420 protein-coding genes, 1 other RNA gene and 11 pseudogenes (2 of these 432 cut by a window edge) are annotated in these 461,373 nt (G+C 58.6%); 181 read left to right on the forward strand and 251 right to left on the reverse strand.

All coding sequences use genetic code 11. The features are described 5' to 3' along the window. Positions 1–105, reverse strand: the 5' end (the start) of a protein-coding gene (locus FEE99_RS02470; protein WP_041476862.1) for a DUF4399 domain-containing protein. It extends 321 nt beyond the left edge of the window; 105 of the gene's 426 nt are visible here — the first part of the coding sequence; its start codon is at positions 103–105; its stop codon lies off the left edge, out of view. Positions 106–240: 135 nt separating this feature from the next. Here FEE99_RS02470 and FEE99_RS02475 point away from each other — a divergent pair, with 135 nt between their 5' ends. Continuing rightward, complete coding sequence (locus FEE99_RS02475; RefSeq protein ID WP_041476863.1) at positions 241–807, forward strand: transporter substrate-binding domain-containing protein; 567 nt, start codon at positions 241–243, stop codon at positions 805–807. A 97-nt stretch (positions 808–904) separates the two neighbouring features. Here the strand turns inward: FEE99_RS02475 and FEE99_RS02480 are convergent, their stop codons facing one another. Both FEE99_RS02480 and FEE99_RS02485 read right to left on the reverse strand, forming a co-directional pair. Then, positions 905–1,390, reverse strand: a complete 486-nt coding sequence (locus tag FEE99_RS02480; protein WP_041476864.1) for a DUF523 domain-containing protein — start codon at positions 1,388–1,390, stop codon at positions 905–907. Positions 1,391–1,392: 2 nt separating this feature from the next. Further along, entirely contained in the window at positions 1,393–2,025 is a 633-nt protein-coding gene (locus tag FEE99_RS02485; protein ID WP_041476865.1) for a 2OG-Fe(II) oxygenase, read from the reverse strand. Between the two features lie 108 nt (positions 2,026–2,133). Here FEE99_RS02485 and FEE99_RS02490 point away from each other — a divergent pair, with 108 nt between their 5' ends. Beyond that, positions 2,134–2,868, forward strand: a complete 735-nt coding sequence (locus FEE99_RS02490) for a DUF2059 domain-containing protein (RefSeq protein ID WP_041476866.1) — start codon at positions 2,134–2,136, stop codon at positions 2,866–2,868. Positions 2,869–2,959: 91 nt separating this feature from the next. On the opposite strand, the gene FEE99_RS02495 is transcribed toward FEE99_RS02490, so the two are convergent. Beyond that, positions 2,960–3,907, reverse strand: coding sequence for an alpha/beta hydrolase (locus FEE99_RS02495; RefSeq protein WP_041476867.1), 948 nt, complete (start codon positions 3,905–3,907; stop codon positions 2,960–2,962). Between the two features lie 98 nt (positions 3,908–4,005). Between FEE99_RS02495 and FEE99_RS02500 the strand changes: the two genes are divergently transcribed. Both FEE99_RS02500 and FEE99_RS02505 read left to right on the forward strand, forming a co-directional pair. Further along, complete coding sequence (locus FEE99_RS02500) at positions 4,006–4,584, forward strand: DUF6436 domain-containing protein (protein ID WP_041476868.1); 579 nt, start codon at positions 4,006–4,008, stop codon at positions 4,582–4,584. 102 nt (positions 4,585–4,686) lie between these two features. Next, positions 4,687–7,098: a penicillin acylase family protein gene (locus tag FEE99_RS02505; protein WP_041476869.1), complete on the forward strand. Its 2,412-nt coding sequence runs from the start codon at positions 4,687–4,689 to the stop codon at positions 7,096–7,098. Positions 7,099–7,191: 93 nt separating this feature from the next. On the opposite strand, the gene FEE99_RS02510 is transcribed toward FEE99_RS02505, so the two are convergent. The 7 genes from FEE99_RS02510 to FEE99_RS02540 all read right to left on the reverse strand — a co-directional run bounded on the left by FEE99_RS02510 (position 7,192) and on the right by FEE99_RS02540 (position 15,549). Then, positions 7,192–8,082, reverse strand: a complete 891-nt coding sequence (locus FEE99_RS02510; RefSeq protein ID WP_041476870.1) for an ABC transporter permease subunit — start codon at positions 8,080–8,082, stop codon at positions 7,192–7,194. Continuing rightward, positions 8,079–8,960 (reverse strand): ABC transporter permease subunit, encoded by an 882-nt coding sequence (locus FEE99_RS02515; protein WP_177327003.1) that lies wholly within the window; start codon positions 8,958–8,960, stop codon positions 8,079–8,081. Before FEE99_RS02515 ends, FEE99_RS02510 begins: the two co-directional genes overlap by 4 nt. A gap of 35 nt (positions 8,961–8,995) precedes the next feature. Continuing rightward, a complete protein-coding gene (locus FEE99_RS02520; protein WP_016772662.1) occupies positions 8,996–10,138 on the reverse strand; it encodes an ABC transporter ATP-binding protein in 1,143 nt (380 codons plus the stop codon). Positions 10,139–10,201: 63 nt separating this feature from the next. After that, positions 10,202–11,299: a polyamine ABC transporter substrate-binding protein gene (locus tag FEE99_RS02525; RefSeq protein WP_038860901.1), complete on the reverse strand. Its 1,098-nt coding sequence runs from the start codon at positions 11,297–11,299 to the stop codon at positions 10,202–10,204. Between the two features lie 186 nt (positions 11,300–11,485). Beyond that, on the reverse strand, positions 11,486–12,598 hold the full coding sequence (locus tag FEE99_RS02530) for a polyamine ABC transporter substrate-binding protein (protein WP_039757472.1): 1,113 nt from the start codon (positions 12,596–12,598) through the stop codon (positions 11,486–11,488). Positions 12,599–12,769: 171 nt separating this feature from the next. Further along, positions 12,770–14,134 carry an aspartate aminotransferase family protein gene (locus FEE99_RS02535; protein ID WP_041476872.1) on the reverse strand — a complete coding sequence of 455 codons (1,365 nt, stop codon included), beginning with the start codon at positions 14,132–14,134 and terminating at the stop codon, positions 12,770–12,772. 56 nt (positions 14,135–14,190) lie between these two features. Further along, the gene (locus FEE99_RS02540; RefSeq protein ID WP_016772658.1) at positions 14,191–15,549 is read right to left on the reverse strand and encodes a glutamine synthetase family protein; all 1,359 of its coding nucleotides are present in this window, start codon (positions 15,547–15,549) and stop codon (positions 14,191–14,193) included. A 728-nt stretch (positions 15,550–16,277) separates the two neighbouring features. On the opposite strand from FEE99_RS02540, the gene FEE99_RS02545 reads away from it, so the two are divergent. Further along, positions 16,278–17,654 carry a glutamine synthetase family protein gene (locus FEE99_RS02545; RefSeq protein ID WP_016772657.1) on the forward strand — a complete coding sequence of 459 codons (1,377 nt, stop codon included), beginning with the start codon at positions 16,278–16,280 and terminating at the stop codon, positions 17,652–17,654. Positions 17,655–17,939: 285 nt separating this feature from the next. After that, positions 17,940–18,572 carry a TetR/AcrR family transcriptional regulator gene (locus FEE99_RS02550; RefSeq protein ID WP_041476873.1) on the forward strand — a complete coding sequence of 211 codons (633 nt, stop codon included), beginning with the start codon at positions 17,940–17,942 and terminating at the stop codon, positions 18,570–18,572. 161 nt (positions 18,573–18,733) lie between these two features. On the opposite strand, the gene FEE99_RS02555 is transcribed toward FEE99_RS02550, so the two are convergent. From FEE99_RS02555 to FEE99_RS02590, 8 genes are all read right to left on the reverse strand, one after another. Continuing rightward, complete coding sequence (locus FEE99_RS02555; RefSeq protein ID WP_003229256.1) at positions 18,734–18,949, reverse strand: TOBE domain-containing protein; 216 nt, start codon at positions 18,947–18,949, stop codon at positions 18,734–18,736. 106 nt (positions 18,950–19,055) lie between these two features. After that, positions 19,056–19,862 carry an aliphatic sulfonates ABC transporter ATP-binding protein gene (ssuB, locus tag FEE99_RS02560; protein WP_041476874.1) on the reverse strand — a complete coding sequence of 269 codons (807 nt, stop codon included), beginning with the start codon at positions 19,860–19,862 and terminating at the stop codon, positions 19,056–19,058. Further along, positions 19,859–20,641 carry an aliphatic sulfonate ABC transporter permease SsuC gene (gene ssuC, locus FEE99_RS02565; RefSeq protein WP_041476875.1) on the reverse strand — a complete coding sequence of 261 codons (783 nt, stop codon included), beginning with the start codon at positions 20,639–20,641 and terminating at the stop codon, positions 19,859–19,861. Before ssuC ends, ssuB begins: the two co-directional genes overlap by 4 nt. Before the next feature lie 9 nt (positions 20,642–20,650). After that, on the reverse strand, positions 20,651–21,799 hold the full coding sequence (ssuD, locus tag FEE99_RS02570; RefSeq protein WP_016772653.1) for an FMNH2-dependent alkanesulfonate monooxygenase: 1,149 nt from the start codon (positions 21,797–21,799) through the stop codon (positions 20,651–20,653). Between the two features lie 25 nt (positions 21,800–21,824). After that, a complete protein-coding gene (locus FEE99_RS02575) occupies positions 21,825–22,799 on the reverse strand; it encodes a sulfonate ABC transporter substrate-binding protein (protein WP_041476876.1) in 975 nt (324 codons plus the stop codon). A gap of 89 nt (positions 22,800–22,888) precedes the next feature. Continuing rightward, entirely contained in the window at positions 22,889–23,482 is a 594-nt protein-coding gene (gene ssuE, locus FEE99_RS02580; protein ID WP_041476877.1) for an NADPH-dependent FMN reductase, read from the reverse strand. Between the two features lie 315 nt (positions 23,483–23,797). Continuing rightward, positions 23,798–24,436, reverse strand: a complete 639-nt coding sequence (locus FEE99_RS02585; protein ID WP_041476878.1) for a peroxiredoxin — start codon at positions 24,434–24,436, stop codon at positions 23,798–23,800. A gap of 293 nt (positions 24,437–24,729) precedes the next feature. Further along, complete coding sequence (locus tag FEE99_RS02590) at positions 24,730–26,097, reverse strand: OprD family porin (RefSeq protein WP_041476879.1); 1,368 nt, start codon at positions 26,095–26,097, stop codon at positions 24,730–24,732. A 364-nt stretch (positions 26,098–26,461) separates the two neighbouring features. Here FEE99_RS02590 and tauA point away from each other — a divergent pair, with 364 nt between their 5' ends. Then, entirely contained in the window at positions 26,462–27,451 is a 990-nt protein-coding gene (gene tauA / locus FEE99_RS02595; protein ID WP_143978909.1) for a taurine ABC transporter substrate-binding protein, read from the forward strand. Between the two features lie 133 nt (positions 27,452–27,584). Here the strand turns inward: tauA and argA are convergent, their stop codons facing one another. Both argA and argE read right to left on the reverse strand, forming a co-directional pair. Further along, a complete protein-coding gene (gene argA, locus FEE99_RS02600) occupies positions 27,585–28,886 on the reverse strand; it encodes an amino-acid N-acetyltransferase (RefSeq protein ID WP_016772647.1) in 1,302 nt (433 codons plus the stop codon). 262 nt (positions 28,887–29,148) lie between these two features. Then, entirely contained in the window at positions 29,149–30,303 is a 1,155-nt protein-coding gene (gene argE / locus FEE99_RS02605; RefSeq protein WP_041476881.1) for an acetylornithine deacetylase, read from the reverse strand. Positions 30,304–30,459: 156 nt separating this feature from the next. On the opposite strand from argE, the gene FEE99_RS02610 reads away from it, so the two are divergent. Next, the gene (locus tag FEE99_RS02610; protein WP_041476882.1) at positions 30,460–31,830 is read left to right on the forward strand and encodes a CYTH domain-containing protein; all 1,371 of its coding nucleotides are present in this window, start codon (positions 30,460–30,462) and stop codon (positions 31,828–31,830) included. 181 nt (positions 31,831–32,011) lie between these two features. Here the strand turns inward: FEE99_RS02610 and FEE99_RS02615 are convergent, their stop codons facing one another. Beyond that, positions 32,012–32,476, reverse strand: coding sequence for an Lrp/AsnC family transcriptional regulator (locus FEE99_RS02615; RefSeq protein WP_024014730.1), 465 nt, complete (start codon positions 32,474–32,476; stop codon positions 32,012–32,014). 126 nt (positions 32,477–32,602) lie between these two features. Here FEE99_RS02615 and FEE99_RS02620 point away from each other — a divergent pair, with 126 nt between their 5' ends. The 3 genes from FEE99_RS02620 to FEE99_RS02630 all read left to right on the forward strand — a co-directional run bounded on the left by FEE99_RS02620 (position 32,603) and on the right by FEE99_RS02630 (position 35,204). Next, entirely contained in the window at positions 32,603–32,941 is a 339-nt protein-coding gene (locus FEE99_RS02620) for a hypothetical protein (RefSeq protein WP_041476883.1), read from the forward strand. A gap of 92 nt (positions 32,942–33,033) precedes the next feature. Further along, the gene (locus tag FEE99_RS02625) at positions 33,034–34,818 is read left to right on the forward strand and encodes a GspE/PulE family protein (protein WP_041476884.1); all 1,785 of its coding nucleotides are present in this window, start codon (positions 33,034–33,036) and stop codon (positions 34,816–34,818) included. Positions 34,819–34,883: 65 nt separating this feature from the next. Further along, complete coding sequence (locus tag FEE99_RS02630) at positions 34,884–35,204, forward strand: DUF2388 domain-containing protein (protein ID WP_172667868.1); 321 nt, start codon at positions 34,884–34,886, stop codon at positions 35,202–35,204. A 139-nt stretch (positions 35,205–35,343) separates the two neighbouring features. Here the strand turns inward: FEE99_RS02630 and gcvP are convergent, their stop codons facing one another. The 10 genes from gcvP to FEE99_RS02680 form a co-directional block, all read right to left on the reverse strand. Continuing rightward, positions 35,344–38,217: an aminomethyl-transferring glycine dehydrogenase gene (gene gcvP, locus FEE99_RS02635; protein ID WP_041476885.1), complete on the reverse strand. Its 2,874-nt coding sequence runs from the start codon at positions 38,215–38,217 to the stop codon at positions 35,344–35,346. Between the two features lie 199 nt (positions 38,218–38,416). Further along, a complete protein-coding gene (gcvH, locus tag FEE99_RS02640; protein WP_041476886.1) occupies positions 38,417–38,800 on the reverse strand; it encodes a glycine cleavage system protein GcvH in 384 nt (127 codons plus the stop codon). 46 nt (positions 38,801–38,846) lie between these two features. Further along, a complete protein-coding gene (gene gcvT, locus FEE99_RS02645) occupies positions 38,847–39,929 on the reverse strand; it encodes a glycine cleavage system aminomethyltransferase GcvT (protein ID WP_041476887.1) in 1,083 nt (360 codons plus the stop codon). A 423-nt stretch (positions 39,930–40,352) separates the two neighbouring features. Beyond that, a complete protein-coding gene (locus FEE99_RS02650; RefSeq protein ID WP_041476961.1) occupies positions 40,353–41,966 on the reverse strand; it encodes an ABC transporter permease in 1,614 nt (537 codons plus the stop codon). A gap of 153 nt (positions 41,967–42,119) precedes the next feature. Beyond that, on the reverse strand, positions 42,120–43,124 hold the full coding sequence (locus FEE99_RS02655; protein WP_041476889.1) for an extracellular solute-binding protein: 1,005 nt from the start codon (positions 43,122–43,124) through the stop codon (positions 42,120–42,122). A 246-nt stretch (positions 43,125–43,370) separates the two neighbouring features. Further along, complete coding sequence (locus tag FEE99_RS02660; RefSeq protein ID WP_167351309.1) at positions 43,371–44,588, reverse strand: 2-octaprenyl-3-methyl-6-methoxy-1,4-benzoquinol hydroxylase; 1,218 nt, start codon at positions 44,586–44,588, stop codon at positions 43,371–43,373. A 9-nt stretch (positions 44,589–44,597) separates the two neighbouring features. After that, positions 44,598–45,083, reverse strand: coding sequence for a DUF4442 domain-containing protein (locus FEE99_RS02665; protein ID WP_041476891.1), 486 nt, complete (start codon positions 45,081–45,083; stop codon positions 44,598–44,600). Then, on the reverse strand, positions 45,076–46,263 hold the full coding sequence (gene ubiH, locus FEE99_RS02670; protein WP_041476893.1) for a 2-octaprenyl-6-methoxyphenyl hydroxylase: 1,188 nt from the start codon (positions 46,261–46,263) through the stop codon (positions 45,076–45,078). The genes FEE99_RS02665 and ubiH overlap by 8 nt, the downstream gene beginning before the upstream one ends. Then, a complete protein-coding gene (gene pepP, locus FEE99_RS02675; RefSeq protein WP_041476895.1) occupies positions 46,260–47,594 on the reverse strand; it encodes a Xaa-Pro aminopeptidase in 1,335 nt (444 codons plus the stop codon). Before pepP ends, ubiH begins: the two co-directional genes overlap by 4 nt. A 27-nt stretch (positions 47,595–47,621) precedes the next feature. After that, positions 47,622–48,182 carry a YecA/YgfB family protein gene (locus FEE99_RS02680; protein ID WP_041476897.1) on the reverse strand — a complete coding sequence of 187 codons (561 nt, stop codon included), beginning with the start codon at positions 48,180–48,182 and terminating at the stop codon, positions 47,622–47,624. Between the two features lie 125 nt (positions 48,183–48,307). On the opposite strand from FEE99_RS02680, the gene FEE99_RS02685 reads away from it, so the two are divergent. From FEE99_RS02685 to FEE99_RS02700, 4 genes are all read left to right on the forward strand, one after another. Beyond that, positions 48,308–48,517 (forward strand): TIGR02449 family protein, encoded by a 210-nt coding sequence (locus FEE99_RS02685; protein ID WP_007911197.1) that lies wholly within the window; start codon positions 48,308–48,310, stop codon positions 48,515–48,517. Beyond that, positions 48,514–48,831: a cell division protein ZapA gene (locus tag FEE99_RS02690; RefSeq protein ID WP_016772632.1), complete on the forward strand. Its 318-nt coding sequence runs from the start codon at positions 48,514–48,516 to the stop codon at positions 48,829–48,831. Before FEE99_RS02685 ends, FEE99_RS02690 begins: the two co-directional genes overlap by 4 nt. Positions 48,832–48,861: 30 nt before the next feature. Continuing rightward, positions 48,862–49,040: non-coding RNA, 6S RNA (ssrS, locus tag FEE99_RS02695), on the forward strand. Between the two features lie 80 nt (positions 49,041–49,120). Then, on the forward strand, positions 49,121–49,726 hold the full coding sequence (locus tag FEE99_RS02700; protein ID WP_041476898.1) for a 5-formyltetrahydrofolate cyclo-ligase: 606 nt from the start codon (positions 49,121–49,123) through the stop codon (positions 49,724–49,726). A 35-nt stretch (positions 49,727–49,761) separates the two neighbouring features. Here FEE99_RS02700 and FEE99_RS02705 read toward each other — a convergent pair whose 3' ends face one another. Next, positions 49,762–49,917 carry a hypothetical protein gene (locus FEE99_RS02705; protein WP_024014743.1) on the reverse strand — a complete coding sequence of 52 codons (156 nt, stop codon included), beginning with the start codon at positions 49,915–49,917 and terminating at the stop codon, positions 49,762–49,764. Positions 49,918–50,114: 197 nt separating this feature from the next. Here FEE99_RS02705 and FEE99_RS02710 point away from each other — a divergent pair, with 197 nt between their 5' ends. After that, on the forward strand, positions 50,115–50,567 hold the full coding sequence (locus FEE99_RS02710) for an EVE domain-containing protein (RefSeq protein ID WP_041476899.1): 453 nt from the start codon (positions 50,115–50,117) through the stop codon (positions 50,565–50,567). A gap of 141 nt (positions 50,568–50,708) precedes the next feature. Here FEE99_RS02710 and FEE99_RS02715 read toward each other — a convergent pair whose 3' ends face one another. Beyond that, positions 50,709–51,116, reverse strand: a complete 408-nt coding sequence (locus tag FEE99_RS02715) for a flagellar basal body-associated protein FliL (protein ID WP_041476900.1) — start codon at positions 51,114–51,116, stop codon at positions 50,709–50,711. 150 nt (positions 51,117–51,266) lie between these two features. On the opposite strand from FEE99_RS02715, the gene FEE99_RS02720 reads away from it, so the two are divergent. Continuing rightward, on the forward strand, positions 51,267–52,244 hold the full coding sequence (locus tag FEE99_RS02720; RefSeq protein WP_041476901.1) for an NADPH:quinone oxidoreductase family protein: 978 nt from the start codon (positions 51,267–51,269) through the stop codon (positions 52,242–52,244). Between the two features lie 257 nt (positions 52,245–52,501). Continuing rightward, positions 52,502–53,851: pseudogene (gene glpT, locus FEE99_RS02725) on the forward strand (glycerol-3-phosphate transporter). On the opposite strand, the gene FEE99_RS02730 reads toward glpT, so the two are convergent. The 6 genes from FEE99_RS02730 to FEE99_RS02755 all read right to left on the reverse strand — a co-directional run bounded on the left by FEE99_RS02730 (position 53,827) and on the right by FEE99_RS02755 (position 60,017). Next, positions 53,827–54,495, reverse strand: coding sequence for a gamma-glutamylcyclotransferase (locus FEE99_RS02730; protein ID WP_024014748.1), 669 nt, complete (start codon positions 54,493–54,495; stop codon positions 53,827–53,829). The pseudogene glpT and the gene FEE99_RS02730 overlap by 25 nt on opposite strands. A gap of 184 nt (positions 54,496–54,679) precedes the next feature. Continuing rightward, positions 54,680–55,648 (reverse strand): CDP-6-deoxy-delta-3,4-glucoseen reductase, encoded by a 969-nt coding sequence (locus FEE99_RS02735; RefSeq protein ID WP_041476904.1) that lies wholly within the window; start codon positions 55,646–55,648, stop codon positions 54,680–54,682. Then, positions 55,648–57,114, reverse strand: coding sequence for a 4-hydroxy-3-polyprenylbenzoate decarboxylase (gene ubiD / locus FEE99_RS02740; RefSeq protein ID WP_039757427.1), 1,467 nt, complete (start codon positions 57,112–57,114; stop codon positions 55,648–55,650). Before ubiD ends, FEE99_RS02735 begins: the two co-directional genes overlap by 1 nt. A 238-nt stretch (positions 57,115–57,352) precedes the next feature. Next, on the reverse strand, positions 57,353–58,612 hold the full coding sequence (rho, locus tag FEE99_RS02745; RefSeq protein WP_003229334.1) for a transcription termination factor Rho: 1,260 nt from the start codon (positions 58,610–58,612) through the stop codon (positions 57,353–57,355). Between the two features lie 247 nt (positions 58,613–58,859). Next, positions 58,860–59,189, reverse strand: coding sequence for a thioredoxin TrxA (gene trxA / locus FEE99_RS02750; protein WP_003206727.1), 330 nt, complete (start codon positions 59,187–59,189; stop codon positions 58,860–58,862). A gap of 120 nt (positions 59,190–59,309) precedes the next feature. Continuing rightward, positions 59,310–60,017: a FadR/GntR family transcriptional regulator gene (locus FEE99_RS02755; RefSeq protein WP_041476962.1), complete on the reverse strand. Its 708-nt coding sequence runs from the start codon at positions 60,015–60,017 to the stop codon at positions 59,310–59,312. A gap of 256 nt (positions 60,018–60,273) precedes the next feature. Here FEE99_RS02755 and FEE99_RS02760 point away from each other — a divergent pair, with 256 nt between their 5' ends. The 5 genes from FEE99_RS02760 to ppx all read left to right on the forward strand — a co-directional run bounded on the left by FEE99_RS02760 (position 60,274) and on the right by ppx (position 64,830). After that, complete coding sequence (locus tag FEE99_RS02760) at positions 60,274–61,059, forward strand: transporter substrate-binding domain-containing protein (protein ID WP_041476905.1); 786 nt, start codon at positions 60,274–60,276, stop codon at positions 61,057–61,059. 21 nt (positions 61,060–61,080) lie between these two features. After that, positions 61,081–61,749 carry an amino acid ABC transporter permease gene (locus FEE99_RS02765; protein ID WP_016772622.1) on the forward strand — a complete coding sequence of 223 codons (669 nt, stop codon included), beginning with the start codon at positions 61,081–61,083 and terminating at the stop codon, positions 61,747–61,749. Continuing rightward, positions 61,746–62,396, forward strand: coding sequence for an amino acid ABC transporter permease (locus FEE99_RS02770; RefSeq protein ID WP_016772621.1), 651 nt, complete (start codon positions 61,746–61,748; stop codon positions 62,394–62,396). The genes FEE99_RS02765 and FEE99_RS02770 overlap by 4 nt, the downstream gene beginning before the upstream one ends. Continuing rightward, the gene (locus FEE99_RS02775) at positions 62,383–63,120 is read left to right on the forward strand and encodes an amino acid ABC transporter ATP-binding protein (RefSeq protein WP_007911148.1); all 738 of its coding nucleotides are present in this window, start codon (positions 62,383–62,385) and stop codon (positions 63,118–63,120) included. Before FEE99_RS02770 ends, FEE99_RS02775 begins: the two co-directional genes overlap by 14 nt. A 207-nt stretch (positions 63,121–63,327) precedes the next feature. Beyond that, on the forward strand, positions 63,328–64,830 hold the full coding sequence (gene ppx / locus FEE99_RS02780; protein WP_041476907.1) for an exopolyphosphatase: 1,503 nt from the start codon (positions 63,328–63,330) through the stop codon (positions 64,828–64,830). Positions 64,831–65,001: 171 nt separating this feature from the next. Here ppx and ppk1 read toward each other — a convergent pair whose 3' ends face one another. Next, complete coding sequence (ppk1, locus tag FEE99_RS02785; protein ID WP_016772619.1) at positions 65,002–67,227, reverse strand: polyphosphate kinase 1; 2,226 nt, start codon at positions 67,225–67,227, stop codon at positions 65,002–65,004. An 18-nt stretch (positions 67,228–67,245) separates the two neighbouring features. Beyond that, positions 67,246–68,259 (reverse strand): porphobilinogen synthase, encoded by a 1,014-nt coding sequence (hemB, locus tag FEE99_RS02790; protein ID WP_041476908.1) that lies wholly within the window; start codon positions 68,257–68,259, stop codon positions 67,246–67,248. A gap of 207 nt (positions 68,260–68,466) precedes the next feature. Between hemB and FEE99_RS02795 the strand changes: the two genes are divergently transcribed. Both FEE99_RS02795 and elbB read left to right on the forward strand, forming a co-directional pair. After that, positions 68,467–69,126, forward strand: coding sequence for a DedA family protein (locus FEE99_RS02795; RefSeq protein WP_041476909.1), 660 nt, complete (start codon positions 68,467–68,469; stop codon positions 69,124–69,126). A 167-nt stretch (positions 69,127–69,293) separates the two neighbouring features. Further along, positions 69,294–69,962: an isoprenoid biosynthesis glyoxalase ElbB gene (gene elbB, locus FEE99_RS02800; protein ID WP_016772616.1), complete on the forward strand. Its 669-nt coding sequence runs from the start codon at positions 69,294–69,296 to the stop codon at positions 69,960–69,962. Between the two features lie 104 nt (positions 69,963–70,066). On the opposite strand, the gene FEE99_RS02805 is transcribed toward elbB, so the two are convergent. Both FEE99_RS02805 and FEE99_RS02810 read right to left on the reverse strand, forming a co-directional pair. Continuing rightward, positions 70,067–70,522 carry a YaiI/YqxD family protein gene (locus tag FEE99_RS02805; RefSeq protein WP_041476910.1) on the reverse strand — a complete coding sequence of 152 codons (456 nt, stop codon included), beginning with the start codon at positions 70,520–70,522 and terminating at the stop codon, positions 70,067–70,069. A gap of 102 nt (positions 70,523–70,624) precedes the next feature. Beyond that, positions 70,625–72,523, reverse strand: a complete 1,899-nt coding sequence (locus tag FEE99_RS02810) for an FTR1 family protein (RefSeq protein WP_041476911.1) — start codon at positions 72,521–72,523, stop codon at positions 70,625–70,627. Between the two features lie 242 nt (positions 72,524–72,765). Between FEE99_RS02810 and FEE99_RS02815 the strand changes: the two genes are divergently transcribed. The 5 genes from FEE99_RS02815 to FEE99_RS02835 all read left to right on the forward strand — a co-directional run bounded on the left by FEE99_RS02815 (position 72,766) and on the right by FEE99_RS02835 (position 77,535). Then, entirely contained in the window at positions 72,766–74,172 is a 1,407-nt protein-coding gene (locus FEE99_RS02815; RefSeq protein WP_041476912.1) for a COG3014 family protein, read from the forward strand. Between the two features lie 206 nt (positions 74,173–74,378). After that, positions 74,379–75,773 (forward strand): COG3014 family protein, encoded by a 1,395-nt coding sequence (locus FEE99_RS02820; protein ID WP_041476913.1) that lies wholly within the window; start codon positions 74,379–74,381, stop codon positions 75,771–75,773. A gap of 16 nt (positions 75,774–75,789) precedes the next feature. After that, positions 75,790–76,161, forward strand: coding sequence for a YcfL family protein (locus FEE99_RS02825; RefSeq protein WP_016772611.1), 372 nt, complete (start codon positions 75,790–75,792; stop codon positions 76,159–76,161). Between the two features lie 36 nt (positions 76,162–76,197). After that, positions 76,198–76,785: a penicillin-binding protein activator LpoB gene (lpoB, locus tag FEE99_RS02830; RefSeq protein WP_143978906.1), complete on the forward strand. Its 588-nt coding sequence runs from the start codon at positions 76,198–76,200 to the stop codon at positions 76,783–76,785. A gap of 3 nt (positions 76,786–76,788) precedes the next feature. After that, positions 76,789–77,535, forward strand: a complete 747-nt coding sequence (locus tag FEE99_RS02835; RefSeq protein WP_016772609.1) for a hypothetical protein — start codon at positions 76,789–76,791, stop codon at positions 77,533–77,535. A 218-nt stretch (positions 77,536–77,753) separates the two neighbouring features. On the opposite strand, the gene rhtB is transcribed toward FEE99_RS02835, so the two are convergent. The 3 genes from rhtB to FEE99_RS02850 form a co-directional block, all read right to left on the reverse strand. After that, on the reverse strand, positions 77,754–78,386 hold the full coding sequence (rhtB, locus tag FEE99_RS02840) for a homoserine/homoserine lactone efflux protein (protein ID WP_024014759.1): 633 nt from the start codon (positions 78,384–78,386) through the stop codon (positions 77,754–77,756). A 146-nt stretch (positions 78,387–78,532) separates the two neighbouring features. Then, positions 78,533–79,114, reverse strand: coding sequence for a mechanosensitive ion channel family protein (locus FEE99_RS02845; RefSeq protein WP_041476915.1), 582 nt, complete (start codon positions 79,112–79,114; stop codon positions 78,533–78,535). Beyond that, positions 79,114–81,024, reverse strand: coding sequence for an ATP-binding cassette domain-containing protein (locus tag FEE99_RS02850; protein WP_016772606.1), 1,911 nt, complete (start codon positions 81,022–81,024; stop codon positions 79,114–79,116). The genes FEE99_RS02845 and FEE99_RS02850 overlap by 1 nt, the downstream gene beginning before the upstream one ends. A gap of 50 nt (positions 81,025–81,074) precedes the next feature. On the opposite strand from FEE99_RS02850, the gene FEE99_RS02855 reads away from it, so the two are divergent. Continuing rightward, positions 81,075–81,536: a TIGR02444 family protein gene (locus FEE99_RS02855; protein ID WP_041476917.1), complete on the forward strand. Its 462-nt coding sequence runs from the start codon at positions 81,075–81,077 to the stop codon at positions 81,534–81,536. Here the strand turns inward: FEE99_RS02855 and FEE99_RS02860 are convergent. Then, positions 81,533–82,726: an AlgP family protein gene (locus FEE99_RS02860; protein WP_041476918.1), complete on the reverse strand. Its 1,194-nt coding sequence runs from the start codon at positions 82,724–82,726 to the stop codon at positions 81,533–81,535. The two genes, FEE99_RS02855 and FEE99_RS02860, sit on opposite strands and share 4 nt — an antisense overlap. A 192-nt stretch (positions 82,727–82,918) precedes the next feature. Between FEE99_RS02860 and FEE99_RS02865 the strand changes: the two genes are divergently transcribed. Beyond that, positions 82,919–83,584, forward strand: a complete 666-nt coding sequence (locus FEE99_RS02865; RefSeq protein WP_041476919.1) for an FKBP-type peptidyl-prolyl cis-trans isomerase — start codon at positions 82,919–82,921, stop codon at positions 83,582–83,584. Between the two features lie 58 nt (positions 83,585–83,642). On the opposite strand, the gene FEE99_RS02870 is transcribed toward FEE99_RS02865, so the two are convergent. The 8 genes and pseudogenes from FEE99_RS02870 to FEE99_RS02905 all read right to left on the reverse strand — a co-directional run. Next, on the reverse strand, positions 83,643–84,101 hold the full coding sequence (locus FEE99_RS02870; RefSeq protein ID WP_041476920.1) for an Rsd/AlgQ family anti-sigma factor: 459 nt from the start codon (positions 84,099–84,101) through the stop codon (positions 83,643–83,645). Between the two features lie 181 nt (positions 84,102–84,282). Further along, positions 84,283–84,834 carry a disulfide bond formation protein B gene (locus tag FEE99_RS02875; protein WP_041476921.1) on the reverse strand — a complete coding sequence of 184 codons (552 nt, stop codon included), beginning with the start codon at positions 84,832–84,834 and terminating at the stop codon, positions 84,283–84,285. A gap of 216 nt (positions 84,835–85,050) precedes the next feature. After that, on the reverse strand, positions 85,051–86,289 hold the full coding sequence (locus FEE99_RS02880; protein WP_041476923.1) for a heme biosynthesis protein HemY: 1,239 nt from the start codon (positions 86,287–86,289) through the stop codon (positions 85,051–85,053). Further along, positions 86,286–87,428, reverse strand: a complete 1,143-nt coding sequence (locus tag FEE99_RS02885) for a uroporphyrinogen-III C-methyltransferase (RefSeq protein ID WP_041476963.1) — start codon at positions 87,426–87,428, stop codon at positions 86,286–86,288. Before FEE99_RS02885 ends, FEE99_RS02880 begins: the two co-directional genes overlap by 4 nt. Before the next feature lie 84 nt (positions 87,429–87,512). Beyond that, positions 87,513–88,211: pseudogene (locus FEE99_RS02890) on the reverse strand (uroporphyrinogen-III synthase); the annotation flags it as partial. Then, entirely contained in the window at positions 88,208–89,149 is a 942-nt protein-coding gene (gene hemC, locus FEE99_RS02895; protein WP_143978905.1) for a hydroxymethylbilane synthase, read from the reverse strand. The gene hemC and the pseudogene FEE99_RS02890, both read right to left, overlap by 4 nt. 137 nt (positions 89,150–89,286) lie before the next feature. Then, positions 89,287–90,033 carry a LytR/AlgR family response regulator transcription factor gene (locus FEE99_RS02900; protein WP_016772598.1) on the reverse strand — a complete coding sequence of 249 codons (747 nt, stop codon included), beginning with the start codon at positions 90,031–90,033 and terminating at the stop codon, positions 89,287–89,289. Continuing rightward, positions 90,030–90,185 (reverse strand): annotated as a pseudogene (locus FEE99_RS02905) (sensor histidine kinase); the annotation flags it as partial. The gene FEE99_RS02900 and the pseudogene FEE99_RS02905, both read right to left, overlap by 4 nt. Before the next feature lie 317 nt (positions 90,186–90,502). On the opposite strand from FEE99_RS02905, the gene argH reads away from it, so the two are divergent. Then, positions 90,503–91,897, forward strand: a complete 1,395-nt coding sequence (argH, locus tag FEE99_RS02910; RefSeq protein ID WP_039757402.1) for an argininosuccinate lyase — start codon at positions 90,503–90,505, stop codon at positions 91,895–91,897. Positions 91,898–92,024: 127 nt separating this feature from the next. Here argH and FEE99_RS02915 read toward each other — a convergent pair whose 3' ends face one another. Continuing rightward, positions 92,025–92,684: a glutathione S-transferase family protein gene (locus FEE99_RS02915; RefSeq protein WP_041476925.1), complete on the reverse strand. Its 660-nt coding sequence runs from the start codon at positions 92,682–92,684 to the stop codon at positions 92,025–92,027. Between the two features lie 123 nt (positions 92,685–92,807). On the opposite strand from FEE99_RS02915, the gene FEE99_RS02920 reads away from it, so the two are divergent. The 3 genes from FEE99_RS02920 to FEE99_RS02930 all read left to right on the forward strand — a co-directional run bounded on the left by FEE99_RS02920 (position 92,808) and on the right by FEE99_RS02930 (position 96,567). Further along, the gene (locus tag FEE99_RS02920) at positions 92,808–93,098 is read left to right on the forward strand and encodes a hypothetical protein (RefSeq protein WP_041476927.1); all 291 of its coding nucleotides are present in this window, start codon (positions 92,808–92,810) and stop codon (positions 93,096–93,098) included. 197 nt (positions 93,099–93,295) lie between these two features. Then, positions 93,296–93,541, forward strand: coding sequence for a TIGR02647 family protein (locus tag FEE99_RS02925; RefSeq protein ID WP_003229392.1), 246 nt, complete (start codon positions 93,296–93,298; stop codon positions 93,539–93,541). A gap of 182 nt (positions 93,542–93,723) precedes the next feature. Further along, positions 93,724–96,567 carry a class I adenylate cyclase gene (locus FEE99_RS02930; RefSeq protein WP_041476928.1) on the forward strand — a complete coding sequence of 948 codons (2,844 nt, stop codon included), beginning with the start codon at positions 93,724–93,726 and terminating at the stop codon, positions 96,565–96,567. Positions 96,568–96,576: 9 nt separating this feature from the next. On the opposite strand, the gene rnk is transcribed toward FEE99_RS02930, so the two are convergent. The 3 genes from rnk to cyaY form a co-directional block, all read right to left on the reverse strand. After that, positions 96,577–96,996 (reverse strand): nucleoside diphosphate kinase regulator, encoded by a 420-nt coding sequence (gene rnk / locus FEE99_RS02935; protein ID WP_024014769.1) that lies wholly within the window; start codon positions 96,994–96,996, stop codon positions 96,577–96,579. Between the two features lie 254 nt (positions 96,997–97,250). Then, positions 97,251–97,472 (reverse strand): DUF1289 domain-containing protein, encoded by a 222-nt coding sequence (locus FEE99_RS02940; RefSeq protein ID WP_076564524.1) that lies wholly within the window; start codon positions 97,470–97,472, stop codon positions 97,251–97,253. Between the two features lie 3 nt (positions 97,473–97,475). Continuing rightward, positions 97,476–97,808 (reverse strand): iron donor protein CyaY, encoded by a 333-nt coding sequence (cyaY, locus tag FEE99_RS02945; protein ID WP_041476930.1) that lies wholly within the window; start codon positions 97,806–97,808, stop codon positions 97,476–97,478. A 314-nt stretch (positions 97,809–98,122) separates the two neighbouring features. Between cyaY and lptM the strand changes: the two genes are divergently transcribed. From lptM to FEE99_RS02975, 6 genes are read left to right on the forward strand one after another with little or no spacing between them, the layout of a single operon-like run. Then, complete coding sequence (gene lptM / locus FEE99_RS02950) at positions 98,123–98,293, forward strand: LPS translocon maturation chaperone LptM (RefSeq protein ID WP_016772589.1); 171 nt, start codon at positions 98,123–98,125, stop codon at positions 98,291–98,293. Between the two features lie 9 nt (positions 98,294–98,302). Next, positions 98,303–99,550, forward strand: coding sequence for a diaminopimelate decarboxylase (gene lysA, locus FEE99_RS02955; protein ID WP_041476931.1), 1,248 nt, complete (start codon positions 98,303–98,305; stop codon positions 99,548–99,550). 3 nt (positions 99,551–99,553) lie between these two features. After that, positions 99,554–100,384, forward strand: a complete 831-nt coding sequence (gene dapF / locus FEE99_RS02960) for a diaminopimelate epimerase (protein WP_041476933.1) — start codon at positions 99,554–99,556, stop codon at positions 100,382–100,384. A gap of 13 nt (positions 100,385–100,397) precedes the next feature. Next, positions 100,398–101,123 carry a DUF484 family protein gene (locus FEE99_RS02965; protein ID WP_041476935.1) on the forward strand — a complete coding sequence of 242 codons (726 nt, stop codon included), beginning with the start codon at positions 100,398–100,400 and terminating at the stop codon, positions 101,121–101,123. Positions 101,124–101,125: 2 nt separating this feature from the next. After that, positions 101,126–102,025, forward strand: a complete 900-nt coding sequence (xerC, locus tag FEE99_RS02970; RefSeq protein WP_041476936.1) for a tyrosine recombinase XerC — start codon at positions 101,126–101,128, stop codon at positions 102,023–102,025. Beyond that, positions 102,022–102,729, forward strand: a complete 708-nt coding sequence (locus FEE99_RS02975) for an HAD family hydrolase (protein WP_041476937.1) — start codon at positions 102,022–102,024, stop codon at positions 102,727–102,729. The genes xerC and FEE99_RS02975 overlap by 4 nt, the downstream gene beginning before the upstream one ends. 190 nt (positions 102,730–102,919) lie before the next feature. Here FEE99_RS02975 and sutA read toward each other — a convergent pair whose 3' ends face one another. The 4 genes from sutA to glnK all read right to left on the reverse strand — a co-directional run bounded on the left by sutA (position 102,920) and on the right by glnK (position 105,701). Then, positions 102,920–103,246: a transcriptional regulator SutA gene (sutA, locus tag FEE99_RS02980; RefSeq protein ID WP_016772583.1), complete on the reverse strand. Its 327-nt coding sequence runs from the start codon at positions 103,244–103,246 to the stop codon at positions 102,920–102,922. Positions 103,247–103,347: 101 nt separating this feature from the next. Further along, on the reverse strand, positions 103,348–103,773 hold the full coding sequence (locus FEE99_RS02985; RefSeq protein ID WP_024014775.1) for a secondary thiamine-phosphate synthase enzyme YjbQ: 426 nt from the start codon (positions 103,771–103,773) through the stop codon (positions 103,348–103,350). 214 nt (positions 103,774–103,987) lie between these two features. After that, positions 103,988–105,325, reverse strand: coding sequence for an ammonium transporter (locus FEE99_RS02990; protein ID WP_041476939.1), 1,338 nt, complete (start codon positions 105,323–105,325; stop codon positions 103,988–103,990). Positions 105,326–105,362: 37 nt separating this feature from the next. Next, positions 105,363–105,701, reverse strand: a complete 339-nt coding sequence (gene glnK / locus FEE99_RS02995) for a P-II family nitrogen regulator (RefSeq protein WP_002555808.1) — start codon at positions 105,699–105,701, stop codon at positions 105,363–105,365. 394 nt (positions 105,702–106,095) lie between these two features. On the opposite strand from glnK, the gene FEE99_RS03000 reads away from it, so the two are divergent. After that, on the forward strand, positions 106,096–106,356 hold the full coding sequence (locus FEE99_RS03000) for an accessory factor UbiK family protein (RefSeq protein WP_008086041.1): 261 nt from the start codon (positions 106,096–106,098) through the stop codon (positions 106,354–106,356). A 146-nt stretch (positions 106,357–106,502) separates the two neighbouring features. On the opposite strand, the gene FEE99_RS03005 is transcribed toward FEE99_RS03000, so the two are convergent. Beyond that, positions 106,503–106,757 (reverse strand): helix-turn-helix transcriptional regulator, encoded by a 255-nt coding sequence (locus tag FEE99_RS03005; protein WP_311670880.1) that lies wholly within the window; start codon positions 106,755–106,757, stop codon positions 106,503–106,505. Between the two features lie 251 nt (positions 106,758–107,008). Here FEE99_RS03005 and FEE99_RS03010 point away from each other — a divergent pair, with 251 nt between their 5' ends. The 4 genes and pseudogenes from FEE99_RS03010 to FEE99_RS03025 all read left to right on the forward strand — a co-directional run bounded on the left by FEE99_RS03010 (position 107,009) and on the right by FEE99_RS03025 (position 110,049). Then, the gene (locus FEE99_RS03010) at positions 107,009–107,230 is read left to right on the forward strand and encodes a hypothetical protein (protein ID WP_237143799.1); all 222 of its coding nucleotides are present in this window, start codon (positions 107,009–107,011) and stop codon (positions 107,228–107,230) included. Between the two features lie 34 nt (positions 107,231–107,264). After that, the gene (locus FEE99_RS03015) at positions 107,265–107,435 is read left to right on the forward strand and encodes a hypothetical protein (RefSeq protein ID WP_167351291.1); all 171 of its coding nucleotides are present in this window, start codon (positions 107,265–107,267) and stop codon (positions 107,433–107,435) included. Between the two features lie 172 nt (positions 107,436–107,607). Then, positions 107,608–108,249: pseudogene (locus FEE99_RS03020) on the forward strand (magnesium chelatase domain-containing protein); the annotation flags it as partial. Positions 108,250–108,297: 48 nt separating this feature from the next. Further along, positions 108,298–110,049: a recombinase family protein gene (locus tag FEE99_RS03025; RefSeq protein WP_052392129.1), complete on the forward strand. Its 1,752-nt coding sequence runs from the start codon at positions 108,298–108,300 to the stop codon at positions 110,047–110,049. Positions 110,050–110,211: 162 nt separating this feature from the next. On the opposite strand, the gene FEE99_RS03030 is transcribed toward FEE99_RS03025, so the two are convergent. The 3 genes from FEE99_RS03030 to FEE99_RS03040 all read right to left on the reverse strand — a co-directional run bounded on the left by FEE99_RS03030 (position 110,212) and on the right by FEE99_RS03040 (position 112,045). Continuing rightward, positions 110,212–110,772 (reverse strand): recombinase family protein, encoded by a 561-nt coding sequence (locus tag FEE99_RS03030; protein ID WP_041476940.1) that lies wholly within the window; start codon positions 110,770–110,772, stop codon positions 110,212–110,214. A gap of 187 nt (positions 110,773–110,959) precedes the next feature. Beyond that, positions 110,960–111,469, reverse strand: coding sequence for an OB-fold protein (locus tag FEE99_RS03035; protein ID WP_041476943.1), 510 nt, complete (start codon positions 111,467–111,469; stop codon positions 110,960–110,962). 123 nt (positions 111,470–111,592) lie between these two features. Further along, positions 111,593–112,045, reverse strand: coding sequence for a hypothetical protein (locus tag FEE99_RS03040; protein WP_041476944.1), 453 nt, complete (start codon positions 112,043–112,045; stop codon positions 111,593–111,595). 331 nt (positions 112,046–112,376) lie between these two features. Between FEE99_RS03040 and FEE99_RS03045 the strand changes: the two are divergent. Beyond that, a pseudogene (locus tag FEE99_RS03045) lies at positions 112,377–113,240 on the forward strand (YifB family Mg chelatase-like AAA ATPase); the annotation flags it as partial. On the opposite strand, the gene FEE99_RS03050 reads toward FEE99_RS03045, so the two are convergent. The 3 genes from FEE99_RS03050 to FEE99_RS03060 form a co-directional block, all read right to left on the reverse strand. After that, the gene (locus FEE99_RS03050) at positions 113,237–114,451 is read right to left on the reverse strand and encodes an aldose 1-epimerase family protein (RefSeq protein WP_041476651.1); all 1,215 of its coding nucleotides are present in this window, start codon (positions 114,449–114,451) and stop codon (positions 113,237–113,239) included. The pseudogene FEE99_RS03045 and the gene FEE99_RS03050 overlap by 4 nt on opposite strands. A 195-nt stretch (positions 114,452–114,646) precedes the next feature. Next, entirely contained in the window at positions 114,647–116,623 is a 1,977-nt protein-coding gene (locus FEE99_RS03055) for a methyl-accepting chemotaxis protein (RefSeq protein WP_016772578.1), read from the reverse strand. Positions 116,624–116,811: 188 nt separating this feature from the next. Beyond that, complete coding sequence (locus FEE99_RS03060; protein ID WP_041476650.1) at positions 116,812–117,732, reverse strand: LysR substrate-binding domain-containing protein; 921 nt, start codon at positions 117,730–117,732, stop codon at positions 116,812–116,814. A 159-nt stretch (positions 117,733–117,891) separates the two neighbouring features. Here FEE99_RS03060 and FEE99_RS03065 point away from each other — a divergent pair, with 159 nt between their 5' ends. Next, entirely contained in the window at positions 117,892–119,286 is a 1,395-nt protein-coding gene (locus FEE99_RS03065; RefSeq protein ID WP_041476649.1) for a NorM family multidrug efflux MATE transporter, read from the forward strand. 128 nt (positions 119,287–119,414) lie between these two features. Here FEE99_RS03065 and FEE99_RS03070 read toward each other — a convergent pair whose 3' ends face one another. Further along, positions 119,415–121,088, reverse strand: a complete 1,674-nt coding sequence (locus FEE99_RS03070) for a putative bifunctional diguanylate cyclase/phosphodiesterase (RefSeq protein WP_041476648.1) — start codon at positions 121,086–121,088, stop codon at positions 119,415–119,417. A gap of 272 nt (positions 121,089–121,360) precedes the next feature. On the opposite strand from FEE99_RS03070, the gene rep reads away from it, so the two are divergent. Continuing rightward, positions 121,361–123,370, forward strand: a complete 2,010-nt coding sequence (gene rep, locus FEE99_RS03075; protein ID WP_016772574.1) for a DNA helicase Rep — start codon at positions 121,361–121,363, stop codon at positions 123,368–123,370. 57 nt (positions 123,371–123,427) lie between these two features. Beyond that, entirely contained in the window at positions 123,428–124,000 is a 573-nt protein-coding gene (locus tag FEE99_RS03080; protein WP_016772573.1) for a xanthine phosphoribosyltransferase, read from the forward strand. A 131-nt stretch (positions 124,001–124,131) separates the two neighbouring features. On the opposite strand, the gene FEE99_RS03085 is transcribed toward FEE99_RS03080, so the two are convergent. The 6 genes from FEE99_RS03085 to dadA all read right to left on the reverse strand — a co-directional run bounded on the left by FEE99_RS03085 (position 124,132) and on the right by dadA (position 130,251). Then, a complete protein-coding gene (locus FEE99_RS03085; protein WP_041476647.1) occupies positions 124,132–126,054 on the reverse strand; it encodes an acetyl-CoA hydrolase/transferase C-terminal domain-containing protein in 1,923 nt (640 codons plus the stop codon). A 168-nt stretch (positions 126,055–126,222) separates the two neighbouring features. Beyond that, positions 126,223–126,636 (reverse strand): c-type cytochrome, encoded by a 414-nt coding sequence (locus tag FEE99_RS03090; protein ID WP_039757383.1) that lies wholly within the window; start codon positions 126,634–126,636, stop codon positions 126,223–126,225. A 181-nt stretch (positions 126,637–126,817) separates the two neighbouring features. After that, the gene (locus FEE99_RS03095) at positions 126,818–127,366 is read right to left on the reverse strand and encodes a cupin domain-containing protein (protein WP_016772566.1); all 549 of its coding nucleotides are present in this window, start codon (positions 127,364–127,366) and stop codon (positions 126,818–126,820) included. A gap of 88 nt (positions 127,367–127,454) precedes the next feature. Further along, positions 127,455–128,528: an alanine racemase gene (gene alr / locus FEE99_RS03100; RefSeq protein ID WP_041476646.1), complete on the reverse strand. Its 1,074-nt coding sequence runs from the start codon at positions 128,526–128,528 to the stop codon at positions 127,455–127,457. Between the two features lie 93 nt (positions 128,529–128,621). After that, positions 128,622–128,975, reverse strand: coding sequence for a RidA family protein (locus tag FEE99_RS03105; RefSeq protein WP_041476645.1), 354 nt, complete (start codon positions 128,973–128,975; stop codon positions 128,622–128,624). Next, complete coding sequence (gene dadA / locus FEE99_RS03110) at positions 128,947–130,251, reverse strand: D-amino acid dehydrogenase (RefSeq protein ID WP_041476644.1); 1,305 nt, start codon at positions 130,249–130,251, stop codon at positions 128,947–128,949. The genes FEE99_RS03105 and dadA overlap by 29 nt, the downstream gene beginning before the upstream one ends. Positions 130,252–130,404: 153 nt before the next feature. Here dadA and FEE99_RS03115 point away from each other — a divergent pair, with 153 nt between their 5' ends. Continuing rightward, entirely contained in the window at positions 130,405–130,893 is a 489-nt protein-coding gene (locus FEE99_RS03115) for an Lrp/AsnC ligand binding domain-containing protein (protein ID WP_010465173.1), read from the forward strand. A 113-nt stretch (positions 130,894–131,006) separates the two neighbouring features. Here the strand turns inward: FEE99_RS03115 and FEE99_RS03120 are convergent, their stop codons facing one another. Beyond that, complete coding sequence (locus tag FEE99_RS03120) at positions 131,007–131,360, reverse strand: YkgJ family cysteine cluster protein (RefSeq protein ID WP_041476668.1); 354 nt, start codon at positions 131,358–131,360, stop codon at positions 131,007–131,009. A 146-nt stretch (positions 131,361–131,506) separates the two neighbouring features. On the opposite strand from FEE99_RS03120, the gene FEE99_RS03125 reads away from it, so the two are divergent. Continuing rightward, positions 131,507–132,817 carry an NAD(P)/FAD-dependent oxidoreductase gene (locus FEE99_RS03125; protein ID WP_041476643.1) on the forward strand — a complete coding sequence of 437 codons (1,311 nt, stop codon included), beginning with the start codon at positions 131,507–131,509 and terminating at the stop codon, positions 132,815–132,817. Positions 132,818–132,937: 120 nt separating this feature from the next. Here the strand turns inward: FEE99_RS03125 and FEE99_RS03130 are convergent, their stop codons facing one another. Further along, on the reverse strand, positions 132,938–133,180 hold the full coding sequence (locus tag FEE99_RS03130) for a DUF1127 domain-containing protein (RefSeq protein WP_041476642.1): 243 nt from the start codon (positions 133,178–133,180) through the stop codon (positions 132,938–132,940). A gap of 175 nt (positions 133,181–133,355) precedes the next feature. Between FEE99_RS03130 and FEE99_RS03135 the strand changes: the two genes are divergently transcribed. Together FEE99_RS03135 and FEE99_RS03140 are read left to right on the forward strand one after the other, a co-directional pair. After that, positions 133,356–134,777, forward strand: a complete 1,422-nt coding sequence (locus FEE99_RS03135) for an aminotransferase-like domain-containing protein (protein ID WP_041476641.1) — start codon at positions 133,356–133,358, stop codon at positions 134,775–134,777. 61 nt (positions 134,778–134,838) lie between these two features. Continuing rightward, positions 134,839–136,407 (forward strand): phospholipase D family protein, encoded by a 1,569-nt coding sequence (locus FEE99_RS03140; protein ID WP_041476640.1) that lies wholly within the window; start codon positions 134,839–134,841, stop codon positions 136,405–136,407. An 87-nt stretch (positions 136,408–136,494) separates the two neighbouring features. Here FEE99_RS03140 and FEE99_RS03145 read toward each other — a convergent pair whose 3' ends face one another. Then, complete coding sequence (locus FEE99_RS03145; RefSeq protein WP_041476639.1) at positions 136,495–137,637, reverse strand: MFS transporter; 1,143 nt, start codon at positions 137,635–137,637, stop codon at positions 136,495–136,497. Between the two features lie 260 nt (positions 137,638–137,897). After that, a complete protein-coding gene (locus tag FEE99_RS03150) occupies positions 137,898–139,391 on the reverse strand; it encodes an aldehyde dehydrogenase (protein WP_041476638.1) in 1,494 nt (497 codons plus the stop codon). Between the two features lie 236 nt (positions 139,392–139,627). On the opposite strand from FEE99_RS03150, the gene FEE99_RS03155 reads away from it, so the two are divergent. After that, positions 139,628–139,990, forward strand: coding sequence for a cupin domain-containing protein (locus FEE99_RS03155; protein WP_016772555.1), 363 nt, complete (start codon positions 139,628–139,630; stop codon positions 139,988–139,990). 161 nt (positions 139,991–140,151) lie between these two features. Here the strand turns inward: FEE99_RS03155 and rpmG are convergent, their stop codons facing one another. Together rpmG and rpmB are read right to left on the reverse strand one after the other, a co-directional pair. Then, entirely contained in the window at positions 140,152–140,307 is a 156-nt protein-coding gene (rpmG, locus tag FEE99_RS03160) for a 50S ribosomal protein L33 (protein WP_016772554.1), read from the reverse strand. Between the two features lie 11 nt (positions 140,308–140,318). After that, positions 140,319–140,552, reverse strand: coding sequence for a 50S ribosomal protein L28 (gene rpmB, locus FEE99_RS03165; RefSeq protein ID WP_007920377.1), 234 nt, complete (start codon positions 140,550–140,552; stop codon positions 140,319–140,321). A gap of 446 nt (positions 140,553–140,998) precedes the next feature. Between rpmB and FEE99_RS03170 the strand changes: the two genes are divergently transcribed. Further along, positions 140,999–142,588 (forward strand): ABC transporter substrate-binding protein, encoded by a 1,590-nt coding sequence (locus tag FEE99_RS03170; protein ID WP_041476637.1) that lies wholly within the window; start codon positions 140,999–141,001, stop codon positions 142,586–142,588. Positions 142,589–142,672: 84 nt separating this feature from the next. Here FEE99_RS03170 and radC read toward each other — a convergent pair whose 3' ends face one another. Further along, positions 142,673–143,347: a RadC family protein gene (gene radC / locus FEE99_RS03175; RefSeq protein WP_041476636.1), complete on the reverse strand. Its 675-nt coding sequence runs from the start codon at positions 143,345–143,347 to the stop codon at positions 142,673–142,675. 133 nt (positions 143,348–143,480) lie between these two features. Here radC and coaBC point away from each other — a divergent pair, with 133 nt between their 5' ends. The 6 genes and pseudogenes from coaBC (at position 143,481) to FEE99_RS03205 (ending at position 148,454) form a co-directional block, all read left to right on the forward strand. Then, positions 143,481–144,689, forward strand: a complete 1,209-nt coding sequence (coaBC, locus tag FEE99_RS03180; protein WP_016772551.1) for a bifunctional phosphopantothenoylcysteine decarboxylase/phosphopantothenate--cysteine ligase CoaBC — start codon at positions 143,481–143,483, stop codon at positions 144,687–144,689. Positions 144,690–144,694: 5 nt separating this feature from the next. After that, positions 144,695–145,150: a dUTP diphosphatase gene (gene dut / locus FEE99_RS03185; RefSeq protein ID WP_041476635.1), complete on the forward strand. Its 456-nt coding sequence runs from the start codon at positions 144,695–144,697 to the stop codon at positions 145,148–145,150. Positions 145,151–145,389: 239 nt separating this feature from the next. Further along, positions 145,390–146,793 (forward strand): annotated as a pseudogene (locus FEE99_RS03190) (phosphomannomutase/phosphoglucomutase); the annotation flags it as partial. A 17-nt stretch (positions 146,794–146,810) separates the two neighbouring features. Then, entirely contained in the window at positions 146,811–147,716 is a 906-nt protein-coding gene (gene argB, locus FEE99_RS03195; RefSeq protein WP_016772548.1) for an acetylglutamate kinase, read from the forward strand. 209 nt (positions 147,717–147,925) lie between these two features. Further along, positions 147,926–148,156: a hypothetical protein gene (locus tag FEE99_RS03200; protein ID WP_041476633.1), complete on the forward strand. Its 231-nt coding sequence runs from the start codon at positions 147,926–147,928 to the stop codon at positions 148,154–148,156. A gap of 115 nt (positions 148,157–148,271) precedes the next feature. After that, a complete protein-coding gene (locus tag FEE99_RS03205; protein ID WP_052392124.1) occupies positions 148,272–148,454 on the forward strand; it encodes a hypothetical protein in 183 nt (60 codons plus the stop codon). Between the two features lie 227 nt (positions 148,455–148,681). Here FEE99_RS03205 and pyrE read toward each other — a convergent pair whose 3' ends face one another. Further along, on the reverse strand, positions 148,682–149,326 hold the full coding sequence (pyrE, locus tag FEE99_RS03210; protein WP_041476632.1) for an orotate phosphoribosyltransferase: 645 nt from the start codon (positions 149,324–149,326) through the stop codon (positions 148,682–148,684). An 82-nt stretch (positions 149,327–149,408) separates the two neighbouring features. Here pyrE and FEE99_RS03215 point away from each other — a divergent pair, with 82 nt between their 5' ends. Next, complete coding sequence (locus tag FEE99_RS03215; protein WP_016772543.1) at positions 149,409–150,188, forward strand: exodeoxyribonuclease III; 780 nt, start codon at positions 149,409–149,411, stop codon at positions 150,186–150,188. Positions 150,189–150,256: 68 nt separating this feature from the next. Here FEE99_RS03215 and gltS read toward each other — a convergent pair whose 3' ends face one another. From gltS to rph, 3 genes are all read right to left on the reverse strand, one after another. Beyond that, positions 150,257–151,465: a sodium/glutamate symporter gene (gltS, locus tag FEE99_RS03220; protein WP_041476631.1), complete on the reverse strand. Its 1,209-nt coding sequence runs from the start codon at positions 151,463–151,465 to the stop codon at positions 150,257–150,259. Between the two features lie 370 nt (positions 151,466–151,835). Beyond that, complete coding sequence (locus tag FEE99_RS03225; RefSeq protein ID WP_143978904.1) at positions 151,836–152,204, reverse strand: DUF4870 domain-containing protein; 369 nt, start codon at positions 152,202–152,204, stop codon at positions 151,836–151,838. Between the two features lie 25 nt (positions 152,205–152,229). Continuing rightward, positions 152,230–152,952: a ribonuclease PH gene (rph, locus tag FEE99_RS03230; RefSeq protein WP_027610407.1), complete on the reverse strand. Its 723-nt coding sequence runs from the start codon at positions 152,950–152,952 to the stop codon at positions 152,230–152,232. A gap of 268 nt (positions 152,953–153,220) precedes the next feature. Here rph and FEE99_RS03235 point away from each other — a divergent pair, with 268 nt between their 5' ends. The 6 genes from FEE99_RS03235 to FEE99_RS03260 all read left to right on the forward strand — a co-directional run bounded on the left by FEE99_RS03235 (position 153,221) and on the right by FEE99_RS03260 (position 158,523). Beyond that, positions 153,221–154,084, forward strand: a complete 864-nt coding sequence (locus FEE99_RS03235; protein ID WP_016770639.1) for a YicC/YloC family endoribonuclease — start codon at positions 153,221–153,223, stop codon at positions 154,082–154,084. A 12-nt stretch (positions 154,085–154,096) separates the two neighbouring features. Beyond that, positions 154,097–154,717: a guanylate kinase gene (gene gmk, locus FEE99_RS03240; RefSeq protein ID WP_039757364.1), complete on the forward strand. Its 621-nt coding sequence runs from the start codon at positions 154,097–154,099 to the stop codon at positions 154,715–154,717. A 168-nt stretch (positions 154,718–154,885) separates the two neighbouring features. Further along, positions 154,886–155,149, forward strand: coding sequence for a DNA-directed RNA polymerase subunit omega (gene rpoZ / locus FEE99_RS03245; RefSeq protein WP_008030604.1), 264 nt, complete (start codon positions 154,886–154,888; stop codon positions 155,147–155,149). 57 nt (positions 155,150–155,206) lie between these two features. Next, entirely contained in the window at positions 155,207–157,312 is a 2,106-nt protein-coding gene (spoT, locus tag FEE99_RS03250; RefSeq protein ID WP_007920338.1) for a bifunctional GTP diphosphokinase/guanosine-3',5'-bis pyrophosphate 3'-pyrophosphohydrolase, read from the forward strand. Positions 157,313–157,336: 24 nt separating this feature from the next. Continuing rightward, positions 157,337–157,717: a RidA family protein gene (locus FEE99_RS03255; protein WP_014340863.1), complete on the forward strand. Its 381-nt coding sequence runs from the start codon at positions 157,337–157,339 to the stop codon at positions 157,715–157,717. A 65-nt stretch (positions 157,718–157,782) separates the two neighbouring features. Then, entirely contained in the window at positions 157,783–158,523 is a 741-nt protein-coding gene (locus FEE99_RS03260) for a hypothetical protein (RefSeq protein WP_024014801.1), read from the forward strand. 140 nt (positions 158,524–158,663) lie between these two features. Here the strand turns inward: FEE99_RS03260 and FEE99_RS03265 are convergent, their stop codons facing one another. Then, a complete protein-coding gene (locus tag FEE99_RS03265; protein WP_041476630.1) occupies positions 158,664–159,521 on the reverse strand; it encodes an SDR family oxidoreductase in 858 nt (285 codons plus the stop codon). 188 nt (positions 159,522–159,709) lie between these two features. Between FEE99_RS03265 and exbB the strand changes: the two genes are divergently transcribed. The 6 genes from exbB (at position 159,710) to FEE99_RS03295 (ending at position 166,552) form a co-directional block, all read left to right on the forward strand. Next, positions 159,710–160,663 (forward strand): tonB-system energizer ExbB, encoded by a 954-nt coding sequence (gene exbB / locus FEE99_RS03270; RefSeq protein ID WP_041476629.1) that lies wholly within the window; start codon positions 159,710–159,712, stop codon positions 160,661–160,663. 6 nt (positions 160,664–160,669) lie between these two features. Next, entirely contained in the window at positions 160,670–161,098 is a 429-nt protein-coding gene (exbD, locus tag FEE99_RS03275) for a TonB system transport protein ExbD (protein ID WP_016772535.1), read from the forward strand. Continuing rightward, positions 161,095–161,841, forward strand: a complete 747-nt coding sequence (locus FEE99_RS03280; protein WP_041476628.1) for a TonB family protein — start codon at positions 161,095–161,097, stop codon at positions 161,839–161,841. The genes exbD and FEE99_RS03280 overlap by 4 nt, the downstream gene beginning before the upstream one ends. 216 nt (positions 161,842–162,057) lie before the next feature. Then, positions 162,058–162,987, forward strand: coding sequence for a hydrogen peroxide-inducible genes activator (locus FEE99_RS03285; RefSeq protein WP_024014805.1), 930 nt, complete (start codon positions 162,058–162,060; stop codon positions 162,985–162,987). A gap of 9 nt (positions 162,988–162,996) precedes the next feature. Beyond that, positions 162,997–165,072, forward strand: coding sequence for an ATP-dependent DNA helicase RecG (recG, locus tag FEE99_RS03290; RefSeq protein WP_041476627.1), 2,076 nt, complete (start codon positions 162,997–162,999; stop codon positions 165,070–165,072). Between the two features lie 79 nt (positions 165,073–165,151). Then, positions 165,152–166,552 carry an aminoacyl-tRNA deacylase and HDOD domain-containing protein gene (locus FEE99_RS03295; RefSeq protein ID WP_041476626.1) on the forward strand — a complete coding sequence of 467 codons (1,401 nt, stop codon included), beginning with the start codon at positions 165,152–165,154 and terminating at the stop codon, positions 166,550–166,552. A gap of 88 nt (positions 166,553–166,640) precedes the next feature. Here the strand turns inward: FEE99_RS03295 and FEE99_RS03300 are convergent, their stop codons facing one another. After that, positions 166,641–169,205: a hypothetical protein gene (locus tag FEE99_RS03300; RefSeq protein WP_041476625.1), complete on the reverse strand. Its 2,565-nt coding sequence runs from the start codon at positions 169,203–169,205 to the stop codon at positions 166,641–166,643. 187 nt (positions 169,206–169,392) lie between these two features. After that, positions 169,393–169,776, reverse strand: a complete 384-nt coding sequence (locus FEE99_RS03305; protein WP_007920327.1) for a hypothetical protein — start codon at positions 169,774–169,776, stop codon at positions 169,393–169,395. 433 nt (positions 169,777–170,209) lie between these two features. Here FEE99_RS03305 and FEE99_RS03310 point away from each other — a divergent pair, with 433 nt between their 5' ends. Further along, positions 170,210–170,572, forward strand: coding sequence for a DUF6124 family protein (locus FEE99_RS03310; RefSeq protein WP_041476624.1), 363 nt, complete (start codon positions 170,210–170,212; stop codon positions 170,570–170,572). 59 nt (positions 170,573–170,631) lie between these two features. On the opposite strand, the gene FEE99_RS03315 is transcribed toward FEE99_RS03310, so the two are convergent. The 29 genes and pseudogenes from FEE99_RS03315 to tssA form a co-directional block, all read right to left on the reverse strand. Continuing rightward, positions 170,632–171,063 (reverse strand): hypothetical protein, encoded by a 432-nt coding sequence (locus tag FEE99_RS03315; RefSeq protein WP_081932362.1) that lies wholly within the window; start codon positions 171,061–171,063, stop codon positions 170,632–170,634. Between the two features lie 13 nt (positions 171,064–171,076). After that, positions 171,077–171,664, reverse strand: coding sequence for a lysozyme inhibitor LprI family protein (locus tag FEE99_RS03320; protein WP_237143798.1), 588 nt, complete (start codon positions 171,662–171,664; stop codon positions 171,077–171,079). A 4-nt stretch (positions 171,665–171,668) separates the two neighbouring features. Continuing rightward, entirely contained in the window at positions 171,669–172,124 is a 456-nt protein-coding gene (locus FEE99_RS03325; RefSeq protein WP_041476622.1) for a hypothetical protein, read from the reverse strand. Between the two features lie 66 nt (positions 172,125–172,190). After that, entirely contained in the window at positions 172,191–173,558 is a 1,368-nt protein-coding gene (locus tag FEE99_RS03330) for a lysozyme inhibitor LprI family protein (RefSeq protein ID WP_041476666.1), read from the reverse strand. A 181-nt stretch (positions 173,559–173,739) separates the two neighbouring features. Beyond that, on the reverse strand, positions 173,740–174,489 hold the full coding sequence (locus FEE99_RS03335; protein ID WP_237143797.1) for a lysozyme inhibitor LprI family protein: 750 nt from the start codon (positions 174,487–174,489) through the stop codon (positions 173,740–173,742). Positions 174,490–174,680: 191 nt separating this feature from the next. After that, positions 174,681–175,106 (reverse strand): tetratricopeptide repeat protein, encoded by a 426-nt coding sequence (locus FEE99_RS03340; RefSeq protein ID WP_447121749.1) that lies wholly within the window; start codon positions 175,104–175,106, stop codon positions 174,681–174,683. After that, on the reverse strand, positions 175,043–175,537 hold the full coding sequence (locus FEE99_RS03345; protein ID WP_447121750.1) for a hypothetical protein: 495 nt from the start codon (positions 175,535–175,537) through the stop codon (positions 175,043–175,045). Before FEE99_RS03345 ends, FEE99_RS03340 begins: the two co-directional genes overlap by 64 nt. Then, complete coding sequence (locus FEE99_RS03350) at positions 175,530–178,400, reverse strand: SH3 domain-containing protein (protein ID WP_256675235.1); 2,871 nt, start codon at positions 178,398–178,400, stop codon at positions 175,530–175,532. The genes FEE99_RS03345 and FEE99_RS03350 overlap by 8 nt, the downstream gene beginning before the upstream one ends. A gap of 49 nt (positions 178,401–178,449) precedes the next feature. Beyond that, positions 178,450–180,492, reverse strand: a complete 2,043-nt coding sequence (locus tag FEE99_RS03355; RefSeq protein ID WP_041476620.1) for a type VI secretion system Vgr family protein — start codon at positions 180,490–180,492, stop codon at positions 178,450–178,452. 28 nt (positions 180,493–180,520) lie between these two features. Then, positions 180,521–181,522, reverse strand: a complete 1,002-nt coding sequence (locus tag FEE99_RS03360; protein ID WP_041476619.1) for a serine/threonine-protein kinase — start codon at positions 181,520–181,522, stop codon at positions 180,521–180,523. Then, positions 181,519–182,247, reverse strand: coding sequence for a PP2C family protein-serine/threonine phosphatase (locus tag FEE99_RS03365; RefSeq protein ID WP_041476618.1), 729 nt, complete (start codon positions 182,245–182,247; stop codon positions 181,519–181,521). The genes FEE99_RS03360 and FEE99_RS03365 overlap by 4 nt, the downstream gene beginning before the upstream one ends. Beyond that, the gene (gene tssM, locus FEE99_RS03370; RefSeq protein WP_016772512.1) at positions 182,247–185,786 is read right to left on the reverse strand and encodes a type VI secretion system membrane subunit TssM; all 3,540 of its coding nucleotides are present in this window, start codon (positions 185,784–185,786) and stop codon (positions 182,247–182,249) included. The genes FEE99_RS03365 and tssM overlap by 1 nt, the downstream gene beginning before the upstream one ends. A gap of 14 nt (positions 185,787–185,800) precedes the next feature. Further along, complete coding sequence (icmH, locus tag FEE99_RS03375; RefSeq protein ID WP_041476617.1) at positions 185,801–186,676, reverse strand: type IVB secretion system protein IcmH/DotU; 876 nt, start codon at positions 186,674–186,676, stop codon at positions 185,801–185,803. 5 nt (positions 186,677–186,681) lie between these two features. Further along, positions 186,682–188,013 (reverse strand): type VI secretion system baseplate subunit TssK, encoded by a 1,332-nt coding sequence (gene tssK, locus FEE99_RS03380; RefSeq protein ID WP_016772510.1) that lies wholly within the window; start codon positions 188,011–188,013, stop codon positions 186,682–186,684. Between the two features lie 2 nt (positions 188,014–188,015). Continuing rightward, positions 188,016–188,515: pseudogene (tssJ, locus tag FEE99_RS03385) on the reverse strand (type VI secretion system lipoprotein TssJ). A gap of 5 nt (positions 188,516–188,520) precedes the next feature. Beyond that, positions 188,521–189,717 carry a type VI secretion system-associated FHA domain protein TagH gene (tagH, locus tag FEE99_RS03390; RefSeq protein WP_143978903.1) on the reverse strand — a complete coding sequence of 399 codons (1,197 nt, stop codon included), beginning with the start codon at positions 189,715–189,717 and terminating at the stop codon, positions 188,521–188,523. 18 nt (positions 189,718–189,735) lie between these two features. Then, positions 189,736–189,876, reverse strand: a complete 141-nt coding sequence (locus FEE99_RS03395) for a hypothetical protein (RefSeq protein WP_003229566.1) — start codon at positions 189,874–189,876, stop codon at positions 189,736–189,738. 297 nt (positions 189,877–190,173) lie between these two features. Beyond that, complete coding sequence (locus FEE99_RS03400; protein WP_041476616.1) at positions 190,174–191,694, reverse strand: sigma-54 interaction domain-containing protein; 1,521 nt, start codon at positions 191,692–191,694, stop codon at positions 190,174–190,176. 10 nt (positions 191,695–191,704) lie between these two features. Then, complete coding sequence (tssH, locus tag FEE99_RS03405) at positions 191,705–194,362, reverse strand: type VI secretion system ATPase TssH (RefSeq protein WP_041476615.1); 2,658 nt, start codon at positions 194,360–194,362, stop codon at positions 191,705–191,707. Positions 194,363–194,373: 11 nt separating this feature from the next. After that, positions 194,374–195,381 (reverse strand): type VI secretion system baseplate subunit TssG, encoded by a 1,008-nt coding sequence (tssG, locus tag FEE99_RS03410; RefSeq protein ID WP_041476614.1) that lies wholly within the window; start codon positions 195,379–195,381, stop codon positions 194,374–194,376. Continuing rightward, positions 195,345–197,132 carry a type VI secretion system baseplate subunit TssF gene (gene tssF, locus FEE99_RS03415; protein ID WP_024014825.1) on the reverse strand — a complete coding sequence of 596 codons (1,788 nt, stop codon included), beginning with the start codon at positions 197,130–197,132 and terminating at the stop codon, positions 195,345–195,347. Before tssF ends, tssG begins: the two co-directional genes overlap by 37 nt. Before the next feature lie 124 nt (positions 197,133–197,256). Then, positions 197,257–197,670 (reverse strand): hypothetical protein, encoded by a 414-nt coding sequence (locus FEE99_RS03420; RefSeq protein WP_143978901.1) that lies wholly within the window; start codon positions 197,668–197,670, stop codon positions 197,257–197,259. After that, complete coding sequence (locus FEE99_RS03425; protein ID WP_041476613.1) at positions 197,667–198,635, reverse strand: DUF6402 family protein; 969 nt, start codon at positions 198,633–198,635, stop codon at positions 197,667–197,669. The genes FEE99_RS03420 and FEE99_RS03425 overlap by 4 nt, the downstream gene beginning before the upstream one ends. 59 nt (positions 198,636–198,694) lie before the next feature. Further along, positions 198,695–199,219, reverse strand: a complete 525-nt coding sequence (locus FEE99_RS03430; RefSeq protein WP_041476612.1) for a PAAR domain-containing protein — start codon at positions 199,217–199,219, stop codon at positions 198,695–198,697. 11 nt (positions 199,220–199,230) lie between these two features. Then, positions 199,231–199,662 (reverse strand): hypothetical protein, encoded by a 432-nt coding sequence (locus tag FEE99_RS03435; protein WP_237143795.1) that lies wholly within the window; start codon positions 199,660–199,662, stop codon positions 199,231–199,233. A gap of 19 nt (positions 199,663–199,681) precedes the next feature. Beyond that, complete coding sequence (gene tssE, locus FEE99_RS03440; RefSeq protein ID WP_041476611.1) at positions 199,682–200,089, reverse strand: type VI secretion system baseplate subunit TssE; 408 nt, start codon at positions 200,087–200,089, stop codon at positions 199,682–199,684. A 9-nt stretch (positions 200,090–200,098) separates the two neighbouring features. Further along, positions 200,099–201,574 (reverse strand): type VI secretion system contractile sheath large subunit, encoded by a 1,476-nt coding sequence (tssC, locus tag FEE99_RS03445; RefSeq protein ID WP_016772499.1) that lies wholly within the window; start codon positions 201,572–201,574, stop codon positions 200,099–200,101. Positions 201,575–201,602: 28 nt separating this feature from the next. Beyond that, the gene (tssB, locus tag FEE99_RS03450) at positions 201,603–202,106 is read right to left on the reverse strand and encodes a type VI secretion system contractile sheath small subunit (protein WP_016772498.1); all 504 of its coding nucleotides are present in this window, start codon (positions 202,104–202,106) and stop codon (positions 201,603–201,605) included. Positions 202,107–202,138: 32 nt separating this feature from the next. Next, a complete protein-coding gene (tssA, locus tag FEE99_RS03455) occupies positions 202,139–203,701 on the reverse strand; it encodes a type VI secretion system protein TssA (RefSeq protein ID WP_041476610.1) in 1,563 nt (520 codons plus the stop codon). Positions 203,702–204,399: 698 nt separating this feature from the next. Between tssA and tssI the strand changes: the two genes are divergently transcribed. From tssI to FEE99_RS03480, 5 genes are all read left to right on the forward strand, one after another. Next, on the forward strand, positions 204,400–206,424 hold the full coding sequence (tssI, locus tag FEE99_RS03460; RefSeq protein ID WP_041476608.1) for a type VI secretion system tip protein TssI/VgrG: 2,025 nt from the start codon (positions 204,400–204,402) through the stop codon (positions 206,422–206,424). Beyond that, entirely contained in the window at positions 206,421–207,269 is an 849-nt protein-coding gene (locus FEE99_RS03465; protein ID WP_041476607.1) for a DUF4123 domain-containing protein, read from the forward strand. Before tssI ends, FEE99_RS03465 begins: the two co-directional genes overlap by 4 nt. Continuing rightward, on the forward strand, positions 207,266–208,057 hold the full coding sequence (locus tag FEE99_RS03470; RefSeq protein ID WP_041476606.1) for a hypothetical protein: 792 nt from the start codon (positions 207,266–207,268) through the stop codon (positions 208,055–208,057). The genes FEE99_RS03465 and FEE99_RS03470 overlap by 4 nt, the downstream gene beginning before the upstream one ends. Next, positions 208,054–210,384, forward strand: coding sequence for a lipase family protein (locus tag FEE99_RS03475; RefSeq protein WP_041476605.1), 2,331 nt, complete (start codon positions 208,054–208,056; stop codon positions 210,382–210,384). Before FEE99_RS03470 ends, FEE99_RS03475 begins: the two co-directional genes overlap by 4 nt. Positions 210,385–210,467: 83 nt before the next feature. Next, positions 210,468–210,836 carry a DUF2388 domain-containing protein gene (locus FEE99_RS03480; RefSeq protein WP_052392119.1) on the forward strand — a complete coding sequence of 123 codons (369 nt, stop codon included), beginning with the start codon at positions 210,468–210,470 and terminating at the stop codon, positions 210,834–210,836. A gap of 113 nt (positions 210,837–210,949) precedes the next feature. Here FEE99_RS03480 and FEE99_RS03485 read toward each other — a convergent pair whose 3' ends face one another. From FEE99_RS03485 to FEE99_RS03495, 3 genes are all read right to left on the reverse strand, one after another. Continuing rightward, a complete protein-coding gene (locus tag FEE99_RS03485; protein ID WP_003213368.1) occupies positions 210,950–211,225 on the reverse strand; it encodes an HU family DNA-binding protein in 276 nt (91 codons plus the stop codon). A 190-nt stretch (positions 211,226–211,415) separates the two neighbouring features. Next, positions 211,416–212,564: an NAD(P)/FAD-dependent oxidoreductase gene (locus FEE99_RS03490; protein ID WP_041476604.1), complete on the reverse strand. Its 1,149-nt coding sequence runs from the start codon at positions 212,562–212,564 to the stop codon at positions 211,416–211,418. 19 nt (positions 212,565–212,583) lie between these two features. Further along, a complete protein-coding gene (locus FEE99_RS03495) occupies positions 212,584–212,751 on the reverse strand; it encodes a rubredoxin (protein WP_041476603.1) in 168 nt (55 codons plus the stop codon). Between the two features lie 201 nt (positions 212,752–212,952). Here FEE99_RS03495 and FEE99_RS03500 point away from each other — a divergent pair, with 201 nt between their 5' ends. Both FEE99_RS03500 and ubiA read left to right on the forward strand, forming a co-directional pair. Further along, on the forward strand, positions 212,953–213,513 hold the full coding sequence (locus FEE99_RS03500) for a chorismate--pyruvate lyase family protein (RefSeq protein ID WP_041476602.1): 561 nt from the start codon (positions 212,953–212,955) through the stop codon (positions 213,511–213,513). Next, positions 213,513–214,403, forward strand: a complete 891-nt coding sequence (ubiA, locus tag FEE99_RS03505) for a 4-hydroxybenzoate octaprenyltransferase (RefSeq protein WP_041476601.1) — start codon at positions 213,513–213,515, stop codon at positions 214,401–214,403. The genes FEE99_RS03500 and ubiA overlap by 1 nt, the downstream gene beginning before the upstream one ends. An 83-nt stretch (positions 214,404–214,486) precedes the next feature. On the opposite strand, the gene FEE99_RS03510 is transcribed toward ubiA, so the two are convergent. Further along, the gene (locus FEE99_RS03510) at positions 214,487–214,870 is read right to left on the reverse strand and encodes a COG4315 family predicted lipoprotein (RefSeq protein ID WP_041476600.1); all 384 of its coding nucleotides are present in this window, start codon (positions 214,868–214,870) and stop codon (positions 214,487–214,489) included. Positions 214,871–215,021: 151 nt separating this feature from the next. Here FEE99_RS03510 and phoB point away from each other — a divergent pair, with 151 nt between their 5' ends. The 3 genes from phoB to FEE99_RS03525 all read left to right on the forward strand — a co-directional run bounded on the left by phoB (position 215,022) and on the right by FEE99_RS03525 (position 218,599). Beyond that, the gene (gene phoB / locus FEE99_RS03515) at positions 215,022–215,711 is read left to right on the forward strand and encodes a phosphate regulon transcriptional regulator PhoB (RefSeq protein ID WP_007896474.1); all 690 of its coding nucleotides are present in this window, start codon (positions 215,022–215,024) and stop codon (positions 215,709–215,711) included. Between the two features lie 137 nt (positions 215,712–215,848). Continuing rightward, positions 215,849–217,135, forward strand: coding sequence for a phosphate regulon sensor histidine kinase PhoR (gene phoR, locus FEE99_RS03520; RefSeq protein ID WP_221264854.1), 1,287 nt, complete (start codon positions 215,849–215,851; stop codon positions 217,133–217,135). A 123-nt stretch (positions 217,136–217,258) separates the two neighbouring features. Next, the gene (locus tag FEE99_RS03525; RefSeq protein WP_016772486.1) at positions 217,259–218,599 is read left to right on the forward strand and encodes a hemolysin family protein; all 1,341 of its coding nucleotides are present in this window, start codon (positions 217,259–217,261) and stop codon (positions 218,597–218,599) included. A gap of 107 nt (positions 218,600–218,706) precedes the next feature. Here FEE99_RS03525 and FEE99_RS03530 read toward each other — a convergent pair whose 3' ends face one another. The 8 genes from FEE99_RS03530 to FEE99_RS03565 all read right to left on the reverse strand — a co-directional run bounded on the left by FEE99_RS03530 (position 218,707) and on the right by FEE99_RS03565 (position 229,464). Further along, the gene (locus FEE99_RS03530) at positions 218,707–219,603 is read right to left on the reverse strand and encodes a peptidoglycan DD-metalloendopeptidase family protein (RefSeq protein WP_041476599.1); all 897 of its coding nucleotides are present in this window, start codon (positions 219,601–219,603) and stop codon (positions 218,707–218,709) included. 187 nt (positions 219,604–219,790) lie between these two features. Then, positions 219,791–220,723 (reverse strand): response regulator, encoded by a 933-nt coding sequence (locus FEE99_RS03535; RefSeq protein ID WP_041476598.1) that lies wholly within the window; start codon positions 220,721–220,723, stop codon positions 219,791–219,793. Positions 220,724–220,899: 176 nt separating this feature from the next. Then, positions 220,900–221,661 (reverse strand): phosphate signaling complex protein PhoU, encoded by a 762-nt coding sequence (gene phoU, locus FEE99_RS03540; protein ID WP_016772483.1) that lies wholly within the window; start codon positions 221,659–221,661, stop codon positions 220,900–220,902. Between the two features lie 119 nt (positions 221,662–221,780). After that, on the reverse strand, positions 221,781–222,614 hold the full coding sequence (gene pstB, locus FEE99_RS03545; protein WP_041476597.1) for a phosphate ABC transporter ATP-binding protein PstB: 834 nt from the start codon (positions 222,612–222,614) through the stop codon (positions 221,781–221,783). A gap of 93 nt (positions 222,615–222,707) precedes the next feature. After that, complete coding sequence (gene pstA / locus FEE99_RS03550) at positions 222,708–224,378, reverse strand: phosphate ABC transporter permease PstA (RefSeq protein ID WP_016772481.1); 1,671 nt, start codon at positions 224,376–224,378, stop codon at positions 222,708–222,710. Positions 224,379–224,394: 16 nt separating this feature from the next. Then, positions 224,395–226,428, reverse strand: a complete 2,034-nt coding sequence (locus FEE99_RS03555) for an ABC transporter permease subunit (RefSeq protein WP_177327001.1) — start codon at positions 226,426–226,428, stop codon at positions 224,395–224,397. Positions 226,429–226,932: 504 nt separating this feature from the next. Continuing rightward, positions 226,933–227,931 carry a phosphate ABC transporter substrate-binding protein PstS gene (locus tag FEE99_RS03560; RefSeq protein ID WP_016772480.1) on the reverse strand — a complete coding sequence of 333 codons (999 nt, stop codon included), beginning with the start codon at positions 227,929–227,931 and terminating at the stop codon, positions 226,933–226,935. A 234-nt stretch (positions 227,932–228,165) separates the two neighbouring features. Next, positions 228,166–229,464, reverse strand: a complete 1,299-nt coding sequence (locus FEE99_RS03565; protein WP_016772479.1) for an MFS transporter — start codon at positions 229,462–229,464, stop codon at positions 228,166–228,168. Positions 229,465–229,841: 377 nt separating this feature from the next. Here FEE99_RS03565 and FEE99_RS03570 point away from each other — a divergent pair, with 377 nt between their 5' ends. Both FEE99_RS03570 and FEE99_RS03575 read left to right on the forward strand, forming a co-directional pair. Beyond that, on the forward strand, positions 229,842–230,246 hold the full coding sequence (locus FEE99_RS03570) for an acyl-CoA thioesterase (protein WP_003229628.1): 405 nt from the start codon (positions 229,842–229,844) through the stop codon (positions 230,244–230,246). Positions 230,247–230,303: 57 nt separating this feature from the next. Continuing rightward, a complete protein-coding gene (locus tag FEE99_RS03575) occupies positions 230,304–231,203 on the forward strand; it encodes a D-hexose-6-phosphate mutarotase (RefSeq protein ID WP_041476595.1) in 900 nt (299 codons plus the stop codon). A gap of 85 nt (positions 231,204–231,288) precedes the next feature. Here the strand turns inward: FEE99_RS03575 and FEE99_RS03580 are convergent, their stop codons facing one another. The 5 genes from FEE99_RS03580 to FEE99_RS03600 form a co-directional block, all read right to left on the reverse strand. Continuing rightward, on the reverse strand, positions 231,289–231,825 hold the full coding sequence (locus tag FEE99_RS03580; protein WP_041476594.1) for a DUF3299 domain-containing protein: 537 nt from the start codon (positions 231,823–231,825) through the stop codon (positions 231,289–231,291). 93 nt (positions 231,826–231,918) lie between these two features. Further along, positions 231,919–232,164 (reverse strand): GlsB/YeaQ/YmgE family stress response membrane protein, encoded by a 246-nt coding sequence (locus FEE99_RS03585; protein WP_016772475.1) that lies wholly within the window; start codon positions 232,162–232,164, stop codon positions 231,919–231,921. A gap of 112 nt (positions 232,165–232,276) precedes the next feature. After that, complete coding sequence (locus FEE99_RS03590) at positions 232,277–233,359, reverse strand: 5-(carboxyamino)imidazole ribonucleotide synthase (protein WP_041476593.1); 1,083 nt, start codon at positions 233,357–233,359, stop codon at positions 232,277–232,279. Positions 233,360–233,369: 10 nt separating this feature from the next. Next, positions 233,370–233,861 carry a 5-(carboxyamino)imidazole ribonucleotide mutase gene (gene purE / locus FEE99_RS03595; RefSeq protein WP_007920220.1) on the reverse strand — a complete coding sequence of 164 codons (492 nt, stop codon included), beginning with the start codon at positions 233,859–233,861 and terminating at the stop codon, positions 233,370–233,372. 335 nt (positions 233,862–234,196) lie between these two features. Beyond that, complete coding sequence (locus FEE99_RS03600) at positions 234,197–235,105, reverse strand: LysR substrate-binding domain-containing protein (RefSeq protein WP_024014837.1); 909 nt, start codon at positions 235,103–235,105, stop codon at positions 234,197–234,199. A gap of 180 nt (positions 235,106–235,285) precedes the next feature. Here FEE99_RS03600 and aspA point away from each other — a divergent pair, with 180 nt between their 5' ends. From aspA to FEE99_RS03635, 7 genes are all read left to right on the forward strand, one after another. Beyond that, positions 235,286–236,710, forward strand: a complete 1,425-nt coding sequence (aspA, locus tag FEE99_RS03605; RefSeq protein ID WP_016772472.1) for an aspartate ammonia-lyase — start codon at positions 235,286–235,288, stop codon at positions 236,708–236,710. 483 nt (positions 236,711–237,193) lie between these two features. Continuing rightward, positions 237,194–238,642, forward strand: coding sequence for an alanine/glycine:cation symporter family protein (locus tag FEE99_RS03610; RefSeq protein ID WP_016772471.1), 1,449 nt, complete (start codon positions 237,194–237,196; stop codon positions 238,640–238,642). Between the two features lie 171 nt (positions 238,643–238,813). Then, positions 238,814–239,818 (forward strand): asparaginase, encoded by a 1,005-nt coding sequence (locus FEE99_RS03615; RefSeq protein WP_041476592.1) that lies wholly within the window; start codon positions 238,814–238,816, stop codon positions 239,816–239,818. 172 nt (positions 239,819–239,990) lie between these two features. Continuing rightward, the gene (locus tag FEE99_RS03620) at positions 239,991–240,983 is read left to right on the forward strand and encodes an AraC family transcriptional regulator (protein WP_041476591.1); all 993 of its coding nucleotides are present in this window, start codon (positions 239,991–239,993) and stop codon (positions 240,981–240,983) included. A gap of 199 nt (positions 240,984–241,182) precedes the next feature. After that, on the forward strand, positions 241,183–242,208 hold the full coding sequence (locus FEE99_RS03625) for a histone deacetylase family protein (protein ID WP_041476590.1): 1,026 nt from the start codon (positions 241,183–241,185) through the stop codon (positions 242,206–242,208). Then, the gene (locus FEE99_RS03630) at positions 242,205–243,299 is read left to right on the forward strand and encodes a polyamine ABC transporter substrate-binding protein (RefSeq protein ID WP_041476589.1); all 1,095 of its coding nucleotides are present in this window, start codon (positions 242,205–242,207) and stop codon (positions 243,297–243,299) included. Before FEE99_RS03625 ends, FEE99_RS03630 begins: the two co-directional genes overlap by 4 nt. Before the next feature lie 141 nt (positions 243,300–243,440). Next, the gene (locus tag FEE99_RS03635; RefSeq protein WP_041476588.1) at positions 243,441–248,045 is read left to right on the forward strand and encodes a dermonecrotic toxin domain-containing protein; all 4,605 of its coding nucleotides are present in this window, start codon (positions 243,441–243,443) and stop codon (positions 248,043–248,045) included. Here the strand turns inward: FEE99_RS03635 and pdxR are convergent. Continuing rightward, positions 248,002–249,552, reverse strand: a complete 1,551-nt coding sequence (gene pdxR / locus FEE99_RS03640; RefSeq protein ID WP_041476660.1) for a MocR-like pyridoxine biosynthesis transcription factor PdxR — start codon at positions 249,550–249,552, stop codon at positions 248,002–248,004. The two genes, FEE99_RS03635 and pdxR, sit on opposite strands and share 44 nt — an antisense overlap. A gap of 93 nt (positions 249,553–249,645) precedes the next feature. On the opposite strand from pdxR, the gene FEE99_RS03645 reads away from it, so the two are divergent. The 3 genes from FEE99_RS03645 to FEE99_RS03655 are packed head-to-tail and all read left to right on the forward strand — an operon-like array spanning position 249,646 to position 251,410. Continuing rightward, positions 249,646–250,269, forward strand: a complete 624-nt coding sequence (locus FEE99_RS03645; protein ID WP_041476659.1) for an FMN-binding negative transcriptional regulator — start codon at positions 249,646–249,648, stop codon at positions 250,267–250,269. Positions 250,270–250,279: 10 nt separating this feature from the next. After that, positions 250,280–250,726 carry a GNAT family N-acetyltransferase gene (locus FEE99_RS03650; protein WP_041476587.1) on the forward strand — a complete coding sequence of 149 codons (447 nt, stop codon included), beginning with the start codon at positions 250,280–250,282 and terminating at the stop codon, positions 250,724–250,726. A 12-nt stretch (positions 250,727–250,738) separates the two neighbouring features. After that, positions 250,739–251,410, forward strand: coding sequence for a GNAT family N-acetyltransferase (locus FEE99_RS03655; RefSeq protein ID WP_041476586.1), 672 nt, complete (start codon positions 250,739–250,741; stop codon positions 251,408–251,410). Positions 251,411–251,505: 95 nt separating this feature from the next. On the opposite strand, the gene FEE99_RS03660 is transcribed toward FEE99_RS03655, so the two are convergent. Beyond that, complete coding sequence (locus FEE99_RS03660) at positions 251,506–252,405, reverse strand: homocysteine S-methyltransferase family protein (RefSeq protein WP_041476585.1); 900 nt, start codon at positions 252,403–252,405, stop codon at positions 251,506–251,508. A 113-nt stretch (positions 252,406–252,518) separates the two neighbouring features. On the opposite strand from FEE99_RS03660, the gene FEE99_RS03665 reads away from it, so the two are divergent. Continuing rightward, positions 252,519–253,337: an ABC transporter substrate-binding protein gene (locus FEE99_RS03665; RefSeq protein ID WP_041476584.1), complete on the forward strand. Its 819-nt coding sequence runs from the start codon at positions 252,519–252,521 to the stop codon at positions 253,335–253,337. After that, on the forward strand, positions 253,334–254,170 hold the full coding sequence (locus tag FEE99_RS03670) for an amino acid ABC transporter permease (RefSeq protein WP_041476583.1): 837 nt from the start codon (positions 253,334–253,336) through the stop codon (positions 254,168–254,170). Before FEE99_RS03665 ends, FEE99_RS03670 begins: the two co-directional genes overlap by 4 nt. Positions 254,171–254,177: 7 nt before the next feature. Here the strand turns inward: FEE99_RS03670 and FEE99_RS03675 are convergent, their stop codons facing one another. Together FEE99_RS03675 and FEE99_RS03680 are read right to left on the reverse strand one after the other, a co-directional pair. Next, positions 254,178–254,456 (reverse strand): helix-turn-helix domain-containing protein, encoded by a 279-nt coding sequence (locus FEE99_RS03675; RefSeq protein ID WP_041476582.1) that lies wholly within the window; start codon positions 254,454–254,456, stop codon positions 254,178–254,180. Further along, positions 254,453–255,802 (reverse strand): HipA domain-containing protein, encoded by a 1,350-nt coding sequence (locus FEE99_RS03680; protein WP_041476581.1) that lies wholly within the window; start codon positions 255,800–255,802, stop codon positions 254,453–254,455. Before FEE99_RS03680 ends, FEE99_RS03675 begins: the two co-directional genes overlap by 4 nt. 242 nt (positions 255,803–256,044) lie before the next feature. Between FEE99_RS03680 and FEE99_RS03685 the strand changes: the two genes are divergently transcribed. Next, positions 256,045–256,269, forward strand: coding sequence for a hypothetical protein (locus FEE99_RS03685; RefSeq protein ID WP_167351289.1), 225 nt, complete (start codon positions 256,045–256,047; stop codon positions 256,267–256,269). After that, positions 256,172–258,391 (forward strand): autotransporter outer membrane beta-barrel domain-containing protein, encoded by a 2,220-nt coding sequence (locus tag FEE99_RS03690; protein ID WP_041476580.1) that lies wholly within the window; start codon positions 256,172–256,174, stop codon positions 258,389–258,391. Before FEE99_RS03685 ends, FEE99_RS03690 begins: the two co-directional genes overlap by 98 nt. A gap of 211 nt (positions 258,392–258,602) precedes the next feature. Here the strand turns inward: FEE99_RS03690 and oadA are convergent, their stop codons facing one another. Next, positions 258,603–260,411 (reverse strand): sodium-extruding oxaloacetate decarboxylase subunit alpha, encoded by a 1,809-nt coding sequence (oadA, locus tag FEE99_RS03695; RefSeq protein WP_041476579.1) that lies wholly within the window; start codon positions 260,409–260,411, stop codon positions 258,603–258,605. A 101-nt stretch (positions 260,412–260,512) separates the two neighbouring features. Further along, on the reverse strand, positions 260,513–261,928 hold the full coding sequence (locus FEE99_RS03700; protein WP_024014853.1) for an acetyl-CoA carboxylase biotin carboxylase subunit: 1,416 nt from the start codon (positions 261,926–261,928) through the stop codon (positions 260,513–260,515). 190 nt (positions 261,929–262,118) lie between these two features. Between FEE99_RS03700 and FEE99_RS03705 the strand changes: the two genes are divergently transcribed. Next, complete coding sequence (locus FEE99_RS03705; RefSeq protein ID WP_041476578.1) at positions 262,119–263,081, forward strand: LysR family transcriptional regulator; 963 nt, start codon at positions 262,119–262,121, stop codon at positions 263,079–263,081. On the opposite strand, the gene FEE99_RS03710 is transcribed toward FEE99_RS03705, so the two are convergent. The 3 genes from FEE99_RS03710 to FEE99_RS03720 all read right to left on the reverse strand — a co-directional run bounded on the left by FEE99_RS03710 (position 263,023) and on the right by FEE99_RS03720 (position 267,327). After that, positions 263,023–263,226: a PA3496 family putative envelope integrity protein gene (locus FEE99_RS03710; protein ID WP_081932351.1), complete on the reverse strand. Its 204-nt coding sequence runs from the start codon at positions 263,224–263,226 to the stop codon at positions 263,023–263,025. The two genes, FEE99_RS03705 and FEE99_RS03710, sit on opposite strands and share 59 nt — an antisense overlap. A gap of 233 nt (positions 263,227–263,459) precedes the next feature. After that, entirely contained in the window at positions 263,460–264,326 is an 867-nt protein-coding gene (hexR, locus tag FEE99_RS03715; protein ID WP_007962240.1) for a transcriptional regulator HexR, read from the reverse strand. Between the two features lie 127 nt (positions 264,327–264,453). Further along, positions 264,454–267,327 (reverse strand): GGDEF domain-containing phosphodiesterase, encoded by a 2,874-nt coding sequence (locus tag FEE99_RS03720; RefSeq protein ID WP_041476576.1) that lies wholly within the window; start codon positions 267,325–267,327, stop codon positions 264,454–264,456. 256 nt (positions 267,328–267,583) lie between these two features. Between FEE99_RS03720 and uvrD the strand changes: the two genes are divergently transcribed. The 3 genes from uvrD (at position 267,584) to FEE99_RS03735 (ending at position 271,486) form a co-directional block, all read left to right on the forward strand. Further along, positions 267,584–269,767 (forward strand): DNA helicase II, encoded by a 2,184-nt coding sequence (gene uvrD, locus FEE99_RS03725; RefSeq protein ID WP_041476575.1) that lies wholly within the window; start codon positions 267,584–267,586, stop codon positions 269,765–269,767. 300 nt (positions 269,768–270,067) lie between these two features. After that, positions 270,068–270,943, forward strand: a complete 876-nt coding sequence (locus tag FEE99_RS03730) for a Tim44 domain-containing protein (protein WP_016772449.1) — start codon at positions 270,068–270,070, stop codon at positions 270,941–270,943. Between the two features lie 135 nt (positions 270,944–271,078). Next, positions 271,079–271,486 (forward strand): SMI1/KNR4 family protein, encoded by a 408-nt coding sequence (locus FEE99_RS03735; protein ID WP_038359443.1) that lies wholly within the window; start codon positions 271,079–271,081, stop codon positions 271,484–271,486. A gap of 21 nt (positions 271,487–271,507) precedes the next feature. Here FEE99_RS03735 and FEE99_RS03740 read toward each other — a convergent pair whose 3' ends face one another. After that, positions 271,508–273,271 (reverse strand): cation:proton antiporter, encoded by a 1,764-nt coding sequence (locus FEE99_RS03740; protein WP_041476574.1) that lies wholly within the window; start codon positions 273,269–273,271, stop codon positions 271,508–271,510. Between the two features lie 278 nt (positions 273,272–273,549). Between FEE99_RS03740 and FEE99_RS03745 the strand changes: the two genes are divergently transcribed. Continuing rightward, positions 273,550–274,032 (forward strand): acyl-CoA thioesterase, encoded by a 483-nt coding sequence (locus tag FEE99_RS03745; RefSeq protein WP_016772447.1) that lies wholly within the window; start codon positions 273,550–273,552, stop codon positions 274,030–274,032. A gap of 105 nt (positions 274,033–274,137) precedes the next feature. Here FEE99_RS03745 and pdxY read toward each other — a convergent pair whose 3' ends face one another. Beyond that, positions 274,138–275,010: a pyridoxal kinase PdxY gene (gene pdxY / locus FEE99_RS03750; RefSeq protein ID WP_041476573.1), complete on the reverse strand. Its 873-nt coding sequence runs from the start codon at positions 275,008–275,010 to the stop codon at positions 274,138–274,140. A gap of 117 nt (positions 275,011–275,127) precedes the next feature. Here pdxY and FEE99_RS03755 point away from each other — a divergent pair, with 117 nt between their 5' ends. After that, entirely contained in the window at positions 275,128–275,541 is a 414-nt protein-coding gene (locus FEE99_RS03755) for a DUF3301 domain-containing protein (RefSeq protein ID WP_038861179.1), read from the forward strand. Between the two features lie 6 nt (positions 275,542–275,547). Here FEE99_RS03755 and FEE99_RS03760 read toward each other — a convergent pair whose 3' ends face one another. Then, positions 275,548–276,513, reverse strand: coding sequence for a CobW family GTP-binding protein (locus FEE99_RS03760; RefSeq protein ID WP_041476572.1), 966 nt, complete (start codon positions 276,511–276,513; stop codon positions 275,548–275,550). Between the two features lie 41 nt (positions 276,514–276,554). Here FEE99_RS03760 and FEE99_RS03765 point away from each other — a divergent pair, with 41 nt between their 5' ends. Then, a complete protein-coding gene (locus tag FEE99_RS03765) occupies positions 276,555–276,911 on the forward strand; it encodes a hypothetical protein (protein WP_041476571.1) in 357 nt (118 codons plus the stop codon). Between the two features lie 4 nt (positions 276,912–276,915). Here the strand turns inward: FEE99_RS03765 and FEE99_RS03770 are convergent, their stop codons facing one another. After that, a complete protein-coding gene (locus FEE99_RS03770) occupies positions 276,916–277,566 on the reverse strand; it encodes a DUF1826 domain-containing protein (RefSeq protein WP_041476570.1) in 651 nt (216 codons plus the stop codon). After that, complete coding sequence (zigA, locus tag FEE99_RS03775) at positions 277,566–278,771, reverse strand: zinc metallochaperone GTPase ZigA (RefSeq protein ID WP_041476569.1); 1,206 nt, start codon at positions 278,769–278,771, stop codon at positions 277,566–277,568. The genes FEE99_RS03770 and zigA overlap by 1 nt, the downstream gene beginning before the upstream one ends. 209 nt (positions 278,772–278,980) lie before the next feature. On the opposite strand from zigA, the gene FEE99_RS03780 reads away from it, so the two are divergent. From FEE99_RS03780 to FEE99_RS03800, 5 genes are all read left to right on the forward strand, one after another. Further along, the gene (locus FEE99_RS03780; protein WP_041476568.1) at positions 278,981–279,358 is read left to right on the forward strand and encodes a hypothetical protein; all 378 of its coding nucleotides are present in this window, start codon (positions 278,981–278,983) and stop codon (positions 279,356–279,358) included. A gap of 83 nt (positions 279,359–279,441) precedes the next feature. Further along, positions 279,442–280,338, forward strand: a complete 897-nt coding sequence (gene folE2 / locus FEE99_RS03785; RefSeq protein WP_041476567.1) for a GTP cyclohydrolase FolE2 — start codon at positions 279,442–279,444, stop codon at positions 280,336–280,338. Further along, complete coding sequence (locus FEE99_RS03790; RefSeq protein WP_041476566.1) at positions 280,335–281,003, forward strand: metal ABC transporter ATP-binding protein; 669 nt, start codon at positions 280,335–280,337, stop codon at positions 281,001–281,003. The genes folE2 and FEE99_RS03790 overlap by 4 nt, the downstream gene beginning before the upstream one ends. After that, the gene (locus FEE99_RS03795; protein WP_041476565.1) at positions 281,003–281,872 is read left to right on the forward strand and encodes a metal ABC transporter permease; all 870 of its coding nucleotides are present in this window, start codon (positions 281,003–281,005) and stop codon (positions 281,870–281,872) included. Before FEE99_RS03790 ends, FEE99_RS03795 begins: the two co-directional genes overlap by 1 nt. Before the next feature lie 11 nt (positions 281,873–281,883). Beyond that, positions 281,884–282,759, forward strand: coding sequence for a metal ABC transporter substrate-binding protein (locus FEE99_RS03800; RefSeq protein WP_041476564.1), 876 nt, complete (start codon positions 281,884–281,886; stop codon positions 282,757–282,759). An 81-nt stretch (positions 282,760–282,840) separates the two neighbouring features. Here FEE99_RS03800 and FEE99_RS03805 read toward each other — a convergent pair whose 3' ends face one another. After that, positions 282,841–283,359: a DUF3617 domain-containing protein gene (locus FEE99_RS03805; protein ID WP_016772436.1), complete on the reverse strand. Its 519-nt coding sequence runs from the start codon at positions 283,357–283,359 to the stop codon at positions 282,841–282,843. Positions 283,360–283,490: 131 nt separating this feature from the next. On the opposite strand from FEE99_RS03805, the gene cls reads away from it, so the two are divergent. Beyond that, positions 283,491–284,930 carry a cardiolipin synthase gene (gene cls / locus FEE99_RS03810; protein WP_041476563.1) on the forward strand — a complete coding sequence of 480 codons (1,440 nt, stop codon included), beginning with the start codon at positions 283,491–283,493 and terminating at the stop codon, positions 284,928–284,930. Positions 284,931–284,940: 10 nt separating this feature from the next. Here cls and cfaB read toward each other — a convergent pair whose 3' ends face one another. The 5 genes from cfaB to hflK (FEE99_RS03835) all read right to left on the reverse strand — a co-directional run bounded on the left by cfaB (position 284,941) and on the right by hflK (FEE99_RS03835) (position 292,245). Next, complete coding sequence (cfaB, locus tag FEE99_RS03815; protein ID WP_041476562.1) at positions 284,941–286,128, reverse strand: C17 cyclopropane fatty acid synthase CfaB; 1,188 nt, start codon at positions 286,126–286,128, stop codon at positions 284,941–284,943. A gap of 177 nt (positions 286,129–286,305) precedes the next feature. Further along, positions 286,306–288,216 (reverse strand): heavy metal translocating P-type ATPase, encoded by a 1,911-nt coding sequence (locus FEE99_RS03820; protein ID WP_041476561.1) that lies wholly within the window; start codon positions 288,214–288,216, stop codon positions 286,306–286,308. After that, positions 288,213–289,262 carry a protease modulator HflK gene (gene hflK / locus FEE99_RS03825; RefSeq protein ID WP_041476560.1) on the reverse strand — a complete coding sequence of 350 codons (1,050 nt, stop codon included), beginning with the start codon at positions 289,260–289,262 and terminating at the stop codon, positions 288,213–288,215. Before hflK (FEE99_RS03825) ends, FEE99_RS03820 begins: the two co-directional genes overlap by 4 nt. Beyond that, the gene (hflC, locus tag FEE99_RS03830; protein ID WP_041476559.1) at positions 289,259–290,287 is read right to left on the reverse strand and encodes a protease modulator HflC; all 1,029 of its coding nucleotides are present in this window, start codon (positions 290,285–290,287) and stop codon (positions 289,259–289,261) included. The genes hflK (FEE99_RS03825) and hflC overlap by 4 nt, the downstream gene beginning before the upstream one ends. Beyond that, complete coding sequence (gene hflK / locus FEE99_RS03835; RefSeq protein ID WP_041476558.1) at positions 290,284–292,245, reverse strand: protease modulator HflK; 1,962 nt, start codon at positions 292,243–292,245, stop codon at positions 290,284–290,286. The genes hflC and hflK (FEE99_RS03835) overlap by 4 nt, the downstream gene beginning before the upstream one ends. A gap of 202 nt (positions 292,246–292,447) precedes the next feature. Here hflK (FEE99_RS03835) and lpdA point away from each other — a divergent pair, with 202 nt between their 5' ends. Then, positions 292,448–293,848, forward strand: coding sequence for a dihydrolipoyl dehydrogenase (gene lpdA / locus FEE99_RS03840; RefSeq protein WP_041476557.1), 1,401 nt, complete (start codon positions 292,448–292,450; stop codon positions 293,846–293,848). A gap of 100 nt (positions 293,849–293,948) precedes the next feature. On the opposite strand, the gene FEE99_RS03845 is transcribed toward lpdA, so the two are convergent. Continuing rightward, positions 293,949–294,422, reverse strand: coding sequence for an Lrp/AsnC family transcriptional regulator (locus tag FEE99_RS03845; protein ID WP_041476556.1), 474 nt, complete (start codon positions 294,420–294,422; stop codon positions 293,949–293,951). Positions 294,423–294,568: 146 nt separating this feature from the next. Here FEE99_RS03845 and FEE99_RS03850 point away from each other — a divergent pair, with 146 nt between their 5' ends. Continuing rightward, a complete protein-coding gene (locus FEE99_RS03850; RefSeq protein WP_041476555.1) occupies positions 294,569–295,198 on the forward strand; it encodes a LysE family translocator in 630 nt (209 codons plus the stop codon). Here the strand turns inward: FEE99_RS03850 and FEE99_RS03855 are convergent. The 6 genes from FEE99_RS03855 to FEE99_RS03880 all read right to left on the reverse strand — a co-directional run bounded on the left by FEE99_RS03855 (position 295,195) and on the right by FEE99_RS03880 (position 303,521). After that, positions 295,195–297,330, reverse strand: coding sequence for a hypothetical protein (locus tag FEE99_RS03855; protein ID WP_041476554.1), 2,136 nt, complete (start codon positions 297,328–297,330; stop codon positions 295,195–295,197). The genes FEE99_RS03850 and FEE99_RS03855 overlap by 4 nt on opposite strands. Continuing rightward, positions 297,317–298,501 carry a DUF3142 domain-containing protein gene (locus FEE99_RS03860; protein ID WP_041476553.1) on the reverse strand — a complete coding sequence of 395 codons (1,185 nt, stop codon included), beginning with the start codon at positions 298,499–298,501 and terminating at the stop codon, positions 297,317–297,319. Before FEE99_RS03860 ends, FEE99_RS03855 begins: the two co-directional genes overlap by 14 nt. 64 nt (positions 298,502–298,565) lie before the next feature. After that, positions 298,566–299,717 carry an acyltransferase family protein gene (locus tag FEE99_RS03865; RefSeq protein ID WP_041476552.1) on the reverse strand — a complete coding sequence of 384 codons (1,152 nt, stop codon included), beginning with the start codon at positions 299,715–299,717 and terminating at the stop codon, positions 298,566–298,568. Beyond that, on the reverse strand, positions 299,714–300,646 hold the full coding sequence (locus tag FEE99_RS03870; protein WP_041476551.1) for a class I SAM-dependent methyltransferase: 933 nt from the start codon (positions 300,644–300,646) through the stop codon (positions 299,714–299,716). The genes FEE99_RS03865 and FEE99_RS03870 overlap by 4 nt, the downstream gene beginning before the upstream one ends. Next, entirely contained in the window at positions 300,643–301,947 is a 1,305-nt protein-coding gene (locus FEE99_RS03875) for a glycosyltransferase (RefSeq protein ID WP_064361029.1), read from the reverse strand. The genes FEE99_RS03870 and FEE99_RS03875 overlap by 4 nt, the downstream gene beginning before the upstream one ends. Beyond that, entirely contained in the window at positions 301,941–303,521 is a 1,581-nt protein-coding gene (locus FEE99_RS03880) for a glycosyltransferase (RefSeq protein ID WP_041476549.1), read from the reverse strand. Before FEE99_RS03880 ends, FEE99_RS03875 begins: the two co-directional genes overlap by 7 nt. Positions 303,522–303,939: 418 nt before the next feature. Here FEE99_RS03880 and FEE99_RS03885 point away from each other — a divergent pair, with 418 nt between their 5' ends. The 8 genes from FEE99_RS03885 to FEE99_RS03920 are packed head-to-tail and all read left to right on the forward strand — an operon-like array spanning position 303,940 to position 312,928. Then, positions 303,940–304,854 carry a GDP-mannose 4,6-dehydratase gene (locus FEE99_RS03885; protein ID WP_041476548.1) on the forward strand — a complete coding sequence of 305 codons (915 nt, stop codon included), beginning with the start codon at positions 303,940–303,942 and terminating at the stop codon, positions 304,852–304,854. Beyond that, on the forward strand, positions 304,851–305,822 hold the full coding sequence (gene gmd / locus FEE99_RS03890) for a GDP-mannose 4,6-dehydratase (protein ID WP_041476547.1): 972 nt from the start codon (positions 304,851–304,853) through the stop codon (positions 305,820–305,822). The genes FEE99_RS03885 and gmd overlap by 4 nt, the downstream gene beginning before the upstream one ends. Before the next feature lie 3 nt (positions 305,823–305,825). Continuing rightward, complete coding sequence (locus FEE99_RS03895) at positions 305,826–307,268, forward strand: mannose-1-phosphate guanylyltransferase/mannose-6-phosphate isomerase (protein WP_041476546.1); 1,443 nt, start codon at positions 305,826–305,828, stop codon at positions 307,266–307,268. Next, the gene (locus FEE99_RS03900; protein ID WP_041476545.1) at positions 307,269–308,066 is read left to right on the forward strand and encodes an ABC transporter permease; all 798 of its coding nucleotides are present in this window, start codon (positions 307,269–307,271) and stop codon (positions 308,064–308,066) included. Further along, positions 308,066–309,319, forward strand: a complete 1,254-nt coding sequence (locus FEE99_RS03905; protein WP_041476544.1) for an ABC transporter ATP-binding protein — start codon at positions 308,066–308,068, stop codon at positions 309,317–309,319. Before FEE99_RS03900 ends, FEE99_RS03905 begins: the two co-directional genes overlap by 1 nt. Then, the gene (locus FEE99_RS03910) at positions 309,316–310,683 is read left to right on the forward strand and encodes a glycosyltransferase family 4 protein (protein ID WP_041476543.1); all 1,368 of its coding nucleotides are present in this window, start codon (positions 309,316–309,318) and stop codon (positions 310,681–310,683) included. Before FEE99_RS03905 ends, FEE99_RS03910 begins: the two co-directional genes overlap by 4 nt. Beyond that, positions 310,667–311,797, forward strand: a complete 1,131-nt coding sequence (locus tag FEE99_RS03915; RefSeq protein ID WP_041476542.1) for a glycosyltransferase family 4 protein — start codon at positions 310,667–310,669, stop codon at positions 311,795–311,797. Before FEE99_RS03910 ends, FEE99_RS03915 begins: the two co-directional genes overlap by 17 nt. Beyond that, entirely contained in the window at positions 311,798–312,928 is a 1,131-nt protein-coding gene (locus FEE99_RS03920) for a glycosyltransferase family 4 protein (protein ID WP_041476541.1), read from the forward strand. It abuts the gene before it with no gap. Positions 312,929–312,938: 10 nt separating this feature from the next. Here FEE99_RS03920 and FEE99_RS03925 read toward each other — a convergent pair whose 3' ends face one another. From FEE99_RS03925 to FEE99_RS03935, 3 genes are all read right to left on the reverse strand, one after another. Next, entirely contained in the window at positions 312,939–313,565 is a 627-nt protein-coding gene (locus FEE99_RS03925) for a glutathione S-transferase family protein (RefSeq protein ID WP_041476540.1), read from the reverse strand. 104 nt (positions 313,566–313,669) lie between these two features. After that, positions 313,670–314,596, reverse strand: coding sequence for a LysR family transcriptional regulator (locus tag FEE99_RS03930; RefSeq protein WP_041476539.1), 927 nt, complete (start codon positions 314,594–314,596; stop codon positions 313,670–313,672). 296 nt (positions 314,597–314,892) lie between these two features. Next, entirely contained in the window at positions 314,893–315,090 is a 198-nt protein-coding gene (locus FEE99_RS03935) for a DUF6957 family protein (RefSeq protein WP_371103848.1), read from the reverse strand. Positions 315,091–315,326: 236 nt separating this feature from the next. On the opposite strand from FEE99_RS03935, the gene FEE99_RS03940 reads away from it, so the two are divergent. The 6 genes from FEE99_RS03940 (at position 315,327) to tnpC (ending at position 321,084) form a co-directional block, all read left to right on the forward strand. After that, positions 315,327–317,114, forward strand: coding sequence for an ATP-dependent nuclease (locus FEE99_RS03940; protein ID WP_041476538.1), 1,788 nt, complete (start codon positions 315,327–315,329; stop codon positions 317,112–317,114). Further along, positions 317,111–318,400: an ATP-binding domain-containing protein gene (locus FEE99_RS03945; RefSeq protein ID WP_032873353.1), complete on the forward strand. Its 1,290-nt coding sequence runs from the start codon at positions 317,111–317,113 to the stop codon at positions 318,398–318,400. The genes FEE99_RS03940 and FEE99_RS03945 overlap by 4 nt, the downstream gene beginning before the upstream one ends. Before the next feature lie 202 nt (positions 318,401–318,602). After that, a complete protein-coding gene (locus tag FEE99_RS03950) occupies positions 318,603–318,791 on the forward strand; it encodes a transposase (RefSeq protein WP_082817310.1) in 189 nt (62 codons plus the stop codon). A 19-nt stretch (positions 318,792–318,810) separates the two neighbouring features. Beyond that, the gene (gene tnpA, locus FEE99_RS03955; protein WP_009682494.1) at positions 318,811–319,143 is read left to right on the forward strand and encodes an IS66-like element accessory protein TnpA; all 333 of its coding nucleotides are present in this window, start codon (positions 318,811–318,813) and stop codon (positions 319,141–319,143) included. Then, complete coding sequence (tnpB, locus tag FEE99_RS03960) at positions 319,140–319,475, forward strand: IS66 family insertion sequence element accessory protein TnpB (protein ID WP_009682493.1); 336 nt, start codon at positions 319,140–319,142, stop codon at positions 319,473–319,475. The genes tnpA and tnpB overlap by 4 nt, the downstream gene beginning before the upstream one ends. 61 nt (positions 319,476–319,536) lie before the next feature. Beyond that, the gene (gene tnpC / locus FEE99_RS03965) at positions 319,537–321,084 is read left to right on the forward strand and encodes an IS66 family transposase (RefSeq protein WP_034128274.1); all 1,548 of its coding nucleotides are present in this window, start codon (positions 319,537–319,539) and stop codon (positions 321,082–321,084) included. 132 nt (positions 321,085–321,216) lie between these two features. On the opposite strand, the gene FEE99_RS03970 is transcribed toward tnpC, so the two are convergent. The 11 genes and pseudogenes from FEE99_RS03970 to arsQ form a co-directional block, all read right to left on the reverse strand. Continuing rightward, positions 321,217–321,765, reverse strand: coding sequence for a methyl-accepting chemotaxis protein (locus FEE99_RS03970; protein WP_237143822.1), 549 nt, complete (start codon positions 321,763–321,765; stop codon positions 321,217–321,219). 42 nt (positions 321,766–321,807) lie between these two features. Next, positions 321,808–322,536, reverse strand: a pseudogene (locus FEE99_RS03975) (PAS domain-containing protein); the annotation flags it as partial. Positions 322,537–322,688: 152 nt separating this feature from the next. Beyond that, positions 322,689–324,758, reverse strand: coding sequence for a putative bifunctional diguanylate cyclase/phosphodiesterase (locus FEE99_RS03980; protein WP_143979135.1), 2,070 nt, complete (start codon positions 324,756–324,758; stop codon positions 322,689–322,691). A gap of 341 nt (positions 324,759–325,099) precedes the next feature. Then, the gene (locus tag FEE99_RS03985) at positions 325,100–325,843 is read right to left on the reverse strand and encodes a MarR family transcriptional regulator (RefSeq protein WP_143978987.1); all 744 of its coding nucleotides are present in this window, start codon (positions 325,841–325,843) and stop codon (positions 325,100–325,102) included. Between the two features lie 400 nt (positions 325,844–326,243). Beyond that, a complete protein-coding gene (locus tag FEE99_RS03990; RefSeq protein WP_074059175.1) occupies positions 326,244–326,636 on the reverse strand; it encodes a DUF6957 family protein in 393 nt (130 codons plus the stop codon). A gap of 122 nt (positions 326,637–326,758) precedes the next feature. Continuing rightward, positions 326,759–327,304 (reverse strand): arsinothricin resistance N-acetyltransferase ArsN1 family B, encoded by a 546-nt coding sequence (locus FEE99_RS03995; protein WP_019817019.1) that lies wholly within the window; start codon positions 327,302–327,304, stop codon positions 326,759–326,761. 138 nt (positions 327,305–327,442) lie between these two features. Beyond that, a complete protein-coding gene (locus FEE99_RS04000) occupies positions 327,443–328,153 on the reverse strand; it encodes an aquaporin (protein WP_019817018.1) in 711 nt (236 codons plus the stop codon). 69 nt (positions 328,154–328,222) lie between these two features. Further along, on the reverse strand, positions 328,223–329,272 hold the full coding sequence (gene arsM / locus FEE99_RS04005; RefSeq protein WP_041476537.1) for an arsinothricin biosynthesis methyltransferase ArsM: 1,050 nt from the start codon (positions 329,270–329,272) through the stop codon (positions 328,223–328,225). Between the two features lie 16 nt (positions 329,273–329,288). Continuing rightward, positions 329,289–330,170: a hypothetical protein gene (locus FEE99_RS04010; RefSeq protein WP_019817016.1), complete on the reverse strand. Its 882-nt coding sequence runs from the start codon at positions 330,168–330,170 to the stop codon at positions 329,289–329,291. Positions 330,171–330,181: 11 nt separating this feature from the next. Further along, positions 330,182–331,456 carry an arsinothricin biosynthesis radical SAM protein ArsL gene (arsL, locus tag FEE99_RS04015; RefSeq protein WP_041476536.1) on the reverse strand — a complete coding sequence of 425 codons (1,275 nt, stop codon included), beginning with the start codon at positions 331,454–331,456 and terminating at the stop codon, positions 330,182–330,184. Between the two features lie 72 nt (positions 331,457–331,528). After that, a complete protein-coding gene (gene arsQ, locus FEE99_RS04020; protein ID WP_019817014.1) occupies positions 331,529–332,734 on the reverse strand; it encodes an arsinothricin export permease ArsQ in 1,206 nt (401 codons plus the stop codon). 197 nt (positions 332,735–332,931) lie between these two features. Between arsQ and FEE99_RS04025 the strand changes: the two genes are divergently transcribed. Then, positions 332,932–333,429 (forward strand): MarR family winged helix-turn-helix transcriptional regulator, encoded by a 498-nt coding sequence (locus FEE99_RS04025; RefSeq protein WP_019817013.1) that lies wholly within the window; start codon positions 332,932–332,934, stop codon positions 333,427–333,429. A gap of 122 nt (positions 333,430–333,551) precedes the next feature. Here the strand turns inward: FEE99_RS04025 and FEE99_RS04030 are convergent, their stop codons facing one another. Further along, on the reverse strand, positions 333,552–333,986 hold the full coding sequence (locus tag FEE99_RS04030; protein WP_019817012.1) for a MerR family transcriptional regulator: 435 nt from the start codon (positions 333,984–333,986) through the stop codon (positions 333,552–333,554). A gap of 93 nt (positions 333,987–334,079) precedes the next feature. Between FEE99_RS04030 and FEE99_RS04035 the strand changes: the two genes are divergently transcribed. The 6 genes from FEE99_RS04035 to arsH all read left to right on the forward strand — a co-directional run bounded on the left by FEE99_RS04035 (position 334,080) and on the right by arsH (position 338,642). Beyond that, entirely contained in the window at positions 334,080–335,042 is a 963-nt protein-coding gene (locus tag FEE99_RS04035) for an arsenic resistance protein (RefSeq protein WP_019817011.1), read from the forward strand. 284 nt (positions 335,043–335,326) lie between these two features. Continuing rightward, positions 335,327–335,749 carry an arsenate reductase ArsC gene (locus FEE99_RS04040; RefSeq protein WP_041476535.1) on the forward strand — a complete coding sequence of 141 codons (423 nt, stop codon included), beginning with the start codon at positions 335,327–335,329 and terminating at the stop codon, positions 335,747–335,749. Further along, on the forward strand, positions 335,746–336,102 hold the full coding sequence (locus FEE99_RS04045; protein WP_019817009.1) for a metalloregulator ArsR/SmtB family transcription factor: 357 nt from the start codon (positions 335,746–335,748) through the stop codon (positions 336,100–336,102). Before FEE99_RS04040 ends, FEE99_RS04045 begins: the two co-directional genes overlap by 4 nt. 27 nt (positions 336,103–336,129) lie before the next feature. Beyond that, entirely contained in the window at positions 336,130–337,413 is a 1,284-nt protein-coding gene (locus tag FEE99_RS04050) for an arsenic transporter (RefSeq protein ID WP_019817008.1), read from the forward strand. Between the two features lie 15 nt (positions 337,414–337,428). After that, a complete protein-coding gene (locus FEE99_RS04055) occupies positions 337,429–337,899 on the forward strand; it encodes an arsenate reductase ArsC (RefSeq protein WP_019817007.1) in 471 nt (156 codons plus the stop codon). An 80-nt stretch (positions 337,900–337,979) separates the two neighbouring features. Beyond that, entirely contained in the window at positions 337,980–338,642 is a 663-nt protein-coding gene (arsH, locus tag FEE99_RS04060) for an arsenical resistance protein ArsH (protein WP_420480643.1), read from the forward strand. Between the two features lie 94 nt (positions 338,643–338,736). On the opposite strand, the gene FEE99_RS04065 is transcribed toward arsH, so the two are convergent. From FEE99_RS04065 to FEE99_RS04090, 6 genes are all read right to left on the reverse strand, one after another. Next, entirely contained in the window at positions 338,737–339,087 is a 351-nt protein-coding gene (locus FEE99_RS04065) for a copper-binding protein (protein ID WP_019817005.1), read from the reverse strand. Next, complete coding sequence (locus FEE99_RS04070; RefSeq protein ID WP_019817004.1) at positions 339,084–342,242, reverse strand: efflux RND transporter permease subunit; 3,159 nt, start codon at positions 342,240–342,242, stop codon at positions 339,084–339,086. Before FEE99_RS04070 ends, FEE99_RS04065 begins: the two co-directional genes overlap by 4 nt. Then, on the reverse strand, positions 342,239–343,720 hold the full coding sequence (locus tag FEE99_RS04075; RefSeq protein ID WP_019817003.1) for an efflux RND transporter periplasmic adaptor subunit: 1,482 nt from the start codon (positions 343,718–343,720) through the stop codon (positions 342,239–342,241). The genes FEE99_RS04070 and FEE99_RS04075 overlap by 4 nt, the downstream gene beginning before the upstream one ends. Next, on the reverse strand, positions 343,717–344,973 hold the full coding sequence (locus tag FEE99_RS04080; RefSeq protein ID WP_019817002.1) for a TolC family protein: 1,257 nt from the start codon (positions 344,971–344,973) through the stop codon (positions 343,717–343,719). The genes FEE99_RS04075 and FEE99_RS04080 overlap by 4 nt, the downstream gene beginning before the upstream one ends. A 100-nt stretch (positions 344,974–345,073) precedes the next feature. After that, a complete protein-coding gene (locus FEE99_RS04085; RefSeq protein ID WP_019817001.1) occupies positions 345,074–345,415 on the reverse strand; it encodes a hypothetical protein in 342 nt (113 codons plus the stop codon). 287 nt (positions 345,416–345,702) lie between these two features. Beyond that, a complete protein-coding gene (locus FEE99_RS04090) occupies positions 345,703–346,380 on the reverse strand; it encodes an antitoxin Xre/MbcA/ParS toxin-binding domain-containing protein (RefSeq protein ID WP_019817000.1) in 678 nt (225 codons plus the stop codon). Between the two features lie 88 nt (positions 346,381–346,468). On the opposite strand from FEE99_RS04090, the gene FEE99_RS04095 reads away from it, so the two are divergent. Then, the gene (locus FEE99_RS04095) at positions 346,469–347,017 is read left to right on the forward strand and encodes a 3'-5' exonuclease (protein WP_019816999.1); all 549 of its coding nucleotides are present in this window, start codon (positions 346,469–346,471) and stop codon (positions 347,015–347,017) included. Positions 347,018–347,045: 28 nt separating this feature from the next. Here FEE99_RS04095 and FEE99_RS04100 read toward each other — a convergent pair whose 3' ends face one another. The 5 genes and pseudogenes from FEE99_RS04100 to FEE99_RS04120 all read right to left on the reverse strand — a co-directional run bounded on the left by FEE99_RS04100 (position 347,046) and on the right by FEE99_RS04120 (position 352,938). Then, on the reverse strand, positions 347,046–347,528 hold the full coding sequence (locus FEE99_RS04100) for a Mov34/MPN/PAD-1 family protein (RefSeq protein ID WP_019816998.1): 483 nt from the start codon (positions 347,526–347,528) through the stop codon (positions 347,046–347,048). After that, positions 347,525–349,308: pseudogene (locus tag FEE99_RS04105) on the reverse strand (HesA/MoeB/ThiF family protein). Before FEE99_RS04105 ends, FEE99_RS04100 begins: the two are co-directional and overlap by 4 nt. Continuing rightward, on the reverse strand, positions 349,292–350,542 hold the full coding sequence (locus FEE99_RS04110; RefSeq protein ID WP_041476534.1) for a nucleotidyltransferase domain-containing protein: 1,251 nt from the start codon (positions 350,540–350,542) through the stop codon (positions 349,292–349,294). The pseudogene FEE99_RS04105 and the gene FEE99_RS04110 overlap by 17 nt, the downstream one beginning before the upstream one ends. Next, on the reverse strand, positions 350,543–351,709 hold the full coding sequence (locus FEE99_RS04115) for an SAVED domain-containing protein (RefSeq protein ID WP_034115613.1): 1,167 nt from the start codon (positions 351,707–351,709) through the stop codon (positions 350,543–350,545). A 356-nt stretch (positions 351,710–352,065) separates the two neighbouring features. Continuing rightward, positions 352,066–352,938, reverse strand: a complete 873-nt coding sequence (locus FEE99_RS04120; protein ID WP_034115612.1) for a sterol desaturase family protein — start codon at positions 352,936–352,938, stop codon at positions 352,066–352,068. A 158-nt stretch (positions 352,939–353,096) separates the two neighbouring features. On the opposite strand from FEE99_RS04120, the gene FEE99_RS04125 reads away from it, so the two are divergent. Further along, positions 353,097–353,990, forward strand: coding sequence for a cation transporter (locus FEE99_RS04125; protein WP_032872266.1), 894 nt, complete (start codon positions 353,097–353,099; stop codon positions 353,988–353,990). A gap of 56 nt (positions 353,991–354,046) precedes the next feature. On the opposite strand, the gene FEE99_RS04130 is transcribed toward FEE99_RS04125, so the two are convergent. From FEE99_RS04130 to FEE99_RS04140, 3 genes are all read right to left on the reverse strand, one after another. Further along, entirely contained in the window at positions 354,047–354,640 is a 594-nt protein-coding gene (locus tag FEE99_RS04130) for a helix-turn-helix transcriptional regulator (RefSeq protein WP_237143793.1), read from the reverse strand. Between the two features lie 143 nt (positions 354,641–354,783). After that, on the reverse strand, positions 354,784–355,287 hold the full coding sequence (gene lspA, locus FEE99_RS04135; protein WP_019816991.1) for a signal peptidase II: 504 nt from the start codon (positions 355,285–355,287) through the stop codon (positions 354,784–354,786). A gap of 130 nt (positions 355,288–355,417) precedes the next feature. Next, positions 355,418–357,490, reverse strand: a complete 2,073-nt coding sequence (locus FEE99_RS04140; RefSeq protein WP_237143792.1) for a heavy metal translocating P-type ATPase — start codon at positions 357,488–357,490, stop codon at positions 355,418–355,420. A gap of 913 nt (positions 357,491–358,403) precedes the next feature. On the opposite strand from FEE99_RS04140, the gene FEE99_RS04145 reads away from it, so the two are divergent. Next, positions 358,404–358,811 carry a MerR family transcriptional regulator gene (locus FEE99_RS04145; RefSeq protein ID WP_019816989.1) on the forward strand — a complete coding sequence of 136 codons (408 nt, stop codon included), beginning with the start codon at positions 358,404–358,406 and terminating at the stop codon, positions 358,809–358,811. A gap of 290 nt (positions 358,812–359,101) precedes the next feature. Here the strand turns inward: FEE99_RS04145 and FEE99_RS04150 are convergent. From FEE99_RS04150 to FEE99_RS04170, 5 genes and pseudogenes are all read right to left on the reverse strand, one after another. Next, positions 359,102–359,325 (reverse strand): annotated as a pseudogene (locus tag FEE99_RS04150) (hypothetical protein); the annotation flags it as partial. A gap of 73 nt (positions 359,326–359,398) precedes the next feature. Then, positions 359,399–360,337 (reverse strand): copper homeostasis membrane protein CopD, encoded by a 939-nt coding sequence (gene copD, locus FEE99_RS04155; protein ID WP_019816987.1) that lies wholly within the window; start codon positions 360,335–360,337, stop codon positions 359,399–359,401. A 3-nt stretch (positions 360,338–360,340) separates the two neighbouring features. Next, positions 360,341–360,724, reverse strand: coding sequence for a copper homeostasis periplasmic binding protein CopC (copC, locus tag FEE99_RS04160; protein WP_024014909.1), 384 nt, complete (start codon positions 360,722–360,724; stop codon positions 360,341–360,343). A gap of 359 nt (positions 360,725–361,083) precedes the next feature. After that, on the reverse strand, positions 361,084–362,472 hold the full coding sequence (locus FEE99_RS04165) for a heavy metal sensor histidine kinase (protein ID WP_034115519.1): 1,389 nt from the start codon (positions 362,470–362,472) through the stop codon (positions 361,084–361,086). Continuing rightward, positions 362,472–363,158, reverse strand: coding sequence for a heavy metal response regulator transcription factor (locus FEE99_RS04170; protein WP_019816984.1), 687 nt, complete (start codon positions 363,156–363,158; stop codon positions 362,472–362,474). Before FEE99_RS04170 ends, FEE99_RS04165 begins: the two co-directional genes overlap by 1 nt. 204 nt (positions 363,159–363,362) lie before the next feature. Between FEE99_RS04170 and FEE99_RS04175 the strand changes: the two genes are divergently transcribed. From FEE99_RS04175 to FEE99_RS04185, 3 genes are all read left to right on the forward strand, one after another. Next, positions 363,363–363,716: a co-regulatory protein PtrA N-terminal domain-containing protein gene (locus tag FEE99_RS04175; RefSeq protein ID WP_024616841.1), complete on the forward strand. Its 354-nt coding sequence runs from the start codon at positions 363,363–363,365 to the stop codon at positions 363,714–363,716. Between the two features lie 157 nt (positions 363,717–363,873). Further along, a complete protein-coding gene (locus tag FEE99_RS04180; RefSeq protein ID WP_019816982.1) occupies positions 363,874–364,407 on the forward strand; it encodes a cupredoxin domain-containing protein in 534 nt (177 codons plus the stop codon). Between the two features lie 180 nt (positions 364,408–364,587). Then, on the forward strand, positions 364,588–366,945 hold the full coding sequence (locus FEE99_RS04185) for a heavy metal translocating P-type ATPase (RefSeq protein ID WP_081932349.1): 2,358 nt from the start codon (positions 364,588–364,590) through the stop codon (positions 366,943–366,945). A 37-nt stretch (positions 366,946–366,982) separates the two neighbouring features. Here FEE99_RS04185 and FEE99_RS04190 read toward each other — a convergent pair whose 3' ends face one another. From FEE99_RS04190 to FEE99_RS04205, 4 genes are read right to left on the reverse strand one after another with little or no spacing between them, the layout of a single operon-like run. Beyond that, positions 366,983–367,165: a DUF1289 domain-containing protein gene (locus FEE99_RS04190; RefSeq protein WP_034115524.1), complete on the reverse strand. Its 183-nt coding sequence runs from the start codon at positions 367,163–367,165 to the stop codon at positions 366,983–366,985. Between the two features lie 2 nt (positions 367,166–367,167). Continuing rightward, positions 367,168–367,539 (reverse strand): hypothetical protein, encoded by a 372-nt coding sequence (locus tag FEE99_RS04195; RefSeq protein ID WP_034115525.1) that lies wholly within the window; start codon positions 367,537–367,539, stop codon positions 367,168–367,170. Between the two features lie 39 nt (positions 367,540–367,578). Then, positions 367,579–368,499, reverse strand: coding sequence for a CDF family Co(II)/Ni(II) efflux transporter DmeF (dmeF, locus tag FEE99_RS04200; RefSeq protein ID WP_034115526.1), 921 nt, complete (start codon positions 368,497–368,499; stop codon positions 367,579–367,581). A 20-nt stretch (positions 368,500–368,519) separates the two neighbouring features. Next, complete coding sequence (locus tag FEE99_RS04205; RefSeq protein ID WP_019816892.1) at positions 368,520–368,795, reverse strand: metal/formaldehyde-sensitive transcriptional repressor; 276 nt, start codon at positions 368,793–368,795, stop codon at positions 368,520–368,522. A gap of 359 nt (positions 368,796–369,154) precedes the next feature. On the opposite strand from FEE99_RS04205, the gene FEE99_RS04210 reads away from it, so the two are divergent. Then, complete coding sequence (locus tag FEE99_RS04210; protein ID WP_019816893.1) at positions 369,155–369,355, forward strand: heavy-metal-associated domain-containing protein; 201 nt, start codon at positions 369,155–369,157, stop codon at positions 369,353–369,355. A 110-nt stretch (positions 369,356–369,465) separates the two neighbouring features. On the opposite strand, the gene flgB is transcribed toward FEE99_RS04210, so the two are convergent. Beyond that, positions 369,466–369,879, reverse strand: coding sequence for a flagellar basal body rod protein FlgB (flgB, locus tag FEE99_RS04215; RefSeq protein ID WP_019816894.1), 414 nt, complete (start codon positions 369,877–369,879; stop codon positions 369,466–369,468). A 383-nt stretch (positions 369,880–370,262) separates the two neighbouring features. Between flgB and FEE99_RS04220 the strand changes: the two genes are divergently transcribed. The 6 genes and pseudogenes from FEE99_RS04220 (at position 370,263) to FEE99_RS04245 (ending at position 375,087) form a co-directional block, all read left to right on the forward strand. Continuing rightward, entirely contained in the window at positions 370,263–370,469 is a 207-nt protein-coding gene (locus FEE99_RS04220) for a co-regulatory protein PtrA N-terminal domain-containing protein (RefSeq protein ID WP_019816895.1), read from the forward strand. A 177-nt stretch (positions 370,470–370,646) separates the two neighbouring features. Next, positions 370,647–372,623, forward strand: coding sequence for a copper resistance system multicopper oxidase (locus FEE99_RS04225; RefSeq protein ID WP_034115529.1), 1,977 nt, complete (start codon positions 370,647–370,649; stop codon positions 372,621–372,623). A gap of 12 nt (positions 372,624–372,635) precedes the next feature. Beyond that, positions 372,636–372,884, forward strand: a complete 249-nt coding sequence (locus FEE99_RS04230) for a hypothetical protein (RefSeq protein ID WP_143978986.1) — start codon at positions 372,636–372,638, stop codon at positions 372,882–372,884. Next, complete coding sequence (locus FEE99_RS04235; RefSeq protein WP_041476531.1) at positions 372,856–373,818, forward strand: copper resistance protein B; 963 nt, start codon at positions 372,856–372,858, stop codon at positions 373,816–373,818. Before FEE99_RS04230 ends, FEE99_RS04235 begins: the two co-directional genes overlap by 29 nt. A gap of 9 nt (positions 373,819–373,827) precedes the next feature. Further along, positions 373,828–374,630 (forward strand): annotated as a pseudogene (locus tag FEE99_RS04240) (c-type cytochrome). Continuing rightward, the gene (locus FEE99_RS04245; RefSeq protein ID WP_032872163.1) at positions 374,620–375,087 is read left to right on the forward strand and encodes a DUF411 domain-containing protein; all 468 of its coding nucleotides are present in this window, start codon (positions 374,620–374,622) and stop codon (positions 375,085–375,087) included. The pseudogene FEE99_RS04240 and the gene FEE99_RS04245 overlap by 11 nt, the downstream one beginning before the upstream one ends. A gap of 303 nt (positions 375,088–375,390) precedes the next feature. Here FEE99_RS04245 and FEE99_RS04250 read toward each other — a convergent pair whose 3' ends face one another. The 27 genes from FEE99_RS04250 to rpmH form a co-directional block, all read right to left on the reverse strand. Further along, entirely contained in the window at positions 375,391–375,723 is a 333-nt protein-coding gene (locus FEE99_RS04250) for a DUF2790 domain-containing protein (RefSeq protein WP_032872197.1), read from the reverse strand. Between the two features lie 187 nt (positions 375,724–375,910). Further along, positions 375,911–377,542 carry a TniQ family protein gene (locus tag FEE99_RS04255; RefSeq protein ID WP_225568932.1) on the reverse strand — a complete coding sequence of 544 codons (1,632 nt, stop codon included), beginning with the start codon at positions 377,540–377,542 and terminating at the stop codon, positions 375,911–375,913. Positions 377,543–377,920: 378 nt separating this feature from the next. Then, on the reverse strand, positions 377,921–379,588 hold the full coding sequence (locus FEE99_RS04260) for a TnsD family Tn7-like transposition protein (protein ID WP_074059166.1): 1,668 nt from the start codon (positions 379,586–379,588) through the stop codon (positions 377,921–377,923). Between the two features lie 16 nt (positions 379,589–379,604). Continuing rightward, positions 379,605–381,065 carry an ATP-binding protein gene (locus FEE99_RS04265; RefSeq protein WP_019816907.1) on the reverse strand — a complete coding sequence of 487 codons (1,461 nt, stop codon included), beginning with the start codon at positions 381,063–381,065 and terminating at the stop codon, positions 379,605–379,607. Beyond that, a complete protein-coding gene (locus FEE99_RS04270) occupies positions 381,062–383,230 on the reverse strand; it encodes a Mu transposase C-terminal domain-containing protein (RefSeq protein WP_019816908.1) in 2,169 nt (722 codons plus the stop codon). Before FEE99_RS04270 ends, FEE99_RS04265 begins: the two co-directional genes overlap by 4 nt. Next, positions 383,227–384,081 (reverse strand): TnsA endonuclease N-terminal domain-containing protein, encoded by an 855-nt coding sequence (locus tag FEE99_RS04275; protein ID WP_019816909.1) that lies wholly within the window; start codon positions 384,079–384,081, stop codon positions 383,227–383,229. Before FEE99_RS04275 ends, FEE99_RS04270 begins: the two co-directional genes overlap by 4 nt. 281 nt (positions 384,082–384,362) lie before the next feature. Continuing rightward, the gene (gene glmS, locus FEE99_RS04280; RefSeq protein ID WP_041476529.1) at positions 384,363–386,195 is read right to left on the reverse strand and encodes a glutamine--fructose-6-phosphate transaminase (isomerizing); all 1,833 of its coding nucleotides are present in this window, start codon (positions 386,193–386,195) and stop codon (positions 384,363–384,365) included. A 2-nt stretch (positions 386,196–386,197) separates the two neighbouring features. After that, positions 386,198–386,974 carry a DeoR/GlpR family DNA-binding transcription regulator gene (locus FEE99_RS04285; protein WP_041476528.1) on the reverse strand — a complete coding sequence of 259 codons (777 nt, stop codon included), beginning with the start codon at positions 386,972–386,974 and terminating at the stop codon, positions 386,198–386,200. Between the two features lie 207 nt (positions 386,975–387,181). Beyond that, on the reverse strand, positions 387,182–388,549 hold the full coding sequence (glmU, locus tag FEE99_RS04290; protein WP_041476527.1) for a bifunctional UDP-N-acetylglucosamine diphosphorylase/glucosamine-1-phosphate N-acetyltransferase GlmU: 1,368 nt from the start codon (positions 388,547–388,549) through the stop codon (positions 387,182–387,184). 116 nt (positions 388,550–388,665) lie between these two features. Further along, a complete protein-coding gene (locus tag FEE99_RS04295; RefSeq protein WP_016772407.1) occupies positions 388,666–389,091 on the reverse strand; it encodes a F0F1 ATP synthase subunit epsilon in 426 nt (141 codons plus the stop codon). A gap of 45 nt (positions 389,092–389,136) precedes the next feature. After that, entirely contained in the window at positions 389,137–390,516 is a 1,380-nt protein-coding gene (atpD, locus tag FEE99_RS04300) for a F0F1 ATP synthase subunit beta (RefSeq protein ID WP_016772406.1), read from the reverse strand. A gap of 27 nt (positions 390,517–390,543) precedes the next feature. Further along, complete coding sequence (gene atpG, locus FEE99_RS04305; protein WP_008084419.1) at positions 390,544–391,404, reverse strand: F0F1 ATP synthase subunit gamma; 861 nt, start codon at positions 391,402–391,404, stop codon at positions 390,544–390,546. A 50-nt stretch (positions 391,405–391,454) separates the two neighbouring features. Beyond that, on the reverse strand, positions 391,455–392,999 hold the full coding sequence (gene atpA, locus FEE99_RS04310; protein WP_041476526.1) for a F0F1 ATP synthase subunit alpha: 1,545 nt from the start codon (positions 392,997–392,999) through the stop codon (positions 391,455–391,457). Positions 393,000–393,020: 21 nt separating this feature from the next. Then, positions 393,021–393,557 carry a F0F1 ATP synthase subunit delta gene (locus FEE99_RS04315; protein WP_016772404.1) on the reverse strand — a complete coding sequence of 179 codons (537 nt, stop codon included), beginning with the start codon at positions 393,555–393,557 and terminating at the stop codon, positions 393,021–393,023. Positions 393,558–393,569: 12 nt separating this feature from the next. After that, on the reverse strand, positions 393,570–394,040 hold the full coding sequence (locus FEE99_RS04320; RefSeq protein WP_016772403.1) for a F0F1 ATP synthase subunit B: 471 nt from the start codon (positions 394,038–394,040) through the stop codon (positions 393,570–393,572). A gap of 58 nt (positions 394,041–394,098) precedes the next feature. Then, a complete protein-coding gene (atpE, locus tag FEE99_RS04325; RefSeq protein ID WP_003097235.1) occupies positions 394,099–394,356 on the reverse strand; it encodes a F0F1 ATP synthase subunit C in 258 nt (85 codons plus the stop codon). A gap of 133 nt (positions 394,357–394,489) precedes the next feature. Next, complete coding sequence (atpB, locus tag FEE99_RS04330; protein ID WP_016772402.1) at positions 394,490–395,359, reverse strand: F0F1 ATP synthase subunit A; 870 nt, start codon at positions 395,357–395,359, stop codon at positions 394,490–394,492. 16 nt (positions 395,360–395,375) lie between these two features. Then, positions 395,376–395,783: a F0F1 ATP synthase subunit I gene (locus FEE99_RS04335; RefSeq protein WP_016772401.1), complete on the reverse strand. Its 408-nt coding sequence runs from the start codon at positions 395,781–395,783 to the stop codon at positions 395,376–395,378. A gap of 148 nt (positions 395,784–395,931) precedes the next feature. After that, positions 395,932–396,804, reverse strand: coding sequence for a ParB/RepB/Spo0J family partition protein (locus FEE99_RS04340; protein ID WP_007960777.1), 873 nt, complete (start codon positions 396,802–396,804; stop codon positions 395,932–395,934). Positions 396,805–396,813: 9 nt separating this feature from the next. Further along, complete coding sequence (locus tag FEE99_RS04345; RefSeq protein WP_016772400.1) at positions 396,814–397,611, reverse strand: ParA family protein; 798 nt, start codon at positions 397,609–397,611, stop codon at positions 396,814–396,816. A gap of 18 nt (positions 397,612–397,629) precedes the next feature. After that, complete coding sequence (gene rsmG, locus FEE99_RS04350) at positions 397,630–398,274, reverse strand: 16S rRNA (guanine(527)-N(7))-methyltransferase RsmG (protein WP_016772399.1); 645 nt, start codon at positions 398,272–398,274, stop codon at positions 397,630–397,632. After that, complete coding sequence (gene mnmG / locus FEE99_RS04355) at positions 398,271–400,169, reverse strand: tRNA uridine-5-carboxymethylaminomethyl(34) synthesis enzyme MnmG (protein ID WP_041476525.1); 1,899 nt, start codon at positions 400,167–400,169, stop codon at positions 398,271–398,273. The genes rsmG and mnmG overlap by 4 nt, the downstream gene beginning before the upstream one ends. Positions 400,170–400,720: 551 nt before the next feature. Then, entirely contained in the window at positions 400,721–402,088 is a 1,368-nt protein-coding gene (gene mnmE / locus FEE99_RS04360) for a tRNA uridine-5-carboxymethylaminomethyl(34) synthesis GTPase MnmE (RefSeq protein WP_041476524.1), read from the reverse strand. A gap of 81 nt (positions 402,089–402,169) precedes the next feature. Beyond that, entirely contained in the window at positions 402,170–403,849 is a 1,680-nt protein-coding gene (yidC, locus tag FEE99_RS04365) for a membrane protein insertase YidC (protein ID WP_041476523.1), read from the reverse strand. 2 nt (positions 403,850–403,851) lie between these two features. Then, positions 403,852–404,097, reverse strand: a complete 246-nt coding sequence (gene yidD / locus FEE99_RS04370; protein ID WP_027901580.1) for a membrane protein insertion efficiency factor YidD — start codon at positions 404,095–404,097, stop codon at positions 403,852–403,854. After that, positions 404,090–404,491, reverse strand: coding sequence for a ribonuclease P protein component (gene rnpA, locus FEE99_RS04375; RefSeq protein ID WP_024014946.1), 402 nt, complete (start codon positions 404,489–404,491; stop codon positions 404,090–404,092). Before rnpA ends, yidD begins: the two co-directional genes overlap by 8 nt. A gap of 16 nt (positions 404,492–404,507) precedes the next feature. Continuing rightward, complete coding sequence (rpmH, locus tag FEE99_RS04380; protein ID WP_003213577.1) at positions 404,508–404,642, reverse strand: 50S ribosomal protein L34; 135 nt, start codon at positions 404,640–404,642, stop codon at positions 404,508–404,510. Positions 404,643–405,208: 566 nt separating this feature from the next. Between rpmH and dnaA the strand changes: the two genes are divergently transcribed. The 15 genes from dnaA to FEE99_RS04455 all read left to right on the forward strand — a co-directional run bounded on the left by dnaA (position 405,209) and on the right by FEE99_RS04455 (position 423,118). After that, a complete protein-coding gene (gene dnaA, locus FEE99_RS04385; protein WP_024014947.1) occupies positions 405,209–406,732 on the forward strand; it encodes a chromosomal replication initiator protein DnaA in 1,524 nt (507 codons plus the stop codon). A gap of 39 nt (positions 406,733–406,771) precedes the next feature. Then, positions 406,772–407,875, forward strand: a complete 1,104-nt coding sequence (gene dnaN, locus FEE99_RS04390) for a DNA polymerase III subunit beta (protein ID WP_016772390.1) — start codon at positions 406,772–406,774, stop codon at positions 407,873–407,875. A gap of 14 nt (positions 407,876–407,889) precedes the next feature. Further along, on the forward strand, positions 407,890–408,993 hold the full coding sequence (recF, locus tag FEE99_RS04395) for a DNA replication/repair protein RecF (protein ID WP_016772389.1): 1,104 nt from the start codon (positions 407,890–407,892) through the stop codon (positions 408,991–408,993). 5 nt (positions 408,994–408,998) lie between these two features. Beyond that, a complete protein-coding gene (gene gyrB, locus FEE99_RS04400; RefSeq protein ID WP_024014948.1) occupies positions 408,999–411,416 on the forward strand; it encodes a DNA topoisomerase (ATP-hydrolyzing) subunit B in 2,418 nt (805 codons plus the stop codon). Positions 411,417–412,251: 835 nt separating this feature from the next. Next, positions 412,252–412,890: a TnsA endonuclease N-terminal domain-containing protein gene (locus tag FEE99_RS04405; protein WP_011953077.1), complete on the forward strand. Its 639-nt coding sequence runs from the start codon at positions 412,252–412,254 to the stop codon at positions 412,888–412,890. Next, positions 412,871–414,829, forward strand: a complete 1,959-nt coding sequence (locus FEE99_RS04410) for a DDE-type integrase/transposase/recombinase (protein ID WP_016497347.1) — start codon at positions 412,871–412,873, stop codon at positions 414,827–414,829. Before FEE99_RS04405 ends, FEE99_RS04410 begins: the two co-directional genes overlap by 20 nt. Continuing rightward, on the forward strand, positions 414,826–415,785 hold the full coding sequence (locus tag FEE99_RS04415; protein ID WP_010951429.1) for a TniB family NTP-binding protein: 960 nt from the start codon (positions 414,826–414,828) through the stop codon (positions 415,783–415,785). The genes FEE99_RS04410 and FEE99_RS04415 overlap by 4 nt, the downstream gene beginning before the upstream one ends. A 75-nt stretch (positions 415,786–415,860) precedes the next feature. Further along, positions 415,861–417,777 (forward strand): TniQ family protein, encoded by a 1,917-nt coding sequence (locus FEE99_RS04420; protein WP_010951430.1) that lies wholly within the window; start codon positions 415,861–415,863, stop codon positions 417,775–417,777. Between the two features lie 56 nt (positions 417,778–417,833). Beyond that, positions 417,834–418,193 (forward strand): histone-like nucleoid-structuring protein, MvaT/MvaU family, encoded by a 360-nt coding sequence (locus FEE99_RS04425; protein ID WP_010951431.1) that lies wholly within the window; start codon positions 417,834–417,836, stop codon positions 418,191–418,193. A gap of 645 nt (positions 418,194–418,838) precedes the next feature. Further along, the gene (locus FEE99_RS04430) at positions 418,839–419,681 is read left to right on the forward strand and encodes a TIGR04255 family protein (RefSeq protein ID WP_010951432.1); all 843 of its coding nucleotides are present in this window, start codon (positions 418,839–418,841) and stop codon (positions 419,679–419,681) included. Beyond that, the gene (locus tag FEE99_RS04435; protein WP_126404318.1) at positions 419,678–420,361 is read left to right on the forward strand and encodes a transcriptional regulator; all 684 of its coding nucleotides are present in this window, start codon (positions 419,678–419,680) and stop codon (positions 420,359–420,361) included. Before FEE99_RS04430 ends, FEE99_RS04435 begins: the two co-directional genes overlap by 4 nt. A 2-nt stretch (positions 420,362–420,363) precedes the next feature. Further along, positions 420,364–421,233, forward strand: coding sequence for a hypothetical protein (locus FEE99_RS04440; protein WP_016497350.1), 870 nt, complete (start codon positions 420,364–420,366; stop codon positions 421,231–421,233). Positions 421,234–421,543: 310 nt separating this feature from the next. After that, positions 421,544–422,467 carry a hypothetical protein gene (locus tag FEE99_RS04445; RefSeq protein ID WP_010951435.1) on the forward strand — a complete coding sequence of 308 codons (924 nt, stop codon included), beginning with the start codon at positions 421,544–421,546 and terminating at the stop codon, positions 422,465–422,467. A 220-nt stretch (positions 422,468–422,687) separates the two neighbouring features. After that, a complete protein-coding gene (locus tag FEE99_RS04450; RefSeq protein ID WP_003298409.1) occupies positions 422,688–422,897 on the forward strand; it encodes a hypothetical protein in 210 nt (69 codons plus the stop codon). Between the two features lie 14 nt (positions 422,898–422,911). After that, positions 422,912–423,118 carry a hypothetical protein gene (locus tag FEE99_RS04455; protein ID WP_003298411.1) on the forward strand — a complete coding sequence of 69 codons (207 nt, stop codon included), beginning with the start codon at positions 422,912–422,914 and terminating at the stop codon, positions 423,116–423,118. 143 nt (positions 423,119–423,261) lie between these two features. Here the strand turns inward: FEE99_RS04455 and FEE99_RS04460 are convergent, their stop codons facing one another. Both FEE99_RS04460 and FEE99_RS04465 read right to left on the reverse strand, forming a co-directional pair. Then, on the reverse strand, positions 423,262–423,390 hold the full coding sequence (locus FEE99_RS04460; RefSeq protein ID WP_003253468.1) for a hypothetical protein: 129 nt from the start codon (positions 423,388–423,390) through the stop codon (positions 423,262–423,264). A 122-nt stretch (positions 423,391–423,512) separates the two neighbouring features. After that, positions 423,513–425,210, reverse strand: coding sequence for a phosphoethanolamine transferase (locus FEE99_RS04465; RefSeq protein ID WP_003298414.1), 1,698 nt, complete (start codon positions 425,208–425,210; stop codon positions 423,513–423,515). Positions 425,211–425,700: 490 nt separating this feature from the next. Here FEE99_RS04465 and FEE99_RS04470 point away from each other — a divergent pair, with 490 nt between their 5' ends. The 3 genes from FEE99_RS04470 to FEE99_RS04480 all read left to right on the forward strand — a co-directional run bounded on the left by FEE99_RS04470 (position 425,701) and on the right by FEE99_RS04480 (position 427,507). Further along, a complete protein-coding gene (locus FEE99_RS04470) occupies positions 425,701–426,039 on the forward strand; it encodes a zinc ribbon domain-containing protein (RefSeq protein WP_079732563.1) in 339 nt (112 codons plus the stop codon). Positions 426,040–426,093: 54 nt separating this feature from the next. Beyond that, the gene (locus tag FEE99_RS04475; RefSeq protein ID WP_010951438.1) at positions 426,094–426,999 is read left to right on the forward strand and encodes a cation diffusion facilitator family transporter; all 906 of its coding nucleotides are present in this window, start codon (positions 426,094–426,096) and stop codon (positions 426,997–426,999) included. 157 nt (positions 427,000–427,156) lie between these two features. Continuing rightward, entirely contained in the window at positions 427,157–427,507 is a 351-nt protein-coding gene (locus FEE99_RS04480) for a DUF3147 family protein (protein WP_011953105.1), read from the forward strand. Positions 427,508–427,539: 32 nt separating this feature from the next. On the opposite strand, the gene FEE99_RS04485 is transcribed toward FEE99_RS04480, so the two are convergent. After that, a complete protein-coding gene (locus FEE99_RS04485) occupies positions 427,540–427,866 on the reverse strand; it encodes a DUF2790 domain-containing protein (protein ID WP_010951440.1) in 327 nt (108 codons plus the stop codon). Positions 427,867–428,555: 689 nt separating this feature from the next. On the opposite strand from FEE99_RS04485, the gene FEE99_RS04490 reads away from it, so the two are divergent. Both FEE99_RS04490 and FEE99_RS04495 read left to right on the forward strand, forming a co-directional pair. Next, complete coding sequence (locus FEE99_RS04490) at positions 428,556–429,230, forward strand: heavy metal response regulator transcription factor (RefSeq protein WP_003253457.1); 675 nt, start codon at positions 428,556–428,558, stop codon at positions 429,228–429,230. Continuing rightward, on the forward strand, positions 429,227–430,645 hold the full coding sequence (locus FEE99_RS04495; RefSeq protein WP_010951441.1) for a heavy metal sensor histidine kinase: 1,419 nt from the start codon (positions 429,227–429,229) through the stop codon (positions 430,643–430,645). Before FEE99_RS04490 ends, FEE99_RS04495 begins: the two co-directional genes overlap by 4 nt. Before the next feature lie 57 nt (positions 430,646–430,702). Here the strand turns inward: FEE99_RS04495 and FEE99_RS04500 are convergent, their stop codons facing one another. Beyond that, entirely contained in the window at positions 430,703–431,290 is a 588-nt protein-coding gene (locus FEE99_RS04500; protein ID WP_010951442.1) for a hypothetical protein, read from the reverse strand. A 266-nt stretch (positions 431,291–431,556) separates the two neighbouring features. Here FEE99_RS04500 and FEE99_RS04505 point away from each other — a divergent pair, with 266 nt between their 5' ends. Next, a complete protein-coding gene (locus FEE99_RS04505) occupies positions 431,557–431,778 on the forward strand; it encodes a hypothetical protein (protein WP_010951443.1) in 222 nt (73 codons plus the stop codon). 82 nt (positions 431,779–431,860) lie between these two features. On the opposite strand, the gene FEE99_RS04510 is transcribed toward FEE99_RS04505, so the two are convergent. From FEE99_RS04510 to FEE99_RS04520, 3 genes are read right to left on the reverse strand one after another with little or no spacing between them, the layout of a single operon-like run. Next, positions 431,861–433,315, reverse strand: coding sequence for a phospholipid carrier-dependent glycosyltransferase (locus FEE99_RS04510; RefSeq protein WP_010951444.1), 1,455 nt, complete (start codon positions 433,313–433,315; stop codon positions 431,861–431,863). Further along, positions 433,309–434,292, reverse strand: coding sequence for a glycosyltransferase family 2 protein (locus FEE99_RS04515; protein ID WP_010951445.1), 984 nt, complete (start codon positions 434,290–434,292; stop codon positions 433,309–433,311). Before FEE99_RS04515 ends, FEE99_RS04510 begins: the two co-directional genes overlap by 7 nt. Further along, positions 434,258–434,677 (reverse strand): GtrA family protein, encoded by a 420-nt coding sequence (locus tag FEE99_RS04520; protein ID WP_010951446.1) that lies wholly within the window; start codon positions 434,675–434,677, stop codon positions 434,258–434,260. Before FEE99_RS04520 ends, FEE99_RS04515 begins: the two co-directional genes overlap by 35 nt. 257 nt (positions 434,678–434,934) lie before the next feature. On the opposite strand from FEE99_RS04520, the gene FEE99_RS04525 reads away from it, so the two are divergent. The 5 genes from FEE99_RS04525 to FEE99_RS04545 all read left to right on the forward strand — a co-directional run bounded on the left by FEE99_RS04525 (position 434,935) and on the right by FEE99_RS04545 (position 439,095). Continuing rightward, positions 434,935–435,336 (forward strand): helix-turn-helix domain-containing protein, encoded by a 402-nt coding sequence (locus FEE99_RS04525; protein ID WP_177327000.1) that lies wholly within the window; start codon positions 434,935–434,937, stop codon positions 435,334–435,336. A gap of 10 nt (positions 435,337–435,346) precedes the next feature. Next, positions 435,347–435,901 carry a LysR substrate-binding domain-containing protein gene (locus FEE99_RS04530; RefSeq protein ID WP_177326999.1) on the forward strand — a complete coding sequence of 185 codons (555 nt, stop codon included), beginning with the start codon at positions 435,347–435,349 and terminating at the stop codon, positions 435,899–435,901. A gap of 210 nt (positions 435,902–436,111) precedes the next feature. Continuing rightward, positions 436,112–437,419 (forward strand): OprO/OprP family phosphate-selective porin, encoded by a 1,308-nt coding sequence (locus FEE99_RS04535; RefSeq protein ID WP_009395904.1) that lies wholly within the window; start codon positions 436,112–436,114, stop codon positions 437,417–437,419. Positions 437,420–437,717: 298 nt separating this feature from the next. After that, on the forward strand, positions 437,718–438,743 hold the full coding sequence (locus tag FEE99_RS04540) for a hypothetical protein (protein ID WP_010951450.1): 1,026 nt from the start codon (positions 437,718–437,720) through the stop codon (positions 438,741–438,743). Between the two features lie 127 nt (positions 438,744–438,870). Next, on the forward strand, positions 438,871–439,095 hold the full coding sequence (locus FEE99_RS04545; protein WP_010951451.1) for a hypothetical protein: 225 nt from the start codon (positions 438,871–438,873) through the stop codon (positions 439,093–439,095). 92 nt (positions 439,096–439,187) lie between these two features. Here the strand turns inward: FEE99_RS04545 and FEE99_RS04550 are convergent, their stop codons facing one another. From FEE99_RS04550 to FEE99_RS04570, 5 genes are all read right to left on the reverse strand, one after another. Next, positions 439,188–441,185 carry a heavy metal translocating P-type ATPase gene (locus tag FEE99_RS04550; protein ID WP_041476521.1) on the reverse strand — a complete coding sequence of 666 codons (1,998 nt, stop codon included), beginning with the start codon at positions 441,183–441,185 and terminating at the stop codon, positions 439,188–439,190. Between the two features lie 202 nt (positions 441,186–441,387). Next, positions 441,388–441,711: a DUF2790 domain-containing protein gene (locus FEE99_RS04555; RefSeq protein ID WP_003253432.1), complete on the reverse strand. Its 324-nt coding sequence runs from the start codon at positions 441,709–441,711 to the stop codon at positions 441,388–441,390. Positions 441,712–441,873: 162 nt separating this feature from the next. Further along, positions 441,874–445,035 (reverse strand): CusA/CzcA family heavy metal efflux RND transporter, encoded by a 3,162-nt coding sequence (locus tag FEE99_RS04560; RefSeq protein ID WP_010951454.1) that lies wholly within the window; start codon positions 445,033–445,035, stop codon positions 441,874–441,876. 24 nt (positions 445,036–445,059) lie between these two features. Then, the gene (locus FEE99_RS04565) at positions 445,060–446,310 is read right to left on the reverse strand and encodes an efflux RND transporter periplasmic adaptor subunit (RefSeq protein WP_010951455.1); all 1,251 of its coding nucleotides are present in this window, start codon (positions 446,308–446,310) and stop codon (positions 445,060–445,062) included. 68 nt (positions 446,311–446,378) lie between these two features. Continuing rightward, the gene (locus tag FEE99_RS04570; protein ID WP_135002145.1) at positions 446,379–447,650 is read right to left on the reverse strand and encodes a TolC family protein; all 1,272 of its coding nucleotides are present in this window, start codon (positions 447,648–447,650) and stop codon (positions 446,379–446,381) included. A 404-nt stretch (positions 447,651–448,054) separates the two neighbouring features. Here FEE99_RS04570 and FEE99_RS04575 point away from each other — a divergent pair, with 404 nt between their 5' ends. Further along, positions 448,055–449,398 (forward strand): OprD family porin, encoded by a 1,344-nt coding sequence (locus FEE99_RS04575; RefSeq protein WP_003253422.1) that lies wholly within the window; start codon positions 448,055–448,057, stop codon positions 449,396–449,398. A gap of 489 nt (positions 449,399–449,887) precedes the next feature. Next, a complete protein-coding gene (locus tag FEE99_RS04580) occupies positions 449,888–450,562 on the forward strand; it encodes a heavy metal response regulator transcription factor (RefSeq protein ID WP_003253420.1) in 675 nt (224 codons plus the stop codon). A gap of 542 nt (positions 450,563–451,104) precedes the next feature. On the opposite strand, the gene FEE99_RS04585 is transcribed toward FEE99_RS04580, so the two are convergent. From FEE99_RS04585 to FEE99_RS04600, 4 genes are all read right to left on the reverse strand, one after another. Beyond that, positions 451,105–451,632, reverse strand: coding sequence for a hypothetical protein (locus FEE99_RS04585; RefSeq protein WP_041476519.1), 528 nt, complete (start codon positions 451,630–451,632; stop codon positions 451,105–451,107). 189 nt (positions 451,633–451,821) lie between these two features. Then, complete coding sequence (locus tag FEE99_RS04590; RefSeq protein WP_223296393.1) at positions 451,822–453,219, reverse strand: hypothetical protein; 1,398 nt, start codon at positions 453,217–453,219, stop codon at positions 451,822–451,824. A gap of 81 nt (positions 453,220–453,300) precedes the next feature. Continuing rightward, complete coding sequence (locus FEE99_RS04595) at positions 453,301–453,702, reverse strand: hypothetical protein (protein ID WP_153428583.1); 402 nt, start codon at positions 453,700–453,702, stop codon at positions 453,301–453,303. Positions 453,703–454,431: 729 nt separating this feature from the next. Further along, positions 454,432–455,151, reverse strand: coding sequence for a response regulator transcription factor (locus FEE99_RS04600; protein WP_039757187.1), 720 nt, complete (start codon positions 455,149–455,151; stop codon positions 454,432–454,434). A 164-nt stretch (positions 455,152–455,315) separates the two neighbouring features. On the opposite strand from FEE99_RS04600, the gene FEE99_RS04605 reads away from it, so the two are divergent. Then, positions 455,316–456,851, forward strand: a complete 1,536-nt coding sequence (locus FEE99_RS04605) for a sensor histidine kinase (RefSeq protein WP_041476518.1) — start codon at positions 455,316–455,318, stop codon at positions 456,849–456,851. A gap of 170 nt (positions 456,852–457,021) precedes the next feature. On the opposite strand, the gene FEE99_RS04610 is transcribed toward FEE99_RS04605, so the two are convergent. The 4 genes from FEE99_RS04610 to glyQ form a co-directional block, all read right to left on the reverse strand. Further along, the gene (locus FEE99_RS04610) at positions 457,022–457,801 is read right to left on the reverse strand and encodes a lysophospholipid acyltransferase family protein (RefSeq protein WP_041476517.1); all 780 of its coding nucleotides are present in this window, start codon (positions 457,799–457,801) and stop codon (positions 457,022–457,024) included. Positions 457,802–457,885: 84 nt separating this feature from the next. Next, complete coding sequence (gene gmhB / locus FEE99_RS04615; protein ID WP_167351293.1) at positions 457,886–458,425, reverse strand: D-glycero-beta-D-manno-heptose 1,7-bisphosphate 7-phosphatase; 540 nt, start codon at positions 458,423–458,425, stop codon at positions 457,886–457,888. A gap of 4 nt (positions 458,426–458,429) precedes the next feature. Then, a complete protein-coding gene (glyS, locus tag FEE99_RS04620; protein ID WP_041476515.1) occupies positions 458,430–460,484 on the reverse strand; it encodes a glycine--tRNA ligase subunit beta in 2,055 nt (684 codons plus the stop codon). After that, a protein-coding gene (glyQ, locus tag FEE99_RS04625) for a glycine--tRNA ligase subunit alpha (RefSeq protein WP_003187265.1) crosses the window boundary here: on the reverse strand, positions 460,481–461,373 show its 3' portion. Its footprint extends 61 nt past the window's final position; the window shows 893 of its 954 coding nt (coding positions 62–954); its start codon lies beyond the right edge, outside the window; its stop codon occupies positions 460,481–460,483. The genes glyS and glyQ overlap by 4 nt, the downstream gene beginning before the upstream one ends.

Here is a 461,373-nt window from a genome sequence, read left to right on the forward strand (position 1 = left end):
GATGAACACTTCAGCATCCTTCGGCGCCGGTGTCGCCGCACTGGCCAGCACCGAAACACCCATCAGCACACCGGCCAACGCTGCACGAGACATAAAGCTTTTCATTTTCTTCTCCAGTTTTTCCGTAAAATCCGCACGGTCATGACAACTTCATGACCATTCGTTGTCGAAGGCACTCGACAACCATAGCAAAGCGAGCCTGAATCAGAGCGTCGCGATAATGATTTCAAAGGAGTGACCATGCGCTTGCTGCCTGGCCTGATCTGCCTGCTACCCCTTCTGAGCCCGCTGGCTCACGCCGAACTGATTGATGACGTCAACGACCGTGGCGAGCTGCGCATAGCCCTTGAGGCTAATACACCGCCCTTCAATTACAAGGAAGGCGACACCCTCACGGGGTTCGAGGTCGAGCTTGGGCAACTGATCGCCAACGAGCTGGATGTACGCGCCGACTTCATCGTCACCGACGAGGGCGACCTGCTCCAGGGCGTTGAAAGCGGCAAGTACGACGTCGCGCTCAACCACATAGCACTGACACCCGAACTCAAGGATCGTTTCGACTTCAGCGAGCCGTACGGCGAGGTCGACGGGCAGTTGCTGGCGAAGAAGGACGAGACGCCGCGACCGCTGGTGCTGGTGCAGGCGTTGACCGAAGCGAAGCCGAAAGCGGCAGCGCCGGTCGAGTTGGCGATCCCGTTTCAGAAGGGCAATCCGGCATTTCAGGCCAGCCTCAAGAGCGCGATGCAGCGGATCAAAGACGACGGACGCCTGGCGGCGCTGTCGAAGAAGTGGTTCACCGAACCGTAGGAGCTGCCGCAGGCTGCGATCTTTTGATGTTGAAGATCAAAAGATCGCAGCCTCGTTTCACTCGTCAGCTCCTACAGTTGGATTTGCGATGAAGCTTTTAATCGAGTCGGGCCAGGGCCTGCGCGGCTTGCGGCAGTTCAAGCTCACTGAAAACCCGAACCCCATGACGCTTGAGCAACGCCGCCGTCACCCCTTCGCCACTGACTTTGACCCCACTGAACGTGCCGTCATACGTCAACAGATTCCCGCAAGAGGGGCTGTTGGCCTTGAGCACCGCCACCCGAATGCCGTGCTTTTGCACCAGTTCCAGCGCTTGCCGCGCGCCTTCGAGAAACTGCGCACTGACATCCTCGCCATCGGTAGTGATCACAGCAGCAGTGCCATCCAGCACCTCACCGCCCTGCCCGCCGGGAATCTCCGCCGCCGCCCTTGGCGTCGGCAATCCACCGGCCACCTCCGGACACAACGGCACTACCCGCCCTTCTTCGATCCACTGCTCAAGCAGATCAAACGGCCCGCTCGCGCCACCGTCATAACGCACGCGGTGACCCAGCAGGCAGCGACTGACCAGGATCTTTTCCATGTTCAGAACGGCTCGTTGCCACGGCGACGGAACCAGCCAGTCAGCGACAGGCGCTCGCGATGGGCCGGCAACACTTCGTGGGGCACTTCGCCGGAGAGAAACACCACCAGGCAGCCGCCGGTCGGCTGCACGTCGTGCACGCGCTCATCGCCCAGGTACATGCGCAACTGTCCGCCGTCCTCCGGCAGCCAGGCGTCGTTGAGGTAGATCACCGCCGACACCATGCGCCGGTCATCATCGCGAAAACGGTCGAGGTGCTTGAGGTAAAACGCGCCGGGCGGGTACAGGGCGAAATGGCATTCGAAATCCTCAAGTCCCAGAAACAAGCCGCGATTGAGCGCCTCGCGCAGACTGTCCATCAGGCTCAGGTAGCGGTCAGTGGCGTCGGCCTGACCCGGGTCGATCCACTGGATGTGATCGCCGCGAATACCCTCGCGAATCTCCGAAAACGGCCCGCGTCCGACCGCCGCCGGCGCCAGCTCACCCTCGGCTTCACGTTTACGGCACTCGGCCGCCAGCGCCCGGGTCAGATCGGCGGGCAGGAAGATGTTCTGCTGCGACCAGCCGTGTTCGGCCAGGTCGTCGACAATGCGTAACAGCAGCGGGTGTTCAGAGGATATCGGCATGGCGCGCATAGTATGCCGACGGCAACAAATCCGACAGAGCCACGCAGCGCCTTGCTACGAATTCTCGACAAGTACCGGCACCGCACGGACAATAGTCCGCTGCTGACAGGAGTCCCTATGCGCCGTTTGCTTTTTTCACTGTTGATGTTCTGCGTATTGCCCGCCTGGGCGGACGGCCACGATCAGTTGTACAAGGTCGCCGGCTGGCCAGAACAACGCGCGCATTTCAACGATGCCCTGAGCGCCGCCCAGCAGCGCTATCAGAACAGCCTGCCGCCTGCGGTATTTCAGGCGCTGGTCAACAACAGCAATCAGCGCTTCGCCGCGCAGGCCATGGATCAGCGTGCCGAAGCGCAACTGCGGCAGAAACTCGCCGACCCGAAACCGGCGCTGACCTTCTTCCAGTCGCCACTGGGCAAGAAAATCGTCGCCGCCGAATTGCTCGCAACCCGTCGCGATCAACTGGCAAAAAATGCCCAGGGCCTGCCGAAGATGCAGGCCAGCGACAGTCGCTTGCTGATCATCGGCCATCTCGCCCAGGCCCTGCCGGCCCGTGAGGCTGGCGCCGAGGTCAGCCTGGCGATTGCCGGCGTGGCAGCGGACAGTTTGAGTTCGATGATTCCCGGATTGCTTGGCGGCGGTCAGGCGCAGGGCATGTTGAATGGTCAGCGCCAGCGCCTGATGGATCAGATCGGCGCCGATCTGAATAACACCCTGCTCTATGTCTATCGCGATTTGTCGGATGAAGAGCTGGAAGAGTTTGCGACGTTTGCCGAGTCGACCGAGGGCAAGGCTTATTACCAGGCGGCGCTGGCGGCGATTCGGGCGGGGTTGGCGGTCGGCCAACCTTAAAAGATCGCAGCCTTCGGCAGCTCCTACATTGAAACGCGTCCCCCTGTAGGAGCTGCCGAAGGCTGCGATCTTTTGATCTTGCCTTAACGCTTCAGAGATTCCGGCCCCTGATCCGCTTGCTCAAGAATTCGAAATACTCCTCACGCATCTCCGCCGTCTCATTGGCCAGGTGATGCCGTGCCTCGGCCAACAGCAGAATCTGCGGCCGGTCGAACTTCCATTTCAACACCTGCAGATTGTGCTGCCAGTCGACAGTCATGTCCGCCTGCCCCTGAATGATCAGCGGCCGTCGCGGACTTTTTTTCGCGTGCTCGACGCGGATGATCCAGCGCGACAGCGCGCCCACCCATTTCGTCGGCAGACGTCTTGGCTGCAACGGATCGGCCTGCAGAAACGGCAGAAAATCCGGATCGTTGGAGTTCTCGCTGAAGCGTCGCACGACCCCGCGTACAAACGGCCGCAGCAGGTAATAACTCAGCTGCGACCAGCCCCACGCCCTTGGTCGCACCAACGGCGCCAGCAGAATCACCTGCCCCTGCGCCGGGCTGTTCTCGCCATGGTTGAGCAGGTGATCGACGACAATCGCGCCACCGGTGCTTTGCCCGCACAAATGCCAAGGCTGCGGCAGCGCGATCGAGTTCGCTTCAGCGAACAGCGCCTGCAACATGTCCTGGTATTCAGCAAAATCACGAATGCTTGCCCGTGGCCCGCTCGACAGACCATGGCCCGGCAAGTCACAGGCGATCACGGCGAAATCCTGATCCAGCGCCCACTCGATCACATGCCGGTACAGGCCGATGTGATCGTAGTAACCATGCAGCAGAAACAGCGTCGCCTTGACCTTCTCCGGCCACCAGCAATGGCTGACCAGCTCGTAGCCATCGACTTCGAAACGACCCATGCCGCGCCAGACATCGCGCTCGACGAAGTCGGTCTTGTAGAAGCGCTGATAAGCCTTCGCCTCATCCGATAACGGCTGCCACTCGGCCAACGGCTTGAGGCTCGCGCGTAAATGATCGGGGTCGAAAGTATCAGGCATGCGGGTATTCCAGAGCGGGAAACGGACTTTATCGGCCTGCGATATTCATCTGTAGAGGCAGACATGGCAAGCTAGCCCGCCTCTGAGGAAGCAAATCCATGCGTTCGCCCTACCGCACCGCACTGTTCGCCAGCCTGCTCGCGCTGATCTGCGCCGGGGTGCTGTGGGCGGCATATGACTGGTTTCAGGGCCGCTATCTGCGCGCGCTCAGCGAACATACGGCGGTATTTTCCGGCGACCCGCTGCGCCTGCCGGACAACCTCGCCGGGCCGGGAAATATCCGCCTCGTGCACTTCTGGGACCCGGCCTGTCCGTGCAATGTCGGCAATCAACAGCACCTGAGCGAGATGGTCGAACAGTTCGGCGCGCGTGGCGTGGAGTTCTTCGCCGTGCAAAAGCCCGGCAGCCACGGCCAGTTGCCCGCCACCCTCGCCAGCCTGAAAACCATCATCGTCCTGCCCGGCGCCGAACAGATCCCCGCCAGCCCTGCCGTGGCGATCTGGGATCGCAGCGGCAAACTCGCCTACTTCGGCCCGTACAGCGAAGGCCTGACCTGCAACTCCAGCAACAGCTTTATCGAACCGATCCTGCATGCCCTGACCGAGGATCGCCCGGTCAATGCCACGCATACCCTGGCGGTGGGTTGTTATTGCCCGTGGTCGGTGGAGGCAAAGTAAGGCATTCCGGACTTTTCAAGGACAGCGCTGCAGCGCACAGATGCTCTGTGCTAAATGTTTGCAGCCCGACGGGCGGCCTTCCCGCCTGCACAAGGAGTCACCATGAAGCGTGCGTTGATCGTCGTTGCCTTGCTCATCGTTGTCCTGCTCGGCGCCGCCGGCGGGTATATCTACAGCAAGCAGCCGACGCGCCAGGGCCAGGTCGAGCTGCGCAACCTGCAAGGCTCGGTGACCGTGCGCTATGACGAGCGCGGTGTGCCGCATATCCGCGCCGAAAACGAAACCGACCTTTATCGCGCCCTCGGTTATGTGCACGCGCAGGATCGTCTGTTCCAGATGGAAGCCATGCGCCGCCTCGCCCGGGGCGAGCTGGCCGAAGTGCTCGGGCCGAAACTGCTCGACACCGACAAGCTGTTCCGCAGCCTGCGCATCCGCGAGCGTGCGGCCAGTTACGTCGCCAGCCTCGACAAGCAGTCGCCGGCGTGGAAGGGCCTGCGAGCCTATCTGGATGGCATCAACCAATATCAGGACACCCACGCCGCGCCGATCGAGTTCGACGTGCTGGGCATCCCCAAGCGGCCGTTCACTGCCGAAGACAGCATCAGCGTCGCCGGCTACATGGCCTACAGCTTTGCTGCTGCGTTTCGCACCGAGCCGCTGCTGACCTACGTGCGCGATCAGCTCGGCGCCGATTACCTCAATGTCTTCGATCTCGACTGGCAGGCCAAAGGCGTTCTGGCTACCGATCACACCCGGCACGCACCGGCCCTCGCCGCCGGCGACTGGCAGGACCTCACCGCCCTCGCCCGCCTCAGCGAACAGGCGCTGCTCGACAACGGCCTGCCGCAGTTCGAGGGCAGCAACGCCTGGGTGATTGCCGGCAGCCGCAGCCAGAGTGGCAAGCCGTTGCTGGCCGGCGATCCGCATATTCGTTTCTCGGTGCCGTCGGTGTGGTACGAAGCGCAGCTGTCGGCGCCGGGTTTCGAGTTGTACGGCCATCATCAGGCACTGGTGCCGTTCGCGTTTCTGGGACACAACCTCGATTTCGGCTGGAGCCTGACCATGTTCCAGAACGATGACCTCGACCTGATCGCCGAGAAGGTCAACCCGGCTAACCCCAATCAGGTCTGGTATCGCGGCCAGTGGACCGAGATGCTCGTCAGCGAACAACAGATCAATGTAAAGGGTCAGGCGCCGGTGACTCTCACCTTGCGCCAGTCCCCGCACGGGCCAATCGTCAACGATGCTCTTGGCAGCGCCGCCGGCAAGACCCCGATCGCGATGTGGTGGGCCTTCCTCGAAACACCTAACCCGATCCTCGACGGCTTCTACCAGCTCAACCGCGCCGACACCTTGGCCAAGGCCCGCGCGGCAGCGGCCAAGGTGCAGGCGCCGGGCCTGAATCTGGTGTACGCCAACGCCAAAGGCGATATCGCCTGGTGGGCCTCGGCCTTGCTGCCCAAACGTCCGGCCGGGGTGCAACCGGGCTTCATCCTCGACGGCAGCACGCCCGAAGCGGACAAGGACGGCTACTACCCGTTCAGCGCCAACCCGCAGGAAGAAAACCCGGCGCGCGGCTATATCGTCTCGGCCAACTTCCAGCCCGTGTCGCCGACCGGCATGGAGATTCCCGGTTATTACAACCTTGCCGATCGCGGTCAGCAGCTTGACCGTCAGCTCAGCGACAACCGGGTGAAGTGGAGCAACGAGGCCAACCAGCAACTGCAACTGGGCACCGCGACCGGTTACGGCCCGCGTCTGTTGGCGCCGCTGTTGCCGGTGTTGCGCGAGGTGGTGAGTGATCCGGCGCAGCTGAAACTCGTCGAGCAATTGGCGCAGTGGCCCGGCGACTATCCGCTGAATTCGATCAGCGCGACGGTGTTCAACCAATTCCTCTACGACCTTGCCGACGCGGCGATGCGCGATGAGTTGGGCAATGACTTCTTCGAGACACTGCTGTCGACGCGGGTAATCGATTCGGCGTTGCCACGCCTGGCGGCCAAGGCGGACTCACCGTGGTGGGACAATCGCAGCACGCCGGCCAGAGAAACCCGCGCCGATGTCGTGCGTACGGCGTGGGCGGCAAGCATGGCGCATCTGAAACTGACCCTCGGCGATAACGTGGCCGGTTGGCAGTGGGGCGCGGCGCACACCCTCACCCACGGCCATCCGCTGGGGCAGCAGAAGCCGCTGGATCGCCTGTTCAACGTCGGCCCGTTCGCGGCGCCAGGCAGCCACGAAGTGCCGAACAACCTCTCGGCGAAGATCGGCCCGGCGCCATGGCCGGTGACCTATGGACCGTCGACCCGACGCCTGGTGGACTTCGCCGATCCGGTACATGGCCTGACGATCAATCCGGTCGGCCAGAGTGGCGTGCCACTGGACAGTCACTATGACGATCAGGCCGAGGCGTATGTGGAGGGGATTTATGTGCAGGCGCATTTCAGCGAGGAAGAGGTGCTGGCGAATACGCGCAGTACGTTGAAGCTGTTGCCTGAGCGGGCTGCGCAATAGATTGATGCCGTCTCGACCGGCCCTTTCGCGAGCAGGCTCGCTCCCACATTTATAACCGGGTTGGCCTCGAGTTTGAGACCAACCTGATATTGCTTAGGCCGATTGCGGCGCTGGCGCGCGGCGTGCGTCCGGTTGTTTCCACGAATCGGCAGCGCTTTCTTCGATGGCTTGCTGGATGGCTTTCTTGCGTGCTTCTTCGGCGCGGCGGCTGAAGAACCAGACGAGGAAGGTCACCAACGACACCGCCAGCAGAATCAGGCTGGCCACGGCGTTGATTTCCGGTTTCACACCCAGGCGCACGGCCGAGAACACTTCCATCGGCAGGGTCGTCGAACCCGGGCCGGAGACGAAGCTCGCCAGCACCAGGTCATCCAGCGACAGCGCGAACGACATCATCCCGCCCGCCGCCAGCGACGGCGCGATCATCGGGATGGTGATCAGGAAGAACACCTTCCACGGCCGTGCACCCAAATCCATCGCCGCTTCTTCGATCGACAGGTCCAGCTCACGCAAACGCGCCGACACCACCACCGCCACATACGCCGCGCAGAACGTGGTGTGCGCAATCCAGATGGTGACGATCCCGCGCTCCTGCGGCCAGCCGATCATCTGCGCCATGGCCACGAACAGCAGCAACAGCGACAGACCGGTGATCACTTCCGGCATCACCAGTGGTGCAGTCACCAGGCCACCGAACAGCGTACGGCCCTTGAAGCGGGTGATACGGGTCAGCACGAACGCGGCCAGGGTACCCAGCGCCACCGCAGCAACCGCGGTGTAGCAGGCGATTTCCAGCGAGCGCAGCACCGAGCCCATCAGTTGCGAGTTGTCGAGCAGGCCGACATACCACTTGATCGACCAGCCGCCCCACACCGTCACCAGTTTCGAGGCGTTGAACGAGTAGATCACCAGGATCAGCATCGGCAGATAGATGAAGATCAGACCCAATACCAGCATCAGGCTGGAGAAACGGAAGCGCTTCATTCTTTACCCTCCATTTCCTTGGCCTGACTGCGGTTGAACAGGATGATCGGCACAATCAGGATCGCCAGCATCACCACCGCCAGGGCGGACGCCACCGGCCAGTCGCGGTTGTTGAAGAATTCTTGCCACAGCACCTTACCGATCATCAGGGTTTCCGGGCCGCCGAGCAGTTCAGGGATCACGAACTCGCCGACCACCGGAATGAACACCAGCATGCAGCCGGCAATGATCCCGTTCTTGGACAGCGGAATGGTGATTTTCCAGAAGCTGTTGAAGGTGCTCGAACCCAGATCCGAGGCGGCTTCCAGCAGACTCTGATCGTGTTTGACCAGATTGGCGTACAGCGGCAGGATCATGAACGGCAGGTACGAATAGACAATCCCGATGTACACAGCCAGGTTGGTGTTGAGGATCTGCAGTGGCTCGTCGATCAGTCCCATGCTCATCAGGAAGCCGTTGAGCAGGCCGTTGTTGCTGAGGATGCCCATCCACGCGTACACGCGGATCAGGATCGCCGTCCAGGTCGGCATCATGATCAGCAGCACCAGCACCGTTTGCAGCTCCTTGCGCGCGCTGGCGATGGCGTAGGCCATCGGGTAACCGATCAGCAGGCAGAGCACGGTGCTGATAAAGGCCATTTTCAGCGAGCCGAGATAGGCGGCGATGTACAGTTCGTCGTCGCCAAGCAACGCGTAGTTGCCCAGGTTCAGCAGCAGTTGCAGCTTCTGCTCGGCGTAGGTGTAGATCTCGGTGTACGGCGGGATCGCCACGTCGGCTTCGGCGAAGCTGATCTTCAAGACGATGAAGAACGGCAGCATGAAGAACAGGAACAGCCAGATGAACGGCACCCCGATGACCAGCTGCCGGCCATTGGGGATGATTCGGTTTATACGGCGTTTGAATTTGCGCATGTTCATGAGCGAAGTACCACGCCGCTATCGTCTTCCCACCACACGTAGACCTGATCGCCCCAGGTCGGACGCGCGCCGCGACGTTCGGCGTTGGCGACGAACGACTGCACCAGTTTGCCGCTCGGCAATTCGACGTAGAACACCGAGTGCCCGCCCAGATAAGCGATGTCGTGGACCTTGCCGCTCGACCAGTTGTACTCGCAGGTCGGCATGTCGGCGGTGACCAGCAGTTTTTCCGGGCGAATCGCGTAGGTGACCGACTTGTCCTGCACCGAGGTACTGATGCCGTGGCCGACGTAGATCTGCCGGTCGAGGTCCTTGCAGGTGATGGTCGCGTGGCCTTCGGCATCGTCGATCACTTCGCCTTCGAAGATGTTGACGTTGCCGATGAATTCGCAGACCAGACGGCTGGTCGGGGTTTCGTAGATGTCGATCGGGCTACCAATCTGCGCGATCCAGCCCAGGTGCATGATCGCGATGCGCTCGGCCATGGTCATGGCCTCTTCCTGGTCGTGGGTCACCATCACGCAGGTCACGCCGACGCGCTCGATGATTTCCACCAGTTCCAGCTGCATCTGCGAACGCAGCTTTTTGTCCAGTGCGCCCATCGGTTCGTCGAGCAGCAACAGCTTCGGCCGCTTGGCCAGCGAACGGGCCAGGGCCACGCGTTGACGCTGGCCGCCGGACAGTTGATGCGGCTTGCGCTTGGCGTACTGGCTCATCTGCACCAGCTTGAGCATCTCGGCCACGCGGGCGTCGATCTCGGCCTTGGGGATCTTGTCCTGCTGCAAGCCGAAGGCAATGTTCTGCGCCACGGTCATGTGCGGGAACAAAGCGTAGGACTGGAACATCATGTTGATCGGACGGTCGTACGGCGGCATGTCGGTGATGTCGACGCCGTCGAGGAAAATCCGCCCTTCCGTGGGCCGTTCGAAGCCTGCCAGCATCCGTAGCAAGGTGGATTTGCCCGATCCCGAACCGCCGAGCAGAGCAAAAATTTCGCCCTTCTTGATTTCCAGGGACACGTCGTCCACGGCAATCGTCTCGTCGAACTTCTTCGTGACCCGGTCGATTTTGACCAGCACCTGTTTTGGTGTCTGGTCGCCCTCGAGGGCTTTCTTGTAGGCGCCGGAGGCAACTGCCATTTACGAAACTCCCAACAGAAGCAGCAGTTCGCCCCGCAAGACGAACCCTGGATAGTTTGTGCGTTATTTGCCCGACTTGACCTTGGTCCAGCTACGGGTCATCAAACGCTGAATATTGGCTGGCAACTCGGTCGACACGTAGGTCTTGTCGAGGACTGCTTGCGGTGGGTAAACCGCTTCATCGGTGCGAATGGATTGCTCCATCAGCTTGTCCGAACCCGGATTGGGGTTGGCGTAACCGACGTAATCACTGACCTGGGCGATCACCTCAGGTTTCAGCAAATAATTGATGAAGGCGTGGGCTTCCTTGACGTTGGACGAATCCTTGGGGATCGCCAGCATGTCGAACCACAGCGCGCCGCCCTCTTTCGGAATCGAATAGGCGATGTTGACGCCCTTCTTGGCTTCCTCGGCACGGTTCTTCGCCTGGAAGATGTCGCCGGAGAAACCGATGGCCACGCAGATGTCGCCGTTGGCCAGATCGCCGATGTACTTCGAGGAATGGAAATAGGTCACGTATGGACGCACCGCGAGCAACTTGGCGGTGGCCTTTTCGTAGTCCTTGGTGTTGGTGCTGTTGGCGTTCAGGCCCAGGTAATTGAGCATGGTCGGCATCATTTCGTCAGCCGAATCGAGGAACGCGACACCGCAGCTGTGCAGCTTCTTGATGTTTTCCGGCTCGAACAGCACGGCCCAGGAATCGATCTTGTCGATACCGAGCACGGCTTTGACTTTGTCGACGTTGTAGCCGATGCCGTTGGTGCCCCAAAGATACGGCACGGCGTAGAGGTTGCCGGGGTCGTTCTGTTCCAGGCGCTTGAGCAGCACCGGGTCGAGGTTGGAATAATTCGGCAACTGCGCCTTGTCGAGCTTCTGGAACGCGCCCGCCTTGATCTGCTTGCCAAGGAAGTGGTTCGACGGCACGACCACGTCATAACCGGTCCGCCCGGCGAGCAGCTTGCCTTCCAGGGTTTCGTTGGAGTCGAAAACGTCGTAGACCGGTTTGATCCCGGTCTCTTTCTCGAAGTCGGCGAGGGTCGATTCGCCGATGTAATCGGACCAGTTATAAATATGCACCGTACCGGCGGCCTGGGCTCCGACAGCGATTGTCAGGCCGGCAGCGGCCAGCAGGGCTTTGCGCAAAGAAGAAAATACAGGCAAGTGGAGGTCCTCTAAATTGATTGGGCCCAAGTTGCCCCGCGCTGCATGACAGCCATGGCTGCCCGACAACAAAACCGGCGCGCAACTTACCCTCGAAAAACCGATCCAGCAAAACTTTCTGTCATTTAATTATCCGCTGGCCGCCGTCGCGACGACGACGGCCAGTGGTTGTGGCGACAAACCGGCTTATTTGCCCGATTTGATCTTGGTCCAGCTGCGGGTGATCAGACGCAGTGTGGCGGCGTCCAGATCGCTGATCGCATAGAGTTGCTTCTTCACTTCAGCCGAAGGATAAATGCTCGGGTCGCTGGTGATGTCCTTGTCCACCAGAGGCGTTGCCGCCTTGTTGCCGTTCGGGAAACGCACGGCGTTGGTGATGCCGGCCATCACTTGCGGCTCCAGCAGGTAGTTCATGAACTTGTAGGCGGCTTCGACGTTTTCGGCATCCTTGGGAATGGCGACCATGTCGTAGAAAGTACCGGCGCCTTCTTTCGGAATGGTGTAGGCCAGCTTGACCTTGTCACCGGCTTCCTGAGCGCGGGTCTTGGATTGCTCCAGGTCACCCGAGTAACCGACGGCGACGCAGATGTTGCCGTTGGCCAGGTCCGAGATGTACTTGGACGAGTGGAAGTAGGCGACCGAAGGACGGATCTTCAGGAACAGGTCTTCGGCAGCTTTCAGATCAGCCTTGTCCTTGCTGTTGGTCGGCTTGCCCAGATAGTGCAATGCCGCCGGAATCATTTCGGTCGGCGCATCGAGGAAGCTCACGCCGCAGCTTTTGAGCTTCTCGATGTTTTCCGGCTTGAACACCACGTCCCACGAATCGATCTTGTCGATGCCCAGCGCGGCCTTGACCTTGGCCGGGTTGTAGCCGATGCCGATCGAGCCCCACATGTACGGGAAGGCGTGTTTGTTGCCCTGGTCGCTGGCATCGCCAACGGCCTTGAGCAGGTCTTCGTCGAGGTTTTTCCAGTTTGGCAGCTTGGACTTGTCCAGCTCCTGGTAAACGCCGGCCTTGATCTGCTTGGCGAGGAAGTTGTTGGAAGGCACCACGATGTCGTAACCGGACTTGCCGGCCAGCAGCTTGGCTTCCAGGGTTTCGTTACTGTCGAAGACGTCGTAGACGACTTTGATCCCGGTGGCTTTTTCGAAGTTGGCCACGGTGTCCGGCGCGATGTAGTCGGACCAGTTGTAGACGTGCAGCACCTTGTCGTCCGCGTGCACCGCACCCGCCATCATGCCCGCCATGGACAGCGCGAGCAGAGTCTTGCCAGCTAGCTTTTTACCTAATGCCTTCATGCGTCATGCTCCAAATTTTTCTTTTTTGAACCACTTTGTTCAGCGGCCGAACCCGGACAACTGGAACCGCGGCTAGTCTGGCAAGATCCGAGGCGGTCTTTCAACAAAAGACCAGCCTTTCTGACAGCTTTGAGCGAGTGCGCCGCAGCTCCCCCGCCCAAAGCCTAGCACCTAGGCCTGCAGCGCATTGAGGGTCAGGTCCAGACACTTGCGTGCTTTTGTAACCAGCTCATCGATCTCGGCTTTGCTGATCACCAGCGGCGGCGCGATGATCATGGTGTCGCCCACCGCGCGCATGATCAGGCCATTGTCGAAGCAGAACTGCCGGCAGATCATGCCCACGCCCTTGCCTTCGTAACGCTTGCGCGTGGCCTTGTCCTGCACCAGCTCGATCGCCCCCAGCAGACCGACGCCGCGAACTTCACCCACCAACGGGTGATCGTTCAGCTCGCGCAGACGTTTCTGCAAATACGGTGCCGTTTCGTTGTGGGCGTTCTCGATAATTTTTTCGTCGCGCAGGATGCGGATGTTTTCCAGGCCCACCGCGGCTGCCACCGGGTGCCCGGAGTAAGTGAAACCGTGGTTGAAATCGCCGCCTTCGTTGAGCACGGCCACCACCGAGTCACGCACGATCAACCCGCCCATCGGGATGTAGCCGGAGGTCAGGCCCTTGGCGATGGTCATCATGTCGGGTTTGAGGTCGTAGAAATCGCTACCGAACCACTCACCGGTACGACCAAAACCGCAGATCACTTCGTCGGCGACGAAGAGGATGTCGTACTTGGCGAGGATTTCCTTGATGCGCGGCCAGTAAGTGTCGGGCGGAATGATCACGCCGCCGGCACCCTGAATAGGCTCGGCAATAAAGGCACCGACGTTGTCGACGCCGACTTCGAGAATCTTTTCTTCGAGCTGATTGGCCGCCCAGATGCCGAACTCTTCCGGCGACATGTCACCGCCTTCGGCAAACCAGTACGGCTGGGCGATGTGGACGATGCCCGGAATCGGCAGGTCGCCCTGCTCGTGCATATAGGTCATGCCGCCGAGGCTCGCGCCGGCCACGGTCGAACCGTGATAACCGTTCTTGCGGCTGATGATGACTTTCTTGTTCGGCTGGCCTTTGATCGCCCAGTAGTGACGGACCATGCGCAACATGGTGTCGTTGCCTTCAGAGCCGGAGCCGGTGAAGAACACGTGGTTCATCCCTTCTGGCGCCACTTCGGCGATCGCCTTGGCCAGTTCCAGCGCCGGCGGGTGGGCAGTCTGGAAGAACAGGTTGTAATACGGCAGCTCGCGCATCTGTTTGGCGGCGGCATCGGCCAGTTCATCGCGACCGTAACCGATCGCCACGCACCAGAGGCCAGCCATGCCGTCGAGGATCTTGTTGCCTTCGCTGTCCCACAGGTAAACGCCCTTGGCGTTGGTGATGATCCGCGGGCCTTTCTCTTTCAGTTGCTTGAAGTCGCTGAACGGGGCCAGGTGGTGATCGCTGCTCAGCGCTTGCCACTCGCGGGTTTGCGGGTTGTTGCTGGTCATGCCAATTCTCCTTGTTATCGGTGAAGGCGCGACGGCTGGCCGCCGCGCCCGGCGCATCAGACGGCGAAGAGCAGGTACTCACGCTCCCAGGAACTGATCACGCGCTTGAAGTTTTCATGCTCGGCGCGCTTGACCGCGACGTAGCCGGTGATGAAGGTCTTGCCGAGGTATTTCTCGATGGTCGCGCTGTTTTCCATACGCTCCAGCGCGTCTTCGATGGTCAGCGGCAGGCGCAGGTTGCGGCGCTCGTAACCACGGCCGACCACTGGCGCGCTCGGGTTCAGGCCCTCGACCATGCCGATGTAACCGCAGAGCAGGCTCGCGGCGATCGCCAGGTACGGGTTGGCGTCGGCGCCCGGCAGGCGGTTTTCCACGCGGCGGTTCTGCGGGCCGGCATCCGGTACGCGCAGGCCGACGGTACGGTTCTCTTCGCCCCACTCGACGTTTACCGGTGCCGAAGTGTCCGGGAGGAAGCGGCGGAACGAGTTGACGTTCGGCGCGAACAGCGGCAACAGCTCGGGGATCAGCTTCTGCAAACCACCGATGTGGTGCAGGAACAACTGGCTCATGGTCCCGTCTTCGTTGGAGAAGACGTTCTTGCCGGTCTGAATGTCGATGATGCTCTGGTGCAGGTGCATGGCGCTGCCCGGCTCGCCGGTCATCGGCTTGGCCATGAACGTCGCCGCCACGTCGTGCTTGAGCGCGGCTTCGCGCATGGTGCGCTTGAACACCAGAATCTGATCTGCCAGCGACAGGGCGTCACCGTGACGGAAGTTGATTTCCATCTGCGCGGTGCCGTCTTCGTGGATCAGCGTATCGAGGTCCAGCTCCTGCAATTCGCACCAGTCGTAGACGTCTTCGAACAGCGGGTCGAATTCGTTGGCCGCTTCAATGGAGAACGACTGCCGGCCGATTTCCGGACGGCCCGATCGGCCGATCGGCGGCTGCAACGGATAGTCGGGGTCGTCGCTGCGCTTGGTCAGGTAGAACTCCATTTCCGGCGCCACGATTGGCTGCCAGCCCTTGTCGGCATACAGCTTCAAGACTTTCTTGAGGACGTTGCGCGGCGACAGCTCGATCGGGTTGCCTTGCTTGTCGTAGGTGTCGTGGATCACCTGCGCGGTCGGCTCGATCGCCCACGGCACCAGGTACACGGCGTTCTGGTCGGGGCGGCAGATCATGTCGATGTCGGCCGGGTCGAGCAGTTCGTAATAGATGTCGTCTTCGACGTAGTCGCCGGTCACGGTCTGCAGCAGCACGCTCTCCGGCAGACGCATGCCTTTCTCGGCGATGAACTTGTTGGTCGGCGAAATCTTGCCCCGGGTAATACCGGTCAAGTCGCCGATCATGCATTCGACTTCTGTGATCTTGCGGTCTTTCAACCAATCGGTGAGCTGGTCGAGGTTGTTACTCATAAATGCCTCTGGGCTGAGTCTCCTGACGCGATGTCAGGCAATTTTGACGCTTGCGGCGTCGCGTTAAAGGGGGCTTGCTCGCGCAGTGCCGGCTTACGCCTGGCACCGCGCATAGACAATGAAAGAGGAGCTTACCTGCCCTTGACGCTGGCGTTGCATTTCCCGTGCACTTTGCGAACGTGCAGAATCACAAGCATGACGCTGAGTGCGGCACGGGCTTTGGGAGGGAAAGAGTTCTATAGTGGAAGGAGACGCCATAAAGCGGATGCTGTGCCCGACGTCCAGAATATCGGACGCTGCCGTTTTGCCGGATGTTGACGAGAGTCTCGTCAACAGGCTGCGCGCCTTGCTGGCTGCGCTACGGACGGATTGATCGCCACTGATGTGATGAGCATGCAGACCGGACTGTTGCGAGCAGTCGGTGATGCCGATTAACGGCAGGCGAGACATGAAGCACCCCGGTATTATTGCTGTTATGGGTTTGACCGGAGCTTAGCCTTGTTCATTTTTTTACACAACACCCCCGTAAAAAATACAACACGGCCTGCTCAAGCCCGCAGCTGAGCAACGTTCAAGGTTGGAAAAAATGCCCCAAAGTGCCCCATAAATGCCCTTCAAGCGCTTTTTCAGGGCAAAAAAGGCCTCGCTTGACTTCGGCAGGCCGTTCGGGTTGACTGAAACCAGAAAAGATCAATGATTGATATTTTTAACAACAAAGGTGTTGCATCATGTCGGTACCCCCGCGTGCCGTTCAGCTTAACGAAGCGAACGCGTTCCTTAAGGAACATCCTGAGGTTCTGTACGTTGACCTTCTGATTGCGGATATGAATGGTGTGGTGCGCGGCAAGCGCATCGAACGCACCAGCCTCCACAAGGTTTACGAGAAAGGCATCAACCTGCCGGCCTCTCTATTTGCTCTGGATATCAACGGCTCCACGGTGGAAAGCACCGGTCTGGGCCTGGACATCGGCGACGCCGATCGTATCTGCTATCCGATCCCCGATACCCTGTGCAACGAGCCATGGCAGAAGCGCCCGACCGCGCAGCTGTTGATGACCATGCACGAACTCGAAGGGGATCCGTTCTTCGCCGATCCCCGTGAGGTGCTGCGCCAGGTGGTGACCAAGTTCGACGAGCTCGGCCTGACCATCTGCGCCGCCTTCGAACTCGAGTTCTACCTGATCGACCAGGAAAACGTGAACGGCCGTCCACAGCCGCCACGCTCGCCGATCTCCGGCAAACGCCCGCACTCGACTCAGGTCTACCTGATCGACGACCTCGACGAATACGTCGACTGCCTCCAGGACATTCTGGAAGGTGCCAAAGAGCAAGGCATCCCGGCCGATGCGATCGTCAAGGAAAGTGCCCCGGCGCAGTTCGAAGTGAACCTGCACCACGTCGCCGACCCGATCAAGGCCTGCGACTACGCGGTCCTGCTCAAGCGTCTGATCAAGAACATCGCCTACGACCATGAAATGGACACCACCTTCATGGCCAAGCCGTATCCGGGCCAGGCGGGCAATGGTCTGCACGTACATATTTCGATTCTGGACAAAGCCGGCAAAAACATTTTTGCCAGCGAGGATCCCGAGCAGAACGCCGCGCTGCGTCACGCGATCGGCGGTGTGCTCGAGACCCTGCCGGCGCAGATGGCTTTTCTCTGCCCGAACGTCAACTCCTACCGTCGCTTCGGCGCGCAGTTCTACGTACCGAACTCGCCGTGCTGGGGCCTGGACAACCGCACCGTGGCGATTCGCGTACCGACCGGCTCTGCCGATGCCGTACGTATCGAACACCGCGTGGCCGGCGCCGACGCCAACCCGTACCTGCTGATGGCTTCGGTACTGGCCGGCGTGCACCACGGCCTGGTCAACAAGATCGAACCGGGCGCGCCTGTCGAAGGCAACAGCTACGAGCAGAACGAACAGAGCCTGCCGAACAACTTGCGCGATGCCCTGCGCGAGCTGGACGACAGCGAGGTGATGGCCAAGTACATCGATCCGAAGTACATCGATATCTTCGTCGCCTGCAAGGAAAGCGAGCTGGAGGAGTTCGAACACTCCATCTCCGACCTTGAGTACAACTGGTATCTGCATACCGTTTAAACGGTTTGCAGCTTCAAAAAACGCCGTTGGCTGATTCAGCCACCGGCGTATTTTTTATGGCCGAACACAAAACCTGTGGCGAGGGGATTTATCCCCGTTGGGTTGCGAAGCAGCCCCAAATCCATCCCACTCGGTGTGTCAGGAATACCCGGCTCTCAGGGTTTACGACTGCTGCGCAGCCGAACGGGGCGGTGCGACGTTTCGCTAAATCCCCTCGCCACAGGGTACCGGCAGACAACACCGAACCCTGCTCGTACAATGCCCGCTGCCCCGCAGGAGACTTCCATGACGCGTCCCGCCACCGTCCGCAAACCCCGTGCCCGCAGTCAGGCGCGGATCGATTCGATCCTCGATGCCGCGCGCACGTTGCTGGCGGCCGAGGGCGTGGCCAGTCTGTCGATCTACAGCGTCGCCGAACGCGCGCAGATTCCGCCCTCCTCCGTGTATCACTTTTTCGCCAGCGTCCCGGCGCTGCTCGAAGCGCTGACCGCCGATGTCCACGCAGCCTTCCGCGCCTGCCTGCAAGCGCCGATCGATCACGATGCCTTGCGTGACTGGCGAGATCTGTCGCGACTGGTCGAACAGCGCATGCTGGAGATCTACGACGAAGACGCAGCCGCGCGGCAATTGATCCTGGCGCAACATGGCCTGACCGAAGTGACCCAGGCCGACCGCCAGCACGATCTGGAACTGGGCGACCTGATGCACAAGCTGTTCGACCAGCATTTCGAGTTGCCGAGGCTGCCGGACGATGTCGATGTGTTTGCCCTGGCGATGGAACTTGGCGACCGGGTTTATGCCCGTTCGGTGCAGCAGCACGGGCAGATCACCCCGCGCATGGCCGAGGAAGGGATGCGCGTGTTTGATGCCTATATCGGGTTGTACCTTCCGCCGTATCTACCCAAAAGAAATCTCTAGCGCATGCACCGGCCCTTTCGCGAGCAGGCTCGCTCCCACATTTGAAATGCGTTCCCCTGTGGGAGCGAGCCTGCTCGCGAAAGCCGCGCCGCCGAATCCGCGACAGGCACAAAAAACCCCGCAGGGCTCACACCCTCCGGGGTTGTTTTTTGCTCACCGGCTCACAACTTGGCGATGGACACCTCGGTGGATTTCACAAAGGCGATCACTTCGCTGCCGACCACCAGCTCCAGCTCTTTAACAGAGCGGGTAGTGATCACCGAAGTGACGATGCCCGAAGCTGTCTGCACGTCGATTTCCGACAGCACGTCGCCGAGGACGATTTCCTTGATCGAGCCTTTGAACTGGTTGCGCACGTTGATGGCTTTGATAGTCATGGCATTTCTCCTAGTATCGAAATGAGCTGCAAGCGGCAAGCTATAAGCTGCAAGTAAAAGCACCAGGCTTGTTCTTGCGGCTTGTAGCTTGAAGCTTGCAGCTGCTTCATTGCGCCCAACGCAATTGCGCAGGCAGGGGTGAAACGGGTTCCGGCGCCGGCGGTTCGCCGGGCAGGGATAGAACACGGTTGAGCACTTCGGTTTCCAGTGCGGCGAGGCGATGCGAGCCACGCACCCTGGGGCGCGGCAGTTCGACGTGCAGGTCGAGGCCGACTTCGCCGTCCTCGATGAGGATCACCCGATCGGCGATCGCCACCGCTTCACTGACGTCATGGGTCACCAGCAGCACGGTAAAACCGTGTTGCTGCCAGAGCCGTTCGATCAGTTGCTGCATCTCGATGCGGGTCAGGGCATCCAGTGCGCCGAGCGGTTCGTCGAGCAGCAGCAGACGCGGCTGGTGGATCAGCGCCCGAGCCAGCGCCACGCGCTGCTTCTGGCCACCGGACAATGCCGCCGGCCATTCATTGGCGCGATCGGCCAGGCCCACTGCTTCCAGTGCATCCAGCGCTTGCTGGCGCCAGTTGCCCTTGAGGCCGAGACCGACGTTGTCGATGATCCTTTTCCACGGCAGCAGCCGCGCTTCCTGGAACATCAACCGCGTGTCGTCACGCGCCTGGCTGAGCGGTGCGGAGCCGGCCAGCAACTCCCCGCCAGTCGGTTGATCGAGGCCGGCGAGCAGGCGCAAGAACGTGCTCTTGCCACAACCGCTGCGCCCGACCACGGCGACAAACTGCCCCGCCGGAATGTGCAGATCGATGTCACGCAACACTTGGCGTGAGCCGAAGGTCTTCTGCAGGTTGCGCACTGCCAACGGAATCCCGCGCAACAGGCGTGGAGGTTGTTGAGCGGTCATGCCGCACCTCCCTTGGCAACCTGATAGGCCGGGTGCCAGCGCAGCCACACACGTTCAAGACCACGGGCGGCGAGGTCGGCGAGTTTGCCCAGTACCGCGTAAAGCAGGATCGCCAGCACTACCACATCGGTCTGCAGAAACTCGCGGGCGTTCATTGCCAGATAGCCGATCCCCGAGCTGGCCGAGATGGTTTCGGCGACGATCAGCGTCAGCCACATGAAGCCCAGGGCGAAGCGCACGCCAACCAGAATCGACGGCAACGCACCCGGCAGAATCACCTGCCAGAACAGGCTGAAACCGCTCAGACCATAACTGCGCGCCATCTCCACCAGCGCCGGGTCGACGTTGCGGATGCCGTGGTAAGTGTTGAGGTAAATCGGGAACAAGGTGCCCAGCGCCACGAGGAAAATCTTCGCTGACTCGTCAATGCCGAACCACAGGATCACCAGCGGAATCAGCGCCAGGTGCGGCACGTTGCGGATCATCTGCACCGAGCTGTCGAGCAGGCGTTCGCCCCACTTCGACAGGCCGGTGATGAAACCCAGCACCAGACCGATGCTGCCGCCGATGGTGAAACCGAGTGCTGCGCGCCAGCCGCTGATCGCCAGGTGTGTCCAGATCTCGCCGCTGCGCACCAGACTGACGCCGGCTTCGATCACCGCCACCGGGGTCGGCAGAATCCGCGTCGACAACCAACCGGCCGACACCGACAACTGCCACACCGCCAGCAGCAACACCGGCAACGCCCAGGGCGCGAGGCTGTGGATAAATTTGTTCATGGCCGCGCCTCAGCTCTGCGACGCGGCTTTGGGCAGAATGTCGTTGGCGACCATCTCGCCGAACGGGCTGACATAACCGGCGCTCTTCGGCAGTTCCGGGCGTTCAACGTCAAGATGCGGGAACAGCAGTTCGGCTACCCGATACGATTCTTCGAGGTGTGGATAACCGGAGAAGATGAAGGTGTCGATGCCCAGATCCGCATATTCCTTGACCCGCGCTGCCACGGTCGGGCCATCGCCGACCAGCGCCGTACCGGCACCGCCACGTACCAGACCGACACCAGCCCAGAGGTTCGGGCTGACTTCGAGGTTGTCGCGGCTGCCGCCGTGCAGCGCGGCCATGCGTTGCTGGCCGACCGAATCGAAGCGCGCCAGCGAAGCCTGGGCACGTTGGATGGTGTCGTCGTCCAGATGCGAGATCAGCCGGTCCGCTGCCTGCCAGGCTTCGGCATTGGTTTCACGGACGATCACATGCAGACGAATGCCGAAGCGCACGGTGCGGCCGAGCTTGGCGGCTTTGGCGCGCACTTGTGCGATCTTCTCGGCCACCGCGGCCGGCGGCTCGCCCCAGGTCAGGACCATTTCCACTTGCTCGGCGGCCAGATCTTGCGCCGCTTCCGAAGAGCCACCGAAATACAGCGGCGGACGCGGTTGCTGGATCGGCGGATACAGCAGCTTCGCGCCCTTCACGCTTATGTGCTCGCCGTCGTAATCGACAGTTTCGCCTTCCAGCACACGGCGCCAGATGCGGGTGAATTCCACCGAGGCCTGATAGCGTTCCTCATGGTTGAGGAACAGACCGTCGCCAGCCAGTTCCTCCGGATCGCCACCGGTGACCAGATTGAACAGCGCACGCCCGCCGGACAAACGATCCAGCGTGGCTGCCTGGCGCGCCGCGACCGTCGGGGAAATGATCCCGGGGCGCAGAGCGACCAGAAACTTCAGGCGCTGGGTCACCGGAATCAGCGAGGCTGCCACCAGCCACGAGTCTTCGCAGGAACGCCCGGTCGGAATCAGCACCCCGCCAAAACCCAGACGATCCGCCGCTTGCGCGACTTGCTGCAAATAACCGTGATCAACCGCGCGGGCGCCTTCGGCGGTGCCAAGGTAATGGCCGTCACCGTGGGTCGGCAGGAACCAGAAGATATTGAGGCTCATGGAGTGGTCTCCTTGTGGATTCGAATTACTGGGCTTGGGAGCTTTGGGCCACAGCGGCCGGCGGGGTCCAGATCACATCCTTGATGCTCAACGGCTTGGGAATCAGCTTGAGCTGGAAGAACGTGTCGGCGATTTTCTGTTGCGCAGCGACCACTTCCGGGGTCAGGAACAGCGCGCCGTAGCCCTGGCGTTTCACCGAGGTCAGGGTGATGTCCGCCGGCAGGCCAAGCAGTGGCGCGACCTGTTGCGTCACGTCTTCGGGATTGGCTTTCGACCATTCACCCACCGCGCGCACCTCTTCGACAAGGGTCTTGATCACCTCGGGATTTTTCTGCGCGTAAGGTTTTGTGGCCAGATAGAACTGATGGTTGTCGACGATGCCTTTGCCGTCGCGCAGGGTGTGCGCTTGCAGTTGTTTCTCGGCAGCGGCCTGATACGGATCCCAGATGACCCAGGCGTCGACACTGCCACGTTCGAACGCAGCGCGAGCATCGGCTGGCGGCAGGAACACGGTCTGAATATCGCTGTACTTGAGGCCGGCGTCTTCCAGCGCGCGCACCAGCAGGTAGTGAACGTTGGAGCCTTTGTTCAGGGCGACTTTCTTGCCCTTGAGATCGGCTACCGATTTGATCGGCGAGTCTTTCGGCACGAGGATCGCTTCACTGTTCGGCGCTGGCGGTTCGTAGGCAACGTAGAGCAGATCAGCGCCAGCGGCCTGGGCGAAAACCGGTGGGGTTTCGCCGGTCACGCCGAAATCGATCGAGCCGACGTTGAGGCCTTCGAGCAGCTGCGGGCCGCCGGGAAACTCGGTCCATTGCACGTCGACGCCTTGCGCGGCGAGGCGTTTTTCGAGCGTGCCTTTGGCTTTGAGCAGCACCAGCGTGCCGTACTTCTGATAACCGATCCGCAATGTCTCGGCTTGAGCTTGGGTGATGGCGCCGAAGGTGACAGCCGCAGCAAACAGAGCGACCAGACCACGACGCAAAAATACAGTGCGCATAGCGCTCTCCTTTTTGCTGTTGGGTTGTGGCTGCACCTGCTTGCCCGTTGGCGGGCGAGTAAGGCCAGTACTTCAAATTTCGATAAGGCTTAAATGCTCCAGCGAGCACTCAACAAACGTTCGTTCAGCAGGCCTGGCTCCAGCGGTTTCGGCCGGCGCGCCATGGCGCCGATGAACTGATCCAGGGCCTCGTGCAAGCGCTGCTCCAGGGCCGGCGCCAGTTGCGCGGCGGCACTGCCTTCGCCATAAGCGATCTGGCTGTCCTCGGCGAAAATACCCTGAAGCATTTCCTGCGCTTTGAGTGCCGACAGCACGGGCTTGAGGGCGTAATCGACCACCAGCATGTGAGCGATGCTGCCGCCCGTGGCCATCGGCAAGACAATCTTGTGGTTCAAGGCACGCTCGGGGAGCAGATCCAGCAGGGTCTTCAGCGCACCGGAAAACGAGGCCTTGTAAACCGGCGTGGCGATCAGCAGGCCATCGGCGTTTGCGATCTGTTGCAACAGGTCGAGGACCTTCGGACTGTCGAAGCGCGCGTGGAGCAGATCCTCGGCCGGGAAGTCCCGCACCTGATAACTCACCACTTCCACCCCTTGCTGTTGCAACCAGCGTTGCGAACGCTCCAGCAGCACCCCGGAACGGGAGCGCAGGCTGGGGCTGCCACCGAGTGAGACGACCAGCATTGCAGATTCCTTTAAGCGTTACAGGCGATTCGCAGGCTGCGATCTCGCTTCAATGGCAGTGACCTTACCAGCTGATTTATATATCCATAAATCATATTTATTCATTTGGTTATGCATTTAAGAGATATGTCGCTGAGCAAAATCCAGGCAAAAAAAAAGGCCGTCGAAACGGCCGAAATTCCCCTGCGTTGTGATTCCGGATTCTCCATTGCCTGGGCTGGCGCCTTCGCGAGCAGGCTCGCTCCCACAGGGGAAAGCATTGCAAATGTGGGAGCGAGCCTGCTCGCGAAAGCGGCGGTAGCTGCACCGCAAATCTTATTTATTCGGCTGCGGCGTCAGGCGCAGGTACGGCTTCACCGCGCGATAACCTTTGGGGAAGCGCTGCTTTATCTCGTCCTCATCCTTGAGCGACGGCACGATCACCACCTCTTCACCGTCCTGCCAGTTGGCCGGGGTGGCGACTTTGTAGTTGTCGGTGAGTTGCAGCGAGTCGATCACCCGCAGAATCTCGTGGAAATTACGCCCGGTGCTCGCCGGGTAGGTGATGGTCAGACGGATCTTCTTGTTCGGGTCGATGACGAACAGTGAACGCACGGTCAGCGTGTCATTGGCGTTCGGGTGGATCAGGTCGTAGAGATCGGAGACCTTGCGATCGGCATCGGCCAGGATCGGGAAGTTGACGATAGTGTTCTGGGTTTCGTTGATGTCCTCGATCCACTTGTGGTGCGAGTCCACCGGGTCAACCGACAGCGCGATGGCCTTGACGCCGCGTCGGCTGAATTCATCCTTGAGCTTGGCGGTGAAACCCAGCTCGGTGGTGCACACCGGAGTGAAGTCCGCCGGATGGGAAAACAGCACGCCCCAGCTATCGCCCAGCCATTCGTGAAAACGAATCTTGCCGGCGCTGGAGTCCTGTTCGAAATCGGGGGCGATGTCGCCGAGTCTGAGGCTCATGGTGCTGCTCCTGATGAGGGATGGGAGACAACAACTGTAGCTCGGGATCGATCAGCGTGAAAAAGAATAAATAACTAGATATCTAGATCATTAGTGAATATTAAACATCTGTTCATTGGACACCGACCCGCATCGCGACGAACATCCAACGCAAGGTTCGAGAAGGCCTTGAGTTGCAGCAAAGAGGGAAAGCGAGAAGGGCTTACGGGGGTGAGCCTGACTCGAAAACGCAAAAGCCCCGTCCGGCGCGATGCCGGACGGGGCTTTTTTTTGCTTCAGTTGCTCGAGCGCTATTACAGCAGCGGGATCGAGTAGCTGAGGATCAGGCGGTTTTCGTCCTGGTCGCGTTGACCTGGGATGTCGTTGCGCCACATAGCGTTTTTCCACATCACGCCAACGTTTTTCAGCGGGCCTTCAGGTACTACGTAACCAACGGTGATGTCGCGTTCCCACTCGGAACGGCCGGTCGCATTGGTGCTGACTTGACGGTCGCCGACTTTACCGGTGGTGTCGATGTTATCGCCACGCAGGTAAACCACGCCGGCGGTCAGGCCTGGTACGCCAACTTTGGCGAAGTCGTACGAGTAGCGAGCTTGCCAGGTACGTTCACCTGCGCGAGCGAACTTGGCGATCTGCATGTCGGTGGTGATGTACGCCGACGAGCCGTCACCCTGGTTCAGCCAAGGGAAGTCGCTGTTGCCGTTGCTGACCTGATAACCGCCACCGAAAGTGTGACCTTCAACGGTGTACAGGAACAAGCCGCTGTACAGGTTGTTGTCTACCTTGCCTTTGGTGATGCCAGTGCCGTAGTCACCGGTGGTGTAGTAGGCAGGGTCGTTACCGTTGGCGCCATCGTCACGGCTGTTGAAGTAACGGAAGTCAGACTTCAATACACCCGGGCCGATTGCCCAGTTGTGCACCAGACCCAGGAAGTGCTGCTTGTAGTAATCCTGCAGATTGCCGTAGTAGTACTGGGCAGTCAGGTCTTTGGTGATTTTGTAGTCGCCACCACCGTAGATGAACTTGTTGCTGTCACGACCGGCAGCGGTGTGAGCGTTGGAGCCAGCAATCGACAACTCTTCGTTGTTGCTGGAGTTACGGCCCTTGGCGTGCTCGATTTGACCAGCAACCAGCGTCAGATCCTTGATCTCGCTCGAAGTGATCTGGCCACCCTGGAAGGTTTGCGGCAGCAGACGACCGTCGTTGGTCACGATGACCGGCAGTTTTGGCTGCAGGGTGCCCAATTTCAGTTCGGTCTGAGAGATCTTGGCTTTGGCAGTCAAACCCAGGCTGGAGAAGTTGTCGACCGCTTCACCGTTGGACTTGCTCGGGAATACAGTACCGCCATAGGAAGTCGACGTAGCACCGTTGGTGCCGCCACCCGAGTCCAGGCGCACGCCCACCAGGCCGATGGCGTCGATACCGAAGCCTACGGTGCCTTGGGTGTAACCGGAGATGAAACGCAGATCGAAGCCTTGGCCCCATTCTTCTTGCTTGTTCTGAGCCTTGGCAGCTTTAGTATCGCCATCACGGTTATCAGTGTTGATGTAGAAGTTACGCAGCCCCAGAGTAGCCTTGCTGTCTTCGATGAAACCGGCGGCGCCTGCCTGCTGCGCCATAACCCCAACGGCCACAGCCAGGGCCAAGGTGGACTTGTTCATGTATCGCTCCTCTCGTTCTAATTCTTGTGTTCCTGGTTCGGGGTCGATTTGCCCTGAATCCTAAGATCCGCGATTAGCGCCAGACCGTGACTGCCAAGTCAATCGTAACCTTGTATGTCTACGACCATCGTCTAATCGCGAGTGATTTGGTCCCTGCAGCGTAAAGACTTCCTGATAATCCCAAAAAGAATTTATTCGTTCTTTTTCATGCCATTCAGGCATATGGCCCATTAATGGCCATCCGCGCCGGGAAACAGCGTATCGGCGCCTAAGCTCATTCCTAAATGGTATTTGTTGACCTTTTTTTAGATCGATTAGCTTTGCCGTGCTCCCAACACGGCAAATCCCATCGAAAAGGCGACGCATCATGGCGAAACGCGCACTTTCAAGTCAATTTGTTACAGTTTGTGTGTCGGCACTGTTTTCTTTTTCCACACATGCCGCCGGTCTGACGGTCGGTTACCAGACCGGGATCGATCCGAGCAAAGTGCCGCAGGCCGATGGTGTCTATGAAAAAACCATCGGCGAGAAGATCGACTGGCGTCGTTTCAACAGCGGCCCGGAAGTCGTCACTGCCATTGCTTCTGGCGACGTGCAGATCGGCAACCTTGGCTCAAGCCCACTGGCAGCAGCTGCTTCACGCAATCTGCCGATCGTGGCGTTTATCGTTTCGGCGCAGATTAATGCCGCAGAAGCCTTGGTGGTGCGCAACGGCAGCGGCATCGACAAACCGCAGGACCTGATCGGTAAAACCATCGCCACACCGTTCGTGTCGACCTCGCACTACAGTCTGCTTGGAGCGCTGAAGCACTGGGGCCTGAATACTTCGCAAGTCAAAGTGGTCAACCTGCAACCGGCGGAAATCGCCGCCGCGTGGAAGCGTGGCGACATTGATGGTGCGTTTGTCTGGTCGCCGGCGCTAGGCGAGATCCGCAAGACCGGCAAGACCCTGACCGACGCCGCCCAGGTCGGCCAGTGGGGTGCGCCAACCTTCGAGGTGTGGGTGGCGCGCAAAGACTTTGCCGAGAAGCATCCCGAAGTGGTGGCCAAGTTTGCCAAGGTCACCCTGGAATCGTTCGCTGATTACGCCGCACACAAAGACAGCTGGACGGCCGACTCGGTGCCTGTGCAGAAAATCGCCAAATTGACCGGTGCCAACGCAGCAGATGTGCCGGAACTGCTGGCCGGATCGGCGTTCCCGGATGCCAAGGCGCAGCAAAGCAAGGCGCTGCTGGACGGCGGCACCGCCAAGGCCATTGCCGAAACGGCGAAATTCTTGAAGGAACAGGGCAAGGTCGAGACAGTGCTGGCGGATTATTCGCCGTACGTCAGCGCCAAATTCATCACTGACTGAATGCAGAAAGTGGCGAGGGGATTTATCCCCGTTGGGCTGCACAGCAGTCCCCCAGCGATTCCAAGTGAAAACACAGGGGGCCGCTACGCGACCCAGCGGGGATAAATCCCCTCGCCACAGACCTCGCTGTTGTTCAGAGGGTCTTTTCGAAGATCTTCGAATTACGCTGATAGTTGTACAGCGACGCCCGTGCCGCTGGCAGGCGTTCGACGCTGCTTGGCTCGAACCCGCGCTCGCGGAACCAGTGCGCAGTACGCGTGGTGAGTACGAACAGGGTTTTCAAACCCTGCGCCCGCGCGCGGGTTTCAATGCGTTCCAGCAATTCGTCGCCGCGTCCGCCGTGGCGGTATTCCGGATTCACCGCCAGACACGCCAGTTCGCCGGCATCGGAATCGGCAATCTGATACAGCGCCGCACAGGCGATGATCATGCCTTCGCGCTCGACCACGCTGAACTGCTCGATCTCGCGCTCCAGCACTTCCCGCGAGCGGCGCACCAGAATGCCCTGTTCTTCCAGCGGACTGATCAGGTCGAGCAAACCGCCGACGTCTTCAATCGCCGCTTCGCGCACCAGTTCGAACTGCTCCTGCGCCACCAGCGTACCGCCACCGTCACGGGTGAACAGCTCGGTCAGCAGCGCGCCGTCTTCGGCGTAACTGACGATATGACTGCGCGCCACGCCGCCACGGCAGGCTTCGGCGGCGGCATCGAGCAATTCCGCTTGATAGTTGCTCATGCCCAGACGCTGCAAATGTGCCGGCACTTGTTGCGGGCGCAGTTCACGTACCAGTTTGCCGTTTTCGTCGATCAGGCCGAGTTCGGCGCCGAACAACAGCAGCTTGTCCGCGCCCAGATCAATCGCAGCGCGGGTGGCGACGTCTTCGCAGGCAAGGTTGAAGATCTCGCCGGTCGGCGAATAGCCCAGCGGCGACAACAGCACGATCGAGCGCTCATCGAGCAGGCGATTGATGCCTTTGCGGTCAACCCGACGCACTTCACCGGTGTGGTGATAGTCGACACCTTCCAGCACGCCAATCGGCCGCGCGGTAACGAGGTTGCCGCTGGCCACGCGCAGGCGCGAGCCCTGCATCGGCGACGAGGCCATGTCCATCGACAGCCGTGCTTCGATGGCGATGCGCAACTGGCCGACCGCGTCGATCACACACTCAAGCGTCGCGGCATCGGTGATGCGCATGCCGTGATGGTAATGCGGGGTCAGGCCACGGGCGGCGAGGCGGGTTTCGATCTGCGGGCGCGAGCCGTGCACCAGCACCAGACGCACGCCCAGACTGTGCAGCAAGACCAGGTCGTGGACGATATTGCCGAAATTCGGATGCTCGACGCCGTCGCCGGGAAGCATGACGACGAAGGTGCAATCGCGGTGGGCATTGATGTAGGGAGACGCGTGGCGAAGCCAATTAACGTATTCGGGCATGAACCTGGGCCTGTAATAAAGAGCAGCCGAAAAAAGGGGCGAAACGAAAAACGCACAGCGGGCTGATGGTTATCGTCGGAACAGGCTTGGCGACACGCGCGCTCTCCTCATGAATACGGGTTGTGGTGCAGGCAATTTACCGGGTTGATGCAAGACATTTAACCCTGTGGGAGCGAGCCTGCTCGCGAAAGCGGTGGATCAGGTTCATCAATGGCGACTGACAAAACGCCTTCGCGAGCAGGCTCGCTCCCACACAGGGCCGTCATCGTTCGTCTGTCGTCAGGCAGTAATGTTCAATCAACTGCCGAATCAGATGCACGGTAGGCTGCAAACGTGACATTTCAAGGTATTCCCCCGGTTGATGCGCGCAGGCAATGTCGCCGGGGCCGAGGACGATGGTTTCGCAGCCGAGGCGCTGAAGATAAGGCGCTTCGGTGCCGAACGCTACTGCTTCGGCGCGATGGCCGGTGAGCTTTTCAGCGATGCGCACCAGTTCGGCATCTGCAGCCTGCTCGAACGGCGGCACTTCCGGGAACAGCGGTTTGTAGTCGATCTTCACTTTGTGCCGCTCGGCCACCGGGTTGAGCTTGCGCAGGATTTCCGCGCGCAGCAGGCTCGGGTCCATGCCCGGCAGCGGCCGCAGGTCGAATTCCAGCGAGCACTGGCCGCAGATGCGATTGGGGTTGTCGCCGCCATGAATGCAGCCGAAGTTCATCGTCGGTTGCGGCACGCTGAACTGTGGATTGCTGAACTCGCGCTGCCACAACAGGCGCAGACCGCGCAGTTCGCCGATGGCATCGTGCATCGCTTCAAGGGCGCTGTGGCCCAGGCGCGGATCAGACGAGTGGCCGCTCTGCCCGAGGATGTCGATGCGCTCCATCATGATGCCTTTGTGCATGCGAACCGGCTTGAGCCCGGTCGGCTCGCCGATCACCGCCGCGCGGCCCAACGGTTGCCCGGCCTCGGCCAGCGCTCGGGCGCCGGACATCGAGCTTTCTTCGTCGCAGGTGGCGAGGATCAGCAGCGGTTGCTTGAACGGCTGATCGAGCAGCGGCCGCACGGCTTCGATGATCAGCGCGAAGAAGCCCTTCATGTCACAACTGCCCAGCCCGACCCAGCGACCGTCGACTTCGGTGAGCTTCAGCGGGTCGGTCTGCCACAACGCGTCGTCGTAAGGCACGGTGTCGCTGTGCCCGGCCAGCACCAGGCCGCCGGGGCCGCTGCCGATACTGGCGAGCAGATTGAATTTGCCGGGGCTGACCTGCTGGATATCGCAGCTGAAACCCAGGTCACCGAGCCAGCCCGCCAGCAGATCGATGACGGCGCGGTTGGACTGGTCCAGGTTCGGTTGGGTGCAGCTGACCGATGGCGCGGCAATCAGCGCGGCGAACTGGTCTTGCATGGACGGCAATGGCATCACTGACTCCAGGTCCCGGATTGAGGCCCACTATAGAACCATCCGGCGCGCGGAATAAACCGCCGCAGGGCGTAGGAAGTTTGACTCCTGTACACTGCACGGCCTTGGCAGCCACACATTCCCCCGGCTGCGCTCCCGATTCTGGATGTTCCGGCCATGCAAAAAGAAACTGAAATCAAACTCCGCGTCAGCCGCGAAACCCTCGCTGCCCTGCGCGAGCACCCACTGCTGAAGAAACGCAACAAAAGTGGCTGGGAACGCCGTGAGTTGATGAACCAGTACTTCGACACCCCCGAGCGCGACCTCGCCCAGGCCAAGGTCGCCCTGCGCCTGCGCAAGGACGGTGACGAAGTGATTCAAACTCTCAAGACCCGCGGCCAGAGCGTCGCCGGTCTGTCCGAGCGTAATGAGTACGACTGGAAACTCCCGAAGGCCAAGCTCGACGTGAAGAAACTCGACGGCGAATGCTGGCCCGAGTCGCTCGCCGAGCTGGACAAGAAAACCCTCAAGCCGATCTTCACCACCGATTTCGTCCGCGAGCGCGCCGAAATCGCCTGGGGCCGTGGCAAGACCAAAGTGGTTATTGAGGCCGCGCTGGATCTCGGCCACGTAGTGGTCGGCAAACAGAAAGAAGAAATCTGCGAACTGGAACTGGAACTGCGCGAAGGCGAGCCTGCCGCGTTGCTGGAACTGGCTGCCGAACTGGCCGAAACCCTGGCGCTGATGCCATGCGATATCAGCAAGGCCGAGCGCGGTTATCGCCTGCACGACGCCAACAGCTACTCGCTGAGCCTGCCAGCGCCGCAGCTGACCACCGAAACCCGTCTCGACGACGCCTTCGCCGCGCTGAGCTGGCATCTGCTCGGCAGCAGTCAGCGTCTGGCCGAACAATATCGCTTCAACGGCCACTGGCGTCTGCTGCAGGACTGGGTCGAGAACCTCGCGGAAATGCGCGCCCTGCTCAGCAGCCTCGGCCAGGCTGCGCCGCGTCAGTCGACCCACGATTTGCGCGTGGCCCTCGATGCCTTGCTGGAAGACTGGCGTCCCCTGGTACAGGTCGGCATCGAAGACGAAGACGTGCGCAAGGCCGCGCCGGAGCAGTTCCTCGAAGAACTGGAAGACCCGCGCTGGGGCCAGTTCTCGCTGAACGCTTCACGCTGGCTGCTGGCCCGCACCTGGACCGCCGACCGCAACACTCGCGGTAATCGTCAGGGTGACGCGCAACTGCACAGCTGGCTGCCGCGTCTGCTCGGCGAAGAAGCCACTGCTCTGCAGCTGCAACGCTATCAGCAGCAGCCGGAAGATCTCGCTGAACAACTGCCGCGTATCGAACGCATTCAGGTCTGGTTGCACCATGCGCGCAACGTGCTGGACATCCCGGAAATGGATCGCCTGTACGGTGAGCTGAACAAACTGGCGCAACTGGCCAACGAGCCGACCATCACCGACGAACTGCTCGATGCACGCAAGCATCAGGCGATTGCGGTGTACCAGAACCGCGCCTGGAAAATCCTCCTGCGCAGCTAAACACCTTCCCACCTGATCGTTCCCACGCTCTGCGTGGGCACGCCTCAATGGACGCTCTGCGTCCGCTTTGGGACGCAGAGCGTCCCGGGCTGCATTCCCACGCTCTGCGTGGGAACGATCAAGCGGGGTCTGCTGCGCAGCCCAGCGGGGATAAATCCCCTCGCCACAAAGGCCATCCGCACTAGACCGGCAGGCTGGTGGTGGACTTGATTTCAGAAAGCGCCACAATCGAATTCACTTCCTGTATCCCCGGCACCAGCGACAGCTTCTCGAAGAAGAATCGCTCGTACGCCTCGATGTCTGCCGCGACTATGCGCAACATGAAGTCCACCGCACCCATCAGCACATAACACTCCAGCACTTCCGGAAAGCCGCGAATCGCCTCGGTGAATTCAGTGAAATTCGAACGCCCATGAGCGTTGAGTTTGATCTCGGCAAAGATCTGCGTGTTCAGGCCGATCTTCTTGCGATCCAGCAAGGTCACCTGGCCGCGAATGATGCCCTCCTCCTTCATCCGCTGAATCCGCCGCCAGCACGGCGATTGCGACAAGCCGACCTGCTCGGCGATCTGCGCGCTCGACAGCGAAGCGTCTTCCTGGAGCAAGGCGAGGATCTTGCGGTCGTAGGCGTCCAGCTCGCTGTGCATAAAAAATCCTCAAAGATCAGCTTTCACGAATCAACTCTTTCGATAAATCCGTTCAGACGCCGATCATAGCCAAGAAATACCCCGCACCGAATGTAAAAATTTCTCCAGTGATTTTGGAGACTCGCCATGCCGCACCTTGAAGCCGTGAACAGCGCCCCCACCCGCGCCGATGTCTGGAACGTCAACAACGCTCACTGCCTGGCGCAGTACCGAATCCTTGCCGAGGCCGAGCCGGACCTGCTGGTGCGCGTGCTGAATCTGTTCGCCTTGCAGTTTCTGACCCCGGAGCAGGTGAACGTCCAGCGCCAGGAAGATCTGCTGTCGATCGACCTGCTAATGGGCGGCCTGAGCTGGCATCGCGCGCAAGTGATCGCGGAAAAACTGCGCAACCTGATCAGCGTCTGCACAGTGGACCTGCACAACGCCGACGCAGCGTGGCAGGCGCCCGCACAGGCTGCCGGCTGACAAATCCGGCAACGGCTTCGTCGGGTAGTGGCCCAACGGTCAGCAGAGCCACGACTATCCTTTTGCGCATGACGCTTAAAAAGGAAAGCCGCATGTCCGTTCAATTTGTCACTCAGGACCGCTGGCTGGACCTCAACGATGTATTACGGGAACTGGTCGCCCAAGGCTTCATCTGCCAGGACGCGGCGGAACAGGCGCTCAATGCCCGCCGTCGCCATGCTGCTCACGGGCAGATGCATCCGCTGGAATTCATCGCCAGCCAGCAACTCGACGACCTCAGCCGTCCGGGCAAACATCTGGATCTGGAAAGCCTGACCCTGTGGCTGGCGCAGCAGGCCGGTCAGCCGTATTTGCGCATTGATCCGCTGAAAATCAATGTCGCGGCGATCACGCCGCTGATGTCCTATGCCTTCGCCCAGCGCCACAAGATTCTCGCCGTCGCCGTGGACCGCGATTCGGTCACCGTGGCCAGCGCTCAGCCCTACGTCAGCGGTTGGGAAGCCGACCTGACCCACGTGTTGAAGCTGCCGATCAAACGGGTCGTGGCCAACCCGGTCGACATCCAGCGCTTCAGCGTCGAATTCTTTCGTCTGGCCAAATCGGTCAGCGGCGCCAGCAATGCCGACGCCCAGGGCGGCAACCTCGGCAATTTCGAACAACTGCTCAATCTCGGCGCCAGCGACCAGGAACCGGACGCCAACGACGCGCACATCGTCAACATCGTCGACTGGCTGTTCCAGTACGCCTTCCAGCAGCGCGCCAGCGATATCCATATCGAACCGCGCCGCGAGCACGGCACCGTGCGCTTTCGCATCGACGGCGTGCTGCATAACGTCTATCAATTCCCGCCGCAGGTGACCATGGCGATCGTCAGCCGCCTGAAAAGCCTCGGTCGCATGAACGTCGCGGAAAAGCGCAAACCCCAGGATGGCCGGGTCAAGACCAAGACCCCGGACGGCGGCGAAGTGGAATTGCGTCTGTCGACCTTGCCGACGGCGTTCGGCGAAAAAATGGTCATGCGGATTTTCGACCCGGAAGTGCTGCTGAAAAATTTCGACCAGTTGGGTTTCAGCGCCGACGACCTGCGGCGCTGGCAGGACATGACCCGCCAGCCCAACGGCATCATTCTGGTCACCGGGCCGACCGGTTCGGGCAAGACCACCACCCTGTACACCACGCTGAAAAAACTGGCGACGCCGGAGGTCAACCTCTGCACCATCGAGGACCCGATCGAAATGGTCGAGCCGGCCTTCAACCAGATGCAGGTGCAGCACAACATCGAACTGACCTTCGCCGCCGGGGTGCGCGCGCTGATGCGGCAGGACCCGGACATCATCATGATCGGCGAGATCCGCGATCTGGAAACGGCCGAAATGGCGATTCAGGCCGCACTCACCGGCCACTTGGTCTTGTCCACCCTGCACACCAACGATGCACCTAGCGCCATCAGCCGTTTGCTCGAACTCGGTGTGCCGCATTACCTGATCAAAGCCACCGTGCTCGGCGTTATGGCTCAGCGTCTGGTGCGCACCTTGTGCCCGCACTGCAAGGCGCCACTGACGCTCGAGGATGAAGACTGGCAAACCCTGACCCGGCCCTGGCAAGCGCCGCTGCCGAGCAATGCGCAGCGAGCGATCGGTTGCCTGGAATGCCGCGACACCGGCTATCGCGGGCGCGCCGGCGTGTACGAAATCATGCAACTGAGCGACAGCCTCAAAACGCTGATTACCCCGGACACCGACCTCACCGCGATCAGGCGTCAGGCGTTCAAGGAAGGCATGCGCAGCCTGCGCCTGTCCGGCGCGCAGAAGGTCGCGGCGGGGCTGACCACGGTGGAAGAAGTGCTGCGGGTGACGCCGCAAAGTGAGTTGAAATAATTCAGCACGGAACTGGATCGGGGGATCGGCTATCCAACCCCGTAGTCAATCCCAGGAGTCACCTCATCATGCGTCTCAAACTTGCTGTCGCCACCTTGGCCCTGCTGTCGCTTCCCGTTGGTTCGGCCATGGCGGACAGCTTTTGGCGTAACGTCATCTCCTCCGGTGCCACCACCGGCTCGACCTACCTGACGTTCAAGGATCACAAGCTGATCGTCGCCGCCCAGGACGACGCCGGCAGCTTCGTCGCCAGCGACGGCGGCATCCGTGGCCCGTACCTGGAAGCAGCCATGCAGAAAGTCCGCGCCGACAACCCGGGCCTGCAGGCTTCGGACATGGAACTGGCGAACGCGATTCTGGCGAAGAACGCCGTGGCGTCCGAGTAAGCCTCGCACCCTCAAAAATGCCGCTCGATCGAGCGGCTTTTTTTTGCGCCAGAATCAAAAGATCGCAGCCTTCGGCAGCTCCTACCTTTGAAATGCATTCCTACTGTAGGAGCTGCCGAAGGCTGCGATCTTTTGATCTTCAGCGGTAATCATCCACCGGCACGCAGGCGCAATACAGATTGCGATCGCCGTAGACGTTATCCACCCGATTCACCGCCGGCCAATATTTGTGCAATCGAGTGTGCGCATCCGGGGTAATACCCTGTTCGATGCTGTAGGGCCGTTCCCAGATCCCAGTGACATCGGCCAGCGTATGCGGCGCGCGTTTGAGCGGGTTGTCTTCGCCCGGCCAGTTGCCCTTCTGCACTTCACTGATCTCGGCGCGAATGCTCAACATCGCCGCGATGAAACGGTCGAGTTCTGCCTTGGATTCGCTCTCGGTCGGCTCGACCATCAACGTACCCGGTACCGGGAAGGACATGGTCGGCGCGTGGAAGCCGTAATCCATCAGCCGCTTGGCGACGTCTTCCTCGCTGATGCCGGTCTGCGCCTTCAGTGGGCGCAGATCAAGAATGCATTCATGCGCCACCCGGCCGTTGCGCCCGGTGTAGAGTACCGGGAACGCGCCGGATAAATGCTGCGCCAGATAATTCGCCGCCAGAATCGCCACCTCGCTGGCGTCCGCCAGTTGCGGGCCCATCATGGCGATGTACATCCAACTGATCGGCAAAATGCTCGCACTGCCCCACGGCGCTGCGCTGACTGCGCCGTTCTGTGCCAGCGGTCCGTCAATCGGCACCACCGGATGGTTGGCGACGAACGGCGCCAGATGCGCACGGACGCCGATCGGCCCCATGCCCGGCCCGCCGCCGCCATGGGGAATGCAGAAGGTCTTGTGCAGGTTCATGTGTGAGACGTCGGCGCCAATGTCCGCCGGTCTGGTCAGGCCGACCTGGGCATTGAGATTGGCGCCATCCATGTACACCTGGCCGCCATGCTGGTGAATCACTGCGCAGATGTCGCTGATGCCCTCCTCGTAGACCCCGTGGGTCGACGGATAGGTCGCCATCAGGCACGACAACTTGTTCCCGGCCTCGGCGGCTTTGAGCTGCAAATCATCCAGATCGACGTTGCCCGCCTCATCGCATTCGACAATGACTACGCGCATTCCGGCCATCTGCGCCGAGGCCGGGTTGGTGCCATGGGCCGACGACGGAATCAGGCAGATATCCCGCGCGCCCTCCCCCCGGCTCTCGTGATATTTACGGATCGCCAGGAGCCCGGCGTATTCGCCCTGCGCGCCGGAATTGGGCTGCATGCAGATCGCGTCGAAACCGGTAATCGCGCAGAGCCAACGCTCAAGTTCTTCGATCATCAGTGTGTAACCGACAGCCTGCTCCCTCGGCACGAAGGGATGCAGATTGGCGAACTGCGGCCAGGTGATCGGGATCATTTCGCTGGTGGCGTTGAGCTTCATCGTGCAGGAACCGAGCGGAATCATCGACTGATTGAGCGCCAGATCCTTGTTTTCCAGTTGTTTGAGGTAACGCAGCATCTCGGTTTCGCTGTGGTGAGCGTTGAACACCGGATGTTGCAGGTACGGCGTGCTGCGCTGGAGTTCGTCGGGAATTCCCGAGGCGATGTCCTCCGCATCCAGCGCGTCAACGCTCAGGCCGTGATCAGCCCCGAGCAGCACGTCGAACAGTTTTGCCACGGTGTGTTCATCACAGGTCTCATCCAGACTCAGACCGACGCGGCCGCGCCCAAGAATGCGCAGGTTGATCTGCGCTGCCTGAGCACTTTCGATGATCGCCGTTTGCGCACCGCCGACCTCCAGGGTCAGGGTGTCGAAGAACTGCTCGTTGAGCCGTTTGATGCCGTTGCGCTCGAGTCCCGCCGCGAGGAGGCAGGTCAGGCGATGCACGCGCTGGGCGATACGCCTCAAGCCTTCGGGGCCGTGATACACCGCGTAGCAACTGGCGATATTGGCCAGCAGTACCTGCGCTGTGCAGATGTTCGAATTGGCTTTCTCGCGGCGGATGTGTTGCTCGCGGGTTTGCAGGGCCATGCGCAGCGCGACGTTGCCGCGAGCATCTTTCGATACACCGATGATCCGCCCCGGAATCGCTCGTTTGTACTCCTCGCGGCTGGCGAAGAACGCCGCGTGCGGGCCGCCATAACCCATCGGCACACCGAAACGCTGGGACGAACCGAACACCACATCGGCACCCAACTCACCCGGCGGCGTCAACAAAAGCAGGCTGAGCAGGTCGGTGGCGACGCAGGCCAGGGCCTGTTGTGCGTGCAGGTGGTTGATCAAGGGTTTGAGATCGCGGATTTCGCCGTGAGTGTCGGGGTATTGCAGCAGCGCGCCGAACACCTCGTGCTGCGCCAGGTTATCCACCGCGTCGACGATCAGCTCGAAGCCGAAACCTTCGGCGCGGGTCTGCACCACGGAGAGGGTTTGCGGATGGCAGTTTTCATCCACAAAAAACAGATTGCTCTTCGACTTCGCCACGCGCCTGGCCAACGCCATGGCTTCGGCCGCTGCGGTGGCCTCATCGAGCAGCGAGGCGTTGGCCAGTTCCAGGCCGGTGAGGTCGATGGTCAGTTGCTGAAAATTGAGCAGCGCTTCGAGCCGGCCTTGAGCGATTTCTGGTTGGTATGGGGTGTACGCGGTGTACCAGCCGGGATTTTCCAGCACGTTGCGCAGAATGACGGTCGGCGTGACGGTGCCGTGATAACCCATGCCGATCAGGCTGGTGAACAGCTGATTCTGCTCGGCATAACCGCGCAGTTTCGCCAGCGCAGCCTGTTCGTCGAGTGCCGGCGGCAGATCCAGTGCGCGATTGAAGCGAATGCCCGGCGGCACGGTCTGCTCGATCAGCTCGGCGCGACTGCCCAGGCCGAGGCTGTCGAGCATCGCCTGCTGCTCGGCGGCATCCGGGCCAAGGTGGCGGCGCAGAAAGGCTTCGGGATCGCGTAACTGGCTCAGGGACGGCGACTGGGACATGACGGGCTCTCCTGGCTGGCGCTTGGCGTCAATCGACACGGTCAAACCAGCATAGCAGTGCCCTCGAAGATCAAAAGATCGCAGCCTTCGGCAGCTCCTACAGGGGAATGTATTTCAAAGGTAGGAGCTGCCGAAGGCTGCGATCTTTTGATTCTGAAAAAAACCCCGACGAATCAGGGCTTTGGGTCATACCGGCAAGTTACTCGCCGATGGCAGCCTTGTAAGCCGCCGCATCCAGCAGCTTGTCCAGCTCGGCCTTGTCGCTTGGCTTGAGCTTGAAGATCCACGCGCCGTACGGGTCGGAGTTCAGCAGCTCAGGCGAGCCACCCAGCTCTTCGTTGATCGCGATGACTTCACCGCTGACCGGGGCGTAGATGTCGGAGGCGGCTTTCACCGACTCGACCACGCCGGATTGATCACCGGCGGCGAACACCTTGCCGACTTCGGTCAACTCGACGAACACCACGTCGCCCAGCGCTTCCTGCGCGTGATCGCTGATGCCCACGGTGACGGTGCCGTCGGTTTCCAGACGCGCCCATTCATGACTTTCGGCAAAACGCAGTTCGGCAGGGATATCGCTCATCTTCGGTTCCTCGGAATTGGTCAGCGGTCATGCCCGCCAGAAAAGGTTAGATCAAGGTTTTGCCATGGCGCACGAAGGTCGGTTTGACCACCCGTACTGGGTACCACTTGCCACGGATTTCCACTTCGGCGCGGTCGGCGGTTGCCATCGGTACACGCGCCAGGGCAATCGATTTGCTCAGCGTAGGAGAGAAACTACCACTGGTGATCTCCCCTTCGCCAACATCGGCGATGCGAACCACTTGGTGAGCGCGCAAAACCCCGCGCTCTTCCAGCACCAGACCGACCAGTTTATGCGCCACGCCGACGGCTTTTTCCGCCTCCAGCGCCGCGCGACCGATGAACTGCCGCGAGGCCGGCTCCCAGGCGATGCTCCAGGCCATGTTCGAGGCCAGCGGTGAAACGTCCTGATGAATGTCCTGACCGTACAGGTTCATTCCGGCCTCGACGCGCAAGGTATCGCGCGCACCGAGGCCGATCGGCGAAATACCGGCACCGACCAGGTCGTTGAAGAACCCCGGCGCCTGATTGGCCGGCAGGCAGATTTCCAGGCCATCCTCGCCGGTGTACCCGGTGCGCGCAATGAACCAGTCGCCGTCGATGGCGCCTTCGAAAGGTTTGAGTTGCTGGATCAGCGTGGCGCGCGACTGGGTGACCAGTTCGGCAATCTTGTGCCGGGCCTGCGGGCCTTGGATGGCAAGCATCGCCAGCTCCGCGCGCTCGTGCAGTTGCACGTCGTAGGCGCCGAGCTGGGCGTTCATCCAGGCCAGATCCTGATCGCGGGTCGAGGCGTTGAACACCAGCCGGTACGCGTCGTCGAGGCGATAGATGATCATGTCGTCGACGATGCCGCCGCGCTCATTGAGCATGGTGCTGTACAACGCCCGGCCGGGGCGGTGCAGACGTTCGACGTCGTTGGCCAGCAGATGCTGGAGCCAGGCCTTGGCCTGGGCGCCGGTGACATCGATCACGGTCATATGGGAAACATCGAACACCCCGCAATCGCGGCGCACTTCGTGGTGCTCCTCGACCTGCGAGCCGTAATGCAGTGGCATGTCCCAACCGCCAAAATCGACCATCTTCGCGCCAAGCGCGAGGTGCAGGTCATACAGAGGCGTACGCTGTCCCATGGGTTTCTCCTTCCGGGCGTGGCGAGGGTGCGGACCGCCGCTATACGGCTGAAAGCCTTGATGAATAAGGCTTGCAGCCGATTCCAGCGCACGGGTCTGTCAGACGAACCGCACCGAATGCCGCGCATTGTAGCCGCATGATGTAGGACTCACTACTACGGGGGCGTTCTCAATTGGTTTCCCCACCGCGTTGTCGCCTAAAAGCGAGCCAGGCAAGGCGCAGGCCGCTGGGAATGGTATTCCCTTTTCAAGGCCTGCAACGCAGGCTGGCTCGCTTTTAGGCACAACCCGGAGGGCCGGGCCTGCTGTTGTGCAGGGCTGCGTTGCTCGAAGCTTATTTGGAACAACCAAACCACGCTTCTCGCGTCTTGCCCTGCACAACAGCAGACCCGGCGCGGTGGGGAAACCAATCGAGAACGCCCCCTAGTTTCGGTGCGCCGAACGTCGAATCAATCCGATCACCGGCAATAGACCAACCAGCACCAGGGTCAATGCCGGCAACGAGGCGCGCGCCCATTCGCCTTCGCTGGTCATTTCGAAGATGCGCACCGCCAGCGTGTCCCAGCCAAACGGGCGCATCAGGAGGGTCGCGGGCATTTCCTTGAGCACATCGACGAACACCAGCAACGCGGCGCTCAACGTGCCGGGCAGCAAGAGCGGCAGATACACTTTGAAAAACAGTCGCGGCCCACTGACACCCAGGCTACGTGCCGCTTCAGGCAAAGATGGCCGTATACGCGCCAGACTGCTTTCCAGCGGCCCGTAAGCGACAGCGATAAAGCGCACCAGATACGCCATCAGCAAAGCTGCGAGGCTGCCGAGCAGCAACGGTCTGCCCGCACCGCCGAGCCATGACGAAAGCGGAATCACCAGCTCACGATCCAGATAACTGAAGGCAAGCATGATCGACACCGCCAGCACCGAACCGGGCAACGCGTAGCCGAGATTGGCCAGGCCGACCCCGGAGTTGATCGCTTGGGTCGGTGCCAGGCGCCGGGCAAACGCCAGCAACAGAGCAACGCTGACGGTGATCAGCGCGGCCATCGCCCCCAGATACAGCGTGTGCAGAATCAGCCCGGCGTAGCGTTCATCCAGATCGAAGCGCCCGCGCTGCCAGAACCAGACGATTAGTTGCAGCACCGGGATAACGAAGGCGCAGGCGAACACCAATGCACACCAGCCCGTCGCCGCGAACGCTTTGAGCCCGCGCAGGTGATACAGCGCTTTCACCCGTGGCCGCTCATTGCTTGCCCGATTCGCCCCGCGTGCCCGGCGCTCGCCGTACAGCACCAGCATCACTACCAGCAGCAACAGACTGGCCAGTTGTGCGGCGCTGGGCAGGCTGAAGAAGCCGTACCAGGTCTTGTAGATTGCCGTGGTGAAGGTGTCGAAATTGAACACTGAGACCGCGCCAAAATCGGCGAGGGTTTCCATCAGCGCCAGCGCCACGCCCGCGCCGATCGCCGGACGCGCCATCGGCAACGCGACCCGCCAGAACGCCTGCCACGGCGACTGCCCGAGCACCCGCGCCGCTTCCATCAGGCCTTTGCCCTGAGCCAGAAACGCGGTGCGCGCCAGCAGATAAACGTAGGGATAAAAGACCAGCACCAGCACCACGATCACCCCGCCGGTGGACCGTACCCGAGGCAGGCGCAGGCCGGTGCCGAACCATTCGCGCAACAGGGACTGCACGGGGCCGGCGAAATCCAGCAGGCCGACGAAAACGAACGCCAGTACATACGCTGGAATGGCGAAGGGCAGCATCAGCGCCCAGTCGAGCCAGCGCCGACCGGGGAATTCACAGAGGCTGGTCAGCCACGCGAGGCTGACACCCAGCAGGGTCACGCCGACACCGACGCCGAGGATCAGCGTCAGGGTATTGCCGAGCAGACGCGGCATCTGGGTTTGCCACAGGTGCGACCAGATCTGCTGATCGATGGTCTGCCACGACAGCAGCAGCACGCTCAGCGGCAACAACACCAGCGCGGCGATGGCGAAGACGATGGGGTACCAGCGGCGTTGGGCGGGGTGGGCCAAGGAAACAATCTCGTTCAAATGATTGTGCCCACGCTCTGCGTGGGCACACATCCTGTGACGCTCCGCGTCACGCTTTCAGCGGCACGACGCAGAGCGTCGAGGGCTGCATTCCCACGCGGAGCGTGGGAACGATCAATAGTTACACGAAACGCCTCAGTTCCACCCCGCCCGATCCATCATCCGGATCGCCTCGGCCTGACGTTTGCCCGCCACTTCTACCGGCAAGGTATCAGCAATGAACTTGCCCCATGCCGCCACTTCTTCCGATGGCGCCACCGCCGGGTTGGCCGGGAACTCCTGATTCACATCAGCAAAAATCTTCTGCGCCTCAGGCGTGGTCATCCATTCGACCAAAGCCTTCGCGGCTTCCGGGTGCGGTGCATGTTTGGTCAGGCCGATGCCCGACAGGTTCACATGCACACCGCGATCGGCCTGATTCGGCCAGAACAGTTTCACCGGCAGTTCAGGCTTCTGCTTGTGCAGGCGACCGTAGTAGTAGGTGTTGACGATGCCAACGTCACACTGCCCGGCGTTGATCGCTTCCAGCACTGCAACGTCATCGGAGAACACGTCAGTGGACAGGTTGTTGACCCAGCCCTTGAGGATTTTCTCGGTCTTCTCGGCGCCGTGAACTTCGATCATGGTCGCAGTCAACGACTGGTTGTAGACCTTCTTCGCCGTGCGCAGGCACAGGCGGCCTTCCCAGTTCTTGTCGGCCAGCGCTTCGTAGGTGGTCAGTTCGCCCGGCTTCACCCGCTCGGTGGAATAGGCGATGGTCCGCGCGCGCAGGCTCAGGCCGGTCCAGGCGTGGGTGGACGAGCGATATTGCTGAGGAATATTGGCGTCGATGGTTTTCGAGGTGAAAGGCTGCAGAATGCCCATCTGCTCGGCCTGCCACAGGTTACCGGCATCGACCGTGAGCAGCAGGTCGGCGGTGGCGTTTTCGCCCTCGGCCTTGATGCGCTGCATCAGCGGCGCTTCCTTGTCGGTGATGAACTTGATCTTCACTCCGGTCTTGGCGGTGTAGGCATCAAATACCGGTTTGATCAGCTCATCGATGCGCGACGAGTACACCACCACCTCATCGGCGGCCTGGGCAGTGGTGCTGCCGATCAGGGTCAAGGCCAGTGCGGTCAGAAGACGCTTGGGTGCCAACATGGGAGTGGTCTCACGGTCGGGAAAGGTGGGCCAAATGATAAGGACTCACATTTACCTTCTCAATCGAACACTGGGGGAAGGAGTTACCAGATGTTGCACAGCGTTATTTTTGTGTCGGGTTTGCCGACGCCATCGCTGGCAAGCCAGCTCCCACAAGGTTTTCGGTGTGTCCAACATTAATGCTTCACACCGACCACTGTGGGAGCGGGCTTGCCCGCGATGAGGTCAGCAGCAACAACGAACATCTCAGGGTTTGGCCAAGGCCGGAAGGTCCCCCGTCAACCCCAGCGCCTCGCGCACAAACAACGCCTTCGCCTCGGGCATCTGCTCGACCAGTTTCAATCCGGCATTGCGCAACCAGCGCAGCGGCAGCGGATCGGCCTGGAACAACCGCTCGAAGCCTTCCATCGCCGCCATCAGCGCCAGATTGTGCGGCATGCGCCGACGCTCGTAGCGGCTCAGCACCTTCACGTCCGCCAGTCGCTCACCGCGCTGATGCGCTTGCAGGAGCACTTCCGCCAGCACCGCTGCATCGAGGAATCCAAGGTTCACACCCTGCCCCGCCAACGGGTGAATGGTGTGCGCCGCATCACCGATCAAGGCCAGTCCCTCAGCGACGTAGCGCTTGGCATGGCGCTGACGCAGCGGCACGCACAGACGCGGATCGGCGCTGATCACTTCACCGAGGCGCCCTTCGAAGGCTCGCTCCAGCTCAGCGCAAAACGCCGTCTCCTCGAGTGCCATCAGGCGCTCGGCTTCAGCCGGTGTGGTCGACCAGACGATCGAGCACCAGTCCTGCTGACCATCACGCTCCAGCGGCAAAAACGCCAATGGCCCGTGATCGGTAAAGCGCTGCCAGGCGGTTTTGCGGTGCGGCTGGCTGCAGCGCACGCTGGTGACGATGGCGTGATGCAGATAATCCCACTCGCGAGTCGCCACGCCGGTCAGACGGCGCACAGCAGAATTGGCGCCATCGGCCGCGATCACCAGCGGCGCGCGCAAGGTGCGGCCGTCGGCCAACGTCAGCAGCCAGTCATCGCCGGAGCGACGCATCTGCTCCAGCCGCGCATTGGCCAACATGCCGAGGTCGCAATCATGCAAACGCTCGAGCAGCGCATCCTGGACCACGCGATTTTCGACGATGTGGCCGAGCACATCGGCATGCACGCTGCTTGCCGAGAAATGAATCTGCCCGGTGCCGCTGCCGTCCCACACATGCATGTCGGTGTACGGGCTGCTGCGCCGCTGGGCGATGCCGTCCCAGACACCAAGGCGTTCGAGAATGCGCTGGCTCGCCGCCGACAATGCACTGACGCGCGGTTCGAACGCCGCTTCGGCATCGAAGGGTTTGACACTCAGCGGGCTACCGTCGAGCAACAGCACTTCCAGCCCACTGTCCTGTAACGCCAGCGCCAGGGCGCTGCCGACCATTCCGGCTCCGACAATCAGCACATCTGCGCGCATTTCCATGCTTTAGGCCTGTCTCGCTTGCGGCTTGAGCCGCACGTAAAGGGTTTTACCGACCCGCGCCACAAGGTTGCCGGCGCCGTCATGAATGTCGACCTGCAACTGCGGCAGGTATTTCTCGCCGTTGGCGGTCTGCCGGCGGATCTCGTCGAGCAGGGTCTGGTCGATGTTGAACCGGGCGAACACCGGGCCTTTGCCCGGCGCAATGAAATCGATGTCGGCGGCCTTGTCCCAGACGATGTACTTCGGGCCGAGGTTTTCCATGAGCATCAACATGAAGAACGGGTCGACCATCGAATACAGACTGCCGCCAAACTGGGTGCCGACATAGTTGCGGTTGTACCAGCCCAGCCCCATGGACACCTGAACGTCGCGAAAGTCATCGCTGATGTGGCGCACCCGCACACCCGCGCCGAGATATGGCGGGTAGCAGGTCATTACCCAACGCATCAATCGCGCCTTGCCGAATGTGTTGCTCAGCCACTCAAGCATCCGGACGGGTTCCCAGGCCCATCGCCTGCCGGGCGAACCAGCGTTTGGCTGGCGGCAGCAGGTCGAGGCCGAGCAGGCCGAGGTTGCGCCCCAGCGACACCAGCGGCTGGGTGCTGCCGAACAGGCGCGTGACCTGATCGGAGAAGCCCACCGTCAGGTCCTGATCGAGGCGCTGCCGCTCGCGATAGGCCTGCAACGTGGCGAAGTCGCCCAGCGGCTTGTCGCTGGCCAGCAGCGCGGCAGCCAAGGCGTCGGCGTCACGCAGCGACAAGTTGAAGCCCTGGCCGGCGATCGGGTGCAGGCTGTGTGCGGCGTTGCCGAGCACGGCCAGATGCGAACGCACCTGTTCTTCAGCCTCGATCAGTGCCAGCGGATACAAATGCCGTGCGCCGACCTGTTTCAAAGTGCCGAGCCGGTAACCGAACACGCCTTGCAGCTCGCTGAGAAAATCACGCTCGCTCAATTCAGTCAGACGCTGCGCGTCCATGCCCAGCCGCGTCCACACCAGTGCGCAGCGATTGTCCGGCAGCGGCAGCAGGGCCATCGGCCCCTCATCGGTAAAGCGCTCGAAGGCCATGCCGTTGTGCGCTTCGCTCGGGGTGATGTTGGCAATCAGCGCGCTCTGGTTGTACGGGCGCTTGCGCACGTTGATGCCCAACTGTTCGCGCAAGCCGGAGCGGCCGCCATCGGCGAGCACCGCGAGATCGCATTCCAGCGTGGTTTCATCGTTGAGGGTCAGGCGATAGCCATCGGCCAACGGCTCCATGCGCGTGACTTCCGCCGGGCAGCGCCACGTGATCACGTCTTTGTCGAGGTGCTGCCACAGGCACTGGCCGAGCCAGGCGTTTTCCACCACGTAACCGAGCGCAGGAACCCCCTCTTCCATCGCCGACAAACGCGCGGTGGAGAAACGGCCACGGTCGGAGACATGAATCTGTTTGATCGGCTCGGCGCGGCGGGAGATTTCCTGCCACACGCCCAGGCGCTGATAAATCTGCCGCGAGCCGAACGACAACGCCGAGGAGCGGGCGTCGTAGCTCGGCTGCCAGTTGTCGCCGGGGGCGAACGGTTCGATCAGGACGATTTTCCAGCCCTGCGCCTTGGCCCCGGCCTGCAACGCCAACGCCAGACTGGCGCCGACCAGACCGCCACCGATGATTGCCAGATTGACTCGACTCATGCTGCGTGTGTCCTTGCTTGTGCCATCAGCGCTTCGATCTCGGCGACGGTTTTTGGCACGCCGCTGGTGAGGATTTCACAGCCGGATCGGGTCACGACCACGTCATCCTCGATGCGCACGCCAATGCCGCGCCATTTCTTCGCCACGTTCTGATTGTCCGCCGCGATGTAGATACCCGGCTCCACGGTCAGCGCCATGCCGACTTCCAGCACGCGCCATTCGCCGCCGACCTTGTACTCGCCGACGTCATGCACATCCATGCCCAGCCAGTGGCCGGCGCGGTGCATATAAAAAGCCTTGTAGGCTTCGCTGGCGATCAACTCGTCAACCTCGCCCTGCAACAAGCCAAGCTTGACCAGACCTGCGGTGATCACCCGCACCGTGGCTTCGTGCGCCTGGTTCCAGTGCTTGTTGGGGGCGATCTCGGCGAACGCCGCTTCCTGCGAAGCCAGCACCAACTCGTAGATCGCCTTCTGCTCCGGCGAGAACCTGCCATTGACCGGCCAGGTGCGGGTGATGTCGCTGGCGTAGCAGTCGATCTCGCAACCAGCGTCTATCAACACCAGATCGCCGTCCTTGAGCAGCGCGTCATTCTGCTGGTAATGCAGGATGCAGCTGTTGCGCCCGGCGGCGACAATCGAACCGTAGGCCGGCATCTTCGCCCCGCCCTTGCGGAATTCGTAATCCAGCTCGGCTTCGAGGCTGTATTCATACAGCCCCGGACGACTGGCCTGCATCGCGCGGATATGCGCCTGCGCCGAAATCCGCGCGGCTTCGCGCATCACCTTCACTTCTGCCGCCGATTTATACAGGCGCATGTCGTGCAGCAGATGATCCAGGGCAACGAATTCATTCGGCGGCTGCGCGCCGAGGTGCGCCTTGGAGCGGATCACGTTGATCCAGTCCATCAAATGCCGATCGAATTCAGGGTTGCTGCCCATCGCCGAATACACCCGGTCGCGGCCTTCGATCAGGCCCGGGAGGATGTCGTCGATGTCGGTAATCGGAAAGGCGTCGTCGGCGCCGTACTCGCGGATCGCGCCTTCCTGCCCGGCGCGCAGGCCATCCCACAATTCGCGTTCGGCGTTGCGTTCACGGCAGAACAGGATGTACTCGCCGTGCTCGCGGCCGGGCATCAGGACGATGACGGCCTGGGGCTCGGGAAAACCGCTGAGGTACTGGAAGTCGCTGTCCTGACGGTAGACGTGCTCGACGTCGCGGTTGCGGATGGCCACCGCGGCGGCGGGCAGGATCGCGATGCTGTTGGGTTCCATCTGCGCCATCAGGGCCTTGCGGCGACGGCTGTATTCCGCTTTGGGGATATGGGTCATGGGCAGATGGCTTTCCCTGGCTCGCGATTAATGCAGCGAAGGTTTGGCGGCGGGCGGCACATCGGACTTCTTGGTTTCCGAGAACAGCAGCAACGGCGCGACGCGCAGGTATTCCATGACTTCCATGTAGTCGGATTCGCCGTCTTCGGATTCTTCCAGCGCGTCCTGCACCTGGGAAATGGCTGCCAGATCCTGCAGCACTTCGGTGGCTTCGGTGCTGAGCATGCTGCTGTCGCGGCAGTTCAGGCCGAAACCGCTGAGGAAGCCCTGGCACCATTCGCCCAGTGCAGCAGCGCGGTCGGCCAGCGGCGCATCGTCGGTCGGCAGCAGCAGCACGACAGTGACGTCGTCGCCAGTCAGCTCGCCTTTGACCATCTCCTGCAGGCCGATCAGGGCATTGCGGACGTTGTCCTGGATGTCGCCTTCGAGCAGTTCGGCGGCGTCGATCAGCCAGCCTTCGTGATCGAAGCCGGCCCCGGCGCAACTGCGCCCGAGCAGCACGCCGTGCAGTTCGGCAGGCGAGACGTTGTGGCCGCTGGCAGTCAGCAGGGTGGCAAAGGCTTGGTACGGGGAATTCGCAATGGTCATGGGCAGCTAGGCGCCAGACGGCGCTATGTCTAGAATGAAGGCCTTGTATCCTACATCGACAGCCCCGCCAAGACCATTAAAGGCTGTCCGCCAGTCACCACCCATCAGACGAACACGTGGACCCAATGGAAGACACCGACCTGCAAGCGCTGATGGCCAGACTCGAACTGCTGATTGGCCGAGTCGAGCAACTTAAGAGTCAAAACGCACTCTTACTAGCTCAGGAAAAAACCTGGCGCGAGGAACGCGCTCACCTCATTGAAAAAAACGAAATCGCCCGGCGTAAGGTCGAATCGATGATTTCGCGCCTCAAGGCCCTGGAGCAAGACTCATGAGTTCAAGCAATAGCGTTACCGTGCAGATCCTCGACAAAGAGTATTCGATCATCTGCCCGCCGGAAGAACGCAGCAATCTGGTCAGTGCCGCCCGCTACCTGGACGGCAAGATGCGCGAGATCCGCAGCAGCGGCAAAGTCATCGGTGCCGACCGCATTGCCGTGATGGCCGCGCTGAACATCACCCACGACCTGTTGCACAAAGAAGAGCGCCCGGACATCCAGGCCAGCGGTTCGACCCGCGAACAGGTACGCGACTTGCTCGATCGTGTCGATCTGGTCCTGGCCGACGATCAGAACACCGCCAAGGGCTGATTCGCCTGGCAGCTTGAGGTATACTCGCGGCACTCCCTGGGGTGCTTGCCAGTTGACGATGTCCCGGAGCCGATTCGCACTACCCTGGAAGTTGCACGTTGGGCTGGTGTGCATGTCCGCTAGACGGAAAGCCTTAAAGTCTACTGCTTCTTCCACCTTGAACTTTCGGGTTCAAGGGCTGAGTTGACAGCGGTTCATCCGGGGAGCCTGATTCGAATCCGATGTCGGTGTATGCCGACATCGGATTTTTTATGCGTACGTTTTTGCATCCACCTGCCGAAGCCGAACCATGACCGAACCCGCGCTGCTGCCCCGCCCGCAACTCCGCCGCCTGCTGCGCAAGGCCCGTCGCGCACTGACGCCAGGCGAACAACGCCAGGCTGCCAAAGGCCTGTTCCGGCAATTGGCGCAAGACCCGCACTTTCGCCGGGCAAGACATATCTCTCTGTATTTACCCACCGACGGTGAAATCGATCCGCGCCTGCTGCTGCGCGAAGCCCAGCGTCGCGGCAAGGCAACTTATCTGCCGGTACTCAGCGCGTGGCCACGAACGAAAATGGTCTTCCAGCGCATCCGCCCCGGCGAAAAGCTCACCCCCAATCGTTTCCGCATCCTCGAGCCCCGGGCCAATCTGGCTCGGCAACGCAAGGTCTGGGCGCTGGATCTGGTGCTGTTGCCGCTGGTGGGGTTTGACGATGTCGGCGGGCGCCTGGGCATGGGCGGCGGATTTTATGATCGCAGCCTCGCCTATCTGGCCCGCCGCAAGAACTGGCTCAAGCCGACGCTGCTGGGCCTGGCCCATGAGTGTCAGAAGGTCGAGCGTTTGGCGCAGGCGAGCTGGGATGTCCCGTTACAAGGCACGGTCACCGACAAGGCGTGGTATTTCGCAGAGTAGACGCCGCATGGAACAGCGGCGTCGAAGAGACAGGTTCAGCGTTTGAAAGCGGTCGACTGTTGCACCTGTTGCGCCACTTCAATCGGCGCGTCGGTCTTGTTCGCCCACAGGCTCTGCGCGTAACCGGTGGTTACCACGCCCAGGCCAAACAAAATTACCAAAGTCCATAGCAAATCCGGTTTGCGTTTCATCGATTGCCCCCCTCAAGGCACATCATCACGATGACAGCAGCGGTTTCCGTTCGTAGGCCGTGCAGCAGCGTCAAGCTTTAAAGGCCGGCATTTTGCGGCAACGTGAACCTGTGCGCAAACGCTGACGTCAACCGACTGTCGGTTTGTCATAAAATTGCCCGACAACCTGCCCAATGACCGCTTCAGGAGCACACGACATGGCCTACTGGCTGATGAAATCAGAGCCCGACGAACTCTCGATCAAGGGTCTGGAAAAGCTCGGCAAGGCGCGCTGGGACGGGGTTCGCAACTATCAGGCGCGCAATTTCCTGCGGGCGATGGCGGTTGGTGACGAGTTCTTTTTCTACCATTCCAGCTGCCCGGAGCCGGGGATTGCCGGGATTGGCAAAATTATCGAAGCAGCGTATCCCGATCCGACGGCGCTGGAGCCAGACAGTCACTACTTCGATCCGAAAGCTACGCCGGAGAAAAATGCCTGGAGCGCGATCGATGTCGAGCATGTCGAGACGTTTGCGCGGGTGTTGAAGCTCGATTATCTGAAGCAGCAGACGGCGCTGGCAGAAATGCCACTGGTGCAGAAGGGCTCGCGGTTGTCGGTGATGCCGGTGACGACGGAGCAGTGGGCGGCAGTTATCGCGCTCAAACCCTGATTCATTTTTGCCTGATAAATAGCTTTCGCGAGCAGGCTCGCTCCCACAGTGGATTGGTGGTGATGCACATTTTTGCATTCACCGAATAACCCTGTGGGAGCGAGCCTGCTCGCGAAGGGGCCTGCCCGGACAGCGAATGACTTACTGAATGATCAGGTTGTTGAACAACAGATCCTCAACAACAGGCTTGCCGGTCTCGTCATTCATGACCTGCTGGGTCTGCTTCAACGCTTCCTGACGCAGCTTTTCCTTGCCCTCGATGCTGCCCATCGCCTCGGTCGACTGCTGAGTGAACAGCGCCACCAGCTGATTGCGGATCAGCGGCTCGTTGGCCTTGACCAGTTTGGTCGCCTCCTCACCAGTCACACGCAATGCCACATCGGCCTTGTAGACCTTGAGCTTCGGCGTGCCGTCGAGGCCGTAGTTGCCGACGAACGGCGGGCTCAGGGTGATGTAATTGACCTTCGGCGCCTCGCCTTCTTTGGCTTCTTCGGCCAGTGCTGCCACAGGCAGAGACAGGGCCAGCAACAACATGATCCACGCTTTCACAATTCGCTCCTTATCCGGTTTGCGGCCTAGCATAACGACCCGCCGCGCAAGCACAAGCTTATGGCTGACTATCAGGGCCGGGCATGCTCGTTGACCCGTTGGTTCACACACCTACACTTATCGGCCATCACTCCCAAAGGAATAGCCCTGATGAAAGCCGTGCTGTGCAAAGCCTTCGGCCCTGCCGAATCGCTGGTGCTGGAAGACGTCGCCAGTCCTGTCGCGAAGAAGAATGAAATCCTGCTGGACGTGCACGCCGCCGGGGTCAACTTCCCGGACACGCTGATCATCGAGGGCAAGTACCAGTTCAAACCGCCCTTCCCGTTTTCGCCAGGCGGTGAAGCGGCGGGCGTGGTGCGCGAAGTCGGGGAAAAGGTCAGCCATCTGAAAGTCGGCGACCGGGTCATGGCGCTGACCGGTTGGGGCAGTTTTGCCGAGCAGGTGGCGGTGCCGGGCTACAACGTCCTGCCGATTCCGCCGTCGATGGACTTCAACATTGCCGCTGCATTCAGCATGACCTACGGCACCTCGATGCACGCGCTCAAGCAACGCGCCAACCTGCAACCGGGCGAAACCCTGCTGGTGCTCGGCGCGTCGGGCGGCGTCGGCCTCGCCGCCGTGGAGATTGGCAAAGCCATGGGTGCCCGCGTGATCGCCGCCGCCAGCAGCGCCGAGAAACTCGCGGTGGCCAAGGCTGCCGGCGCCGATGAGCTGATCAATTACAGCGAAGCCAGCCTCAAGGAGGAGATCAAGCGCCTCACCGACGGCCAGGGCGCCGACGTGATCTACGACCCGGTCGGCGGCGACCTGTTCGACCAGGCCATCCGCGCCATCGCCTGGAACGGCCGCCTGCTGGTTGTCGGCTTCGCCAGCGGACGCATCCCGGAACTGCCGGTCAACCTCGCCCTGCTCAAAGGCGCGGCGGTGCTAGGCGTGTTCTGGGGCTCCTTTGCCCAGCGCCAACCCCAGGACAACGCAGCCAACTTCCAGCAGCTGTTCAGCTGGTTTGCCGAGGGCAAACTCAAACCGCTGGTGTCGCAGGTGTATCCGCTGAGCAATGCCGCGCAGGCAATCGATGATCTCGGCCAGCGCAAGGCTGTGGGCAAGGTTGTCGTTCAGGTTCGTTAACAACATGGAGCGATCCGGAGCAACCATCCGGATCGCTTTACCGTTGAGGTCTGCCTCTCCCATGCGTCAAACCGCAGAAACCCACCCGAGCCACCATTCCCTCAGCGCCGCGTACTTGTCTCAGAGCGACATGTTCATAAAGGAACGCTCATCTGCCCTAATTTCCGCTGTTTTGCCGACGTGAAGCGATGCTATTTTCGGTAACGAAACTGTAACATTCGCATCCGCAGTCAAAACAAGAAAACTGGAGCTCTTGAATGTTTGCTTTCTTTCGTCCTGCCGCACATCAGGCTCCATTGCCTGAAGAGAAAATAGACAGCACCTACCGCCGCCTGCGCTGACAGATCTTCGCCGGTATCTTTATCGGCTACGCCGGTTACTACCTGCTGCGCAAGAACTTCTCCCTGGCCATGCCGTACCTGATCGATGAAGGCTACAGCCGTGGCGACCTTGGTCTGGCAATGTCCGCGATCGCTATTGCTTACGGCCTGTCGAAGTTCCTCATGGGCCTGGTGTCCGACCGTTCCAACCCGCGCTTCTTCCTGCCGTTCGGTCTGCTGGTCTCGGCCGGGGTGATGTTCATTTTCGGTTTCGCGCCGTGGGCAACGTCCAGCGTGACGATGATGTTCATCCTCCTGTTCATCAACGGCTGGGCGCAGGGCATGGGCTGGCCGCCGAGCGGGCGGACCATGGTGCACTGGTGGTCGCAGAAGGAACGCGGCGGCGTGGTCTCGGTGTGGAACGTGGCGCATAACGTCGGCGGCGGTCTGATCGGCCCGCTGTTCCTGATCGGCATGGGCCTGTTCAACGACTGGCACGCGGCGTTTTACGTCCCGGCAGCAGTCGCACTGGGCGTAGCGGTATTCGCCTTCATCACCATGCGTGACACCCCGCAATCGGTCGGCCTGCCGCCGATCGAGCAGTACAAGAACGACTACCCGGAAGGCGACGACGCCAGCCACGAAGACGAATTCAGCGCCAAGGAAATCTTCGTCAAATACGTGCTGCGCAACAAAATGCTCTGGTACATCGCTCTGGCCAACGTCTTCGTCTACTTGCTGCGCTACGGCGTGCTGGACTGGGCGCCGACGTACCTGAAGGAAGCCAAGGGCTTCACCGTGGATAAGACCTCGTGGGCCTATTTCTTCTACGAGTGGGCAGGCATTCCGGGCACGCTACTGTGCGGCTGGATGTCGGACAAGATCTTCCGTGGCAACCGTGGCCTGACCGGCATGGTGTTCATGGCCCTGGTGACTGTCGCGACCCTGGTTTACTGGCTGAATCCGGCCGGCAATCCGATGGTCGACATGATCGCCCTGCTGTCGATCGGCTTCCTGATCTACGGCCCGGTGATGCTGATCGGCCTGCAAGCGCTGGAACTGGCGCCGAAGAAAGCCGCCGGTACTGCAGCGGGCTTCACCGGTCTGTTCGGTTATCTAGGTGGGTCGGTCGCGGCCAGTGCGGCGATGGGCTACACCGTTGACCACTTCGGCTGGGATGGCGGTTTCGTGCTGCTGGTCGGCGCTTGCCTGCTGGCGATGGCCTTCCTTGCGCCAACGCTGTGGCACAAGCAAGTCGCCAGTCAGAGCCGTGAAGCGGTCGCCTGATCGCTGTGTGATTTACAGCGCTTGAGCCGCGCCTCCAGATTGCGGTCTGGCATGGCGTGGCTGCGCAGGGCGTGCGCGGTCTGCTCGACATAATCGCGAGTGGTGCCGTAACGCCCGCTGGCGCTGGCGAACACCTGGCTGAGCACATGATCCGGCAAGTTGCCGGCGTAGCTCGGCAGGTGGCGCTCCAGAACGAATCCCAAAGCCTGCACCTGAGTGCCATCTTCGAGCCGGCAATTGAGCCAGTGCGGGCGATACGAGGGAAACGGCATCTCGCGTTTCCACAGCGCGTACAGCGCGGTATCGAGATTGTCTTCCGGCAAGCGGTAGGCAAAACCGCTGCATGAACCGCCGCGATCCAGACCGAACACCAGACCGGGCATTTCCGGGGTACCCCGATGCTCGTGGGACCACAGGTACAAGCCGCGATGATAGCCATGCACGCGACCGCGCATGCGCTCAACTGCCGTGCATTCCGGCCGCCAGATCAGCGAGCCATAGGCGAACAGCCACACCGGCCCGCCCTTGTGGCGTGCCATGGTCGATTGCATGGAAGCGAGAAGTTGTTCGTGCGTCAGCTGCGGCCCAAGATCGAGCCGCGGAGGGTAAGCCAGGTTCAGAATTGCGTTTTCAATGGCGCTCATGGCGAATAGCGTTCAGCTCCCCGCGGGTGAAGAATTACTTAATAGAACGCACCGTTGTAACAATAAGGCACATATGTTTTAAGGCAAATTAAGTGCCACTGATTAATTGCCTGATTCATATATAACCTAGCGATATTTACTGTTTAAGGTAAATACCGATCGGCTATATACCAAGTTATAAGTCTCAGGAGCGCGGCGCGTAGGCGAACACATCAGCGCGCATCTGATGCGCATCCATCCCCGCCTCGACCAGCGCGTCCAGCGTGCCGTAGACCATCGCCGGCGAACCGCTGGCATAGACGTGCAGCGGCTTCAGATCGGGGAAATCCTCGCAAACTGCCTCGTGCAACATCCCGCAGCGCCCTTCCCAGCCGCACTGGTCGCTGACTACCTTATGCAGGAACAGATTGGGCAGCTTCAGCCATTCGTCCCAGTGCTCGATCTGATAAAAATCTTCTGGACGGCGTACGCCCCAATACAGATGCACTGGATGCTTGAAGCCTTTGGCGCGGCAATGTTCGATCAGGCTGTGAATCTGGCCCATGCCGGTGCCGGCGGCGATCAACACCAGAGGACCGTCGGGCAGCTCCGCAAGATGTGTGTCACCGAACGGCAGCTCGACACGCACCAGCGGGTTGCGTTGCAGCTGCTCGATCAGGCTCAACGCACTGGTTTCGCGCGCCAGCACATGGATTTCCAGATCACGTCCGCCGTGGGGTGCCGAAGCCATGGAGAACGCCGATTTCTCGCCGTTCTCACGCTCGATCATCAAATATTGCCCGGCGTGATAGCGCGGCGGCTTGCCCGCCGGTGCCCGCAGACGCACGCGCCAGGTATCGCCGCCGACCTCGCGGCACTCGATGACCTGACACGACAGGCTGCGCACCGGCAGCTCACCCAGTGCGAGCACGCCATCCCACAACAGCACGCAGTCTTCCAGCGGTGCGGCGATGCAGGTGTAGAACTCGCCATGGTCGTGGACTTCGCCGGCCTGCTCGACGCGGCCCTCGACTAGCAGCGCTGCACACACGTGGCAATTGCCGTTGCGGCAGCTTTGCGGGCAGTCATAGCCCAGACGCCGCGCGCCGTCGAGAATCCGCTCACCGGGCTGTATCTCGAGCACTGCTCCGGAAGGCTGCAGGGTTACACGCATCAATCTATTCCTAACTGATTCCAGATGGCATCGATCCGTTGGGTGACGGCGTCGTCCTTGACGATTACGCGGCCCCACTCGCGGGTGGTTTCGCCCGGCCACTTGTGGGTGGCATCCAGGCCCATTTTCGAGCCCAGGCCGGAAATCGGCGAAGCGAAGTCGAGGTAGTCGATCGGTGTGTTGTCGATCATCACCGTGTCGCGCTTGGGGTCCATGCGCGTGGTGATGGCCCAGATCACGTCGTTCCAGTCGCGGGCGTTGATATCGTCGTCAGTGACGATAACGAACTTGGTGTACATGAACTGTCGCAAAAACGACCAGACACCGAGCATCACGCGCTTGGCATGCCCCGGATACGACTTCTTCATCGTCACCACGGCCATGCGGTACGAGCAGCCTTCCGGCGGCAGGTAGAAGTCGGTGATCTCCGGGAACTGCTTCTGCAGGATCGGCACGAACACTTCGTTCAGCGCCACGCCGAGAATCGCCGGCTCATCCGGCGGACGCCCGGTGTAAGTGCTGTGATAGATCGGTTTGATCCGGTGGGTGATGCGCTCGACGGTGAACACCGGGAAGCTGTCGACTTCGTTGTAGTAACCGGTGTGGTCGCCATACGGGCCTTCGTCGGCCATTTCGCCCGGATGAATCACGCCTTCAAGGATGATTTCGGCGGTGGCCGGTACTTGCAGATCGTTGCCACGGCACTTGACCAGTTCGGTACGGTTGCCGCGCAAGAGCCCTGCGAAAGCATATTCGGAGAGGCTGTCCGGCACCGGCGTTACGGCACCGAGAATCGTCGCCGGATCGGCGCCAAGGGCCACGGACACCGGGAACGGCTGGCCCGGGTGCTTCTCGCACCACTCGCGGAAGTCGAGAGCGCCGCCACGATGGCTGAGCCAGCGCATGATCACCTTGTTGCGGCCGATCACTTGCTGACGGTAGATACCAAGGTTCTGGCGTTCCTTGTTTGGACCTTTAGTGACCGTCAGGCCCCAAGTGATCAGCGGACCGACGTCGCCGGGCCAGCAGGTCTGCACCGGCAACATCGCCAGATCGACGTCGTCGCCTTCGATGACCACTTCCTGGCACACCGCATCTTTGACCACTTTCGGCGCCATCGAAATGATCTTGCGGAAGATCGGCAGTTTCGACCACGCGTCCTTCAAGCCCTTCGGCGGCTCCGGCTCCTTGAGGAAGGCCAGCAGCTTGCCGATTTCGCGCAGCTCGCTGACCGACTCGGCGCCCATGCCCATGGCCACGCGCTCGGGGGTACCGAACAGGTTACCGAGCACCGGAATGTCGTAACCGGTGGGCTTCTCGAACAACAATGCCGGGCCTTTGGCCCGCAGCGTGCGGTCGCACACCTCAGTCATCTCCAGCACCGGCGAGACGGGAATCTGGATGCGTTTCAACTCTCCGCGCTGCTCAAGCTGCTGCACGAAATCCCGAAGATCCTTGAATTTCATTGACGATGGCACCCTCAAAATAGGCGTACATCCTACCTGCTCTGAGGAGCAAACAGCAGCCCGTCATTGCTCGATTGTGGCCCCCGCGCTGCGGCGAAGGCGCAGGCCTCGAACTCGGGAGTGCGCTGCCGACGCCGCAATATCGGCCCATCAACAGATATCCGTGATGGGCGCGAGATTTTTCGGGGCAAAAAAAACGCCCCCTCTCGGGAGCGTCCTTTGTTGAAACGCCAGCGTATTACTTGCGCTTCATCGACAAGAAGAACTCGTCGTTGGTCTTGGTCGTTTTCAGCTTGTCGACCAGGAACTCGATGGCGGCGACTTCGTCCATCGGGTGCAGCAGCTTGCGCAGAATCCACATGCGCTGCAACTCGTCATCGGCGGTCAGCAACTCTTCGCGGCGGGTGCCGGAGCGGTTGATGTTGATGGCCGGGAACACACGCTTCTCGGCGATCTTGCGATCCAGAGGCAGTTCCATGTTGCCGGTACCCTTGAACTCTTCGTAGATCACTTCGTCCATCTTCGAGCCGGTTTCAACCAGCGCGGTGGCGATAATGGTCAGCGAGCCGCCTTCTTCGATGTTACGCGCGGCGCCGAAGAAACGCTTCGGCTTCTCAAGGGCGTGGGCATCGACACCACCGGTCAATACCTTGCCGGAGCTCGGGATCACGGTGTTGTAGGCACGGGCCAGACGGGTGATGGAGTCGAGCAGGATCACCACGTCTTTCTTGTGCTCGACCAGGCGCTTGGCCTTCTCGATCACCATTTCAGCAACCTGCACGTGACGGGTCGGCGGCTCGTCGAAGGTCGAGGCAACCACTTCGCCGCGCACGGTGCGCTGCATTTCGGTCACTTCTTCCGGACGCTCGTCGATCAACAGCACGATCAGGTGAACTTCAGGATTGTTACGGGCGATGTTCGCTGCGATGTTCTGCAGCATGATCGTTTTACCGGCTTTCGGCGGTGCGACGATCAGACCACGCTGGCCTTTGCCGATCGGTGCACACAGGTCGATCACGCGACCGGTGAGGTCTTCGGTGGAACCGTTGCCGGCTTCCATCTTCATGCGCACCGTCGGGAACAGCGGCGTCAGGTTCTCGAAGAGAATCTTGTTCTTCGCGTTCTCCGGACGATCGAAGTTGATCGTGTCGACCTTGAGCAGGGCGAAATACCGCTCGCCTTCCTTCGGAGGGCGGATCTTGCCAACGATGGTGTCACCGGTGCGCAAGTTGAAGCGGCGGATCTGGCTCGGCGAGACGTAGATGTCGTCAGGGCCGGCGAGGTAGGAAGCGTCTGCGGAGCGCAGGAAGCCGAAGCCGTCCTGGAGAATCTCCAGCACGCCATCACCGGAGATTTCCTCGCCGCTTTTCGCGTGCTTTTTGAGCAGGGAGAAAATCACGTCCTGCTTGCGCGAACGGGCCATATTTTCTATGCCCATCTGTTCGGCCAATTCGAGCAGTTCGGTAATCGGCTTTTGCTTGAGTTCAGTCAGATTCATATAGGAATGACGTAATCATTTATGGAGGGGGGAAATTAAGCTTTTGGCTTAATGAGGCCGCGCCGCGGAGAAGGCGACAGGATCGCGAACTAATTCGAAAAGGAGTGCGTCGGCGACGGCTAGCAGGGGGCATTGGAGAAACCAGTGCGGGGCCGAATGTACCACCTGAGTTTCGGAGCGTCTAGCCCTGAATACGCAAAAAGCCCCGCGATTTGCGGGGCTTTTTTTCAGCGTTTTACTGCGACGCTCAGATGTTGGCGTCGAGGAAAGCCGCCAGCTGCGACTTCGACAGTGCGCCGACCTTGGTCGCTTCAACGTTGCCGTTCTTGAACAGCATCAGCGTAGGGATACCACGCACGCCATGCTTGGCCGGGGTTTCCTGGTTTTCGTCGATGTTCAGTTTGGCGACAGTCAGCTTGCCTTTGTAAGTCTCGGCAATCTCGTCCAGAACCGGTGCGATCATTTTGCAAGGGCCGCACCATTCAGCCCAGTAGTCGACCAGGACAGCGCCTTCGGCCTTGAGTACGTCGGCTTCGAAGCTAGCGTCGCTAACGTGTTTGATCAGATCGCTGCTCATGGAATTCTCCAGGTTGTAAGCAAAAAAACGTGGCCCATCATAGCCGCCCTTCCCTTGTTCAGGAAGCCGCAGATGATTGAGTGTTGCTATGGCCCTTGATGAGTTTGGGTATAGCTCAAGTCACGCCGTGGCGGGAGCGATAAAGGCGATTCCGGTGCGCAGGGCGGCGTTGCGCACGTGTTCCTGCATGGCTTTCTGCGCCGCCCCCGACGCGCGGCGCGCCAGGGCACGGAGGATCTTGCGATGTTCCTGCCAGGTTTCCATGGCGCGCTCGGCGCGGATGAACGGCAGTTTCTGGCTCTCGAGAAAGATCTCGGCGCTGGCGGTGAGAATGCTCAGCATCGCCTGATTACCGCTGGCAAGAAGGATGCGTCGGTGAAATTCGAAGTCGAGTTTCGCCGCTGCCTCAAAGTCGCCGAGCTTCAATTGCTCGCGCATGGCCGCAACGTTGTCTTCCAGCGCATCCAGATCGAACGTGCTCAAGGTTGTCGCGGCGAGCCCGGCGGCAAAGCCCTCCAGCGCATAGCGCAATTGAAAGATATCCAGCGGTGATGCCTGCGCCGCAAACGACCAGCCTGGCGCGTTGTCGCCGCGCGACAATTCGACCGGCGACTGCACGAACACGCCCTTGCCCGGCTGAATGCTGACCACGCCCAGTGCACTGAGCGACGACAGCGCTTCACGCAACGATGCCCGACTCACGCCCAGTTGCAGCGCCAGATCCCGTTGCGAAGGCAACGCGTCGCCGGCACCGAAGCCCTGTTCGGTGATCAGTTTGCGGATCGCTTGCAGCGCCACTTCGGGTACGGCGCGGGAGATCGAATTCATGATGTGCGGACGCGTCAGGGCCAAGGTGCGGCTAGTTGTAAAGCTATTCGTCGAGTCCGGCAAGTCGTGCCCCAGCGGGGTTCGGCGCGCACTGCCGATGCGCCATCGCAGTGCGAAAACCGAGTTGACTGTTCAGACCAGTAAGACCGAACCAAGCCGCTGATGCCGCGGCCTGCCGGGGCGAAATCCGCCTGTTGGCACGGCCCATGCTCTGTCCGATCGCAGCAACCACTTCCCGCCGTTCCGGAGATTGTCCATGACCCAGCGTTACAGCGCCCTCCTCGCTTCCCTGTTTGCCGGCCTGCTGCTGTGCCAGGCCCCCGCTCACGCCGACGGTCTGGACGACGTGGTCAAACGCGGCACGCTGAAAGTTGCCGTGCCCCAGGACTTCCCGCCGTTCGGCTCGGTCGGCCCGGACATGAAGCCGCGCGGCCTGGATATCGACACGGCGAAACTGCTCGCCGACCAACTCAAGGTCAAACTCGAACTGACCCCAGTCAACAGCACCAACCGTATCCCGTTCCTCACCACCGGCAAGGTTGATCTGGTGATCTCCAGCCTCGGCAAAAACCCCGAGCGTGAGAAAGTCATCGACTTCTCCCGCGCCTATGCGCCGTTCTACCTCGCCGTGTTCGGTCCGCCAGACGCTGCGATCACCAGCCTCGACGACCTCAAAGGCAAGACCATCAGCGTCACCCGGGGCGCCATCGAAGACATCGAGCTGAGCAAAGTCGCCCCCGAAGGCGTGACCATCAAACGTTTCGAAGACAACAACTCGACCATCGCTGCTTATCTGGCAGGCCAGGTCGATCTGATCGCCAGCGGCAACGTGGTGATGGTCGCCATCAGCGAGAAGAACCCCAAGCGCGTGCCGGCGCTGAAGGTGAAGCTCAAGGATTCCCCGGTCTATGTGGGCGTGAACAAGAACGAAGCGGCGTTGCTGGCCAAGGTCAACGACATCCTCAACACCGCCAAGGCTGACGGCGCGCTGGAAAAGAACTCGCAGACCTGGCTGAAAGAGCCGCTGCCGGCCGATCTCTGATCGACTGCGCGGGAGACGTTCATGGCTTATCAGTTCGATTTTTTGCCGGTGGTGGAAAACACCGACCTGCTGCTGCGCGGCGCACTGTTCACGCTGGAGCTGACCGCCATCGGCGCGCTGCTCGGGGTCGGCGTGGGCATTGTCGGCGCGCTGGTGCGAGCGTGGCAGATCCGCCCGTTCTCGGCGATCTTCGGCGTCTACGTCGAGTTGATCCGCAACACGCCGTTTCTGGTGCAACTGTTCTTCATCTTCTTCGGCCTGCCGTCGCTCGGCATGCAGATCTCCGAGTGGCAGGCGGCGGTGCTGGCGATGGTGATCAACCTTGGCGCCTATTCGACCGAGATCATCCGCGCCGGCATCCAGGCGATTCCGCGCGGGCAACTGGAAGCGGCTGCGGCACTGGCGATGACGCGCTTCGAAGCGTTCCGCCACGTCGTCCTGCTGCCCGCGCTGGGCAAGGTCTGGCCGGCGCTGAGCAGCCAGATCATCATCGTCATGCTCGGTTCGGCGGTGTGTTCGCAGATCGCCACGGAAGAATTGAGCTTCGCCGCCAACTTCATTCAGTCGCGCAACTTCCGCGCCTTTGAAACCTATGCGCTGACCACCCTGATCTATCTGTGCATGGCGCTGCTGATCCGCCAGTTGCTCAACTGGTTCGGGCGTCGGTTCATTGCGAGGAGCAGCCAATGAGCGATTTCACTTTCTGGGACATCCTGCGCAACCTGCTCACCGGCCTGCAATGGACCCTGGCGCTGTCACTGGTGGCGTTCATTGGCGGCGGCCTCGTCGGCCTGCTGATTCTGGTGATGCGCATCTCCAAGAACACGCTGCCCAGCAGCATCGCCCGCACCTGGATCGAGCTGTTTCAGGGCACGCCCCTGTTGATGCAACTGTTTCTGGTGTTCTTCGGCGTGGCGCTGGCCGGGATCGAGATTTCGCCGTGGATGGCCGCCGCGATCGCTTTGACCTTGTTCACCAGCGCCTATCTGGCGGAGATCTGGCGCGGCTGCGTAGAGGCCATTCCCCACGGTCAGTGGGAAGCCTCGTCGAGCCTGGCGCTCAATCCGCTTGAGCAGTTGCGCTACGTGATCCTGCCGCAAGCGCTGCGCATCGCCGTGGCGCCGACCGTGGGCTTCTCGGTGCAAGTGGTCAAAGGCACAGCGGTGACTTCGATCATCGGCTTCACCGAACTGACCAAGACCGGCGGCATGCTCGCCAATGCCACGTTCGAACCGTTCATGGTCTACGGCCTCGTCGCCCTCGGCTACTTCCTGCTCTGCTACCCCTTGTCCCTCAGTGCGCGCTACCTGGAAAGGAGACTGCATGCCTCTGCTTAGAATTTCCGCCCTGCATAAATACTACGGCGATCACCACGTGCTCAAAGGCATCGACCTCAGCGTCGAGGAAGGCCAGGTCGTGGCGATCATCGGCCGCAGCGGCTCGGGCAAATCGACTCTATTGCGCACACTCAACGGCCTGGAGTCGATCAACGACGGCGTGATCGAAGTCGACGGCGAATACCTCGACGCTGCCCGCGCTGATCTGCGCAGCCTGCGACAGAAGGTCGGCATGGTCTTCCAGCAGTTCAACCTGTTCCCGCACCTGACCGTCGGGGAGAACGTCATGCTCGCGCCGCAAGTGGTGCAGAAAGTGCCAAAAGCCAAGGCAGCGGAACTGGCGCGCGAGATGCTCGAACGGGTTGGTCTCGGGGAAAAATTCGATGCCTTCCCGGACCGCTTGTCCGGTGGTCAGCAGCAGCGGGTGGCGATCGCCCGCGCCCTGGCGATGTCGCCGAAGGTGCTGCTGTGCGATGAAATCACCTCGGCACTCGACCCTGAGCTGGTCAATGAAGTGCTCAGCGTGGTGCGGCAACTGGCCAAGGAAGGCATGACGCTGATCATGGTCACCCACGAGATGCGCTTTGCCCGGGAGGTCGGCGACAAACTGGTGTTCATGCACCATGGCAAGGTGCATGAGGTGGGCGATCCGAAGGTGTTGTTTGCCAATCCGCAGACGGCCGAGCTGGCGAACTTTATTGGCACGGTGGAAGCGACAGCCTGAAGATTTTCTGAAGCAGTGATGCCCTCTTCGCGAGCAGGCTCGCTCCCACATGGGAATGCGTTCACCTGTGGGAGCGAGCCTGCTCGCGAATGGCCGCGCCGCGATCCCCAGACTTTCTGCGCTGAATCAACGGTTTGAGCCATGCGCGTTGGCGCCAGCGTTTGATCGTGGCACGATGTCGGGGTTATCGACCGAGACCCCCTGACCATGCCGCAATCCCAAGCCAAGAATCTGTCCCTGATCGCCGCAATCGACCTGGGCTCCAACAGCTTTCACATGGTCGTGGCCAAGGCCCAGAACGGCGAAATCCGCATCCTCGAGCGCCTCGGCGAGAAGGTGCAACTGGCCGCCGGCATCGACGACGCGCGCCAGCTCAACGAAGAATCGATGCAGCGCGGCCTCGATTGCCTCAAGCGCTTTGCCCAACTGATCAACGGTATGCCGCTCGGCGCCGTGCGCATCGTCGGCACCAACGCCCTGCGTGAAGCGCGCAATCGTGGCGAATTCATCCGCCGCGCCGAAGAAATCCTCGGCCACACGGTAGAAGTCATCTCCGGCCGTGAAGAAGCGCGCCTGATCTATCTCGGTGTGTCGCACACGCTCGCTGACACCCCTGGCAAACGTTTGGTCGCCGACATCGGCGGCGGCAGTACTGAATTCATCATCGGCCAGCGCTTCGAGCCGTTGCTGCGCGAAAGCCTGCAAATGGGCTGCGTGAGTTTCACCCAGCGCTACTTCAAGGACGGCAAGATCACCCCGGCCCGCTACGCCCAGGCCTACACGGCGGCGCGCCTGGAAATCATGAGCATCGAGCACGCCCTGCATCGCCTGACCTGGGATGAAGCCATCGGCTCCTCGGGCACCATCCGCGCCATCGGCCTGGCCTTGAAGGCCGGCGGCCATGGCAGCGGTGAGGTCAACGCCGAAGGCCTGGCGTGGCTCAAGCGCAAGCTGTTCAAGCTCGGCGACGCCGACAAGATCGATTTCGAAGGCATCAAGCCTGACCGTCGCGCGATCTTCCCGGCGGGCCTGGCAATTCTCGAAGCGATCTTCGACGCCCTCGAACTGCAACGCATGGACCATTGCGAAGGCGCGCTGCGCGAAGGCGTGCTCTACGACCTGCTCGGCCGTCATCACCATGAAGACGTGCGCGAACGCACCCTGACCTCGCTGATGGAGCGCTATCACGTCGACCTGGAACAGGCAGCGCGGGTCGAGCGCAAGGCCCTGCACGCCTTCGATCAGGTCGCCGTGGACTGGGAACTGGATGACGGCATCTGGCGCGAACTGCTCGGCTGGGCGGCGAAAGTGCACGAAGTCGGCCTCGACATCGCGCACTATCATTACCACAAGCACGGCGCCTACCTGATCGAGCACTCCGATCTGGCAGGCTTCTCGCGAGAAGACCAGCAGATGCTCGCGCTATTGGTGCGCGGGCACCGGCGCAATATTCCCAAGGACAAGTTTGCCGAATTCGGCGATGACGGCATCAAACTGATTCGCCTGTGCGTGCTGCTGCGGTTTGCCATTCTGTTCCATCACATTCGCGGGACCCAGGCGATGCCACAGGTGGCGCTGCATGCCAATGGCGATCATCTCGATGTGGAATTCCCGGAGAACTGGCTGGATGAAAATCAGCTGACCCAGGCGGATTTCGGGCTTGAGGCGGACTGGTTGACGCGGGTGGGCATTGTCCTCACGGTGCATTGACACTGATTGTGGCGAGGGGATTTATCCCCGCTGGCCTGCGCAGCAGGCCCGATTTTGACTCAAGGGGTCGCTTCGCGCCCAACGGGGATAAATCCCCTCGCCACAGGTCGGAATCAGTGTAGGTAGAAAAAAGGCGATCCCGAGGGATCGCCTTTTTTATTGGGCTGACGGTCAACTGCTGACAGGCAATATCGGGCTGCCCAGCCGCTCCAGCAACGTCGCCTGCGCACTGCGCGGGTTCTGGTTGCCGGTGGGTGTGTTGCGGATGTAGCGGCCGTCCGACTGCAGGCTCCAGCTGTGGGTGTTGTCGGTCAGGTACAGCTCCAGCTCCTTCTTGACCCGAGTCAGCAGCTTCTTGCCTTCCACCGGGAAGCAAGTCTCGACGCGCTTGTCGAGGTTGCGCTCCATCCAGTCGGCGCTGGAAAGGAACATCTGCTCGTCGCCGCCGTTGAGGAAGTAGAACACCCGCGTGTGCTCGAGGAAGCGGCCAATGATCGAGCGCACATGAATGTTGTGCGAGACCCCGGCGATGCCCGGACGCAGGCAGCACATGCCGCGCACCACCAGATCGATGCGCACGCCGGACTGGCTGGCCTTGTACAGCGCGCGGATGATCTTCGGATCGGTCAGCGAGTTGAACTTGGCGATGATGTGCGCCGGTTTGCCTTCGAGGGCAAACTGGGTTTCGCGGGCAATCATGTCGAGCATGCCCTTCTTCAGGGTGAACGGCGCATGCAGCAACTTTTTCATGCGCAGCGTCTTGCCCATGCCGATCAACTGGCTGAACAGTTTGCCGACGTCTTCGCACAAAGCGTCGTCGGAGGTCAGCAGGCTGTAGTCGGTGTAGAGCTTGGCGTTGCCGGCGTGGTAGTTACCGGTGCCGAGGTGCGCGTAGCGGACGATTTCGCCAGCCTCACGGCGCAGGATCAGCATCATCTTGGCGTGGGTCTTGAAGCCGACCACGCCGTAGATCACCACTGCGCCCGCCGCTTGCAGACGGCTGGCCAGTTGCAGGTTGGATTCTTCGTCGAAGCGCGCGCGCAGCTCGATCACCGCAGTGACTTCCTTGCCGTTACGCGCGGCGTCGACCAGCGCATCGACGATCTCCGAGTTGGCGCCGGAGCGGTAAAGCGTTTGCCGTACGGCCAATACATGCGGGTCTTTCGCGGCCTGACGCAGCAGGTCGACCACCGGCGTGAACGACTCGAACGGGTGCAGCAGGAGGATGTCCTGCTTGCTGACCACACTGAAGATGTTTTCGCTGTTCTGCAGCAGTTTCGGGATCTGCGGGGTGAACGGCGTGTATTGCAGCTCTGGATGGCTGTCCAGACCAGTGATGCTGAACAGGCGCGTCAGGTTGACCGGGCCGTTGACCTGATACAGCTCGGTCTCGCTCAGGTTGAACTGCTTGAGCAGGTAGTCCGAGAGGTGTTTCGGGCAGGTGTCGGCAACTTCCAGACGCACCGCGTCACCGTAACGCCGCGAGAACAACTCGCCACGCAGGGCGCGGGCCAGGTCTTCGACGTCTTCGGAATCGAGCGCCAGGTCGGCGTTTCGGGTCAGACGGAACTGGTAGCAGCCTTTGACCTTCATGCCCTGGAACAGGTCATCGGCGTGGGCGTGGATCATCGACGACAGGAACACATAGTTGTCGCCGGCGCCGCCGACTTCTTCCGGCACCTTGATGATCCGTGGCAGCAGGCGCGGCGCCGGAATGATCGCCAGACCGGAGTCGCGACCGAAGGCGTCGATGCCTTCGAGCTCGACGATGAAGTTCAGACTCTTGTTCACCAGCAGCGGGAACGGGTGCGTCGGGTCGAGGCCGATCGGGGTGATGATCGGCGCGATCTCGTCGCGGAAATAGCGGCGTACCCAGGTCTTGAGCTTGGTTGTCCAGTTGCGCCGACGGATGAAGCGCACCTGATGCTTTTCCAGCTCCGGCAGGAGGATGTCGTTGAGGATCGCGTACTGGCGGTCAACGTGACCGTGAACCAGCTCGCTGATCCGCGCCAGCGCCTGATGCGGCTGCAAGCCGTCAGCACCGGCCTGTTCACGGGCGAAGGTGATCTGCTTTTTCAGCCCGGCGACGCGGATCTCGAAGAATTCGTCGAGGTTGCTGGAGAAGATCAGCAGGAACTTCAGCCGCTCCAGCAACGGGTAGGACTCGTCCAGCGCCTGTTCCAGCACGCGGATGTTGAACTGCAATTGCGAAAGCTCGCGATGGATGTACAGGCTGCTGTCATCCAGGCCGGGAATGGCGATCGCCGGTACCGCCACAGCGGTTTCGGCAACCGGCGCGGGTGGCGCAGGCTCCAGTTCCGGCGGGGTTTCGGTGATTTGCTCGACCACCGGCTGAGCTTCTTTTACGGCAACTTCAGTGAGTCCTTCGGTATTCATGGAATGTTCCTGGGAGGGCTATTTCTGCTCTCGTAACAATTGAGCGGCACGAACGGCAAAGTAAGTCAGGATGCCATCTGCACCGGCACGTTTAAAGGCGGTCAGTGACTCGAGGATCACCGCTTCGCTCAACCAGCCATTCTGGATAGCGGCCATGTGCATGGCGTATTCGCCACTGACCTGATAGACGAAGGTCGGCACCTTGAAGGCATCTTTGACGCGAAAAAGAATGTCCAGGTAGGGCATGCCCGGCTTGACCATGACCATGTCCGCGCCTTCGGACAAGTCGGCACCGACTTCGTGCAGCGCTTCGTCGCTGTTGGCCGGGTCCATCTGATAAGAGGCCTTGTTGGCCTTGCCGAGGTTCGACGCCGAACCCACCGCATCGCGGAACGGGCCGTAGTAGGCGCTGGCGTACTTGGCCGAATAGGCCATGATGCGCACGTTGACGTGACCGGCAATTTCCAGCGCCTCCCGAATCGCCTGTATGCGGCCGTCCATCATGTCCGATGGCGCCACCACCTGCGCGCCGGCTTCGGCGTGGGACAACGCCTGACGCACCAGCGCATCGACGGTGATGTCGTTCTGCACGTAGCCGTCTTCGTCGAGAATGCCGTCCTGACCGTGGGTGGTGAACGGGTCCAGCGCCACGTCAGTGATCACGCCCAGCTCCGGGAAACGCTCACGCAGGGCGCGAGTGGCGCGCTGGGCGATGCCTTCGGGATTCCACGCTTCGGCAGCATCGAGGGATTTCAGTTCAGGCGGGGTGACCGGGAACAGCGCCAGCGCCGGAATGCCCAGCTCGACCCATTTCGCCGCTTCTTCAAGCAGCAGATCAATGGTCAGTCGCTCGACGCCCGGCATCGAGGCTACGGCTTCGCGGCGGTTTTCACCGTCGAGCACGAACACCGGCAGGATCAGGTCATCGACCGTCAATACGTTTTCACGCACCAGCCGCCGCGAAAAATCATCACGACGATTGCGGCGCAGACGAGTGGCTGGGAACAGACGATTGGCGGGGGTAAAGCTCACGGCAGACTCCTGAGCCCGGGCAAACGGGCGAGCGTGACAGTTATAGACGGCCATTATGACTAACAGATGACAGTTATGTGTGCTCTGTGACAGGTAGCCGCAATCCATTGTCGATGTAGGAAATGTTCACGTCGAGACACATTTGGACACTTTCATGAATGTGCCCGAAGGGTTAGGCTGCGCGTTCATTTCGCCAGCACCCAGACAATGCTCCAACAATTTCTGCACGACTTTGGCTACTTTGCCTTGTTCCTCGGCACGTTCTTCGAAGGCGAAACCATTCTGGTGCTCGCAGGCTTCCTTGCGTTCCGTGGATACATGGACATCAACCTGGTGGTGGTCGTGGCGTTTTTCGGCAGTTATGCCGGCGATCAGCTGTGGTACTTCCTGGGGCGCAAGCACGGGCGCAAATTGCTCGCGCGCAAACCGCGCTGGCAGATGATGGGCGACCGCGCGCTGGAGCACATCCGCAAACATCCGGACATCTGGGTCCTGAGCTTCCGCTTCGTTTATGGCCTGCGCACCGTGATGCCGGTGGCGATCGGCCTGTCCGGTTATCCGCCGGGGCGTTACTTGCTGCTCAACGGCATCGGCGCGGCGATCTGGGCCACCGCCCTGGCTGCGGCGGCTTACCACTTCGGCGCAGTGCTGGAAGGCATGCTCGGCAGCATCAAGAAGTACGAGCTGTGGGTGCTCGGCGCCTTGCTGATCCTCGGGCTGGGCCTGTGGCTGCGGCGCCGCTTCAAGAATGCGCAACTGGCAAAGAAAATCTATCAGGACGAGCAGCTCGCCAAGGCCGCCGAGGCAGAGCAGTTGCACCAGGCCGAAGCGACCCCTCCTGGCGGACCGAAAACGCCAGCCGAATAAGCCATTCGCTGGCGGCTGCCACGCGCATTCCAGGCAAATAATGAACACCCCGCCGCCGTTGCGATCCATTGAGAGAGCGCTCTGTTCCCGCGCGCCCCAGCCATGTCCCTATGGCCACGCGCGACGATTTAAGGGACATTGAGCGCCATGAATCTGGAGAGAAGCCCATGAGCAAAAAAGTTGCAGTGATCCTGTCCGGCAGTGGCGTGTACGACGGCGCCGAAATCCAGGAAAGTGTCATCACCCTGCTGCGCCTCGACCAGCGCGGCGCACAGGTGCAGTGCTTCGCGCCAAACATCGCGCAATTGCATGTGATCAACCATCTGACCGGCGAAGAAATGCCGGAATCGCGCAACGTACTGGTGGAATCGGCGCGGATTGCCCGGGGCAACGTCAAGGATATCCGCGACGCCGATGTCGAGGATTTCGACGCACTGATCGTGCCCGGCGGTTTCGGCGCGGCAAAGAACCTGTCGAACTTCGCCATCGAAGGCGCCGGCTGCACCGTACAACCTGAAGTGCTGGCCCTGGCCGAAGCATTTGCCGAAGCGGGCAAACCGGTCGGGCTGATCTGCATCTCACCGGCGCTGGCGGCGAAAATCTATGGCCCGGGGGTGACTTGCACCATCGGCAACGACGCCGACACCGCTGCGGCCATGAATAAGATGGGCGCCACCCACGAAGAGTGCGCCGTGACGGAAATCGTCGAAGACAAGGCGCGCAAACTGGTCACCACCCCGGCGTACATGCTGGCGCAGACCATCAGTGAAGCGGCTTCGGGGATCAACAAACTGGTCGACCGCGTGCTCGAACTGACCCACGAAAACGACGCTTGAAATCAAAAGATCGCAGCCTTCGGCAGCTCCTACAGGTTTCGTGTCGCGCCGTGATATTGCGGCATACACCGCCCCTGTAGGAGCTGCCGCAGGCTGCGATCTTTTCAGGGCTTGCGGGTGAGCCGGGTGAGAATCCGATCCAGCGCATTGGCAAACGCCTGCTTCTCGCGCTCGCCAAACGGCGCCGGGCCGCCGCTCATCTGGCCCTGCTCCCTGAGATCGGTGAACAGATTCCGCACCGCCAGCCGCTCGCCCATGTTCTGCGCATCGAACTCCTTGCCGCGCGGATCCAGTGCCGCCACGCCCTTCTTGACCAGCCGATCGGCCAGCGGAATATCGCTGCAGATCACCAGCTCGCCCGGCACGGCGTGCTCGACCAGATAATCATCCGCCGCATCCGGCCCGCTCGGCACCACGATCAGTTTGACGATGGCCAGCCCCGGCTTGGTCTGCGGCTGCCCGGCTACCAGCACCACTTCGAACTGGCGCTTGAGGGCGAATTTCACTACAAGATCCTTCGCCGCCCGTGGACAGGCGTCGGCATCGATCCATACACGCATGTTCTTGCCTCCAAAAAATTCGCGAGCAGGCTCGCTCCCACAGGATACATACCGAACCTGTGGGAGCGAGCCTGCTCGCGAATATGAGCGCAGCGAATGCCTTTATGCAGCCGAAACCCGACGCTTCTCCGCCACCCAACTACGCCCATACAGCACAGCAATCGCCACAATCGCCACCACCTGCGCGGTCAGCGAATAGGCATCGGCATGGATCCCCAGCCAGTCGAATTCAAAGAACGCGACCGGCCGTGTGCCGAAGATCCCGGCTTCCTGCAAGGCCTTGACGCCATGCCCGGCAAACACCACCGACAGCGCGCACAACAGCGCGGCGTTGATGCTGAAGAACAAGGTCAACGGCAGTTTCGCCGAACCGCGCAGAATCACCCAGGCCAGGCCGACCAGCAGCACCAGCGCCGTGGCACCGCCGGCCAGCACGGCGTTGTGCCCGGCAGGACCGGCCTGCAGCCACAGGGTTTCGTAGAACAGAATCACCTCAAACAATTCGCGATAGACCGAGAAGAACGCCAGGATCGCAAAGCCGAAACGTCCACCGCCGCCGACCAGGCTGCTCTTGATGTAATCCTGCCAGGCCGCCGCATGACGGCGGTCATGCATCCACACGCCGAGCCACAACACCATGACGCTGGCAAATAGCGCGGTCGCGCCTTCCAGCAACTCACGCTGCGAACCGCTGACGTCGATGACGTACGCCGCCAGTGCCCAGGTGCCCAAACCCGCCAGCAAGGCCAGGCCCCAGCCAACGTTGACACTGCGAACGGCCGATTGCTGGCCGGTGTTGCGCAAGAAGGCGAGGATCGCCGCCAGCACCAGAATCGCTTCCAGGCCTTCGCGCAGCAGAATCAGCAGGCCGGAGATGAAGCTCAGCGACCAGCTCAGACCATCGCTGCCCAGCAGGCCGGCGGATTCCTTGAGTTTGGCTTTGGCCGCGTCAAGACGCTGCTCGGCCTGCTCGACCGGCAGACCATCCTGCAACGACTGCCGATACGCCATCAGCGATTTTTCGGTGTCCTTGCGCACGTTGGCATCGACGTTGTCCAGCGAGCTTTCGACCAGTTCGAAGCCTTCCAGATACGCCGCCACCGACAGGTCATAGGCCTGATCGTGTTCACCGGCGCGGTAGGCCGCGAGGCTTTTGTCCAGCGTGGCGGCAGTGTAATCGAGCAACTGCGCCGGCCCGCGCTTGACCTGCGGTGGTTGCGCGCGCTGGGCACGGAACGTCGCCGCGACCTCTGCGCCCTCCGCCGCCTGCACTTCGGCCGGGGTCTGGCGGGCCAGGTCAGCGATGTTGTAGACCTTGTCGGACTTGGCGGCTGCCGCATCGGCACTGAAGCCGGCGATGTAGGTGGCCAGATCCCAGCGCTGGCGATCATCGAGCTGATCGGCGAACGCCGGCATGTCGGTGCCTTCGACGCCTTGGCCGAGGGTGCTGTAGATCGCGTACAGGCTCAAGTGATCCATGCGCGCAGCGTCGCGCAGGTTGGCTGGCGCAGGGGTCAGACCGACGCCGGCCGGGCCGTCGCCAGCACCTGTATCGCCGTGGCACACCGAGCAATTTTGCGCATACAGCGGCGCACCGCGTGTCGGGTCCGGGGTGATGATCGGTGCCTGGCTGACTTCATAAGCCACCGCCAGTTTCGCCCCCAGCTGTCGGGCCTGACGGGCGACATCGGCACCGTCCTGCTTCGCACTGATGGCGGCGTGCAAAAACTCCACGCCCTGTTCCAGCGCGGCTTTTTCCGGTTTGGCTGGCAATGCAGTGATCAAGCCTTGCAGAACCTGGGTGAATTCCAGCTGTTCGCGGTATTCGCCATCGTCGATGACTTTGCCTGCCGCGACCGTCGGCGGGTAATCGGCACTGATGTAATCGAGCAGGTGCAACGCTTGCGGCGCGCCTTCCACGGTATCGGCCAGCAGCGGCAGGCTGCTCAGGGACAATAACGGGAACAGCAGCCAGGCCAGCAATCGGGACGAGGCAGTCATGAACGAATCTCAAATGGAAATGCGAAGTTACATATTGTTCACTTCGAAGACATTTCTCTCAAGCTTTGTCGGCGTTTCGCTTTGATTGGCAGGAAATACCCGGCAGACGGCAGCAGCGTTTGTCGCCGAGTATTGCCGCACTGCCCGCTGCCGATTGACGCTCGATCAAGATCGCAGCCATTTGCCACCATCCACTTTATACTGCCCGCCCCAGAGCATTTGCGCGCAAGGAATCAACCTCAATGCGGAGTCTTCCGTTCGTTTTGCTGCTTTGCGTCGCTGTTCAGTTGAGCGGTTGTGCCGCCTATCGCAACTACGATCTTGAAATGCAGCAGACCACCGAGCAAATGACCCGGGGCAATCTGACCGGGGCTCTGGCACTGGTGGAAATGAACAACCCGTGGGAAGACAAGGATCTGCTGTATTACCTGGAAAAAGGCGCGATCCTCAGCGCTGGCAGTGCCCTGCCCGACAGCCAGGACGCCTGGCGCAATGCCGACCGCATGATCTTCCAGCGCGAGGAAGCCAACCCGTCCGGCGCGATGAAATTGCTGGCGCGCTTCGGTGATGAAATGGGCACGATGCTGGTCAACGACAAGCTGCGGCGCTATGAAGGCTACGATTACGAAAAGGTCATGTTGAGCACGCAAATGGCCTTGAACCAGCTATCCGTCAATGACTTTTCCGGCGCCCGCGCAGATATCAGGAAAACCCACGAACGCGAAGCATTGATCGCCCGCCAGCGTGAAAAGCAATACGAAGCGGCCGAGGAACAGGCAAAAGCTCAAGGCAAAATTCTCCATTACAAGGAACTGGAAGGCTACCCGGTCGCCTTGCTTGATGCGCCGCAGGTCGTTGAGCTGAAAAACGGCTATCAGAGTGCGTTCAGCCACTATCTGGCCGGATTCACCTATGAAGCCCTCGGCGAACGCGCCCTCGCGGCGGCCGGTTATCGTCAGGCGATCGAACTGCGGCCGGATATGCCCTTGCTGCAAAAGGCCCTGCGCAATCTCGACAAACCGCCAGCGAAAGCCGATGAAAGCGATGTGTTGCTGATTATCCAGAGTGGCCTGGCCCCGGCTCGCAGCTCAGTGCAAGTGCCGATCCCGGTTCGTCTGAACGAAACGCTGGTCATCATCGCGCCCATTTCATTCCCGGTGATGGTGCCGGACGCGGTCACGCCCAACTTCAGCCATATCACCGTAGACGGTCGCAAACAGCCGTTGGTAGTGATCAACAGCGTGACTGACATGTCCATGCGCACACTGCGCGACGACATGCCGCAAATCATCTCGCGGGCGATGTTCCGCGCCAACATGGCCGCCATCGGTCAAGCGCAGGAAAACGAGCGCAACCCGGCGAAAGCCTCGTTGGTCGTCACTCAGCATGATCCGTTCGAAGAAGCCGACACCCGCACATGGCGAGCGTTGCCGGACAAGACGCTGGTCGCCCGCCTGCGCTTGAAGAAAGGCCTGCATACCTTCCGTTTTGCGCCTGCGTCCATCGACCACCCTTTTGAAATGCGCGTCGACCAGGACCGCCAGATTCTGCACCTGCGGGTATTCCGGGATCAGGTCTATACCGTCGGATCAGCCTTTGTACCGAATCAAAAACCCGCGTCGGATACACCCGCTTCTGCGGAGAAGTGATGGCACCCCATCTGAAAATGCACCCAAAAAGCTATTACATAGCCATCACCCCACGTTTATAATGCCGCGCCCTCGCCCAGCGAGCCGGCATCAAAAGCTCCTCACGCATGAGGAATTGGCAGGAGGCCAGCGCCGCCGTCGATAGGTCACACCAGCCCGACCAGCACACGCGGCTGCAAGTTTTGTTACTCAGGGAAGAAGTACCCATGGCATTCCGCGCTCCCATGCTGCTCGCGCTCAGCGCCGTCACGCTGTTGTCCGGCTGCGCAGCGTTTCGCAACTACGATTCCGAACTGGCCCAGACCAATCAGCAACTGGCTTCCGGCAACGTCGACGCCGCGCTGACCCTGCTGGAGAAAAACAACACCGGTACCGACAAAGACCTGCTCTATTACTTCGAGAAAGGCGAACTGCTGCGCGCCAAGGGCGACCTGTCAGGCAGCCAGAACGCCTGGGGCAGCGCCGATCAGGTGGTCGGCCAGTGGGAAGACGCGGTCAAGCTCGACTCGGCCAAGTATCTGGCACAGTTCGGCAGCTTCATCGTCAACGACAAGGTGCGTCGCTACGAAGGCTATGACTACGAAAAAGTCATGCTGACCACGCAGATGGCCCTGAACCTGTTGGCGGTCAACGATTTCGATGGCGCCCGCACTGCGATCAAAAAGACCCACGAACGCGAAGCAGTGATCGCTGACCTGCGCGACAAGGAATACCTCAAGAGCGAAGAACAGGCCGAGAAAGAAGGCATCAAGACCCAGTACAAGGATCTGCAGGGTTATCCGGTGGCCAGCCTCGACGCGCCGGAAGTGGTCGGCCTGAAAAACAGCTACCAGAGTGCGTTCAGCCATTACCTGGCCGGTTTCGTTTACGAAGCCCTGGGCGAGAAGGATCTGGCCGCGCCGGGTTATCGCAAGGCTGCCGAACTGCGCCCGAACACGCCGCTGCTCGAGCAGGCGCTGGTCAATCTCGACAAGCCTTCCAAATCCGATGACAGCGACATTCTCATCGTCGTGCAGAGCGGTCTGGCCCCGGCCCGCGACTCGATTCGCGTACCGCTGCCGCTGCCGATTTCCAACAACGTGGTGATCACCCCGCTGTCGTTCCCGATCATCAAACCGGACACCTCCACCGCGCCTTTTGCGCAGATCGGCGTCGACGGCAAGCAGGTCGACCTGACCGCGCTGAACAGCACCACCGCCATGTCCCGCCGCGCTCTGCGTGATGACATGCCGGGGATCATCGTGCGCACCACCGTGCGCGCGATCACCAAAGGCGTGGCGCAGAAGCAGATCAACGAAACCAATCCGCTGGCCGGTCTCGCTGTGGGTATTTCTTCAGCAGTGCTCGAAGGTGCCGATACCCGTACATGGCGCACCCTGCCGGACAACACCCAAGTGGTGCGTCTGCGCCTGAAAAAAGGCGAGCATCAGGTTACCCTGCCGAGCGCCGTCGGCGGCTCGGTGGTCAAGGTCACTGTCGACCAGCGCTACCAAGTGATCAGCCTGCGTGCCGTGGGCAACCAGGTATTCGCTGGCGGCATCGCTGCTCACGTAATGCCGAGCGCTGCCGCGAACAACGTCGCCAGCCTCAAACAACCTTAAGAACGGAGTCTTTGCAATGCGCTTGAAGATCATCGCCGTCGCCGCCCTCGCCTTGCTGGCAGGCTGCGCCACCCCGCCACCGCCGGAGCCGGGCAGCGCCGCGAGCAAAGTCGTGGCCATGGGCCCGCAGAAACACATCGTCGTCGGCGCCATGCGCGTGGCTCGTGAAAACGGCTTCATGACCGTCAACGTGCAGTTGAGCAACACCCTTAACAGCAACAAGATTTTCTACTACCGCTTCGCTTGGCTCGGCGCCGAAGGATTCCCGGTTGCCGAAGAAGAAGTGTGGAAAAGCCAGATGATGTACGGCGCCCAGACCAGCTTCATTCAGGCCATCGCCCCGACTCCGAAAGCCGTGGATTTCCGTCTGGAAATCAAGACGCCTTAAGCCCGCCACCCTATTTCTGATTGAGAGAGCTTTCTCATGTTTGCACGCTTTTCCTGCATCGCCGTCATCGTCGTGCTCGCCTCCGGTTGCGCCAACACCTCGCCGACCCTGGGCAGCAAGAACATCAGCTACGGCGACACCAAGGCTGTTGAAACCGTCACCAACGAATTCGGTTCGACCGACCTGCAAATGATCGCCGAGTCGATGACCCGCTCGCTGGCCCAGTCCGGCATTCTGCAGGGCCGTCCGGTGGTTCAGGTCTACGATGTGAAGAACAAGACCAGCGAGTACATCGACACCCGCGAAATTACCACCAGCATCAAGACTCAGTTGATGAAGACCGGTGTTGCGCGCTTCGCCAGCGACAACAATGCGATGCAGAGCCAGGTTGACCAGCTCAAGCTGCAAAACCAGAGCGGCCTGTACAAGAAAAGCACCGTGGCCAAGACTGGCAACATGGTTGCCGCCAAGTACCGCATCGAAGGCTCGATCAGCTCGATCGTCAAGCGCAGCAGCGACTACAAGGACGTCTTCTACAAATTCAGCCTGCAGTTGATCGACGTCGAAAGCGGTCTGGCCGAGTGGATGGACGAAAAAGAGATCCGCAAAACCACGGAGCGTTAATCGATGCGCACATGGATTGGCATGATGGCCCTGGCTTGCGCGTTCAGCGCGCAGGCGGCCCCGAAAGTGGCGGTGACGGATCTGGCGTATCAGGAGCGCGTGGAGCAATACATCCACATCGTTTCGGCGCAGAGCAATCATCGTGAGAGTTACTACAGCGCCAGCGGCTCTTCGAGCTACAACGAGATCGAAGCGACCACCAGCTACATCGAACAGGGCGAGTTGCGCAAATTCACCGGCGACATCAAGGGTGAAATCCTGCGTACCGGCATGTTCCAGCTGGTGCAGGGCACGCCGTATACCGCCTCATCCAAAGGCGACGTGTATGACGTGATCAAGCGCATCAAGGCCGGCAACTTCAAAGGCGCCGACTACGTGCTGTTCGGCACCGTGTCCGACATCGATTTCACCCAGGACATCAACGAGCTGGCGCACACCGACAGCTACTCGGCGGTGCTGGGCCTGACGCTGGTGGCGGATTTCAGCCTGATCAACACCAAGACCTACGAGATCACCTCGGCCTTCACGGCGATGGGCGAAGCGCAGGACACCAAACTGGTGAACCATCGCGACATCAAGATCTCGCTGAACCGTCCGCGGGTGGTGCGTGAGGTGTCGAAGGCCTTGGGCGAGGACGTGGCCGGGCAACTGAGCATGCAGCTCGGTGGCGGTGACGGTTATGAGCAGCCGCGTGAAGCGCCGCAGCGCAATAATCTGCCGCGTGATACGGCGCCGGTGATTTTACGCTGAGCCGGATCTGAGGACTTTTGTGGCGAAGGGCTCTGTGGCGAGGGGATTTATCCCCGATGGGTCGCGAAGCGGCCCTCGCTATTGATTCAAGACGATTGGGACTGCTGCGCAGTCCAACGGGGATAAATCCCCTCGCCACAAAAGCTCGCTTGCCCCGAGGTCTCGGTAGAAATGAAAAAGGCGACCTCTTGAGGTCGCCTTTTTTCTGCCCGAGCGGTTTACGCCGCCGCTTTGCGCAACGTCGCCATGAACGCCGCCGCGCCAATGAACAATCCGGCAAAGGTGCGGTTCATGCGCTTCTGCTGCTTGGGCGTACGCAACAGGCGCAGCACCTTCGACGCCAGTCCGGTGTAGCCGGCCATGACAATCAGATCGACGAAAACCATGGTCACGCCGATCACCACATACTGAATCAGCAGCGGCGCATGGGGATTGATGAACTGCGGCAACACCGCGAGCATGAACACCAACGCCTTGGGGTTGCTGATGTTCACCAGAAAGCCGCGAAACACCAAAGCCAGCGGCTTGCCGATCGGCCGCACTGCGGCGTCATCGCTCATGTCCATGGGCAGCGCCCGCCATTGCTTGATCGCCAGATAAACCAGATAGGCAACGCCGAACCATTTGATCGCATGGAATGCCGTGGCCGAAGCGGTGAGCACAGCGCCAACACCCGCGCCGACAATCGCGATCTGCACCGCCAGCCCGATCTGCAGGCCCAGTGCGTTCCAGTAGCCGCGCCAGAATCCGTACTGCAGACCGCTGGACATCGACGCGATGGCGCCCGCGCCCGGGGACAGGCTGATCACCCAGCAGGCGGCAAAAAATGCCAGCCATGTTTGAAGCTCCATCGCACACCTCGGCTGATGCTTGTGACAAGTCGTCAAAACTAATGCTGTTTGGGGCTAAAAGCAAAAGATCGCAGCCTTCGGCAGCTCCTACAGGGATCGTATTCCAAATGTAGGAGCTGCCGAAGACTGCGATCTTGCTGAAAAAGCTACTTCTCGAACCCGCTCGACGGAAACACATCGGTCCCGCGCCAACGCCGCACCGAACGCTGGAAGAACAGGCTGTTCGGCACCTGCACCATGGCGCTGCCGGTGCCTAACTCTTCGGCTTCGACCAGCGTGGTGTAGAGCAGATTGATCGCGATCACCCGGCCTTTGACGCCAGGCTTGTCGGTGGTATCCACCAGCTCGACCACGTCGCCGAGGCGGAACGGCCCGACCGTGAAGATCAGAATCGCGCAGAGCAGGTTCGACAGCACGCTCCACATGGCGAAGAACGCCACCGCCGCCACCGCGACAAATCCCGACAGCGCCGTCCACAGCACCGTGGCCGAAACGCCGAGGCGCTCGAGCACGAAGATCAGCGCGCTGCCCATGATCAGCCAGCGCAACACGCCGCGCAGCGGCATCAGCAACTGCGGTGGAAACGGATAGCGCTCACCCAGGCGAGTGAGGCCTTTGGCGACGAAACGCTGGGTCAGGTAACCGGCCAGCAGAATCAGCAGAATCTGCGCGGTGAACCACAGCGGTTCGACCCACACCGCCGAGAAAGGCAGCTTGAAGGCTTCCATCAGGACAACGCCTCCAGCTCCGCCTGCATGCTTTCCAGGGTTTCCAGCGCTTCCATCCAGGCTTCTTCCAGCTCTGCTTCACGCACCTTCAACTTGGCCTGTTCTGCGAGCAGATCACGCAATTCATTCTTGCGCGCCGGCTCGTAGATATCGCTGTCACCGAGGCTGGCATCGACCTTGGCCAGTTTCTCGTGAAGCTTGCCCAGCTCGGCTTCAAGCTTGTCGGCCTCGCGCTTGTGCGGCGCCAGTTGCTGACGCAACGCTGCCGCCGCCTGGCGCTGCGCTTTCTTGTCGGTCTTGTCCGGGTTGACCGGCGTGTTGCTGACCGGCGCATTGCGCTGACGGTATTCCACCAGCCAGCGCGCGTAGTCTTCGAGATCGCCGTCGAACTCTTCGACCTTGCCGTCAGCGACCAGATAGAAGTTGTCGGTGGTGCTCTTGAGCAAGTGCCGATCGTGAGAGACCACCAGCACCGCACCGCTGAATTCCTGCAGGGCCATGGTCAGCGCCAGACGCATTTCCAGATCGAGGTGGTTGGTCGGTTCGTCGAGCAGCAGCAGGTTCGGCCGTTCCCAGGCGATCAGCGCGAGGGCCAGACGGGCCTTCTCGCCACCGGAAAAATTCAGCACCGGCTCATCGATGCGCGCGCCCCGGAAGTCGAAGCCGCCGAGGAAATCGCGCAAGGTCTGCTCGCGCTCACCCGGCGCGAGGCGCTGCAAATGCAGCAACGGGCTGGCCTTGGAGTCCAGCGAGTCGAGCTGATGCTGAGCGAAGTAGCCGACCACGGTGTTTTCGCCACGGGTCAGGCGCCCGGCCAGCGGTTCGAGCTCGCCGGCGAGGTTCTTGATCAGCGTCGATTTACCCGCACCGTTCGGCCCGAGCAGACCGATCCGCGCACCCGGGGTCAGTTGCAGCTTGACCTTCTCGAGGATGGTCTTGTCGCCATAACCCAGGCGCGCATCGGACAGGTCGATCAGTGGGCTGGAGATCTTGGTCGACTCGCGGAAGACGAAGTCGAACGGCGAATCGACGTGGGCCGCCGACAGCTCTTCCATGCGCTCCAGCGCCTTGATCCGGCTCTGCGCCTGACGGGCCTTGGTCGCTTGCGCCTTGAAGCGAGCGATGTAGCTTTCCATGTGCGCACGCTGCGCCTGCTGCTTCTCGTAGGCCTGTTGCTGCTGGGCCAGACGCTCGGCACGGGCGCGCTCGAACGCGGTGTAGCCGCCACGGTAGAGGGTCAATTTGCGCTGATCGACATGGGCAACGTGATCGACCACTTCGTCGAGGAAATCCCGGTCGTGGGAAATCAGCAGCAAGGTGCCCGGATAGCTTTTCAGCCACTCTTCGAGCCAGATGATCGCGTCGAGATCCAAGTGGTTGGTCGGTTCGTCGAGCAGCAGCAGATCCGACGGGCACATCAGCGCCTGCGCCAGATTCAGACGCATCCGCCAGCCACCGGAGAAATCGCCTACCTGACGATCCATCTGCTCATTGGTGAACCCAAGACCGGCGAGCAGCTTGCGCGCCCGCGCATCGGCGGTGTAACCGTCGGCGCTGTCGAGTTCGGCATGCAGACGCGCCAGCGCGGTGCCGTCGTGGGCCTCCTCGGCGGCGGCAAGCTCGCGTTGCACCTCGCGCAGACGCAGGTCGCCATCGAGCACATAATCGACCGCCAGGCGCTCGAGGGTGTCGACCTCCTGGCGCATGTGCGCGATGCGCCAGTCGGCCGGCAGCAGGCAGTCGCCCGAATCCGGGTGCAACTCGCCGCGCAGCAAGGCGAACAGGCTGGATTTGCCGGCACCGTTAGCGCCGATGAGGCCGGCTTTGTGGCCGGCGTGCAGGGTCAGCTCGGCGTCTTCTAGCAGACGTTGCGGGCCACGCTGTAAAGTCAGGTTCTGAAGTCGGATCATAATGGCGGCGGAGTCTACCAGCTTCGCTCACAACTGGCGCGAGTAGCACGATGTCCTCTGACCTGTGGAGCTTTGCCCTTGATGTCTACGCCCGCCCGGGTGTGGAAGATGCCTGCCTGCAATTGCAAACGGCGGGCGCCAATGTCTGCCTGCTGCTGTGCGGTTTGTGGCTGGAGCAGCGCGCGGTGGCCTGCGATGAACCGCGCGTACGTCTGCTCAAGGCCTTGACCGCGCCGTGGGATATCGAAGTGGCGCAACCGCTGCGAACCCTGCGCCTGCAATGGAAAGCGCGGGCCGTCGACGATGCGGTGGTGGCCGGCATGCGCGAGCAGATCAAATCACTGGAGCTGGAAGCTGAGCGCACCTTGCTGTCACGCCTGGAAGGTGTGGCGCAGGAGTGGACGCGCAACGATGCAGATTCGGTGACCTGGCTTGAAGACCTGGCCGGCAATGCCGCCAGCCTGAACCGCGACGCGCTGCAAGTGCTGCGCGTCGCGGCAACCGGCACTTAGGAAGCGCTGGTCGGGGTGCTGCTGACGTTCGACGAAGCAGCTGGCGCTGGCGCAGTCGAAGGGGTCGAGTGGGCTGCGGACGACGGTGCCGACGCAGCTGGAGCAGCCGGGGTAGCGGCAGTGACAGGCTTGGCCGCTGGAGCGGTGGCCGTTTTGGTCGCGGCTGGCTTGGCAGCTGCAGGCTTTTTCACCGCTGGTTTTGCGGCTGGCTTGGCGGCCGGTTTTGCAGCAGCGGCAGGCTTGGCAGCAGCGGGTTTGGCAGCAGGCTTGGCGGCGGCCGGCTTAGCAGTGGTTTTTGCCGCAGGTTTTGCTGCCGATGTTGCGGCTGGTTTGGCAGCCAGTTTTACCGCCACTTTCGCAGCAGGTTTGGCGGCGGCCGGCTTGGCCGCAGTCTTGGCAGCAGGCTTCGCAGCGGCGGTCTTGGCAGCAGGTTTTGCTGCTGGTTTCGCTGCTGCTTTGGCAGCAGGTTTGGCAGCTGCGGTTTTCGCCGGTGCAGCTTTGCTCGCGGCCGGTTTCGCAGCGGCTTTGGCAGGGGTTGCTTTCACTGCTGGCCTGGCTGCAGCAGGTTTGGCTGCGGTGGTTTTAGCCGCCGGTTTTGCGGCGCTCGCCGCCGGCTTCTTCGCTGCAGTTTTCGCCGCTGGTTTGGCAGCCGCTTTCACTGGCGCCTTGGCCGCTGGTTTGGCGGCGGTTTTCGCAACAGCAGGTTTCGCCGCAGCGGTCTTCGCCGGGGCTTTGCTTGCAGCAGGTTTGGCAGCGACTTTCTTCGCTGGTGCTGCTGCCGGTTTGGCCGAGCGCGACGACAGAACTTTGCCCACTGCTTCCTGAACGCGGCCAACACCCTGGGCCAGTTTCAGGCTTTCCTGGGCATCGCGCTTGAGCTGCAGAATGTAGCTGCGGGTCTCGGACTGACGATCTTTCAAAGCGTCCAGCAGGTCTTCGAGTTCTTTCACGGAAGACTTGGCTTTGTTCTGAGCCTTGGCTTTGCCGGCAGTGGCGGCGTCCTGCAACTTGGTGCGCGATTTGTGCAGTTTTTCCTGCGCCTTGCCACGCTGTTTTTCCAGCTTGGCGAGCAGTTTTTCAGCATCAGCCAAGGCTTGCGAGCAAGCGTTTTCCAAATGCTCGAGCAGGCTGCCCGACAACTGTTGGAGTAGGTGCAACGGAGTATTTACAGGCTTCTTGGTGGCCGACATGGTTTACCTCCTGGCTGACGTGAGTGCGGCTCATACTAGACCTCTGCTGATACCGCCGCTAGGGCATGTTGACAGTATCTGCACCGTTGCGTTGCACCGCAGCCGAAATGTTCTGCGCCGAGGAAAAAGCAGTTCACCGATGCAGACGTTTGCACTGGCATAATCCCCCGCATCTCAGGTCGGAGAGTGCCCATGTCGCGCTACTTTATTTTGTCCCTCTGCGTGTTTTTTTCGACGGCGTATGCCGATGAAAAAACCACGGCGAACGATGCTCATGATCTGGCTTACAGCCTCGGTGCCAGCCTCGGCGAACGACTGCGCCAAGAGGTGCCGCAGTTGCAGATCCAGGCGCTGATCGAAGGTCTGCAACAGGCGTATCAGGGCAAGCCACTGGCGCTGAGTGAAGCGCGTATCGAACAGATTCTGGCCGACCATGAATCGCAAAATGCCGAGCAGGCTTCACGGCAGTCGAGCGATGCTGCGATGGAAAACGAGCAACGCTTTCTCAGCACAGAAAAAGCCAAACCGGGGGTGAAGGAACTGGCCGATGGCATCCTTCTGACTGAACTGGTTCCGGGCACTGGCGCCAAGGCCGGCCCGGACGGCAAAGTGCAGGTGCTGTATGTCGGCAAGCTGCCGGACGGCACCGTGTTCGATCAGAACACCCAGCCGCAATGGTTCAACCTCGACAGCGTGATTGCCGGTTGGCGCACCGCCTTGCAGAACATGCCGGTGGGGGCGAAATGGCGGCTGGTGATTCCATCGGATCAAGCCTATGGCGCCGACGGTGCCGGCGACCTGATTGCGCCGTTCACGCCTCTGGTTTTTGAAGTGGAGTTGCGTGGCGCGACGAGCTGATCAGGCATAAAAAAACGGTGCGCTTGCGGGCGCACCGTTTTTTCATGAAGGACGTGGATCAGGCCTGAACCGGATCTTCTGCCTTGTGCGCCGTGTGCAGCACTTCGATCAGGCAGTCTTCAAGTTCGAAGCGCTCATGCAGCAAGCCGCCCAATTCCTTGAATTTCTCCGCAACGCATTTGCCTTCGTCGCACAGATCATTGAAGGCCAGCAGCTTCTCGGTAATGACGTCGATGCGCGGGTAGATGGTCTCGGCGAGTTCCAGACCGCGCTTGTCGTTGAACGCCTTGGCTTCGCCAGTCAGCTGTTCATAGATTTCGAAGTGCCCCGCCGATACGTAATCGACCAGCACTCCGCAGAATTCCTGCAAAGGCTTGCGGCTCTCGGACAGCGAATCAGGCTTAGCACCGAGCTTGTCGTAGGCGCCAATCAGCTCTTCACGCTCCTGCAACCAGCGGTCGATCAGCAGATGAACCCCACCCCAACGTTCCTGAGCATTCTGACAACTTTCGAGCATGGCGATCTCTCTTCCCTTGTGGGTCATGCTGCTCTACACCCGCGCCCCTGTTCTGATTTGACTGGTGGACGATCGGGCAGAGCGTCATCGAGCAACATAAATCCAATGACACGTGCCGGCCAGATTATGCCCGCACGCCTATGGCTTCAAGGTACGCAGGAGATAAAGTTCATACAAGTGTTTAATCCCTGACCAGCATGTGGTGCGACGCTTCGTCGCTGACCGGTCGTTGCAGAGCACTCCAGATCAGACGCAGCAACTGATAAACCGCAAGGATCGACACACCGACAAAAAACAGCAGGCTCCATTCGGGGATGCTCAGATCGAACAGTGTCCAGGAAATATCCGCACAATCGGCGCCGCCGTTGAACATCCGTTGCAGGGCGCAGATCCACGGCAGTTCGCTGAACAGTGACTCCACGGTGGGCGAGCATTTGACCAGTTGCAGCATCGAATCACTCTGGATCAACACCTGCCGCCACGCGGCGGTGGTTCCACCCAGACTGGCGCCGAGCGCAAACAGCCAGTACCACCATAAGCCAACACGCCGGGGGCCATGCACCGCCGCCACGCCACAGCCGATGCACAGCAATGTGAGGAACAACCGCTGCACCAGGCACAGACTGCAAGGCGTCAGTCCGACCGCGTATTCGAGGTAATAGGAAGCTCCCAGAGCAAAGGCCCCCGCAATGAAAGCCATGAAGAACAAGGAGCGTGAGCAGGCCAACGACATGGCTTTTCCGTAACAGTAGAGACAGACGGTTACGGTAGAGGAAAGCGTGTCAGCCTTTCAAGGCAAGGGCCTGCCGACAGTTCACCACAGGTGTAGGGAAAACCCGACAGGCTCGATAGGAAACGGTGAAGCGCTTTGTAGGACTTTGTCTCTAGAGCGCAAAGAAGGGGAATTTTCGGTCATCGAAGTTCACGAGGGAGCATCCTCCCTCGCTTTTCAGACCTTCGCTGGGACTGGCAGAGGCGCCGCCAGCAGGCGCTCATCAAGCAGCCCCAGACCTTCCTGGAACAACTGATTGCTGCGCTCGGTATCGCCAAGCTGTGCAAGCAGACGGGCCAACTCCGCACAGGTCTCCGGATTACGCTGCACGCGCAGACTGCTTTCCAGATAGTCACGGGCCTTGCCCCAAAGGCTGGTTTGCAGACACAGGCGTCCAAGGGTCAGCAGCAGGCTCGGATCGGCCGGGTGCTCCTTGAGCCAGCCTTCGGCCGTCTGCAACTGACGCGCAGGATCACTGCCACGAACCAGACCATAAAGCCGCGCCAGATGGCTGTCGTATTTGCGCTTGAGCGCTGCTCGCAGGACCTCTTCGGCCTCGACCTGAGCGCCCAGCTGGCGCAGTTGCTCGGCATAGGCCAGTACCAAAGGTGCTTCCTGACGCTGCGCCGAAGTCAGCTGTTCCCACGCCCGCTTGAGCGATTGCAGACCCACCGTACCGTCTTCTTCACGATGCGCTGCCAGCGAGAGGTTCTCACCCCAGGCGCGCCGTTCGAGCTCGGCCAGTTCTGCCGGCGGCAGCACTTTGTCCTTGCGCAACTCAGGCAGCAAACGAATCACCGCCGACCATTCGCCACGCTGCTGATGCAGACGTTGCAATTGACGCAACGTCTGCGCGCTGCGCGGATGCCGTTCATGCATTGCCTGCAAGGTCACCAGCGCACCGTCGGTGTCGCCACGATCGGTCTGCAATTGTGCGTGACTCAGAGCGATCGCCAATTCGGCTTGCGGCTGACGCTCCAGCGCACGTTCGAGCAAACGATCACTTTCTTCGTACTGACCTTGCTCGTTCGCCGCACGTGCGGCGCCGAGGTAATACAGAAGCGGCTGACGCTCGGCTTCCGCTGCGCGGGTCAGATGCCGTTGCGCACTGGCCCAGCGACCTTCAGCCAGATCCAGCTGGCCGTGCTCGATCGCCACTTGCACGCGGCGGCTGCGATTGCGCCGCGACCACGGATTGACCACGCCGGTGGAGGTCATCACCAGCTCGACCAGTACCTTGATGCCCCAGAACAGCAACCACAGCACCGCGATCACCGCCAGCGTCGCCCACAGGCTCGACTCGTAACGGAAGCTCTTGTACGCCACCAGCACGTAACCGGAATGCTCGGCAATCGCCAGACCCAGCGCTGCCGTCGCGGCGATGACCAGAAACACGATTACATAGAGGCGCTTCATGGGGTCGCCTCCTGCGCAGCATTGGCGGCCGGTTTGGCAAACGGTTTCACCGATTCCTCGGCATTGACGTTACGCCGCTCCAGATACCCCTGCACCGCACTCAAGGTGCCGGTCAGATCCGGCGTCTTGACGGTGACCGGTTCCTTGCTCAGCTCGGAGACCTGTTCCAGCATGACTTTGCTTTGCGGATTGTCCGGGTTGAAATTGCCCTTGAGCACATCGCGTGCCTCGGCCAGCGCTTGGGTGTACACCGCCGCCTGACCGTTGAGCGCCGCCCACTGCGCCTGCTCCAGCGCCAGACTCAGGGCCAGGCGCACCTGGCTCAGGCTCTGTCCGGCGAGTAGCGGTTTGACATTTTTGTCAGCGTTGAAATCGATGCGGATATAGCGCGACACCTTGTCCCACCACTGCGCCCAGCGACCGGCGCCATCGCCATCGTTGGTCAGGCCCAGCAGCGACTCGCCGCGATCCTTGTACTCCGGCGCCAGCTCGGTGAGGTCGATGACCTGATCGCGCAGCGCGCCGAGACGCAGGAACAGCCCGGTGCGATCCGGCTGTTCGGTGCTGCGCAAGGCGACCAGGGTTTTCGCCACTTGCTCGCGCGCGGCGAAGGAACCCGGATCGTTCTGCTCACGGAGAATTTCATCGGCGCCCTGCACCAGTGCCTGGGCGCTGCTGATGTCCTGCAACGCTGAAAGGCGCAGGCTGGCCAGACGCAGCAAGTGTTCCGCCTCGGCCAGACGCCAGTCCTTGCGGCTGGCGCCGAGGACGGTTTCCAGACGTTGATTGAGGCGCTGTTGATCGCCCTGCAGTTGCGTGACCAGACGCTGGCGCTCGGCGAGTTCGTCCGCACCGGGCAACTGCGCCAGGCGTTCGGTCAGACGCTGTTCGTTGAGCTTCAGACTCTGTGCCTGATCGTTCAACGCCTGCACCTGACTCGACTGTTGCTGCGTGTTGTTCTGCAGGTGGCGCACCTGCCAGACACCCCAGCCACCGATGGCGACACCGGCAGCACCGAGCAGCAAGGCGACAATCGCCAGTCCATTGCCTCGACGCGGCTCTTTGGCCGGTGGTGGAGTTTCAACCTGGGCATCGAGCGCAGGCTGGACGTCATCTTTTGGCAAGGCTGTTTCGCTCACGTATCCATCCTTTGCATTAGAAAACGGCACGGGAAATTCCCGTAACGCCGTCAGCAAAGCCGCGGCACTCGCGCCGCGGCAATCCACAACTGTTTGAGCCCCGGCGGCACGTGCCAGCTCGGCGACCCTCGGGCTTGGAACAAACAACGGCAACTGCGCAATCTTCGGCCAGGCATCGCCGGCCATCTGCCGCAGGTGCTCGAAACCCTGTCCACTGCTGACCACCAGCCCGTTCAAGCGTTCCGCTTCGATCCGCCGTGGCAGCTCGTTCAGCGGATAGGCTGGCAGTTCACGGCGATACAACTCCAGATACTCGACACTAGCACCAAGCGCGCGCAGGCGCTCGGCGAGCAGTTCACGACCGCCCTCGCCGCGCAGGATCATCACCTGCGCGCCGGGCTGGCTCACCGCCTCGCGCAGACGCGGCAATTGCAGCAAGGCTTCACTGTCATCGCCGTCAACCGGAAAGCTCACATCGAGACCGTGTTCGCGAAGAATGCCTGCGGTCGCCGCGCCGACGCTGAACCACGGCATGCTCAATGGCGGCGCGCCTTCAGACTTGAGCAAGTCCACCGCGATCCGCGCCGCCGGTTTGCTGACCACGATCACTGCGCTGCAAGCGGGCAATCGCGAAATCGCCTGGCGAATAGTGTCAGAGACCGGCAGCGGAACAATGTCCAAAAGCGGCAGACAACTGCTGAAAATCCCGTGCCCGGCCAGCTGTTCGGCCAGCGCCGCGCAGTCGTCTGCCGGGCGCGTCAGCAGCAGGCGCCAGGCTGTCACTCGTGACCCGCCTCGCCGTAGACAGCTTTGAGAATGTCGTCAGCGCCTTGCTTGAGCAAGTCTTCAGCGACCTGCACACCCAAGGTTTCCGCGTCGGCACGCGGCGCCCGGGCTTCGGCACTGAGAAGCTTGCCACCGCTCGGCTCACCGACCAGACCGCGCAACCACAACTGCTCGCCTTCAAGCACGGCGTAGCAGGCGATCGGCACTTGGCAGCCGCCGTTCAAATGTTTGTTGAGGGCGCGTTCCGCATTCACCCGCGAAGCGGTATCGGCGTGATGCAAAGGCGCGAGCAAGGCGTGGATTTCGTCGTCGGCGCTGCGGCATTCGATGCCGACCGCGCCCTGGCCACCGGCCGGCAGACTATCATCGACACTGATCGCCGAAGTGATGCGATCTTCGAAACCCAGGCGGATCAGGCCGGCAGCGGCGAGGATGATCGCGTCGTACTCGCCGGCGTTGAGCTTGGCCAGACGGGTGTTGACGTTGCCACGCAGGAACCGGATCTGCAGATCCGGGCGACGCGTCAGCAATTGCGCTTGCCGACGCAGGCTCGAGGTGCCGACGATGGCACCGGCAGGCAGCGCTTCAAGACTGGCGTAGGTGTTGGAGACGAAAGCATCGCGCGGGTCTTCACGCTCGCAGATGCAAAACAGGCCCAGGCCTTGCGGGAAGTCCATCGGCACGTCTTTCATCGAATGCACGGCGATATCGGCTTGGTTTTCCAGCAGCGCGGTTTCCAGTTCCTTGACGAACAGGCCCTTGCCGCCGATTTTCGACAGTGGCGAGTCGAGCAGCTTGTCACCGCGACTGACCATGGGCACCAGCGTCACCAGCAGGCCCGGGTGGGCCGCCTCGAGACGGGCTTTGACGTATTCGGCCTGCCAGAGGGCCAGCGCACTTTTACGGGTGGCGATGCGGATTTCGCGAGGGGACATGGAACAATCCGTACTGAATAGATACGGCGGATAATAACAGCTCAGTCAATTTCACTTTGACCTGAATCAGAACCGGCGCGGCCTCCCTGGCCTGCCATGCCGGGTAAAAGAACGCGAAAGGCCCGGCGAAGACCGGGTCACAGCCCCTGCATCATCTTGCGCACACCGGCAACATGCCGCCGGCTGACAATCAGCGCATCGCCATTGAGGCCTTTGAGGAACAACTGGAAATGTCCCAGTGGGGTGCGTTGCAAGCGCTCGATGCGGTCGCGAGCGACCAGCGCGTTGCGGTGGATACGCACAAAGCGTTCGCCGAATTCGTCTTCAAGGGCTTTGAGGGGTTCGTCGAGCAGCACCTCGCCGGCTTCGTGACGCAGGGTCACGTACTTGTGGTCGGCGATGAAGTAGACCACCTGATCCAGCGGAATCAGCTCGATGCCTTTACGGGTGCGTGCGCTGATGTGGCTGCGTGGGCCGTTGCCACTTTCGGCAGCGGGACGGGTCAGGGCCGAGAGTTGCGCCCGGTTGGGACGTTCAGCCCGCTTCAGGGCTTCATTCAAGTGTTCGGTTCGCACAGGTTTCACCACATAGCCCACGGCGCTGGCCTGCAGGGCTTCCACGGCAAATTCATCGGGACTGGTGCAAAACACCACGGCCGGCGGCGTCTCTCGTTCGCACAGTCGGGCAGCAACCTGCAGGCCATCGAGGCCCGGCATGCGGATATCGAGCAGCACGATATCCGGCTTGTGGCTGTCGATCAGCGCTAACGCCTCCTCGCCATTCGTGGCACTGGGCTCCAGGACTGTGTAACCCTCGAGCTCGCTCACCATACGGCTTAGGCGCTCGCGAGCCAGGGGTTCGTCATCAACGATCAGGACATTCATATTGCGCTGGATTCCTGCGTGAGTCTCGCACAAGGATAGCGTAGACAGGTGTAGTGACCTCCGTCACCGCGATCCACGCTAAGACTAGCCCGAGCGCCAAAAAGTGCCGTACGTCGGCCAGCAATATTTGCCAGCGTCCGGGTCGAACGGCTCAGAGCCCAGTGTTTCCTGCGTTTCTCGCGGTGGGTGACCGTTGTACAACTCACCCATCCCCTCTTCTTATAGCCAGTGGCCGGACCTTTGCATGATCCGCATTCGCACCGACCCTTATGTCCACTGTAGACGTTCGTCGGAACGATATTGCTCAATCAAAAAATATCCTTTTGTAAATTCCTTGCGGACCGCGCCGGACATGCCTGACACATCCGCGAAAAAACGTATCGACCGGTGTCAGCGACAGGATTGGCAACCCTGTTATTATCCGCGCCAGCGTTTCACGCCATTTCTTCAAGCCGATACGAGCGAATTCATGAGCACTGACAAGACCAATCAGTCCTGGGGCGGCCGCTTCAGTGAACCCGTCGACGCCTTCGTCGCCCGCTTCACCGCCTCCGTCACTTTCGACCAGCGCCTGTATCGCCACGACATCATGGGCTCGATCGCCCACGCCACCATGCTGGCCAAGGTCGGCGTGCTGACCGATGCCGAGCGCGACAGCATCATCGATGGCCTGAAGACCATTCAGGGCGAAATCGAGGCCGGCCAGTTCGACTGGCGCGTCGACCTCGAAGACGTGCACATGAACATCGAAGCACGCCTGACCGACCGCATCGGCGTCACCGGTAAAAAGCTCCACACCGGGCGCAGCCGCAACGACCAGGTTGCCACCGACATCCGTCTGTGGCTGCGCGATGAAATCGACCTGATCCTCGCCGAGATCACCCGCTTGCAAAAGGGCCTGCTGGAGCAAGCCGAGCGTGAGGCCGCAAGCATCATGCCGGGCTTCACCCACTTGCAGACCGCGCAGCCAGTGACCTTCGGGCACCACATGCTGGCCTGGTTCGAAATGCTCAGCCGCGACTACGAGCGTCTGGTCGACTGCCGCAAGCGCACCAACCGCATGCCGCTGGGCAGCGCCGCGCTGGCCGGCACCACCTACCCGATCGACCGCGAATACACCGCGCAACTGCTGGGCTTCGACGCCGTCGGCGGCAACTCGCTGGACAACGTCTCCGATCGTGACTTCGCCATCGAATTCTGCTCGGCCGCAAGCATCGCGATGATGCACCTGTCGCGCTTCTCCGAAGAGCTGGTGCTGTGGACCAGCGCGCAGTTCCAGTTCATCGATCTGCCGGATCGTTTCTGCACCGGCAGCTCGATCATGCCGCAGAAGAAAAACCCTGACGTGCCCGAACTGGTACGCGGCAAGACCGGCCGCGTCTTTGGCGCGCTGATGGGCCTGCTGACCCTGATGAAGGGCCAGCCACTGGCCTACAACAAGGACAATCAGGAAGACAAGGAGCCGCTGTTCGACGCCGCCGACACCCTGCGCGATTCGCTGCGCGCGTTTGCCGACATGATCCCGGCGATCAAGCCGAAACACGCGATCATGCGTGAAGCGGCACTGCGCGGTTTCTCCACGGCGACCGACCTGGCGGACTACTTGGTGCGCCGTGGCCTGCCGTTCCGTGATTGCCACGAAATCGTGGGCCACGCAGTGAAATACGGCGTCGACACCGGCAAGGATCTGGCCGAGATGAGCCTGGAAGAACTGCGTCAGTTCAGCGATCAGATCGAGCAGGACGTGTTTGCCGTGCTGACCCTGGAAGGCTCGGTGAATGCCCGCGACCATATCGGCGGGACTGCGCCGGCGCAGGTCAAGGCTGCGGTGGCGCGCGGTCAGGCCCTGATCGCCAGCCGCTAAAAGCCAAGAGCTTCGCGAGCAGGCTCGCTCCCACAGGGATTCTGGATGTTCACAAAATTGTGTTCACCACCGACTCAATGTGGGAGCGAGCCTGCTCGCGAAGGCGTCCTTCAGAGCGCTATATGATTCACTTCTTGGCTGCAATCATCGCCAAAAACGCCGGCATCGCCGCGTCTTTATCCGCCGCAATCTTCTGCACATGCGGATTCTGCTCTAACCGCTCCAGCAGCGCTTTCGCCTGCGGCATCTCGGCCAGCAGATCAATCCCGAACAGCTTCTGCCCGACCGCACAGGCCAGCGGCACGCTGTAGAGGAAGTACAAATCGGCAATGCTCAGGCTGTCACCCGCCACATACGGGGCGAACTGGCCATGACGGCCCAGCGCGGCGAAGCCCAGCAGCAGCTCGGTCCGGGTCTTCTCTTTGATCGGCTCCGGCAATGTCATACCGAAAAACGCCTCGCCATAGCAGGCACGCCCCGGCAACTCGATGTACAACTCGATCTCCTTGGCAATCGCCAATACCTGCGCGCGCTCGAACGGATCGCTGGGCAGGAGCGGCGTGCCCTTTTGTGCTTGTTCGAGGTATTCGAGGATGATCGCGGTTTCGTTGATATAACCCGCGTCGACACCCAGCACCGGGACCTTGCCGCGCGGGCTGATCGCCAGTGACTCCGGGGTCTGCGCCGGGTAGAACGTCACCTCTTCGAAGGGCAGGCCTTTTTCCAGCAGCGCCAGTTTGACCATGTTGTAGTAGTTGCTGACAGCAAATCCGTAGAGCTTGAACATCACAGAGCCTCCAGGCCGTGCGGGGTGGGCAGTGCCTGTTTATAGATCGCCGCGACGTTTCCCGCCAGCAGCATCACGCCGCTGAATGCGGGTAAACTGGCGCCTTTCCCTGAGGAGCCTGCCATGAGCGAGCCGACAGATATCGTCAACGATGACGACGAAGAAGCATTCACCGAAGCGACGCTGATCGAAGCCATCGAGAACCAGATCGAAAGCGACAACCCGCCAGCGGCCAAGGCGACATTGAACAAGCTGACCCTGGTCGGCATGGAACGTGAGGAGATCCTCAACCTCATGGCCCATGTACTGGCCCACGAGATTGACGCGATGCTCGATGAAGACCGCCCGTTCGACACCCAGTGGTACGAAGCGGCACTGCGCGCTTTGCCAGAGCTGCCACCGGAAAAGCAATAAGATCAAAAGATCGCAGCCTTCGGCAGCTCCTGCACCAATCTCCTGTAGGAGCTGCCGAAGGCTGCGATCTTTTTTATGCGGACTACACTGGAATTCGCCTCAAGACAAAATCCCCTGATCCGAGCACTGGACATGCTGCACCAGCGGGTTCACCTTAGAGGCGCTGTCGTCCAATTCCTAGAAAGTCTGGAGTCCTTATGTCGCTTACCCCTGAGTTGGTTGCCGAACTGGAAGTCCTTGCACTCTTCAACCTGGACAGTTCCCAGGAAGGTCTGAAAATTCATCAGACCGCTGCCCCGAAACACATAGCCGCCGCCAAACGCCTCTTCGAAAAAGAACTCACCGACCAGCCCGATGGCGGTTATCTCACCAGCCTCGGCCGCGATGCCGCGCAAAACGTGCAGACCGTACTGACGATTCTGAGAGAGCAGGAAACCGCCTGACTTTTTCCGACTTTGCCCACGGAAACTCCTGCCACGGGATTTCCGCGGGCCAGCCTGATCACTGCCGATGAAAATCTGACGTCAAAAAACAAATTCAGCTTAAACCTCCTGCTGCGCAGAGGCTAAACTGCGGCCATTCCGAGACCCTCTACGTCCGAGCCTGCAAGCCGGTTTGAGCTGACATGACGCGCACCCACGAAATCCGCCCCGACCTGGACGAAGGCATCGACCGCAAGGTACTCAGCCAACTGCGCGCCCGTTTTCTCAAACTCAATGAAGGCCGCCTCGGCCGCGCCCTCGAAGGTTTGTCGACGCGCCAGCAAAGCGTGCTGACGCTGTTGCCGCTGTTCTTTCACGTCAATCATCCGTTGCTGCCCGGCTATGTCTCGGGCAGTACGCCGGCCGGTCTCTCGAATTATGAGCCGGACGCCAATGCGCTGACCGAGGCGCAGCGCCTGACCCGCTCGTTTTCTTACAAACCGCGCCATGGCAGCAACCCGCCGCGACCGATTCACGGTTTGTTCCTGATGGGCAGCCTCGGCACGCTGGCACAGGCCGATCAGAGCGACATGGATGTGTGGGTCTGCCATGCCCCAGATCTGAGCGAAAGCGAACTCGCCGAGCTGCGCAAGAAATGCCAGTTGCTGGAAACCTGGGCCGCGAGCCAGGGTGCCGAAGCGCATTTCTTCCTGATCGACCCGGCGCGCTTCGTCAAAGGCGAACGTGATGCTCAGCTCAGTTCGGAAAACTGCGGCAGCACCCAGCACTATCTGCTGCTCGACGAGTTTTATCGCACAGCGATCTGGCTGGCCGGGCGCACGCCGATCTGGTGGCTGGTGCCGGTCTATGAAGAAACAGCCTACGACGCCTACACCCACACCCTGCTGTCCAAACGCTTTATTCGCGCCGACGAAACCCTCGATCTCGGGCCGATGGCGACCATTCCGCCCGGCGAATTCATCGGTGCCGGGTTGTGGCAGTTATTCAAAGGCATCGAATCGCCCTACAAGTCTGTGCTCAAACTGCTGCTGACCGAGGTGTACGCCAGCGAACATCCGCAAGTGCAGTGCCTGAGCCTGCGCTTCAAGAAAGCCGTGTTCGCCAATCAGCTCGATCTCGATGAGCTTGACCCGTACATGGTCGTGTACCGGCGTATCGAGGAATACCTGCTCGCCCGCAACGAACCGGAACGCCTTGAGCTGGTGCGCCGCGCGCTGTATCTGAAGGTCAACCGCAAGCTCACCGGCAACAGCCGCAGCCAGGGTTGGCAACGCGCACTGCTCGAACGCCTGGCCGGCGAGTGGCACTGGGATCAGCGGCAACTGGCGCTGCTCGACAGCCGCAGTCAGTGGAAAGTCCGCCAGGTCAGCGCCGAGCGCCGCGCGCTGGTCAACGAACTCAACTACAGCTATCGCTTCCTGACCCAGTTCGCCCGCAGCGAACAGACTGTCAGCCTGATCAACAAGCGCGACCTCAATGTGCTCGGCCGTCGACTCTACGCGGCATTCGAGCGCAAGGCCGACAAGGTCGAGTTCATCAATCCGGGCATTGCCCCGGACCTGGCCGAAGACACCCTGACCCTGGTGCAGTCGCCGAACAAAAGGGAGCCGGGGCAGACCCAGTGGGGTTTGTACAACGGCAGCCTGACGGCGCTGGAGTGGGAACATTTCGCGCCGATCAAGCGCAGTCGCGAATTGCTCGAACTGCTGACCTGGTGCCACCGCAACGGCGTGATCGACAGCAGTACGCGCCTGGCCCTGCATCCGGGCACCAGCGACTTGAGCGAGTTCGAGCTGTTCAACCTGCTCGGCAGCCTGCAGCAATGCATCGCCCTGCCCTTGTCCACCGTCGCCGAAGAGCCCTTGCTACGCGCCGCCGTGCCCAGCGAAGTGCTGCTGCTGATCAACGTCGGCGTCGATCCGCTCAAGCATCACCGTGATCTGAACATTTTGATGACCACCGAACGCACCGACTCGCTGAGCTATGCCGGCGTGCGCGAGAATCTGGTGCTGACCCTCGATCAGGTCACGCTCAACAGCTGGAACGAAGTGCTGGTCAATCGTTTCGACGGCGCGCATGCGCTGCTCGACTGCCTGCGCGATTACCTCAACAACCTGCCGCGCGGCCCTGTGCAGCCGTCGCTGAAAGTGCGCTGCTTCTGCCACAACCGCGCGCAATTCATTGCCCGCCGCGTCGAAGAAATCGTCGACACCGCGCAGACCCTGTTGCTCAGTGACTTGAATCATCGCTACCTGATTCAGGTACAACAGCACTATCACGTGCTGGAGCTGGTGCCGGGTCAGGTCAACCATGTCGCCCTCGCCACCCTGCCGGCGCTGCTCGATTATCTTGGCGAAGAACAACCGCGCTACAGCCCGCTGCACCTCGACCCGATGGCGCTGGAAGATCACGACCTCGCGCTGATCCTGCCGATGGGTCAGCCGGAGTGCATTCAAGTGTTCTATCGCATCAGTGAACAGCAGGCGGAGCTGTACGTGCTGGATGAATTCAATGCGCTGTGGCAACAGCAGCTGCCGTACCACGACGAGCAGAGTCTGCTGGTGCCGCTGCAACGTTTTCTGCAATCGATCCAGTATCGCCGGGAAGCGCAATTGCCGATGGACGGTGGCCCTGCGGGCAGCCCTGAAACTTTGTATTACCAGCTGTTGCCGTCAGGCCCGGGACGCTCGCGCAGGGTCGAAACCCGCCCGGCACCGCAGACGCCGGTGAACAAACCGTTCTACGACGTGCAGGCGATCATCGGCAAAGCCGCACCCGGTGAAGTGCAGGTCACCCTGTATTGCAATCAGCGGGAATTCAGCGAGCTGGAGCATGGCGACCAGTTGTTCAGCGTGGTCGCCCGGGAGATCGTCGAGCAGCGCCGCGAGACCGAGCGTTATCGCTGCTACATCACCGACCTCGACCTGTCGGGTCTGCTCGGTGACGGGCACAGTTCAAGCAATCTGTATCTGCGCTACAAGGCAGACTTGGAGCGCTCGTTGAATGAAGCGCTCGAACAGGTTTGAAGCGGGGATTTATTCGGGAAAGGCGCCGCCGTTGACCGGTTGCGATTCCACTTCCAGCAAGGTCAGTTTCAGCGACTTGCCGCCCGGCGCCGGCCAATCGATATGCTGACCGACCTTCAGGCCCAGCAGCGCACTGCCGACCGGAGCGAGGATCGAAATCTTGCCTTCGTCGGCGTTGGCGTCCTTGGGATAGACCAGCGTCAGGTGGTAATCCTTGCCGCTGCCTTCTTCGCGGCAATGCACGCGGGAATTCATGGTCACGACATCGGCGGGCACTTCATCGTGGCCGACCACGGTATCGGCGCGGTCCAGCTCGGTTTGCAGCGCAATCACGCCCGGCGCAGCCTGGTCTTTGTCGCTCAGGCTGTCGATCAGGCGCTCCAGACGTTGCACGTCCAGACGGGTAAGGGTGATGGAAGGTGCGGTCATGATCCAGGCAGACTCCTTTCTTCTGCACAAAAAAAGCAAAACCCCGCCAAAAAAGACGGGGTTTTCACCGTGCCTCGGTGGTTTGAGGCGTTCGCGGACACTATCACAGCTCAAAAAATATACAAGTCACGCCCTTTTTTGCCTGGGTGAAACCCTTGTGGCGAGGGGATTTATCCCCGTTCGGCTGCGCAGCAGCCGTATAGATTTTGGGGCCGCTACGCGACCCAACGGGGATAAATCCCCTCGCCACATTATCAACAGGCTTGGGATTTTCGTGCGGTAGCCTGCTGGCAAATCACCCGGCGCCGCTGATCATCCGCCGAGCGCCACTCGCGAATGTCCTCGACGTGGCGCGCACAGCCGAGACAGACTTTCTGCTCGTCCAGTCGACACACACCCGTGCACGGCGAAGGCACCGCCGGGCTGACGTTGCTGTAGAGCGGTTTCGGCGGGCGAACAGGCGCGGCATCCGTCACGAATCACAGACCTTCGAAATCGAATTCGGCGCCAGCCTGCTGCTTTACGAGGCGCTGCAGCATTTCGCCCAATTGCTCTTCGCTCTTGTCGCACATCCAGCGCTCGCTTTCTTCGTCATAGTCGAAGTGGAAACCACCGGACACGGCCGCCAGCCACAGCTGACGCAATGGCTCCTGGCGGCTAAAGATCAGCTGCGAGCCGTTTTCGAACTTGACGGTCAAGACACCTGCCGAGCTTTCCAGATCGATGTCCAGATCGCTTTCGTCAAATATGTCTTCCAGTTTTTCCTGGGTTTCATCGACCAGATCGTGGAAACGGGCTTCGGACAAACTCATTGCGGCAACCTCAAAAATGTCTGATCAGGCTCAAGCGCCGAAAGATACGGACGCTGCCGACCGATTGCAAAGATTAACGACCAAGCACCTGTCGGCCCATCCAACACCGCCCCCGTGGGAGCGAGCCTGCTCGCGAAAGCGGCGTGTCAGGCAACGAGCCTGTTGAATTTGCCGACGCCTTCGCGAGCAGGCTCGCTCCCACACGGATGATGCGCATCACAGGAGCCCCGCCGGACGGGAACCCCCTCGCATAGGCAAGCTGCCGGGTGGCCGGTATACTCCGGCGCAATTAACGCATTTTCAAGGATTTCGCCATGAAGCGCCTGATCTCTTCCCTTGCTGCGCTCGTCGCGGTTGCCTGCCTCGTTTCGGCCTGTGGTCAAAAAGGCCCGCTGTACCTGCCGGATGACGATCAGGACCCGGCCGAACAAGCCCAGTCTTCGCAGAAGCAGCCATCCAAGGCTCATAAGCACGACGTTTACTAAGGGATCGCCATGGACGCTTTTAACTACCGTGGCGGGGAGCTGTTCGCGGAAGGTGTGGCGCTGTCCGCCATCGCCGACCGCTTCGGTACGCCCACCTATGTCTACTCGCGCGCGCACATCGAAGCGCAGTATCTGGCCTACGCCGATGCGCTGGCCGGTATGCCGCATCTGGTCTGCTTCGCGGTCAAAGCCAACTCCAACCTCGGCGTACTGAATGTCCTGGCCCGTCTCGGCGCCGGTTTCGACATCGTTTCCCGTGGCGAGCTGGAACGTGTACTGGCCGCAGGTGGCAGCGCCGACAAGATCGTTTTCTCCGGCGTCGGCAAGACCCGTGACGACATGCGCCGCGCCCTCGAAGTCGGCGTGCACTGCTTCAACGTCGAGTCCACCGACGAGCTTGAGCGCCTGCAAGTAGTCGCCGCCGAGCTGGGTGTTCGCGCCCCGGTTTCGCTGCGCGTGAACCCGGACGTCGATGCCGGCACCCACCCGTACATTTCCACCGGTCTCAAAGAGAACAAGTTCGGCATCGCCATTGCCGACGCCGAAGACGTGTACGTGCGCGCCGCGCATCTGCCGAACCTGGAAGTGGTGGGCGTTGACTGCCATATCGGTTCGCAACTGACCACCCTGCCGCCGTTCATTGATGCACTCGATCGCCTGCTGGAGCTGGTCGACCGCCTCGGCGATTGCGGCATTCACCTGCGCCACATCGATCTCGGTGGCGGCCTGGGCGTGCGTTACCGCGACGAGGAGCCGCCGCTGGCTGCCGACTACATCAAAGCCGTGCGCGAACGTCTCGACGGGCGTGATCTGGCGCTGGTGTTCGAGCCAGGCCGCTTCATCGTTGCCAATGGCGGCGTGTTGCTGACACAGGTCGAATACCTCAAGCACACCGAGCACAAGGATTTCGCCATCGTCGATGCGGCGATGAACGACCTCATCCGTCCAGCGCTGTATCAGGCGTGGATGGACGTCACGGCGGTGAAACCGCGCGACAGCGCTGCACGCAAGTACGACATCGTCGGCCCGATCTGCGAAACCGGCGACTTCCTCGCCAAGGACCGCGAGCTTGCGCTGGAAGAAGGCGATCTGCTGGCGGTGCATTCGGCCGGCGCCTACGGTTTTGTCATGAGCTCCAACTACAACACCCGTGGCCGTGCCGCCGAGGTGCTGGTGGATGGTGATCAGGTTTTTGAAGTGCGTCGCCGCGAAACCGTGGCCGAGCTGTTTGCCGGCGAAAGCCTGCTGCCGGAGTAACCCATGCTGCTGCGTTTTACCAAAATGCACGGCCTGGGCAACGACTTCATGGTCCTCGACCTGGTCAGCCAGCACGCGCACATTCAGCCCAAACACGCCAAGCAATGGGGCGACCGCCACACCGGTATCGGTTTCGACCAGTTGCTGATCGTCGAAGCGCCGAGCAACCCGGATGTGGATTTCCGCTACCGGATCTTCAACTCCGACGGTTCGGAAGTGGAGCAGTGCGGCAACGGTGCGCGCTGCTTCGCCCGCTTCGTGCTCGACAAGCGTCTGACTGCGAAACGGCAGATCCGCGTCGAGACCAAGGGCGGCATCATTGAACTGGACGTGCGTAACGACGGCCAGATCGGCGTGAACATGGGCGCGCCGCGCCTGGTGCCGGCGGACATTCCATTTCAGGCGCCGGCCCAGGCCAGCAGCTATCAGCTGGAAGTCGATGGCACCACGGTCGAACTGGCCGCCGTGTCGATGGGCAATCCCCATGCGGTCATTCGCGTGGACGACATCAACAGCGCACCGGTGCATGAACTGGGGCCGAAGATCGAACACCACCCGCGCTTTCCGGCGCGGGTCAATGTCGGCTTCCTTCAGGTCATCGACCGCCACCGCGCGCAACTGCGCGTGTGGGAACGCGGCGCCGGGGAAACCCAGGCCTGCGGCACTGGCGCCTGTGCGGCGGCGGTGGCGGCCATCAGTCAGGGGTGGATGGATTCGCCGCTGTTGATCGACCTGCCCGGCGGGCGTCTGTCCATCGAGTGGGCCGGCCCGGGCGAACCGGTGTTGATGACCGGTCCGGCAGTGCGTGTATACGAAGGACAAGTGCGTCTTTGAGCGAGCAGAAATCATGACCGACAAGCCACAGGTACCCGCCCGACCAGCCGACGAATCAGCGTCCGAGAGCCTCGAGGCAGCCGCGGTTGCCGCCTACCTGGAGGCTCATCCGGACTTCTTCGTCGAGCACGAAGAGCTGCTGCCGTCGTTGCGCATCCCGCACCGACGCGGCGACACCGTGTCGCTGGTCGAACGGCAGATGACCATCCTGCGCGACCGCAACATCGAGATGCGCCATCGCCTTTCGCATCTGATGGACGTGGCCCGCGACAACGATCGCCTGTTCGAAAAGACCCGCCGCCTGATTCTCGCGCTGATGGATGCATCGACCCTGGAAGACGTGGTCATCAGCGTTGAGGACAGCCTGCGTCAGGATTTCCAGGTGCCTTTCGTCAGCCTTATCCTGCTCGGCGACAACCCCGCACCGGTCGGCCGCTGGGTGACTCACGCCGACGCGCAAACCGCGATCGGTGGCCTGCTCACCGAAGGCAAAAGCGTCAGCGGCAGCCTGCGTGAACATGAGCTGGATTTCCTCTTCGGCGAAGAACAGCGCCAGCAGATCGGCTCGACCGCCGTGGTTGCCATCAGCCATCAGGGCATTCACGGCATTCTGGCCATCGCCAGCCGTGACCCGCAGCACTACAAGAGCTCGGTCGGCACCCTGTTCCTGAGCTACATCGCCGAGGTCATGGGCCGCGTGCTGCCACGGGTCAACAGCTCGCTGCGCTCGGTACGCTGACCATGGAACGACAACTGGACGCTTACTGCGAACATCTGCGCAGTGAGCGACAGGTGTCGCCGCACACCCTGTCGGCTTATCGCCGCGACCTCGATAAAGTCCTTGGCTGGTGCATCAAGCAGAACATCGGCAGTTGGGCCGCGCTGGATATCCAGCGCCTGCGCAGCCTGATCGCCCGGTTGCATGCTCAAGGCCAGTCCTCGCGCAGCCTCGCCCGCCTGCTCTCGGCGGTGCGCGGGCTCTATCACTACTTGAATCGCGAAGGCCTGTGCGACCACGACCCGGCCACCGGCCTGGCCCCACCGAAAGGCGAACGACGCCTGCCGAAAACCCTTGATACCGATCGCGCATTGCAGCTGCTGGAAGGTGCGGTCGAGGACGATTTTCTCGCCCGGCGCGATCAGGCGATTCTGGAGCTGTTCTATTCCTCTGGCCTGCGCCTGTCCGAGCTGACCGGGCTCAATCTCGATCAACTCGATCTCGCCGACGGCATGGTTCAGGTGCTCGGCAAGGGCAGCAAGACCCGGCTGCTGCCAGTCGGCACCAAGGCCCGCGAAGCCCTCGAACACTGGTTGCCGCTACGCGCCATGACCAACCCGGCAGACGATGCCGTATTTGTCAGCCAGCAGGGCCGACGCCTTGGCCCGCGCGCGATTCAGGTGCGGGTCAAATTGGTTGGCGAGCGCGAACTGGGGCAGAACCTGCATCCGCACATGCTCCGGCACTCGTTCGCCAGCCATCTGCTCGAGTCCTCGCAGGACCTGCGCGCGGTGCAGGAATTGCTCGGCCACTCCGATATCAAAACCACACAGATCTATACCCACCTCGACTTCCAGCATCTGGCGGCGGTCTACGACAGCGCCCATCCCCGGGCCAAACGCATGAAAGGCGATGATTCATGAGCATTCAGTTGATCACCTTCGACCTCGACGACACCCTGTGGGACACCGCTCCGGTGATCGCCAGCGCCGAAACCGTGTTGCGCGAATGGCTGAGCGAACATGCGTCGAACCTGGGCGCGGTGCCGGTGGAGCATTTATGGTCGATTCGCGAGCGTGTGCTGGCGGGCGAACCGGGGCTCAAGCACCGCATCAGCGCGCTGCGTCGACGCGTGCTGTTCCATGCGCTGGAAGAAGCCGGATATGCCCACGGCGAGGCGTCGGAGCTGGCTGACAAGGCTTTTGAAGTGTTCCTGCATGCGCGGCATCAGATCGAAGTGTTCCCGGAGGTCGAGCCGCTGCTGGAGCTGCTCGCCAATCATTACGCCCTCGGCGTGGTCACCAATGGCAATGCCGACGTGCGCCGGCTGGGGCTGGCGGATTACTTCAGGTTCGCCTTGTGTGCCGAAGACATCGGCATCGCCAAACCGGATGCGCGGCTGTTTCATGAAGCGTTACAGCGCGGTGGTGTGGGTGCTGAGGCGGCGGTGCATGTCGGCGATCATCCCGGCGATGACATCGCCGGGGCGCAGCAGGCGGGCTTGCGCGCGGTGTGGTTCAACCCGACAGGCAAGGTCTGGGAGGCGGAGCGCTTGCCGGATGCGGAAATTCGCAGCCTGACCGAATTGCCCGTCGTCCTCTCCCGCTGGAATGCCACCTCGAAATAATCCACAAACCCTGTGGGAGCGAGCCTGCTCGCGAATGCGGTGTGTCATTCAACATGTATGTCGGCTGACATGCCCTCTTCGCGAGCAGGCTCGCTCCCACAGAGGACTGCATTTGCTTTCAACGGATTTATTTCAGGCATAAAAAAGCCCGCAGCGACGGCGGGCTTTTTCAGCAAGCGAGCGACGCGCCTCAGATAGGGCGGCTGCCGTACTTGTTGTCCGGCTTCTTGGGCGGATCGGCGACCACGTTGGCCTCCACTTCCTGCACCTTGCCGCCGCGCGCAAGGAATTCTTCCATGGCCTTGGCCAGGGCGTCACGCTCCTTGTTCTTGGCTTCGATGCTCGGCAACTCGTCGACCGAGACCGCAGCCTTGGCTTTGCCTTTGGCAGCCGGGGCCGGCGTGTCGTCACCGCCATCGTCTTCGGCAACGTCTTCCGCTGCCGCTTCCAGGCCTTCCTCGGCCTCGTCTTCGTCGCCTACTTCGAGGTCGTCGTTTTCCAGATCATCGTCGCTCATGTTCTACCTCATGACTTGCCAAAAGCAGATTAGTTATAGACCAGCTTTGGCGGCTGTCGAAGCCGCCGTTGAAAAATCTTCTGCCGCTGCCCGGCAGCGGCTCATGCCTGTTCACCGTGCAAGGTGGCGAGGACTTTACGGGCACCGCCATGATCACGGTGCTCGCCCAGATAAATCCCTTGCCAGGTACCCAGTGCCAGCCGCCCTGCCGCAACCGGCAGACTGATCTGGCAACCGAGCACGCTGGCCTTGAAGTGCGCCGGGAGATCATCCGGGCCTTCGTCGTTGTGCTCGTAGCCGTCTGTTCCTTGTGGGATCAGACGATTGAAAAATCGTTCGAAGTCGCGACGAACTGCCGGATCGGCGTTCTCGTTGATGGTCAACGACGCCGACGTGTGCTGCAGCCACAAATGCAACAGACCGACCCGACAGGTCTTGAGTTCAGGCAAGCCTGCGAGCAACTCGTCCGTCACCAGATGAAAGCCCCGGGGCCTTGCCCGCAGGGTTATCAGAGTCTGTTGCCACATACAGTTCTCCGCTCGTTCGGGGCGCATTCTAGCGTGCTCTGAAAAAAAACAAAGGCCCTAATATTCCTGCAGCGATGTAAGCGATTGCCCGCAGAAAAAGCCTCGTCGTAAAGACGACCAAAGCCGTAAGAAAAATCCTTTCAGCCGCACCTTGAATGACAAATCCCGGACAAAAAAATGCCCGGCGAACCGGGCAGTTTTTTATCGCGCGTACTTACAGGTTGTAGCCGCGTTCGTTGTGTTGTGCCAGATCGAGGCCGACCGACTCTTCTTCCTCGGTTACGCGCAGACCCATGACGGCGTCCAGCACCTTGAGGATGATGAAAGTCACGATCGCGGTGTAGATCACCGTGAAGCCGACGCCTTTGATCTGAATCCAGACCTGCGCGCCGATGTCAGTCACGGTGCCGAAGCCGCCCAGTGCCGGTGCGGCAAACACACCGGTGAGGATCGCGCCGAGGATACCGCCGATACCGTGCACGCCGAAGGCATCCAGGGAGTCGTCATAGCCGAGTTTGCGTTTCAGGGTGGTGGCGCAGAAGAAGCACACCACGCCTGCGGCCAGACCGATCACCAGTGCACCCATCGGGCCTACAGTGCCAGCGGCCGGAGTGATCGCGACCAGACCGGCGACCACACCCGAAGCAATCCCCAGTGCGCTTGGCTTGCCGTGGGTGACCCACTCGGCAAACATCCAGCCCAGTGCCGCAGCGGCGGTGGCGATCTGAGTAACCAGCATGGCCATACCGGCAGTGCCGTTGGCGGCAGCAGCGGAACCAGCGTTGAAGCCGAACCAGCCGACCCACAGCATCGCCGCGCCCATCAGGGTGTAGCCGAGGTTATGCGGAGCCATCGGTGTGGTCGGGAAGCCTTTGCGCTTGCCCAGTACCAGGCACGCGACCAGGCCGGCGATACCGGCGTTGATGTGCACCACGGTGCCGCCAGCGAAGTCGAGCACACCCCAGTCCCACATCAGGCCGCCGTTACCGGACCAGACCATGTGCGCGATCGGTGCATAAACCAGAGTGAACCAGATGCCCATGAAGATCAGCATCGCGGAGAACTTCATGCGCTCGGCGAACGCACCGACGATCAGCGCCGGGGTGATGATCGCGAAGGTCATCTGGAAGGTGATGAACACCGCCTCAGGGAACAGCGCCGCCGGGCCGGTGATGCTCGAAGGCGTGACACCAGCGAGGAACGCCTTGCCCATGCCACCGAAGAACGAATTGAAGTTGACGACGCCCTGCTCCATGCCGGTGGTGTCGAAGGCAATGCTGTAGCCATAAATGACCCACAGGATGCTGATCAGACCGGTAATGGCGAAGCACTGCATCAGCACGGAAAGAATGTTTTTCGAGCGAACCATACCGCCGTAGAACAGCGCCAGGCCGGGGATGGTCATGAACAGCACGAGCGCTGTCGAGGTGAGCATCCAGGCGGTGTCGCCGGAATTGAGGACTGGCGCTGCCACTTCGTCTGCCGCCATGGCGATGCCGGGCATTACGATGGACAACAGGGCGCCTAGCCCTGCGAATTTACGCAGAGTCATATTGTTTTCTCCTGGGGCGTTGGGTTTGTGGCGGCGCTTAGATCGCGTCGGTATCGGTTTCGCCGGTACGGATGCGGATCGCCTGTTCCAGATTGACCACGAAGATCTTGCCGTCGCCGATCTTGCCGGTGTTGGCCGCTTTGGTTATCGCCTCGATAACCCGATCCAGATCCTTGTCGTCGATGGCCACGTCGATTTTCACCTTGGGCAGAAAATCGACCACATATTCCGCGCCGCGATACAGCTCGGTGTGACCCTTCTGCCGGCCGAAGCCTTTGACTTCAGTGACGGTAATGCCCTGCACGCCGATTTCGGACAGCGACTCGCGCACGTCGTCCAACTTGAACGGCTTGATGATGGCAGTGACTAGCTTCATGAAACTCTCTCCCGAATTGGTGGACTTGCCCCAGGAAAACAAACCCGTCTCAAGTCTAAGCGCAGTGCCTGGCTTTGTAACGCATCGTTGACGCCAGCTAACCGCATCAGACGAAACTCCCCGCTTCGTCTGCCGCACTGCATTCGTCACAGCGACTGCATCAGTGCATGGGTCGAGGGTGACTAAGCAGAAACCTTGCCAGCTCGGCAAAAACCCTGCATTTCAATCGCTTGGCCCCTGTTGCACGCGCTCGAGCAGAAAAGCTTTTGCCGATACGCACAACAACGGTGCGCCACCATCCGTCCCCCTGCGCGAAAAGCGTGCATCCGTGCAACGGGATTGACTATAGACACTGCGTGATACACTGCCGGCCATTGTTTCCAGGACATTTCCCATGCTCGCGCCCAAAGACTTCCTCGACGCCCTGAGCGGCACCGCCTCCCGCCTCTTCAACGGCGACACCCCGCTGCCGAAAGCCGAAATCGAAAGCCAGTTCAAAATGCTGCTGCAAAGTGCCTTCAGCAAACTCGACCTGGTCAGCCGAGAAGAGTTTGATAGCCAGATGGTTGTGTTGGCGCGTACTCGCGCTCGACTTGAAAGCCTCGAAGCCAAAGTAGCCGAGATGGAAGCGAAGCTGACACCGCCCGCTGAATAATTCGCGTCCCCTGTAGGAGCTGCCGAAGGCTGCGATCTTTTGATCTTCAGCCCTTCAACCATCCCCGCAACGTCCTACAACCTTAATGACCGCCGTCCGATTGCGCCAAAAAGCCCAGGTTTCTAAGCTCATCTGATGCTGAATGTTCAGCAGAGGGTTGGGTGACCCGGGCGGGGCCAGGGTGGAAATGGGCTTCGCGGATGCTGCAATCGCTTTGAGCCCGCATGCCGGAGCTGGGCTGTGCGCAAATCGTAAGTCGACTGAAAATTCATCCAGAACTCAGGCGTAGTGTTGAGCTGAATGGCGAGGCTGATTGCCAGATCGGCGCAGATCCTGAGCTGGCATTTCACAAGCTTTTCGATCTCACTTTCGGGCCAGTTCGTGGGCATGGCCAGATCCATGACAGTCACGCCCAACGGCTCTATGAATCCTTATTCAGAACCTCGCCCGAATGAATCGGGCGCATACCACTGCGGTCCATTTTTTTCGCCTCCAGAGGCTGCGTTGAGTGGCCAACTGGAGCATCCGACTCCCGGATACAAGACCTTCACACCCCTTTCGCCAGCGTCCTACAAATATTAGGGCAGCGTTCTGGTACGAAGAAGAACTGTGCGGACTGTGCTACGCAACGCCGCGAAGAAGCACGATCTGCATGAAAATCGTCCTTTTGCAGGGACACACCTGCAAGACAAATACCTTGCGGGGCTGGATCGCTCCAATGGCATTGCTGACAACAGAGTTCTACGCCCGGAAGCTGGGGTGCACGCAAATCGAAGTACAAGAGCCAGACTCAGGCGCCATCCCTTACTATCAAACGCTGGGATTTTATTTTGATACAACCGGTCGCCTTGTCTTTCCATTGGACGACCAATAAGATCGAATCAAGCATCCCGGCACGTGAGGTGTTTATGAAGCAGAAGAAGCAGAAAACCCAACCGGCACGGGTTTCCAAACCAGGTACCGAGACACTCGGTTTGCCGGACAGAGTTTCAGCCAGCCAGCGGCATTTTCTGAAAGTAGCCGCGACCTATGGCAAGGAAATGGAGCCCGATGGTTGGCTCGCCGGCGGTGGAACCTGAGTACCGCAAAAATGACCGCCTGACAGGCGGTTTTTTTATGTCTGAGGATTAGTGCCTTCAGCAACATCCAGTGAAAGTTCGCCCTTAAAACTGTCCGACCAACGCTCTCTCCCCAGACTACCCTTCAAAAACCCGCAGGAAGCGGCTCCCCGATTCAGCTCAAGGAACGACCATGTCCCTCTCCATTGTCCACAGTCGCGCCCAGATTGGCGTGGAAGCCCCCGCTGTTACCGTTGAAGTCCATCTGGCCAACGGTCTGCCGTCGCTGACCATGGTCGGCCTGCCTGAAGCGGCGGTGAAGGAGAGCAAGGATCGCGTACGCAGCGCGATCATCAATTCCGGACTGCAATTTCCGGCGCGGCGGATCACCTTGAATCTGGCGCCGGCGGACCTGCCCAAGGATGGCGGGCGGTTTGATCTGGCGATTGCCTTGGGGATTCTGTCGGCGAGTGTGCAGGTGCCCTGCCTGACCCTGGACGAGGTGGAATGTCTGGGTGAGTTGGCACTGTCAGGTGCCGTGCGGCCGGTGCGTGGTGTGCTGCCGGCGGCACTGGCGGCGCGCAAGGCCGGGCGGGCGTTGGTGGTGCCTCGAGCGAATGCGGAAGAGGCGTGCCTGGCTTCGGGGCTGAAAGTGTTCGCAGTCGATCACTTGCTGGAAGCGGTGGCGCATTTCAATGGGCACACACCGGTCGAGCCGTACACATCAGATGGCTTGATGCATGCCGCCAAACCCTATCCCGACCTTAACGAGGTGCAGGGGCAGACAGCCGCCAAACGCGCACTGCTGATTGCCGCAGCGGGGGCGCACAACTTGTTCAAGTTATGTTAGGTTACAAAACATCATCTCCACAGCTTTCAGACCATGAGTGCAAAAGCCTACAGCTACATCCGTTTCAGCAGTCCCGAGCAGGCAAAGGGCGATAGCTACCGCCGTCAGAAAGACGCAGCAGTGAGATACTGTCAGGAGCACGGTCTTGAGCTAGCCACAACCACAGAGTACACGTTTCTCGACAAAGGCCGGAGCGCCTACAGTGGTCGAAATCTTGATGATGAAGGCCAGCTAAGAAGGTTCCTCGACCTTGTTGAGAACGGCACCATTGAGAGTGGTTCCTACTTGCTGGTGGAGAGTCTGGACAGACTGTCGCGGGAAAAGGTTACGACTGCTCTCCCTCGTTTCATGGACCTACTCAACCGTGGAATTCGGGTCGTCACGCTCTCCGATGGTCGCTTGTATACCGAAGAATTCAACGAACTGGACTTGATAATCTCAATCGTCCACATGTCTCGGGCTCACAACGAAAGCGCGATCAAAGGCGACCGCGTTTCAGCCGCATGGGCAAACAAGAGGGTACTGGCTCGGTCTGATAAGACCCCACTGGGTAAGGCATGCCCCTATTGGCTAGAGCTTGTAGACGGTCGTTATCAACCAATCACCAACCGAGTCGAGACGGTGAGGCTGATCTTCGAGCTAGCCATTCAAGGCTATGGCCAAGGTTCCATCCCACGTATTCTCAATGAACGAGGCATACCTGTGTTTGGAAGCCGTAACCGCAACCATTCGGGTGCATGGGGCAGCAGCAGTGTGTCCAAACTCCTCAACAATCGAGCATTGTTAGGGGAATACCAACCCACTCACATGGTAGACGGCAGACGAGTCCCTGATGGAGAGCCTGTAACAGGTTTCTTCCCTCCAGTGATTGAGGAGTCTGTCTTCTACCAAGCGCAGGCAGTTCGGGCAGAACGCAGAGTTCATAGGGCTGGCAATCAGTCTGATCGATTCAATGTATTCCAAGGCATCGCCAAATGTGGGGCTTGCGGTGACGCAATGCACCTTGTCAACAAGGGGCGCCCCCCAAAGGGGGCAACCTACCTCCAATGCCACTCAGCTCGGAAGGGTGTATGCAAGAACGGATATGTTCGCGTTGAACGAGCAGAGCGGGCGCTCCGTGAGGTTCTTGCGAAGGTCGATAGCTTGAGCCTTGTTCAAGCGAGCGAAGGTCAGACGGCGAAAGAGTTAGCCGCCTTGAAAGGCAAGACTCAGGAAGTGAATGAGCGGCTCACCAAAGCCATTGGGTTCTTGTCCGAAGCTCCTTCCCGCGCCCTAGCCGTCTTGGTGCAAACTCTTGAAGGTGAGCTGGCGGAGCTCAAGAAGGAGGAGCAGAAATGTCAGGAACTGCTCGCGGTCAATCAAGTCACCTCAAAGAAAGACTTCTTTGCCAAGCTTGACCTCGTTTCGTTCGAAGGGAGGCATGCAGCTAACAGCCTCCTCAAGCGCCTCGCCATTGTAGTCACCATGTCGATAGCCAAGGAACATCAGTCCTACAGTGCTATCAAGGATGGCATCCTCCAGCTCCAGATCATGCAGTATCTAGAGGGAATCGTGATCCTCGCAGCAAACGAAGGTGTCCTTGACCTCCAAATCCTGCAAGGTGAGCTCTCTCCTACGGAACGGGCCGCATGGCTTCAATGGTTTGAGATTCGGAGAAATGGTCTTCCTGCTGGCGCTATTGAACAGATCAGGGCCAGACTCCAAAACATTGACTTGAGTAAAGTCAGGTTCAAGGGGCTACCCGACGAGTTCAAGAAAGTCATTCCGGTGAGAAATCCTGAGTGACGCCAGACCTGCTTAGCCCGTGTGTGGCATGTCAACATAGAGTGCCGAAGCGGAACCACAAATAACTTCATGGCTAGAAGGCTCTGCAGGGCGATTGCTAGAGTGTTTCATTGCGCCCTTTGGGGTAGGATCTGGAAGTCATAGAAACGGCTGAACGGGCTTTCAGGAGCCCTCAGAGCGAACGCCTTTCATTGCTCGCTGAACAGTACTCAGGCTGACCCCAAGTTCAGCAGCAACTTTACGAAACGACGCTCCATCCTTGGCCAAAGCTTCGCGGATAGCTGCGTCATCAATGGTTTTCACACGACCCTTGTAGACTCCTGCCTCCTTCGCTTTAGCGATGCCTTCACGCTGACGCTCTCTGATCATGCTTCTTTCGAACTGAGCAACGCTGCCCAACAAAGACAGCATCAGCTCTTGCATCGCATTTGCTTCACCCGTGAAGTGCAGTTGCTCCTTGTGAAACCGAATGGCAATACCTCGACCAATCAAGTCTTTGACCAGCGCCAGCAAGTCCTCGAGAGAGCGAGCAAGGCGGTCAATCGAATGCACATGAACAGTGTCGCCCTTTCGCACATGCCTCAACATAGCCTGTAGCTGTGGACGACCTGTAGTGGCACCGCTGACTTGATCAGTGAATACATCCTCCAGAGCAACACCGTCCAACTGACGGGCTGTGTTCTGATCAACCGAGGACACTCGCACGTAACCAATCTCTGCCATCACCTGCACTCCGTACTCATTAGGGTCTAGATGACGAGATTGTGCCCGTGTTCTTTTCAACAATCAACCCTATTGAATACAGAATCCGTATTCACTTTGCTATGGTCTCAAGGGTGTACCTATATGAACACAAGGTAGATATTCATTACAGCAGGCGGAGAACCCACCTGCTGTAGGAAGGGGTGAGTTACAGCAGACTGCAATCCTTCGACATCGGAGTCTTGGCCACATCACCACGACCAGTGCAGAGCAGGGTGACCTTACTGCCTTTACGAAGGACAGCGAGCTGCTCGGAATCTGCTTTCTCAAACCCGAATTGAGGCTCCATGAACTGGTTTACTCCTCCTCGCAGAGTGAGATACGGATCACCTGTGAAGTCGGTGTTGATGTCCGCTACGGTGCCAGTCACCTTGAATCGTTTGCCCTTGAATCTTGCATCAGCAGCGACAGTGTTGGCGTCATAGGCGGACGCAAGAGCTTGTGCCGTAACAGTGGGCATATCAGCGATAGCTTTCTTCTCAGCCTCAATTGCGGCTTGACGCTGTTCTGCCTCAGCCTGCTGGCGCTCTACCTCACGCTGTTCTCTCACAGCCTGCTCCGCAGCACGCTCCTCTGGACTTTTCATGGCGTTGCTAATCATGCCAATCACCATCAGGCCACCGATGATGATGAACGCCCATTTCAACAAGAATTTCATAGCCTCTCCAACCTCCCTTGTCTCCCCAAGCCGGGGTCGGAGCGTATGTTAGGTGATACGTCAGGACTGATCGAGTCAAAAATGGCCTACGGCCATCACCACTTCAACAAGGCACCGATTCGCTCAAAGCGCTACGAGGTGCTGCTTATTCAGCACGGACCAACGATTGATGGCCGGTTTAACGAGGACCTTAGAGAGATCGTGTGGCTTCTGCTTTTCGATGGCATCAGCGATATGCTCCAGCTTGTCAGCTGAGAGCTTCTTCCCCATGACATTCATATCCGCAGGGAATGACTTGTTAGCAATCTCTCGGAGGTCCTCGACTTTCTTGGTAGTGAAGATGGTCAGGTAGGCTTGAAGAGGTGCTGCTCCTTTCTTGTGCGTCTGGATACGGACTAGGAAAGGTTGATCTGGGCACCTTCTACGTAGCGTTTGCTTGAAGGCCACCATGTCATCCAGCAACCCAACGCTGAGCTCAGAATTGTCATAGAACACAGAGTGCTGATAGCTCCATTGGTAACCACGGAGTACTGATAGGTATTTCCTCTTGGTCTTGTCTTCACTGCTCTCACTCACTGACTACCTCCTCCTACATCATGGATAAATAGAACAGGAGGCTCCCTCCTATACTAGTCAAGCTATCGCCCAGCCAATCCGAGACAATCAAATCTCTCCACGCCAAGCCACACGTGGCGTAGGGTACATTCAGGCGTCTTCACACTCAAGACGAAATCGGGCACGATTTTGCATTAGTAGTGCGGAAAACCGATTTTGGAATCGAGACATGCATCCTACTTAGCAGAGCCCACGAAATCCGTGGCTTCGAGCATGAGTTCGATGATGCTACAGCCAATATAACCATCCAAATAGCATGGTTTTTTAGTGGTTTTCTGTAGGTTTTGTATCATTACACAACCTGTTGTTCAGCGGGCCTCCGGGAACCGGCAAGACGCTGCTGGCCAGTCGTCTGCCAGGATTATTGCCGCCGCTATCCGAATGCGAGGCGCTGGAAGTGGCAGCGATTCAATCGGTCGCCAGCGGGGTGCCTCTGACTCACTGGCCGCAACGCCCCTTCCGCCAACCACACCATTCGGCTTCAGGGCCGGCATTGGTCGGTGGCAGCTCGAAACCGCAACCCGGCGAAATCACCCTCGCCCACCATGGCGTACTGTTTCTCGATGAGTTGCCGGAGTTTGATCGCAAGGTTCTGGAAGTGCTGCGCGAGCCGTTGGAGTCCGGGCATATCGTCATCGCGCGGGCCAAGGATCGCGTACGTTTCCCCGCGCGATTTCAATTGGTTGCCGCGATGAATCCGTGTCCCTGTGGATATCTTGGCGAACCGAGCGGCAAATGCTCGTGCACACCGGACATGGTCCAGCGCTATCGCAACAAGCTGTCAGGGCCGCTGCTGGATCGGATCGATCTGCACCTGACCGTGGCGCGGGAGGCAACCGCATTGAATCCGGCAGCCAAGCCCGGCGAAAACAGCGCCAGCGCTGCTGCGTTGGTGGCCGAAGCGCGGGAACGTCAGCAGAGACGCCAAGGCTGTGCCAATGCGTTTCTCGATCTGCCGGGGCTGAAGCATCACTGCAAGTTATCCACAGCCGATGAGAAATGGCTGGAGGCGGCCTGCGAGCGACTGATCCTGTCGCTGCGCTCGGCGCATCGCCTGCTCAAGGTCGCGCGCACCCTGGCGGATCTTGAACAGGTCGATGCGATTACCCGCGAGCATCTGGCCGAGGCACTGCAATACCGGCCGGCGACACCTTAATGCTCAGTCAGATCAACCAGCGGTGCCTGGCGCACTTCAGTATCGCGCCCGGCCTGAATTTCAGTCACGCGCTTGAGGGCCTTGTCCACCGCCCCTTTGTCGGCCAGCAGGCTGTAGCTGATCTGGAACTGTTTATGTTCTTTCGGCGCAATGGTCGGCACCAGATTCAACGGCCGCTGATAGCGACGGTTGTAGGAAAAACTGGTTCCCGGCTCCAGCCCGGTGACGTAGCCCTGCCCTTGGGTGTCGGTGTTTTTCCACAGCGAAAAAACTGGCAACTGCTGAGTGTTGAAGCCAACGGATACGCCGAGGCTACCGGCCTTGTTGTGCAGCACGGTGAGGGTGTCACCCTTGGCGTCCGCATACGGCACGACGTTGTAGACAGTTTCGTCGTAGTCCTTGGTTGGCCCGCGATAGGTCTGCCAGTCGGGCAGATCTCCCTTGGCCTTGTCGTTGAACGGCGACACCTGCTTCACCGGCGCAGCGAATTTTGCCCCTTGCTCAAGAAACGGCGTGCTGAAGTTGCTGTGATACAGCGCCTGATATTCCTTCGCATAGTCGCCGTTGTTGGTCAGGGTGTCGTTAAGGGCGAAGCTTGCGCTGCCCGGTTCGGTGACCAGTTCGGTCGCTACCGAGAAATCGACTTTCTTGAATGCCTGCTCTTTCAGCTCGCCACGCAGCGTGATGGCATACGGCGGCTTCTCGTCGATGTGCAAAGTGACGGTGCTGGCCGGGATGTTGGCGGCGCGACCGTGCAAGGTCAGCAGTTCGCCGTTGTCCATGCCGGGATGGCCAACCCACTCGTAACCGCAACGGGTGACCAGCTCATTGAAGCCTTCCAGCCAGCCCAGGCCACCGCGACCGTTGAGTTCGATGAACGCTGGGTTGACCACGTCCTTGACCGGCGAATCCCAGCCCATGCGCACGTCGCCCACCGAAGCCTGCAACACGTTCATGCCACGGGTTGGCACCACCGAGAGTTTCATCGTGCCGTTATCGATGTCGACGATGCTGACGCCCTCCTGACGACCGCCATGCAGAGTACGCAGGGTCACGGAGAACGGTTTGGCGGTTTTTACACCGAGTTGCTCGCTGGTGATCGTCCGGTTTTTTGCCGGAGTGTTGGCGTCGAGCAGGACATAGTCCCAGGCCATGGCGTGAGAAGCGGCAGAGAATGCGCCGACGGCGACGAGGAGTTTGAGCGGGGTCATGGCAGCAGCCTTTATTGGAGTTGTGCCATTTTTATAGCGCTGCGGAAACGTTTCAGCAAGTGCAAAGAAGAGGTGGGAGAAAAGCATTCGCAAGCAGGCTCGCTCCCACAGGGACATCGGGCCTTCACAATATTTGTGAATTACGCCGACTACTGTGGGAGCGAGCCTGCTCGCGATAGCTGTTTCAAAGATGCATCAACGGAAGCGGTCAACCTCGGAACGCAGATCCGCCGCCAGCTTCTCCAACTCTTTAGCGGTGACAGCCAGGTTCGACACCACCTCACGCTGCTCGCTGTTGGCCAAGGCGATGCTCTGCAAATTGCTGCTCAGCAACGTCGCAGTGCTGCTCTGCTCCTGAGTGGCGGTGGTGATCGCGGCGAACTGCTGGCCTGCCGAACGGCTCTGCTCGTCGATCCGCGCCAGCGCCGAGGCGACATTGGCGTTGCGCGACAGGCCTTCCTGCATCAGCACATTGCCCTGTTCCATGGTGCTGATCGCATTACCGGTTTCCTGTTGGATGCTGTGGATCATGCTGGAGATTTCATCCGTCGCCTGACGGGTGCGCGAGGCGAGGCTGCGCACTTCGTCCGCGACCACGGCAAAACCGCGACCCTGCTCACCGGCACGCGCGGCTTCGATGGCAGCGTTGAGCGCCAGCAGGTTGGTCTGCTCGGCGATCGAGGTGATCACACCGACGATGCCGCCGATTTCCTGCGAACGCTGCCCCAGCGTATTGATCACGCTGGCGGTGCTGTTCAGCGCACCGGCGATCTGCTCCAGCGACGACGACGCTTCTTCCATCGAGCTGCGGCCGATCTGCGTTTGCTGAGCGTTTTCCTGCGCCAGGCGCTGGGTCGCGCCCATGTTGTCGGCGATGTTCAACGACGTCGCGCTGAACTCTTCCACGGCGCCGGCCATGCTGGTGATTTCGCCCGACTGCTGCTCCATGCCTTCGTAAGCACCACCGGACAAACCGGACAGCGCCTGCGCACGGCTGTTGACCTCTTCCGAAGCGCGGCGGATGTGCTCGACCATGGTCGACAGCGCTTGGCTCATCTGGTTGAACGCGCGGGACAGCTGCCCGATTTCATCGTGGCTCGATACGTTCAGACGCACGCTCAGATCACCAGCACCCAAAGCCTCAGCCTGACGCACCAGATCGCCCAGCGGCGCGAGTTTGCTGCGCAGCAGCCAGACTACGGAACCGACCGCGAGCAACATCGCCAGCAGGCTGCCGATCGCCAGTTGCGTACCGACGCTCCAGGTCACCGCGCGGATCTCGGCTTTCGGCATGCTCGCCACCACCGACCACGGGCCACCTTCGAACGGCACGGCGATGCTGTAGAAGTCCTCGCCCTTGTCGCTCCAGAACTCACCCTTGCCCGGGGTTTTCACCAGGTTGTTGATGGTCGGGGCGGCTTGATCCAGGTTTTCGACGCCGGCAATCGGCACCAGCCATTTGTTCTGCTCGTCGAGGAGCGCCAGCGAGCCGGTCTTGCCAATGCGAAAGCGCTTGAGATTGGCGAACTGCGCGTTCTGCGCGTCGGTGTAATCGAAACCTACGTACAACACGGCGATGATCTTGCCGCCCGCATCGCGCACCGGTGTGTACTGCGACATGTAGTAGCGCTCGAACAGCAGCGAGCGGCCGACATAACTCTGCCCCGCCATCAACTTCGCGTAGGCCGGGTTGGCATGATCGAGCACGGTGCCGATGGCACGGGTGCCGTCCTGCTTGCTGACGTTGGTGCTGACGCGAATGAAGTCTTCACCGCTGCGCACGAATACCGTAGCCACGCCGGCAGTCATCTGCTTGAACTCGTCAACTTCCTTGAAGTTGTTGTTCAGCACTTCGTTGCCCAGGTGCAGGCCCGGGGTCTGCACGCCGGCCACGGTCACTGGCTGATCGGGGTGCACACTCAAACCACTGCCGAAGCGCTTTTCGAACAGACCGCTCAGGCGCAGGGTGCTTTCGCGCAGCGTACCGTGGAAGGTACTCAGTTGATCGGCCAGCAGCCGGGCCTCACTGGCCAGATGCTCTTCACGGGTGGCGAGGTTGGCGGAATCCAGCGAACGCAAGGCGAACACCGTACTGCCGCTGATGACTATCGCCAGTATCACAGCAAGGGCAAGGCCCAGCTGCGAGGCGATCCGAGCACGAGGTTGAGACATGAACAGCTCCTGGCCGAGCCACCGAATCCTCCTTGATCGCGGTAATTGCCCGGAAAATATTCTAATAGTGGGGTGTAACGCGAAACCGGCACGACGGTTCCACATGCTCGTAGTCGGCGGTAAAACCGAATACTTGAGCGGATTGCGTGGGTATGGCGCAGTAGTGGCATTGTGCCGGCTCGAACGTTTCAGCTCAAGCGCTCTACCGCCGGCAATTGCATGGCGCGGACTTCGCCTTGGAGAAAATCGCTGAGGCGGCGCAAACGTTCACCTCCCGGACGCGGTTTCGGCCAGACCAGGTAATAACTCAGGCCACTGGCGACGGCCGTTGGCCACGGCAGGCTCAAGCGCCCCTGCGCAACATCTTCGGCAACCATCAACAGATCACCCATCGAAACGCCGTAGCCGCGCGCCGCCGCGATCATGCCCAGCTCCAGCGTATCGAACACTTGCCCACCCTTGAGCGAGACCTGATCGGACAGGCCCATGCGCTCCAGCCAACTGCGCCAGTCGCGGCGATCGGGGGTCGGGTGCAGCAGTTCGGCGGTCGCCAGACGCGCTACGTCCCAAGGTTGATCATTGAGCAGGTTCGGCGCACCGACCGGGATTAATTCCTCGGGAAACAGCAGGCTCGCTTCCCAGTCCGGCGGGAAATGCCCGTCACTGAGCAACACCGCGCAATCGAACGGTTCATTGTTGAAGTCCACCGAATCGATATCCATCCATGCGCTGGTCAGTTGCACCTCATTGCCCGGCTGCAAATGGCGGAAGCGACTCAACCGCGCCAGTAGCCAACGCATGGTCAGGGTCGATGGCGCTTTCATGCGCAGGATGTCGTCCTCGGCGCGCAAGGTATTGCAGGCGCGCTCGAGGGCGGCGAAGCCTTCGCGGATACCGGGTAACAGCAGCCGCGCCGATTCGGTCAGTTGCAGGTTGCGCCCGCTGCGATGAAACAGCCGGCAGGCGAAGTGTTCTTCAAGAGTACGCATGTGCCGACTGACCGCGCTCTGGGTGATCGACAGTTCTTCCGCCGCGCGGGTGAACGAGCTGTGTCGCGCTGCCGCTTCGAATGCGCGCAGGGCATACAACGGCGGAAGGCGTCGGGACATACACAAAGCTCCAGTAGCGCGGATATAGCCAATTCGGCAGGACGATTCAGGATGAGTATTAATCATGCCACCCATCCTTTTTATCCCTTTGTGCAACGCCTGCCAAGCGCCGAGAATCGACGCTCTTCTGCTTCCTCTGATATTTGGGTGGTGATGACCATGCAGCATCCTGTGCGTACCGAACTCTGGGCCATTCTGCGGCTGGCGGGGCCGCTGATTGCTTCGCAGTTGGCGCACATGCTGATGGTGCTCACCGACACCCTGATGATGGCGCGCCTCAGTCCCGAAGCGCTGGCCGGTGGCGGCCTCGGTGCGGCGAGCTACTCGTTCGTGTCGATTTTCTGCATCGGCGTGATTGCAGCGGTCGGCACACTGGTGGCGATTCGTCAGGGTGCCGGCGACATCGTCGGTGCCGCGCGCCTGACACAGGCCGGGTTGTGGCTGGCCTGGCTGATGGCCCTCGGCGCCGGGCTGCTGTTGTGGAACCTCAAACCGGTGTTGCTGCTGTTCGGCCAGACCGAAACCAACGTCAACGCCGCCGGGCAATTCCTCATCGCCCTGCCTTTCGCCCTGCCCGGTTATCTGAGCTTCATGGCTCTGCGCGGCTTTACCAGTGCAATCGGCCGGGCGACGCCAGTGATGGTCATCAGCCTCGCCGGCACGGTGGCCAACTTCCTGCTCAACTACGCGCTGATCACCGGCATGTTCGGCCTGCCGCAGTTGGGTCTGACCGGCATCGGTCTGGTCACGGCGATTGTCGCCAACTGCATGGCACTGGCGCTGGCCTGGCATATCCGCCGGCATCCGGCCTATGACGCTTATCCGTTGCGCGCCGGTCTGTCGCGGCCGAACCGGCAATACCTGAAAGAACTCTGGCGCCTGGGCCTGCCGATTGGCGGCACCTATGCGGTGGAAGTCGGGCTGTTTGCCTTTGCCGCGTTGTGCATGGGCACCATGGGCAGTACGCAAATGGGTGCGCATCAGATCGCCCTGCAGATCGTGTCGGTGGCCTTCATGGTCCCGGCCGGGATGTCCTATGCCATCACCATGCGCGTCGGCCAACACTACGGCGCCGGGCAACTGGTCGATGCACGGATGTCCGGGCGTGTCGGTATCGCTTTCGGCGCCGTTGTGATGCTCGGCTTCGCCCTGGTGTTCTGGCTGTGGCCGAACCAGTTGGTCGGCCTGTTCCTGGACCATAATGACCCGGCGTTTGCCGAGGTGATCCGTCTGGCGGTGAGCCTGCTGGCAGTAGCGGCGTGGTTCGAGCTGTTCGACGGCACGCAGACGATTGCCATGGGCTGTATTCGCGGGCTCAAGGATGCCAAGACTACGTTTCTCGTGGGGCTGGCTTGCTATTGGCTGATTGGCGCACCGGCGGCGTGGTGGATGGCGTTCCATCTCAATTGGGGACCGACGGGTGTCTGGTGGGGTTTGGCGTTGGGCCTAGCGTGCGCAGCGGTAAGCCTGACGCTGGCGTTCGAATGGAAGATGCAGCGGATGATTCGGCGCGAGCCGCAAGCTCAAGGTTTCAACATCCCCCAGGCCGAATGAGGGTTTCCTTTGTGGGAGCGAGCCTGCTCGCGAAGAACGAGTGCCAGGCCCAGATCATTCAGCTGACAGAACGTCTTCGCGAGCAGGCTCGCTCCCACGGGGATTTGCGCCGGCCGCAACAATTGTGATCAACCGACGATTTCCAAGGCCGGCTGCTGGTTCGATCCAGACGTCAGATATTCCACCAGCTCATCCAACGGCAACGGCCGGCTGATCAGATAACCCTGTACCTGATCGCAGCCGAACCCGCGCAACAATTCCAGTTGCTCCGGCGTTTCGACGCCCTCGGCGACCACTTCCAGATGCAGGTTGTGCGCAAGGTTGATCATCGCGTGCACCAGTTTGCGGTTCTCTTCGCGCTGTTCCATGCCGCCGACAAAACTCTTGTCGATCTTCAGCAATGTGATGGGCAGGCTGTTGAGGTGCACGAATGATGAAAACCCGGTGCCGAAATCGTCCAGGGAGAAGCGCACGCCGAGGCGGCCGAGAGCATCCATGGTCTGTTTGACCAGATCGCTGCGCCGCATTACCGCGGTTTCGGTCAGTTCGAATTCCAGCCACTGCGCCTCGACGCCGCGCTCGGCAATCAGACGGCTGAGTGTCGGCAGCAACTGGCTGTCCTGAAACTGGCGGAACGACAGGTTGATCGCCATGTGCAGCGCCGGCAGACCCTGCTCGCGCAAGGCCTGCATGTCGCGCAGGGCGCGGGAAATCACCCAGTAACCCAATGGCACGATCAGACCGCTCTGCTCGGCCAGCGGGACGAACTCGCTCGGTGGCAACAGACCGCGCTCGCCATGACGCCAGCGCACCAGCGCTTCGAGGCCGACAATCTGGCCGTCTTCAAGATTCAGGCGTGGCTGGTAATGCAGTTCCAGCTCATCGCGGCGCAAGGCCCGGCGCAGCTCGCTTTCGAGGTCGGCCATGCTCCGCGCGTTGCGGTTGATGCGTTCGTTGAAGATATGAAAAGTGCAGCCCTGTGTGCTCTTGGCCTGCTGCATGGCGATATGGGCGTGCCACATCAGTGGATCGGCACCGCCATTGGCGCGGGCATGGGCGATGCCGAGGCTGGAACCGATCAGCAGGCTCTCGCCGTCGACCCAATATGGTTCGGCCAACGCCTCAGTAATGCGTTCGGCCATCCACTCGGCGCGTTGCGGTGCACGACGGGTATCGATCAGCAGAGCGAATTCATCGCTGCCCAGCCGTGCCAGTTGATCGCCGGCCTCCAGCTGACTTTTCAGCCGCGCGACAACTTGCAGGATCAAGCGATCCCCGGCCTGATGCCCGAGGGCGTCGTTGGCATGGCGAAAATTGTCGAGATCAAGATGGCCGAGGGCGAGACCGCGCCCGTCGCCTTCGGCAAGACGCGCAGTAAGCAGGGTCTGAAAGCCTTGGCGATTGGCGATGCCAGTCAGCGGATCCTGTTCGGCGAGACGCTGGAGAGTGTTTTCCAGCACGCCGCGCTCGCGCACATGGCGCAGGCAGCGCTGGAGCATGCCGGCGTCGAGAGCGTCGAACACCAGCCAATCGCTGACACCGACCGGCGCAGTGGCCGGTTCGTGCTCCAGCAGCAGAACGGTCGGCAGGCTGCAGCGACCGGGCGCCGGCTGCAACGCTGGCAGGGTCAGCAGTACCGCGTGGCGGTTGTCCTCGAACAGGCGGCTGACCGAATCCCAGTTCGGCGCACTGATCAGCACCGCCGCGCTCCCCATCGGAGCCAGACACTCACGCAACAACGCTGTCCACGCTGGCTCTTCGGCCAGTAGCAGCAAACGCAAGGGTTCGACAGGCGTAGACAAGCTGACTCCCTAGACTCTGCAATGATGTAGGCGGGGCATTATGCCGGTGTGCTGAACAATGACCAATGCGTTGCCTGATGACAACGGCATCGAAACGTTATTTTGTGTCACGAATGAGAACATTAGCCGCAAAATCCCCGCGCATCCTGCGTGAAAGTAACAAAACCGGCAAATTTGAATCGCGTGTTGCGTCACAAGTCGGACAGAGCAGCACAAATCGCTGAGCCTGTTAAAATGCCGGCCCATTTCGTCAACGACTCCCGAATTTTCGTATGTCCCGACTCAATCCCCGGCAGCAAGAAGCCGTGAACTACGTCGGCGGCCCTCTATTGGTGCTCGCCGGTGCTGGCTCCGGCAAGACCAGCGTGATCACGCGCAAGATCGCGCACCTGATCCAGAACTGCGGCATCCGCGCCCAGTACATCGTCGCCATGACCTTTACCAACAAGGCCGCGCGCGAAATGAAAGAGCGGGTCGGCACCCTGTTGCGTGCCGGCGAAGGGCGTGGCCTGACCGTCTGCACCTTCCACAACCTGGGCCTGAACATCATCCGCAAGGAGCATGCGCGGCTGGGCTACAAACCCGGTTTCTCGATCTTCGACGAAACCGACGTCAAAGCCCTGATGACCGACATCATGCAGAAGGAATACGCGGGCGACGACGGCGTCGACGAGATCAAGAACATGATCGGCGCCTGGAAAAACGACCTGATCCTGCCCGCCCAGGCCCTGGAAAACGCGCGCAATCCCAAGGAACAGACCGCCGCCATCGTCTACACCCACTACCAGCGCACGCTCAAGGCGTTCAACGCGGTGGACTTCGATGACCTGATCCTGCTGCCGGTAAAGCTCTTCGAAGAACACGCCGACATTCTCGAAAAGTGGCAGAACAAGGTCCGTTACCTGCTCGTCGACGAATACCAGGACACCAACGCCAGCCAGTATCTGTTGGTGAAGATGCTCATCGGCAAGCGCAACCAGTTCACCGTGGTGGGCGACGACGACCAGTCGATCTACGCCTGGCGTGGCGCGCGCCCGGAAAACCTGATGCTGCTCAAGGACGACTATCCGTCCTTGAAAGTGGTGATGCTGGAGCAGAACTACCGCTCCACCAGCCGCATCCTGCGCTGCGCCAACGTCCTGATCTCGAACAACCCGCACGAATTCGAAAAACAGCTGTGGAGCGAGATGGGCCACGGCGACGAGATCCGCGTGATCCGCTGCCGCAACGAGGACGCCGAAGCCGAGCGCGTGGCCATGGAAATCCTCAGCCTGCATCTGCGCACGGACCGCCCGTACAGCGATTTCGCGATCCTCTATCGCGGTAACTATCAGGCCAAGCTGATCGAATTGAAGCTGCAACACCACCAGGTGCCGTATCGCCTGAGCGGCGGCAACAGCTTCTTCGGTCGTCAGGAAGTGAAGGACCTGATGGCCTACTTCCGCCTGATCGTGAACCCGGATGACGACAACGCCTTCCTGCGCGTGATCAACGTGCCGCGCCGGGAAATCGGCTCGACCACCCTGGAAAAACTGGGCAACTACGCCACTGAGCGCAAGATTTCGATGTACGCCGCCACCGACGAAATCGGTCTGGGCGAACATCTCGACAGCCGCTTCACCGATCGCCTGGCGCGCTTCAAGCGCTTCATGGACAAGGTCCGCGAGCAGTGCGCCGGCGAAGATCCGATTTCGGCGCTGCGCAGCATGGTCATGGACATCGACTACGAGAACTGGCTGCGCACCAACAGCTCCAGCGACAAGGCGGCGGACTACCGCATGGGCAACGTCTGGTTCCTGATCGAGGCGTTGAAAAACACCCTCGAGAAAGACGAAGACGGCGAAATGACCGTCGAAGACGCCATCGGCAAACTGGTGCTGCGTGACATGCTTGAGCGCCAGCAGGAAGAAGAGGACGGTGCCGAAGGTGTGCAGATGATGACGCTGCATGCGTCCAAAGGGCTGGAGTTTCCCTACGTGTTCATCATGGGCATGGAAGAGGAAATCCTCCCGCATCGTTCCAGCATCGAAGCCGACACCATCGAAGAAGAGCGTCGCCTGGCCTACGTGGGCATCACCCGCGCCCGCCAGACCCTGGCCTTTACCTTCGCAGCCAAGCGCAAGCAGTACGGCGAAATCATCGACTGTGCGCCGAGCCGCTTTCTCGATGAACTGCCGCCGGACGATCTGGCCTGGGAAGGCAACGACGACACCCCGACTGAAGTCAAAGCCGTGCGCGGAAATAGCGCATTGGCCGATATACGCGCGATGTTAAAGCGCTAGAATCGACTACTTTTTAATCTACCTTCGGCGCCCATCGCGCCAACAGAGGAAGCTGTTGTGGAAGCACTGCACAAAAAAATCCGCGAAGAAGGCATCGTGCTTTCCGATCAGGTCCTGAAAGTCGACGCTTTTCTGAACCACCAGATCGACCCGGCCCTGATGAAGCTCATCGGTGACGAATTCGCCGCGCTGTTCAAGGATTCCGGGATCACCAAGATCGTCACCATCGAGGCCTCAGGCATCGCCCCGGCGATCATGACCGGTCTGAACCTCGGCGTGCCGGTGATCTTCGCCCGCAAGCAACAGTCCCTGACCCTGACTGAGAACCTGCTCTCGGCGACCGTCTACTCGTTCACCAAGAAGACCGAAAGCACCGTGGCCATCTCCCCGCGCCACCTGACCAGCAGCGACCGCGTGCTGATCATCGACGACTTCCTGGCCAACGGTAAGGCCTCGCAAGCGCTGATCTCGATCATCAAACAGGCCGGCGCCACCGTTGCCGGTCTGGGCATCGTCATCGAGAAGTCGTTCCAGGGCGGCCGCGCCGAACTGGACTCGCAGGGCTACCGCGTTGAATCCCTGGCCCGGGTGCAATCGCTGAAGGATGGCGTCGTTACCTTCATCGAGTAACCAGCGGCACCGAGTTTCCCCTGTGGGAGCGAGCCTGCTCGCGAATGCATTGTGTCAGTCACCCTGTTGAGTGAATGACACACCGCTTTCGCGAGCAGGCTCGCTCCCACAGTGGGTTCTGGTGTGGGCAGTTATTGCGCGGTAGCTTTGAGGCCTGTGAGCAGCAGGCGTTGGAAAAGGTCCTCCTTCAGGCCCTCCGGATTGGTCAGCTGCATCCGCTCAAGGTGTTCCGGGAACGTTGAGGCCTCCGGCGCATCCAGCGCTGCCTTGCCCAATTCCAGAATCTCAGTCAGCTTGAACTTGCTCTTCAGCCAGTTCAGCGCCCGCAGCAGATCCCGTTCGATCACAGTGAAATCACAGCCCAGCGGATACTCCGGAAACAGGTTCGGATGTCGCGCGGCAATCGCCTGCAAGCGTTGCGGTGTGTTATCGGCAAACCGTGGATCGATACGGAAATCCTTTGGCAGCTTGCCGACTTTCTGCGCCTGTTCGATCAGCCCCGGCTGGAAGCGCGAATCGCTGATGTTGAGCAGCGCTTCGATCACCGCTGCGTCGGATTTTCCGCGCAGGTCGGCGATGCCGTACTCGGTGACGACGATGTCGCGCAGGTGCCGCGGGATCGTGCAGTGGCCGTAGTCCCAGACGATATTGGAATTGACCTCGCCGCCGGACTCACGCCAGCTGCGCAGGATCAACATCGATCTCGCGCCTTCCAGTGCGTGGCCCTGAGCAACAAAGTTGTACTGCCCACCGACACCGCTGAGCACGCGTCCGTCTGCCAATTGATCAGCCACGCCGGCGCCGAGCAGAGTCATGGTGAACACGGTGTTGATGAAGCGCGCATCGATGCGCTGCAAGCGCTTGAGCCCTTCCTGGCCGTACAGCTCGTTGATGTAGCTGATACGGGTCATGTTGAATTCCAGCAGCTTGCTTTGCGGCAACTCGCGCAGCCGCTCATAGAAACTGCGCGGGCCAAGGAAGAAGCCGCCGTGCACCGAGATACCGTCGGGCTGCGCGCCTTCGTCGAGGGTACCGGCATTGGCCTGCTCCTGGGTCGGCACATCCGGATAGACCTTGCGCCGAATGATCCCGGCATCCGCCAATACCAACAGCCCGTTGACGAACATCTCGCTGCAACCGTAAAGGCCTTTGGCAAATGGCGCGGTGCCGCCCTCGCGCTGGATCAATTGCGCCCATTGGCTGAGGTTGATGTCATCGAGCAACGCCTGATAACCGGCGTTATCGGCCTGACGGGCAAGCAACGCGGCGGTCAGGGCATCACCCATCGAACCGATGCCAATCTGCAACGTGCCGCCATCGCGCACCAGCGCACTGGCGTGCAAACCAATGAAATGATCCTGAAAGCCCACCGGCATGTTCGGCGTGGAAAACAGCGTGCTGCTGTCCTTCTCGTCGATCAGCAGGTCAAAGGTATCGATGTCGACTTCAGCATCGCCGGGCATGTACGGCAGATCCGTATGCACCTGGCCGACCAGCACGATGGTCTCCCCTGCCTCGCGGCGCTTGGCGATCATCGGCAGCAGATCGAGGGTAATGTCCGGGTTGCAACTCAGGCTCAGACGATCGGGATGCTCACTGTTGCTGGCCAGCAGTTGCGCCACAAGGTTCAGGCCCGCCGCATTGATGTCGCGGGCGGCATGGCTGTAATTACTGCTGACGTAATCCTGCTGCGCCGGCGCGCTGTTGAGCAGACTGCCGGGCTGCATGAAAAACTGCTGGATACGGATGTTGGCGGGCAGGCTGTCATGCTGGAGATCGGCGAGAAAATCAAACTCCGGATAATCACCAAACACGCGCTCGACGAAATGCTCGATAAAGCGCTTCTGCAAGCCATCGCCCAGATTCGGCCGACCGAGGCACAGCGCGGTATAGATCGTCAGCTGCCGCTCGGGCAGCTCCTTGATGCGCCGGTATAGCGCGTTAACGAAGTGATTCGGCTTGCCCAACCCCAGCGGCAGGCCCATGTGGATGTGCGCAGGCAAACGCGCCAGCACGTCGTCCACCGCCTGTTCGATCGAACACAACTGCACCATCTGAAGCCTCCCGCCCGTTCCGTTGATAGGGGTAGACCGAGATTGCCCTGAGTTTGCTGCAAAGGACAGTGTTTGGTTTGGAGGGATCAGGGCCTGAATGAATCGGAAACCAGAAACCAGGCACAAAAAAACCGTCCGAAGACGGTTTTTTTTCAAAGCCGGCGCTGATTACAGACCGGACATCTCTTTGATCGCGCCCTTGAGCTCTTCATCGGAGCAATCGGCGCAGGTGCCTTTTGGCGGCATGGCGTTGATGCCGGTGATGGCCTTGGCGAGGATGCCGTCCAGACCACCCTGATGATCGGCCCGCTCCTTCCAGGCTGCCTTGTCGCCGATCTTCGGCGCGCCGAGCAGGCCCGTGCCGTGACAAGCGTTGCAGTGCTTGGCGATCACGTCTTTAGGGGCCTTTGCTCCGCCGCCACCGCCAGCGGTAGCAGCCACTTCCATACCCTTGCATTCCTGCCCTTGAACACACACCTGGCCGACGGGCTCGAGGCGCTTGGCGATGTCGTCATTTGTCGCAGCTTGAGCGCTGACAGCCCAGAGGGCCAGTACGGTTGCTGGTGCAGCCAGCATTTTCATAATTAGGTTCACGCGTTCACCCTCAATGGTGGCTATTCACGCCTGCGGCCACGGTTCGCAGGCGGGCGCAAGTATAGCGGGTAGGCCGCTGTACTGAAACAACCCCATGGTTAGAGGGGTCTTGTTGCCCATCGGTAAAACGGTTTTGGGGCCTTTGCCGTATTGGCTTGGCGCCTTCTGCTTAGAAATTCGCCGGCGTGGCTGCGCTGATTAGTCGCGCCGGCACGTCGAACGGGTTACGGAAACGATGCGGCTTGGTACTTTCAAAATAGTAGCTGTCGCCGGCTTCGAGGATAAAAGTTTCCAGACCCACCACCAGTTCGAGGCGGCCTTCGACCAGAATTCCGGTTTCCTCGCCCTCGTGGGTGAGCATTTCTTCGCCAGTGTCGGCGCCCGGCGGGTAGATTTCGTTGAGGAAGGCGATGGCGCGGCTCGGGTGGGCGCGGCCGACCAGTTTCATGGTCACGGCGCCGTCGGAGATGTCGATCAGCTCATTGGCCTTGTAGACGATCTGGGTCGGCTGGTCCTGCAGGATCTCTTCGGAAAAGAACTCGACCATCGACATGGGAATGCCGCCGAGCACCTTTCTCAGCGAACTGATCGATGGGCTGACGCTGTTCTTTTCGATCATCGAAATGGTGCTGTTGGTGACGCCCGCGCGTTTGGCGAGTTCACGCTGGGAAAGCCCTTTGAGCTTGCGGATCGATTGCAGTCGTTCACCGACGTCCAAGGCGGGAGCCTCCTGATGTTGTAAGAATATTGAGCGTTATCATGGCGACAGCGTTCAGTATTTACAACACTTGGCCCCCGCAGCGGCGTCAACCCTCGGAATAGAGCCTTGGCACACGTTTCAGGTTGCAGAAGATCTGATACGGGATGGTATCGGCCCACTTCGCCACATCGCTGGCGAGGATGTTTTTGCCCCACAGTTCGACGTTGGAACCGAGGCCCGCTTCCGGTATGTCGGTCAGGTCGATGCAGAGCATGTCCATCGACACACGCCCCAGCAGGCGGCTGAGTTTGCCGGCCACCAGCACCGGCGTGCCGGTCGGCGCCTGACGCGGGTAACCGTCGGCGTAACCCATGGCGACCACGCCGATGCGCATCGGCTTGTCGGTGATGAATCTGGCGCCATAACCGATCGGTTCGCCGGCCGGCAATTCACGCACGCTGATGACTTTCGATTCGAGGGTCATCACCGGTTGCAGGCGTTCGGCCACGGCGTTGACTTCTTCGAAGGGGGTCGCGCCGTAGAGCATGATGCCCGGGCGTACCCAGTCGCTTTGGATTTCTGGCCAACCGAGCACGGCTGGCGAGTTGCGTAGGCTGACTTCCGCCGCCAGACCCTGACGCGCCGCTTCGAACACCGCGACCTGCTCGGCGCTGCTTTGCGCATGCAGTTCATCGGCGCGGGCGAAGTGGCTCATCAACACGATTTTCGCGACTTTGCCGCTGGCCAGCAGACGTTGATAGGCCGCCGGATAATCTTTCGGATGCAGGCCGACGCGATGCATGCCGGAATCGAGCTTGAGCCACACCGTGATCGGTTTGCTCAGCACCGCCTGCTCGATCGCTTCGAGCTGCCACAGCGAATGCACCACGCACCAGAAATCATGCTCGACGATCAACGCCAGCTCGTCAGCTTCGAAGAAGCCTTCCAGCAGCAATACCGGTGCGCGAATCCCGGCGGAACGCAGCTCCAGTGCTTCTTCAATGCAGGCCACCGCAAACCCGTCAGCCTCGGCTTCCAGCGCCTGGGCGCAAAGCACCGCGCCATGGCCGTAGGCGTCCGCCTTGATCACGGCGAGCGCCTTGGCGCCGGTGACTTCGCGGGCAATTCGGTAGTTGTGGCGCAGGGCTTGAAGGTCGATCAGGGCACGGGCAGGACGCATGGCGGCAGACTTCTGGGCGGTCATGGGAAGAAAAACCGGCGCTGACTGACGACGCGAACCGTCAACAGCACCGGGAGAGGGATCTGTAAAACGTTATGGCAGCGCGGCGACGATGGAGATCTCCACCAGAATGCTTGGCTTGGCCATCTTCGCTTCGACGGTGGCACGGGCCGGCGCGGCGCCTTTTGGCAGCCACTGATCCCACACCGCGTTCATTCCGGCGAAGTGCGCTTCGATGTCGTTCAGGTAGATCGTCGCCGACAACAGATGCTGCTTGTCCGTCCCGGCCAGATCGAGCAAGCGCTCGATGTTGGCTAGCACCTCGCGGGTCTGCTGTTCAATTCCGGCGTCGAAGTCGTCGCCGACCTGCCCGGCGAGATACACGGTGCCGTTGTGGCTGACGATCTGACTCATGCGCTCATTGGTGAGCTGGCGCTGGATTGACATGTTTTGCGGACTCCTGGGTCTGGTTGCCGTAACGGGAAATATCGAGGCCTTCGGCGCTGATCTGCGGCTTTTTCTTCGCCATCAGGTCGGCGAGCAAACGGCCGGAACCGCAGGCCATGGTCCAGCCGAGCGTACCGTGACCGGTGTTGAGGAACAGATTCTTGAACGGCGTGGCGCCAACGATCGGCGTACCGTCCGGCGTGGTCGGACGCAGGCCGGTCCAGAAACTCGCTTCGGCCAGATTGCCGCCCTGAGGATAAAGGTCGTTGACGATCATCTCCAGGGTTTCGCGCCGACGCGGGTTCAGCGACAGGTCAAAACCGGCGATCTCGGCCATGCCGCCGACGCGGATGCGGTTGTCGAAGCGGGTGATCGCGACCTTGTAGGTCTCGTCGAGAATGGTCGACGTCGGCGCCATGTCCGGGTTGGTGATCGGCACGGTCAGCGAGTAGCCCTTGAGCGGATACACCGGGGCCTTGATGCCCAGCGGCTTGAGCAACTGCGGCGAGTAGCTGCCCAGCGCCAGTACGTAGCGGTCAGCGGTTTCCAGCTTGCCGTCGATCCACACGCCGTTGATGCGATCACCGGCGTAGTCGAGTTTCTGGATGTCCTGGCCGAAACGGAATTCCACACCGAGCTTGCGCGCCATTTCGGCGAGACGGATGGTGAACATCTGGCAGTCGCCGGTCTGGTCATTGGGCAGACGCAGCGCGCCAGCGAGAATGTCAGTTACGCCTGCCAGAGCCGGTTCGACGCGGGCAATGCCGGCGCGGTCGAGGACTTCAAAGGGCACGCCGGATTCTTTCAGCACGGCGATGTCTTTGGCGGCGTTATCCAGTTGCGCCTGAGTACGGAACAACTGCGTGGTGCCGAGGCTGCGGCCTTCGTAGGCGATACCGGTTTCGGCGCGCAATTCATCGAGGCAGTCGCGGCTGTACTCGGACAGACGCACCATGCGCTCCTTGTTCACCGCGTAACGGCTGGCGGTGCAGTTGCGCAGCATTTGCGCCATCCACAGGTATTGGTCGATGTCGGCAGTGGCTTTGATCGCCAGCGGCGCGTGGCGTTGCAGCAGCCACTTGATGGCCTTGAGCGGCACGCCCGGCGCAGCCCACGGCGAGGCGTAACCCGGCGAGACCTGGCCGGCGTTGGCGAAACTGGTCTCCATGGCCGCAGCAGGCTGCCGGTCGACCACCACCACTTCAAACCCGGCACGGGCCAGATAGTAAGCACTGGCGGTACCGATGACGCCGCTACCCAAGACCATGACGCGCATTTTCAATCCCTCATCGCGGCTTTTCGCCGAACTGTTTGTTAGAGCAATGATGGGCGCAGTGTAAAAAAGAAATGCCAGTGCTTTTCACTATATAAGCGCCTATATTTGGCGACAATTCTCGGCAAAAACCCTTTTCACGGAGGCGCATCCCCTATGCGTACCAACACTCAGACCAAACGTGAGCTGGACAAGATCGACCGCAACATCCTGCGCATCCTGCAGGCGGATGGGCGGATTTCCTTTACCGAACTCGGGGAAAAGGTCGGCCTCTCGACCACGCCCTGCACCGAGCGCGTGCGGCGCCTGGAGCGCGAGGGGATCATCATGGGCTACAACGCCCGGCTCAATCCGCAGCACTTGAAGGGTAGCTTGCTGGTGTTTGTCGAGATCAGTCTCGATTACAAATCCGGCGACACATTCGAGGAATTCCGCCGCGCGGTGCTGAAGCTGCCGCATGTGCTGGAGTGCCATTTGGTGTCAGGGGATTTCGACTATCTGGTGAAAGCGCGGATTTCCGAGATGGCCTCGTATCGCAAACTGCTCGGCGACATTCTGTTGAAGCTGCCGCATGTGCGTGAATCGAAGAGCTATATCGTCATGGAAGAGGTGAAAGAGAGCCTGTGCCTGCCGATTCCGGACTGAAATCGGCGGCGTCCCCTTCGCGAGCAGGCTCGCTCCCACATTTGAAATGCAATCTCCTGTGGGAGCGAGCCTGCTCGCGAAGAAGTCGACTCGGTCTGAACTGAACGCAACGGCTAAACCAACACCTGCCGATTCGCCGCCATGTACTCGAAAATCTGCTTCTCGACCCGCGGATGAATCAGCTCCACCGGCCGCCGCTCGTTCGGGCACGGCAGGGTTTTGGTGGTGCCAAACAAGCGGCAGATCAGCGGCCGCTCTTCATACACCGTGCAGCCATTCGGCCCCAGATGCACACAGTTGAGTTCTTCCAGCGCGGCATCCTGCTCGGCGCGGGATTTGCGCGGCAGCCTGGCCATTTCCTCGGGCGAAGTGGTCACCGGCCCGCAGCAGTCGTGGCAGCCCGGCACGCAGTCGAACGTGGGGATCTGCTGACGCAGGGTGCGGATTTTCTGACTGTTGCAGCTCATCGAAACGGTGACCAAAGTGGCGGGCTGATGATTGTGCCGCAAAAGCCCGGATCCAGACACCGCAGGCCGACCGATGTTGCCCACGTTCGGGCGCGCGGCTTATGCTCCGTCAAATTTTCTCGACACTCAGCCGTTGGATGATGCCCATGACCGCCCGCGCCCCGACCACCGCGAGCCAACCCCACGTTGCCTCTTACTACGCCGCCAGCAGCCTGCCGCAGCCTGACCATCCCGTGCTGCAAGGCGAGGTGGTGGCGGATGTCTGCGTGGTCGGCGGCGGCTTTTCCGGGTTGAACACGGCGCTGGAACTGGCCGAACGCGGTTTCAGCGTAGTGTTGCTGGAAGCGCACCGGATCGGCTGGGGCGCCAGCGGTCGCAACGGCGGGCAGTTGATTCGCGGTGTCGGTCACGGCCTTGATCAGTTCGCCAATGTCATCGGTGCCGAGGGCGTGCGCGAGATGAAACTCATGGGCCTGGAAGCGGTGGAGATTGTCCGTCGGCGCGTTGAGCGTTTCGGCATTGCCTGCGACCTGACCTGGGGCTACTGCGACCTCGCCAACAAACCTTCCGATCTCGACGGTTTCGCCGAAGATGCCGAAGAACTCCGCAGCCTGGGTTATCGCTACGAAACCCGTCTGTTGCAGGCCAGTGAAATGCACACTGTGGTCGGCTCCAAACGCTATGTCGGCGGCTTGATCGACATGGGTTCCGGGCATCTGCACCCGCTGAATCTGGCGCTGGGCGAAGCGGCAGCGGCGCAGCAACTGGGCGTGCAATTGTTCGAGCAATCGGCAGTGACGCGCATCGATTACGGCCCCGAAGTGAAGGTGCACACGGCGCAGGGCTCGGTGCGGGCGAAGACCCTGGTGCTGGGCTGCAATGCCTATCTCAATGACTTGAACCCGCAACTGAGCGGCAAGGTCCTGCCCGCCGGCAGCTACATCATCGCCACCGAACCGCTGAGCGCAGAGCAGGCGCACAACCTGCTGCCGCAGAACATGGCGGTCTGCGATCAGCGGGTGGCGCTGGATTACTACCGGCTCTCGGCGGATCGACGTTTGTTGTTTGGTGGCGCCTGCCATTATTCAGGGCGCGATCCGAAAGACATCGGCGCCTATATGAAACCGAAGATGCTTGAAGTGTTCCCGCAATTGGCCGGGGTGAAAATCGATTATCAGTGGGGCGGGATGATCGGCATCGGTGCCAACCGCTTGCCGCAGATTGGCCAGCTCGCCGACCAGCCGAACGTGTATTTCGCCCAGGCTTATTCGGGCCACGGGGTGAATGCCACACACCTGGCCGGCAAGCTGCTGGCCGAGGCGATCAGCGGGCAGCATGGCGGCGGCTTTGATCTGTTCGCCAAGGTGCCGCACATCACCTTCCCCGGCGGTAAGCACTTGCGCTCGCCGTTGTTGGCGTTGGGGATGTTGTGGCATCGGCTGAAAGAGTTGGTCTGACGAATCAGGATCGTTCCCACGCTCCGCGTGGGAATGCATCCAGTGACGCTCTGCGTCACAGCGGACGCAGAGCGTCCGGGGCGGCGTTCCCACGCAGAGCGTGGGAACGATCTGTGGTATTCATATCCGCCAGAACGGCTTCAACCCCTCCTCCCTTGCCTGCTCCCGCGTCAACCCGACATCCTTGAGCTGCTCCGGTGTCAGGCCGAGCAACGCCTTGCGCGTGTGCAGACGATGCCAGAACAGATCCCAGCGACTGAGGCCGGACGGCGCGTTACGCAGCAGATTGCGCGCGTTGTCCTTTTGCCCTGCCGCCAGTTCCTGACTGTGTAACGTCAGCCGCACATCGCTCAAGCCGTTCATTTTCGTTGCTCCTGTTTACTTGGGTAGCCAGAGATTCCATGATGCGCGGGCGAGCAAAACCATTACAGACTCAAAGAACGTGTATTAACTCCATACAGATTTGCCGATTCATCGACTGAATGACTGATTTTTGCCGCATCTGTACTGGTTTCCACCGATACGCACTGAGGCCACCATGACTCTGTATGTAAACCTCGCCGAATTGCTCGGCACCCGCATCGAACAAGGCTTCTATCGTCCCGGCGACCGCTTGCCGTCGGTGCGTGCCTTGAGCGTCGAACACGGAGTCAGTCTGAGCACGGTGCAGCAGGCCTATCGCGTGCTTGAAGACAGCGGTCTGGCCACGCCAAAACCCAAGTCCGGCTATTTTGTCCCCGTCGGACGCGAGTTGCCGGAGCTGCCCGCAGTAGGCCGCCCCGCGCAACGGCCGGTAGAGATTTCGCAATGGGATCAGGTGCTGGAATTGATCCGCGCCGTACCGCGCAAGGACGTCGTGCAATTGGGACGTGGCATGCCCGATGTTGGCTCACCTACCATGAAGCCGCTGCTGCGCGGACTGGCGCGAATCAGCCGCCGGCAGGACATGCCTGGTCTGTATTACGACAACATCCACGGCAACCTCGAACTGCGCGAACAGATCGCACGGCTGATGCTCGATTCCGGCTGTCAGTTGAGCGCCAGCGATCTGGTGATCACCACTGGCTGCCACGAAGCGCTGTCCACCAGCATCCATGCGATCTGCGAGCCGGGTGACATCGTCGCGGTGGACTCGCCGAGTTTCCACGGCGCCATGCAGACCCTCAAAGGCCTGGGCATGAAAGCCCTGGAAATCCCCACCGACCCGCTCACCGGAATCAGCCTCGACGCCCTGGAACTGGCGCTGGAACAGTGGCCGATCAAAGCCATTCAGCTCACGCCCAACTGCAACAATCCCCTCGGCTACGTCATGCCCGAGTCGCGCAAACGCGCGTTGTTGACCCTGGCCCAGCGTTTCGACGTGGCGATAATTGAAGACGATGTGTATGGCGAGCTGGCCTATACCTACCCGCGCCCGCGTACGATCAAATCCTTCGATGAAGACGGCCGCGTGTTGCTCTGCAGCTCGTTCTCCAAGACCCTGGCGCCGGGGCTGCGCATCGGCTGGGTGGCGCCGGGCCGATATCTGGAGCGAGTGCTGCACATGAAATACATCAGCACCGGCTCCACCGCACCACAACCGCAGATCGCTATCGCCGAATTCATCAAGGCCGGCCATTTCGAGCCGCACTTGCGGCGTATGCGCATGCAGTATCAACGCAATCGTGACGCGATGATCGACTGGGTGACGCGCTATTTCCCGGCCGGCACCCGCGCCAGTCGCCCGCAGGGCAGCTTCATGCTCTGGGTGGAGCTGCCGGAAGGTTTCGACACGCTGAAACTGAATCGCGCGCTGCACGATCAAGGCGTACAGATTGCTGTCGGCAGCATCTTTTCCGCTTCGGGCAAGTACCGCAATTGTCTGCGGATGAACTACGCTGCCAAACCAACAGCGCAGATCGAAGAAGCGGTGCGCAAGGTCGGCGCTGCGGCAATCAAATTACTCGCCGAGACCGACTGACCTTTTTTGCGCGCCCGGCGTCCAAATTGCCGACCTCAGCCGCCAACCGGAACGACCCTACGTGAGCTTCAGACAGCCCCTACTCGCTTTACTGATACTCGCCTCGTTCCTCAGCGGCTGCGCCAGCCTTGATGTGCCGCGCGAACCAAGCCAGGCCCTGCCGGCGTCGGACTCCAGCTTCGGCCGTTCGATTCAGGCTCAGGCCGCACCCTACAAAGGGCAGTCGGGGTTTCGCCTGCTCTCCGACAGCGGCGAGGCGTTTACCGCCCGCGCCGAGCTGATTCGTCATGCGCAGGTCAGCCTCGATTTGCAGTACTACATCGTCCACGACGGCATCAGCACGCGGATGCTGGTGGAGGAAGTGTTGAAGGCGGCCGACCGTGGCGTGCGCGTGCGCATCCTGCTCGACGACACCACCAGCGACGGCCTCGACCAGATCATCGCGACGCTGGCGGCACATCCGCAGATCCAGATTCGTTTGTTCAATCCGTTGCACCTGGGGCGCAGCACCGGCGTAACGCGCGCGGCCGGGCGACTGTTCAATCTGTCCGTGCAGCATCGGCGCATGCACAACAAGTTGTGGCTGGCGGACAACAGCGCGGCCATCGTCGGCGGGCGCAATCTGGGCGATGAATATTTCGACGCCGAAGCCAACCTGAATTTCACCGACATCGACATGCTCAGCATCGGCCCGGTGGCCGAGCAGCTCGGACACAGTTTCGACCAGTACTGGAACAGCGCGCTAAGCAAGCCGATCGACGAATTCCTCTCCAGCCAACCGACTGCCGCCGACCTGCAAAACACGCGCACGCGCCTGGAAGAATCGCTGGAAGAAACCCGCAAGCAGAACCACGCGCTGTATCAACAGTTGATGAAATTCACCACCGACCCGCGCATGGACATCTGGCGCAAGGAGCTGATCTGGGCCTGGAACCAGGCCTTGTGGGATGCGCCGAGCAAGGTGCTGTCCAAGGGCGAACCGGATCCGCATCTGCTGCTGACCACGCAACTGGCGCCGGAACTGACCGGCGTCAGCAAAGAGCTGATCATGATTTCCGCCTACTTCGTGCCGGGTCAGCCAGGGCTGGTATATCTGACCGGGCGCGCCGATGCCGGGGTCTCAGTGAGTCTGCTGACCAATTCGCTGGAGGCTACCGACGTGCCGGCGGTGCATGGCGGTTACGCGCCCTATCGCAAGGCGTTGCTCGAACACGGGGTGAAACTTTATGAGTTGCGCCGCCAGCCTGGGGATAACTACGGCAGCGGGCCACGCGTGTTCTACAGCAAGTCGTTTCGCGGCTCGGATTCCAGCCTGCACAGCAAGGCGATGATCTTTGATCGACGCAAATCGTTTATCGGCTCGTTCAATTTCGACCCGCGCTCGGTGCTGTGGAACACCGAAGTCGGCGTCCTGGTGGACAGCCCGGAACTGGCCGAGCATGTGCGCGCACTGGCACTGCAAGGCATGGCGCCAACCTTGAGTTATCAGGCGAAACTCGAGGACGGCAAGGTCGTCTGGGTCACCGAAGACAACGGCCAGATGCACACCCTGACCAAGGAGCCGGGGAGCTGGTGGCGGCGCTTCAACTCATGGTTCAGCACCAGCGTCGGCCTGGAGCGGATGCTGTAAAAAGCAAAGATCGCAGCCTTCGGCAGCTCCTACAGGGCAAACGCATTTCCAACTGTAGGAGCTGCCGAAGGCTGCGATCTTTTGATCTCAAGCAGTCTGGATTTTGCCGAAGGCGCCCTGGCGCAACAACAGGATAACCAACCCGAAAGCCCCCGCCGCCATCAACAGTGGCAACGCATGCCCGTTGATCCACTGACTCCCCGCCCCCGCCGCCAATGGCCCGACCAGACAACCGACACCCCACAACTGGGCAATATGCGCATTGGCGCGCACCAGCGCATCGTCACGATAACGCTCGCCAATCAGAATCAGCGACAGGGTAAACAAGCCGCCAGCACTAGCGCCGAACAGCACCCACAGCGGCCAGATCAGCAGCGTGTCGAGCAGCATTGGAATGGCCAGACTCGACAGCATCAACACCACAGCGCAACCAGCAAACAGCGTGCGCCGCGACAGGTAATCGGCCAATGCGCCGATCGGCAATTGCAGCAGCGCATCGCCGACCACCACGGTGCTGACCATGGCCAGCGCGATTTCGGCGGTGAACCCCTGTTGCAGACAGTACACCGGCAGCAGCGTCAGGATCATCGCCTCGAACGCGGCGAACAATGACACCGCCCAGGCAATCGCCGGCAGCTCACGGGCAAAGCCCCACAGATCGCCAAAGGTCACGCTGTTGGCCTCGCTGCTCGGCGCGCCGCTGCGCCCCAGCAGCAGGAAAGGCGAGAGCGTCAGCAGACCGGCCCCGACCCAGAAACCGTAATCATGCTCGGTACCCAGCGCACCCAGCAGCAACGGACCGGACAGCTGGCTCAGCGCATAGCTGCTGCCATACAGCGCCACCAGACGCCCGCGCCACTGCTCGACCACCAGCTGATTGATCCAGCTCTCGCCGAGGATGAACACGATGGTCAGGATCACACCGATCAGCAACCGCAACAGCAACCAGATCGGATAACTCGGCAGCAGCGCCAGCAGGCCGATCGACAATGCCCCGGCCCACAGGCACAGGCGCATCAGGTTCGCCGTGCCGAAATACGCGGCGAGATGGCTGGAAACCTTCGCCCCCAGCAGCACGCCTATTGCCGGCATCGCCGCCATCACACCGATGGCGAACGAGCCGTAGCCCCAGCCCTCCAGACGCAACGACACCAGCGGCATGCTGACCCCCAGGGCCAGGCCGACACTCAAGACAGACGCCAACACGGCGAAATACGTCGCCCACCGCATGTTCCACGCTCCTGTGGATATTTTTATATGCACCACAAAATCACTGTGGGAGCGAGCCCCTGTGGCGAGGGGATTTATCCCCGTTGGGTCGCGCAGCGGCCCCAAAACCTGCAACCACGATGTACCAGGTACACCGCGTGCAATGGTTTAGCGGCTACTTCGCAGCCGAACGGGGATAAATCCCCTCACCACAGAGGCTCGCTCCCACAGGGGATCTCTGTTTGGTCAGGAAGCCCGGAGTGACCGGGCTCGCTAACGTCTTACAGCTTGATCCACGTCGCCTTCAGCTCGGTGTACTTGTCGAAGGCGTGCAGCGATTTGTCGCGACCGTTGCCCGACTGCTTGAAGCCACCGAACGGCGCGGTCATGTCGCCGCCATCGTACTGGTTGACCCACACGCTACCGGCGCGCAAGGCCTTGGCGGTCAGGTGCGCCTTGGAGATGTCCTGGGTCCACACCGCTGCGGCCAGACCGTATGGCGTGTCGTTGGCAATCTGGATGGCTTCTTCGGCGCTGTCGAAAGCGATCACCGACAACACTGGGCCGAAAATCTCTTCCTGAGCAATCTTCATCGCATTGCTCACACCATCGAAAATGGTTGGCTCGACGTAAGTGCCACCGGTCTCCTGGAGGATGCGCTTGCCGCCGGCGACCAGTTTGGCGCCATCGCTATGGCCGGATTCGATGTACGACAGCACGGTGTTCATCTGCTGGGTATCGACCAGCGCACCGACGTTGGTCGCCGGGTCCAGCGGATTGCCGGGCTTCCAGGTTTTCAGCGCCTCGATCACCATCGGCAGGAATTTGTCCTTGATCGAGCGCTCGACCAGCAGACGCGAACCAGCGGTGCAGACTTCGCCCTGGTTGAAGGCGATGGCGCTGGCGGCGGATTCAGCGGCGGCCTGCAGATCCGGCGCATCGGCGAAGACGATGTTCGGGCTCTTGCCGCCGGCTTCCAGCCAGACGCGCTTCATGTTCGATTCGCCGGCGTAGACCATCAGTTGCTTGGCGATCTTGGTCGAGCCGGTGAAGACCAGCGTGTCGACGTCATTGTGCAGACCCAGCGCCTTGCCGACGGTGTGGCCGTAGCCCGGCAGTACGTTGAGCACGCCTTTGGGAATACCGGCTTCAATGGCCAGCGCAGCGATACGGATGGCGGTCAGCGGCGACTTTTCCGACGGTTTGAGGATCACCGAGTTGCCGGTCGACAGCGCCGGGCCGAGTTTCCAGCAGGCCATCATCAGCGGGAAGTTCCACGGCACGATAGCGCCGACCACGCCCACCGGCTCACGGGTTACCAGGCCCAGTTGATCATGTGGGGTCGCGGCGACTTCGTCGTAGATCTTGTCGATCGCTTCACCGCTCCAGCTCAACGCCTGCGCGGCGCCCGGCACGTCGATGTACAGCGAATCGCTGATCGGCTTGCCCATGTCGAGGGTTTCCAGCAGCGCCAGTTCTTCGGCGTGCTGTTTCAGCAGGCTGGCGAAGCGGATCATGGTGGCTTTGCGTTTGGTCGGCGCCAGGCGCGACCAGACGCCGGAATTGAAAGTAGCGCGAGCGTTTTCCACGGCGCGGTCAGCATCGGCGGCGTCACAGCTGGCGATCTTGCCGAGCAAGCGGCCATCGACCGGGCTGATGCATTCGAAGGTTTCGCCGGAAACGGCGTCGGTGTATTCGCCATTCAGGAAGGCGCGGCCTTCGATTTTCAGATCGCGGGCGCGTTGTTCCCAGTCGGCACGAGTCAGGGTGGTCATTCGGGTGTCCTCCTCTTATTGAATACGAGCACCGCAAGCGCTGCGGCGCTGTTCAAGAATTCTGCCCGGCCAGCCTGCACTTTCGGCCCGAGGCACCCGCCACCCTAAACCAGCGACCGGGTTTGTTTCAATATATTTGACATAAGCTGGCCATACGGCCTTGCGGTGTTCATTTTAATAAACATAGACTTTGGCCCATTCCAGCCAACGCGCCGTCATTAACGGAGAAAACAACAATGAACATCCAGAACGTCGTCGACATCAGCCTCGCCAGCAGCGAAGCCGAGCGTTATCGCCCGGACCCGGCGAAAGTGCTCAAAGGCGACCCTGAGCAAGCGGTGTTTCATCAATACGACAGCCCTTGTGGGCAAATGGGCGTTGGTGTGTGGGAAGGCGCGGTGGGCCAGTGGACGGTGAATTACACCGAGCATGAGTACTGCGAGATTCTGCAGGGGGTTTCGGTATTGCGTGACAGCGATGGCAATGCCAAGACCTTGCGCGTTGGCGATCGCTTCGTGATACCGGCGGGGTTTCGCGGCACCTGGGAAGTGCTGGAGGCTTGCCGCAAGGTTTATGTGATCTTTGAACAGAAGGCTTGAGTCTTCGAGCTGATCTGAACGGCCCCTTCGCGAGCAGGCTCGCTCCCACATTCGAACGCATTCCATTGTGGGAGCGCAGGACAGGCAACACCAAATCCGAGGCAAACAAAAAAGGCCCGTATCTCACGATACGGGCCTTTTTCGCAGTCAGGAAAAATCAATTACTTGATTTTGCCTTCCTTGTACATCACGTGCTTGCGAACAACCGGATCATATTTCTTGATCTCGATTTTGTCCGGGGTAGTACGCTTGTTCTTGTCGGTAGTGTAGAAGTGACCAGTACCGGCGCTCGAGATCAAACGAATCAATTCACGCATGATTAGCTCCCTTAAATCTTGCCATCGCGGCGAAGTTCGGCGAGCACGACAGTGATGCCACGCTTGTCGATGATACGCATGCCTTTGGCAGATACGCGCAGACGCACAAAACGTTTCTCTTCTTCAACCCAGAAGCGGTGATGCTGCAGGTTCGGCAGGAAACGACGACGGGTTTTGTTGTTTGCGTGGGAAATGTTATTCCCAGTCACCGGACCCTTACCGGTAACTTGACATACTCTCGACATGCCTCAGCCCTCTAAAACCACATGCCCAACCCGGCATGGGTTGGCCGCTTAATCTCTCAGTCATTTGGCGCCAGGCGCCGCGTTTCTTTAGAGGTCTTACCGGCTACACCTACAGTGAAGGAACCGGGCCCCTAGAAAAGAGCGCTGCTTTATACCAGAAAGACCGGGGTGCAACAACAATCGGTGTGCAATCAATCGGCAAAAGGGCAATTTTTTCCGCCGCAGACGCCTTGGACAAAGGCTGCGGCCAGTTTTGACCACTCGTCGCAGAAATCCCGTCCTACAGGCGATTCAGACTTTTCATCGGGCGGCCCACGCTCGAAACCGCGCAAGAGTGCGCCTGAAAATGCAAAAAGGGGATAGTCATTTGCAATTCAGAGCTCTAGGGTAGGACTTTTCCAGACTGCACTTGCAGATGGGCCTTCGATCTGTAAAGGAAACCGACCATGCGCCTCGCTGCCCTACCCCTGTTGCTCGCCCCGCTCCTGCTGAGCCCCCTTGCCCAGGCCGCCGCGTTGAGCGTGTGTACCGAGGCCAGCCCTGAAGGGTTCGACGTGGTGCAGTACAACTCGCTGACCACCACCAATGCTTCGGCTGACGTATTGATGAACCGCCTGGTGGATTTCGACACCGCCAGCGGCAAGGTCATTCCGAGCCTTGCCGACAGCTGGGAAGTCAGCACCGACGGCCTCACCTATGTGTTCAAACTGCACCCGCAGGTGAAATTTCATACAACCGAATACTTCAAGCCGAGCCGCGAACTGAGTGCCGAAGACGTCAAATTCAGCTTCGACCGCATGCTCGACCCGGCCAACCCGTGGCACAAAGTCGCCCAGAGCGGCTTCCCCCATGCGCAGTCGATGCAACTGCCGACCCTGATCAAGAAGATCGACGCCCTCGACCCGCTCACCGTGCGTTTCACTCTCGATCATCCGGATTCGACCTTCCTCGCGACCCTGAGCATGGGTTTCGCCTCGATCTATTCCGCCGAATACGCAGACAAACTGATGAAGGCCGGCGCCACCGACAAACTCAACAGCCAGCCGATCGGCACCGGCCCGTTCGTGTTCAATCGCTTCCAGAAAGACGCGGCGATTCGCTACAAGGCCAACCCGGATTATTTCCATGGCAAGCCTGCCGTCGACCCGTTGATCTTCGCCATCACGCCGGACGCCAACGTGCGCCTGCAAAAGCTGCGGCGCAATGAGTGCCAGATCGCCCTGTCGCCGAAACCATTGGATGTACAGGCCGCGCTGAAGGAGCCGACACTGAAAGTCGAAAAGACTGACGCGTTCATGACCGCTTTCGTGGGCATTAACAGCCAGCATCCGCCACTGGACAAACCGGAAGTGCGCCAGGCGATCAACCTCGCTTTCGACAAGGCCAACTACATCAAAGCCGTGTTCGAAGACACCGCCGAAGCGGCCAACGGCCCGTACCCGCCGAACACCTGGAGCTACGCGAAGAACCTGCCGGGCTATCCGCACGACCTGAACAAGGCGAAGGCTTTGCTGGCCAAGGCCGGCTTGAAGGACGGCTTCCAGACCACGATCTGGACGCGGCCATCGGGCAGCCTGCTCAACCCGAACCCAAGCCTCGGCGCGCAGATGCTGCAGTCGGATCTGGCCGAGATCGGCATCCAGGCGGAAATCCGCGTGATCGAATGGGGCGAACTGATTCGCCGCGCCAAGGCCGGCGAACATGATCTGCTGTTCATGGGCTGGGCCGGCGACAACGGCGACCCGGACAACTTCCTCACCCCGCAATTTTCCTGCGCGGCAGTGAAGTCCGGGACCAACTTCGCCCGCTACTGCAACGCCGATCTGGACAAGCTGATCAGCGCCGGCAAGACCACCAGCGAGCAAGGCGTGCGCACCAAGCTGTATGAACAGGCACAGGCGCAGATCCAGCAGCAGGCATTGTGGCTGCCACTGGCGCACCCGACGGCCTACGCTTTGACGCGCAAGGATGTTCAGGGGTATTCCGTCAGCCCGTTCGGCCGCCAGGATTATTCCAAGGTCAGCCTCAAGCCCTAAGCGGCAAGCGGCAAGCGGCAAGCTAGAGCACTCCGCGCGCAGCTCCAGCTTGCCGCTTGCAGCTAGAGGCTTGCCGCTGCTCTTTTACATCCAGCCACACTCCGCCATCGACAGCGGCTCGCCGTCTCCGACGATGAAGTGATCGAGCACTCGCACGTCAATCAGCTCCAGCGCTTTCTGCAGGCGCTTGGTCAGCAGCCGATCGGCCTGACTCGGATCGGTGTTGCCGGACGGATGGTTGTGACAGAGGATCACTGCTGCGGCGTTATTGGCCAGCGCGCGCTTCACCACCTCCCGGGGGTGCACGCTGGTATTGTCGATCGAGCCGCGAAACAGCGCCTCGAAATTCAGCACCTGATGTTTCGAATCGAGAAACAGGCAGCCGAACACCTCGTGCGGCTCATGCCGCAGCATCGCCTTGAGGTAGTCGCGGACGACCTGAGGGTTTTCCAGTGCCGGTTTCTGTCGTGAGCGCTCGGCCAGATGGCGCTTGCTCATTTCCTGCGCAGCTTGTAGCTGGGCGAACTTCGCGGGGCCAAGGCCCAGTTGTTTGCTGAATGCGTCCTGATCGGCCTCGAGCAGCAAACGCAGGCCACCGAATTGCGTCAGCAGATGTCTGGCGAGGTCGACAGCGCTTTTTCCGGGCAATCCGGTGCGCAGAAAAATCGCCAACAACTCAGCGTCCGAAAGACTCCCTGCGCCGTGTTCCAACAGCCTTTCCCGCGGCCGTTCCGCCGCCGGCCAATCGCGAATACTCATAGCACCTCCTTGTCTGTGGGCGCCGCTGTTCCGTAGCGGTCGCTGTGATATCGTAGCCCATCTTTTTGGCGGTCGATTCAACCCTGGGGAGGGGTATCGCGCCGCCGTCATCAACGAAATGAAAGGCAGACCTATGCAGCGGCTGTATCGGAAACGCATCGTTCTGGGCGTCGGCGGCGGCATTGCGGCCTACAAGAGCGCCGATCTGGTTCGCCGCCTGATCGACCAGGGTGCCGAAGTGCGCGTGGTCATGACCCATGGCGGCGCCGAATTCATCACCCCGCTGACCATGCAGGCCCTGTCGGGCCACCCGGTTCACCTCGACTTGCTCGACCCTGCCGCCGAAGCCGCCATGGGCCATATCGAGCTGGCGAAATGGGCCGATCTGGTGCTGATCGCCCCGGCCACCGCCGACCTGATCGCACGTCTGGCCCAAGGCATTGCCAACGATCTGCTGACCACGCTGGTGCTGGCCACCGACGCCGTGGTTGCCGTCGCACCAGCAATGAATCAGGCGATGTGGCGCGACCCGGCGACCCAGGCCAACCTGCAACTGTTGGAGAGCCGTGGCCTGAAGACTTTCGGCCCGGCCTCGGGCAGCCAGGCCTGCGGCGACGTCGGCATGGGCCGCATGATGGAAGCCACCGATCTGGCACTGCTCGCCGCCGATTGCTTCCAGCGCCAGGCATTGACCGGCAAGCATGTGGTGATCACCGCCGGCCCGACTCAGGAAAACATCGACCCGGTGCGCTACATCACCAACCACAGCTCGGGAAAAATGGGCTTTGCCCTCGCCGAAGCAGCCGTGGAAGCCGGCGCCCGTGTCACTTTGATCAGCGGCCCGGTGCACCTGCCGACGCCTGATCGCGTGACGCGGATCGATGTGGTCAGCGCCCGCGATATGCTCGCCGCCTGCGAATCAGCCATGCCTTGCGACGTGTTCATCTCGTCGGCAGCGGTGGCGGACTACCGCCCTGAAGTCGTAGCCCCGCATAAACTCAAGAAAGATCCTACGAGCGGTGACGGCTTCGTCCTGCAAATGGTGCGCAACCCGGACATCCTTGCCACCATCGCGACCCGTCCCGACCGTCCGTTCAGTGTCGGCTTCGCTGCCGAAACCGAACACCTGCTCGACTACGCTGCACGCAAGCTGAAGGACAAGAATCTCGATCTGATCGTCGCCAACGACGTCGCCAACCCGAGCATCGGTTTCAACAGCGAAGAAAACGCCTGCAGCGTCATCGACCGTGAGCTGCACGCCACGGTTTTCGCCCAGACCAGCAAGAGCAAGATCGCTCGCCAACTGGTCACTTTTATCGCCGAACGTCTGAACCAGGTTTAATTTACATGCACGCTTTGCAAGCCAAGATCCTCGATCCACGCATCGGTAGCGAATTCCCGCTGCCGCAATACGCCACGCCAGGCTCCGCCGGCCTCGACCTGCGCGCCATGCTGGAACAGGACATCGTGATCAAACCGGGTGAAACCGTGCTGATTCCCACCGGCCTGTCGGTCTATATCGGCGACCCGAATCTCGCCGCACTGATCCTGCCGCGCTCGGGCATGGGCCACAAACACGGCATCGTTCTGGGCAATCTGGTCGGCCTGATCGACTCCGATTACCAGGGCCCGCTGATGGTCTCCTGCTGGAACCGCGGCCAGAGCGACTTCACCATGACCGTCGGCGAACGTCTGGCGCAATTGGTGCTCGTGCCGGTGGTTCAGGCGCATTTCGAAATGGTTGAAGAGTTTGTCGAGACCGAGCGCGGTACCGGTGGTTTTGGCCATACCGGCACCAAATAACCGGATAGAAATTATTGTGGTGAGGGGGTTTATCCCCTCGCCACAAAAAATGCGCTACATCGGCAGCAGGTTTTAACACCGTAAATCAAGGTTTTGCCGGCCGAAAGCCACGCCAGCCGGGGCGTCATGGCCCTTTCATAGCACGAACTCTCTGTGGAAAACGCCGTCATACCCTTCAGTTTGAGCCTGCCGTCGAACATTTCGCCGGTCTGTCCCGCCCTTTTCGAGATGGAGCATGTCCACAGATGAGCACCCCCGCCAAGATCGCCCCGAAGCTGCCTGACAGCATTTTCCGCGCCTACGACATTCGCGGCACTGTGCCGGAATACCTCAACGGTGAAACCGCTTACTGGATCGGCCGTGCCATCGGCTCGCAGAGCCTGGCCCAGGGCGAGCCGAACGTGTCGGTCGGTCGCGACGGTCGCCTGTCCGGCCCGGAGCTGGTCGCGGAACTTATTCGCGGCATCGCCGAGAGCGGTTGCCACGTCAGCGATGTCGGCCTGGTGCCAACGCCAGCGCTGTATTACGCCGCCAACGTGCTGGCCGGCAAGTCCGGGGTGATGCTCACCGGTAGCCACAATCCGTCGAACTACAACGGTTTCAAAATCGTCATCGCCGGCGACACCCTCGCCAACGAGCAGATTCAGGTGCTCCACGAGCGCATCAAGAACAATGACCTGAGCAGCGGCCAGGGCAGCGTCACTCAGGTCGAAATCCTCGACCGCTACAACACCGAAATCGTCCAGGACATCAAACTGGCCCGCCGCCTGAAAGTCGTGGTCGACTGCGGCAATGGCGCGGCCGGTGTGATCGCCCCGCAACTGATCGAAGCGCTGAACTGCGAAGTCATCCCGCTGTTCTGCGAAGTCGACGGCAACTTCCCGAACCATCACCCGGATCCGGGCAAACCGGAAAACCTCGTAGACCTGATTGCCAAAGTCAAAGAGACCAACGCCGATATCGGCCTGGCCTTCGACGGTGACGGCGACCGCGTTGGCGTGGTGACCAACACCGGCAGTATCGTCTACCCGGATCGTCTGCTGATGCTGTTCGCTCGCGACGTAGTGGCGCGTAACCCGGACGCGGAAATCATCTTCGACGTCAAATGCACCCGTCGCCTGGTGCCATTGATCAAGGAATACGGTGGTCGGCCGCTAATGTGGAAGACCGGTCACTCGTTGATCAAAAAGAAAATGAAACAATCCGGCGCACTGTTGGCCGGCGAAATGAGCGGGCACATCTTCTTCAAGGAACGCTGGTTCGGTTTCGACGACGGCATCTACAGCGCCGCACGTCTGCTGGAGATCCTCAGCAAGGAAAAATCCACCGCGGAAGAGCTGTTTGCGACCTTCCCGAACGATATTTCCACGCCGGAAATCAATATCCATGTGACCGAAGAGAGCAAATTCAGCATCATTGATGCACTGCACGATGCTCAGTGGGGCGAAGGCGCCGACCTGACCACCATCGACGGCGTGCGTGTCGATTACGCCAAAGGCTGGGGCCTGGTGCGCGCGTCCAACACCACACCGGTGCTGGTGCTGCGCTTCGAGGCCGATGACGAGGCTGAATTGCAGCGCATCAAGGATGTGTTCCACGCCCAACTGAAACGCGTTGCACCTGATCTCCAACTACCGTTCTGATCCACCCGGAGCCCTGAATGACCCTCGAACGCGAAGCCGCCGCCAACACTGCCAAGGTCCTGTCCGAAGCGCTGCCTTACATCCGACGCTATGTCGGCAAGACCCTGGTGATCAAATACGGCGGCAACGCGATGGAAAGCGAGGAGCTGAAAACCGGCTTCGCCCGCGACATCGTGCTGATGAAAGCCGTGGGCATCAACCCGGTGGTCGTGCACGGTGGCGGCCCGCAGATCGGTGACCTGCTCAAGCGCCTGTCGATCGAAAGCCACTTCGTCGACGGCATGCGCGTTACCGACGCGGCGACCATGGACGTGGTGGAAATGGTCCTTGGCGGTCAGGTCAACAAGAGCATCGTCAACCTGATCAATCGCCATGGCGGCAGCGCCATCGGCCTGACCGGTAAGGATGCCGGGCTGATCCGGGCGAAGAAGCTCACCGTCTCCCGCCAGACCCCGGAGATGACCCAGCCGGAAATCATCGACATCGGCCATGTCGGCGAAGTCGTCGGCATCAATACCGAGCTGCTGAACCTGCTGGTCAAAGGCAACTTCATTCCGGTCATCGCGCCGATTGGCGTCGGTGAGAACGGCGAGTCGTACAACATCAACGCCGACCTGGTGGCGGGCAAGGTTGCCGAAGCACTGAAAGCTGAAAAGCTGATGCTGCTGACCAACATTGCCGGCCTGATGGACAAGTCGGGCACCGTGCTGACCGGTCTGAGCACGCAGCAGGTCGACGACCTGATCGCCGATGGCACAATCTACGGCGGCATGCTGCCGAAGATCCGCTGTGCACTGGAAGCGGTTCAGGGTGGCGTAGGTAGTTCGTTGATCATCGACGGGCGTGTGCCGAACGCGATCCTGCTGGAAATCTTCACTGATACTGGCGTGGGTACGCTGATCAGCAATCGCAAGCGTCCTTGATGGCTGATCGCTGAAAGCAAAAGATCGCAGCCTTCGGCAGCTCCTACAGGGATTTCGCACATGCAGGAATCCGCTTTTGTAGGAACTGACGAAGGCTGCGATCTTTTTTGTGCGCGCAGGAAACGCCTGACTCGACACAGCGAAACGTCCGACATCCCTCCAGAACAAATCTCCATAGGATCTTCCCCTCATCCAACGGAGATTCACTCATGCAGAAAGATTACGTTCCCTACGGCAGCGATGTTTCAGCAGGCACCTACGAATGCGTGGACTGCGGTCATCGTTATTCCAATCAAGCCAAGACTTCAATGCCGCCCTGCCCGCAGTTTCGCAAGACGGCGCATGTCCTGAACGGCTGGAAAACCCTCACCGGCCAAGGTGACGCCCCTCAAGATCCGTACCCGGAAAAAACCGAAAAGCCGGCTGCCAGCAAAAAATAACACCGGAGCGCCTGAGCCATGCAGATCTCGTTCACGATCGACGCCGACGCTTTCGAGCAGGAACAGAAGGAACCGGTGAAAAAGACCTTGCGCATCGGCGATGCGGAAATCGCCCATGCGCTTTTCTGGTGGTGATCAGCTCGACGTGATTCGCGATGAATTGAACATGCTCATCACCCAGAACGAGCCGACCTTCAAACCCATCACCAAACGCAAGGGCAGCGCCGGGCAATTCGAGATCAGCGAAGATTCCCACGCATTGCTCTGCGCAACGCTGGGTCTGAATGCCGTTCAGTGACATCGTCGCGGTCAGTGGCTTGCTGCTGACCCTGACTACGTTCATGTTCAATCTGGCATGGCCGGCGCTCAGGACTGGCGCTGAGACTGCTGATCAAATGGCAAAAACTGCGTAGACCACTGTAGGAGCTGCCGAAGGCTCGGGCCGCGATCGGACGATCTTTTGATCTTGATCCTGAAAAACAAGATCAAAAGATCGCAGCCTTCGGCAGCTCCTACAGGTGCGTATCACACGCCAAATTGGGCGCGGTACGCTTCCACGGCTGGGAGGTGTTGCTTGAGCTGCGGATCGTCGGCGAGGAACTCCAGCACCTGATTCAGCGAGACGATGCTGATCACCGGAATGCCGAAGTCGCGCTCGACTTCCTGGATGGCCGACAATTCGCCGTTGCCACGCTCCTGGCGGTTCAGCGCGATCAGCACACCGGCGGCTTTGGCGCCGTCTTGGGAAGCGATGATCTGCATCACTTCACGAATGGCGGTGCCGGCGGTGATCACGTCGTCGATGATCAAGACTTCGCCAGTCAGCGGCGCGCCAACCAGGCTGCCGCCCTCGCCGTGGGCCTTGGCTTCCTTACGGTTGAAGCACCACGGCAGGTCACGAGCGTGATGCTCGGCCAGCGCAACGGCGGTCGTGGCCGCCAGCGGAATACCTTTATAAGCCGGGCCAAACAGAACGTCGAAGGGGATGCCGCTCTCGGTGATGGCGGCGGCGTAGAAACGCCCCAGCTGCGCCAGGGCCGAACCCGAGTTGAACAGGCCGGCGTTGAAGAAGTAGGGACTGGTGCGCCCGGACTTCAGGGTGAACTCACCGAAGCGCAAAACGCCGCGATCGATGGCAAAACGAATGAAATCGCGCTGATACGCTTGCATGAAAAAAACCCCAAATACCACGGATTTAGCTAATTAGCTTGACGCCGTGTATCATACACGCACGCGATTTTTGGGGCCATTTATGCGGATCATCAGTGTGAACGTCAATGGTATTCAGGCGGCAGTCGAGCGCGGTTTGCTCAGTTGGCTGCAAGCCCAGAATGCCGACGTCATCTGCCTGCAGGACACCCGTGCCTCCGCCTTTGAACTGGATGACCCAGCCTTCCAACTGGATGGCTACTTCCTTTATGCCTGCGATGCTGAAGTCCCTGCCCAAGGCGGCGTGGCTTTGTATTCGCGGTTGCAACCGAAGGCTGTCATCAGCGGTCTCGGTTTCGAGACGGCCGACCGCTACGGGCGCTACCTGCAAGCAGATTTCGACAAAGTCAGTATTGCCACCTTGCTGTTTCCTTCGGGGATGAACGGCGATGAGGACTTGAACCAGAAGTTCAAGCTCATGGACGATTTCGGCAAGTACCTGGACAAACAGCGACGCAAACGTCGCGAGTACATTTATTGTGGCTCGCTGTACGTTGCGCAGCAGAAACTCGACATCAAGAACTGGCGCGACAGCCAGCAATCTCCAGGCTTCCTGGCGCCGGAACGCGCCTGGATGGACGAGATTGTCGGCAACATGGGCTATGTCGATGCGCTGCGCGAAGTCAGCCGCGAAGGCGATCAGTACAGCTGGTGGCCGGATAACGAACAGGCCGAGATGCTCAATCTGGGCTGGCGTTTCGATTATCAGATCCTGACCCCGGGCCTGCGTCGCTCGGTGCGCAGTGCACGCCTGCCGCGTCAGCCACGGTTTTCGCAGCACGCGCCGTTGATCGTCGACTACGACTGGACGCTGACCATCTAAGCGTCGTATCGCAGCCAAAGAAAATGCCCGCATCGTGAGATGCGGGCATTTTTTATGCGCCGTGCTTCCTAAACCGCAGCGAAGAATGGCAAGGCCAGGTACAGCTTGATCACGATGACGTTGACGATATCGATGAAGAACGCTCCTACCATCGGCACCACCAGAAACGCGATTTGCGAAGGGCCATAGCGCTGCGTCACCGCTTGCATGTTGGCAATGGCCGTAGGCGTGGCACCCAGCCCAAAGCCGCAGTGTCCCGCAGCGAGTACGGCGGCATCATAGTTGCTGCCCATCACCCGAAACGTTACGAAAATCGCGAACAGCGCCATGACCAGCGCCTGCACGGCCAGAATGATGAAGATCGGCAATGCCAACGCCGCCAGATCCCAAAGCTTCAGCGACATCAGCGCGATCGCCAGAAACAGCGAGAGGCTGACATTGCCGAGCACGGAAACTTCACGCTCGAACACCTGATACAAGCCAAGTGCTGACAGACTGTTGCGCAACACCACACCTACAAACAGCACGCAAACAAACGTCGGCAGTTCGAACGCAGTGCCATGCAGAACGCCATTCAGAAGGTTGCCAGCGAGCAGGCTGACGGCAATCAGCGCCAGCGTTTCGACGAACGAAAACGGCGTGATCGAGCGTTCCTTGTTCGGCTGCTCAAAACCTCTTGGCAGTCGCGGCGCTTGTTGCGTATTGCAACCTGGCACTTGAACACGCTTGATCAGCAATCGGGCAACGGGCCCACCGATCAGACCACCCAGCACCAGACCGAACGTCGCTGAGGCCAGCGCCAGCTCTGAAGCCGAGGCCAGGCCATATTTCTCGCTGAACACCGCGCCCCATGCCGCGCCAGTGCCGTGGCCGCCGGCCAGCGTGATCGAGCCCGTCAGCAAGCCCATCAAAGGGTCGAGCCCGAGCAGGGTTGCCAACCCGATGCCCATGGCATTTTGCACCACCAGCAAGCCAATGACCGCCAGCAGGAAGATACCGACTATGCGGCCGCCCTTCTTCAGACTGGCAAGGTCAGCACTCAAGCCAATGGTGGCAAAGAAAGCCAACATCAGGGGGGTTTGCAATGATGTATCGAAGCGGACTTCAATGTCGAAAGTGCGCAATATCAACAGGAGCACGGCAACCACCAGGCCACCCGCTACCGGTTCAGGAATATTGTAACTTCGCAGAAAGCCGACACGCGTAACAAGTCCGCGTCCGAGCAGTAGTACTAAAGAAGCGGCCACGAGCGTGCCGTAGAAATCGAGCTCAATCATGTGGATTATTCTTGGCTAAGTATTCACGAGGCGAGCGTTTACCTGGGCTCTACTGGTGAACCGGCTGATTTTCTCAACACTGATTACTGGGGAATTCAAGTGCCATCGATGGCTTGAACATATCGGAATGTTTCAACCGAAACATTACATCGTGCAACTTTAACAATCAGCTCGCGCCAATAACAAGAACGGAAATAAGCACTGGACCGATCAGTTGTGACCAAAGATGTTATAGAGAAATATCAGCAAATAAGTGCCAAACCGCACATCGTTAACAGACTAGTCCTACAACAAAAACCAATTATTAAGTTGCACAAATAAAAATACCCCGATAAGTCGGGGTATTTTCATATTGCGATACAACAGACTTTCACTTGATCAATCGCCAGGTGAACGGATATCTGTATGGGAAACCTTCGTTGGCTTTGACCTCTGCAATGATCGTCAGGACCAGTGCGGCGATCGCCAACAAACCAAACAGGAAGAAACCAATGATCAGCAGCATGAGCAGGAAGCAGATCATTGAGGCTATCGCCACCGTGATCTGAAAATTCAACGCCTCTTTGCCCTGTGCATCGATAAAAGGGTCTTTCTCGCGCTTCATCTGCCACAGGATCAACGGCCCGATCAGATTGCCGAACGGAATCCAGATCCCCAGCAAGGCGGACAGGTGACAGAACATTGCCCACTGGCGAACCTCCTGGCTCGGTTTGGGCAGCAACTCTTGCTCGTCACTCATCATGTCCTCCTTGTGGTCGAAAACCTCAGTCGGCCAGTGCAGCCTTCTGCAGTTCGAAGATCTCGTTCATGCCTTTCTTCGCCAGTTCCAGCATGGCGTTCAAGTCTTCAGGCTGGAACGGCGCGCCTTCTGCGGTGCCCTGCACTTCGATGAAGCCGCCGGTGCTGGTCATCACTACGTTCAGGTCGGTTTCAGCAGCGGAATCTTCAAGATAGTCCAGATCCAGTACTGGCTCGCCTTGATACATGCCCACCGAGACCGCACCGATCATCTGCTTGAGCGGGTCACCGCCTTTCAGGCCGCCGCGCTTCTTGATCACTTTCAGGGCATCGACCAGCGCAACCATGGCGCCGGTGATGGACGCGGTGCGAGTACCGCCATCGGCCTGTATCACGTCGCAATCGACATACAGGGTCACGTCGCCAAGCTTGGACATATCCAGCGCCGCGCGCAGGGAGCGGCCGATCAGACGCTGGATTTCCAGAGTACGACCGCCCTGCTTGCCACGGCTGGCCTCACGCTGGTTACGCTCGCCGGTGGCGCGCGGCAGCATGCCGTACTCGGCAGTCAACCAGCCCTGGCCCTGGCCTTTGAGGAAACGCGGCACGCCATTTTCGACGCTGACGGTGCAGATGACTTTGGTATCACCGAATTCGACCAGTACGGATCCCTCGGCGTGTTTGGTGTAGTTGCGGGTGATGCGGATCGAGCGGAGCTGATCGGCAGCGCGACCACTTGGACGTTTCATAGGGATACCTGTACTGAGGACGGAAAACTGCCGAGCATTATAGAGCCCTGCACCGCGAGTGGGCACTGGTTAAAACCGCCGGCCGACGACCGAAGCCACTCAAGCGCGCATAACCGACGGGCTGCAGCGCTTTGTCACACCGTGTGTTTGGGCGCATTCGCCGCACTGCGCTACAATCCTGCGCCTTTGCTGCCAGTCGGCTTAAATTCATTGAAATCGCGCCTGCGAAACAGCGTTTCGCGCCGATCTGCATTGCGAGGTCACCGCCATGGTGCACAGCATGACCGCCTTCGCCCGCGTCGAGAAAGCCGGCGTTCAGGGCACCCTGAGCTGGGAACTGCGCTCGGTCAACAGCCGCTATCTGGAACCGCACCTGCGCTTGCCCGAATCGTTTCGCGACCTCGAAGGCGCCGTGCGTGAAGCGCTGCGTCAGGGTCTGTCGCGGGGCAAACTGGAATGCACGCTGCGCTTCACCGAAGAAAGCACCGGCAAACCGCTGCAAGTGGACCGCGAACGCGCCGCACAACTGGTTGCCGCTGCGGAAACCGTTGCCGGGCTGATCAAGAATCCCGCCGCGCTGAATCCGCTGGAAGTGCTGGCCTGGCCCGGCGTGCTGGTCGCCGATGCGACCGACCCGCAGGCGCTGAACGCCGAAGCGCTGGCGCTGTTCAATCAGGGTTTGAAGGATCTTAAGGCTGGCCGCGAGCGCGAAGGCGCGGAGCTGGCTCGTCTGATCAACGACCGCCTGACCTCCATCGAAGAGGACGTGGTGACCCTGCGTGAACTGGTGCCGCAGATGCTCGCCACCCAGCGCCAGAAGGTCCTCGATCGCTTCGCCGACATGAAGGCCGAGCTCGACCCGCAGCGCCTGGAACAGGAAATGGTCATCCTCGCGCAAAAAAGCGACGTGGCCGAAGAACTGGATCGCCTGAGCACCCACATCATCGAAGTTCGCCGGGTGCTCAAGTCCGGTGGTGCCGCCGGGCGGCGTCTGGACTTCCTGATGCAGGAGCTCAACCGCGAAGCCAACACACTCGGCTCCAAAGCCTTCGACCCGCGCAGCACCCAGGCCGCCGTCAACCTCAAGGTGTTGATCGAGCAGATGCGCGAACAAGTGCAGAATATTGAGTAAGGCTACCCTGACATGACCCAACACACCGGCACCCTGTACATCATTTCCGCGCCATCGGGCGCGGGCAAGAGCAGTCTGGTCAAGGCGTTGACCGACGCCGACCCGGAGATTCGCGTTTCCGTTTCGCACACCACCCGCGCCATGCGCCCGGGCGAAGTGGATGGCGTGAACTACCACTTCGTGACCCGCGAAGAGTTCGTGAAGATGGGCGAGCACGGCGACTTCCTTGAACGCGCCGAAGTCTTCGGCAATTTCTACGGTACCTCGCAAAGCCGCCTGCAGCAGACGCTGGACGAAGGTCACGACCTGATTCTGGAAATCGACTGGCAGGGCGCCGAGCAAGTGCGCAAGCTGATGCCGCAAGCGCGCTCGATCTTCATCCTGCCGCCGTCGCTGCAAGCGTTGCACCAGCGCCTGACCAATCGTGGCCAGGACAGCGACGAGATTATCGACGGCCGCATGCGCGAAGCGGTCAGCGAGATGAGCCATTACGTCGATTACGATTACCTGATCATCAACGACGATTTCGCTCACGCGCTGGACGATCTGAAAGCGATTTTCCGCGCCAATCAGTTGCAACAGAAGCGCCAGCAAGTGCGTTTCGGCAAATTACTGGCTGAATTGCTCGGTTAAAACAGCACTTCCCAAAATGCCTGCAAGCGCTTTACATTGGTGCTTGCAGCGCGTTGAAGGGTCTGGTCAAAAAATCAGCGCTTCCCTAATCGCTGGTGATTTTTTAAACTGCTCAGTCCGCTCGCCCAACCGGGCAGCGCGCATATTGCATTCGCTCCGAGGAATACCATGGCCCGCGTAACCGTTGAAGACTGCCTAGAACACGTGGAAAACCGCTTTGAGCTGGTCATGCTCTCTACCAAGCGTGCCCGTCAACTGGCCACCGGCGGCAAAGAGCCATTGGTGCAGTGGGAAAACGACAAGCCGACCGTTGTCGCGCTGCGTGAAATTGCTGAAGGCCTGATGAGCTACGAGTTCATCGCCGAGCAGGAAATCGTCCAGGATGAACCGCTGTTCGCAGCGTTCGAGGACGAGTCGAACGAGGCCGTCTAAGCCTATGCCTGGTCGACGTAGCACGGCGCGGGGTCACAGCTTTCGGCAGGAATCATCATGCCGAGCATAGACGCCCTCGCCGATCGCTTATCGACCTACCTCGGCAACGACCAGGTCAACCTGGTCCGCCGAGCGTATTTCTACGCCGAACAAGCCCATGACGGTCAACGCCGTCGCAGCGGCGAGGCGTATGTCACGCATCCTCTTGCCGTGGCCAATATTCTTGCCGACATGCACATGGACCATCAGAGCCTGATGGCCGCGATGCTGCATGACGTGATCGAAGACACCGGTATCGCCAAGGAAGCGCTGCAAGCGCAGTTTGGTGAAACCGTGGCCGAACTGGTCGACGGGGTCAGCAAACTGACCCAGATGAATTTCGAGACCAAGGCCGAAGCGCAGGCGGAAAACTTCCAGAAAATGGCCATGGCCATGGCGCGCGACATCCGGGTGATCCTGGTCAAGCTCGCCGACCGCCTGCACAACATGCGCACGCTGGAAGTGCTGTCCGGCGAAAAACGCCGGCGCATCGCCAAGGAAACTCTCGAGATCTACGCGCCCATTGCCAACCGGCTGGGCATGCACGCGATCCGCATCGAATTCGAAGACCTCGGCTTCAAGGCCATGCACCCGATGCGTTCCGCGCGGATCTACCAGGCGGTCAAGCGCGCCCGGGGCAACCGCAAGGAAATCGTTAACAAGATCGAAGAGTCCCTCGGTCACTGCCTCGCCATCGACGGCATCCAGGGCGAAGTCAGCGGTCGGCAGAAACACCTCTACGGCATCTACAAGAAAATGCGCGGCAAGCGTCGGGCCTTCAACGAGATCATGGACGTTTACGCGTTCCGGATCATCGTCGACAAGGTCGATACCTGCTACCGCGTATTGGGTGCTGTGCATAATTTGTACAAACCGTTGCCAGGGCGTTTCAAGGATTACATCGCGATCCCCAAGGCCAACGGCTATCAGTCGCTGCACACCACGCTGTTCGGCATGCACGGTGTACCGATCGAGATCCAGATCCGTACCCGCGAAATGGAAGAGATGGCCAACAACGGCATCGCCGCCCATTGGCTGTACAAATCCAGCGGTGACGAGCAACCGAAAGGCACGCACGCCCGCGCTCGCCAGTGGGTCAAAGGCGTGCTGGAAATGCAGCAACGCGCCGGCAACTCGCTGGAATTCATCGAAAGCGTGAAGATCGACCTGTTCCCGGACGAGGTCTACGTGTTCACGCCCAAAGGCCGGATCATGGAGCTGCCAAAAGGCTCCACGGCGGTCGACTTTGCCTACGCAGTGCACACCGATGTCGGCAACAGCTGCATCGCCTGCCGGATCAACCGTCGTCTCGCGCCGCTGTCCGAACCGCTGCAAAGCGGCTCCACGGTCGAGATTGTCAGCGCCCCCGGCGCACGGCCGAACCCGGCGTGGCTCAACTTCGTGGTCACCGGCAAGGCACGCACACATATTCGTCATGCACTGAAACTGCAGCGCCGCTCCGAGTCCATCAGCCTCGGCGAACGCCTGCTGAACAAGGTGCTCAACGGTTTCGACAGCTCCCTGGAGAAGATCCCGGCAGAGCGCGTCAAAGCAATGCTTACCGAGTACCGCCTCGAACTGATCGAAGACCTGCTCGAAGACATCGGCCTGGGCAACCGCATGGCCTATGTCGTTGCCCGTCGCCTGCTCGGCGAAGGTGAGCAGCTGCCGAGCCCGGAAGGTCCGCTGGCGATTCGCGGCACCGAGGGCCTGGTGCTCAGCTACGCCAAGTGCTGTACACCGATCCCGGGCGACCCGATTGTCGGGCACCTGTCGGCGGGCAAAGGCATGGTCGTGCACCTGGACAACTGCCGCAACATCAGCGAAATCAGGCACAACCCGGAAAAATGCATCCAGCTCTCGTGGGCCAAGGATGTCACCGGCGAATTCAACGTCGAGCTGCGCGTCGAGCTGGAACACCAGCGCGGCCTGATCGCCCTGCTCGCCAGCAGCGTCAACGCGGCCGACGGCAATATCGAGAAAATCAGCATGGACGAACGCGATGGTCGCATCAGCGTCGTGCAGTTGGTGGTCAGCGTCCACGACCGTGTGCACCTGGCCCGCGTGATCAAGAAACTGCGCGCCTTGACCGGGGTGATCCGCATCACCCGCATGCGCGCATAACCTGCCTATTACAAGGAGTCCTACATGACCAAAACCGTCATCACCAGCGACAAGGCCCCGGCCGCCATCGGTACTTACTCCCAGGCGATCAAGGCAGGCAACACCGTTTACATGTCGGGCCAGATTCCTCTGGACCCAAAAACCATGGAACTGGTTGAGGGCTTCGAAGCCCAGACCGTCCAGGTCTTCGAGAACCTCAAAGCCGTGGCCGAAGCGGCCGGCGGTTCGTTCAAGGACATCGTCAAACTGAACATCTTCCTCACCGACCTGAGCCACTTCGCCAAGGTCAACGAGATCATGGGCAAGTACTTCGACCAGCCATACCCGGCCCGCGCCGCCATTGGCGTGGCCGCCCTGCCGAAGGGTGCGCAGGTTGAAATGGATGCCATTCTGGTCATCGAGTGATGCGCACGGCGCGGCCTTCACGCCGCGCCGACTGCTGCAAGAAAAGGTTTTGAAAGGATTTCACCATGCGCAAAGCGCTAGCTCTCTCGCTGCTCGCCCTGTTTCTCGGCGGCTGCGCCAGCGACCCTGCCGACCGTGACATCAGCGGCACCTGGATCAACCAGGTGGCGATCGATGCCGCCGCCAAGGGCGGTCCCCTGCGTGAAGCGCTGCAGGCTTACGGTCCGAATCTGGAGTGGGACGTCAACACCAAGGCCGGTCAGGCCCGCTATACCAACGGTTTTGAGAACGTCGAAGGACGGCTGCTGGGCGAAGAGTCCGGCGCCTGGAAAGTCGACTTTTATGGCAGCTCCGCCAGCGAACTGAAACGCGATGGCGGGCGCCTGCAACAAGCCGCCAGCGACAACGAACCCGAACAAGTCTTCGATCGCGCACAGATCCCCGTGCCGGAAGGCGCGCCAATCGGTGCCAGCTTCGAACGCGCGCTCTACTCAGCATACCTGGGCGGCAACTGGACCATCGCCAGCGGCCAGGGTGAAGGCGGCACCGTGCAGTTCCAGGCCGACGGCCAGGTGACCGGCCTGCCGGGCGTTGACCGTTATGCCTTGTGTCTGGCCGGCGATTGCGCGTCGATGAGCAATGGCAACGACAGCATGTGGCTGCAACTCAATGGCCAGGGCAATAACTGGATCTTTGTGCGCAAGGGCAAGGAACTGGAGATTTTGCAGGCAGTGAACGCTGCGCTGGCGGATGAGCAACCGCAGTTTGCCGCGGGTGAGCGCAAGTGGTTGCTGGAAAAGCAGTAACCCGCTTCCGAAACCTCAGAAGATCAAATGTGGGAGCGAGCCTGCTCGCGAACGCGGTGGGTCAGTCGAACTGATAATGACTGACATACCGCATTCGCGAGCAGGCTCGCTCCCACAGTGGTTTTTGTGTTGCTGAAAATTCAGCAATTACCTTCAAGAATCGCTGCGTAGCCTTCACGATAGCTGGGATACTTCGGCACCCAGCCCAACGCTTTCGCCCGCGCATTGCTGCAACGCTTGCTGCCGGTGCGCCGCACACTGGCGTCGTCCGCCCATTCAGTCACACCCAGGTACTCGCGCAACCAGCCCACCACTTCGGCCAAAGGCGCAGGCGCGTCATCCACACCGATATAGAGCTCGTCCAGCTTGACGCCCTCGCGGTCTTTTTCCAGCAAGAACGCCAGCAGCCCCGCTGCATCATCGGCATGAATACGATTGCCATACAGCGGTGGCTCTGTAGCCACGCGATAGCCGCGACGCACCTGAGTCAGCAGCCACTCGCGGCCCGGGCCGTAAATGCCGGTCAGGCGCAGCACGCTTGCCGGGATGCCGCTATTGAGCGCGACCTGCTCGGCTTCGAGCATCAAGCGACCTGAATATCCGGCCGCGACCGTCTCGGAGGTCTCATCCACCCATGCTCCATCCTGCTGGCCGTACACGCTGCTGCTCGACACGAAGATCAGCCGCTCGGGCACTTGCCCATAGTCACCCAGCCAGCTCAGCACATTCTGCAAACCCTGCACGTAGGCCTTGCGATAGCCCTCTTCGTCGTGATCGGTAGCCGCAGCGCAATACACCAGATAATCGACAGCGCCTACCGGCCAGGTCGCCGGGCACTCTTCGCTGAACAGGTCGCCGGCGACGCCGATGACACCCTCCGGCAGCTTGGAAACGTCGCGGCGCAGGCCATGAACCTGCCAGCCAGCCGCCAGCAATTGCGTGGCCAGACGACTGCCGACATCACCACAACCGGCAATCAAAACAGAAGGCGCGGACATCAGAAAACTCCCATCAGAAAGGCACAGACTAGCTCTGGCACAGGACGAACGGCTAGCAATGAAGGAAAAAAAGTTACTCTATTACTTTTGTTAACAAGAATTACTTGCAATAATGCACGCCACTTTTGTTCTCGGCCTCACGAGGCCTGGAAGAGCAACAACGTTTTTCTATCTCAGGTCCGGCCAGCATGACACGTAATCAAACTCCCGCTTCGCCAACCACTCGACCTCGCGCCTGGAGCGCCGTCGCGGCTCTGTTGCTCAGCCTGATGCTGGCACCGACCGCCGCCTTCGCCGACGCTCAAGCACCCGCCACCCCAGCCGCCACCGAGCAGAGCGCACCCGCTGCCGCTCCGGCTGCACCAGCCGCCACCGATCCGGTGCAGGCTGTCGACGCCGCTGACGCACCTGAAGCCCTCGAAGCCGACAACACCTTGGGCATGGCCCACGACCTTTCGCCGTGGGGTATGTACCAGAACGCCGACATCATCGTGAAAATCGTGATGATCGGTCTGGCCATCGCTTCGATCATCACCTGGACTATCTGGATCGCCAAAGGCTTCGAGCTGATGGGCGCCAAGCGTCGTCTGCGTGGCGAAATCGCTGCACTGAAAAAAGCCACCACCCTTAAAGAAGCAAGTGCCACGGCCGGCAAGGAAGGCACCCTCGCCAACCTGCTGGTGCACGACGCGCTCGAAGAGATGCGCCTGTCGGTCAACAGCCGCGAGAAAGAAGGCATCAAGGAACGCGTCAGCTTCCGCCTCGAGCGCCTCGTTGCTGCCTGCGGTCGCAACATGAGCAGCGGCACCGGCGTCCTCGCCACCATCGGTTCGACCGCACCGTTCGTGGGTCTGTTCGGTACCGTGTGGGGCATCATGAACTCGTTCATCGGCATCGCCAAAACCCAGACCACCAACCTCGCCGTTGTCGCACCGGGTATCGCTGAAGCCCTGCTGGCCACTGCACTGGGTCTGGTTGCGGCGATCCCTGCGGTGGTGATCTACAACGTCTTCGCCCGTTCCATCGCCGGTTACAAGGCGCAGGTCTCCGATGCCTCGGCAGAAGTCCTGCTGCTGGTCAGCCGCGATCTCGACCACCAGCCTGAGCGCAGCTCGCAGCCGCACATGGTTAAAGTGGGGTAATCGGCCATGGGCCTGCATTTGAAAGAAGGCGCAGACGACGATCTGGCCGAGAACCACGAAATCAACGTCACGCCGTTCATCGACGTGATGCTGGTGCTGTTGATCATCTTCATGGTGGCCGCGCCGTTGGCCACTGTGGACATCAAAGTCGACCTGCCGGCCTCGACCGCCAAACCGGCGCCGCGGCCAGAGAAACCGGTGTTCCTCAGTGTGAAAGCGGACCAGCGCCTGTTCCTCGGTGACGACGAAGTGAAAGCCGAAACCCTTGGCGCTACCCTCGACGCCAAGACCCAGGGCAAGAAAGACACCACCATCTTCTTCCAGGCCGACAAAGGCGTGGATTACGGCGACCTGATGAGCGTGATGGACAGCCTGCGCGCCGCCGGTTACCTGAAGGTCGGTCTGGTCGGACTTGAGACGGCAGCCAAGAAATGATCACGACGCGCCATAAGCTGACGCGTTACAGCGGTAGCCTGGCCGTGGTGCTGGGCGTGCACGCGCTGGCCATCGCGCTGGCGCTGAACTGGACCGCCCGCCCGCCCATCGAATTGCCGCCGCAGGCAATGATGGTCGAGCTGGCCCCGTTGCCTGCCCCGCCACCGCCGGCTCCGCCGAAAGTCGTCACACCGCCGCAGCCACCGGCTCCGGTTGAAGAGTTGCCGATCCCGAAACTGGCTGAAGCACCGAAGGCGGAAATCGCGGTACCCAAACCCAAGCCTAAGCCCAAGCCGAAACCGCCAAAGCCGGTGGAGAAGAAGCTGCCTGATCCGCCAAAGGAAAAACCTTCCGAGGAGAAACCGGCCGATACTCAACCGACCCAGGCGCCAACGGAGAAATCCGCCCAGCCTGCACCAGGTCCGTCGCCGGCTCAGTTGGCAGCCAAGGCCAGTTGGCAAGGTACCCTGCTCGCGCATTTGCAGAAGTACAAAAAGTACCCGCAGAGTGCGCAGTCGCGGGGCAAGGAAGGCTTGAATCGTCTGCGCTTCGTGGTTGATGGCGAAGGTAATGTGCTGTCGTTCGAACTGGTGGGCCGCTCTGGCAACGCTGATCTGGACCGGGCCACCCTGGACATGATCCGCCGCGCGCAACCGTTGCCCAAGCCGCCGGCCGACATGCTCAATAACGGCTCGATCGAAATTGTTGCACCGTTTGTTTATTCGCTGGAACGCCGCCGCTAAGAAGCACCGCAATACCTGTGGGAGCTGGCTTGCCAGCTCCCACAAGGTTCTCCGCCAGCCGAGAGAACCAAGCCAAGAGGCACCGAAAGGTGCCTTTTGCATATCTGCCAGCGGCAAACCGACCTCGACCGGTGTCGCACTCAGCCCGCAGTCTGATAACGTGCGTCTATCGATTGCAGCCGGTATGCTTGGCGCGCATCTTCATGGACGCTTGCTATGACCCTCACAGAATTACGCTACATCGTTACCCTCGCCCAAGAGCAGCATTTCGGCCATGCCGCCGAGCGTTGCCACGTCAGTCAGCCGACGCTGTCGGTGGGCGTGAAAAAACTTGAAGACGAACTCGGTGTGCTGATTTTCGAGCGCAGCAAAAGCGCCGTGCGCCTGACCCCGGTCGGCGAGGGCATCGTCGCCCAGGCGCAGAAAGTCCTCGAACAAGCCCAGGGCATCCGTGAACTGGCCCAGGCCGGCAAGAACCAGCTGACCGCACCGCTGAAAGTCGGCGCCATCTACACCGTCGGCCCGTACCTGTTCCCGCATCTGATTCCACAACTGCACCGGGTCGCCCCGCAGATGCCGTTGTACATCGAAGAAAACTTTACCCACGTGCTGCGCGACAAACTGCGCAACGGCGAGCTCGACGCGATCATCATCGCCCTGCCGTTCAATGAAGCCGACGTGCTGACCCTGCCGCTTTACGACGAGCCGTTCTACGTGCTCATGCCGGCCCAGCATCCGTGGACCAAGAAAGAATCCATCGACGCCGGCCTGCTCAACGACAAGAGCCTGCTGCTGCTCGGTGAAGGTCACTGTTTCCGCGATCAGGTGCTCGAAGCCTGCCCGACCCTGACCAAAGGCAACGACGGCGCCAAGCACACCACGGTAGAATCCAGCTCGCTGGAAACCATTCGCCACATGGTCGCGTCCGGCCTGGGCATCTCGATCCTGCCGCTGTCGGCGGTGGACAGCCATCACTACGCCCCCGGCGTGATCGAAGTGCGCCCACTGACCGCGCCGGTGCCGTTCCGCACCGTGGCGATCGCCTGGCGCGCGAGCTTCCCACGGCCGAAAGCCATCGAGATCCTCGCCGACTCCATTCGCCTGTGCTCGGTGGCCAAGCCAGCGGCGCCGGTTACGGCCGGTTAAGCGAGCGTCATGACGGAGCTGTCGCAAGTGTCGGTGACGGCACTCAAGGGTGTCGGCGAAGCCATGGCCGAGAAACTGGCCAAGGTCGGCCTCGAGAATCTGCAGGACGTGCTCTTCCACTTGCCGCTGCGTTATCAGGATCGCACCCGCGTGGTGCCGATCGGCGCATTGCGACCGGGGCAGGACGCCGTGGTCGAAGGCACCGTCAGCGGTGCCGACGTGGTCATGGGTCGCCGCCGCAGTCTGGTCGTGCGCTTGCAGGACGGCACCGGCGGGCTGAGCCTGCGCTTCTACCATTTCAGCAACGCGCAGAAGGAAGGGCTCAAGCGTGGCACGCGGGTTCGCTGCTACGGCGAAGCCCGGCCCGGCGCCTCAGGCCTGGAAATCTACCACCCCGAATACCGCGCCATCACCGGCGACGAACCGCCGCCAGTGGATGAAACCCTGACCCCGGTCTACCCGCTCACCGAAGGCCTGACCCAGCAGCGCCTGCGCCAGCTGTGCATGCAGACCCTGACACTGCTCAAGCCGAGCACCCTGCCGGACTGGCTGCCGACCGAACTGGCCCGCGACTACCAACTGGCGCCGCTGGCCGACGCGATCCGTTACCTGCACAACCCGCCCGCCGATGCCGATGTCGATGAACTCGCCCTTGGCCATCACTGGGCGCAGCATCGCCTGGCTTTCGAAGAACTGCTCACGCATCAACTGTCGCAACAGCGTCTGCGCGAAAGCATGCGTTCACTGCGCGCGCCGGCGATGCCGAAAGCCACAAAGCTGCCACCGAAATACCTGAAAAACCTCGGCTTCAACCCGACCGGCGCGCAACAGCGCGTCGGCAACGAAATCGCCTACGACCTCAGTCAGCACGAACCGATGCTGCGGCTGATTCAGGGTGACGTTGGCGCGGGGAAGACCGTGGTTGCCGCCCTCGCCGCACTGCAAGCGCTGGAGGCCGGTTATCAAGTCGCGCTGATGGCGCCGACCGAGATCCTCGCCGAACAACACTTCATCACCTTCAAGCGCTGGCTCGAACCGCTTGGCATTGAAGTCGCGTGGCTGGCCGGCAAGCTCAAAGGCAAAAACCGCGTCGCCGCGCTGGAGCAGATCGCCAGCGGAACACCAATGGTGGTCGGCACCCACGCGCTGTTCCAGGACGAAGTACAGTTCAAGAACCTCGCACTGGTGATCATCGACGAACAGCACCGCTTCGGCGTGCAACAGCGTCTGGCGCTGCGGCAGAAAGGCGTTGGCGGGCGCATGTGCCCGCACCAACTAATCATGACCGCCACGCCGATTCCACGCACATTGGCGATGAGTGCCTACGCCGACCTCGACACCTCGATCCTCGATGAATTGCCGCCCGGGCGTACCCCGGTCAACACCGTGCTGGTCACCGACACCCGCCGCGTCGAAGTCATCGAACGCGTACGCAGCGCCTGCGCTGAGGGTCGTCAGGCCTATTGGGTGTGTACGCTGATTGAAGAATCGGAAGAGCTGACCTGCCAGGCCGCCGAAACCACGTTTGAAGACCTCACCGCCGCCCTCGGCGAATTGAAAGTCGGGCTGATTCACGGGCGCATGAAACCGGTAGAGAAAGCCGCCGTCATGGCCGAGTTCAAGGCCGGCAACCTGCAACTGCTGGTCGCGACCACGGTGATCGAAGTCGGCGTCGACGTGCCCAACGCCAGCCTGATGATCATCGAAAACCCCGAGCGCCTCGGCCTCGCACAGTTGCACCAGTTGCGTGGTCGCGTCGGCCGGGGCAGCGCCGCCAGTCATTGCGTGCTGCTCTACCACCCGCCGCTGTCGCAGATCGGCCGCCAGCGCCTGGGCATCATGCGCGAGACCAACGACGGTTTCGTCATCGCCGAAAAAGACCTCGAATTGCGCGGCCCCGGGGAAATGCTCGGCACCCGCCAGACCGGCCTGCTGCAATTCAAGGTCGCCGACCTGATGCGCGACGCCGATTTATTGCCCGCCGTGCGCGATGCTGCCCAGGCTTTGCTGGAGCGCTGGCCGACCCACGTCAGCCCATTGCTTGACCGTTGGCTGCGGCATGGGCAGCAATACGGCCAAGTGTGAGCACCGTCGCAGTTTGTGCAGGATCGTTCCTACAGAGCTGGTTATACTCCTGCCATTGTTTCAAAAACGGATACAGACCATGACCGAAGCTGCTCTCGTCCCCGAATCTCCGCAAGCTCCGTCTGTTATTCGGCTGCTGCTCAACAAGCTGGGCGTTGCCTACGAAGAAGTGCTCGACCACCACGGCCTCAATGCCTCGCGCAAAGTGCAGGCCGTGTTGCTGGACGACGCCGTGGGCGCGTTGATGGTGCTGTTTCCACAGAGCCAGTTGCTGGATCTCAATCGCCTCGCCGAACTCACTGGTCGCCGCCTCACAGCCGTGTCCACCGAGCGCCTGGAGAAGATGCTCGGCAAACACAATCTGAGCCTGCTCCCAGGCCTGCCGGCGCTAACCAGTTCGCCGTGCCTCTACGAAGAAAGCCTGCTGCGCGAGCCGAAGCTGCTGATCAACTCCGGCGAGCCGGGCCTGCTGCTGGAAATCAGCAGCGAAGACTTCAAATCGATGCTGACCAAGGCCAGCGCCGCCAACTTCGGCGAAGCCCTGAGCAGCATCCGCCCGAACCTCGACCGCCCGGACGATGACCGCGAGGAAATCACCCAGGCCGTGCAGGCGTTCACCGCGCGGCGCATTCAGCAGCGTCTGGAAGCGACCATCGAGATTCCGCCGCTGGCCGAAACCGCGCAAAAAATCATCAAGCTGCGCGTTGACCCCAATGCCACCATCGACGACATCACCGGCGTGGTTGAAACCGACCCGGCGCTGGCCGCGCAAGTGGTGAGCTGGGCGGCGTCGCCGTACTACGCCTCGCCGGGCAAGATTCGTTCGGTGGAAGACGCGATCGTCCGCGTGTTGGGCTTCGATCTGGTGATCAACCTCGCGCTGGGCCTGGCCCTCGGCAAGACCCTGAGCCTGCCGAAAGACCATCCGCAACACACCACGCCGTACTGGCAGCAGTCGATCTACACCGCCGCCGTCATCGAAGGCCTGACCCGCGCCATGCCGCGCGCCCAGCGCCCGGAAGCCGGCCTGACGTATCTGGCCGGTCTGCTGCATAACTTCGGTTACCTGCTGCTGGCCCACGTGTTTCCGCCGCACTTCTCGCTGATCTGCCGCCACCTGGAGGTCAACCCGCACCTGTGCCACAGCTACATCGAGCAACACCTGCTCGGTATCAGCCGTGAACAGATCGGCTCGTGGCTGATGCGCTACTGGGACATGCCGGATGAACTGGCCACCGCCCTGCGCTTCCAGCACGACCCAAGCTACGACGGCGCCTACGCCGAATACCCGAACCTCGTCTGCCTGGCCGTACGCCTGCTGCGCAGTCGTGGCATTGGCTCCGGGCCGGATGAAGATATTCCGGATGCCCTGCTCGAACGCGTTGGTTTGAGCCGTGACAAAGCCAACGATGTCGTCAGCAAAGTGCTTGAGGCTGAAGTGCTGCTGCGTGAACTGGCTTCGCAGTTCAGCCAGGCCTGAAAAGCTTCGCGGGCAAGCCCGCTCCCACAAGATCGATGCGATCTTCAGGAGCGGGTGCGTTGCGGCCAACTGTTGATTATTGGCGTAATCAACCGCGGTACCGAATCACCCAGCCCTGCGGGTTCGGGAAGCTTCCAATGAAATACCCTCCCACTACAATTCGGCCGTCCGCCAGTACCGTCATGTCATGAAGAGCCTCCAGGACCCCGGCCTCGTCGAAGATGCTGAACCCTGTGCCGTTGAATGACAGGTCCGGTGTTCCGTCCGCCAAAAACTTCGCCGTGATCGCACTCGGATCATCGTCGGTGACTCCGATTCCGGTGTTGCCGCTGACGACGATTGAACCGTCAGGTCGCGCTAAACAGCGCAACCATCTCAAACCTTGCGGGACAAAGTCGGATAACAACGGCTTACCATTATTGAATACGAGATTGTAGGAACCTTTGGATGTGAGTACCGCAATCACTCCACGCATGCCACCGTCCCTTACGGCAGCCCCTGCAAGAACAATCTTGCTATCCACAATTGAAATGGCGGACAGGTGGATATCATCCTCACCAGAGATGATCACGACGCCGTTACCGCTCTCGCCGAATGACCTGTCGATCTTGCCGTTAGCGTCGAATCGAATGACGTAAGCGCCCGAAGATGGCCCGCTATAGCTGCCACCAACCACCACAGCGCCGTCAGGTTGATGCGCGACCAGCTGCGCAGAACTGTGTTGGTATGCAATGCCAGCGAGCTCGACAAGCGCGAAACCCGTGCCATTGAACGTGGTGTCGTCGGAGCCATCCGCATTGAGCCGCATGACGATGCCGCTCACACGGCCAGCGTCGTCTTCGACGGAGCCGACCAGCAGGATTTTCTCGTCTTGCCGCAAGACATTGTCGCCATGACCCGCGCTCCCCATCTGCGCATAAGGAAGGTAACGCACACCCTGTTCAGCAAAATTGTGATCCAGCCGTCCATCTTTGTCTTGTTTCACGACAACCAGCCCGGCAGAAACATCAGGCCCATTGTTCTGGTACTCGGCACGAACGAGCCAACCGCCATCCGGGAACGGCGTCAACTCGAGCATCGAGTGCATATACAAACCGTCCTTGAGTGAAATCTCGACGAATCCTGTCTTGTCATCACCAAAACCGAGGTCCATTTGGCCGTCCTCCAGAAGCCGGGCGATCAGCGTTTCCAGGCCATCGTTGCGTCGACGAACAGCCACCAGCAACTTGTTGTCCGGCAGAGCCAATACCGCTCTTACGTCAAACTCAGACAATCCTCCAAGCGGAAATCTGACAATGCCGTTTTCGCCAAAAGACGGATCAAAATTCAGCGTGCCACTCGTCAGGTTTGCGCTTAGATAGCGAGTGATCCAGCCATCCACCCGGGAAGGGTCAGAAAGGCTGGTGTGGGTCATGGACACCACTATCCGACCGTCCTCCATGATTGCCAGATCATGAGGAAACACTGGCCCCGCTACGTTATCGAAGAGCGTATAGCCAATACCGTTGAAGGCCGTGTCCAGCTTGCCGTCTGCGAGAAAGCGCGCGGTAATTACCGCGGAATCACCGGCTCCAACGACAATGATCGAGCCGTCGAGCTGTGATGTATGCCGCCACGTCAATCCGTCTGGCAGTAACGGGGAAAACAGAGGCTGGCCATTATTGAATACAAGATTGGATGCTCCACTGGCGTTCAGCACAACCACCAACCCGCCATGGACGTTCTTTTGCCAGGCGTCACCCACCGCAACGATCCTGCCATCACTTTCGCGCACCGAAACAGCGTTCAAAGAGCTCTCGCCATCCTCGTCGAAAATCAGCTTCGCCTGGCCGTTGTTGAAATCCTTATCCAGCTTCCCCGCTACGTCCAAACGTGCCAGAAAAACTCCGGAGGCTGTCTCACCACTCTGAAAAACGCCGCAAACCAATACTTTGCCATCGGCTTGAACAGCGATAGCGCCGGCGGTGCTCGAGGTGGCACCGACATCCACCAAGACGTACCCCGCGCCGTCAAATGATGGATCGAGCGAGCCGTTTGCCAAAAGACGCATCACGACGGGCGATGGCCATGGCTCATCGATCAGGAGAAAGTGGAGCAGGACAATTTTGCCATCGGCCTGCTGAACTGCAGAGCCGGTAGAGGCATTTGCAGCGGGGGACTTTTGACTTGACTTCGCCCCTGCCGACGACGCAAGCGTGGAGCCCGGGATCGTGTAGAAAGAAAATAAACTCACGCCTTTATCGCCGAACGAATCGTCCAGCTCACCGTTGCCTTTCAAGCGGATCATTGCTTGGCCAGCGTCGACGGCTTTCTGCGTGAAGTATTGAACGCGCACCAGCCAGCCGCCGTCCGGCAACGCATCGAGTCCAAACACGGTGCTGATGCTAGCGCCGTTTATAGATATCTCGACGAAACCCGTGTCATGGCTTCCGAAGGACTTGTCGAGCGTCCCGTCTTCGTTCAATCGGGCGATGGCTAGCAGCGCGTCACTTCCTTCCAGAGGAAGTGCGACCAATAACTTCCCGTCGGGAAGGGCCAAAACAGCTGCAGCCTCAAGGCTCGCAATGCCCGGTATCGGCAACTTCAATAAACCATTCAGGGCGAAAGAGGGATCGGGGGTACCTGGGGTGGTCAAGTCCTGAGCCTGAGTCATGTTCTTGCTCCATCAAGTGCGTGGCGTCCTTTCGGGACCGGAGCTTGAGTAGAGCATCGCGAAGATGAGCAAAGCACCTGACAGAAATGACAGTACGACCGTCTTTACAGGCCTGAATAACGACTTTGCGAGCCAAAGAACGCTCGATCCTTCATCGTGCTTCGCTTGAAGCCAACCTGAAAAAATCTCAAGCCTTGGCCTTCGCCTTCCTCGGCTTCAAATACTTCATCAACCCCTGAAACCACATCACCAGCGCCGGATTACCCTTCAACTGGATCGACTTGTCCTGAATCCCCTGCATAAACGCCAACTGCTTGTTCTTCGCCTGCATCGTGGCAAAGCCATAACCCGCGTCTTTAAACGCAATCGCAAACGCCGGCTCCGCCACCACGCCAGACTTGCTGGTGATGCGCTGATCCTTGACCACGAAATGCCGCGCCACTTTCCCGTCCAGCGTCTGCAACTGAAACACCAGATCCTTGTCACCCAACTGCTGCTGGAACGCAGGATTTGTCCGGCTGGCCTTACCCATCAACAAACCCATCATCCACAGGAGAAAACGAAATTTCATGCGCACAGCCTCAAAAGGATAATAAACGGCCGGGGCAGTGTAAGGGATTCGGACGATAACGCCAGTATCTGACTCTTTTGGAAGAGGATGCAGACCAGTTCCCGCACGATGACTGCCAAGTCACGATTCAGCGCTCGCCCCTGATCGTTCCCCCGCTCCGCGTGGGAAGGCATCCCGAGACGCTCCGCGTCTCACCACTCACCTTCCCTACCACTGTTGAAACACATCCCTGTAGGAGCTGGCGAAGCCTGCGATCTTTTGATCTTCCGGACTGCGAATCTATGGGAAATTTCCTGCAAAGTGCGGGGCTGTCCGTGAACTAGGCGAGCTTGAAGATCACCGATAGGCTTCCTGCGTCATCGGGTATTCGGTGACCGGATGTGCAAGTCCGAATTCGGGAGCATTTTCTTCTTACTCCAAGGGATTTACACCGATGACCAATTCAACTACCAGCACCGAGGACACCTCCCCCTACGAATCCTTCGATTCAAGAAAACTACATGAAGCCGCCGAACGCGCCCTCGATCACCAGTTCTGCAAACCCGACCTCCCTCAGGCCCCACGCCGCGAAGGCCTGTTCAGCCTGAACCCGGACATCGACGCCGAAGCCCTCCTGGCCAACGCCTCGGAAGATCTGCTGTCCATCAGCATCATCGCTGCGGATCTTGCGGACGACATAGATGGCTCCCGCCGCTCGGTTGCATTGGCATTGAGTAGAATAGCGGACGGGGTCAGATTGATGGTGGAAGGGACGCTTGATCACATTGAAGTGCGAAGCGTGGCGGCCAAGCCGTAGCGAGATTGGTGAATGAAAAAAAAGGGGACGTTAAGTCCCCTTTTTGAATATTCCCTGCTTCACCACTGGCAACCTGTTTCAGGTTTCGCATCCACGTTGTAATCGTTTTCAAACGAATACTTCTTTGCAGACTTGTAATTCGTATACGTCATCGCATCAACCCGGCCACCCTGAGTGACCATCTGATACTCACCTGTCAGTGCGCCATCAACTACTTCAACCCAAGTTGTCGTGTACTGGTAGGGCCGGCCATACACGAGTTCTTCTTGTTCAGTACTGCGATGAACCAGCCCGATTGCCTTTTTCGACTTGCTGTACTTGACGCCAGCACCGCTCCATTTGGCGACAGAGTCGTAATAGGTTCGGAATTCAAAATTTATGGGTTTGCCTTCGTAGGAGCGAAAGCAAAAAACCCCGGTCGTGACCTCGCTATGAGCCGCCAGAGGAACGAAAACGAGCATCGCGGAAAACAATGCAGACGAAAATTTCAAACCAAACATTCCTTTAGCGGTTCATGGGTAATTGAAAGCGCATCCTCACCACGCAGTAGGCGACGTCTTCACGCAACAGACGGCTAGCCATCTGGCAGTGCCCTTCTGCGTACTTCTTCCAAAGCGGATCATCGAATTGATCCCCTCCCAGCCGCTCGATTGAGGCCGCTAAATTTCTCTCACGATCCTTCCCTGCAATCGCGGATGCCGCTTTGTAAAAACCATCCAGCAGTAAACCCGTCTGTAGAGCGATCAACTCTCCCAGCCGAGCATTGGTCGTCTGCACCAGACACCCAAGCCTCTCGATTGGCGCCTCAGCACCCGGCAACGCAGCTTGGTAAAGCTCTTCGCAAAACGACTCTTTGAAGCGCACCCAGTTCTTTTGCACATCTCTCAGGTGGCTTTGCTCCGCAGGAGCCAGAGTCGACAGCGCTTTTTTGTATTGCTCGTTCAAGACACCATCGACTTTCTTGAAGGTTTGCTGGCCGCAGGTGATCAAGTCCGGGTTGGACAAACTGTCTGGGTTGCACGCTTCTCCAGCAAACAATGCGGATGAAGCAGCAGAGAGCAAGCAACCGAGAAGAATCGAAAATACTTTCACGCTGTTACTCCTTCCTTTGACGGTCATGTCTGTACAGCCAAAACAGCGGCGGCAACAACACCAACAGAGCTAAACCATCCAGCCACACGTGCGACCAGACCTGCTGTTGCGCCGAGAGCCACATGTCCTGCGGCGCCCATAACAGGATGCCGGCGATCAACCAGCCCCAGACTGCCGGCACTTTGAGGCTATTGCCCAGATGCACCAATGCGAGCATGTACAGCGAATAACTTTGCAGCGTCGCGCCGAACAGCGCGAGCCACCAGACTTGTTGTTCGTGGCCGGCCAAAGGGACCGCATCGGCACCCCAGAACGACAGTTCGAGGATTCGCAGGTAGCCATCGAGAAAGCCGGAGTCACCAGCCCAGGTCAGGGTAAGACCGGCGAGGATGTGCGTGATCGCAGCGGCATATAGCCAAAGCACCAACGCAGGGCGAAGCGAGGAAAAAGGGGCTGGCATTCCGTATCCTGAGCGCGTTCCTTGGGGGTGGGAAGTTTAAAGGAATGCGCAGGGTTTCGGGGGTTGTCAGTAGCAGTAGCTGGGTTTGATTGGTGTGGTCGAGTTTTTCTTTAACTCATCCAAACGATTGATCGATCCTTTACTTCCCTTTGCCGCGCCCATTTCATAACAGGCCACAGCACGGGACAAATCCTTGGTCACCAGTTCCCCCCGCTCGAAAGCGGAGCCTAAAGCACCCAACGCGTGGACGCTGCCCATGGTCGCAGCCCGGATCATTGATTCTTCAGCCAACGCTGGATGTTGGCATGAACCTGTTCCAGCCAATGTGTTGCCGTCGCAGTAATAGAGCGAGAGCATCAGTGCGCCTTCGGGCGAAGTAGCCGCTGCAGCTTTGATCAACGCCTCCAATTTATTCGTTGGCAACTGCGGCGCCATGCCCGAAAGGCTCAAACTTGCTGCACTCAAACTGGATTCCGGATCTCCGGAACGCGCTGCGCAAAGGTCATTTTCCAGTGACGCCTCGAAAAGCTCTGCAGTGAGACGGTACTGCTCCAGTCCTCCCAAATTACCGAAGGCGTTGGCACGTTGGCGGCAGAAATTCTCCTCAACACTCAACTTGGGCTTGCTCGCCACTATCAAGTCTTTCTCACTAATCGACCAATCCTCAACCCCCTCAAGCACCCAACATGCCTGACGAGAGAAGTTGAAGATCTTGATATTGCTGTTACCCGCCCGTTTATCCACAACGTTGACGTGATTGTCATCGACCTCTTCGATCTCGACTCCAGGTGTCTTGCCGGGTGTGATTGCAGCCATCAGCGGATAGGTGAACGTTGTTCCACTAACACCCGAGGTCGAAGGCTCAAAGGTGCTTCGATCCTTCCCAGCTACCGGTTTCAATACCAGCGAATTAACCGTCATTGCGGTAAGACGGCGTTGTGATTCGCTATTGGCGGAAAACGCTGTCAGGAAAGCAGGAAACTCCTCCGAAGGACAAGCGCCGCTGGCCGGCGCCGTCGAAGCGCTCTTGTCGGATGCTAAAGCAGGGACAATCTTGTCCAGATACGCCGAACGCTCTCGGCTCATCCTGGCGATGCAAGAGTTAACGGCGAACACATGCGCCGGCATCCCCGTCTCGATTTCGAATGTCTCCAAAGGGCAGTTCGCATCGCGCAACTTCAACCACGCACGTTGCGACTCTTTGACCTTCGCGGCGTACTCCGCGCCCAATGCCGGATCTGCTCGATAGTCAGACTCAAGCCGCGTCATCAACTGCTTGTAACTGACATTCAACTGCGCATCGGCAGCCTTCTTCGCCGCCTCCGAGCACGGCACCATTTCCAGACTTGAGGTGACTTGGCTGCAGTCGTCCTGCGCATAGGCAGCTGAAGCCGGTAGCAGTACGGCGAGCAGGGTTAAAACAAAACGGTTCACTGTGTTCATCCTTGAGTCATTCAGGTTTTGCGTTTGGTGAATCGGGTGATGCATTGCTTGGGTATGTTCATTTCCCAGTAAGTGCTGAGCAACGCTTTGCGTTTTTTGTCGACGCGCAGGTTAACGAAGCCATCGCCGCAGTCCGGCTACCACTCTTCGAACACACCGGTTTTGGTCCTTTTCAATGTCTGCTTTTGTCCGGTGCCAAAGCCAATTGGCGAGTACGCTCTATCGTCGCGCGAATTAGGCAGGCATCGGACCACTCACCGAAAACTGATTTATGCAATTTCGGGTCGGCCTGGCACTCCGCATCTCGAAATTTCATCCAGGCTCTTTGAGTTTCTCTCAGTGCTTTCTGACCGCTTTCGTCCAGCCGACTCATACGATCCCGAAATACAGAATTCAACAATGCATCCGCGTCAGGAACCATCAGATCAAGAACGCCATTTCCCGAGGGAAACCACTCAACGTCCGCCAATGCCTGTTCGCTCTCATTGTTCCAATTGTAGAGGCCGTTTTCTTCGATCTTCAGTGTGGCGGATCGCTGATGGTGATTCGTCGGATCGCTTTCGCTGACCTCTGAGCGATAAACAATTTCCAAATAGATAGGGTCGGTTGTGCGCTGAGGATCATTCAATAGCGTTTGCCGAACAATGGCCCGTTGCTTATTGCTCTCAGTGATCTCTATCGAAAAGCACGGATCCGGCCCAGGACGTTCTGCGGACGCCTTCCTCTCCAGGCATTGAGTACGAACCGCCATGGAAGGGGTATCCGAACCGCCACCCACATCGACGACTCTGACAAGCAACCGGACTTCCGGGTCCTTGGAAAAGTCGGCCTGAAGGATGGTGGCAATCATCGTGCCCTCAGCCATGACCACAGGCGACAGTATTGAAAGTAAAAAAATGAGGCTGAATCTGAAAATCTGCATTCCTTGGCGTCCGTAAAAAACTCAGTGATCCGTTCAATTCTGAAAGGGCCTGCGACAGAAGATAGAGTCAGAACCGACAAACGGGCCAGATCTATTTAAGTTCTCAACCAAATTCAAAGCGATCGAGCGCAAAAAATAGATCGCCCCCCTTGATTAAATTATCGATTTCCCTGCCTACTTTCGCAACTTCACTAATTCAATCTTTCCTTAACTCTGCTAGGAATTTTACTTTCCATACTTTTCTTCTTCATCGCACCAAGGTATTCAGCATAGTACTTTTTTGCCTCGTCACCCTTACCAAGCGCCCACAAGGAGTCAGCAACGTTGAGCTTTAACGGCACCCTATCCGGTGCTACAAGTAATAAACGTTTATAGATTTGCATTGCCAAAAGATGCTCACCTCCCTGAGCAAAATAAAACCCCATGTCGTTATATTCAGATATATTATTTTCCGGGGGATAACATGCCATATACGAGGGGACGCCCATGAAAATATGATCCCTCAGAGAACTAGCACGCGATTGACTTTCAGTATCCCGCGAAGCATCAGAGATTAAAAGCCTTGGAGACTTACTTCCTTTAGAAAAATCAAAAAACTCCCCCTCGAAGTCTTCCACTTATCATCCTGCCATGTCCCTTCACACTGTTGCGCTGATCCTATGTTCTTAATACAGCCCGTCTCCATCGAAATTACATCACAATATGCCTGTGAAGAAATAATAGTAGTTCCCTCGTCATCCACCACCTCCCCAGCATTAGTCCGTTGAATGATCAAATATCTATTATCAGGAGAAATAGAATCTGCATCAGGGTTCGCTACGACCCCATCCTCCGAAAGCTCCATCCCAATTGGAACGGCATAAATTTTGAACGATACTGCGGCGGATCTATATTCTACGTCACGCCATCCACCGTATTTTTTATCGAAGCTTTGAGCACTCAAGGAAGTGCCTTTTACTCCTTTAACTTCCATGGCCTTTGGATCTGCTTGAGCCATCTGCAATGACGCAAAACTGGAAAGAACAAATAAAAAAAATACATTAAACATTGAGCGCAGCCTTTAATTTAGTAAATCTTGGTCCCGGATCCGTCATTTCAGGGCGACCCGGCCCGTAGATATCCACAATCTTCCGTTCATATACTGAGTGATTACTTCCCCAAGTAGCTATGTCTTTGCTGACGTTCGGATTCTGCAAAAAGAATTCATCCAAAGCTTTTTTAACATTAGCTGCAACCTTACCTGGTCTATTCACATTTTCATCCAAAGCCGTTGCCTGTCCCAGCGCAGAACGAAAAACCTTACCAATTGAAAAACTATACGCATTTGGCACTTTCAACAAAACATCTCTCAATCGGTCTATAAAGTCTGTAATCTGAAGCTCGACATATAAAGGGCTGCCGACTGCGCAGGACATCACTGATACAGGCTTACACTCGATAACCTTCCCGTATGTTGCTAGCGAGCAACCTAACCTCAATTTCTTTTTAAGATCATCACCCGCAATTTTTTCCCCATCCAAAAAATCCGGATGCTGGTAATACATGCTCGGCTTTTCACCACTTAGATCGAGAAACCAACCTTGACTCTCAAACAACTCAAAAAACTCGTCAGGATACAATTCTTTGAATTTTTTAACTTGAACTGGAAGTTCTCCCTCGCCCAATGGATTGACTGTTTTCTGCATTGCCCCTGCAGTTATAAGCTCGCTATCATATGCCTGCACCGCATTTATTTTCCCTTCATTCTCGCACATCGCTGTAATTACTTTTTTCTCGAATGCGGTAACCTTCCCAGCCGCTTCGATAGCTGCCCATTGCGGAGCGTCCCCTAGCTTTCCTTCACCCCATACTACGGGACCGAAATTAGAATGCCACTTCGTGACCTTTACGACAGCATTACATGTGCATTTTTTCTTTTGATCGAAGTTCCCTATTAATCCAACCGTATGCATGTGCCAGACCTTACCATCTGGGCTCAGCCCCTCCTGCGAGGCAACTTCCTTCCACCAAGATAGTTCTTTAATTCGTTTTTTCTGCTGAACCCAATTCACGTTAGGATTATCAGCTCTATGCCCCATTAACTCATCCAGTGCATCCCATTTTTCCGAATCATAAAACCATTCACTTTCACACTTTGTAATAAGCTGCGATATTGACTGCGCGAACCAAGGATTAGCGAGTGCTGCTTGAATTTCTTTCGTAGTCAGTTTATCGTTCTTATCAGTATCAATTATATCGTATAGCCCTTCCTTTACCGGCCCTTTAGTCGACTTACTGGCGAGAGGAACGAAAACAGTCTTCTCTTCATCAGTGAGCATATCGCGATCATGAAGATATGAAGATAGATGCTCAGCATTACTCTCGGTCTCTTCAATAAACTTGAACCCAATCCATTCCCATGGGTTATGGCGGGTGGTAATCAAATCTTTTTCGCCTACCCACCCGCTTATAGGTTTACCTTGCGCATCTCCAAGCAATCCTTCGAGATGCCACCATCGAGTAATGTTAGAAGCAGAAGGAATAGCACCTGAACCGGGAGTAGTAACAGTTTGTTTAATTTTTTTTGAATCCGGCAACGACTCTAAAACACTGTAGGGAACAACCAGATCATATCCAATCACCACACCGGCATCGTTGGCTTGTGGTGGATTGGTCGCACTTATATCTGGGCGATGAGTAATTAGCTTCGTATCTTTGTGAATCTTTAACAGATTTTTTTGATCGTCTGGTAAGGCAGCAGCTGCACCTTGGCTAAGAGAAACAAATTTCTCAATGTCATCGCACGTGAATACTTCCACATGAACTAGGTTGCGAGGTGCTCCTTCATCATGTTCTTGATAATGACCTGCAAAACCAACCAACGCGCCGGCCTTAATGGTCACAGGTTCATCGAGCAAAACGACCTTCCCCATATCCTTGGGTTCAGTCTTAGTTTCAAGAGAGGGAAACCATACATAACCTCCAATATTGCCAGCCTCATCAGCAGCAAGTGCAGGAATTGGATTACCACTCACAACTTTTACTAGTTTTCGATAGTTACCAACTGCGCCTTCTTGGCTAATCTCAATTTGAGTGCCAGCAGGCAGAATCGACATAACCTCGCCGGTGGTCGACCCCGTTCTACGAACTCTCAACCCCTTGGCCTGATTAGCAGGTATATTTTTTGCTAGCTCGCCAATCAGGTACTGATCTGGGCCTTTACTGTTCATTTGGGTTTTGAACACCCAGCCGCCTACAGCTACGGATTGGTCAGCTTCCGGCGACACACTTACAACTTTTAGCCATTTTCCATCTGTACTCGCGCCTCCCGTGGTGACGGTTGTGCCACGCGGCAATGTAGTCAGAATATTGGTGTAATCCGTGGTTCCTGGAAGCCCTGCGCGCACATTCAGGCCCTCGACGGGATCCTTCACATCCGCTTTTACTTGGTAGCCTCCATTAACCCAATAGGACGGCCGCTCCAACATAGGCGTTTTCGTCCTGTAGCCATCCATGTCCAACAGATGCATATACAGGCTATAAAACGTCAATATCGGTCCCGCAGCTGGAGCAGGTGGCGGAGGTCCACCTGCTCCGGCAGGTGGTGCTGGAGGGGACGGCACCTCCAAGACATGCTTAATCAGCACAAAGCCTGTCGAAGCAAAGGCGGTACGGTCGGTATATACCGTGGCTGGATAAGTGTCATCGATCCGATAGGCAACTACTTGCCCATCAGCGATGCAACGAACCTCGCTCTGTGCCGAGACTAATCCAGAAGCCTCATCAAAATGCACGCCGCCATGCCACAAGCCATTGCTGCCAAGTGGGTAATAACCATCCTGCGCCTTCGCTAATGCCGCGTAATACTGCTGTGGATCTGTGCCACCTGCACCACCTATCTTTATTGGGTAAGACCACTTTTTAACTTTCACTGGCTCTGTCATTTGTACTTTTACCTAATCCTTTTTGATCCGTTGGCGGTCAACCAGAGAACCTGATCATTCGCATTGGTCGAAGGTCAGCTTTCTGAGGCACCGCATTCCCCAACGCCTGATCCATCAAACTCCCCGCCTTATCCTTATCCGCCGCCCCCGGCAGCACCGGCGGTTTAATCCCGATGCCAGTACCCGATCCCGCAGAACCACCCGCATTGATCTTGATCACCGGCCCAACCACCGTCACCCCACCGCCATCGAGCTTGATAAAGCTCCCACCCCCAAGAATGGTCAGCTCCGTCCCCGCCTCGATAACAATCTTGTCCCCAGCCTTAAGGTGAATCTCTTTCCCCACGCTGGTCAGCTGCGCAGTCCCGAGCTTCACATGCTGGTTCTGCCCAATCGTCAGGTGATCATCCAGCTTCGCTTCAACCTTGCGATCGGCAATCGTGGTGCGGTGTTCCTCGGCCTTCAGCTCGGTGTAGGTGTTCTTCACCACGGTGTCATGACGTTCATTACCGACCCGAATCTTCTGATCATGCTCAACGTTCTCATCCCAATCACGCTGGGCATGAATGTAGATCTGCTCCGCACCTTTCTTGTCTTCAATACGCAGTTCGTTGTACCCACCACCACCCGGCGAGCTAAGGGTTTTGAACACGCTGCGAGTCTTGTTCGCCGGCAGTGCGTACGGCACCGGGTTTTCCTTGTGGTACAGGCAACCGGTCACCAGCGGTTGGTCGGGGTCGCCTTCGAGGAAGGTGACGAGGACTTCCATGCCGATGCGCGGGATGCTGATGGCGCCGTAGCGGTCGCCGGCCCAGGAGCTGGAGACACGGAGCCAGCAGCTGGTTTTGTCGTCGGCCTGGCCTTCGCGGTCCCAGTGGAATTGCACTTTGATGCGGCCGTATTGGTCGCAGTGGATTTCCTCGCCTTTGGGGCCGGTGACCATGGCGGTCTGGCTGCCGAGGACGCGCGGTTTCGGGTGTTCGAGGGCCGGGCGGTAGAACACGTCCCACGGGGTGGCGAGGAAGGTGTTGCGGTAGCCTTGGTGGAAGTCGTTTTTATTGTCGGTAGTGTCGCTGGTCACGCCTTCTTCGAGGACTTGCGGCTGTTTGCCTTCGTGGAGGATTTCGGTGAGCAGCCACAGGTCGTTCCACTCGCTGCGCGGGTGGTCGGACATCGCCATGAAGTGGCCGCTGACCAGTTTGGTCTGGTCGCCGCGACCTTCGGCCTGGCGGTAGTCGGCGCGATGGCGTTCGAGGGCGCGTTGGCTGAGGAACTTGCCACGGGCGCGGTCGATGAAGCGGCCCGGGTAGTCGTAGTCTTCGAGATCCGGCTCAGTGCTCTCGCCTTCGGGTTTGTAGGCGGCTTCCATTTGCAGGCGCGGTTTTTCGAAGTCGTAGTCGCGCCGTGTGATGCGGCTGGTGCGGGTTTCCAGGCGCAGCTTGAAGCCTTTGATCACCGGTTCTTCGGCGACCATGCCGCTGCCCTGCACATACGCGGTAGGCTGACCGAGTTTGCGGAACACGGTCTGGTCGTCGCCGAACACCAGCAGATGGCCTTTGTCGCTGTGCTGGAAGTGATAGTGAATCCCCTCCTCCTCGCACAGGCGCTGGACGAAGTGCAGGTCGGTTTCGTCGTACTGCACGCAGTAGTCGCGATCCGGGCACGGCTGGCTGAGCTGAAAGCTGTAGGCGTTGCTCTTGATACCGTGCTCTTCGAGGATCAGCGCGATGATTTTCGGCGCCGACATCTGCTGGTAGATGCGCTGGTTGGTGCGGTGATGCAGGTATTGCAGTTGCGGCACGATCGAAACTTTGTAGCGGGTCAGGCGCTTGCCGGCATCGCCCTGGGCGACGCGGTAGATCTGCCCGTGAATGCCCGAGCCCTGCGGATCGAACGCGAGAAACGCCTGCTTGTGCAGCAGTTGCTCCAGATCCAGATCAGGGTTTTCGCTGACCAGTTCAAGGTCGAAGCGATACGCCTGGCTGATACCTTCGGTGCCGGTGAACGACAGCACTTGCAGGTCGCCGACGTAGTCTTCGACCTTGAGGCTGAAGTGGGTTTCGTTAGCTGAGTTGAACATCGTGTGCTCCCTGTTCGAATGTCATCCGTTACGCCCGAAGTCGCAGACGTTGCAGCCAGGACGAAGTGGCGCCCAAGGCGTCACGCAATTGTTGGGCAGTGATGGTGCGTTCTGCCGGGTTGAAGCTCAGCGCGGTTCGCAGCGCTTGCCAGCCGTGCTGGGGTAGATTCGCTGGGGCGCGCAGCTCGCGCTCCAGATGCTCATCGCGGGCCTGGGTCGAGGGCAAGCGGCGGAACGGGTGTTTGCCGCCCGCCAGTTCATAGATCACGCAGGCCACGCCGTACACGTCCGCGCTGGCCGACAACGGTTGGCCCTCAAGCAGTTCGGGGGCGGCGTAGCCCGGGGTCCAGGCGTTGAAGCGCTCGCGGCTCAGGTGCGGCAGGCCGGGCAAGGTGCCCTCTTCTGCCTGCCCCAGACCAAAGTCGAACAGGCGCAGGCCGTCTTCGCTGAGCATGACGTTGCTCGGTTTCAGATCACCGTGCAGCACGCCACGACTGTGGGCGTAGGCCAGCGTGTCGAGCAGCGGCAGGACGATGTCGCGCAGTTCATGCCACGGCAGGCCGAGGGGCCGCTCGCAAAGCAATTTGTCCAGGGTCAGGCCACGCATGTATTCCATGGTGATGAAGGCCCGCTGGCAATCGGTGTCGACTTCAAAGGTGTGCGCACGCACGACGTTGTCGTGGCGCAGGCGTCGGGTCAGGGCGAACTCGCTGTAGAGCAAGGCACTGGCGTCCGGCGATTCGGCAAATTCTTCGCTGAGGATTTTCAGCGCAATGTAGGGGTCGGGATCGCCGAACTGCTCGTGCAGCAGATCCCGCGCCCGGTAAACGGCGCCCATGCCACCGGCCCCGAGCAGACGCTCGAGGTGGTAGCGACCGGCGAGTACATCCGGCAGCGCACCGATGCTGGCCTTGGTAGGCGCCAGCAACGGTTCGGCCTTGTTGCCCTTGGCGAAGGCGAAGTAGGTCAGGTTGTTGGCCTGCTCGTCGCTGATCAGCAAGTCATCGATGGGCGATTCGAGTTCACTCATTGGCGGATCACCACGGCAGTCAGGTTGTCGCGCGCAGCGCCACGCAGGGCGCCGTCGAACAAACGTTCCAGCGCCACGTGCGGCGCGCTGAGGCTGAGGGCGTTGCCGAGGGCATCGCTGCTCAGGCCCTGATACAAACCATCGCTGCAGAGCAAAAACACATCGCCCGGATAGACCTCGAGTTCAAGCACATCCAGGGTCAGTGTGTCGGCGGCGCCGACGGCTCGGGTGAGTGCCTGAGCCGCCGGGTGCGCTGCCGCCTGTTCGACGCTCATTTGCTGCTCGTCGATCAGTTGCTGTTGCAGCGAATGGTCCTTGGACAGCTGATACAGCCGCTGCCCGCGCCACATATAGCAACGGCTGTCGCCGGCCCAGATGCAGGCCGCGCGATTGCCTTCCACCAGCAGCGCGACGACGGTGCTGCCCATGATGCTGTCGTGGCGTCCGGCGGTGACGGTCAACTCCTGCCCCAAGCGCCGGTTCAGCCAGTGCAGGCACTGGCGGATGGCTTTGAGGCGTTCGTCGAAATCCTCATGTTGCGGCAACTCAGCCAGGCTGGCGACGATCAACTGGCTGGCGATGTCGCCACCCTGATGACCGCCCATGCCGTCCGCGACCACCCACAGCCCATGCTGCGGGGAATCGAGGAAGGCATCTTCGTTGCGCGCCCGCACCTTGCCCGGGTCGGTACGCGCCGCGCTGCGCCAGGGACTGGCCACCAGCATCAGAGCTGCACCGGCATACGGAAGGTGCGCAGCACGCCCATGTCGAACGGGTTTGGCGTGCGCTGGCTGGTCAGCAGGTAGTTGGCGCGCAGGCCGCCCACGTCGGCTTTCAGTACCAGCACGTCGCGACCGTTCAGATACTCGGTCTGCATCAGGTCGAACAGACGGAACAGCGACCATGGGCCGGAGTTCTTCTCGATCCCGATCGGGCGTCCGGCCATCTTGTCCATGACCAGACTGGTGCGACCGTCTTCAGCATCGGTCGGCCACTTGAAGGTCATCGGCAGGATCGGGCCGTGACGGTATTCCATGGTCTTGTCGCCGAACTTGAATTCGGAGCGGCTGACCGCCGGATCGAGGGTGTAGGGCTCAAGCTTGAACTGCACCGTCGGCTCGGCCGGGTTGATCGAGAAGAAACTCTGGCGAATGGTCTGCGCCGCCGCCATCTGATCGAGGTAGACCTTCGATACCGGCAGGCTGTGACCGTCGACGCTGCGCATGCGGTAGTTGCCCGGATCGCCGCTGACGAATGGACGCATGTAGCTGTCGAAGAAGCGGTCGACGGTACCTTGAGCACGGAAGAACTCGCGGAAGTCGCTGATCGCCACGTCGCTGGTGCTGCTGGCGCTGAACGGATAACGCTTGCTGATGGTTTTGCCATACACGCTGTACAGCTCGTTCTGATAACGGCCGTTCAGGTATTGATAGGCATCGTTGAGCACCAGACGCCACGAGTCCTCGGCCAGCACGTTGAACCACACGCTCAGCGGACGCGGCAGACGACCGGAGGCATTGCGCAGGTTGGTCAGCGCATCACGCTGGCCGCTCATGCGCGTCTTGGCCATCTCGAACGCGGCTTGCTCCGGCGTGCTGGAACGGGCCAGACCGGCCAGTTGCAGTTGCAGGTCGTTGAGTGCGCTGAACGCTGGCGTCAGGTCGGCGCCCGGGCCGTTGTTGTCGTCGAGCAGACGATGCAGCGGTTCGAAGCGGCGTTGCAGGGATTTCTTCGCGGTGTCCGGCAGGTTCTTCGCCACGTTCAGCGCCGAAGCCTTGTCGGCGGCAGCGGCGGCGAGTTTGCCGACCTTGCCCAGTTTGCCTTTCTGTCCGGCCAGCGCATCGGCAGCTTCGCCGGCTTCATCGACCGGATCAGCCGCGGCTTCGAAGCGGGTGTTTTCACGCACTTCGGTGAGCAGCGCGAGGACCGGCGAGTTGGCCGAAGTCAGGCCCGCCAGTTGCTCGGCGCCTTCGCCAGCGTCGCTGATCGGTGGCAGTGCGACCTGGCCAACGGCTTCGCTCCAGTAGTTGGCGTAGTCGCGGAAGTACAGCTGCTCAAGCTCGACCATCAGGCGACGCAAATCCATGTCGCTGATGCCCGCGCCTTCGCCCAGCACCCAGTTGTCACGCAGGATGTCGGTGACCAGCGCGGCGCCCTGCACCGAGAAATACTGCTGATAACCCTGCTGGGTGTAGAAACCCGGGATCACGTATTCCGTGCCGATGAACAACGAACCTTGCGGGCCGAGGTGCTGGCTGAAGCGGTAGTCCGGCAGGTTGCGCGCCTGCTCGCGGAGCATGCGATACACAACGTTGGCCAGAGATTCGCTGCGCAGGACCTGACGCGCCTGCGTCACCAACTGATCGTTCAGCGGGTAGATGAACGGCTGCTTGAGCAAACGCTCGAGGTGCGTGTTCAGTCCATTCTGCACCGCGGTGTTACCGGTGTAGCGCTGCGACCAGTCAGTGGCGACCCAGTCCTTGAGCCACGCCGCGTCGCGACGATCTTTCATGTTCAGCATCAGGTACGCACGCAGACTGTTGAGGAGGCGATCGCGGTCCTTCATGTTGGCTCGGATCTGCCCTTCGAGCATGGTCGCCACCCGTGGCAGCAACTGCGCTTCCAGCTCACGCTCGTAGGCGGTTTTCACCACCGGGTTGATCTCTTCGCCCTGATACAGGCCGCCACGCTCGTGGTACGAGACGTCGCCCTTGCTCGGGAACACCTGGGTCGCGGCGTAGCTGGTGTCGAGAACTTTCAGCACGCCCATGGCGTCATCGCGCGGCGTGACGGCCGAGCGTTGCTGGGTCCAGTTCTGCGCCAGCGTGCGCAGGTTTTCCAGACGCTCGTAGTTGGCCGAGAAACCACCGGCCCAGAGCATGCCGAACAGTGCCAGTGCCGCCAGAGCGCCGACGTACAGCGCACGCTGGCCCCAATGAATGCGGCTGCGCTCGCGCTTGTCCAGACCGGCCAGATCGGCCTCGGGAAAAATCACCTGGCTGAGCAAGTGGTGGATGAATCGCGAACGACCGCTGCGCAGAGTCGGCAGCACGCCGGCGTTCATGCCCAGGCTGGCGCCGATGCCGGCGGTGGTCGAATCCATTTCCTGGGTCAGGTGCGGCGCGCTGGTCAGGTAGAAACCGCGCAGTTGCGTGGCGCGCTGATAGCGGTTGCCGGTGAACGCCATGTCGACGAACAGGCACAGACGCTCGCCGATCTGCCCGAGCTGATGCGGGAAGTCGAGGATGCGGCCACGGCGCTGAGTGTCGCGTTCGGAGTGCATGCGCATGATCACTTGGCTGTTCAGGCGGCGCAGCAGCTCTTCGAACTCGTTGCGCAGGACCGTGACGTCGGTGCCGACCTGATCCTTGCGGAAACTGGTGCCGAGCACCTGATCGCTTTCTTCGCGAGTCAGTTGATCGAAGAACTCGTCGAAGCCGAGCAGCTTGTCCGCCTTGCTCAGGACCAGATACACCGGCACGTCGACGTGCAGCTTCTGATGCACGTCCTGCAAACGGCTGCGCACCTGCCGCGCGAGTGTCTCGATGTCCTGCTCGCTGCCGCCGGTGAGGGTTTCCACCGGAATGGTCACCAGCACGCCGTTCAACGGACGTCCGCGACGACGCTTGCGCAGCAGCTCCAGCAGGGTTGTCCAGGCGTTGCCGTCGACTTCGGCGTCCGGTTGAGTGGTGTAGCGCCCGGCGGTGTCGATCAGGACACCGTGATCGGCGAAATACCAGTCGCAATGGCGGGTGCCGAGGGTGTCGCGGGTCAGCTTGCGGTCGATCTTGTTGATCGGAAATTCCAGACCGGAAAAGTCCAGCAGGCTGGTCTTACCCGACGCCTGCGGACCGATCAGCAGGTACCACGGCAAGTCACTGCGCCAGCGCTCGCTGCGACCGCGATACAGGCTCGACGTCTTCAGGGTTTTCAGCGCGTCCTTGAAACGCGCCTTCAACTCTTTCTGTTCTTCGTCGATCAGCTCTTCGCGGCGGATACGGTCCTGACCGTCCTCGCTTTCCTCCTCGGCTTTCTTGCGGATACCGGCGCGCCAGCTGACGAAGACCATGGTCAGGCCCCAGATCAGGAACAGCACGCTGATGGTCAGCAGGCGCGAGGTCGCGCTTTCCCAGAACTTGTAATCATCGACCGCCAACAACGGGCCGACGAACCACACCAGCAGCGCCACGAACAGCACCAGCAGCAAAGTCCAGACCCAGGTCTGGCGCAGGAAGGCGCCGACTTTCTTGAAAAACTTTTTCATCACACGTCCCTGTTTTACGGCTGCGCCTGCGGTTGCACCGCGGCTGGATCAAGCGGCTGATAAGGATGCAGAACGGTGTCGCGTTGTTCGCTCAAGACCCAGGCGAAGCCCGAATACATCACCACCAGACAGACCAGAGTAAAGAGCACCACCATCCACGCCGGCACGATGCGCACCAGGTTGCGGCGCTGATCGTTGAGACCTTCCCAGTGCGGCGACAACTCGCGCGGCACGTCGCCGCGCAACTGACGGATCTGCCGGTACAAGGCGTCGCGGATGCCTTCAAGCTCAAGCATGCCGCGCGCCTGTACGCGGTACTTGCCCTCGAAACCGAGGGACAGGCACAGGTACATCAGTTCGAGCATCGGCAGGTGCTTGACCGGGTTTTTCGACAGCCGATCAAGCAGCTGGAAAAACTTCTCGCCGCCGAAGGTTTCGTTGTGGAAGCTGCTCAGCAGGCTCATCTGCGACCACTCGCTTTCGTTGCCCCACGGCGTGGTCACGACGGCTTCGTCGACCACGGTGCAGAGCACGTAACGCGCGGCCATTACCTGGCTGCTTTCCGCACCGTTGTGCAGGGCGCGCACTTCGAACAACTTCAGCCCGGCGGTCAGCCGCTCATTCAGCGCGTACAGGTCTTCGCGGGTCTCGCTGTGCTTGAGACGCACCACTTCCGAGAGCAGTTCGGACGAGGCCGCGACCAGCGAGTTGAGGCTGATATTGAACGCCTCGGCCGGACGCAGGCGCGCGGCGTAGATCATGCGTTCTTCCAGTTGCTCGAAACGCGGCGGCGCGGCGAAGTCGGTCAGCGGACTCGATGCCGGTCCGTGGCCCTGACGGTCGAGCAGGACGGTTTTGTCGTCCTGGTTGTAATCCGTTTCCTTGATCATGTCGGTCAGTTCCTGATGGCCCAGAATTTCAGTTCAAGCTCGGCGAATTCGCCGGACACGTGGAACGCGAAACCGCCGGAGCGCTCGAGTTGTGCCAGGTCTTCGGAACTGAGTTCGAGGATGAAATAGGTTTTGTTCGAGTGGAACGCGATCTGCCGTGGGGCCACCGGCAACGGTTTGACCTTGATCCCCGGCAAGTGCAGGTTGACCAGTTGGCGGATGCGTTCCACCGGGCCGACCTTGAGGTGCTGCGGCAAGCGCTGACGCAGTTCTTCGGAGTCGCAGTTGGCACTGGCTGCCAGCACGAACGAGGCCGAGCCGAGCAGTTTGTGATCGTGCAACGGCGAGACGATGATGCCGTACTGACGCGCCTGCAGGATCAGTTCGATGGCGTGCTGTTCGAGCACCATCGACAGCACTTGGCGGATCGCTTCCATCAGTTTGCGAAAGCTCGCGCCCTGATCCGCGTGGGAATAGCGGCTGTCCAGACGCGGGCGTTTGCTCTCGCCGGAGAAGGTCGCCAGATCGCCGAGCATGGTCAGCAGCGTGCGATACAACTCTTCCGGGTGCACCTGCTCAAGACCGAGGTAATGGCGCAGCAGCAGTTCGGTGCGGTTGATCAGTTGCAACATCATGAAGTCGCCGACTTCAGCGCCGCCGACCTTGCCGTTGGAGCGAATCCGCTCGGCAATCGTGTCGCCACGGTGGCTGAGCATGCTGATGACTTCTTTCAGGCACGACAGCAGATAGCTGGAGGCGTGGGCCTGAATGTAGGTCGGGACGAAATCCGGGTCGAGGCTGATCACGCCGTCGGGCGTGGTGTCGAGCACGTCGCAGATTTTCAGCTTCACGTAGGCCTGATCGCTCTGCTGCTCGCCGAGCAACAGTTTGAAGTCCGGACGACCGCAGCTGACCTGGCTGGCGGAATCATCGCCGGCGTTGGAGTCGGCGACTTCGGCGTCATACGCGGTGTAGCGCGCGAGCACGTCGGATTGCTCCGGGCGCCGGGCCTCGATGTGGTTGCCAGTGACCAGCGGCAGCGCCAGATAGATCGGCGTGTTGCCGGTGTTCGGCGGCACGTCCAGCGCCAGCGGCTCAGTGTTGCCACCAAGTTCGAACAGGCTGCCGTCCGGCAGAATCCCCGAGGCTTCACTGATCACCAGTTTGCCCATGTTGAGGAACTGCAAGTCGATTTCCAGATTGAGAAAACCCCAGGTGTAGCCACCGAGCAATTGCGTGCGGGTTTTCATCTGGTGATCGTAATAACGATCGTTGTGCTGGAAGTGCTGCGGTCGCAGCAGCATGCCTTCCTGCCAAATGACTTTATGGGTGTTCATGATCAGTCATCCGCCTTGGCGAGCACTTGTTGGGTGTTGCGGATACCGGCCTGATCGAGGGTCAGATCAGCCTCGGTGAGTTCCAGCGGAGTGATCTGCACGGTGTGGCGCCACTGGGTATCCGGCAGGTCGCGATAGGCGGCGAGGATGCCCACGTAACGGCTGCCCTCCTCCACGCTGAGTTTCAGTTCCACTGTTTCACCCGGGCGCAGTTCGAGTTCTTCGCTGGCCACCAGATCCGGGTTGAGGGATTCCTTGGCGCGTTCGTAGAGGCTGAAGAAGTCAGCGTTCTCGAAGGTCACCGGGTGCTTGAGTTCGAACAGGCGCACGACGATCGGCGACGGCCGCCCGTTGAGGTCCGGATTGAGCTGATCGCTGCCGGTCAGCTTGAGGTTGATCTTGGTCACTTTCGAGTACGGCGACAGCGACGAGCAACCAGCGAGCAGCACCAGCACGGTGAGCGCAGTCAGCGTCTTGAAAAAGCGGTCGAGCGGCGAGACATGCGCATCATCCTTGGTGGTCGGTGTGGAGGGTGGAGATCAGGCAGATCTGTTCTTCGTAGGCCTGGGCGAAGTCGCGGGCCAGCAGACGCTCGCTCCAGTCATCGTCCTGACGCAGTGCCTGGTGATAGCGGCCGAACGCTCTCCACCGCCCACCCGATGTTGCAATCAATGGCTTGCTGTCGCGCTCGAAACGCAGGGTCAGCTGCTCTGGCGAGAAGTGCTCCAGCGTGCCGCGTACGGCGGCGCGACTGGCAGTCAGCAGAGCCACTTGGTGCGCCTGCAAATCACGGAATGCACGGGAGATCGCCTGCTCGGCGGGCAGGTGTCCAGGCTTGCTTGGCTGCAACAGAATCTGTAGCGCTTCGCTCGGGTCGACGGCGAATTTCAGCGGGTTCTTGTTGGTGCCTTGCACGGTGGTCTGGGCCAAACGCAGCTCGTTTTTCAGCTCGGAGCGGGTGCGCAGGCTCTGCTGCAAACCGCCGATGCTCTGGCGCAGCAGGCGCGCAGCGTTCAGCGCCAGCGCTTCACGTTCGTCGTGGCTGAGGCCTTTGACGTCGACGCCCAGCGCCGCGCCGAAGTGTTCCCAGAAACCTTCGCTCTGACGCTCGACGGCTTTCGGCGCAGGCGCCGGCTCAGGTTCGACCGGGGCGGCAATCAGCTCGGGGACCATCAGGCTTTCCATATCGATGCGCGCGTAGTCGGCACGCTGACGGGAGTCTTCCGGCTTGGCGGTCGGCGACAGCAGTTCGTCGATTTCTGAGTACACGCGCTCTTGCTGTTCGAGGGCGTTGAGCGGGTCGAGGTCAAGAAACGCGTCATCCGGAATGATGCTGCCAGCGGCGCGCGGACGGCCGACTTCGCCGTCGAAGGTCGCCGGGTCACGAACCAGCCGCGCGCGGATCTCGAAGTCGCCGAGAATGTAGGTGCTGCCGTGCTCGATGCGCACCGGCTCGCCCTTGTGCAGGCGTGCGCCACTGCTGCCGTCCTGGACACCGTTGCTGCTGGTGTCGGTGAGGAAGAACGAGCCCTCGCGGTAGCTGACAATCGCGTGATGATTGGACAGGTGCCGCTTGCGGTCAGGGATGATCCAGTCGCAGTCCTCGCCGCGCCCGATCACGCCACCGGCCTGTTTGAAGGTCCGCTGGCACAGCTCGGTGGGCACGAACTGCTTGGTGTTCAGCATTTCGAAAACCAATTCCATGTTTGATGCTCCTTGCGGTCACTTGCCGCGATTGACCGCTTGCGGATCACCCAACGGGCGATAGTCGTTGTCGTTGAATTTGTAATTGCCGCTACAGCCGCCAAGGCCGCATAGAACGACGAGGGTCAGCAGGACAGCGTGCCAGTGACGAACAGACATCAGAGGGTCTCCAGGTGTAGACAAAGCACAAAGCGCCGACCCTTGCGGGCGGCGCTGAAATAAGTTTTTGAGGTGGGCTCGAAGCCTCTAGATCGGGGCCTTGCGCCATAGCCTGGAGGTACGGTGACCTCCCGTGGCGAGGGAACTTGTCCCCGTTGGGGTACGCAGCGCCCCCATAACCTGCCAGCGCGATTTCTCAGTGAAACCGTATGTCCCGGACTGCGACTGCTGCGCAGCCGAACGGGGATAAATCCCCTCGCCACAGGGTATGTGTTGGGTTCGAAGAAGTGCTGTAGCTCAACCATCAAAGTCACCCAAATTGATATTCAGGCGCCCGAGGCGGTACAGCAGCGTGCGCCGTGGCAGGCCCAGTTCGCGGGCCGCGAGGGTCTGGTTGCCGTCGTTCTTGCGCAGACAATCGAGGAGCAAAGTGCGCTCGACTTGCTCCAGGCGTTCGCGCAGATTCAGGCCGCTGTTGTCTTCGGGCATCGGCTCCAGACGCAGGGAAAAATGCTCGGCGAGCAACTCGCCACCCTCGCAGAGCAACACCGCGCGCTCGACCAGTGCCTTGAGTTCGCGAACGTTGCCGGGGAAGGTGTAACCGCACAGATGCTCCAGCGCCGAATCCGACCAGCGCACCGGGTCACGCTGCAAAAACGTGCAGGTCTTCTCGGCGAAATGCCGGGCCAGATCGAGGATGTCGCCTTCGCGCTGACGCAGGGCCGGCAGCTCGATCGGGAATTGTGCGAGGCGGTAGTACAAGTCCTCGCGGAACTTGCCTTCGCTGACCAGCGCCGCCAGATCACGGTGCGTCGCGGCGATGATGCGCACGTCGATCTTGTGCGTGTCGTTGGAACCCAGCGGACGAATCTCGCCTTCCTGCAACACGCGCAGAATCTTCGCTTGCAGCGACAACGGCATGTCGCCGATTTCATCGAGCAGCAGCGTACCGCCATTGGCCGCGTCGAACAGCCCTGCGCGATCTCGATCGGCGCCGGTGAAGGCGCCTTTGCGGTAGCCGAACAGTTCGCTTTCCAGCAGGTTTTCCGGGAACGCCGCGCAGTTCTGCACGATGAACGCCTGGGAGCGACGCGGGCCGCAATCGTGGATCGCCCGCGCCACCACTTCCTTGCCGGTGCCGGTCTCGCCACGCAACAGCACGGTGTACGGGCTGTGAAGAATCTTGCTGATCAGCGAATAGGTCTGGCGCATCGCCGCGCTTTTGCCGATCAGTCCGTAGCCGCTGATGCTCGGCACGCTGCGTGTGGCGGAGGCCGATTCGGCGGCTGGCTGACGCAGGCGTTGCAGCAGATGCAGTTGGCCGAGCACGAACGAGCCGAGCTGGCCGAGGGAATCGGCAAAACCCTGCAAGTCAGTACGCCGACGGCTGGCACACAGCAACAAGCCCTCGACCGACTTGTGCTGATTGACCAGCGGCACGCACAACAGCGACTGCCACGGCGTGCTCGCCGCCGGCAGAAAACTGGTTTCGTGCAGGCTGCCGGTCAGGTCGTCGAGGCACACCACGCGGTTCTGGCACAGGGCGAATTGCAGCAGTTGCTCGCCGTTGTAATCCGCTGGCAGGCTCGCCGCCTGACGCGGTTGCAGCGCACCGTCGAGGCACTCGGCGTTCATCCCCAGACAGGTGTGGGTGGCGTCGAGCAGATACAGCTGCGTCAGTTCGCAGCCACTCAGTTCGGCCAGGCCACGGACGAATTCACCCAGCAGCGCAGCACTGTCCGCCGCCCGCGACAGACTGGCGAACTGCGCCAGCAACGCTTCGGCATAGACCAGTGGCTGCGGCACTTGAGTGAACATCACGCCCACCTCAGACGAACTCGCAGGTCACGCTGGAATTGCCGTCGAGCGTGGCATGCACACGCTTGAGGCTCTCGCCGGTCGCCATCGCGTCGAGCAGACGATCAGCCACCAGCGGCAGCACGTGCTGATCGAGCAAATGATCGATCAGGCGCGCGCCGCTTTCGCTTTGCGTGCAGCGCTCGGACAGGTGATCGACGAGGTTCTGGCACCAGCTGAACTCCAGCTGACGACGGTTCAGGCGCTCGCCAAGACGGCCGAGTTTGATCTCGATCAGCTCGCGCAGCACAGGGCCGCCCACCGGGTAGTACGGCACCACTTTCATCCGCGCCAGCAGCGCCGGTTTGAAGTGTTTGCTGAGCACCGGACGAATGGTTTCTTCGAGCACTTCGGCGGTCGGCCGCGCGCCGTCTTCGCAGAGTTCGCTGATCTTGTCGCTACCGAGGTTCGAGGTCATCAGGATCAACGTGTTGCGGAAGTCGATCTCGCGACCTTCGCCATCGTTGGCCACGCCTTTGTCGAAGATTTGGTAGAACAGGTTGAGCACGTCCGGATCAGCCTTCTCGACTTCATCGAGCAACACCACCGAATACGGCTTCTGACGCACGGCTTCAGTGAGCATGCCGCCCTCGCCGTAACCGACGTAGCCCGGTGGCGCACCGATCAGACGCGAGACGGTGTGCTTCTCCTGGAACTCGGACATGTTGATGGTGGTGATGAAGCGGTCGCCGCCGTACAGCAGGTCCGCCAGTGCCAGCGCGGTTTCGGTCTTGCCGACGCCGCTCGGGCCGACCAGCAGGAACACCCCGACCGGTGCATCAGGCTTGTTCAGACCGGCAGCGGTCGCGCGCATCGAACGATCCAGCGCGTGCACCGCTTGCTCCTGACCACGGATGCGCGTGCGCAGGTCGGTGGCGAAACTGGCAACCTTGGCGTTGTGCTCGCGGGCCAGTTGCGCCAGCGGCACACCGGTCCAGGCGCTGATCACTTCAGCAACCAGACGCGGGCAGACTTCGAAGCTGACCAGACGTTCTTTGACTTGCGCAGCCGTCAACGCGGCGTGGGTTTCATGCAATTGGGCTTCCAGCGCTTCGACGCTCTGGCCTTCTTCGACTTCGGCGACCAGAGTTTCAATCACGGTGCCTTCGGCGTCTTCTTCCACGCTGACGGTCGGCTCAACAGCTGCCGCCTCGCGGGCCTTGGCCAGTTGCTGACGCAGTTCCAGCAGACGCTCGGCCAGCTCTTTCTGCTCAGTCCACAGGGTCTCGAGCGCAACCATCTCGCTTTCCGCTTCGTCCAGCCGCGCTTCCAGTGCTTCCAGCGCTTCGTGGTCGATCAGCAGACCGGCCTCGGCATCGCGGCGCAGGGCCTGACGCTGACGGCCGCCTTCAGCCAGTTCGCCACGCAGGCGCTCGAGACTTTCCGGGGCCGCAGCGAGGCTGATACGCACGCGGGCGCACGCGGTGTCGAGGACGTCTACAGCCTTGTCCGGCAGTTGCCGACCGGCCAGGTAACGCGCGGACAATTCAGCAGCGGACACCACCGCGTCATCGCGCAGGTAGATGCCGTGGCTCTTCTCGTAGACCTGAGCCAGACCACGCAGAATGGTCACCGCTTCGCTGACGGTCGGTTCGTGCAATTGCACAGGCTGGAAACGACGGGCCAGCGCCGGGTCTTTCTCGAAGTATTTCTTGTACTCGGCCCAGGTGGTGGCAGCGATGGTGCGAAGCTCGCCACGGGCCAGTGCCGGTTTCAGCAGGTTGGCCGCGTCGGAACCGCCGGCATTGCCGCCCGCGCCGATCAGCGTGTGGGCTTCGTCGATGAACAGAATGATCGGTTTCGGCGAGGCTTTGACCTCGTCGATCACGCCTTTCAAACGACGCTCGAATTCACCTTTGACGCTAGCGCCGGCCTGCAACAGGCCCATGTCCAGCGACAGCAATTCAACGCCTTTGAGTACCTGCGGCACTTCACCGGCAGCGATGCGCGAGGCGAGGCCTTCGACGATGGCGGTCTTACCGACACCGGCCTCACCGACGACGATCGGGTTGTTCTTGCGCCGACGAGCGAGGATGTCGACCATCTGCCGGATCGCGCCATCGCGGCACAGCACCGGGTCGAGTTTGCCGTCGCGGGCCTGTTGGGTCAGGTTATGGGTGAAGCGCTGCAACAGCGATTCGCCCTGTGCGGCCGGTTTGCCATTGGCCGCCGGCTGCTCCTGTTGCGACAGGGCAAATTCCTTCAAACGATCGATGTTCAGTTTGGCGAGCAGCGGTTGATAGCGGCTGCCGGCATAACGCATCGGGTTGCGCAGCAACGCCAGGATCAGCGCGGCGTCTTCGACCTGGGTCTGGCCCAGCTCGAGGTTGGCCACCAGCAGCGCGTCTTGCAGCCATTGCACCAGTTCCGGAGCGAATACCGGGTTGCGCGAAGCGCTGTGCTCGACCCGCGACTGCAATGCAGCGGTCAGTTCACCGGCGTCGACGTCAGCATCTTGCAACGCGCGCGACAGCAAGCCGTTCGGACGCTCGAGCAAGCCCAGCAGCAAGTCTTCGACCAGAATCTTGCTCCCGCCGCGGGCGACGCAACGCTCGGCCGAACGTTCCAGATCACGACGGGTTTCGGCGTCCAGCGCCTGGATGAGTTGTTGCAGGTCTACGTTGATCATGGCTCACGTCCTTAATGAATTTTGCTGCCCAGGGTCACCACGCCGTCCGCTTTTTCGCGGCCCAGCCAACTGGTCCAACCGAGGCGACAGGCGTTCTGCTCACCGATGCGCAGTTCGCGGATTTCTTCCTGGCGCAGGACCAGGCGAATGTCGTAATCGAGCGGGTCACGCAAGGTGAACCGCACCAGCGCGCAGAGCGGCTGGTAGCCGAACCCGATCGGCAGGAATTCATGGAATCGCTGCCAGTCGAGTTCGGTAATGTGAATGCGGAATTTGCCGCTGCGATCGCGCACGCGCTCGCCCAGCACCAGGTCTTCGCCGAGTACGCTATTGGCGCGGCCCAAACGATTGCGCTGCTCGTCGAGAATTTCCACGCGGCGCTCGATGCACTGCTCGATGACCAGGTCTTCGTGCTTGAAGTAGTAACGCAGTACGGCTTCGATCAGCGCCGCCGAGTGCGCCCGCAAACTGAGCAGGCCGAGGTACGGCAGCAGGCGTTTCCAGTTGAGTTCCTTGGCCTTGCGGATCTCGTCGCCGCCCAGGCCGATCAGCGCAAAAAGTTGCGCCGAGAACGGATCGATCGCGCCGCTCTGGAAGCTCGCGCGGTAGCGGTACTTGCGCCAGATCGGCAGCATCAGTCGTTGCAGGCGATGGTGGAACAGGTCGAGGAAATTGCGCGTCGGGTTGCCGTCCTCGCTGTCGCCCAAGGCCTGTTCGCCATAGAACGCCGGCAGCGGCGAACCGGAGCCGACCAGGCCGATCAGGTTGAAGCGCATGCGCGCGCGCATCTTGCCGTGTTCTTCGAAAAACTCGACGCGATCGACGTCGCTGCGCGGAAAGCCCAGGCTCGGGTTGGCCTGGAACTCGACCTGGTCGTACAGATCGTCTTCGCTCAGATGCGGGTGTGCCTCGCGCAGCCGGTCGATCACCAGCAGCACGGCCTGAAACAGCGAGTACTCGCGTATTACCTTGGTCAGCCCGCTTAAAGCAGGGGCTGCAGGCCCATACGTGGTGTCCATTGGTACACCTCTCCCTGTGTGCTTTTTACCCGCAGCTCATGGAATGAATTGAGACTGGCGTAAAGCGCGAAAAACTCGTTGAGAACCGAAGCGAAGACGAACAGGTCGCCTTCGCCGATATAGCCTTCCGGGTCGATGGTCAGTTCGGTGCGCAAGCCGCGTACCGGCAGACCGCGATGCAGTCGGTCGACGTGGTGATGCTTGATGTGCTTGAGGCCGCCCAGCAGGCGCTTGCTGACCTTCTCCGCGTGCTGGTCGTAGTAGCGCGGCAGGTCGTAGGTTTCCAGAATCACCTTCAACGCATTGACGTCCGCCAGCGACAGATAGTTAAGCGACATGTTGCTGATCAGCTTCCACAGGAAGTCACGGTTCAGCGGTGGCGCGAAACTCGGAGTGGCCGGGGTGATGTTGCGGAAACTGAGGAATTCCGGGGTCTGCTCGCTGGCCATGCAGATGTCGCCGAGCTTGAGCTTTTTCGGCAGGTTCTGGTTGGTGCACATCAGCTCGATCGACAGGGTTTCGTGGGCTTCGGTGTGGCGGATGCCGAAGCTCAGGTAGGTGTCGAGGCCGTCATGCAACAAGGACGAACGCTGGCGAATGCTGTAATGCGGACGGCTGTTGGGCACGTCGAAACTCGGGTCGTGCTCAAAGGATTCGAACGGCACGTATTCCTGATAACCGAGGCCGCCGGGCTTCCATCCCGTCACGGTTTCCACCGAGAACACACCGCAGTTTTCCAGGTCGTATTCCGCCGGCAGCAACAGGTATTCGTCCTGCTTGCCATCAAGACGAATTGGCAGTGCGTCGTGCTCGAACAGATTGACGATCGGCGTGCAGAACAGCTTCACGTTATCGAGGGTCGGGCGCATACGCATGATGCCGCTCTTGCGAATGTCGAAACGCAATTCGAGGCCACGCATCTGCTTGAGCGTGTCTTCCGGCAGCGCCTTGAGAATGTCCAGACCGTTGACGTCGACGAACAGGAACTTGTCTTGGAAGGCGAAATACTCCTGCAGGTAGCGATAGCCACGGAAGGTATTCAGCGGATACGGGATCAACGCTTCTTCTTCGGCAAAACCCACCGGTTTCACCCGGTCGCCGGGAATCTTGAACGCCATCGGCTTGCCGCTGACGCCATCGATCGGCTTGCCGGCGCCGTCAAGCGGGATCAGTTCGATGCCGTCGAGGTTGCGCAGCAGGCTCAGGTAGAGCATCTGGCTGATGTAGCGCTCACCGGCAAAGTGCAGGCGCAACTTGCTCAGCTCCAGTTCGCCGAGGTGGCCGTCAGCGCTCATTTCCAGACGCAGGCTGAGCAGCGAGCCATCGCCCTTCACCGAGTAATTCAGCGCAGCCAGATCCAGCGGCAACACCTCGGTCGGGTAGCACGTTCGGAAGCGGCAGCGCACGTCTTCGATCGGCTTGCTCTCGATCGGCGTATCGCGCTCAACCAGCAGCGCCGGGCCGGAACGCTTGAGCGGATCAAACTGCAGAATGCTGAACGCCGGCAGCGGACGCATGTAGTTCGGCCACAGCAGCTGCATCAGCGAATGGCTGAGCTCCGGCAGTTCGTCATCGAGCTTCTGGCGCAGACGCCCGGTAAGGAACGCAAAGCCTTCCAGCAACCGCTCCACATCCGGATCCCGACCGGCCTGTCCCAGATACGGCGCCAGCGCCGGACTACGCTCGGCGAATCGGCGACCGAGCTGGCGCAGTGCGGTGAGTTCGCTTTGGTAGTAGTGGTTAAAGGACATGGAGTGATTGCCTGATCATAATCTGAATTAAATATTCCGTGCTGGCCGCAAGCCACCGCTCATTTATTATTACTAATTCGCGCCAAAGTACTTACCGTGATTTGCCCAACTAAGGTTCGGCACTTCAATTGGGAATAACCTCATACGGAGTGTTGCTGATAAACAGATCCAGCCAATGCTTTCTTGGATTAGATAGCGCCAGCGTGAACGCCTTGTTTTTTTTATCCAGCATAATAAAAACAACACCGACAGCATCATCACTTTCATCAGCGGTCATATCCAGTGAAACATCAGAAAACAAAGGAGTTCGATAAACATGACCAAGGTCATTCAAATCCGTAAAACGCAAGTAAACCGAGTCTCGCGGAGTCAAAAGCGAACTGGCCGGTACTGACTCTATAAGATAGTGGCCGTAAGGGCTCTTTTTTGAGACATCAGGCGCACGACTCAAAACTCCATTCACGATAAAAGCGACGGCAATTAAAAAACTGACCAGTAGTGCGGCCAAACTTAGAAAAAACTTGCGCCATGAACTCATTTAGAGATCGCCTCGATAGGAGCCACGGATACGCTTTCGTACAAAACGTCTGAGTAAACGCGAAAATCCCCGCCTTTCTTATTCACATCCCGATAATCTCGAAAATCGCTATTCTGAACCAGCATGTAATGCTTACCTTCCAGCTCTTTATACCGGCGAACGGCCTCTTCTCTCTGCTGAGGTGTTTGTTCTCCCCTAACCCGTTTATATGCAGACTCAGCCAATACAGAGTTCATTTCAGCCGCCAGCTTAGCGTTTGCTTTGACGCCTTCAACCGGGTCAGTGACCAATTTATCGAAATTCCAATAACCTAGAATCTGGCTAAAAAGAGCAACTCCATCATTAAAATCATACGCATCTTCAATGTAAAAGCCGATTTTCGATGGCGTAAAAACAATATTCTTGCCTGTCACCACCACCGCCCCTTCGGCAATCACGCGCATATTGAAATTCGCAAGTGCAGCGCGAAGCTCATTGACTTCATCATCACCAGCCTGCTCGAACTCTACAACTTTGTTATTTGAGTAGCCGAATTTCTCTGCAGCACTGGCCACGCCATTAAAAGTCAACGGATAACAGCCAGGAGCACTATTGGAAAATTTCTTAAGCAATCTTGTCTTTATCAGATTTATTCCAGCGGGGCTGTTCCAGTTGGCCTTCAAATGTTTGAATGCTGCGTTTGCACGCTTGAATCCAAGGACCCAATTCATTTTTACGATGGTTTCTTCGATGTACTCTGCAGGTGAAAATGCCTCATGTCTTTTTACGACATCATCCATTCCACCATCTTTTGTTGTCCATGGCTTGCCATTGAACCAATGGCTCATCAACGCAGCAGCAACGGGCCAATTGATTTTTTTCATCGTATTTGGAATATCGGTAATTTTGAACTGGCGAGCAGTAGCAATCTGACCGGAGTTATTACTTGCCGGAGTCATCATGGTTGCCACTGTCTTCGCTGCCATTCCTCTATCCCTTTGCTATATTTTCCAGCAATCAAAATTTCTGTAATTCAAAAGAGAAACTAAGCGAGCACGACTCTGCTCTGAGGCTCGATAATCAACTCAATTGCCTCTGCAGTAGCGGAGAATACTTTTTGAGTTTTCCCATCCGCGCCAGTCACGCCGTTTATGATTTTCCCCGATGCGGTTTTAAGTGTGTACTCCACGCCTGCAAGGGGTTTGCCTGTTTCTTCGCAATTGATCACAAAGTGCTCGTTAAACGGCCACTGAATCTCCACCGGCAACGGCGGAACAAACGGCGCCGGCGAATGCGAATTGCCAATAATCACCGTCCCGGACCCAGCCGTGACCTTGTTGCCATGAGTCCCCACCGAATCAACCGTCGCGGCAGGCTTGCCGTTGATCAACACAGTGGTCGCCAAACCGCCGGACATCGCACCACCACACGCCGAGGCATCGCCTTGGCGGGCGGCCGCGAGGCCGTCGAAGAACACGTCGCCGGAACCGGCGGCGATCGGGTTGGTGCCGTGGCCGGGGAGCGGGCAAGCGGTGGGGTCGGATACGCGTGCTGCGGGTTTGCCAGACATCGGGGATCTCCTTAGTTGACCTTGGCTTGAGGACTGTTCATTTCTTGACCACACGCTGGAATATTCCAGCCTTCGTAACCCGTAACTGTCGGGTAGATCGCGTGACCGTATACCCATTGCGAGCGTTCATCGGTGGTGAACTCGTTCTGCCAGAGCAACCATTCGGACGATTTCAGCAGCGTGCCGTCTTTTGCGTAGACCCGGAAAAAGGCTTCGCTGGCAAACAGCTTGAAAATCATTCCCGGTATGCCGAGGGCCGAATACTGCGGAATGTAGGAGCGGATGAAGCACGTACCCGCATCGTTCCAGTCGGTGGAGTACTCGTGAGCCAGCCGTGCCGCCGTCGTCTTCACGTAACAGGCAGCTGAAACGAGGGCAGCAGCCGTCAGGGCGAGAAATAGCAACACGCCACGCCCCCACTTCGCCAACGCACCCGGATTCACGGCGCTCCCTCGCATGGTCCTAATTCACCTTCACTTGACCGCTGCCATCCAGGCGCGCGGAAAAACTGACCTGGCGCTTGAACCCTTCGACTTCCAGCAGGCCTTCGATACTGAAGGCCAGGCGAAGTTGATCGTGGTCACGCGGCAGGGAAATGACACGCACGTTGCTCAGGCGTGGCTCGTAGGCTTCGATGAAGTTTTCGATAGCCAGGCGGGCCTGACTCAGGGAGTCGTGCAGGCTCAGGCGCATGTCATTGAGATCGGGCAACCCGTAGTCGGCCAGCGTTTGCACGCTGCCGGCCCGGGTGCTGAGCATTTTGGCCAGATGGGCAGCCACTGACGCCATGGCGCAAGCCTCAAGGCTGTTGCCCTTGCGTAGTTGTGCGTCGCCGTTGAGGCGTTCGAACAGGCTGCCGTATCCGTCCATGAGTCGCTCTTACTCTTTGTCCAGCTTGCCAACCAGCGACAGGGTGAAATCGGCACCCATGTACTTGAAGTGCGGACGCACGTTCAAGCTCACGCGGTACCAGCCCGGCTCGCCTTCAACGTCGCTGACGATCACTTGCGCAGCGCGCAGCGGACGACGGCCACGCACTTCGGCGCTCGGGTTTTCCTGGTCGGCAACGTACTGACGGATCCACTTGTTCAGTTCCAGCTCGAGGTCGGTACGCTCTTTCCACGAACCGAGTTGCTCGCGCTGCAGCACTTTCAAGTAGTGAGCCAGACGGTTGACGATCATCATGTACGGCAGTTGGGTGCCGAGCTTGTAGTTCAGCTCTGCCGCCTTGCCTTCTGCGCTGATGCCGAAGAACTTCGGCTTCTGCACCGAGCTGGCGGAGAAGAACGCCGCGTTGTCGGAGCCTTTGCGCATGGTCAGGGAGATGAAGCCTTCCTCGGCCAGTTCGTATTCACGACGGTCGGAAACCAGTACTTCGGTAGGGATCTTGGTTTCGATTTCGCCCATGCTTTCGAAGTGGTGCAACGGCAGGTCTTCAACCGCGCCACCGCTCTGTGGGCCGATGATGTTCGGGCACCAGCGGAATTTGGCGAAGCTGTCGGTCAGTTTGGTGCCGAACGCGTAAGCGGTGTTGCCCCACAGGTAGTGCTCATGGCTGTTGGCAACGGTTTCCTTGTACACGAACGATTTCACCGGGTTTTCTTCCGGATCGTACGGGTTACGCAGCAGGAAACGCGGCACGGTCAGGCCAACGTAGCGCGAGTCTTCCGAGGTACGGAAGCTCTGCCATTTGGCGAATTGCGGGCCTTCGAAGTGGTCTTTCAGATCTTTCAGATCCGGCAGGCCGGTGAAGCTTTCCAGACCGAAGAATTTCGGCCCGGCGGCAGCGATGAACGGCGCGTGGGACATGCACGAAACGCTGGCCACGTACTGCATCAGCTTGACGTCTGGCGAGCTTGGCGACATGTAGTAGTTGGCGATGATCGCGCCCACCGGCTGACCACCGAACTGGCCGTATTCAGCGGTGTAGATATGCTTGTACAGGCCCGACTGCATGACTTCCGGCGAGTCTTCGAAATCGTCCAGCAGGTCTTCTTTGGAGACGTTGAGGATTTCGATCTTGATGTTTTCGCGGAAGTTGGTGCGGTCGACCAGCAACTGCAGACCACGCCACGACGATTCCAGCGCCTGGAAATCCGGGTGGTGCAGGATCTCGTCCATCTGACGGCTGAGCTTGGCATCGATCTCGGCGATCATGCGGTCAACCATGGCTTTCTTGACCGGCTCACCGTTGTTCTGCGGCTTGAGCAGCTCTTCGATGAACGCCGACACGCCACGCTTGGCGATGTCGTAGGCTTCGTCGTCCGGGGTCAGACGGGTTTCGGCGATGATGCTGTCGAGAATGCTGTATTCGCCGCTGGCGGCGCTCTTCTCTTGTGCTGCGCTAGTGCTCATTGTGTTGGCTTCCTTGGCTACTGGAGTCTCAGGCGTCCGGGGCTGCGGCGTTCAGGCCCAGCTCACCGAGTACGCGACCGCGGGATTCGTCGTCGGCGAGCACGCCTTCGATCGCTTTACGGAACGCAGGTGCGTTACCCAGCGGGCCTTTGAGGGCCACCAGCGCATCGCGCAGTTCCATCAGTTTTTTCAGCTCAGGCACTTGCTCGACCAGGCTGGCCGGGTTGAAGTCCTTCATCGAATTGACGCGCAATTGCACGGCCAGCTCTTCAGCCTCGCCATCTTCCTGCAGACGGTTCGGCACGCTCAGCGTCAGACCCAGCTCTTGCTTGGCCAACACTTCGTCGAAGGTCATCTTGTCGATGCTGATCGGCTTGCGATCTTCGATTTTGCGATCGTCCTTGCGGTGGGTGTAGTCACCGATTGCCAGCAGCTTCAGCGGCAGTTCAATCTCTTCCTGAGCTCCGCCGGTGGCGGGTTTGAAGGTGACGTTGATGCGTTCCTTGGGGGCTACCGAGCCTTCTTTGGCCATGGCTTTTCTCCTTGCGGTTGTGGCCCTGGGGCCTATTCGAGTACCACTTCGAGGTCGAGGTGGCACAGCCTGCGATAAATCTCTTCCTTGCTTTCACGTACGGCGTGGTTCTGCGGCAACAACTCGCAGCAACTGTGCAGCAGGTGCAGCACTTGCAATGCAAGATCGGGCTCCCAGGCGTGCAGGCCTGAGTCCTGTAATGTCTGATCGAGGGTTTCGAGCTGGTTCTTGGCCAGTTCGTATTTCTTGGCCAGGAAACACAGCCGCGCGAGGGTGAACTGCCAGAAGAAGCGTTCGCGACCACCGTGGGCCGATTGCAGACCCTGCTTGAGAATCTGCACGGCCGGCTTCAAACCTTCCTTGCGCAGAATCGGCTGGACTTCCTCGAGGGCTTTTTCCCAGGCCGGCTGGGTTTCGACGTTCTCGCTTTCGACCTTGCGCGGCGCGCTGGCGCTTTGCAGGTGCGGCATGACATTGGCGGCGATCCACGCCCGGGTGGACGGATCGGCAAACGGCGCGCCGTCATGGAAGCGCAACTCGATGATGCCCGGCAGGCGCTGAATCAAAAGCGCGAAGTGGATTTCCACTTCGCGCATGGCCAGCTCGGCGTTGAGGTTCTGGAGACATTCCCAGACCATCCTCTGGCCATCGAACCAGAACGGCGCCTTCGCCAGGCTCGCCTCCAGTTCCACCAGCAGGTCGGCGTATTTGCCCTGATCGAAACGGTCCTGATAGAGCTTGAGTTTTTCCAGCGGCAGACCGCGCAGCACGGTGATCTGCTCGGCGTTGCGCTCGGGCACCGCGTCGATGGTCATCCACAACAGCGTGCGATTGAGGCGCAGGGCACGCAGATCGGTAGCCTTCTGCTTGAGCCACCAGGCACACAACGGCCGGGCGCTGTCCTGCTGGGCGCGCAGGGCTTTGTGCGCATCCCGCTCGTTGTCGATCGGTGCGCCAGGAGTGAGCAGCTGGGTCGCGGCCTGCTTGACCTGCGCCACCGCCGCGCCCACCACGCCGGGTGCCGGCTGGTTGTCGGCGGCGCGCTGAATCATGGTTTTCAGGCGGCGGGAGATCGGCAGCAGCAGTGGCGCGTCATCGCCCAGATGTTCAGTGCACGCGGCCTCAAGGCCGGCCAGGTGCTCAGAGAGCTGCCGGAACATCGGCAACTGCTCTTTGATCGCAATGTTTTCGGTGATGACCTGCTCGAGACGCGGCACCAGCCAGCCGATCGCGGCGGCACGGGTGCGGGGTTTGAGCGGGTGGACGTCGGCCCAGTTGTTTTCCGACAGATGGTGCAGCAGACCGAGGCCGGCAAGCAGCCCGGGGAAGGATTCGCGCTGGTATAGCGACCACGTCAGCCAGGCGCCGACACGCAGATCCTTGGATTGGGTACGCAGCAGATTTTCGCTGTTTTCGCGGATTTTCAGCCAGTCGATCTGCCCGCTTTCGTGCATCGACGAAGCCTTGGCCAGCTCACTTTCCAGCGCCTCGAATTCGATCGAAAAACGAACGTCTTCGCCCGCGAAATTCTCTTTGGAAACAGAGACTTTTGCGAGTTCGAGGTAATGGGCGGAAAGTTTGCTTGAGTAGGACATCCATGGCCTTTATTAAGGATTACAGTCATGCGCGCGAATGGAGTTTCAGCAACGCGGGACAGTATCGAAGAGCAGTTCAGCGACTCATCCAATTGAGATGTGCTCTTTCAAGTGGGCGCATCGTAATCACTATGATGGCCACTAGCAAGCATCTGATTAAACAACAAGACGAACTGTTCATTGCGGTCTGTAGGAGATCGCCCTATATATCGCAGGGGTTTCCCTGATGCCGTTTATAAATCAGCGCATTTTCCCGGCTCCCGCCAAACCATTGTCCCAGAGCCTCGGCCGCAGCCGGGCGAGTTTACCTGACGCCCGCACCCTCGAGCGGCGTGCAGCATGCCAAATTCAAAAAAAAAAAGAAGTAGGACACTTCCTAAAATGACCGGGTTCCATCGAGAAGTTTGCAGCGACAACGATCAATGCAAAAAGTGCCACTATAATGATGGCATTTCATTATTCTGAAACTTTACTCCCCCGGCAAATACTGGCACTTCGATAGTTATCCGAGCCGCGTCCTACAGACACTTCTCGCATTCCAACCAAGACTTCCACACCGGAATACTCTGACAAATTTCAGGGATACTTCTTACATCAATTAGTTTGCCGCGCCGCTAGCTTGCCTTGGCAACTTTTCATGCGCGGCGATCAGGGAGGACGGTATCGCGCTTTGACTCACTTTGCTTAAGGACAAGCCCATGTTCGGCAAAGGCCACTGCGCGCCATTCTCACTGCATATCCCGGCCATTCGTCACGACTTCAAGGTGCTCGCGTTCACTGGCACCGAAGCGATCAGTCAGCTGTACGCATTTCGCATCGAGCTGGTGAGCGAGTACGCGGACTTCGATCTGGAAAGCCTGCTCAGCCAGCCTGCTTTTCTGCAATTCGGGTTAGCGGGCGAAGGCATTCACGGGCGGATCGAAAATGTCATGCTCGGCGAATCGGGAAAGCGCCTGACCCGCTATGAGCTGTCACTGGTACCGGCGCTGCATTATCTGCAAATGAGCCACGACCAGCGGATTTTTCAGCAACTGACAGTGGCGCAGATCATCGCGCAAGTGCTCAAAGGGCATGGCATCCAGGCCGATGACTTCACGTTCAATGTCGCCGCCGGTGAGCCTCGTGAGTACTGCACGCAATACGGCGAAAGCGACTTCCTGTTCATCCAGCGCCTGTGCGCCGAAGAGGGTATTGCCTGGCACCACCAGCATTCGCTCGACAGGCACTTGCTGGTGTTCAGCGACAGCCCGGTGTTCGCGCGCAAATTGGGTACCACACCCTTCAGGGTCGATAGCGGCATGGTCGCCGAACACCCGGTGGTCAACCACCTGAGCATGGGCTTCAACACCCGTACCAGCACGGTCACCCGCCGCGACTATGACCTCAAGCGCCCAAGCCTGCTACTGGAAAGCCGCTTCACCGCAGAATTCACGCCGGCTCTGGAGGACTATCGCTATCCACTGCTGATCAAGTCCGAGAAGCACGGCAAACAGCTGGTGCGTCAGGCATTGGAGCGCCATCGCAGCGACTATCAATGGATTGAAGGCAAAAGCAATCAGGCGATTTTGCGCAGCGGTCACCTGTTCAAGCTGAGCGAACATCCCAGGGCCGACTGCAACGAGTTGTGGCTGTTGGTCAGTCTTAGTCACGAAGGCAAGCAACCGGCAGTGCTCGAAGAGGCTTTCAGCAGCGAGGCGAAACCTGCCGATGGTTTTTCCCAGGGCTATCGCAATACCTTCAGGGCCATTCCCGCAGAGGTGGTTTACCGCCCGCCTTTGCCCGCGCCAAGGCCCTTGCTGGTCTGCCAGACCGCGCGCGTTACCGGGCCTCCCGGAGAGGAGATCTTCTGTGATGAATACGGCAGGGTTCGTGTCGAGTTTCCCTGGGATCGCGCTGAACGCAACAGCGAAAAAAGCAGCTGCTGGTTACGCGTAGCGTCCAGTTGGGCAGGTGACGGATTCGGTGCGGTGACCATTCCCCGGGTCGACATGGAAGTGGTCGTGACCTTCCAGGAAGGCGACCCGGACCAACCGCTGATTACCGGCTGCGTCGCCAACAAGGTCAATGCCGTCGCTCATCCCTTGCCGGCGAGTAAAACCCGCACGGTATTACGCAGCCAGAGTTCGCCGCGCAATGGCGGCTACAACGAGCTGTCGATCGAGGATCGCGCCGGGCAGGAGAAAATCTGCCTGCGCGCGCAGCGCGACCTCGAGCAACTGATCCTCAACGACAGCCGCAGCCTGATCACTCGCGACCGCCATGAGCATGTCGGCAATGACAGCACCAGCCTTATCGAAGGCAGGGATTCGCGCACTCATCAAGGGCTGCGCAGCACCGTGATCAACGCCGATGACTTGTTGCAGGTCAGCGGCACCAGCAGCCAGACCCTGGGCGCTCTGGTGATCCAGGCCGGCCAGCAGGCGCATGTCACGGCAAGCAACGTGGTGATCGATGCCGGCATGAGCCTGACGCTGTCAGCGGGCGGCCATCACATCGTGATCAATGCCGGCGGGATTTTCAGCAGCGTGCCCATCGTTCAGGGCGGCGCGCCACTGCCGGGGCTCGCACCGCTACAACCGCTACAGGCAGAGGCTGGCCTAGTTCTTCCGAACAGCGCCACACCGCTGTCGATCGTCAACAGCGCCCGCCAGCAGGCAGCGGATTTTTGCCCGCTGTGCGAAGCCTGCGCGGCGGGTCAGTGCGAGCTGGGAGAAGTCGCATGAGCCCGGTCGAACAATGGTTGCACGCTCAGTCCAGCGCCGGCTGTGAACTGTATCTGATGCTCGACACCGACGGCCACAGCGCAGAGCACGCTGCGTTGACCCGCGACCTCGGCACCGAGCGGTTTCGTCCGCTCTACACCGGCACGCCGGCCGAGTCGCTGGTGCCGACCGGCCCGCTGCTGTTGCAGATCGATACGGCGCAGCATCCCGCGATCCAGACCTTGCTCGCCACGCCCGAGCGCAATTGGGGCTGGCTGGCCAGTGCCCGTCACGTCGAACTTGATCTGCTGGCGGCGCATTGGCGCGAGCGCCTGATAACCGGCGAACGCCCGAATCAGGCGGTGTACCGCGTGCATGACAACCGGGTTCTGGGCCGTGCGCTGGCGCACCTGCAACCCGAGCACCGCGCGGCGTTTCTCGGGCCATTCAACAGCGTCTGCTATTGGCACGCAGAGCGATGGAACGCCATCGACAACCCGGACCCCGGCCACCACCCGCTGCCGATGGATCCGCCGTGGCTGCACACGCCGACCCCGGAACTGATCTACGCCAACGTGCTGTTCGACAACACCCGCCGTTACCTGGTCGGCGAACACACCGAAGCCATGGCCACGCTGGCCGAACAACTCGATGTCGATGAATGGTTGTGGGGCCTGATTCAACTGACGCACTTGTGGGGCTGGCAACAACCGGAGCAAGTGCATTTCTTGCTGACGCGCAGTTTGCAGTTACCGGGATATCGGCCAGGCAAATCATGGCTGCCCAAACCCGGTGAAGATCCGGCGATGCATTTTGAGCGGGTATATCAGGAAGCGTTGTATTGGCAGGGAGAGGTAGGTCGATGAGGAACTTGAAACGAGGGTTGCTGCTGAGTGGTTGCCTGGGATTGCTGGTGGGTTGTACGACGGTGAAGACCCCGAACACCTTTATGTTTGTTCCGGATTTTCCACCTGGATTCAAGTACGACCTGACGGCCACCTATGTTCCGGCCAAGGGCCAAACATGCACTGTGCCTGGCGGGAGAAACACTCAGCTGGGATACAACAAAACCAATATGAAGTACCAAGGGACTTCCGAGATCCCGCTGTACAGAACCGTAAGCGAATGTCCGCTGGCGCTGAATTACATCGAGATCAAGGTCATCGGTATTTATGGTTCAGGGCGAAGCAACTTCAGCTATGACTACGCCTCGATTGCTGTACGCCCGGAGTTGCTGGAACGACAGATGGGGACTTTCAGTGAGGACGGCAAGGGTGAGTTTACAGGCGAATGCATGTGGTTTTTTCGGACAGTCAGCCCCAAGCGTAACCTAATAAAAATGTTGAGATGTAAAGGAATGGATCAAGAAGGAAATGTAGCCCGGAGCCGCCCTCATGGCGCGTACACACTGGATCAACTCCCAGGAAAAACCGTGAGGTTGAAAATAAACCTAGCGAATGAAGAGCAACCTGGTTGGGGGGACACTTGGGTCCAGGTTCCTGGTGGCTGGAAGCGCTGTATGGGGGAAGGCTATGAGGACCAGCGTGGTTACTGCAATGGAAATTATGAAGACTTCAGCACCTTCAGAATGGTTGATGGACGGATTTGCACAATCTATCCAAGTTGCAATGAAAACACGGACGAGACTCCATGAACGCCGAATCCTTACCGACAAGCGTTACCGCCTTCATGCAAGGTGATATCCACGCCTGCCCGATGCGCGGGCATTCGACCAGTTTTCAATTGGTGAATGAGTTCGGAGACGGCACACCCTACGCCGGCTTGGCATATGAGATCACCGACTACGAAGACACCGTTCATACTGGAAAACTGGATGCGAAAGGCTGGGCAAAGGTAAACAACCACCATTGTGGCCCGGTAGTGCTCAAGCTGAATAAGCCTTTTCAAGGAGCAGACGCGCTGTATCGAGACTTGAGAAAAAGACTGGACTACCCCCTCCCCATTACCGAACTCCAAGTCCGCGCCGAAAAGACCCGCTTCTTCCATAAAACAGGTACTCGCACCCAGGCCAATCCGGCCAAGGACCTGCCCGAAACCGACGCGTACTGTCAGGTCGAAGTCAGTGAACTGGTAAAACACATCGCCCACTTGCCGCCGCTGGCTGCTCGTCGCGACGCTCCGAAGAGGGCGGCGCACAAGCTCATGCGCCCCGCTGCGAAGTCCAGAGACTTCACGGTCGTCGATAAAACTTCTGCGGATGGCGGACTGCACACCATCTTGAGTGCGGCGGAGATGGCCACCGTCGAGTTGGGGTTTTCCCCGCCGCCGCCCAAGGGCGTCGCACTGCTGCCGAACAAACACCATGTGCTGGAAGTACGGCCGATGAGAGCGCTACGGCCAATGCTGTCGACAGGCGAAGCGTTCTGCGCGCTCAACCTTTATCAGCTGTCGGTGATGGCGACGCTGAGCTACACCGATTTCGGGCAGGAACCCAACACTCAACCGGTGCAGACCGACACGGTAAGCTTTCCGCTACAGCCCAGCAGCGGCAACTGGTTCGGCCACGCGCTGCCGCAGTTCGACGAGTTGTGGAAAGTCGATGACTCGCAAACGCAGAAATACTACCCACTGTACGAAGACGTACCGTATTCGAAACGCCTGGAAGTGGTGCCGTTCGACCCGAACCTTTACCCCGAAGTGAATGACCCCGCGTTAGGGAACCAACAAGAACACCCCACCAGACTGCATTTTTTCGATGATCGCAAACAGGTCGAAAGCACGGACACTCAGGCCTTCATCTGCCACCACGACGAACTGATCCTGATCAGCGTACGCGGTACCAGTGAGATCTGGCCCGACGGTCTGCGTGATGGAGATGCCTATCAGGTTCCGTTCCAGGAAGGAGAAGGCAAAGTGCACCGCGGTTTCTACGGTGGCGCTTTGGCGGCTTATCCATTTATCGTGACTTATCTGGAAAAATTCTACAGCGGGCAAAAGCTGCTGATCACGGGTCACAGTCTGGGCGGTGCAGTTGCACTGATCCTGTCCGAGATGCTGAGACGCAACCTGGAGTTCTCCCCGCAAATCGTGCTCTACACCTACGGCGCCCCCCGCGCCGGCGACACCACCTTCATCGAAAGCGCCAGATCGCTGGTGCATCACCGCATCGTCAATCAGAACGATCCGGTACCGAGCGTGCCGGCGACCTGGATGAACACCTTTGCCAAGCCTGGACCGATGTACGCAACCAACGCCGTGGTGCTGGGCTTCACCCCGGTCGCCGGCCTCGGCCTGCTGATCTGGGGAATCATCAATTTCTTTGGCGACGACTATGGGCATCACGGTGCTTTGCGCCATTTCATGCCCGTTGAGTTCGACAAGGACCACCGATCCTCCCTTCTCTGGGAGCCGGGTTGCAGCACGATCGTCGATCACGGCTGCGCCAAGGCCCTGCGCGCTACCAACGGCTTGCCCGAACGCGGATCGTTTCTGCGGCAGTTGTTCGACCGGGGTCACCACTCAATGGTCGGCAGCTACATCCCCGGCTGCTGGGCCAGCTTGCGCCGTTGGCAGGAAGCACTGCAGCTCAAGCGTTCGCTGGTGACCAATCGCGAATTCGAGTGGATCAGCAGCGCGCTGGAGAATATTCAGCAACAGCTGCGGGCCGTTAAGCGCGATCTGCAAAACAACCACCGTTCTTACGTGCGAGAGCAGGAGCGCGCGCACAAGACGCTGATGCTCAATCAGGAAATAGACAAGATCAGCATGACCAAGGCCCGCCTGACAGCGCTGCGCAGTCAACGGGTCACTGAGACCGACGTTTACGGCAGCTATGCCGACCAGCCCGAATGGGTTGAGGAAAGTCTGCTGCGCTGGAACGCCCACCCTGAAAACCTGGTTCAGGAGCAACTGGCGATGATCCCGCAAGCCGCTGAAGACCACGACGCCGCTATCGCCGCGATGACCGGTGGGCATGCAGTTGGCGCGCCGTTTCATCTGGATATTGATTCGATTGTGTAGCGCTCTGACGTAATCCTTTCTCGACTCAAAAAGACATGCAGTGCGCTTGGCGGCGCAATTAAGGACAAGGAGTTCAATTAGACATGGGCACTAGCTTTTTCAAAAAACGGATCACGATTCCAGCCTTAATTTTGCTTTTTATCAGCACCTCTGTTTCGGCTGAAATGTGCATCGCAAAAATTTGCCTGTTTAAAGGCCCTTTATCATCAACGGGGGCTATGTTGCTCTTCACAACAACCGTGCCGTTTTATACGACGTCGGAAGAAATCAAAAGCCTTTCGAAGCACTATGTGCAAGCTGTAAAGGACGACGCCACTACATATATCGCTACGGACGGAGAATTCGACGGGGCCATGCTTGAATCCGCATGGCGTGCATATCTCCATCAAAATACCGAGCAAAAATTAAGCAAGAGAGATTTTGCCCATATGGTTTTGGCTACCTATGGATAATCATTAAGTATCCGGACGGATGGTAGATGTACAAAAAATGGGCACCCGACCGCAATCGGTGTGCCCATTTTTCATTCGCGGTTCTCCCCGTCATTCAGGGGAGCACGCCGCCATCAAGGATTGACGCTGTCTTTCAACGATTTGCCTGGCTTGAACGCCACGGTGTTGCTGGCCTTGATCTTGACCGGTTCGCCGGTCTGCGGGTTTTTGCCGGTGCGGGCGCCGCGGTGGCGTTGCAGGAAGGTGCCGAAGCCGACCAGCGTCACGCTGTCCTTGCGGTGCAGGGCGCCGGTGATTTCTTCGAGGACGGCGTTGAGGACGCGGTTGGCCTGTTCTTTGGTCAGGTCTGCCTTTTCGGCGATTGCAGCGGCGAGTTCTGGTTTACGCATTAGTGAAGCCCCTTTGACGGTTTTTTGTTGTTATGTCCGTGCTGTTCTCGTTGGAACAGCGCCCAAGGCGCCGCAGGCTCTACTCTGCGGCAGACGGGAGTGAGAATGGCACGCCGCCAACGGCGGCGCCAGTCTCCCCAAGACCTTTGTCGGGGCAAAAGAGCGGTGTTTGCGACAGAACGACCGGCATTTACGCCAGCAACGGCGGCAGTTGTTTGTTCAGGGCCAGTTTTTCCATGACTGCCCCGCCGGTCAGGGCGTATCCGAGTAACTGACCGTCGGCACTGTGGCACAGCGCTTTGATGTCGGCGCCCTGCCCTTCGACGCTCCACATGCCTTCGCTGCCCCGTGGCGGCGGCGAAACCACCAGCGGGCACACCGGGGTTTTCACGGTGATCGGCATCGGCCCGTAGCTGACCGCAGTCGGGTTTCCAGCGAGGGTTTGCGCCAAAGCGCGCGCGCAGCTCATCAGCGGCATCACGTAAAGCAGATTGAGCCCGTCGACTTCGGCGCAGTCGCCCAGGGCGTAGATGTTGGCGTGAGAGGTCTTCAGGTAACGATCGACCATCACGCCGCGATTGACCTGCACGCCGGCAGCCGCTGCCAGATCGATGCGCGGGCGCAGACCGATCGCCGAGACCACCACATCGCACGGGATGATCTGACCGTCGGACAGGTGCGCTTCCAGGCCATCGACTACTTTCTCCAGGCGGGTCAGCACCGGGCCGAGGTGAAACTTCGCCCCGATACTTTCCAGCCCGGCCTGCACGGCCGCCGCAGCGGCAGGATGCAAGAGCATCGGCATGACCTGTTCGCATGGCGCGACCAATTGCACTTCGTAGCCGCCGAGGATCAGGTCATTGGCAAATTCACAGCCGATCAGCCCGGCGCCGAGCAACAACACCCGACGCTTGCCCGCCGCTGCGGCACGGAAGCGCGCGTAGTCTTCCAGATCGTTGATCGGGAACACCAGTTCCCCGCCGTCGCCTTCGATCGGCACGCGCACGGTTTCCGCGCCCCAGGCCAGAATCAAGTCGCGATAGGGCACGGCTTCTTCGCCGATCCACAAACGTTTGTGGCCGGCGTCGATACCGCTGATGCGCGTGTGGGTGCGCACTTCGGCCTTCAACTGCTCGGCCATGGCGCCGGGCTCGGCCATGCTCAGGCCGTCGGCGTCCTTGTTCTTGCCGAAGCCGGTGGAGAGCATCGGCTTGGAGTAAGAGCGGCCGTCATCGGCGGTGATCAGCAGCAGCGGGGTTTCGCTGTCGAGCTTGCGAAACTCGCGGGCCAGGTTGTAGCCCGCAAGCCCGGTGCCGATGATGACGACTGGTGCGCTCATGCCTTACTCCTCTATTTGCTTAGTTGATTTCAATCATTTCGAAGTCCATTTTGCCGACGCCGCAGTCGGGGCACAGCCAGTCTGCCGGTACGTCTTCCCAGCGGGTGCCCGCCGCGATGCCGTCATCCGGCCAGCCCTCGGCTTCGTTATAGATCAGGCCACAGACGATACATTGCCACTTCTTCATTCAGGTACTTCCTCAGGGTTCAGGCGTAGTGCCGGCGCGGACGGTCGATGGGTGTTGCGCTGCCATCCTGCTCAGGGCGTTTTGTACTGAGGGTGCCGCGCAGATGCAAGCCTGTTCGGCGCAACGGCGGCCGGCGCCGCTCAATCCTGTCGCCTGCCATGGTAAGCTCGCCGCCTCATTTGCGGCCAATAATGACTCATTGTGCAACATTCAAATGCCTGCCCCGCCCCGCTCTGGCTGACCCAAGACCGCCTGACGCCCCGCCCCGATCCGTTGACCCTGGACTGGTTGTTCGACGAAGGTTCGCTGACCCGCCGTTTGACCCGTTTGTCCGAGGATGGCTTCAGCGTGTCGCCGCTGTTCGAAGGCTGGGACACCCTGCGCGCTGATGAATGCGCGGCGCTGGATCTGGCCGAGGGCAGCGAAGGCTGGGTGCGTGAGGTGTATTTGCGTGGTCATGGCGAAGCCTGGGTGTTTGCCCGCAGCGTTGCCTCGCGGGCGGCTCTGCAAGGCGATGGTTTGCACATGGATGAACTGGGCAGCCGCTCGCTGGGTGAACTGCTGTTTTGCGATCGCGCATTTCAACGCCGCGCCATTGAAGTCTGCCACTACCCTGAACAATGGTTGCCGCCAGCGGTGCAAGCCCCTGCACTGTGGGGCCGGCGTTCGCGTTTCGACCGTGGCACGCTGAGCGTGCTGGTCGCGGAAATCTTCCTGCCGAGCCTGTGGGACGCCGCCCGCGCCCATCCGGAGAACTGCTGATGTATCAGAGCCTGCTCAAGTCCCTCAACCGTCTGAACCCGCGCGCCTGGGATTTCGTTCAGTTGACGCGCATGGACAAGCCGATCGGCATTTACCTGCTGCTGTGGCCGACGCTGTGGGCGTTGTGGATTGCCGGCAAGGGTTCGCCGTCGCTGGCCAACATCGTCATCTTCGTCCTCGGCGTGGTGCTGACCCGTGCCGGCGGTTGCGTGATCAACGACTGGGCCGACCGCAAGGTCGACGGCCACGTCAAACGCACCGCGCAACGGCCGCTCGCCGCTGGCCGGATCAGCTCGAAGGAAGCGCTGGTGTTCTTTGCCGTGCTGATGGGGATCAGTTTTCTGCTGGTGCTGTGCACCAATGCGCCGACGATCTGGCTGTCGCTCGGCGGTCTGGCGCTGGCATTCACTTATCCGTTCATGAAGCGCTACACCTATTACCCGCAAGTGGTGCTGGGCGCGGCGTTCTCCTGGGGCATGCCGATGGCCTTTACCGCCGAGACCGGCGAGTTGCCAGCGGCGGCGTGGCTGCTGTGGATTGCCAACCTGCTGTGGACGGTGGGCTACGACACTTACTACGCGATGACCGATCGTGATGACGATCTGAAGATCGGCGTGAAATCCACGGCGATTCTGTTTGGCGAGGCGGATCGGGTGATCATCCTCAGCTTGCAGGCGCTGTCATTGGGCTGCCTGATCCTGGCCGGATCGAAGTTCGAGCTGGGGATCTGGTTCCACCTCGGCCTGCTGGTGGCTGCGGGGTGTTATGCGTGGGAGTTCTGGTACACGCGCAGCAAGGACCGCATGCGCTGCTTCCAGGCCTTCTTGCACAACCACTGGGCAGGGTTGGCGATATTTGTCGGGATCGTGCTGGATTACGCACTGCGCTGACTGAAAAGATCGCAGCCTGCGGCAGCTCCTACAGGTCCTACTCATTCCAGTGTAGGAGCTGCCGAAGGCTGCGATCTTTTGCGTTATTTGGCCTTGGCGACTTTCCAGGCGCCGTCCATTTTGCCGTCGCCGGTCATGTCGCCGGCCTTCTTGTCCATCACGAAGGTGTACAACGGCATGCCCTGGTAGGCCCACTGCATCGTGCCGTCGTCACGCTTGATCACCGTCCAGTCGCCCATGGATTTGTCACCCGCCTGCGCCATCAACGGCGGCCAGTTTGCCGCGCACTTGTCATTGCACGCGGACTTGCCAGCGGAGTCCTTGGCGAAGGTGTACAGGGTCATGCCCTTGTGGTCGGTGTACATGCCGTCCTTTTCCATCGCCGGATCGGCCGCCATGGCCAGCCCCGGTATTGTCAGGGCGGCGGCCAGCAGCAGGGCTTTGAACGAAGCAGTCATCTGAGTCATGGAAACCTTCTTTTGTGGTTGTCAGGATTCGGACTTAGAGCTTAGTCGAGGATGGGTGCAAATGTTGCGGGCCTGAAATACTGTCACACGACTGCAATAATTCCGTTATCTAATGCGGCGCAAGACAGTTAAATGACAAGAGGATTAAGGCATGGTTGGCAGGAGCATTCTGATCGTCGACGACGAAGCGCCCATTCGCGAGATGATCGCCGTGGCGTTGGAAATGGCCGGCTATGACTGCCTCGAGGCAGAGAACTCGCAGCAGGCTCACGCCATCATTGTCGACCGCAAACCGGACCTGATCCTGCTCGACTGGATGCTGCCCGGCACCTCGGGCATCGAACTGGCACGGCGCCTCAAGCGTGACGAGCTGACCGGGGACATCCCGATCATCATGCTCACCGCCAAGGGCGAAGAGGACAACAAGATCCAGGGCCTGGAAGTCGGCGCCGACGACTACATCACCAAACCGTTTTCCCCGCGTGAACTGGTCGCCCGCCTCAAGGCTGTGCTGCGCCGCGCCGGACCGACCGATGGCGAAGCGCCGATCGAAGTCGGCGGCCTGCTGCTCGACCCGATCAGCCACCGCGTGACCATCGACGGCAAACCCGCCGAGATGGGCCCGACCGAATACCGCCTGCTGCAATTTTTCATGACCCATCAGGAACGCGCCTACACCCGTGGCCAGTTGCTTGACCAGGTCTGGGGTGGCAACGTCTACGTCGAAGAGCGCACCGTCGACGTGCACATCCGGCGCCTGCGCAAGGCCCTCGGCGACGCTTACGAAAATCTGGTACAAACCGTGCGCGGCACCGGCTACCGGTTCTCCACAAAAGCATGAAAGCAGCTGCAAGCTTTCAGCTACAAGCGGCAAGAAACAGCGAGCCGCTCTGACTTGCAGCTTGTAGCTTGAAACTTGACGCTGCGGCTAAGGACGCCTCTGTGAATCAAAACTGGCATGGCACCCTGATTCGCCACATGTTGCTGCTGGTCACAGCGTGTCTGGTGATCGGGTTGATCACCGGCTATTACGGCTGGAGCCTCGCGGCGGGTCTGGGCCTATATCTGGCCTGGACGCTCAAGCAATTGCTGCGTCTGCACGAATGGCTGCGCCAGCACCAACCCGACGAAGCGCCGCCCGATGGCTATGGTCTGTGGGGCGAGGTGTTCGACAGCATCTATCACCTGCAACGCCGCGACCAACGGGTGCGCGGGCGTCTGCAAGCGGTGATCGACCGGGTGCAGGAATCCACCGCCGCGCTGAAAGATGCAGTCATCATGCTCGACAGCGACGGCAATCTCGAATGGTGGAACCGCGCCGCTGAAACCCTGCTCGGCCTGAAGACTCCGCAGGACAGCGGCCAACCGGTGACCAACCTGGTGCGCCATCCGCGCTTCAAGGAATACTTCGAGCAGGACAGCTTTGCCGAGCCATTGGAAATCCCTTCGCCGACCAACGATCGCGTGCGCATTCAGCTGTACCTGACGCGCTACGGCAACAATGAACACCTGATGCTGGTCCGCGACGTGACGCGCATCCATCAGCTGGAACAGATGCGCAAGGACTTCATCGCCAACGTCTCCCACGAGCTGCGCACACCGCTCACGGTGATCTGCGGCTATCTGGAAACCCTGCTGGACAATGTCGAAGAAGTGAACCCGCGCTGGAGCCGAGCCCTGCAGCAGATGCAGCAACAGGGCGGGCGCATGCAGACGCTGCTCAACGATCTGTTGCTGCTGGCCAAGCTGGAAGCCACCGACTATCCGTCGGACAACCAGCCGGTGCAGATCGACACCTTGTTGCAATCGATCACCAGCGATGCGCAGCAGTTGTCCGGGGCGAAAAACCAGCGCATCAGCCTCGAGGCCAATGCCGGAGTGCTGCTCAAGGGCAGCGAGGCCGAGCTGCGCAGCGCGTTCTCCAATCTGGTGTTCAACGCGGTCAAGTACACCCCCGCCGAGGGCAACATCCGCATTCGCTGGTGGGGCGACGATCAGGGCGCACACCTGAGCGTGCAGGATTCCGGCATCGGTATCGACAGCAAACACCTGCCGCGCCTGACCGAGCGTTTCTACCGCGTCGATTCCAGCCGCAACTCCAACACGGGCGGCACCGGCCTCGGCCTGGCCATCGTCAAGCACGTGCTGCTGCGCCACCGCGCGCGAATGGAGATCAGCAGCGTGCCCGGCCACGGCAGCACGTTTACCTGCCATTTCGCCCCGGCCCAGGTGGCCAGCGCACGGGCGATCAGCGCCACCGAGTGACGCCGCCCGGCACACGCCACTAGGCAATCGCACGGTCAGCCGCTACATTGGCTGACTTGTGCCTGCCTTTCAGGCGCTGTTTCTCCCTACTTTCGAATCACACGGAACCCGCAAAACTCCATCATGGACCCTTCCCCTGGCTTGTCCCTCGCGACCATTTTTGCCGACTTCGGCATGATTCTTTTTGCTCTGATCCTGGTTTTGCTCAACGGCTTTTTCGTTGCGGCGGAATTCGCCATGGTCAAACTGCGCTCGACCCGGGTCGAGGCCATCGCTGAACAACACGGCTGGCGCGGACACATCCTGCGCACCGTGCACAGTCAGCTCGATGCCTACCTGTCGGCGTGTCAGCTCGGCATCACCCTCGCCTCCCTTGGCCTGGGCTGGGTCGGTGAACCGGCGTTCGCGCATATTCTCGAGCCGCTGCTGAGCGCAGTCGGCGTCGACTCGCCCGAGATCATCAAAGGCGTGTCGTTCTTCACCGCGTTCTTCATCATTTCGTACCTGCACATCGTGGTCGGCGAGCTGGCGCCCAAGTCGTGGGCGATCCGCAAACCCGAGCTGCTGTCGCTGTGGACGGCGGTGCCGCTGTACCTGTTCTACTGGGCGATGTACCCGGCGATCTACCTGCTCAATGCCAGCGCCAACGCGATTTTGCGTATCGCCGGGCAAGGTGAACCCGGCCCGCACCATGAACACCATTACAGCCGCGAAGAACTGAAACTGATCCTGCACTCCAGCCGTGGCCAGGATCCGAGCGATCAGGGCATGCGCGTGTTGGCTTCGGCGGTGGAAATGGGCGAGCTGGAAGTGGTCGATTGGGCCAACTCCCGCGAAGACCTGATCACCCTCGAATTCAACGCGCCGCTGAAGGAAATCCTGGCGATGTTCCGTCGCCACAAGTTCAGCCGTTATCCGGTGTACGACAGCGAGCGCCAGGAGTTCGTCGGCCTGCTGCACATCAAGGATCTGCTGCTGGAACTGGCCGCGCTGGACCACATTCCCGAGTCGTTCAACCTGGCCGAGCTGACCCGCCCGCTGGAGCGCGTATCGCGGCACATGCCGCTGTCGCAACTGCTGGAGCAGTTCCGCAAGGGCGGCTCGCACTTCGCCGTGGTCGAGGAGGCTGACGGCAACATCATCGGCTACCTGACCATGGAAGACGTGCTGGAAGTGCTGGTCGGTGATATCCAGGACGAGCACCGCAAGGCAGAGCGCGGCATTCTCGCCTATCAGCCAGGCAAGCTGCTGGTGCGCGGTGATACGCCATTGTTCAAGGTTGAACGTCTGCTGGGCATCGATCTTGATCACATCGAAGCGGAAACCCTCGCCGGGCTGGTTTACGAAACCCTGAAACGGGTGCCGGAAGAGGAAGAAGTGCTGGAAGTCGAAGGCCTGCGCATCATCATCAAGAAGATGAAAGGGCCGAAGATTGTCCTGGCCAAGGTGTTGATGCTGGATTGAGTGCAATGCGGGAAACCGCGTTGCCTGCCAAAAGATCGCAGCCTTCGGCAGCTCCTACAGGGATCGCATTCCCATGTAGGAGCTGCCGCAGGCTGCGATCTTTTGCTCTATTGCTTGCCCAACGCAAAGTTGGGCAAGGCTCCCAGTGGCTGGTTGAACTGATAGGGAATCGACACCAGCCCTTCGCCGGTATTGCGCTGCACCACGAAGTGCAGGTGCGGGCCGCTGCTGTTGCCGGTGTTGCCCGACAGCGCCAGCGGGCTGCCGACCTTGACCCGCTGGCCTTCGCGCACGCTCACCGAACCCTGTTTCAGATGCAGGTACACGCCCATGGTGCCGTCGTCGTGCAGCACCCGGACGAAATTGCCGGAGGCATCGGTACCGCGCCCGCTCTGGGAATTCTCGGTTTTCACCACTACTCCCGCTCGCGCGGCGATGATCGGCGTGCCCACCGGCATGGCGATGTCCATGGCGTAGCGGTTCTTCGGCCCGTAGTGGCTGTATTGGCCGTTGGCGCCCTGACTCAGGCGAAACGGCCCGCCACGCCAGGGCAGCGGATAGCGATAGCTCTGCGCGGTGCCTGCGGGGTCGCCCAGCGAATACTGGAACTGCGGCGAATACACCAGCGGCTGGTCACGGCTGATCGCCGTCAGCAGCGCCAGCCGTGTGTTGCTGCGCGGTGGCAGCACGCGACGGATCGCCCGCGCAGGCACGCCACGCACATTGCTCGTGCCGATGAAGGCCAGGGCAACCTCGACCGGCGCGTACAAATCGTTGCGCGCAAACACCACGTCGACGCCTTTCTGCTTCTTGATGTCCAGGTACACCTGGCGGTCGAGGCGCTCGACCATACGGTCCTGAAACACGAACACCTTTGCGCCTTTGCTCGGGCGGTCGCTGTACGAGACCACGCCGTTGGCATCGGTGGATTTGTAGATGGTCATGGCCATCGCCAGCTGGGAGGCCAGGCAGAGACCGCAGAAAAACAGCAGGCGCGCGAGCATGGGCAAAAGTCTGTCGAAGGAAGGCCTGGGAATCAGCCTAGCAGCTGAGACAGACCAGGCTAGTCGACAGATGTTTCAAATTGGCCAGCACACAAAGCAAAAGATCGCAGCCTTCGGCAGCTCCTACATGAGAATGCGTTCCCCTGTAGGAGCTGCCGAAGGCTGCGATCTTTTTGGGCCGCTGCGGTTACGCGCCGGGCACGAAGTGCTTCTGCGCCGTGCCCCGGGCGATCAGGCGCGAGATGTAGTCGAGCTTCTGCGCATCCTGGTCGACAAAGCGGAAGGTCAGTTGCAGCCAGTCGCTGTCGGCTTTCTGCTCGTGGGCGACGATGGCGTGCAGGTAACCATTGAGCCGCGCGATCTCGGCGTTGTCGCCCTGCTCCAGATCGAGCACGGCGCTGTCGAGGATCTGCGGCAGGGTCTCGGTGCGCTTCACTACCAGCAGGGCCTCCTTGATGCTCAAGGCCTTGATCACGCATTGCTGGGTACCGCTCGGCAGGCGCAACTGGCCCTGACCACGACCGCCCACCGGCGCCTTGGATGCACCGGGCGCCTGAACTGGCGGGCTGTTGAGCAAACCGCGCGACGGCGCAGCGGCTGGAGCGGGTGCAGCAGCGGCAGGCCTGGCCGCAGCGCCGCCGACCACGGCAGGCTTGCCGCCGGTCAGTGCGCTCAGGGAATCGTTGCCGAACGCCGAGTTCATTTTGGTCGGCGCGCTGTTCATCAAGGTGTCGAGCTTGCCGACCTTGTTCAGTGCCTGCTTGACCTTGGTCAGCAGCTGCTCGTTGGTGAACGGCTTGCTGACGTAACCGGATACGCCGGCCTGAATCGCCTGCACGACGTTTTCCTTGTCACCACGGCTGGTGACCATGACGAACGGCATGGTCTTGAGGTTGTCCTGCTCGCGGCACCAGGTCAGCAGTTCGAGGCCGGACATTTCCGGCATTTCCCAGTCGCACAGCACCAGGTCGAAAGCCTCTTTGGCCAGCATCGCCTGGGCCTTTTTGCCGTTGATGGCGTCCTCGGTGCGGATCCCCGGGAAGTAATTACGCAGGCACTTTTTCACCAGGTCACGAATGAACGAAGCATCGTCCACGACCAACACACTGATCTTGCTCATCCAACACCCCTATTAAAATCCCGGCAAGCATAACGCTGGCTGATGGCACATTGCCAAAACTCTTCAGTCACGCCGGGACTTTTCGTTCGCGGGTGCTGCTTTTAATACGAATCCGCTTCTGAAAAGCAGAAACAAAAACGCCCGGCCAGAGGGCCGGGCGCTTTTCTCAGGCAATCTTACTTATCGTCAGCTTCGCCCGGAACATTAGCGGTTTCAGCGCTTGTGCCTTCAACTTCTTCCTTCATGCGCTTGAGGCCCATGTGACGCACGTCGGTGCCGCGCACCAGATAGATCACCAGTTCGGAGATGTTGCGCGCATGATCGCCGATGCGCTCCAGTGAACGCAGGACCCAGATGATGCTCAGCACGCGCGAGATAGAGCGCGGGTCTTCCATCATGTAGGTGGCCAGCTCGCGCAAAGCGGTTTTGTATTCGCGGTCGATGATCTTGTCGTACTGCGCCACCGACAATGCCAGATCGGCGTCAAAACGCGCGAAGGCGTCCAGCGCATCACGAACCATGTTGCGCACCTGGTCGCCAATGTGACGAACCTCGACGTAACCGCGCGGCGCTTCACCTTCTTCGCACAACTGGATGGCACGACGGGCGATCTTGGTGGCTTCGTCGCCGATACGCTCGAGGTCGATCACCGATTTGGAAATGCTGATGATCAAACGCAGGTCAGAGGCTGCCGGCTGACGACGGGCGAGAATGCGCAGGCATTCTTCGTCGATGTTGCGTTCCATCTGGTTGATCTGGTCGTCGATCTCACGGACCTGCTGAGCAAGGCCGGAGTCGGCCTCGATCAGCGCCGTCACCGCGTCGTTGACCTGCTTCTCGACCAGCCCGCCCATGGCAAGGAGGTGGCTGCGCACTTCCTCCAGTTCAGCGTTGAACTGCGCGGAAATGTGATGGGTAAGGCCTTCTTTGGAAATCATTGTTCGCTCCGCGAAAGTTGCAAGCTTCAAGCTGCAAGCTTCAAGCAGTTATGTGTAAGTCCTGATATCGCACCAATTCTTTCTTGCCGCTTGAAGCTTGCGGCTTGCCGCTGCTGCAATCAGCCATAGCGACCGGTGATGTAGTCTTCGGTCTGCTTCTTCGCCGGATTGGTGAACAGGGTATCGGTGTCGCCGAATTCCACCAGTTTGCCCATGTACATGAACGCGGTGTAGTCGGACACCCGTGCCGCCTGTTGCATGTTGTGGGTCACGATGACGATGGTGAACTTGGACTTCAGCTCGTAGATCAGCTCTTCGACTTTCAGCGTCGAGATCGGGTCGAGAGCCGAGCACGGTTCGTCGAGCAGCAGCACTTCCGGCTCGACCGCGATGGTGCGCGCGATCACCAGACGCTGTTGCTGACCACCGGACAGGCCGAGGGCCGAGTCGTGCAGGCGGTCTTTGACCTCGTCCCACAGTGCTGCGCCTTTCAACGCCCATTCAACGGCTTCGTCGAGGATGCGCTTCTTGTTGATGCCCTGGATGCGCAGGCCATAGACCACGTTCTCGTAGATGGTCTTCGGAAACGGGTTGGGCTTCTGGAACACCATGCCGACGCGACGACGCAGCTCGGCAACGTCTTCGCCCTTGCGATAGATGTTGTTGCCGTACAGGTTGATCGCGCCCTCGACACGGCAGCCGTCGACCAGATCGTTCATCCGGTTGAAGGTACGCAGCAGCGTCGACTTACCGCAGCCGGACGGGCCGATGAACGCGGTCACACGCTGCTTCGGGATGTTCATGCTGACGTCGAACAGTGCCTGTTTGTCGCCGTAGTACAGGCTCAGGCCCGGCACTTCGATGGCGACGGTTTCCTGCGCCAGGTTGAGGCTCTGCTTGTCGCGGCCCAGGGCAGACATGTTGATGCCGTGGCTGTGTGTTTCGTGCTGCATGGGTCTCACTCCGTTCGTAGCTGCAAGCTTCTGGCTGCAAGCTGCAAGTTTGAGCAAAAGCGGCTTGTAGCTTGCCGCTTGTGGCTAATGGCTTTAGCTATCCAGTGCTTTGTATTTTTCGCGCAGGTGGTTGCGGATATACACCGCCGACAGGTTCAGCGTCGCGATCACCAGCACCAGCAGCAGCGCGGTGGCGTATACCAGCGGGCGGGCTGCTTCGACGTTGGGGCTCTGGAAGCCGACGTCATAGATGTGGAAGCCCAAGTGCATGATCTTCTGGTCCAGGTGCAGGTACGGGTAGTTGCCGTCCACCGGCAGCGACGGCGCCAGTTTCACCACACCCACCAGCATCAGCGGCGCCACTTCACCGGCGGCACGGGCCACGGCGAGGATCATCCCGGTCATCATGGCCGGGCTGGCCATCGGGATAACGATTTTCCACAGCGTTTCCGCTTTGGTCGCGCCGAGGGCCAACGAACCTTCACGCACGGTACGAGGAATCCGCGCCAGACCTTCTTCGGTCGCCACAATCACCACCGGCACCGCCAGCAGCGCCAGGGTCAGCGAGGCCCAGAGCAGGCCCGGCGTACCAAAGGTCGGCGCCGGCAGTGCTTCAGGGAAGAACAAGCGGTCGACCGAACCACCCAGCACGTAGACGAAGAAGCCCAGACCGAACACGCCGTAAACGATCGCCGGTACGCCAGCGAGGTTGTTCACCGCGATACGAATGACGCGAGTCAGGGTGTTCTGCTTGGCGTATTCGCGCAGGTACACCGCTGCCAGCACGCCGAACGGTGTAACGATCATCGCCATGATCAGGGTCATCATCACGGTGCCGAAGATCGCCGGGAAGATCCCGCCTTCGGTATTCGCTTCACGCGGGTCGTCGGAGAGGAATTCCCAGATCTTGCTGAAGTAGAAACCAACCTTGGTCAAGGTGCTCATGCCGTTTGGCTGGTAGGCATGCACGACTTTGCCCAGACCGATTTCGATTTCCTTGCCGTTGGCGTCACGGGCGGTCAAGGCGTCGCGGTTGAACTGAGCATGCAAATCAGACAGACGTGCTTCGATGTCTTTGTAGCGCGCGTCCAGCTCGGCGCGCTCGGATTCCATGTCCGCTTGTGCGGTGGCGTCGAGCTTGCCTTCCAGCTCCAGTTTGCGCCCATGCAGTCGGATGCGTTCGAGGCCGGCATTGATTGCGCCGATATCGGTTTTTTCCAGCGTTTTCAGTTGAGCCGCAAGATCGTTCACACGGTCGATGCGCGCTTGCAGTTCAGGCCATGCGGCCTCGCCTTCGGCGATGACCTTGCCATCCTGTTTGACGTTGACCAAATAGCCGTAGAAGTTGCCCCACTCGCGACGCTCGATCGCCATCAATTCTGGCGGCGTGGTCTGCTTGGTCAGCCACTCGCCAACGATCCAGGTGAAGTCGTTGCCGTTCAGGTCACGGTTGCCGACCTTGATCAGCTCGCGGGTCATGAATTCCGGACCTTCGTCCGGCACCGGCAGACCGGCGCTCTTCAGACGTGCGCGCGGCACTTCTTCTTTCTGCACCACTTCGCCGATCACCAGGTGATTGGCCTGGCCCGGTACGTCGTAATGCGCGTGGATCAGGTCCGCCGGCCAGAAGTGACCGAGACCGCGCACGGCAATCACCGCCAACAGACCAATGGTCATGATGACCGCGATGGACACCGCGCCACCGCTGATCCAGACGCCCGGGGCGCCGCTCTTGAACCATCCTTTCAGGGAGTTCTGTTTCACAGACTTCTACCTTTGCTTAAAGCGACGAGTATTTCTTGCGCAGACGCTGACGAATCAGTTCTGCCAGGGTGTTCATGACGAAGGTGAACAACAGCAGCACCAGCGCCGAGAGGAACAGCACGCGGTAGTGGCTGCCGCCGACCTCCGACTCGGGCATTTCCACCGCGACGTTGGCGGCCAGGGTGCGCAAGCCTTCGAACAGGTTCATCTCCATCACCGGGGTGTTGCCGGTGGCCATCAGCACGATCATGGTTTCGCCGACCGCACGGCCCATGCCGATCATCAGCGCCGAGAAGATGCCCGGGCTGGCGGTCAGGATCACCACGCGGGTCATGGTCTGCCATGGCGTCGCACCCAAGGCCAGCGAACCCAGGGTCAGGCCGCGCGGCACACTGAACACGGCGTCTTCGGCGATCGAGTAGATGTTCGGGATCACCGCGAAACCCATGGCCAGACCGACCACCAGAGCGTTGCGCTGGTCGTAGGTGATGCCCAGGTCATGGGAGATCCACATGCGCATGTCGCCGCCGAAGAACCAGTTCTCCATGAACGGGCTCATGTACAGCGAGAGCCAGCCCACAAACAGGATCACCGGAATCAGCAGCGCACTTTCCCAGCCGTCCGGGACTTTCAGGCGGATCGACTCGGGCAGGCGGCTGAAGGTGAAACCGGCGACCAGAATGCCGATCGGCAGCAACATCAGCAGGCTGAAGATGCCCGGCAGATGCCCTTCTACATATGGAGCCAAGAACAGACCGGCGAAGAAACCGAGGATCACCGTCGGCATCGCTTCCATCAGTTCGATCACCGGTTTGACCTTGCGGCGCATGCCCGGGGCCATGAAGTACGCGGTGTAGATCGCAGCGGCGACGGCCAGTGGCGCGGCCAGCAGCATGGCGTAGAACGCGGCTTTCAGAGTGCCGAAGGTCAGCGGCGACAGGCTCAGTTTCGGTTCGAAATCGGTGTTGGCGGCGGTCGATTGCCAGACGTATTTAGGCTCGTCGTAGTTCTCGTACCAGACCTTGCTCCATAGTGCGCTCCACGATACTTCCGGGTGCGGGTTGTCGAGCAGCAACGGCTGCAGCTTGCCGCCGGCTTCGACGATCACCCGGTTGGCGCGTGGCGACAGACCGAACAGGCCCTGGCCTTCAACCACTTGATCGACCAGCAACGTGCGGTGCGCGGTGCTGTGGAACACGCCGAGCTTGCCGCTGGCATCGAGGGCGAGGAAGCCTTTGCGGCGTTCTTCGGCAGCGATTTCAACGATCGGCGTGGTGCCCATCTGGAAGGTGCGGATCTGCTTCAGACGCAGCTCGCCGTCGGTATCGCGGGCCATGAACCACTGAGCCAGACCACCCTTGGAGTCGCCGACGATCAGCGAGATGCCACCGACCAGTTGCGTGGTCGCAGTGACTTCGGCGTCAGCGTTTTCCAGCAGTTTGTAGCGACCGTTGAGGCTCTTGTCGCGCAGGCTGAACACATCGGCCTGGGCACGCCCGTTGACCACGTACAGCCACTGCTGGCGCGGGTCGACGAAGATGTTTTTCACAGGCTCGGTCATCTGCGGCAGATCGATGCGCGTCTGCTCGTTGGTGACTTCGCCGGTCATCATGTTTTCTTCGCTGGTCAGCGAAAGCACATTGAGTTGCGAGCCGGTGGAGCCGACCAGCATCAGCGTCGAGTCGGTGGCATTGAGGCTGACATGCTCCAGCGCGCCGCCGCTTTCGTTCAGCGCAATTGGCGCCTCGCCATACGGATATTCAATGGCCGGGCTGATGGTTTTCTTGCCGTCCGGGTAGCTGACTTTATAGGTGTGACGGAACACCAGCGCCTGACCGTTGGACAGGCCCACGGCCACCAGCGGATGACCCGGCTGGTCTTCGCCGATGGACGTCACGGTAGCGCCCGCTGGCAGCGGCAGTTCGACACGTCTCAATTCAGCGCCACTGTCGAGATCGAAGAACAGTGCCTGGCCCTTGTCGGATACACGCATGGCCACCTGATTCTGCTCCTCGAGCGAGATCATCAGCGGCTTGCCGGCGTCCTGCATCCAGGCCGGGGTGATCGAATCTTTCGCGGTCAGGTCGGCACCTTGAAACAGTGGCGCAACGACGTAGGCGAGGAAGAAGAAGATCAGGGTGATGGCCGCCAGTACCGCGAGGCCGCCGACGAGGACGTACCAACGGGTGAAGCGATCCTTGAGCGCGCGAATGCGGCGCTTGCGTTGCAGCTCAGGCGTATTGAAGTCAATGCGCTTGGGAGGGGAAGTCGTAGTCATTGGGGAATTGGCCAGATCATTCATGCGCACACCCTAGCGATCCTGTATGACAGAAAGATGACAGTGCAGTGACGCAGCAAATCCGCCAGCCGGAAGTCCGGCAGCGGAGTCGAGAATTCGAGGTTGTGAAACCTGTGCAGGAGCTGTCGAGGGAACCGAGGCTGCGATCTTTTGATCTTGCGATCAGAGGCCAGATCAAAAGATCGCAGCCTCGTTTCACTCGTCAGCTCCTACACGGTTCCAGCAGGTCCGGGGGGTTGCCCCGGATCTGCGGTGTTACTTCTTGGCGACAGCGCCGCCTTCTTGCAGACCGAGGTCAGCCAGTGCCTTGGCAGCAACCTTGGCTGGCAGCGGGATGTAACCGTCTTTCACTACCACTTCCTGGCCCTGTTTCGACAGCACCAGCTTCACGAACTCGGCTTCCAGCGGCGCCAGAGGCTTGTTCGGGGCTTTGTTGACGTAAACGTAGAGGAAGCGCGACAGCGGATACTTGCCGTTCAGGGCGTTTTCTTCGGTGTCTTCGATGAACTCGCCACCCTCTTTCTTGGCCAGGGCGACGGTTTTCACGCTGGCGGTCTTGTAGCCGATGCCCGAGTAGCCGACGCCGTTAAGCGAGCTGCTGATCGACTGCACCACCGACGCCGAACCTGGCTGTTCGTTGACGTTAGGCTTGTAGTCGCCTTTGCACAGGGCTTCTTCCTTGAAGTAGCCGTAGGTGCCGGACACCGAATTACGGCCGAACAGCTGGACCGGCTTGTTGGCCAGGTCACCGGTCACGCCCAGGTCACCCCAGGTCTTGACGTCAGCTTTGGCACCGCACAGGCGCGTCGAGGAGAAGATCGCATCGACCTGAGCCATGGTCAGGTGCTTGATCGGGTTGTCCTTGTGCACGAACACGGCCAGGGCATCCACGGCAACCGGGATCGCAGTCGGCTTGTAGCCGTACTTCTGCTCGAAAGCCTGCAGTTCGTTGTCCTTCATCTTGCGGCTCATCGGGCCCAGGTTGGCGGTGCCTTCGGTGAGTGCAGGTGGCGCGGTGGAGGAACCGGCAGCCTGAATCTGGATGTTGACGTTCGGGTATTCTTTTTTGTAGTTCTCGGCCCACAGGGTCATGAGGTTGGCCAGGGTATCGGAACCGACGCTGGACAGGTTGCCCGACACACCAGTGGTCTTGGTGTAGCTCGGGATAGCAGGGTCAACAGCGGCGAACGCGTTGGCAGTCGCAACGCCAGCAGCGACAAAAGTCATTGCCGCCATCAAACGCTTCAGTTTCATGCCTTACTCCTAGCAGATAGGGTGTGTTAAGTCGGGGCCAAGTATCAGCAGGCCATGTGAACACTCTATGGCTGAAATATGACAATTGGATGAAAGGCCAGCATCGGGTTTTTACTGAGCGATTTGTGGTGCCCCATTCGCGAGCAGGCTCGCTCCCACAACTGAAATGTATTCCAACTGTGGGAGCGAGCCTGCTCGCGAAGAGGCCGGTATTGGCGGAGTAGATGTTGAGCTTTAGCGACCCTTCTTCCAGAGCCAGGCGCCTACCAGAATCCCCATCCCGCACAGCACTGCCACATAGTAAGCCGGCCCCATTGCGCTTTCCTTCAGCAGCAGGCTCACCACCATCGGCGTCAAGCCACCGAAGATCGCGTACGCGACGTTGTACGAGAACGACAGGCCACTGAAGCGAACCACCGGCGGGAACGCCTTGACCATCACGTACGGCACCGCGCCGATGGTGCCGACCAGCAAACCGGTCAGTGCGTATAGCGGGAACAGCCAGTCCGGATGGTCGGCGAGGCTGTGGTAGAAGGTCCAGGAGCTGATCAGCAGACCGAGGCAGCCAAAGACAAAGACGCGACCGGCGCCGAAGCGATCGGCCAGCGCGCCAGCGCCAATGCAGCCGAGGCTGAGGAAGACGATGGCCAGGCTGTTGGCTTGCAGCGCCGTGGTTGGCGAGAAGTGGTAGACCGTTTGCAGCACGGTCGGGGTCATCAGAATCACCACGACGACGCCAGCCGAGAGCAGCCAGGTCAGCAGCATCGAAATCGCGATGGCGCCGCGATGGTCACGCAGCACCGCGCGCAACGGCACTTCTTCGGCCAGTGCCTTGCGCAATTGCAGTTCGGCGAACACCGGTGTCTCGTGCAGCCAGCGGCGCAGGTACACCGAGAACAGGCCGAACACGCCGCCGAGCAGGAACGGGATCCGCCAGGCGTAATCCGACACTTCGGCTGGCGTATAAATGCTGTTGATCGCAGTGGCGACCAGCGAGCCGAGGAGGATGCCGGCAGTCAGCCCGCTGGTGAGCGTGCCGCAGGCATAACCGATGTGCTTTTGCGGTACGTGTTCGGAAACGAAGACCCACGCCCCCGGCACCTCACCGCCAATCGCCGCACCCTGGATCACCCGCATCAGCAGCAACAGAATCGGTGCCCAGATGCCGATCTGCGCGTAGGTCGGCAGCAGCCCCATGATCAGCGTCGGCACGGCCATCATGAAAATGCTCAGGGTGAACATCTTCTTGCGTCCCAGCAGGTCACCGAAGTGCGCCATGACGATGCCGCCCAAAGGACGCGCCAGATAGCCGGCGGCGAAGATGCCGAAGGTCTGCATCAAGCGCAGCCACTCGGGCATGTCGGCCGGGAAGAACAGCTTGCCGACGACGGTGGCGAAGAAAACGAAGATGATGAAATCGTAGAACTCCAGCGCCCCGCCGAGGGCGGACAGCGACAGAGTCTTGTAGTCATTGCGGGTCAACGGTCGTGCGGGTTGCTCGGGCTGCGCGAGGCTCGAAGGCGCTGTGGTCATGGCAAGGGCTTCTCTTATAGTCGAATCTGTCGCCACAACAACGCTGGCGGTGGCTTGGACAGGTTCGGCACCATAGCAAATTGTTCGAAAAAGCACATAGAGGCGCGTAATTGACGGTCGAAATCAGAACCGGGTGGTCGTCGCGGGGTCTATCGACCGATATACTCGCCACCTGCGCAGGATTTGTAAGAGGTTGCTGTGCGAAAACGTTGTTGGCCCGTCCTTTGCTCGGGATTTAGCCTTTTTCGCAGAGTTTCCCTTTAGGCGCCTGATGGAAAACGTGACGAACGCAGTGTGTTCGGTGTTGAATCGTTTTTCTTGAAGACGGCTACCACTCGCAATACCCACGAAGAGTCATGGGTCAGAGGCCCCTCGGCATGATAGAGCTCGAACAAGAAGATCCGATCCCACAGGGCGACCTGGCCCTGCAAATCACCGCACTTCCCCGCGAAACCAACGGCTTTGGCGATATTTTCGGCGGCTGGCTGGTCGCGCAGATGGATCTGGCCGGCACTGCCATGGCCAGCCGGGTGGCCGGTGGCCGCGTTGCCACTGTCGCCATCGACCGCATGGCGTTTCTCGTCCCGGTCGCGGTCGGCGCGCAGTTGTCCTTTTATACCCAGACCCTGGAAATCGGCCGCAGCTCGATCCAGATGATGGTCGAAGTGTGGAGCGATGACCCACTCTCCAGCGAATGGCGCAAGGTCACCGAAGCGGTTTTCGTTTTCGTCGCCATCGACGGCAGCGGTCGCACCCGTTCGGTGCCGCCACGCGCGCGTTAAACCTCGCGACCGTTTTGCGGTCGATAGTCGTCCCCAGTGTCTGATCGAGAGTTGCCCATGAACACGCCCAACGTTGAAGCCGTGAAACAGGATGAACTGAACTGCTGGCGCATCCGCCACGGCAAGGCCGAAGTGCTGGTGGCCCAGCAAGGCGCGCACATCCTCAGTTATCAGATCGACGGCCAGCCGCCGATCATCTGGCTCAACGACAAGGCCGAGTTCAAGACCGGCAAGAGCATCCGCGCCGGCGTGCCGGTGTGCTGGCCGTGGTTCGGCAAATTCGAACGCAACCCGAGCAGCGTGCAGGCCATGTATACCGGCGAGCAGCCGGCCCCCGCGCACGGTCTGGTGCGGGCGATGGACTGGGAGTTGGGCAACATCGAATCAGAGGCTGACGGCATCAAGGTCGAATTCAAGCTGCCCTACCCGGAAGGTGGCCTGCCGGGCTGGCCCCACGAAGTCGATCTGACCCTGACCCTGCATCTGGCGGATCAACTGCATTACAGCCTGACCAGCCATAACCGGGGGACTGACAGCGTCACGCTGAGTCAGGCGCTGCACACCTATTTCGCCGTGAGTGACGTGCGTAATGTGCATGTCGACGGCGTGGCCGGGCTGAATTACATCGAGACCCTGGACGACTGGAACACGGCCAGCCAGAGCGACGATCTGCATTTCACCGGCGAGACCGACCGCATCTACCTCGACGTTCCGCCGCAATTGAGCATCGTTGATCCGACCTGGGAACGACGCATCGTGCTGACCTCTACCGGCTCGCGCACTGCGGTGATCTGGAACCCGTGGATCGACCGCGCCGCCGCACTGCCGGACATGGACAACGATGGCTGGCAGCGCATGCTGTGCATCGAAACGGCGAATGTGATGGATGATCTAGTCACACTGGCGCCGGGTGCGCGCCATACGATGGGTGTTAGCGTCGCCAGCAAACCGCTTTAAGATCAAAAGATCGCAGCCTTCGGCAGCTCCTACATTTGGAATGCATTTTCCATGTAGGAGCTGCCGAAGGCTGCGATCTTTTGCTTTAGAGGTCAGCCTCCTGCACCACCCGCACCTTCTCCGCCTCCAGCGCATACGCCGCATCCGCCAGGTCATTACTGACCTTTTCGATTTTAAGCGTGCCGGTCACCCAAAGCGGTGTGTAGATGTCCTCCAGCTTCAACCCTTTCGGATACCGCACCAGCACCAGTTGATTCGGCGGTGGTGGCGGCACGTGGATGCAGGCGCCCGGATACGGCACAAGGAAGAACAGCGTGCTGCGGCCCTTGGCGTCGGATTCCAGCGGCACCGGGTAACCACCGATGCGAATGTGCTTGTCGTTCATCGACGCCACGGTTTTCTTCGAATACATCACCGCCGGCAGACCTTTGGCCTGCTTCATCCCGCCCTTCTCGGTGAAGGTGCCGGTGGCTTCGGGGGAGTTGTGGTCGATTTCCGGCATGGCCTCGAGGGCCTTTTGATCCGACTTGGGCATCAGTTCCAGCCAGTCGGTTTCCGGCAGTTCGCCGGCGTGGGCGAGATAGCTGCCCAGCAAGAGGAGAGGAAACAGAAGACGGCGCATGAAGGTGCTCGGCAGGCAAAGGAATGGACGGTGAGTCGCCGCGCATTCTAGCCCTCCCGGCCGCGCTGGCCGAGAGGGCTTTGTCGCTTTCGATCAGTTCTTTTTGATCAGACCGTAGATCACCAGCAACACGACAGCGCCGACCAGTGCGCCGAGGAAACCAGCGCCCTCGCCCGCCTGATAGATGCCCAGAGCCTGGCCGCCGTAGGTGGCGGCCAGCGAACCGCCGATACCGAGCAGGATGGTCATGATCCAGCCCATGCTGTCATCGCCCGGTTTCAGGAACCGTGCCAGCAGGCCGACGATCAAGCCGATAAAGATGGTTCCGATAATTCCCATGGCATTTCCCTCTGATTTGGAAGATATGCGAAAGACTAGCCAGTGTTTCGCATCCTGCCATGAGAGAACGGCGGCCCCTGAATGGTTCCGCCGCTGCCACATGAAAGCGTTTTTACTCGGCGATCAGCGCTTCGACCTTGATAATCTGCGCTTGCAGCGTGGCCATGTCGGCGCAGCGCAGGTTGGCGTGGCCGACCTTGCGTCCGGCCTTGAAAGCTTTGCCGTAGTGATGCAGATGGCAGTCTTCGATGGCGATGACTTTCTCCACCGGCGGCACTACGCCGATGAAGTTGAGCATCGCGCTCTCGCCGACCTTGGCGGTCGAACCCAGCGGCAGGCCGGCCACGGCACGCAGGTGGTTTTCGAACTGGCTGCACTCGGCACCTTCGGTGGTCCAGTGCCCGGAGTTGTGCACGCGCGGGGCGATTTCGTTGGCTTTGAGGCCACCGTCGACTTCGAAAAACTCAAAAGCCATCACGCCGACGTAGTCGAGGTGTTTGAGCACGCGACTGGAATAATCTTCCGCCAGCGCCTGCAACGGGTGATCGGTGCTGGCCACCGACAGCTTGAGAATGCCGCTGTCGTGGGTGTTGTGCACCAGCGGATAGAACTTCGTTTCACCATCGCGGGCACGCACGGCGATCAGCGACACTTCGCCGGTGAATGGCACGAAGCCTTCCAGCAGGCAGGCAACGCTGCCCAGTTCGGCGAAAGTACCCGCCACGTCTTCCGGTTTGCGCAGGACTTTCTGGCCCTTGCCGTCGTAACCCAGGGTGCGGGTTTTCAGCACGGCCGGCAGACCAATGGAAGCGACGGCGGCGTCCAGGTCGGCTTGCGACTGGATGTCGGCGAAGGCCGGGGTCGGAATGCCGAGGTCTTTGAACATGCTCTTTTCGAACCAGCGGTCACGAGCAATGCGCAGGGCTTCGGCGCTCGGGTAGACCGGCACGAATTGCGAAAGAAACGCCACGGTTTCGGCCGGGACGCTTTCGAATTCGAAGGTCACCAGATCGACTTCATCGGCCAGTTGGCGCAGATGATCCTGATCGCCGTAATCGGCCCGCAGGTGTTCGCCCAGCGCGGCCGCACAAGCGTCCGGCGCAGGGTCGAGAAAAGCGAAGTTCATCCCCAGCGGAGTGCCCGCCAGGGCCAACATGCGACCCAACTGGCCGCCACCGATTACACCGATCTTCATCTCAACAACCTCAGGCAATACGTGGGTCTGGATTGTCCAGAACGCTGTCTGTCTGCTCGGCACGGAAGGTTTTCAGTACCGCGTGAAATTGCGGGTGCTTGGCGCCGAGGATGCTCGCCGAGAGCAGGGCGGCGTTGATTGCGCCAGCCTTGCCGATGGCCAGGGTGGCAACCGGAATGCCAGCTGGCATCTGCACGATCGACAGCAGCGAATCGACGCCCGAGAGCATGGCCGACTGCACCGGCACGCCCAGCACCGGCAGGTGGGTCTTGGCCGCACACATGCCTGGCAGGTGGGCTGCGCCACCGGCACCGGCGATGATCACCTCGATGCCGCGGCTTTCAGCCTCTTCGGCGTACTGGAACAGCAGATCCGGGGTGCGGTGGGCGGAAACCACCTTGACCTCGTACGGGATGCCGAGCTTTTCCAGCATATCGGCGGTGTGGCTAAGGGTGGACCAATCGGACTTGGAGCCCATGATCACGCCAACCAGTGCACTCATCGTCGCGCCTCTTCTCTCTGGAGCGCCCGCAGGCGCGTCATAAAACAACAAGCCACGCAGGTTGCGTGGCTTGATTGTACGAAAAATGGCCGGACGTGCCGGCCGAAGGCCGCGCAGTATACCGCAAAGAAAGCAATAAACAGCCCCCGAAACGACCATCTGTCAAATGAGCGAAACGCCCGGTTTTATTGACCTTGAGGTCAGCGAAAGAACACCGCAAAAATCCCCCTGTGGGAGCGAGCCTGCTCGCGAAAGCGTTGCGTCAGACGATACCTCAGCGCCTGAAACTCCGCATTCGCGAGCAGGCTCGCTCCCACATTCGATCTTCATCAGCTTCAAGCGCTTTGTGCGGCGCCGCCTTCAAGCTTGCGCCAAAGCAACCGCACGTTGGCCTTGCGCACCAGGGCGCAGCGGTACAAACGAATCTCCAGCGGCACATGCCACTGCGGCCCGCCGCACACCACCAGTTCACCGCGAGCCAGTTCGGCGCGTACGCTCAGTTGCGGCACCCAGGCAATGCCGAGGCCTTCCAGGGCCATGCTTTTCAGGCTGTCGGCCATCGCGGTTTCGTAGATCGTGGTGAAGCGCAACTGGCGCTGGCGCAGCAAGCCGTTGACCGAACGGCCGAGAAACGCCCCGGCGCTGTAAGCCAGCAACGGCACGCTGGCCTCGCCTTCCAGATCGAACAGCGGTTTGCCATCCAGATCTGCCGCGCACACCGGCAGCATTTCGGTCTGGCCCAAGTGCAGCGACGGGAAAATCTCCGGGTCCATCTGCATCGCCGAATCCGGGTCGTAGAACGCCAGCATCAGATCGCAGCCACCTTCACGCAAAGCGTGCACGGCGTCGCCAACGTTGGTCGCCACCAGCCGTGTGGCGATGTTCAGCCCTTCGTTGCGCAACTGGGCGATCCAGCGCGGGAAAAAGCCTAGCGCCAGCGAGTGCGCCGCTGCGACTTGCATGACCTCGCCCTGCCCGCCTTCCAGATGATGCAGGTGGCGCAGGACTTCACCGAGCTGTTCGACCACGGTGCGCGCAGTCACCAGAAACAACTGCCCCGCCGCCGTCAGTTCGACCGGCGTGCGCGAGCGATTGACCAGGGTCAGCCCCAGCGCCGCTTCGAGGCTGCGGATCCGCCGACTGAACGCCGGCTGGGTCACGAAGCGCCGTTCGGCCGCCTGCGAGAAGCTGCGGGTGGCGGCCAGGGCACTGAAGTCCTCAAGCCATTTGCTTTCCAGATTCATCACGTCCTCCCGGACACGCACCAAAACAGGTCACACGTCTGCCGCACAGGCGGCGTCACACGGGCATTATGCCGAATGTGCATAGGGCAGTGCTGAACAGCATTGGCCCAAAAATCCCCACAAGCCTAGCATTCGCAGCGTTCCGGCACAGACCGGGTCCTTATCGAGATGATTTCTATCATGTCCTCCGCTGCATCTTTCCGCACAGAAACCGACCTGCTTGGCGCCCTCGAAGTACCGGCCCATGCGTATTACGGCATCCAGACCCTGCGAGCGGTGAACAACTTCCGCCTCTCGGGCGTTCCGATTTCGCATTACCCGAAACTGGTTGTGGGCCTGGCGATGGTCAAACAGGCCGCCGCTGACGCCAACCGCGAGCTGGGTCACCTGAGCGAAGCCAAGCACGCTGCCATCAGCGAAGCCTGTGCCCGATTGATCCGCGGCGATTACCACGAAGAGTTCGTGGTCGACATGATTCAAGGTGGCGCCGGCACCTCCACCAACATGAACGCCAACGAAGTGATCGCCAACATTGCTCTGGAAGCGATGGGCCACGAGAAAGGCGAATACCAGTACCTGCACCCGAACGACGACGTGAACATGGCGCAGTCGACCAACGACGCCTACCCGACGGCGATCCGTCTGGGTCTGCTGCTCGGTCACGACGCGCTGCTGGCCAGCCTCGACAGCCTGATTCAGGCGTTCGCGGCCAAGGGCAAAGAGTTCGACCACGTCCTGAAAATGGGCCGTACCCAGCTGCAAGATGCCGTGCCGATGACCCTCGGCCAGGAATTCCGTGCCTTCGCCACCACCATGGGCGAAGACCTCGCGCGCCTGAAGACACTGGCCCCGGAACTGCTGACCGAAGTCAACCTCGGCGGTACCGCGATCGGCACCGGCATCAACGCCGACCCGCGTTATCAGGCGCTGGCGGTACAGCGTCTGGCGCTGATCAGCGGGCAACCGCTGGTACCGGCCGCCGACCTGATCGAAGCGACCTCCGACATGGGCGCATTCGTGCTGTTTTCCGGCATGCTCAAGCGCACCGCGGTCAAGCTGTCGAAGATCTGCAACGACCTGCGCCTGCTGTCCAGCGGCCCACGCACCGGCATCAATGAAATCAACCTGCCAGCGCGTCAGCCAGGCAGCTCGATCATGCCCGGCAAGGTCAACCCGGTGATCCCGGAAGCCGTGAACCAGGTCGCGTTCCAGGTCATCGGTAACGATCTGGCGCTGACCATGGCAGCCGAGGGCGGCCAGCTGCAACTGAACGTGATGGAGCCGCTGATCGCCTTCAAGATCCTCGACTCGATCCGCCTGCTGCAACGTGCCATGGACATGCTGCGCGAGCACTGCATCGTCGGCATCACCGCCAACGAAGCGCGCTGCCGTGAACTGGTCGAGCACTCGATCGGTCTGGTCACCGCACTGAACCCGTACATCGGCTACAAAAACGCCACCCGCATCGCCCGTATCGCTCTCGAAAGCGGCCGCGGCGTGCTGGAACTGGTGCGCGAAGAAGGTCTGCTCGACGAAGCCATGCTCGCCGACATCCTGCGCCCGGAAAACATGATTGCCCCGCGTCTGGTTCCGCTCAAAGCCTGAGCCGACGCGAACTTGTAGCACCGCTCACCAGGTCGAGGGACTAGACACCTCTCACCTTTTGAGGGCTTGGGGATTTTGTCCCCGAGCCCTTTTTTTAACTTCTTTGCGGGCAGGACGTTAGATGCTTTGTGTATTCGATACCGCCAAGATCGCAGCCTTCGGCAGCTCCTACAGGATTGACGTGCACCTGTAGGAGCTGCCGAAGGCTGCGATCTTTTGATTTGCAGCAACCTCGTTTCGTCGCTTGCACCACTACCGTGCAGACGGGCGCGCCACTGATCGGTATAGTGCCGCCCCTCTTCGCGTGAGCGGTCGTCGGTAACGAGGCCATAACCCATGCGAAACCCGAACTAATAACAAAACCCGCGATATGGATCCGGGACGAAACCTTCGCCTCACCCGTCGTGCCGCGCGCAGGCCGGTGTAACACGATGTTTCTCCGATCCAGCATTTGCACCCACAAAAAACAGCGAGGATAAATCCATGCTCGAAGTCATCAACGACTTCCTCTCAGGGAAAGTACTGATCGTGCTCATTGTCGGGCTCGGTAGCTACTTCACGATTCGCTCGCGTTTCGTTCAACTGCGTCATTTCTTCCACATGTTCGCGGTGTTCCGCGACAGCCTCAAAGGCAGCGCCGGGCAACTCAGCTCGTTCCAGGCCTTGATGCTCAGCCTCGCCGGCCGCGTCGGTGCAGGCAACATCGCCGGTGTCGGCATCGCCGTGACTCTCGGTGGTCCGGGTGCGGTGTTCTGGATGTGGGTGACCGCACTGGTCGGCATGTCCAGCAGCTTCTTCGAGTGCACCCTGGCCCAGGTCTACAAGCGCGCCGATGGCGACGGCCTGTACCGTGGCGGTCCGGCCTATTACATCCAGCACGGGCTCAAGCTCAAGGGCATGGCGATAGTCTTCTCCGTTCTGCTGCTGGTCACCTACGGTTTCGCCTTCATCGGCCTGCAGTCCTACACCGTGACCCACTCGCTGCAGAACGCCTTTGACTTCAACCCGCAACACACCGGTATCGTCCTGGCGGTGCTGCTGGCCATCACCTTTATCGGCGGGATCAAGCGCATCGCTTCGGTGTCCGACCTGCTGGTGCCGATCAAGACCTTGGCCTACATCGGCGTGACCCTGTACGTGATCGGCACCCAGATCGAACACGTGCCGGCCATGCTGGAAACCATCTTCAAGAGCGCCTTCGGCCTCGACCCGGCGTTTGCCGGCCTGCTCGGCAGCGCCATTGTCATGGGCGTGAAGCGTGGCGTGTTCGCCAACGAAGCGGGCCTGGGCAGTGCGCCGAACGTCGCGGCCGTGGCCGCCGTCAAGCACCCGGGCGCGCAGGGCGTGGTCCAGGCTTTCAGCGTATTCCTCGACACCTTCGTGATCTGCACCTGCACCGCGCTGCTGATCCTGCTGTCGGGCTTCTATACCCCGGGCTTCGAAGGTGACGGTATCGTCCTGACCCAGAACTCGCTGGCGGCCGTGGTCGGTGACTGGGGCCGCATGTTCGTCAGCGTTGCGCTGTCGCTGTTCGTCTTCACCTGCATCCTCTACAACTACTACCTGGGCGAGAACAGCTTGCAGTTCCTCAGCCGCAACCGCGCCCTGCTGATGCTGTTCCGCGGCCTGGTGCTGGCGCTGGTGGTATGGGGTTCGATGCAGGACCTGACGACGGTGTTCGCCTTCGCCGACATCACCATGACCTGCCTGGCCTTCGTCAACCTCGTGGCCCTGGCCATGCTGTTCAAGGTCGGCCTGCGCGTGATGCGCGACTACGATGAGCAGCGTCGCGCCGGCGTCAAACAGCCAGTGTTTGATTCGAGCAAATTCGCCGATCTGGATCTGGATCGCAACGCCTGGCCGGTGAACCCGCCAGCAGCGGCGGGCCAGACTGAAACTGCGCCGCAAGGCGTACCTGCAGCGCAACGCTGACAGGTGAATGACGGGCGCATCCCCTGCGCCCGTCAGTTATTGTGATGCAATAACTTGTAGGAGTGAGCCTGCTCGCGATGGCGGACTTTCAGCCAACATCATTGTTGAATGACACACTGCTTTCGCGAGCAGGCTCGCTCCCACAGGGCCCTCATCGTTTCGGAGAATCCTATGAGCTCGTCGACCTATCCCGCCGCTCAACACGTCATGGTGCTCTACACCGGTGGCACCATCGGCATGCAGGCCAGCGCCAACGGTCTGGCCCCGGCGTCCGGTTTCGAAGCGCGGATGCGCGACTACCTGCACAGTCAGCCTGAGCTGGTAGTGCCGCAGTGGCAATTTCGGGAAATGTCGCCGCTGATCGACAGCGCCAACATGACCCCGGCCTACTGGCAGCAACTGCGCGAAGCGGTGGTCAATGCCGTGGACGTGCAAGGCTGCGACAGCGTGCTGATCCTGCACGGCACCGACACCCTGGCGTACAGCGCGGCGGCGATGAGTTTTCAGTTGCTCGGTCTGCATGCCCGCGTGTGTTTCACCGGTTCGATGCTGCCAGCGGGTGTGACCGACAGTGATGCCTGGGAAAACCTCGGCGGCGCGCTGGTCGCCCTCGGCCAGGGCCTGGCGCCGGGCGTGCACCTGTACTTCCACGGCGAACTGCTGGCGCCGACCCGCTGCGCGAAAGTGCGCAGCTTCGGCCGCCATCCGTTCAAACGCCTGGAGCGTCAGGGCGGTGGTGTGAAGGCGCCTTCGATTCCAGGCGCGCTGAACTACAACCAGCCGAAGCAACTGGCGAAAGTTGCGGTGTTGCCGCTGTTTCCCGGCATCAGTGCCGAAGTCCTCGACGGCCTGCTCGACAGCGGTATTCAAGGTCTGGTGCTGGAATGCTACGGCAGCGGGACCGGGCCGAGCGATAACCCCGAGTTCCTCGCCAGCCTTGGCCGTGCACGGGATAACGGCGTGGTGGTGGTGGCAGTGACGCAATGCCATGAAGGCGGGGTCGAGCTGGATGTCTACGAGGCTGGCAGCCGCTTGCGTGGGGTGGGCGTGTTGTCCGGTGGCGGCATGACCCGCGAGGCAGCGTTCGGCAAGTTGCATGGCTTGCTGGGAGCCGGGCTGGAAACGGCTGAAGTGCGCCGATTGATCGAACTGGATCTCTGCGGCGAACTGAGCTGATCTGTCACAACGCAAGTCCCCCTGTGGGAGCGAGCCTGCTCGCGAAAGCCATGACACATTCGGCATTCGTGTGCCTGACACACCGCTTTCGCGAGCAGGCTCGCTCCCACCAGGGATTTTTGTACGGCATATAAATTGCTGCGTTCCAGCCACCTCCAGGCTGGAAGATCCCATGCTCCACTCCCACCTCACCACCCTCAACGCGGTCTCGCTGATCCTCAACACGTTCAAGGCCGAAGGCCTGTCGAGCGAGGCGCTGCTGGCCGGCAGCGGCATCGTGGCGGCGGATCTGCAGCGGGCCGATACGCGCATCACCACCCATCAGGAAATGCAGGTCTGCACCAACGCAGTGGCACTCAAGCGTGACATCGGCCTCGAATTGGGCCGGCGCATGCACGTGTCCTGTTACGGCATGCTCGGTTACGCCCTGCTGACCTGTGCCACCTTCGGTGACGCTTTGCGTCTGGCAATCCGTTATCCGGCGCTGTTGGGCACGTTGTTCGAACTGAGCCTGGAAGACGATGGCGAGCAGGTCTGGTTCGTCGCTGCTGATTACCGTGAAAGCGCGGCGATGGCGGTGTTCAACGCCGAATTCTGTCTGGTGTCACTGAAAGTCATCTGCGACGACTTGCTCGGCCATTCCCTGCCGCTGCGCGCCACGCGCTTCGAACATGCAGCGCCGGACTACCGCGACAGCTACGCCGAACCCTTTAACTCGCCAGTGCACTTCTCGGCCAAAGACAACGCCTTCGCCTTCGACCGCCATTGGCTCGATCAGCCGCTGCCGCTGGCCGACGCGATCACTCATCAGGCCATGTCCGAACGTTGCCGCAAGCAGAATCTTGAGTTCACCGGACGTCAGGCCTGGCTGGGGCGGATTCGTCAGTTGCTCAGCGCACAATTGAATGCCGCGCCGGGGCTGGAGGGGCTGGCGCAACAGATGAAATGCTCACCGCGCACCCTGCGTCGCCACCTGAAAGACATGGGCAGCAGCTATCAGGAACTGCTCGATGAACTGCGCTTCGAACGGGCCAAGCAGATGCTGTGTGAAGACCAGTTGCCGATCTATCGGATCGCCGAGACGCTGGGCTTCAGCGAGACCGCGAGTTTCCGTCATGCGTTTGTGCGCTGGAGTGGCGTGGCGCCGAGTCAGTTCAGATCCTGAAGATCAAAAGATCGCAGCCTTCGGCAGCTCCTACAGGGATCGGTGAGCTGCCGAAGGCTGCGATCTTTGGTTGTGAGGGGCGAATTGCGGTCAGAGGTTTTGGCCATATCGATCCCCTTTTGGCCGCTCCCGACATTCTCCGATTCAAACTGCGCCGCAACACTGAAAGCCACCGAATCAGCCTTGCGGAGAACAACAAATGCTGACGATCTACTCAGACGATCACCACTTGCACCATGGCCGCTGCGAACTCATCGATGGCCAGCTCAAGCCGTGCTTCGAAATGCCGTCGCGTGCCGACCATGTGCTGCAACGCGTGCAGAAGCAAAACCTCGGTGCGGTCGAAGCGCCGAAGGATTTCGGCCTGGAGCCGATCGCGCGCATTCACAGCCGCGACTATCTGGAATTTTTCAAAGGTGCATGGGATCGCTGGACCGAGTTCAACACCGACGGCGACTTGCTGCCCTACACCTGGCCGGCGCGCACGCTGCGTGCGATCAAACCGACCAGCCTGCACGGCCAGCTCGGTTATTACAGCTTCGACGGCGGCGCGCCGATTACCGCCGGCACCTGGCAAGCGGCCTATAGCGCGGCGCAAGTGGCGCTTACCGCGCAGGCAGAAATCCAGCGTGGCGCACGCGCGGCCTTCGCCCTGTGCCGTCCGCCGGGACATCACGCCGCCAGCGACTTGATGGGCGGTTATTGCTACCTCAACAACGCCGCCATCGCCGCTCAGGCCTTTCTCGATCAGGGCCACAAGAAAGTCGCGATCCTGGACGTCGACTACCACCATGGCAACGGCACTCAGTCGATTTTCTACGAACGCAGCGACGTCCTGTTCACTTCGATCCACGGCCACCCGGAAGCGGAGTTTCCGTTCTTCCTCGGCTACGACGACGAGCGCGGCGAAGGTGCCGGTGAAGGCTTCAATTTCAACTATCCGCTGCCGGCCGGTTCCGGCTGGGATGTCTGGAGCGCGGCGCTGGATCAGGCCTGCGACGAGATCGATCGCTATGGCGCGGACATCATCGTCGTCTCCCTCGGGGTCGACACGTTCAAGGACGACCCTATCTCGCAGTTCAAACTCGACAGCCCGGATTACCTGGCCATGGGCAAGCGCATCGCCGCCCTCGGCAAGCCGACCCTGTTCGTCATGGAAGGTGGCTACGCGGTGGAAGAAATCGGCATCAACGCAGTGAACGTGCTGGAAGGTTTTGAACAATGAAAAAGCGACTGATCGCCTCGGCGCTGTGCGCAGCCATGCTGAGCGCTGGCGCCCACGCCGAAGAACGCACGCTGCGCGTTTATAACTGGTTCGACTACATCACGCCCAAGGCGCTGGACGACTTCAAGGCACAGAACATCCAGACCAAACTGATCTACGACATCTTCGACACCAACGAAGCGCTCGAGGCCAAGCTGCTCACCGGCAACTCCGGCTATGACGTGGTGGTGCCGTCCAACGTGTTCCTCGCCAAGCAGATCGAGGCCGGGGTATTTCAGCCACTGGATCGCAGCAAACTGCCGAACTGGAATCATCTCGATCCGAAGCTGATGAAGCTGATCGAAGCCAATGACCCGGGGAACAAGTTCGCCGTGCCATACATGTACGGCACCATTCTCATTGGTTTCAACCCGGCCAAGATCAAGGCAGCGCTGGGCGACGACGCGCCCGTGGACAGTTGGGACCTGATCTTCAGGGAAGAGAACCTCAGCAAGCTCAAGCAGTGCGGCGTCGCCCTGCTCGACTCACCGTCGGAGATTCTGCCGCTGGCTCTGCAACACCTGGGCCTGGACCCCAACAGCAAGAAGCCGGCGGATTACGCCAAGGCCGAAGCGCTGCTGATGAAGATTCGTCCTTACGTGACCTACTTCCATTCGTCCAAGTACATGGCCGACATTGCCAACGGCGACATCTGCGTGGCCGTTGGTTATTCCGGCAGCTTCTCGCAAGCGGCCAACCGCGCCAAGGAAGCGAAAAACGGCGTGGTGGTCGATATGCGTTTGCCGAAGGAAGGTGCGCCGATCTGGTTCGACATGCTCGCCATTCCCAACGGCGCGAAGAACTCCGAGGACGCCTACACCTTCATCAACTATCTGCTGCAACCGGCGGTGATTGCTCCGGTCAGCGATTTTGTCGGCTATCCGAACCCGAACAAGGACGCCACTGGCTTGGTCGATCCGGCCATTCGCAACAACCCGAACCTGTACCCGACCGATGCGGCAATGAGCACGCTCTACACCTTGCAGCCGCTGCCGCGGGATGCCGAACGCGCACGCACGCGAGCCTGGACGAAAATCAAGTCCGGGACCTGAAACCGGCTCGTTTGCTCAAGACCCGCCTCGGCGGGTCTTTTTTTGCCTGGCAGCTTTATCTACCGCACGGGTCACCGTCGCGCCTTTTAACTTGCCCTGCTCCGCCGCCCTCGCGGCGTCCCGACAGAGCAGGAAACCACCATGACCGCCATTCCCAAAGCCAGTGCCGTCGATATCGTGACTCAGCTGGTTACTGGCCCCTCACTGCAGGAAGTCGCTTCAAAAACGCTGCGCGATGCCCTCAAGACGCTGTATCCGAATCTCGACATAGACCCGCGTCTGGCGATGGTCGTGCAACCCACCTGGGCCATTGTGGATGGTCGAGTCGTACCCGATGGGTATCAGGCTGGATCGCTGACCAACGCCCTGGTGCGGCTCGGCCTGTCCGGCACCACGGTGACGTACCTTGATGGCGAGCATTATCTGACCCTGCAACCCGGCATGCCCGCACCCGCGCATCTGCCGGTAAAGATCGATGCCATCGGCCTGTTGCTCAACGAACTGGCGCCACTGCTGTTCATCGCTTACAAGGAGCAGCACGTCGAATACTGGGACGAGTTCACCTACCCCGGGCAACCGCGCTGGCAGCAATTGTCCGAGGCACTGCGCAACCTCTGGAACGTCGATGCCAGCGTCGGCTGGGAACCTGACGAGATCGCCATGGCCCGGGCGATTTTCAAACAGCCCGACCCGCAACAACGCCTGGCCCCCGCCCCGTACTCGGCAAAGGCATATCTGATTGACCTCGATCGCGGTGGCGCCGACACGCCATCGCACTTGACCGTGGTCGATGCCGCAGTAGTGATCGGCACAATCGCAGACCGCAAGTTGATTCTCACCCACGCGGTCACCCAGGGCTTTCAGCGTTTCGATTCACTGGAGGAACTCGGCGAGGCTCTGCTGCGGATATATGGCGCAAGCGCCTCGGGCGAAGATCTCAAGTGGCGGCTGGTCGAACCCCAGGGCAATTTCTTCGACCAGCAGGCGTGCACGCTGATTTCCATGGAAGCGGATGCCTTGGGCGAAATCAGTTTTTTTCAGGATTCCCCTGGTCAACGCGTCTATCCGCATACCGGCACGGCCGGCAAACCGGCACAACCGACACCGCGCCTCGAAGCGCACTTCGAGCGTTTGCAGCCGATGCTTCCGGACTGGCTGAACGACGCACTGCCCATGGATCAGACGCGTTACAGCCGGCACCTGCTGGATCTGACAACGCTGCAGCACGAAAACAACGGCAAATCCTTTCAAAGCGAAATCACCAGCCTGCAGGCGTTCACTCGTGCAGCGCTGATCAGGCAGATTCTCAAGGAGCAGCCCGGCGCCAAAGACGTGAACATCGACAACATCGAAATCACCATCACCAGTCTCGTGGTCTGGGGCACGTTTGTATTGCCGGGAAATACTCAGGCTCAGACATGGACGCTGACCGAGCTTGCCCTGCAAAACCTCGCAGGCCTGCCGTTGGGCAACAAGACTGTGCGGTACAAGGATGGCAGCCCGGTACCCGAGTGGATGAGCGCGACTTTTCTGGAAAAACTGGTCAGCACGGTCGACATCGGCAAGACCTACCCGGCGCATCTCAAGGCCATGCTGCTAGACGACCCCGTGCAAGCGCCGCTGTTGCAAGGGCTCTACACCAGTCAGCTGCGCATTGAGCTGCCATTGCTGGCGTTGCAGCACAAGATCCGGGGTAAAGCCGGCCTCGATGAATCGGGTTATCGATACGTGGTCGCCGCATTCGCCACGACTGGCGCGGAACGCTACGTCGATGGCGAGGAAATCGTCATTCGCCCTTTGGCCTTCGTCGCTCATCGCAGCCGCTCCACCGCAGACACTGTCGACAACATGTATGTCATAGGCCCGCGCGATGCCGACAAAGGGCCGTGCGTGCTGTATCGACCGCTGTTCGACAAGACTCTGCTGCAATATCCGGGGCCCGCGAATCTGCTTTTTGCGATCCAGCATTCGCGACATTTGCGTGACTCGGTACTGGCCTGGTTGCCGGACGATGTGCGCTTCAATTACAGCCAGTTCGTCTTTACCGCCAGACTGCCGTCGGTGTGGACGATCCCGCAACTGATGATCAATCCGACCACTGCGCTGGATATGTCAGGCGCGGTCGCGCTGGGCACTCAGGTGATCGCCAGCGACGTCCTCGCAACCCTGCACGAACGCAACGTAAAGGCGCTTGTCACTCAAGCCGACCGGCAGTCTGTCTCCGACGCCGAAGCACGCTGGGCCTCGCTGAAACAGGGCGGCTGGGTGATGCTCAATGCCGCACTGCCGTTCCTGGGCCGCAGCGTAGGCACAGCGGCGTGGATCTGGCAGATCATGGATGATCTGCAGGAAATCACCGACGGCGCCAACGAGCAATCGGGGAAGATCGCCTGGACGGCCATCGCCGATATTCTCCTGGCGCTGGGCATGGTGCTCGCCCACCGTGCGGCGGTGGGCGATGCGCCATCGACACCCGTGGCCACGGAGCTCGAAGAGGACCCAGCGACGACCAGACCTGCCGCCAGAATCGTCAAAGCGCTGCGCCAGCCCGATATCACCGGCCCGCAATTAACCCAATTCCATGGCACATCGATCGACAGCATCACGGCGCTGAAACGATCCCCGACGGCACTCGCCACGCTGTTGGACGGGTTCAAGGTCGGCAAGCCCAAAGCCCTTGGCGCAGCCACCCGGGAAGGCGCGTACCGAGACCTCTACGCCCACGCAGACAAATGGTACGCCCGGGTCGGTGAGCGCTGGTTCGAAGTCGCGCGCAACGTGCATGGCGATGTGCACATCGTCGATACGCGTCAGCCCACCCGACCAGCCGGGCCCAGGCTTGCCTATACCGCCAATGGCCAATGGGTGATAGATCTGCGTTTGCGCCTGCGCGGAGGCGGGCTGGAGGACGGGCGCAAGGTGGCGCAAGGCAAAAAAAACCAAGAGGTGGCCGTATTGTCCGAGCAGATCACCGCGTTCGATTTGACGATGGAGAGCAAAGGCAGCCGTCTCGATACCGAACGCAACAGCCTGCGCGATGCCCCTGCGCAGGCACGCGAACAAGCGCTTGCGCAGTACCTCGCCACGCTCGATTCACAGCACAACGAATATGCCGCGAACATTCAGCTGATCAAGACACTCAACTGCAAGCAATCGATTCCCAACTACCGCACGGTCATGCCGGAGCGGTTGGACATGCAGTTGTTCCTGGGGCAGGAGTGGCTCAGTAATAACGCTTCGGATTACCAGCAACGCGTGCTGAGGGTGCAGGCGATACTGGACGACGAACTGCGCGGCGAATCGCAGGCGGTCACCTCTGCGTTCGAACAGTTGAACGATGCCACTCAAACCATCATCGAGAAAATGGAGTCGGCTGAAGCCTGCCTGGATGAACTGACCAGGCTGGGACCTGATGGCCTGGAGATAAAGCAGAAATACAACATCAGCCTGGCGCCCTACCCGCTGGATGATCTGAAGACTCTGCAGATCAGTCTCGGCCAGTACACCTGCATCAAGCCCGGCGATTCCACCGCTCATGTCGAGGCGCAACAAGCGCTGGCCAGTCTGTTCGAAGATGCTGCGCTGAACGTTCAGAGTTCGCGTGACCTGAGCGCCGATGAAAGCCTCAGTGATCTGCGCATACGCATCGACGCCCTGAGTCAGGTGAGCGAACAGTTCGCTTCCGTGGACAAGCGTTTCGATGACCTAGCGAGTGAATATTCCGAACACATACACACGGAACGACTCAGGCAATTGCAGGCGCGCGTGGCCGCATTCAAGGATAGCGCCGACAACCGACTCGCCGACCTGTTGCGCTACCGGCATTTACTGGTGCCGCAAGCCGGTCCGTCGAGACCCTCAACGTCAGCTTCGAATCGGCAGATCATCAAGACACGCAACAAGGGCACCCTGGTCGGCCAGCGGAAAAAAAGCCTCGACGGCAAGAACACCGATCTGGTCGAAGTCGGTACGGCGCTGACGAGAGTGATCGCGACATTCAAGGAGGAATCGCCAGGTATCTGGGTCGAGCAGAGTGCACGGCCTGCACCGTTGCCTAAAGCCAGGCCCAACCTCAACAAGAGCATCAGCGAAGGGCAGGCATTGATCGACGGGCTGGCGGCGTTTCATCGGCGCATCGAGGCGCGTCTCAAACGCGGCTCGCGCATTCCAGTGGAGGTCGAAGAGGAATACCACAATCACGCCACCCTGTTGCGCAAAGCCTGTGCGGCGATCGATGAAGCGTTAACGGCGAGTAACCTCACCGCTGCTCTGCATGAACCGTCCGAAGAGCTCAACCACAAGCTCGACGCTGCGGCTACGACACTGGAGCAAAAAGGCACCAGCACGCGAATCCGCCTGGTCAAGCAACAACTGCCAACAGCTGCCGGGGTCGAGTGGCTCAAGGACAAAGGCGAAGTGAACATCTCGAAAACCCTGACCCGACGGCGTCTGAGGCGCCATCAGAACGATTTTCTCGACGAGTATCAGATTCGTGATGCGCATACCGACAAGGTCCTCTGCTATGCGCATTTCCATTACAGCAGCGTCGACGCGCCCGTTGGTGCATTTGTGCGTGGACATATGAAAACGCTCGCTCAGCACCGCATGGGGGGCGTCGCCGAAATAACGGGTGTGGATAATCAGAGGCTGATTGAAATCCATCGCAGCGAAATTTCCAGTCGCAGCGCCGAAACGCTGTTCTTCAATCTTGCCAAGCCTGCCGCAGACGCGACAGCGCCGCTTTGATCGCAGGCTCTGGTACGGCGGCAAAACCCAGCACCAGGCCGGCGCGCTGATCCATGGGCGTAGTCGAGTCGGGTAACCAGTAGCTGCTCAGGCCGTTGATTTCGACATCGACCTCAGCGGCCTGAGCGATCAATTGCTGCTCGCGCTCGATGCTGTCCACGGCGACGGTCAGGTGCAGCCCGGCCGACACGGCGGGCAACTGACCGACACCGGCGATCATCGGCCAGCCTTCGAGCAGGCAGTTGCGTCGGCTCAGCGCAGCCCGGCGCATGCGACGGATATGCCGCTGGAAATGCCCGGCAGCCATGAATTCGGCCATCACCGCTTGGGTGCTGACCTCCGAGTGCCGCACATCGACGGCGCGGCGTTGCGCAAACGCGTCGACCAGCGCTGGCGGCAGCACCAGATAACCAAGGCGCAACGCCGGAAAAGCGACCTTGCCGAAGGTGCCGACGTAGAGCACACGCCCCTGACGATCAAGTGCGGCCAACGGCGCCAGCGGTGCGCCGGTGTAGCGGTACTCGCCGTCGTAATCATCCTCGACGATCCAGCCGCCGACCCGCTCGGCCCAGGCGAGCAATTCCAGACGCCGGGCCAGACTCATCACCACTCCGGTCGGGTACTGATGAGACGGCGTGACATAAGCCACCCGACAATCGCTGAGCCGGGCCATGGCGCTGCAATCGATCCCGTCGCTATCTACCGCCACCCCATGCAATTTCGCCCCCGCCACAGCGAAGGCATGCCCGGCGGCGCGATAGCCCGGATTCTCGATCGCCACACCGTCCCCCGGCTCGACCAGCAACTGTGCACAAAGGCTGATGCCCTGCTGTGCGCCACTGGTGATCACAATTTGCTCAGCCGTGCACTGCATGCCGCGCGAACTGCGCAAATACGCAGCAATCATGCTGCGCAGTCGCGCATCACCGGCTGGGTCGCCGTAACACAGCTGCTGCAGATCTGGTTTACGCCAGAAAGCCGCGTTGAGCTTGGCCCAGACCTCGAACGGAAACAGATCGAATGCAGGCACACCCACCCGAAAAGCACGCGGCGGACCGCTCGGTGGTCGTGGCAAATGATGCTTTTCAATGCGGGAAAATCCGTCGCTGTGGATAACTTTGCTGGATGAATTCACAGGTAAATCCAGCCAATTTGTGGATAAGGCTGTGGGTAAGCCTGTTGACAAGCCTGTGGATGAATTTGTGGATAGTTTTTTCTCAGGCGTGGATGCCTGAGCCAATTGCGCCACGTAAGTACCGTCGCCCACGCGCCCTTCGATAAAGCCCTCGGCATACAACTGATCGTAAGCGCGCACCACGCTGTTGCGGGAAATGCCCAGCGCCGAGGCCAGATCTCGGCTGGCCGGCAATCGCGTGCCACTGGCCAGGCGTCCATCCAGCACCCGCAGGCGCAGAGCCTGATAGAGCTGGCGACTCAGGCCTTGGCGGCGATCAAGCGCGATACCGGCCGGGTTGAAGGGCATCGACAAGGGTGGCAGATCGGGCATGGCGAATGGACCTATGAAATGGCTCATCAATGGCTCTTACAACGGACCAATAGCCTGCCTAGGATGCAGGCATTCGCCAAGGAAAATCTGTCCATGTACACGCCACGCGCTTTTGCCATCGAAGACTTGTCCCAGCTGCACGAACTGATCCTCACCACTCGTCTGGCCATTCTGGTCAGCCACGGCGAAAGCGGCCTGCAAGCCAGCCACGTGCCGGTGCTGCTGCATCGCGAACAAGGTGAATACGGCACGCTCTACGGCCATCTGGCCAAAGCCAATCCGCAGTGGAAAGACTTGCGTGACGGTGCCGAGGCGATGTTGATCTTTGCCGGCCCGGACGCCTACGTCAGCCCAAGCTTGTATCCGAGCAAAGCCGAGCACGGCAAGGTCGTGCCGACCTGGAACTACATCGCCGTGCACGCCTACGGTCAGGCCGAGACCTTCAGTGATGGTGGCCGCTTGCTCGACATCGTCAGCACCCTCACTGACCGTCACGAAGCGGGCCGCGCCCAGCCGTGGTCGGTCGACGATGCGCCGGCCGACTACATCGACGGCATGCTCAAGGCCATCGTCGGGTTTGCCATTCCCATCGACCGCCTCGAAGGCAAACGCAAGCTCAGCCAGAACCGCAGCGCCGAAGATATCGCCGGGGTGCGCGAAGGTCTCGCCGCCAGCCCCGACGCCAGCGATCAAACCCTCGCCCGCCTGATGCGCTAAGGAAATCCGCATGACTCAGATCGATATTCGCCCGGTCAGCGCCAACGACCACGCCGCTTGGCTGCCGCTATGGCAGGCGTACCTGCGCTTCTACAACACGGAACTGCCAGACGCCGTCACCCAAAGCACCTGGCAGCGCTTGCTCGACCCGAATGAACCGACCCACGCCGCCCTCGCGTGGGCCGATGGCAAAGCATTGGGCATGGTGCATTACATCTATCATCGCTCGAACTGGAGCATCGAAAATTCCTGCTATTTGCAAGATCTGCTGGTGGTGCCGGAAGCCCGTGGCACCGGTGTCGGTCGGCTGTTGATCGAGCATGTCTACGCTACCGCCAAGGCCGATGGTTGCTGCAAAGTCCACTGGCTGACCCATGAAACCAACGCCACGGCGATCCAGCTCTACGAGCGCATTGCCGAACGTCCGGGATTCATCCAGTTTCGTAAAGCCCTTTAAGGAGACGCGCACATGACTGCTTCACTCGCTGACTGGAAAGGCGTCCCCGCCCCCTCCGCCACGCTGCTCGAAGGCCGTTTCATCCGCCTGGAAAAACTTGACCCGGTACGCCATGCCGAGCAGCTTTACGCCGCTCTCGAAGGTCCGGGTGCTGATCCGAAGCTCTGGGATTATCTGCCTTACGGTCCGTTTCGCGAGCGCAGCGCGTTCAACGACTGGCTGAACAATCATGCAGCCAACAGCGACCCATATTTCTTCAGCATCATCGACCGTGCGACTGGTCAGGTCCAAGGCATCCTCAGCCTGATGTCGATCGTCCCGGCGCAGGGCCGCATCGAAATCGGCCACGTCACTTTCGGTGCGCCAATGCAGCGCTCGCCGAAAAGCACCGAGGCGGTGTACCTGCTGGCCAAGTATTCGTTCGAGCTGGGTTACCGGCGCCTGGAATGGAAGTGCAACAACGGCAACGCCCGCTCCAAATACGCGGCCGAGCGTCTGGGTTTCAGCTTCGAAGGCGTGTTTCGTCAGCACATGGTGGTCAAGGGGCAGAACCGCGATACCGCGTGGTATTCGATTCTGGATGCGGAATGGCCGGCGATCGATGCGGGATTCGAGCGCTGGCTGAGCGATGAAAACCAGACGCCTGCTGGCCAGGTAAAAGGCTTGGCCGAGTGCCGTAGCTGATCGGTAAAAACGAAAAGATTGCAGCCTTCGGCAGCTCCTGCATCGGAATGCGTACCTGTAGGAGCTGCCGAAGGCTGCGATCTTTTGATTTGCGGTTAAACCAGCTTCTGCGCCAGCACCGCAATGTGCTCCGGGCCGATCCCGCAGCAGCCACCCAGATGGCTGGCGCCGCGCTGTTGCCAGTCCAGCGCCCAGTGCAGATACCCCGGCGGATCGAGATCGTCACGCAACGGGTCGAGGCCGTCGTTGGCCGTGGCTTCTTTCGGTTGCGGAGGAAACGCGTTGGCATACGCGCCGATATTGATCGTGACGCCGAGACGCTCAAAGGTTGCGCGCGCCGCGTCGATGGCTGCGCCGATCACTTCAGGCTGACTGCAGTTGAACAGCAGGGTTTCGACGCCGAGTTCAGCCGCCAGCGCAGCCGCTTCGGCCACTGGCTCGCCAGAGCGCAGGCGCGGCACTTCATCGGTGTCTTCATCCTTGAGAGTGAATGACAGCCAGAACGGTTTGCCGTCCTTCGGCAGCCCGGCGTGGATAGCGCGGGCCTCGATAATCGAGCTCTGGGTTTCCGCCAGCCACAGATCAACATGCGGGGCCAGCCCCGTGACCAGCGGCGTCAGCAGCTCGCTCACGCGATCCGCTTCGAACAGATCCGGACGATACGAACCAAACAGCGGCGGCAACGAACCGGCAACACGCACTGGCTTGCCGGATGTCTGCACCGCCCGCCGCGCCAACTCCCCCGCCAGTGCCGCAAGCGCCTGGCCTTCAGCCGCAAAGCGCGCCTCGCCAATGTGAAACGGCACCACCGCGTAACTGTTGCTGGTGATCACGTCGGCGCCGCTGTTGATGTACGCGGCATGCACCGCTTCGACCGCCTGCGGCGCTTCGCTCAGCGCCAGTGCCGACCACTCCGGTTGGCGAAACGGCGCGCCGGCGCGTTGCAACTCGCGGCCCATGCCGCCATCGAGAATGACCCTGTTCGCTGCGCCCATATGCTTTTCACTCATATGCTTATGAAAATAACTCACTATCAGAGTCGTTCTTATAACTATTTAATACGCACCACTCGGTTAATAACAACCTCTTTTTTCAACAGGAAGCGACTGTGAAACTCCAACCGCTATTGGCCCTGGGCCTGACCATTCTGGCCTCCACCCAAGCCTTCGGCGGCGCGACGCTGGACCGCGTCGAGCAGAAAAAAGAACTGGTCGGCGTGCTCATGGAAAGCTATCCACCCTTCTCGTTTCTCAATGAGCAGAATCAACTCGACGGTTTCGATGTCGACGTTGCCAAAGCGGTGGCGGACAAGCTTGGCGTCAAACTGCGTCTTGAAACGCCGTCCTGGGACGTGATCGCCGCCGGCCGCTGGAGCGGGCGCTACGACATCTGCATCTGCTCGATGACCCCGAGCAAGGCCCGCGCAGAAGTGTTCGACTTTCCGGTCGAGTACTACGCCTCGCCAGCGGTAATCGTGGTCAATGCCAAGGACGATCGCATCCACAGCGCCAAGGATCTGAGCGGCAAAAAGGTCGGCCTGACCAGCGCCTCCAGCTACGAAAGTTATCTGAACAAAAATCTGGTGATCGAAGGCGCCGAGGATACGCAGTTGCAGTATCCGTTCGAGGATGTGCAGATCGCCCCGTACGACACCGACAACGTCGCCTTCCAGGATCTGGGCCTGGGCGCCGGCGTGCGCCTGGATGCGATCCTCACCAATCTGGTCACCGCGCAGCCGCGCCTGAACCAGGACCAGCGTTTCAAACTGGCCGGCGAACCGCTGTACGCGGAGCCCAATTCGGTAGCCATCGAAAAGGGTGACCCGCAGTGGGACGCCAAGGTGCGCGAGGTGTTCGCACAACTGAAACAGGACGGCACCCTGAGCAAGCTGTCGCAGAAATGGATCGGCGCCGATATCAGCCAATGACTTCCTTTCCGACCCCGCCACAGCCACCGCAACCGGTGGCTGAAACCCGCCTGCAAAAGCTTTTCGGGTTCCGTACGCGCCTGTACCTGACGTGGGCTGCGCTGTTCTGTCTGTTTGCCGGATTCTTCCTGAGCTTCGACCTGAAATTCGCGATCATCCTCGACAAATTGCCCAACCTCGTTGGCCTGAAGCTGGCGCCAAACGGCTTCCTGCAAGGCGCAGCGCTGACGCTGTTTCTCTGCGCCTGCTCGATCATCGCCTCGTCGCTGCTCGGTTTCATCACCGCGCTGGCGCGCCTGTCGAACAGCGCCGTGGCATTTGGCATCGCCAGTTTCTACACCTCGTTCTTTCGCGGCACGCCATTGCTGATCCAGATCCTGCTGATCTACCTCGGCCTGCCGCAACTGGGCATCGTCCCCGGCGCCATCGTCGCCGGCATCATTGCCCTGTCGCTGAACTATGGCGCCTACCTGAGCGAAATCTTCCGCGCCGGCATCCTCGGCGTCGATCACGGCCAACGCGAAGCATCCCTGGCGCTGGGCCTGCGCGAAAGCGTGATCTTCTGGCGCATCACCCTGCCCCAGGCCATGCGCACGATTATCCCGCCGACCACCAACCAGTTCATCTCGATGCTCAAGGACTCGTCGCTGATCTCGGTGATGGGTGTCTGGGAAGTCATGTTTCTCGCTCAGTCCTACGGGCGCTCAAGCTATCGCTACATCGAAATGCTCACCACGGCGGCGATCATCTACTGGCTGATGTCGATCGGGCTGGAGCTGATTCAGGCACGGATGGAGCGGCATTACGGCAAGGCGTATGTGCGCCGTAGTTAAGGTGCATTCAAATGGTGTCCCGGCGAATCCGCACTACGCCCATTTTCATGCCGAAGGGGCGGAACACCGCGTTCAGCGACTTCAGGGTCTGATTGCCTTCGCCATGTTCGATATGCACCAGCGTGCGCACTGAAATCTTGCACATCTTCGCGAACTGGGTCTGATGCAGACCGGTGACTTCGACCCGTAAACGGCGCACGGCGTCACCGATTTCCAGAGTGCCTTCGGCCAGTGATTGCTGAATGCTTTCGATGAGCGCCGTGCGCTCGAGGACGGTCAGACTCATTGCAGGTCCCACTCTTTCAAACGTTGCTCGAGGTTTTTCAGATGAACGCTCGGGTGATTCATGGTTCTGGCGGGCAAACCGCTGGCCGCAAGAATATCCGGCAGTGCGGCCAGACGGCGGGCATCCGCGCGCAAGCCTTCGAACAGCGCCGAGGCATCCAGCCCCGTCAAAGATTCGTGCGGATCTGCGCTATCGGCCAATACGCGGCAGACACCTCGCCAATCGACATCTCCCGCCCGCTCCAACTCTTTTGGCCATTTGGTCGTACGCGTCACGCCTTCGTCATCCATGACCATCGGGGCGAGGTCATAAATCGGCGCGAGCTGGAAAGCGTTCTCTTGCCGGATGATCGCCGTGTTACGACCGTGGTTATCGGAGTTTCCGAGGATTTTATTGATCAGGTCGCGACGCAGATAATCGGCGACGAGGCCGGGAATCTGGCTGGCCTGACCCGCTTTGCGCCAGAGCCCGGCGAGCATGCGGATCACTTCCAGATGATTCATGGCGCTGCCTGGCGTCGTCACTTCAGCCAGCGAATAAATCGATTCGACGGCGAAACGCGACACCGCCCCATCTTTCACTTGTCGATCAAAACGCCGCATCCACAAACTCGGTTTGGTCGCCTCTTCCAAGGCCAGGCCTTCTGCCGCGACCGTTTCGATGCCCAATGTCTGCAGCGCTTTGTAGTAATGGAATTCGCTGCGCAGGATGTCCTGGTCGGTCTGCCCGCCCCTGTTTCTGGCGAATTTCACGAACCAGTGCTGTCGCACTTCTTCATCGTCCAATACCGCATCGGGATACAGAAGCCCGGCGCTGTTCTCTGCCAGTAAGAGCTTCGGAGCTTCCCCACCTGCCCCCGTCGCGCCACCGATGGCCGCGCCCAGCTCGTAGGCATATTCAAGAAAGCGGTTGTCGCGGCTAATGATCTCCTCGCGCTTGAATCCGATCGGCTTCCTCTCATCGACTGCTTCCGCCGATTCCTTTATTCGCATGTTGCCAATGGGTGCCGGTGTACTGCGACCCAGCAGAAACAGATCGGCGCTGATCTCGGCGGGTCTTTCCTGGCCCAGGCGGGCGAGCAGAAACCGCTTGGCTGCGCCTGCCGGTGCGATGTCGTGGACAAAGGCCGGCGTCTTCGCGCGCCGACCTTCCCAATCCAGTGGATACAGGGCACTCACGGCTTGGGAAAAAGGCGAACCGATCAACTCGATGTTTTCCACCAGATAGTCCGCTTCATAGCCAAAACTGCAGCGGCTTTCGAAGCCTTTTTCCGGATCATCGAAGTCAAGAATCATCGCGTCGTGCCATTGCCCGGCGGTGAAGATCTGGAGTGTCAGCTTATACATGTTGATTCCATTTGCATTTTAATGCGGTTCAACGAGGAAAAACTTTCAAACATGCAATATAGTGCATACGAGCACTTTTACGCGCTTAAATATCTGCAACAAAATGCAGATTAGCACTCCCATGTGGCCGTCTGAACGCAAATTAATGCAGTTAAGCGTCTGACGTGCCGCTGGTTAAGGTTCTTCAACGGGAGAAAGCCGTAGGAAAAAGAACAGCCACCACTGCGCAAAATCTCTGATTTGTGAACACCAGTGAGGATTTTCTACACAACGATCCGATGTCGCCTGCGTGGATGTGGGAAGCGGCCGACATCGGTTTTTTTCAGGCAGCAATAGAGTTGGATTTTCTCGATACGGAAATCGAACCTGATGCCCACTCAACACCTATTCGCACCAAAACACCTGGCTCTGGCTATTTCATTGGCAATGGGTTGCGTAGCGCTGGCGAACGCCGAGCAATCCACTGAAGCAATCGAGCAGCCCCCAAGCATGGAAACGACGGAGCAGCCCGAAGCCAACCCCAAGCAACAGGCTTTGGAACGGCTCCAGGGTTTTCTCAACGACGCGAGCACAGTGCCGATTACCTTTACGACACCGGAAGCCGTGTTCAAAGGGACTGAAGTCAACGACTTGATCACCCTTGCAGACGGGGCAAGCTTCACTGGCCGGCTGGATGGCGGCAAGGGCGATAACGTGTTGTTCCTGAATGCTGCGGATGGCGGCACGTTGAACGACACGCGCAACTTCAATGGGTTATTCGTCGCCCAAGGCGACTGGACATTGAGCTCCAAAGGCGATTTCCATGAAGGTGTTCTGGTCGACAGCGGTGGAGCGTTGACCAACCTCGGCAGCATCAAGGGTGATGTGTATGTCCAGAATGGCGGCAGTTTCGCCGGTAAAGGCACGGTGGGAAATCTTGAGGTGGGTGGGCTGCTCACCGTCAATGCAGCGCTTGGCGCACCACGAGTGAAGGGTAATTTGCACTTGGCGCCTGGCGCCGAATTGGCTTACGAGGTCACTCCCGCTGGTGGTCAGACGATCAAGGTCGATGGCACAGCTCAGCTTGACGGCGCCACCCTGAAAGTCGTCGCGGCGGGTGAATATCCGCAGAGCAGCCAATACAAAATCATCGAAGCCCGTGAGGTGAAAGGCGAGTTTGGCCGGATCGAGAACGATCTGGCGTATATGACGGCCACGGCTCAATACAACAAGAAATCGGTTGGGCTGACTTACGCTCGCAATGATGTAGCACTTGAAAGCCTCGCGCCTACGGAAAACGCAGCTGCACTTGCAGGCAGTATTACCGGGCAGGAAGCATTAATTGCTACAACTGCACCGACCTCAACACCCACTTCGCCAATGCCCGCTTCAACTCCTACGGCAGCGGTCATCGCAGTGCCAGTTCCAGTTCCAGTGCCAGTCCTGACCTCGGTTGCAGCCCTGATTGAAGACTCCGCGCCAGCGATTTCATCAATACCAAACGAAATCTTGACTGCGCAAACCAGCGAAGCCGCCGCCCAGCCCGTGCCTCAACTTACAAAACCTGCTAACGCTGCAGTAGCCGCACTGCTGACCAGCGATAAAACCACCGCGCCCATCGCCCTCGATCAACTTGCCGCAGGCAGCAATGCCAATCTCGCCAAAGCCACGCTGAGCAGTGTCACACCTGTCAGTGCGAGCATGCTTTCGGCGATGCGGCAGCTGGACAATCATTCCGCCTCGACCTACGGCTCGCGCAGTTCACCTCGTCAGGCCGCAGGCAGCGAAGGCTCCGGGCGGGTGTGGGTTCAGGCGCTGGGCCACGGCGGCAAGGTTGACCGCGACGCTGACGGCATCCTCCAACATGCCACGCAAGGGCTGGTCGTGGGCGCTGACTGGCGACTCGATGAGCACTGGCATGTCGGCCTGCTTGGCGGCAAATCGCAGACGAAACTCGATGCCCGCCAGTACGATGGCGACCTCGACAGCTGGCATCTCGGCGCCTATGCCGTGCGTCAGGACGGCCCGCTGTCGCTGCGTCTCGGCGCGACTTACGCCAGCCATGACGGCAGCAGCACACGGCGGGTCGCGTTCAAGGGTTTCAGCGATCGTCTCAAGGGCAATTACGACGCCAATACTCAGCAAGCATTTGCCGAGGCCGGGTTCAACCTGGGCCGCAACAACGTGACCCTCGAGCCCTACGCCAACCTCGGCTATCAGCGCTATCAGCGCGACAGCTACAACGAAAAGGGCGGCGACGCGGCGTTGAAAGTCTACGGCCAGACCCGCGACAACTTCAGCAGCACCTTCGGTCTGCGGGTTGCGCAGGTCAATACGCTGGATAACGGCATGCATTTGACCCCGCGATTGAGCGCAGGCTGGAAACATAACTACGGTGACATCGACAGTGACACCCGCCAGCAACTGCGCAAGGGCGGCAAGCGCTTTGAAGTGACCGGGGCGGCACTGGATCGGAACAGCCTCGCGGTGGATGCGGGGCTCGATCTTGGCCTTTCGGCGGCGCACACACTGGGCGTGGGCTTAACGGGTGAGCTGGGTAATGACAGCCGATCGTATGGCGTGGCGGGTCAATGGCGCATGGCGTTCTGATGGATTAAGCACGCCTCCTGTGGGAGCGAGCCTGCTCGCGAAAGCGGTGAATCATACAAAGATGCTATTGGCTGACCTGGCGCATTCGCGAGCAGGCTCGCTCCCACATGCGGTCCCTGACAATGACCTGACAAGGTCGGAAAATCACAGGCAAAAAAAAGGGGAGCACATGCCCCCCCGAGGTTTAAAGCATTGGATCGCGACTGTTATCTCAGCCTTCGATCTCGATGAGGATTTCGCCCGGGTTGACCCGGTCGCCCTTGGCCACGTGAATCGCGGTGACCTTGCCGGCAATGGCAGCCTGGACTTCGGTTTCCATCTTCATCGCTTCGGTAATCAATACCGCCTGGCCCGCCTTGACGGTGTCGCCCTCCTTGACCAGCACATCGACGATGTTGCCCGGCATGGTGGTGCTGACATGGCCCGGTGCCGAGGCCTGTTTGCGTTTGCTGCTGCCACCACCGACAAATTCGTTGAGCGGTTCGAACACCACTTCTTCCGGCATGCCGTCGATGGACAGATAGAAGTGGCGCTTGCCCTCGGCCTTGACGCCGACACCAGTGATGTCGACGCGGTAGGTTTCGCCGTGCACATCGATGACAAACTCGGTCGGCACACCTTCGCCGCTCGCCGAGGCAACGGCGCCCGCTTCCGGGATCGGCAAAAGCACTTCCGGCGTAAGAGTGCCGGCGGCGCGTTCTTCAAGGAACTTGCGGCCGATGTCCGGGAACATGGCGAAGGTCAGTACGTCTTCTTCGGATTTGGCCAGTGCGCCGATATCGGCACGCAGCTTGGTCATTTCCGGTTTGAGCAGATCGGCCGGGCGCACGTCGATGACGTCTTCGCTGCCGATCGCCTGACGCCGCAGCTTTTCATTGACCACGCCCGGTGCCTTGCCGTAGCCGCCCTGCAGATACAGCTTCACTTCGTTGGTGATGGTCTTGTAACGCTCGCCGGCCAGTACGTTAAAGAACGCCTGGGTGCCGACGATCTGCGAAGTCGGGGTCACCAGCGGCGGGAAGCCGAGGTCTTCACGTACGCGCGGGATTTCTGCGAGCACTTCGCCCATGCGATTCAGAGCGCCCTGCTCTTTCAACTGGTTGGCGAGGTTGGAGATCATCCCGCCCGGCACTTGGTTGACCTGCACACGGGTATCGACGGCGGTGAATTCGCTTTCGAACTGGTGGTACTTCTTGCGCACGGCATAGAAGTACAGGCCGATTTCCTGGAGCAGCTCCAGATTCAGGCCGGTGTCGTACTCGGTGCCCTTGAGCGCGGCAACCATTGATTCGGTGCCCGGATGGCTGGTGCCCGAGGCGAAGCTGGAGATCGCGGTGTCGATGTGATCGGCGCCGTTTTCGATCGCCTTGAGCTGGCACATGGCGGCCAGGCCGGCGGTGTCGTGGGAGTGGATGAACACCGGCAACGACTGCTCGGCTTTCAACGCGCGCACCAGTTCACCAGTGGCATACGGGGTCAGCAGACCGGCCATGTCCTTGATCGCTACCGAGTCGCAGCCCATGGATTCCATTTGCTTGGCCTGGGTGACGAAAGCGTCGATGGTGTGCACCGGGCTGGTGGTGTAGGCGATGGTGCCTTGCGCATGTTTGCCGGCAGCTTTCACTGCTTCAATGGCAACGCGCAGGTTACGCACATCGTTCATCGCATCGAAGATGCGGAACACGTCGATGCCGTTCACCGCTGCCTTGGCGACGAAGGCTTTGACCACGTCGTCGCTGTAATGGCGATAGCCGAGCAGATTCTGCCCGCGCAGGAGCATTTGCAGGCGGGTGTTGGGCAGCGCCGCACGCAGTTGGCGCAGGCGCTCCCACGGGTCTTCCTTGAGAAAGCGCACGCAGGCGTCGAACGTCGCGCCGCCCCAGCATTCCAGCGACCAGTAGCCGACCTTGTCGAGCTTGTCGCAGATCGGCAGCATGTCTTCGGTGCGCATGCGGGTGGCGAGCAGCGATTGGTGAGCGTCGCGCAGGATGGTGTCGGTAACGAAGATCTTCTTAGTCATTGGTATCTCCTCATAGCGGCAAGCTTCAAGCTACGAGCTGCAAGAAAAAGCCAATCTGCTTTTACTTGCCGCTTGCAGCTGAAAGCTCGCAGCTGCTTCATTCATAGGCCTGCGTGGGCGGCGATGGCGGCGGCGATGGCCAGGGCCAGCTCTTCGGGTTTGCGCTTGATCGAGTAGTTGGTCAGTTCCGGGTGGCTTTCAACGAAGCTGGTGTTGAACTGGCCGCTACGGAATTCCGGGTTGCGCAGGATTTCCTGGTAGTAGGCGGCGGTGGTCTTCACGCCCTGCAGACGCATGTCGTCCAGCGCCCGCAGACCACGGTCCATCGCCTCTTCCCAGGTCAACGCCCAGACCACCAGTTTCAGGCACATCGAGTCGTAGAACGGTGGAATGGTGTAGCCGGTGTAGATCGCCGTGTCGGTGCGCACGCCCGGGCCGCCGGGGGCGTAGTAACGGGTGATCTTGCCGAAACTCGGCAGGAAGTTGTTCTTCGGATCCTCGGCGTTGATACGGAACTGCAATGCAAAGCCACGGTGCTGAATGTCTTCCTGCTTCACCGATAGCGGCAGGCCGGAAGCGATGCGAATCTGTTCGCGGACGATGTCGATGCCGGTGATTTCTTCGGTGATGGTGTGTTCCACCTGCACCCGCGTGTTCATTTCCATGAAGTACACCTCGCCCTCGGCGAGCAGAAACTCCACGGTGCCGGCGTTCTCGTAGCCCACAGCCTTGGCTGCACGTACCGACAGGTCGCCGATGTAGGCGCGCTGTTCCGGGGTCAGCTGCGGGCTCGGCGCGATCTCGATCAGCTTCTGGTTGCGGCGCTGGATCGAGCAGTCACGCTCGAACAGATGCACAACGTTGCCGAAGCTGTCGCCAAGGATCTGCGCTTCAATGTGCTTGGGATTGACGATGCATTTTTCCAGGAACACTTCCGCCGAACCGAACGCCTTGGTGGCTTCGGAGATGACCCGGGGGAAGTTCTGTTCGAGTTCTTCGCGGCTGTTGCAGCGACGGATACCGCGACCGCCACCACCGGAGGTGGCCTTGAGCATTACCGGGTAACCGATGCGGTCGCCTTCGACCAAGGCTTCTTCGATGCCGGAGACGTTGCCCTCGGTACCGGGCGTCACCGGTACGCCGGCCTTGATCATGCTGCGGCGCGCTTCGGTCTTGTCGCCCATGCGCCGGATGACTTCCGCCGACGGGCCGATGAATTTGATACCGCGCTCAGCGCAGATTTCCGCCAGCTCGGCGTTTTCCGAAAGGAAGCCGTAGCCGGGGTGCAGCGCATCGCAGCCGGTTTCCACCGCCAGGTTCACCAGCTTGCGCGGGTTCAGATAGCCGGCCAGTGGCTCGGCACCCACGCTGTGGGCCTCGTCCGCACGCTTCACATGCAAGGCATGGCGATCGGCGTCGGAGAAAATCGCAACCGAGCGAATGCCCATTTCGGCGCAGGCTCGTACGATGCGTACGGCAATCTCACCACGGTTGGCGATCAGGATCTTTTTTATCACTTGGAGGTTCCCTTGAGCCGGTGGCACCACGACCTGCTAGACCCAGGTCGACGCGTGACCAAATGTTTCAATTCAGTCGCAGGTCCACACTAGCGCTGCTGAGGGATTAACAAAAATGAATAAAAATTGGGTCAGGCATAAGCAAACACTTATAGTTGATTTACCTGACCGCTGACCGAGCCTGAAAACTATGCGTAAGTCATTGATGCGTATGACATTGCGTCAATTGCAGATCTTCAATGAGGTGTGTGATTTACGCTCGTACAGTCGCGCCGCCGAGGAAATGTCCCTCACACAACCGGCCGTGAGCCTACAGATTCGTCAGCTGGAAGAGCTGATTGGCCAGCCGCTGTTCGACTATGTCGGCAAAAAACTCTACATGACCGAGGCGGCGGAAGCGCTTCAGCGCGCCAGCCGCGACATTTTCGGGCGCCTGGAAAACCTCGACATGCAACTGTCGGACATGCAGGGTTCACTGCAGGGTCAGCTGAAACTGGCGGTGGAATCGAGCGCCAAATATTTCGTGCCGCATCTGTTCGCCGCGTTCAAGCGCCAGCATCCGGAAGTCAATTTGCAGCTGACCGTGGTCAACCGTGGCCAGGTCATCCGCCGCCTCTCGGACAATCGCGATGATCTGGTGATCATGTCGATGGTGCCGCAGGACATGGGCCTGGAATTCCTGCCGTTTCTCAATAATCCGATTGTCGCCGTGGCGCGCCCGGATCACCCGCTGGCACACATGGGCCCGTTGCGCTTGCAGGATCTGGAGCCTTACACGCTGCTGATCCGCGAGCCGGGCTCGGGTACGCGTCTGGCCTGCGAGGAATACTTCAAGGAAAAGCGCGTGCACTTCACTCAGACCCAGGAGGTGGCGTCCGCCGAAGCTCAGCGTGAATGCGTGGTGGCGGGCCTGGGCCTGGCGCTGTTGACGCGCCACGCCCTGAACCTGGAGCTGGCGACCGGCGGCCTGGTCGAGCTGCCGGTCGAAGAGTTGCCGCTGATGCGCAGCTGGTGCCTGGTGCAAGCCAAAGCCAAACGGCTGTCACCGGTGGCGCACGCCTTCCTGGCGTTCATCCGCAGCGAGCGGGCGCAGATTATTGCGTTGGTTGAGCGTTTCGACGGGAAGCTGCGGGCGTTGCCTGCCAATGCGTGATCTCGGGAAAATCGCCGATCTCGGCCTGAAGCTGGCGAAGTTCGAAGCGATCCTCGATTGCGCGGCGAAATTCCATGCGGCGCTGATCTTCCTGCTGACGACGGGTTTTCGCGGCGCTGTTGCGTTCTTCGTAGGGCTGAGCCATTTCGAGTCTCCCAGGGCGAGTACGGGAGTTTCACGATAGGCGTGGGGGATGACGGTTTGGCTGCGCGGGGATGACAATGTGATGAAATGTGCACAGGGATGTGCTGTTGTTGAGGACGCTTTCGCGAGCAGGCTCGCTCCCACATTTGATCCCGTTATGACCCAGAATTTATGTTCTCAGAAGCCCCCCTGTGGGAGCGAGCCTGCTCGCGAACAAGGTCGGAACGACCTTGCTCAGTCATCCAGGGCTTTCACGGCTTTTGGAGACAAACGCAAACTGCGCAAGCTGCGCTTGACGCTCTTGAGATGATTGACCAGGCTCGGCCCGCGCGCCATGGCCACGCCCATTGCCAGCACGTCGATCACCACCAGGTGGGCGATTCGCGAGGTCAGCGGCGTGTAGATCTCGGTGTCTTCATGCACATCGATCGCCAGATTGACGGTCGACAGTTCGGCCAACGGCGTCTGGCTCGGGCACAGGGTGATCAGCGATGCCCCGCTCTCGCGAACGAGGTTAGCGGTGATCAGCAGATCCTTGGAGCGCCCCGACTGGGAAATACAGATCGCCACATCGGTCGGTTTCAAGGTAACGGCTGACATGGCCTGCATGTGCGGGTCGGAGTACGCCGCCGCGGTCAGCAGCAAACGGAAGAACTTGTGCTGCGCATCCGCCGCCACCGCGCCCGAGGCACCGAAGCCGTAGAATTCGACACGCTGCGCCTGGGACATCAGCGTCACCGCGCGCTGCAGCTCCACTGGATCGAGCTTCTCGCGCACTTCCATCAAGGTGTGCAGCGTGGTGTCGAAAATCTTCAGGCTGTAGTCGGCGACGGAGTCATCTTCGTGGATCGCGAACTGGCCGAAGCTGGCGCCGGCGGCCAGGCTTTGCGCCAGTTTCAGCTTGAGATCCTGAAAGCCGGAACAACCGATGGCGCGGCAGAAGCGCACGATGGTCGGCTCGCTGATACCCACGCTGTGAGCCAGGTCGGCCATGGAACTGTGCATCACCGCCGCAGGGTCAAGCAGCACGTGGTCGGCGACCTTGAGCTCCGACTTGCGTAACAGGTGACGTGACTGGGCAATGTGTTGCAGCAGATTCAAGGGGCTGGACTCTTCTTGTGGGCAAGGATGTAGCAAGCTTGTAGTTATACTACATGAATGGGCATTTTGCCTGCTCAATGCGTAACTCGATGTCCCGGCATCAGACACGCTGCGGTGCATGTAGCCCTTACTGCGGATTTGCCTGATCACGCAAAAGCCCGGCCAGACGGGCAGCGTCCACCGGCCGGCTGATCAGATAACCTTGCACTTCGTCGCAGCGTTCCATGCGCAGAAATTCCAGCTGATCCTGCCGCTCGACGCCTTCGGCCACGACTTTCAGGGCCAGTCCGTGGGCCATGGCGATAATCGCGCGAGTGATCGCCGCGTCCGCACTGCCCTCGCTCAAGCCGCGAATGAACGCCTGATCGATCTTCACGTAATCCACCGGAATGCGCTTGAGGTAACTCAACGACGAATACCCGGTACCGAAATCATCGATCGCCAGTTTCACCCCCAGATCGCGCAGTTGCTGGAAGGTCGCAATGATGTGTTCGACGCTGTCGAGCAAATGGCTCTCGGTCAGCTCCAGCTCGAGGTAGTGCGGCGCCAGCCCGGTTTCTTCCAGCACTTGCCGGACCAGACTGACCAGTTTGCCCTGACGCAGCTGATGCACCGACAGGTTCACCGACACGCGGATCGGCGCCAGGCCCTGGCGTTGCCATTCGCAGGCTTGCCAGCACGCCTGACGCAAAACGAATTCGCCGATCGGCCCGATCAGACCGGTCTCTTCGGCCAGGCCAATGAAATCTGCCGGCGGCACCTGGCCCATGCTCGGATGATCCCAGCGCACCAGCGCTTCAGCGGCATTCATCCGGCCGGTTTGCAGGCACAGTTTCGGTTGGTAGAACACTGTCAGTTGCTGTTCTTCAATGGCTCGGCGCAAGTGGTTTTCCAGCTGCAAGCGTTCGAGTGTGCTGGCTTGCAGGCTGTCGGTGAAGAACTGGAAATTGTTGCCGCCCAGATGTTTGGCATGCTGCATGGCCATGTTCGACTGGCTGACCAGCGCGGAAATCTCCCGCGCGTTGTCCGGCAGCAGGCTGATGCCCATCGAAGCGCTGACCACCAGTTCATGCCCGTCGACGCTCAGCGGCAAACGCAGCTTGGCCGACAACCGCGTCGCTACCCGTGCCAGGCTCGACAGATTGCCGTAGGCATCGAACAGCACGGCAAATTCGTCACCGGACAGGCGCGCAATGGTGTCGGCTTCCGGCAAGGCATTGACCAGCCGCCGGGCCATCTTCTGCAGGAGCTGATCGGCGACTTCATGGCCGAGGCTGTCATTGAGCAATTTGAAGCGATCGAGATTGATGTGCAGCAACGCCAGACTGCGGCGCCCGCCCTGCCGCACGCGCTGATGGGCTTCGTGCAGACGTTCGCGGAACAGCGAACGGTTGGCCAGGCCGGTGAGCTCATCGTAATGGGTCAGATAACGCAGGCGTTCTTCCGACGCACGCCGTGCCGAGAGATCGGCGAAGAAGCCGACAATATGGCTGACATTGCCCCGGCTGTCGCGCACCGCGTTGAGCTGCAACCACTGCGGATACAGCTCGCCGTTCTTGCGCGTCTCCACCAGTTCGCCCTGCCAACTGCCGTGCTGATCCAGCGCATGACGGATCGCCACATAGTGGCGATGGGCATCGCGGCTGCAGGGCAACTCGACGACGTTGCGCCCGAGCATGTCGTCGATCTCGTAACCGGTGACCCGGCTGAACGCCTGGTTGATCGCAATCAGCGCGTAGTTCGGGTCGAGAATCACGATGCCCTCGCTGGCCGCTTCGAACACCGTGGCCGCCAGCCGCTGCTGCTCTTCAAGGCTTTTGCTGGCGCTGATATCGCGGCGAGTGCCGACCATGCGGATCACCCGGCCGCTGGCGCTGCGCTCTACGGCGCGGCCACGGTCCTCGATCCACACCCAGTGGCCGTCGCCGTGGCGCAGGCGATACTCAACCTGATAATCCTCGGTGCGCCCCTTCAAATGCTCGACCAGGGCGAACTTGAGTGACGGCACGTCTTCGGGGTGCAGTCGTGGCTTGAGGTCGCGCAGCAGCGCCGTGACGTACTCCGGAGCGAGGCCGAACAGTTCCTGAATCTGCGTGTGATGGACCTCGTCGGTCTGCAGGTTCCAGTCCCACAATCCGAGCTCACTGGCCTTGAGCGCAAGCGCCAGGCGCGCTTCGCTTTTGCTCAGGGCCTGATTGGCGGCATCCAGTTCGCGGCTGCGCTGGGCCACGCGATCTTCCAGATCGACCTGCGCTTCACGCAATTGCGCCTCGGCACAGCGGCGCTGCTCGATCTCTTTGCCCAGCTCCTGATTGAGTTGTTCGCTGCGCGTTTGTGCTTGCTGCAAATGCTCGATCAAGTGCTGATTCTGGAAGCGCCGCAGCAATCCACGGTCGATCAGCCGATTGACCTGCCACGCCACCACGCTCAGCGAACCGAGCAGGATCAGCCCCAGCCAGCCCCAGCCCCGCGCCTGATCGTCGCCGCCCCAGAACAGGTAGCCGATCGCTGGCAGCAGGCAAGGTAAGGTAAACGAGAGGAACGCCGGCAGGCTCACCGCGTAGGCGACACTGGCCGACAGCGTTGCCGCGCCGATCAGACCGAATACCCAGGCTTGCTGCATGAAGTTGTCAGCGGGCACCAGAGCGATGCCGGCTCCGGCCAGGGTCAGGCCGGTCATGGTCGAACCGAGCAGGAACATGCGGAACCAGATTGGCTGGGCCTGACGATCGGGAATCGCCGAATCGAACGCGGCCACCTGAATCACCCGCAGCGCGACCAGCGACAGCAGCCACACCAGCCAGACGCTGACCACGAAGTAGCGCTGCGGGCTCCAGAGCAAAGCGGCGCAGACCAGACCATTGATCAACATGAACAGCGTGGGCAACAACGAGCCCTGATACAGCAGACGCGTGCGCTCTACCGCCATTTCGACGGCATAGTGCTTGCGGATCACCCGGGGGTCCACGGAGGGCCCCGACAGTTCGGCGCTGAGGATCATGGGCAACGTTCTTGTTCTTATAGGAGGGCGTGCGCCCGAAACGTGGACGGAGCATACACAAGCCGATCCCGATGCCAAACTGCTGCCGATCACAATTGCGGGGAAATTTTCCGCCGCTTGCGCACCGCTGCAACCCCTCAGGCGAGACGGGCCGAAGCCTGCAGCCAGTGACCGACCGGTCGTCATCGGCAGCACTTTCATCGGCTAATGCAACGCGCGGTTTGCCCGGGCCTGCGGCGCACCCTAGAATGCCCCGATGCGCGATGATCTCTCCCTTCTGCTGAACTCCCTCAACGATGCCCAACGCCAGGCCGTAGCAGCCCCCGTTGGCCGTCAGTTGGTCCTGGCCGGCGCCGGTTCCGGTAAAACCCGAGTGCTGGTGCACCGTATCGCCTGGTTGATCCAGGTCGAAAACGCCTCGCCTCACTCCATCCTGTCGGTGACCTTCACCAACAAGGCCGCTGCGGAGATGCGCCATCGCATCGAGCAGTTGCTGGGCATCAACCCGGCCGGCATGTGGGTCGGCACCTTCCACGGCCTCGCGCACCGCTTGCTGCGGGCGCACTGGCAGGAAGCGGGCCTGAGCCAGACCTTCCAGATTCTCGACAGCGATGACCAGCAACGGCTGGTCAAGCGGGTGATCCGCGAGCTCGGTCTGGACGAGCAACGCTGGCCGGCGCGTCAGGCGCAGTGGTTCATCAACGGCCAGAAAGACGAAGGTCTGCGGCCGCAACACATTCAGGCCAGCGGCGACCTGTTCCTCGCTACCATGCGCGGCATCTACGAAGCCTACGAGGCAGCGTGCCTGCGGGCTGGCGTGATCGACTTCTCCGAACTGCTGCTGCGTGCGCTCGATCTGTGGCGCGATCACCCGGGCCTGCTGGCGCATTACCAAAAGCGCTTCCGGCATATTCTGGTCGACGAATTCCAGGACACCAACGCCGTGCAGTACGCCTGGTTGCGCCTGCTCGGCAAGGGCGGCGACAGCCTGATGGTGGTCGGCGACGACGACCAGTCGATTTACGGCTGGCGCGGGGCGAAGATCGAGAACATCCATCAGTACTCTTCCGACTTCCCGGACTCCGAGACGATTCGTCTGGAACAGAATTACCGCTCCACCGCCGGCATCCTCAAAGCCGCCAACGCTTTGATCGCCAACAACACCGGGCGTCTCGGTAAAGAGCTGTGGACCGACGGTGGCGACGGCGAAGCGATCAATCTGTACGCCGCGTTCAACGAGCACGATGAAGCGCGTTACGTGGTGGAAACCATCGAAAGCGCGCTGAAAACCGGTCTGGCCCGTAGCGATATCGCCATTCTGTACCGCTCCAACGCCCAATCGCGGGTGCTTGAAGAAGCCCTGCTGCGCGAGCGCATCCCGTACCGCATCTATGGCGGTCAGCGCTTCTTCGAACGCGCGGAAATCAAGAACGCCATGGCCTACCTGCGCTTGCTCGAAGGTCGTGGCAACGACGCGGCGCTGGAGCGAGTGATCAACGTACCCGCGCGGGGCATCGGCGAGAAAACCGTCGAAGCGATCCGCGAGCATGCGCGGCACAGCGACGTGTCGATGTGGGAAGCGATGCGCCAGCTGGTGGCCAACAAAGGCCTTACCGGCCGTGCAGCGAGCGCGCTCGGTGCATTTATCGAACTGATCGAGAACCTCGCCGCCAAGTGCGCCGAGATGCCGCTGCACCTGATGACGCAAACCGTCATCGAACAATCCGGCCTGATCGCTTATCACGAAGCGGAAAAAGGTGAGAAAGGCCAGGCCCGGGTAGAAAACCTTGAGGAACTGGTCAGCGCCGCACGTAACTTCGAGAACACCGAAGAGGACGAAGAACTCACGCCCCTGGCGGCATTCCTCGGCCACGCATCGCTGGAGGCCGGCGATACTCAGGCCGACGAGCACGAAGACAGTGTGCAACTGATGACCCTGCACAGCGCCAAAGGTCTGGAATTCCCTTACGTGTTCCTCGTTGGCATGGAAGAAGGCCTGTTCCCGCACAAGATGAGCCTGGAAGAACCGGGGCGTCTCGAGGAAGAACGGCGTCTGGCTTACGTCGGTATCACCCGGGCCATGCAGAATCTGGTCATGACCTACGCCGAAACCCGGCGCCTGTACGGCAGCGAAACCTACAACAAGGTGTCGCGTTTCGTCCGCGAGGTGCCCAAAGGCCTGATCCAGGAAGTGCGCCTGTCCAACAGCGTCAGCCGACCGTTCGGCGGCAACCAGTCGATGAGCGGCAGCAGCCTGTTCAGCGGCAGCGAGATTCCGGAAACCGGTTTTGTGCTCGGTCAGGCCGTACGTCACTCGATCTTCGGCGAAGGGGTGATCCTCAACTTCGAAGGTTCCGGCGCCCAGGCCCGGGTGCAGGTGAACTTCAGCGAAGGCAGCAAGTGGCTGATGCTCGGCTATGCCAAGCTGGAAGCGATCTAATCACCGGCACTGAACCCATGTGGGAGCGAGCCTGCTCGCGAAAGCGCTGTGTCATCAAGCAATCATTTGCCTGACACGACACCTTCGCGAGCAGGCTCGCTCCCACAGGTTATGCGACGCAAGTGCATCAATCCCTCTGAACCTATCGCCTTTTCCTACAGACAAAAGTACATCGGCTGATTGCCTCGCCAAGCTGAACGCAACCTGTCAGGCAAAAGCCCGAAACACTCTCTCGCTAGCCAGTAACACTTCAGCTGTGCAACATGGCGCGCGTGTCTCCACAAAACGGGAATACCCTTTATGAAACGTTTTCTTAGCATCGCCATGGCGTTGTGCATCGGCCTGACGATGAGCCTCGACGCCAACGCCAAGCGCTTTGGTGGTGGCAAAAGCGCCGGCGCTGCGCCGACGCACCAGACCAGCCAGATGGCTCCTTCTTCTCCAGGCGTGGGCGGCGCAGCAGCGACCGCTGGCGCTGCCGGTGCTGCTGGCGCCGCGGCCAAGGCCGGCGGTGCGTCGCGCTGGCTCGGCCCATTGGCGGGCATCGCCGCCGGTGGCCTGCTCGCGTCGATGTTCATGGGCGACGGCTTCCAGGGCATGCAGATCTTCGACATCCTGATCATGGCCCTGATCGCGTTCGTGATCTTCCGCTTCATCGCCGCCCGTCGTCGCAAGCAGCAGGAGCAATTCGCTCCGGCCGGCGCGCCGATGCAGCGTGAAGTGTTCGAGCAGAAGCCTGCCGCCATGGGTTCGATCTTTGGTGGTTCGGCTGCTCCGGCTGCCGCCCGTCCGGTGATCAACGCACCGGCCTGGTTCAACGAAGAGCGCTTCCTTGAAGCCGCGCGCAGCCACTTCCAGTCGCTGCAGCAGCACTGGGATGCCAACGAAATGGACAAGATCGCCGAGTTCGTGACCCCGCAAATGCTTGAGTTCCTCAAGCGTGAGCGTGCGGATCTGGGCGATGGCTTCCAGTCGACCTACATCGACAACCTGCAGGTGCAGCTGGACGGCGTCGACGATCGTGCCGACAAGACCATCGCCACCCTGACCTTCACCGGCGTGTCGAAAACCTCGCGTTTCGACCAGGGCGAAGTCTTCAGCGAAAGCTGGAACATGGAACGTCCGCAGGGCGACAACCAGCCTTGGCTGGTCGCCGGTATCCGCCAGAACGGCTGATCCCTGCTGCGCTTCACTTGCGGTAACAGAACCCCGGCCTCGGCCGGGGTTTTTCATTTCACGGTTGCATCTATGGCGAGCTACTGTATAAACCGGCCCATATAAACCGCGCCATTCAGCAAGAGGATCCCGGACGTGGAAGAAATCATCGAACAACTGCGCGAAGCCAACGAACCCGTACCGGTTCCTTTGGAATTGCCTGACGAAGACCTGCTGGTGGAAATCGAAGAACAACTGTTCATCGACATTCCGTTCGTCTTCAAAGAATTTTTGCTCACCGTCAGCGATGTGGTCTATGGCAGCCTCGAGCCGGTGACCGTCACTGACCCGCAATCGCACACCTATCTGCCGGACGTGGCGGCCAATGCATGGGACGTGGGTGTTGATCGCAGCTTGATCCCGATCTGTCAGGACGGCGATGACTACTACTGTGTCGAAGAAGACGGCACCGTGGTGCTGTGGCAGGCCGAAGAAGAACTGATTGCTGAAGAAACCTGGGAATCGGTGTGGCACTGGGCGCGGGACGTCTGGCTGGAAAGCTGATCCGCCAAACGCCCCGGGTGGTCAATGCCCCGACGACTCCTTGTGGTTGTCGAGGGTTTCCAGCAAGGCCACCTGCATGCGCGTATGCACGCGGATGAACCAGCGCCAGAGCAGCGCCGCAACGGCGGCCGCCACGACAGCGATCAGCACCAGCAGCTTGTTGGTCGGCAGGATACTGGCCGACAAGGCTGCCAACAGCAGGAAAATCACCAGCAGCGAGAGAATCGGGATCACTTCGGCGATCACCCGGCGAACTCGCTGCGTGTGACGCCCGGCCATCTCCGGCTTGACGCCCATTTCCGCCAGCAGCATCGACAGCGCCTTGAGCTTGCGATAAGCCGCAATCAGGAACGGTAGCGAGACCAGCAACGCACCGCCCCAGATCAGTGCCTTCTGCCAGCTCGGATCGCTGATCCAGTCCTGCAGCCACAACGAGATGCGCTCGGCGAAGTATGCGCCGGCAAAGAAGATCGCAATCACCAGCGCCAGATTGACCCCGACCTGCAACAGGATCCGTCGGATCATCGACGCCAGTAGCGCGCCCTCACCTTGCGGCTGGATGCTGCGCAACCATTCGCCATACATGCCCAGCACCCGCCCGAGACGCTTGGGCACGACTGCCGAGAGCTTGATCGACAACGGATCCGCCGCGCGGATCAGATACGGTGTCAGCAGTGTGGTGATCACCGACACGGCTACAGCGACCGGGTAGAGGAAGTTGCTGGTCACCTGCAAGGTCATACCCAGCGCGGCGATGATGAAGGAAAATTCGCCGATCTGTGACAGACCCATGCCGACCCGCAGCGAAGTCCGTCCGTCGTTGCCGGCGATAAACGCACCGAGGCCGCAGGACAACATCTTGCCCAGCACCACGGCCACGGTGATCACCGCGATCGGCCAGGCGTATTCGATGAGAATCAGCGGGTCGAGCATCAAGCCGATGGCGACAAAAAAGATCGCACTGAACAAGTCGCGAACCGGCTCGACCAGCCGTTCGATTTTCAGCAATTGCCGGGACTCGGCCATGATCGCGCCGATCAGGAAAGCGCCAAGCACCATGCTGTATTCGAGCTTGACCACCAGCAGGCAGAAGCCGAAACACAGGCCGAGCACGGTGATCAGCAGCATCTCGTTGCTTTCGAATTTCGCCACATAAGCCAGCAGACGCGGCACCAACAGAATGCCGATGACCAGCGCGACGATCATGAACAGCGACAGCTTGCCGACCGTGGAAAACACTTCCCCCGAGCTCACCGTGCCGCTGACGGCGATGCTCGACAGCAACGCAATGATGCCAATGCCAAGGATGTCCTCGACAATGAGCACACCGAAGATCAACTGCGCAAAGCGCTCGTTCTTCATCTTCAGGTCATTCAGCGCTTTGACGATGATGGTGGTTGAGGAGATCGCCAGAATCGCGCCGAGGAACAACGAATCCATGGTGTTCCAGTCGAACCAGCGGCCGATTTCGTAGCCGATCCAGATCATCAGGATGATTTCGAGAAACGCGGCAATGAACGCCGTTGCCCCAACCTTGAACAACTTGCGCAGGCTGAACTCCAGGCCGAGGCAGAACATCAGGAAGATCACCCCGAGTTCGGCCAGGGTCTTGATGGTTTCTTCGTCGTGAATCAGGCCGAACGGCGGCGTATGCGGGCCGATGATGAAGCCGGCGACGATGTAGCCGAGCACCACCGGTTGTTTGAAACGATGAAACAGTACGGTTACCACGCCCGCGACCAGCATGATCACTGCCAGATCCTGAATAAAACTGATGGCATGCATGGCGTGGGCTCCTTGATGACGAGGCGCGCGGACAGACGTCAGACGTTCTGCGCGAGCAGGGTAAAAATCCGCTTTTAATGTAGGAATTGCCCTTGGGCAGGGCTTTTGCAGGTTAACACCGCGACTTCGCTCTGGAAGCCGGTGCAATATATGGAAACAGATCGCTACCGGCGTGACGGCGGCCCGCCGCGCGGCGTCCCGATAACGGTGCTTTTTGAAAAGCCACCAGGTGCCCGCAGAGGCCCTTCCTGCTATCAGCCTTGATCCGTGAGAACGTTATGGAACCCGGAAACGCTCAGCTGTCGATGACGGTACTGATGACCCCCGACATGGCCAACTTCTCTGGCAATGTCCACGGCGGCACCCTGCTCAAATACCTCGACGAAGTGGCTTACGCCTGCGCCAGCCGTTATGCCGGGCGCTACGTGGTGACCCTGTCGGTGGATCAGGTGATTTTCCGCGAGCCGATTCATGTCGGCGAACTGGTGACGTTCCTGGCCTCGGTCAACTACACCGGCAACACGTCGATGGAAGTTGGCATTAAAGTGGTCACCGAAAACATCCGCGAACGCTCGGTGCGCCACACCAACAGCTGCTTCTTCACCATGGTCGCGGTGGATGATCAGCGCAAACCGGCCGCCGTGCCGCCGCTGCAACCGCAGAACAGCGAAGACAAACGCCGCTTCATGCAGGCGCAGCAGCGCCGGCAGATTCGTCAGGAGCTGGAGAAGCGTTATCAGGAGATCAAGGGCGACGCCTGAGACCAAAAAGCAAAAGATCGCAGCCTTCGGCAGCTCCTACATTTTGGAATTCAAACCCATGTAGGAGCTGCCGAAGGCTGCGATCTTTTTTGAACAACGACGAGATTACAGACTGATCGCGGTCGCCTCGAACTTCACCCGCGGATGCGCAATGCGATCCTGCGCCCGCACCAGTTGCAGCTCATAACTGGCGCACGCCTGGGTTTCCAGCAACACCTCATGCACTGCCGCTGCGGTGAATTCGAATGCCGCCAACAGCGTGTCGCCCAGCAGTACCCGCGCCAGGAACAGGCCGGATGTCAGATCGCCCACCCCCACCGGCTGACGCGGAAACGCCAGCAAGGGACGGCGCAAATGCCAACTGCCCTCAGCCGTCACCAACAACATTTCGAAGCCATCCGCCGGTTTGCCCGGATAATCCAGATGCTTGACCAGTACCGCTTTCGGCCCGCGCGCCAGCAGCGCCCGTGCCATCGCCAGACAATCGAACAGCGACTGCGGCTTGCGCCCGGAAAAACTGTCCAGCTCCAACTGGTTCGGGCACATGATGTCCGCCACGGCCGCAGCTTCATCGAGGAGGAAATCGCTGACCTCGGTGGGCACGCTGCAACCCTTCTCCGGATGGCCCATCACCGGATCACACAGGTACAGCATCTTCGGATTGACCGCTTTGATCCGCGCCACACCGCTGAGAATCGCCCGGCCCTGCGCGGCGCTGCCGAGGTAGCCGGACAGCACCGCGTCGCAATTGCCCAACTCGCCAATTGCGGCGATGCCTTCGATCAGCTCGGGAATCTGCTGCGGTGCCAGCACTTCACCGGCCCACTGACCATACTGGGTGTGGTTGGAAAACTGCACGGTGTTGAGCGGCCAGACGTTGACCCCGACCCGCTGCATCGGAAAAACCGCAGCGCTGTTGCCGGCGTGACCAAACACCACGTGGGACTGGATGGCGAGCAGATGAGGCGTACGTTTCATTCGGGTCATTCCGTAAAACGATTGAAATTCAAGCCGCGCAGTATGCGACGAAACACAGCCTGTACGACAGACCGGCGAGACAGTTAAGCTGACGCCATCTTTTGGAGTTCGATGTCGATGCTGACCCTGGAAAACATCTTCGTGCTGATGCTGTTCGCCGCCGCTGGTGCCTGGCTATGGCACAACCACGGCTTGCGCGAGCGCGCGCTGGAGCGGGTCAAACAGCATTGCACCAATGTCGGCGTCGAGCTGCTGGACGGTAACGTCGCGCTGAAAAAGATCGGGCTGATCAGGGATGCCAACGGTCGCCGACGACTGGCGCGGGTCTACAACTTCGAGTTCACCGTGACTGGCGAAAGCCGCCACAACGGCACCGTCACCCAGTTCGGCGCGCACAGTGCGCAGATTGAACTGGCACCCTACCCGGCGCCGTTCGACGACACGCCGCCGGTGGTCGAAGTCCACAAGCCTCGCGCAGAAGTCATCGAGCTGAGCCAGTGGCGCCAGGAACATACCAAGTGGAAACCTTGAACTGACTCACTGAATCCGGCATTCAGCCAAACCGGCTTGCAGCTGTTCGATGTTCTGCGGTTCAGCGAAGATCAGCTCGATTCTTGAGTCTTTTCGCCATTCGCTGGCTTGCCAACTCAGCTCGGCATGCTCCAGCGCATTGCCCGAAACCCAGCCATCCGTGCTGTGGATAACCAGTTTCGCCCGGTTCCAGTCGAGCGCGCTCAGCCAATCGGCGATGCGTGCTTGATCAAATACCTGCCCCGGATGCCAGCGCCAACCGATGCTCCACCCACCCTCCTGCGCCTGACTCAGGCAAATCGGTTCGGCCGGATTGCTCCAGACCGCTGGCAGCTGTGCCAATCCAGTGGGCAGCGGCAGATGCCCTGCGCCTTCGTTCGCCTTTACTGCCAGCCCCGGAAGCTCGCTCAGAGGCAGTTGCGCTTGCTGCGTCCAGATCAGCCTGACGGGCGGCAACTGGCTGGCGATTCTGTCTCGAGCTGTTTCATCGAGATCTTCCGCCTTGTTCAACAGCAACAACCCCGCACTGGCCAACGCTTGCTGCTGAGCGTCCGGCAAGGCTCTACCTGCGTGCAATGCCTGAGCGTCCAAAACCAGAACACAGGGCTGAACCGCCAGCACACCCAGCCACGGCGCCTCATTCAGTTGCTTGAGCAATTGCGCCGGATGGCCCAGCCCGGATGGCTCGATAAACAGTCGATCCGGCCTGGCCTTGCGCAGCAGGCGGCCAAGGCCGATCTGGAATGGCGCGCCATTGACGCAACACAGGCAGCCCCCGGCCACCTCACCCAGTGCGATACCATCGTCGTCGCGAGTCAGCAGCGCGGCGTCCAGACCAATCTGGCCGAACTCGTTGATCAGCACCGCCCAGCGTTCGTCCGCCGGCCGTTGCGCCAGCAACTGGCGAATCAGGCTGGTCTTGCCGGCGCCCAACGGGCCGGCGATGACGTGGGTCGGAATGTTCTGCAACATGGTGGGCACTTTTCTGCGGACAGTTATTGAGGAGATCGAAGATGCGCTGGTCGGGATGGTCGTTGCTGTTGGCGCTGCTGTCGAGTGAAGCGTGGGCCCAGGCCTGCGTGGTGCACACACAGGGCGAACGGCTCGACGTCAAAGTCTGTCAGCAGAACCGGACGATTCCGCAGAAATTGTTCAATGACGGCTTCTGCCAACCGACGCTGGCCGGGCAGAAGGTCGAGGTGCAATACGTCGACCAGTGCCCGAGCGGCGCTTTCGGCGTGTGCAGCAACGCGCAAGTCGCCAATATGCCCTATCGCCAGGATATCCACTATTACGGCGTGGCCACCGATACGGCGTATCTCAAGCCATATTGCGAAGGCCAGAGCCAGGGCGTCTGGCGCAAGCCCTGATGTGTCAGCCGAGCCAGTCGAGGGTCAGCAACAGACGGCGCTCACCGGGTGCCGGTTGCGGCGAACGATGGATCAGGCCGAAGCCTTCATTGCCGTGCCACTTTTCGCCTTTGAGCAGCGCGACGTCGCCGCTGTTGAGCTGGCGAATCGACGCTGGATCTTGCGGTTCGGCATCGGACTGGCCAAGTTGCGCGCGGTCCATCGCACCCTCCTCAAGCCATTGGCTGCCGATGCCAGCGTAAGTAGTGATCAGGCGCACCGGGACGTGATCGACGTGGAAACGCGGACACATGGCCTTGTCCAGCACGCGCAAACGCACGCCGATACGCCGCGCGCCCAGCAGGCAGGCGAAGGCACTGATCAGCCATTTGAGGTCGCTGATGAAACCTTCGAAACCGTGCAGATCACGCAGACCTGCAGCCAGACCGGCGAGATCCGGCTCAGCGTCCTCGTCAGCCAATTCCAGGCAAAGCGACTCGGCCAAGGGCTCGTTGAGCGACAGCACCAATTGCGCAAAATCGGCGATGTGCACGGGTAGCTGGCGTTGCCAGACGGCGAGATTGGTCTGGTCTTCCAGGATTCGCGTCAACGTTTGCGGGCTCAGGCCCTGGTACTGATGACGGGCAAGAAGCGGCCGATCCTTGAGTACGAGCATCAGGCGGCCTCTTCGTGCCACGGGCCGAATGGATCAGGCAGCAAACGCCAGCCTTCTACACCCATGGCCATTTCTTCATCGGTCAAAAGGCAGGCATCGAGTTCGGCGGAGAGCTGTAGGAAATCGATGTTCTGACCAATGAAAACCAGCTCCTGGCGGCAATCTCCTACGCTTGGAGTCCAGTTTTCCATGATCGCCTGCACGCTTTCCTGATCTTCGGGCCATTGGTTCTTTGCTACGAAACGCCACCAGCGCCCGGCGAATCCATGCCGCATCAAACCGCCGGCCTGAGACCAGCTACCGGCATCGGTGGGTTTGCTGGCCAGCCAGAAGAAGCCTTTGGAGCGCAGCAATTTACCGTTCAGCCATGGCCGGTCAATGAAGCTGAAAAAGCGTTGCGGGTGGAATGGCCGGCGGGCGCGGTAGGCCGTCGAGGCGATGCCGTATTCCTGTGTTTCCGGGACGTGCTCACCGCGCAATTCCTGCAGCCATCCCGGGGCTTGTGCGGCTTTCTCGAAATCGAAACGACCGGTGTTGAGAATGTTCTCCAGGGGGATTTCGCCCATCACCATTGGAATGATTTCAGCCTGGGCATTCAGGCGCTTGAGGATGGCGGTGAGTTCTTCACGCTCGTGCTGGCTGATCAGGTCGATTTTGCTGATCAGCAGGACGTCGGCGAACTCGATCTGCTCGATCAACAGATCGGTGATGGAACGCTCGTCTTCTTCACCGAGAATCTCGCCGCGAGAGGCAAGGCTTTCGGCCGCCTGGTAATCGAGCAGGAAATTCACGCCGTCGACGACCGTGACCATGGTGTCCAGGCGCGCGATGTCGGCGAGGCTTTGCCCTTGTTCATCGCGGAAGGTGAAGGTTTCAGCGACCGGAAGCGGTTCGGAAATGCCAGTGGACTCGATCAGCAGGTAATCAAAACGATCCTCGCGGGCGAGTTTGCTGACTTCTTCCAGTAAATCTTCACGTAACGTACAGCAGATACAGCCATTGCTCATTTCGATGAGTTTTTCCTCAGCGCGGTTCAGGCTGACATCGCGCTGGACTTCACTGCCATCGATGTTGATCTCGCTCATATCGTTGACGATCACCGCAACGCGCAAGCCGTCTCGGTTACGTAGTACGTAATTCAAAAGCGTACTCTTTCCCGCGCCGAGAAATCCGGAAAGTACGGTGACGGGCAATTTGGCTGACATTGGATAATCCTCGTAAATGGCAGCCGATCTGCGCTTTCAGGTGTGCGCTTGGCGTGTTGCGCTTCAATTAATTGGGGCAATGAAGGCAAACGATCGTAATCGGCAGCTCAGGCTGGTTACGGACGATGTTATAGTATAACAATCACAGCTTGCCAGTCCGACACAGGAGAATTCGTAATTTGCCGCAGCACCGATCGTGGAAATTCTCAATGAACAATGGGTTGAAATACCTGCTTTTGAGCTTTGCTACGTCGCTGGCCGGCCAAGCCCAAGCGCAGATGCCCTCGCTTGCGCACTGCACGCGCAGCGCTAATTTGCTGGCATGTGTGGACGCCGACGGCAATGCCTATAGCGTCAATACGGTCGGCACCACGCTTTACCTGCGCGGATTCGAGAAGGACGGCCATCGCTATTGGGCGCAAACCAACAGCCGCTTCGGCCAGTTAACCTTTTTTACCGGCATCGCCTCGGATGGCGAGGCTTGGGTTGGCTATACCCGTCGTGTCGGCTGGACGACCATCAACCGTTTTTCCAGCTCGGGTGGTAGCAGCGCAAGGTTCACTTGCAGCCGGATGACGGGCTGCTAGTGAAAACCTTTTCATGAAAAAAGCATCGCTGAATGGATTGTTATAATGTAACGTAAATAGAGATCAATACGACGGTCTCAACCATGAATGCTCTTACTCTCCCGGATATCGCCGCCCAATCTGCGCGCCAGGCACTGCCACTCGATTGGGTAGGCATGCGTGGGATTGCCCTACCTGTTGTGCTCGAAAGCCAACGCCTCAGCGCCAGAGTCGACGCTGGCGTGAGTCTCGATGATGGTGAAGCGCGTGGTATTCACATGTCGCGCTTGTATCTGGCACTCGAAGCCCTCGAACAGCGAAGCCTTTCTCCCGCTCTGCTGCATCAGGTACTCAAGGGTTTTCTGGTAAGTCACCAAGGTCTATCCGTCTGCGCATATCTGAACATTCACACCGACTTATTGCTGAAACGGCCGGCGTTAGTCAGCCCCCTAGCCGGCTGGAAATCCTATCCGACAACCATTTCAGCAAGCCTGAAACAGCAAATGTTCCACGTGGAACTAAGACTCGAGGTGCCCTATTCCTCGACATGCCCCTGCTCGGCAGCCTTGGCAAGGCAATTGATCCAGCAGCAATTCATCGACGACTTCGCCAACAAGGCTCTGCAACATGCCGATGTTTTGGCATGGCTTGGCTCGACCAAAGGGATCGTAGCGACGCCGCACAGCCAACGTAGCTATGCGCAACTGCACCTGCATCTCGACAATTTCATCGACGAGCTACCGCTGACAGCGATCATCGATGACGCTGAAGCAGCCCTCGGCACAGCCGTGCAGACCGCAGTAAAGCGCCCCGACGAGCAAGCGTTCGCTCTCGCCAATGGGCAAAACCTGATGTTCTGCGAAGACGCCGCGCGCCGCCTCAACCTGGCACTGCAACGCACACCCGGCATCAAACAATTGCATATCCGCGTGATCCACGCCGAAAGCCTGCATGCTCATGACGCCGTCGCCGAAAGCAGCTGGCAGCGGGAGCACATATGATCCGCTGCCAATCGCTGGTCTGGGGCTCTCCCGGCCAACCGCTGACGACGCCTCTGAGTCTTGAGTTCGAGAGCGCCAGCCTGACCGCCATCATCGGCGCCAACGGCTGCGGCAAAAGCAGCCTGCTAAAGGTCATTGCCGGATTGCAGAAGCCTCTCGCTGGCAAAGTGGAAATGGCTGTTCCACGCCAAAGCGGAATTTCCTTTCTGCCGCAACAGCAGCACTTGGATCGGCAGTTTCCAATAAGCCTGGAAGAACTCATCGCAGCAGGTTTCTGGGGCCGTCGGCTGTCGACGCAACTGCGCATGCAGCGACTGAAAAACGCACTGGAAGACTGGCACTTGAGTGGCCTCGAACAGCGTCCGTTGATGGCCCTGTCCGGCGGTGAGCTACAACGCGCCCTGCTCGCACGACTGAGCCTCGCTGACGCCCCGGTGCTGTTGCTCGATGAACCTCACGCCGCACTCGACGAACTCGGCCAGCAATTGCTCTGGCAACACATTCACCACTGGCACGCCGAGGGCCGGACACTGGTCATGGTCTGCCATGACCTGGCGGCGGTGCGAGAACACGTTCCGCATACGCTGCTGATCAAAAACGGCCACTGCGTGTACGGAACCAGCCGAGAACTGATCCAGACAACACCGCACATGCAGGTCGCCTGATGCTCGCCACCGTCAGCCATTTCTGGCAGCCGTTCAGCGAATTCGTGTTCATGCGCCGCGCCCTGCTCGGTGGCCTGGTGCTGGCGTGCAGCACGGCGCCCTTGGGCGTGTTTCTGATTCTCAGACGGATGAGCCTGATCGGCGACGCGGTCGCCCACGGCATTCTACCTGGTGCAGCGCTGGGATTCTGGTTTGCCGGTTTGAGCCTTCCTGCCCTGACGCTCGGCGGCCTCGGCGCTGGCCTGAGCATGGCCGGACTTGCAGCCTGGATAACCCGGCGTACGGGTTTGCGCGAGGACGCCAGTCTCGCCGCGATCTATCCGATTTCACTCGCCAGCGGCGTGCTGATTCTCGGTATTGCCGGCAAGCGCCTCGACCTTCTGCACTTGCTGTTCGGTTCGGCGCTAGCCGTGGATGGACCGACGCTGACCGGCATGCTTTGGGTCTCGGCCATCAGCCTCATGGCCATGGCGGCGATCTACAAACCCCTGCTGTTGGACACACTCGACCCGCTGTTCTTGCGCACGGTCAGCCGTATCGGGCCACTGGCTCATGGCGTGTTCCTGACTCTGGTCGTGCTGAATCTGGTGATCGGTTTTCAGGCCATCGGCGCACTGATGGTAGTCGGGCTGATGATGCTTCCGGCTGCCGCGTCGAGATTCTGGAGTCGCCGTCTGCCAATACTGATTACCGTCGCCGCCGTCATGGGTTGCATGTCGGTGTGGCTCGGCTTGCTGCTGTCGTTCTACTACTCACTGCCCAGTGGCCCGGCCATCGTCCTGGTTGCCGGGGCCGGCTATCTGCTGTCGGTGGTGTTTGGACCGGTTCACGGTTTGCTGCGCCGCCCGCCTTTGCTCACATCCCAATGAGGTGTTTCCCGATGCGCGCTCTATTCGTGCTGTTCAGCCTGATGCTGTCGATGTCATTGTCGGCCGCCGAAAAACTACCGGTCGTCACCAGCTTCAGCATCCTTGCCGACATGGTTCATCAGGTCGGCGGCGAACACGTTGAGATCACCAACATGGTCGGCGCAGATGCCGATGCGCACACCTACGAGCCAAACCCGGACGATGCCAAGGCATTGCTCAAAGCCAAAGTGATCATCAAGAACGGCCTCGGTTTCGAGCCTTGGCTGGATCGCCTGGTGACCAGCACCGACAGCAAGGCGACGGTGATCAGTGCCAGTCGCGGGGTGATTCCACGTTCGCTCGATGAAGACGGCGAGACTGTTGCGGATCCACACGCCTGGCACAATCTGGCGAACGCTGAGTCGTACGTCGCCAACATCACCAAGGCGCTGATCGCCGCCGACCCGGCCAACAAGGCTGACTACGAGCGCAACAGCCAGACCTACCTCAAGCAGATCTATGCCCTGCTCGCCGAAGCCAAAAACAAACTCGGCGCGCTGCCGCCGGGTAATCGCAAGATCGTCACCAGCCACGATGCCTTTGGCTATCTGGGTCAGGCCTATGGCATCGACTTTATCGCGCCACAGGGTTTGTCCACCGAACGCGAACCCTCCGCCGCCGAAGTCGCTGCGCTGATCACGCAGATTCGCCAGGCGAAGGTCAAAGCGGTGTTCATGGAGAACATCAAGGACGCGCGTCTACTAAAGCAAATCGCGGATGAAAGCGGCGCACACATCGGTGGCACGCTGTACTCGGATGCACTGGCGGCGAGTGGACCGGCGAGCACCTTTACCGGGCTGTTCGAATACAACCTCAATACGCTGTACAAGGCGTTGAGTCAGCCATGACTTGAGGTGTACTTCCGATCTATTCGCGAGCAGGCTCGCTCCCACAGTTGGAATGGGTTCCAGCTGTGGGAGTCGGAGGTTTTAAGCGCGGGGTTTTACCGTACCGCAATCCTGGCCGAGCCACACTGCCCGGGTTTCCAGGCTGCCCTTCTGGTTAATGCCGATGGCGTTGAAGGTGCCATTGGCAACGGTGGTGAATTCGCGGTCACTGAGGAATGTCGCCACGCCGGTACCTTGGGCTTTCGGGCAGCTGAAGCGGAATTTCCACTGGTTGCCGGTGCGCTCGGTGATCTGCTGTTTGCAGCCCGATTGCGGATCGGCCAGCGGGATGTCGTTGGTCGCGACCTGCTGCGGCGTCAGGCAGGCGCGGATACCTTTCCCGCCGATGTTGATGCCGTTCTTCTCCAGCGCCGCGCGCTGCTGCGGGGTGATCTGGCCTTGAATCTGGCCAAGGATCGATTGCACGTCCATGGCCTGATCATCGACCTTCAGATTGCTCGAAGACATTTCCCACAATCCCGGCTGCAGCATTTGTGCCTGCGCAACCACCGGTAATGCCAAACCCAGGCCCAGCGCCAAACCCAGCAGACGAACGTTCATCGAGAAACTCCTGATCAGTTGTGGCCGTTAGACGCCGGCCGGTTGCGTCGGTTCATGCACCGATTAAATAGAGACATTCGCCGCAGAACATGGTCTGTTAAGCATTGCATCTCGCGGAGCAAGGCTGCCCCATGGATTTTTTCGGACCGCACATTTTCGGTTACCTGATCGCCCTGTTGCACACACTCGGTTCGATCGCTGCGATCCATGCGGTGCTCACCGTGCGCACAGCGCAAGGCTCGATCGCCTGGGCATTGTCGTTGATCTTCATTCCCTACTTCACGCTTATTCCGTATCTGGTATTTGGTCGCAGCACCTTCGACGGCTACATCAAGGCCCGGCGCCAGGCCAACGAGCAGATGCGCCTGGCCATTTCCGAACTGAACTGGCGTCCATGGGTGGAGGAAGCCCTGGCCGCTCGCGCTTCGAGTGCCTACGCCTCACTGCGCGCGATGCCGAAACTGGGGCGCATGCCGTGCCTGGCGAACAACGAGGTGCAACTGCTGGTGAACGGCACCGCGACCTTCGATGCGATATTTCAGGCGATCGCACAAGCGAAGGAAGCCGTGCTGATCCAGTTCTTCATCATTCACGACGACCGGCTCGGCCAGCGCTTGCGTGATTTGCTGTTGAAGAAAGCCGCCGAAGGCGTGTCGATTCATTTGCTCTACGACCGCATTGGCAGCCATGCCCTGCCCCATCATTACGTGCTAGCGCTGCGTGATGCCGGCGTCGAGGTCAAAGCCTTTGCCACGCGCAGCGGCTGGCTCAACCGCTTTCAGGTCAACTTCCGCAACCACCGCAAAATCGTCGTGGTCGATGGCGTAGTCGGGTTTGTCGGCGGGCATAACGTCGGCGATGAATACATGGGTGAGAAACCACCGCTGGCGCCATGGCGTGACACCCACGTCAAAGTTCGCGGGCCGGTGGTGGCCTGCATGCAGGAATCGTTCGCGGAAGACTGGTTCTGGGCTGCTCGTACCCTGCCGCCGTTGATCCTGCCGGATACGTACCCGGAGGATGGCGTGCTTTGCCAATTGCTAGCCAGCGGCCCGGCAGACGCCTACGAAACCTGCTCGCTGTTTTTCGTCGAAGCCATCCACGCAGCAACGCAACGGGTGTGGATCACCAGCCCGTACTTCGTCCCGGACGAAGCGGTATTCGCAGCACTCAGGCTGGCGGTTTTGCGTGGTGTCGATGTGCGCCTGCTGTTGCCGTCACGGCCTGATCACCGCATTGTCTACGCCGCCTCAAGCCTGTATGCCTTTGAAGCGGTACGGGCCGGCGTTAGGGTGTTCCGTTATCGACCGGGTTTTCTGCACCAGAAAGTGGTGTTGATCGACAGCGAAATCAGCGCCATCGGCAGCGCCAACCTGGACAATCGCTCGTTCCGCCTGAATTTCGAAGTGATGTTGCTGACCGTCGACAGCGAGTTCGCCGCTGCTGTGGAACACATGCTCAATGACGATTTCGCCCAGGCCGATGAGGTGGCCAAAGAAGAAAGCCGGGAGATCCACCGCCTGCAACAGGTCGGCATGCGGATCGCCCGGCTGATTTCGCCGATTCTCTGAGCGCCCCGCTTCAGGGGTGGTAGATGTCGTCGCGGGTCCAAGGCAGTTCGTGGCTGCCATCCGGATGCGCTTTCACAGCGAGGATCTGATGCAGATTGATCCAACCCCGCGCGAAGGCATAAGCGCAACCGGCCAGATACAGACGCCAGATACGCAGTGCTTGCTCAGGCACCAGTTTCCCCGCAGCTTCGAGGTTGTCCTCCAGTCGCTCGCTCCAGTGATCGAGCGTGCGCGCGTAGTGCAGGCGCAGGCTTTCGACATCGACGATTTCCAGCCCGGCTTCACTGATCTCGGCAGAGATCATCGCCAGATGCGGTAACTCGCCGTTGGGAAACACGTATTTTTCGATGAAGTTGCCTGCGCCGCGTCCAACCGGGCGGCCATCGGTGTGCTTGGCGGTAATGCCGTGGTTCATTACCAGGCCGCCCTCCTTCACCGCACCAAACAGGGTTTTGCAGTATTCGGCGAGATTGGCGTGTCCGACGTGTTCGAACATGCCGACGCTGACAACCTTGTCGAAGCGGCCGTCCTGGGGCAAATCGCGATAGTCGAGCAATTGCAGTTCGACCTGATCGTCCAGCCCTTCGGCTTTGACTCGCTCCTGCGCCAGGGCCAATTGTTCCTTGCTCAAGGTAATACCAAACACTTTGACGCCAAACTCTCGCGCCGCATACCGCGCCAGACCGCCCCAACCACAACCGACATCAAGCAGATATTCGCCCGGCTGCAAGCGCAGCTTGCGGCACAGATGGCGGAATTTGGCTTGCTGCGCCTGTTCGAGGGTTTCGCTGCCGGTTTCGAAATAGGCACAGGAATACGCCATGTCGCTGTCCAGCCAGAGCTGGTAGAACGCATTCGACAGGTCGTAGTGGTAGGAGATGGCTTTGGCGTCGGTGTCCTTGTCGTGTTGCGCGCGCACCGGCTGACTGTCTTCGTCCTGATCAAGCAGCGCATTGCTCAACTCATCGCAAACCCGGATGACCTCGCTGATCGAGCCCTCAAGTTCCAGCTTGCCTTCGACGAACGCCGCACCGAGTACATCCAGGCTTGGGTGGGTGAATTGAGTAACCATCTGCGGGTCCTTGACCACGATGGTTACGCTGGGCGTCGGCCCCAGATTGAACTCGTGGCCGTCCCAGAGTCGCAGGCGAAGCGGTAAATGCAGGTTCTGCAAGGCCGGTGGAAGTTGCGCGAGCATGGAAAATCCCCCCTTGTTTCAGACGTCTGATCTGAGGGTAGACCAACCTTGAAAAATAGCAGGCTATCGATTCGATCGGCCTTGTCTATCGTGATCGGCACATCGGCTGAACGCCACAGGCGACGTCCCTTACGATAGATGACTACCTGCGTACTCTGCGGTTCGATGAATTTTCTTTCATTTAGCCTGAGGGTCGAGCCTGAGCAATGGCTCCTGAAAGCGCAGCAAACGTCCGGCGTTGCCCAACACCAACAAGGTACTCAGGTTATGCAGCAGAGCCGCTATCATCGCCCCGGCCGCGCCAAGCCAACCGAAAGCCGCGAAGACCACGATCGCCAGGGTCCAGCCGAGGCCGATGATCACATTGACCTGCAAAGTACGCCGGCACTGACGACTCAAGCGCACGCAGGTACCGAGGCGGCGCAAATCGCTGCCGATCAACACAATGTCCGCTGAAGCCAGCGCAATATCTGCCCCGCCAGCGCCCATCGCCACGCCGACCACGCCGGCCTTGAGCGCGAGTGAATCGTTGATGCCGTCACCGACCACCATCGGGCGGAAGCCGTGATCGATTTCCTTGAGCACTCGATTGAGTTTGTCCTCCGGGAGCGCTTGCGCCTGGATTTCATTCAGCCCGACTTCCTGCGCCAAGGTTCGCGCGACGCTCTGACGATCCCCCGTCAGCAGGAGTTGGCGTCCCAACCCCAGTTCGCGCAATTCGCTCAAGGCAAAGCGCGCTTCGGGTTTGATGCTGTCTGCTAGCAGCAGCCAGGCGAGGAATTCACCGTTCAAAGCCAGGCCGGCAATCGGGCCATCGTGTTCAGGAACGAGGGGCGTTGTGATGCCCAGTTGCGCGAACAACTCTGGACGACCGAGCGCAGCTTCGCCCTTCTCTGTCGTCGCCACTACGCCCAAGCCTTGGCGCTCATGGATGTTGGTCAGAGGCCAATAGGCTTCCTGATCGGCCATCCCGGCGAGTGCCCGGCTCACCGGATGACTGCTCGCCGCGCCAAGACTGGCGGCCAGCGCCTGCACTTCTTTGGTGTCCACACTGAGGCTGTCGATCGACTGCAAACGCAAGGTGCCGTAAGTCAGCGTGCCGGTCTTGTCGACCACCAGTGAGGTCAGATCGGCGAGTTCTTCGAGGAACGCCGAGCTGCGAATCAGAATCCCGTGGCGCGCGGCGACGGCGACACCGGCAATCGCCGTGGCCGGCGCCGACAGCACCAACGCACACGGACACGCCGCCACCAGCACCGCGAGCATCGCCTGTGCATCATGGGTGACGAACCAGGTCACCGCCGCCAGCAACAAGACCAGCACCATGTAGCTGCCGGCATAGCGTTCGAGCAATCGCGTGATCGGCGGTTTCGAGCGCTCGGCGTTTTGCATCAGGGCGATGACTTTGCCCAAGGTGGATTCGTCGCCGATGCGGGTGACTTCGACGCGCAGCAATCCATCGAGGTTGATCGCGCCGCCGAACACCAGCATGCCGACGCACGCTTCCACCGGTACCGATTCACCGGTAATCGACGCCGTATCGAGACTCGCCTGGCCGGACAATACCCGACCGTCCGCCGGCACCCGATCACCGGCCCGCACCTCGACAACATCGCCGGCGCTGAGCGTGCGGTTGTCCACTTCGATGATCGAACCGTCCGCTTGCAGCTTGCGCGCATGGCTGCGGGTCAGCCGGCCAAGCGCATTGATCGCTTCCTGAGAACCGATGACGCTACGCTCTTCCAGCACATGGCCGAAGATCATGATGATCGGCAACAACGCCGCGGTGAGCAGATCACCGGTTGCCCAGGCACCGAGCATGGCCAGCGCAATCAATTGATCGGTAATGCCGTGCAGGCTTGGATAACGCAGGCTGTACCAGGCCGAACGCATTACCGGAACCGCTACGAGCAAAGAAGCGAAACCCAGCAGCAGTTGGCTGACACCGATTTGCTCCGGGAGTATCCAGCGCCAGACCAGCCCCAGACCCAGCAGCCCGAGCGCAAGCATCGCCAGGGTCAATTGGCGCGCGGCGCGACGTTGTTCGGCCGAGGACAACAGACTTGGAGCAGCGGTGGTCGCGGTCATTGACTGGCTCCTTGAATGATCAACCGGGAATCGTCTTTCGGATTGACGGTGGTGACCGACCCGGCCTGACCGAGGATCTTCGGTATGCGCTCGCGATACAGACGCAGGAGCATTTGCGGGTCGGCAGACGTGGCCAGACTCGAGACGGTTGCGGTATCGGTCGAGGCTTTTGCAAGACGCTCGCCTGCCTGCGCGTGAGCCACCTGGAGCGTGCGGTCTGCCTGTTCGTTGGCGGACTGGGCAAGTTTCTCGGCATCGGTGCGCGCGTTAGCCACTGCTTTGTCAGCCTGCTGACTGGCCGTCAGAACCGCATTGAAAGCAGTGATCGCTGGCTCCGGCAGACTCGATTGCACATCGACCCGCGACACCTCGATACCTATGCCCTGCCCGCTCGCCTTCAGTTCAGCGAGACGCGCGTTGATGCCTTGCACCAGATCACCGCGCAATCGCTCACGGCGCTCGGCCGCCTGATTGTCGGCGCCGATCAGTTCCGGGCGAGCGACCAGAATGGTGTCGAGATCTCGCGCGGCGGTCAGGGCTACGGCGCTGCGCGTCACCAACCGATCGAGCGCTGGTAGCACATGTTCACCCTGTAACACGAACGCATAGGGATCGGAGACTTGGTAAAACACTCGCACGTCCAGTTGCACTACGCCGGCGTCACCGGTCAATAAATAACCAGACCCGGCGAGTGCATCGCTCAATGGCGTAGCGAAGGACGCCACCCGGTCAGCCTTCAACGCTTCGTCACTGCGCAACAGATTTTCCACTCGACGCTCGATCACCCGATCCGCCGCCGGCAGCAGAACCACCTGTTCAAAAGGTTGCGGCCACGCCCATAACAGCCCGGCATTCTGAACGCGATCAAGCGCGCCAAAGTGCAGTACTACTGCGCGGTTTTGCGGATCAATCTGCCGGACATTCGAGACCGCCCATGCTAATGCGGCCAAAACAGTGATCGCATACAAGGCGATGAAGGTCAGACGGCCGGCCTGAATCCACGGACTGTTCAACGCATGTGTTCCACGTGGAACTTCTTCGCTCATGGCTGCGATCCGACTTTTTTGTCGAGCGTCGGTGGGCCGTCGACCAACACACGGAACGGCGCAGCATCGGTGCGCAGAATCAGTTTGGTTTCCGGTGTGACAATGGTGCCGAGGGTATCGAGCGAGCGCAGCAGGTTGTAAAGCTGCGGCGAGCTGGCGTACGCGCGTCCATAAATCTGCGCAGCCTCGACTCGCGATTGCGCTTCAATGTCAGCGGCTTTCACCGTCGCATCAGCCTGAACGATTCGCGCATCGCGCTCGGCGGCGGAGCGAATTTGCGCCGCTTCGCGTTTGCCGATTGCTGTACGTTCCGTAGCAATGGTTTCACGCTCGGCGCGCATGCGATCGACGGTTGCACTGAGCGTGACCGAGGGCAAAGTCAGCCGCTCGATACCGACCTGCACCACGCGCACGCCATAAGTGGCGAGCAACTGTTGGTCGATCTGCTGACGCAACTGCGCTTCAAAATCGCCAATGCGAACTTGCCTGGCATCGGTGTTGACCAGATTGGCCAGATCGAAACTGCTGGCCGTGGTCTCCAGTGCCGAACCGACAAAGGTGCGAATCTGCCGCGCCGCCTCGTCCGGCTGATTCTGCACGGCACGCATGAAACGCTGCACATGTTCAGGATCACCCTGCACCTGCCACGCCACGTAGGCCTGAACGATGATGCGCAAACCGTCCTTGGTGCCGACGTCCTGCAAACCACTTGAGGTGGTACGTAGACGCAAGTCCACTGGAATCGCCGCTTCGAACGGCGCAGGCCAGCGCCAGCTCAAACCGGGATCAAGCAATACCCGCGACGGATTTCCGAAACGCGTGATGACCGTGGCTTCGCCGGAGCGCACTTGCACCAGACTCGCGGCGGCAATGGCAAACGCCACCAGCAACGCAGCCCAGGCCATACGCCGCCATGGAAATGGTCCGGCTTCTGGCACCTCGCCGTGATGATGATGGTGATGCCCGCCGTGGCCGTGGTCGTGGCCGCTGTGGTCGTGAACGTCATGAACAGGCGACTGGCTCAATGGGTGGCTCCTGGTTGAGCGGTGGTGCGGGGGGACGACGGATCAGTCGGCAGTGTGAAAGTACGCAGATCGATGGTTGGCGCATTTGCGCTCCCGCCAAGTCGATGGTCGAGCACCAGCAGCCTGGCTTTACTCAAGCCCTGACTGAGCTGGCTGAGATATTGCTCCAGTACAAACGCCTGGCCAGCACTGGCGAAGGCTTTCTGCTCGGCGCTGAATTTCAGGTCTGCCGTTTGCGCAGCGGCACTGATCTCCCGCGCGTTTGCCGTTGCCTGATCCCGCGCCGCGCTCGCCTGCAACTGCGCCTCGTTAGTGGCCTGCGCAGCCGCCCCGCGTTCGCGAGCGATCAACGCCTGCGCGCCGATCTGCGCCGCTTGCACACTGTGATAGGCATTCGCCGCGCCGGCCGGTGGATGAATCGCTTCGACGACTGTGGCAAGGATCTCCACACCACTGTTCAATCTGTTCAGATCGCTTTGCACCGAGCGACCGATTTCCTCGGCCAGCCCTGCCCTGTCGTCGCCAAGCAGACCGTCGAGGGTGCGCGAAGCAAAATCGTGAACAAGGATCCGGCTGGCAGTGCTGCGAATCAGCGTCGGTACATCGGCGCTGTTATAAGTCGCGGCGAGCGCCGCCTCGTCGTTCAAACCGATGCGATAAACGAAGCGCACGTCCATGTTGACGATTTGCAGGCCCTGTTGCGCGCCGCGGCTGCTGGCGATGACCTGGGATTTGTCATTGACGTGGCTGGCGTCCCACAAACGGTTGGCGGTCACCGGCGCCGGGCCTTCAGCGGAGTCGGACTGCACGGTGATTGGCTTGTCGCCGACACTGGTTGCCAGTTCATGGACCACGCCGTTTTCAACGGAGATCACACGCCCCAATGGCCAAGGCAACCCGCTATGCAAACCCGGGCCGAAAACCTGTACCGGTTTACCGAAGCGCTCATAGATGCCGCGACCTTGCAGGGGAATTTCATGTACGCCGGTCAGCAGCCAACCGCTAAGGGCGACCACCGCCAACACTGGCAACAAGGCCCGGCGCATGTAACTGAAGGCCCAGATCTGGCGCAAATCGATGCCGAAACGGTTGTGCATTTCATGCTGTAACGCCAGCCACGGCTGCGGCGGCCAACGCAGCATATCGGCGATAAAACTGCGCGCCAGCAGGGTCGGTTCGAGTTGTTCGCGGCGCGGGCTGAAAACAGACAGCACCGCGCGCAATAACAGTTCGATGGCAACCAACATCGGCAGGATTGCGCTGAATACCGCAACACGCGCCGGCCAGACTGCGTCTTCGCTGGCAAACAACAGACACAGCGCACCGATCAACAGAGTGATGATCACCACCCGGATCAGTTGTGCCAGCGCAGCCGCTTCCGGCCACTGCGCCGGCGGTTCCTGCGCCAGTTGCCGCTCCAGCACCAGCAGGACAAACGCCAGCAACAACGCCAACGCCGCACCGATGCTCGCCGACAGCCCCAAGGCCGCCGCAGGCAACGTTAGATTCCACACCTGCTCAATACCAAGCAGAACCAGCAACGCCCAACCGCCGAGCCACAACGTCGGCGCACCGATTTGTCCAAGCAGATGGCGGCTCTGCTGACTCAAGCGCTCCAGCAGCCTTTCGTACCAGCCCTCGGCTGCGCCGCCCTCTTCCTCGACGGTCGATTGCGAGGCGGGCGGATGCATCACCCGCGCGCGCCATTGCGTCACCCACCCGGCCGATTGCAGACCGGCGACGAGCACCAGCAAAGCCGCGCTCTGATTGACCAATAACGGTAACCACAGGGACTGCGGCGCAAACAGGCCGACGAAAAACGCCAGCACCCAGCCCGACGCGGCCAATGCGCCGAGTCCATAAGCCAGCCGACGTAATTTGCGTGACTGCGCATCTGCTTGCTGAAAGCGCGGCAGCCCGGTGACTGACTTGGCGTCCAACTCAAGATCGACTTGCATATCATCCCGACTAAATTGGTCTTGGCGTTACGATATAACGGAAACTGTGAAATATTCGTACACAATTTCACTTATTCAAAGATGCCGCAGCTGTCGCTTGCCTGAAGCCTTGACCGAAATGTTCGACGAAGCTCATATTACGTACATAATTTTTATCGCGACTAATCTTGGCAATCCCCATCGAGCAATCTGGAGCAAGCGCATGAGCAACTATGACGTAGTGATTCTGGGCGGCGGCCCCGGCGGTTATAACGCGGCGATCCGCGCCGGCCAGCTCGGGCTCAAGGCCGCTTGCGTTGAAGGACGTGCAACCCTCGGCGGCACCTGCCTGAACGTCGGCTGCATGCCGTCCAAAGCCTTGCTGCACGCGTCGGAGCTGTACGCCGCTGCGGTGGGGACAGAGTTCGCCAATCTCGGCATCGAGGTCAAACCGACGCTGAACCTCGCGCAGATGATGAAGCAGAAGGACGAAAGCGTCGCCGGCCTGACCAAGGGCATCGAATTTCTGTTTCGCAAGAACAAGGTCGACTGGATCAAGGGCTGGGGCCATATCGACGGCCCGGGCAAAGTGACGGTGACCGACGTCCAAGGCAACAAGAGCGAACTCAACGCCAAGGACATCATTATTGCCACTGGTTCCGAGCCCACTCCCCTGCCCGGCGTCGAGATCGACAACCAGCGCATCCTCGACTCCACCGGCGCACTGTCGTTGAGTGAAGTACCCAAACATCTGGTGGTCATTGGTGCCGGGGTGATCGGCCTGGAGCTGGGTTCGGTATGGCGCCGACTCGGCGCGCAGGTCACCGTGGTCGAATACCTTGATCGCATCTGCCCCGGCGTCGATGGCGAGGCCGGCAAGACCTTGCAGCGCGCGCTGAGCAAGCAAGGCATTGCCTTCAAACTGAGCTCGAAGGTCACCAGCGCCACCAGCTCCGCCACAGGCGTGCAGCTGAGCGTCGAGCCTGCCGCCGGTGGCACGGCTGAGCTGATCGAAGCCGACTATGTGCTGGTGGCCATCGGGCGCCGGCCGTACACCCAGGGCCTGGGGCTGGAGAACGTCGGCCTCAGTACCGACAAACGCGGCATGCTCGCCAACAAACAGCATCGCACCGAAGCCGCCGGGGTCTGGGTGATCGGCGACGTCACGTCCGGGCCGATGCTCGCGCACAAGGCTGAAGACGAGGCCATGGCCTGCGTCGAGCAGATCCACGGCAAGGCCGGCGAGGTCAATTACGCGCTGATCCCCAACGTCATCTACACCCAACCGGAACTGGCCAGCGTCGGCCAGACCGAAGAACAGCTCAAGGCCGAGGGCCGTGCCTACAAGGTCGGCAAGTTTCCCTTCACTGCCAACAGCCGGGCGAAGATCAATCACGAAACAGAAGGCTTTGCCAAAGTCCTCGCCGACGAGCGCACGGACGAAGTGCTCGGCGTGCATCTGGTCGGGCCGAGCGTGAGCGAGATGATCGGCGAGTTCTGTGTGGCGATGGAGTTCAGCGCGTCGGCCGAGGACATTGCCCTGACCTGCCATCCGCACCCGACGCGTTCGGAAGCGTTGCGTCAGGCAGCGATGAATGTCGAGGGGATGGCGACGCAGATGTAGGTTCCAAACCTTGCCGCCGTCTTCGCGAGCAGGCTCGCTCCCACTTTGGAATGCGTTCCCCCTGTGGGAGCGAGCCTGCTCGCGAATGGCGCCACCCGGTCTACAGCGGCAAATGCCCCAGCGGCAACGCCCCCGGCGCCTTCACCGTGTGAATGGCAAAGTTGCTGCGAATATCGCTCACACCCGGAAGCTTGAGCAGATGGCCGCTGACAAAGCGGTCATAAGCGCGCAAGTCAGGCACCACTACCTGCAACAAAAAGTCCGATTCGCCGGACACCAGAAATGCTGAGACCACTTCAGGCAACGCAGTGACGGCCGCATAAAAAGCCTCGGCGCGTTCTTCGTTGTGCCGCTCGACCTTGACCCCGACAAACACCGTCAGCCCCAGCCCGACTTCATCGCGATCCAGATTGGCCTGGTAGCCCCGGATCACCCCCGCCTCTTCCAGCATGCGCACCCGGCGCAGGCACGGTGAGGCCGACAGGCCGATTTCTTCCGCGAGCTCGACATTGCTCAAGCGGCCGTTGCGTTGCAGCGCAGCGAGAATCTTGCGGTCATAAGCGTCGAGTTTCATCTTTGGCAGATCCCGATAGTTACAGACTGGAAAACCAGCAGGTTATGCCAAACACATGGAATTTTGAAGCTGATTACGCAAGCACCTGCCCTGCCGTCTCGCTCTAGACTGGCGCGAGAAAATCGACATCGAAAAAGGGGTGTGATGTGGCAAGTCTGTGGCTGTTTATCCTGACCCTGGCTGTAGTTCTACTGTTGCCGGGACCGGACATGATCCTGCTATTGCAAACCGGTGCTCGGCAAGGTCGCGGTGCGGCGCTGGCCACCGCACTGGGCCTGGCCATCGCCCGCGCCTGTCACGTTGCCTTGGCGGCACTGGGGCTGGCGGCGCTGTTCAAAACGGCGCCGTGGACGTTTGACGTGGTGCGCATCGCTGGCGCGGCCTATCTGTTGTGGATCGGTATCCAGTGTTTGCGCAGCTCGCTGGTACCGCGTCTGCAAAACCAAGAGCAGGCACCTGCTCCCGGCCAGTGGCGCGATGCGATCCGTCGCGGCTTGCTGACCAACCTGCTTAATCCCAAGGCTTTGCTGTTCTGCTCAGTGCTGTTGCCGCAATTCATCGTCAGTCACGGCGCGCCGGTGCTGAGCCAGTTTGCCTTGCTTGGCATGGTGCTGGTCGCTGTCGGCCTGCTGTTCGACAGCGTGGTTGCCCTGACCGGCGCGGCACTGGGCCGTTGGCTGCAACACAGTCCAACCGCCCAGCGCGTTCAGCAATGGCTGTTCGGCAGTCTGTTGATTGGCTTCGCCGTACGCCTGAGCTTTATTCAACAGGCCTAGCCTTTGCGGACCTTGCGCTGACGACGGGTGATCAGCAGTAACGCGATGGCCGCGACTACGACGATCGCGCCGATCTGCACCGGCCACTTGTACGGCCGCAGCGTTTCACGCACGGCATCGGTCACCTGGGTGACGTAGCGCTTGTCGGCATTTTCGAAGTCCGGATACGGGCATTGATTGCCGAAGTCTTGCGCCCACGGCACATAAGGGCCTTCCTTGACGTAGCGCTGATACAGCGCGCTCTGGTCCTCAAGGCTGCTGTTCCAGCCGGCCGCGTTGCACAACACGGCGGCAAACGCCTGACTGGTGTGCGGCAGGTTATCGGCGGCGCGACTGGCCAGTGCCGTGGCGACGAAACGATAGTGATAACGCTGATCCGGTTGCGCGGCGCTGGCCTGCTGGCGCTGCACTTCCGCCGTGGAAATCAGCGGGCCGACATCCAGCTTCGTGCTTTCCAGTGTGTAATTGCCGCCGAAGGTGGCGTAATCAGGCGCCATCTCATAACCGAGGATGTCCATGCCCCACTCCCGGGCTGTCCATGCGGCGTTGTACAACGCACTGGCGCGTTTGCTCGGCCACCACGCCGACTCGGCCTTGAGCCGTTGCTCGCCATAGAGCCGGGCCTTGTGCTGCAGATCGTCACTGGCGAAATAACCGGCCGCTTCCTCGTAACGGCCCTCACGCAGCAAGCGCCGACCGAGCAGATTGCGCAGGTTGGCGGCCACCGACAGCGGCACATAGTTGTCGCGCTCTTGCTGCGTCAATGGCGGCGGCGCCGGCACGTTCTCATCGACGTACCGCTTGAGCTCATCGACCGTCAGCACCCGCTCGGCAACGGTGGCGGCATCGAACCAGTAAAGGCTGTTGCTGCGATACAGCTGCACGAATGCTTGCAGGTATTCGCCGCGTTGCAGCGCCAGGATCGCGCTTTCGCCCTCCACCCGACATTTTGGCTGTACCGTTTCAAACGCCCAGTCCGGTGTGCGGCGATAACCCCAGTCTTCGTTCTGCGGAAAGGCCTGGGCGGCTTTGGCGTAGGCGGCGGCAGCGGCAGTCGTGTCGCCGTCACGCACTGCCAGTTTTGCCCGCAGCCACCAGGCCAGCCCGCCGTCCCCGGCGGTTACCAGAAAGGCCTTGGCAGACGCGTAGTCACCCTGTTGATAGCTCATCGCCGCCAGTCGATCGGCATTGTCGAGGCTGCCACGGGTGCTGTTTTGCAGGAGTGTGACGAGTTTCTTTTCATTCGGCGGCTGCTCACCGAAAGACCAGCCCTGACGGCTGACCAGCGACGCCGTGACCAGTTGCTGCACTGCTGGCAGCTGCAGCAGTTTGGCCAGCTGAGATTCCGGCAATTCGGCCAGTTCGTTCATCAGTTGCTTGAGCGAGGTGTAACCGACGGCCGAACCGTGCAGGTTCTGTGCTTCGTACAGTTCGATGGCGCCGCTCCAGTCGCCAGCACTGCGCAGCACCCGCGCCTCTTCACCGAGGCTGGCAACGCCCAGTTCCAGCGGATCGCTGAAGCCGTCGATGCTCAGTTGCCGGGCCTGGCGAAAGGCATCGCGCGCCTGCTCCAGCGCTTCGATGCGGTTGTGCGCCCCGTTGCTCATGGCGAAGGCGATGCGCCCGAGGGAATACGCCGCCCACGTGCTGCGCAACGGACGCTGGTCTGCCGGCAGGGCCAGCACCTTGTTGAAATACTCACTGGCCAATTGATGATCACCGGTGGCAAAAGCCACCGCGCCGGCAACGTACAAACGGATTTCCACCGGCAGACTGGCGCCCTGCTCCTCGGCCTGATGGGCATCGCTGAGCCCACGCAGGCGCTTGACCACCGCGTATTGCTCGGCGCTCAGGCCAACCTGCTCAGCCTGTTCGCGGGCCAGCTCTGACGCGTTGTCTTCGGCATAGTCGTTGGGGTTATGGGTCGCTGCGGTGACGTTTTTCAGCCCGGCAATGGTTTTACCCAGGCGACTGATTTCGAAGCTGAAGCTGCCTTCGGGCAAATCGGCCAAAGTCTGCGCGCGGTTGTCGAGCAGGCGCATCGGGAAGTCCGGGCCGCAGGCCAGCGCCGAACCCAGCGGCAGGCTGAGGCTCAGGCAGAGCAGATGGCGGGGCCAGTTACGGGTCAACATGCGAACCTCCTTGATCAATATGTGCACAACGCGCCCAACCGACAGCGCGCTGCCCGCCCGCCGGCAAGCGGCCGTCACGCAGGCGGGTGAAGGTAAGCAGATTGGCACTTTGTTGCAACGAGTAACCGGCGAGCGCATCGGCACCTGCACAATCCTGCGCCTTCAAGGTAATTTTCGCGGGCCACGGGCTGTCGAGATTGCCGCGGTTTTCGAGCTGGATGTCATAGAGTCCATCCTGCTCTTTGAATGACAGATCCAACCGAGTGTTCAGCCCATCGCCCCGCGCCACGGCGCGCAAAGTGGTGAGGCTCCAGGCGCGACGATCGTTGGTCAGCGGCAAGCGAAACCACATCAACCCGGCCAGATGCTCAGGCGGATCCTCGCGCAAGGTTTTGGCCAATTGGCTTAGTTGCTGCGGATCGGCGAGCAATTCCCGGCGCTGCCCGCCGCGCTCCAGTTGCACTTCGCTTTCCACTACCGGCGCGCCACCATCATCGCTCAACAGCGCAACGCCGTAGGCCGGCAGCGCCAGATAGAACGGTTTGTCGCTGACATGTGCCCAGGCCTTGGCCCACTTCAACGCCTGCCTGGCGTCGAAAAGACCCAGTCGCGGATCGCTCACGGCGTGGACTTGCAGCACGCTGCTGTCGACGCTCTGCAACAGCGCCGGCAAGTGCGCGCTGTCGAGCCAGGCCGGCAGTGCGGTGATGCTCAAAGGCAACGATGGCGGCAAGGTCGCGCGCAGATCTTTGAGCAATTGGGCATACGCAGGCAGCCGTGCTGTACCGGCGTCGTGATCGATCTCGACGCCGCTCAACGTGAGGCCCTGCGCCTGCCAATCGGCGATGACTTGCCGAATCTGCGCGGTGACCTGCTGCTGGTCCAGTGATTGCAGCTGACCATCAAGGCGAATCACTGCAATCAACGGCCGGCCATCGGCTCTCAACAAGGCTGGATCAACCCGCGCCCTGCTCCACCGTTCGCCGGGAAAGGCCTGCAATGCCAGCACGCGCAGCGTCGAGAAATCATCGCGACTGTCACGCAAGGCCGGTTCATGCGCAGGCGTCCATTGGCGCTGCCAGACGTAGAGTTGCTGGTCGAGGGCCGGCGCGACGTGTTGCTCGCAACCCGCAAGCAAGACGCCAAGGAACAGACACACAATCAACCGCATACCTTGAAAATCCCTGAAACCACAGGGCTGCAAGGTTACACAAAACATGGCGTGAGCGAGTCGATCAGACTGCGGCTTCAGAAGACGCAGTTGGTGTGCTGGACGTACCAAGACGTTGCACCAGCGCGGCACCGCGGTTGCGCATAGGCATTTCGATGAAGCGGTAATTCAATTCGCTGAGCAGGGCAATCAGACCGAACGCCCACAGCAAGGTGACCACTGGATGACCTGCCGGACTCGGCAGGCCCGCTTCCTGCAGACGGAAAGTAACTTCACGTACCAGAAAATACACGGGAATATGAATCAGGTAGATGCCGTACGACCGACTGCCCACCCATCCCATCAATTGCTGCAAGCGCCCGGCCGATAACAGGTAATCCTGATTGTAAGAGGCGACCCACACCAGCAAGGCACTCAATAAAGCGATGGTGCCAACGCGAAAGTGAGTCGCGGAAAATCCATCGGTGGCCAGGTAACTCATCAGCGTTGCGACGACAATCAGCGCTGAGATTCCGGCCCCGTTGCGACTCAGAAACAGCGGCTGCCAACGCTGGTAACTCGGTTGAGCACTCCACATTGCCAGCAGTACGCCAAGGGCCAGCGCGTCGGTTCGAACGACCATCAGCAGCGGCGTTCGCACCGCCAGCAGTTGCACTGCGACCAGCGCCAGCAGCACCCAGACCAAATGTCTGCGGCACAGCAGAATCAGCAACGGAAACAACAGGTAGAACTGTTCTTCCAGGGCCAGACTCCAGTAGACGAAACTGCTGCCATATTCGTAGCGAAAGAACGCATCGGCAAAGCGGAAATTGGCGTACTGCAACACTCCTGCGAGCGTCGCCTGCAGATTGGCCTGCAGCGTGCCGAACGCCCCGGAGCGATTGAAAAACATGCACATCAGCAGCACCAGGGCCAGCCACAGCCAGGCCGAAGGCAGCAGGCGAAAAGCGCGGCGCAGCCAGAAATTGCGCGTTTGCTCCCAGTATTGCTGACGGCTGCTGCAATCACGCAGCGCAGGAATCAGACTGCGCGCAATCACGAAGCCGGAAATGGCGAAAAACAGGTCAACGCCCCACCAGGGTTGTGCCCAGGCATGAATGGCTTCAAGCAAAGGCACCGGATCGCGGAACAGATTGCCTGCCAGGTGATGAAACAGCACCCCCAGCACGGCAATGGCGCGCAGCACCTCAATGTCCATGATGCGTTTACTGCTCATCCGTCGTCTCCCGCATCCAGCGGTTTACGGGCGATGATCACCTGGCTTTTGGGCATGAACTGGTCCAGCACCTGTTTGATCGCAAGTCCGTCGGGCCGGTCGAGCATCTCTTCCCAGGTCCTCGCCCATCCACCCATCAGATGAGGAAAAGGCGCGTGAATGCGATCACGCACCGCACCACCCGGATCCTTGCCGGCCGCTTTTTCGCTGGCCCAGAAAAAGATCATCCCCATCACCCAGAAAAACCCCGTCGCCTGCCGATGTTCAATGATCAGTCCGGCGTCTTCGACCAGTGCGGCGAAGCGCTCTGGAGTGAAGATCTGCACGTGGTTGGGCGACTGGTAATAACTCTGCGGAGCGATGCCTTTTTGCAGATGCTCGCCCACTGGAGCCGGCACACTGAGCAGGTACAACGCACCGGGGCGCCCCATACGCGCCAGTTCGGCCATGAACGCTTCGGGTTCGTCGACGTGCTCCAGCACTTCCATGCACACCACTTTGCTGGCACAGCCGTCGGCCAGCGGCAATGGCAGGCTGTTGCTGACCAGACCAAGACTGGTATTTGCGCTTTGCGCCTCGACCTGACGCGCCAGCTCGCGCACTTTGTCGTATTCGCTGTCGGTGAAAATCACCGATGCGCCCTGGCGTACGGCAAACAATGTTGCGGCACCCTCGCCGCAACCGACGTCGAGCACGGTGTCGTCAGGCTTAATGGCAAAGCCCTTGAGCAATTCGCCGCTGTCATTGAGAAACCAGCCGTCCAGCACGGCATCACGCAAACCGACATCGCGGGGCGACCAGACAAATAAAGGCTCGGGTTCAGCGTCTGGCGTCGGCTCAATCACCGGTTCCGCTATCGGTTCAGCCGCTGGCGGCGATTGCGAAGATTGCGCTTGGGCAAACAATCGATGAAGCAATCTGCGAATCATGCGCCGATAACCTCCGTCGCCATTTCGGCGCGGGCTTGCAGCAGGCTCGCCAGAAACGCCCGTAATCGCTGCTCGGCCACCGCTTGACTGCAAAACGCCTCGAGACTCACGACAGCCTGTGCCGACATGGTGGCGTAACGCTGGGGATCATTTTGCGCGACGTCGTAACTGGCAGTGTAAGCGGCACAGATCGAAGCCCAGCTCGTTGCGTAGCGCAAGGTTCGGTAGGCCGAACGCGGGTCGTGAGGCCAGGCCGTGAATTGCTCGGTTGCCTCGATCAGAAAAGCGTTATCGGCATTCATATAGTCGATCATTGCCGTGGTGCACGGTGCCACAGCCGGCTTGCCGCACGACATGAATTCCATCAGCGGCAGGCACTGGCCTTCGCCGTAGGAAGTGTTGACGACGTAACGGGTCGCCTGCACCAGACGTTCGTAATCCGCGTCTGCCAGATAGCCGTAGATAAGCACGATGCGGCAGCGATAAGGCTGATTCTTGTAAAGGTGATGGAGGATGTCGGTGAGGGCTTCTTCAGCATCGTGATGGGTGAGTTTCAGCACCAGGGTTGCATCAGCGTTTTCCCGCATAGCGGCACAGAAGGCGCTGATCATGTCCTCCCAGTTCTTGCGCCCGTCCCGGGGGTTGAACACCGAGGTGTACACCACACCTTCAAGCACCAGCTCTTGCTCGGTGACCGGCGCGAGGAAATCGATTCCACGCCCACGGCGCAACGGCACAGGAGCGAAAGCATCCAAGGCGATCTCGCGACTGTCGACTACCAGGCCTTTGATTTTCAGCCGTACTGAATCGATGGCCGGCTGCTCCTGCAATTGAACGCCGCGCGCTGCGAACCGATCCCAGACCGGCGCGGGGACGGCGACTATCGGGTACTCGACAGACATCGCTTTGCGCACGGCATCGACCGTGTAACTGGAGTGCGTGATCGCAGCACCGCAGGCGGCAAGTACTGTGCGCCAGTCGTTCAGCGGATCGCCAGCGAATGGCTCATCGGGAATCGTGCTGAACTCCCAGGCAAAGACCGGCAAGGTCGGACACGCCAAATGCACCGGGGTGCGATGCGGTGGCGAGAACGACAGAAATACGCAAGGCTCGCCACGTGACTGGCACTCTGCATACAACGCATCGACTTCGCTGTTCGGGTCCATGACCTCGATCACCCGACCCAGACGTTCGAGCACTGGCCGATACTCCTTGAGCACGAAGTAATAGCTGTACTCCGAGCGCCCCAGGTTGCGGCTGATGGTGTGCTGGTTGGTTTCCGAATGGATGATGATCAGCATGGGGCGCTATCCCTGACCTGGGCAACGTGACCGGGCTGTGGTTCGAGCCCGAAAAAATCCACGACGCGCTTTTGCAGAACCGCGATCGCACTAAAATGCTCCATGCGTTGCGCGGCAGCCAAAGACATTCGCTGATAATCCTGAGGCTGTGTCGTGGCCATCCGGTAACTGTCTTCGTAGGCTTGTTTCAAGGAGCCCCAGTCTGGCCGGTGACGATGCGCACGAAACAGCATGCGCGGGTCATGGGGCCACGTGCACGCCTCAACGCTGGAGTCGACCACGAACGCCACAGACTCGTCGATATAGTCCTGCATCGCCGTGTGGCCGGGGGCGATCACCGGTTTGCCGCAGGCCATGAACTCCATCAGCGGCAGACACAGACCCTCACAATGCGAGGCGTTGACGTAAAAACTCGCCGACTGGTAAAGCCGCGCGTATTGCGCATCGTCCATGTAACCGTGAATCATCACGACCCGACAGGAAAAAGGCGCCAGTTGCGCCAGTGGCGTCATCAAGTGTGCATAGACGGCCGCCAGGTCGCTCTGGGTAAATTTCATCACCAGTGTGGCGTCTGGAGTGTCACGAAAGGCCGCGCAGAAAGCGGTGAGAATCTGTAGCCAGTTCTTGCGCCCGTCCGCGGGGCGAAACACCGACGCGTAGACCACACCGTCGACCTCGGCTTGAACCTGTAACGAGGTGTCCGGCATATCTTGCGGTGGCGGTTGCACTGATACCGGCAAAGGTTGAGGGCCGGCGATACCGGGCAAATGTCTGGCGAGCCAGTCATGCCAGGAATGCCTAAGCAAGTCGTGAATCCCCTCCCAGTACCAATTCCGCAAAAAACTCACCCGTGGCACCACAGGCGTCTGATCATGGCCGGCATTGAGCAGCCAAAGGCGCAGGTAATGCTTTGCGATGACCAAGCGTCGTTTCCACGTCAGCGGTGGTGGTCGCGAAGCCTCCAACTGAGCTTCGATTTCCGCCAGTTCTTCGGCGGTGAGAGGCTTGGGCAGCAGATTATCCGGATGCAGGTTCATCTGGCGGGAATCGAAAATGCACCCTTTGAGCGTCAACGTCGTACCTGTGTTGACCGGTGTGCTGAGGTGCTGCTTGCCGATGGACGCAAGCTCCTCTCCGAGTGGGGCGGGCAATACCAGCACAGGGAAATCCTCTCCCATTGAGCGACGAATCGCTCGGGCGGTATGGCTGGACAGCGTGATCACGCGGCCATGCCTTGCCAACATGCGCGTCCAGTCCTGGCCAGGATCATCGCCCCATTGTTCATCGGGAATCGAGTCGTACTCCCAAGTCACGACACAAACGGTCGGGCATTGGAGGTCGATCGCCGTTTTCTGTGGTCGGGTGAACGAGAGGAACACACTCTCCTCGCCGGTCGCATGGAATTGCCGAAACAGCGGATCGACCTCTGCGACATTACCCACTACATGGACTCGCCCGACTGTTTCGAGCAACGAACGGTAGGCCTTCAGAACGAAGTAATAACTGGCGTCGGGATGGCCGAGACTCTCCCTGATGGAGTGTTCGTTGATGTCCGAATAAAGAATGAAATTCATGGCTTTCCACAATGAAACCGCGTTACCGGCAGCTTCATACTAGTGACGGCCAAGCGTCGAACCGGCTCGGTGGCGGTTCTTCGTCTCAAGTCACGTCTTGTTCTTGTTTTAGTGGTCGGTTTCACCTTTGCGCACAATGAGCCAGAACTTCCATGGCGATCGTGACGAGCGCCATTCTAAACACATCCGTCGCGGCTCCGGGAACCGCCCGGTGAGAATAATTCGGGCTACGCTTACGAGAACTCACCAGTCACGATATGCCCTGTTGAAATTGCCGAGCAATTGGCACAGATTGGCAACCAAACAACTACAACAAAGGCTTCGCCTGCTGTTTCCCCGGATATTTCCTCCGGTCTGACAGCGCTTTCCTCAAAGCGTGTAAGGAAAGCGGCGCAAGTCATGACCAAGGGGTCGCTGTTTGAAAAAACGTCTGTTCGTCACGGGCCTCAGCGGCTTCGTGGGACAACACATTCAGTCTCGTCTGGCTTCGCCGGGATCGTCGTGGGCGCTGCTGCCTGCCGCATCGGCCTACGACCTTACGAACGCCGACAGCCTCATCGACCTTTGGCCCGAGATGCCGGATGCAGTCATTCATCTGGCCGGACAGACCTTCGTGCCGGAAGCCTTTCGTGACCCGGCCCGCACCTTCGATATCAATCTTTTCGGCACCCTCAACCTGCTGCAGGCGCTCAAGGCTCGCGGCTTTTCCGGCACTTTTCTGTACGTCAGCTCCGGCGACGTCTACGGGCAAGTCGCCGAAGAGTACCTGCCGATCACCGAGCAACAACCGCCGCTGCCGCGCAATCCTTACGCGGTGAGCAAACTTTCAGCGGAGTTCCTCAGTTTGCAATGGGGCCTGAGTGAAGGCTGGCCGGTGCTGGTGGCGCGTCCGTTCAACCACATCGGCACCGGGCAGAAAGACAGCTTCGTGATCGCCAGTGCCGCCCGGCAGATCTGCCGCATCAAACAGAGCCTGCAAGCACCGCAACTGCAAGTCGGCGATATCGACGTGACCCGCGATTTCCTCGATGTCGGCGATGTGATTCGCGCGTACTTCGCATTGCTGGAAAACGGCATACCGGGGCAGGTCTACAACATCTGCTCGGGCCGCGAGCAAAGCATTCGCAGCCTGATCGAGCAATTGGCCGATCTGGCCGAAGTCGACGTTGAACTGGTGCCGGATCCGGCGCGCATGCGTCGCGCCGACCAGCGCCGCGTCTGCGGCAGCCACGCAAAACTGGCCAACGCCACAGGATGGGCGCCAGCCACCACCACACAACAATCCCTGCGGGCGATCCTGTCCGACTGGGAGATGCGAGTACGACAAGAATGACAAAAAGTGCACTGATTACCGGGATCACGGGCCAGGATGGCGCCTATCTGGCCAAACTGCTGCTGGACAAGGGTTACAAGGTTCACGGCCTCGTTGCTCGACGCAGCAGCGATTCACGCTGGCGCCTGCGCGAGATGGGTGTCGAAGCCGACATTGTCTACCTCGACGGCGACATGGCCGATGCCTGCTCGGTGCAGCGTGCGGTAATCAAATCGGCACCGGACGAAGTCTACAACCTCGCCGCACAGAGTTTTGTCGCCGCCTCCTGGGATCAACCGGTGACCACCGGCATCGTCGATGGGCTGGGCGTGACGCACCTGCTCGAAGCGATTCGCCAGTTCAGCCCGCACACGCGCTTCTATCAGGCCTCGACCAGCGAAATGTTCGGCCTGATCCAGGCAGAGCAGCAGGACGAAAACACCCCGTTCTATCCACGCAGCCCTTACGGGGTGGCCAAGCTCTACGGCCACTGGATCACCGTCAACTACCGCGAAAGCTTCAACCTGCACGCCAGCAGCGGCATCCTCTTCAACCATGAATCACCGTTGCGCGGTATTGAGTTCGTCACACGCAAAGTCACCGACGCCGCCGCGCGCATCAAGCAGGGCAAACAGCACGAGTTGGCGCTGGGCAACATTGACGCCAAGCGCGATTGGGGTTTTGCCGGCGATTACGTCGAAGCCATGTGGTTGATGCTGCAACAGGACAAACCCGACGACTTCGTGGTCGCCACGGGCGTCACCACCACCGTGCGCGAGATGTGCCGCATTGCCTTCGATCACGTCGGCCTGAACTACCGCGATTACGTGAAGATCGACCCGGCGTTCTTCCGCCCGGCCGAAGTCGAAGTGCTGCTCGGCAACCCGGCCAAGGCCCAGCGTGTGCTGGGCTGGAAACCGAAAACCGACCTGGACAGCCTGATCCGCATGATGATGGATGCGGACATGAAACGCGTCGCCAAGGAGTAGGCCATGCTCATTCCCGTGATTCTGTCCGGCGGTGCCGGCACCCGTTTGTGGCCGGTGTCCCGCGAGGGCCACCCCAAGCCGTTCATGACCCTGCCCGACGGCCAGTCGCTGCTGGGCAAGACCTACCAACGTGCGGCGGCGTTGCTGGACGGCTGGGGCGACATCGTCACCGTGACCAACCGCGAGTATTACTTCCAGAGCAAGGATCACTACTGCGCGGCTCAGGTGTCGCGCCATCGCGGGCACTTTCTGCTGGAGCCGAGCGGGCGCAATACCGCACCGGCGATCGCAGCGGCAGCACTGTCATTGCAGGCGCTGCATGGTGACGACGCGGTCATGGTGGTGATGCCGGCCGATCACTTGATCGTCAATCAGGACGCCCTGAAGAGTGCGGTCGAGCACGCAGTGAATCTGGCGAAGGACGGTTATCTGGTGACCTTCGGCGTGGTCCCGACCGCCCCGGAAACCGGCTTCGGCTACATCGAAACCGGTGCGCCACTGGACGCCAAGGGTGCGGCCAAGGTGCAGCGCTTCGTCGAGAAACCCGACTTGCAGACCGCCACGCATTACCTGGAGAGCGGCAACTTCCTGTGGAATTCGGGGATGTTCTGCTTCACCACCGCGACGCTCATTGCCGAACTGCAACTGCACGCACCCGAGTTGCTGGAACAGACCCGCGCCTGCATGGCCGCCAGTGCACCGGTCGAAACGGTCGGCTGCCTGCAACAGGAGCTGTCACCGACGCTGTTTGCCGAAATCACCGACATCTCCATCGACTACGCGCTGATGGAGCGCTCGGAAAAAGTAGTGGTGGTACCTGCCGGTTTCGATTGGAGCGACATCGGTTCGTGGAACGCGGTCGCCGCGCTGACTCCCGCCGATGCCAACAACAACCGCGCCAGCGGCGAAGCGATCTTCATCGACAGCCACAACAACTTCGTACAGAGCGAAGGCCGGCTGGTGGCCACTGTCGGGGTGGATAATCTCATCGTTGTAGATACTGCAGATGCGGTGCTAGTGGCCCATGCCGACCGTGCGCAGGATGTGCGCCGCGTGGCGAAGCAGCTCAAGGACAAGTCCCACGAAGCCTATCGCCTGCATCGTACGGTCAGCCGTCCCTGGGGCACCTACACCGTTCTGGAGGAAGGTCCGCGCTTCAAGATCAAGCGCATCGTGGTCAAACCCGGTGGCAAGTTGTCACTGCAAATGCACCATCACCGCAATGAACACTGGGTGGTGGTCGAAGGCATGGCCAAGGTCACCAACAACGGCTCTGGCACGACCCTGGTCGCCAAGAATGAATCGACGTTCATTGCCGCCGGCCACAAGCATCGCCTGGAGAACCCCGGGGTGATCGACCTGGTCATCATTGAGGTGCAAAGCGGCGAATACCTGGGCGAGGACGATATCGTTCGCTTTGAAGATCAATACGGCAGGACGGTTTGAATGTTGCTTTCCCTGTACCGCTCGCTGCGCAGCTACCGTGGATTCATCCTCGGCAGCGTGCAGCGAGAATTTCAAGCGCGTTATCGCAATTCGCTGTTCGGCGCGCTATGGCCGATTTTCAATCCGCTGTCGATGATCATCGTTTACACGGTGATTTTTTCGCACATCATGCGCGCCCGTTTGCCCGGGGTAGCTGACGGCATGGCATACAGCATCTACCTGTGCGCCGGCCTGTTGGCCTGGGGGCTGTTTTCCGAAATCACCCTGCGCAGCCAGAACATGTTTCTCGACAACGCCAACCTGCTGAAGAAAATCAGCTTCCCGCGAATTTGCCTGCCGGTGATTGTGTTGATCAACGCCGGGATCAACTTCGCGATCATCATCAGCCTGTTTCTCGGGTTTCTGCTGATCACCGGGCGCTGGCCGGGAATAGCTTTGCTGGCACTGATTCCGCTGATTGCTCTGCAAATGATGTTCTGCGCCGGGCTGGGTATGGTCCTCGGCGTTTTGAACGTGTTCTTTCGCGATGTCGGTCAACTGTTCGGCATCTGTCTGCAGTTCTGGTTCTGGCTGACGCCGATCGTCTACCCGATCACCATCTTGCCGGAGTGGCTGCAGAGTCTGCTGCGATTCAACCCTCTGACAAACCTGATTGCAAGCTATCAGAATGTCTTCCTTTACGGCCAGTGGCCAGCCTGGAGTTCACTATTGCCGGCATTCATGATCGGCGCGGTCTTCTGCGCAATCGGACTGCGCCTGTTCCGCCAGCGGGTCGGTGAAATGGTGGATGAACTCTGATGGGACATATCCGTGTTACCGGGCTGGGCAAAGCCTACAAACAATACCCCAGTCGCTGGAGTCGTCTGGCCGAATGGCTGATTCCCTTTTCCCGATTGCGGCACAACCGGCACTGGGTATTGAAGGACCTGACCTTCGAAATACCTGCGGGCCAGGCCGTGGGCATCGTCGGAGTCAATGGCGCAGGCAAGAGTACCCTGCTGAAGATGATTACCGGCACGTCCCGACAAACCTGCGGCACCATTGAGCTGACCGGCCGGGTCGCCGCATTGCTGGAACTGGGGATGGGCTTTCATCCTGACTTTACCGGCAGGCAAAACGCCGTGATGGCCGGGCAATTGCTCGGCATGCAACTTGAAGAAATCAACGCCTTGATGTCGCAAATCGAGAGCTTTGCGGAAATCGGCGAGGCGATCGATCAGCCGGTGCGTACATATTCCAGTGGGATGCAGATGCGTCTGGCGTTCAGCGTCGCCACCGCACGCCGCCCCGATATTCTGATCGTCGACGAAGCGTTGTCTGTCGGGGATGCGTATTTCCAGCACAAGAGCTTTGAGCGCATCCGCAGCTTTCGCGAGGCTGGCACAACCTTGCTGATCGTGTCCCACGACCGCTCGGCGATTCAGTCGATCTGCGATACCGCGATCTTGCTTGATGGTGGCCGTCTGGCCATGCACGACAGGCCTGAAGCCGTAATGGATTATTACAACGCTCTGCTCGCCGAGCGCGAGGGCCAGACAGTGCGCCAGGAAATGCTCAGTGGCGGCCACGTGCAGACCGTGTCGGGTACCGGTGAAGCCGGCATTGTGCGGGTGCGCCTGCTCGACGAATCCGAGCGCTTGATCGAGGCCGCCGAAGTCGGCCAGCCAGTCGTCCTGGCAGTGGACGTCGAGGTACGTCAGGACATCGAGAGGCTGGTGCTCGGTTTCATGATCAAGGATCGTCTCGGCCAGCCCATGTATGGGATCAATACCCATCGCCAGAACCAGGCGCTGGAAAATCTGCGCGCCGGTGAGCGCATCAACTATCGCTTCGCGTTTGTGATGGGCCTCGGAAAAGGCAACTATTCCGTAGCGCTGAGCCTGTCGAGGCTGGACTCGCATCTGGATCGAAACTTCGAATGGCGTGACTTCGGTCTGGTGTTTCATGTCATCAACAATCGACGCGAAGATTTCGTCGGCTGCTCATGGCTGAATGCGCAGACCACAATCAGCCGTCATACCGAAGTCGGCCACGTCGAGCACACCCCATGACCCGCCTGCTGGTCGAATGCACCCACGTATTCAAAAACCCCAAGGTCAATTCGGGGATCCAGCGCGTGGTGCGCAATGTCATCAAGCAGTTGCCCGCCAGCGCTGAAGGCGTCGAGTGCATGCCGGTGGTGGTGATCAATAGCCAGCTCTACCGCGTGCTGCAACTGGCGCCACTCGATACACCGTTCTGGAACAGCCTCGAAACCTTCGGTGAACGCCTGGAGCGCCTCGCCCACCGCTTCTGGCAATGGCACCAGCGCCGCGATGCGCTATGCACTTCGAAACTGGCGCGGCTGCTGCTGTATGTGGGCTATCGGTTGACCCAGTTTGCCGTGCTCGGCCTGCCGATTCGGCTGGTCCGGCGGATCAACCGCAAGCAGCTGCTCCAACGCTGTTCGCCACTGCAGCATCAGCCAGGCGATCAACTGATACTACTGGATTCATCCTGGCATTCGGACTTCTTCGCCCCTGTCGAGCAGCTCAAACGCGATGGCGTCGGCATGATCGCGGTGATCTATGACCTGATCCCGCTGACGCATCCGCAGTTTTACGACACACGGCTGGTCGAAGTTTTCAAAGAGTGGTTCGACTGGATCACCCGCACGGCCGATGGCTACATGGCGATATCCGCCACAGTGCGTGATCAGCTGCGTGACGAATTGCAGCGCAGAATCGGTGCCGAACAGACTGACAAGCGCTGGTTCGATTACTTCCATCTCGGTTCCGAGCTCGATCTGCAGCACAGCGAAGCCACGGTCGAACCGCGCCTGAGTGACCTGTTCACTGCGACCGAAGCAGTTTTTCTGATGGTCAGCACCATTGAGCCCCGTAAAAACCATGGGTACCTGCTCGACGCCTTCGAACTCGCCTGGGCTGCCGGTTCGACCGCACGCTTGTGCATCGCCGGGCGTATCGGCTGGAAATGCGACGCACTGCTCGAGCGGATTCGCAATCATCCGGAACTGAATCGGCGCCTGTTCATGTTCAATGACCTGAGCGACACCAGCCTGGAATACGCATACGCGCAGGCCAGTGCGCTGGTCTTTCCCTCATTCGTCGAGGGCTTTGGCCTGCCGTTGGTGGAAGCCATGCAGCGCGGTTTGCCGGCGATGGGCAGCGACATCGCGGTATTCCGCGAAATCGGTGGCGAGTTCATGGCTTATTTCGATCTGCAGAATCCACAAAGCCTTGCCGATCTGATCGAAACCTATCAGCGCAGCGGACAGTTTCCCGCCGCCCGCGACGTCGCTGGCTGGCGCTGGATTGGCTGGCGTGAGGCCAGCGAGCAATTGGCGACGCGCAGCCTTGACCATGTTCAGCAGGCGCCGCGCGTGCAAGCGAGGTCGCATGCGCATTGCCCTTAACGCCCGCATCCTGCAGGCGCCGCGCACCGGCATCGGCCACTACGTCGCCGAACTGGTCAACGCCTTGCGCAGCGAACCTGATGTGGACGTAAGCCTGTTTCATGGCTGGGGCTGGAGTTCGGCCCTGCCGGACGCGGCCATGCCCGGCTACTCGCGCATGACGCCATTGCTGCGAAAAATTCCCGGGGCCTATCAGGCACGCCGCTGGCTGGAGCAGAAACGTTTCGATCAGGGGCGTGCGCAAGGGCTCGATCTTTATCACGAGCCGAGCCTGTGGCCGCTGGCCTTCGACGGTCCGACCGTGATCACCCTGCATGACCTGACGCACCTGCACTACCCTGATACCCAGCCGCCGGCACGTCTGAGGGAGATCGAGCGTCGTCTGGCCGCCGGTATGGAGCAGGCGCGGGTCATTCTGACCGATTCGCAGGCGATCGCTGACGAGGCGCAGGCCTACTTTAATCTCCCTGCGCAGCAATTCGTTGTGGCGCCGTTGGGTGTGTCCGAGCGCTTCCGTCCCCGGCCACTTGAGGAAATCGACAGTGTGCTCAAGGCTCACGCCGTCCAGGCACGGGAATATTTCCTCTGTGTCGGCACCCTCGAGCCGCGCAAGAACCTGAGCCTGGCGTTGCAGGCCCACGCCCTGCTGCCAGACGCCGTGCGCCAGCGCTTTCCCTTGTTGATTGCAGGCATGGCCGGATGGCAGCGCGAACAGTTCAACGAGCCACTGCGCCAGGCACTGGCCAGCGGCCACGTGTGCCTGCTCGGCTATCTGCCCGATGAGCAATTGGCGCAACTGCTGGCCGGCGCCCGGGCGCTGATATTTCCGTCGTTGTATGAGGGCTTTGGCTTGCCGGTGCTGGAAGCCATGGCCAGTGGCACGCCGGTGGTGACCACCCGTTCTTCGGCGATGCCGGAAGTGGCTGGCGCGGCTGGCAACTATATTGAAGCGGACGATGCCGAGGGTCTGCGTGATGCAATGGGCCGGTTGATCGACGACTCGCTGCATTGGCAGGCCTGCCGCGAAGCGGGATTGCAGCAGGCGGCACTTTTTTCCTGGCAACGTTGTGCACAGGCTACGGCTGGTGCCTACCGCCAGGCCATGGGAGGTTGAATGCGCGTTCTTCATTTCTTCAAGACGTACCTGCCCGATTCGGTCGGCGGCATCGAACAAGTCATCTTCCAGCTGTGCGAGAGCGGTGCCCAACACGGCATCGACGCGCAAGTGCTGACCTTGAGCACAGACCCGACACCGCCCGTGGTGCAACTGGGTCAGCACGAAATACATCGGGCGAAGCTGGATATCCAGTTCGCCTCGACCGGGTTTTCCTGGAGTGTGTTCAAGCAGTTCCGTGAGCTGGCCGCCGAAGCCGACGTGATCAACTATCACTTCCCCTGGCCGTTCATGGACCTGGTGCATTTCGCCAGCGCCATGAACAAGCCGAGCGTGGTCACCTATCACTCGGACATCATTCGCCAAAAGCATCTGCTCAAGCTCTATCGGCCACTGATGAATCGCTTCCTCGCCAGCGCCGACCGCATTGTTGCTGCATCGCCGAACTATCTGCACACCAGCGATGTGCTGCAGCAGTTTCAGGACAAGACCCGCGTTATCCCCTACGGCCTGAATAAAGCAGGTTATCCACAGCCCGATACCGAACGCATGAACCGCTGGCGCCAACAGCTTGGGGATAAGTTTTTTCTGTTCGTCGGGGTGATGCGTTATTACAAGGGCCTGCACATCCTGCTCGACGCGCTCAAAGACATTGATTATCCCGTGGTGATTGTCGGTGCCGGTCCGCTGGAGCAGGAACTGCACGCACAGGCCGCCGCGCTGGGCCTGCGCAATATTCACTTCCTCGGCCGTCTGAGCGACGAGGACAAAGTGGCGTTGCTGCAATTGAGCTACGCGATTGTCTTTCCTTCGCACCTGCGCTCGGAGGCTTTCGGTATTTCGTTGCTCGAAGGCGCGATGTACGGCAAACCGATGATCTCCAGCGAAATCGGCACCGGTACCAGTTTCATCAATATCCACAACGAAACCGGACTGGTGGTGCCGCCGAGCAATCCACAGGCTTTTCGGGAAGCCATGCGTACGCTATGGGACAACCCTGAGCGTGCCGCCGAGATGGGGACCAAAGCCGAAGCGCGCTATCGGCAGTTGTTCACCGCCGATGAGATGGGTCGCAAGTGGACAGAGCTGTATCAGGAACTGCTGGCTGAAAAGGCTCTGTCCTACGCTTGAAGGCGGGAGATCACGCCGTCTTCTGCAACCCGGCCACCGTGCGCGGCATAGCGACAAAACCCGGCAATGCTTCGATCCGTGCCAGCCAGGCGCGAACGTTGGCGTAGTCGTCCAGCGAGACATTGCCCTCCGGCGCATGGGCGATGTAACTGTAGGCAGACACGTCAGCGATGGTCGGTGCTTCGCCCGCCAGATACGCAGTTTTGCCCAACTCCAGTTCCATGACCTTGAGCAGGTTGTGCGCACGGCCAATGACTTCCTCGGCATTCAGTTGCGCACCAAACACCGTGATCAGGCGTGCCGCCGCCGGGCCAAAGGCAATCGGTCCCGCCGCTGCCGACAGCCAGCGCTGCACACGCGCTGCGCCCACCGGGTCGGCCGGCAGCCAGCGTCCGTTGCCATATTTCTGCGCCAGATAAACCAGAATCGCATTGGAATCGGCCAGCACCACGCCGTTGTCATCAATCGCCGGCACTTGGCCAAAACTGTTGATCGCCAAGTAATGCGGCTGCCTGTGCTCACCTTTGGCCAGATCGACGAAGATCAGCTCGGTCGGCAGTTGCAGCAGCGACAGCATCAACTCGACGCGGTGGGCGTGACCGGAACGGGGAAAGTTGTAGAGTTTGATCGCTTGCATGGTCGACTCCGCTGGAAAGTGACGTCGCTACGGGGATGAGCGCGCCGATGGAGTCATCATCTATGGGTTGCCGGAACAACAGAATAACCAGCCACTGCAATCGATTATTTCATCTCGTGCAATAACGCCGCAGCACTCAAGGCTGGATGCTCACGTAGCGCCTTCACGGCGAAGTCGACAAAACTGCGGATCCGCGCCGGTGCCTTGCGCCCGCCTTGATACACCACATGGATCGGCAACGGCGGCAATTCAAACTCGGCGAGGACGATTTCCAGCTCCCCCGCCGCGACTTTGTCCGCCACTTGATAGGACAGCACTCGCGTCAGGCCCAGGCCTTTGCGCGCAGCGGTGATCGCCGACTGATTGGCCGTGACGGTCAGGCGCGGTTCGGTGCGCACACTGAGTGCTTCACCGCCGTCGAGAAACGGCCAGTTGCGTTGCTGACCGATCGCCGACGTCGCCACCACCGGCAGCCCGGCCAAGGCCTGCGGATGCTCCGGGCGGCCATGTTCAGCCAGAAACCCCGGCGAAGCGCAGATTACCCGCCGCACTTCCCCAACGCGAATCGCATGCTGATTGCTGTCCGGCAGCTCACCGATGCGTACCGCGACATCAATGCCCTCCTCGACCATGTTGACGACCCGGTCCAGCAACAGCGCGTTGATCGACACATCCGGATAACGACAAAGGTAATCGGCCATCACTGGCGTCACGAACAGATCGCCAAACAGCACCGGCGCAGTAATCGTCAACTGCCCGCGCGGCAAGGCATGGCTGCCCGCCGCCGAATCCTCGGCCTCCTGCACCTCGGCAAGAATCCGCCGGCAGTCATCGAAATAACGCTGCCCGGCTTCGGTGAGATGCACGGTGCGCGTGGTACGCACCAGCAACTGCGTACCGATATGCTGCTCCAGCGCCGCTACGGCCCGGGTGACGCTCGCCGCCGACAGACCCAGACGCCGCGACGCCGCCGAAAAGCCTTGCTCCTGGGCGACGACAACGAAGATCTGCATTTCCTGAAAGCGGTCCATCGAATTCCTCCGGGCGGATACGACAATCGCAGCCGAGGCTGCGATTGTGGGAGAGCGTGGGTACTAACAACATAGTTTGACACAACCCCTCGCGTAAATCGGGGTCTGTAGGATGATTCGGGGTAAAGACAACAGCAACATAGATTGACCCAGATGGGCTGCGTTTGAAATACAGGGCCCGATTGCTCACAACATAGTTTGACACGAAGAGATAGAAATAAGCAGTCATGAAGGGAGAGCCCATAAGCTGCTGTCTTCAGCACAAGCTCAGTGCGATGTCTAAATCTGTGCGCAACCTACGGCCTGCCCCATAAGCACATAAACCGTGTTTTTGTCTCAAATAAGCAGTCGTGGGTGAAGGAAACATTCAACGTTGATCTGACCCAATCACCAGGTGCAAAACGGCCTTTACTATCTTGGATAACGGTCAATGCATAGACCAGGGCAGGGATAAGCCCTCGATCGGTGATGGCTTTTCGTTCGTCGGTGTCCACTACCAACCTGAATGGCGGTTCACAAAGCAAAGGAAAAATTCGCAGACTCAAGCTAACGAAGCATCACAGGGAAGTGGTGTCTGCGAAATCGATTCAAACCTGCCTCCTAATCCTGCATCAATTGCAGGTGGGACTGGCCCGAATATCTCCTATATTCACTATCTCGGAGGCCGAAGCGGTTCGGCACCCAGGAAGGAAATCTTCTCTATTCGCTCGTTCAGTCCAAAGGAAATGTGATGAGAGTAGCGATCTTGGATATCCAAAATTTTCGCGGTATCCGTGCAGGAAGCGTTCACTTTAAAGACCATCCTGTGCTGATCGGGGCTAACAATACCGGCAAAACTACGGTAATAGAGGCATTGACGCTTCTTCTAGGAAGGGAGCGGATGATCAGGGAACTCACCGAACATGACTTTTACGGTTCAGATCCCCAGCCTGCCGACCGAATAAAGCTTATAGCCACAATCACAGATTTTCCTTCCGAAGACCCTTATCAGAATACCGATTGGTTTAGAGACGGCAGAGGCGTGCCTAAATGGCTGGACGAAGCCAACGGTACGATCAGCGCGGTTCGCACCGAGGAGGCATCGAAGCTTTGCTGCCAAATCGGCGCTCAAGCTTATTTCGACCGCGACTCACTCTCGGTCGAGATGGTTCGTTACTTCCACGATCACGATAGCCCGATGGATCCCTTCGCCGACGACTCGCCCGTTGGCGTTCCTCCACGCTTGATAAAAGAGATTGGGTTTTATCTCGTACGAGCGAGCCGTACCTGGGACAAGGTTTTTTCATGGGGCAGTGAGCTATTCCGGCGCACGCTGCAAGCAGCCGCAGCCCAACCGTCCGAGGCGATTTTAGCTGAGCGCGATCGGCTCAGGCGCCCGGAAGCCCCCATCGAGAACGATGATCGAATTTCACCACTGATACAGAACGTCAACGCTGAGTTAGCGAGATGCATACCGAACGCGCCACATGTTCAACTTCGGGTGACGAGCACTGATAGCCGATCGCTTCTTGACTCTGTCGCTGCACATTTCGCTGTCGTCGGAGGTCTGGGCGTACCCGCCGCCAGACAGGGCAGCGGCTTGGTTTCTCTGCAAGGTTTGTTACTACTATTGGAACTAGGTCGAGGACGTGCAGCCGCAGGTGAAGGATTTCTAATGGCCTTGGAGGAGCCCGAGCTTCACCTGCCCCCAGCAGGTCAGCAACAGCTGGTACAACGAGTGCAAGCACTCTCGACCCAAACCTTCATTACTACGCATTCCCCATTGATTGCTGCGGTATCAGATCCAACCTCTGTATTGATTCTCCGAAATGTCGACGGCCATCTCTCGGCCCTTCCTTTTTTATCAGAGCCCTTGCTACCAAATGCCCAGAATTGGAAGAGGAAGTTTTTTCAGCAAAGTCGTGTGGACGTCCTGTCGGCTTTAATGCACCCGTGTGTATTGGTGCCTGAAGGCCGTGCTGATTTCTTGTTACTGAAAACGGTGCTACGACCCTTGATGTTGACCGAGGGTTGGTCCACGAGCATGCCATCTATGTTTGGACTGGAGGTCGGCGTCGTTCCAACTGAGGACGCCAAGGTGGTAGAGACGTTCCAGTTACTGTCAGCCACTCATCACAAGGTCTGCTGCCTGGTGGACGGCGACAGAGATGGTAAACGCTACATCACCAGCCTTCTGGCAGAACCCACTGCTCCCTCATCAATAATACGGTGGGCTGACGACGAGATGATCGAAGACGCCATCGGCTGGATTTTGGCTGCGGATGAAGTCGACGTTGTTGGGAGGCTTTCGGAGTTGACGGAGGTTGCCCCCTCGACTGTGTCCGACATCGTCACCCACTTAAAAAATAAAAAAGTGGACGTGATCTGCTACGAGTCGGTGGCAGACGCGATAGTTAACTCACCTCTCTGCCGTGCCAGAGCAGCAGAGTTGTTCAGCTGTTTGGCTATGGCGTGCGCGGGAACTGCTAGTGCACATTTCGTCGCCGACCCAGAGGGTGTCTGGGTATTCCAACCATGACAATTCAATCTTTCTCAGGCGCGGCAGGCTGTGGAAAAACTCATCAGTTGATGGCAAACCTAGCCACGAGATTAGAAAGACATCCTATACAGGCGTTTCAGAAAGTTTTGGCGTTAACCTTTATGCATGGGTCGCGCCGTCGCTTGGACGATCGGCTGGGCGGTGTTGCGCTCCTGCGCCGACAGTACGAGTGCACAACAATCGATGGATTCGCTTGGCGAATCGTCAGCAGATGGCAAGCACTAATAACCCAATTAGAGATGGGGCATCCAAGAGTCAATGATTATGAAGCGGTGTGTCAGGTCGCCGCGGACCTTCTTTCTCACGATATCGTTGTCCGCTGGATCGCAGCGACGTATCCCATTGTGGTCGTGGATGAAGCACAAGATCTCACGCCAAACCGACTGCGGATAGTGCAGGCAATGGCTCCCCATGTGGACCTTCTAATTGCTGCAGATGAGTTTCAATGTCTCATCGAGGAGCTACGTCCTAATCCAGCCTGCGATTGGTTAACTGCTGTTGGCCACGACGCACTTCTTCAGCAGCCTTGGCGCACCTCAGATCGTAATCTCCTTGCCGCCGCCGGTGCTATCCGATCAGCACAGGCTCCAGCATCAAATGGGCTCTTTAAGATTTTCCACACACCCACACCAGCTCTCGCCGCTTCTTACGTTTCTAATGGCATTGGTTGGAATAGAGGGGGGAATCGGGTCGCGATTATCACCCCAACAATGGGGCAATTTGCCCACGGCATCCTCACGTGGGTCGCCACCCGAACAACAGGCAGAGGAAACGGCCCCTACAACATAATTCTGGAAGAGTCAGAGACCAAGCTTGCCGACACATTCGTTGACGATCTGGCTTTGCCGGACCAAGCCACATTGGCGGAAGCTTTCGCATTGATGGCGGAAAAACCTGCACCGATTGCTCAAGACTTCGTGCGTTGGCTAGAGAAACAGCGTCGGACTAAGGGAAGGACTCATGTCCTTCGCGAAGAAATGGAGGACACAATACGGCACTCATTTTCAAACCAACGACGTCTAAGCTCACGAGATGGGCCAGGTATTCGAGCGCTAACCGTTCATGGAGCAAAAAACAGAGAATTTGATCTAGTGATTGTGCTTTGGCCTGCGGCAATTCGTGGAAATGACGAGCAGCAGAGACGGCTACTTTACAATGCCGTTACCAGAGCAAAGCACCAGTGTCTGGTACTAGTACAACTTCCGAGAGCAATGACACTTCCTCCTTTCTCCGTTCGAGAGGAGTTAGCTTTAAACGAGAACTAGCCCCTAGCACTACGTAACTTTAGGTGAGGTTGAGACAAAACGATTAGCTGCTGCAATGTCAGCAGCACCTGGACGATTTTTATGAGTCGAGCTTTGAGGTATGTAAGCGTCCGGCGAACTCACCTTCCGAACTCCAGCATTAGGGGCGATGGTGTCCGCGTATTTTTAAGCGGACGCGATCCCCCTTATCGCCAGGATTTCCATGCGCCAACGAAGCTCTTATCCGAAACCGTTCAAAGCCCAGATCGTTCAGGAATGCCTGCAACCTGGCGCATCCATTTCCAGTGTCGCCATCAGCCACGGCATCGTATGCGTACGGCCAAGTCATCTACCCAGCCCTGCAAAGCCAAGACATGGTGTGCACTTACATTTAAGTGGGCACCAGTTCTAGCCTTTTAAGCGGGTATTTCATGCAGCCAACACGCCGTTCCTATTCCAAATCCTTCAAAGCTCAGGTCATTCAAGAGTGTGCCCAGCCCGGTGCTTCGATTGCCAGCATCGCACTCAGCCATAACCTCAACGCAAACCTCGTCCACAAATGGATTCGCCTGCAAGCGCAGAAAAGCACGGCGCTGCAACCTGCATTTATTCCGTTACCCGTGCCGCTGGCAGGGGCGAAATCCCACACATCATCATCGAATATTTGCGTTGAAATACAGCACCCGCGTGGCACCGTCACAGTGAACTGGCCCACTGAAAATGCTGCTGCCTGCGCGACCTTTCTTCGAGACCTTCTGCGATGATTCGCATCGACTCCATCTGGCTCGCCACCGAGCCGATGGACATGCGCGCTGGTACCGAAACGGCATTAGCCAAGGTGATTGCGGTGTTCGGTGCGGCGCAGCCGCACTGTGCTTATCTTTTCGCCAACCGCCGCGCCAATCGCATGAAAGTGCTGGTGCATGACGGCTTCGGCATATGGCTGGCGGCGCGCCGGTTGAGCCAGGGCAAGTTCCACTGGCCAAGCATTCGTCATGGCTCTGAAATGCAGTTGGACACCGAGCAACTCCAAGCCTTGGTATTGGGCCTGCCATGGCAACGAGCAGGTTCCGGCGGCTCGATCACACTGCTTTAACGGCTGCCATTAGCCTATCGGTCTATCGCCGCGAAGCGCCTGCTCTGGCAAAATTCGGCGCATGACTTCTTCTCCCAATCTCGACCAAATGACTCCCGACCAACTGCGTGCCTTAGCTGCGCAATTGCTCTCGCAAGTCGAAACAATGGGTAAGACGGTCGAAACCATGGGCAAGAAGATCAACCGCGATCAGACGGTGATCGAGAAGCTGACCTTCGAAATTGCGCAGCTCAAGCGCTTGAAATTTGCCAAGCGCAGCGAGCAGATGAATCCTGAGCAGGCCAGTTTGCTCGATGACCTGATCGATACAGATATCGCAGCGATTGAAGCAGAGCTTCAGGCCTTGCAAACAGTGCCAGCGGCGACCGAGAAAAAGCAGAAGCCCAAGCGCACTGCATTGCCGGCTGAGTTTCCACGCACACTGATCCATCACGAACCTGACAACACTCACTGCCCATGCGGCTGCGCGCTGAAACGCATCGGTGAAGATGTCAGTGAGAAGTTGGATTACACACCGGGCGTGTTCACCGTCGAGCGTCATGTACGTGGCAAATGGGTCTGCGATGACTGCGAAACGCTTATCCAGGCACCGGTTCCGGCTCAGATCATCGACAAGGGCATCCCAACCGCTGGGCTGCTGGCCCACGTCATGATTGCCAAGTTTGCTGACCATTTACCGCTTTACCGTCAGGAATCGATCTTCGGTCGAGCGGGCCTGGCGATTCCACGCTCAACCTTGGCCGAATGGGTTGGCGTGACTGGGGTTCAGTTGCAGCCGCTGGTCGATGCGCTGCGCGAAGTGGTACTCGGGCAGCAGATTATTCATGCCGATGAAACACCCGTGCAAATGCTCATGCCGGGAACAAAGAAAACCCACCGTTCCTATGTTTGGGCCTACGCCACCAGCCAGTTCTCGGATGTGGCAGCGGTGGTTTATGACTTCAGCCCCAGCCGTGCCGGAGAGCATGCTCGCAACTTCCTGCAAGGCTGGAGGGGCAAGCTGGTCTGTGACGATTTTGGCGGTTACAAAGCCAGCTTCGAACTCGGCGTGACCGAAATCGGCTGCATGGCCCATGCACGGCGCAAATTCTTCGAGCTGCACGCTACGAATAAAAGCACGCTTGCTGAGCAAGCCCTGCGCTATATCCAGTTGTTGTACGAAATCGAGAGCGAAGTCCGCGATCTGGAGCCGGATTTACGGCGGCGAATACGGAAAGAAAAAGCCGTCCCGGTAATGGACATGCTACATGTCTGGATGAGCGCCCAGCGCGACCTTGTGCCCGAAGGCTCAGCCATCAGCAAAGCACTCGATTACAGCCTGAAACGCTGGGCAGCGCTGTCGCGCTACCTCGATGACGGGGCTGTACCCATAGACAACAATTGGGCAGAGAACCAGATCCGACCATGGGCTCTTGGACGCAAGAACTGGCTCTTCGCAGGGTCGCTACGCAGCGGAAAACGGGCGGCGGCGATCATGAGTTTGATCCAGTCTGCGCGGCTCAACGGTCATGATCCGTATGCCTATTTGAAGGACGTGCTCACACGCCTGCCGACGCAGCGGGCGAGTGAAATCGATCATTTGCTGCCGCATATTTGGCAACCGGTCTAATTGCGTAAGACGTGATGCTCGGATGCAAACGTTCAGTTGCGCCCAGTAAGCAGCGATGATGTCATATTGGACAAGCACGCTTATCGTGAGAAATTGGAACAGCCTTACGAGGTTGTGCCCGATACAGTTACATCAGAGCTCTTCCTTTGCCTCGGCGAACTGGCGCACGGCGTCGACTACTTGCCGTGCTCCGCTCTGAATTTCCTCTATCACAAAGCCGGCTTGGCTGACCAAATCGACGCCTTGATCGACCTTTTGGCGACTAGCCTGCATGCTCTCCACAGCATCCTGCGCTAGTTCATGGTTGCGCTTCACAACATCGACGATTTCCACGGTGGCCTGCGCCGTGCGGGCTGCAAGGTTTCGTACTTCATCGGCGACCACCGCAAAACCTCGGCCTTGTTCACCCGCCCTTGCAGCTTCGATAGCAGCATTTAGAGCAAGTAGGTTGGTCTGCTCGGCGATACCTCGGATGGTCTGCACGATGCTGCGGATCATCTCTGACTGCTGATTGACTGCAGTGATGCCTTCAGCCGCTCGTGAGAGCTCGGCTGCTATGCCTTGTACCACCTCGACCGTTTCACTAATGACCTCGGCACCATGGCGAGCGCTTCTGTCCGTCTGCTGGGATATATTGTAGGCGAGCGTGGCTGCATCGGATTCTGCCTGCTGCTGGCGCACTTGGGACGTAATATCACGGGCAAACTTAACTACTTTGTAAAGCCGGCCACTGGCATCGAATACCGGGTTGTAGGTTGCGCTCAGCCAGACGGTATCGCCATGCCGGTTGAGTCGCTGGAAGCGTCCAGAGAAGAACTCACCACGGTTCAGTCGCTCCCAGAAATCGCGGTATTCAGGAGAGTCCGCTTCACCTCGTGTGCAGAACATGCGGTGGTGCTTTCCCCGAATCTCATCCAGGCGATAGCCCATGGCCTGCTCGAAGTTTTCGTTGGCGTCGAGAACCTCACCTTTCAAGTTAAAGGAAATCGCAGCCATCGAGCGACTGATGGCCTGAACCATGCTGCTCTGCTCCTGCTCACGGATCACCTGAGTAGTAATGTCGGTGGCCAGCTTCAGCACGCCTTCGACGCGACCATCGGCGCCTCGGATAGGGTTGTAGCTGGCTTCGAGCCAGACCTCCAGGCCTTGCTTATTACGCCTCAGGAAACGTTCACGTATGTACTCGCCACCAGCCAGGCGCTGCCAGAACTTACGATAGTCGGCACTCGCCTGGTAATCAGGAAAACAGAAAATACGATGGTGCTGTCCGACGATCTCCTCCAGTCGGTAGCCCATGGTGGTAAGAAGGTTCTCATTGGCACCTATGATGGTGCCATCGGGTTTAAATTCAATTGTTGCCGTCGAACGGTCAACGGCCACGGCCCTTGCTTCTGCGGCCTGAAGCTTTTGCAGAGCCTCAGCCAAGGTCTGCTTGATTGCCTTGTTGAACATTGATTAGCCTTAGAGTGAATTTTACTATCGGACGAATGAGGAGAAGCCGTAAATCCCAATTCGAATGTTTAACTGATGCTTAAATCAGGTGATGTAGCGGGTCTGCAAATTGCACCAGCAAGCACCAACTTGAATCTATGGCTTGTGCAGTATCACGCTAGAGTCTTGGTCGCGCTTAAGCTTTCCAGCATCCTCTCTGCGCTCATCGGCTTGCCCAGCAGGTAACCTTGCAAAATGTCGCAACCCAACTCGGTAAGCATCTGTTGTTGTTCAGCGGTTTCCACACCCTCTGCAACGATCCTCAGCCCCAGCGTTTTACCGAGCGCTACTATGGCCGAAACGATAGCCGCGTCATCGTTACACTTAGCCAGCTCGGTGATAAAACCTCGGTCGATCTTCAGTTCGTTGGCTGGTAGGCGCTTAAGATAAAGCAGGCTGGAATAACCGGTACCAAAGTCGTCGATGGAGATATTCACGCCCAATGCTGCCAATTGATCAAGAACAATCAAAGCAGCTTCAGCGTCCCGCATCGCCGTAGATTCGGTAACTTCCAGTGTCAGGAAACGGGGGGGCAGGCCACTGCTTTGCAGGGCATTGCGCACGACATCAACGAGCTTTGCATGGGCCAGTTGTACCGTCGAAATGTTGACCGCAATACTCCATTCGTCTTTACCTTCGCCTAACGCTTGCCATTCGGCCATCTGCCGGCACGCCTCATGGATTACCCAGCTACCGATTGGCACGATCAATCCAGTACGCTCTGCCAAGGGCAGGAAACGGACGGGCGGCACCAAGCCCAAACCTGGCTTGTTCCAACGCAGTAAAGCTTCAACGCCGATCATAGGGCCATTTGGGGCGAGCATCTTCGGCTGGAAGTGCAGGATAAATTCATTCCGATCCAGTGCGCACCGCAGATCCTGTTGCATTTCCAACTGCAGGTGAGCGTTAACGTTCATAGCTTTTTCAAAGAAGCAGTAGCCATCGCGGCCCTGCTCCTTGGCGTGGTACATAGCCGCATCGGCATTGACCATCAGCTCATGCTCGGTTAGGCCATTTTCTGGGAATATAGCGATACCGATGCTAGCGGACACATGCACTGTCTGCCGCCCAAGTACGTAAGGTAATCGAATATTTTCCACCAAGCGTTGCGCCAACATCGCAGCGTCTTCAGGTTCGCCGGGATCGATAAGCAGAACGAACTCGTCGCCTCCGAGGCGAGCCACCGTATCTTCGCCGCGTTTGGCGTCGTTGATTCGCTTTGCTACTTGCAGAAGCAACTGGTCGCCAGTGTGATGACCGTAAGTATCGTTAACAGCTTTGAAACCATCCAGATCCATGAAGAGTACGGCAAAGTGGCTCTTCTGCCTGATGGCTTTATGAATCGCTTGCTGAAGACGGTCGTTTAGGAGGATACGGTTAGGGAGGCGAGTAAGATTGTCGTGAAGAGCTAGCTGCACCAGTTCACTGTTTGCGAGGTCAAGGGAGCTGGCAAGTATGCTGGTGCGGACGTCAAGCATTGATACGATCAAGGCAATAGCGCAGACAGCCAGCGTGATCAGAATCACCAAAACCATTAGCAAGTTGCTATCAATGCCTGCATTGACCGCTCCGCACACGCTCCCGATAGGAAATTGGGCAGCCGCCATTCCGGTATAGTGCATTCCAACAATGGCACACCCCATAATTAACGAGGCGCCGATGCGTGTACGATTGATGTACTGACCTTCGCCACGCAGGCGGAAAGCGATCCACAAAGCCACGCCCGAAGCAAGGATAGCAATCAGCACCGATAGCGCGAACAACGACGGAACGTATTCCACTACAGGATTCATCAGCAGCGCCGCCATTCCAACGTAGTGCATGGATGCAATTCCGATACCCATGAGCACCGCACCAAGCAGCAAACGCGGCAGTGGCATTTCCGTCTGGCATGCTAGCCACAAAGCAAAGGCGGAGGAGGCGATGGCGATCAACAACGATAAGCCAGTCAGCGTCAGGTCGTAACCCAGCTCGATGGGCAGTTGGAAGGCCAACATGCCAATAAAATGCATCGACCAGAGGCCCGTGCCCATGGCGGAAGATCCACCGGCAAGCCAAAGTGCCGATGCTTTGCCTTCGGTACGGGTGACTCGACCAGTCATGTCCAGCGCGGTATAAGACGCCAGGATCGCTACGGCGAAGGAAAACAGCACATACACGCTGTTATAGCTGCTTACTAGCATTGAAACCTTGAAGGTTGAATTTGGCTCCTCTGGGCCATCGGCGGCACGAGCAGTTTCTGAAGAGTACGCTTCATCCTATCGTCAAAAATTTTACAAAAAAAAGCGTCATGCCAGCCTTGCGACTTCCACGGGCACGCTTACGGCTGAATGCGATGCTGGCAATTGTAGTGCCGTGCTGGGCACCCATATTGAATGACCTGGGCTTTGAAGGCCTTGGAATAGGAACCGAGTGTTGGCTGCATGAAATACCCGTTTAAAAGGCTAGATCTGGTGCTCACTTAAATTTGAGTGCACACGATGTCTTGGCTTTGCGGGGCTGGGTAGATGACATGGCCGGACGGTTACTGAGGTATCTCAAATTCGTCTGCCTTAGTCCACCGAACTCCGAGTCCGCGAACCAGATAGCGGTTCGTTCTAGAAAAATCAGATGCCTCTGAAAAGTCACCCTGTCTGAATGAAATCATTCTCAGATCGTACAATCGAGTAATGGCATCCGCGATGTGGTGTCTCTTAACACCGGTAATCAGCGCTAACCGGTCATAGGACAGCATAGCGATGCCACCTCGATTTGAGTCCCTGTACGCAAGTAAAGCTACGTACACCTTTAATGCCGACAATGACGCTCTGCTGAAGTTGAACTCAGTAAGCATGAGAATTTTCGCTCCAGACGAGCCATCGTAAAGCCAGCGTTTCGGGATCTTCGCCCAGCTTTTACTTTCAAGCCAGCCGCAAATCAGGATGCTCGACCCCTTCCTGAGGGCCTGTGCTTTTCGCTGAATAAGCCCCTCTACTTCTAGTCGCGTCAACGCCTTCGCAACAGTTGGCCGAGACAAGCCAGTGAGCCGAATCAGCTCCTCATAAGTCACGCTCGCATTTCCAGTTATGAAATCTGCTCGACAGCACAGCGCTAGGTAAAGCTTGAGCGAGGAAATGCATGCGTTTCTTGCGGACTTATCCTCCTTCAACCACATCGACTTTACCGAATAGGACTCATCCGCAAAGTTGACTAGCTCGCCTGCACGTATCCAATCGACAGGCATTTTGGCCCATTCAGACACGGGACGACCCATTTCGACTTCGCTCATTTCGACCTCCACGCATGCATCAGCAAACCAGCACTCAGAAACAAGATACAGCACAACGCTAGCTTCAACGGATCAGCCGAGAGCGCTCTATCAATCACAAACAGGACGGAATTCATTGCCTGGAACCTCAAAAAAAATGGCTACAGGAGAAACGTTATCGCCAAGCGCAGCTGCTATCTAGATAGGGGCGCCCATCAAAATCTTCATAACTATCTGTTAAATATGAAGATACTGGCAAAATTATTAGTTAATTTGAGATAAGCTTGAGACGCGGTTTTTTGCCTGTTTTTTGATCAATTTGAACTCAATTTTAAATTCCAATGCGCTCCAGCACGTCCTATCGAACGAGCACATGTGCAGTGAAACCAGCTGACTTATGAGCACTCACTGTTGCAACGGCTCAACATAGGCTAAGTGCTATATCGAGATCTGTACGAAGCCTTCGACCGAACCCCATCAATACATAAATCGTATTCTTCGTCTCAAACAGACACCCATGAGTGAAAGAAACCGCCAAAGTTGTTCGAACCCAATCGCCAGGTGGGAAGCGGCCTTTGCTATCTTGGATAACGGTCAAAGCGTAAACCAGAGCAGGGATTAACCCTCTATCGGTGATGGCTTTTCTCTGACGTGTTGTAACTTCGATGTCCAATATTGCCCAATCAGCAACTAGACAGTAGGCACGGGAAGGGAAGTGCAGATTGGCCAAGGCCACAGCATCTGGGTTGGCGAGTTGGCACCCGCTTGTTTTCTCCCCTGCAGAAAGCAGTGAAGTAAACCCTGCCAAATTCATTCGTTCCTCCAGCCAATCAAAAAACCGATTCGAATGAGAAGCATCCTTCAGCATAGCTCCCGGCGAATCGCCTAGTATCGATGGCGACGAATAGCAGCTAGGTCATCTCACATCTCGTTCCTCTACTCTCCCTTTATCTCACTGAACGGGATGATTTCTATTGGCGGCGCCACCGCACAAAGTGGTTTGCGCCAATAACCCACGCTATGCCATTGGCCGTGCTTGAACCCTACCTCGGGGTAGGTGCCGATGTGGGTGAACCCGAGCGCTTCATGGATGCCTATGCTTCCCGCGTTGGGTAAGGCGATGCCGGCATAGGCTGCATGAAACCCCTGTTTCTCTAGGACTGGTAGAAGCTGCTGATAAAGGGCACGACCAACCCCTTTTCGGTGCACTGATGGGTCGACATACACGGTGACATCCACCGACCAACGATAGGCTTCCCTGGCTCGATGCTGGCTGGCATAAGCGTATCCAACGACCTTGGCGTCCATCTCTGCTACCAGATAGGGATACGTTGGCAGTGTTGCGGCTATTCGTGCTGCCATCTCTTCGACAGTCGGTGGCGTCAGCTCAAACGAGATGACGGTTTCCATAACCATTGGTGCATAGATAGCTTGGATGGCAGAGGCATCAGCGGGTGTAGCAACCCTCACTTTATAATTCATGTCTTTCCTTGCTGCCCCTTAAAGAACCACGTTTGAAGGGCTGAACCACCTAGGCCAAGCCCTTCAGAATGTGGCGATAGAACCGTGAACTTTGCCTCAAACGGGCTCACCGCATCCACGAACCGCAGAGAGCACCGTTCACTGAATTGGTAACTTCTGCTCGTGGAGACCAGGCTGCGGGATATCTACGACGACGTCTTTACCACCGAGAACCTTCGCCAGGAACAGCGCCGTTAGCCCACCGAAAAACTGCGCAATGATGAACGGCGCTACGTCTGATATTCGTATCCCCGAGAACGTATCAGTGAACCCCCGAGCAATCGTCACCGCAGGATTCGCAAAGCTCGTAGAGGACGTGAACCAGTAGGCTGCGACAACATACGCGGCAACCACCTGAGGCACTTTTGCTTTGTGATATTTATCGCACAGCAGAATTGTCAGCACCAATCCCGACGTTGCCAGGTACTCACTGAACCACTGCGACGGCCCGGTGCGAACATGATGGGAGAACTCGACCACAGGCAACTCGAACATGAAATGCGCCGCGAATACTCCGAAGATTGCACCCGTTGTTTGAGCCGCCACGTAGGGGCCCAGTTGCTTACTGCTCAGTCCTCCGCGCAAATAATCGATTACAGAGACCACCGGATTGAAGTGCGCACCGGAAAAAGTGGAGAAGCACACGATCAGTACATACAAGCTCGCGCCAGTTGCCAGCGCATTGGCAAGAAGCGCTAGCGCATCGTTACCGTTCGCCAGGCGCTGACCCATGATTCCAGAACCAACTACGGTGCACAGCAGAACTGCTGTACCGAGGAACTCAGCCAAGATCTTCCGTGAAGTACTCATTGGATAGGCTCTATGAGGAGAGATTTTAGGGATAGCGGCTACTGAGCTGGCTCGTAGCCGCAGACGCTGTTACGAGCAGCAGGACTTGGGCTTGACGGGCTGACTCCCTTCTACGACATACAGCGCATCGTCTGCGGAAAGGTAGACATCTCCTGCGGCCAGCTCCGTAGGCACCCCGCGCTTGTAAACCCTGCCGCTATCGCCGGTGAGTTCAAGCCCAGGCCCTCGGTAGATCACCGTCACAGACTTCCCGCTCTGAACTTCAGGCTTGGTACCAGTAACAGTGACGGAGTAGAACCGGACTGAGCCTATTCGCTTGGTTGAGGCGTCGTTCCTCGCCTCAATCTTTATTCCCGTGAGACCGACTTCTTGAAGCTGCCGGTAGAACTCCTGTTCTTGAAGCACGCCTGAGTAGCAGGCCGACCACAGCTTGGTGTCTCGTTTCAATTCGTCAGGAATGGCGATATCTGAGACGTTGTCAGAAATTGCAAAGCGGCCACCTGGTTTCAGTACCCGATAAATTTCGGCGAAAACATTCTGCTTTTCGGTTTCACCAACCAGATTGATCACGCAGTTCGAAATCACCAGATCGATAGACTGGCTGTCGATAAGAGGCTTGGACTGGGAGCTATCGCTGATGAACTGCTCGAAGTTTTTCCACGATGCCCAATCAGCACAAGGTTCCGAACGCAGGCGCTCTTCGGCGAGCTCCTGGTCGACTTTCAGGTTGCTCGCGGATGCCTTGTAGAAACGCAAAGGTGCGCTATCCGTTGCCTTCTGATACGCCTTCGCTTCGTCGCGAGCGATCTGCAACATGCTTGGGTTGATGTCGATACCAAAGACAGCACCGTTACTACCGGCGATTTGGGCAGCGACGTAGCAATTCAGACCGGCCCCTGAGCCCAAGTCCAGGACGACATCACCTTCGCGCACATACTTGGTCGGGTTACCGCAACCGAAGTTGGCTTCGATGATTCGCTTTGGAATGTTCTTCAGGTACTGGGCACCATAAGCGTCGCTGCAGCAGCTCTCAGTCAGCTGCGATTCAAGGACAACGTTGCCGTTGCTCAACGCCTCGGTGTAGTCGGCGATGATTGTGTTTTCAATTGCAGAAGTCATTAGTCACATCTCCCGTTTAGCAGCACGAAGTACCATCAGCGCAGCACGATTCCTCGGCAGAGCCTGCGATGGGTACAAGCCCTTTGGTGACCTTGGGATCTCGAACTGAAGGCGTGTTGCAGTCGAAGAAGCCGCTCTTGTCCAAGGCTGGCTCGACATAGCAACGCACCGGGATGAATTGGCCTTGGTAAGGCGCGGACATCAGCAGATTGAAGGTCTTCTCGCACACCGCTGTACGGATGCCGCGTTGGTAGGTATGGCCGTCGTCGTCGACCGTATGTTTCCAAGGACCTTTGTAGATAACGGCATGCCCTTGGTCGAGGCACACGCCGGCCTTACCCTTGTATGCGCTCACGGTGAACAGGCGGAACTCAATGCCGTCCTGAATGGAGACCGGCACCTCGGATGCGAGCTCATATGTGATGCCATGGAAGCCCGCCTCGCAGAGCTGCTCGGCAATAGCAGACTCTGTGAGCGCGTTATTGCACTCCAACCCCTCAACAGTGAAGGCCCGGAGCGATACGGCTTCCTCATCAGAAAGAATCGCCGGGAATACCAGTCGACCATGACGTTGCAGTCGCTCATAAAGCGATTGCGCGATTCGGCCAAACTCGGGCTCAGCATTGAACCCTTCCCAGTAAATGTTCGCGAACACGGCCGCAGTGGGATCGGCTTCGTCCACACTCGGACTGAACGCTACACCCTGAGCCTGCCCATACTGGGTTGTGAGTTCGTCATTGCGGCTCGCCGAGCAAATGAAAAGAGTGTCTTTTCCATCCTTCAGCGACCTGTTCAACGCCTCGCTATGAGCGCGCCAAGCAATATGGCCCGGCACCTGGAGACCATCAGTTTGGTTGGCCAGCCTGAGAGCCGCCTGCAACAAAGTAAGTGACGACATCTGTTATCTCCTTAGCATTTCAGGCAGCAACGTTTGAACACACCTTCTTCTGGTGGTGTGACCGAGTCCATGAAGAGCTTGTCCAGGCGGGAGTCCGAATGCTGCCAGTCGAAATGAAACTCGTGCTCCTCCAACTGCAACTCCTTCACTGTGTCGTTGTTGAGCAGCGGTGAGCCTTTATAGAGATGCAGCCGAGTCTCAAACTGGATGGGGTCGACGATGTTCTCCAGCTCGTTGCGAGCAATGAAGTCGTGCAGCTCGGCCATGTCCTCAAGGCTCACCCAAGGGTTGAACGTTATGAAGGTCGGGTTAACCTTGACGCCGGCCTCCTTCAGAAACGCCAACGCCTCCTCGATCATGGGCACGTTCATTTCCTTGAAGACTTGGTCGAGAACTTCCTGCTTGGGGAACTCCAACGCGGTGGTGATGAAAGCAAGCCCGAGCTTCCCCATTTCCTTGATGGCGTCTTTGTTCTCCAGAATATGATCCACGCGAGTGGTGAAGTCGTACGTGAGGTCGGGGAATTGCGAATGCAGAGTCCGGATGATTTTCAAACCGTGCTTCTTGGCATTGAAAAAATCGGCATCCGTGAATGTGAGGTGAGTCATTCCCTGTGCGACGAGGTTCGCCACGTCGCGCTCAACGAGATCGTCGGAGACCAAAAGCACCTTGCCGTCATAGGCCGCATACACCGAACAGTAGGAACACTTGTGGTGACATCCGCGCGACCCTTCGACCCCACCCACAATTTTCTTTTCGCCGAGCAACTTCTCCAGCTGAGGTTGGGGATATTTGTGTAGAGGCGGTGCCAAGTCCCTGCGCGGCAGGCGGAACCCGTCACGGATCAACTGAGGCACAACAATCTCGCTGGAAAGGCCGCGAGTCCGATCGATCACTCCGCGCAGATCTTGTCCCTGTTCGCCACTGAGGTGTTTAGCCAAGCTGACAATGGGTTTTTCCCACTCGCCGGCGATCGCATAGTCACCGTATTTGGAGGCCAGGCTTTTTGCATTGATGGTCGCGTATTGACCGAAGAAGCAAATTTTCTGGGAGGGCTTCGCTTCTTTAAGCTGCTTGGCCAGCTGCGTTCCCGCAGTCAGAGAGTCAAAAAGCGGTACGCAGATGAAGACCAAATCTGCATCACTGAATCTCTCCAGGGCAAGTCCCTCGACGTAGATATCGATCAACTGCGCTTCGATATCTGCATCGAGTAGAGCTGTGGTTGCGGATATCGCGTTGAGCGGTTGATACCCCCCTTCGAATGTACTGGCGACCAGGTACTTCATTCTCTTTCTCCTTGAGCTCAGGCACGACGATTCGGTGACTGGAGTCACTGATGGTTTTGTAGGAATTCGAAGTTAAAGCGAGATCAGCAGAAGGACTGCCAAGCCTATCAATGCTTGTAGAACTGAGCCGGCGGTCACTAGGCGCATGTACCTGCCGGTGCTGTATTCGGGAAAGGCGTCGGTTTTGACCAACCAGTAATAGCTGTCGTTAGGGAGAATGGCGACGAAGGATCCCAGGCATACGGCGAACGTGACGCTCATCAAATCCACTCCGCTTGACGCCAAGATTGGCGAGAGAACAGGTGGGATGGCAGCAAAGGTCGCAAGCGAAGAACCATTCAGTGTTTTGAATACCGCTGCCAGCAGGAACACCCCAACCAAAATATGCGTGGTGCTGCCCGACGCGCTGAATGCCTGCTGAATCAGATCCTTGGGAAGCACCATACCGAGGGCTTGGCCCAACGCAGACGCACAACCTATGGTGAACAATAACGAGCTGGTTCTACGCATTGCTTTGGACAGCAGATCTTGAACCTCGCCAGGTTTGCAGCTAATCGCGATCAATAACGATGTGGCGATCAGCGCACCGGCGGGAGTAGTGAAGAACTCGATTACGGAATGCTGGTTCTTGGTGATGGTGTACCCGGCGATCAAGAGTGCAAAAAATACAGCCAGAGGCAGAATTACTTTGATAACCGAATCCTGAAGCACGGTCGGGTCAGTCGAATCCTTGGGAGATAGATAGTCTGTGCGAGTCGTCCAGTACGTCCAGATCGTTCCGGTAATCCACGTTACGACTGTGAGCAGCAATCCTAGATACAGAAACTTTGGGTCATGTGTGTTGGCTCCCAGCCCAATCCCGATGATCAGCGGGCCAGCAGGCATCAGAAGCTTGAACCCTGAGTAGCATCCGATCGCGATGTACTTCCTGTGTTGCCCCGCAATGGGAGCAAGAGAGGCGTAGGCCGTATCGGGACAAACCATCCCGGCACCCAGCAGAGGTGATAGAGAGATACCGAATTTTCCGAAAGACGCACTTCCTTGCGCCGAGATCCACCCGGCAATGAAAAACGCGCTCAGGATGACGATGGCGAAATAACCGAGGTTGTTTCCGAAGCCTTTGCTCAGCGACTGGAATACGTCCCCGCTGCTACTGCCGGCAAGAAGTGGGATCAGAATCGCGCCCAGTAGCATCGCGACAGGTAGAGGAATGGAAACGCTGCTCCATAGGTTTCGTAACCGGGAGCCTGTTTTCGTCCTAAGCGCTTCTACCAACATCCCTGTACCTCCAAGCGTTACCGCAACCGCCTCTGAAAGGCCCGCAAGCCATACCTCCAATTCACAATCGCAAAATACGTTGCGCGTCGCAACTAATATCTTGGAACAATTTCGCCGGCTCTTATGCCCAAAAAAATGTGTCGCTACGACTGCTAAGGTGGTATTAGCGTTTTCCCCGGAATTGCGAGCCGAGTGCTATGCCAAAGATTGATCAGATCGACCAGGATGCCGAACAGCTCTATGAAGCGCTGAGTCATTTGGTTCGCGTGTACCAGTTTCGTGACAGAGATCGCAGCTGCTGCGAGGGCTTATCCGTCACTCAATGCTACGCACTTGAGCATGTGATTAAGGCAGGGCCGGTTCGCGTTCAATCGTTGGCCAGCGAGCTTTTTCTCGATAAGAGCAACGCCAGTCGCCTGGTCGATTCGCTTGCCAAACAAGGGCTGGTTCGCCGTGTGCCCGACGCAACTGACGGCCGCGCCCTGGCGATCACGGTGACGCCAGAAGGCACGGCCATTTATGAAAGTATTCGGTCGGATCTGGTGGGTGAAGCTCGCAACCTGGCCTGCGATTTGTCGAAAGAAGCACGTGACGGGGCGATCGAAATGCTTCGTCGCTTCGCCAAAGCCACGGAACAACGCTGCGGTCTGAAAGACCTCAGCCGTGACGAGTATTTGCCAAGCAAATGCTGCTGAATTAGTACGCTGCTGCTCCTCTTCCTCAAGTTTTCTCCGACTCTCGGTTGAAGACGTTTCAGAGCGAAATCGCCTCAGGCGGACGCTCAACACAGCTTGCTTTCACTATGCTTCCAGACTGGCTAAGAGCAGCAACCAGAGCGAGCCCCAGCAGCGGGTTCGAACAGTGACTCAACAATCGTGCAATCTGGGGTGTTTGATCCTAAGCATGATGACTCACACGTGCCTGCCATCGAGAGCAGCTCTATCCGGATCTGCTGGAGCTGAGCAACTTTCGACTCTACTTCTGCCAAGTGCTTCTTGACCACCGCCAAAGCGTCAGCGCATGGACGATCAGCATCTGCTGCAAGCGCGATGAGTTCTCGGATATCGTCAAGCGGGAAGCCCAATTCACGATTCTGCCGTATGAAGACGAGTCTTGAACGATGCTTTTCTGTGTAGATTCGGTGCCTGCCGGTCGACCGCAGGGCCGGAGGTAAAAGACCTATTTTTTCGTAGTAGCGAATCGTTTCAATGTGGCACCCCGTTGATTTAGACAACGCCCCGATTCCTGACATGCGAATTCCCCCAGCATTTTCTTGAACCTGTAGTAGCTACAGATATTAACCTGCTCAATCGAAAAATGATTTCACGCGTTTTAAGGGCATTTCGTGGATAGAGAACAGCTAGAGAAGAACCAGATTCCCGTTTACTTCGTCGCGGTCATTGTCGCGGCAGTCGGAGGTCTGCTCGCACCTGATGCCTCTCAATTGTTAGGTGCGTTGGTGACACCGGCCATCGCTGTGCTGATGTACGCCATGTTTCTACAGGTCCCGTTCCTGGATCTCCGTGAAGGGCTTTCCAACAAGCGCTTCATGACGGCGCTGCTGACGGCGAACTTCGTCGCCATCCCCCTGCTGGTTTGGGCGTTGACCATGGGCCTAACCGATCACCCGGCTATTTTGGTGGGCGCATTGTTGGTCTTGCTGACGCCTTGTATCGACTATGTGGTGGTGTTTACCCATATCGGTAAGGGCGACTCCAAATTGACTCTAGCTGCAACGCCATTACTACTCTTGCTACAGCTTGTGCTGCTGCCTCTGTATCTGGCATTCATGCTGGGTAATGACTCGACAGTGGTTATATCTGTCGGCCCATTTGTCGAGGCCTTCGTAGTGCTGATCGCTTTGCCCTTGCTCCTAGCGGTAGCAACAGCTGCCTGTGCAAAAGAGTCACGCGTCGTTGAGGGTTGGAACAACGCTTGGGCTTGGATGCCTGTACCAGCTATGGCGGCTGTGTTGGTCGTAGTGATCGGCTCTCAGATTTCAGCGGTGGTCAGAGACATGGACAAGCTGTTGCCCGTGATTCCCGTCTACATAGGTTTCATGATCTTGGCACCACTGGTTGGTGCGCTGGTTGCGCGAGCATTCAAATTGCCGGCCATCACTGCAAGATCAGTGGCGTTCAGTAGCTCGACGCGCAATTCATTGGTCGTTCTGCCCTTGGCACTTGCTTTACCCGAGGAAATCAGAGGGCTAGCGGCGGCGGCAGTCATCACCCAAACGCTGATTGAGCTAGTTAGCGAGTTAATTTACATCCGGGCAATTCCTGCTTTGATTTGGCGCAAAATCTAAATGGGTAGTTAAGCATTAGCCCAAAATACTTTGCGTGATCAAACGGTCATTCTCCTGTGCGGTAACAACTCGGTAATCTTAATCGCGCACTGCGTCGGCTAACTTAGCCAGCATGACGTGGGCCAGCAGGCCCGGCTTACGGATGCCTTTCTCGACGACGTGCGCGGGTACTGGCGTCTCGCTAACCTCGCGGACAGGGTTAAGCGCGCTCTCCCCAACACATTCGCTTTACCGCATATTCGAATTATCGTATATTCGATTTTCCGTATGCGGGAGATGTGATCATGAGTGCCCCCATCAAAGTACTTTTTGTCTGCGTTGCCAATTCAGCTCGATCCCAGTTGGCTGAAGCATTGCTGAGAAACAGCGACGCGCGTTTTCAAGCGTTCAGCGCTGGTACCGAACCCACTGAAATTGATTCACGGGCCCTTGCTGCACTGGAACACGTCGGCGTTGATGCAGAAGGGCTACGCAGTAAGTCCATCGAAGAGTTTCGTGACGAGTACTTCGACTACGTGATCACCCTCTGTGACAAATCTGCGCGTGAATGTCGGGCGATGCCCTCGGCCGGTGAATTGATTGCATGGGACTTCAAAGATCCGGTGAACAGCTCCCATCCCGACGCGTTCAAGCACGCACTTCACGATATCCACGAACGCATCAAATTATTTGTGTTGGTGAAAACCAAACACCTGGAGGCCTCATGAACGAGCCAATCACTCCTACCGTTTTGTTCAAAAGCCTGGCAGATGACACCCGGACCCGAATCACGCTGCTCATCGCCCGCGAAGGTGAGCTCTGTGTATGCGAGCTGACTGCCGCTCTGGAGCAGAGCCAACCCAAAATATCTCGACATCTGGCGTTGCTGAGATCCTCCGGGTTACTGGCGGACCGCCGGCAGGGCCAATGGGTTTACTACCGACTCCATCCCGAACTGCCGACCTGGGTCACCGAAGTGCTTAAGGGTGTCGTTGATGCCAACCAGCAGTGGTTGGACACAGAAACCAAGCGGCTCTGTGAAATGAACGATCGTCCAGTCAATCAGGCCGTGTGCGGCTGATCCAACCTTTCGAAACGAGCCGCTCGCATGCTTATCGCTCTACTTATTTTCATCGTCACCATCGTTCTGGTCATCTGGCAGCCCAAAGGGCTGGGTGTTGGCTGGAGTGCCTCATTGGGTGCCCTGCTTGCGTTGTTGAGCGGGGTGGTCAGTCTCGGCGACATCCCGGTGGTATGGAATATCGTGTGGAACGCCACGGCGACGTTCATCGCTGTGATCATCATCAGCCTGCTGCTCGACGAGGCTGGTTTCTTCGAGTGGGCTGCCTTGCATGTCGCTCGTTGGGGAGGTGGCAGCAGCCGCAAGTTATTTGCATTCATCATCTTGTTGGGCGCCGCGGTGTCAGCGCTGTTCGCCAATGACGGTGCAGCGCTAATCCTAACGCCCATCGTGATTGCCATGTTGTTGGCCCTGCGGTTTTCCCCCGCAGCGACTCTGGCGTTTGTAATGGCCGCAGGATTCATTGCCGACACCGCCAGTCTGCCGCTGGTGGTCTCCAACCTGGTGAATATCGTTTCGGCCGATTACTTCAACATTGGCTTCAGCGAGTACGCCGCAATCATGGTGCCAGTCAACTTGGTCAGCATCGCTGCAACGCTGGGGATGCTCTTGTGGTTCTTCCGGAAAGACTTGCCCAAGACTTACGACCTGGCACAACTGCATGCCCCTGAAGATGCGATCCGAGATCGTGCAACGTTCGTGGCTGGATGGTGGGTGTTGCTCGCGTTGCTGGTCGGCTTTTTCGTTGTCGAGCCACTGGGTATACCCATCAGTGCCATCGCCACCGCCTGCGCATTGGTGCTCTACGTCATCGCCGCCAAAGGTCACGCCATCAACACCAGCAAGGTGCTCAAGGGTGCCCCGTGGCAAGTCGTGATCTTTTCGCTGGGCATGTACCTGGTGGTGTATGGCTTGAAGAACGCCGGACTGACTGACCACATTGCTCAATTGCTCAACGTATTCGCTGGATATGGCATTTGGGGGGCATCGCTGGGCACAGGACTCCTGACCGCCGTGCTTTCTTCGATCATGAACAACATGCCAACAGTGCTCATCGGCGCACTCTCGATCCATGCAACGGAAGCGACTGGCGTAGTTCATCAAGCCATGATCTACGCGAACATCATTGGCTGCGATCTTGGTCCGAAAATCACACCTATCGGCAGCCTAGCCACACTGCTCTGGCTGCACGTGCTGGCAAAAAAAGACATCACCATCAGTTGGGGTTACTACTTCAAGACCGGTGTGGTGCTCACGCTTCCAATCCTCATTGCCACTCTGAGCGCCTTGGCTTTGCGCCTCAGCTTTTGATTACAGGAGATCACGATGAAAGTCCTATTCATGTGCACCCACAACAGCTGCCGGAGCATCTTGTCCGAGGCAGTGTTCAATCACCTTGCTCCTGAAGGAATGGAAGCCGTCAGTTCCGGAAGCTTCCCAAGTGGCCGCGTAAACACGCGAGCGATTCAAACGCTCAAAGCAGCAGGTATCCCTACTGACGGCCTTAGCAGTAAAGCATCCGATGCCTTTGAAGAGTCACCACCAGACATCGTGATCACTGTCTGCGATCGGGCTGCCGGCGAAGCCTGCCCGATCTTCTTCGGCCCGGCGCTCAAGGCTCATTGGGGGCTGGCAGATCCTTCCGAAGCTTCGGGATCTGAAGCGCAAATCGAGGCGGCATTCCAGCAAACCCTGAGCAAAATCCAGGAGCGGGTAAACGCCTTCATTTCGTTGCCTATCGCTACGTTGAGCACAGAAGACCTTAAAACTGAGCTAGCCCGCATCGGCACGTTGTAGGCCATATCCCGCTGGTGCCAGGAGTCACTATGAAAGACCATTTCCCAAACATCGAAGCAGATCTCATCGACGTCCCAAGCATGGAGCGACTCACTCCTCGTGAGCCGTCCACGCATAAACCGCGCATCCTTCTGATCTACGGGTCGACCCGCGAGCGTTCGTTCAGCCGATTGGTTACCCAAGAAGCCGCGCGGTTGTTGGAACACTTCGGTGCGGAAACACGAATCTTCAACCCGTCAGGATTACCACTACCTGATGATGCTCCGGATACCCACCCCAAAGTCGCGGAACTCCGCGAGCTAATGCAGTGGTCGGAAGGGCAGGTGTGGTGTTCTCCGGAGCGTCATGGATCGATGAGCGCCGTTTTTAAAGCTCAGATCGACTGGGTGCCTTTGGCGATGGGTGCAGTACGTCCAACCCAAGGTAAAACTTTGGCAGTCATGCAGGTTTGCGGCGGCTCTCAGTCTTTCAACGTGGTGAATCAGTTGCGAGTTCTGGGTCGCTGGATGCGCATGGTGACAATCCCCAATCAGTCTTCAGTGCCCAAAGCGTTCACCGAGTTTGACGAGAATGGACGTATGAAGCCTTCGTCTTACTACGATCGCCTGGTCGACGTGATGGAGGAACTGATGAAGTTCACCCTGCTATTGCGTGACCGTCAGGACTACTTGGTAGACCGTTACTCGGAACGTAAAGAGTCGGCTGAAGAGCTGTCGAAACGGGTAAATCAGCGCTCCATTTAAACATCTATCAAATAAACACTCAGGGTTACGTTGATGAAATGATGGTCGGTTGCCGGCACGACGATGCTTGCCGGTAACCGACAGCATTAGTAACTCATTTCTTTATGGAGACTATCGTTCCTTTACCTCCCTCGACCCGAAAGGTGAATGACACACGATCTCCTACCTTCAACCCTGCCAACTGATCATCCGATGCGGAAAAGGCCATGGTCATCGGCGGCCATTGAACAGCTGGAACGGCACCGTGAGCGAGTGTCACGGTATGTTTCGCAGGATCAATGGCCTTGATCGTGCCCTCGGCATTGGCGACAGCCATCTGCTTTGATTCCTGCTTCATTTCCATGCCTTCCATACCGTCCATTTTCATTGCTGGCGTTTCTTGTGCATGGGCAGCGAGAGAGAACACAACCGCAGTGCTGGCAACTGTAATAAGGGTCAGTTTCATACAACATTTCCTTTCAGAGTTACGGGTTTGCTAGGTAGATTTCGACGACGCATTAAGCGATAGGCCGCCGGGATGACAAACAGGGAAAGCAAGGGCGCAGTTACCATGCCGCCGACCATTGGCGCGGCAATTCGGCTCATCACTTCGCTGCCGGTACCACTGCCCAACAGTATGGGCAACAGGCCCGCGATGATGACAGCCACAGTCATAGCTTTGGGACGCACCCGCTGCACAGCGCCTTCACGAATCGACGCCACTAATGCACGTTCAGAGTTATCGCCAAGGTTTACACGTTCGGCCCAAGCATTTTTCAGGTATAGCAGCATGATCACGCCGAACTCTGCAGAAACCCCGGCTAGTGCGATGAAGCCGACCCCCGTTGCCACCGACAGATTGAACCCGAGCAAATAGAGGAACCATGCCCCTCCGGTGAGAGCAAAAGGGAGTGTGGCCATGATCAACAAGGCCTCATCGAATCGGGCGAATGTCAGGTAAAGCAGCACGAAGATGATCAATAGCGTGGCCGGTACGACCAGCTTGAGTCGTGCATTAGCTCTTTCGAGAAACTCGAACTGCCCCGAGTAGCTCAGGCTCATACCAGGCTGCAACTTGACCTGTTGATTGACGACCTGACGAAGATCGGCAACCACGGAAGCAATGTCACGACCACGCACATCGATGTACACCCAGCCCGAAGGCCGCGCGTTCTCGCTTTTGAGCATTGGTGGACCGTCAGTGATTTTGATTTTTGCCACAGTACCGAGGGTGATCTCGATGCCTGACGATGTGTAGATGGGCAATCGTTCCAAGGCTCCCGGTGAGTCACGCCACTCTCGCGGATAACGGACGCTGATCGGAAAACGTGCGAGCCCCTCAACGGTCTCCCCGATATTCTCGCCTCCAATAGCACCGGCCACGATGGACTGAACATCGGCGATATTCATGCCGTAGCGGGCGGCTGCATTACGATCGATATCCACATCGATGTAGCGGCCACCGGTCAGGCGCTCGGCCAACGCGGAGCTGACACCGGGCACATTTTTGGCCGCCTTTTCAACAGCCTGGGTGACCGAATCGATTTCCGTCAGGTTAGTGCCGGCAACTTTCACCCCGATGGGACTTTTGATCCCTGTGGCCAGCATGTCGATGCGGTTGCGAATCGGGGGTATCCAAATATTGGTCAGGCCAGGCACGCGTACCACGCGGTCCAGCTCCTCCACCAATTTTTCCTGGGTCATGCCTGGGCGCCATTGCTCATGCGGTTTGAACTGAATCGTGGTTTCAAACATTTCCAACGGCGCTGGATCGGTAGCGGTCTCAGCACGACCGGCCTTGCCGAAAACGTGTTCAACTTCAGAGACTGTTTTGATTAGGCGATCAGTCTGTTGCAGCAGTTGTGCAGCCTTCTGCGCCGACAACCCCGGCAGGGCTGAAGGCATGTAGAGCAGATCCCCTTCGTCCAGTGGTGGAAGGAACTCCCCACCTAAGCGAAACATTGGCCATAGCGCACTGACAAATACCAACAGCGCCACCAGCAGAGTGGTTTTCGGACGACGCAGAACTGCGTCCAACGCGGGTTGGTAGATCCGTATCAACCAGCGGTTTAAAGGGTTCTGTTGCTCACTCGGAATTCGTCCCCGAATCCAGTAACCCATCAGCACCGGCACCAGCGTCACCGACAATCCCGCCGCTGCCGCCATGGCGTAGGTCTTGGTAAACGCCAGTGGGCCAAACAGTCTTCCTTCCTGAGCCTCCAATGTGAACACCGGAATGAACGAGAGAGTGATGATCAACAGACAAAAGAAAAGCGCGGGGCCGACCTCGGCCGCCGCATCGGTCATCACATGCCAATGCTGCTCACCCTTCAACTCCTGCCCAGGATGAGAGGTGTGCCAGGATTCTATTTTTTTGTGTGCGTTTTCAATCATCACCACTGCGGCATCGACCATGGCACCGATAGCGATAGCGATCCCACCCAAGGACATGATGTTGGCGTTGATGCCCTGGTATCGCATGACAATGAATGCAATCAACATCCCCACAGGTAGCGAAATGATTGCCACCAAGGATGAGCGCAGGTGCCAGAGGAAGATCCCGCACACCAGGGCAACGACGATGAACTCTTCCAGAAGCTTGTAACTGAGGTTGTCTACTGCGCGGTCGATCAGCTTGCTGCGATCGTAGGTTGTGACGATTTCTACGCCTGCTGGGAGACTGCTTTTCAGCTCATCCAGTTTGCTCTTCACCGCCGTAATGGTCTCGCGAGCATTTTTACCGCTGCGCAAAATCACCACCCCACCGACGGTCTCGCCTTCCCCGTCAAGTTCAGTGATGCCTCGTCTCATTTCCGGCCCAAGCTGAATCGTGGCGACATCGCCAAGGCTTACAGGCACACCGCCTGATTCCAACTTCAGCGGGATCGTCCGGAAATCGTTGAGCGTCTTTAGATAACCCGAAGCTCGCACGATAAACTCGGTTTCGGCCATTTCCAGCACGGCACCACCGGTTTCCTGATTGGCCTTGCCGATGGCTTCAGTCACCTGTGCCTGAGTGATCCCGAGATTGGCCATCTTGAGCGGATCGAGCTGTACTTGGTATTGCTTGACCATGCCGCCCACGGTGGCCACTTCCGCAACATTGGGCAGCGTCTTGAGTTCAAATTTCAGGAACCAATCTTGAAGCGCACGAAGTTGCGCGAGATCGTGCCCACCAGTGCGATCCACCAGTGCGTACTGATAGATCCAGCCCACTCCCGTAGCATCCGGCCCCAATGCGGGCTTTGCGCTGGCTGGCAACCGGCTTTGTATTTGACTCAAATACTCCAGCACCCGAGAGCGAGCCCAGTACAAGTCCGTACCGTCTTCGAACAGCACGTAAACAAAGCTGTCGCCGAAGAAGGAGTACCCGCGCACGGTCTTGGCTCCAGGTACTGAAAGCATGGTGGTGGCCAGCGGATAGGTGACCTGATTCTCGACAATCTGCGGTGCTTGTCCCGGATAAGGGGTACGGATGATCACCTGTACATCGGAGAGATCCGGTAGGGCATCGATGGGCGTGTTCTGAACTGACCAGATGCCCCAAGCTGTGACGAAAAGTGTCGCCAACAGCACCAAAAAGCGGTTGGCAACAGACCAACGGATGAGGGCAGCGATCATGGCTGACCTCCCGTTTTATCTAGACGCTCGACACGCAATCCATCGTCGGTTTGGCTCACCGCGACCCGAACCTTGTCGCCCGTTTTCAGACCCTGAATCAGGGTCGGATTGGCAAGTGGAAACGTCATCGTCATGCCCGGCATGCCCAGTGTCTTGAAGGGGCCGTGGGCGATTGTGACTTCTTTATCGTCGATTTCGACGATCTGCCCGTCTGCCTCATGCAATTTTGAGGCTGCTGCGATACGGGGTGGTTCGTCTGCTGAACTGGCCACGATACCCTTGAGACTGGCCTCCGAGTCGAGCAGAAATTGCCCTGAGGTAACTACCTTCTGACCTTCATCCAGACCTTTAACGATTACTGTCTTGCCACTGCTTTCCTGCCCGAGCTGCACTTCAACGGGGCGATAGCGGCCAGCATCTTCGGCTAGCATCACCAAGGCACGTCGACCCGTGCGAATGACCGCCTCGCTCGGCACCCACAACACACTCTGCTCAGTTGAGCTGCTCAAGCGCACTTGCGCCGTCAAACCGGGCCTTAGGCGGCCGCCTGGATTGGGTAGTTCGACCCGTACGCGCAGGGTGCGGCTGTCCGCATTGGTGTCCGGCAGAATTGTGCTGACAGTGCCATTGACCTTGATCCCAGGGAAGGCCGGCAACTGCGCCTCGACCTTTTGCCCCTCGGCGATGGTGCCCGCGTCGGATTCAGGAACGGACACCGCCAGCCAGACACTGCTCAGACCATTGACTCGCGCCAGCGTCTCGCCCGCCGCGACGGTCATGCCTATGCGCAGGTTGAGCTCTTGCAGCACCCCGCCAATCGGGCTGGTCAACGTCAGATAAGGTTGGATCTTACCGCTACGTTCGACCTGGGCAATCACTCCCGGCGGCATTCCACTGAGCCGTAAGCGCTGCCGCGCAGCGGCGAGCAAGTCGCGATCACCGTTGTTTTTCAGGGCCAGGAACTCAGTCTGAGCCGCCGCCCACTCGGGCACCAGAATATCCGCCAGCGCCGCATTGGCTTTGAGCAGATCTCCGGGTGCATGGGCGTAGACCCGCTCTACAAAGCCTGGAGTACGGGCTTGGATAACCGCGACATCCCGTTCGTTAAAGGCGAGGATGCCACTCACATCAAGGCTGGATGCAAACACTCCACGGCTGACCATCGCCGAGCGCAGACCGAGATTCTGCGCCACGCTCGGATCGATGCTGATCGTCGCTTGATCGTTGCCGCCACTGGCGTATTGCGGAACCAGCTGCATGTCCATGAACGGCGATTTACCCGGTTTGTCGAACTTCTGTTGGGGGTACATCGGGTCATACCAGTACATGGCTTTGCGTTCATTTGGTGCGTTTTGATTTTGCTCAGGCGAAGCGCCCCGTACTTCGCTGACGCGTTGAAGTGCTAGCCAGTAACCACCGGCGATGCCCACTGCCATTGCAACGCCTGCCAGCAAAACCCCACTCTTTTTAAGGCTCATTGGCTGACCTCTCCATACGCAAAATACAGTCGTGCATTGATCAGTGCTCGCTGTTCCTCCACTTCGACTTGTTTGAGGCGAGCCTCGATGAGTTCACGTCGGGCGGCGACAACCGCATTCAAATCGCCTTTACCGGCGCGGTAGCTGGCCATGCTGAGTTCGACTTTTTCTTTGGCCAGCGGCAGCAGACTTTGCGCATTGCGCTGGACCGCACGATTGAGCCGTTCATAGTCAGCCAGTACACTTTCCAGTTGCTCGGTATGCTCGCGTGACAAGGCTTCGCGCTCGGATTCGAGTTGGTTGACTTCGGCTTCTCGTGCGGCAATTTTTGGGTTTTGCCGGGTCTGCGGAAACAACGGCAGATCCCAGGAAAGTTGCACGCTGACCATGTCGCCGAACTGCCGATCACGGTGCTGATAATCCACCTCCCAACTCCAGTCGGACTTTTTCTCCGCCTGCGCCTCGCGCACCTTGGCTTGCGCTTCACGGGTCATCGGCCCGTACGCGGCCAGCTCGGGATGATGTTGCAGTTTATGGGGCAAGCCTGACGTATCGATCGGCCACTGCGGAAGACTTCCCGCCGGCGTTGCGTTGGCGGCCGGACCAACCCAGCGTTTCAGCGCCGCGCGCGCTTGAGCACGCTGGCGTATCAGATCGTCTTGCTGCTCGGCCAGTTGCGCCGCTTCCTGCTTCGGTGTCACGGCATCGGCCGGTTGTGCGCGACCGCCGGCAATTTGCGCGCGGACGGTGTCGCTCAGCAAGCGGTTCTCCTTGTAGAAGTCCTGGAACAGCGCGTCTTTGCGCTCTATTGAATAGCTGCTGATCCAAGCCAGCGCCGTGGCTTGGCGCACGTTCAGGCGTTCGACCTGACGCTCGGCAGCGGCACGCTCAACCCCTGCGTTCGCAACCTCGATCCGCGCCCTGCGCTTGTCACTATTGGGCATGTCTTGCCTGACCCCGACCATTTGCATGGTCATGAAGTCATCATTGACGCTCCAGCGATCTGGGCCGCCGATGGGATAGTTCTGCAGACCAGCGAGCAGCTTCGGGTCAGGTAGCTCACCCGCTGGAATGGCCGCACTGCTGGCAGCCTGAATCTTTGCATCCTGTGCAGACAGCGACGGCGCGGTGTTTTCGGCCAGCCGCAAGGCCTCTTCGAGCGTCAGCGAGGTAGCGAAGCTCGGCAAGGCCAGTACGCTTGCCGCCAGACCGGCCACTAGGGACCAACCTGTGCAAAAGCACTTGGGGTTCATGTTTGCGATTCCTGCGATGATCCGCTGAGCGCTTCAAAAGGCCTGCGCACAGCCATGCCATCCCGTTAAAAACAGGATGAGGTTCAATAACGGACAGGAATCAGACGCGGGGCGGTCGCCATACACCGGATGGGGTGGACAAAGGAACGGAATCGCTGGAAAAGGCCAGCACGACGGGGCTGAACAGAGTCACGGGCGGCTTGACGATCGAAACTTGTAGCATCCCGCCCGTCTTGCACTCCTGACCCGGTTTGCAGGGTTTCCCATGCTCGGTCGGGCTCTTCATGTCATTGCAACAATCCATGCCCATGTCGTCCATCATCGCCATGCCCGTGGCTTTCATCGGGCACGGTTCTGTCGGTGCCCGCACCCCCGCCATCCCGCTGAGGGGAAGCGCCAGGCTGATCAAGAAAATAAGACAAAACCGCAGGTAGCGTTTCATGGGGTTGGAGTGTAGCCGTCAGAATTGGCGCGAACAATTAATTAACGCTGGCTTTCAGCTAGCGCATGCGAGCCGCTTAATAACGCACGATGTAAGCCCATCAGCATTAAGCCTGCATTATTTTTTCAGTTACCTTTTGACGCAGCACGGATCAGCGCGCTATCTGAAGGTCGGCGAGAAAAATATTCAATTCTGTAGCGCCCGACTTTAATGGAGCGCGCCGCCTTAGCAATGCGTGCTGTGCTCGCATAATTACTTAGGGTTGGTTCCACTCGGCTGCGGTGGAACTAGAATGAAAGGCCCTCAGACACCTGAATCAGCATTTCTTCGACTAGATGTGTGCCAATGGTTGTAGTGACCATCGCTGATGGGCTTTCACCCAAAAAACGGGCTTTGGGCTTGGAAAGCCATTGTTTGGCCTTGCCTTTGTCACCGAAGATCACCTCGGCCAAGGCGCTGATGTGTGCAAACCGGAACAGGCGATCGCTCTCATGCAGCGTCAAGAGCTGATTGGCTGCCAACCTTGTTTTGAGCGCTTTGGGTTGAACGATTCTGTCGCGTTCTTCATTGCTAAGGGTCCCACCATCACACAGCACATGGACCAGACTGGCCGGGAATCCAGCTACTATCATGTGGTGAATGTCCAGACACGAAGCATTGACAGAGATATCAAGAAGGGCCTCCAGACGCATGCGGTAAGCATGATAGACATCCTGTCGCAGGATGCCAGCAAACATGGGCAGCACCGATGTTACGTTGTGCATGGGCGTTAGCACTATTGTGCCATTCGCTACCGTTAGCTCCAGATCGTCCCCAATACCTAGCCCCATTTGGTCAAGCAACTCTGGAGGCAGCTCAATGATGATGTCGCCAGTACCGTCCTCAGTACTCTGGCATTTGGCTACCCACCGCTCAGTTTCACTCATGATCGCCTGGCCCTCATCAAAGCCATCAGAGAATGACACACATCATTATGCTCGGGCGCAGAGCTGATCAAAGGAACGCGCAATACGCTGGTGGCGTGATCAGGCAATTACACGAAAAGGATATGACATGAACGCTGATGAGCTATATGTTTCCGTCGACGTCGAGACGTCTGGGCCTATACCAGGCGAATACAGTCTGCTTTCCATTGGAGCTTGCCTTGTAAACCAACCTGCAATGTCCATCTATCTTGAACTGCGACCTGATAGCCCAAAACACGATCCAGAAGCACTGGCAGTATCGGGGTTGAGTCTGGAAAAGCTGGAGCACGAGGGCCTCGCTCCGCGAGAGGCGATGCTGACACTTAGTGAATGGCTGAAATCGTCCTGCCAAACGGGGCAGAAGGTCATTTTCGTAGGGCTAAACGCACCGTTTGACTGGTCATTCGTCAATTACTACTTCCACAAATATTTGGAAACCAACCCCTTTGGTTTCACAGCTATCGACATGAAGGCCTACTTTATGGGCGCTGTAGGTTGCAATTGGCAGGAAACAAAATCATCCAAAATGACCGCTGCGCTGAAGCCAATCAGCGAACCCAACCATAACGCATTGGATGATGCCCGCTTTCAGGCGGAGCTCTTCGCCCTAATGTTAGCGGGTAAAGGTAACCGCTGATCCGCCTTCCACCGCACGGACTTGAAGCTCATCCGACCCAGGTTGCCTCAATGTATCTGCCGTCCCTGAATGACCAAGCCTTGATACCTTCTGGTTTTTCGGACTTGCCGACAATAACGGCTATGGGGTGCGGCAGATCCTGCGTGTAACGTGCAGCAAATTTGGAAAAACTTCCGATGTCTGCCGGAGATATCACTGGAATGGATTGGGGATGCGTATGCCAATAGCCCACTAGACGTAACCCTTGTTCGTTGGCAGCCTGGATCTCCAGACGGCATCGCTCCGCATCCAATTCTAGCCAAGACCAGCCTGACCGATCAGCGCGATGAGGCAACGTGGCCGAGGCCAGCAGCAACCCTTTGGGATCAACCGGATTGACGAATAACTGTCCCCCTCGCTCCACGCCAAAAAGGCCCTGCCGATGACTATTCAAGATGTCCGCGACAGCTTGGGACACCAATAGCTCGGAATTAACTTCCGGCCATCGCCAGCGCCACGCAATATCCGTCATACCGTTTCGTCCTTATCTTCCGGCCATCCGCGCTCGAGTAAAATTTGCTGCGCCCCATCTGGCAGTTCGGGCCCATGGTATTGGCCTCCCAGGCTCGGCACATCTTCAGGCCTGTAGATACTGCTGACCCAAGATGCAGTGGCAATGTTGCCGGTCAATGCGCGTAAGGCCGTGTGCGAAACCATAGAGGCGATATTGGTCATCCCCAGCGAGCCGCCTGGGATAAAGCTCTCCCCACAAGCGGGCAATGGAACCACACCCCCTCCCGGCCACTCTGTAAATTTATGCAAGAAATCGCCGACGTCCGTGAATAGATGACGGCCATCAAAGGTGCCGGCTGGTGCGAATAGCGCATGGCCTACCTGGGTGTACGGTTCGCTCCAGGCTTGTAAGACCCCCCAAGGAACGCCGCTGGATTTGGCTCGCCATACAGTGACCTCCGACTGCCAGTCTGCTGTCGTAATCACCACCAGATCTGCATTATCGAACACTTCTGGTTTGCTGCTCATCACCACTTCGGCGAATGTCGAATAAGCGGTGCATTCTGTCGTCGGGAGATCTAACAGAATCTTGTCCCTCAACGCTGACGCTTTCAATCTCCCTAGGCTATCCGCTCCCAGAACATGCCTTCCCAGATTGGCTGACACCAAGGTGTCAGGATCGATGAGGGTAAGGTGGCCAACACCGGATCGTGCCAACTGTATTGCCACCGCACTGCCTAGCGAGCCAACACCAACGCAAACTACCCGAGCATTTTCAAGGCGCTGTGCAGTGCCGCTTTTATCGCGGGACAGAATGGACGCTCGATCAAGCACGTCCAGGGCAGTTGCTCGGACGAGCGCCGGAGGATGTGCATTTGCGATCGCTGGCCTGCGGCGCGCTGTACGCAAGCCAAACTTTGCCCCCGCTCCTGCTGTACGCCAAGCGAGCGTACATTGAGGCAATAAGTTGGAGCATCCGTCCCCCCTGGAAGCTCTAGAACAATCCATCGATTTGCCAACGTTCCATGCTGCTCAAACCATGCCAGCAATTGCTCGGCATCGTCTGGTTGAAGATGTGGTGTTAGCCACAGCATTAGATCTTCTGGATCCGGGGTGCGGATATCCGGATAGGTCTGAAGCTTGACGTAAAAACCGGGAGTTTCGGCCGCGCGAATGACAGCGGAGCGCCCGACAACCCGTCGGTAATGCCCTTTGAGTGCAGCTACGTTCGATGCTAGCCAAACCGTTTCCTGTCCGGATGGCACAGCCCGGCGCGGATCGCTGAGCGCAAACAATTGCGAGGCGGCCTGGGGTCGATCCAAAAGTAAGAGGTTCTGGAATGACTGACCGTGCTGGAAAGACCAGTAGGTAGTGATCTCATTCTGAAATTCGATATCGCGCGTTGCCTGGCTTGATCCCATCTTGGACAACGAAACGATCTGGGCTAGGCGATTAAGGCTGTCCTCTACAACGACCTCCGGGGAGCCCATAATGGGGCGTTCCTGAAAGCCATGAAGGCAAAGCCCCGACTTGGTGGCATGCGGCCAGACCAGCCACGGAGAGGGTTCGACGTTCAGTCGCAAAAGCCCACGGGGGAAGTTGGAGGGAAAACCAATACGCAGTCGCCGCTCCTGGCCCGTGTAATCGATGGGCAAGGGAAAGTGAAAGGACGCCGCTTCGTCAGCCCGCATGGGTGCGGGCTGGAGCAACGCATCGGCAGCATCCTGACCTAGGGTATTTCGCAGTGCGGCGATTCCGCGCTGCAATGGCGTCGTAATAGGATCAGCCAAGGCGTCCAACTGGCTTTACGCTCGACTGAGAGGTTCCGCCACCGCTGGCTCCTCCGAAGAGCGAACCCATCGAAGCAGAGTTTCGAGTAGTGCCATCCGGTCGGCCGGGCATGGTCCAATTCGCAGGGATCTCATTGTTCACTGCCGAAATGAATGCCGGTGCAATACCGAAATTCTTTTTCACTGCTTCTGCAAAGGAATCATTGGATTCAAAACTTTCCAAACCCAATGATACGGATGCACTGGCGTCCGCATGCCACTTGGCAAATGCTTGTCGATAGCCTTGCCCCTCGCCTGGTCGATTCCACTTTTCTGCAAAGTTTTCGCCGTTATCGGCAGGGTTGCAGACAAAGCAATCGTTACCTCTATGCGCGATGTGCTGCGGCATTCTACGAACGATTTCCAAAATTGCATCGAGCGGAGCCAAAGGCTTCGACTGTGATTCCTTCACGACATCCAGGTATGCGTGAGTGGCCAAAGTGGTTATGACAGCGGATATGGGGCGAGTATCAGCGCTCCTTGTGTTGATGGCCCATTCATCGCGATGCCGCTTGAGCAGCTTTATGGTCGCACGCAGGGGATCTTGATCGATGTAATCCTGATAATGCGGCAAAGGATCTTGTGTCGCGGCATCGAGCATCCGCTGGCTTTTGGCAACTACCAAGCTTTCCAGAGAAATTTCCTGGGCAGAGGCAACCTGTAACCAATTCGAGTACGGGATAGGGCTGCTTGCTTTCCACCCTGTGACCCGATCCGGAACCTCCAGTTTACCCTCGCCGTTGGCTTCGCCATTTCCGTTGATCGCACGTGCGGGGGTGACATCGATGTGGAAGCCTGGATTCTCGTCGGCATAAACAATCCGGATGCCACGACGTAATTGCTTAACTTCTTCCTGAACGCGGGAGCCTTCCCTAAAACGCTGCTCAATCGCTTCTAGAACTTCCTTCGCACTAGCGCCTTGAGCGTGAGGGAGCCAGATAATCGCGTCCGCATCAATGGTGTCCAGATCCGCAGGCGCACCGGGGATTGGCTTGATGGTCGTTTTCAGCCGCATCGAGCCTTGAACGAAGATATGGGCCTCAGCGAGGAGCGGGTTGTCGGAGGCCGAGAGGATTTTTTCCAGTTGGGAGTAGCGGTCATTGATTTTCTGGTACTGCGCTTCCGACAGCGAGATTTCCCGCGCGGCGCGAAGCAGAAAATATTCCCAACTGTTGCGCTTGGTCTGTTCGTTGCTCAACAGCATTTACCTAGCCTCCTGGGCTATCGAGCCCAATTGCAGCGTTTGCGTAAACCGATCTTGGTTTTCTTTGTCCCGATCAAAGATCAGGTACGTATGTTGATGCTGCGTTGTGAGCAACGCACCAAACTCGATGGCCAATGCCGCAGGAATAGCGGCGAAGACGTGGATCGGTTCAGGAGTCAGAGCTTCAAGCTGGCTCAGCCGTATTTGAAGTGCGTCACGAAAGGCATGAATCACCCGACGGTTCTGTACCATCGCATAGCTTGGTTCTGGGATCGACAGCTCTGCAATACGTGCACCGGGCAGAGCGTCGGTCACGTCGCGAACCGGGACTTGCGCAGAAATGGAGAGCACAAGCGCCAGTGGCCCGTCGCCGTCGGAGGGAGGTGTAAACAAAAAAGCGGGCGGCTCAGCGGACTGATCGGGCCAGCGCAACCGATGCTCGCGGTGGAAGGAGAAGATCAAGCGTTTGGAACGGTCGCCGATACCCTGGCCCAACATCATCAATGCCGGGATATCGGCCAAGCCCACTACAGCTAGTGCAGGCGCATCGCCGTAGGTGCCGCCGCGACGCTTGAGTTGCTGCTCCAACTCATACTGGACACTGTCTTTGATGTTCTGCCAATAGGTCGCGTCCCTACCTCGCGGTCCGGGTGCAGGGAAAGTGATTTTAATGCCTTGATCGAAGGCCGTTAGTCCTTCAGCCGACATCGCAGTCAACAGATCGCGAACGGGAATGTCGTTGATCGTCTGGAAATGCTGACTCAGGACGATGAGAGGAATGGCTCTACCACCATCGGGGGTCGTTGCGGCGAGTCGGATGCGTTCCAGGTACGCTTGGTGTAAACCACTCAAATCATTTTCAGGATACCCGTCTGCATCACGATCAATTTTGTCATGACAACCTGGGCACAGGAGCATCAGATTAGCGGTATCGTTAGTGTGCGCCTCAGCATCATGATCCGCGCGTCCCCGAGGGCCTTTGGGACTGGCGGGCAGAATATGCGCCACTTCGCCCCATCTCATTGGCTTGCCAGCACGATAGTCGAACGTCAGATCCGTACCGCACAGTTCACAATGACCAGCGGTCTGTGTCCATACGATCCGCTTCGTCTCTTCATTTGTGTTGAAGCGCCCGCTTGCGGGCTTAGCATCTTCTTGTTCTGCCATTCCGACCTACCCCCGAGAAACATCCATGATTAAAAACGATGATGGCAAGATAAGATCATCTTAAGGCCATTTGCTTTGATTTCAAGAGCGATTCGAGGGTGATGGGCGCTGGATCGGCTTCGAACCGGACACTTTGTGACTCAGCGAAACGAAGTGATGGCCGCATTCGTTTTGGGCAAGTGCTGGGAATGGGGTGCTGAGCACAGCGTATGTATTGAAATTAGGGAGTTTATGCGAAAGACATAAACTCCCTAATTTCGATACATACCTTCCTCATACCCTACGACGTTCGTCACTACGCGACCCTACAACACATGGCAGTAAATGCGCGAATAGGCGTTTCGTGGTACGCAACTTCAGATCATACGGTTCTGAGGCTTGCGCCTAAACGGCGCGATTAGCTGCGCACGATAGCCTGTTGGAAAGTCTCGCTCTTTTAGCCCTACCTGCGCATCACCGAGCTTGTTTGCTGCGTCATAGAAGGTTCCAAATAGGTGATCCCAAATAAGTAAAAACTCTCCGAAGTTGACCTGGGCATCTTCGAACTCTCGCTTATGGTGCCAGCGATGTGTCTCGGCGACTCCAATCACGTTGCGTAACCAGCCCAACGAGTAGTCCAGGTTCGAATGCTGGAAGGCTAAATGAACGGTCAAGATGCTGAACCAAGTCGCGATAACGGCCGACGGCGCACCTGAGGCGAGCAGAACCACCAGCCCCGGTCCGGCCATTAGCGCCGCATGCAGCGGATGTCTGCGCTCCCCATTCATCCAATAAAGGCGATCAGCGCTGTGATGAATCATGTGCATACGCCACAGCCAATGCACCCGATGGCTGATGCGATGCATGACATACAGGCTTAAATCGAGGACGGTTGCGACCAGAACCAGCTGTAACCAGAGGGGACTCTCGCTGGGAAAAAGGCGAACTGATGCCGGCACCGCATCGCCAAGCTTGGCGAGGACTTCAGCAGTGAACTGAATGACAGAAAGGTTGACCAGCATATGCAATAAATCGGTCGAGGTGTCTTGATGATCTTCGAGCCAGGATTGACGAAAGGGTTGGAATTGCTCCAGCGCGGCGATCGTGAACAAGCTCACAATAGCGATCAGGAGTGTTGTGGGCCATGGCGGAATCCCGGTGTAAAGCGCCCAAACCATGAACGCAGCGGTGCCACCAAATATGAGCGGATAGCTCATCCAACGTATGACGTATCGGAAAATAATGATCATCGCTCACCTCCTTTTAGGAAGCGAAGACGATAAGTCACAGGCTGGCGTTTGGATTGAACGAAAGAGCTACAATCGAATGATGAATATCCTCGCTTGACCTTATAGCGGCTAGAAGGTTTGTAATCGACAGGATCAAGTGTATTTAGAGGAGCGGCCCCATGAGTTCGTGTGACAAATCCTGTGGCTGTGGCCCGGCTTCAGCAGGCCCAGAAGCAGCAGCTAAGCCATTAAATGAAGGGACATGGATCAGCAAATTTTCAGTACCAAAAATGGACTGTCCTTCCGAAGAACGGATGATCAGACTCGCGCTGAATGGCTTGCAGGAAATAGCTTCACTTTCTTTTGACCTATCCGGTAGACAGGTGAGTGTTTTTCACGAAGGGGCCGTAGAGCAGATCGCTACCAAGTTGGAGTCACTTGGCTTGGGGGCAAGGCTATTAGATACGCAGCCCATCAGCCCAGAGTCCGTATCAGCCAACAGTGCCAATGAAGAGCAAAACGCTTCAAAGGAAGCCAGCACATTAAAAATATTGCTCGGCATCAATGGTGCAATGTTTCTCGCCGAAATGAGTGCTGGCCTGATTGCCCAATCGACGGGGCTGATTGCCGACTCGCTGGACATGTTTGCTGATGCGGCCGTTTACGGGCTGGCCCTCTTTGCGGTCGGCCGCAGCGCGGGAATGCAAGTACGTGCAGCACACCTGGCAGGTATGTTTCAGATCATTCTAGCTTTGGGTGTGCTTTTGGAAGTTGCTCGACGCTTTCTCTATGGCAGTGAACCTGAATCCATGCTGATGATGGGGATAGGCGCCGTCGCGCTGGTGGCAAACGTCACTTGCCTGTGGCTGATCTACAGCCACCGCGAAGGAGGAGCACACATGAAAGCGAGTTGGATTTTCTCAGCCAACGATGTGATTGCGAACGTTGGCGTAATCGCTGCAGGAGCATTGGTCGCTTGGACAGGGTCTCCGTACCCAGACTTGGTGATTGGTACGGTCGTTGGCCTGATCGTTTTGAACGGCGCACGTCGAATCCTGGCTCTAAAAGCTTAACTATTCCAATCGGCGAGCGGCCTGTAGCTAAGGCCGCAAGCCTCTAACCTAGTCGCTTAATGCAAGCTCACTTCGGCGAGCGCCGATGAGGGATCTATACCCAACAGCGAGCGAAAGGTTCTGGAAAAGTGGGCTGAGTCGGAGAAGCCTGACGCGTGCGCAGCGGTGGTTATAGGTTCTCCGGATGCCAGATGTCGAACAGCTTGGGTCAGTCGTAGCCATTTAGCATAGCTACGCAGCGGCAAACCGGTTTGTTCCACGAACCAATGCGAGAATCGAGTTGGGGACAGGTGTACCAGTGCTGCCAACTCTTCACGTCGTACAATGCCCTGGTAAATGGCCGTGCTGACTATTGCCAGGCGAGGATCGGCGACTGGAGGTGCATCGGTTATCTGTAGGGCTTTTCGCACTGCGGACCGAGTGTCTCCCGCGCCTGCCTTCAAGGAGTCAGCAATTAGTGCGGCGTCAGCCGGGGCGATATTGATCGGAATCGGCGTCATGGTCTTCGGCAAAACCTGGCCCTCTTCTGCCAAGACGTCCAAGTAGATTGAAACGATGAGGGCTCCGCTGATTCGATGCCGAACACCGGCTGGAATAAACACTGCAAACTCGGTGTGCTGACGCGGCAGGCATTCCACTGTTACAGGCACGTCGATACCTATAGCTATTTGGTGAGCCTGATGCTGATGCCAATCTTGATGACCAGCATGCCCAGCAAAAACCGCTAACCCAGGCGTTAGCCATGCGCGACCAGACCACCTTAGGACACGTACTGGAAGGTGGCGCTCCATCGTCAACGTTTGCTTGGCGACGCGGGGCTAATCACGCTTATGACCAATAAAAACGATGCGCCGCTGACAATACATATATCTGCGAGATTAAACGCGGGCCAGTGCCAGCCTTGATAGTGAAAATCCAGATAGTCCACGACAAAGCCTCGCAAAGAACGGTCGATAAGATTGCCAACAGCCCCACCCAAAACGAGACAATAGCCCAAGGCTTCGCTCCAGTGACGTTCCCGTTGAAGGATCGCGACGAGCGTCAATGCTACGGCTAGCGCAACAACAACGAAAAGGTAACGCTGCCAGCCTCCAGCGTCAGCCAAGAAGCTGAACGCGGCGCCGGTATTGCGTGCATGCACTATGTTGAAAAATGAGCCTACGGCGACCGATGAGCCCAGCTCATAAAGGTGCTCGACGCCAAGCTTTAGACTTTGATCGATCAACGCCAGGACCGCTGCAATTCCCCACCACAAAGTAGGCGGCTGTACACGAGCTGTCATTGGGAAACCGTTCATTGGCTATTCCGTAGTAACCGTTCCAGTACATCTGAAACTGGTATTTTTTGAAAAGCACTGACTCTTGCTCGTGCGGTATCACCCACTGGGATCCAGGTCTTGGAACAGCAAAGCAGGCATCGTGTCCGTATCATTTGCGCAGCAAGCGCAGGCCATTCAGTACTACCAACAGGCTTACCCCCATATCCGCGAATACCGCCATCCACATCGTAGCGTGACCAGTGAGCGTAACGGCTAGGAAGATGGCTTTAACGCCCAGCGCGAGCGCAATGTTTTGCGTAAGTACTGCTCCGGTCTGGCGGGAGAGACGAATGAAGGCAGGAATCTTGCGCAAATCATCATCCATGATTGCTACGTCAGCAGTCTCGATCGCCGTATCGGTGCCAGCTGCCCCCATCGCGAAGCCCACATCAGCCCGAGCAAGCGCAGGGGCATCGTTTATTCCGTCACCGACCATGCCGACGGTGCCTTTATGATCGATCAAGGCTTCGATGGCTTTGAGCTTATCGATCGGTAGGAGATTGCCCTTGGCCTCGTCAATGTTTACCTGCGCGGCAATTGCCAGCGCGGTATGTGGGTTGTCCCCTGTCAACATCACAGTCTTCACACCTAACGCGTGAAGCTCCTCGATTGCGGCTCGGCTGGTGGCTTTTACCGTATCGGCGACTGCAAACAACGCCAGCGCCCGTTTGTCATCGGACAGAATGACTACAGTTTTCCCTTGCCGCTCAAGGTGGCCCAGGGCGGCTTCGGTATTAGGTGAGCAGAACCCCAACTCCTCCAACAAACGATGGTTACCCAACTGGTAGCGCTTACCCTCGATCTCGCCGCGGACCCCTCGGCCCAGCAGCGCTTCGAAGTTATCCACTTCCAGCAACCGCAGCGATTGCTGGGCCGTTTGTTTGGCAATAGCCCGCGAAACCGGATGATCCGAACGTTGGGCAAGGCTTGCGGCGGCAATGCGATAATCTCTAGATAATCCATCAGCTAGAGGCAGGAAATCGGTCTGTACGGGCTTGCCATGGGTAATGGTCCCAGTTTTATCCAAGGCCAGATGGGTGATCTTGCGACCGCTTTCCAGGTACGCCCCGCCCTTGATTAAAATGCCTTTTCGCGCCGCTGCCGCGAGGCCGCTTACAATGGTCACCGGGGTCGAAATCACCAGTGCGCAAGGGCAAGCGACTACCAGAAGCACCAGCGCCCGATAAATCCAGTCAGCCCATAATCCGGCCATAAACAGGGGCGGGAATATCGCAACGGCAAGGGCGAAGAAAAACACCGATGGCGTATAAACCTTGGCGAACTTATCGACGACCCGCTGGATCGGGGCGCGTGAACCTTGGGCTTCCTCCACAGCATGAATAATCCGGGCCAGTGTCGTATTGCTGGCCTCAGCCGTCACGCGGTACTCGAAGGAACCGGACTCATTGATCGAGCCGGCATAAACAGGGTCACCGACAGCTTTCTCGATGGGCAAGCTTTCCCCGGTGATAGGGGCTTGGTTTACGGTAGAGTTGCCGGAGATCACGTTGCCATCCAGACCAATGCGCTCGCCGGGGCGAACTCGAACCAAGGAGCTGATCTGGACGGTTTTGACATCTACGTCCAGCCAACTGCCGTCTGCCTGGCGCACCGTTGCATGATTTGGGGTCAAGTCCATCAGTCCTTTGATCGCATTGCGTGCACGATCCAACGACTTGGCCTCAACCAATTCGGCAACAGTAAATAAAAACATGACCATCGCCGCTTCTGGCCACTGCCCAATCAGGACCGCTCCCGTCACCGCAATGCTCATCAACGCGTTTATGTTGAGATTGAAATTTTTGAGAGAGATCCAACCTTTCTTGTAAGTCGCGGGCCCGCAGAGTGCTACCGAGATTAAAGCTACAGCAGCAATCACCCATTCGGGGGCTGTCTGGGTGAAATGCAAAATTTCCGCGCCTACCGCAGCAATACCAGACAGCGCTAACGGCCACCAGGTGCTTTTGCGCAGTGATTCAGCTTCAAACTGGCTTTGCTGCTTATCCGCGCCTGGTACGTCGACCGCGCCATTCAACGGTTCCGCCTGCATACCAAGCGATGACACGGCCGCTTCGATTCCCAGGGTATGTGGCAATTCGTGCCAGACACCTAGAGTACGGTTCATCATGTTGAATTCCAATTTCTGAATTCCAGGCATCTTTGCAAGCTTGCCCTCAATCATCGCCTGCTCGGTAGGACAGCACATTTGCCCAATCCGGAAACGACTCAAGCGAGCCGTGTCGTTGACAACGGCTGATGACACTTTGGATGCGCACGCGCTTGGGCCATCCGTTCCAGATGCAGAGCAACATGCATCGGTAACAACCGAGGTGGTGGGCTCGTTCGGTTCGGTAGGTGGATATTGAGAAGATGTCGGAGATGAAGTGGAGCAGCTTGTCTTTCCGCCGTTGCCTCCAGCAGAGCAGCCATCCGCACTTTTGGTTGTTGAAAGCGCAGGATTCACGTCCGAGGTCTTAGAAGAACAGCAACTGGTAGTTCGATCTCGATCGGTTTCGTCTTCACCCGATGTTGCGGAAGTCGCACAGCAGCTCCCGGATGCGACAGGGTCAAAAACGTCCACGCCCGCTGGCTTTTTTGGTGCTTGCTCGTCACCGCAACAGTTTTTCATGAGAACGCTCTCCGCTTTTCATGGCGAGAGTGAACACCTTATAGCCACTATAAGGTCAAGAGATTCTTCGATGCCTTAAGGCATCCACCAGCGACCATTCATGTTCAACGTGATCACAGTGAGTAAGTGGCCGGTAGTAGATAGGAAATGCTGCTTCCCCTCGCGCCTACGGTGTTGGCATCAACGGCGTCCTATTTCGTGACGCTAATATCAGGCGGCATCCCGTCCTCACAGCAAAGCACACAGGGCACTTGCCCTATGCGGCGGCCGACGAGCAGCACAGAAGCTCTGCTACGAAGGTAAGCAGCCATGTGCAGAGCAAAGCGTCCAAACTCGAGTTGAAGAGATCGGCGGGGAGGGTTTTCATCGATCAGAGGCCTGGCGATCGGTAGAACGGTGAGCAAGGATTTGCTTGTTGCCTGACGCGAGTAGAATGAGGATTCCAGCAACTATAGGGTCAAGAGAAATGAATGCGCCCACGTACACGATCGGTGCCTTGGCGAAGCTGACCGATACCAAAGCCGTAACCATCCGCTATTACGAGCAGTCAGGGCTGCTGCCTTCTGCTGGAAGATCACCGTCGGGTTATCGCTTTTACACAGATGAAGAGCGCAACCGGCTGCTGTTTATCCGTCGCAGCCGCGCGCTTGGGTTCAGCGTCGATGACATTCGCGATCTACTCGGCCTGGCTGACCGACGCGACGCTTCCTGCGCCGCTGTGGATGCGAAAGTGCAAGGGCAACTCCAACAAGTTCGAATCCGTATTCAGGACTTACGAGGTTTAGAAGCCGAACTGACACGACTGAGTGTTTGCTGCCACGGTGGTGTTATAGAGCAATGTCGCATCATTGAATCATTGTCGAATCGTAGTTAACGCGGCAAAAGACTCCATGTGCGTAGAGATTGTACGAGGTGAGAATCGTCATTGTGCAATAAAGTCCGCTATCTTGGTTTATTTCAGGATGCGTGCCTTAGGATTGTCCTGTGGTTCGCAAATTTGCCATCCCATTAAAACCGCATGCGGCGACATGTGGGAAAATCGATGGTAATAGCTCTAAGTTAACCGTGCTCAGTTATCATTATTGAACCACCGACACCTCCGTGCTTATTAAATTTCTGACGCAAAGTGCTTAACCGTGCGACAGGGTAAATTCATTGCCGCTTTGAAATGTGCAGCTTACCGCCTGTTTTGCACCCTTGCTCGGCTTACGGGGTTCACCGAGTTCGGGGGACTTCATGTCACGGCGGCAGCGTTGGCCCATGTTGTCATCCGCCATCCAAGGGTTTCATTGGACATGGCTCTCCGGCGCTTGAACACCCGCCATCCCGCTGAGGGGAAGCGCCAGGCTAATCAGGAAAATCAGGCAAAGCCGTAGACAGCGTGTCATGGGCTGAAGTGTAGCCAGTAGAAATGGTGCTAACAATCACGCTCCAGGCTTCTGGGTTAGCTGCCAGAAACCTCTATTGCGCGCTCATTTCCATTTCAGGACTTAGCGTGCCTAACCATGCGACAAGACAGATGATGAGGATTGCCATCAGGAATTCGAATTTCATGCTGCGGCGCAAGGCATTGACCGCTACAGAGTATTGACCATTGCGAACCGAGCGCTCCAATAGCGGGCTTAAGTGAAAGCGGTTCAGCGTCGCTAAAACGATCATCCCGGCAAAGAGCAGGATCTTCAAAAACAGCAACTGGCCATAGGTACTGAGCATGACCTCATCAAGGTTGGGACCGACGATGAAAAGGTAATTTACTACTCCCGTAACGCTTATGATCGCAACAATCACACCGCCGGCCGACTCAAAGCCAGTCAGCACGCGGGCAAGAATACGTGCTTCCTCCTCACCCTTCAGCGATTTCAACCGTAGCAGTAGAGCGAAGGCCGCTAGAGCACCCAACCAGCCACCTGCCGCTAATAAATGGAAAATGTCGCTGAGAAAATGCCAGTAGCGGCGGCTGCCTTCGTCCATTGCACCATGCCCCGTCCAGGCTAGCGTGGCCAACGCGATTGCTCCACAGACGGTGACGATCCAGAGGCTGGGTGTCGGATATCGTTTATTCAACGCGACGCCCAGAATTGCCCCCACCAAGGCGGCTATCCGAACCATCCAGGTCAGCCCAACGTCGGTGCCCATGATGACCATTTCAAAAATGTGGTGATGTAGCTCCATAAGCTCCGATACACCGCTCATTGCTTTTGCAAGCAACAACATCGCAGCAAGGGACAGAACTACACCTGCAACAGAAGTACCGTAGAGAAGCGACTCAAAGTTCAAGACCGTGCCCGATACCCTTTCCTTTCCCCTGAGGCTGTACAAGCCAAATATGGCCAGTCCAAATAACAACATCAGGTCAAAATAGAGAGCAAAGCGAACCACGATATTTAATGAGTCGCTCATGGATTATTTCACTTTGAATGAAAAGTTGCCGGTGATCGGGTGGGTGTCCGAAGACACTGCACGCCATTCAACTTTGTAGGTGCCGGTGGTCAGCGGTGCAGCCGGCGTAATCACCATGGTTTTCGGATCACCACCAGCAGCGACGGCGGCCTTTACACCCATGGGTGAGTTAGGCATGCCTGGCATGTCGGTCATGATCAGCTTTGCACCGGAGAACTGAGTGGTGAGATTCTCAGAAAAATGCAGTTCGATTTTCGACGGAGCCGCCGCATCCGAGCCTTCTGCCGGAGTGGAAGAAAGTAGTTTTGGATGTGCCTGGGCCACTGCACTCAGAAGCAAACCAGCAGTGATTGCAACAGCCACGGACGTAGTTTTAAGGAATGACATGCAAGACTCCTCACAGCAAGCGCTGTTGATTCGAGGTTTTTTGGGAGGAACTAGTTTTTAATTTCTTTAAAAACCACTGTTGATTAACTTGGAGCCCCCGTCCTCTTCGCCAGGTTGAACAGGAGAAACTCGCTAGCCCTAACGTCACAGTGCGAGAACACGATGCCACACGATCACAAACTGTTCGATTACATTTCAGTCAGCTTGATCCGATGTTTGGCATCTAATCGTTGAGCGTAGCAAGACCTGGAAAAGACACGGCGTACCGCAGGACAGGGGAGCTCAATCACTTTGAAAAATCCGCAGAGGCGTAGCAAACGCAGAACGCCAAGACGTCGTTGGTCCCAATGTTTTGTCGCTCAGCTAACCGTGGAATCGACGGCCGGAAACTCAAGATGAAAAGCCGTTTTCCCGTCGCCTGACGTACACCAGATCTTGCCATTGTGCGCTTCGACAATTGATCGGGTAATTGACAGACCTAGCCCTGCGTTGCTCGGACTTCCTTCTCGCCGAGCTGGGTCCACGCGATAAAAACGGTCAAACAGCTTTTCAAGGTGTTCGGGAGCAATGGGCTCACCATGGTTTTCCACGACAACCGTTACCGACGCGTCCTTGTGCTGAATATCGACACTGATTGACGTCCCTTCATAGGTGTAGCGCAGCGCATTTGAGAGCAGATTGGAAATCGCTCGGTGGAGCATAAGGACATCACCTCGCACGCTCCCCCGTCCTGAAACCTTGAGCTCGATCCCTCGTTCATCAGCCAACAGGCGGTAGTACTCAAGCAATTTTTCCACGACAGCCACCAGGTCTATTGGCTTGTTCTCGTGGGTAATTAGACCGTTGTCTGATTTCGCCAGAAAAAGCATGTCATCAATCATCCGGCTCATGCGCTTCAAGTCATCAAGATTGGAGTACAAATTGTCTTCGTAGTCCTCGATGTTTCTTTTTCTTGAAAGCACCACTTCAGTGTGGGTCATCAAGTTGCTTACGGGGGTCCGTAGTTCGTGGGCAATGTCGGCCGAAAAGTTGGATAACCGGACAAATGCATCGTCGAGCCTGGATAACATGGCGTTGAACGACAACACCATCTGTTGAAGCTCTTTCGGAACGGGTGCCAGGGGAATACGCTCCTTGAGTGATTTTGCTGACATGGAGGCAGCAACCCGTGTGACCTGGCGAATAGGCCGCATGCCACTGCTAGCGACCATCCAGCCGAGTGCAGCACTGACCAATGCGCTGATCACCAACCCTATCCAAAACCATCGTTCGAGCGTCTCAAAAAAGGACATATGCTGCGTCACGTCAAAAATCAACATGACAATTAATGGCCTTTCTTGTCCCGTCACTACGGATTGCGCAGTCACACCACGGAACATCTGGTCTTGCTCCCGCCATTCCCAGACGGTTGTGTTTGTGGTTTTGCGAAACGCCTCTGGCACGTTGACCGGGCCGGGATCCGCAAACAGCACCTTGCCGTCGCCATCGATGATAAGCGCGGTCAAATCACGGTGAGCGCCAAGCAGCGCCTCTAACTCCGGTTTAGCCTCGCTGAATTGATCGATGCTGCTCAGCCCGGACAAGATTCGCTGGGTCGAGTGGAGCTTCTCGTACAATGCCTGCTGATCCAGCATCTTGAAATGATGCCGACTGAGGTTATTGAAACTGAGTCCGGCGACCGTGAGCACGGCCGTAACCGCGAGCATAAACATCAGACTCATACGAGTCGTCAGGGACATCCGGTTCATCACGACTCCGAATCTGGTGCATCGAGCATGTAACCCATTCCCCTTGAGGTATGAATCAACTTGACCTCAAAATCGTCGTCTATCTTGGCCCTGAGCCGTCTCACTGCAACCTCGATAACGTTGGTATCGCTGTCGAAGTTCATATCCCAAACCTGGGAGGCGATAAGAGACTTTGGCAGCACCTCCCCTCGACGACGCAGCAGAAGCTCAAGCAACGCGAACTCTTTGGCCGTAAGGTCTATGCGTTTGCCTCCTCGGATGGCTCGACGCTTGAGCAGGTCCACTTCAAGGTCAGCCAGTTTCATAAAGGTTTGCGAAGGTGCGCTGCTACCGCGACGCAACAGCGTTCTGACTCGAGCAAGCAATTCAGAAAACGCGAAGGGTTTGATCAGATAGTCATCCGCACCGAGTTCAAGTCCCTTCACTCGGTCTTCAACGCGGTCTCTGGCGGTGAGAAAAAGCACCGGGACGTCTTTCCCGGAAGCGCGAACCTTCTGCAGGACTTCCCAGCCATCCAAACCCGGCATCATGACGTCGAGAATCAGCAGATCATAGGCTTCGCTCAAAGCGTGCTGAAGCGCCTCTTTTCCATTCGTGAAACGGTCGACATTGAACCCGGCCTCGTTGAGCCCTTGCTGCAAATAGATACCTATTTTTGGTTCGTCTTCAGCGACAAGAAGTCTCATGAGGTCGTTCTCAGATAAAGGTTAAGCGGAGTCTGCAACGAAAACTGGCTGCCAACCAGCAACTGACAGAAAAGTAATCTTGGCTTCAGGTAGATGTCAGCGAGTGCTGGCTAGGGTTCAGACATGAGTACTTCATTGGTGCTCGACCGACCTCTGAGCGATGAATCGTATGGAAGTCGGATTCCCTCATGAGGAGCTACCCCTATGAACCGCCTGAAAATGCTGTTTTTTGTAAGCTCGATACTGGTCTCGGCTTCTGTGTGGGCTGAAAGCGGCGGAGATCGAGTCATTGAGCGTATGGAAGGTTTGCGCGACAAGGCCGAAGCCACGTTGATGAAAGCTGAACAAGCCCCTGAAGGAGAGCGTCACGTCCACATGGCAGAACACATGAAGATGCTTGGGGACATCATGAGCCAGCTCCACAACGATCACCCAGATGCCTCAATGTCACCCCAAGAGCATCTAGCCTGGATGGAGAAGCACGACAAAATCGTTGATGACGTTTTGCGCCAGATGCAGCGCGAGCACAAATTGATGCTTTCAGAAAACCATCAATAAACGCCCCCTGGATAAGTACTTGTCAGCATCTTGTTGCGGCGTCAATTGGACGCCGTATCTATTTAGAAAACTGACAAAGAAGTAATGCCCAAGTCAGTTAGCTGGCAGCTGAGCATCATTAGCATAGCCAATGTTCCCACGTATTCCTGAGGTCACCATGAAAACTACGCTCGCTACCCCGTTCATCGCAGCAATGACCCTGTTTTTCGCTGCCACGGCTATGGCTAATGCAGGGCATGGACAAGACGACATAGGCCAGCCTGGTGTGGCCTCTGACGTTACCCGCACGGTTGAGGTCGAGATGGGCGACATTTTTTTCAAGCCTAAAAGCATCGACGTAAAACCTGGTGAAACAATCCGCTTTGTCCTTCGCAACGAGGGTTCGCTGCTGCATGAGTTCAACATCGGCAAAGCCGCTGCTCATGCAGCACACCAGAAAGAAATGGCAAGCATGTTCAAGAACGGAACACTAAGCCCTACCGGTACCGGGAAGATGAGCGGCATGAGCCACGGCATGGGCGGAATGAAGATGGTCGCAATGGAGCATGACGACCCTAACAGTGTCCTGATTGAGCCTGGCTCAACCCAAGAGCTGATCTGGACCTTCAACGACAGTGCAGGGCTTCAGTTTGCCTGCAACGTGCCGGGGCATTACCAATCGGGAATGGTCGGCGAATTTGATCTGAAATAAACCGGAGTCGGCTGTTTCTGCCGGCCCGACGCAAGAGTTGGCTACGCTAAGTCGCAAGTAACATAGCAACGCTTCTCAGCCGGGGTCCGTGCGGAAACATCACCGCACCACTGTGGAGCCGCAAATCAGCGTTGTACTGAATATGCTCATTTCTAGTAGCACCTTACAAGGGGAATAGACATGCCTACCACCTCTGGCCATCACGACCATAATCACACCCATGCTGCTTCCCGGGATGATGCTGATCTACATGACCCGGTGTGTGGAATGGCAGTCACTTCGTCGAGTAAATTTGCTGAGACTTACCAAGGACAGACGTATCGGTTCTGTAGCCTGAAATGTCAGGAGAAGTTTCGAGCGGACCCTGAGCGCTACAGTGGCCACGTGGTGCGCAACGAGTCAGGCAGCACAACGCCGGAGTCTGCGGTACAAACGGGCACTGAATTTACGTGCCCGATGCATCCTGAAATACGGCAGACCGGACCCGGTAACTGTCCTAAATGTGGCATGGCACTAGAGCCTGTCATGCCGGCGCTTGATGAAGAAGAAAATCCTGAACTCCGGGATTTCAATCGCCGCTTCTGGTGGTCGCTGCCCTTAACCGTGGTCGTAACCGTGCTCGCGATGGCGGGTCACTCGTTACAACTTCTTCATGGTTCGGCTCAAAACTGGATCGAGTTCGCTCTGGCGACACCCGTGACCTTATGGGCAGGATGGCCTTTTTTTGTAAGGGGACTGGCCTCGGTTAAAAATCGCAGTCCCAACATGTGGACTCTGATTGGGTTGGGCACCGCCGCAGCTTATCTGTACAGCGTCATAGCAACGCTCTTCCCCCAAAGTTTTCCCGCCAATTTCATGCAAGATGGACGTATCGGCGTTTACTTCGAAGCGGCAGCGGTCATCATCTCGCTCACGTTGCTTGGCCAGATCCTTGAGCTCAAAGCCCGATCACAAACTTCCGCCGCCATTAAGTCACTTCTCGGCCTTTCGCCCAAAACTGCACGTCGGATCAATGCCGATGGCGAAGAGGAAGACATTCCTCTCACCCATGTGCACCTGGGAGACCACTTACGGGTCAGACCAGGTGAAAAGGTGCCAGTTGATGGTTCGGTACTTGAGGGTAAAAGTGCGGTGGATGAGTCGATGCTCACTGGCGAGCCAGTCCCGGTAATGAAGAAAGCTGGAGATAGCCTGATCGGCGCCACGCTGAATACGCATGGAAGCCTGGTAATGGAGGCGCAGAAGGTCGGTGCCGAAACCATGCTGTCCCAGATCGTACAGATGGTCGCGAGAGCTCAGCGTTCCAAGGCTCCTATGCAACGAATGGCCGACTCGATTGCCGGCTACTTCGTGATGGGTGTTATCACGATTGCGATAATGACATTTATCGGTTGGGGGCTTTTCGGCCCTGAGCCCAGTTGGGTGTTTGGTCTAATCAACGCTGTCGCCGTGCTGATCATCGCTTGTCCCTGTGCGTTGGGACTTGCTACGCCTATGTCGATCATGGTGTCGACAGGTAAAGCAGCCAGCAAGGGTGTTTTGTTCAGAGATGCCAGTGCAATTGAAAGCCTTTGCAGAATCGACACGCTGATTGTCGACAAGACAGGCACCCTGACAGAGGGACGGCCCGTGTTTCACAGCGTGGAGGCCACTCCCACCTTCAATCCCGACGACGTCCTTCACCTGGCTGCCAGCCTTGATCAGGGCAGCGAGCATCCTTTAGCACATGCGATCGTCGATCACGCCAGATCCGAGAACATCAAGCTGACCAAGCCGGAATCCTTTGAGTCTGATTCGGGTATCGGCGTCAGTGGCGTTGTCGATGGCAAAAAGCTCCAGCTGGGGAACACCGCGTTGATGGAAGCCGCAGGCGTGACCACCAGCCCCCTACAAGAGCGCGCTGAGGTATTGCGACTTGACGGCATCAGTATTGTCTACCTCGCCGTCGACGGCGCATTGGCAGGTTTGTTGGCCGTCTCAGATCCGATCAAGCCGACCTCAAAAGAGGCCGTCACCAAGCTTAAGGCTCACAACGTTAAAATCATCATGGCTACTGGGGACGGGCTTACTACCGCTCGGGCTGTCGCTAGGGAAATGGGGATTGAAGAGGTCCACGGTGAAGTCAAACCCCAAGACAAGGAGCGCCTGGTGGCAGACCTACAGCAATACGGGCGAAAAGTGGCCATGGCGGGTGACGGTATCAACGATGCTCCGGCCCTGGCGCGAGCAGATGTGGGGATAGCCATGGGAACGGGGACAGACGTGGCGATGAATAGCGCGCAACTCACGCTGGTAAAAGGTGACCTGATGGGGATCTTACGAGCACGAGCTCTTTCGGTCGCCACAGTTAAAAACATGCGCCAGAATTTGGGCTTTGCTTTTCTCTACAACTCAATGGGTATACCTCTTGCCGCTGGTTTGCTCTATCCATTGACGGGGCACCTCCTGTCGCCAATGATCGCTGCCATAGCCATGAGCGTCAGTTCCGCGTCGGTAGTTTTCAATGCATTGAGGCTGAGGAATACCCGAGTTGACTGACCTTCAAAATTGCAGCGTTTTAACTCGGGGGGAATGGCTATCCATGTGCTTTCTTCAATTCCTTTAAGCGCGCATTCGCCCGTTGCACAGCGGCCATTTTTTCAGGCCGCTTCATGCGCTTCCACTTTCTGATGTCTTCCTTATTCCGCCCGCAGCTCACACACAGATCACCACTGAGTTGGCAAACCGAGATACAGGGATTCTCGATCTCTTTTGCCATAGTCAGCCCCCCTTAGCTTTATGTAATTCAGCCACGCGATGTTTCCAGTCGCCTATGTGCGTGCGTTGGCACTCTTGCTCCGAGTCGAAGCGGACATTGCGGTCTGAAACAGGCAGGTCAAGATTGGCCTCTTTCAAGGCGATCGCCGTCAACTCAAAGATGCGGGCCTTCGCGTCAATCTCGGCCCGCTTCCTGTCAGCCAGGGTTTCGAACACCCAGATGACCTTCAGGGTTTCAGCCAACGCACTTAGGTCAGCGGTGTGAGTGAGCCAAATAAACCCCTTTATCTCATCCTTTGCTGTTTCGCACGCGTCGGTGAGCGTGACGATCAACTGGCGCTCGATCCGAGCCAGTTCACGTTTACCGGGCGGCATCGGTGTGTCCTATAGAGGTTGTGCTGGACAGGCGCTGAGTCATGTCTGCCGGAACTCGACGGTCAGGTGGCTGACTTCGTGAACTGTTTTGAGACGCTCACGAATGCTCTCGGCGTTCACAGTGGCTTCACCTAGAACGCTGACGATCGCCGCGCACGCTTGAGGTCCCACCCTCCAAACGTGCAAGTCTGTAATGGTAGCGCCACCAGGTTTCTCAACGAGTTCGCGGATTTCCTCGGCAACGTGCGCGTCGGTCTGATCGAGCAACACGCCCGCAGTTACCCCCATCAAGGTCCAGGCCCAACGAGCGATAACGATAGCGCCGACGATACCCATGACCGGGTCGAGCCACACCCAACCCAGATATCGACCGGCAAGCAAGGCAGCGATGGCCAGAATCGACGTCAGCGCGTCTGCAACGACGTGGACATAGGCGGACCTCAAGTTGTTGTCGTTTCCGTTGTGGGCATGAGGGTGATCGTGGTCGTGCCCATGTCCATGCCCATGCCCATGACCCAGCAGCAGGGCACTGACAATGTTGACGAGCAAACCGACAACGGCGATGAGGGTCGCGGTGCCAAACTGAACCGGTGTTGGCTGCAACAAACGCATGAACGATTCAACGCCAATGCCCAACGAAATCATGCCAAGAATCAGCGCCGAGGCGAACCCGCCCAAGTCTCCAACCTTTCCTGTACCGAAACTGTAGCGCTGGCTGGTAGCGTGGCGTTTTGCGTATCCGTAAGCGGCCGCCGCGATGCCCAATGCGCCGGCATGGGTTGCCATGTGGAAGCCATCGGCCAGTAACGCCATCGAACCCGTGATATAGCCGGCGGTGATCTCCCCGATCATCATTACCACCGTGAGTGCTACAACCCAAAGCGTACGCTTGGCATTCTCATCGTGCGCTGAGCCTAGAAACACGTGGTCGTGTGTGTAATCGATGTCGGTCCTGCTCATACGTGTTTACCTGGATGCATTCACTTGGAGTACCGGCGGATAGCTTCAAGAAGCTCTTCGACGCCCTTGTTACGCTCTTCTTCGCTGAGCGCGGGGTTCGCGACATGTGCTCGTGCGTGATCCTCGATGATCTCCTCCATCAGCCCGTTGATGGCACCCCGAGTGGCCGCAACAAGATGTAGTGTCTTGGCGCAGTCGAAGTCCGATTCCAATGCTCGTTCAACAGCTTGAATTTGCCCGGCAATACGTTTTACACGTTTAAGAAGATCGTCTTTGTGTGATGCGATATGACCCACGCTATACCCCCCTACCTATATAGGGTCGCATGATAGGCCTCCCCCCTATACCTATGCAAGGTTCGCGGGAGGACAGATCAAAGCCGTTGACGAAACGAGAGGCATACAAAATCGTTGGATCAAGCGAGAGAGCCGCAATGTTGCCGTTAGCCGACCTTTACCGACGAGAACAATAGGGCGCACTCCTGGAAACCGTTCAAATGGTAGCGAGCTAATTAGCAGCCGAGTGGTCAAGTCCCGTAAAACTTCTCGAAATCTGCGCTCACGGCTTTGATTAGATAATCGTTGACCTTGCCATGGTGTCAACGTCGATGCTGTCGCTGCGGGTAAAGACACCGCTCAGCACGAGGGTAATTTACATGGTTGTCTTAGATGTATCAGGCATTGGTTGCGGCAGCTGCGTCGGCAAAATCACCAGAGCGATCCAGGCACTGGACGACAACGCTACGGTCTCCGTCGATCGATCAACCGGTAAGGTGAGTGTTGAAAGTAGCGAAAACGCTGAACAGCTCCGTAAAGCTGTGGAGGCTGTTGGTTTTCCTTCCAAGATCAGCCATTGAATGGAGACGCCTGCTCCTGAGTAGAGCGTCGTCTGATGGTGAATACCTTTGAATCCGAAAGTACCTGAGCCGCTGTATCGGCCAAAGTTGGCTCGCATGCGCCTATGCTGCTAGTCACCGCGCAGAGCTTTGAGCAAACCCTTGAATGCTCCATTTAGCCGAGTAAAAGCGGCATCGAAACGTATCGCGTTTTCCGTGTATTTCGCGACCTCGACCTGCTGATCGACAGTATTTTGGTCCAAGGCAGGCTGAGCCGGCGTGCTGTAAAGCAAGTCGCGCCCGTATATAGCCACCGCCGATTCTTTCTTAAGAAAATGCTTTGCGTTTGTTGTTTTCAAAGAAAACGCAGTGGTAGCAGGTTCTTTGGTTTGGCTGGCGAGCACAGTAGAAAAATCCAAGTCTTGGGCTTTGAAGTTCGGAGTGTCAGCGTTCGCGATATTGTTACTTAAGATCTCAGCTCTTTGGCCACGATAAACTAACGCTCTTTCTGCGGAGCCTAATGCTTTCTCAAAATTAATACTCACAATTAATCACCCTCGGTGGCATTACTATCTTCTTTGATCATTGAACACCCAGCTGTTGCAGCAGAGCATTCAAGTCTCCTTTTAATTTTAATGCAGAGACCTAGAACATCGCCTCCGTGAGAATTAATGGAACCCAAAGCAATGATTACACTTCAATCTTATATTCAATAAAAGTCGCGCAATGCGAAAAGATGGAGACCATACGTATTAAATAGCGTGTACTTCAAGAAAAATATTCCAAACTGACACAACTGTAATATTGGCCTAAGCTTCCTGACAGGGGGTGTCTCTTATAGTCCAACTGAGTCTTTTGCTCACCCCCAAAGAGTCCAATCCATGATGTGATTCAGAGGGGATATTTTCACACATCTGAGGTAGCCCATATGAACACCATCAAAACCTTGTTCGTCGTCGCAGCGCTGACTGTTTCCACTCTGGCCATGGCTGAAGGCGGTGGTGACCGGACTTTCGCACGTATGGAAGTGGCCAGGACGAATTCGATGGAATCGTACCAGGTAGCTCAAACGCAGAGCGCTCAACCGCCTGTCGCTGAAAGCAAAGCCAAAGCGATGGACCATAAAAACTGCTGAACGATCAGGCACGCGGCCAAGCTGACAGAAATGTAATCACGAAGGTGGTTTAGATGTGGCAATTTCTGAGCTCGCTTGCAATGAAAAATTCGTCTTTTTTTCGGTACGCGAAGCTCATCTTGCCAACTCACGGGTTGATTTGAACGGCTCCCTTTTGACTGATCGGAAATAAACGGCATGCATTCCAAAACCTCTAGACGGACATTCGTTAAAGGCCTGGCCGCCGGCGGCATCCTTGGTGGCCTTGGTCTGTGGCGCACTCCTGTATGGGCAGTGACCAGTCCCGGCCTGCCGAGCGTCCTCACCGGCAACGAATTTGATCTGTTTATTGGTGAAACGCCGGTAAACATCACTGGCTCGCCGCGCACAGCCATGACCATCAATGGCTCGTTGCCGGGGCCTTTGCTGCGTTGGCGCGAAGGGGAGACGGTCACTCTGCGCGTGAAGAACCGTCTGGATCAAGACACCTCCATCCACTGGCACGGCATTATTTTGCCTGCCAACATGGATGGCGTACCGGGTTTGAGCTTCCACGGCATCGCGCCCGACGGCATGTACGAATACAAGTTCAAGGTGCATCAAAACGGCACGTACTGGTACCACAGCCATTCTGGGTTGCAAGAGCAGGCAGGTGTTTACGGGCCAATAGTCATCGATTCGAAAGAGCCTGAGCCGTTTCAATACAATCGCGACTATGTGGTGATGCTGACTGATTGGACCGATGAGGATCCTGGTCGCGTCATGGCCAAACTCAAGAAACAATCGGACTACTACAACCACCACAAACGTACCGTGGGCGACTTCATCGACGACGTCAGCAAGCAAGGTTGGTCTGCTGCCGTCGCCGACCGGAAAATGTGGGCCGAAATGAAAATGAACCCAACTGATCTGGCAGACGTCAGCGGGGATACCTACACCTACCTCATGAATGGCCAAGCGCCGAACGGCAACTGGACCGGTATTTTTAAGCCTGGCGAGAAGCTACGCCTGCGCTTTATCAATGGCTCAGCGATGAGCTATTTCGATGTTCGCATTCCTGGTTTGAAAATGACCGTGGTGGCGGCCGACGGCCAATATGTCCAACCAGTCAGTGTCGATGAATTCCGAATCGCCGTGGCAGAAACCTATGATGTGATTGTTGAGCCTGCCACCGAGGAGGCTTACACAATCTTTGCCCAGTCCATGGATAGAACCGGCTATGCGCGGGGGACCTTGGCAGTTCGTGAAGGACTGAAAGCACCGGTACCGGCGATCGATCCGCGTCCGCTGTTGACCATGGATGACATGGGCATGGGCGGTATGGCTGGCATGGACCATGGCAGCATGGCTGGCATGGGCGGCGGCGATATGAAACAGGGTGACATGTCAGGTATGGCTGGCATGGATCACAGCAAGATGCAGGGAATGGACCAAGGTGACATGACCGGGATGACCGGCATGGGCAGTGGTGACATGACCAACATGGCCGGCATGGACCATAGCAAGATGGCAGGTATGGACAAAGGTGACATGTCCAACATGGCCGGCATGGACCACAGCAAGATGGCGGGGATGGACAAAGGCGACATGTCCGACATGGCCGGCATGGACCACAGCCAGATGGCAGGGATGGGCGGTATGGGAGGCGAGATGCAATCTCACCCAGCGTCCGAAACCAACAACCCGTTGGTTGACATGCAGGCCATGAACCCAACGCCAAAACTGAACGATCCAGGTATCGGTTTGCGGAACAACGGTCGACGGGTGCTCACTTACTCAGATCTGAAGAGCACTTTCCAGGACCCTGATGGCCGAGAGCCCAATCGCACCATTGAGCTGCATCTGACCGGTCACATGGAAAAGTTTTCCTGGTCCTTCAACGGCATCAAATTTTCTGATGCTGAGCCCCTTCGTCTCAAGTACGGGGAGCGTCTTCGCATCACCTTGGTAAACGACACCATGATGACGCACCCCATCCACCTTCATGGAATGTGGAGCGACCTTGAAGATGAAAACGGCAAGTTCATGGTACGTAAGCACACAATCGACATGCCACCGGGTACCAAGCGCAGCTATCGAGTCACCGCCGATGCTTTAGGTCGCTGGGCCTATCACTGCCACCTGCTTTTCCATATGGAAATGGGCATGTTCCGTGAAGTACGGGTTGATGAGTAAAGGAGACGATCTGTGAGCACACACCTAAATCGTAAATCGCTGGTCGGTTGCCTCTTTGCCTTTGGCCTGATGGGTGGATTCTCCTGCGTAGCATTGGCAGTCGAAGAACGTCGTGATCATTCACCTGCTACTTCTGCGGATGCGCCGAACAAGACTGCGACCACGTCAAACGAGGCAACGCCGAATCACGCGACGATGCCTCATACCAAGATGCGCCATGAGTCGATGGATCATGACCAAGAAAACAAGAAGGCGGATTGAGATCATGACCAGGAATTTTTTACGCCCAACGTTGATGGTATTGGCAGTTTCTACGAGTCCTGTCTTCTTTGCCGTGGCTCACGCCGCTCACTCCAAGATGAACCATGGCTCCATGGGAGCGATGGACCATAGCAACATGGGGGCTATGGACCACAGCAAGATGAAAATGGACGACGGTCAAATGACCGGCATGGAAAGTATGGATGAAGGGACGACGACAACCAGTCGAACCCCTGTCCCCGTACTTACCGATGCTGACCGTGCAGCCGCCTTTCCAGATGTCGCTGGTCATGGTGTCCACGACAAAACAATCAACTCTTTCATGCTGCTGGATAAGTTTGAATACCAGGATGCTGACAACGGTAGTGCGTTGGCTTGGGATGCGAAAGGATGGATCGGCGGTGACATTGATCGACTGTGGTTGCGCTCGGAAGGCGAACGTACCAATGGCGTGACGGAAAGTGCTGAATTATCCGCGCTCTGGGGGCACTCCATCGGACCGTGGTGGGACGTCGTCACCGGTGTACGACAGGATTTCAAACCAGGGTCTCCTCAAACCTGGGCCGCACTCGGCATTCAGGGCATGGCCCTCTACAACTTCGAGGCCGAAGCGACTGCCTACATCGGTGAGAACGGTCAATCGGCTGCTCGACTGGAAGGCGATTACGACATTCTGCTGACGAATCGATTGATCTTGCAGCCGACGGCCGAGGTCAATTTTTATGGGAAGAATGACCCTCAGCGCGGCATCGGGTCCGGATTAGCCAACACCGAAGTGGGGCTCCGATTGCGTTATGAGATTGTCCGCCAATTTGCCCCTTATATCGGGGTGAGTTGGAGCCGTTCCTATGGCAATACGGCAGACTTTGCACGTGAGGAAGGTGAAGATGCCAGCGAGGCACGCTTTGTCGCCGGTATCCGGATGTGGTTCTGAGAACCGGGCATGAAGATTACACTGAAGGCACTGATAGCTGCTGGTCTGGCCACCGTAGCAGCGGCTGCCGGCGTGGTATATTTCGGCGTGATCAATGTCGGGGCGGATGATCCCCACTCTGCCCCTGTCTACGCGCTACTTTCTATTGCTCGGGATCGCTCGATCGAAGTGCGCTCGCGCGACATTCAGGTCCCCGACCTGAGCCAAGAAGCCCTCATCCGTGAAGGTGCTGGCAACTACAACTCGATGTGTGTCGGTTGCCATTTGGCTCCGGGCCTTACAGGCACCGAACTGAGTAACAGCCTTTACCCCGCACCTCCGAACCTTTCAAAACTGGGCGTCGATGGGCACCCAGCCGCAGCTTTTGGATCATCAAGCACGGCATCAAATCCACCGGCATGCCCGCGTGGGGCAAAAGCATGGCCGATCCGTACATATGGGGGATGGTCGCATTTCTCCAGCAGCTTCCGTCACTTGATACAGAGCAATACAAAGCCCTGATCACGAGTAGCGGTGGCCATCAACACGGTGGTGGCGAAAGCGTGATGCACAACCATGAGGGTCAACATGGAACGACCCAGGGGCAAAGTGGCGCAGGTGCTGCCAACCAAAGGGCGGAAGTCCGCGCTAATGATGACGAGAAAAACACGGCACATGCCCATGGCCCCTCCGCAGCGCCGTCTGCAAAGGAGCCTGCGGACCACGCCGATCATAAGGGTAGGGAAGCTTCAGATGACGCGGCCCCGACTCCAACCGTACAGCCCAAATCACATACACATACTGATGGGAAGGAACATACCCATGCGAAATAATTCTCTTCGTCGCAGACGGGCACTTCGTCTCGCTGCTCTCGTGGCTCTGTTCATCAGTTCAGCCAGTCACGCAGCAGAGCCATTGACGATCGATGTACATCGCGACGCTAATTGCGGATGCTGCAAGAAATGGGTCCAGCACCTTGAAGCCAGCGGCTTTACCGTCGTTGATCACGTGGAAACCAACATGAGCGCGATCAAGCGCGGTCTCGGGATTTCTCCTGAGCTCTCGTCCTGTCACACAGCAACCATCAACGGAAAGTTTGTTGAAGGTCACGTGCCCGCCGAGCAAATCATTGCGATGAGCAAACGTGATGACCTGCTCGGGATTGCCGTTCCAGGCATGCCGGCCGGCTCCCCAGGAATGGAAGTGGACGGGAAACATGACGCGTATAACGTAATCGGCTTGTCAAAGGCAGGCACAGACCACGTCGTTGCTGAATACCCCGAAAACTGATCTTCTAATCTCACTCCTGCATGCTGAAGGTCATGGCCGTGCAGAGGACATAGCTCATTTCGAACGTAAAAAAGGCGCCACTAGGGCGCCTAAACCACCTCCCAAACCAAAGGAAAAACAAGGAGGCGGGATGTATCAGGTGGTCGAGCAATTGTTTACTGCACGTTAGAAACCCTTCGACTGACGGAATGATTTCATAAAATGGATAACTTCAGGCTTTCCTGAAAATTACTTCTACGTCAGCGAGCAGTAAGCTAGTTTCGGACAAAGGAGAATTATGCAGTTCTTAAATAATTTCATTGTCTAGCTTCCATGGGGGCAGTTGTCGGCCATGACCTTATATTCCACGGTGTTAAGCTTGCCCGTAGAGTCTTCATAGGTCATGCGCGAAGGGGCAACCCCACAGGTTTTATTGGCTTGCGTGACACTGACGACCTTGTGGATATCGAGGTTCATACCATATTCATAATGAACAACTTCAGGAGGAGTCTTGCCGTTCCTTGAGGCATATTGCTCCATTGCTTGTTGGTTCTCTTGCATCATTCGACCATACACGCGGTCACCGCCACCTTCAGCCATGGCTAATGAAGATAAGGTCAAAATCGAAGCGGCGCAAAACGCTTTCACTGCTGTCATTGCTTTCATGATTTTCTCCTAAAGCTCAATTTACTGAGTTAAAGAGTAACAAGTGAAAGCTTTCAGAAAGCTGCCGCGAAGGTTACTAATGTGAAAGGTGGACGCTACCCCGCATTTACGCTTTCAAGCCAGATGGGATTTTTGTTAACACCAAAGGTTGGCAGACGCTGACGGAACAAAGATGCCCTCAAAAGCTTATTTGAACCGGTGGTCCCTCCCAATTCCTCGATACGCCGGTAGACCTGAGCAGGGCCTCCGCGTCGACCCCGGTTCTTGCCAGGCTTTCCAGATCCCACTCGAAGAAACTGCAAAAAACCAGGAAAACCTTGCTTGATACCGCTGAGGTCAATCTTACCGTCGAGTAATTCACGGGGAGCTTCATCCTGATGAGTTCAGAGACAGTCCACACCAAAGTTCTTAGACGAAAATGCCATACTGACTCCTGATGAATCTTGATCTGTTGATAAGTAAGAGGGAACCTCTGCTTGCGTAGATCCAGCTCATGAGGTAACGAACCTGGGAGCAGCGATTGCAAATTCCGAATGTTCACTCTCTTCGGATCTTTCGTAACTTTATACAGCTCATCTACGCCCGCTTCGATAAGGGCTGCATAGGCGTCGTCTCTTGAGTCGACGGACTTTTCGACCTTAACTGTAGCTTTTTTAGGGGCATGGAGTTTTGCCATTAACCATGCGTTATCATTTTCTAGAATCCATTGCGTAGGTTTGTACGCCTTCTTCCAGAGGTACTCGATATTGGCATCGGTACGTAGCGCTAAAAGCAACTCGATTTTTTGGCGATATCTAGTTTTTTGACTAAGACGCGATTCTTCGACTTTGGGCGCTCGCGGAGAAACAGCGGCACTCAGCAGAATAGACTCATTCTTCAGAGCCTCTTCAAAGCCATCTGCACTGGAAAACAAATGAAGAGCAATGATCAAATGCCGCGCGAGCGGCATATTTAGCTGACCTTTATCTGATTTGAGCCGGATCCATTGCTCATGCTTTCCGGTGTTGTAGGCTGGATCAATCTGCGCCAAAAGCTCATCGCCGTAAGCGCTTTGGATGCTGTCGAATAGTTTTGCGATACCCGCATTTTTTCCGAAAATGAATCCGCGTTTCTTGCATTGGCGGACGTAGCACGAACTTAATACCGTACTGCCTATCGGAGGGATATTGCGTTGCAGGATATCGTGTGCGAACAGAGCGACTTTCTGTTCCATCTTTGACCCCTTGTGTATTGCTGCGCTGTTTAACGGGCTCCAGCCGCATGCGCATGGCTCAGTCAGATTGGGAAGCAGCTTCAATTTACGGTAGAACGGGCGAGAGCACTCGGGGCAGGCATGGATCAATGCGTCGCCATGACGCCAACAGACGGCAACACCGGGTATCTGGTGAGATCGATGCCAGTAGGCAGAACCCCGCTCAATCAAATCTTCCTGAACGCAGGTAGGACAAAGCTTAGCCTTGCCATGGGTGGACTCTTCTCTGCGGGGCACCCGTACCACCCCGTCATAACCCAGTGGCCCTACGTCGTTCTCTGGCCCCTGCTTAACCCCAAGAAACGGTCGGTAAGCAGGAAAAGTAGTATTGCTTCTGATCAACTCTGCGAGATTGCTCTCCGATTGCCCCGGCAGCCTGTGCGCGAGCCTCTCGATCTGCTTGGGTACGATGCCACCGATGCAAAAGGGTTTCGATGCGAACAAATCGCGATAGGTTTCCGTCGCGGTTCTGTTACCTGACAGATAGTGATATCGGGTGACACGAGAGTAAAGCATTTCATCCGGCATCGAAACGGGGAAAAATAATAGATCAGACATCATTTACCGATTAAAGGTAGGGCTCGAAGAGAATGTGCATCCGGGGGCAGTATATATGCAACCCCTAAAATTCTGCATCCGGTCTGGATTTGAAATGACAAGCCGCTCAACTTTGAATCGTAGTGAATTCATCTAAATCCTGCCGCGCCCGTATTCCTCGAATACAAAACACGTATCGATAAACCCGCGTAGGTCAGCCCATGCCGGTTGCAAAACTATTTCAGTTGATCGCGGGTTAGTACGTTTACATGCTGATCGTGATGATCCAGCGTATGCCGGACCTATTCTGGAGGGGAATTTTTTCATTAACAGAAAAATAATGGGTTTATGGTGAATTGATTTAGAACTTTTTAGATGGAGGGGGAATGCCCAGCTGGATTACAGCATGGGTCGAATGCTCGCGACCCTGTAGAGCGAAGAACGTGATACAGCCTTGCCCTCTGAGAGCAATTGGCGTCTAGCCCATCGCAGACGCCTATCGTGAAAGCCTTCGATTGGTTCACATACTTTTTCGAGCATTGCGGCACACAGAGGAAGCTTGCAAAGCTGCTTTTCGAAGCGAGAAAGAACATGAAGCTCCCGACCTATCCTGGTACGCGAAATGCGGACAGGCTTACCCGCAAGAGCATAAAGCGCGTCGGCACACTGACGGACTTCGCCGGCCAGTCTCGCATCGAGGGCAGCGAACATTTCGGTGCTATTTAGACGAGGCGTACGATGGGGGCTTGGGTTTGCAGTTGACTCCGAAAGCCACTGCTTATCGTGGCGATACAGCCACGCATACCCCCTGCATGCATGTGCTTTGTAAAATCGATAATCAGCCTCGAAAGCCGCGCGTCTTGCGCATAGCTCAGTGTGAAATCGTGCCTCCCTCCAAGCATCTTGCCCGCCGGGTACATTTCTGATGTGACGATAGACATACGCTGATGAAACGCCTAGAACGGCAGCGATCTTTTTGGCATCAGCTTCTTCAAGAGCATGTTGCCACACAGCGGCTGACGAACAGTCCAGGCCTTCACCAGGCATCACCGGAGAAAGGCGCGCGTGAAGCCGAATGTGAGCTTTCGGATCACATGCCACCGCCTCTTTCACTGGGCATTGACCATGAAGCAAGCTCACCATTTCAACGCCCAGAGCACCGGCCAATAAAATGTATTTGAGCGGATGGTGAGAGGTTATAGGCGTACGAAGCAGCTTCGTGACCCATGAGGCGGGTGTACCTGCACGAACATCTCCGAGTATAGAAAACTCCCATTCTCGCGGGAGTGCAGCAAAAAAATCGGCCATGTGCTGCGCCAGCATGTGCAGGTGCAAGCGATGGTTATCAGAAGCAAGGTTGAGCTGCGTTGCCCTGTGTAAAAGCGTGAAGCGCACCGCCTCCGCCGACAAAGCAGTGACGTCAGACTCGAGGACCTGAAGTGAGCGCAACGCTATTTCGTGAAGCGGTGGCATGCACCGCAACGGGGTGTCGAGAAGTACTGTGTGTGCTTGCACATTCTCATCATTGGGCAGATTGAGTTGTCGAGAGCTGCGGCTGGACCAGCGAGGATCAAGGATCCTGAGTGACGTACCGTGATGCGGACATACCAGCACGCCTGGAAGCATGTGGACCCTGTGCCAGTAAGCGACTCCCCGTTGAGCCTGATCTTGTGCGATACATTCTGGGCATAACCGCACTCGGGAGGCGAATCCAATACGGCTCGCGTTGACGCCCAGCTTCAACATCAAGCCTTTCCCATCAGCGGTCATCAGCGTCCGAGCGTGTTCGACCTGGCTCATCCTCAAAAACGGCGCATAGTAGGGTAATAATGTGTGGCGCATGAGGACCTCGGCTACCGATAGCTCAGTACCGCTGGGTAGCGCATCGACAAAATCCCCTAAATGACTCGGGAATGCCACATTTTGCGAAAAAGCTGCCGCCGATTTCAGTCCGGCAAATGCTGCTTGGCAATTACGAACACCGCAAAGACGGGCATAACGAGAAATCACGCTGTGCAGCGTCTCGTCGGGAAACGCGGCGGGGAAGAAATGGAGTTTAAGTTGCACTTCACCCCCCTCCGACTCACGCTTTGTGATACATCGGTGAGAACTCAAACAGGTCCTCGTTGAGCCAGCCCGCAGCGCGCAGAGCGTCGAGGGGAGCGTCATGTTCGCTAAGCGCTTTAGCCTCTGAGTTTTCCACAGCAGTAGCAATCGGCGATGGGTGATCTTTCGCAAAAATGGTCGGAGATGGGTCTACCGGCTTCTCACGGGATACAACGCTTCGAAGCAAGGTGAGGCGATCCTCTCGTGCCAATCCATCGAAAACCATCATTTCGCTCAGCTGATCCTCAATCGGCAGCAAATCGTCAAACTGTCGCATCCGCTTCGGATCACGGCTACGCAGAGCTGAAAGGGCTGGCTTTAGAATCTGCATTTTTGAGTTGCTTACCTTCACCAGGATCTCGGCAGTCAAACACTCCGAGCCACTCTGGACCGCATAACGCTGACTCAATACCAGCAGCTTGACCAGGAAATCCGTGACGCCTTGAGTGTGCTCATACAGCGTGTCAAAAATCTCGTCGGTCAGCTCAGCCGTCTGTTTGCACCACTGATAGCTCCAGAGATTTTCGACCAACAACCGCCACTCCTCATCATCCTTTTCGAATCGTTTGAATTCGAGCGTACCAGCACCACAAACTCGGCGGGCAGTCCGCATGGCTTCTGAGAACAGGCTAATCGTCGAGTTCGTGCCACTGAAAACCACCGGGATACCGATGTTGTTTACCAAGTGCAGGAAAAAATTCAGCATGCTCTCCTTACCACCGGTTTTCGCCAGGTGGAGGTTTTGCAGCTCGTCGATCAACAAGGCGCCGATGAAAAACGTGCTGGCCACCTGCTCCATCTGTTGCAGCGCATCATTGATGTTTCGATGCCGGTAGCGCTTGTGGTAGTCCTTGTCTCCTAGAGCGTCTCCAACCGCATAAAAAAACTGCTGGCAAAATCCAGCCAGCGATCCATCCCGAGGGCAGTCAAGCTTCAGCCATGTGATTTGGGTATGAACAAACTGCTTTCCCTCATAGCGCTCATGACGGATTGTCTGTGGATAAAGGCTCAAGATGGCGTGGAGTGCCGTTGACTTGCCAATGCCGCTCAGGCCGACGACCGTAAACGTTTCTGCAGTGGACTTGAACGCATCGTGGTAACGCTGAGCTCCCGATAAAGAATGCAAATGCCGGACGGTAGCGGGCGACATCGGGTTACGCCCGACATACCCTCGACGGATGAGCAGTGAGAACAGGGCCTCCAGTTCCAGATGTAGCAAGAACGGCTGTACGACGGTTCTCAGCCTGTCGATACAGTGAATTCGAGTGGCTCCTTCGAGCGTCAGCTCTTTCGGATCCACCGGCTGAGGAAAGTTCGAAATCAGTTCAACAGCCGCCGCCTCCGACAATATCGGAGGCAAAGCTTCGATAAGCGGGTTACCCGCATACTCACTAATGTCCTGTCTGACGTAATTGGCAAACGTCTGTGCACCTTTCATTTTGCCTGTCCTGGCCGAATTCTTTTGAGCAAATCGATAACCTGAGCGGTGCGCTCACCGGCATATGAATCATGCGCTTTCTGTGTCGTTTCAGATTGAAGTGAAGCTGGCTCCACCCTGACGCCTTCAGGAACAACCGCATTTTCACGCTCGCGGAGACGTTCTTCTGCGCGGTTCTCGCGGATGTTTCCAGTGGCCTCTGCCTTAGTAGGCGGAGCAGGTTCCTGTTTTCGTTCTGCGAGCGCGTGACTGATGATCTGGTGGACCTGATCGCTAAGCTGCACACGGCTTTCCAGCTCAGCTCGACGGCGAGTAGGCGGTTTTTGGCGATAGGCTTCGAGCAGATCAAAAATCTCGTCCGAGCGATAATTCGCGTAACCGGCATCCGATCGTCGAAGATCACAACGGATAAACTGCTTGGCCTCTCCTTGAATCCAAATGTGTGCCGCAGAGTTCGGATCGAACCAACACTCTATTGACCAAACGCCCCCTTTGCGAGCCTTGGCAAACCAATCTTTCTCTATGGCCATATCACACACGTAGTGCATGCCGCGAAACATCACTCCGCCCTTTTGAACGGTCGCGCGCTCACGCGGTAAAAGGTGGAGATAAACCAGCTCGTCGGGACGTTTGTTGGATTCGATCAGGTCGTTGTCGCAGGCCCAATTCCATATACCGTTAGGCGTAGGTTCTACGCCGTCATTCATCATCGCTTGAGTCAGTCGGTCAGGCTGTCGATGGTGACGGTTATAGTGGAGCACGCAATTGATGAGGATTTGGGTGAACTCTTTGAGGTTCAGCGTGGCATCGAGCCGGTAATCTCGCTCGCCGCGCTCTTTGTCCCGCGCAGCTACCCCGCCAGGTAGCCACCTGATACCCGTCAAATCATTCAAAATGCCAAACCGACTTTCTACCATAGGCTTCCAATCAGGCCGATAAGGTGGGGCAGTGCCCATCTCAATTCCCAACCCTGAGGATAACCCCTCTGCTGCGAGTGACAGCATCTCTCCCCGGTCGGCGTAAATCTGGTGGGGCAGGTGGTGACAATTCCAATCATCTGCATTGATGTCAACGCCGTTCTGAGCGCAGAACTCGACTTTGGAGGTAAACGCGTTGAACAGCGCTTGTCTCGCCCCATTCCAACTAGGGCCCTCCAATCCTACATAGAGACCAGCAATTATTCCGGAGAAACTATCCACTACGATATAAACAACGGGCCGACCAATGAGCATCCGTCTAGAGTAGCTGTTGACCAAATAAATATCGGCAATCGTTGCGTCGATTTCGAACTGATGACAGGGTCCACGCAGCCAATCTCGAACGGTACCTGAAAGCGGACGGCAATCCTTTAACCACCTCCTCAACCCTTTACGGCCACGCTCGGTTTCAATCTCGTCGAAAAAAATCTGTCCCCAATATTGGAACTGCCTCAAGCTGGGGAGTTCTGAACCAGGCAACAAACGAAGCTCTTCTTCACTGTTTTTAGAGATGTCTCGAACAGAGTAGAATCGTCTCAACATTTCGTCATATGCGCTCGAAATAGATGATTTCTTATCTCTTACATAAAGAGCATATCCAACACGGATGCATCGTTTATCAACTGCACTGAGCATCTTGGAAGGCGAAGTAAGAACGCCTTGAAATTTAGGCTTTCGCCCTGGTGGCCTGCTCGGATCATATTTTCTATCGGCAACCCCTACTGCCGTATAATTGTTAAGCAATGAGTTGCGAACTTGACCATAAAACCAATAGCGGTAAAGAAGTCGATAGATCGTTTTCCGCTGGATTCCGAGCTCTGACGCCCGTTTGCTAACAAGTCGGCCTAACTCACCTCGTACAAATATTTGTCCTGGGTATTCAGGATCTAGCAGAGGGGCGATGACGGCCCACTTTTCGTCCCGGCCTTGCTTGGCTCTCTCATCCAACTGTTCCTCAAGCACAAGCATGAACTCGGGCGTGGCAATGGCTGCTGGTTTGGTGTGACCAGACGCTAACGATCGACGAAGCTCCTCCAGACCCACAGCGTATGGCTGCCGGGGTGGGTCAGATAGATCCATCACAACTGCTAAGTCATGCGTTTCATCTTGGTAAAGGAGCCTGGCTATCGTAGCGATGACCGACAGATCGGTTACAGGCTCGAAAACGTCATTAACGAGAACAGTCATGACATTTTCTCCTTCAACGATACTTGGACAGGGCTCGGGGAAACTTCGAAGTCAGGAACTAGACCAGTAAGGTGGAGAGGAGTGTTAACCAAATCTATTTTGAGTGTTTTGTTCCAAACCAGATGAAAGAAAATTGCTTGAGCGTCTATATAGGAAATGGACAGAAGTGATGCTATTTTTCTTAGACAGGTGGCCAAGGTCCACGAATATTCCCGGCTGTTTACCAAGCACTCAATAAAATTCGAATGCAACGGCACTTTCATTAGATCACGCGAGAGCTTCGAGTATCTCCTGACTAGTCCGAGATTTTTTATAAAATCTCGTGTAAAAAACTCGTCTGTTACGATTTTCCAATCTACACCTTGGCTTTCCCAAAAACGCTTTTCAATTTCAAGTTTTTCAAGCGTTCTTTTACTTCCATTGCCAATTAAATCGGAACGATACTTCACCGTCCTAGCTACCGATTTGAAGTTTCCGCTCGGGTCCTTAACAGTTAACAGGAAGTCTGTTGTCATCACATAAGGCAGTGTTGTTCTAGGGTATCTTGGATAGCGTACATCGATCGCCGACGCTATCGCTTGCGCACGCTCTGTGGGTAGTAAAGGGTATTGCTCCCGTATATCCACGACGTCTTCAGAAAATTCACACACAAGGAAGTACGAACGCTCGAGATCTGACAGGAGGTGATGAATCCTCTCGATCTTCACGCCTTGAATCTTGTGCGAACGACCTATCGACGGGACATCTTGTACCCGCAGCCAAGGCACGTAGCTTGCCCCGGCGCCTTCGCCAAATCCATTTGCAATGTGCCGTTCAATGTCCTGCTGTGATGCAAACTTACGACCTCGCAACCCACGCCTCCTCAGTCGATGCGGACCGCTTCACCTCGCGCCGAGAAAAAGTCGTAGAAGGACACGACCGGCAAAGCGGCCGTATACAAAACGTTTTCTAGACTACACCCGCTGAAAGTTGAAGCGATGATTCCAGACCAAAGGGAAAGCCTGGAAAGGAAAACCCCCGTAGATACGGGGGTTTGAGCCTTGTGTCAATCTATGTTCGCCAGTGTCAAACTTTATTGTTTTGTGTCAATCTTTATTGTTAAAAACCAGAGCGTAGATCAACGGTGGATAACTTATTCCACGGTGACCGATTTCGCCAGGTTGCGCGGCTGATCAACGTCGGTGCCCTTGAGCACGGCGACGTAATACGACAGCAGTTGCAGCGGGATCGTATAAAGGATCGGCGAGAGAATGTCGTGGATGTGCGGCATTTGCACCACGTGGGTGCCTTCGCCGTTGGTCATCGCAGCTTTTTCGTCCGCGAACACGATCAACTCTCCGCCGCGAGCGCGGACTTCCTGCAGGTTGGACTTGAGCTTCTCCAGCAGTTCGTTGTTCGGCGCGACGGTCACCACTGGCATGTCGTTATCCACAAGTGCCAGCGGCCCGTGTTTGAGCTCGCCGGCCGGGTAGGCTTCGGCATGGATGTAGGAGATCTCCTTGAGTTTCAAGGCACCTTCCATCGCTACCGGGAATTGCGCACCACGGCCGAGGAACAGGGTGTGGTTTTTCTCGGCGAACAGCTCGGCGATTTTTTCCACGGTGCTGTCCATCGCCAGCGCTTCGCCGAGGCGAGTCGGCAGGCGACGCAGTTCTTCGACCAGCGTGGCTTCGACGCCATTGGCCAGAGTGCCGCGCACCTGACCCAGCGACAGGGTCAGCAGCAACAGGCCGACCAGTTGAGTGGTGAAGGCTTTGGTCGAGGCCACACCGATTTCGCGGCCGGCCTGGGTCAACAGGGTCAGATCGGATTCGCGCACCAGCGAGCTGATGCCGACGTTGCAGATCGCCAGGCTGGCGAGGAAGCCCAGCTCCTTGGCATTGCGCAGGGCCGCTAGGGTGTCAGCGGTTTCGCCGGACTGCGAGATGGTCACGAACAGCGTGTCCGGCTGCACCACAACTTTGCGATAACGGAATTCGCTGGCGACTTCCACCTGGCACGGAATACCGGCCAGTTCTTCGAGCCAGTAACGCGCGACCATGCCGGCGTGATAGCTGGTGCCGCAGGCGACGATCTGCACATTGCGCACTTTGGCGAACAGCTCGGCAGCTTGTGGACCGAAGGCCTCAACCAGCACTTGATTGTTGCCCAGGCGACCTTCGAGGGTGCGCTGGACCACGGCCGGTTGCTCGTGGATTTCCTTGAGCATGTAGTGGCGGAACTCGCCCTTGTCGGCGGCTTCGGCACCGTCGGTGTACTGCACGGTCTGGCGCTCGACAGCGTTGCCGTTCACGTCCCAGATCTGCACGCTGTCGCGACGGATTTCAGCGATATCGCCTTCTTCCAGGTACATGAAGCGGTCAGTGACCTGACGCAGAGCGAGTTGGTCGGAAGCGAGGAAGTTCTCGCCCAGACCCAGGCCGATCACCAATGGACTGCCACTGCGCGCGGCGACCAGACGATCCGGTTGGCTCGCATTGATCACCGCCAGACCGTAGGCCCCGTGCAGTTCCTTGACGGTTGCCTTGAGCGCTGCAGTCAGGTCCGGTTGTTCCTTGAGCTTGTGGGTCAGCAGGTGCGCGATGACTTCAGTGTCGGTGTCCGAGCTGAACGAGTAACCCAAGGCTTTGAGTTGTTCGCGCAGGGCTTCGTGGTTCTCGATGATGCCGTTGTGCACCACCGCGATATCACCGGAAAAATGCGGGTGGGCATTGCGCTCGCACGGCGCGCCATGGGTCGCCCAACGAGTGTGGGCGATACCGAGACGACCGGACAGCGGCTGTTCGGTCAGGGCGGTTTCCAGCTCACTGACCTTGCCCGGACGGCGCATGCGTTCCAGGGTCTGGTCATTGGTATAAACCGCCACACCGGCGCTGTCATAGCCGCGGTATTCGAGGCGCTTCAGGCCTTCGAGAAGGATGGCGGTGATATTACGTTCAGCTACAGCGCCGACAATGCCACACATGGTTATTTCTCCTGACTGACAGCCGCACAGATCAAAGTGATCCCACGGGCCTGAAGCTGATCGCGTGCCTCGACGGGCAGGCGATCATCGGTAATGAGGGTATGGATGCTGCTCCAGGGCAGCTCCAGGTTGGGAATCTTGCGACCGATCTTGTCGGCCTCGACCATGACGATGACTTCTCGCGCAACGTCGGCCATCACCCGGCTGAGGCCGAGCAGTTCATTGAAGGTGGTGGTGCCGCGCACCAGATCGATACCGTCGGCGCCGATGAACAGTTGGTCGAAGTCGTAAGAGCGTAGTACCTGCTCGGCGACCTGGCCCTGAAAGGATTCCGAGTGCGGATCCCAAGTGCCGCCGGTCATCAGCAGCACCGGCTCGTGTTCCAGTTCGCTCAAGGCGTTGGCAACATGCAGCGAGTTGGTCATCACCACCAGACCCGGTTGCTGGCCCAGCTCGGGAATCATCGCGGCGGTGGTGCTGCCGCTGTCGATGATGATGCGCGCGTGCTCGCGGATGCGTTTGACCGCCGCGCGAGCGATCGCCTGTTTGTACTTGGAAATACTCTGCGCCGTTTCTGCGACCAGCTCTTGCGGCATGGTGATCGCACCGCCGTAACGACGCAGCAATAGACCATGGGTTTCCAGCGCGGCGAGATCCTTGCGAATCGTAACTTCGGAAGTTTCGAAACGCTTGGCCAGCTCGTCGACACTGACTTCGCCCTGCTCATTGAGCAAGGCGAGGATGTTATGGCGACGTTGAGGAGTATTGCGCTTGGACATGGCGGCCTAAGTTTCGATTCGAAAGATAACGCAAGCAATGAAACTCTATCGAAAGGTTGCCGTCAAGACGCGGTGAGAAAAATTCAGAAAAATTGAAATGACTGTGGGAGCGAGCCCGCTCGCGAAAGGGGAGTCCTAGCCACTCAAGACGTGACTGAGAGACCGCATTCGCGAGCAGGCTCGCTCCTACAGGGGATTGTGGATAAATCAGGATTTTTTGATTTTTTCCGGCCGCTTCCAGCCGTCGATGTTCTTCTGGCGGGCTCGGCCTACCGCCAACTGAGCGTTATCCACATTTTGCGTGATAGTCGATCCGGCCGCAGTAGTTGCACCATTGGAGATATCCACAGGCGCGACCAGCGAGTTGTTGGAGCCGATGAAAACGTCAGCGCCCAACACGGTTTTCCACTTGTTCGCGCCATCGTAGTTGCAGGTGATGGTGCCGGCGCCGATGTTGGTGCGTGCGCCGATTTCTGCATCGCCCAGATAGGTCAGGTGGCCAGCCTTGGCACCTTCGCCCATGTGTGCATTTTTCAGCTCAACGAAGTTACCCACATGGGCGCGCGCTTCGAGCACAGTGCCCGGGCGTAACCGCGCGAAGGGACCAGCGTCACTGCCTTCACCGAGAATGGCGCCTTCTATATGACTGTTGGCCTTGATTACCACGCCTTTGCGCAGGGTGCTGTCCTTGATCACGCAGTTCGGGCCGATCTGTACGTCGTCTTCGATGATGACCTTGCCTTCGAGGATCACGTTTATGTCGATCAGCACATCGCGACCGACGCTGACTTCGCCGCGTACGTCGAAGCGGGCCGGGTCACGCAGGGTCACGCCCTCAGCCATCAGGCGGCGGCCGGCGCGCAACTGGTAATGACGCTCCAGTTCAGAGAGCTGCTTGCGATCGTTGGCGCCCTGCACTTCCATCGGATCATGGGGCTGTTCGGTGGCAACCACCAGACCATCGCTGACCGCCATTTCGATCACGTCGGTGAGGTAGTACTCGCCCTGCGCGTTGTTGTTCGACAGGCGACTCATCCAGTCCGCCAGGCGATCGGCCGGCACAGCGAGGATGCCGGTGTTACCTTCGGTGATCGCACGTTGCGCTTCGCTGGCGTCTTTGTGCTCGACGATTGCCGCGACCTTGCCGTCGGCATCGCGCACGATGCGGCCATAACCGGTCGGGTCATCCAGCTCGACAGTGAGCAAACCCATCTGCCCCGGCACGACATGCTTGAGCAGCCGTTGCAGGGTTTCGACTTCGATCAGCGGCACATCACCGTAAAGAATCAGCACGGTGTCGGCATCAATGAACGGCACCGCTTGGGCGGTGGCATGGCCAGTGCCCAGTTGCTTGTCCTGCAACACGAAATTCAGGTCATCAGCTGCCAGACGCTCACGCACCACATCGGCACCGTGCCCGATCACTACGTGGATGCGCTGTGGATCAAGTTGCCGGGCGCTGTGGATAACATGGCCGAGCATGGAGTTGCCGGCAATCGGGTGCAGCACTTTGGGCAGCGCCGAGCGCATGCGAGTGCCTTGACCGGCCGCGAGGATAACGATTTCGAGAGACATGACTGGCTACCAATCCTGGGTGGTCAGCAACTGCGACCGGGTTTGAAATTCGGAAAAGAAAAAAGGGTAGCCGAGGCTACCCTTTTTTATCAATCGCACAACAAGCGGATGACGGATTAACCGCCAAACTTCTTGCGGATCTGCTGGACGGTGCGCAGCTGGGCTGCAGCCTCGGCCAGACGAGTGGCAGCGGCGCCGTAATCGAAGTCCGCGCCTTTTTCGTTCAGGGCATTCTCGGCAGCCTTGAGAGCTGCCTGAGCCTGAGCTTCATCCAGGTCGGCGGCACGTTGCACGGTATCGGCAAGTACCTTGACCATGTTCGGCTGAACCTCGAGGAAACCACCGGAGATGTAGAACACCTCGGCTTCCCCGCCTTGCTTGATCAGGCGGATCGGACCCGGCTTGAGATTAGTGATCAGCGGCGCGTGACCCAGAGCGATACCAAGATCACCCAGTGCACCGTGCGCAATCACCATCTCGACCAGGCCGGAAAAGATTTCCCCTTCCGCGCTGACGATATCGCAATGGACTGTCATAGCCATCTGATTGCCTCAACCTAAATTAGCGCCCGTTGCCGGGCGCCGGGATTACAGTTTCTTGGCTTTCTCGATCGCTTCTTCGATGCCGCCAACCATGTAGAACGCTTGTTCTGGCAGGTGGTCGTAGTCACCGTTGAGGATGCCTTTGAAGCCAGCAATGGTGTCTTTCAGGGAAACGTATTTACCCGAAGCACCGGTGAAGACTTCAGCCACGAAGAACGGCTGCGACAAGAAGCGCTGGATCTTACGAGCACGGTTAACCAACTGTTTGTCGGCTTCCGACAGCTCGTCCATACCCAGGATCGCGATGATGTCTTTCAGCTCTTTGTAACGCTGCAGAACATACTGAACGCCGCGAGCGGTGTCGTAGTGGTCCTGGCCGATCACGTTCGGGTCCAGCTGGCGCGAAGTCGAATCCAGTGGATCTACCGCTGGGTAGATACCCAGGGAAGCGATGTCACGGGACAGAACGACGGTGGCGTCCAAGTGGGCGAAGGTGGTCGCTGGCGACGGGTCGGTCAAGTCGTCCGCAGGTACGTATACCGCTTGGATCGAGGTGATCGAACCTTCCTTGGTCGAAGTGATACGTTCTTGCAAAACGCCCATCTCTTCAGCCAGGGTCGGCTGGTAACCTACTGCCGAAGGCATACGGCCCAGCAGTGCGGATACTTCGGTACCGGCCAGGGTGTAACGATAGATGTTGTCGACGAACAGCAGAACGTCGTTACCTTCGTCACGGAACTTCTCGGCCATGGTCAGGCCGGTCAGTGCTACGCGCAGACGGTTTCCCGGCGGCTCGTTCATCTGACCGTAAACCAGTGCCACTTTGTCCAGAACGTTGGAGTCCTTCATCTCGTGGTAGAAGTCGTTACCCTCACGAGTACGCTCACCCACACCTGCGAACACGGAATAACCGCTGTGCTCGATGGCGATGTTACGGATCAGTTCCATCATGTTTACGGTTTTGCCTACACCGGCACCACCGAACAGACCGACTTTACCGCCCTTGGCGAACGGGCAGACCAGGTCGATAACCTTGATGCCGGTTTCCAGCAGGTCGTTGCCGCCTGCTTGCTCGGCGAACGAAGGTGCTGCGCGGTGAATGCCCCAGCGCTCTTCGGTGTCGATCGGGCCAGCTTCGTCGATCGGGTTACCGAGGACGTCCATGATCCGGCCCAGGGTCGCTTTACCGACCGGTACGGAGATGGCTGCGCCAGAGTCGGTGACTTCCAGACCGCGCTTCAAGCCCTCGGTGGAACCCATCGCAATGGTACGCACCACGCCGTCGCCCAGCTGCTGCTGAACTTCCAGGGTGGTTGCGGCCGCGCTTTGTACAGTCAGCGCGTTGTAGATGCTCGGTACGCTGTCGCGTGGAAATTCCACGTCGATAACGGCGCCGATGATTTGAACGATACGTCCGCTACTCATAGCTGGATCCTCTGAATATTTGAACCGTTAAACCGCGGCAGCGCCGCCGACGATTTCCGAGATCTCTTGGGTGATCGCAGCCTGACGCGCCTTGTTGTAGATCAGCTGCAAATCGCTGATCAAATCACCGGCGTTGTCGGTAGCGTTCTTCATCGCGATCATCCGCGCAGCCTGTTCAGCCGCGTTGTTCTCGACCACCGCCTGGTAGACCTGCGACTCGACGTAACGGACCATCAAGCCGTCAAGCAGCTCTTTGGCATCCGGTTCGTAGAGATAGTCCCAGTGGTGCTTGAGATCCTGATCCGGGGTGGCCACCAGTGGAATCAACTGCTCCACGGTAGGCTGCTGCGTCATGGTGTTGATGAACTTGTTGGATACCACGGACAGGCGGTCAATACGGCCGTCCAGGTAGGCATCCAGCATCACCTTGACGCTGCCGATCAGATCATTGATCGACGGCTCTTCACCCAGGTGGCTGATAGCTGCAACGACGTTACCGCCGAAGTTGCGGAAAAAGGCCGCACCCTTGCTACCAACGACACACAGATCAATCTCGACGCCGTTTTCGCGGTTTACCGCCATGTCCTTGACCAGGGCCTTGAACAGGTTGGTGTTCAAGCCGCCGCACAAACCACGGTCACTGCTCACAACGACATAACCGACACGCTTGATGGCGCGGTCGATCATGAACGGGTGGCGGTATTCCGGGTTGGCGTTGGCCAGATGCCCAATTACCTGGCGGATACGTTCCGCATAAGGACGGCTAGCAGCCATGCGCATTTGTGCCTTGCGCATTTTGCTGACCGCCACTTTTTCCATGGCGCTGGTAATCTTTTGCGTGCTTTTGATGCTCGCAATCTTACTGCGAATCTCTTTTGCGCCTGCCATGTAACACCTATCAGGTTAGCAAGCGGGAGCCTCGCGGCTCCCGCTGCGGCTTACCAGGTTTGGGTGGCCTTGAACTTCTCGATACCGGCTTTCATGCCAGCGTCGATTTCGTCATTGAAGTCACCTTTAACGTTGATCTTCGCCATCAAATCGGCGTGATCGCGGTTGAAGAAAGCAATCAGCGCTTGTTCGAAGCTGCCGATCTTGGCGATTTCAACGTCAGTCAGGAACCCACGCTCAGCGGCATACAGCGACAGCGCCATGTCAGCGATCGACATTGGTGCGTATTGCTTCTGCTTCATCAGCTCGGTAACGCGCTGACCATGCTCAAGTTGCTTGCGGGTCGCTTCGTCCAGGTCAGAAGCGAACTGGGCGAATGCCGCCAGTTCACGGTACTGAGCCAGAGCGGTACGGATACCACCGGACAGCTTCTTGATGATCTTGGTCTGAGCGGCACCACCCACACGGGATACCGAAACACCGGCGTTCACTGCAGGGCGGATGCCCGAGTTGAACATGGCCGATTCCAGGAAGATCTGACCGTCGGTGATGGAAATCACGTTGGTCGGAACGAACGCGGAAACGTCGCCAGCTTGGGTTTCGATGATCGGCAGTGCGGTCAGGGAACCAGTTTTGCCGGTCACTGCGCCGTTGGTGAACTTCTCTACGTATTCTTCCGAAACGCGGGATGCGCGCTCCAGCAGACGGGAGTGGAGATAGAACACGTCGCCTGGGTAAGCTTCACGGCCTGGTGGACGGCGCAGCAGCAGGGAGATCTGGCGGTAAGCCACTGCCTGCTTGGACAGATCGTCATAAACGATCAGCGCGTCTTCACCGCGGTCGCGGAAGAATTCACCCATGGTGCAACCGGAGTACGGTGCCAGGAATTGCAGCGCAGGAGATTCCGAAGCACTGGCAGCCACGATGATCGTGTTGGCCAGGGCGCCGTTTTCTTCCAGCTTGCGAACCACGTTGGCGATGGTCGATTGCTTCTGACCGATGGCTACGTAGACGCAGAAAATGCCGCTGTCTTTCTGGTTGATGATCGCGTCGATCGCCAGAGCGGTTTTACCGATCTGACGGTCACCGATGATCAGCTCACGCTGACCACGGCCGACAGGGATCATGGCATCGACAGCCTTGTAGCCAGTCTGTACAGGCTGGTCTACCGACTTACGCCAGATCACGCCTGGAGCAACTTTCTCGACCGCGTCGGTCTCGGTGTTGCCCAGTGGACCTTTGCCGTCAACAGGGTTACCCAGAGCATCGACTACGCGGCCCAGCAATTCCTTACCAACAGGAACTTCGAGGATGCGGCCGGTGCACTTGGCGCTCATGCCTTCAGCCAGCGACTGGTAGGAGCCCAATACCACGGCACCTACGGAGTCCTGCTCCAGGTTGAGGGCCATACCGTAGACGCCGCCCGGAAACTCGATCATCTCGCCGTACATGACGTCGGCCAGACCGTGAATCCGCACGATGCCGTCAGATACGCTGACGACAGTGCCTTCGTTACGGGCTTGGGAGGTCACATCGAGCTTGTCGATGCGGCCCTTGATAATTTCACTTATTTCGGAAGGATTGAGTTGCTGCATTGCTCTGCTGCCCCTTCAAACTCAAGATTTCAATGCTTCGGCAAGTTTCGCGATTTTGCCGCGAATCGAGCCATCGATAACCAGGTCGCCGGCGCGGATCACGACACCACCAATCAAGGCAGCGTCCTCCGCAACTTGCAGGCGCACTTCCCGGTTGAGTCGTGCACTGAGAACCTTGGCGAGTTTGTCTTGCTGTTCTTGGTTCAATGCAAATGCACTGGTCACTTCAACGTCTACCGATTTCTCTTGTTCGGCCTTGTACAGGTCGAACAGAGCGGCGATCTCCGGCAGAAGCAGGAGACGGTCGTTCTCGGCAACGACGTTGATGAAATTGCGTGCCTTTTCATCAAACTTGTCGCCGCACACGTCAATGAACGTGGCGGCCTTTTCTGCGCTCGTCAGTCGCGGGGCCTTGAGCACGCGCTGCAGGGTGTCGTCTTGCGACACCGCTGCTGCCAGGCCGAGCATGGCTGACCAATTGGCCAGTTGCTGGTGGGCCTGAGCGTGCTCGAAGGCCGCCTTAGCGTAAGGTCGGGCCAACGTGGTCAGTTCTGCCATGATCGCCCTCGCTTAGATTTCAGCAGCCAGTTGGTTAACCAGCTCTGCGTGCGCGTTTTGATCGATTGTGGCACCCAGGATCTTCTCGGCGCCGCCAACAGCCAGCAAGCCCACTTGGGCACGCAGCTTGTCTTTGACGCTGTTCAGTTCCTGTTCGATCTCGGCTTGAGCCTGAACCTTCACACGGTCAGCGTCGATACGGGCTTTTTCAACAGCCTCTTCGACGATCTGGTTACCGCGTTTCTTGGCTTGCTCGATGATTTCAGCTGCCTGAGCTTTCGCTTCGCGCAGTTGCTGACCCGCTTTCTCTTGGGCCAACTCCAGGTCGCGAGCTGCACGGCTGGCAGCGTCCAGACCATCAGCGATCTTCTTTTGACGTTCGTGCAGAGCAGCGATGACCGGAGGCCATACATACTTCATGCAGAACAGTACAAAAATCAGGAACGCAACGGACTGGCCAATCAGGGTCGCATTAATGTTCACGCCAACACCTCGCAGTTACGTTGTCCATCACACCAAATTACTCGGAAGATCCGAGTAATCAGCCAGCGATCTGACCAACGAACGGGTTCGCAAAGGTGAAGAACAGAGCGATACCAACACCGATCATGGTTACGGCGTCGAGCAGACCGGCAACGATGAACATTTTTACTTGCAGCATTGGAACCATTTCTGGCTGACGCGCTGCGCCTTCCAGGAACTTGCCGCCCAGCAGGCCGAAACCAATTGCGGTACCCAGTGCGCCCAGGCCGATCAACAGTGCAACAGCGATAGCGGTTAGACCAACTACAGTTTCCATCTTTCCTCCCGACTTTTACGTCGTATGGTTTAGGTTTTTTAGATTAAAGCGGTAAAACAAATCGTTTCAGCTGCCCCGCAAGGAGCTCCCTCCCGTTTGACCGGGAGGAACATCAGACTAGTCGAGACTGGTCTTAATGGTTTTCTTCGTGCGCCATCGACAGGTAGACGATGGTCAGCATCATGAAGATGAACGCCTGCAGGGTGATGATCAGGATGTGGAATACAGCCCACGCCCACTGCAGAACAACGCCCAGGCCGCTGAGCCAGAGCAGGCCGCTGCCGAACATCACAGCGATCAGAATGAACACCAGCTCGCCGGCATACATGTTGCCGAACAGACGCAGAGCCAGAGAGATCGGCTTGGCGATCAGGGTGACGAATTCCAGCAGGAAGTTCACCGGGATCAGCAGGGCCTGAACGAAGATGTTCTTGCTGCCGAACGGGTGCAGGGTCAGTTCGCCGATGAAGCCGCCGATGCCCTTGACCTTGATGCTGTAGAAAATGATCAGTGCGAACACCGAGAACGCCATGCCCAGAGTCGCGTTCGGGTCGGTAGTCGACACGGCGCGGAACGGGATGTGTGCATCGCCGGAGATCAGGATGGCCAGCTGAGGAATCCAGTCGACCGGTACCAGGTCAACGGCGTTCATCAGGAACACCCAGACGAAGATGGTCAGTGCCAGCGGTGCAATCACCGGGCTACGGCCATGGAAGCTGTCTTTCACGCTGCCATCGACGAATTCGACCAATACTTCAACGAAGTTCTGCAAGGCACCCGGCTGACCCGAAGTCGCTTTCTTCGCCGCCATGCGGAAAAGAAGAACGAAGATCAGACCCAGCGCGACCGACCAGCCGAGGGTGTCGACGTGGAAAGCCCAGAAGCCCATTTCCTTGGCCTCTGCTGCGGTGTGGGCAAAGCCCCAGCCGCCGTTGGGTAGCTGACCGAAAGTCAGGTTCTGCAAGTGGTGCTGGATATAGCCCGAAGCGGTTGTCTCTGCCATGGTTGCCTCAAACGCCCTAAGGTCTCGAAAGTCTTGTTCTCATCAGCAGGGGAGCGAACCAGCTGACCGACTGCGTCAGCACGAACACGCCGAATACTGCGATCGGCGCCAGTGGCTTCACACCTGCGAACACCAGTGCAAACAGCACTGCCGTCAAAATAAGTTTGCCTGCCTCGCCGGCATAAAAAGACCGGACGATGGACTGGGCTGCTCGGGCGCCGGAAAACCGGAATGCCCTGTGAGCGAAATAAACATTGGGCAGCAAGGCTATCAGGCCTCCGCAAAGTCCCGAGTATCCGGCAACGACTCCATGCCATTGCCAGAGCGCCAAAGCGGCAATGAGCAGAATGACAAATTGAGCCATCAACACCGGAAAAACCGCCAGGCGATGGAAAGGCAAGCGGTTTGGCGTGCGGGTTTCCATCACAGTTGCTCTCCAATGGTCGGCTGCCGAAATTCAATAACTTGGCATAATTTGTGCCGACAAAATGCGCGCAGAGTATAGGGGCGGTTCTGCCCCTATTCAACTGTCAGGTAGTGATTTCCGACTGCGCGCTACATGAGGAAATGTTTCAGCGGATGTGTGCGAGCACACCTTGAAGCTCGTCGAGCGAGTTATAACCAATCACCAATTGGCCTTTGCCCTTCTTGCCATGGCGAATCTGCACCGCAGAGCCTAGGCGCTCGGCCAAACGCTGCTCAAGGCGAGCGATGTCCGGGTCGGGTTTTGCAGCTTCCACAGGCTCCGGTTTGCCACTCAACCACTGGCGAACCAGTGCCTCGGTTTGGCGCACGGTCAGCCCTCGTGCGACAACATGTCGCGCCCCTTCGACCTGCTGATTGTCCGGCAGACCGAGCAAGGCACGCGCGTGACCCATTTCCAGGTCACCGTGCGACAACATGGTCTTGATCACTTCGGGCAGTGCAATAAGTCGCAACAGGTTAGCCACAGTCACACGCGACTTACCCACAGCCTCGGCAACCTGCTGCTGAGTCAGCTGGAATTCCTGCTGCAAGCGCTGCAAGGCGACGGCTTCTTCGATCGGGTTGAGGTCTTCACGCTGGATGTTCTCGATCAGCGCAATCGCAATGGCGGTTTCATCCGGCACATCGCGGACCATCGCCGGGATGGTTTCCTGCCCGGCCTGCTGACTGGCGCGCCAGCGGCGTTCACCGGCAATGATCTCAAACCGGCCGCCGCCAATCGGGCGTACCACGATCGGCTGCATCACGCCTTGGGCCTTGATCGACTGCGCCAGCTCTTCCAGGGCCTGCGGGTCCATGTCACGGCGCGGCTGATATTTGCCACGCTGCAGCAGGTCCAGCGGCAGGTGTTGCAGTTCGCGGGTGTCAGCCTGCGCGGCTTGTTCTTCCAGCGCGCTGACCGTCGGACCACTCAGCAGTGCATCCAGTCCACGTCCGAGACCTCGTTTCTTGACGGCCATGGGGATTCCTTAAGTTGGCTGAGCAGCAGCAATGCGTGAATTTTTGCGCTGACGACGAACCATCTCGCCTGCCAGAGCCAGATAGGCCAGGGCACCACGCGATTGCTTGTCGTAAGCCAGCGCCGGCATGCCGTAGCTCGGTGCTTCGGCCAGGCGAATGTTGCGCGGGATCACCGTGTCGTACAGCTGATCGCCGAAGTGTTCCTTGAGCTGCGCCGAAACGTCGTTCATCAGGCTCAGGCGCGGGTCGTACATGGTCCGCAGCAGGCCTTCGACTTTCAGGTTCGGGTTGAGCAGCTCGGCGATACGCTTGATGTTATCCACAAGGTCGCTCAAACCTTCCAGCGCAAAGTATTCGCACTGCATGGGGATAATCACCCCGTCAGCGGCGACCAGTGCGTTGAGTGTGAGCATCGACAGCGACGGTGGGCAGTCGATCAAAATGTAATCGTAGTTGTCACGGATCGGCGCCAGCGCGCTGCGCAGACGGCTTTCCTTCATCTGCATTTCCAGCAGCACCACTTCGGCCGCGGTCAGATCGCGGTTGGCCGGCAGCAATTGATAACCGCCGTGCTCGGAGAAGTGCATGGCCTGACCCAGATCGCATTCACCGATCAGCAGATCGTAGACCGAGTTTTCCAGACCATGTTTATCCACACCGCTACCCATGGTGGCGTTGCCCTGTGGATCGAGATCGATCAACAGCACCCGGCGCTTGGTCGCGACCAGGGATGCTGCGAGGTTGATGCAGGTGGTGGTCTTGCCCACACCACCCTTCTGGTTCGCTATCGCGAATACCTTAGCCATTCTTGCTTGTGTTCCCAATCATGCCGTGCGGCGCAGTATCAGCAGATGGCGTTGGCCTTGGCAACCGGGGACGGCCAGGGCGTGTTCGCTATCGAGTTTGAAATCTGCCGGCAATGCTACCAGCTCATCGGCCGGATGAACGCCCTTCATTGCCAGCCAGCGTGTATCGGCATCGCCCAAGTGGCGAGTCCAGTTGGTGAAGTTTTCCATGCTGCTGAAGGCCCGGGAAATGATCCCGTTGAATGGTTGCGCAGGCTGGAACGCTTCGACGCGACTGTGGATAACTTGCAGGTTATCCAGCTTCAGCTCCAGTTTGACCTGAGTCAGAAAGCGGGTTTTCTTGCCGTTGCTGTCCAGACAGGTCACTTGCGAGTCCGGGTACAGGATCGCCAGCGGGATACCAGGCATGCCACCGCCACTGCCGACATCGAGCCAGCGACCGTTTTCGATGAACGACATCACGCTGAGACTATCGAGCAAGTGCCGCGAAACCATTTCGTCCGGATCGCGCACGGCGGTCAGGTTGTAGGCCTGGTTCCATTTGATCAACAGGGCCAGATAACCCAGCAGCAATTCGTGCTGGGTTTCTGTGAGATTGACACCGAGCTCGCGGGCTCCTGTGGATAACTCTTCGGCGTGCTGCGAAGTGACCTTGGCACTCAAGCGCTTTGCTCCAACTGACGGCCCGCGCCGCGTTTTTTCAAATGAATCATCAACAGCGAAATCGCTGCCGGGGTCACGCCCGGGATCCGCGAAGCCTGGCCCAGCGTTTCAGGACGTGTGGCGCCGAGCTTGCTCTGGATCTCCTTGGACAGACCGGAGATGTTGGTGTAATCGATATCCACAGGCAATTTAGTGTCTTCGCTGGCACGCAGACGGGCGATTTCGTCTTGTTGGCGGTCGATGTAACCGGCGTATTTGGTCTTGATCTCGACCTGCTCGGCGACCTGTGGATCTTCGGCGCCCTGCCCGGTCACTTCGACCAGACCGGCGTAGTCGATTTCCGGACGGCTCAACAGGTTGAGCAGGTTGTATTCGTGAGTCAGCGGTGTGCCGAATTTTTCGGCAATCGCATCGCCCTGCGGGGTGTTCGGCCGCACCCAAGTGCTTTTCAGGCGCTGTTCTTCAAGCTCGATGCTTTCGCGTTTCTTGCAGAAGGCCGCCCAGCGCGCGTCATCGACCAGACCGAGTTCGCGACCTTTTTCGGTCAGACGCAGGTCGGCGTTGTCTTCGCGCAGAATCAGGCGGTATTCGGCGCGGGACGTGAACATGCGATACGGCTCTTGGGTACCGAGGGTGATCAGGTCGTCGACCAGAACGCCGATGTACGCTTCATCGCGGCGCGGACACCAGGCCTCTTTGCCCTTCGCCCGCAGCGCGGCGTTGGCGCCGGCGAGCAGACCTTGAGCGCCAGCTTCTTCGTAACCGGTGGTGCCGTTGATCTGCCCGGCGAAAAACAGACCGCCGATGACTTTGGTTTCCAGGCTGTACTTCAGATCGCGGGGATCGAAGTAGTCGTACTCAATCGCATAACCCGGACGCACGATGTGCGCGTTTTCCATACCGCGGATCGACTGCACGATCTGCAATTGCACGTCGAACGGCAGGCTTGTGGATATCCCGTTCGGGTACAGCTCATGGGTGGTCAGACCTTCCGGTTCGATGAACACCTGATGGCTTTCCTTGTCGGCAAAGCGATGAATCTTGTCTTCGATCGACGGGCAATAACGCGGGCCGACGCCTTCGATCTCCCCGGCAGCGGAATACATGGGCGAACGATCAAGGTTTGCCGCGATGATTTCGTGGGTACGCGCATTGGTATGGGTAATCCAGCAACTGACCTGGCGCGGATGCTGCTCCTTGCTGCCCATGAACGACATCACCGGGATCGGAGTGTCACCCGCCTGCTCGGTCATCACCGAGAAATCCACAGATTTGCCATCAATACGCGGCGGTGTACCGGTTTTCAGGCGCCCGACACGCAATGGCAACTCACGCAGACGGAGGGCCAGAGCAATCGACGGTGGATCACCGGCGCGACCGCCAGAGAAATTCTGCAAACCAATGTGGATAAGTCCACCGAGGAATGTACCGGTGGTCAACACCACGGAATCGGCGAAGAAACGCAGACCCATCTGTGTGACGACACCGCGGACTTGCTCCTGCTCGACAATCAGGTCGTCAGCAGCCTGTTGAAATATCCACAGGTTTGGCTGGTTTTCCAGGATTTCGCGGACAGCGGCCTTATAGAGAATCCGGTCCGCTTGCGCACGGGTCGCCCGTACGGCCGGGCCTTTGCGGCTGTTCAACACGCGAAACTGGATGCCGCCCTTATCGGTAGCCATGGCCATCGCGCCGCCGAGGGCATCGATTTCCTTGACCAGATGGCTTTTGCCGATGCCACCGATGGCCGGGTTGCAACTCATGGCGCCGAGGGTTTCCACGTTATGCGTCAGCAACAGGGTTTTTGCCCCCATGCGTGCTGACGCCAGTGCTGCCTCGGTACCGGCATGACCGCCGCCGATGACGATCACTTCAAAACGGGAAGGGAAATCCACCACGCACCTCGTGCCTGCTTAAGTAGGTCATTCAGGAAATATTGAAACCAGGTTTCTGGACCTGGTCGGCAAGTATAGGGACTTCGCCCTTTCTAAAGAACCCTTTGCACAAAATTTAACCAGCTGTGGAGAACTCTAGGTTAAAAGAATAAAAAAGAGAGAAATTTATAAAACCTTTGTTTTTATGTTTATTCTTACTGAGCACCATTTCTGTGGATAGATCTCTACAGGCCATGTTTTACAATGTGTACAGAGATTAAAAACCCTGTGCTCATGTGGCAATGAGGCCCTTGGATAACCGGTGTAAGCCTGTGGATGAAAGGGGGGGTTATCCACAGCGTGGGTTATCTCCAGTTTTGAGGCCCTGTTATCAACTGCCCTCAGTGGCAGTTATTCACAGGGCTTAATCCACAGAAATTTGATGGAGGAAGAGGTACCGGGCAGCCGAAAACCGCTCAGGGAGAAAAAATCTGCCCGGCACTCTTGGAGGATTTTAGAAAAGAGGGAAGCAGACAGGTCGCGAACGGACCTGTCTGTGAATAGCAGGAGGGTTATTTGCCGATGCAGAAGCTGGAGAAAATCCTTCCGAGCAAATCATCAGAACTGAACGCCCCGGTAATTTCACCCAGGGAATGTTGAGCCTGGCGCAAATCCTCAGCGAGCAACTCCCCAGCGCCCGCCAGGGTCAGTTGCGCGCGGCCATGTTCCAATGCCGCGCTGGCGTGGCGCAGTGCCTCCAGATGCCGGCGACGTGCGCTGAAGCTGCTTTCCGAGGTCTGCTCGTAACCCATGCACGCCTTTAGATGATCACGCAGCAGATCGAGGCCTTCGGCAGACTTGGCACTGAGACTGATGGTCACGTGGCCGTCGTCACTGGTTTCCAGAGCAATCGCTTCACCGGTCAGATCGGCTTTGTTCCGGATCAGGGTGACTTTCGCCGGATCCGGTCGAGACTCAAGGAATTCTGGCCACAAGGCAAAAGGATCCAGTGCTTCTGGTGCGGTCGCATCGACCACCAGCAAAACCCGATCCGCTTCACCGATGGCTTTCAACGCCCGTTCCACACCGATCTTTTCCACATGATCATCGGTGTCACGCAGCCCTGCAGTATCGACCACATGCAACGGCATCCCGTCGATGTGGATATGTTCGCGCAAAATATCCCGCGTAGTACCGGCAATTTCGGTGACGATGGCGGCTTCGCGACCGGCCAATGCATTCAACAGGCTGGATTTACCGGCATTCGGCCGCCCAGCGATGACGACTGTCATACCATCACGCAACAATGCGCCCTGCCCCGCTTCGCGCAGCACTGTGGATAACTCATCGCGTACCTTATCGAGCATGCCCAATACATGACCGTCGGCGAGAAAGTCGATTTCCTCTTCCGGGAAGTCGATGGCGGCTTCGACGTAGATACGCAAACCGATCAGCTGCTCGGTCAAGTTATGCACACGCTGGGAAAACGCACCCTGCAATGAACGCAGCGCATTGCGCGCAGCCTGTGCAGAACTGGCTTCGATCAAATCGGCTATTGCTTCGGCCTGGGCCAGATCGAGTTTGTCATTGAGGAAGGCGCGCTCGCTGAATTCACCTGGACGGGCCAGACGGCAGCCCAGTTCCAGACAACGCTTGAGCAACATGTCCAGAACGATCGGGCCGCCATGGCCCTGCAATTCCAAGACGTCTTCGCCGGTGAACGAGTTCGGCCCCGGGAAATACAAAGCCAGACCTTCGTCCAGCACCTGCTGGTCGTCACTGAAAAACGGTCCGTAATGGGCGTAACGTGGTTTCAGTTCTCGGCCGCTGATGGCTATTGCCGCAACGCTGGCCAACGGCCCGGAAATACGGACGATGCCCACACCGCCGCGCCCTTGAGCGGTGGCGACAGCGGCGATGGTTTCACGGGGTGTGCTCATAAAGCGGCATCCAGACAAAAGTGGCAGATAGCAAAACGCCCCACTAGGGGGCGCTTTGAGTGGTGTTATCCACAGTGCAAGTTACGCCTCGGCTTTTTTCGTCGCCGCTTCGATCTTACGCGTGATGTACCACTGTTGTGCAATCGACAGGCAGTTGTTCACAACCCAGTACAGCACCAGGCCCGCCGGGAACCACAGGAAGAAGAAGGTGAAGATGATTGGCATCATTTTCATGACCTTCGCCTGCATCGGATCCGGAGGCGTCGGGTTCAGCTGCTGCTGGATGAACATGGTTGCGCCCATGATGATCGGCAGAATGAAGAACGGATCCTTGATCGACAGGTCAGTGATCCACAGCATGAACGGCGCCTGGCGCATTTCCACGCTTTCCAGCAGAACCCAGTACAGCGACAGGAAGACCGGCATCTGCACGAGGATCGGCAAGCAGCCGCCCAGTGGATTGATCTTCTCTTTCTTGTACAGCTCCATCATGGCCTGCGACATTTTCTGCCGGTCATCGCCATGTTGCTCTTTCAGCGCAGCCAGTTTCGGAGCCACGGCACGCATGCGCGCCATCGATTTGTAGCTGGCGGCCGACAGCGGGAAGAAGATCCCTTTGATCAGCATGGTCAGGAAGATGATCGACCAGCCCCAGTTACCGACAATGGCGTGGATATGTTGCAGCAGCCAGAAGATCGGCTGGGCAATGAACCACAGAATGCCGTAGTCGACGGTCAGTTCCAGACCTGGGGACAACTCTTTCAACACAGCCTGGCTTTTCGGACCTGCGTACAGCACAGCGCTGGTTTCAACTTTTGCACCTGGAGCAGCGGTCAGAGTCGGACCGGTGTAACCGATGATGTAGTTGCCTTTGCTGTCTTTACGGGTCTGGACGATATTGTTTTCGCCCTTGGCCGGAATCCACGCGGTCACGAAGTAGTGCTGCAGCCAGGCTACCCAACCACCGGTGACGGTTTCCTTGAGCTGCGCCTTGTCCATGTCCTTCATCGACACTTTCTTGTACGGCTCGGAACTTGTCCACAGGGCGGCGCCCAGGTAAGTCGCGGTGCCAGTAGCCGTGGTCGACGAAGGATCAGCGCTGGCGTCGCGCTTCAACTGGGCAAACATTGCGCCGTTCCAGGGCTGAGCGCTCTGGTTATCCACAATGTAGGAGACAGCGACGTCGTACAGGCCACGTTTCATGGTGAAACGCTTGATGTAGTTGACGCCGTCCTTGCTGAATTTCAGGTCAACGACGAGTTGATCCTGACCGTCAGCCAGTTGGTAAACCTTCTTCTCCGAGGAATAAACCGGACGACCGGCCGGGTTTGCATCCGGGCCGTTGGTACCGATCAGACCGCTTTGCGCCAGATATACACGTTCGCCGCCGTTATCGAACAGCTGGAACGGAACGTCAGGACGATCCTGACGACGTGGGTACAAAGGCAGAGTCAGTTGCGCAACGTCGCCACCCTGTGGATCGATCGCCAGATCGAGCACATCGGTCTTGACCTGAATCAGATCCTTGCTGGCGGCGACCGGCGTTTCGGCAGGTGCGCTGGTATCGCTGGCGGCGCGCGGAATATCGTCACTGGCAGCATTTGTGCCAGTGGCGGTGTCCGGCAAACCGGATGTAGTCGTACTGGAAGCAACATTCTGAGTCGGCAGGGCAGCCTGGCCATAATCCTGGTTCCATTTAAGAACCATGACGTAGGACACGATTGCCAGGGCGACGATCAGGATCGTGCGTTTGATATCCATGATTACTCGGCCATCGAAGAAGAACGGGAGGTAGGGACAGGTGGAACCGGGTCATAACCACCGGGATTCCACGGATGACAGCGACCTAAACGACGAAAGGTCAGCCAGCCACCGCGCAGAAGGCCATGATTTTCAATGGCTTCATACGCGTAGCAGGAACAACTGGGGTAGAAGCGACAGTGGCTGGCCATTAAAGGACTAATGGCATAGCGATAAAACTGGATCGGAACGAGGGCCAGTTTACGCATCGGTACTGTCTACCCCTACAGTTTCGGTTTTGACTGCCGGAACGGGCTTGTTGCGTGCCAGACGCTTCCAGAGTTTGCCGAAATGCTGAATCAATTCGGGGTTTTCTACATCACCCAAACCTTTGCGCGCGACGATAACGATGTCCCAGCCGACCAGTGAATCCTGGTGCAGACGGAACGATTCGCGCATCAGACGTTTGAGGCGATTGCGCTCAACGGAGAGCTTTACGCTCTTTTTCCCGATAACCAGCCCGAGACGGGGGTGATCAAGATCGTTGTTGCGTGCAAGGAGCAGGAGATTTTTCCCCGGAACCTTGCCGGTAGGGGAGTCAAAGACTGCCTTGAAATGCCGGGGGGTAAGCAGACGCTTTTCCCGACTGAAGTCCTGACTCACCTCCAGTACCGGATTATCAAACTGCCAGACGCGCACGACCTTTGGCGCGACGACGCGACAGGACTGCACGGCCGTTCTTGGTAGCCATGCGAGCACGGAAACCGTGGGTACGAGCGCGTTTGATAGTGCTTGGTTGGAAAGTACGTTTCATGTCGTGTTACCTGGTTCGTCCACAACGGGCCGGAATGGCCCCCGTTTTAAGAGACCGGGGATTCTAGAGAAAGCAAGCCTTCAGGTCAATTTCCAACCAGCGTTTCCTTATAAATAGATCAGGGCCGGGTTTGAGCTCGAAAGCCTGTCAGCCAGATATAGAAATAAAGAAGGGAATTATTTAAAGCTTTTCTGTAAAGCTTGTAAAAGCTAGACACGCCATCTTCTGTGGATAACTGCCATGGGGCCGTATTCTTCGGGGTGTACAGAGAATGACAACTACAGTGGAAAACCGTGTTCAGCCTGTGCTGCGCTATCGGAAAAGCTGTGTGTGAAAGGGCTTGTTATCCACAGGCTGGTTATCCACCGGGTTTAACCCCCAGTTGTCCAGTGCCCTCAGAGGCGTTTATCCACAGGGCTTATTCATGTGCCGTTGGTCGCCTTTTAATGCGTTAACGCATTGATAAATGATGGCGATGGACCTACCTGCATGTGGATAAGTGAACCGCTCGCCGCTACAATGGCCGCTTGTTTTTGCCTCACCGGCTTTCAACTTAGGGGATATCCGTGTCAGTGGAACTTTGGCAGCAGTGCGTGGAGCTTTTGCGCGAAGAGCTGCCTGCCCAACAATTCAACACCTGGATCCGTCCACTACAGGTCGAAGCCGAAGGCGACGAGTTGCGCGTCTACGCACCGAATCGTTTCGTGCTGGACTGGGTCAACGAAAAGTACCTGGGCCGCGTCCTTGAATTGCTGGATGAGCATGGCAATGGCTCGACGCCGGCGCTGTCCTTGTTAATAGGCAGCAAACGCAGCTCGGCACCTCGTGCCGCACCCAATGCGCCGCTGGCGGCCGCGCAGGTTGCTCAGGCGCAGGCCAATAATGTGCCAGCGAGCAATCCGGCACCGACGCCAGCCCCTGCTCCAGCCAAGCGTTCCACACAGAAGGCCGCTGAAGTCAGCGAAGAGCCTTCCCGCGACAGCTTCGACCCGATGGCGGGTGCTGCTTCGCAGCAGGCCCCGGTTCGCGCGGAGCAGCGCACCGTGCAGGTAGAAGGTGCGCTCAAGCACACCAGTTACCTGAACCGCACGTTCACCTTCGAGAATTTTGTTGAAGGTAAATCCAACCAGCTCGCCCGTGCGGCGGCCTGGCAGGTGGCGGACAATCCCAAGCACGGCTATAACCCGCTGTTCCTTTATGGTGGCGTCGGCCTGGGTAAAACCCACTTGATGCACGCAGTGGGCAACCATCTATTAAAGAAGAATCCGAATGCCAAGGTCGTGTACCTGCATTCCGAGCGTTTCGTGGCCGACATGGTCAAAGCGCTGCAACTGAACGCCATCAACGAATTCAAGCGTTTCTACCGTTCGGTGGACGCCTTGCTGATCGACGATATTCAGTTCTTCGCCCGCAAGGAGCGTTCCCAGGAAGAGTTTTTCCACACCTTCAACGCGCTGCTTGAAGGTGGTCAGCAGGTCATTCTCACCAGTGACCGCTACCCGAAAGAAATCGAGGGCCTTGAAGAACGCCTCAAATCCCGCTTCGGCTGGGGCCTGACCGTTGCGGTCGAGCCGCCTGAGCTGGAAACCCGCGTGGCGATCCTGATGAAGAAGGCCGATCAGGCCAAAGTCGAGTTGCCCCATGACGCCGCGTTCTTCATCGCCCAGCGCATCCGCTCGAACGTTCGTGAGCTGGAAGGCGCGCTGAAACGTGTGATCGCTCACTCGCACTTCATGGGCCGCGACATCACCATCGAGCTGATTCGCGAATCCCTGAAAGACTTGCTGGCGTTGCAGGACAAACTGGTCTCTGTGGATAACATTCAGCGCACCGTCGCCGAGTATTACAAGATCAAGATTTCCGACCTGCTGTCCAAGCGCCGTTCGCGCTCGGTGGCTCGTCCGCGTCAGGTGGCCATGGCGTTGTCCAAGGAACTGACCAACCACAGCCTGCCGGAAATCGGCGATGTGTTTGGCGGCCGCGACCACACCACCGTGCTGCACGCCTGCCGCAAGATCAACGAACTTAAGGAATCCGACGCGGACATCCGCGAGGACTACAAGAACCTGCTGCGTACACTGACCACTTGATGAACACCAGCGCAGCTTATTAAGGCAAGGGACTAGACCATGCATTTCACCATTCAACGCGAAGCCCTGTTGAAACCCCTGCAACTGGTCGCAGGCGTCGTCGAGCGCCGACAGACCTTGCCGGTACTGTCCAACGTGCTGTTGGTCGTCGAAGGCCAGCAACTGTCGCTGACCGGTACCGACCTGGAAGTCGAGCTGGTCGGTCGTGTGCAACTCGAAGAGCCGGCCGAAACCGGTTCCATCACCGTGCCGGCGCGCAAGCTGATGGATATCTGCAAAAGCCTGCCCAACGATGCGCTGATCGACATCAAGGTCGACGAGCAGAAGCTGGTGGTAAAGGCCGGTCGTAGCCGCTTCACCCTGTCGACCCTGCCGGCCAACGATTTCCCGACCGTCGAAGAAGGCCCGGGCTCGCTGACCTGCAGCCTGGAGCAAAGCAAACTGCGTCGTCTGATCGAACGCACCAGCTTCGCCATGGCCCAGCAGGACGTGCGTTATTACCTCAACGGCATGCTGCTGGAAGTTTCCGCTGGTGTGATCCGCGCCGTGGCCACCGACGGACACCGTCTGGCAATGTGCTCGATGCAGGCCGATATCGGTCAGCCGGATCGCCATCAGGTGATCGTGCCGCGCAAAGGTATCCTCGAACTGGCGCGTCTGCTCACCGAGCCGGATGGCAATGTCAGCATCGTCCTCGGCCAGCACCACATCCGCGCCACCACTGGCGAGTTCACTTTCACCTCGAAACTGGTCGACGGTAAATTCCCGGATTACGAGCGCGTCCTGCCGAAAGGTGGTGACAAGCTGGTACTCGGCGATCGTCAGGCGTTGCGTGAAGCGTTCAGCCGTACCGCGATTCTGTCCAACGAGAAGTACCGCGGTATCCGTCTGCAACTGGCCAGCGGTCAGTTGAAGATCCAGGCCAACAACCCGGAGCAGGAAGAAGCGGAAGAAGAAGTGGGCGTTGAATACAACGGCGGCTCGCTGGAGATCGGCTTCAACGTCAGCTACCTGCTCGACGTGCTGGGCGTGATGACCACCGAGCAGGTTCGCCTGATCCTGTCCGACTCCAACAGCAGTGCGCTGGTGCAAGAGTCCGACAATGACGATTCGGCTTACGTTGTCATGCCGATGCGTCTGTAATCAGCTGATCCTGAATGTCGTTAAGTCGTGTTTCGGTCACCGCGGTGCGCAATCTGCACCCGGTGACCTTCTCCCCCTCCCCCCGCATCAACATTCTTTACGGCGCCAACGGCAGCGGCAAAACCAGTGTTCTGGAAGCCATTCATCTGCTGGGGCTTGCTCGTTCGTTTCGCAGCACGCGGCTGTTGCCTGTCATTCAGTACGAACAGCTCGCCTGTACCGTTTTTGGTCAGGTAGAACTGGCTGAAGGCGGACACAGTGCGCTGGGGATTTCCCGCGACCGTCAGGGCGAGTTCCAGATTCGCATCGACGGCCAGAACGCCCGTAGCGCTGCGCAGCTGGCGGAGATCCTGCCACTGCAGTTGATCAACCCGGACAGCTTCCGTCTGCTGGAAGGCGCGCCGAAGATTCGCCGGCAGTTTCTCGACTGGGGCGTGTTCCACGTCGAACCACGTTTCATGGCCACCTGGCAGCGTTTGCAGAAGGCGCTGCGCCAGAGAAACTCCTGGCTGCGGCATGGTACACTTGACGCCGTTTCGCAAGCGGTTTGGGACAGGGAACTGTGCCAGGCCAGCGCTGAAATTGATGAATACCGCCGCGCTTACATCACAGCCTTGAAACCGGTCTTCGAACAGACCTTGAGCGAACTGGTTGAGCTCGAGGGTTTGACGCTCAGCTATTACCGAGGCTGGGACAAGGACCGCGAATTGAGCGCCGTACTCGCCGGTTCCGTGCAACGGGACCAGCAGATGGGGCACACCCAGGCCGGACCGCAACGAGCTGATTTGCGTCTAAGATTGGGCGCACACAATGCCGCGGACATTTTGTCCCGGGGTCAGCAGAAGTTGGTGGTGTGTGCACTGCGGATTGCCCAAGGGCACCTGGTCAGCCAGGCCCGTCGCGGACAGTGTATTTATCTGGTGGATGACTTGCCGTCCGAGCTGGACGAGAGCCACCGTCGCGCGCTATGCCGCTTGCTGGAAGACTTACGCTGCCAGGTGTTTATCACCTGTGTAGATCACGAATTACTGAGGGAAGGCTGGCAGACGGAAACGCCAGTCGCTTTGTTCCACGTGGAACAGGGCCGTATCACCCAGACCCACGACCATCGGGAGTGAAGGCATTGAGCGAAGAAAATACGTACGACTCAACGAGCATTAAAGTGCTGAAAGGCCTGGATGCCGTACGCAAACGTCCCGGTATGTACATTGGTGACACCGACGATGGCAGCGGTCTGCACCACATGGTGTTCGAGGTGGTCGACAACTCGATCGACGAAGCCCTCGCCGGCCATTGCGACGACATCAGCATCATCATTCACCCGGACGAATCCATCACCGTTAAAGACAACGGTCGTGGCATCCCGGTAGACGTGCATAAAGAGGAAGGCGTTTCCGCCGCAGAGGTCATCATGACCGTCCTCCACGCTGGCGGTAAGTTCGACGACAACTCCTACAAAGTATCCGGCGGTCTGCACGGCGTAGGTGTGTCGGTGGTGAACGCGCTGTCCGAAGAACTGGTCCTTACCGTTCGCCGCAGTGGCAAGATCTGGGAACAGACCTACGTCCACGGCGTGCCTCAGGCACCGATGGCCATCGTTGGCGACAGCGAAACCACCGGTACCCAGATCCACTTCAAGGCTTCCAGCGAAACCTTCAAGAACATTCACTTCAGCTGGGACATCCTCGCCAAGCGCATTCGTGAACTGTCCTTCCTCAACTCCGGTGTCGGCATCGTCCTCAAGGACGAGCGCAGCGGCAAGGAAGAGCTGTTCAAGTACGAAGGCGGCCTGCGTGCGTTCGTTGAATACCTGAACACCAACAAGACTGCGGTCAATCAGGTGTTCCACTTCAACATCCAGCGTGAAGACGGCATCGGCGTGGAAATCGCCCTGCAGTGGAACGACAGCTTCAACGAGAACCTGTTGTGCTTCACCAACAACATTCCGCAGCGCGACGGCGGCACTCACCTGGTGGGCTTCCGCTCGGCACTGACGCGTAACCTGAACAACTACATCGAGCAGGAAGGTCTGGCGAAGAAGCACAAAGTCGCCACCACCGGTGACGACGCTCGTGAAGGCCTGACCGCGATCATCTCGGTGAAAGTGCCGGATCCGAAGTTCAGCTCGCAGACCAAAGACAAGCTGGTGTCTTCCGAAGTGAAGACTGCAGTGGAACAGGAGATGGGCAAATACTTCTCCGACTTCCTTCTGGAGAACCCGAACGAAGCCAAGCTGGTAGTCGGCAAGATGATCGACGCCGCCCGTGCCCGTGAAGCTGCGCGCAAGGCCCGTGAGATGACCCGCCGCAAAGGCGCGCTGGACATCGCCGGCCTGCCGGGCAAGCTCGCCGACTGCCAGGAAAAAGACCCGGCGCTGTCCGAACTGTACCTGGTGGAGGGTGACTCCGCGGGCGGTTCTGCGAAGCAGGGACGTAACCGCAAGACCCAGGCGATCCTGCCGTTGAAGGGCAAGATCCTCAACGTCGAGAAAGCGCGTTTCGACAAGATGATCTCGTCCCAGGAAGTGGGCACGCTGATCACCGCTCTGGGCTGTGGCATCGGTCGCGAAGAGTACAACATCGACAAGCTGCGCTATCACAACATCATCATCATGACCGATGCTGACGTCGACGGTTCGCACATCCGTACCCTGCTGCTGACCTTCTTCTTCCGTCAGTTGCCCGAGCTGATCGAGCGTGGCTACATCTACATCGCCCAGCCACCGCTGTATAAGGTCAAGAAAGGCAAGCAAGAGCAATACATCAAAGACGACGACGCCATGGAAGAGTACATGACGCAGTCGGCCCTGGAAGATGCAAGCCTGCACCTGAACGAAGAAGCCCCGGGCATTTCCGGGGAAGCGCTGGAACGTCTGGTGAACGACTTCCGCATGGTCATGAAGACCCTCAAGCGCCTGTCGCGTCTGTACCCACAGGAGCTGACCGAGCACTTCATCTATCTGCCGGCCGTCAGTCTGGAAACCCTGGGCGACCACGCGGCGATGCAAGAGTGGCTGGCGCAGTATGAAGTCCGTCTGCGTACCAACGAGAAGTCGGGCCTGGTCTACAAGGCCAGCCTGCGTGAGGATCGCGAGCGTGGCGTCTGGCTGCCAGAGGTCGAACTGATCTCCCACGGCCTGTCGAATTACGTCACCTTCAACCGCGACTTCTTCGGCAGCAACGACTACAAAACCGTGGTCACCCTGGGCGCGCAATTGAGCACCCTGCTCGACGAAGGCGCGTACATCCAGCGTGGCGAGCGCAAGAAAGCCGTTACCGAGTTCAAGGAAGCCCTCGACTGGCTGATGGCCGAAAGCACCAAGCGCCACACCATCCAGCGCTACAAAGGTCTGGGCGAAATGAACCCGGATCAGCTGTGGGAAACCACCATGGACCCAAGCGTGCGCCGCATGCTGAAAGTCACCATCGAAGACGCCATCGGTGCAGACCAGATCTTCAACACCCTGATGGGTGATGCGGTCGAACCTCGCCGAGACTTCATCGAGAGCAACGCATTGGCGGTTTCCAACCTGGATTTCTGATCCTTGTAGGTTCACAGAAAAGCTGCACGCTTTCACAAATAGATGACCGGCCGGGCTTCAACCATGGCCCCTGTCGGTCACCATCAAGCCCGCCTTCGCGGGCTTTTTTTTGCCTGGAATTCCTGCCGGGGCGCCCTACTCCGCTCATTGGAAAATGATGCAGATGGGGGGATTTGAGGAAGTGATTTGATGGGGCGCTGGAAGTGCTGAGAGGGTCGGCGGGCGGATCTGAGCAGCAGAGAGATTGAGAGGACTTTAAAACTAATATTTGAACACCTTAATAGTTAATTAAGCGTACGTGTTAAGTATTAATTTGAACAATTTAGTATGGAAATGGAATTTGGTGGAAGTTGCCATTTTGGATTTTTTGTAGATTTCGAAGGGATGTTGGAATAAGATCTATGACCAACTTTTCCGCTTTGCACTGAAGATTTTCAGCCAAATCAGCTGTTTGAAGCGAGAGCTTCAGACCTGATCCAAATTGCTCCAGCGATCACGAAGTGGCCGTTTAGAAATAAAGAGAGCAAGCCGATTGCTTTAGATTCTGATCAGTCATGAGAGTCATGACCAATGAGAGAAAAGGAGACCTGAAAATGTAGAAAAACGCGATCAATCCCGAGAGGACTGACCGCGCTTAGCGAAGCAGACTTGCGTCCTCAGAACCCGCAATGTCTGCTTTTTCGAAGCGACTGTCAATCCTCTCCCATTTTTTCGACCTTAGCGAGGTTACTCGACGGCACAGTGTTGCCTGTCGAAAGGCCTCACTTCGCCCGCCCTGCGCCTTGATTTTTTGGCGCAGCGTCGGCGCTCGTTTCGAGATTTTCGGAGGTGTTTCATGACAGTACGAAAGGTGGTCACGCGGCGGTCCAACCATTACCGCGGCTACTTCCCATCGCTCAAAAATAAAAAGCCTGTGCCCTGGGAGTCCCAGCTCGAAGGCGCTCTTTTTCGGCTTCTTGAGCTGTCTCCTGCGGTCATCGGCTACGTCCCGCAGCCCAGTGAGGAACGTGTTCCATCGCTCCAGGGCTACTTCAAATATTACCCAGACGTACAGGTTTTCCTCGCGGATGGGCGCGAGTGGTGGTTTGAAGTGAAGCCTCACGACCGACTGAAGATTGCCAGCGTCAGGCAGCGACTGGATGCCGCTGAGCGCTACTTCAACGCCACTGCCCGTAACTTTTCGGTGATCACTGAAAAGTTAATTGAAGCTGAACCCCTGGCTACCAATCTTAGAAGGCTGATGTATCACCGGCGCGGTCCAGAGCTTTCGCATCAGGCGTTGGAGGAGGTAATGGCGACCTTCAACGAATGGCCGCCTATGACCGTTGCAGATCTGCTCTACGTGGTTGGTGAGGGGAAAGCCTGGCGCTTGTTAGGCCTTGGGGTGGTGGGCATTGACCTTGATAGGTCAATTGACACTGACTCCCCGGTCTTCCTGCAAGGGGGGCACCGTCATGCAAACCTTTTCCCTTAGGGTGAAATTGGTCGTCATCGTTCGTGGCGTACTGATGGTGCTTGAGAAGAGGCTTATTGACCGGAAGCTGCTCTTTTTCGATGAGCTTGGTGAGCCCACGAAGCTATCCGAGAAGGAGTTCTATGAGGCCTACGAGAAGCGCGAGATCGAGATCTCCGCTGATCAGCCATACCTTGGGAAGGTTCCGTATGTGCGGAACGTCCCTCCAGATATTTCATGCTTCCCCAAAAAACATGGAGATGAGGCATTGCGTCGACGCAAGTATCTGGACGACCTAACTAAGCGCGGTAAATACAAGCTACCGGGTGACGAAGACATGATCAAGAAACTTAGAGATATCGCCAAAAAGATTGGGGATGCGTGCGCACCCTCGGTTTCCACTATTCGACGTTGGGCAGCCAAATACATTGGCCAGAACGTAGTAAAGCTTATCCCTCAGCATGCCAAAAAGGGTCGGGCTGCCGCGATACAGGGAGAGCTCGAAGTTATTCTTGAAGGGGTGATTAATAAAACCTACCTGCAGGATACGATTCCAGCGGTCAGCGTGGTCGTTTCAGAATTCGAAGATCAGATAAAAGAGAGGAACAAAAGTCGTTTGCCTTCGGATCAGCTCAAGATCCCAAGCGGAATGACTGTCCGAAGGTACATCGCCAAGCTGGATCCGTACCTTGTGGATAAGGAGAGGCTCGGAAAACACGCAGCAGACAAGAAGCACCGTGTTGCGGCGGGTGTCCTACGTGTCCATGAGATTTTGGAACGTTGGGAAATTGATCACACCTTGTTGGACGTCCAGCTTGTGGATGAAACCTCGGGGCTGTGCATTGGGCGCCCCTATCTGACGATCGTCCTCGACCGCTTCTCTCGAATGGTGATGGGATATTTGCTCCACCTGTCGGCGCCAAATACGGAAACCGTGCTTCGTGTGATCGAACGCTCAATCCGTCCAAAAGCCGAATTGCTGAAGCGCTTTCCGAAAGTGAGAAATGAATGGTGGGCACGTGGGCTGCCGGCTCGAATAGTCCCAGACAACGCAGCGGAATTTCACGCGGGCGATCTCATCATGGGATTCAACGAGTTGGGTATCGAGATCATGTATCCCGCTTCAAGGGCCCCTCAAAGGAAAGGTGCCGTCGAACGCTTTTTCAGCACACAGAACCTGGGGCTTATCCACAACCTCCCGGGTACCACCTTCTCGAATATCCAGCAGCGTGGCGATTACGACTCGGAGAAGAATGCATGTTTCACGCTCCCTCAATTGGAGGCGGTGGTAGTGAAATGGATCGTCGATGGTTACCACCAGACTCCTCATCGGGGGCTGGACAACAGAACACCGGCTCAAGTCTGGGGGACTAGCGAGGCGAACCATGTCATCAGCCTTCCCGTCGACCTGGACTCGTTGGAGTGCATTCTGGCCAAGCGGGCCTCGGTGAAGGTTCACCATTACGGCATCGAGGTTGCCAAAGTGGGCTACCACTCTACGGAACTTGCTGAGCTCCGTATGCGTTTGGCAGACGGAGAAAAGGTAAACGTCCGCTATCGAGACGAAGCCGGGCACGTTTGGGTTCACGACCGCTTCAGAAACTTGTTCTTCAAAGTGCCCGCCAAAGATGAGCGAATGGCCGGTAAGAGCAGGGAGGTGTGGAAGGCTGCCGAGAAAGCGCTGCGAGAAAAATATAATGAGCAGCCTAGCTTCGAGGCTACGCACAGGTGCTACCAGGAAATTATGGAAGATGCAGACGAGGCCCGCCGTTCGCAGACGCTCAGAAAACGACGCGCAGCTGCCATAGCGAAAATCGACAAGGAGGGTCGAGTGACCGAAAGCACGCCTCCACCCAAGGTACTCGCTGAAGTGGAATGGACCGGTGACTCTATTCCTAACATTCCGCCAGCAGCCTTCAAGGTCTCGGTTCGTCGCCCTGCTGGGAGTTCTAAGCCATGAACGCCATCAATCTGTACGAATGCTACGAGCATGGTGAATACAGCTTTACGCTCCGCGATCGTTTTATTCACAGCCCTCAAGTCGAGCGAGCGTTGACGCGACTAGGCGATATCCACGGCGATAGTCGGCGTACCAGAGCAAGTAAAGGGTTGCTGATCCAAGGTCCAAGCGGAGTGGGCAAGAGCACATTGGTCAAGGAGTACATTCGGTCATTGGAGGAATTGGAGAGCCATGACCCACAGAAGCGGACAGTTCTGTTCGTCGAGATGCCTTCGTCTCCAACCAAAAAGAACCTGGCAGCAGCCATTTTGGCAGAGCTGAAGGATCCCTTCGCAGAGGCACGAGGACATTCGGCAGAGGTTAAATTTGCGCGAGTAGTCCTGCTGCTGAAGAACCTTGGCGTGGAGATGTTGGTCCTCGATGAGGCGCAGCACCTGGTCGATTATCGTCGTAATGGTGCGTATGAGGCAGCAGACTGGATCAAGAGTCTGATGAATGAAACCAGTATCGCGTTTGTTCTGATTGGGCTGAAGCGCACCGAAAATCTCCTGCTAGCAAACGAGCAACTGCGACGCAGGTTTTCGGCCACGGTGGCATACGATCGCTTCACCTTCTCCGCTAATACGTCTCTTCATTTCGTGATGTTGTTGCAGGCAATCGAGGGCGAACTGCCTGTTCAAACCATCAGTTTTGTAGAGCCAGCGATGATTAAACGCTTCTACCTGGCTTCCTATGGATTGATCGACTACCTCATCAAGATTGTGGACAGGGCTGTTTGGCTGGTTCAAGTCCAGGACCTTGTCGGGATTGAACTTCCTGTGCTGGCCCAGGCTTTTGAAGACGAGGTTTGGAGCTACGCCACCGAGGATCGAAACCCCTTCAGTGCGAGCTTCAATTTCCAGCCTCTGTTCGGGAAGCGGGAGCCGTTTGAGACGTTCGAAGAGAGCAGTACCTGACGGCCAAGGGCCGGGCTTATCGGCCCGGCTCTACTCCCCTGATTTTTATGTCTTCGATTTCATGGATGTGTAGGAATGTTTGGTCTTTTAATCAACCCACGACCACACCAAGACGAAAGTCTTTTGGGGTACCTGCAGCGCCTGGCGAAAGCCAACGGATTACCCAGAAAGGAACTGCTCACCGCCTTTGCACGAGCCGACGAGACCGATGTTGCGGACTGGCTGCAGATGATGGAAGGACCACTGAGCTGGCCTGCGGTATCTGCTGAGTTTCGTGATCCAAGGCCCAAGGGGGTCAAGTTATGGACGACTCATCACGCTCGTTACTGTCCGATCTGTTTGGGCGAAGCCGGTTATTGGAGAGAAAGCTGGGGCTTGACCCTGGTTACGACGTGTTCTGTCCACGGCACTGAACTCCACGGGCGGTGCCCCAACTGTCTGAAGGAAACCGATCCAAGCGCAATGAGTGCGAATAGTTGCCAAGCGTGTGGCACCTCATTGAGTGGGACCAATTTTGAGATCGCGCCGGCGAGTGATACGGCCGCCTGGCTCACCTCTGGCTTTGAAGATAGGTTTTACGCCGACTCGTTGCCAGCTGACGCGGGATTGGCGGCCCTCACCTACGAACAGTTTCACGAGTTGTCATCGCGTCTCGCTGTCAGAAGTTTGCCTACGGAAAGAACCCAGCCGCTGAAGGTTGCTGATTCGGGTTCGCTAGAGATATCGCGGCTTATGGCAAACGCGGCGGGCGTGGTTCTCATGAACTGGCCTCTCGCATTCAGAGAACTGCTGAGTGGCCTCAAGGCAGTCCATTCCGATAACGAACATTGGACGCTCAGCAGATCGTTCGGCCCGATATACCACGACATCCACCGTGATCTGGATGACTCTTGTTTTGACTTTCTTCGTCGAGAGTTCGAATCATTTCTGCAGCATGCGTGGGAAGCACCGTTAGCGAAGCGAAATCGCAATTTGAGTGAGGAGACGATTGAGAGACATCGTTGGGTGTCGTTCGATTCTGCTGCTGAAGCTTGTGGTCTCGGGGTATCAGTCATAAAACGCCTTCATCAGGAGGGACAAATCGCCTATCGGGAGAAGGTCCATGAAGATCGAGTCTTTACGGTCGTGGACCTGGATCATTTGAAGGCAATCTCGCAGCATCTCCAGGGCGTGGCTGATATGAAAGAAACCTCGACTTTGCTAAGCCTCTGTCGCAATCGGGTTAGGCAGCTGCTAGCTGGTGGTACCCTCCAGTTCTTTGGTGGAGAACCGCGCCCAGGCGAAAGGTGGCTGATTGACTGCCGCTCGATCAACGAATTGATTGATGAGAAGCTGCCTACCAGCTCTGACCAGAGCCTGGTGTCGATCAACTACTTGGCCAAGCATTCTCTGCCCAAGGGGGGTGGGTTGGTCGAGTTGGTTCAGGCAATACGTGCAGGTGAACTTCGCGCTTACGGCCCAGCTGAGAATGGCTCGGTTGCGGTAGGGGCGTGGTTACTCAAGCCGCAAGATTTTGCAGCGTGGCAACAAGCCCGAGCTGAGAACAAGAGTCCGGTCTTTCCCGGCCTGTCGGTAGTCAAGGCTGCTGCGCTGTTAGGCGTCAAAGAACAATGCGCATACGCGTTCGTTCGACTGGGTCTGCTATGGAGCACTGCTGTCGAACGAGGCCGGCGTACGCAATTGATGGTTAAGCCTCAAGCCATCGACAGATTCAGGCGTGGCTATATCTTGGGACCGGAGATTGCGGTGTATTTGGGGAAGTCGACCAGGGAGGCGTTCAAGCACCTTTGGGAGGCCAGGTTTCGCCCCGTTGCGGGGCCATCCATTCCAAACGCGGCTTGCCGGCAGTACGTTTGGGTAAGAAGCAAAAAGCTGATCGATTACCTCGCAAGTGAAGCCGCCCAGATCGACGATCCTGAAGCCATCACGTTTTTATCCACACCGATCGCTCAGCCTCGTGATTGCCGATTCAGGCATGTGGGATCAAGATAGTTAGCACGCTTTCTTTCTTGATTGCTAAAATCATCGAACCCATTTTGGAGAATCTTATGTCCCGTCTCGCTGAATTCCGCCTGCTCGAACAACAGCTCGCAGCCCAACTGGCGGAGCTGGAAGCGCTGAAAAATGACTCTGCCCTGAAGCAGGAAATGGAATTTGAAACGAAGCTGCGCAGTTTGCTCAACGAGTATGGCTACGGCCTGCGCCAAGTGGTGCTGATCCTCGATCCGCAAGCGGTGGCTTCCACTGATATGGCCCCAAAAACCTCTCGGAAACCACGCGAAGTAAAGGTCTACAAGAATCCACACAGCGGAGAGGTTGTTGAGACCAAGGGTGGTAATCAGCGTACGCTTAAGGCCTGGAAAAACGAGTATGGCGCTGAGGTAGTCGAGTCTTGGCTCGCCAATTGATTGCACTGCAGGCGGCTTCTGGCACGAGATGAATCGTGGTGCGCCCCGAATGCAAATTCCCATTCTGGGGCGTGACGAAATTTTCTGCGGGTGGTGGTGACACACAGTTTATGCGCATTAAATAGAGGTCCACTTCAAAAAATGGACTCTCCAAAATGCGGAATGCTCTCGTCTCAATCTCAGTGAACACCATCGCAAGCCTCCTGACTGCGCTTGTGCTTCACTGGATCACCCGTCCTCTTTCCGACCTCTCCATTCAGCCAATCACGGCCTCAAACTCTGGATCCAAGAGCTCTTCGTGCTCTTCGTAGATGAGAAATCTGGACCAGACAGCACGTTTCTGAACCACCCCATCAGAGCAAGCGTTCCCCTGGATTGAGCTATCTGGTGACGATTCGTTGAGTTTCTTCTCACTGCTAGGAAGAGCTCTGATTAAAAATTCGTGCTTCCTCAGAGGCTTAGCGATGGTGTCTGTAGAGGCTTTTCTGGAATGACGAGTAAGCTCCTGATGGAGGCGTTTTCTGCACTCCATCCCTCACGGGGACCGCTTGTCAAATCGAAAGGCCCTGCTATACAGTTCTTGTCAAAGGATTTGTCAAATGATGTAGAATCCGGTCCCTCGTTGGGCGCGGTGGAGGAGTTAACATGTCAGAACGCGAAGGGGTCTTAGCAAGGGCGCCGCTTATCTATGCGTTGAGCGTAATCAGATTTGCCCCGATTCTTAAGCTGCCAAAGCTGATCCCAGACATTCAGCACACGATCCGTCAGAGCCTCCCGGGCTTCTTCCAGATGGTCAAGGGCGTGCCGCCTGGGGTGATGCACAGCGGAGAACCGAATTCTTGGGCGTTCCTTAATCGGGATGCTGACTACGCGTGCGTGCTGGCCATGGATCACATGATCCTGCAAAGCACAAATTATCTTCATTTTGATAACCACTTAGCGCTTTTCCGTGAGTGCATTGAGGCGCTGGTAGGGCAAGCAGGTGCATTGGATATCACCGCTATCGGGATGCGGTACGTCGATAAAATTGAACCAGCTGAAGGTGAGACCCTAGCCGACTACCTTCCGGAAGCCATGCTCCCACTTAAATGCGATGAGCTAGCGGCGCATGGGAAAGTCCCCAAGGAGCAGCTTGGAATCTCTACTACCACCTACCATCTAGATCCGGAGTATCTGCACATCAGATGCTGGCGGCAGACTGGTATGTGGATACCGGAAGATTTGGTCGAGCCGGCCATGGTTTTCGAAATTGCTAAGCAATCGAGGAATTCATCCAAGCATGGTGCTCCTCTGCAAGGTGCATTTGTGCCTGTTAGCGAAAATGGTGCTCTTCTCGATACGGATGCGCATTGGCCGCTGCAGTTAGCCGAACGACTGGGAACCGAGGAGATCTGCACGAGACTCGACGGTTTGCATAAGACTGCTAACTTTGCTTTTAGGACAGTCGCGAAAGATCATGCCTTTGAGGTTTGGGGGAAGGCGAAATGACTACAGCAATGAATGGGCAATGGATTGATCCTACCGGGGCTGCTGTAAGCAGATCTTCTACTTGGGAAAACCCTGAAATTGCTCCGCGTGTAGGTAGCACGACAGCAAACCCTGTATTGGCGATTGCTTTCACAGCGATGCTGGCCGTTTCGGTAGTAGTCGCTCCTGGGACTGCCTCCCTGCCCTATCCACAACTTATCGGCTCAGCAGGCATGAGCTTTCATGGCGTGCATGCTGGTGCCTGGACCGAGGTGGACACCAGCCAGGATGCCAATGTTACCGAAGACGTAGCGCCGGCCTTAATCGAGGAGCTTAGGAGCGACTTCAAGTTGTCAGATAGCTCCATCGCGCAGATCTTCAACGTGTCTCGTCAGACCGTGTACAATTGGCGGACTGGAAAAACCGCCACTGGTTTTCCCGAGAGGCTTGCGGCTTTAACTGAGGCGTTGCGCCAAGTTAACGCCGAAGAAGCGCAGTATCTGCATCGGGTGCTTTTCTATCCAACCGCCGATGGCCGCCTGATTCAGGATGCGCTTTCGGATGAAGCGTGGAATCGAAATGGCGCTAAAGGTGTGTACGGAATGGTTGCGGAGTTGGCTGGCAAGGCGCAGCAGCTACGTGATAGGGACCTCAAAACCATCGCCAGGTTAGAAAAATCGGGCGGTTCGAATTTGGTTTGATTATGGCTGATACACCTGAGCAAGAGATCGTAAGTGCCATTAGCGCTGCTGGTTGGCTGCAAGGAGATACCGTCTCAGGTGACGCCTTGATTGAACACATATCCGAGGAGGTCCTGAAAGGCCAATTCGAGGGGGTGGCTCCAGCTTATTGGATGTTGGCCTCCCATTCCTGCACGGTGCATGCACGCAACCTTTGTGATGCGCCGTGGATAGAGTGGATTGCCGTTAAGGTAAAGAAAAAGGCCTTTGATAAGCAGCTGCACGCCCTCAATCCACGTACGCTGCACCTGCAGCACGCGGAAAAGCAGGTTTTGGAGCTCAAGATTCACAAGCGTGTGTGGACCAAGAGAGCCGTGCTTCCGACGCTCCACCGAAATCCGGTAATCACGCTGAGCGAAGAAAACGGTCAGTATTTCTCATACTGGATGTCCCACCATTACAACCGTATTGCGATGCCGGACGAGTTGGTCAACCGCCTGAAGGCAGACCAAGGTGACGACGGCATGAAGGGCATCGCCGTGCTTGTCGACGATTTCCTCCATCAGAACAACCAATTTTTCGCTAGTGCTTGGGTTTCCTTCAACCCCAAGGGCGAGATTCGCGACCCGGCTGAGCCCTACGAGGTGGTGTTCCGGTTTTTGACCAAACGAGAGCACGCCAGGCGCGCAAATGAGCTGCACGACCAGCTGAATGAATTGCTCGGGGTGGCCAGAAATCTCAACGATGGGCTGTACTTCGGTGGAGCAGACGTCACGGTGCTCCAAGACTTTACCATGCTCGATGCGGAAGACTTCGTGCGGTACAACCTTCACGACTGGCTCAGTGTTGGGGATACCGATGAAGATGAAGAAGGTGCCGATGATGCTGACTGAGCTGCTATCGGCCTCCCCTTTAGGATCTGGGTTTGACCTTAGCTGACCGGCTGCTCTACAAACCAATTGATTTTCTCCGGAGCCGGTGTCACTGTCGCTCCAAGAATAGCCCCCACGCCTCGGGCAGGTCCCAGACCTGTACTGCGCACCAGGGGGTTAGTTGTTTCTAGGGCCCGCCCAGGTCGATCAGGCATGCTTTGGGCGGGCCTCAAACCAGCGGGTGACCACCAAAAGGGTCAGTTAGGCCTACTGCTGCCTATCCTCGCTCGTTACCATCCAGAGACCCTCTATTGATACGGTTTCAGCAAAGATGGATGTCTATAAGGTCCGCATCGAAGACACAGAAAGCAAGATCATCGACAAGGAAGGTTTCGAGGCCGAGACCTTCCGCAGAGATCCATGGTACCAGCCTGGAAGTGCCGGCAAGCTAGCTCAGTTTGCTGTATGCCCGGCATGCGACAACCCTGTCCAGCTGGTTGGGCTGTATGAGCTACCGCCTAACGTGAAGAACCCATTCGGGAAACATGCTACTAAGAGCATTCGCGGCATCGCTCCATTTGATAGTGAGGCCCGTAACGATTGCCCGTACTTCCAGCCTCGCCAGCACAAGAAAACAGAACGAAAAACCAGGTTTGACGGCGTCCCACGGAAGATTCTCAAGCTATTGATCGAACAGTTCGATCGCGTGGTTTACATCCTGGAGAAAGAGACCCAACTGGTCCTTTCCGAGAACGCGTTGAGAGGCATGCTGCAGCGTTACAAGGGAGAGCGTGGCTACCTCTATACCGGCGCGACGCTTCGCAATGTGCCATGGATCTTTGCTTACATGTCGGACGCCACCCGCCTGTTTGGCCAGAAGGTCATTGGAAATGCTGAGCTGGTGAAAGCTATTGCCGCTGAGGTGCCAGGGGCGGAAATCAGCAGCACTGGTCGGCTGGAATCGAAGAAGGTGCCTGGTTCGAAGGCGGCATATTTTGATCTCAAAATGAGTTTCATCCGCCATCGAATCGTCAAAGACAGTGAAGCGTCCGGCTTGGTTGAAAGCATGGAGTTTGTAGTGTCACAGCCTCGCGGAGGTGAGCTTGAGCACATTCACAAGGAAGTCATCAAATTCGATTCGGCTTGGTTCGAATCCCTTATCCGGATGCCGGTTGATCATCCTTATCGCAGAATGGATAGAGTGAAGATGGCCCGGGAGGAACTGGGCGATCTGCTGGAGCTGACTCAGGCCTGAGGAGGCCTGTTGTAAACCACTTTTTTTCACTGTAACCACAGTGGTTTACAGTGAAAAAAAGTGGTTTACAACGTAGCTACGACACGCGCCCTGGCCACTCCCCAGGCCAGCGCGCTCCTCATTGATTCGTTCAGTCGGGCGTCGAACACCTATGCTGCTCGGGGCCTTGCCACGCCGCGGTGTCCTATAATTCATCTTCAGCTGAATGGAGCAAAATGTTGTGAAGCGCACATTCATTGGAATGGTCGAGGCTGGTGAGCCACTGATGAGGCAAGCGCTTGAAGCTATCCGACAGGCCCACGAAGCGGAGGCTGCTGGATTGCCAGACCTTGAGGTACAGCGTCTTCACCCATTGGCAGATTCGCTCTATCAGGCGGTCATTGATTTTCAGCTCCTCAAAGCAGGTAAACCACCGTCGACTATCCAGTGAGGACCTGCCGCTACATGACGAAAAAGATGCCAGCTCTTCTCCCCGACCACCCCATGTATACCGACGCAGTGGATGCGATGAAGCAATACCACGAGGCGCAGGCTTCTGGCTCATCTGCCGAAGAGGTTGAGCGCCTGCGTCAAATCGCAGAATCACAATTTCGGGCTGTCAGCGAGTATCAGCTCAACGCTCTGGGATATCAGTCTCGTCGTCCGCACTGAAGGGATAACCGATCCGGAGGTAGCTTCAGAATCCATCAAGCCAAGCGGAAGACTCACGACGCGGTCCGATTGATCAGCGAGACGGTCGGGAGGGTTTGCACACAGCCCCAAAAAAAAAGCAGCTCCCGAGAGCTGCTTTTTTCTTACTCCCCCTTTTTGTGCTTGTGGGGTTTCAGGTCCGGATGGTCCTTCTGCTTTTCAGGGGTGACTCGCTGCCTTTTGTCCGGAGTGCCATCTTCATTGGTGCGCTTTGGGCCTGGCTTGATGCTCATGCAAAACTTCCTTTTCCGCTTGGGTTGTTGAATGCAGCTATGTAATTAGTCCAGCTTCTCTCAGCTGTCAAAGCAGGCTGGTGCAGAACCGCCTGGCCGATGATCCGGTCCACATCGAACATTCAGAGGCCAGAATAAGAGCCTCCGACAAAGGGCTTACAAGGGGCAGTGAAATCCAGCGCTGAGCGATACGAAGACGTCTGGACGTTCATCATGCCGAGCACGGTGTGGAACAGGTTGTCGTGGCTCAGCGGTGACGTGGTTTGAGCTTTCAAACAACCCACGTTGACCTTTTCGCTCTTCGCGAGCGAGTCAGACATCCAAAGTACCAACGGCACCTTTGTTTGCTCGTCAGGAGCCATCGCGTAAGGCAGCCCGTGTAGATAGAGCCCACCCTCCCCCAGCGATTCGCCGTGGTCCGAAACGTACATCAGCGCAGTGTCGAACTTGGTGTTGGCCGCCAGGATATCGATGAGATTTGCAGTCACATAATCGGTGTAGAGGATTGAGTTGTCGTAGGCATTGACCACCTCCTCCTGCTTACATTTGTCGAGCTCGTTGGTCTCGCACACCGGTGCGAATTTCTTGAATTGCGAGGGGTAGCGCTTGTAGTAGGCCGGGCCGTGACTGCCTTTGTAGTGGAGCACCAGGACAGCATCGCCTTCCTGGCGCTTGATGAAGTCTTGCATCTCCGTGAGCAGCACCCCGTCCTTACACTCCTCGCTGGTGCACAGTTGGGAATCCGCGTGAGAGGCAGCCTTGTGGTTGGGAACCCTGTCGCAGACCCCTTTGCACCCCGAGTTGTTGTCAGTCCACATGACACTGATGCCAGCGCGTTGAAGCACGTCGAGCAGCCCTTCTCGGCTCTTGGCCAAGCCATCTTTGTACTGGGCCTTACCCACGTCCAGGAACATGCATGGCAGCGAGACCGCGGTAGCGGTACCGCAGGAGCTCACGTTCGTGAAGCTAATGACATTTCGCTTTTCTAGTTCCGGATTCGTTTCACGGGAGTAGCCGTTGAGGGAGAAGTTGGCGGAGCGAGCGGTCTCTCCTACTGCCAGTACCAGCAGCCTGGGTTTACGAGCCGCACCCTGTCGATTAACTACCGCATCAGTACCAATGGCCGTCAGCGTTTTAGGTGAGGCCAGCTGACGCTTCAGGTACCCATGGCCAGCCGCAAACAAGTTGGTAGGTACCAGAATCAGCCGGATCTCCCGATTGTTGCGCAGCAAGGAGGCATACGACTGGTACTGACTCAACGCGATGCCAGATAAGGTCAACAGAGCGAGCGACAGAGCAATGAACCTGCTGACCAAAGCTTTGGCCCAAGGCTTGCGCCGGAGGGGAACCCGGGCAATCAGGTAGACGGGCAACACCCCAACCATTGCGACCCAAAGACCGAGCTTCCAATTCAGCAGCTCGGTTGCCTCAGCGACGTCGGTCTCCACAACGTTGGTGAACATTGTGTAATCGATCACGATGCCGTAGGCATTCATGAAGTAACTCGCAAAAGACGCGCTGATCAGTACCAGGCACAGTATGGGTTTGGCCAGCCGCCCCCATGACAGCAAGCTCAGAACGGTAAACACCCATGCGAATACTATGACTGGGAGGCTAGCCGCTAGCTGCCAGTTCACTTCATCGGTTTTGAATACCAGCTTCCAGAGCACGTTCCAGAGCTCAGCGTTCGCGAATAGCAGTAACCAAAAAGTCACCAGGCCGATTAGCAAATTAGTACTGATGCCTTTCTGCCGCGCATTGCGAATAGCAAAGATCCATTTGCTTAACAGGGTGTGAACAATGGATTTGGAAGGTGTCATTATCAAACTCTGGAAGCTGCTTATCCATGGCGGTAGCTATGGAGTTAGCGGGAGCTACAAGGCAAACCGTCGACAGATGCTGAGCGATTGCGCAATGTGCGGAGCGTCAGAGGCCTTAGGCCCCTAGGCGTTGGGGACGCTTAGTATGTGTGAGGCATAGGGATAAAAAGAGAAATGAATCTCGCTGAGCGCATTATTTCCGGGACCTGATAACGACACGATGACCTCGGGATTACAATGCTGACAGAAATCCAATTACTGCTGTTTTGATTGTCATTGATCACGCTATGATCAAAATTAGGGGAATACTACCCACCAAAAGCAATGCTCCGCTCAGCTAGATAAATTTAATTTCACAAACAAAACGGTTTCGTTTTGTCGTAGGCTAATTTTGAACTTTCAATTCAACTTACAAGTCTTTCTCGCGAGCAGAACATAATTTTCAACTTTTGCTCGTTAATATGTCACCCATCAATGAGGGGCGAATACCATGAGCTTTTTCAAAAACATCCTGGGCGGGCACCATGGCCGTGGAAACCACGGTGGAGGCAAGCACCACAGCGGGGGACATGGGGCCGAGCAATATGATCGCCATGGCCGGCAGCAGGGCTGCGACGGCGGTAATCAGGTGTATGACGGCGGGCGCCCTCCCACTCCTGCCCCCATCAAAGATCTGCAGGGCTGCAGGCAGTGCCGGACGGCCAACGATCCGTCAGCACGCTTTTGTCTAAACTGCGGAACACCGCTATCGAGTGGTTGCACCGCCTGCGGCTCGCTGCTGAGTGCAGGAGCAAGATTTTGCAGTCAGTGTGGCCAAGCGACGCTCTAAGGCTAGGTAGACAGGAAGGCCAACGAGACCACAACCCTGCGCAAGGAGAAATACGTGGGTTCAAATCATGACCATGGCAGCGCTGCAGTACGCGAGGGGCATCAGAAGAAGCTAATCATGGCGCTCGGCTTGACTGGCAGCTTCATGATTGCAGAAGTGATCGGTGCGTGGATTACCGGCAGCCTGGCGCTGCTGTCGGACGCATCTCACATGTTCACAGATACTGCCGCCTTGGCGATCTCACTGATTGCACTTCAGATAGCCAAGCGGCCGGCGGATCAGAAAAGAACCTTCGGCTATGCGCGCCTGGAAATTCTGGCTTCGACGTTCAACGCCGTGCTGCTCTTCCTGGTGGCGATGTACATCTTGTATGAGGCCTACCAGCGCTTCTTCATGCCGGCGGAGATCGCTACCGGAGCGATGATGTGGATCGCAATCGCCGGCCTGATCATCAACCTAATTTCGATGCGCCTTCTGGCATCTGCGAGCAACGAAAGCCTCAACGTCAAAGGAGCCTACCTCGAAGTTTGGAGCGACATGCTCGGCTCGCTTGGCGTAATCATCGCGGCACTTATCATCCGCTTCACCGGCTGGACCTGGGTCGACACGATTGTCGCTGTGGCGATCGGCCTTTGGGTTCTGCCGCGGACGTGGCAGTTGCTTCGCGAAAGCCTGGGGATCCTCATGGAGGGTGTCCCGAGGGGGCTCGACGTTACGGCAATCGAGGCCACCATCCTCGGAGTAGATGGCGTGACGGACGTTCATGACTTGCACGTGTGGGCTGTCAGCAGTGGCAGTAACGTGATGACGTCGCACGTAGTGGTTCGGGATTCTGCAGATGGGGATGCTGTGTTGGCGGCCGTCGTGGATGCTGTCAGCGATGCATTCGAAATCCATCACTGCACCATCCAGATCGAGCGGGCAGCTTTCCACGAGAGCGTTCCCTCACCCTCGCACTGACCGATCGGTAAACACCATGCAAACACATCACCCTCCTGGCTGAGGGTGATGTTGCAAAAAAAATGCGGTGAGGGATGCCGTAAACGGCAGGAGCGCTTCAAGGGGGTTGGTGAATGGCTTCGCCTGCCCTCGTCAACAACCTCCAGAAGGCTCAGCGATGGCCTGGATCATCACGAAGTACCTACTCACTGCCGGTATAGTGATTCTCGTGTCAGAGCTGGCGAAACGCAGCGACAAGCTGGGCGGCTTGGTCGCCGCCCTACCCTTGGTCACGGTCGTGACGTTGGTCTGGCTCTATTTAGAGAACCAGAGCATGGAGAAGATCTCCAACCATGCTTGGTACACGTTCTGGTACGTGCTTCCGACCCTGCCGATGTTTATTGCTTTTCCATTGCTGCTACCTAAGCTCGGCTTTTGGCCGACACTGATCAGCAGCATCCTCATCACAATGGCCAGCTTCGGAGGCTTCGCCATACTGCTGCGCCGGTTCGGCATTGAGCTTCTATGATCCGGTGGCCGCAGGGATCATCTTGATGAGTCTTAACGGCTATTAACACACTCGCCCTTCACCAGGTAGCGAACCATGTGCAGTTCGCCTTTCGAGTCTTCGTAGGTCATCATGCTTCTTACATTACCGCAGTACCGCACATTGGGTGATACATACACCAACTTACCAACGTCCAGGTCCATGCCATAGGCGTAGTCTTCTAGTTGAGGCATGGGCTTTTTTACGCGTTGAGCATAATCCGCTGTAGCCTCTCTAGCAGTACGCTCGATGTGTTTATTGATCTCCATACCGCTTTGGGCATTGGCTGTTAGTGATGTAAAGAGCATAAACACGGCGATCGCTGATACAGTAGTGTTCATAAGAAGTCCCTTAATAAAAAAGCGCCCGTAGGGGGGCGCTAAAATTCACCTACCAAAGGAGCGTATGGTTTACAGGTGAATGCACTGGCGCGAACAACTGCTCGGTGCTCTTGCCAAGCTGCTTTGAAATGAGACAATTTCCAAAGCAGCGATGCCTCTTCCGCTGCCCTTAAACTAGCAAAGGAGGCTAACACCAAGATGATCGTGCAATTACAATTTGGACATGTAATAGATTGTAAGATAATTATTCGAGAGAATATCGAGCCGCCACGTGAACTAATTTGCAGAAAGGCGCTGCGGTTTGCGGCCGTGCATGGGGTCTGCCTGCGTGGCGCCCTCGATCCAAGGCCAGTACCAGTCCTTGCAAGCTAACGACCGAAATGCTGCCTGTCCTGGCCGATTCCACCTGCCAGGCGAATCTGTCATACACCGCCGCAGGCCCCAGAATCCGCTATGCTTAGGGGTGGAGCCTGCATGACTGTCAGAAATCTTGCGGCTACATTACAAATTTGTAGGATTTCGCCGCGGCCAGCTTCTTCGCGTTAAGATTCAAGCGTCCTCAGGTGACCCGGCGTATGGACAGAGGTAGCGACTACCACATGCCATACCCTCAGCCAAACTTTCGAACAGCCTGCAACCATAATCTTGGCGGATTAGGCCAACTCCTTCCTCACACCTTGAGATAAGTTATGCGCGTTCTAGTTGTGGAAGACGAAATTAAAACTGCCGAATATCTTCAGCAGGGCCTATCCGAAAGCGGGTATGTCGTAGATATCGTGCACAACGGTGTAGATGCTCTGCACTTGTTCAACACTAATGTCTATTCGTTGGTCCTCCTGGACGTGAACCTCCCGGGTATCGACGGCTGGGACCTGCTGGAAACCATCCGTAAGACCAGCCGGGTCCGCATCATCATGCTGACCGCCCGCGGACGCATCAATGACAAGCTCAAGGGCTTGGACGGCGGCGCGGATGACTACCTTGTGAAGCCATTCGAATTCCCTGAGCTGCTTGCTCGCATCCGTTCGCTGCAACGCCGTGGTGATGAGTTAGTCGAGAAGAGCTCGCTGAAAATTGCCGATCTGGAACTCGACTCCGTCCGCCATCGCGTCTTCCGCGGTGGCACACGCATCGATCTCACCACCAAGGAATTTGCGCTTCTGCACCTGCTCATGAGCCGAACGGGCGAAGCGCTGACTCGCTCTCAGATCATCTCGTTGGTCTGGGATATGAATTTCGATTGCGACACCAATGTCATCGATGTAGCCATCCGGCGCTTGCGCTCGAAGATCGATGACCCGTTTGAAACCAAGCTCATTCACACGCTTCGTGGCGTTGGGTACGTTTTTGAGGAACGCGCATGAGGCCATTCAGCCTGGCTGCAAAGCTGGGGTTAAAAGTTGGGTTGATGAGCGCAGCGTTGCTGCTTCTGTTCGCCACCTTTGGCTATCTGATGGTAGGCAAGGCTCTGGAAAGAAATGCCAGAGCAGACCTGGAAGTAAAGATGGCGGGGATGGCTCACAACCTGTCCACCATCCCGGACATCTCCGGCGTCAACGCGGATGCGCATCAGCTTGTCGATTTGGTCATGGGCCACAACAACCTGTATGTGAGCATATTCGATACCTCACAGAATCAGACTCCCCTGCTCTCGATTGGCTCGAAACAGGTCAATCTGGAGGTGCACAAGTTTCAGCCGGCGGCCCAGCCCAAAGAGCACGAATGGCGTGATACGCAGGACCGTCCTCTGCTGAGTGCTTCTCGAATCATGCGTTTGGGCGATGGAACAGAGGTCAGCGTCTATATGACCATGGACCAGTCATCCAGTGAGGCGCTGCTCGATGCGTTGCTGACCTGGGCCTTGATGATGTCCCCCGTCATCCTCGCACTGATCTTGGCCATTGGCTGGTGGACTGTGCGCAGAGGCCTGCTACCACTGACCAAGTTCCTCAAGATCGCCTCGAAAATCTCAACCGAGAGCCTCGACCATCGCCTTCCAACTGATGGGATGCCGGCAGAACTCAAAATGCTCGCCGACGGCATCAACATCATGCTGGCTCGCCTGGATGATGGGGTTCAGCAGCTCTCGCAGTTTTCTGACGACCTTGCTCACGAACTTCGAGCACCGCTTTCCAACCTGATGGGCAAGGCCCAGGTTGCCTTGACCAGAGAACGATCGCTTTCCGAGTACCGGGAGGTTCTGGAGTCGTGCACAGAAGAGCTGGACCGCATGAGCCGCATGGTTTCCGACATGCTGTTCTTGGCCCAGGTCAGTCATCCAGCATCAATGGTGGAGTTCGAATCCGTCTCCTTGGTCGACGAGGTTCAGCGAGTGTGCGATCTCTTCAGCATTTCAGCAGAAGAAGGCGAGATTCAGCTGCAGATCTCCGGCAGTGATGACGTGGTGCGCGGGAATCGCCTGATGGTTCAACGTGCCGTCTCGAATCTGGTCTCGAACGCGATCCGTTACTGCCCTCGCGGCCGCACGGTCTACGTTAAGGTGCAGCATAGTGCGAGCGGTACGACGTTGAGTGTCGGCAACCCCGGCCGTGGTATTGCCAAGGAACACCACGCGCACTTGTTTGAGCGGTTCTACCGTGTGGACAAGAGCCGAGCACGGAGCGAAGGCGGTACCGGTCTTGGCTTGGCCATTGTGCAGTCGATCATGAGTCTGCACCAGGGATCGGCGAGCGTGGAGGTGACCGAAGAAAACTTCACCTGGTTCCACCTTCACTTTCCGGAAGCCCAGCAAATGCAGCCGGCAATGACCGCCGCTTAAATTGCGCAGACACGATTAGGCCCGTCAATCGACGGGCCTTTTGTTTGCCTCAATGCATCAGTGCCGAAGGACCACAGGGTCCATGGGCGACCGCAGAATCACCGACTTAATAATCTTCTGTTCGTCAGGATTGGCGTTTTTCCACAGGTGTGAGAAGTACTGAGCATTCACTTTCTCTTGAGCACTTACGCTGCCGGCGGCATCGATCAGGCGCATGGTCGAGTAGACACAGATCAGCGCCAGAATGAAGAACGCCGTGGCGACCACCATCACATAACGCTTGGCCAGCACCGGTGCCCGCTTGAGCTCCTGGATAGAGGCGTCCGCCGCCTTTGTCGCTGCTGTAAGCTCCGAGATCAGTGGCTGGATGGCGGTGTCGACTCCGCGGCATGCAGCTGAATACGCTGATGCAGCGGCGCGCAAGGCAACCTCCTCCGCGTTCGACCAAGCCTTCTCCGCCTTTCGCACCTCCTCCTGAATCTGCCGGCCGACAGCGTCCACCTGCTCCACCAGTTCGTTCGACCTCTCCAGAACAGCGCTGGAGGTGCGCGTCTGCGAGGTCAGCTCATCGAGCTGGACAGTGAGTTTTTCAGTGCAGCGGCGAAAGTCACCGATAGCAACTGCCCAGGGCTCTATGTCATTCATGGCTATCTCCTAGGGCGGCCAACAACGCCGCGCTGAATTAACGCGCTAGATATCAAAATTGTAATTTAAGAGAAAATTCGAAGTCGCCCTCGACAGTGCCGAGATAGACATGATCCTTCCAGATTTGAAGATTTAACGCATCCTATCTGCAGCCAAAATTACGGAATTGTAATTATTGACTCACCTTGTCGTTAGCTTCGCGTTCCTAAACTACAAACCAACAAAGGCCGCTAATCAGGTTGGCCTAGTATGAACCGAGGTTCACAATGAAATTTGTCAAATCTATCGCTATTGGCAGCCTGCTGCTGGGTCTCATGGGTACCGCTTACGCTGAAGGCGGCTTCGAGCGAACGAAACAGTTCAACGAGAACTTCCGAACCGAACAGGCTCGCCTATGGAGCGATGACTCTTCGGACCAGAACAAACAACAAGTCGCTCAAGAGCAAAAGAAAGAAAGCAAGGATGGTAAGGAACAAGCCGACAATTAATCGGCGGTTAAATAGGACTTCAAATGACGAAAGAAATCGACAAAAAAGCCAGGGTAAAACCTGGCTTTTTTGTGCTTGGAATTTAGCCTTCGTTCTTGCGAGGCGTTTCCGCATTGCTTTCTCCGGCCAGACCCTCGGCACCTTGTGCGGGGCGTTTCCAATGGCACAGCAGGAGCTGGCTGGCGTTCGCTTCGGTGATCGATGTGCAAGCTAGATCAGCGGGCAGACCATCCTTGCTGTCTCGCAAGCGCCTGGACAGATAGAACGAGCCATCCCGCGGCCACTTGGCAGGATCCTTGATGTTCTCGGACTTCCCGCTGCTGTAAAACTCCGACGAGTATGAGCGGCGGCCAGGATAGATCAGGGGAGCGGAATGAGCAGACTGCACATTGAGCCAGGCTTGAACCACATCCCGCTGATTCTGAGGGCGCTCCTCTAGTACCCCGGCGTAGATGATGCCCGCACCGATGATTGGCAACACCAATGCGCTCGCAGCGGCAGCCCAGGTGGTCTTCGGGCCAACTTCGCTGACCCGTGCAGACAGCAGCAATGCCCACGCTGGCAGCGCGGGTAGCAGGTAGGTCCACAGAATGTTGCCTGCAAATGTGAAGAAGACCGGTGTCGCCAAGGCCCACAGCCAGAGGTAGGCTTTGAAGCGCTGCATCGATCCACGCTTGCGGATCAACAGTGGTAGAAACAAGGCCCATGGCAGTAGCGACAATCCGAGCTGGATCCAGATGCTGCCGTACGGCTTGGCATGAGCACTACCATAGAGGTCCCCTGCCCAGTTACTGACGACGTAGCGGCTCCAGTGCTCACCAACGAAGAAGTACTCCATGAAGCCGGGCGTTTTCATCTCGGCCGCGACATACCATGGCACGGATATACCGAACATGAGTACAAGGCCGCTAATCCAGGGAAGCCTCAGTACCCGTCCCCATTCCTTGTAGATAACGAACCAGGCGAATGCCGGCGCCCCCATAAGCACCAGGGTCAGCGGCCCTTTGGCAAGCAAGCCCAGCCCGAGACCTGCGAACATCAGGTAGGCATCCGCCTTGCTGGCGCACTTCATCCAACGCCAGAAACCGTAGCTGGCCAGCAGAATCGAGAACGACAAAACAGGGTCAGTCAGCACAACACCGCTGGAGACCAGGCCAAGTGTGGTGCTGGAAAAAATAATGGCAGCCCAGATGCCGGCGTTACGAGAAATCTGCTGCGTGCCGAGTTTGATGATGATGAAACAGCTTGCCAGGTGGAGTAGCCACGCTGGGAAGCGCGCAGCGAACTCGTTAACGCCGAAGACCGTCATGCTCGCGGCCTGGGTCCAGAAGGACAACGGAGGCTTGCCCCAGAACGGTACCCCGTAGTCGAACATGGGCGTGATCCAGTCATTCAACTCGACCATCTTGCGAGCCATTTCAGCGTAACGGGCCTCAGATGTGTCCATCAGCGGGTAGATGCCCAGCCCCACCAAACGCAATAGCAAAATCGAACCCAGGACCCACCACAGCGTCCTCTCGTTCTTCAGGTTCAGCATTTCTTACCCTCGATCGAAGCCATCGAAGGGTGGAGTGACACGGGATCTGCCTTGTTGCTGTGCTTCAGGAAATAGAGAGGCCGGCGCTTCACTTCCGCGAGTGTCACGCCCAGGTACTCCCCCACCATGGCGACACCGACGCACATGAATGAAGCCATTCCGACGATCAGGTGATGGATGTCGAAACTGCCTGCCACAAGCGACGCAAGCATGTAGCAGATGCTGGAGACGAAAAGACCGAAACTGATGAGGCTGAAAATGCGCAGTGGTTTGCGAGAGAAGCTGACGATGCTCTCGATGGCCAGATTGAACAGGCCAGCTGCATTCCATTTGGTGCTCCCGGCATGGCGAACAGTGCGATTGTAGGGCAGTTCGATGGTACGAAAGCCTACCCAGCCGATCATGCCTTTGAGAATCCTGGAGCGTTCATCCAGGGCCCGCAGGGCTGCCAGCGGCGCAGGCCCAATCAATCGGAAATCGCTGACATCGGCCGGCATGTCCACCTTCTCCACCAGGCGCTGCATGACCCAGTAGTAAGCCCGGGCACTCATGCGCTTGAACCACGAATCACCGATTCTCAGGTTGCGCTGCATGTTCACCACGTCGTAGCCGCGTTGCCAGTAGTCCACCATGGCCGCGATGAGCTCTGGTGGATCCTGCAGGTCGACATCAATGAAGATCAGCGCACTGCCACGGGCATGGTCTATCCCGGCGCTCAGTGCAGCCTCTTTGCCGAAGTTGCGACTCAGGGACAGGCAACGTACAGATGACCCATCCTGATAGTGGCGAAGAATGTCGGCCGTCCGGTCATTACTGCCGTCGTCGACATAGAGGATTTCGCAGGAGACGGGTAAGCGCTTCACCACGCGGGTGATTCGCTGGTGGAACTCGGGGATGGTTTCCTCTTCCTGGAAGCAAGGGACCACGATGGTTAACAAGGGATCAGGGCGCTCGGGAAAGCGATGTAATGTCTGCATGATTGAATGTCCAAAAACGATGTGCAATGAATCCAAGTGCAGTGAGGCTTAAGGTCACTACGACTTGGGAGATGAGCGGTGACAGATTCGACTTGATGAGGAACCACATACCCACGCCATTGCCGAAGTTTGTGGTTAACGCGACCAGTGCAAACCTGACAGGCTGAAACTTACGAGAGCCATCTGCCACAAAACAGAGCGCCCTATTTCCAATGAAGCTCGCGATTGCGCCAACCATGCCGCCACAGATACTGGCCAGTAACGGAGTAACGAATTCTGTCGTAACCAGCAATAGGAACACCGCATAATGGACTCCCGTTGCTATGAAGCCGATCCCCAGATAACGAATCAGTAAGGTAGTAAGAGGTGGGGTTTGATTTTCCATGCCCAAAGCCTATGGAGGCAAAGGTGAAAAAATAGTGAACTAAATGTAAATGCGTAATTAGCCGAATCTATATATGGTAAGTAACAAGTCGGCGCACTAGGCTAGCACGCTACAATATCAGAGGGATTGCCTGAAAATTACGCTTTCGAAATAAAAGCCTTCCGATAACGCATGCATGACCCGTGGATTACAATGTTGACAAGATAAGGAAACACCGGGTGGCATTGAGATAGATTCCCCGAATTAAGGGGGACCTAATGGTTACACAAAATGAAACATATACAAGCACCGTTGTTCCTTACAGCCCTGACATATTGGATGATTTGCCAATTGATGATCAGCTGGCCGTAGAGTTTTTCGCAACAGCACGTTGTGCCAGTTTCAAACAGGCTGCCCGAGGGCTCAATGTGCCAGTGGTAGGCCTGCGGAAACGCTTGGAGAAACTGGAAGAGCACATTGGTGCTCCCGTGTTTGTCTACAAACACAACAAGCTTGCCCTGACCCGCACAGGCGAGAGGGTCAGCCATTACCTGTGCCAGCTCTTCGGCCCAGACGGCCTTGGCAAGTCCGGTGAAAAGGAAGTCCCCAGGCTTACCATCGCGATCACAGAGCCAGTGCTGAACGACCGTAAACCGCGATCTAGTCGCCTACGTGCGTGATCATGCCGAAATGCAGCTGGAAATCCATTCAGAATGCACAACGCAGATGCTTTCTGAGTGTGAAGTCGATGTGGGTATCGCTTTGGTGAGCCCAGATGATAAAGGCGCGCTTGATCGCCATCCTACGTATAGGTTTGAACGGCTTGGCCGGATTGGGCACGCCCTGTTCATTTCCAGCCGCTATTCAAGAAGCGTCACCCTTCCAGTGGAGAGCTTGGATTTGCACAACTTCATGCTCGTTGTCCCTTGGGATGAAGAGATCTTGGCGGGCTCACGAAAGTGGGCATCGATAATGGCTGAGCATCAGGGCGGTACCACTCGGGTCAAGAGCTACAACCTATCACGAGGCCTTGTCGTTGGCGGTGCGTGTATTGGAGTGCTGCCCGACTACAGCCGAAAACTGGAGAGAAATATCCTACCCGTGCCGGGTTTCCTGGACGACCTGGAGGAGAAAGATGTCTATCTTGTTATCAAAACGAAGCTTGTCCGCAATCCGCAGGTTTTGGAAATTCGAAGATTGATCAAGAAGAGCTTCTTTGATAAGAAGGACTGGCTTGTTCGGTAACAGTTTTGTTAGGTTTGAAACTCCTCCGTTAACACTACAGAAACACAACTGTCATATTCGCTTGCAACCTAGTCAGAGTGCTTAGAACAAAGGCATCTTGTTACAGCAGGTGACAACCGTGGCCTGCTCCCATCTGCAAGATAAATTTAGGCCGGCGCAGGGCGAAATATAACGTCGGTAGCTAAGCACTTAACATACGAGAGGCAAGCAATGATCCGTTCTTCGAACATGCGGGAAAAGCTGTTGGCTGCCGCAATAATAGGCACATTTTCCTCGCAAGCATTCTCCGGAACAGTAACCACTGACGGAGCTGACATCGTTCTGAAGACCAAGGGCGGTCTTGAAGTATCGACTTCTGACAAGGAATTCAGTTTCAAACTGGGCGGCCGAGTTCAGGCCGACTACGGCCGTTTCGATGGTGTCTTCACCAAGAATGGCGATACCGCTGACGCAGGCTACTTCCGTCGCGCCTACCTTGAGCTCGGTGGCGTGCTGTACCGCGACTGGAAGTATCAGCTCAACTACGACCTTTCCCGCAACACGGGCAACGACTCCGACGGCTACTTCGACGAAGCCAGCCTGACCTACACGGGTTTCAAGCCGGTGCAACTGCGCTTTGGCCGTTTCTACACCGACTTCGGTCTTGAGAAAGCCACCAGTTCGAAGTGGACCACCGCCATGGAGCGGAACCTCTCGTACGACCTGGCGGACTGGATCAACGACAACGCCGGCATGGGTGTTCAAGCCACCAGCACCATCGCTGACATGGCTTATGTTTCCGGTAGCGTTTTCAGCGAAACCAATAACAACTCGGATGGCGACAGCACCAAGCGCTACAACGTACGTGGCGTGTTCGCACCGCTGCACAGTGATGGCAACGTCCTGCACGTCGGTGCTCAGTACGCTTACCGCGACCTCAAAAACAGTGCGGTCGATACCCGGATTCGTTCGCGTCTGGGCGTCCGCGGTGTAGATACCAATGGCGGCGGCGATGCCGGCACCAACGGCAACCGCATGCTGTTTGGCGGTGCTGCTGCACAAGATGGCCTGTGGAAGGACGACTCGGTCTGGGGTCTCGAAGGTGCCTGGGCCACCGGCCCGTTCTCGGTTCAAGCGGAATACCTTCGCCGCAAGCTGAAAGCTGACCAGGCCAACAACGACATGAAGGCCTCCGGTTACTACGCCCAGATGGCTTACACCCTGACCGGCGAGCCGCGTATCTACAAGCTCGATGGTGCCAAGTTCGACACTATCAAACCAGAGAACAAGGAACTGGGGGCCTGGGAAGTCTTCTACCGCTTTGACGATATCAAGGTCGAAGACGGCAACCTGGTCACCGCGGCGGACCAATCGAACGAGCGCAAGGCCAAGAGCCACACGGTGGGTGTGAACTGGTACGTCAACGAGGCGGTGAAAGTCAGTGCCAACTACATCAACGTGCGCACCGACAACAACGAGAACACCGTGGGCGACGACAGCGGCAATGCCATCGTGACCCGCCTGCAATACGTCTTCTGATCCCTCTCATCAGTCTGACGTGAGAAAGCCGGAAGCGCTCAACGTGCTTCCGGCTTTCCTGTTTCTGGAGGTGATCAAGCATGGAGCGCCCTCCTCCTACCTGCTTTCGCTTACCGATGACCGCTCTTGCCAAAGCTCGGCGAATCTGATGTGATTGCCGCGTCGGGCTTTGCATGGTGGCCGTGCAAGCAAATCAAACCTGACTCCTATTCATGATTGAACCTGATTCGACGTCCAGCTTCGCGTCTAACGGCCCTACAAGCGCAGCTACCCCAACGTCGCTCATTAGGGGATAGTCATGCCTGCAAAAAAGCTGCTTCAACCTCTCGCTGCTCAGCTGCACGCCTCGTTCTCGGCTTCTGGCCGCCCGTACTCTCATCTGCACCTCCACCAGCTGTTCCACGCGGCCATCGGCTCCGTTGCACCGCAAGTTGCCATCCAAGACAAGCTGCCAATTCAGGTCTGTCGTGACAACGAGACACGGCAGTACAACCTCTACGCGGCGGTCGAGCGGGCGAAAACGTGCTTAGGATTGACCGATCTTCAAGCAGTCGGTGTGGCTGAAGAAGTCATTGAGGTGCTACGAACTGCGGGAATCGGCGTGAACCAGGTTCGCCTGCTCCTTGACCCCTCCTTCAGCTCGAAGACTCGCAAAAAGGCCTTCAAGGCTCTCTGCAAGAACCTGGATCTGAACGAGCTAGGCGATCGCTTCGTCCCCAAGACTGCCACGTTGGCCATCGCTGCTGGTATTGCGCCGCCTCCCAAAATGTCGTGGAAGGATCGCTTCGCCCTGGCTGCAAATTCCCCCATGCGGGGGCCAAGCGAGCTCATCAGCATGGTCAACCGGGATGAGTGTTATCTGTGGGTATTCCCACCGACTGACCATCATGCGACGGCTCCAGCGACGCATGACCGTTTCTTTGGTGAAAAGACCCACCCGAGCGCAGAAATGGGCATGGGGTTCAGCATCATCGATTCCGGCTGGACCCGCCCCAAGTACCCGCTATCCAGGCAGTCACAAGAGACCTTCATCCAGTATTCGCTTTCTGCGCCGATGTGGTCCTGGCGCGCACAAAGTGACACCTGGCGCCTGGGAAACATCCTGCGTTCAAGAATCCTTGACGGGGCTCCTTGGCATAACGAGCCTCTGAGTGACGTGCTTCCGAGCGGCCTTAAATCCCTGCCCCGGATCTATGGGTGCGAAACCTGCCGAACGCTGTTCATTGAGAATCACAGCGACTACCCGGATGTACCCACTCAGTGCCAATGCGGTGAGGCGAGCAGCACGGGTGACCAAAACGAGTCATCTGCTCTCAATAGCTGATTTTCCTTACGGTGGCGGGCTGAGCCCCCCGTTAGGGATTGGCTATGGGAGCGGGATTCGCTCACCCCAAACCTGAAGGCGCCGCCACCTAACCGAGCGATATGAGCTGAATGCTCGCGGAGTAGATATGCAAAAGAGTAAAAACAAACAGGACACCCTGGCGGCGATCAATGCGCTTGTCGAGATTGCGTATGATCAGGGATTTGCGGACGGACACGGAGTCGGCAATCAAGTCGGTTTCGTAGCCGGTGTCATGAGCCTCAAAGCTGCATTGGCCTGCGGCTTACGGCATGGCTCACCTGAGTGCGGAAAGGCCCTTGAAAGCCTCAAGCGCATCGGGATCGACGAGTGAGAGAAAAGTACGGGTCGTGCGCTGATCGCGCACGACCCGTACTTCTACTTCAGGTCATTTCCCTGCTTAGCTTCATGATTGAAGCTCAGGGATCAGGTGCTTCTGCGGTAGGCCAACAGGCGCAAGGCGTTGAAGACGACCAACAGTGTGGAGCCCTCATGGATCGCAACAGCGGCACCAATGCTCAAGCCCATGATGGTGGACGGAACCAGGATGGCCACAATCCCCAAGCTGACGAACAGATTCTGGTGGATGATCGATCGCGTGTGACGGCTCAGCCCCACCGCAAATGGGAGTTGCCTGATGTCGTCAGCCATAAGCGCGATATCAGCCGTTTCCAGGGCAACATCAGATCCAGCAGCCCCCATTGCGATACCAACGCTCGAACTGGCCATGGCAGGGGCATCATTGACGCCGTCACCCACCATGGCCACCTTGGCGCTAAGGCGCAGGTTTTTGATGGCCTTGACCTTGTCTTCCGGCATCAGGTCTCCCCACGCTTCATCTAAGCCAACTTGTTTGGCTACAGCCTCTGCAACGCGGTTGTGGTCTCCAGAAATCATGACCATGCGTTCGATGCCCATCTCTCTAAGCTTCTGGAGTGCCTCTTTGGCCCCCTCCCGGGGTGTGTCCAATAGCCCGATAGCGCCCAGATCCTTGTCAGCACGCCGTACCACCATGGTGGTACGGCCTGACTGACGTAGACGCTCCGCAGCCTCCAGGGCTGCCTTGCTGAGTGCGGGAATACCATTGGTACCGAACATCTCGACCTTGCCAATCCAGACGAACTGCCCATCAAGCTCAGCACGCACGCCGCGGCCAATCATGTTGCTCATGTTCTTGGCTTGGAATCGGCACCGTGTGCCAATCATCTCTTCACCGTCACGCACAATTGCCGCAGCCAGCGGATGGTCGCTCATCGACTCCACAGCGATGGCGACGTTTAGCAGATCCTCGATCTGCGTGCCGCCTATGGGTATTACATCGGTGATACGTGGGCGCCCTTCGGTCAGGGTACCGGTCTTGTCGAATGCCATGGCATTCAATGATCCAAGCTCTTCAAGTGGCGCACCGCCCTTGATCAGCACGCCACCTCGGGCTGCCCTGGCGATGCCAGAGAGAATGGCGCTTGGTGTAGCGATCGCGAGCGCGCAGGGGCTGGCTGCAACCAGTACGGCCATCGCCCGGTAGAACGAGTCACGGAACGGCTCGTCAAGGAAAATGCCGGCAAATAGCAGCCCGACTACCAGCAGTAAAACCAACGGGACGAATATGCGTTGGAAGCGGTCCGTGAATCGCTGGGTCGGTGACTTCCTGACTTCGGCTTCACTGACCATCTTGATGACCCGCGCCAAGGTACTCTCCGTAGAGCGCCGGGTTACCTCAACCTCGATGAGCGTTTCGCCATTGATGGTACCGGCGAAGACTTTCGAGGCTGCATCCACTGCATCTGGCTTGCTGCGTGCGAGTTCGGCATCAGGAACAGGTTGCTTGTCCACGGGGACGCTCTCACCGGTTACTGGCGCCTGGTTGATACTTGAGGAGCCTACGACTACAAAACCATCGGCCGGCAGGCGGTCATTGGGGCGCACGATGACAACGTCACCGGGAACCAGCAGCTCCACGGGCATCTCCACCGTGCCATTTGCTCTGCGTACGATCGCGGTGGCTGGTGCGAGCTTGGACAGTGCCTCAATCGCTTTCTTGGCCCGCCCCATCGCGTAGCTTTCAAGGGAATGCCCCAGACTGAACAGGAACAGCAGCAGAGCCCCCTCCGCCCAGGCGCCGATGCTCGCGGCACCGACTGCGGCGAGAAGCATCAGCGAGTCGATCTCGAAGCGTTTCTGACGGATGTTGGTAACCGCTTCCTTAGTGGTGAACCATCCACCGAACACGTAGGCCGACACGTACAGAATCAGAGGCAGACGATCAATCAGGCCAAGTTTTCCTGCGAGAGCTCCGGCACCCAGGAGAGCACCACAGATCAGCGCGAAAATCAGCTCTGTGTTCATTCCAAAAATGCCGCCATGCTCATGGCTATGACCTTCATGCCCGGCTTGGTCATCAGGGCGTTCAAGCAAACTCTTCATAACTCGTCCCTTCTGGGGTCAAGGCTTCCAATTGCCCTCTGCAGTTGGGGAGCCGTCTCTGTTGGTTGGCTAAGATCTATTGCACGGTTTGCCCGAGCCCAGGCGTTAACATTTCGAAGCTATGGGGTATCGGGCGTAATAAAAAATGCCAGGCACTGCCTGGCATTTATGAATTCTCTAATTGTTCTGTTCAAATCGTTTACTACTTGTTGTTGATGCATTGCGAATACATCGAGTAACGAACAGTCTTGAGCGTGCCCTGGGAGTCCTCGAAGGTCATCAACCGTGGATAGACCTGGCAGGTACGGGGGTCCTGCGACTGACGTACGAATTTCGCAACGTCTATCTTCATGCCATATTTGTAATCCTGAATCTCTGGCATTGGCTTGCCATTTTTCTCCGCGTACTTGGCCACTGCGGTCTGGTGTTCCTTGGTGTATTGAAGCTGCTTGCTCTCGGAGAAAGTGTTGGCCTGCGAAGCCACCGAGAAAACAACAAGTGCAGCAGCGATAATTAGCTTTTTCATAAAACCCTCTCAATTTCAAAACTTCTCGGGCGTAACCTTAGCAATGCATAGGCATCACCGGCATGACGAGAAACTTACAATTTTGAAAGGTAAGTGCATCTACTTCACTTTAAACAAAAAAGCCCACAACACGTGTTGTGGGCTTCTCTTTAGCGGAGGCTGTTAGCTAACCACTTCGGCCTCGTCGCCGTCTTCATCCTTGCGGTGTGCCCAGTGATACAGGGCAGGCAGTACCAGCAAGGTCAGTGCGGTGGAGGACAGGATCCCGCCAATCACCACCGTCGCCAATGGCCGCTGAACTTCGGCACCGGTGCCGGTGGCCAAAGCCATCGGGATGAAGCCCAGGGACGCTACCAAGGCTGTCATCAGAACAGGTCGCAGACGGGTCAATGCACCTTCATCGACTGCCTGTCTGAGCGTTCGTCCCTCCTCCCTTAGCCCGCGGATGAAGGCAATCATCACCAGGCCGTTCAGTACTGCAACGCCGGACAGTGCAATGAAGCCGACACCTGCCGAGATCGACAGTGGGATGTCCCGCAGCCACAACGCCACAACACCACCGGTGAGTGCGAATGGAATACCGGTGAAGACCAGCATGCCGTCCTTCAGGTTGTTGAACATCAGGAACAACAAGGTCATGACCAGCAGCAAGGCGACTGGAACAACGATCTGCAGGCGTTTGGCAGCCGACTGCAGCTGCTCGAACTGGCCCCCCCAAGTCGTCCAGTAGCCCGCAGGGATTTGCACCTTCTTGTCCAGCGATGCGGTCGCCTCCTCAACGAAGGACCCCAGATCGCGGCCTCGAACGTTGGCGCTGACGATAACCAGACGTTTGCCGTTCTCGCGGCTGATTTGGTTCGGGCCCAGTTGCAGGTCCAGATTGGCGACCTGGGACAGCGGGATGAAGCCGATCTGATTGGCACCCTGTGCCGCATTGGCAGGTACCGGGATCAGCAAGCTGGACATACCCGCTACGTCGGTGCGAACGGTCTCTGGTAGGCGTACTACCATGTCGAACCGACGGTCGCCCTCATACAGCGTGCCGGCCTGACGGCCACCCACGGCGATAGCGATCGAGTTCTGAACATCCGCGATGTTCAGGCCGTAGCGTGCTGCTTTTTCGCGGTCAATGTTGATGGTCAGCACCGGCAGGCCGGATGTCTGCTCAACTTTCACTTCCGATGAGCCCGGGACCGCTTTGAGCGCTGCCGCGATCTTGTTGGCGGTGTTGTTGAGCACGTCCATGTCATCGCCGAAGACTTTCACAGCGACGTCACTACGCACGCCCGAAATCAGCTCGTTGAAACGCAGTTGGATTGGCTGCGACAACTCGTAGTTGCTTCCTGGAACACCCGCTGCGGCCTTCTGCACTTCAGCAATCAGCTCATCACGAGGCTTCTTCGGGTTAGGCCACTGATCCTGAGGCTTGAGCATGATGTAGGCGTCAGAGGCGTTCGGCGGCATCGGGTCAGATGCAATTTCTGCGGTACCCGAGCGTGCGAACATCCGCTCAACTTCAGGCACCTGCGCAATCACCGCTTTCTCCAGACGCTGCTGCATCTCGACAGATTGAGTGAGGCTCGTTCCAGGCACACGCATGGCCTGCATCGCAAAGTCACCCTCACTGAGGCTTGGGATGAACTCGCTACCCATACGACTTGCCAGCAAACCACTGAGCACGACCAAGGCTACTGCGGCCGAGAAAGCGATGTTCCGATGTCCCAGCACCCATTGCAGAACCGGTTCATAGCGCAGTCGAGCTGTGCGCATGACCACGCCTTCCTCTTCCTTCACCTTGCCAGTGACGAACATGGCAATAGCTGCAGGAACAAAGGTAACGGACAGGACCATTGCACCCAGCAGCGCCATCACAACGGTGAAGGCCATCGGGTGGAACATTTTGCCTTCGACGCCGGTGAGGGCGAAGATCGGCAGGTACACCACCATGATGATCAGCTGACCGAAGATCAGCGGCCGGCGAGCTTCTCGCGCCGCGGCAAAGACCTCGTGGAAGCGTTCGGTTTTGGTGAGCATGCGGCCATGCTTATGTTGCGCATGAGCCAGTCGACGGATCGCGTTTTCTACAATAACCACGGCACCGTCGACGATGATGCCGAAGTCGAGTGCCCCCAAACTCATTAAGTTGGCACTGACCTTGTTGTTGAACATGCCTGTGAAGGTGAACAGCATGGACAGCGGAATCACCATCGCGGTGATCAGAGCCGCACGGATGTTGCCGAGGAACAGGAACAGAATGGCGATAACCAGGATCGCGCCTTCCACCAGGTTCTTCTTCACCGTCGCGATGGCTTTTTCAACCAGGTTGGTACGGTCGTAAACAGTCACAGCCACCACGCCCTTTGGCAGGGTGCGGTTGATGTCCGCCAATTTGGCGGCGACAGCTTGAGATACGGTGCGGCTGTTTTCACCAATCAGCATGAACACGGTACCGAGCACGACTTCGCGGCCGTTCTCAGTAGCAGCACCTGTACGGAGCTCTTTACCGATGCTGACGTCAGCAACGCTGCTGATGCGAATCGGTGCACCATCCACACTGGTGATCACGATGTTGGCGATGTCTTCGATATTGCCTACCTGACCCGGTGCACGGATGAGCAACTGTTCACCATTACGCTCGATGTAGCCGGCACCGACGTTGGCGTTGTTACTTTCCAACGCTGCGACCAGGTCATTGAGTGTCAGCTTGTAGGTAGCCAGGCGCTTTGGATCCGGCGCAACCAGGAACTGCTTGGCATAACCGCCGATGGTATTGATCTCGGCCACACCCGGGACGTTACGCAGCTGAGGCTTGATGATCCAGTCCTGGATCACGCGCAGGTCGGTCGGGGTGTACGGCGTACCGTCCTCTTTGACCGCGCCATCTTCGGCTTCAACAGTCCACAGGAAGATCTCGCCGAGGCCGGTAGATACCGGACCCATGACGGCCTCTACACCTTCTGGCAGCTGTTCCTTCGCAACCTGCAGCCGCTCGTTGATCAACTGGCGGGCAAAGAAGATGTCAGTGCCATCCTTGAAGATCACGGTGACCTGAGACAGGCCAGAGCGAGACAGGGAACGGGTCTGCTGAAGGCCCGGGAGACCGGCCATGGCCGTTTCAACTGGAAACGTGATCCGTTGTTCGGTTTCCAAGGGCGAGTAACCAGGCGCTGCAGTGTTGATCTGCACCTGGACGTTGGTGATATCGGGTACCGCATCGATGGGCAGCTTTTGATAGCTGTAGATACCGATACCCGCCATGATCAGAACGGCGATCATTACTACGATGCGCTGCTCGATGGCGAATCTGATGATACGTTCAAACATGAGAAATCATCCTGTCAGTTCGCATCAGTGACCGTGTTCGGCAGAAGCTTTGCCGAGCTCGGACTTGAGTGTGAAGCTGCCACTGGTTGCTACCTGGGCGCCGGCTTCAATACCGTCGATGATTTCCACGTACCCATTGTCGCGGCGACCCAGTTTTACCGGGCGGGTGTCAAAGCCATCTGGGGTGCGTACGAATACCGAAGGTTTGTCTTCAACGGTCTGCACAGCGTGCTCAGGGACCGCTACGGCAACTCGATCGGTCTGGGAGGTGACCGCAATGTTTACGAACAGGCCTGGACGCCAGGCGCCGTTGGGGTTGGTCAAGGTGACGCGGACAGTAGCTGCACGGTTTTGCTCGCCCAGCAGGCTGCCGACATAACCCACCTTCCCTTCGACCTCGACGTTCATGTCAGGCGAAGAGACTTTCACTGCACGGCCAGTCGTGACCTTGCCCAGATCTGTCGGCGGAACTGCGAAGGTCGCCCAGACCTGATTCAGGTCGGAAAGGATGAAGGCGTTGGTCGCCTCGCTGACGACTTCGCCGACGGTCAGGTGTTTCTCCACTACCACGGCGTCGAAGGGAGCGCGGAGCTCGTAACGATTACCGCCAACGGAGTTAACCGAGGCACCGATTGCGCCGACCTTCTGCTTGGCGTTGGCCAAGGAGATCTCCGCTTCTTGCAGCGCTTGGCGTGCTTGGAGGTAGTCTTGCTCTGCAGAGATCTTGTCCTGCCACAGTTGCTTCTCACGTTCGAAGGTCACACGCGCCAGTTCGACGCGACGCTGTGCGGCCTGTTGTTCGCTGCGCAGGTCAGAGATCTGCTGGCTGGCGATTACCGCGAGGACTTGCCCTTTCTTGACCGTCTCGCCCAGGTTGGCCTGGACAGCCTCAACAACGCCAGGAACACGAGGAACCACGTGGGCAGTACGATCTTCGTCGAAGCGAATTTCGCCAGGGAAGCTCACGACGGTACCGAGGTCACGAGGCGCTGCAGCTTCCAGGGCAACACCAGCGGCCTTGATCTGTTCAGCGCTGAGCGTCAGCTTGCCCTCTTCTTCACCGCCCTCTTCGCTGTGGCCTTCTTCACCATGGCCCTCATCACCTTCCTCTTTGGCGGCAGATGCGGCTTTCTTTTCGTCGCCATGGCCATCGTTAGCGCCATGCTCGGCAGTACTGGCGGCCTGCTGTCCGGAACTGTTGTTCCAGGCAAGGCTGCCAAATCCGAGGGCTGCCACAGCGGCTACCGCGAGGGCGATCTTGCGTTTGTTATCCATTGCTACTCCTGCTGATCGTAGGCACCGGCTTGTTCAAGGCTGTGTGCCGAAGAAAATGTTTGGCCCGTTCAGCGAGTGCCGGCGGTTGAGCCGACTTCGCCATAAACCCTTTCCACCTGCGCACGCGCATTGGTCGCCGCTGCCAACGATTCGAGGTATTGGCCACGAGCGACGATCAAGGTGCGCTGGGCATCCAGCACTTCGATGAAACCGAATTTGCCCATCTCGAAGCCGCGGGTTGCGGTCTCTACGGCTTGTTGGGCTGAAGGCAGAATGGTCTTGTCGTAGGACTCGACCTCCTGCATGGCGGTGGACCATTGGTTCAACGCGGTTTGGGTTTCGGTGCGCAGGCGCAGCTCAACAGCATTGCGCTGGTCCCGGGCCTGATCTGCACGACGAGAAGCGGAAAGAATGTTGCCCTGGTTACGATCGAACAGCGGCAAAGGGATAGACAGGCCCACAGTGTTGACCCGCTCGCGCACAGAGCGGTCGTACTGGCTACCTACACTGACAGTAAGGTTCGGGATACGCTGAGCTTTCTCTGAGCCGAGCGAGGCATCGCTCTTGTCTATCTGCACCACGGCCTGACGCATTTCTGCTGTTTGGTCGAGCTTAGCCAGCAGATCTTCAGTGCGAGGTGGCAAGCCCGGGGAGAGGGTTGGCGATTCGAGTCGATCAAACACGGTGACTGAGCTCCCGGTAATTTGAGCGAGCTGTTGGTAAGCGGTCGCTTTTTCCGTTTCTGCACGTCGAACTTGCAGCTGGGCTTCGGCCAGTTGCACTTGAGCGCGGGTCGCCTCCACTGGGGACGACTTACCTGCGCGAACACGGCCATCGACGATGCGAAGACCGCGCTCAGTCAGTTCGAGAGATTGCTTGGCCAGGTCGAGACCTGTCTGGGCCCGCAACGCGGCGTAAAAGGCTTGGACGACATCTGCACGCAGGCCGTTAACGCGACGGTCTAACTCAAGCTGTGCGGCGGTCTGCCCGTATGTGGCGACGTCAACACGAGCCCCCCGCTTACCGCCCAGCTCAAGGGTCTGGCTGAGAGAGACAGTCGTCTGGCTGGTGTTACGACGGGTGTCTTCCACGTCATACGAGATTGTGGGGTTGGGGATAAGCCCGGCCTGCTTGCGAGCACCATCAGCGATCCCAATTTCTTGCCTGGCCGCGGCCAGGTCTGGGTTGGCATCCATGGCCGTCGAAAGCGCCTGGGGCAAGCTGATGCTTTGGGCAAGGGCTGCAGGCGCCATCAACCCAGAGATGACTGCACAGAGTGCAGCGATCTTCCAGGGCGAGACGGGGGTCTTGGGTAAGACATTGCGGTTATACCGGGGCACTTTGATGGTCCTCGTGCACAAACTTCGATAAAGCTTGGCGAGAACGCCGAAACAGCTGCCAAGCCCCACTTGATTAGGTGATGGCACTCTAATGAGCGGTAGCTATCAGAGGGGTGGCTAGAAAATTACAATTTCGTAAGAAAGCTTTGTAATGCCCGTAAATACTGGGAAACCCAACCCGACACGATGATTTCGATACAAGCAACAGAGATGGCAAACACGCGGTGCGAAGGTGCCGAATAACAGGTAGATGACGAAATTGTAATTGTCCTATCACCCTCCCGTTATCTTCGGCCTGCAAATATGAGCTCGCGCTACGCTAGGCGCGCCGCCGGGTCAGAACAACTAACGACACCCGCGCCGGTAAACATAATAAAAACTGCCGTGAATCAAAGGAGCATCGGATGAAAATCAAAGTACCACTGTATTTGGCGGCAGTTTCTGCGCTGTCTGGAAGCTATGCTATTTCGGCACAAGCTGAAGACAAGCCAGAAGGCTTCATTGAAGGCAGCAGCCTTACAGTGTTGAACCGTAACTTCTACTTCAACCGTGATAACCGCGACAGCACCGCCCCCACTTACAACAGTGGCAAGGGCAATACGAACGGCTACTCCGAAGCCTGGGCGCACGCGATCATCAGCAAATTCAACTCCGGGTTTACCCAAGGTACCGTTGGCTTTGGCGTTGATGCCTTTGCCATGATCGGCCTCAAGCTCGACACCGGTGATGGGCGCAACGGCGGCCGTAGCTCCTTCGACGTGCTGCCCGTTGATAACAAGGGTGAAGCTCGCGACGAATACACCAAGGTCGGCGGCGCAGCCAAAGTCCGCTTGTTCGATACCATCGTGAAAGTGGGTGATGTCTTCCCATCGACCCCGGTCGTCGCATCGGGTGACTCTCGCCTGCTGCCAGAGAGTTTCCGCGGTGTGACCGTTGAGAACACCAGCATCCAGGGCCTTACCCTCCAGGGTGGTCGTCTGCATGCGATGAGCCAGCCGGTCTCAAGCAACCTGAACGACAACTTCGTGACGTTCTACGGCGGCCCGGTCAACTCGCCATGGATCGGTTACGGTGGCGGTGACTACTCGATCAACGACAACTGGACTGTGAGCGTCTACGCCAGCCAGCTGAAAGACGTCTGGAATCAGTACTACGCCGGCACAAGCGTGGTTTACCCGCTGAGCGACGATCTGGCGCTGATCGGTGGCTTCAACTACTACAAAGCCGTAGATGAAGGTAAGAAGCGCCTGGGTGAATTCGACAACAACATCTGGAGTGCCAAGGTCGGTGTGCGTTACGGTGCCCACACCCTGGCCCTGTCGCATCAGCGCAACAACGGCGACGACGATTTCGACTACCTGCGTCAGTCGGACTCGATTTTCGTCGACAACTCCATCCAGTACAGCGACTTCAACTCGCCGAAAGAGCGTTCCTGGATGCTGCGCTATGACCTGAACTTCACCAGCTACGGCATTCCAGGCCTGACGTTCATGACGCGCTACGCCAGAGGCTCGGGTGCGGATTACTCGAACGCTAACCAGTTCTACATGCGCACCGACGACAACGGCAACCCGCTCGACAATCAGAAGCGTTGGGAGCGTGACGTCGAAGTCAAATACGTTGTCCAAACCGGTCCGGCAAAAGATCTGTCCTTCCGGTTGCGCCAGGCAACCACGCGTGCCACTGCTTTCGAATCGGATCTGGATGAAACTCGTGTAATCATCGAGTACCCGCTTTCGATTCTGTAATTCGCTAACTGGGCCAGTTATCCATTGGCGGGTCCTGTTAGTAAAACGAGCATTACGCATTCACCTTGAGTGGCTTAAGTGCTCCTTTGGTAAAAGGTGGATATTTGGCGCCCATTGGGCGCCTTTTTTTTGCCTAAAATTCAAGTAGGCGTTCGATTGTACGCATCGCATGCCGGTGAAGTTCATGACTACACCAATGACCAGTCTCTTCAATGTGAGCGACCTCGCCGTCATCTGAGCGGAACGAAGCCAGCACAAAGAAGAAAATAACCCAATACTTCATAAGGTCAAATCACCTGCTGGAGAGAGGGCCCGCAACTGTCAAACCCAAACCGCGACAAGATATACCGCCAGACTATCAACTGTATTACCTAGAAATTACAAATCCGTCATTTGAGCCCCGGCACGCTCATTTTGATTTACCATCCCTTTCAATAATGCCGGCGCGCGTGCGCGGTTAATTGCTCAGTGATATCGAGACAAAATCCCATGCGAATTCTGGTAATTGAGGATGAAGTAAAAACTGCGGAGTATGTGCGTCAAGGTCTGACGGAATGTGGCTATGTCGTAGATTGCGTCCACACCGGGTCAGATGGATTATTCTTGGCTAAGCAGCACGAATATGAGCTGATTATCCTGGATATAAATCTGCCAGAGATGGACGGTTGGCAGGTCCTTGAGTTGTTGCGTCGTAAAAACTGCCCTTCCCGTATCATGATGCTGACGGCGAGAAGCCGGCTGGCGGATAAGGTCCGGGGGCTGGAGAACGGAGCAGATGACTACCTGATCAAGCCATTTGAGTTCCCTGAGCTGCTGGCCCGGGTTCGCGCCTTGATGCGCAGGTCAGATCACCCTGCATCCGTAGAGGTCATTCGCGTCGCTGACCTGGAGCTTGATCAGAGCCGGCACAGGGCATTCAGGGACGGTCAGCGCATTGACCTGACCACGAAAGAATTCGCGTTACTGCATTACCTGATGCGTAATACCGGTGTGGTGCTGAGCCGCACCCAAATTATTTCGCAGGTTTGGGATATGAATTTTGACTGCGACACAAACGTTGTAGAGGTGTCGATTCGAAGACTCAGAGCCAAGATAGATGACCCTTTCGAGACCAAACTGATACATACGCTTCGGGGCGTAGGGTATGTGCTTGAAAAACGATAGTTGCCAAGCTCTCTAGTACCGAAAATCCGCTACATGCTCCCGTCGCTTGCGAACTTGAGGTTTCTGTTTACGATCCGCGGCGCTGATTCCTCACTCAACAAATGAGGTAGGCTGTACATGAGGTATAGCATTGATTATCAGCAGGTTTCGCAAGGACAATCCGATGCCAGCATTGATGCCTGTCCAGCTGACATTGTCTTCAACAGCGACCATGGCCTAGCTCTTATCCCGTGCGTTGGCGATGTTATCAACCTCCCCTCTACGGCGGTCAAAGAAGGGGTTTGCGGCATCGTTAGATCAAGGATTTTCAATTATCTCAGAGGTCCTGAAGAGCTGTACTGTCACGTCAATATTCTCGTTGAGGAGGCGGACATCAATTTCGAAAGTCTCATCTCGGAATACATGCGCAATCAGTCACGTGCTCGCTCGCCTTCTTCATAAAGTCGAAGGCGGGCCAGTCCATTAATGGTTGTGTATGGGTGAGGGTTCAGCAGAGCGAGCGCCTACTGAGCACCAGAGATGAATAGTCACACCCTAGTGGTTTAACGCGGTACTGCTGGTGTACGCAGGGCCGGACTCATTGTTTTTTGAATGGCGCATTGCAGCACATAGAAATATAAAACCCCGGAAGCAAATACGATTGCGGACAGATAAGCAAACTCAGAGTCTAAAACCCCGGAAACCATATACAATTTAATCGTGATAGAACCCATAATAATTCCGGTACAGTACATGACGCCTGTGAACTGATTGCCCAAAAAACTCAGTATGCCGCTGAAGGCATTGTTCGCACTCAACAGCATTGCTTTCAGTATCGTCCAGCCGAGAACTTTCAGAAAAGCCTTGATCATGAAGGCGAATAACATCGACGATGCAAACAGTTTTATCGGGGTTTCTGCCCACGGCTTGATGGTGCCGTCTACTTCAACGCCGGTATACAAGATGATATTCAGAATAATCGCCATAAGGGTGCATATGCCGAGGCGTATCATTTCCCGCTTAAGCGGGGCCATCATTATCACTGCGTGAATCTTGTTTCCAAAGTATCGTTTTAGTCCTTGGATCGACATTTTTCTTCCTATGCTCTCGGGTATGACGCTGTTGTAGCGTTGTATGACGGTCATGCTTTTACCCGAAGAGAGGTGACGCTTCAACGGTCCTGAATTGCGCAGGGGATCTCATGTCCTTCCCCTGGCTGGGTAGCTTGCTGAGAAATTCTCATCTACCTGCGTGGCAACGATGCGGCCACCCCGCCGCCGTCAGAGCTCTGGAGGACTGGCTGCTGTCAGCAACTCATCGAGTGACGGAACCTTAGCGTTTGCACTGAGGACGAGTGTTCTGGATCGGAGTATGGATACATCAAAGAAAGATTCGCACTCGACTCTTCCGTTTACTTCTCTCCAGTGGGTGACTTCTGGTATCAACTCATTAGGCACCGGGTATAGTGCCATAGGGTTATGGAATACCTCCACTTCAGCAGACCACGGCTCGTAGCCATATTGCGGCCAGAGCTGACCGTAGTCGCTGGACGCTACATCCAACAGAAATGGGATACCTCGTGATGCTCCCGGAGAACGGTCGAAAAACTCACCAAACCGCAAGTATCGGTACCCGTCTAGATGAGCTCCACCTGAGATCGGCACTCGGCTGAGCTTTGGCACTGTGCAGGCATTGGTGAAAATGACCGCTGAAAGATGGGCATTTTCCATTAGCGTAAATAGGCCGTTGGGGCGCCCTGATAGCAGAGATGTCTCTTCCTCCACAGTTATCAGGTGCGTACCACGATGCGCAGATGAGTGAACTGCAAAGCCATAGAGATAGCTGATGAGCGACTCCCTGCTCCACAGCATTGAACTGGGCGCATGGAAATCGGCTAAGGCCAGAATGAGCGGCTTACCCTCCACGTGCGGTAGGGATTCGTAACGCTTGTCCAATTTGTTTTGGATGGTCCTCGCAAACCTTTCTGCAGCCGCTCCTAAGAAACGCTCATGTCGGTCAGCGGGTGGGGGGACCGGCGAGGCGCCAAAATGCTCATACCGCTCTTCCGGGTTGGCTGTCACTGCTTCAACCCAGGCCTCATCTCCCAGCCTATTCTCGATGTGAAAATCGGGTGATTCTTTAGGCTGGGTGACCAAGAGTCCCTGTTCACGAAAAATCGCTAATAGGTGGGCTTCCCAGAGGCGGGTGTGAAAATTCTCAGTCTGGCAATCGGGAACCCAATTTCTGTCTGGGGATGGCAGTGCGAGATACAGTTGATTCAGCGCCCACGCCCCAATACGGCGGCTTGGATCAAATAGTGATTTGAACACCACGCTTGGTGTGCGCTTACCCATTCTGCTTAGAGGAGCACGTCGTCGTTCACCTGAAGGGAGTGGAAGCGGATGGGCTTGGGTATAGAGAAAATGGCTGATTGAGGCGCGGGCTTCGGACTCGCCAGTGGTGCACTCACCATGGCTGAGGAGCACCCACACGCTATCGACACGACGCCGCAAGGTGACAATTCCGAAGCTGCCGGAATTGATATTTCGGGTTAGAGCGGCACAAGAAATTCCGTCCTCACTAAGCCATGCCCCTACTGGCGGGCTGTCCCCAAACCCCAACCCTCGTGGAAGCGACAAAGCGATTAGATCGAACATCGGCGCAGCAATTTCTTTCATTCGCTGATCTCGGCAGTCGTCAAAATGCATTCCATCAATGCCTCGGAGCGTGCCCGCCGGCGATGGCATCGGTGGAGGTACCTATTGAAGAAGGGGGCTTTGCTCCACCAGGACGTCTCGGTTGGTGAAGATGGTCTCAATGGTTGCAGCCTCGGCAGCCACATGAGTCTTTCGCGTGATCTCTTCAAGGGCCAGTTCGAGCCGGTAGTCTTGGAAATACTCGTACAGCTTTTCAGAGCTCTCGGATATCTCCTCCCCACCATTTTTTGCGAACAAGATGTGGATGATCGCTGCGAGTGGGAGGGAGATGTCGAGATCCTTCTCTTCTGCATCTGACTCCGAGTTCAAACCGTCGAAATACCTCTCCAGATGATTCTGGAGCTCCTCAAGCCAGAACTGAGATAGGTTGCTAGGTAGGGAGCTTTCAGGCCCGGTCAGAAGGACTTCATCTCTGAATAGAGCCAGCAGATTGGGGTTTGCCATGGAGGACCTCACGATTAGATTTGAGAGCAACTGGTCAGCATAGTCCACCTCAAGATGACCACCTCCTTGACGCCCATCCTGGTGCTCCTGAGCATCAGACGAGTGAATCGCCCCGAAACCTGTAGATACAAAATGACCGCTTCTCGCCGTTAGCTGCCTTTCTTGAAGGACAGCTTTGGGTCGATAGCGGCCTTCGTGGAGGTTGGTGTCTACGGGGTCGGTTTAGTCATTCTGAATCTCCGGTTTCACCTCCGTGAGGCCGGCCATCGTCATGCATCAGATCTTGATTGACACGCGTGCCGCTTTGGATAGCCTTGCAATTGAGGGCTGCAACTGCGCATTTGTCGGGCCTGGGTACCAGCATGAGCCCCCGCAATTTTGGCAGCAGAGGAAGCTGGTTCCTCTGAAGTAGTGACGGCGGGCATTGCCAGTCGGATTCTGAACCCAAGGTCGCCAGACTAGGAGCTAAAGGATCGCTGCGACTACTCCTCATCCCTTACCGAAAAGTCACGCGTCGGTCGTAAACGGCCCTTTCCAGGCCAATCAACTTTTGTGATTGGTGAGTAGGGATTTCTCGGCTTTTCTGTGAAAAGCACCCCTTCATTTCACAAAAAAAATGGCGAAGATTCCAATTTCACGGGGTCTGGCCTATCACCTATTTTGTGAACCTACAATCCTGATTGCTACCCGCTCATGAAAAACCCCGGCCAATGCCGGGGTTTTTTTGCCTCAGTCATTCCCAGTGCCGACACTCTCCAACCGATACCCATACCCATAAATTGTCAGCAACTGCCAACCCCGATCCGCTGTCAGCCCGAGCTTGTTGCGCAATCGGTAGATATGCGTATCCAGTGGCCGCGAAGAAGTTGTCTCCTCGTTCGGCCAGAAGCGCTCGTACAGGTAATCCCGCGACAATGGCCGCCCCAGGTTGCTGAACAGGCAGCGCGCCAAGCGGTATTCGCGTTCGGTCATGAGGATCGGTTTGCCTTCACGGGTGACGGTCAGTTCGGCGTCGTCGAAAGTCAGATCGTGAAACGTCTGTATTTCGCCCGCCGCGCTGCGCGGTTGGCTATGCCGACGCAATACCGCAGCCACCCTCGCCTTCAACTCATTGGGGCGAAACGGCTTGCTGACATAATCGTCAGCCCCGGCATTCAAGGCTTGAACGATATCGCTCTCGCCATCGCGGCTGGTGAGCATGATTGCAGCGGGTGGCGCGTCCATGTGTTCGCGGGTCCAGCGCAGCAGTGCCAGACCCGTGAGATCAGGAAGTTGCCAATCGAGAATCAACAGGTCGAAGGTTTCCCGGCGCAACTGGCGCAACAAGTCTTCCCCGCGCTCGAAGCTGTGCAGTGACCACGGCTGTTCTCCAGCTTCGGCCATTTGCTCCAGGGTTTGCTCGACCCGGCGCAGTTCGGCGGGTTCGTCGTCCAGAATGGCAACGCGCATCGGCGGTGTTCCTTGTCGCTGGGGCTGGGATGTCGACAATAGCGACTCCCCGGCCGCGATGAAAGAAGCAGCCCGTCGGTGGTCGACGTCCGCTATGATTCTTCGGGTCTACGCCTCCGACCAGAGACCTATGAAACCCTATCCACTGCCCTGCCCTTTGCCTCATGCGTAACCCTCAACGCCGACGTGAAAGTCGTGAGCCGAGCCAGGTCCAGCGTCTGTTCCGGCGGCTGGTGCGCGAGTGGTTGTGGATAAGTCTAGTGCTGTTGCCGCTGACTGCCTTGTTGTCTTATCGCGCCCAGATCAATCTGCACAATCCGTCGCCAGCGCCCGGCGCTCTGTTGTCCGTGGTGATGGTCGCGGGTGTGCTGGGATTGTTGCTGTGGCGGCCGCGTTGGGCGCTGTGGGTAACCTTGGCCGGTATGGCCTGTGCGCTGATCGCCAGCGCCCTGCTGGCCGAAGCCCGCTACTGGTGGTCGCCAACGCCAGCAGCCCTGGGAATGTTGTTCGGTTACCTGATCTGGAACTGGCGACGCCTGAGTGTTGTGCTGACGTATTTCGGCTGGGAGCTGGCACGTCTGGACAGCGAACCGAAAGTCTTCCCTGAACGTCGGCGGACCCGCTTCACCGGTGCCGACCGTTTGCAGGGCCAGATCATGGCGCTCGAACAAGCCATGAGCCGCACCCGCGACACCCGGCGCTTCATTGCCGATGGCCTGGAATACCTGCCGGTGGCGACGCTGATCAGTGATCCGCAGGGCAAGATCCTGCTGGGCAATCGCAAAGCGCGCGAGTTGTTCGAGGTTCCGCTGGTGGGTGATGACGTACTCGATCAACTGGCACGGCTCGGCTATCCGGAATTATCCACAACGCCGCGACCGCCGCTGGCCACCCTGCCGCTGCTGGAATTTCGCGATCACAAGGAACGCAGTCTGCGCCTGGAAAGAGCGGCGCTGCTGCCGGTCGACGGCGATACGCCGATCGGTTGGCTGCTCAGCCTGACGGACTTGAGTGCCGAGCGTGCGGCTGAGGAGCAGCGCGGCGTCCTGCTGCGTTTTCTTTCCCACGACCTGCGCGCCCCCCATTCGGCGATCCTCGCCCTGCTGGATGTGCATCGTCATCAGGCGGGTGCTGATGCGCCGCTGTTCGAGCAGATTGAGCGCCAGGTGCGCCGCGCGCTGGATCTGACCGATGGTTTTGTCTTGTTGGCGCGGGCTGAATCCGAGACCTACCAGTTCCGCCCGACATTGTTCGCCATGCTGGTACTGGACGTGCTGGATCAGGCGTTGCCGATCGCCCAGCAGAAACGCATCGAGCTGCTCAACGAGGTCGATGAGCAATGCCAGGAGCGGCTGATTCTGGCCGATCAGGGATTGCTGACGCGCGCCCTGTTCAACCTGCTGGAAAACGCGATCAAGTACAGCCCCGCAGACAGCACTGTGCAACTGAAGGTCAGCTGTGATGGACAGTGGCTGCGCTGCGAATTGACCGATCAGGGCAAGGGCATTGCCGCCGATGAATTGCCTGACCTGTTCAGCCAGTATCGGCGTTTCTCTTCGGCCCAGGGCATCGACGGCGTGGGCTTGGGTTTGTCGATGGTCAAAGCCGTGATTGATCATCATGGCGGTACGATTGAGTGTCGTAGCGTGGTCGATGCGGGAACCACTTTCCTTATCGAGTTGCCGCTGCTTGCTGAATGAAAAAGGGGCACAAAAAAACCGGCTATAACGGCCGGTTTTTTTACATCCGAATAAAACTTATGCACGGATTTCATTCAAATTAAAGATTTGAAAATATATATATAAATCAACAACTTAAATTTGAATTGCTCTGCTTTGGAGGGAAAGCGTACACAGGTTATCCACAAAATTCAGACAGCCAGTTGGTCACTCGCGGCCGGTGCCTGTGGCGCCGGTGGCAGCGAGCCCATTTCACGCTGGGTCTTCTCGTTCCACGCCTGCACACGGTCATTCAGATCAGCGATGGCGCGCGGCCCACTGCCTTCGGCATACATCGGTTCGCCGATGACCACAGTGATCACTCCGGCCTGTTTGCCCCAGCCGATTTTTGGCCAGAATTTGCCGGCATTGTGTGCAATCGGCAGCACCGGAAGCGCCGCATTCACCGCCAATGCGCTGCCACTGCGAGAGAATTTTCCGACAGTGCCGTAGGGGACTCGTGTGCCTTCGGGAAAGATCAGCACCCAGACGTTGTCCTTGAGCAGCTCGTCGCCTTTAGCCGCGACTTGTTTGAGCGCGGCCTTCGGGTTGTCGCGGTCGATGGCGATCGGGCGCAGCATGGCCATGGCCCAGCCGAAGAACGGCACGTAGAGCAATTCGCGCTTGAGCACTTGGCTCAATGGCGAGAAATAAGCGGAGAGAAAGAAGGTCTCCCAAGTGCTCTGGTGGTTCGATTGAATCACGCAGGGCCGGTCAGGCACGTTTTCCGCGCCTTTGATTTCGTAGCGGATGCCAAGGAACACCTTGGTCAGCCACAGGGCGCAACGGCACCAGTACACGTTGATGAAACGATAGCGCGCCTTGAAGGACAGAAACGGCGCGATGAAAAAGCTCAGACTGCACCACAGCAACGCTGTTGTGCCCAGCAGCAGATAAAAAACAAAGATTCTGAAGGCCCGCAGTATCGACATGGCGACGGTTACCGTTACGGGGCAATGCCCCGACTGTTCAAGCGCACTCCCGAGCAATCCCTGGCCAGGAAATTCAGAAGTACCCTAGTTGTGGATAAGTTCTGCGGCAATCGCCGCCAGATCGTCAAAAATCAGGGTGCCAACCGGCAGGGTTTTACCCTGAGTCTTTTCGCCTTTCCCGGTCTTCACCAAAACTGGCTGTGAATCGACGGCTTTGGCGGCCTCCAGGTCACCAAGGCTGTCGCCGACGAACCAGACGTTGGTCAACGGCACCGTGTAATGCTCGGCAATGGTTTTGAGCATTCCCGGTTTCGGTTTGCGGCAATCGCAACCTTCGTCCGGGCCATGCGGGCAATACACGATCAAACCGACTTCACCGCCCTGCTCTGCGACCAGCTTGCGCAGGCGCGCGTGCATGGCCTCGAGGGTGGCGAGGTCGTAATAGCCGCGAGCAATGCCCGACTGGTTGGTGGCCACCGCCACCGTCCAGCCGGCCTTGCTCAACTGCGCAATCGCTTCGATCGAGCCGGGCAGCGGAATCCACTCCTCCACCGACTTGATGTAGGCATCGGAGTCGTAATTGATCACGCCGTCACGATCGAGAATCAGCAGTTTCAACAGCAATCCCTCAACCCAGCAGCGAAATGTCGGCAACACCGAGGAACAGGCCACGCAGGCGCGCCAGCAGCGCGTAGCGGTTAGCTCGCACATTGGCATCGTCGGCATTGACCATCACCGCGTCGAAGAACGCGTCGACCGGCTCGCGAAGTGCCGCCAGGCGTGCCAGCGATTCGTTGTACTGACGCGCTGCGGCCATTGGCTGCACGGCCTGATCCGCTTGCTGGATCGCCGAGTACAGCGAGAACTCGTTGGCGTTGTCGAAATACTTGGCTTCGACCACGGTCGGTACCGAGCCTTCGACTTTGCTCAACAGGTTCGACACGCGCTTGTTCACCGCCGCCAGCGCTGCCGCTTCCGGCAGTTTGCGGAAGGCCTGCACCGCCTGCACACGCTGGTCGAAGTCCAGCGCCGAACCCGGCTTCAGTGCACGTACCGACAGGTAGGTGGCGACGTCGACGCCTTCGTCTTCATAACGCGCACGCAGGCGGTCGAAGATGAATTCCAGCACGGCATCGTTGAGGCCGGCAGCCTTGACCTTGCCGCCGAATGCATTCACCGCGAAAGCCACGGCGTCGTTCAGGTCCAGGTCCAGTTGTTTCTCGATCAGGATACGCAGCACGCCCAGTGCCGCACGGCGCAGGGCATACGGGTCTTTGCTGCCGGTTGGCAGCATGCCGATACCGAAGATGCCGACCAGAGTGTCGAGCTTGTCGGCGATGGCGACGGCTGCACCGGTCAGCGTCGCCGGCAGTTCAGCCCCGGCACCGCGTGGCATGTATTGCTCGTTCAGCGCCAGCGCAACGTCCTGCGGCTCGCCGTCATTGAGGGCGTAGTAGTAACCGGCGACACCTTGCATCTCCGGGAACTCGCCAACCATTTCGGTGGCCAGGTCGCACTTCGACAGCAGGCCCGCGCGGGCAGCCCACGAGGCGTTGCCGCCGATACGTGCGGCGATGTACGCGGCCAGTTTGGAAACGCGCTCGGCCTTGTCGTAGACGCTGCCGAGTTTTTCCTGGAACACCACGTTCTGCAGGCGCAGGTTAAAGTCTTCGAGCTTCTGCTTCTTGTCCTGCTTGAAGAAGAACTCGGCGTCGGTCAGGCGTGGGCGAACCACTTTCTCGTTACCGGCGATGATCTGCTGCGGGTCTTTGCTTTCGATGTTGGCCACGGTAATGAAACGTGGCAGCAACTTGCCGTCGGCATCCAGCAGGCAGAAATACTTCTGGTTGTCCTGCATGGTGGTGATCAGCGCTTCCTGCGGCACGTCGAGGAAGCGTTCTTCGAACGAGCACACCAGCGGCACCGGCCATTCAACCAGCGCAGTCACTTCGTCGAGCAGTGCCGGCGGAACGATCGCCGTGCCTTCCTGACGGGTGGCCAGCTCTTCGGTGCGCTTGCTGATGATCTCGCGACGCTCGTTGGCATCGGCCAATACATACGCGGCCCGCAGGTCGGCGAGGTAGCTCGACGGCGAACCGATGCGCACGCTCTCCGGATGATGGAAACGGTGACCACGGGATTCACGGCCAGCCTTCTGCGCGAGGATCGTGCAATCGATGACCTGGTCACCGAGCAGCATCACCAGCCACTGCGTCGGACGCACGAATTCTTCCTTGCGCGCACCCCAACGCATGCGTTTCGGGATCGGCAGGTCGTTCAGCGAATCTTCGACGATGGTCGGCAGCAGGCTCGCGGTCGGCTTGCCGGCGATGTTCTGGCTATAACGCAGTTTCGGACCGCTCTGGTCGATTTCGCTCAGCTCGACGCCGCACTTCTTGGCGAAGCCGAGGGCGGCCTGAGTCGGATTGCCGTCAGCGTCGAACGCCGCCTGACGTGGCGGGCCATCGAGGTTGATGCTGCGATCCGGCTGCTGAGTAGCCAGCGCAGTGATCAGCACAGCCAGACGACGTGGCGCGGCATAAACGGTTTTGCTTTCGTAGCTCAGGCCGGCGGCTTGCAGGCCCTTGTCGATACCGGCGAGGAACGCATCAGCCAAAGTGTTCAGGGCTTTGGGTGGCAGTTCTTCGGTGCCCAGTTCAACCAGAAAATCTTGCGCACTCATTGTGCAGCCTCCAGCTTGGCCAGTACTTCGTCACGCAGATCCGGGGTCGCCATCGGGAAGCCCAGCTTGGCGCGAGCCAGCAGGTAGGCTTGCGCAACGGAACGCGCCAGGGTGCGCACGCGCAGAATGTATTGCTGACGCGCGGTCACCGAGATTGCCCGGCGCGCATCCAGCAGGTTGAAGGTGTGCGACGCCTTCAGCACCATTTCGTAGCTCGGCAACGGCAGCGGCTGGTCGAGTTCGATCAGGCGCTTGGCTTCGCTTTCATAGAAGTCGAACAGCTCGAACAGTTTGTCGACATTGGCGTGTTCGAAGTTGTAAGTGGACTGCTCCACTTCGTTCTGGTGAAACACATCGCCGTAGGTGACTTTGCCGAACGGGCCGTCAGCCCAGACCAGGTCGTAGACCGAATCGACGCCTTGCAGGTACATCGCCAGCCGCTCGAGACCGTAGGTGATCTCGCCGGTCACCGGGTAGCACTCGATGCCGCCCGCTTGCTGGAAGTAGGTGAACTGAGTGACTTCCATGCCATTGAGCCAGACTTCCCAGCCCAGACCCCAGGCGCCGAGGGTAGGCGATTCCCAGTTGTCTTCGACGAAGCGGATGTCGTGCACCAGCGGGTCGAGGCCGACATGCTTGAGCGAGCCCAGATACAGCTCCTGGAAATTGTCCGGGTTCGGCTTCAGGACTACCTGGAACTGGTAGTAGTGCTGCAGACGGTTCGGGTTTTCGCCGTAACGGCCGTCAGTCGGACGGCGGCTTGGCTGCACGTACGCGGCGTTCCAGGTTTCCGGGCCGATGGCGCGCAGGAAGGTCGCGGTGTGGAAAGTGCCGGCGCCTACTTCCATATCGTAGGGCTGAAGTACCACACAACCTTGCTCGGCCCAGT

Source organism: Pseudomonas sp. ef1 (genome assembly GCF_007293365.2).
GTDB lineage: Bacteria > Pseudomonadota > Gammaproteobacteria > Pseudomonadales > Pseudomonadaceae > Aquipseudomonas > Aquipseudomonas siliginis.

Bases quoted from the DNA above. Each gene is read 5' to 3' on its own strand.
- FEE99_RS02475 (WP_041476863.1), top strand. From the start codon at position 241: ATGCGCTTGCTGCCTGGCCTGATCTGCCTGCTACCCCTTCTGAGCCCG.
- FEE99_RS02480 (WP_041476864.1), bottom strand. From the start codon at position 1,390: ATGGAAAAGATCCTGGTCAGTCGCTGCCTGCTGGGTCACCGCGTGCGT.
- FEE99_RS02485 (WP_041476865.1), bottom strand. From the start codon at position 2,025: ATGCGCGCCATGCCGATATCCTCTGAACACCCGCTGCTGTTACGCATT.
- FEE99_RS02490 (WP_041476866.1), top strand. From the start codon at position 2,134: ATGCGCCGTTTGCTTTTTTCACTGTTGATGTTCTGCGTATTGCCCGCC.
- FEE99_RS02495 (WP_041476867.1), bottom strand. From the start codon at position 3,907: ATGCCTGATACTTTCGACCCCGATCATTTACGCGCGAGCCTCAAGCCG.
- FEE99_RS02500 (WP_041476868.1), top strand. From the start codon at position 4,006: ATGCGTTCGCCCTACCGCACCGCACTGTTCGCCAGCCTGCTCGCGCTG.
- FEE99_RS02505 (WP_041476869.1), top strand. From the start codon at position 4,687: ATGAAGCGTGCGTTGATCGTCGTTGCCTTGCTCATCGTTGTCCTGCTC.
- FEE99_RS02510 (WP_041476870.1), bottom strand. From the start codon at position 8,082: ATGAAGCGCTTCCGTTTCTCCAGCCTGATGCTGGTATTGGGTCTGATC.
- FEE99_RS02520 (WP_016772662.1), bottom strand. From the start codon at position 10,138: ATGGCAGTTGCCTCCGGCGCCTACAAGAAAGCCCTCGAGGGCGACCAG.
- FEE99_RS02530 (WP_039757472.1), bottom strand. From the start codon at position 12,598: ATGAAGGCATTAGGTAAAAAGCTAGCTGGCAAGACTCTGCTCGCGCTG.
- FEE99_RS02535 (WP_041476872.1), bottom strand. From the start codon at position 14,134: ATGACCAGCAACAACCCGCAAACCCGCGAGTGGCAAGCGCTGAGCAGC.
- FEE99_RS02540 (WP_016772658.1), bottom strand. From the start codon at position 15,549: ATGAGTAACAACCTCGACCAGCTCACCGATTGGTTGAAAGACCGCAAG.
- FEE99_RS02545 (WP_016772657.1), top strand. From the start codon at position 16,278: ATGTCGGTACCCCCGCGTGCCGTTCAGCTTAACGAAGCGAACGCGTTC.
- FEE99_RS02550 (WP_041476873.1), top strand. From the start codon at position 17,940: ATGACGCGTCCCGCCACCGTCCGCAAACCCCGTGCCCGCAGTCAGGCG.
- FEE99_RS02555 (WP_003229256.1), bottom strand. From the start codon at position 18,949: ATGACTATCAAAGCCATCAACGTGCGCAACCAGTTCAAAGGCTCGATC.
- ssuB (WP_041476874.1), bottom strand. From the start codon at position 19,862: ATGACCGCTCAACAACCTCCACGCCTGTTGCGCGGGATTCCGTTGGCA.
- ssuC (WP_041476875.1), bottom strand. From the start codon at position 20,641: ATGAACAAATTTATCCACAGCCTCGCGCCCTGGGCGTTGCCGGTGTTG.
- ssuD (WP_016772653.1), bottom strand. From the start codon at position 21,799: ATGAGCCTCAATATCTTCTGGTTCCTGCCGACCCACGGTGACGGCCAT.
- FEE99_RS02575 (WP_041476876.1), bottom strand. From the start codon at position 22,799: ATGCGCACTGTATTTTTGCGTCGTGGTCTGGTCGCTCTGTTTGCTGCG.
- ssuE (WP_041476877.1), bottom strand. From the start codon at position 23,482: ATGCTGGTCGTCTCACTCGGTGGCAGCCCCAGCCTGCGCTCCCGTTCC.
- FEE99_RS02585 (WP_041476878.1), bottom strand. From the start codon at position 24,436: ATGAGCCTCAGACTCGGCGACATCGCCCCCGATTTCGAACAGGACTCC.
- FEE99_RS02590 (WP_041476879.1), bottom strand. From the start codon at position 26,097: ATGAACAAGTCCACCTTGGCCCTGGCTGTGGCCGTTGGGGTTATGGCG.
- argA (WP_016772647.1), bottom strand. From the start codon at position 28,886: ATGCCCGAATACGTTAATTGGCTTCGCCACGCGTCTCCCTACATCAAT.
- argE (WP_041476881.1), bottom strand. From the start codon at position 30,303: ATGCCATTGCCGTCCATGCAAGACCAGTTCGCCGCGCTGATTGCCGCG.
- FEE99_RS02610 (WP_041476882.1), top strand. From the start codon at position 30,460: ATGCAAAAAGAAACTGAAATCAAACTCCGCGTCAGCCGCGAAACCCTC.
- FEE99_RS02615 (WP_024014730.1), bottom strand. From the start codon at position 32,476: ATGCACAGCGAGCTGGACGCCTACGACCGCAAGATCCTCGCCTTGCTC.
- FEE99_RS02620 (WP_041476883.1), top strand. From the start codon at position 32,603: ATGCCGCACCTTGAAGCCGTGAACAGCGCCCCCACCCGCGCCGATGTC.
- FEE99_RS02625 (WP_041476884.1), top strand. From the start codon at position 33,034: ATGTCCGTTCAATTTGTCACTCAGGACCGCTGGCTGGACCTCAACGAT.
- gcvP (WP_041476885.1), bottom strand. From the start codon at position 38,217: ATGTCCCAGTCGCCGTCCCTGAGCCAGTTACGCGATCCCGAAGCCTTT.
- gcvH (WP_041476886.1), bottom strand. From the start codon at position 38,800: ATGAGCGATATCCCTGCCGAACTGCGTTTTGCCGAAAGTCATGAATGG.
- gcvT (WP_041476887.1), bottom strand. From the start codon at position 39,929: ATGGGACAGCGTACGCCTCTGTATGACCTGCACCTCGCGCTTGGCGCG.
- FEE99_RS02655 (WP_041476889.1), bottom strand. From the start codon at position 43,124: ATGTTGGCACCCAAGCGTCTTCTGACCGCACTGGCCTTGACCCTGATC.
- FEE99_RS02660 (WP_167351309.1), bottom strand. From the start codon at position 44,588: ATGCGCGCAGATGTGCTGATTGTCGGAGCCGGAATGGTCGGCAGCGCC.
- FEE99_RS02665 (WP_041476891.1), bottom strand. From the start codon at position 45,083: ATGCTTGAGTGGCTGAGCAACACATTCGGCAAGGCGCGATTGATGCGT.
- ubiH (WP_041476893.1), bottom strand. From the start codon at position 46,263: ATGAGTCGAGTCAATCTGGCAATCATCGGTGGCGGTCTGGTCGGCGCC.
- pepP (WP_041476895.1), bottom strand. From the start codon at position 47,594: ATGACCCATATCCCCAAAGCGGAATACAGCCGTCGCCGCAAGGCCCTG.
- FEE99_RS02680 (WP_041476897.1), bottom strand. From the start codon at position 48,182: ATGACCATTGCGAATTCCCCGTACCAAGCCTTTGCCACCCTGCTGACT.
- FEE99_RS02685 (WP_007911197.1), top strand. From the start codon at position 48,308: ATGGAAGACACCGACCTGCAAGCGCTGATGGCCAGACTCGAACTGCTG.
- FEE99_RS02690 (WP_016772632.1), top strand. From the start codon at position 48,514: ATGAGTTCAAGCAATAGCGTTACCGTGCAGATCCTCGACAAAGAGTAT.
- FEE99_RS02700 (WP_041476898.1), top strand. From the start codon at position 49,121: ATGACCGAACCCGCGCTGCTGCCCCGCCCGCAACTCCGCCGCCTGCTG.
- FEE99_RS02705 (WP_024014743.1), bottom strand. From the start codon at position 49,917: ATGAAACGCAAACCGGATTTGCTATGGACTTTGGTAATTTTGTTTGGC.
- FEE99_RS02710 (WP_041476899.1), top strand. From the start codon at position 50,115: ATGGCCTACTGGCTGATGAAATCAGAGCCCGACGAACTCTCGATCAAG.
- FEE99_RS02720 (WP_041476901.1), top strand. From the start codon at position 51,267: ATGAAAGCCGTGCTGTGCAAAGCCTTCGGCCCTGCCGAATCGCTGGTG.
- FEE99_RS02730 (WP_024014748.1), bottom strand. From the start codon at position 54,495: ATGAGCGCCATTGAAAACGCAATTCTGAACCTGGCTTACCCTCCGCGG.
- FEE99_RS02735 (WP_041476904.1), bottom strand. From the start codon at position 55,648: ATGCGTGTAACCCTGCAGCCTTCCGGAGCAGTGCTCGAGATACAGCCC.
- ubiD (WP_039757427.1), bottom strand. From the start codon at position 57,114: ATGAAATTCAAGGATCTTCGGGATTTCGTGCAGCAGCTTGAGCAGCGC.
- rho (WP_003229334.1), bottom strand. From the start codon at position 58,612: ATGAATCTGACTGAACTCAAGCAAAAGCCGATTACCGAACTGCTCGAA.
- trxA (WP_003206727.1), bottom strand. From the start codon at position 59,189: ATGAGCAGCGATCTGATCAAACACGTTAGCGACGCTAGCTTCGAAGCC.
- FEE99_RS02755 (WP_041476962.1), bottom strand. From the start codon at position 60,017: ATGAATTCGATCTCCCGCGCCGTACCCGAAGTGGCGCTGCAAGCGATC.
- FEE99_RS02760 (WP_041476905.1), top strand. From the start codon at position 60,274: ATGACCCAGCGTTACAGCGCCCTCCTCGCTTCCCTGTTTGCCGGCCTG.
- FEE99_RS02765 (WP_016772622.1), top strand. From the start codon at position 61,081: ATGGCTTATCAGTTCGATTTTTTGCCGGTGGTGGAAAACACCGACCTG.
- FEE99_RS02770 (WP_016772621.1), top strand. From the start codon at position 61,746: ATGAGCGATTTCACTTTCTGGGACATCCTGCGCAACCTGCTCACCGGC.
- FEE99_RS02775 (WP_007911148.1), top strand. From the start codon at position 62,383: ATGCCTCTGCTTAGAATTTCCGCCCTGCATAAATACTACGGCGATCAC.
- ppx (WP_041476907.1), top strand. From the start codon at position 63,328: ATGCCGCAATCCCAAGCCAAGAATCTGTCCCTGATCGCCGCAATCGAC.
- ppk1 (WP_016772619.1), bottom strand. From the start codon at position 67,227: ATGAATACCGAAGGACTCACTGAAGTTGCCGTAAAAGAAGCTCAGCCG.
- FEE99_RS02795 (WP_041476909.1), top strand. From the start codon at position 68,467: ATGCTCCAACAATTTCTGCACGACTTTGGCTACTTTGCCTTGTTCCTC.
- elbB (WP_016772616.1), top strand. From the start codon at position 69,294: ATGAGCAAAAAAGTTGCAGTGATCCTGTCCGGCAGTGGCGTGTACGAC.
- FEE99_RS02805 (WP_041476910.1), bottom strand. From the start codon at position 70,522: ATGCGTGTATGGATCGATGCCGACGCCTGTCCACGGGCGGCGAAGGAT.
- FEE99_RS02810 (WP_041476911.1), bottom strand. From the start codon at position 72,523: ATGACTGCCTCGTCCCGATTGCTGGCCTGGCTGCTGTTCCCGTTATTG.
- FEE99_RS02815 (WP_041476912.1), top strand. From the start codon at position 72,766: ATGCGGAGTCTTCCGTTCGTTTTGCTGCTTTGCGTCGCTGTTCAGTTG.
- FEE99_RS02820 (WP_041476913.1), top strand. From the start codon at position 74,379: ATGGCATTCCGCGCTCCCATGCTGCTCGCGCTCAGCGCCGTCACGCTG.
- FEE99_RS02825 (WP_016772611.1), top strand. From the start codon at position 75,790: ATGCGCTTGAAGATCATCGCCGTCGCCGCCCTCGCCTTGCTGGCAGGC.
- lpoB (WP_143978906.1), top strand. From the start codon at position 76,198: ATGTTTGCACGCTTTTCCTGCATCGCCGTCATCGTCGTGCTCGCCTCC.
- FEE99_RS02835 (WP_016772609.1), top strand. From the start codon at position 76,789: ATGCGCACATGGATTGGCATGATGGCCCTGGCTTGCGCGTTCAGCGCG.
- rhtB (WP_024014759.1), bottom strand. From the start codon at position 78,386: ATGGAGCTTCAAACATGGCTGGCATTTTTTGCCGCCTGCTGGGTGATC.
- FEE99_RS02845 (WP_041476915.1), bottom strand. From the start codon at position 79,114: ATGGAAGCCTTCAAGCTGCCTTTCTCGGCGGTGTGGGTCGAACCGCTG.
- FEE99_RS02850 (WP_016772606.1), bottom strand. From the start codon at position 81,024: ATGATCCGACTTCAGAACCTGACTTTACAGCGTGGCCCGCAACGTCTG.
- FEE99_RS02855 (WP_041476917.1), top strand. From the start codon at position 81,075: ATGTCCTCTGACCTGTGGAGCTTTGCCCTTGATGTCTACGCCCGCCCG.
- FEE99_RS02860 (WP_041476918.1), bottom strand. From the start codon at position 82,726: ATGTCGGCCACCAAGAAGCCTGTAAATACTCCGTTGCACCTACTCCAA.
- FEE99_RS02865 (WP_041476919.1), top strand. From the start codon at position 82,919: ATGTCGCGCTACTTTATTTTGTCCCTCTGCGTGTTTTTTTCGACGGCG.
- FEE99_RS02870 (WP_041476920.1), bottom strand. From the start codon at position 84,101: ATGCTCGAAAGTTGTCAGAATGCTCAGGAACGTTGGGGTGGGGTTCAT.
- FEE99_RS02875 (WP_041476921.1), bottom strand. From the start codon at position 84,834: ATGTCGTTGGCCTGCTCACGCTCCTTGTTCTTCATGGCTTTCATTGCG.
- FEE99_RS02880 (WP_041476923.1), bottom strand. From the start codon at position 86,289: ATGAAGCGCCTCTATGTAATCGTGTTTCTGGTCATCGCCGCGACGGCA.
- hemC (WP_143978905.1), bottom strand. From the start codon at position 89,149: ATGTCCCCTCGCGAAATCCGCATCGCCACCCGTAAAAGTGCGCTGGCC.
- FEE99_RS02900 (WP_016772598.1), bottom strand. From the start codon at position 90,033: ATGAATGTCCTGATCGTTGATGACGAACCCCTGGCTCGCGAGCGCCTA.
- argH (WP_039757402.1), top strand. From the start codon at position 90,503: ATGAGCACTGACAAGACCAATCAGTCCTGGGGCGGCCGCTTCAGTGAA.
- FEE99_RS02915 (WP_041476925.1), bottom strand. From the start codon at position 92,684: ATGTTCAAGCTCTACGGATTTGCTGTCAGCAACTACTACAACATGGTC.
- FEE99_RS02920 (WP_041476927.1), top strand. From the start codon at position 92,808: ATGAGCGAGCCGACAGATATCGTCAACGATGACGACGAAGAAGCATTC.
- FEE99_RS02925 (WP_003229392.1), top strand. From the start codon at position 93,296: ATGTCGCTTACCCCTGAGTTGGTTGCCGAACTGGAAGTCCTTGCACTC.
- FEE99_RS02930 (WP_041476928.1), top strand. From the start codon at position 93,724: ATGACGCGCACCCACGAAATCCGCCCCGACCTGGACGAAGGCATCGAC.
- rnk (WP_024014769.1), bottom strand. From the start codon at position 96,996: ATGACCGCACCTTCCATCACCCTTACCCGTCTGGACGTGCAACGTCTG.
- cyaY (WP_041476930.1), bottom strand. From the start codon at position 97,808: ATGAGTTTGTCCGAAGCCCGTTTCCACGATCTGGTCGATGAAACCCAG.
- lptM (WP_016772589.1), top strand. From the start codon at position 98,123: ATGAAGCGCCTGATCTCTTCCCTTGCTGCGCTCGTCGCGGTTGCCTGC.
- lysA (WP_041476931.1), top strand. From the start codon at position 98,303: ATGGACGCTTTTAACTACCGTGGCGGGGAGCTGTTCGCGGAAGGTGTG.
- dapF (WP_041476933.1), top strand. From the start codon at position 99,554: ATGCTGCTGCGTTTTACCAAAATGCACGGCCTGGGCAACGACTTCATG.
- FEE99_RS02965 (WP_041476935.1), top strand. From the start codon at position 100,398: ATGACCGACAAGCCACAGGTACCCGCCCGACCAGCCGACGAATCAGCG.
- xerC (WP_041476936.1), top strand. From the start codon at position 101,126: ATGGAACGACAACTGGACGCTTACTGCGAACATCTGCGCAGTGAGCGA.
- FEE99_RS02975 (WP_041476937.1), top strand. From the start codon at position 102,022: ATGAGCATTCAGTTGATCACCTTCGACCTCGACGACACCCTGTGGGAC.
- sutA (WP_016772583.1), bottom strand. From the start codon at position 103,246: ATGAGCGACGATGATCTGGAAAACGACGACCTCGAAGTAGGCGACGAA.
- FEE99_RS02985 (WP_024014775.1), bottom strand. From the start codon at position 103,773: ATGTGGCAACAGACTCTGATAACCCTGCGGGCAAGGCCCCGGGGCTTT.
- FEE99_RS02990 (WP_041476939.1), bottom strand. From the start codon at position 105,325: ATGACTCTGCGTAAATTCGCAGGGCTAGGCGCCCTGTTGTCCATCGTA.
- glnK (WP_002555808.1), bottom strand. From the start codon at position 105,701: ATGAAGCTAGTCACTGCCATCATCAAGCCGTTCAAGTTGGACGACGTG.
- FEE99_RS03000 (WP_008086041.1), top strand. From the start codon at position 106,096: ATGCTCGCGCCCAAAGACTTCCTCGACGCCCTGAGCGGCACCGCCTCC.
- FEE99_RS03005 (WP_311670880.1), bottom strand. From the start codon at position 106,757: ATGGATCTGGCCATGCCCACGAACTGGCCCGAAAGTGAGATCGAAAAG.
- FEE99_RS03010 (WP_237143799.1), top strand. From the start codon at position 107,009: ATGAAAATCGTCCTTTTGCAGGGACACACCTGCAAGACAAATACCTTG.
- FEE99_RS03015 (WP_167351291.1), top strand. From the start codon at position 107,265: ATGAAGCAGAAGAAGCAGAAAACCCAACCGGCACGGGTTTCCAAACCA.
- FEE99_RS03025 (WP_052392129.1), top strand. From the start codon at position 108,298: ATGAGTGCAAAAGCCTACAGCTACATCCGTTTCAGCAGTCCCGAGCAG.
- FEE99_RS03030 (WP_041476940.1), bottom strand. From the start codon at position 110,772: ATGGCAGAGATTGGTTACGTGCGAGTGTCCTCGGTTGATCAGAACACA.
- FEE99_RS03035 (WP_041476943.1), bottom strand. From the start codon at position 111,469: ATGAAATTCTTGTTGAAATGGGCGTTCATCATCATCGGTGGCCTGATG.
- FEE99_RS03050 (WP_041476651.1), bottom strand. From the start codon at position 114,451: ATGACCCCGCTCAAACTCCTCGTCGCCGTCGGCGCATTCTCTGCCGCT.
- FEE99_RS03055 (WP_016772578.1), bottom strand. From the start codon at position 116,623: ATGTCTCAACCTCGTGCTCGGATCGCCTCGCAGCTGGGCCTTGCCCTT.
- FEE99_RS03060 (WP_041476650.1), bottom strand. From the start codon at position 117,732: ATGTCCCGACGCCTTCCGCCGTTGTATGCCCTGCGCGCATTCGAAGCG.
- FEE99_RS03065 (WP_041476649.1), top strand. From the start codon at position 117,892: ATGCAGCATCCTGTGCGTACCGAACTCTGGGCCATTCTGCGGCTGGCG.
- rep (WP_016772574.1), top strand. From the start codon at position 121,361: ATGTCCCGACTCAATCCCCGGCAGCAAGAAGCCGTGAACTACGTCGGC.
- FEE99_RS03085 (WP_041476647.1), bottom strand. From the start codon at position 126,054: ATGGTGCAGTTGTGTTCGATCGAACAGGCGGTGGACGACGTGCTGGCG.
- FEE99_RS03090 (WP_039757383.1), bottom strand. From the start codon at position 126,636: ATGAAAATGCTGGCTGCACCAGCAACCGTACTGGCCCTCTGGGCTGTC.
- alr (WP_041476646.1), bottom strand. From the start codon at position 128,528: ATGCGTCCTGCCCGTGCCCTGATCGACCTTCAAGCCCTGCGCCACAAC.
- FEE99_RS03105 (WP_041476645.1), bottom strand. From the start codon at position 128,975: ATGTCAATCCAGCGCCAGCTCACCAATGAGCGCATGAGTCAGATCGTC.
- dadA (WP_041476644.1), bottom strand. From the start codon at position 130,251: ATGCGCGTCATGGTCTTGGGTAGCGGCGTCATCGGTACCGCCAGTGCT.
- FEE99_RS03115 (WP_010465173.1), top strand. From the start codon at position 130,405: ATGCGTACCAACACTCAGACCAAACGTGAGCTGGACAAGATCGACCGC.
- FEE99_RS03120 (WP_041476668.1), bottom strand. From the start codon at position 131,360: ATGAGCTGCAACAGTCAGAAAATCCGCACCCTGCGTCAGCAGATCCCC.
- FEE99_RS03125 (WP_041476643.1), top strand. From the start codon at position 131,507: ATGACCGCCCGCGCCCCGACCACCGCGAGCCAACCCCACGTTGCCTCT.
- FEE99_RS03130 (WP_041476642.1), bottom strand. From the start codon at position 133,180: ATGAACGGCTTGAGCGATGTGCGGCTGACGTTACACAGTCAGGAACTG.
- FEE99_RS03135 (WP_041476641.1), top strand. From the start codon at position 133,356: ATGACTCTGTATGTAAACCTCGCCGAATTGCTCGGCACCCGCATCGAA.
- FEE99_RS03145 (WP_041476639.1), bottom strand. From the start codon at position 137,637: ATGCGGTGGGCGACGTATTTCGCCGTGTTGGCGTCTGTCTTGAGTGTC.
- FEE99_RS03150 (WP_041476638.1), bottom strand. From the start codon at position 139,391: ATGACCACCCTGACTCGTGCCGACTGGGAACAACGCGCCCGCGATCTG.
- FEE99_RS03155 (WP_016772555.1), top strand. From the start codon at position 139,628: ATGAACATCCAGAACGTCGTCGACATCAGCCTCGCCAGCAGCGAAGCC.
- rpmG (WP_016772554.1), bottom strand. From the start codon at position 140,307: ATGCGTGAATTGATTCGTTTGATCTCGAGCGCCGGTACTGGTCACTTC.
- rpmB (WP_007920377.1), bottom strand. From the start codon at position 140,552: ATGTCGAGAGTATGTCAAGTTACCGGTAAGGGTCCGGTGACTGGGAAT.
- FEE99_RS03170 (WP_041476637.1), top strand. From the start codon at position 140,999: ATGCGCCTCGCTGCCCTACCCCTGTTGCTCGCCCCGCTCCTGCTGAGC.
- radC (WP_041476636.1), bottom strand. From the start codon at position 143,347: ATGAGTATTCGCGATTGGCCGGCGGCGGAACGGCCGCGGGAAAGGCTG.
- coaBC (WP_016772551.1), top strand. From the start codon at position 143,481: ATGCAGCGGCTGTATCGGAAACGCATCGTTCTGGGCGTCGGCGGCGGC.
- dut (WP_041476635.1), top strand. From the start codon at position 144,695: ATGCACGCTTTGCAAGCCAAGATCCTCGATCCACGCATCGGTAGCGAA.
- argB (WP_016772548.1), top strand. From the start codon at position 146,811: ATGACCCTCGAACGCGAAGCCGCCGCCAACACTGCCAAGGTCCTGTCC.
- FEE99_RS03200 (WP_041476633.1), top strand. From the start codon at position 147,926: ATGCAGAAAGATTACGTTCCCTACGGCAGCGATGTTTCAGCAGGCACC.
- FEE99_RS03205 (WP_052392124.1), top strand. From the start codon at position 148,272: ATGCGCTTTTCTGGTGGTGATCAGCTCGACGTGATTCGCGATGAATTG.
- pyrE (WP_041476632.1), bottom strand. From the start codon at position 149,326: ATGCAAGCGTATCAGCGCGATTTCATTCGTTTTGCCATCGATCGCGGC.
- FEE99_RS03215 (WP_016772543.1), top strand. From the start codon at position 149,409: ATGCGGATCATCAGTGTGAACGTCAATGGTATTCAGGCGGCAGTCGAG.
- gltS (WP_041476631.1), bottom strand. From the start codon at position 151,465: ATGATTGAGCTCGATTTCTACGGCACGCTCGTGGCCGCTTCTTTAGTA.
- FEE99_RS03225 (WP_143978904.1), bottom strand. From the start codon at position 152,204: ATGAGTGACGAGCAAGAGTTGCTGCCCAAACCGAGCCAGGAGGTTCGC.
- rph (WP_027610407.1), bottom strand. From the start codon at position 152,952: ATGAAACGTCCAAGTGGTCGCGCTGCCGATCAGCTCCGCTCGATCCGC.
- FEE99_RS03235 (WP_016770639.1), top strand. From the start codon at position 153,221: ATGGTGCACAGCATGACCGCCTTCGCCCGCGTCGAGAAAGCCGGCGTT.
- gmk (WP_039757364.1), top strand. From the start codon at position 154,097: ATGACCCAACACACCGGCACCCTGTACATCATTTCCGCGCCATCGGGC.
- rpoZ (WP_008030604.1), top strand. From the start codon at position 154,886: ATGGCCCGCGTAACCGTTGAAGACTGCCTAGAACACGTGGAAAACCGC.
- spoT (WP_007920338.1), top strand. From the start codon at position 155,207: ATGCCGAGCATAGACGCCCTCGCCGATCGCTTATCGACCTACCTCGGC.
- FEE99_RS03255 (WP_014340863.1), top strand. From the start codon at position 157,337: ATGACCAAAACCGTCATCACCAGCGACAAGGCCCCGGCCGCCATCGGT.
- FEE99_RS03260 (WP_024014801.1), top strand. From the start codon at position 157,783: ATGCGCAAAGCGCTAGCTCTCTCGCTGCTCGCCCTGTTTCTCGGCGGC.
- FEE99_RS03265 (WP_041476630.1), bottom strand. From the start codon at position 159,521: ATGTCCGCGCCTTCTGTTTTGATTGCCGGTTGTGGTGATGTCGGCAGT.
- exbB (WP_041476629.1), top strand. From the start codon at position 159,710: ATGACACGTAATCAAACTCCCGCTTCGCCAACCACTCGACCTCGCGCC.
- exbD (WP_016772535.1), top strand. From the start codon at position 160,670: ATGGGCCTGCATTTGAAAGAAGGCGCAGACGACGATCTGGCCGAGAAC.
- FEE99_RS03280 (WP_041476628.1), top strand. From the start codon at position 161,095: ATGATCACGACGCGCCATAAGCTGACGCGTTACAGCGGTAGCCTGGCC.
- FEE99_RS03285 (WP_024014805.1), top strand. From the start codon at position 162,058: ATGACCCTCACAGAATTACGCTACATCGTTACCCTCGCCCAAGAGCAG.
- recG (WP_041476627.1), top strand. From the start codon at position 162,997: ATGACGGAGCTGTCGCAAGTGTCGGTGACGGCACTCAAGGGTGTCGGC.
- FEE99_RS03295 (WP_041476626.1), top strand. From the start codon at position 165,152: ATGACCGAAGCTGCTCTCGTCCCCGAATCTCCGCAAGCTCCGTCTGTT.
- FEE99_RS03300 (WP_041476625.1), bottom strand. From the start codon at position 169,205: ATGACTCAGGCTCAGGACTTGACCACCCCAGGTACCCCCGATCCCTCT.
- FEE99_RS03305 (WP_007920327.1), bottom strand. From the start codon at position 169,776: ATGAAATTTCGTTTTCTCCTGTGGATGATGGGTTTGTTGATGGGTAAG.
- FEE99_RS03310 (WP_041476624.1), top strand. From the start codon at position 170,210: ATGACCAATTCAACTACCAGCACCGAGGACACCTCCCCCTACGAATCC.
- FEE99_RS03325 (WP_041476622.1), bottom strand. From the start codon at position 172,124: ATGCCAGCCCCTTTTTCCTCGCTTCGCCCTGCGTTGGTGCTTTGGCTA.
- FEE99_RS03335 (WP_237143797.1), bottom strand. From the start codon at position 174,489: ATGCAGATTTTCAGATTCAGCCTCATTTTTTTACTTTCAATACTGTCG.
- FEE99_RS03345 (WP_447121750.1), bottom strand. From the start codon at position 175,537: ATGTTTAATGTATTTTTTTTATTTGTTCTTTCCAGTTTTGCGTCATTG.
- FEE99_RS03355 (WP_041476620.1), bottom strand. From the start codon at position 180,492: ATGTTCAACTCAGCTAACGAAACCCACTTCAGCCTCAAGGTCGAAGAC.
- FEE99_RS03360 (WP_041476619.1), bottom strand. From the start codon at position 181,522: ATGAGTGAACTCGAATCGCCCATCGATGACTTGCTGATCAGCGACGAG.
- FEE99_RS03365 (WP_041476618.1), bottom strand. From the start codon at position 182,247: ATGCTGGTGGCCAGTCCCTGGCGCAGCGCGGCGCGTACCGACCCGGGC.
- tssM (WP_016772512.1), bottom strand. From the start codon at position 185,786: ATGAAAAAGTTTTTCAAGAAAGTCGGCGCCTTCCTGCGCCAGACCTGG.
- icmH (WP_041476617.1), bottom strand. From the start codon at position 186,676: ATGATCAAGGAAACGGATTACAACCAGGACGACAAAACCGTCCTGCTC.
- tssK (WP_016772510.1), bottom strand. From the start codon at position 188,013: ATGAACACCCATAAAGTCATTTGGCAGGAAGGCATGCTGCTGCGACCG.
- tagH (WP_143978903.1), bottom strand. From the start codon at position 189,717: ATGGAATTGGTTTTCGAAATGCTGAACACCAAGCAGTTCGTGCCCACC.
- FEE99_RS03395 (WP_003229566.1), bottom strand. From the start codon at position 189,876: ATGTCTGTTCGTCACTGGCACGCTGTCCTGCTGACCCTCGTCGTTCTA.
- FEE99_RS03400 (WP_041476616.1), bottom strand. From the start codon at position 191,694: ATGTTCACTCAAGTGCCGCAGCCACTGGTCTATGCCGAAGCGTTGCTG.
- tssH (WP_041476615.1), bottom strand. From the start codon at position 194,362: ATGATCAACGTAGACCTGCAACAACTCATCCAGGCGCTGGACGCCGAA.
- tssG (WP_041476614.1), bottom strand. From the start codon at position 195,381: ATGGACACCACGTATGGGCCTGCAGCCCCTGCTTTAAGCGGGCTGACC.
- tssF (WP_024014825.1), bottom strand. From the start codon at position 197,132: ATGTCCTTTAACCACTACTACCAAAGCGAACTCACCGCACTGCGCCAG.
- FEE99_RS03420 (WP_143978901.1), bottom strand. From the start codon at position 197,670: ATGAGTTCATGGCGCAAGTTTTTTCTAAGTTTGGCCGCACTACTGGTC.
- FEE99_RS03425 (WP_041476613.1), bottom strand. From the start codon at position 198,635: ATGGCAGCGAAGACAGTGGCAACCATGATGACTCCGGCAAGTAATAAC.
- FEE99_RS03430 (WP_041476612.1), bottom strand. From the start codon at position 199,219: ATGTCTGGCAAACCCGCAGCACGCGTATCCGACCCCACCGCTTGCCCG.
- tssE (WP_041476611.1), bottom strand. From the start codon at position 200,089: ATGGACGGATACGGCAGCCTGTTCGAACGCCTCAACGGCGACGCACAA.
- tssC (WP_016772499.1), bottom strand. From the start codon at position 201,574: ATGAGCACTAGCGCAGCACAAGAGAAGAGCGCCGCCAGCGGCGAATAC.
- tssB (WP_016772498.1), bottom strand. From the start codon at position 202,106: ATGGCCAAAGAAGGCTCGGTAGCCCCCAAGGAACGCATCAACGTCACC.
- tssA (WP_041476610.1), bottom strand. From the start codon at position 203,701: ATGTCCTACTCAAGCAAACTTTCCGCCCATTACCTCGAACTCGCAAAA.
- tssI (WP_041476608.1), top strand. From the start codon at position 204,400: ATGTTCGGCAAAGGCCACTGCGCGCCATTCTCACTGCATATCCCGGCC.
- FEE99_RS03465 (WP_041476607.1), top strand. From the start codon at position 206,421: ATGAGCCCGGTCGAACAATGGTTGCACGCTCAGTCCAGCGCCGGCTGT.
- FEE99_RS03470 (WP_041476606.1), top strand. From the start codon at position 207,266: ATGAGGAACTTGAAACGAGGGTTGCTGCTGAGTGGTTGCCTGGGATTG.
- FEE99_RS03475 (WP_041476605.1), top strand. From the start codon at position 208,054: ATGAACGCCGAATCCTTACCGACAAGCGTTACCGCCTTCATGCAAGGT.
- FEE99_RS03480 (WP_052392119.1), top strand. From the start codon at position 210,468: ATGGGCACTAGCTTTTTCAAAAAACGGATCACGATTCCAGCCTTAATT.
- FEE99_RS03485 (WP_003213368.1), bottom strand. From the start codon at position 211,225: ATGCGTAAACCAGAACTCGCCGCTGCAATCGCCGAAAAGGCAGACCTG.
- FEE99_RS03490 (WP_041476604.1), bottom strand. From the start codon at position 212,564: ATGAGCGCACCAGTCGTCATCATCGGCACCGGGCTTGCGGGCTACAAC.
- FEE99_RS03495 (WP_041476603.1), bottom strand. From the start codon at position 212,751: ATGAAGAAGTGGCAATGTATCGTCTGTGGCCTGATCTATAACGAAGCC.
- ubiA (WP_041476601.1), top strand. From the start codon at position 213,513: ATGTATCAGAGCCTGCTCAAGTCCCTCAACCGTCTGAACCCGCGCGCC.
- FEE99_RS03510 (WP_041476600.1), bottom strand. From the start codon at position 214,870: ATGACTCAGATGACTGCTTCGTTCAAAGCCCTGCTGCTGGCCGCCGCC.
- phoB (WP_007896474.1), top strand. From the start codon at position 215,022: ATGGTTGGCAGGAGCATTCTGATCGTCGACGACGAAGCGCCCATTCGC.
- phoR (WP_221264854.1), top strand. From the start codon at position 215,849: ATGTTGCTGCTGGTCACAGCGTGTCTGGTGATCGGGTTGATCACCGGC.
- FEE99_RS03525 (WP_016772486.1), top strand. From the start codon at position 217,259: ATGGACCCTTCCCCTGGCTTGTCCCTCGCGACCATTTTTGCCGACTTC.
- FEE99_RS03530 (WP_041476599.1), bottom strand. From the start codon at position 219,603: ATGCTCGCGCGCCTGCTGTTTTTCTGCGGTCTCTGCCTGGCCTCCCAG.
- FEE99_RS03535 (WP_041476598.1), bottom strand. From the start codon at position 220,723: ATGAGCAAGATCAGTGTGTTGGTCGTGGACGATGCTTCGTTCATTCGT.
- phoU (WP_016772483.1), bottom strand. From the start codon at position 221,661: ATGATTTCCAAAGAAGGCCTTACCCATCACATTTCCGCGCAGTTCAAC.
- pstB (WP_041476597.1), bottom strand. From the start codon at position 222,614: ATGCAGCACGAAACACACAGCCACGGCATCAACATGTCTGCCCTGGGC.
- FEE99_RS03555 (WP_177327001.1), bottom strand. From the start codon at position 226,428: ATGCAGGACGCCGGCAAGCCGCTGATGATCTCGCTCGAGGAGCAGAAT.
- FEE99_RS03560 (WP_016772480.1), bottom strand. From the start codon at position 227,931: ATGAAACTGAAGCGTTTGATGGCGGCAATGACTTTTGTCGCTGCTGGC.
- FEE99_RS03565 (WP_016772479.1), bottom strand. From the start codon at position 229,464: ATGACCACAGCGCCTTCGAGCCTCGCGCAGCCCGAGCAACCCGCACGA.
- FEE99_RS03570 (WP_003229628.1), top strand. From the start codon at position 229,842: ATGATAGAGCTCGAACAAGAAGATCCGATCCCACAGGGCGACCTGGCC.
- FEE99_RS03575 (WP_041476595.1), top strand. From the start codon at position 230,304: ATGAACACGCCCAACGTTGAAGCCGTGAAACAGGATGAACTGAACTGC.
- FEE99_RS03580 (WP_041476594.1), bottom strand. From the start codon at position 231,825: ATGCGCCGTCTTCTGTTTCCTCTCCTCTTGCTGGGCAGCTATCTCGCC.
- FEE99_RS03585 (WP_016772475.1), bottom strand. From the start codon at position 232,164: ATGGGAATTATCGGAACCATCTTTATCGGCTTGATCGTCGGCCTGCTG.
- FEE99_RS03590 (WP_041476593.1), bottom strand. From the start codon at position 233,359: ATGAAGATCGGTGTAATCGGTGGCGGCCAGTTGGGTCGCATGTTGGCC.
- purE (WP_007920220.1), bottom strand. From the start codon at position 233,861: ATGAGTGCACTGGTTGGCGTGATCATGGGCTCCAAGTCCGATTGGTCC.
- FEE99_RS03600 (WP_024014837.1), bottom strand. From the start codon at position 235,105: ATGAATCTGGAAAGCAAATGGCTTGAGGACTTCAGTGCCCTGGCCGCC.
- aspA (WP_016772472.1), top strand. From the start codon at position 235,286: ATGTCCTCCGCTGCATCTTTCCGCACAGAAACCGACCTGCTTGGCGCC.
- FEE99_RS03610 (WP_016772471.1), top strand. From the start codon at position 237,194: ATGCTCGAAGTCATCAACGACTTCCTCTCAGGGAAAGTACTGATCGTG.
- FEE99_RS03615 (WP_041476592.1), top strand. From the start codon at position 238,814: ATGAGCTCGTCGACCTATCCCGCCGCTCAACACGTCATGGTGCTCTAC.
- FEE99_RS03620 (WP_041476591.1), top strand. From the start codon at position 239,991: ATGCTCCACTCCCACCTCACCACCCTCAACGCGGTCTCGCTGATCCTC.
- FEE99_RS03625 (WP_041476590.1), top strand. From the start codon at position 241,183: ATGCTGACGATCTACTCAGACGATCACCACTTGCACCATGGCCGCTGC.
- FEE99_RS03630 (WP_041476589.1), top strand. From the start codon at position 242,205: ATGAAAAAGCGACTGATCGCCTCGGCGCTGTGCGCAGCCATGCTGAGC.
- FEE99_RS03635 (WP_041476588.1), top strand. From the start codon at position 243,441: ATGACCGCCATTCCCAAAGCCAGTGCCGTCGATATCGTGACTCAGCTG.
- pdxR (WP_041476660.1), bottom strand. From the start codon at position 249,552: ATGCCCGATCTGCCACCCTTGTCGATGCCCTTCAACCCGGCCGGTATC.
- FEE99_RS03645 (WP_041476659.1), top strand. From the start codon at position 249,646: ATGTACACGCCACGCGCTTTTGCCATCGAAGACTTGTCCCAGCTGCAC.
- FEE99_RS03650 (WP_041476587.1), top strand. From the start codon at position 250,280: ATGACTCAGATCGATATTCGCCCGGTCAGCGCCAACGACCACGCCGCT.
- FEE99_RS03655 (WP_041476586.1), top strand. From the start codon at position 250,739: ATGACTGCTTCACTCGCTGACTGGAAAGGCGTCCCCGCCCCCTCCGCC.
- FEE99_RS03660 (WP_041476585.1), bottom strand. From the start codon at position 252,405: ATGGGCGCAGCGAACAGGGTCATTCTCGATGGCGGCATGGGCCGCGAG.
- FEE99_RS03670 (WP_041476583.1), top strand. From the start codon at position 253,334: ATGACTTCCTTTCCGACCCCGCCACAGCCACCGCAACCGGTGGCTGAA.
- FEE99_RS03675 (WP_041476582.1), bottom strand. From the start codon at position 254,456: ATGAGTCTGACCGTCCTCGAGCGCACGGCGCTCATCGAAAGCATTCAG.
- FEE99_RS03680 (WP_041476581.1), bottom strand. From the start codon at position 255,802: ATGTATAAGCTGACACTCCAGATCTTCACCGCCGGGCAATGGCACGAC.
- FEE99_RS03690 (WP_041476580.1), top strand. From the start codon at position 256,172: ATGCCCACTCAACACCTATTCGCACCAAAACACCTGGCTCTGGCTATT.
- oadA (WP_041476579.1), bottom strand. From the start codon at position 260,411: ATGACTAAGAAGATCTTCGTTACCGACACCATCCTGCGCGACGCTCAC.
- FEE99_RS03705 (WP_041476578.1), top strand. From the start codon at position 262,119: ATGCGTAAGTCATTGATGCGTATGACATTGCGTCAATTGCAGATCTTC.
- FEE99_RS03710 (WP_081932351.1), bottom strand. From the start codon at position 263,226: ATGGCTCAGCCCTACGAAGAACGCAACAGCGCCGCGAAAACCCGTCGT.
- FEE99_RS03720 (WP_041476576.1), bottom strand. From the start codon at position 267,327: ATGATCCTCAGCGCCGAACTGTCGGGGCCCTCCGTGGACCCCCGGGTG.
- uvrD (WP_041476575.1), top strand. From the start codon at position 267,584: ATGCGCGATGATCTCTCCCTTCTGCTGAACTCCCTCAACGATGCCCAA.
- FEE99_RS03730 (WP_016772449.1), top strand. From the start codon at position 270,068: ATGAAACGTTTTCTTAGCATCGCCATGGCGTTGTGCATCGGCCTGACG.
- FEE99_RS03740 (WP_041476574.1), bottom strand. From the start codon at position 273,271: ATGCATGCCATCAGTTTTATTCAGGATCTGGCAGTGATCATGCTGGTC.
- FEE99_RS03745 (WP_016772447.1), top strand. From the start codon at position 273,550: ATGGAACCCGGAAACGCTCAGCTGTCGATGACGGTACTGATGACCCCC.
- pdxY (WP_041476573.1), bottom strand. From the start codon at position 275,010: ATGAAACGTACGCCTCATCTGCTCGCCATCCAGTCCCACGTGGTGTTT.
- FEE99_RS03755 (WP_038861179.1), top strand. From the start codon at position 275,128: ATGCTGACCCTGGAAAACATCTTCGTGCTGATGCTGTTCGCCGCCGCT.
- FEE99_RS03760 (WP_041476572.1), bottom strand. From the start codon at position 276,513: ATGTTGCAGAACATTCCGACCCACGTCATCGCCGGCCCGTTGGGCGCC.
- FEE99_RS03765 (WP_041476571.1), top strand. From the start codon at position 276,555: ATGCGCTGGTCGGGATGGTCGTTGCTGTTGGCGCTGCTGTCGAGTGAA.
- FEE99_RS03770 (WP_041476570.1), bottom strand. From the start codon at position 277,566: ATGCTCGTACTCAAGGATCGGCCGCTTCTTGCCCGTCATCAGTACCAG.
- zigA (WP_041476569.1), bottom strand. From the start codon at position 278,771: ATGTCAGCCAAATTGCCCGTCACCGTACTTTCCGGATTTCTCGGCGCG.
- FEE99_RS03780 (WP_041476568.1), top strand. From the start codon at position 278,981: ATGAACAATGGGTTGAAATACCTGCTTTTGAGCTTTGCTACGTCGCTG.
- folE2 (WP_041476567.1), top strand. From the start codon at position 279,442: ATGAATGCTCTTACTCTCCCGGATATCGCCGCCCAATCTGCGCGCCAG.
- FEE99_RS03790 (WP_041476566.1), top strand. From the start codon at position 280,335: ATGATCCGCTGCCAATCGCTGGTCTGGGGCTCTCCCGGCCAACCGCTG.
- FEE99_RS03795 (WP_041476565.1), top strand. From the start codon at position 281,003: ATGCTCGCCACCGTCAGCCATTTCTGGCAGCCGTTCAGCGAATTCGTG.
- FEE99_RS03800 (WP_041476564.1), top strand. From the start codon at position 281,884: ATGCGCGCTCTATTCGTGCTGTTCAGCCTGATGCTGTCGATGTCATTG.
- FEE99_RS03805 (WP_016772436.1), bottom strand. From the start codon at position 283,359: ATGAACGTTCGTCTGCTGGGTTTGGCGCTGGGCCTGGGTTTGGCATTA.
- cls (WP_041476563.1), top strand. From the start codon at position 283,491: ATGGATTTTTTCGGACCGCACATTTTCGGTTACCTGATCGCCCTGTTG.
- cfaB (WP_041476562.1), bottom strand. From the start codon at position 286,128: ATGCTCGCGCAACTTCCACCGGCCTTGCAGAACCTGCATTTACCGCTT.
- FEE99_RS03820 (WP_041476561.1), bottom strand. From the start codon at position 288,216: ATGACCGCGACCACCGCTGCTCCAAGTCTGTTGTCCTCGGCCGAACAA.
- hflK (WP_041476560.1), bottom strand. From the start codon at position 289,262: ATGAGCGAAGAAGTTCCACGTGGAACACATGCGTTGAACAGTCCGTGG.
- hflK (WP_041476558.1), bottom strand. From the start codon at position 292,245: ATGCAAGTCGATCTTGAGTTGGACGCCAAGTCAGTCACCGGGCTGCCG.
- lpdA (WP_041476557.1), top strand. From the start codon at position 292,448: ATGAGCAACTATGACGTAGTGATTCTGGGCGGCGGCCCCGGCGGTTAT.
- FEE99_RS03845 (WP_041476556.1), bottom strand. From the start codon at position 294,422: ATGAAACTCGACGCTTATGACCGCAAGATTCTCGCTGCGCTGCAACGC.
- FEE99_RS03855 (WP_041476554.1), bottom strand. From the start codon at position 297,330: ATGTTGACCCGTAACTGGCCCCGCCATCTGCTCTGCCTGAGCCTCAGC.
- FEE99_RS03860 (WP_041476553.1), bottom strand. From the start codon at position 298,501: ATGCGGTTGATTGTGTGTCTGTTCCTTGGCGTCTTGCTTGCGGGTTGC.
- FEE99_RS03865 (WP_041476552.1), bottom strand. From the start codon at position 299,717: ATGAGCAGTAAACGCATCATGGACATTGAGGTGCTGCGCGCCATTGCC.
- FEE99_RS03870 (WP_041476551.1), bottom strand. From the start codon at position 300,646: ATGATTCGCAGATTGCTTCATCGATTGTTTGCCCAAGCGCAATCTTCG.
- FEE99_RS03875 (WP_064361029.1), bottom strand. From the start codon at position 301,947: ATGCTGATCATCATCCATTCGGAAACCAACCAGCACACCATCAGCCGC.
- FEE99_RS03880 (WP_041476549.1), bottom strand. From the start codon at position 303,521: ATGAATTTCATTCTTTATTCGGACATCAACGAACACTCCATCAGGGAG.
- gmd (WP_041476547.1), top strand. From the start codon at position 304,851: ATGACAAAAAGTGCACTGATTACCGGGATCACGGGCCAGGATGGCGCC.
- FEE99_RS03895 (WP_041476546.1), top strand. From the start codon at position 305,826: ATGCTCATTCCCGTGATTCTGTCCGGCGGTGCCGGCACCCGTTTGTGG.
- FEE99_RS03900 (WP_041476545.1), top strand. From the start codon at position 307,269: ATGTTGCTTTCCCTGTACCGCTCGCTGCGCAGCTACCGTGGATTCATC.
- FEE99_RS03905 (WP_041476544.1), top strand. From the start codon at position 308,066: ATGGGACATATCCGTGTTACCGGGCTGGGCAAAGCCTACAAACAATAC.
- FEE99_RS03910 (WP_041476543.1), top strand. From the start codon at position 309,316: ATGACCCGCCTGCTGGTCGAATGCACCCACGTATTCAAAAACCCCAAG.
- FEE99_RS03915 (WP_041476542.1), top strand. From the start codon at position 310,667: ATGCGCATTGCCCTTAACGCCCGCATCCTGCAGGCGCCGCGCACCGGC.
- FEE99_RS03920 (WP_041476541.1), top strand. From the start codon at position 311,798: ATGCGCGTTCTTCATTTCTTCAAGACGTACCTGCCCGATTCGGTCGGC.
- FEE99_RS03925 (WP_041476540.1), bottom strand. From the start codon at position 313,565: ATGCAAGCGATCAAACTCTACAACTTTCCCCGTTCCGGTCACGCCCAC.
- FEE99_RS03930 (WP_041476539.1), bottom strand. From the start codon at position 314,596: ATGGACCGCTTTCAGGAAATGCAGATCTTCGTTGTCGTCGCCCAGGAG.
- FEE99_RS03940 (WP_041476538.1), top strand. From the start codon at position 315,327: ATGAGAGTAGCGATCTTGGATATCCAAAATTTTCGCGGTATCCGTGCA.
- FEE99_RS03945 (WP_032873353.1), top strand. From the start codon at position 317,111: ATGACAATTCAATCTTTCTCAGGCGCGGCAGGCTGTGGAAAAACTCAT.
- FEE99_RS03950 (WP_082817310.1), top strand. From the start codon at position 318,603: ATGCGCCAACGAAGCTCTTATCCGAAACCGTTCAAAGCCCAGATCGTT.
- tnpA (WP_009682494.1), top strand. From the start codon at position 318,811: ATGCAGCCAACACGCCGTTCCTATTCCAAATCCTTCAAAGCTCAGGTC.
- tnpB (WP_009682493.1), top strand. From the start codon at position 319,140: ATGATTCGCATCGACTCCATCTGGCTCGCCACCGAGCCGATGGACATG.
- tnpC (WP_034128274.1), top strand. From the start codon at position 319,537: ATGACTTCTTCTCCCAATCTCGACCAAATGACTCCCGACCAACTGCGT.
- FEE99_RS03980 (WP_143979135.1), bottom strand. From the start codon at position 324,758: ATGCTAGTAAGCAGCTATAACAGCGTGTATGTGCTGTTTTCCTTCGCC.
- FEE99_RS03985 (WP_143978987.1), bottom strand. From the start codon at position 325,843: ATGAGCGAAGTCGAAATGGGTCGTCCCGTGTCTGAATGGGCCAAAATG.
- FEE99_RS03990 (WP_074059175.1), bottom strand. From the start codon at position 326,636: ATGAATTTGGCAGGGTTTACTTCACTGCTTTCTGCAGGGGAGAAAACA.
- FEE99_RS03995 (WP_019817019.1), bottom strand. From the start codon at position 327,304: ATGAATTATAAAGTGAGGGTTGCTACACCCGCTGATGCCTCTGCCATC.
- FEE99_RS04000 (WP_019817018.1), bottom strand. From the start codon at position 328,153: ATGAGTACTTCACGGAAGATCTTGGCTGAGTTCCTCGGTACAGCAGTT.
- arsM (WP_041476537.1), bottom strand. From the start codon at position 329,272: ATGACTTCTGCAATTGAAAACACAATCATCGCCGACTACACCGAGGCG.
- FEE99_RS04010 (WP_019817016.1), bottom strand. From the start codon at position 330,170: ATGTCGTCACTTACTTTGTTGCAGGCGGCTCTCAGGCTGGCCAACCAA.
- arsL (WP_041476536.1), bottom strand. From the start codon at position 331,456: ATGAAGTACCTGGTCGCCAGTACATTCGAAGGGGGGTATCAACCGCTC.
- arsQ (WP_019817014.1), bottom strand. From the start codon at position 332,734: ATGTTGGTAGAAGCGCTTAGGACGAAAACAGGCTCCCGGTTACGAAAC.
- FEE99_RS04025 (WP_019817013.1), top strand. From the start codon at position 332,932: ATGCCAAAGATTGATCAGATCGACCAGGATGCCGAACAGCTCTATGAA.
- FEE99_RS04030 (WP_019817012.1), bottom strand. From the start codon at position 333,986: ATGTCAGGAATCGGGGCGTTGTCTAAATCAACGGGGTGCCACATTGAA.
- FEE99_RS04040 (WP_041476535.1), top strand. From the start codon at position 335,327: ATGAGTGCCCCCATCAAAGTACTTTTTGTCTGCGTTGCCAATTCAGCT.
- FEE99_RS04045 (WP_019817009.1), top strand. From the start codon at position 335,746: ATGAACGAGCCAATCACTCCTACCGTTTTGTTCAAAAGCCTGGCAGAT.
- FEE99_RS04050 (WP_019817008.1), top strand. From the start codon at position 336,130: ATGCTTATCGCTCTACTTATTTTCATCGTCACCATCGTTCTGGTCATC.
- FEE99_RS04055 (WP_019817007.1), top strand. From the start codon at position 337,429: ATGAAAGTCCTATTCATGTGCACCCACAACAGCTGCCGGAGCATCTTG.
- arsH (WP_420480643.1), top strand. From the start codon at position 337,980: ATGGAGCGACTCACTCCTCGTGAGCCGTCCACGCATAAACCGCGCATC.
- FEE99_RS04065 (WP_019817005.1), bottom strand. From the start codon at position 339,087: ATGAAACTGACCCTTATTACAGTTGCCAGCACTGCGGTTGTGTTCTCT.
- FEE99_RS04070 (WP_019817004.1), bottom strand. From the start codon at position 342,242: ATGATCGCTGCCCTCATCCGTTGGTCTGTTGCCAACCGCTTTTTGGTG.
- FEE99_RS04075 (WP_019817003.1), bottom strand. From the start codon at position 343,720: ATGAGCCTTAAAAAGAGTGGGGTTTTGCTGGCAGGCGTTGCAATGGCA.
- FEE99_RS04080 (WP_019817002.1), bottom strand. From the start codon at position 344,973: ATGAACCCCAAGTGCTTTTGCACAGGTTGGTCCCTAGTGGCCGGTCTG.
- FEE99_RS04085 (WP_019817001.1), bottom strand. From the start codon at position 345,415: ATGAAACGCTACCTGCGGTTTTGTCTTATTTTCTTGATCAGCCTGGCG.
- FEE99_RS04095 (WP_019816999.1), top strand. From the start codon at position 346,469: ATGAACGCTGATGAGCTATATGTTTCCGTCGACGTCGAGACGTCTGGG.
- FEE99_RS04100 (WP_019816998.1), bottom strand. From the start codon at position 347,528: ATGACGGATATTGCGTGGCGCTGGCGATGGCCGGAAGTTAATTCCGAG.
- FEE99_RS04110 (WP_041476534.1), bottom strand. From the start codon at position 350,542: ATGCTGTTGAGCAACGAACAGACCAAGCGCAACAGTTGGGAATATTTT.
- FEE99_RS04115 (WP_034115613.1), bottom strand. From the start codon at position 351,709: ATGGCAGAACAAGAAGATGCTAAGCCCGCAAGCGGGCGCTTCAACACA.
- FEE99_RS04120 (WP_034115612.1), bottom strand. From the start codon at position 352,938: ATGATCATTATTTTCCGATACGTCATACGTTGGATGAGCTATCCGCTC.
- FEE99_RS04125 (WP_032872266.1), top strand. From the start codon at position 353,097: ATGAGTTCGTGTGACAAATCCTGTGGCTGTGGCCCGGCTTCAGCAGGC.
- lspA (WP_019816991.1), bottom strand. From the start codon at position 355,287: ATGAACGGTTTCCCAATGACAGCTCGTGTACAGCCGCCTACTTTGTGG.
- FEE99_RS04140 (WP_237143792.1), bottom strand. From the start codon at position 357,490: ATGATTGAGGGCAAGCTTGCAAAGATGCCTGGAATTCAGAAATTGGAA.
- FEE99_RS04145 (WP_019816989.1), top strand. From the start codon at position 358,404: ATGAATGCGCCCACGTACACGATCGGTGCCTTGGCGAAGCTGACCGAT.
- copD (WP_019816987.1), bottom strand. From the start codon at position 360,337: ATGAGCGACTCATTAAATATCGTGGTTCGCTTTGCTCTCTATTTTGAC.
- copC (WP_024014909.1), bottom strand. From the start codon at position 360,724: ATGTCATTCCTTAAAACTACGTCCGTGGCTGTTGCAATCACTGCTGGT.
- FEE99_RS04165 (WP_034115519.1), bottom strand. From the start codon at position 362,472: ATGAACCGGATGTCCCTGACGACTCGTATGAGTCTGATGTTTATGCTC.
- FEE99_RS04170 (WP_019816984.1), bottom strand. From the start codon at position 363,158: ATGAGACTTCTTGTCGCTGAAGACGAACCAAAAATAGGTATCTATTTG.
- FEE99_RS04175 (WP_024616841.1), top strand. From the start codon at position 363,363: ATGAACCGCCTGAAAATGCTGTTTTTTGTAAGCTCGATACTGGTCTCG.
- FEE99_RS04180 (WP_019816982.1), top strand. From the start codon at position 363,874: ATGAAAACTACGCTCGCTACCCCGTTCATCGCAGCAATGACCCTGTTT.
- FEE99_RS04185 (WP_081932349.1), top strand. From the start codon at position 364,588: ATGCCTACCACCTCTGGCCATCACGACCATAATCACACCCATGCTGCT.
- FEE99_RS04190 (WP_034115524.1), bottom strand. From the start codon at position 367,165: ATGGCAAAAGAGATCGAGAATCCCTGTATCTCGGTTTGCCAACTCAGT.
- FEE99_RS04195 (WP_034115525.1), bottom strand. From the start codon at position 367,539: ATGCCGCCCGGTAAACGTGAACTGGCTCGGATCGAGCGCCAGTTGATC.
- dmeF (WP_034115526.1), bottom strand. From the start codon at position 368,499: ATGAGCAGGACCGACATCGATTACACACACGACCACGTGTTTCTAGGC.
- FEE99_RS04210 (WP_019816893.1), top strand. From the start codon at position 369,155: ATGGTTGTCTTAGATGTATCAGGCATTGGTTGCGGCAGCTGCGTCGGC.
- FEE99_RS04220 (WP_019816895.1), top strand. From the start codon at position 370,263: ATGAACACCATCAAAACCTTGTTCGTCGTCGCAGCGCTGACTGTTTCC.
- FEE99_RS04225 (WP_034115529.1), top strand. From the start codon at position 370,647: ATGCATTCCAAAACCTCTAGACGGACATTCGTTAAAGGCCTGGCCGCC.
- FEE99_RS04235 (WP_041476531.1), top strand. From the start codon at position 372,856: ATGACCAAGAAAACAAGAAGGCGGATTGAGATCATGACCAGGAATTTT.
- FEE99_RS04245 (WP_032872163.1), top strand. From the start codon at position 374,620: ATGCGAAATAATTCTCTTCGTCGCAGACGGGCACTTCGTCTCGCTGCT.
- FEE99_RS04250 (WP_032872197.1), bottom strand. From the start codon at position 375,723: ATGACAGCAGTGAAAGCGTTTTGCGCCGCTTCGATTTTGACCTTATCT.
- FEE99_RS04255 (WP_225568932.1), bottom strand. From the start codon at position 377,542: ATGTCTGATCTATTATTTTTCCCCGTTTCGATGCCGGATGAAATGCTT.
- FEE99_RS04265 (WP_019816907.1), bottom strand. From the start codon at position 381,065: ATGAAAGGTGCACAGACGTTTGCCAATTACGTCAGACAGGACATTAGT.
- FEE99_RS04270 (WP_019816908.1), bottom strand. From the start codon at position 383,230: ATGACTGTTCTCGTTAATGACGTTTTCGAGCCTGTAACCGATCTGTCG.
- glmS (WP_041476529.1), bottom strand. From the start codon at position 386,195: ATGTGTGGCATTGTCGGCGCTGTAGCTGAACGTAATATCACCGCCATC.
- FEE99_RS04285 (WP_041476528.1), bottom strand. From the start codon at position 386,974: ATGTCCAAGCGCAATACTCCTCAACGTCGCCATAACATCCTCGCCTTG.
- glmU (WP_041476527.1), bottom strand. From the start codon at position 388,549: ATGTCTCTCGAAATCGTTATCCTCGCGGCCGGTCAAGGCACTCGCATG.
- FEE99_RS04295 (WP_016772407.1), bottom strand. From the start codon at position 389,091: ATGGCTATGACAGTCCATTGCGATATCGTCAGCGCGGAAGGGGAAATC.
- atpD (WP_016772406.1), bottom strand. From the start codon at position 390,516: ATGAGTAGCGGACGTATCGTTCAAATCATCGGCGCCGTTATCGACGTG.
- atpG (WP_008084419.1), bottom strand. From the start codon at position 391,404: ATGGCAGGCGCAAAAGAGATTCGCAGTAAGATTGCGAGCATCAAAAGC.
- atpA (WP_041476526.1), bottom strand. From the start codon at position 392,999: ATGCAGCAACTCAATCCTTCCGAAATAAGTGAAATTATCAAGGGCCGC.
- FEE99_RS04315 (WP_016772404.1), bottom strand. From the start codon at position 393,557: ATGGCAGAACTGACCACGTTGGCCCGACCTTACGCTAAGGCGGCCTTC.
- atpE (WP_003097235.1), bottom strand. From the start codon at position 394,356: ATGGAAACTGTAGTTGGTCTAACCGCTATCGCTGTTGCACTGTTGATC.
- atpB (WP_016772402.1), bottom strand. From the start codon at position 395,359: ATGGCAGAGACAACCGCTTCGGGCTATATCCAGCACCACTTGCAGAAC.
- FEE99_RS04335 (WP_016772401.1), bottom strand. From the start codon at position 395,783: ATGGAAACCCGCACGCCAAACCGCTTGCCTTTCCATCGCCTGGCGGTT.
- FEE99_RS04340 (WP_007960777.1), bottom strand. From the start codon at position 396,804: ATGGCCGTCAAGAAACGAGGTCTCGGACGTGGACTGGATGCACTGCTG.
- FEE99_RS04345 (WP_016772400.1), bottom strand. From the start codon at position 397,611: ATGGCTAAGGTATTCGCGATAGCGAACCAGAAGGGTGGTGTGGGCAAG.
- mnmE (WP_041476524.1), bottom strand. From the start codon at position 402,088: ATGAGCACACCCCGTGAAACCATCGCCGCTGTCGCCACCGCTCAAGGG.
- yidC (WP_041476523.1), bottom strand. From the start codon at position 403,849: ATGGATATCAAACGCACGATCCTGATCGTCGCCCTGGCAATCGTGTCC.
- yidD (WP_027901580.1), bottom strand. From the start codon at position 404,097: ATGCGTAAACTGGCCCTCGTTCCGATCCAGTTTTATCGCTATGCCATT.
- rpmH (WP_003213577.1), bottom strand. From the start codon at position 404,642: ATGAAACGTACTTTCCAACCAAGCACTATCAAACGCGCTCGTACCCAC.
- dnaN (WP_016772390.1), top strand. From the start codon at position 406,772: ATGCATTTCACCATTCAACGCGAAGCCCTGTTGAAACCCCTGCAACTG.
- recF (WP_016772389.1), top strand. From the start codon at position 407,890: ATGTCGTTAAGTCGTGTTTCGGTCACCGCGGTGCGCAATCTGCACCCG.
- FEE99_RS04405 (WP_011953077.1), top strand. From the start codon at position 412,252: ATGACAGTACGAAAGGTGGTCACGCGGCGGTCCAACCATTACCGCGGC.
- FEE99_RS04410 (WP_016497347.1), top strand. From the start codon at position 412,871: ATGCAAACCTTTTCCCTTAGGGTGAAATTGGTCGTCATCGTTCGTGGC.
- FEE99_RS04415 (WP_010951429.1), top strand. From the start codon at position 414,826: ATGAACGCCATCAATCTGTACGAATGCTACGAGCATGGTGAATACAGC.
- FEE99_RS04420 (WP_010951430.1), top strand. From the start codon at position 415,861: ATGTTTGGTCTTTTAATCAACCCACGACCACACCAAGACGAAAGTCTT.
- FEE99_RS04425 (WP_010951431.1), top strand. From the start codon at position 417,834: ATGTCCCGTCTCGCTGAATTCCGCCTGCTCGAACAACAGCTCGCAGCC.
- FEE99_RS04430 (WP_010951432.1), top strand. From the start codon at position 418,839: ATGTCAGAACGCGAAGGGGTCTTAGCAAGGGCGCCGCTTATCTATGCG.
- FEE99_RS04435 (WP_126404318.1), top strand. From the start codon at position 419,678: ATGACTACAGCAATGAATGGGCAATGGATTGATCCTACCGGGGCTGCT.
- FEE99_RS04440 (WP_016497350.1), top strand. From the start codon at position 420,364: ATGGCTGATACACCTGAGCAAGAGATCGTAAGTGCCATTAGCGCTGCT.
- FEE99_RS04445 (WP_010951435.1), top strand. From the start codon at position 421,544: ATGGATGTCTATAAGGTCCGCATCGAAGACACAGAAAGCAAGATCATC.
- FEE99_RS04455 (WP_003298411.1), top strand. From the start codon at position 422,912: ATGACGAAAAAGATGCCAGCTCTTCTCCCCGACCACCCCATGTATACC.
- FEE99_RS04460 (WP_003253468.1), bottom strand. From the start codon at position 423,390: ATGAGCATCAAGCCAGGCCCAAAGCGCACCAATGAAGATGGCACTCCG.
- FEE99_RS04465 (WP_003298414.1), bottom strand. From the start codon at position 425,210: ATGACACCTTCCAAATCCATTGTTCACACCCTGTTAAGCAAATGGATC.
- FEE99_RS04470 (WP_079732563.1), top strand. From the start codon at position 425,701: ATGAGCTTTTTCAAAAACATCCTGGGCGGGCACCATGGCCGTGGAAAC.
- FEE99_RS04480 (WP_011953105.1), top strand. From the start codon at position 427,157: ATGGCCTGGATCATCACGAAGTACCTACTCACTGCCGGTATAGTGATT.
- FEE99_RS04485 (WP_010951440.1), bottom strand. From the start codon at position 427,866: ATGAACACTACTGTATCAGCGATCGCCGTGTTTATGCTCTTTACATCA.
- FEE99_RS04490 (WP_003253457.1), top strand. From the start codon at position 428,556: ATGCGCGTTCTAGTTGTGGAAGACGAAATTAAAACTGCCGAATATCTT.
- FEE99_RS04495 (WP_010951441.1), top strand. From the start codon at position 429,227: ATGAGGCCATTCAGCCTGGCTGCAAAGCTGGGGTTAAAAGTTGGGTTG.
- FEE99_RS04500 (WP_010951442.1), bottom strand. From the start codon at position 431,290: ATGAATGACATAGAGCCCTGGGCAGTTGCTATCGGTGACTTTCGCCGC.
- FEE99_RS04505 (WP_010951443.1), top strand. From the start codon at position 431,557: ATGAAATTTGTCAAATCTATCGCTATTGGCAGCCTGCTGCTGGGTCTC.
- FEE99_RS04510 (WP_010951444.1), bottom strand. From the start codon at position 433,315: ATGCTGAACCTGAAGAACGAGAGGACGCTGTGGTGGGTCCTGGGTTCG.
- FEE99_RS04515 (WP_010951445.1), bottom strand. From the start codon at position 434,292: ATGCAGACATTACATCGCTTTCCCGAGCGCCCTGATCCCTTGTTAACC.
- FEE99_RS04520 (WP_010951446.1), bottom strand. From the start codon at position 434,677: ATGGAAAATCAAACCCCACCTCTTACTACCTTACTGATTCGTTATCTG.
- FEE99_RS04525 (WP_177327000.1), top strand. From the start codon at position 434,935: ATGGTTACACAAAATGAAACATATACAAGCACCGTTGTTCCTTACAGC.
- FEE99_RS04530 (WP_177326999.1), top strand. From the start codon at position 435,347: ATGCAGCTGGAAATCCATTCAGAATGCACAACGCAGATGCTTTCTGAG.
- FEE99_RS04535 (WP_009395904.1), top strand. From the start codon at position 436,112: ATGATCCGTTCTTCGAACATGCGGGAAAAGCTGTTGGCTGCCGCAATA.
- FEE99_RS04540 (WP_010951450.1), top strand. From the start codon at position 437,718: ATGCCTGCAAAAAAGCTGCTTCAACCTCTCGCTGCTCAGCTGCACGCC.
- FEE99_RS04545 (WP_010951451.1), top strand. From the start codon at position 438,871: ATGCAAAAGAGTAAAAACAAACAGGACACCCTGGCGGCGATCAATGCG.
- FEE99_RS04550 (WP_041476521.1), bottom strand. From the start codon at position 441,185: ATGAAGAGTTTGCTTGAACGCCCTGATGACCAAGCCGGGCATGAAGGT.
- FEE99_RS04555 (WP_003253432.1), bottom strand. From the start codon at position 441,711: ATGAAAAAGCTAATTATCGCTGCTGCACTTGTTGTTTTCTCGGTGGCT.
- FEE99_RS04560 (WP_010951454.1), bottom strand. From the start codon at position 445,035: ATGTTTGAACGTATCATCAGATTCGCCATCGAGCAGCGCATCGTAGTA.
- FEE99_RS04565 (WP_010951455.1), bottom strand. From the start codon at position 446,310: ATGGATAACAAACGCAAGATCGCCCTCGCGGTAGCCGCTGTGGCAGCC.
- FEE99_RS04575 (WP_003253422.1), top strand. From the start codon at position 448,055: ATGAAAATCAAAGTACCACTGTATTTGGCGGCAGTTTCTGCGCTGTCT.
- FEE99_RS04580 (WP_003253420.1), top strand. From the start codon at position 449,888: ATGCGAATTCTGGTAATTGAGGATGAAGTAAAAACTGCGGAGTATGTG.
- FEE99_RS04585 (WP_041476519.1), bottom strand. From the start codon at position 451,632: ATGTCGATCCAAGGACTAAAACGATACTTTGGAAACAAGATTCACGCA.
- FEE99_RS04590 (WP_223296393.1), bottom strand. From the start codon at position 453,219: ATGAAAGAAATTGCTGCGCCGATGTTCGATCTAATCGCTTTGTCGCTT.
- FEE99_RS04595 (WP_153428583.1), bottom strand. From the start codon at position 453,702: ATGGCAAACCCCAATCTGCTGGCTCTATTCAGAGATGAAGTCCTTCTG.
- FEE99_RS04600 (WP_039757187.1), bottom strand. From the start codon at position 455,151: ATGCGCGTTGCCATTCTGGACGACGAACCCGCCGAACTGCGCCGGGTC.
- FEE99_RS04605 (WP_041476518.1), top strand. From the start codon at position 455,316: ATGCGTAACCCTCAACGCCGACGTGAAAGTCGTGAGCCGAGCCAGGTC.
- FEE99_RS04610 (WP_041476517.1), bottom strand. From the start codon at position 457,801: ATGTCGATACTGCGGGCCTTCAGAATCTTTGTTTTTTATCTGCTGCTG.
- glyS (WP_041476515.1), bottom strand. From the start codon at position 460,484: ATGAGTGCGCAAGATTTTCTGGTTGAACTGGGCACCGAAGAACTGCCA.